Source organism: Ruegeria sp. J8 (genome assembly GCF_056531925.1).
In genome coordinates, this window is record NZ_JBQFMR010000002.1 from 224,748 (window position 1) to 648,971 (window position 424,224).

A 424,224-nucleotide genomic window follows, 5' to 3' on the forward strand; every position below is an offset into this window, starting at 1 on the left:
AATCCGAACCAGCCGGTGTACGCCGCTTTCCGACTTCAACCAGCCATACGCGTTGTGACCCGAAATCTTATAGGCCGCAGATTTGATCCCCGCCTCTTCGCCCGCGGTCTCGGATTGCAGCTCGACGGTGTAACCCTTCTTCTCAGCCCAACGCACATACATTCGCGCCAGCATTGAGGCCCAGTCACAGCTTTCCGTCCCACCCGCGCCCGAGTTGATCTCAAGGAAGGTATCGTTGCTGTCGGCTTCGCCGTCCAGCAGGGCTTCTAGTTCTTTCTTGGCGGCCTTGGCCTGCAGCGCCTTGATCGCGCCCTCGGCGTCGGTAACGACCTCTTCGTCCTCTTCCATCTCGCCCAGTTCGATCAACTCGATATTGTCACTCAGATCGGTCTTGATGGTTTCATAGGTCTCAATCGCATCGACCAGCATCTGCCGCTCGCGCATCAGCTTCTGTGCATTCTCGGGATTGTCCCACAAGTTCGGATCTTCAACACGCGCGTTGAATTCCTCAAGACGATGAGGTGCGGTCTCATAGTCCATGCGCTGCGCCAGCAGCTCTAGCGACTTTTCGATTTCCGCCACGATATTCTGGGTTTCGGCGCGCATGGTCAGGTCCCAACTTGCTCAATCAGGCTTGCGTGATAGCAAGAGGTTGGGGCCACCACAAGACAGCGGAGGCCGCAAACCAATCAGGTGTCAGTAAAGACCGCCAGTTGCCACATCGCCCTGGCTGGCGTTGGGTCCGACGGTGACGGTGTTCCCGGTCGAGGTTGTCACCTGACGACCCGAGCTGGCCTCTTCAAACAAAGGCAGATCCGATCCCATCGCAAATCCACCGTCATAGACACGGTCGATAAACCCATCGACACCATCGCGGAAATACTCGGCCACCACATAGTCACCGGTCGCCTCCGGTGGCAGGCGCGCGCCGCTGAACCGGTCAATCTTGATGAAATGACCACCCTCTGGAACCTCGAAAGGACCGCCGCCATATTTCTCGGTCGCGGTTTCCATAAAGCTTTGGAAAACCGGGCCGCACATGGTGCCGCCATAGGCTCCCCGCCCCATGGGACGCGGGCGGTCGTAACCGATATAGCAGCCCGCCACGATGTTCGAGGTAAAGCCGATAAACCACGCATCCTTCGAATCGTTGGTGGTGCCGGTCTTGCCGGCGGTCGGCACAGGCAGGTTCACAAAAGACGACGCCGTTCCACGATCCACCACACCCTTCATCATCGAGGTCAGCTGATAGGCGGTGATCGCATCCATGACCTGCCAACGGTCAGTGACGATGGTCGGCGACTCGTCCGGCTCCAACCAGGCCGAGTTGCAGTCCAGACATTCCCGGTCGTCGTGCCGGTAGATCGTCTTGCCGAACCGGTCCTGAATGCGGTCAACCAGAGTGGGTTCGACCCGCTCGCCGCCATTGGCAAACATCGCATAGGCTGCGACCATCTTATAGAGCGTCGTCTCTTCGGACCCCAGCGAGTTCGCAAGAAACGCCCCCATGCGGTCATAGACCCCGAACCGTTCGGCATAGCCCGCGACCACCGGCATCGTGACTTCTTGTGCCAGACGAATGGTCATCAGGTTCCGCGACTGTTCAATCCCGGTCCGCAAGGGCGTCGGACCGTAGAATTTGTTCGACGAGTTCTTGGGCCGCCACAGACCTTGCGGCGTGTTCACCTCAATTGGGGCATCCACAACGATGGTGGCAGGGCTATAGCCACTGTCCAGCGCCGCGGCATAGACGAAGGGTTTAAAGCTCGATCCCGGCTGGCGCTGAGCCTGCGTGGCGCGGTTGAACACCGAATCCTGATACGAGAACCCGCCCTGCATTGCTAGAACACGGCCCGAGTTTACGTCCATCGCAACAAAGCCACCCTGCACTTCGGGCACCTGACGGGCGGACCACTGGCCCTCTTCCCCGGCCATTACCAGAATGACGTCGCCGCGCTTGAAGTTGTCAAAGAAGTTACCTTGCATCCACTGGATGTCAGAGCGAGGAACGATGCCGTCAGCCGGGCCGTCCTCGATACCCACGGTCAGGGACTGATCGGCTACGTTCAGCACAACGGCCGGATACCATTGCGTCGGCAGTTGCACGTCGCGGGGGATTTCCATGATCGCCAGCGCCTCGCGCCATTGCGCTTCGTCTGCCAGGGCATCTTCGGCAATCACCTCACCCGTACCGCGCCATTTCCCACGTGATCGGTCGTATTTCTGCAGCGCCGTGCGCAGGGCCTTGGCGGCCTCGACTTGCATTTCCTCATCCACCGAGGCGCGGACGGTGAAGCCACCGGTAAAGAACTCACCCTCACCGAAATCCTCGCTCAGCTGACGACGGATTTCGTCGGTGAAATAGTCACGCGGCGGCAATGCGGTACGGAAGCTTTCGAAATCGCCGTTTTGGACCGATCGCAGCGGTTGCGCCACCTCGGCCTCATAGGTGGCCAAGTCGAGGTATCCGTTCTGATTCATCTCGCGCAGCACATAGTTACGTCGCGCCAGCAGGCGCTCTTTCTCGCGCACCGGGTGGTAGTCTGAAGGCGCCTTGGGCATCGCCGCCAAGGTCGCCGCCTCATGCGGGGCCAGTTCCTGCAGTGTCTTGTTGAAATAGGTCTGCGCAGCCGCCGTCACACCATACGAGTTCTGCCCCAGAAAAATCTCGTTCATATAGAGTTCCAGGATCTGTTCCTTGTCCAGCGTATCCTCAAGTCGGGTGGCGAGGATAATCTCCTTGATCTTGCGCTCGGCGCGACGGTCGCCGGACAGCAGGAAGTTCTTCATCACCTGTTGGGTGATGGTCGAAGCACCACGCACGTTTTCACCCTTGGATTTCACCGCCTCAACGCCAGCTGCGATGATCCCGCGCGGGTCATAGCCTTGGTGCGTGTAAAAGTTCTTGTCCTCGGCCGAGATAAAGGCCTGTTTCACCAGATCAGGGATTTCTTCTGAAGGCGTGAACAGGCGGCGTTCCTGCGCGAATTCGTCGATCAACTGACCCTCACCCGAATAGATCCGGCTAATCGTGGGTGGTTTATACTGCGCAAGTGATTCATGGCTGGGCAGGTCGCGCCCATACATCCAGAAGATCGCGCCAATCACCAGCGCGGCCATGAAAAACCCAAGGGTCACGAGGCTGAAGATCGCCCCAAAGATCGAAAATATGAAACGGATCACGTCACTGCCTTTTGCTCGCGGTGCCGCCTATATAGGGACGGCCGCGCGTTGGGTCAAAACACGATGCCCCATATTAGCCGTTTTGCGCCGTAGGGTCACTGGCCAATCAGGGATCGGCGGATCACATCCTGCTGACGCCAGACTTCAAGCCCGTCGCGGATGCCATGTGCCATACCCAAGCGCCACTCTGGATTATTGATGTTTTTCCAGTCTCTGGGACTGGACAGAAAGCCAAGCTCGATCAAAACCGAAGGGATGTCAGCTGCTTTGAGAACGGAAAACGAAGCGGTGCGGATCGGGTGGTTGTTCATCGGCCCGCCCTGCTGCGTCATGCCATTGGCCAGCGCTGCGGCCAGCGCATCGGTGCGCGGTTTGGTTTCCTGACGCGCCAGGTCCAGAAGAACATCGGCGACCTGATCGTCGGCCCCGCTGAGGTCGATCCCCGAGATCAGATCACCCCGGTCATGCCGCTCGGCCAGTTTGTGGCTAGCCACGTCCGAAGCCTCCTCCGATAGGGTATAGACCGCCGCTCCATGAGCGCGCCCTTCCGACAGGATATCCGCATGCAGCGAGATGAACACATCCACCCCGGCCCGGTGGGCCAGCGCGATACGGCGCTCTAGCGACACGAAATGATCATCGGTCCGGGTCAGAACGATCTCATAGCCCCCTGTGCGCAACAAAACTTCGCGCAACTCGCGGGCGAAGGTCAGCATCAGGGTCTTTTCGTCCAGCCCGTTCACCTCGGCACCGGGATCAATGCCGCCATGGCCGGGGTCCAGCATCACCCGCAGCGGGCGCGGGCCATCTGCCTCGTGATCTGGCGCATTTACCGAGGGTTCGGGCAAGTCCCAGCCTGGCTGGCGGGGTGCTCCGGCGCTGGCAACAAACGTATCGAAATCGGTTCCCTTCAAGTCAAGCGTCAGGGCCGCCGTACCCGTTGCCTCGTCGATCCTCAAATTAGCGCTCTCGACCGCCAAGGGGGCGCCAAGGTCCAACACCATGCGCGACCATCCGGGGACATAGCCCCCGAATTGCACGCCACTGATCCGATCCGTCTGCAAGAAATCCGCATCTTTCAGCCCGGTCCAATCGACCTCCTGAAAGTCCAGAACCATCCGGTAGGGGTCGCGCAGCGTGAACACACGGTAGGGAACCCCTTGGCTGAGCCCAAGTTGCACCCGCACGCCCGAGCGCCCCTCATCCACGATGCGGCTTTCATCGGGCAACACACGGGCCAGCGCGCTTAGTTCATGCGCAACCGCAGCCCCCGTCAGCGCCCAGATCAGCACTATGGCGTAGAAAATCCTGCTCATGGCCTCAAGTTATCCCGAGATCGTTTGACCAGCAGACTAGCGCAGCCGCGCCGGTTTGTGAACGCTCTACCCCATATTGCCCCGCTCGGTCATAAAGATGCGCAATCGGTCCAGCCCCTCACGGATATCAGAGGTGGAGCGGGCATAGGAAAAGCGCAAGGTGCCGTGGCCGCGTTCGGGATCGAAATCCAGACCGGGCGTGACGGCCACGCCGGCCTTGTCCAAAATCTCGGCCGCAAAGGCGCGGCTGTCGTCGGTTAGGTCGGATACATCGGCATAGACGTAAAACGCCCCGTCCGGTGGTGCGATATTGGTGAACCCGGCCTTGGGCAGACCTTCCAGCATCAAAGCGCGGTTCTGGCGGTAGACGTCCAGATTGGCTTGCAACTCATCCTCGCATTCCATCGCCGCCAGAGCCGCCACCTGACTGGCATGCGGCGCGCAAATGAACATGTTCTGGGCGATCCGCTCAACCACACGCACCTGACCCTCGGGCACGACCATCCAGCCGACGCGCCAGCCAGTCATCGAAAAATACTTGGAAAACGAGTTGATCACATAGCATTCATCCGTCAGCTCCAGCGCGGTGACGGCTTTGGCCTCATATTCCAGCCCATGGTAAATCTCGTCGCTGATGAAGGACGCGCCCTGCCCCTGCGCCGCTTCGATCAGCGCGCCCATTGCTGCGTGGTCCAGCATGGTGCCGGTCGGGTTTGCAGGAGAGGCCACCATCAGCCCTTGCAGATCGAGCCCGGCGAAGTCCGCAGGCACAGGCTGCAATCGGTTTTCAGGCGCGGTTGGCAAATCAACCGGAACCAAGCCCAGAGCCTTTAGGATCTGACGATAAGACGGGTAGCCCGGAGCGCCGATTCCGACGCGGTCGCCGCTGTCGAACAGGGCCGTGAACGCCAGCAGAAACGCGCCCGAAGAGCCCGGCGTCACGACAACTCGATTGGGATCTAGATCGACATTGTACCATGCACCATAAAGCTGCGCGATCCGCTGTCGCAGCGCGGGCATTCCAAGCGCCACAGTATAACCCAAAGGGCTGTCCTGCATGGCCTTCGCCAGTGCTTCGGTCGCGCCCTTGGGGGCTCCGGTTCCGGGCTGGCCGACCTCCATATGGATGATGTGGCGACCCGCCTCTTCGGCCTTTCGTGCGGCCTCCATCACGTCCATCACAATAAACGGATCGACGCCGGACCGGGTTGAGTTTCTCATGCCCATCTCCCATGTTGCTTGTATGGCTTTTGAGCGTGTATCCAGGCTGGCGTCAATCCCGGCCCTGTTTCTATGTGTGATGACTTGGTTCGTCAGCGCAGCTCAAACCAATGCGCAAAGCTTGATCCGCGACCCCGACATCGAAAACGGCCTACGTGAACTGGCCTTTCCTGTGCTGCGGGCCGCCGGGCTGAACACCAATCGGGTGCAAATTCTGGTCGTTTATGACAGCACATTCAATGCCTTCGTTATCGACAACAACGCGATCTATCTGAACTACGGCCTGATCCTGTCCGTGGACACCCCTGAGATGCTGCAAGCGGTGATCGCGCATGAGGCCGCCCATATTGCCAACGGCCATCTCGCCCGCCGGTTCGAAAACCTGAAAGCCGCCAAACGCAATGCCGGGTTGGGAACAGCGCTTGCGCTGGCCGTTGCCGTCGCCGGAGGTGGTGAAGCAGCGGCAGGTATCGCTGCGGGCACCTCGAGCTCGGCCTTGCGCAGTTTTCTGGGGCACACACGGGCCGAGGAATCCTCGGCCGACCGCAGCGCAGCAAGCTATCTGCGATGGGCAGGTATTTCACCCAGCGGGATGGTTGCCCTGCACCAGAAATTCGTGGGTCAGGAGCTGCTGAGCGAGGCCAATCAGGACCCCTATATGCGCTCGCACCCCACCAACCGCGATCGTCTGCGCGCGGCCCAGACGTTTTTAGGGGAATTTGGCGCGTCTGCGGTCCCCAACGCGCAGGCAGAATATTGGTTTGCCCGCGTGAAAGGAAAGTTATCCGCCTTTCTGCGCGCGCCCTCGTGGACATTGCGACGCGCGAAAGAGGAAACCGCGCAAGACATTCGCCTGATGCGCGAGGCGGCGGCCCATCACCAGAACCGCAATCTTGCGGAGGCGAGGGGCGCCATTGACGGCGCCTTGGCCATTCGCCCCGACGATCCTTATTACTATGAACTGAAAGGCCAGATCCTGCTGGAAAACCGTCAGTTGCCCGAGGCCGTTGCGGCCTATGGTCACGCGATGGAGATGGCACCAAACAACGCCTTGATCCTTGCAGGCTACGGTCGCGCGCTTTTAGCACAGGATCGGACGAAAGACGCCCTGCAAGTGCTTGAAAAGGCACGCGCCCGCGACCATCGCAACACTGGCTCTCTGCGAGATCTGAGCGTGGCATATGCGCGGGTCGGCAACACTGGCATGGCCTCAGTCGTTACGGCGGAAAGATATGCCTTGCAAGGCAAGCTTACCGATGCAGGTATTCACGCAAGACGCGCTCTCGGGCAACTACCCGAGGGTTCAACAGGTTGGCAACGGGCACAGGATGTGCTGATTGCCTCGGAAAACGCAAAGAAATCGAAAAGGAAACGGAAATGATCCTCAGACATGCTGCACCGGCCCTTCTGGGGCTTTCCCTGCTTGCCGCCCCGGCGCAGGCGTTGGACCTCAACACCATGAGCGATGCCGAGAGAGAGCAGTTCGGCGCGCAGGTACGTGCCTATCTTCTGGAAAACCCCGAGGTCATCATCGAAGCGATCAACATCCTTGAACAACGCAACGCTCAGGCCGAGGCCGCCGCGGATCAAGAACTGGTCGCAGTCAATGCCGACGAGTTGTTCAATGATGGCTACAGCTGGGTGGGTGGCAATCCCGATGGCGACATCACGCTGGTCGAATTCATGGACTACCGCTGCGGCTATTGCCGCCGGGCCGTCCCCGAAGTGGCCGAGCTGTTGTCCGAAGACGGCAATATCCGTCTGGTGATCAAGGAATTCCCGATCCTGGGCGAAGCCTCGGTGGTCTCTTCCCGCTTTGCCGTGGCCACCAAGCATGTGGCGGGCGATGACGCTTATAAGCTGGTGCACGACGCTCTGCTGGACTTTGCTGGTGAGCCGAACGAGGTTTCTCTGCGCCGTTTGTCGGATGGTCTGGGGCTGGATAGCGATGCCATTTTGGCAGCGATGGACAGCGATCGTGTGACCGATGAGATCAACCAGACCCGCGAATTGGCGCGGCGGATGCAAATCCAAGGCACACCGTCCTTCGTTCTTGGCACCGAAATGCTGCGCGGCTATCTGACTGCCGACCAGATGCTGCAAATTGCAGACGCCGTGCGGGCTGAACAAGGCTAAGTTTAAACACAGGCGGCGCGCAATAGTGCGCCGCCCTATCCCTTACCGATCGGCTACAGCCATCGGAATTTCACGCAGCAATTTTCGCCGAAGGGCCGCGGCATAGTCCTCATACCCCGCCGCAATTTCCACAAAAGCGCCCTGTCCTGAAATGACGTGCTCGACGTAGTAGGCCAGCACCTCGGGCTCTGCCCCCTCGATCACCAGCGCATTCACGGTGACACCTTGCATCACCTGCATCTCGCGCGCGACATGGGGGCGAAAGCCGTTATTGTGTTTGCCGTCCCCTGACACATCTATGACGCGCCGACGGCAATCGGGCCCATAGTCGAACATCAACGCTCCGAACGCGACCGCCGGGCCTATGCCGGTTCCACCCGTTGCACTTCGAGGGGCCGCCAGAACCTCGGCAGCGATCGATTTCAACCCTGCCACCCCTTTGACCAGACGCCAGGCCGAAATCTGCGTCTGCTGGCGCGAGTCTGACCACTCATACACCATCAGGGCCACGCCACCGGGTTGGGCCGAAATCGCCGTTACAACGTCAGGGTCCAGCAAGGCAGCGGCGACGCCATCGCGTTGCAACTGATGTTCGGCCTCATCGACGCTGCCCGACACATCCAACGCAAAAGCCAATGCCAATTCACACGCGCGCGCCGCGCCGATGGGAGCGGTCCACATTAGCAGAACAAGGACGAGTGTAGCCTTCATAGGCCCGACTTGGCCCCAGAACGGCGGGACCTGTCAACACAGACCGGTTCACCCTGTCGAGAACACATCCCTCCCCGGAACCGCGCGCTTGTTGGGTTATTCCGCAGCCTCGGCCGCTGCGTCCAGTTCAGCCGCTTTCTTTTCGACTTGTTCAACGATGTGGTCGATCATCTGATCGTTGGACATCTTGTGGCTGGCCTTGCCCGCTAGATAGACCATACCCGAGCCCGCACCGCCGCCGGTAAAGCCAACGTCAGTCATCAGCGCCTCACCGGGGCCATTCACGACGCAGCCGATGATCGACAGGCTCATCGGCGTCTTGATATGCTCCAGTCGCTGCTCCAGCGCTTCGACCGTCTTAATCACGTCAAAGCCCTGCCGCGCGCAGGACGGGCATGAGATGATATTCACACCGCGATGGCGCAGGCCCAGTGACTTCAGGATCTCATAGCCCACCTTGACTTCTTCCACCGGGTCCGCGGATAGGCTGACGCGGATCGTATCGCCGATCCCCATCCACAGCAGATTGCCCAGCCCAATGGCGGATTTGATGGTGCCGCTGACCAGTCCTCCGGCCTCGGTGATACCCAAATGGATGGGAGCATCTGTGGCCTCGGCAATCCCCTGATAGGCCGCAGCCGACAGGAACACGTCACTGGCCTTCACGCTGATCTTGAAGTTGTGAAAGTCGTTGTCTTCCAGAATGCGGATATGTTCGAGCCCGCTTTCGACCATTGCCTCGGGGCATGGCTCACCATATTTCTCAAGCAGGTGCTTTTCCAGCGACCCCGCATTGACCCCGATCCGGATCGAACAATTGTGGTCGCGGGCGGCCTTGATCACCTCCTGCACCCGCTTTTCGTCGCCGATATTGCCCGGATTGATCCGCAGGCAGGCAGCGCCTGCCTCAGCAGCCTCGATGCCGCGTTTATAGTGGAAATGGATATCGGCCACGATCGGTACAGGGCTTTCGCGCACGATCTCTTTCAGTGCCTTTGACGACGCCTCATCCGGGACCGAGACCCGCACAATATCCGCCCCCGCCTCAGCTGCGGCCTGCACCTGCGCTACCGTCGCGGCCACATCCGTGGTCAGCGTGTTGGTCATGGTCTGAACTGCAATTGGCGCATCGCCCCCGATGGCAACGTCGCCAACCATGATCTGACGGGATTTGCGGCGATAGATGTTTCGCCACGGGCGCACGTGATTGAGGGACATGAGGGTCGGGTCCAAGACAGCCAGAGTTGCGCCTCTAGATAGTTTGCTTAACCCACTATCGCAATGGCTAGATCACTCGGACCCGGCAACGGGTTCCTGTGCCTGAAGTTCGGCAACCAAGCGTTTGAGCGCGCTGTTCTGCTCGGCTTCAAGATCGGCGACCGTGTAGTTTTCCGCCACGGCATCCTTGGACAGGACCACGCCTTTAGCCACGGTACCCGGCGCACCGACCGGGCCGAAATGTTCACCGTTCATCGAGAAATAGACCGACCCCGACGCGCCTGCGCGCAGTTGCGGTGGTTCTTCGGTCAGCGGAACCTCGAACGTGTTACCTTGCTCGACCGTGCCCAGCGTGCCTTCGAAGATGACGCTGCCATCTGCGGCTGTCACGCGCATCCAAGACGGATTGACCGCGACGATCTTGAGCGTGGTGTCCAGTTGCTCGACCACTTGTGGCAGCACCGGGCGTTCAACAGTATGCACCTCGGCCACTTCAATCTGAGGCGGCTCGGGCGGCAGGAAAGTCCCGACCGTGCGCGGATCAAGGGTCGAGATCGGAGCGTCACGCGCGACCAGAACCGGTACATCCAGCGCCTGTGGGCGATACAGACGATCCAGCGCCTCGACGCTGGGTGGTTCGATCTCAGCCGTGGTTTCAGTCGATATTGTTGCGCGGGCAACATCCAGAGGATCAAGATCGGACAAAACGACCGGCGCCTGTTCAACCGGGCTGACCTGAACCTGCTGTATTCTGTTCAGCACCGACCAGCCGCCATAGCCGATCCCGCAGATCACAGCCAGCAACACCAGCGATGAGCCGATGGCACGCGGATCGATCTGGCTGACCAGCGGTTCTTTTCCCGGAATATAGGGTGTATTGGGCGACATGAACGGATCATGGCCCATCGGGCCACGGGCAGGCAGCCCGCCTATAGGCTTGCGCACTACCGACGCTTGCGCAGACATGCCATGGGCCACTTCGAACCCACTTTCCTTGCAGAAGGCGGCAAAGGTTTCATCCGGGTTCATCCCCAGATAGCGTGCATAAGACCGCACATACCCGGCGATAAAGCCGGGTGTGTCAAAAGCGTCGGGGTTCGCTTCTTCAATCGCTGCGATGTAGGTGGCTTTGATCCGCAGTTCGCGTTGAACATCCAGAAGAGATTTGCCCATCGTCGCGCGTTCGCCGCGCATCATGTCGCCAAGTCGGACCTCATAATCGTCATAGCCTTTCGGCCGGACGTCACTGTCCTCATCCGATCCGCGCTGAGATCTGCGCCCAATCATTCCTGCTGCCCCATTCTGCCTACGCGTGTTTCACGCCAGAGCCGAATCATGCCTACCGATTCGTCTGCTACTTTTGTTAGCTTAAGCCTAACACGCTATGAACGCGTTGCACACTTTGGCGTGAGGTTAACCGGCGAGTTCGGCGCGATTTAGCGCACAATGTGACCAAAGTTCGTCCATCGCCTGCACCAGAGCGTTCATTTCATCCGGCCCGTGAACCGGCGATGGAGTGAACCGCAAACGCTCGGTTCCGCGCGGAACGGTCGGGAAATTGATCGGCTGAACGTAGATTCCATAGTCGTCCAGCAGCATATCGCTGAGCTTTTTGGTATGAACAGGATTGCCAACGATCACCGGCACAATGTGGCTGCCAAGATCGATCAGTGGCAGACCCAGACCCTTTAACCGCAGCTTCAGGATTTTCGCCTGTGTTTGGTGCTGCTCACGCAGTTCGGGTGCTGTCTTCAGATAAGCGACCGAGGCCGCCGCACCCGCAGCAACGGCAGGCGGCAGCGACGTGGTAAAGATGAAGCCCGGCGCATAAGAGCGTACAGCGTCACACATTTTCGCACTTGCCGCGATATAGCCGCCCATCACACCAAAAGCCTTGGCCAATGTGCCGTTGATAATGTCGATCCGATGCGCAAGGCGATCCCGCTCGGTCACACCGCCACCGCGGGGGCCGTACATGCCAACCGCATGAACCTCATCAATGTAGGTCAGAGCACCAAATTCATCTGCCAGATCGCAAATTTCTTCGATCGGGCCGAAATCGCCATCCATCGAATAGACGGATTCAAACGCGATCAGCTTGGGAGCGGCCGAATCGTCAGCCTCCAGCAGTTCGCGCAGATGAGCGACGTCGTTATGACGGAAGATCCGCTTGGCGCCACCGTTGCGGCGCACGCCCTCGATCATCGAAGCGTGGTTCAGCGCATCCGAATAGATAATTAGACCAGGAAACAGTTTGGGCAGCGTGCTCAGCGTTGCGTCATTGGCAATATAGGCCGAGGTGAAGAGCAACGCCGCCTCTTTGCCATGCAGATCAGCCAGTTCAGCCTCAAGCTGCTTGTGGTAAACCGTCGTGCCCGAGATGTTGCGCGTGCCACCCGAACCGGCCCCTGCCGAATCCACAGCTTCGTGCATCGCGTTCAGGACAACCGGGTTCTGGCCCATGCCCAAGTAGTCATTGCCGCACCAGACGGTGATGTTCTGTGTGGACCCGTCCGGGCGCGTGTGTACCGCATGCGGGAAATGGCCGTTGCGACGTTCGATGTCGATGAAGGTCCGGTAGCGTCCTTCGTCGTGCAGCCTGGCAATCGCGGTATCGAGCTGAGCAGTATAGTCCACCGGTTTCTCCTTAAAAGCCCGGCCAATCCGCATTGACCGAACATCTTCCCCGACCCCGTTTTCATCCGACGCCGATATGGTCCCAAGTGATCGCACCATATAAGTGAGTCTGGGAATGCTTATTTGATTTGCATCAAATATCGCCTCACATCCTACCCGACAAGTAAACTTACGTCCAAGAAACGCGAGGAAACGACGCAGGGGGGCAGTCGCATGCGTCAGTTATTGCGCCTTTTTTGACAGTAAACGGACTGGACGGCAAGGATCGCCCTGTTAGGGTGCCGCCAGAAATCCTTTTGGCCGGAGTCCCCCTCATGACGCTTGACGCAGTTCTCACCCGTATCGACGCCGATCTGCAAACCTCAATCGACCGGTTGATGGAATTGCTGCGCATCCCTTCGATTTCGACTGACCCGGCTTTTGACGCTCAAGTCAGCCAAGCTGCGGACTGGCTGGTGGCCGACCTGAAAACCATCGGCATTCAGGCAGAAAAGCGCGAAACCACGGGCCACCCGATGGTCGTTGGGCATATCGGAGAAGATAACGACGCGCCGCATATACTGTTTTACGGGCACTATGATGTGCAGCCAGTGGACCCGCTGAACCTGTGGAACCGCGACCCGTTCGACCCGGCCATCGAAGACACCGACAACGGCCCCGTCATCCGGGGGCGGGGATCCTCTGACGATAAGGGACAGTTGATGACTTTTGTCGAGGCCTGCCGCGCCTGGAAAGCCGTTCACGGCACCCTGCCTTGCAGCATTACTTTTTTCTTCGAAGGCGAAGAGGAATCCGGTTCGCCCTCACTTGTGCCCTTCCTGCGCGAAAACGCGGCCGAGTTGAAAGCCGATCTGGCCCTGGTTTGCGATACCTCGATGGTGTCGCGTGGGGTGCCTTCAATCGCGTCTCAGCTGCGCGGGATGCTCAAGGACGAATTCACCATCGTCGGCCCCCGGATCGACCTGCACTCGGGCCACTACGGGGGACCGGGTCTGAACCCGTTGCGAGAATTGTCGAAGATTGTTGCCTCTTTCTATGATGACGAAACCGGTCGGGTTGCAGTCGACGGCTTTTATGATGGCGTCCACGAGGTTCCCGCTGACCAGTTGCGCCAATGGCAAGACTGCGGTTTCGACGAAGCTGACTATCTGAACTCCGTCGGCTATTCGCAACCGCATGGCGAAAAGGGCTATTCCACCCTTGAACAACAATGGGCGCGCCCGACACTTGAGGTCAACGGGCTTTGGGGCGGGTACAACGGTGCGGGGTCCAAAACGGTGATCCCCTCGCGCGCCCATTGCAAGATCACCTGCCGCCTTGTTGGCGATATGGACCCTGACGATCTGCGCAACAAAATCCGCAAACATGTGGAGGATCGCCTTTCGGCAGATGCAACGGTTGAATGGGATAACGACCTTGAAGGCGCCCCGGCATCGGTGATGAACCTGGATCGCCCCGAATTCGAGGCCGCACGCGGCGCGCTATCGGACGAATGGGGGCGCGAGGCTGTCTTCACCGGCATGGGAGGATCAATCCCGGTCGTCGGATATTTCAGCACCGAATTGGGGCTGGATTCCATGCTTGTCGGTTTTGCCAATGACGACGATGCGATTCATTCGCCGAACGAGAAATACGACGTAAAGAGCTTCCACAAAGGCATCCGGTCCTGGGCCCGTATCCTGGACGCACTGAGCAACTAGGGGTTAAGCGAGGGTCTGCCTCGCGCTCCGGGATATTTAAGGCCAGATGAATGAAGGATCCCCGCTTCATCTGGCTAAAAATATCCCGGGGGAGTCGCGGCTTGCCGCGGCGGGGGCAGAGCCCCCCCTTCCCTTACATGTGGATCACGCGCCCATAGGCATCCAATACACTTTCATGCATCATCTCGGACAGCGTTGGGTGCGGGAAAACTGTGTTCATCAGATCTTCTTCCGTGGTCTCCAATTGACGACCGACTACATAGCCCTGAATCATTTCCGTCACTTCCGCGCCAACCATGTGCGCACCCAACAATTCGCCAGTTTTGGCATCAAAGATCGTTTTGATCATCCCCTCAGGCTCACCCAGGGCAATAGCCTTGCCGTTGCCGATGAAGGGGAAGCGGCCGACTTTGATGTCATAACCCAGTTCTTTGGCCTTGGCTTCTGTATACCCGACCGAAGCGACCTGCGGCTGACAATAGGTGCAACCCGCAATGCTCTCGGGCTTGACCGGGTGTGCGTGTTTACCTGCGATCAGTTCGGCGACCATCACGCCTTCATGACTGGCTTTATGCGCCAGCCAGGGCGCGCCGGCGATGTCCCCGATTGCATATAGCCCCTCGACACCGGTCCGGCAGAACTCATCTGTAACCACGTGGGTACGGTCGATTTTCACCCCTAAGGCCTCGAGCCCCAGATTCTCGACGTTACCGACAATACCAACAGCTGAGATGACCGTATCGAAATCGTGCTTTTCGACCTTGCCCTTCACCTCGATATGCGCGGTGACTTTGCCCTTGCCGCGATCAAGCTGCTTGACCATCGCTTTTTCCATGATGGTCATGCCCTGCTTGGTGAAGGCTTTTTTGGCAAAGGCGCTGATCTCGGCGTCCTCGACCGGCAGAACCCGATCCATCACCTCGACCACCGTCGTGTCCGCGCCCAGTGTATTGTAGAAGCTGGCAAATTCGATCCCAATTGCGCCTGACCCAATCACCAACAGCTTTTTCGGCATCCGGGGCGGTTGAAGTGCATGTTTGTAGGTCCAAACCAGATCGCCATCTGCCTCAAGACCAGGCAATTCGCGCGCACGCGCGCCCGTCGCTAGCACGATGTTTTTGGCCGTCAGGTCCTCGGTCCCTTTTTCGGTTTTGACCGAGACCTTGCCCTTGGCCGGGATCGTTGCCTCGCCCATCACAACGGTCACTTTGTTCTTTTTCAGCAGGTGACCAATGCCGCCTGACAATTGCGCCGCAACCCCGCGCGACCTTTTAACCACCGCATCCAGATCATACCCGATCTTGTCGGCCTTCAGACCAAAATCCTTGGCGCGTTCCATAAGGTGAAACACTTCTGAAGATCGCAGCAGCGCCTTTGTTGGAATACAGCCCCAGTTCAGGCAGATACCGCCCAGGTGCTCACGCTCGACAACGGCCGTTTTCAGACCGAGCTGCGATGCGCGAATTGCTGCTACATACCCGCCGGGCCCGGCGCCGATTACGATCAGATCAAAAGAGTGTGCTGCCATTGTTCCCTCTCGGCGCAGGTCGTTTCAGAGATTAGTTTACCATTAAACTAAATTCAAAAATGCATCAACAATATCGTCCCGCGGCAAAAGCGACGCAGGGTCAGCGCACAAGATACACGCTGTTTTCAGCCTATACCGCGCAAGACACAATGGCTAGAACATAGACGTCGGGCCCGCCCGGCACTCATTGATTGTATTGTATTGGAAGTTTCGACCATGGCCAGAACGCTGACTGACCTGTTGCTTGCCCTATTGAACGCGACCCTGATCCTGGTGGCCCTGTGCCTGTTTCTGGGGTGGAAGCTCGCCTCGACGGTTGACGATGTCACGACGACCCTCACGGAAAAGGTTCAAATCGTTGCTCCGCTGAAAGAAGAGGTGAAGGGAGTGCGTGGCGAATTGACCGCCCTGCGCAGTGAATTGTCGTCATTCCAATCTGCGGCGGTTGTCGCAGACAGCGCCGTCGCCGCACAAATATCGTTGGCCTTGGCCAAGCTTGACCAGCTTGAAACCAAGCTGCAAACGTCACAGGCGCGTATCGCCGATCTCACTGAATCGCCGGACCACTTAATTAATACCACTATAAACACGACGGCCGACGCAATCGCCGACCGCGTGATTGCCATTCGTGGCTGTGTGCCTTCGTCTTAGTTCGCGGCCTGCAATTCACGGACCGTTGCACCGTAGCCACCCATGTCCACATAGGCGGCTTCGGGCGCGGTCATGGGGCGCGACAAAGCCTCGTTCCGATAGGGGAAGCGACCGAACTGGCGGATCACTTCACGATGGGCCCGCGCGTGCAGCAGATTGCTGGAGTCCGAATTGATGTTCTGACACATCAACCGCACGCAGCGTTCCTGATCGCACAAGTTTTCCGAATGCATCATCGGTAGATAAAAGAATTGCCGTGCGGGTTCGTCGATCTTGAGGTCCCAACCCTTGTCCACCGCGCATTTCGCAGCCGTCAGAGCGGCGCGGTCCGATGCAAAAGCTTTAGCACTGCCTCGGAACATATTGCGTGGGAATTGATCCATCAGGATGATGTAAGCCAATGATCCGCTGGGATAGGTCAGCCATAGCGAGAATTTGCCCTCGCACGCCTGTTCCCATGTGGTCAGGAATTTTTCGCGGATTTCGGCATCAAGCGCCTCATCCTGCTCATACCACCCTTTGGGACCAACTTCATCCAACCAAAAACTCAGTACGTCTTCAGGCCCTGCCATTGCCCAATACTCCGTCTGTTCGCCTCCCCAGGGACGTAACGTCATTTAAGGGCGTTTTACAGATTTATGACAGTAACATATTGCAACATTTGCGCAATAATTCCGTGTTTTAGGCAACATCTTGCGTATCCTGATCGGCCTCGGCGGCTTCGATGGCCACTTCCTGCGCGACCTCGAACGCCACCGGAGAGGCGGTTGGATATAGCGGCGACATAGTGCCCGTCTCATCCACCGGAATAGCGGCGCGCTGTGTCATGCGGTACATGGCGTATCCGGCCAGGGCCACCAGCAGGGCGGCAATGATCAGGAAGAAGCCCGGAGGCCCAAAGATTGCGTCGCCCATCAGCCAACCGGTGATCAGCGGACCCGCGATTGCCCCCATACCGTTGATAAACACCAAACCGCCCGAAGCCGCTGCCATATCTTCATTGTCCAGAAAGTCATTCGCATGGGCAATCAGTAGCGAATAGAGCGGGTTCGACATGCCACCAATCACAAAGGCCGAGGCGAGCAGGATCGGAAAGACCGTCCCAAACAGCATGGCCGTAACTGCGCCCCCCGCCCCGGTCAGAGCCACGAGCATGATCAGGAAGCGCCGGTCCATCCGATCTGAAAACCAACCCAGCGGATATTGCAGCAGCACGGCGCCCACGTAGAACGCGGCGACGAAGGTCGATATCTCGACCAGTGTCAGGCCAGCCCGTGCGCCGTAAACGGCCGCCATGCCGAACTGGGCCGAGAACACACCCCCCAGAAGGAACATGCCGATACAGCCCAGAGGTGAATTGCCCATCAACTCGCGCAGGGTCATTGGTTTGGTGCTGTCAAAAGCGGGCGTTGGAGAGATCGACAGCAAGATCGGAGCAAATGATACGGACACCAGGATCGAGGCGATGACAAAGGTTTCATAGCCTGACGGATCACCAATCAGAACCAGCCCCTGTGCAGCGATAATCCCCGTCATCTGCACAATCATGTAAAGTGACAGCGCTTGTCCTCGGTTCTCGTTATTGGCCGCATTGTTGAGCCAGCTTTCAGCGGTGACGTAAACGCCGGAAAAGCAGAACCCGATCACCATACGACCCAAAATCCATGCGATTTCATTGGTCAACAGCGGATACATGATCATCACCGCTGAAATGAAAGAGGCCAGCGCCGCAAAGACCCTTACATGGCCCACGCGGCGGATCATCTCGGGGGCAAGACGTGAGCCGCCCAGAAAACCCAGGAAATAGGCGGACATGACAAAGGACATCTCGAGGGTTGAAAACCCTTCGATCTCACCCCGCACGCCCAGAATTGTACCCTGCAGGCCGTTGCCAACCATAAGCAGGCCCATACCAAGAAGAAGCGCCCACGCGCTGGAAAGGACCTGAATCATTGGGGCCTCCGAGTTGAAGCGGTTTGACAGTTTCGATCAGTTTCAGATGAAAAGCGGCTTGGGTCGTGCTTGTCTACGACATTACCATGTTTTGATCCCGACACGCGACTTATTCCGGGATCAAAAGCGATGCATCGCCGTATGAGAAGAACCGATATTTCTGTTCAATTGCATGAGCATAAACATCGTGAATCCTGTCCTGCCCCATCAGTGCCGAGACCAGCATCAGCAAAGTGGATTTCGGCAGGTGGAAGTTTGTCATTAGCGCATCGGTGACGTGGAACTGGAAACCGGGATAGATGAAAATGTCGGTCTCGCCTTCCCACGGCGCGATTTCTCCGCTGCGCGCGGCGCTCTCGATCAGGCGCAAGGCGGTGGTACCCACCGGGATCACGCGGCCTCCGGCAGCCTTGGTGGCGCGTATCTGCTGCGCGGCCTCTTCGCTGACACGACCCCATTCGGCGTGCATCTTGTGGGTTGTCACATCCTCGACCTTGACCGGCAGGAAGGTGCCCGCGCCGACATGCAAAGTGACATGGCTGAACTCCACGCGACGCGCTTCAAGGGCCTGCATCAGCGCGGTGTCGAAGTGCAGTGATGCGGTCGGGGCTGCGACCGCGCCAGAATTACGCGCCCAGATGGTCTGGTAATCAGTCTTGTCCTGCTCATCCGCCGGGCGCTTGGCGGCGATATAGGGCGGCAAAGGCATCGCCCCGGCCTGTTCAAGCGCGGCATCGAAATCCTCACCCGTCAGGTTGAACCGCAGATAGGCCTGCCCCTCTTCGACCCGGTCCAGCGTCGCGCTGAGGTCGTCCGAGAACCGGATATCCTCGCCCGGTTTGACCTTTTTCAACGGTTTGATCAGCGCGGTCCACGTGCCATCCGCCTGCGGCTCCAACAAGGTGGCCTCGATCGCGGCCGAGACCGGCCCCTGCGCGCTGTTGCGGTGGCGGCGACCATTCAGTCGGGCGGGAATGACGCGTGTGTCGTTCAGGACAAGGCGATCCCCGGCCCGCAACCAGCCGGGAAGATCGAACACATGCGCATCCGAAATGGCATTGCCGTGCGCAACCAACAAACGCGCCGACGACCGAGGGGTCGCGGGCCGCGTGGCAATCAGGTCTTCGGGTAGATGGAAATCAAAATCGCTGAGTTTCATGCGGGCGCATTACAAGGCCCCGCTGGATTCAGCAACAACCCAATTTAGCGGTCCTCGCCGCGGGTCCCAGAGGCTGCTTTCGTGTTGTCCGATTTGACCGGCTGAGAATTCGGCCCGTCCGTCACTTTTGGCGGTGGTGGTCTAAGCAAATTACGCAAGAACAAAGGCGCAAGGCCCGACAAAGGGTTGACCGCAACCTTGGGCGCGGTGAGCGGACCGGTCAGGGAATAGTTGAACCCGATGACCCCTTCACCCTTTTTGGTCAACAGGCTGCCCACCGCGTTGACCAGGTATATTGGTGAAATCGCGCCGCGCAGGTTCAGCAGCCCATTTGCAAGGTCGACTGTTCCATCGAAGGACAGCCCCATTGAAGGACCAACCGCGCTGCCGCTGAGGACCTTGATCTCGGTCGGTGTGATGCGCATTCGGCTTTCAATTGTCGCAAAAAAGATCCCCTGCCCGGCCATTTCGTCAATCAACCCGACCAGGCTGATTGCGTTCAGCAGGGCCGCCATGGCGGGCGCATCGGTGATCCGCGTGTTCGAGATTTTCAAGTTGGCGTCATAGTCACTGCCGTTGCCGACCGGCTCCAGCGTCATGGTCAGTGTGCCGCCCCGCGCCTGTGTGATTACCCCGGCAGCGCGAAGCGCGTCGCCTGCATCATCCGAGATTAACTCGACCGCGCTGCGTGCACCGCGTGGAGTGATCGTCCCGCGTACCGGGGCACTGCCGTTGATCCGCGCAGTGAAGCCGCCCGTGACACCGCCCGTGGTACGGAAATCGCCCTTAAAGCCTGTCAATGCAATGCTTTCCGTCACTTGCAGCCGGTCCAGAACTACATCCAAGTTCGGCCCGTTCCCGGTCCCCCCGCTGCCGCTGCTACCGCCGCCAAAGGTGGCGCCACCCAGATTGACCACCCCGCCCTGCACCCGAATATCAGGCACCGAGGCGCCGCGGCTGACCAACTCGGCAGGGACGGCAAGCCAATTGCCCAGATCGAACGAACTGAACTCGACTTTGTCGAATTCGCCATCCTCGCGGAATGAGATAGACGCGGTGCTGCGCAGCCCTGCCGCATCCAGTTTCAGCGTATTAACCCGCAGTTGATCGCCCAAGGTCGCGTCGAGCGTCATTTTGCCTTGAGCTTGCCGCCCCTTGCGCCAACCCAACTCGGGGATCGACAGCGCGACACCGACCAGATCCGAAGTCGCCGTCAGCGCGATCGGTTCACCCGCTCCAATTCCCAGATTGATATCGGCTGTACCCTGCCCGGTCAGCATCCCCTGAGGCAGGCCCGCCTTCAATTCGGTCATCAGTCGCGGGGACAGTTCAATCTCGCCCGACAGCTGACTACGTTGCGGCTCGGTGCCACCGATGGGTTGGCGCCATGTTGCATGCATGGGCACGTCGCCAAACAGACCATAGCCGCCAATTTCGACAGCAGTTTGATCGCCCGACAATGTCAATCGGTCGGCACTGACCGTAAAACCAGGAACCAGCCGGTCGCTTTTTACATTGTCGATGTCACCGGTGAAATGAAACTCGGTATCTTCGAATTTCAGCCCTTTTATCAACGGCAAGGACAGCGTGCCCGACAGGCTGACATCACCCGCTGCTAAATCAACGGGCAAATTGGCCTTGCTTAGCAATTCCAGCGGCGGCAGGTCCAGAAGTGACAGCGCAGCAGTCGCCTTGCCCTTGGCTTTGATCCGGGCAATCGCAGGCGAGTCCTTTTTGATCGACGTATCGGGGATGATGAAGGACGTCCCCGACGCATCGACCGCGCCCCCTTCGGGGGCCATTACCACCCCGCTTTCGGCCGAGGCGGTGAAGCGGTTTTCCAGGAGGCTTACCCGGCCTTGTGCGTCCTGAATGGGCGGCAGGGTCTTGGCAAATCTGATCTTCGCGTTGTCGAACCCGAAACCCAGATAGAGATCAGGTTTGGTTTCGGGACGGACCCGAAGCGAGAATTCGATGTCCGCGAAATCACCCTCATACAGGTTTTCAGACACCCATAGGCGGGGTTTGGGGGCCAAAATCTCGGGCCAGTAGTTCAAAAGCCGGTCCGAGGTCATCGTATCCAGATGCGCATCCAGAGACGCGACCCACCCGTCGGGTCGCCCAAGTAAGCGCCCCGAGGCCCGCAATGTGTGATCGGCATCCGTCAGGGTCAGTTGTCCCAAACGCAATTCGAACGGCAAAAGTTTCATCTGGAAATCCAGTTCGGCCCGTGCGGATTCCAACGATTCCGGAAACAGGCCGCCGGGATAGATGTCGATGCTGTTGAGCTGCAACTGAGCGGTCAGGCTTTCCAACGCACCGTCTTCGATGCCTTGCAGAAACGCCTTGCCCTCCGCCTGAATGGCTCCAAGGTCCGAGACCACGGACGCCTCGTTAAAATCCAGCACCTGCTGGCTTGGGTCATAGGTGAAATACGTCCGGGCAGACTCGAAGCGAATGGGTTTTGTCTCGGGCGTAGGCTGAACGGCCCCTGCGCCAAGGTTCAGGGTGGCAAACAGCGGGCCCAGCGCGGCTTGATCGTCGATGCTGCCCCGCAAGGACCCTGAAATCGGCGCTTTGAGCACTTGCAGCCAGGCTAGCGCAAGGCTTTGCCCAGCAATATCCTCGGAAGGTAAATCGGTGATCGAAAATCCGAAACTTGCCTGAGGACTACCCAGAAGACTGGTATAATTGGCCTCGATCGAGCTGGCATAGTCCCGCCCGGTCAGAACCGAAAAGCCGGTGGCAAGGCGCATTTCGTCACCGTCGCGTGTGACGGTAATGTGGCCGCCATCGAAAACCCAGGCCCTACCCAGTCGCAAATCCTGGTAGTCCAGCGTCAGCGATTGCAACTCGACCGACCGCAGACCCGACAGGATTGGCGACAGAAACACATCATCCGATTCCTCGATCAGTTCAGCTAGCGTCGGGGCCTGCTGCACCGGAGAGCTGCCGGACCCGACCGTCAGCGACAACGCCCCGTCCTTGTTGCGCGTCAGGGCTATCTGGGCATCTTGCAGGATGATGCGACGCGGGCGGATCTGGCCACGCAACAGGCCGCGCATAGACAGGCGCGTCCGCAAGTCGCCGACCTGCGCGATCTGCTGACCCGCCGCGTCACTGATCGTCACGTCACGTAACCTTAGCCGCGGAAGCCATTGTTCATTCACGAAAAACGTCGCATCACCGAACCGAACTTTCAGCCCGCCCAGCGTCTGATCCAGCCGTTTTTCAGCCTGCGTGCGCATCCATTGGGGCGCGTGTAACTGGTGACCGATCAGAAAGAACCAACCGGCGACAGCCAGCGCGCCAAGCATCAACGTAAAGCCAAGGGTCAAATAGGCAACCAGCCGACGGCGCGACCTGCGACGCCGGGGTGTCTTGCTCTGGTCTGCACTTTTGTCGTCGTGCTGCACCAAATTGCTATCCACGCCTTTCAACCCGCTCGCACCGCCCTATGATCACGGGCAGCACTTAAAAACCTTTAGCGGAGTTTCCAATGCCCGACGTTACAGACATCGCCCCTGATTTCACTTTGCCTCGCGACGGCGGTGGCGAGGTCACGTTGTCAGACCTGCGCGGCGGTGCCGTCGTTTTGTTCTTTTACCCCCGCGATGATACGCCGGGCTGCACCAAGGAATCCATCGGTTTCTCGGAACAACTTCAGGCCTTTGCGGATGCGGGCGCTCACGTTTTCGGCATTTCGCGCGACAGCGTGGCCAAGCACGACAAATTCGTCGCCAAACACAGCCTGACCACGCCACTTTTGTCCGACGAAAGCTCGACCGTATGTGAGGATTATGGCGTGTGGGTTGAAAAGAACATGTATGGGCGCAAGTCGATGGGGATCGAACGAGCCACTTTTTTGATCGACGCCGAGGGCAAGGTCGCCAAGGTCTGGCGCAAGGTCAAAGTACCCGGCCATGTGGATGAGGTGCTTGAGGCCGTCCGCGACCTCTGACCCCTTTTCTTGCGGTCGCCATCCGGTCTATGACGCAGTCCGATCAAGCGGAGAAAAACGGTGTCTAAAACCCTGACCCAGATGGCGACCGAAGTTCTGACGACCGCGGATGGACACGCAAAAACCGCGCTGTCCAAACGCTATGCCGCCGAATGGTTCGCCGCCCGCGGCGGGGATGCGCCCGCGATTGAAATCGGCACGGCGTCTCCGCCTTTGTCCCCCGCGCGCCCAGATAAGCCCGAGCTTCTGTCTCCGCGCGAGGTGCCCAAGCGCAAACCCGGCACCGAGGCGGGCCGGATCGCATTGTTGCATGCGGTTGCCCATATCGAACTGAACGCAGTGGACCTTCATTGGGACATCATCGCACGTTTCGGGCATGTCCCCATGCCCATCGGATTCTATGACGACTGGGTCAAATGCGCCGAAGAAGAATCGCGCCATTTCGAGATGGTCTGTGATTGTTTGGAACGCATGGGCAGCCACTATGGTGCCCTGCCTGCCCATGCCGGGATGTGGCGCGCCGCAGAAGACACCGCCGAGGACCTGATGGGCCGTCTGGCCGTCGTCCCCATGGTGCTCGAGGCGCGCGGGCTGGATGTCACACCGGGCATGATCGGCATCTTCCGCAAAGCTAAGGATGAGCACGCCATTGCCGCACTCGAGGTGATCTATGCCGAAGAGGTAGGACATGTGGCCTATGGCTCGAAATGGTTCCATTTCCTTTGCGGGCGCGAGAATGCCGACCCCAAGGATGTGTTCCACTCCTTGGTGCGGCGCTACTTCCACGGTGTGCTGAAACCACCCTTCAACGAAGAAAAACGCGCCGAGGCCGGTTTGCCCCCCGATTTCTACTGGCCCCTGACCGTGGACCTACCTGCGCCCGGTCAAGCGCGTTAAACCTGCACAAGTTGACGTTGTCGGCAACTTCCCGCCTAAAATGGGCGGGAAAAAACCGGTTCGTTGTGTGAACTGGTTAACAAACTTGCCCAAATCGCACGTCCCCTCTATGCAGTTGGCCCAAGGGACGGAGACAACTCACAACCGGTCCCGAATTGGGGATGGACAGAGGGAAGACGCGTGCGAACACGTCTGGCAATTAAACTACATTCACTGCTCGAGCGGCACCTACCAGAACGCCGGGTATTTCTGAAATCCGACAATGATACACGGTTCATCCGTCTCAGCTCCGAGACGCAGGTGGCAGCTGTTGCTGGGGTCGCGCTGATCGTCGGCTGGACCGCCGTGGCAACCGCGATCCTGTTGATGGACAGTATCGGATCGGGCAATTTCCGCGATCAGGCGAAACGGGATCAGGCGACCTACCAAGAACGTCTAAACGTCCTGTCAGCGGAACGTGACATGCGCGCCGCCGAGGCGTTGTTGGCGCAGGACCGGTTCAACGCTGCGCTTCAGCAGATTTCGGCCATGCAATCCGAATTGCTAGCTTCGGAAAACCGCCGCCGCGAGCTGGAAACGGGCATTGAGGTCATTCAGACCACCCTGCGCGCGACGATGAAACAGCGCGAAGACGCGCGTCTGGAACTGGCTCAGCTCAAGCAGGAAGGCGGCGCGGACGAGGCCTATATGGCCAGCGCAAGCGACCCCGCCCAGATGGATTTCATGACCCAAGCGCTGGCCCGTACGGCGCTGGAACGGGACCAGATCGCAGCTGATGCCAAGGATGCGCTGGAAGAACGTGACGATCTTGAGCTGGAAATCCGGCTCATGCAGGAACGCAGTGACGAGATTTTCCGTCAACTGGAAGAGGCAATGGTCATCTCGGTCGAACCGCTCGACAAGATGTTCCGTCAGGCAGGAATGCCCACAGACCGCATCATCGAAGAAGTGCGGCGTGGTTACAGCGGCATGGGTGGCCCCCTGACCCCCATATCCTTCAGCACGCGCGGTGAGGAACTGACCCCCGACGAAATCCGCGCCAACACTCTGCTACAGCAGATGGACCAGCTGAACCTGTACCGTATCGCTGCCGAGAAGGCGCCGTTTGCCAGCCCCGTGAACGCGGTTGTGCGTTACACCAGTGGATTCGGCACCCGCCGGGACCCCAAAACCGGTGGCCGGCGCATGCACAACGGTGCAGACTTCGCTGGTGCGCACGGGACGGATATCTTTGCGACCGCCGATGGTGTGGTCACCCATGCTGGCTGGCAGTCCGGGTTCGGACGGCTGGTGAAAATCAAGCACGCCTTCGGAATTGAGACACTTTACGCTCATAACACCAAGATACGTGTAAAGGTTGGTCAAAGGGTCTCGCGCGGGGATCATATTGCTGATATGGGTAGCACCGGACGGTCGACCGGCACGCATCTTCACTATGAGGTGCGCGTGAACGGAAAACCTGTTAACCCAATGACTTACATTAAGGCTGCGAGAAATGTTTTCTAAGAGCAAAATCAACGAGCCCGCATCCAATGCGTCCGAGGCGGCAAAGCCTGCGGCTCCGGCCACACCGGCGGCACCTACCCCGTCTGAAACCAAGGCCAGCACTGCACCCAAGCCCAAGCCTCCGGCGTCGGTTCTGTCTGCGGACCTACACATCACCGGCAACCTGAAAACCTCGGGCGATATCCAGGTCGAAGGCACGGTCGAAGGCGACATCCGCGCCCACCTGCTGACCATCGGCGAAACCGCCACCATCAAGGGCGAAGTGACCGCCGATGACGTGGTGATCAATGGCCGTATCGTAGGCCGGGTGCGTGGTCTGAAAGTCCGTCTGACGTCGACCGCACGGGTCGAAGGCGACATCATTCACAAGACCATCGCTATCGAAAGCGGCGCGCATTTCGAAGGTTCGGTGCAGCGTCAGGACGACCCGCTGAACCCTGGTCGCGGCGGCAAAGGCGGCGCGAACCCGGCTGCTGAAGTCAAGCAGTAAAGCCGACACGCAATCAATTCTATCAACGCCGCAGGGAAACCTGCGGCGTTTTTGGTTTCACGCCGCCATTGTCGCTTGTAGTCTTTGCAAATGTTGATTTTTTTCTCGGTTCTTTTGCTGATCGCTGGCTTCTTCGCCTATCGTCATTGGTCCAAAATCCAAGCACGCAATGCGCTTTTGGCAGCTCCTCTGACCAAGCATCAGCGTCGGATCATCGACGCACAGGTTCCGCTGTTGCGCCGCCTGCCCGTCGGTCTGCGGGACAAGCTGGATGGCAAAATCAACCTATTCCTGGATCAGGTACAATTCCACGGCTGCGACGGACTGGACGTCACCGAGGAGATGAAGCTGGCCATTGCTGCGCAGGCCTCACTGCTGCTGGTCAACCGTGACATCTGGTACGACAACCTGACCACCATTCTGATCTATCCCAACGCCTTCAAGTCGCGTCAGCGCAGGCAAGACGGCTATGTGATCAGCGAGAAAGAGATCGTGCGCACCGGCGAAAGCTGGGATCGCGGCCCGGTCATCCTGTCGTGGCGCCACAGCCAGCAAGGCGCGTTGGACGACCGGGATGGGCAAAACGTCGTGTTGCACGAATTCGCGCATCAGGTCGATGATCTGTCCGGCGGCACCAACGGCGTCCCGATCCTGAGCGACGGGCAGAGTTTCGCAGAATGGGAACGGGTTTTTCTGACCGCCTATGACACCCATGTTCACGCCGTGGAACATGGCCGCCCCACGGTCATCGACCCCTATGGCGCCACCGGACACGAGGAATTCTTTGCCGTCTCTGTCGAGGTCTTTTTCGAGCGGCCCAAAGCCCTGAAAGCCGACGCGCCCGAGGTCTACGACCAGCTTTCAAAGCTGTTCCAACTGAACCCGGCAGACTGGGAATGACCTAAACATTTAACAAAAATGAATTTTTGAATTACGCTAAGCGCATTGATTTTCGGAGGGCTTTTCATGTCATCAAAACTTCTGGCCGAGTTTTTCGGCACGTTCTGGCTGGTGCTGGGCGGGTGCGGCAGTGCGGTATTGGCGGCCGGAGTGGCCGATGTGGGTATCGGCTGGCTGGGCGTTTCATTCGCCTTTGGTCTGACGGTACTGACCATGGCCTATGCTGTCGGTCACATCTCGGGCGGGCATTTCAATCCGGCGGTCAGCCTTGGTCTGATGATCGGCGGACGGTTTGACGCCAAGGATCTGATCCCTTACTGGATCGCACAAGTGATCGGCGCGGTTGCGGCAGCGGCTGTGTTATATCTGATCGTCAGCGGCGCGCCGGGGTTTGAAGGCGCAGGCGGGTTTGCCTCAAACGGGTATGGTGAGGCCTCACCGGAAGGCTATTCGATGCTATCTGCGCTGGTGATCGAGATCGTGATGACCGCGTTCTTTCTGATCATCATCCTTGGTGCGACATCAAATTTTGCACCCGAAGGCTTTGCGCCGATCGCCATTGGCCTGGGCCTGACGCTGATCCACCTGATCTCGATCCCCGTGACGAATACATCGGTAAACCCCGCGCGCTCGACCGGCGTTGCCCTCTTTGCAGACGGTCCTGCGATGGCGCAGCTTTGGCTGTTCTGGGTTGCACCCCTGATCGGGGCCGCAATCGGGGCACTGATCTGGAAAGCAATGGGCGACGACTGAAGCAAAAAGCCCCGATGCAATGCATCGGGGCTTTTACTATTATTCCGTGACTGTAACTTTTTTCATCACATCCGGCTGTCCGATCACCGCGCCGTTGGGCCCGTCGCCACGCTTGATCGAATCCACCACGTCCATACCGCTGGTCACTTGACCCACAACCGTATACTGACCGTTTAGGAACGGACCGGGCGCAAACATGATAAAGAACTGCGAGTTGGCGCTGTTGGGGTCTTGCGCCCGCGCCATGCCCACAACACCCCGATCATAGTTATAGTCCGAGAACTCGGCAGGCAGGTCCGGGCGATCCGACCCGCCGGTGCCCGCGCGGCGCAGATCACTGCCCAGACGGCCATGCTCTACATCCCCGGTCTGCGCCATGAAGCCTTCAATCACGCGGTGAAAGACCACCCCGTCATACTTACCTTCGGCAGCCAGAGTGCTGATCTGTTCCACATGTTTCGGGGCCAGATCGTCAAACAGATCAACGGTCACGGTGCCATTGGCACCCTCACCCTCGATCTCAATCTCAAGGCCTGTGGCAAGCGCAGGGCTAGCCAGCAAGGCAAATGCAGCGGCCAGCTTATACATCGGCGGCCACCTTGACGCTGATCATGCGGTCAGGGCTCATCGGCGGCTCACCACGAGTGATGGCATCGACATGTTCCATCCCTTCGATGACTCGACCGTAGACGGTGTATTGGCCGTTCAGGAAGTGATTGTCCTTGAAGTTGATGAAGAACTGCGAATTGGCCGAATCCGGATTCTGCGAGCGTGCCGCGCCCAGCGTGCCCCGGTCGTGTGGCAGTTTCGAGAACTCTGCCGGAACGTTCGGCAGCGACGAGCCGCCTGTACCCGCCATACGGATGTTGAACCCGTCTTCCATGTCGCCGTGCTGCACATCGCCGGTCTGCGCCATGAAGCCGTCGATCACACGGTGGAAGGCCACGTTGTCATACTCGCCACCACGGGCCAGCTCTTTCATCCGGGCCGAGTGCTGAGGGGCCACGTCAGGCAGCAGTTCGATGACGACATTGCCGTCTTTCAGCTCGATGATGATGGTGTTTTCGGGATCCTTGATCTCGGCCATGTGGCCCTCCTGTCGTTTATCTTGCGCAAATACCTATGCGGCATGGGCGTGAATGCCAAGTGACGCATTGACCTGAGGGCAAAATGCAGGAAAAGAACCGCCTAAATCGGTTGTAACGACAAGGACAGAGTGATGGGCTGGAAAACACTGGACGATATGGACCTGAACGGCAAACGCGTGCTGGTGCGCGTCGATATCAACGTGCCGGTCGTTGACGGTGTTGTGACCGACGCCACCCGCATTCAGCGCATCGTGCCCACCGTGCGCGATATCCTTGCGGCAGGCGGCAAACCGATCCTGCTAGCGCATTTCGGCCGCCCGGGTGGCGAGCGACGTGAGAACCTGTCGCTGAAACAGCTGATCCCCACCCTGACCACTGCCTTTGGCGCAGATGTGCTGTTTGCCGCAGATTGCGTCGGCACCGAGGCCGAGCTGGCTGCAGAGCAGCTGCAGCCCGGCCAGGTTCTGTTGCTGGAAAACACCCGCTTCCACGCTGCTGAAACCAAGAATGACGCTGATCTGGCCGCTGGAATGGCCAAACTCGGCGAAGTCTATTGCAATGACGCTTTCTCGGCCGCGCACCGCGCACACAGTTCGACCGAGGCCGTTGCCCGCCTTCTGCCCGCCTGCGCCGGTCGCCTGATGCAAGCCGAGCTCGAGGCCCTTGAGGGCGCTCTGGGCGCGCCAAAACGCCCGGTGACGGCAGTTGTGGGCGGAGCCAAAGTGTCCACCAAGCTGGAGCTGCTGGGCAATCTGATCGAAAAAGTGGACTATCTGATCATCGGCGGCGGAATGGCCAACACTTTCCTCGTTGCCAAAGGCCTGAATGTCGGCAAGTCGCTCGCGGAAACCGCCATGAAGGACACCGCAGCCGAAATCATGGCCAAAGCGGAAACCTCGGGCTGCAAGATCGTTCTGCCAACGGATATCGTTGTGGCCGACAAGTTCGAGGCAGGTGCTCCGCATCAGGTTCTTTCGGTAGATCAATGCACCGATGACGGTATGATCCTGGACGCCGGCCCTGACAGTGTTGCCGCAATTTCCCAGATCTTCGCAGAAAGCAAGACGCTGATTTGGAACGGCCCGCTGGGCGCATTTGAGATCGAGCCCTTTGACGCCGCCACCAACGCCGCAGCCTTGAAAGCCGCCGCTTTGACCCGCTCGGGCCAGTTGGTGTCCGTCGCCGGCGGAGGCGACACGGTTGCGGCGCTGAACGCATCCGGCGCGGCCAAGGATTTCTCGTATATCTCGACCGCAGGCGGCGCGTTTTTGGAGTGGATGGAAGGCAAGACCCTGCCGGGCGTCGCCGCGCTTGAGAATTAAAAAACGCGGCCCTGTCGCTTTTTTGCGAATCAGGGGATTCACAACCCGAATCACCTGTGACATAGTACTTTCAGAGGCCCGAAAAGGGCCCGTTATTGAGGCGTTTCATACGGCGGTAAACAGAGTGTCCCGTTCCAATCGGCCCGGTTTGGGCGCAGTCGTTTTCTTCATGGTGGCATTTATGCTGGGTGTTTATTTCACCTTCGCTGCCGTGCAGGGGGACTATGGCCTGTTCCGACGGGTCGAGATTGCAGCGGAACGGGACGCCCTGTCGCGCGATCTGGAAAAGCTGGAAGCTGAGATCGCCCAAATGGAGAACCTGACCCGTCGCCTCTCGGACACTTATCTGGATCTGGATCTGCTGGATCAACAGGCACGCTCGGTACTGGGCATGATCCGCTCGGACGAAATTGTTATCCGCTAAGCCCGGCCAAGATTTTTCGACGAAAAATCTCTGACGTCGCACCCTTTGATACCTGTGCTTGCAGGGTCAGTGTCGCCGCATATTTTCCCTCGCCAGAGCATCGGAAATGCTTTATGAAATAGTTTAACGCTAAACTATCTTGCCGAGAGGGGGAGATCGCCAATATGGCTGCGCGAAAAACTACAAAGAAACCAAATGTTTCTGCTGAAGAACTCACCACATATTACCGGGAAATGCTACTGATCCGCCGATTCGAGGAGAAGGCCGGCCAGCTTTATGGAATGGGCCTGATTGGCGGCTTCTGCCACCTCTATATCGGTCAGGAAGCCGTTGTTGTGGGTCTCGAGGCCGCAGCGAAAGAGGGTGACAAGCGAATTACCTCTTACCGCGACCATGGCCACATGCTGGCCTGCGGCATGGATCCGGGCGGCGTGATGGCCGAACTGACCGGGCGTATTGGCGGCCTGTCCAAGGGCAAGGGTGGCTCGATGCACATGTTCTCGAAAGAGAAGAATTTCTATGGCGGCCACGGCATCGTTGGCGCGCAGGTTCCATTGGGTGCAGGTCTGGCGTTTGCAGATAAGTATAAAGAAAACGGCGGCGTCACCTTTACCTATTTTGGCGATGGTGCTGCGAACCAGGGTCAGGTTTACGAGACGTTTAACATGGCGGCCCTGTGGGACCTTCCCGTGGTTTTCGTGATCGAGAACAACCAATACGCAATGGGAACATCACAGGCACGCTCGACCTCGACCAAAGATATCTACCATCGTGGCGAGGCTTTCGGCATCCCCGGCGAGATCGTGAACGGCATGGATGTGCTTGCAGTCAAAGCTGCCGGTGAAAAAGCCGTCGCCCACTGCCGCGCGGGTAATGGCCCATATATCCTTGAGGTCAAAACCTACCGCTACCGCGGCCACTCGATGTCCGACCCGGCCAAATACCGCACCCGCGAAGAGGTTCAGAAGGTCCGCGAACAAAGCGACCCGATCGAACATGTGCGTGAGCTGCTACTGACCGGCAAACACGCGAGCGAAGATGACCTGAAGGCGATCGACAAAGAGATCAAAGAGATCGTCAACCAGGCCGCCGAATTCTCGAAAGAAAGCCCCGAGCCTTCCGTGGAAGAGCTCTGGACAGATATCTACGCCTGAGAGGACGATTAAGACATGGCAACCGAAATTCTCATGCCCGCCCTTTCGCCCACTATGGAAGAGGGCACGCTGGCCAAATGGCTGGTCAAAGAAGGCGACACTGTATCATCCGGCGATATCATGGCCGAGATCGAAACCGACAAGGCGACGATGGAGTTCGAAGCTGTCGATGAAGGTATCGTTGGCAAGATCCTGATCGCGGAAGGCACGGAAGGGGTCAAGGTGAATACCCCCATAGCCGTGCTTGTGGACGAAGGCGAAGACGCCTCCGCCCTGCCCGCGGCTGCGCCCGCAGCCGCAGCGGTGACCGAGGCCGCCCCTGCGGCGGTTGAGGCCCCCGCTCCCGCCGCCGCACCGGCGGCTCCGGTCGTCGATCTGTCGCCGGATTGGCCAGCCGATGCCGAGATGAAATCCGAAACCGTCCGCGAGGCCCTACGCGATGCGATGGCCGAGGAAATGCGCGGTGACGGCGACGTCTACCTGATGGGCGAAGAGGTTGCCGAGTATCAGGGCGCATACAAGATCAGCCAAGGTCTGCTGGATGAATTCGGCCCCAAACGCGTGATCGACACGCCGATCACCGAACATGGTTTTGCCGGTATCGCAGTTGGTTCTGCCTTTGGCGGCCTGAAACCCATCGTTGAGTTCATGACCTTCAACTTCGCCATGCAGGCGATTGACCAGATCATCAACTCCGCCGCCAAGACGCTCTATATGTCCGGCGGTCAAATGGGCTGTCCCATCGTGTTCCGTGGCCCCAACGGTGCCGCCGCCCGCGTTGCCGCGCAGCACAGCCAGGATTACGCGGCGTGGTATATGCAAATCCCCGGCCTGAAAGTCGTCATGCCCTATTCGGCAGCCGACGCCAAAGGTCTGCTGAAATCGGCCATTCGCGACCCCAACCCGGTGATTTTCCTGGAAAACGAAATCCTCTATGGCCGGTCTTTCGACGTGCCCCAAGTGGACGATCTGACCATCCCGCTGGGCAAAGCGCGTATCTGGCGCGAAGGCACGGATGTGACCATCGTCAGCTTCGGCATCGGGATGCAATACGCGCTAGAAGCCGCCGATAAGCTGGCCGAAGAAGGTATCAGCGCCGAGGTCATCGACCTGCGCACCATCCGCCCGATGGACACTGGCGCGATCATCAACTCGGTGATGAAAACCAACCGTCTTGTGACCGTCGAGGAAGGCTGGCCGCAAGGCTCGGTCGGCAGCTATATCAGTTCGGTCGTGATGCAGGAGGCGTTCGACTATCTCGACGCGCCGGTCATCAACTGCACCGGCAAGGACGTTCCGATGCCTTACGCCGCGAACCTCGAAAAGCTGGCCCTTATCACCACTGATGAGGTCATCGCCGCCGTCAAACAAGTGACCTACCGGTAAGGAATAGTCATGCGGCCGCTCGCCCCTCCAGAAGATGTAGAAACCAATGAAACGGCCCACGATATGGTTCGTTTCTGGATAGCTGATGAAGAGCATCAACTAACATTGAATATCGGGCTATTTGACCCCGATGAGGAGCCCCGACTTTGGGGCTCCATCTTGGCCGATATCGCACAACACGCTGTTAACGGAATGCTGCAAGACCGCCCGGACGCAGGTTCCTCAGACCTACTTCTGGCTCAAATCGAAGCAGGGTTTGCAGATCGTTTGAATCAATACCCGGAATTTTCGGGATCGCTCCAGGGGAGTAAGCACTAATGCCCACAGAAATTCTGATGCCCGCCCTGTCGCCGACTATGGAAGAAGGCACGCTTGCCAAATGGCTGGTCAAAGAGGGCGATACCGTGTCGTCTGGCGACCTGCTGGCCGAGATTGAAACCGACAAGGCGACGATGGAATTCGAGGCCGTTGACGAAGGCACCATTGGCAAAATCCTGATCCCGGAAGGCTCCGAAGGCGTGAAGGTCAACACGGCCATCGCGATCCTGCTGGAAGATGGTGAAAGCGCCGATGATATCAGCGCAACGCCCGCAGCAGCGCCCGCGGCTGCCCCGGCAGTCGCCGCGGGTAACGAGGCCGCCCCTGCGGCGTCCGAGGCGCCCGCCCCTGCCCCGGCTGCTCCGGTCAAGGCCGATGGCGGTCGTATCTTTGCCTCGCCTCTGGCCCGCCGGATTGCCGCGCAAAAAGGCCTTGATCTGGCGCAGATCACCGGCTCGGGCCCGCATGGACGTATCGTCAAAGCAGATGTGGAAGGCGCAACGGCGACGGCCCCAGCGGCAGCGCCCGCACCTGCAGCAGCGGCTCCGGCGGCGGCAGCTCCGGCTGGCCCCTCGGCAGATGCCGTAGCCAAGATGTACGAGGGCCGCGACTACGAGGAAATCAAGCTCGACGGCATGCGCAAGACCATCGCCGCGCGCCTGTCCGAGGCCAAGCAGACCATCCCGCATTTCTACCTGCGCCGCGATATCAAACTGGACGCGCTGCTCAAGTTCCGCAGCCAGTTGAACAAGCAGCTGGAAGGCCGTGGCGTGAAGCTCAGCGTCAACGACTTCATCATCAAAGCTGTCGCCAACGCGCTGCAACAAGTTCCAGCCTGTAACGCGGTTTGGGCCGGTGATCGGGTGCTGCAACTGAAACCCTCGGACGTGGCCGTGGCCGTCGCGATCGAGGGCGGGTTGTTCACCCCGGTGCTGCAGGATGCCGACACCAAGTCGCTGTCTGCTTTGTCGACCGAGATGAAGGACCTGGCCGGGCGCGCGCGTGAACGCAAACTGGCACCGCATGAATATCAGGGCGGTACCTTTGCGATCTCGAATCTGGGCATGTTTGGCATCGACAATTTCGACGCTATCGTGAACCCGCCGCACGCTGGAATTCTGGCTGTGGGCACCGGTGTCAAGAAACCGGTTGTAGGCGATGATGGAGAGCTGACCGCAGCAACCGTGATGTCCGTCACCATGTCCGTCGATCATCGGGTTATCGATGGTGCGCTTGGGGCAGAACTGCTGCAAGCTATCGTGGAAAACCTTGAAAACCCGATGGTTATGCTGGCCTAACATCTAATAACACAAAACAGCCGCGCCCGATTTTCCGGCGCGGCTTTTTGGTGCCCTGACGGGATGTGAGCAAGCGTGATCTGCCCGACTGTTGCTAGGTTCTGCGCAGCACACCAAATTGAGTGCAGATCAGAAACGAATGCACAGGTGCCCCATGACCTTCACGCGAATTACTCGAACAGGATTGGTTTTGCTGATGCTGGCTGCGATTGCACCCGCCGACGCCTATGCCAAGCCCAATAGCTATCCCGGCGAAAACTCGAAATACAATTCAAAAAGCGCGGTTGCCAAATGGGAAGCAGAACGTTCCAAACGAATTGAAGAGCGTAAGAAACGGCGAGAAGAACGGCGGCTCAAGCGGTTGAACGAAAAGAACAACCGCTCGAACTAATACTCACTTACTGGTCCTTTCCCAGCATGTGATCCATCGAGATCGAGGGCTGATCGCACCCTGCTTCGCCCACGATCTTGGCTGGAATGCCCGCCACTGTTTTGCACGCGGGCACTTCCTGTAACACAACCGAGCCCGCAGCGATCCGGCTGCAATGACCCACTTCGATATTGCCCAGAACCTTGGCCCCGGCCCCGATCAGAACACCGTTGCCAATCTTGGGGTGACGCTGCTCTTCTTCCTTACCGGTCCCGCCCAGCGTCACTGAATGCAGCATCGAGACATTGTCCCCCACCACAGCAGTTTCACCAATCACTATGGAATGGGCATGGTCGATCATGATCCCTTTGCCGATTTTCGCGGCGGGGTGAATGTCGATCCCGAAAATCTCGGACGAGCGCATCTGGAAGAAATAGGCCAGATCGTAGCGTTTCTTCTGCCACAGCCAATGCGCCACACGGTAGGCCTGCATCGCCTGATAACCTTTGAAGTACAGGATCGGCTGCAGCAGGCGGTGGCAGGCTGGATCGCGTTCGTAGACCGCCATAAGGTCAGCGCGAGCCGCCTCGATCAATGACGGATCGTCGGCATAGGCTTCGTCCACAATCTCACGCAGCACCATCATCGACATCTCGTTCGAGCACAGCTTGGCCGCTACACGATACGACAACGCGCGCTCAAGACTGCGGTGATGCAGGATACAGGCATGCACCAGCCCGCCCATCAGGGGCTCATTTTCAACGGCCGCTTCGGCCTCGGTCGTGATGCGGTCCCAGACGGGGTCGACGGGGGTCACAAGACTGCGCTTTTCCAACATGGCTTTTCATCCTTTGCTGCGCCTAGAATGCCATTTAGTGGCAAAAACGCCAAACGCAAACCCGTGATCTGCAAGGCAACGAAAATGAATGCATCGCAACTGGCAGAATTCGAAGCCAAAATTCGAGCGCGGTTGGAAGAACTGGCGGAGGATTCAGCCGCTGGACAGGACGCGCAAGCGGTTGTCGAGCTGGACCAGCAAGCCGTCGGTCGCCTGAGCCGAATGGACGCTTTGCAAAATCAGGCCATGGCCAAGGCGCAGCAAGCAAACAGGAATCTGGAAATGCGTAGGTTGCAATCCGCATTGCAGCGTATGGAGGACTGGGAATACGGGTTTTGCGAGGATTGTGGAGAGGATATCCCCGCTGGCCGCCTGAATTTGGACCTGGCGGCCAGCAAATGCGTCAGTTGCGCGTCTGGTTGATCCGAGTGTCGATCAGGTGACGCAGCACCAGTTCAAAGCACTGACAATAGCGCAGATCGTCAAAGCTGGGCTCATCCGCCAGCTTCCTGTTACGCGCCGCCGCCATCAGGGAACCATTTCCAAACAGCGGATGCATACACCCGGTCTGGCCGACATAGGCATCGGCCAGTTCTGCTTCTTGGATCATACGTTGGCACAGGCGGTCCCGGTCCAGCGGGTCAACCCGTAACAGCACCCGCGCGGCGGCACTGACATCGCCGTGAAGCACCGGGCGCATGGTCAGCCCTGCCCGACCGACAGTCGCGCAAACAGGCCGGGGCCAAAGCTGGCGGAAACCTGCGCGACCTGTACGTCGTACCCCGCTGAGACACCATCGCTTAGCTTCATCGCGGCGCTATAGACCCAACGCGGTTCTGCAGTGATCTCTTCTCGGATCAAGGACCCGCTGGAGCGAACCTGTACCAGATAGGTTTCAGCTTCTTCCGCCAGTGGTACGTCCAACCCCTCCCAGTCGTCGCCATCCAGACGGGTGCGGCGAATCCAGCTGATCTGGTCCTCGGACGCAGCGCGATGCGCGCGCAGATGAACCGGAGCATAGGGCCGCAGGCCATTGCCGTTGAAAGCCAGAACCTGATGCACATAGGACGGATCATCGTACCCTCGCGCTGCCGGGCCTATGCGATAATGCTTGGCGACACGACGTTCGGACCTCAGAAGGTTGGTCTGCGCGATCCGTTGATCCAGCAAGACAAAGGTCGAACCTTCTGGCCAAACATCCGGTATTGCGGCGTCGCTGCCCAACTGACCACGCAGGCGGCCAGACAAAGCGTAAGTGCCGGGGCTTTCCAACGTTGCTTGGACGAACTGAAACACCTCCCAGTTGTCGGGCGATCCGTCGCCGATTGCTGCCAGATTGGCTCCATTCAGCAATGCGTCGCGCGGTCGGGATTCCAATAGCCCTGCAATCAGCTCGACACGCAAAGGTGCGCCATTGTCCCATACTCCGGCACTTGCGCGCCGCAGCGGTGTTTGCGTGAAGCCGATCACCGCCTGCCGCGAGATCACATCCTGCAAGCTGTAATCCTCATCACTGCCCGAGGAATAGACAGCCGCCCCACCGGGCCACGGATCGGCCGACACTGCGATGTAGGGCGCATGAGGCGCCTCGGCCCCCGTGATCAGCGGCAGGTCCAGAAACACGGGCAGAACCGGAACCGGAGCGACAAAGGGTCGTTCGGGAACGGGATCCTCGGGCAAGTCCGAGGCACTGTAGACGCCCGGCTCAACCCGGACCGCGTCCGCCAATTGCAGCTCGGCCTGTTCCAGACGGTCTATGCGATAACGCGCGCCCTGTTCGTCCCCTGACAGGCTGATAACATCGCCCGCGCCGATGGTCAGCATCGATGGAGGCAAGGCAAAGCGGACAGTTTCGCGCGACACGCGCGCCTCGCTGAGCCACCGTTCGACCGTCTGACGCCCTTCGGTGCGGGTCATCGACAGGGGCATCTCGTTGACCGAGACGGAATGTGTCTGATCGTCTGGTAGAACGGCCTCCTCCGAGACGATGTCGTGATCGGCATCCGATTGCACGAAACGCAACCGCACGCGACCCGTCATCTCAGCTTCGGCTTCGCGCCGGTGCTCGATGGTGTTTTCGACATCCGGGCTGATGGCCAGTTGCTCGGTGTCAAGCACCTGCGGCGTCTGCGCCGCCCGCATCCGAAAAATCAAAACGCCGTCGCGTTCAATGGAATCGAACCCATAGCGCAGCATCAAAGGCTGCAAAGCCGCCCGCGCGTCCGAGACCTGCTCGATCACATAGCCGCGGACAACACCATAAAGCTGCGTGGTGTCGATATCGGTCACTCCGGCTCCGTGGCAGATTTCCGTCACCACGGACGCCAGACTACGCGCGCCAGAGCGTCCGTTCAGCCAATGACCACGGGCATAGTTTTCACCGTCGCTCCACTGGCTGCGCAGATTGGGAAAGGTGGGATAGGGCCGTGCGTCCCAGGCCCAGACATAGGCGTTGGACATGTCAATCATCGGTGCGTCATAGACATCTGATACGGGGTTCAGGGTCGGGTCGGACCAGTACCCCAGCACCGCGCGCAGATATTGAAACTGCATGAAATCATCCCGCAACCCATTGGAATAGGCTGGCAAGCTGGATTCCGAGGACTTTGGGTCCAGAAATTTGTTCGGCTGGTTCGTGCTCTTGTCGATGGCCGCACAGCCAAGCTCTGTGAACCAGATCGGTTTCGACCCCGGAACCCATGCTGTTTGGTTCGCCTGTCGCACACCGCCGATGCGTTCGTGATGCGGGTTGGACCACCAACTGCGCAGGTCCTTGTAGCGCCAGATCCACGGCTCGTTGTGTTGCGCGTCTTCAATGGGCGCGCGGATTTGCGCCTCGGCCTCTTCGGGTGAGGCATAGAACCAGTCATACCCCTCGCCGCCTTCGATATTGCTGCGCAGGTAGTCCAGATCGTAGATCGCATTCGCGCCGGCCTTCAGGTCGGCATGATCCTCGCCGTCCCGCCAATCCGACAGTGGCATGTAGTTGTCGATGCCGACGAAGTCGATATTGTCATCCGCCCACAGTGGGTCGAGTTGAAAGTACCGATCTCCGCTGCCATCCGCAGGCTGATAACCGAAGTATTCGCTCCAATCCGCTGCATATCCGATCTTGGTGTCAGGCCCCAGAATTGCGCGCACTTCGGCCGCGAGGGTGCGCATCTGAGCAACGGCCGAAAAACCCGAAGCACCTCGGATCTGCGTCAGACCACGCATCTCGGACGCGATGCAGAAGGACTCGACCCCACCTGCGGTCTTACATAGCGCGGCATAGTGCAGAATAAAGCGGAACATCCCCCAGTCCTGCGGGCCGGTATAGGTCACTGCACCATCGGCGATGGCAAAATCCGACGCCCGCGCCTGACCGAAGAATGCATTGACCTGCGCATCGGCCTGAGCGGTGCCATCCGGCGAGCCCGCGCGTCCCGGTGCGGTGCTAAGCGTGATCCGTCCGCGCCACGGAAGATGGGGCTGACCGGTTCCGCCCGACCAGGGGTCTGGCAGGTTATTGCCGCTGAGTTGGTCCATCAGAATGAACGGGTAGAACATCACCCGTTTGCCCGATTGCTTCAGGTGCTGGATGGCCTGCACGACCGACGCATCGGCCGGGGTCGCCCCATAGACCGGTCGGTCATTTTCATGCTGTACAAGCTGCGCCTCGGCACGAGACACGCCGGCAACCGTCCAGGGCATATTCTCGCCCTCATATTCCTTGTGCAAAACCTTGGGCTGCAACTGACATTCGCCGCAACGCAGGTCATTCCCGAACCACGACACGATCAAAGAGGCCGCGTCGCATGACGGCAGTTCGGCTTCCAACGCGCGGGTCGAGGTTACAAAATCCGGCACGCCAGACGCCGAGTTCACATTGGCCGCCCAGCTTTGCCCCCGTCCCTTGGTGTAATTCACCTGAGTGCTCGCCAGCGCGTATTCGCCGGTGCCCGGCATCAGGGCCACGCCCCGCACGATACTGGACAGTGCATTCGGTGTCTCTGGCAGGTCGGGCTGATCCGGACGCACCACCTCGAACGAGAATTGCGGCACCCTGTTGCCGAAGGCCGCCAGCTGCAAATCTTCGATCACTACATAGGCTGTCCCCCGGTAGGCCGGAACACTACCGGCCCCCTCAATCGCTTCGATCAAGGGATCAGGCAATTGCGCCTCATCGCCTGGGTAGACCCGCATGTTCAGGCCTGCACGTTCCAGTTCCTCGCCGTCGGCCCAGACCCGGGACACATCGGCGATCTGTCCCGCCCCGACTGCAATCGCCAACGAGATCGAATAACTGTAGCTGTGAGTGGTGGTCGTGACCTCGGGTGCTTTCGGGCTTCCTTTGCCGCCGCCGCCCGACTGCGTGGTTGTGCTGGTGCTGAGCGTTTCCAGAAAGTCCGAGGCCCAGATGACCTGCCCACCAACCCGCATCCGCCCGAATAAGGTAGCGACCGAGGCACCTTCACCCGTTTCTGTCAGTCGGAACCGGTCCAGCCGTCCGGTTTCAACGACCTCGCTGCCACTGCCCATGACCGATTGGCTCATCAGCCGCTGGTCGATTACACGACCCAGCGACGCCCCGATGGCGCGCCCTATGACCGCCGTAGACAACCCCGCGACCGTGCCCCCAATCGCGCCGCCAATCGCGGCACCGGCCGCAGAAAGTACAATCGTCGCCATTTACATATCCTTCCGCGGAAAACAGAAACAGGCGACCACGCGGCGGCGCCAGGGATCGCTCAGGGTATTCTCGACAACGCCATGGCCGGAATACGCATGAATAAACTGCGGTAATGGTTTGATCTGGCTGACAAGTCCGACATGCTTAGCCACGCGTCCGTCACGCATCCGAAACAGCAAAACATCTCCGACTGCCGCCTCCTTAACTGGCTTTGCGATCAGGTGGCGGCGGGCCGCATCCCACATCCGTTCCTCACCCTGCGGTTCAGACCAATCCATAGAGTAGGAAGGCACCGCCTCCGGCTCGACCCCCATGACCGCGCGCCAGACGCCGCGCAGTAGACCCAGACAATCCGCGCCCGCCCCCTTGGTCGAGGCCTGATGAACATAGGGCGTGCCCAGCCAGCTTCGCGCCTCGGTCACGATATCCTGCCTTTCTTCGGTCATCGTCTGCTTCCCCCTGCGTTCGGATTGCTTTTCTTGGGTACGGCCATCACCCAATCCTCGCTCGGAAGATCAGGAAATCCTTGGAAGTTTATGAGATTGCTAAATTTTAATCGACAGGTCTCCATGCGCTTATCGCAACCTGCGGTCAGGCGAACGTGGTCTCCAGCGGCCAGACCACCGCTTATCCCGGACCACAACGTGATGCGACGACCACCCGAGATCGGCTCATCCTGCTTGACCGACGCCCATAGGCCCTCGGCCTGCCCCGACAAAACGTCAACGCGGCCTCGTTCGAACCACGCGGCTAAAGCGGCTTCAGCACCCGTTACCTCAAGCACACTACCATCGGTCAAACGAGTAATCTGGGCTTCGGCCTGAAACCCCGGTGCTTCAACGTCGAACCGACAACTTCGGTCGCCCAGAACCGCCGTACAGGGTTTTTGATAGATCCGCCCCAGAGGCCGGTTCAACAGATCCGTCAGGCCCCGTAGTTCAGCATGAAACGCCCCACCCGCACGACGTATCTCACCAATCGAGCCGCGAAATTGCAGGATACGCTGTTCTGGCTGCGCCCAGTTCACCAACCAGGCTTTGACTTCGGCCCCATCAAAACGACCCGCCTCAATATCCTGTTCCCGAACCGCTGCATCGGACAACGCGCCCATCGCCTCGGAATTATCGATGGACAGGCCCGTAGCTTGTTCTACCGCTGCGGCGGTCAAGCCGGTGCTGGCTTTGAAGGTCAGCCCCTCGAACTGCAATTCCAGATCATGATCCGTAAACCCATAGACCTGCCCGTCCGGTCGCGTGATGGCCCAGCACCGGCACGTAGTCGTCAGCCCGGTTTGCAGATGCGCTTGCAAGCTTTCCCGATCCACGCTCATCAGATACGCACCTCGACAACCGGTACATTGGGAACGTCACCGGCCTGAAAGCTGGCAACGCTGGTTTGAATCTTGTCGGTGTCAAAACGCACGGGCACGTCAAACTCGAACCCCGCGGTGATCTCGACATTCTCGGGCGGCGGGTCGGCGAACATCACTTGCCCGCGCAGCAGATCGACCTCGAAATCCACCCCTTCGCGCATTTCATCCTGTTCCAGGCCTAACCGCACAGTGCCCAGAACCGGCTTGGTGATAGGGCGCACATATTGGAACCCGCCCGAACTGTAGGTTTTAACAAGCTGAAATTCGGTCTTCACGCCGTCTCCGCGCGCGATGACCTGATCGCCTTTGTCCACGTCAGCGGTTGCTGCACCGGATTTGTAGTCGGACCAGTCCTTCCAGCGGAACCCGAACATTTGGCCCTGCCGAGCCTCGAAAAACGAGATCAAAGTCTCGATATCATCCAGAGACCGCATCCCGAACCCAGCGTCATACCGCCTGCGCGAATGAGCCCAAGGGGTGTTGCGTTCTTCGAAACCATTGGCCAGCGTCACGATGTCCGTTCGCCGCTCCGGTCCGCCGACCGAGCCGAAACTCAGGCTGGCGGGAAATCTCACCTCGTGGAAATTCATGACCTGCTCCGTGATTTACCTATTGCGATTGCCGCGACCCAAGGCGCGGCTCATCTGTGCGGCGATCTGGCTTTGACTGCGTCGAAAGCCCTGCACGTCAGGTGTGGTGATGTTCATCACCACATTCACCGCTCCACCTCCGCCCGATGTGCGAACACCCAGCTTGCCATCTGGTCCGCGCGCCAGAGGCATAATCGCCTCAGGGCCAGCCTCACCCATCAGGCCGGTCGCGCCGCGCATCGGGAAAGTCGTCGGGCCGGTGATCACCCCGCCATTGGCAAAGGGCATTACCCGGCCCTGGCTAAAACTGCCGCCGTCTGCAAAGGGCAGAATACCTTGGACAAAACTGCCGACCCCGTTTGCCAGCAGGCCACCGAAATGATCCGTTACCGGTTTGATCGCCGCCGAATAAGCCGTGCGGATCATCGAGTTCTTCAACACATCCAGCGCATCCGATAGGTTCATCCCATCCAGCACAACGCCATCAAAAGCCTTGCGTAGACCACCAGACATACTACGCTCGAGCGTAGCGACGTCCTTGCCGGTTTCCTCAAACGCCGCGCTGATCCGTTTCATCTGGCTGTCAAATGCCGCTGCCATCGACGCAGCATCGCCTAGCGCGTCGCCCAGCGCTTCGCCCCGCTCCTGAAGGTCGTCCAACCCATCACGATCCGTCGTCATCACGCTCTCCTTGTTTCTTGTCCGGGTAGGCCGCCAGCAAAGCGTCCAGCCCCTTGCGGTTCATCGCAGGCATCCCTGCGCCCTGCCCCAGCATCAGCCGCAGCTCTGCCGGGGTCAGACGCCAGAACTGGTCCGGCGTCAGACGCAAGCCGGTCATCCCGGCCCGCATCAGGGTGGGCCAGTCGAACCCGCTCAACGATCCGGCACCATGAAGGCGCGGGCCAACAACTCAGCCGCCGCGCGGGCCCCTTCCATGGGGCCGCCCGCGATCTCGGCGCGCAACATGTCTGCGCGGGTCACATCCGCCCCGCCCCCCCGCAGCCCCGCCACGATCAGCGCCAAAACATCGCCGCTGGAGTAGGCCCCGCCTTCGAACCGCTGCACCAGTTCCACCAACGTCCCGGTGCCGATTTCCTGTTCCAGTTCCGCCAAAGCACCCAGCGTCAGCTTGAGCACCCGTCGCTGCCCATCGATGGTCAATGCCACCTCACCCGTCCACGGATTGGCCATCGGCTTACAGCGCCGTAAAGGTCAGAGCCCCGGCGCTGGCCAGGCTCATCTCATAGGTGGCCTCGCCGTTATGCGAGCCCGCATACTCGATGCCAGTCACCTGAAACGCGCCTTCGACAATGCCGAAATCGGGGATGATCACCTGGAAATCTGGCGTCTCACCGTCAAAGAACAACTGACGCGCACGTTCATCGGTACCTTCGTCCTTGAACACACCCGAGCCCGAGATCGAGGCCGATTTGACCCCAGCCCCCGACAGCAGCTCGCGCCATCCGCCCTGGCTTTCAAGGCTGGTGACATCCACACTTTCCGCGTTGAAACTGACCCGCGTGGCGCGCAGGCCCGCGATGGTCTCAAACAGGCCAGTGCCGTTCATATCCACTTTGACCAACAGGTCTTTTCCGTTCTGGGCAGCCATATGCTCTCTCCGTTGATTGCTTAGTCGTCTTCCACGCGGGCGCGGAATTTCAGGTCGATCTGGCGGATCGCGCCGCCCGTTCCCGTGCGCCGGGCGCTGGCACGTTCGAACCACAGCCCCACAAGGCGGCCCCGATCCAAGCTGAGTGCTGCGCCTTCCAGCGCGTCGCACACCGCGCCCGCCAACGTCTTGGCCGTTCCAAAGCCTGCGGCCTCGGACACCACCGACACAGTGAACCGATGCACAGCGCCCGCGCCTGACCGGTCTGAGGCATCGCGCACCTCTTCCGGGCCCAACGTCACATAGGTTTGGGGCACCGCACCCGCCGGAACCGCGTCATAGATCGCGCCGCCTGACAGCGTACTGACCTGAGCGTCACCGGACAGCTTTTGAAACACCGCCGCCTGCAATGCGGCCGAAACGCCATAACTCATGCTGCCACCTCTTCATCTGCAAAACAGGTCAGGTACTGGCCGCGCGGGTCGCGCTCGGCCACGGCGCGGATTACGAACCGGCGCGAGCCCTCAGAGAACCGCTGATCAGGGCTTGGGCGCATCGACGATCCCTGAGGCGCGCCGCGCACCACGATGCGATAGCCAACGCGCGAGATCGGAACGCCCGCAACAGACCGCTCGGACCCACTTCGCGCGGTGACCTCGGCCCAGACCGTGCCCAGGGCAGCCCATGTCTCGGTATAGCCACCCGCCCCGTCGGCACTGCGTACCGGCGCTTCAAGCACCAGTTTTCTGTTCAACCGGGGCGTCTTCATTGCGCCACCCCGGCACCAAAGCGCACAATCCGGTAGCGTTGGATCAGGCTGGTGACGCCAAAGGGCATACAGCCCGCGCCCAGCGCCGTCTCATCGCGGTATTCATAGTAATGCGCCGCCAGCAGCAGCACCGCCTGGCCCAGATCAGCGGGCAGAGCCCCCCAATCCGCAGCCATCCCGGCGGTAAATGCAATCTTGACCGACCCGCCCGTGGGAATGGTCGGCAGGCTTGCTCCGGCAGGACGCAGACGCGGGCGTTGGCTGTCTTGGGCCAGACGATATCGGCCACTGTCCACCACCGTGTCGGTGCCGGTTGCGTCGGTCACAGTTACCGCGCTGATCGCCGTGACAGGGGCCACCGGCAACACCTCAACCGCCGTATCGCGCCAGCTGTTCAGACCCCATGAAAACCCGCGCGAGATCAGCACCTTTCCAGTGCGCGCTTCAATCGCTGCAATCGCCGCCCGCAGAAAGCTTTTCAACACTTCATCTTGCACACTGTCTTCGGTGAAACCCGTTCCCAGCCGCAGATGAGCCTTGAACTGGTCCACCGGCAGCGCCGCATCCGCGATGGCGGTTTCTTCGATCAACATCATCCATTCACTCCGCAATCTCGGACCCCACCGGGGCCGTAACTTCAGGAATTGACGGGCACGCGCCGCCCCACGTTGCTCGGACGGAGGGGAGCAGCTAGACAACGCAAGGGATCTCACCCCGGCACGCACCCGCCGCCCCGGGGGGCCAATGGCCCCCCGAGGATTCAGCCCGCTTTAGGCGGTGCCGAATTTCACCAGCTTGATCGCGGCAAAGTCGCTCACGTCGCCGCCGACGCGCTTGGTCGCGTAGAACAGGACATGCGGTTTGGCGCTGAACGGGTCGCGCAACACGCGCAGGTCGGGACGCTCGGCAATGGTGTAACCCGCCTGAAAATCACCAAACGCGATCGAGAAACTGTCGGTGCCCGCATCCGGCATGTCCTCGGCGATCAGCACCGGATAACCCATCAGGCGCGCAGGCTCACCCGCCGCCAGACCGTCCGACCACAGGAAGCGGCCATCGCTGTCCTTCAGCTTGCGGATCAGACCCGCGGTTTTCGAGTTCATCACGAATGTGCCGTTCACGCGGTACTGCGCACCCAGCGCGTAAACCACATCGACAATCGCATCCGCATCAACACCGCCGTCGATGCCGGTGGGCACGTAGCCAATGTTGCCCCAGTCCCAAACGTCATTGTCGACCTTGGTGTGGCTCAGGATACCTTTGGGCTTGTCTGCCCCATCACCGTTGATAAAGGCCGAGGCTTCGGCGCGGGCGAACTTGTCTGCAATGCGGCCTGCCAGCCAGCCTTCGACGTCAAAGGCGCTGTCATCCAGCAAACGCTGCGAGGCTTTGGGCAGCGCGCTCAGCTCGTGCAGCGAGATCGAGATACGGTCAATCGACGGGGTCGCGGTCTCACTCGCAGCGGTGTTCTCATCGGCCCAGCCCGCGCCCACATCGGTATGGTCGATCAGCACATCGAACGAGTTCGCCTCGACATTCACCACAGACGCGATCGAGCGGATCGAGGCGGTGGATTTCAGCACCGACTTGATTATTTCAGCGGTCTGCGGATCAACCAGATAGCCGCCATCGCTGTTCACAGCGCTGGACAGGGATTTCGATTCCATATCAAGCCCGCGCAGGCCGTCATCCTCGCCCGAACGCACATAGGCGTCAAAGGCCTTCTGGTGCGGTGCGCCGTCCTCGATCGAGGCCGCAAGGTGCGGACGCGCCGCGATGGTTGATTTACGATCCAGCATGGTCAGTCGCTCTTCTGTCTGTTGCAGTTGGGTTTTCACTTCTGCCTTGAGGCCCTTGAATTCATTCACGAAGCCAGCCATCGCCTGCTTCACCTCCTGAACCAGGGGCGCACCCTCTCCGGTCAAGGCCGGGGTTTCGGTCTTGCTCATCAGCACTTCCATTTCTTGGGTGGGGGTTGAGGCGCGCTAGGTCCGCGCCAGCTCCTGCCGGGCGGTGTTGAACACCTCGGCAATACTGCGCCAGGTGTCTTGCGCGTCAGGCTCAACGCCCTTCGCCGCCACCCGCGCACTGGGCAGCATCGGGAACGTCACCAAGGACACCTCCCACAGCTCCAGTTCGATGAGGACCCGCTGGCCCTTGTCATTCTTTACGGCCCGTTTGGTGCGATAGCCAATCGACAGGCCATCCAAGGCCCCCGCGCGGATCAGCTCGGCCGCCTCACGGCCCTTTTGCGTGGCCTCTAGCAGACGCCCTTTGACCCAAAGGCCCCGGTCATCCTCGCGCACCTCGTCCCAGACGCCGATGGGTTGCGACGGATCATGCTGCCACAGCATCTTGACCCGCTGCCCAGCTTTCGCCACACCGTCAAGCGAGCCGCGATACGCCCCGCGTTGCACCACGTCGCTGCCCTGATCGACCTGTCCGAATAGGCTGGCATAACCCTCGATCACCGCATCATCCGTTACCGTAAGCCCGTCTCCGAACCGTGCGAATTTGTGTTCCAAATCCATGAACACCTCCTCGTAAGCCTCTGATTTTACGGCGCCGCCGCAAGGAATGACTGAAACACCTGCGCCAGGATCACTGCCGCGACGCCATAGACCGTCAACCACAACCGTTTCTCCAGCCGTTCCATCATTTCTTCGATCTGATCCAGCCTGCGGCACAAATGGTCGTGCTGGATCTCGGCCACCCTCTCATGCGCGGCCAGACGCAGGCCCGGCGCGCAATCGAACGGGGGATACCCCTCAGCCATCCGCGCGCTCCGGCAGCCCCAGCAAGGCGCGCTTTTCAGCGTCGGACAGGAAGTCGGCGCCATTGACCCGCGCCCATTGCGCATCGCGTTCCGCCGACAGCGCAGGCACCTGATCCAGATCGGGCTTCAGCACCAGATCCTCGCCCGAATACCCGGCCAGCCATTCCGACACCGCCGCCGCCACCCGCGTTACCAGAGGCAGCACGGTCAGGCGGTAAAACGCCCGATTGGCCTCTTGATAGTTCGAATAGGTCGCGTCGCCCTGTATCCCCAGCAACATCGGCGGGACACCAAAGGCCAGCGCGATCTCGCGGGCGGCAGCTTCCTTGGTCATTTGAAACTCCATATCGGACGGCGAAAAGCCCATCGGCTTCCAATCCAGCCCCCCTTCCAGAACCATCGGACGACCTGCATTGCGCGCCCCGCGATAGTTCTGCTCGATCTCATCCGACAATCGCCGGAACTGTTCCTCGGCCATCACCCCATGGCCATCGCCCTTCCACACCAAAGCCCCCGAAGGCCGCGCCGCGTTGTCGAGCAGCGATTTTGACCACCGCGACGCGCTGTTATGCACATCAATCGCCATCGCCGCCGCCTGCATGGGCGAAAAGCCATAATGGTCATCCTGAGGGTGGAAAGATTTGATGTGACAGATCGCATCCGCAGGGAAGCGGTGTGTCTTGCCGCCCGCCGTGTAATCATACGCCTTGGGCCAACCATCCGCACCCGGCACCACGCTCATCCGGTCAGAACGCAGGACGTGCAGCTCAAGCGGCAAGCCTTCTTCGGCCTGCACGGCCTCGACATAGGCATTGCCCGACAGCAACAACTGCCCGAACAAAGCCTCCATCAACTCCGCCCGCCCCTGCGCCGCGTTAGGGCGACGCATCAACGACAGGATCGGATGCGCATCATAGCGCTGCGCCTGATCCTGCAGGACCAGAGGCAGCGCCGCCGCCGCCTCGGCAATCAGCTTGACCGACCGAAACCCCACCGGGTTGCCCGAAAACCCCGTGCGGGTCAACGACACCGCGTCCCGAGGGCTCCACGCCACGCGCCCGCCTGTCTGCCACGCCACCACGGGACCCGCCGCGCTGGCCTTCGCATCGGGCGCTTCGCCCGCCGATCCACGACGCAAGAAATCGAATACCATCTGTGCTCCTTTCTGCCGCTGCTCTGCCCGGCTTGTTGAAAGGAGTTATGCAGGAAAGAAGTTTAAGCCTTGGGAATGGGGCGTACGGGGGTTGGGCAACGGTGGCATTATCGTGTGGTTACGACGTTTTACCTGCCATGATAAAAACACGTGACATGAATGTCAGAAAATCTGTATCAACCTAACATGTTGATTGAGTTCTTTAAAAAAGTTGGCAGTTCGAAATGGTTGCCGTGGATCGGGTTAACTCCAATCCTGATTTTCTTAGTTTGCGCGATTATTGTCGGAGAAGGTCTCCTTGGTATCGCAGGTGTAGCCTTTTTAGCCAGCATGCCTTTAGGTGTCGCGGTGGGTGGGTTTGCCGCGCATCGTTTGAGCAGGAAATTGTTCCCACGTAAGCCCGAGATCGAACAAAGGCTTACCCAATCGCTTTCGGCACTCGGGTTTCTTTCGTTGCCTTCTTTCGTCGGATGGGCGGCCAATTCTTACTTGGATGCAGGAATCGACATGTATTCTCTGAAAACACATTTGTTTTGGGCTTGCGTCGTAAGTGGCGGCTTTTTTCTGATCAATCCAAGTTCATCAAAGACTTAGCTTGTCGTTCGGTAAAAAAAACCAAAGCTGACAAATCCGAACGCCTCGCCTAGTCAAGCTGTGACGAACCAAACTTTCCAAAAGCCTTCACAAACTCCGCACCCTAGGCCTCCGATACCCCCCCGCAGGCCCCACAACCAACTCATGCAGCGCCCAGACCAGCGCGTCGACCCGGTCAGGCGAGCCCGGCCCCTCATACCCGCGCGCCGTCATCTGGCACATCTGTTCCTCCAGCGCGTCCAGCCCTGCCACATGGCAAACCCGCCCCTGCTCGTACAAGGCCGCCACAGGCTCGGCCCGCGCGACCTTGCCGCGTGAGGCCCGCACCGCCCGATAAGGGACCAGAGGGTCCACCTGCCGCACCACCTCTTCCACCAATTGCCCGCCCTGATTGACCTCGGCCACCAGCCGTTCGGCCCCGAACTCATCCATCGCGCCAATCGCCGCCTGCGCCCAGCCCGCCGGGCCAACGCCCTGCACCGTCCGGTCGGCCAGCACATAGGCCCGCCAGTCCTCGGGCGCGCCCTGTAGCTGAGCCCCCACGACCACAATCCCGCAAGCATCCGCGTCCGCCCCCGCCGTCACCGCCGGGTCCAGCGCCACGACGATGCGATCCAACGCAGGCACCCGCGCGCACCGCGCCGCCTCCAGCATCGAGCCGGTCCACAGCGCGCCCTCAGCATCCGACAGCAGCACCCCGTCCAACTCCTGCCGCCCCAGCCGCGTCCCCGCATAGCGCGCGCGCACCTCGTCCAGAAACGAATCCGCCAGATTGGCCCGGTTCGCCTCGGTCGGTGCATGGGTCTGCACGGTGGAGGGCGACGCCAATAAATTCTTCAAAACCTTCACATTACGCGGTGTGGTGGTCACGCAGACCCGAGGCCGATCCCCCAACCGCAGCGCAAACTGCAACATATCCCAGGTCTCGCCCGCCTTCTTCCACTTGGCCAGCTCATCCACCCAGGCCGCATCGAACTGCGGTCCGCGCAACCCCTCGGGATCATGCGCCGAAAACGCCTGCGCCTCGGCCCCGTTTGGCCAGATCAGCTTGCGCTCCGACGCTTTCCACACCGGCCGACGATCCGGGGGCGAGCATTGCAATATGCCGCTATCACCAAAGATCATCACATCGCGCACCTGATCAAAGGTCTCCCCAACCAGCGCCACCCGGCTAGCCTCGCCCTTGTCCAGCGGCTTGGACCCTTCGACCATCGACCGCACCCATTCTGACCCCGCCCGCGTCTTGCCCGCGCCACGCCCGCCCATGATCACCCAGGACCGCCAGTCACCCTCGGGCGGTAGTTGATGCGGCAGCGCCCAAAATTCAAACAGGAAAGGGAGGGCACACAGCCCCCCCTCCCCGATCTCACTCAGAAATCTGCCCCTCACCGCAGCATCGGCGGAGGCGAGCCAGCCTGCACCCGATTTCAAATCGAGCGCGCTCAAGGTCGAGCGCGTATCCCCCTTGGGCAATTCCGGCTTGTCTGTGATGTTGTTCGACAAAGCTTGTCTCCACTTTCTGACAGCTTCGGATCAGCCCCTCTAACTGACCCAGTTGTTTTGCCGTTCCGGCAAGATCTGCATCCTCCCCGGTTCCGATTTGCCTGCGCAGTTCTTCTGCTGCTTGGCGCAAACCGCGAATAGATGTTTCCAGCGACTGCAACAGTTCCGCCGTCTGGGACATCCGCTCTTCCGGGGTAATTAAAGTCATGTGTGCCTGTGACCTCATGCGTGAGTTTTCTCCGCACGAGAGAAACGAAAAAACGACCGCCGGGTTGTCCCGCGGCCGTTGCTCATTTCTTCTAGCATGACACAATCAATACGACAAAAAGCACGCAAAGTCAATATGTTGCGCAACACCCATGCAACAGGAACCGCACTGCCTGTTAAGACTGTTGGCGTTTGATCTGTCTATCCCGCGGTAAACTCGCTCAACCCCGAGCGATCTCCAGCACAGCGGCACTCACAATCAGCACTGCGCCCGTGGCCTCGCGCAGTCCAAAGGGCTCGCCCGAAAATACAGCAGCCGAAACTAGGCCGACCACAACCTCGCTCATCAATAACAACCCCACCCGAGCCGGTGTCAGTAAGGTCGCGGGCCAGATCGTCAGAAAGATCATCGGCAGAGTGTACAGCACCGACAGCATCGCAATGGGCAGCACACCGACAACAACCGCGCTTTGCTCTTGCACCCCGCCTGCGCTGAACACCAGGCTGATCAGAGACAGCAGCAGAGCCCCAGTAATAAACGCAAAAACCTGCCCCGGAACCGAAATGCCCGAGGAGCGATACAAACCCAGCGTGCCCACCGCCCAAGCCATGCCGGAAACCAGCGCCGCCCAATCTCCGACATTGCTGGGCCAAGGGATGCCGCGGCCGCTGCCAAGGACGATCGCCATGCCGCAAAGGCCACATATCAACCCCAAAACGCGGGTTCCAGTTAGATGCTCGCCAAGAAAAACCCGACCTAAGATCGTGCCCCAAACAGGCGTCAGGTAGAACAGCAGGATGGCTCGAACGACGTCCGTATAGACCAGGCTGATCGTGAATAGACCAAAGGCAGCGCCGGTGAACACGCCGCTGTACATCAAATCCTGCCAGCGCCGCGCAAGATCGTGCCGGTCGCGCCATAAAAGCGGGAAAAGGCCAAGCAGCGCTGCTGAATACATCACGATCCCCGACCAGGCCCCTTCCAGCCCCTGATCCACGAAGTAGCGGACAGGGATCCAGTACAGTCCCCACATCATACCGCCAAGAACCAGGGCACCACTGGCGAGCTTCAGGCCATGGCCCTGCTGTGCGCTTCCCTTCATTCCCAACCCCAAACTTCGCCTCGCAACGTCACAACGCGCTAAACCGTCACTCGTAAATCGATGTCTCAAACTGATTGAGAACGCCAGCAGAATTTGGAACTCCGACCGCCTGTCCATCAGACAAATACTTGACAATGCCCGCGCCAACCCTCATGTGCCCACCATCAGCGCCGCCGCGTGAGCACTCGGGCCATTGCCCCCACGGCGCACCATATCTCTCCTGGTTCCCCTTCACGCAGGGTTCTTGATGCGACGGCCGGACGGTGCAGGATACGCCTGTGCGTCCCGAGGTCTCGCTAAACCCTGCCTGCCGCGCTTTTGCGCGGTAATACGCATCCGCGCTCAAAGCTGCGGATATTAAAGGATTATTACGTGTTCGACTTCGACATGCTGGGCCTTGCCCCGGCTTTGAATGACGCCCTGAAACGGGCAAACTTTACTCAACCCACACCGATCCAAAACCAGGCCATCCCAATGGCGCTGAATGGACATGACATTCTTGGGCTGGCCCAGACCGGCACTGGTAAAACGCTGGCCTTTGGTCTGCCGCTGATTGATCATCTTCTGGCGCAACCGGCCAAACCCGCACCCAAGACAGTCAAGGCGCTGATCCTTGCCCCGACGCGCGAACTGGTGAACCAAATCGCGGACAGCCTGCGTACCCTCACGCAAAAGACAAAACTACGCGTCGCCACCGTTGTCGGTGGCCAATCCATCGGTAAGCAGATTTCGTTCCTATCGCGCGGCACCGATATTCTGGTCGCCACCCCGGGTCGTTTGATCGACCTGATGGAGCGCGGAGCCGTCGATCTTGGTTCAGTGCGCCATCTGGTGCTGGACGAGGCCGACCAGATGCTGGACATGGGCTTTATCCATGCCCTGCGTAAAATTGCACCCGCCTTGGGCACGCCGCGCCAGACGATGCTGTTCTCGGCCACTATGCCCAAGCAGATGGAGGAGCTAAGCCAGTCCTACCTCACCAACCCGCAGCGCATACAGGTGTCGCCTCCTGGCAAGGCGGCGGACAAGATCACTCAGTCCGTGCACTTCCTGTCCCGCGCGGACAAGCCCCGCAAGTTGCGTGAAATCCTCTCGGCCGACTTGGACGCTCTGACGCTAGTCTTCGCCCGCACGAAACACGGGGCTGAGCGGTTGATGAAGGACCTCGTTCGGGATGGCTTCAATGCAGCCTCGATCCACGGAAACAAAAGCCAAGGTCAGCGGGATCGCGCCATCAAGGCGTTCCGCGCTGGCGAGATCAACATCCTCGTCGCGACAGACGTTGCTGCGCGTGGCATCGACATCCCCGGCGTAGCCTATGTGATCAACCATGACCTGCCCGAGGTGCCCGATAATTATGTCCACCGCATCGGTCGCACTGCCCGCGCAGGGCGCGAGGGTGAAGGCATCGCCTTCTGCGCCCCGGATGAACTGGACCAACTGAAGCAAATCCAGAAGCTGATGAAGATCGACATTCCGGTCGCCAGCGGCACCATGCCCGAATTCGCCGAGCCCAAAAAGCCGCGCAAACAGGGCGGTTTTCGGGCGCGTAGGCCACAGGGGGGCAACACATCCTCCAAGCCTTCAGCGTCTAAACGGCGGCGTCCGCGCAGACGCCCCGCTGCGTAAAAAAGAAAGGGCCGCGATTTCGACGCGGCCCTTTTTTCTTAGTTGCCCGAACTGTTTCTCTCGGCCTCAATCTCGCGCCACTTGGCGACGTTTCGATTGTGCTCGTCCAGCGTTTCGGCAAAAGCGTGCCCACCAGTTCCATCCGCGACGAAGAACACAAAGTTTGTCTCCTCCGGTGCCACGGCGGCCTCAAGACTGGCCAGCCCCGGATTGGCAATCGGGGTCGGTGGTAGACCGTCAATCACATAGGTATTCCAAGGTGTTGCGCGGCGCAGTTCACTGCGGCGCAAGCCACGCCCTAGCGTGCCCTTGCCCTCGGTCACGCCATAGATAACCGTCGGGTCCGTTTGCAGTTTCATACCCCGCTCCAACCGGTTCACGAAGACGCTGGCCACTTGCCCACGCTCATGCGGGACGCCGGTTTCCTTTTCGATGATCGAAGCCAGAATCAACATCTCTTCGGGGTTTGAGATCGGCAGATCATCCTGACGGCTTTCCCAGATCGCGTTGATCCGAAGTTGCTGCTTGTCCTGCATCCCCTTCAGCACGGCGGTCCGGTCGGCTCCGCGCGCAATGTCGTAGCTGTCAGGCGCCAACATCCCCTCGGCGGGTATCTCAGCCACCTCGCCCGTCAACGCGTCGATCTGCTTCAGCCCTTCGACCACCTGCCACGAGGTCACACCCTCGGCCACCGAAACACGATAGCGCGTATCCGCATCTTCGCGTTTATCGGTATAGGCGGCAGGCACCTCGTCCGAGGTCACATCAAAAGTCGCAATCTCATCAAAATCCAGCGTCGCCGGGTTCAGCTCGCGCACGCGGGTCTGAATTCGGGTGACGCCGATGCGATATTCGATCTCCGACCCGCAGGTGCTGGCACCGCTGCTGGTGATCTCATCTATGATCTGTTCCATCGACGCGCCTTCGCGCACCAGAAAGCTGCCAGCCTTAAGCTGGGGGGCCTTGTCGGTATAGTCTGCCGCCATCCGAAACAGCACGGCGCTGGTGATGGCGCCTTGCTCTTGCAGCTGTTGGCTGACCGCACCCATGTTCGAACCGCGCTGGACCTGAAGGCAGATCGCAGTTTCAAGCGGGCCCGCGTTTTTGTAACGGGATTGCCCCCACAAGATCAGACCACCCATCAGGAACAAGCCAACCACCAAAACGGTCAGCATGTTCGATGCAAGGGCCCGCCACATTTAACTGACCTTTCCGAAGATCACGCTGGCATTGGTACCACCGAACCCAAAAGAATTCGACAGGGCCACGTTGATCTCACGCTCGCGCTTGGCGTTGGGGGCGAGGTCAATCGGCGTCTCGACAGCCGGGTTGTCCAGGTTGATCGTAGGCGGTGCAACCTGATCGCGGATTGCCAGGATCGAGAAGATCGCCTCGATTGCGCCCGCCGCGCCCAGCAGGTGGCCGGTCGCCGATTTGGTCGAGGTCATGGTCGCATTCGCCGCGTGATCGCCCAGCAGGCGTTCGACCGCGCCCAGTTCGATCGTATCCGCCATGGTCGAGGTGCCATGCGCGTTGATATAGTCCAGATCTTTCGGCTCCAGCCCGGCGCTGCGTAGCGCGGCTTTCATCGAGCGCTCGGCCCCGTCACCATCCTCGGATGGAGCCGTGATGTGATAGGCGTCACCGGACATGCCATAGCCCAGCACCTCGGCGTAAATCTTCGCCCCCCGCGCCTTGGCGTGTTCATATTCTTCCAGCACGACAATGCCCGCACCTTCGCCCATGACGAAGCCGTCGCGGTCGATGTCATAAGGGCGGCTGGCTTTCTTGGGATCATCGGCATATTTGGTCGACAATGCCTTGCACGCGTTGAACCCGGCAATTCCGATCTCACAGATGCAGCCTTCGCCGCCGCCCGCAACCATGACATCCGCATCGCCTGCACGAATGATACGGCTTGCATCGCCAATTGCATGGGCACCGGTCGAGCAAGCAGTCACGACCGAATGGTTCGGCCCTTTGAACCCGCGACGGATCGACACCTGACCCGAGGCCAGATTGATCAGCGCGCCAGGAATAAAGAAGGGCGACACACGGCGGGGGCCCTTGTCACGGATCAGATTGGCGGTATCCGCGATAGACCCAAGCCCACCAATACCCGAGCCTATCAGAACACCCGTGCTCAAGCGCGCTTCTTCATCTTCAGGCATCCAGCCAGCGTCTTCGCAGGCCATATCGGCAGCCGCAATCGAGTACAGGATAAAGTCCTCAATCTTGCGCTGTTCTTTCGGCGACATCCAATCGTCGGGGTTGAACGTTCCGTTCGTGCCATCACCGCGTGGAACCTCGCAGGCATAGGTCGTCGTGACCCCACTGCCTTCGGCATCAAACTGAGTGATCGGGCCCGCACCGGATTCTCCGTCCAACAGCCGCGACCAGGTTTCCTCGACCCCGCTGGCCAACGGAGTGACCAATCCCAGACCGGTTACAACGACTCTGCGCATGAAATGCCTCTTGCCTGCTTCGTGTTTAAGAAACGCTCATACCCCGGCGTAGGGGCCGGGGGCAAGAGCAAGGGCGCATTCAGCCCAGAACCAGTTATCATCATGTGCGTCGCACAGACACCGAAAAACAAAAACCGCCCCCTCAGGTCGTTTAAGAGGGCGGCAAATTCATGATGGAAGTGATTTTACTGGAATTCGGCCACCGGCTCATGTGCGGTCGAGGCCACAGCCAGTGCATCCGACAGCTCCAGCGTCTTGCGGAACAACGCCCGCCCTACAATCGCTCCCGAAATGTTTGGTATATAGGCCAGGCGCGAGATATCGTCGGCCGTGCGTACAACACCGCTGGCTATGACAGGCGTGCGCGATTTCTCAGCAACCCCCGAGATCAGACCCAACTGCGCCTCGACATCTTCCATGTCGCTGTCGATATCTGTCACCAGAATTGCGGCAAACGGAGTATCGGCGAAGGCTTCGATATAAGCTTCGGCGGTAAATGCGCTTTGGCTGCGCCAACCTTCGGTCATCACGTGACCTTGCCAGACATCGACCGCCAGAACGATCTGATCCGGATACAGCTTTGCCAGCTCTTTTACCAGATTTGGGTCCCAGGCGGCCAATGTACCGATGACGATCCGACCCGCGCCCTTGTCGATCCAATGTTCGACCTGCTCACGGGTGCGCATGCCGCCCGCCAACTGCACCGGGATCTCGGCCGAGCGGATGATCTCTTCGACCAATTCCGCATTAGTATCACGCCCTTCGATGGCGTCGAAGTCCGTCAGGTGCATCCATTCCGCCCCTGCGGCAGCCCAGCTACGGGCTGTTTCGGCAGGGTTCACGTGCCAGATCATAGCTTCGTCCAGGCGGCCCTTGTCCAGTGTGACACACCGGCCGTTCTGCAATTCCATCGTGGGGTAAATCCTCATGAGCCCGATCCTCCGCTCAATCCTTGTGCTATACACCAGTATCATAGCCGAAGAAATTACCCGTGCGGCAACCAGTTTCGGCAAACCACGGGCATTTTGCGGCATCGCAGCACGGGGATCAGTGACGTGTAGGTGGACCTGTTCGACGCATCAATTTTACCGCAGTTCCTTGATAATCGCAGTCGCGCAGAGGCTGGTACCCCAGTTTTTCCGCCAATCTTTGCGAAGTCTCATTTTCGGAATTTATCATTGCAACCAATGGCCCCGGCATGATGCGGTCAAACCAGTCATGCGCGGCCTGAGCGGCCTCAAGCCCCATGCCCTGTCCCTGTGCCTCGGGGGCCAGAACCCAACCTGCCTCGGGAAAACTGTCAAAATCCTCGCCCAACGCACGGTTGCCATAGAAAAAGCCGGCCTGCCCAATCATCTGCCGATTCGATTGCTGAATCACTGCCCACTGACCAAACCCGGCCATCTGCCAATGCCCGGCATTGCGCAAAAACGAATCCCACGCTTCGCCACGCGATCGCGGTTTGCCGCCAATATGCCGCACGACACACGGGTTACGCCAGATCTCGGCGAACCGGTTGAAATCCTCAGGCCGCATGGCGCAAAGCGTCAAGCGTGCCGTGTTTATCATCGGGGTGGATCGTATCATGCCCTGCCCGCTCTGAAATTTTTGCCTCAGCGGAAAGCGTGCGTGCGAATTGGACATCTGACAAGCCTGAATACGCGTCAGGCCATAAAAAACGGCGCCTCCGTTGCCCGGAAGCGCCGCTTTCATAAGATTTCGAAGGTCTTAGGACGCTTCAGAGATGAATTTGACGGCGTCGCCAAAGGTCTGGATGGTCTCGGCTGCGTCATCAGGGATCTCGATGCCGAACTCTTCTTCGAAGGCCATGACCAGCTCAACGGTGTCCAGGCTGTCTGCGCCCAGATCGTCGATGAAGGAAGCGTTTTCCGCTACTTTGTCTTCTTCAACACCCAGGTGCTCAACAACGATCTTCTTAACGCGATCTGCGACGTCGCTCATGTCTATTCCTCATTCCATTTCAGGGCATAGTGCCCGGTTCTGCCCTTGCCCGCTCAGGCTGGCCTTGATGTGCCCGTCTGGGCGGTTTGGGTTCCCGATTGCCGGGAAACTAGAAGGCCGACCCTATGGCCGACCCCCGAATTGATGCGCCGCCTATAGCACAGACAACGCCCAAGGCAAACGCTTTCGCGCCTGCCCCGACAGGTGGTCACAACATGGCCATACCGCCGTTTACATGCAAGGTGGTTCCGGTCACATATCCGGCCTCGGGGCTGGCAAGATACAGAACTGCCGCAGCAATTTCCGATGCATCCCCCATACGTCCGGCCGGGACCTGACCCAGAATGCCCGCCTTCTGATCGTCGGTCAGCGTGTCGGTCATCGCCGTAGTGATAAAGCCCGGAGCCACCGCATTGGCCGTGATTCCGCGACTTGCAACCTCGTATGCCAGCGACTTGGTCATCCCGACCATCCCCGCTTTGGACGCCGCATAATTCGCCTGACCGGGGTTGCCCGTCGCGCCCACCACGGACGAGATGTTGATGATCCGACCCCAACGCGCCTTCATCATGCCGCGCAGCACGCCTTTGCAAAGTTTCGCGGTCGAGGTCATGTTGACGTCGATTACGCTCTGCCATTCGTCATCCGACATACGCATGAACAGGTTGTCGCGGGTGATACCCGCGTTGTTGACCAGAATATCGACCGACCCCATCGCATCCGCCGCCTGCTTGGGCAGTGCGGCCACAGCCTCAGGGTCGCTCAGGTTACAGGGCAGCACGTGGGCACGGTCGCCCAACTCAGCGGCCAGCGCCTCAAGCGGTTCAATCCGTGTGCCGGAAAGCGCCACCGTAGCACCGGCAGCGTGCAGAGAGCGCGCGATCTCACCACCGATCCCGCCCGAGGCACCGGTGATCAGTGCGTTCTTACCTGTCAAATCAAACATTCTCTTATCCTTTAGCTACGTGCCACGCGACGCGCGGTGTCTTACGATTCGGCTTGTGTCACATTCTGCACGTCATCTGGCGTGCCGACAGCTTTACCCGCGATCGAACGGTCGATTTTGCGGATCATCCCGGACAGAGCTTTCCCTGCCCCGATCTCCCACGTTTCGGTCACGCCCTGCGCGGCCATATACTGCACGCTTTCGCGCCAGCGGACCGAGCCGGTGACCTGCTCGACCAGCAACTGTCGGATCAGATCGGGGTCACTGACTGCTTCGGCGCGTACATTGGCAATCAGCGGCACGGCAGGCGCTTTGATTTCAACCCCTGCCAAAGCTTCGGCCATCACGTCGGCAGCAGGCTGCATCAGCGCACAATGGAAAGGCGCGCTGACAGGCAGCATGACGGCCCGCTTGGCGCCCTTTTCCTTGGCAATCTCGGCCGCACGTTCCACAGCAGCCTTCGCGCCCGAGACCACAACCTGCGTAGGGTCATTGTCGTTTGCAGCCTGACAAACCTCACCTTGCGCGGCCTCGTCCGCCACGGCACGCACGGCCTCAAGGTTCAACCCAAGGATCGCCGCCATCGCACCTTCGCCCACCGGCACGGCGCTTTGCATCGCCTGACCACGGGTGCGCAGAAGACGCGCAGTATCTGCAACCGACAGCGCACCAGAAGCGGCCAGCGCGGAATATTCCCCCAGCGAATGCCCGGCCACAAAGGCTGCATCGGTGACTGAGACGCCCTCGGCCTCCAGCGCCCTCATTGCCGCCATTGACGTTGCCATCAACGCAGGTTGTGCGTTTTGGGTCAGGGTCAATTCAGCAATATCGCCGTCCCAAATCAGGCCGCTCAGCTTTTCGCCCAGGGCTTCGTCCACTTCGTCGAACACCGCCTGAGCAGCGGGGTAAGCCTCGGCCAGAGCTTTGCCCATTCCGATGGTCTGGGCGCCTTGCCCCGGGAAAACAAATGCGCGTGTCATTGCAACCTCTTGGATGACGTTAGGTTGCGGCGGGGTGTAAACTGTGTGATCGCGCGGCACAAGCATTGCCTGATCTCTGCACAAAGGCACCGTATCTGTGCGCCCTGCGCCCTTGAGTCCTGCCCTCACGGCGATAGGTTGAACCCAACCATCTTTTCGCCGGAGCACCCGATGCCCTCGACCAACACGTTTTCCAGCTATGGCAGCGTCACCAAGACCTTCCACTGGCTGACCGCCCTGCTGATCTTCACCGCCTTTCCGCTGGGCTATTTCGCCAATGATCTGGCGCAGGCCATTTATGACCCGAACATCCCGACGACCGAGGATGACATCACCCGCGCGGCGCGCCTATTCTCACTGCACAAAACATTGGGCGTTGCCGTCTATTTCGTAGCCCTTGCTCGCATTCTCTGGGCCCTGACCCAAACCAAACCCGGCCTACTGAACGCCGACAATAAGCCCGAGGCCTTTGCTGCCGAAACCGTGCATTGGCTGCTTTACGGCTCGTTGGTGCTGGCACCGCTGACCGGCTGGATACACCACGCCGCAGCCGAAGGGTTCGCGCCGATCCTTTGGCCCTTTGGTCAAAACCTGCCGCTAGTCCCCAAATCCCAGCATCTGGCCGAATTCACCGCCAGCCTGCACTGGCTGTTCGTCTGGACCCTAGGTGGCGCGCTTGTGCTGCATATTGCCGGGGCGCTGAAACACCACGTCATCGACAAAGACAGCACATTGCGGCGTATGCTGCCTGGCTCAGCCCAGGCCCCCGAGCCCCCGGCCCAACACCATTCGAAGACACCCGCGCTTGCCGCGCTCGTCGTCTGGGGTGCGGTTTTGGTCGGCGGCTGGGGCATCGGCGCGTTCAGCCATCACTCTTACGCTCAGGGCGAAGCCACGGCACTGGCCGAAGTCCAATCGGACTGGCAGGTTCAGGAAGGAACTCTGGGCCTTACCATCAACCAGCTGGGTAGCCCAGTCACCGGTAGCTTCCAGGACTGGACGGCCGCCATAGCCTTTGATGAGCCCGCCGAGCCCGGTTTGGCCGGTTCGGTCGAGGTGACGATCTCAATCCCGTCGCTCAGCCTAGGCACGGTCAGTGATCAAGCTATGGGCGCGGATTTTTTCGACAGCGCACAATATCCCACGGCGCTGTTTAAGGCAGATCTATTCAAAACCGAAACCGGGTATGAGGCACGCGGCCCCTTGACCATCCGCGACAAGTCCTTGGACCTTGTGCTGCCGTTCACTCTGGATTTGCAAGGTGACACCGCGACGGTTTCTGGTGAATTGGAGTTGAACCGCATGGATTTCGATGTGGGCACATCGCAACCCACCGAAGCTTCACTGGGCTTCGCAGTCACTGTAAGCGTCGAGCTGACTGCTACGCGCGGTGAATAGCGGCGAACAAACGAAAACCGCCGAGGCAAAAAGCTCCGGCGGTTTCGATTCTAGAATAGTAGCCTTATTTACTCGGCTTTCTGCGCCTCGACCGAGATCTGAACATTAACCTCGTCACCCACGAAGGGTGCGAACTGACCCAGATCGAAATCGCTGCGGATCAGAGTGGTCGTCGCGTCGAAGCCAGCCCACGGCTTGCCTGCCATCGGATGCTCACCCGCCTGGTTCAGCTTGGCGTCCAGTACGACCGATTTGGTTACACCATTCATGGTCAAATCGCCGGTGATATTGGCGGTGTTCTCGCCTGTCACTTCGATGCTGGTGGACGTGAAGGTGACAAGATCGCCTTCAGCGGCTCCGAAAAAGTCTTCGGTCATGAAGTGATCTTCGCGCGGTTTCCAGCCCGTGAACATCTCGATAACGGGCATCGAAACCGTCACGCTGGACGCAGCCGGGTTTTCCTTGTCGAACAGGATCTCGCCTTCAAAGCCCGAGAACATGCCATAGGTGGTCGAAAAACCAAGGTGGTTATAGTTGAAAATGACCTGGCTGTGGCTTGGGTCCAGAACGTATTTCTCGGCACTTGCAAACGCCGAAGTCGCCGACACGGCCAGTGCAGCAGCAAGAAGGATGGGTTTCATGACAAACTCCGCAATGTTGTGGATGCAAACCTGTTGGGTTGCTCGGTAACGAAAATGTGCCGCCAAGGGGCGGCACACAAGCTTTATTCGCTCACAACTTCTGTTCCTATATGAACAGAATAAAATTCAGGCGAAGATTGTTACACTTCCACTCAATTGACCCTTGAGCGCTCGGCTGACATCCGCCGACTGCAGGGGCAGCTTCATCAGCAGGCTGCCATCGACATCAAACAGTTCGACTTGATCATCGCTGAATTTGGCACCGCCTAGCGTGTCATAGCTGCGGCGCAGAACCGTTTGCGGGCGGCCGTTTTCGTTCTTTTGCAGAACGCGGACTTCGCGACGGATCGGGTCAAAATAGGCATCGGGACGCGAGTCCAGCATCTGAATGGTCAGCAGACTGACACCAACGATCAGGAAAGCAAGCGACGCTGCCATCTTGATCGGCCAAACTTCGGCGGCCATGGCCGAACCCGGTGCCAGCCACATGGAAAAGGACATCACGATCAGAAAGGCACCAACCATGCGCGCCAAAATCATGCGCACTTTCCAGTTCGGAGCGAATGTGATCAGAACTGGAACGGATTTCTCAAAACGCGCGCCGGTCGCCGACTGTTCAAGTGTATTCGTATTCATCGCGGTCATTTCTCTCACCCTGTTTCTCAGGTTGCCGTCGTGGGTCCGGTGTGTCCGGTCTGTCCCCGGTATGAAATTCAAGATCGACTTGAAAAGCGTCAGGAATTGGGCGGTGCAAAGGAAATAGCAGGACTTCACCAAGGCACGTGTGTCAGGTCTTGCCCCGCCGCCATAAACGTGTATACGGGGCCATCCTTCGCTAATCACATGAATCGCGCAGCCTCTCGTGGCAGGGTCGCGAAGGACCAAACGGCCCCGCCTATGAAATGCGCCTTGATATAAACAGGAGTGCACATGCCACTGTATGAGCATGTAATGATCGCGCGTCAGGATCTGTCCAACGCGCAGGCAGAAAGCCTTGTCGAACATTTCGGCACTGTTCTGGCTGACAACGGCGGCAACGTCGTCGAAAGCGAGTACTGGGGTGTCAAGACGATGGCCTACAAGATCAACAAAAACCGCAAAGGCCACTATGCCTTCCTGAAAACCGACTCGCCTGCTGGCGCGGTTCAGGAAATGGAGCGCTTGATGCGCCTGCACGAAGACGTCATGCGCGTTCTGACCATCAAGGTCGACGAACATGCCGAGGGCCCCTCGGTCCAGATGCAGAAGCGCGACGAGCGCGAAGGCCGCCGCGAGCGCCGCTGATCAACGCCTGACGAAAGGACATAAACCATGGCCGCAAAACCATTTTTCCGCCGCCGCAAGGTCTGCCCGTTCTCGGGCGAGAACGCGCCGAAGATCGACTATAAAGACACTCGTCTGCTGCAGCGCTACATCTCTGAGCGTGGCAAGATCGTTCCCTCGCGCATCACCGCCGTTTCGGCGAAAAAGCAGCGTGAACTGGCCCGTGCTATCAAGCGCGCCCGCTTCCTCGCCCTGCTGCCCTACGCCGTGAAGTAAGGAGAGACTGATATGCAAGTTATCCTGCTGGAACGCGTTGCGAAACTGGGTCAGATGGGCGACGTCGTTGACGTCAAGCCCGGCTACGCCCGCAACTTCCTGCTGCCCCAAGGCAAAGCTCTGAGCGCGTCCGAGTCGAACATCGCCTCGTTCGAAGCCCGCAAGGCGCAGCTTGAAGCGCACAATCTGGAAACCAAGAAAGAAGCTGAAGCACTGGCTGAAAAGCTGGACGGTCAGCAGTTCATCGTGATTCGCTCGGCGTCGGATGCCGGTGCTCTGTACGGCTCGGTCACTCCGCGTGACGCTGCAGAGGCCGCGACCGAAGCTGGCTTCACCGTCGACAAGAAACAGATCGCCCTGATCGCACCGATTAAGGAGCTGGGTCTGCATTCGCTGGCAGTCAAACTGCACCCCGAGGTCGAAGTTGAAATCAAGATGAACGTCGCCCGTTCGGAAGAAGAAGCCGAACTGCAAGCTTCGGGTAAATCGATCCAGGAACTGGCCGCTGAAGAAGAAGCCGCCGCAGAATTCGAAATCGCCGAGCTGTTCGACGATATCGGTTCCGCCGCGTCTGACGACGAAGACCTGATTGCCGAAGAAGCACCGGCTGCGGAAGAAGAAGACGCGAAAGCGTAACCTTCAACCTGCGAACTTCGAAAAGGCCGCGCCATTTTGGGCGGCCTTTTTTCATGCACGAACTGGGCGGCATAATTCAGCCTGAATTTCCAGCTACCCTTGCGGCCAGAGACAAGTTTCCTAGTATTTAGTCCAAAATTCCGGAGCCCTTGATGACTCAGATTCCGCGCCGCAGTGTCTTAGCCCTTCTTCTTGCCGCGCCGCTGGTGGCTTGCGGCACCCCCGACACACCGACGCGTGCGGCCTTTGATCCCCCGCTTTACCCGAACGAAACGCCCGAGCTGCGGGCATCGATCAATAAATGGGCCGATCACTACGAATTGCCGCGCGAGCTGGTGCACAAACTGGCTATTCGCGAAAGTACGCATCGCCCCTGGGCCGTGAACCGACCCTATTACGGGCTGCTGCAAATCCTTCCGGCCACTGCACGGTCCATGGGCTACCAGGGCGATCCGCAGGGGCTCCTCGACGCCGACACCAATTTGGAATTTGCCGGCAAGTACCTGCGCGGCGCATGGCTGCTGTCCGACGGCGATCAGCAACGCGCGATCTTTCTCTATGCCAAAGGCTACTGGCCCGAGGCAAAAGCACGCGGATTGTTGGTTGAAACAGGGTTGGTTCCCGAATAGCCCTCCGAGGCTGCCGAAAACCTTGTATTAATGCGTTATGACGTCGCGAATGGCGGATAATAACACTACACATGTGAACAAACTGCTTGCGCGCTGCCTTACGCCTCGTAAGATTTACTGAACATTAACGCCGTTAACCTCTGAACCGAGGTTAACCTCCGTAAAGGTTGAAAAGTTGAAGCTGATCGACTTGGCCGCTATCGACCACGAGGAAAAGTCAGCCGCTGACATAATTGACGCGGTTTGTTCCGAGCTTGGCTTTGATTACGCATCCTATGCAACATTCAACCCCGTAAAGGGAGATGTTCAAGGCTACGCGAACTATCCTGACGAATGGAAGATTCACTATGGTACGCAGGGTTTTCATAAATTTGACCCGACTTTGTATCAATCCGTGCTCAGTATCGCCCCCGTAGACTGGGGTCGCTTTAACCATGATGACAAGTTCCACACCGTGTTTCGGGACGCCCATGACTTTGGCATCACGACCCGAGGTCTTTCGGTTCCGGTGCGCGGCCCTTACGGCGAATGCGGGCTGCTGAACGTAACGCGTGACTGCTCGGACGACGAATGGGACAAGCTCAAGCGGCACGTGATGGGGGACCTGCAACTTGCCGCCGTACACGCCCATGACACGGTCATGCAGTCGGGTTTGTTGGGCAAAGCACTATACCTACCTGCCCTGTCAACGCGCGAGAAAGAGATCCTTCAATGGGCGGCCGTAGGTAAATCTCAGCAGGATATCGGTGATATCCTGTCCATCTCGCACCGGACCGTCGAAGTGCATATGCGGTCAGGGCGGGAAAAACTAGGCGCATTGACCACGCCGCAGGCGATCGGACGGGCCGTTAGTCTCGGCCTGATAGCTCCCGGTTAACAAAAAAACTAAAATTCTACGGGAATCCCCTAATAGTCTCAGATCACAACTTTGTTAATCCTCTGTTCACGGTAACCAATCTGTAGGGGGATGGAACATGATCATCGTGATTGATGGGATGAACCAACACAAATTCAAAGACATCTTGGATGAGATGTATCAACTGCGCGCACGGGTCTTCGGCGACCGCTTGGGATGGGACGTAAACATCCAGGACGGGCGAGAGATCGACAGGTTCGATACGCTCAATCCTGCACACGTGGTCAGTCTGAACGACGAGGGGAACGTCGTTGGCTGTATGCGTCTGCTGCAGACCACAGGGCCTCATATGCTGGCCGATGTGTTTAACGCGATCCTGGATGGCGAGCCGCCTGTGCGCAGCGCCCAGATTTGGGAGGCAACCCGGTTTTGTGTCGACACTAAAAAGTTGGGGCGCGGGAGGGGTGAGAATTCGGTCTCCTATGTCACCAGCGAAGTCATGATCGGTTCGTTCGAATACGCCAAGACAGCCGGAGTGCTGGACTCGATCGCTGTTATCGACCCGGTGATGAACCGCGTCCTGCAACGATCCGGGAACGCGCCTTATGACTATCTGGGCACCGCGAAACCCATGGGGAAAGTGGTGGCGATGGCCGCCCTCATGGATTGCTCGGACGAGCGTATTTCAGGAATTCGCGACTATGCTGGCATCGCCCATGACGTGTTTCTGACCGACGAACAAGCGCTCCAGCTTTTCGCCAAGTCCAACGTCAAACCACAACCCAAACCCGCAAACTTCGATCACAAGCCACTGATTCAAATGGAAAAATACTTCGTAGAACAAATGAGCGCCGCAACCACCCAGGAAGAGGTCAATGCCGTATTGCGCTTGATAGAAGAACTCTCGGACAAGTTCACACCCGAGCAGAAGATAGCCCTGATGCGTTCCCCCCGTGCTCTAGCTCATGGGGCCTGACCCCCTCACCTCAGAAGTTAGAGCCACTTAGTCGGAGCCGCCTTTATCAGGCGGCTCCGTATTCTTTTGCCCGGCTACGCGGGCGACAAAGGATTATTCCTCGTCCAGCGCCTCAACAGCTTTTTGCAAGTCGTCTTTGCTAACTTCCTTGTCAGCAACCTGAGCCAGCTCGACGATATAGTCGATGACTTTGTCCTCGAAGATCGGCGCGCGCAGTTGCTGCTGCATCTGGGCATTCTGCTGCACGAACTCAAAGAACTGACGTTCTTGACCAGGGTACTGACGCGCCTGATTCATGATCGCCTGAGTCATCTCTGCATCGGTGACTTCAACCTCGGCCTTCTGGCCCAGCTCCGCCAACAGCAGACCCAGACGCACGCGGCGCTCGGCCAGTTTGTTGTGCTCGTCCGTGGGCTCGATCGGGTCGTGATCGTGACCTTCGACATCGGGGTTTTCCTCGTGCCACAGCTGGTGCGCGATTTGCTTGGCTTCGGCTTCTACCAGCGACGGTGGCAGGTCGAACGACACTTTCTCATCCAGCACGTCCAGCAGAGCGCGCTTCATCACGGCCCGCGATGCGCCGTTGTATTCGGCTTCCAGACGCTCCGAAATCTGACCCTTCAGCGCATCCAGATCTTCGGCACCGAATTTGGTGGCCAACTCGTCGTTGATCTCGGCGGCGACAGGCTCTTTCACTTCTTTGACGGTGCAGGTGAAAACAGCTTCCTTACCGGCCAGATGCTCGGCACCGTATTCGGTCGGGAAAGTGACGTTGACGTCTTTTTCCTCTTCGGCTTTCACGCCAACCAGCTGTTCTTCAAAGCCGGGGATGAAGCTATTCGAGCCCAGAACCAGCGGGTAGTCCTCGGCCGAACCGCCTTCGAATTCTTCGCCGTCTACTTTGCCAACGAAGTCGATCACGACCTGATCACCGTCCTTGGCTTTCGAGCCTTTACGGCGCGCTTTGAAATCCTGCGCGGTTTCAGCCAGGTTGTTCAACGCTTCTTCGATCGCCGCGTCGTCGGCTTTGACGACCAGCTTTTCCAGTTCGACCGATTTCAGGTCAACTTCAGGAATGGCAGGCAGCGCCTCATAGGACATCTCGACATGGACGTCGTCGCCTTCTTTCCAGTCCTCGTTGGTCATCTTGACCTCGGGCTGCAGCGCGGGACGGTCGCCGCTATCCTCAAAGTGCTTATTCATCGCACCGTCGATGCTTTCCTGCATCGCTTCACCCAGCAGGCGCTGGCCGAACTGCTTTTTCAGCAGCGCCATCGGCACTTTGCCTTTGCGGAAACCTTTCATTTCGATTTCCGGCTGTGCCTCGACCAGTTTTTCATTCACTTTGTCGTCCAGCTCAGCTGCGGAAACGACAATATTGTAACCGCGTTTCAGACCTTCGTTCAGCGTCTCGGTAACCTGCATTATGGTAGTCCCCATAGGATTCGGGGCGCGCAAAACGGCGCGCCGGGCAAATTTGAGGCCTTCTATTTGCCCTGCCCCCAACGTGCAAGGGGCAACTGCCCGATCAGCCTTGTTTTGCCGCGGATTTGAAGAAAAAACGCCCCGGACTGGGCCGGAGCGTTTATTGTTGGCTGCAACTGTCGTCTCAGAACCGCCAGCGCGCGCCCAGAGCCCAGGCTTCGTTCTCGTCGAAATCGACCATATCGTCAAAATCGTGGCGGCGGTATTTCAGATAGGCATCCGTGTTGATGCTGTCGATCCGCTGCACAACCGCGATGCCCCAGGATTTGGTGCTTGATCCTTCATTCTGGAAATCGGATCCGTCGAAATAGTCGATCCCGATACCGGTTTGCCCCCAAGACACCCAATCGGTCTCATAGGCGATCTTTGTGTACCAATAATCCGGATCGCTAGCCCCGTCAGAGGTATTGTCCCGCGTCCCCAGAGCCGCCGTGAAACTGAACCCGCTCGGCAGCAGCACCGAGGCCGATCCGATCGTATCCCGACGTTCACCTGACCCATCATCAAAGTCGCGCACCGCATAGGCGATTGTGGCCGCAAACTCGATCCCATTTGTGAAGGTGTTTCCGTAAGATACTGCAATATCATAATAATCGTCGTCGTCACTGCTGGACAAAATATTTTGACCATAGGCGATAGCGCCCGAGAACCCATTGTAACTAGGCGTGTCATAACGGATACGCCCGCGCCGCGCCCCGTCAAAGTTGCTGGCGGAATCTCCAACCGTGATGTCGCTCAGTATCCCGTCGGGCTGGCGATAGAAAAAGGCACCGTTCTCGTCATTGGTGAACGAATACAGCACAGTGCCAACATAGGACAGATCAACCTCAGCCGCGCCATCGGACGCCATGCTGCCCTGCCCTGCCGAGAATTTGCCATAGCTGCCTTTCAGGGCGAAATCGACGTGGCGAATATCTTCGCGCGACCAGCCATCATTATTGGTGCCGTCCTGATTGGCCGAACCGGTGCTGGGCAGCCCCAATCCGGTTTCAAACCGGAACGTGAACTCGTTGCTGCCATAGGGCTGCATCAGGCGAAGCCCCACACGGCTGTTCGACAGATCATTGTCGAGCAAACGGGTTTCCGTTTCTTCCCCGTCATCTACCGAGACGATGACCGGGTGAATCTGGCCGTAGAGCTCGACATAGCCGCCGCTGTTATTGTCGTATCGCAATTGCGCCATTGCCGGAACGGCAGTCGTTACGGCCAACACTGCAGCCAGAGAATGAATTCTAAAATTCTGGGTCATTTCAGTCACCATGAGAAAAACTGTTTTGGCGCTGCTCAATTTTTTGTCTTCTACCTGCCTAGGACGGGCGCTGAACGCACAAGTGATGCCTATTGCCTTCCGTAACGTACCTCACACCGCGTCCTCGAAATCTGGCTTCTTTTTAAATTCTTACTTCTCGCAAAACCTTCCCTTGCTTCCAGGTTGGTTCGTCCCAAGGCACAGACACAATTGTCAATTGGTCAGCTTCACCCTTCAGACGGCCATTACCAGTGCAGCAACCAGCGTTCGGCGACACGTCGAATATACAATCATATATCTATGTTTTTCAATACATATGGCAGTTGCTCAGGCAAATCCTCGGCGATCAAGCCCGGCCCAAAGCTGCGCGCGCATTCCACATGCAACCACGCCCCAGTTTCCGCCGCCTGCATAGGTGTGAACCCGCGGGCCAGCAAACCGGTGATAAACCCGGCCAGCACATCTCCAGACCCCGCCGTTGCCAACCAAGGGGCAGAACGGTCATAAAAAGCCGCATTGATCGAGCATCTACCATCCGGCGTCGCAATCACCGTATCCGGCCCCTTGAAAAGCACCACACACCCAGCACGCTGGGCCGCCTCTCGCGTGGCATCCACCTTCGAATAAGCCGGTCCCTTTGTCGGCGTCGCCGCCAGCTTTTCGGTGATATCCGGGAAGAGCCGCGCAAACTCGCCCCCATGCGGGGTCAGAACACACTTGTCGTGCAACTTCGAGAACAAAGCCGCCGGGTCACCCTCAAACGCCGTCAGAGCATCCGCATCCAGCACGGTCGCCCGCTTGGCCTGCAACGCAACAGACAGCAGTTCGCGCGCCCGCTCCAACCCCATTCCCGGCCCAAGACAGAGCGCATTCAACCGCTCGTCGCCCAGCGCATCCGCAAACCCCTCGGCCCCATCAATCCGCCTCACCATGAGGGCTGTCACCTGCGCCGCCACCTCCATCTGAGCCGAGCCCGGCACTCCAAGTGTCACCAACCCAGCCCCAATCCGCAAAGCCCCCCGCGCCGCCAACCGCGCGGCGCCAGTTTTCGCCGCGCCGCCCGTGAGGATAAATGCGTGGCCGTGGGTGTATTTGTGGTCTGCGCGCCCCTTGAACACGCGCTTTGGAGCACCTTCGATCATTTTCAAAACCGGGCGCTCGGCCTGACTATTCCAATGCTCCGCCAACCCGATGGACTTGACGATCAAGCGGCCCGATTGGATGGCCCCGCGATCAAGAAAATGTCCACGCTTTGCAAGGTGAAATGCGACCGTCAAGGAGGCCACCGCAAACGGACCGAGTGACTTACCGCTATCAGAACAAAGCCCAGACGGGGTATCAACCGCGATAACTTTAACGCCCCCTAGCGCAATCCACGCATCCAAGGACTGCAAGACCTGCCCTAGTTCTCCTTCAATGGGACGCGCCAAGCCCGTACCGAAGACCGAATCCACGACGATGTCGGGCTTTGCCGCATTTTGAAGTGCGCCCTGTTTGCTCAAATGCTGAACAGCCCCCAACTCCACCCACCGCCCATAGTTCTCCCGTGCATCCGGCGGCAGTTTCTCGGCATCTCCATACAGAAACACGTCAACTGCCCAGCCCAGCCCATGCAAAAGCCGCGCTACAACAAACCCGTCGCCACCGTTATTCCCCGGCCCACACAGCACCACAGCGCGCAGCGGATCCTCTTCATCTGGCCCCAAATATCCCGGGGAGCGCGAGGGGCTGGCCCCTCGATCCTTGAACTCGGGCCACTCCTCATAAATAGCGTCGACAACGCCCTGCCCGGCCCGCTCCATCAGTTCCAGCCCGGTTACCTCACCAGACTCAATCGCGGCCCGTTCGATGGCCTGCATCTGTGCAGCCGTCAGCAGTTCCGTCATCTCACTTTTCCCAGTCGATTCAGTTTCGATCATTTTTTACGCAAATTGACTAAAATTTAACCTATAGCCCATTTTCCCAACAGCCAAACGGGGCCAAATTCGCAATCCGATTGTCGCCCGATCTTAGACGTGGTCACTGCCATCCTTACAAGAGTTAAAGGGAGCCCGGTATGAAGAAGATCGAAGCGATCATCAAACCGTTCAAGCTGGACGAAGTAAAAGAGGCGCTGCAGGACGTAGGCGTCCAGGGTCTCAGTGTGATCGAGGTCAAAGGCTTTGGCCGTCAGAAAGGCCACACCGAACTCTATCGTGGCGCGGAATATGTCGTCGACTTTCTGCCCAAAGTAAAAGTCGAGGTCGTTTTGGACGACGATCAGGTCGATGCTGCCATCGACGCCATCGTTTCGGCCGCTAAGACCGACAAGATCGGCGACGGCAAGATTTTTGTGTCGCCCGTTGAGCAAGCCATTCGCATCCGGACCGGTGAAACCGGCTCGGAAGCGCTGTAATCGAACACTCCAATCAGAGGAAAATAGAGTATGAGCAAGGACGCAGTTCTTCAGCTGATCCGTGATGAAGACGCAGAATACGTCGACATCCGCTTCACCGACCCGCGCGGCAAGCTTCAGCACGTCACCATCATGTCGGACCAGGTTGACGAAGACTTCCTGGAAGAAGGCTTCATGTTCGACGGCTCGTCGATCGCTGGCTGGAAATCGATCGAAGCATCGGACATGAAACTGATGCCCGACACCGAAAGCGCCTATGTTGATCCGTTCTACGCGGAAAAGACCATCTGTCTGCACTGCTCGATCGTTGAGCCCGACACCGGCGAAGCCTATGAGCGTGACCCGCGCGGCACCGCCCAGAAAGCCGAAGCCTACCTGAAAGCTTCGGGTATTGGTGACGTTGCCTACATGGGCCCAGAAGCCGAATTCTTCCTGTTCGACGACGTCCGTTTCTCGAACAGCATCAACAAGGTATCTTACGAAGTTGATGCAACCGACGCGTCGTGGAACACCGACACCGAGTACGAGATGGGCAACATGGGCCACCGTCCCGGCGTCAAGGGCGGCTACTTCCCCGTGAACCCCGTTGACGAAGCGCAAGACCTGCGCTCAGAGATGCTGTCGACCATGAAGCGCCTTGGCATGAAAGTGGACAAGCACCACCACGAGGTTGCTTCCTGTCAGCACGAGTTGGGCCTGATCTTTGACAGCCTGACCAAGCAAGCTGACGAGCTGCAGAAGTACAAGTACGTCATCCACAATGTTGCACATGCCTACGGCAAATCGGCCACCTTCATGCCGAAGCCGATCGCAGGCGACAACGGCACCGGTATGCACGTGAACATGTCGATCTGGAAAGACGGCAAGCCTCTGTTCGCTGGCGACAAATACGCTGACCTGTCGGATGAAGCGATCTACTTCATTGGCGGCATCCTGAAGCACGCCAAGACCCTGAACGCCTTCACCAACCCGTCGACCAACAGCTACAAGCGCCTGATCCCGGGCTTCGAAGCACCTGTTCTGCGCGCCTATTCGGCCCGCAACCGTTCGGGTTGTGTCCGTATTCCATGGACCGAAAGCCCGAAAGCTAAGCGCGTCGAGGCTCGCTTCCCCGACCCAGCCGCGAACCCCTACCTGGCGTTTGCTGCTCTGCTGATGGCTGGTCTGGACGGCATCAAGAACAAAATCGATCCGGGCGAAGCCATGGACAAGAACCTGTACGATCTGCCGGCCGAAGAACTGGCCGACATCCCGACCGTATGTGGTTCGCTGCGCGAAGCGCTGGAAGCTCTGGCCTCCGATCACGACTTCCTGCTGCAGGGCGACGTGTTCACCAAAGACCAGATCGACGGCTACATCGCACTGAAGATGGAAGAAGTCGAAACCTACGAGCACACACCGCACCCGGTCGAGTACGGCATGTACTACAGCTGCTGATCCAAGAATTTTCGACGAAAATTCTTCCAAGGGCGCCCAACCGGGCGCCCTTGTTTCGTTTCGGGTGATCTTCCAGACTGCCTGCCAAGGAGGAGATCCCATGGACACCGAGTTTACGCATTTCGTGACCACCGCCGAAGAATTGGAACAGATAACCGGCGCGCCTCTGCCCCAGATCATCGCCAAGGAATTGCCCGCTCTGGATCAGATGTGCCGCGACTTTGTTGCAACCTCGCCGTTTTGCATCATTGCCTCTGCCAATCCCGACGGACATTTGGATGTGTCACCGCGCGGAGACCCAAGTGGTTTTGTTCACGTGCTCTCGGACACCCTGATCGCCATCCCCGACCGTCCTGGCAACAAACGCGTGGACACGTTCCACAACATCCTGAAAGACCCACGCGTCAGTTTGATTTTCTTCGTGCCCGGCAAGATGGAGACATTGCGCATGCGCGGAACGGCCCAAATCTGCGCCGACCCAAAGCTGCTGGACACCATGGCCGTGCAAGGTCGCGCGCCCAAGCTGGCCTTACTGATCAAAGTTCAAACCGTCTTCGCCCATTGCCCCAAATGCGTGATCCGCGCAAACCTGTGGAACCCTCAGGATTGGCCAGATTCGTCAAACCTGCCGAACATGAACGCCATAATGGTCAAGCACGCGCGGATCAACAAAACTCCGGATGAATGGTTCGAAACCCTCAAGCAAAGCGGAGAACTGGATCTGTACTGACCCCCTTTGCGGGACAGCTCTCGGTACGTAAGATGGGAATTGTTCTTTTCAGTCCATCAGGTTTTTCACCATGTTTCGTCTTGCCCTGCTTTTCGCCTTAATCCTTCCAACTCTTGCGATTGCTGCCCCCTGCGGTGACACAAGCGCCGATTTTGAGGCTTGGAAAAAGGACTTCGCGAAACAAGCCAAACGCGCGGGTGTAAAAAACAAAGGCCTCCAGGCACTCGCCCAGACGACCTATGCAACACGCACTATTGCAGCCGATCGCAACCAGAAGAGTTTCAAATATTCGCTGGACAAATTCATGCAGGTTCGCGGCGCCGACACGATTGTCGCGCAGGGACGCAAGCGCAAGGCGCGAAACCCGCAATTCTACGCGGCGCTCGAGCGGCAATATGGCGTTCCAGCGGGTGTTCTGATCGCCATTCACGGCATGGAAACCGGCTTTGGCGGCTTTATGGGCGACAGTCAGGTTGTTTCGGCAATCACAACCCTTGCCTATGATTGCCGCCGGTCGGAATTCTTCATTCCCCATGCGATCGGCGCACTGAAACTGGTGGATCAAGGCAGCATTACGACCGCGACACGGGGGGCGAAACATGGCGAATTGGGGCACACGCAGTTCCTGCCCGGCAACGCACTGAACTATGGGGTCGATGCCACGGGGGACGGCAAAGTGGATTTCTACAACATGACCGACGCGTTGGCCTCGACCGCGAATTTTCTTCGCAAAAAGGGTTGGAAACCGGGGCGCGGCTACCAGCAAGGGCAGCCAAACTTTGCCGTCATTCAGCAATGGAATGCTGCCACCGTGTACCAGCAATCCATCGCCATCATGGCCGCGCGAATCGACGGCTAAGGCTGGCCACAATCTCAGCACGCGCCTCCTTATTTCAGCCACATTCCTGCCACAGACATTTAATGGCCCTTAAATTGCCTAGGTTTCCAGACCGTAATCAATCTTTGCAATTTGTGATTTTTTTCCATTTTCGCCCAAATCTGCCCCATTTCTCTCACTAGACTGGAGTCCAAACAGGATGCGACAAAGGAATGCGCAGTGACTCCGAAGAACAGCTATCATGGTGGTTTGCAGTTTGACGGCGAGACCGATGGCGCGATCGAGCGGTTCAGCGCCATTGTTTCTGCAACGCTTGAAGATTACGGGCATCTGGTCGAACGCAAAAGCATTCGTGACGCGACCGAAGCCAGCATCGTCTGCAATCAATATCTGGTGCGTCTGACGCTGGACACACAGGTGCCCGTGGCTGAAGACCGGTTTGAGCGCATGAACCGCTCGGCTGGTTTGAAGACGCTGCAACGGCCCGTGGTGACGTTGCCGAAAAACCGGCTGACCATTACGATCACGCCGGTCTCACCGCTTCTGGACGACCGCGAGATTTCCGAGCTGATGCTGGTGGTTGTCCTGTATCGCATGGTCGACATCTGCGCCACGCAGCGGGTTGAATGGCTGACCCCCAACACCGTGCTGACCATCGAACAATTCATGAGTGCGTTTGACACTCTGCCCCCCGTTAAAAAAAAGAAGCGAAATAGAAAACAGATTTTCGAGGCAGTCTCAGGCCCGTTCGCGGAACTGGACACTATTGAGGAAGACCCACTGGACGAGCCACAAAAAAAGGCGCCGCCCCCGGCAGCCCGGCCGATCCAGTTGTCGGATGAGCAGTTGCTCAGCATCGCTTTTCGGACAGAACCTATCGAGCAGCCTTTGGATCGGGACGACACGCACCCCCTCGACCACGACGAACAGCCCAGTGATATCCTGCGACTGACCAGTTGGGGATTGACCGGTGCCGTGGCCAGTGTGTCTGTTCCGATCGCGGCCTCTATGGCCGCTGTGAACCTGATCCGGGGCGAAGATTTTCGCCTTAACACTCAGGTGCTTGCCTATTCGGTAGCGATCTCCGCTCTCAGCACAAGCGGGGCCTTCGCAGGTGTTGCCAACGTTTTGGGCATGTGATTCACGAACCTAAGACCCTCCTAGGAGGCCCCGCCATCAGGCGGGGTTTTCTATATTTGACAAGCTGTACGCTTTCAGCACGTAGGTATGGATTGTAAATACCACCGCCTGCGTCTGCGGCAGCCGCAACAGTGTTTGCTTTTCGCTGCGCAGATAAGGCGCGGATCCGGGGTCTTTGATGTGACGTGGCTCCTGCGCGCTTCGGGGTTGGTGCAACTCGGCATCATCGTACCACAGCGCGTTGAACCTCCAGAGCGGCCGACCCGGCCGTATCCCGTCGAACAAGCGCTGGACACGGCGGGCGATGTCATCGTCATAGCTGTCGACCGGCACATGGATGTCGATCAGCGGGCGCATGAACTTCTCGGACAGGCGCCAACTGGCCGGAAAACACAAGACGGCCCCGGTCAGAACATGTTCTTCGCCGTGCTTTTGCAAGATACAGATATCCTCCTGCACCAGTTTGCATAGGGTCTCCATCGGCTGGGCTCGATCGATGACCACCTCTTGTCCATCGGGTCGGGTGACATGGTCGGAGCACCCCGGATAGGCGTGGTACAGCACACTATCTAGCAGCTCCTGCGCCGCCGGTTCAGCGCTTGGGTCCAGCGCCAGAACATCCGCCCGGCGGTCGCGCAACAAAGCTTCTCGGTGCTGCATCTGCGCAGCAAAGGCATCATCCCGGTGCAGCCATGTCTCCATACTGTCAGGCTGGATACCCGGCAGTGGGCGTTGATCTAGCGGGTTGTAGGGAATTGCGGTCTGAAAAATCGTCATAAGGCTGATCTATCACTGCAACGCAGAGCTGTCGGTCAAAAAGCGACGATCCGACCGTCGCAATTTATCGAGACTGCGCGGCAATGATTCTCCACGCTGAAAAAACAGGCAGAGAGGGCATCCATGAACACACATTACCGCGACGGCCGCAAAATCGACCCCACCAAAGGCGCGACCCTTGGTGATGGCACCCCGAACGAATTGGACCGGATCGAGATCGGTCCCACCCAACTAGCCTTTTCCGAGTGGGAGGCCGCCGGGTTGACCCTGCCCAACCTTGCCAACATGCGCGAGTATCGCTGGAAACGCCTGACGCAAGCGGTCGTGGATCGCGGCTATGGCGGGGTGCTGATGTTCGACCCGCTGAACATCCGCTATGCCACCGACAGCACCAACATGCAGCTTTGGAACACCCACAACCCGTTTCGCGCCGTACTGCTGTGCGCCGATGGGTACATGGTAATCTGGGACTATAAAAACTCGCCCTTCCTTTCGACCTTCAACCCGCTGGTGCGCGAACAGCGTTCAGGCGCCGACCTGTTCTATTTCGACCGGGGAGACAAGGTGGATGTGGCGGCTGATGTGTTCTCGAATGAGGTGCGGGTGCTGATCGAAGAGCATAGCGGCGGCAACAAACGCTTGGCCGTGGACAAGATCATGCTGCATGGGCTGCGCGCGCTCGAGGCGCAGGGGTTCGAGATCATGGAGGGCGAAGAACTCACTGAAAAGACCCGCGCGATCAAGGGCCCGGACGAGATTCTGGCCATGCGCTGCGCCCATCATGCCTGCGAGACCGCTGTTGGCGCGATGGAGCAGTTTGCCCGCGCCAATGTCGGCGACAGCAAGACATCCGAGGATGACATTTGGGCCGTTCTGCACGCTGAAAACATCCGACGCGGCGGTGAATGGATTGAAACCCGCTTGCTCGCCTCAGGGCAACGCACGAACCCGTGGTTTCAGGAATGTGGACCGCGGATCACGCAACAAAATGAGATTATCGCGTTTGATACGGACCTGATCGGTTCTTACGGTATATGTATCGATATCTCACGCACATGGTGGATCGGCGATCAGAAACCCCGCCCGGACATGATCTATGCCATGCAGCACGCGCATGAGCATATCATGACCAATATGGAGATGCTGAAACCCGGCGTCATGATCCCCGATCTGACGGCCAACTCACACAAACTGGACGACAAGTTTCAGGCACAGAAATACGGTTGCCTGATGCACGGTGTCGGCCTGTGCGATGAATGGCCGTTGGTGGCCTACCCGGACAAGGCGGTTGCCGGCGCTTACGACTATGCCTTGGAGCCCGGCATGGTCCTGTGTGTCGAGGCCGCCGTGGGCGAAGTGGGCGGTGACTTTTCCATCAAGCTGGAGGATCAGGTTCTGATCACCGAAGACGGGTATGAGAACCTGACAACCTATCCGTTCGACCCCCAGCTTATGGGTCTGGCCTAGTCCGGCCAGGTTGAGCGTTTGACATTGCCGTGCCAGTCTTCAGCGGTTTGCGCCGCGACCGGCGCGGCCTCGGGCCAGTTGTGACCCGCCGCAAAGCTAAGCAGCGCCGTCAGGGCAAGAATGATCAGAAGATCGGGGCGCAGCGCGGTGCTGCGTGGTGCGCAAGAAATGTGTGCCATCATGGCCTCCGAGATTGTGTGACGTGAACAAAGTCAATGTGGAGGCTCCAAACATATTTTTAAAACGAATATTATTTTGATACCTCATCACATAAATTGATGGTAATTGAAACCTACGTTCCGCTTCATGTACTGGATGACCGATCTGTTCTCACCTTCCCGTGACGCGCGTTACATATGGGTTGAGCGACCCGGTAGAAGCCCACAGTATTGGCGCCAACTTGCGACGTAAGGAACTGCCATGCCCACCGAACGCATTACCTTTGCCGGTCACGACGGCAACCAACTTGCTGCGCGCCTCGACCTGCCTGACGGGCCGGTTCTGGCCACAGCGTTGTTTGCCCATTGTTTTACCTGCTCCAAGGACATTCCCGCCGCCCGTCGCATCGCGGCTCGCTTGGCTGGAATGGGTATTGCCGTTCTGCGTTTTGACTTCACCGGTCTGGGTCACTCTGAAGGCGAATTCGCCAACACCACTTTCACTTCTAATGTCGAAGACCTGATTGCCGCCTCTCACTATCTTGCCGGGCGCGACATGGCGCCGTCGTTGCTGATTGGGCACTCGCTTGGCGGAGCTGCTGTGCTGCGCGCCCGCGCTGGCATTCCCAGCGTCAAAGCGGTGGTCACGCTGGGCGCACCTGTTGATCCGGGCCATGTCTCGCACCATTTCCAGGCCGCTCTTCCCGAGATCGAGCAGGAAGGCTCGGCTGAAGTGACGCTAGGCGGGCGTCCTTTCCGCATTGGTAAGGCCTTTGTCGATGACATATCGGAAACCGAACTGACCCCCGCCATCAAAGAGCTGAAAGCCGCGCTGCTGATCCTGCACGCCCCCTTGGATGAGACCGTGAGCGTCGACAACGCCAGCGCCATCTTTATGGCCGCCAAGCACCCCAAAAGCTTTGTTACTCTGGATGATGCCGACCACCTGATCACGCGGGCCTGTGACGCTGAATATGCGGCCGATGTGATTGCGGCCTGGGTGACACGCTACATAACCCTGTCCCCACCAGCCCCACCGCCCGGCGCCCCCGAAGGCATTGTGCGCGTGACCGAGGCCGACCCCAGCGGTTTCTTGCAGGACATTCAATCCGGCCCCCGTCACCATGCGGTCGCGGACGAGCCTGCCTCGTATGGCGGCACCGACCGAGGCATGTCGCCTTACGGTTTCGTGTCTTCCGGATTGGGGGCCTGCACCTCGATGACAATTCGCATGTATGCGCGTCGCAAACGCTGGCCGTTGACGGGCATTGTTGTCGATGTCTGCCACAACAAGGTCCACGGGCAGGATGCGGGGCTAGTCGGCGACGGAAAGGTTGATCTGTTCCGGCGCAAGATCCGGCTCGAAGGTCCTCTGGACGACGAACAGCGCGCCAGGTTGCTGGAAATTGCCGACAAGTGCCCTGTTCACAGGACACTTGAGGGTTCGGCGGAAATTACGACCGAATTGCTGACCTGACGCACCTTACCGTCGCGGTGCCGGTCGATGGATCGGCGGCCGTGCTGTCGGGGGCCGAGCCACAGGTGGCCGGGGCCGCGCGGGCGGTTTGGCGATCGGTGGCTTGGGCCGTGCAGGCGGTTTCCCAACCGGCGGCTTCGGGCGAACCGGGCGATCTACGTCGATGTCCACATCTACGTCGTGGTAATAGTCGTTCCAAAGAAGCGAGTCGTAAAACGGATCATATCCGTATCCCACGCCAACAGTGACCCCATCACAGGCCGAAAGGGTAAAACTGGCTGCGCCCAGACTCAGGGCAAGACAGGTGCGTTTGATCAGTTTTCTGGTCATCTTCCCCCTCCTCACCGAGCAGCCCGGAACGAGGCAAACACTGCGTTCAGATCATCCACATAGGCCGGATCGGCCCCATCGCGCAGAACGGCCACGGCCACGGCGACGCGGTCATTGGGCAGGTCGATCACAGTCGCAGTGAAGTTAATGCCCCGCCCATCACGGGTACCGGTGCCCCGGATCACTTGCGCGGGCAGCCCTCCGATACGAGTCGAAACATTGTCTGAAACCACTGGAGATTTGACCAGAAACTTGTCGACATCCTGAAGATACCGCAATCCTCCGTCGATCGAGGCGACGCCGGCGGGTGCGACAAAACCGATCCAGACGTTGTCATCGGTCACAGGCCGTATCCCCATGACACGAGCCACTGCGCGGGGATCTCCCAGTTGCGTATCCTCAATCTCGCGTGTGCCACCTGTCCGCACGGCCCAGAAATCGGGCACCGAAAAGCTGAACAAGGCGCGTCCATTATCCGTATACGTCACCGGGGTATCGGCCAACACTGGCGCGGCGCCAAGCCATATCGCCGCAATGGCAGAGCTTAATCGCAAAAACATATCATAATAACCTGTTGTTTCTGTTGGCTCAGAGTGGCCCGCGATGACCGGATTTGTCCAGTCTCATTCCATAACAAAAAAACCCGCGCCGGGATTGCTCCGGGCGCGGGTTTCGTTGTTCTCAAAAGCGGGAAATCAGGCGCGGGCGTCGCCCACCAGTTTCCACAGGCCAGGGATCAGCAGCGCCGCCAGCGCCAGTTTGATCGCATCACCCACCAGGAACGGCGTCAGGCCCCAGGCCAGGATCGGCTGATCCCAACCATACAGCTGACCCAGCCAAAGCAGGCCGGGAACGTAGATCAACACATTGGCCAGAACCAGCGCCAGGGCCAGCTTGCCAACCGAGCGGTCCCAGCCGCGCGCGGCCAGAGCACCCAGAGCCAGGGTCGCCAGCACGTAACCCACCAGATAGCCGCCTGTGCCACCCATCATGTAAGTCAGCCCGAATTTCTCGGCCGACGAACCGGCGAACACATCAAAGCCCAGCGCGCCGATCAGCAGGTAACCCAGCATAGTCACCAAACCCAGACGCGCGCCATAGGCGGTGCCAATGGTCAGAACGGCAAAGGTGCCCATGGTGATCGGAACCGGCCACATCGGCACTTTGATTTTCGCGGCAACGGCCAAAGCAACGATGCCCAGCGCAACCAGGATCACTTGTTTGACGCGCAGCGCCGTACCTTCGCGCGGTCCAAACGCATTGGCCAGTACATTTGCATTCATCTTCACTTCTCCCCAAATCGGATCGGAATTCTGCGACAGCAATGCCCAATCCGGCCGCTCACTTCAAGGTGATTACGCTACCTTAGCACGTATTCCGTGTCCATTTCGTAGGATTTTCGTGGCCCGGAGACGATCCAGCGTACGCTCCATCGCGGCCAGGACGAGAAATCGTAGATAGCGTCATAGCTGTCTGGCGCGCAATCATGGTGATCCGACGTCTGCGGAACCCCCAGATTCAAACGGTGGAAATACCGCCCGTCGTCAAGAAAGACTGCTACGTCGTCGCGGTCCGCACGCCAAAGGTAGCGCCGGGCGCCTTTCACCTCAGCCTGGCCGGGTATGCGCAAAACCACTTCTTCGTCATAGATCAGACCGTCATCAGCAAGACGCAGATACGCCATCCCATCCGCCTGCACCACCTGCCCCGCTCTTGCGTCGCGGATGGTGCGCGTCAGGCCCCAGCAGCCTTCGAAATCGGACAGGCTGTTCGGAGCGATCATTCCGGCAGATACCCGTCCGTGATCCCGCCCCTGTCGTCGATGAACCGAATGATTACCCCGCTTTGCAAAACGTCATAGCAGGCCCAAAGCCCGGATGGTGGCCAGGTCGAGCAATACTGGTCTCCGCGAACCGCCCACCGTCCACTGCTGGGCCGACCCGAGAAATACTGCGTGGCCCCGCTTGCATAGAAGGTTTGCCAGACGCCTTCGCCATAGCTGAGTTTCTGTCCCGTCAAGGTCGACACGATTTCATCCCCGGTCAGTGGCCAAAACTCGGTCGCGGCCGCAAAGCCGGGCCAAAGGGTTAAAATCAGGGCAAACCGTCTCATCTGCGCACTCGCACCTTGTTCCTAAGGCAGGTCGGGTTTAAACCGCGCCGCAACGCCTCCTGCCAAATCACAATAAGGTGCCGCTGCCAATGATTCCACGTTATTCCCGCCCCGAGATGGTTGCCATCTGGTCGCCCGAAAGCAAGTTCCGCATCTGGTACGAGATCGAAGCCCATGCCTGTGACGCCATGGCCGATCTGGGCGTGATCCCGCGCGAAAACGCCGAGGCAGTGTGGAAAGCCAAGGATGTGGAGTTCGACGTAGCACGGATTGATGAAATCGAAGCCGTCACCAAACATGACGTCATCGCCTTTCTGACCCACTTGGCCGAACACGTCGGCAGTGAAGAGGCACGCTTTGTGCATCAGGGCATGACCTCGTCCGACGTGCTGGACACCTGCCTGAACGTACAATTGACCCGCGCTGCCGACCTGCTGATCGCCGATCTCGAAGGTCTGCTGGCCGCCCTGAAACGCCGCGCGATCGAACACAAGGACACTGTCCGCATCGGCCGCAGCCACGGCATCCATGCCGAGCCCACCACCATGGGTCTGACCTTTGCGCGTTTCTACGCAGAGATGGACCGCAATCTGTCTCGCATGCGCGACGCGCGGGCCGAGATCGCCACCGGCGCTATCAGCGGCGCGGTCGGCACCTTCGCCAATATCGACCCTGCGGTTGAAGAGCATGTCTGCGACAAACTTGGTCTGGTGCCCGAGCCGATCAGCACGCAGGTCATTCCGCGCGACCGTCACGCGGCCTTCTTTGCCACATTGGGCGTGATCGCCAGCAGCATCGAAAATATCGCTATCGAAATCCGCCATATGCAGCGGACCGAGGTTCTGGAAGGGGCCGAGTTCTTCTCGATGGGTCAAAAGGGCTCGTCAGCTATGCCGCACAAGAAAAACCCGGTGCTGACCGAGAACCTGACTGGTCTGGCGCGTATGGTGCGTGCGGCGGTGATCCCTGCGATGGAGAATGTGGCACTTTGGCACGAACGCGATATCTCGCATTCCTCGGTGGAACGCATGATCGGGCCGGACGCCACGATCACGTTGGACTTTGCGCTGGCCCGTCTAACAGGTGTGATCGACAAGATGCTGATCTTCCCTGAAAACATGCTGGAGAACATGAACAAATTCCCCGGTCTGGTCATGAGCCAACGGGTTTTGCTGGCTCTGACCCAAGCGGGTGTCAGCCGCGAAGACGCCTATGCCATGGTTCAGCGCAACGCTTTGAAGGTTTGGGAACACCGCACTGATTTCAAAGAAGAACTTCTGGCCGATGCCGATGTCATCGCCGCCCTCAGCCCCGCGGAGATCGAAGAGAAATTCGACCTTGGCTATCACACCAAGCACGTAGACACGATTTTCGCGCGCGTGTTTGGCGAGGAATAAAGCCTAACGCACTAAACAAGGCCCGGACCGTATAGGCGGATTCGGGCCTTGTCCTTTTGTCAGGTTGCTCAAATTCGGATATGATGGGGTCGTTGTTCAGAACAGGAGACCCACCATGACCCGTACTCTTCTATGCGCATTGGCTCTGACCTGCTCTGCCTCGATCGCGATGGCCTGCAGCGGACATTCCAAGCAAACGCAATCCTGCGCGCCGGGCACCCAATGGGACTATGAGACCCAGAGCTGTACCAAAACCGTGAACAGCTAAGAAAATATTTCCTACTCGTGAATAAAAGCGAGCCGCCGATTGTTCGTCTTTTATCGGATCGCGCTATGCTTGATCAGAGCAGCCCAGAGAACGGAGTAGGAAAATGCGCCTAGTACTAGCCTCAGCAATTGCCCTGCAGGCATTCGCTTTCGCCCCAGTTGCCCACGCCGCTGGCGGTGGGGACAGCAGCCCGCCTAAACCGACGAACACGACCAAGAAGTGTCTGTTCGGTCGGGTCTATGACAAGGACGCCGGGCGCTGTGTGAAACCGAACAAAACAAATTTCACTCAGGACGAACTTTATGGCGCGGTGCGTGAGCTTGCCTATGACGGGCAGTTGGAAAACGCGCAGGACGTCCTTCGGATCATGGATCAGGATGATGACCGTGTTCTGACCTATTGGGGCTTTACCTTCCGAAAGCTGGGCGATCTGGAACAGGCCAATCTGTTCTATCAGGACGCTATCAGGGTCAATCCCGACAATATTCTGGCGCGCTCGTACATGGCACAAGGCTATGTCGCCGAAGGTCGCACCGATCTGGCCATCGAGCAATGGCGCGAGATCAAGGCGCGCGGTGGTGAAGGCACCTGGGCCGAGGCGTCTCTGCGCGAGGCAATCCGCACGGGGCTGACCTTCAACTACTAAGCTTCAGGTTTTTTTTACCCGAGTCTCCCTATTCTGCCCGTGGATCAGAATGATGGCACCGCAGGCAGATGCAGGACTCACACACATTGGTACAAATGGCGCCGGGGGCTTCGGCCCCCATTGCCGACAAAGAACAAGAAGCGCCGCGCGTGGTTCCACGCGCGCTGAGCAATCGACAAAAGGCGGCAGTGGTCGTACGGCTTTTGTTAAATGACGGCGCGGATATCCCGCTTGAGGATCTTCCCGATGACTTGCAGGAAAAGCTGACCCACCAACTGGGGCAGATGGGTCTGGTGGACCGGGTGACGCTGGACGCTGTGGCCGCTGAATTTGCCGAAGCGCTGGACAGTGTCGGGCTTTCCTTTCCGCACGGACTTGCGGGTGCGCTGGATGCTGTGAACGGCAAAATCGCTCCGGCCACCGCCGCGCGGCTGCGCAAAGTCGCAGGGGTGCGTCAAGTCGGCGATCCCTGGCAGCGCCTGCGCGAAGTCCCGACCGAGGATCTGGCCGACATGGCGCAGGCCGAAAGTATCGAGGTCGCGGCAGTGATGCTTTCGAAGCTGGAAACCGCGAAGGCCGCGCAGCTATTGGGCCACCTGCCCGGCCCTGTGGCGCGACGGATCACCTATGCGGTGTCGAAAACCGCCAATGTCACACCCGAGGCAGTAGACCGGATCGGATGGTCGCTGGCCGCGCAACTGGATCAACGCCCGACCATGGCATTCACAGATGGCCCCGGTGCGCGCGTGGGGGCCATCCTCAACCAATCCGCCGCCTCGACCCGCGACGGGTTGCTTAGCGCTCTGGATGAGGAGGATTCGGATTTCGCCAGTGTCGTACGCCGGTCCATCTTTACATTCGCCCATGTCCCAACGCGCATCCTGCCGCGCGACGTACCCGCTATCCTTCGGGGCGTGGATCAACCGGTTCTGGTCACAGCGCTCGCCGGTGCCGAGACCGAGGACGACAAGACAACGGTTGAATTTCTTCTGACCAACATGTCCTCGCGCATGGCCGACAATCTGCGCGAGGAAATGACCGAACGCGGCAAGGTCAAACAAGCTGAGGCGGAAGAGGCCATGACCCAGATCGTTGGCGCAATCCGCGATCTGGTGGATGGCGGCGCGATAACCCTTGTCGAAGAAGAGGCCGAGGAATAACGAGACGCCTCCGTGCCCTTGTAACCCATTCAGAACGCTTGTGGTCACTCGGTCGGGGTTGTATGTCTGGCCCGGCAACGCCCGCAATAGCCGCCGAGAGCCACAGATGCCCGTAGAAAAGTCAGAACTCAGCCGGATTGAGCTTGGCAAATATTACGTGACCGGCCTGTTCCTAAAAGGGTTGATTGGCGCGATGCGCCTGCTGCCCTATGAGCGCCGCATTGCGACAATGGGCGCATTGGTCCGCACGCTTGCGCCTGTGGTGGGGTTTTCGAAACGCGTGCGCAACAACCTGAAGCTGACCTGCCCCGACCTGCCCGAGGATGAAGTCAATCGCATCTGCCGGGCCGTCCCCGACAATGCTGGCCGTGCGATTATGGAACATTTCTCGCCCGAAGGGTTTACGGATCGACAGCGCCACGCAAAGGTTTCGGGTCCTGGTATCGCAGCGTTTGACGCCGCCGTGGCCGAGGGCAAGCCGGTGATGATGATCACCGCCCATTTCGGCCACTACCTTGCGGCGCGCATCGCGCTACAGGAACGCAGCGGCGAACCGATCGGTTGCCTCTATCGCCGGATGGCAAACCCCTATTTCAACGACATGTATGTCGACGCCTTTTACAAAACCGGCGCGCCGATGTTTGAACAGGGCCGCCGCGGCATGGTTGAGATGGTGCGCGCCCTGAAAAAGGGTGGGATCATCGCCATCGTATCGGACCTGCATGCCCATGGCGGCGAAGAGCTGACCTATTTCGGCAAACCCGCCGTGACCTCGGTTCTGAATGCCGAGCTTGCGATGAAGTACAAGGCGGTGTTGATCCCTTGCTATGCCGTGCGCCAGCCCAACGGTATCGACTTTGAGATCGTCCTGCACGACCCCGTCCCCCATACCGACCCCAAGACCATGACCCAGTTCACCAATGACGATCTTGAGGCGATGGTGCGCAAAAACATGGGCCAGTGGTTCTGGATTCACCGCCGCTGGAAAGCTTGGAATGGGCTGGGTGTTCAGCCGGAAGACATGGTTTAATGGGCGGTCGACCTATTTGACCCGCGCAGCGGCCACGATCGGGCCATGACCCGCCTCTTGAACCAGCACAACCGCAGGCAGGTCCGAAGTCAGCGCAACCGAATATTGCTGTGCCTGGTTGCCATCCCAGGATCCCGCCCAATGCCAGGATTCCACCACATTGGCATAGTCCAGCTCATGCCCTGCCAATTCCCCTCGGCGGATCGAGGCATGGCGCATCGGTGAATACTCCACCACCCGAATCTCATAGGTCGCCCCTTCGGGCAGTTCGATCGGCGTGACATCCACCGTGACATCATTCGCCGCCCGTGTTGCTGAGACCGATGCCTCTGGCGCAGCTTTCAGATGGGCGTCGATGATGCGATTTAGTTCATCAGCCTTGGCGCCCACAACATCCTGCTGCCCGTTGATCACCATCTGCGGCGTATAGATCATCGACCGCCCGCCCCCACGCGCATAGGCGCGCTGCCGGGTGGTGTGATCGGGATTGGCATATTCATCTTCCCATCCGATATAGTCCCAATAGTCCACGTGCAGCGCCAAGCCGATAACGTCGTCGCGCTTGGCAAGCTCATGCATCAGCTTGTCTGCAGGGGGACAGGAAGAACACCCCTGAGACGTGAACAACTCCACAACCACCGGGTCACTTTCCGCCATCGAAGACGAGGCAAGAAACAGGGAAACAAGCGCGGTCGCAGTAACGGTTCTGATCATGGGGCTCTCGGGATTTGTGGGATGCGAGACAGGTGTACATCTATCGCCGCTCAACCTCCAATCAAGGTTTCTTGAGAGCCGCGACAGCCAGATTTCAAAAAAATGTGTGCAATGGTATACAAAAATTGCCGCAGGTGGGCTGTTGGACCTTGAACCGGCGGCTTGGGTGATGCAGATACCCCTCAGCGAATCCCATATTCCACGTCATTTGAGAGGGAGGCCACTAGATGCCCATCAAAGTCGGACAGGATACCGCCAAGACACGCCGCAGCCTGAGCGTGAATGGCAAGTCCATTTCCTATTATTCCATCCCCGCCGCACAAGAGGCCGGTCTGGGTGATTTCTCAAACCTTCCCGCCGCGCTGAAAGTGGTGCTGGAGAACATGCTGCGGTTCGAGGATAACGGTTTCTCGGTCTCGGTCGACGACATCAAGGCCTTTGCCGAATGGGGCGCCAACGGCGGTAAGAACCCGCGCGAGATCGCTTATCGCCCTGCCCGCGTTTTGATGCAGGACTTCACCGGTGTTCCGGCGGTTGTCGATCTGGCCGCAATGCGTGACGGCATCAAAGGACTGGGCGGCGACGCACAGAAGATCAACCCACTGAACCCAGTTGATCTGGTCATCGACCACTCGGTCATGATTGACGAGTTTGGCAACCCGCGCGCGTTCCAGATGAATGTGGACCGCGAGTATGAGCGCAACATGGAACGCTACCAGTTCCTGAAATGGGGCCAGAACGCCTTTAACAACTTCCGCGTTGTGCCGCCCGGAACCGGCATCTGTCACCAAGTGAACCTGGAATATCTGGCCCAGACAGTCTGGACTGACACCGATCAGGACGGCAACGAAGTCGCCTACCCTGACACGCTGGTCGGCACCGACAGCCACACTACCATGGTTAACGGCATGGCCGTACTGGGCTGGGGTGTTGGCGGGATCGAAGCCGAGGCCGCAATGCTGGGTCAGCCGATCTCGATGCTGATCCCAGAGGTTGTGGGCTTTGAGCTGACCGGCGATCTGGTCGAAGGCACTACCGGCACCGACCTGGTTCTGAAGGTCGTCGAGATGCTGCGTGAAAAAGGTGTTGTCGGCAAATTCGTCGAGTTCTACGGCGAAGGTTTGGATCGTCTGCCCCTGGCCGACCGCGCGACCATCGCCAACATGGCCCCCGAATACGGCGCGACCTGTGGCTTCTTCCCGATCGACGGCGAAACCCTGCGTTATCTGCGCAATACCGGTCGCGACGAAGACCGTATCGCGCTGGTTGAAGCCTACGCGAAAGAGAACGGCTTCTGGCGCGATGCGGACTACGCACCGATCTATACCGACACCCTGTCGCTGGACATGGGCACCATCGTTCCTGCGATCTCGGGTCCAAAACGCCCGCAGGACTATGTTGCACTGACCGACGCCAAGGCCGCTTTCACCAAGGAAATGGAAGAGACTTTCAAGCGTCCCATGGGCAAGGAAGTCGTCGTCAACGGCGAGGACTACACCATGGAATCGGGCAAGGTCGTGATCGCCTCGATCACCTCCTGCACCAACACTTCAAACCCCTATGTGATGATCGGCGCGGGCCTTGTGGCGCGCAAAGCCGCGGCGCTGGGTTTGAACCGCAAACCTTGGGTCAAAACCTCGCTGGCTCCTGGGTCGCAGGTTGTGTCAGCCTATCTTGAGGCCGCTGGCCTGCAAGAAGATCTGGACAAGGTGGGCTTTAACCTCGTGGGTTATGGCTGCACCACCTGTATCGGTAACTCGGGACCCATCCAAAAAGAACTGTCCGAGGCGATTGCCGAAGGCGACCTGGTCGCCACGTCGGTGCTGTCGGGCAACCGGAACTTCGAAGGACGAATCTCGCCTGACGTACGCGCCAACTATCTGGCCTCGCCGCCGTTGGTGGTGGTCTATGCGCTGGCAGGCACCATGGATATCGACCTGACGTCCGAGCCGATTGGTCAGGATCAGGACGGTAACGACGTCTTCATGAAGGACATCTGGCCATCGGCCCAGGAAGTCGCTGAACTGGTTGAACAGACCGTTACGCGTGAGGCGTTCCAATCGAAATATGCCGACGTCTTCAAGGGCGATGAAAAGTGGCAGGGTGTAGATGTTCCGCAGCAGGAAACCTATGATTGGCCCGCGACATCGACTTACATCCAGAACCCGCCCTATTTCCAAGGCATGGGGGCCGAGCCGGGTACGATTTCGAACATCGAAGGTGCCAAGGTATTGCTGATCCTGGGTGATATGATCACCACCGACCACATCTCACCGGCCGGTTCGTTTGCGACGACCACGCCTGCAGGCAAGTATCTGACCGACCGCCAGGTTCAGCCGCGCGAGTTCAACTCGTACGGGTCCCGCCGTGGCAACCACGAGATCATGATGCGCGGCACCTTCGCCAACATCCGCGTCAAGAACGAGATGCTGGACGGTGTCGAGGGCGGTTACACAAAAGGCCCCGATGGCGAACAGACCTCGGTCTATGAGGCATCGATGGCCTATCAGGAACAGGGCACCCCGCTGGTTGTCTTTGGTGGCGAACAGTACGGTGCGGGTTCTTCTCGTGACTGGGCGGCCAAGGGTACGGCTCTGCTGGGCGTCAAGGCCGTGATCGCCGAAAGCTTTGAGCGTATTCACCGCTCGAACCTGGTTGGCATGGGCGTCATTCCGTTTGAGTTCACCGGCGGTGACACACGCAAGTCGCTGGGTCTGAAAGGGGACGAAACGGTCTCGATCCACGGTCTGGACACGATCCAGCCGTTGCAAGAGGTGCCCTGCACCATCGTCTACGGCGATGGGTCCGAGAAGACCATCACCCTGAAGTGCCGCATCGATACCGCGCCCGAAATCGAGTATATCGAAAACGGTGGCGTACTGCATTACGTACTACGGAACCTTGCAAAGGCCGGATGACCGGAATTTGTGCGTATAGAATAAGAAAGGACGCCTAAGGGCGTCCTTTTGTTATTTGCGAGGCTCTGCCTCGCGCTCCGAGGTATTTTTGAACAGAAGAACGAGCGGGCTTTATTTGCCTGCAGCTTTTTCCAAGGCTGGGCGGATGGTGCCTTCGATCACGCGTTGGGTGATGGGTCCGGCAAAGCGCAGGATTATGGTGCCTTCGCCGTTGATGACATAGGTCTCGGGTACGCCGTAGACGCCCCAATCGAGGCCCATTCGGCCCTGTTCGTCGCGACCGATGCCAGTGTACGGATCGCCGAGTTCGGTCAGGAAGTCTTCGGCATTGTCCAGTTGGTCTTTGTAGTTGATGCCGTAAACCGGGATGCCTTCTTCGGACAGGGCCTGAAGGTTGGGGTGTTCCACTCGGCATGGGGCGCACCAGCTGGCCCAGTAATTGACCAGTTTGACATTTCCGTCGCGCAGCGTGGCGTCGTCGAAATTGGGTTTGCCCTGAAATTCGGTTAGGACAACCGGTGGCGCGGGCTGGCCTTCGCGGGCGGATGGCAGCGCGTTAGGATCGTCGCGGAACATGCCGATGCCGGCCAGAACGGCAAAGGCGCCAAAGATCAGCGGTGGCGCGATCATCAGAGGCGAGATTTTAGCCATTGCGGGTCATCCGTTCTTCGAGTTTTTCCATCTCGGTCCGAACCTTGCGGCCGCGCATCACGCTGAACAGGATCAGCGCTGTCAGAAGTCCGATTGAAACCACATAGGACCACAAGACCGTGTCGGCGTATTTTCCAAGATCGGGGATCATCCATTTACCCTTTCCCGTGCCAGCAACGCCTTGATCCGGCGCGCGCGAATTTCCGTACCCGTGCGGTAGAGCGCCAGCGCGATGAACAGTAGAACAAACCCGATGATGCACAGAAGCAGCGGGTAGAAATAGATGTTGCTGACTTTTTCCTCGGTATCCGCCCCGGTAATGGCAGCTGCACGCATCACCGATGCGCCTTGGTGCAGACCCTGATTCCAGAAATTCACCGCATAGCGGCTGAGGATCGCAAAAACCGAGCCCACCAGACACAGGACCGAGGTCAGGTCGGCGGCGGTGTCGGGGTCTTCGATCGCTTCCCACAGGGCGACATAGCCCAGATAAAACAGGAATAGAATTAGGAAGGAGGTCAGGCGCGGATCCCAGGCCCACCATGTGCCCCACATGGGTTGCCCCCAAATCGCGCCTGTCGCCAGTGCTATCAATGTCATTACGATGCCAATGGGAGCGGCTGCACGAGCCGCCAACGCACTGACATGATGGCGGCGAACCAGCCAGACAAGCGATGTCGCCAACATCATCAGCCAGCAATTGATCGCCATCAGCGCCGCCGGAACATGCAGGTAGATGATCTTGACGGTCGAGCCCTGTTTGTAATCATCCGGCGTGAAGAAGAATCCCCAGATCAGCCCCACCACGATGCACGCGATAGAGGTGATCCAGAAAAACGGCATCACCCGTTCGCTTGTCGCGAGGAATTTGCGCGGGTTGGCGTATTCCCAGAGGGCGTTGGCTTTGGCTGCGATAGACATGGGCCTTATCTAGTCCGAGTCGGGTTCATTCTCAATTGACCTTGGTCAAAGTTTGAGCACGTCACCGAAGGTTGATACGCAAAACGGCAGCGCTGGCAAAGGGCAGCATCGCGATTGTGGCGGCGGTGATCCCGGCCAGCATGAGCAGCGGGGTTTGGGTTTCCATCCCCGTGGCGCCACGGCGCGCCACCTCGGCGCCGAATATCAGCGTGGGGACGTATAGCGGCAGGACCAGCAGCGACAGCAGCAAGCCGCCGCGTTTCAGGCCGACGGTCAGGGCTGCGCCGAAGGTGCCGATGACGCTCATGGCGGGGGTGCCGATCAGCAGCGAGATCACCAGCCACGAAAAGCCCGGCACCGGCAGATTCAGCAGCACGCCCAGAAACGGCGCGGCCAGAACCAGTGGTAAGCCTGTGGTCAGCCAGTGCGCAAGCGCCTTGATCGTAACCACGGCTTCCAGCGGCAGCGGTGCCGTGGCCAGCAGGTCGAGCGATCCGTCCTCCCAATCCAGCGCTAACAGGCGGTCGAGCGACAGCAGGCAGGCCAGCAGTGCGCCCAGCCAAAGCACACCAGGCGCGATAGTCGAAAGCAGAGAGGATTGCGGCCCGACCGAGAATGGCACCAGCACGGTCACGATCAGGAAGAAAGCCAGCCCAAGGCCGAAGCCCCCTCCGGCGCGGAAGGCCAGTTTCAGGTCGCGCAGCAGCAAGGCGATCACAGGAAGCCTCCGTCGAAATCGTCGATGGGTTTGGGTTTGGCCTTGTTGGGGCCGACATCCAGAACCTCACCGTCAAGGCCCAGGTCGATATGAGTGGCGATCAGGGCTGATCCCCCCTGCCCCAGATGCGCGCGCACGGCGTCGGCGAACATTTTCACTGCGTTCTGGTCCAGCGAGACGGTGGGTTCGTCCAGCATCCAGATCGGTCGCCCTGTAACCAGCATCCGCGCCAGCCCCAGCCGCCGTTTCTGTCCCGCCGACAGGTTGCCTGCGTGGCGGTCGGCCAGATCATTCAGAGCAAAGGCGTCCAGCGCCGGTTGTATGCCTTGCGTGCCAAAGACCGAGGCCCAGAAACTAAGATTTTCGACAACCGTTAGCGTGGGTTTCAGCCCGTCGGAATGTGAGGCATAGGCGATCTGATCCTCGGCCCCTTCGATGCGGCCATGCAGCGGCGGTTGTAACCCGGCCAGCGTGCGCAGAAGGGTTGTTTTGCCGATCCCATTGGGACCGCGCAGGATCAGCGCTTTGCCTGCGGGCAATGAAAAGCTGAGCCCTTCGAGCACGGGAATGCCGCCACGGGTGATGGCCAGATCGGTCACGGTCAGTGTCATAGCGCTCGCTTAGCGGATTGTGGGGGCGGACAAAAGGTCGGAATTGACGCAGAGCTTTAGACGGAACGCGATGTGGTTGGGGTGGGAGTGAGGGGCCAGCCCCTCACGCTCCCCGGGATATTTTTGGCCAGATTAAGGGGGATCCCTCAGACCGGAAGCGCGGCAAGGGCGATGCGGCGACCTTCGGAGAGCAGTACGTTGTAGGTTCGGCAGGCGGCGGGGGAATTCATGATCTCGACCCCGATACCCGCATCTTCAAGCGTGTTACGCAGTTTGGCGGGAATATGTGCCAGCTCTGCCCCGGTGCCGATGAACAGGACGTCAATGTTGGCGGCAAGATCGAGGAGCGGTTGGGCATCCTCATAGCCCCGCCATTCCGAGGTGCCGGTTGGGCCGGTGAGAACCGCGCCGTGAAAGAGCGCGCCGCCCACGCGGAAGAAACCGGGGCCGTAGCCATCGACAGGGGTGGCGTTGGTATAGGTGATCTCGTTCAGGCGCATGGGTGCGTTCTAGCCCCAAAGTGGTAGGCCCGACAAGGCCGCAACGGCAATCACCAGATACGCGGCAGCGCGGTAGAGCCTTTCGTGTTCGGGACGGAACAGTTTGCCGCCCAGCCAATTGCCGATCAGGTTTGGCACAGCAAGCAGCAACCCCAGAAGCGCGGCCATTCCGGTCACCCGCCCCATACCTGTGAGGTACCCCAGTAGCAGAAAGTCGAAGGCAAATAGGAATAGTAGAATGGTGGCGCGGATGACCGTCACTTGCAGTGGCCGGGACATGTAGAACAGTATGACCGCTGGACCAGGCAGGCCTGCCACGCCTCCAAGAAATCCTGCAGCGCAGCCGATGCCGACCACCATCGTGCGGCTGACATAGCCGTGATAGCGCAGACCTAGGATCAGGACCACCAGCATCGCGATCGACAGGAGGCTAACCGCGTACCGAAAGACATTCACGTCGACCTGCGTCAAAATCCAAAGCCCAAGTGGCAGGATTAGGGCGCACCCGGCCACCAGCCGGATCAGGTCGCCCCGGTCAACCTCGCGCCACGCACGGCGCAGGTTGGGGAGCGGACCGAAGATATCCATGATGGTCAGCCCAATCAGCGCGCCGAACGGGCCCAGAAAAGGCGTTGCGATAGGCAGGAAGATCAGCGCCGTGCCAAAGCCGGAAAACCCACGCACGATGCCGCTGAGGAAGGCAGCGCATAGAATAATGGCCAGCCCTGTGGGGGACTGGCCAAAAAGATCAGGCGTCGATGTTTGCAAACTGGTTGCCCGCCGTGTTCGACGGTTTGGACCAGTCGCGTTTGACCCCCAGCCACAGCAGGATGGTCGAGGCCACAAAGACCGAAGAATACGTCCCGACGATCACGCCCCAGATCATCGCGAAGACGAAGCCACGGATGACGTCTCCGCCCAACACATAAAGCGAGATCAGCGCCAGCAGGGTTGTGACCGAGGTCATGACTGTCCGGCTGAGGGTCTCGTTGATCGAGATGTTGAGGACCTCTTTTAGGTCTTTCTTTTTGTATTTGCGCAGGTTCTCACGCACCCGGTCAAAGACAACCACCGTGTCGTTCAGCGAATAGCCCACGATGGTCAGCAGCGCAGCTATGATCGCCAGATCGAACCGGATTTGCAGTTCCGAGAAGATGCCGATGGTCAGGATCACGTCATGCACAAGCGCGGCCACCGCCCCCAGGGCAAACTGCCATTCGAACCGAAGCCAGATATAGACCAGCACGGCCCCAATCGCGAGGACAACGGCGATCACGGCGGTCTGGATCAGCTCACCCGAAACCTTGGGACCGACGGATTCAACGGACACAAATTGGATATCGGGGGCTGCCGCCTTCAATGCCTCTTCCACAGCCGATACTGTTGCGGCCGAGACGGCTTCGGCTTCCGCCTGCGCCTGAATGCGGATCATGGCGACGTTTTCGTCCTCGTCAAAGGTCGGGTCGAAAATCTCGGTGATTGTGACATCGCCCAGTTCAAGCGGAGCGATGGCGTCGCGATAGGCACCCACGTCGATCTCTTGCGCCGATTGGGTGCGGATCGTGGTGCCGCCCCGGAAGTCGATGCCGAAATTCAGGCCCTGCAACATGAAGGACGTAAAGGCCAAGACCATCATCAAGCCGGAAATACCCAGCCAAACCTTCCAGCGACTGAAGAAATCGAACGAGGTTTCTTGAGGGACAAGTTTCAGTCTCATGATCAAACCTCGATCGTTTTCGGGCGGCGGCGTTCGAACCAAATCACGATCATCAGGCGCGTCACGAAGATCGCGGTGAAGACCGAGGTGAGGATGCCCAGACCCAGAGTGATGGCAAAGCCCCGCACCGGTCCGCTGCCCATGGCAAACAGGATTGTCGCCGTGATGAATGTGGTGACGTTCGCGTCCAGAATGGCCGACAGTGCCTTTTCATAACCCAGCTCAATTGCACGGGCCGGACCTCGGGCGGATTTCAGTTCCTCGCGGATACGTTCAAAGATCAGCACGTTGGCGTCCACCGCCATGCCGACTGTCAGCACGATCCCCGCGATCCCCGGCAAGGTCAGCGTCGCCCCGATTAGTGATAGAAGACCAAACAGCAGTCCGACGTTCAGGATCAGCGCGATATTGGCGAAGATACCGAACAAACCATAGCTGAGCGCCATGAAGACCAGGACAGCAACAAAGGCCACGATGGTGGCCACCTTGCCTGCGTCGATACTGTCTTGTCCCAGCTCGGGGCCGATCGTGCGTTCTTCAAGGAACTCCAGCCCTGCCGGCAGCGCACCTGCGCGCAGCAGGACGGCCAGATTGGTGCTTTCCTCAACCGTGAAATTGCCGGTGATGATGCCCGAACCACCCGGAATATGGCTTTGGATCACCGGGGCCGAGATCACTTCGTCATCAAGCACAATCGCAAAAGGCGCGCCGATGTTCTCCAGCGTGTAGTCGCCGAATTTGCGGGCACCGGACGTGTTAAAGCGGAAATTGACCGCAGGGCGGCCGTTCTGGTCGAACGCGGGTTGGGCGTCGACCAGTTCCTCACCCGTCACAACGGGGGCGGATTCCAGAATGTAGTACACACCGTCTTCATCAAGCGAAGGGACGACCTCTTGCCCGATGCCCGGCGCGGTATCCGCATCGGTCGTGCGGCCAGCAACCGGATTGAAGGTCAGTTGCGCAGTGGTTCCGATGATCTCTTTCAGCTCGCCCGCGCTGCCGATGCCAGGCACCTGGATCAGAATACGATCCGCGCCCTGGCGTTGAATGGTGGGTTCACGCGTGCCGACCTCGTCGATACGACGGCGGATGATCTCAAGCGACTGTCGAACGGTGCGATCGTCCGAGGCCAGCTTCTCGGCATCCGACAGTTGCACGACGATGGTGTCGCCTTCGGAGCGGGCTTCGATATCAGTGGCCCCTACCCCGGACAGCGTCTGCACCTGACGGGCCAGACCACGCACGACTTCCAGCGCGCGCGCCATGCCTTCGGGCTGACTGATACGCACCCGAATCTCATCGGGGGCCGAGTTCTGACGGCGGATGGTGCCTACGGTCGCCCGCTCATCCCGCAGCGCGTCGCGGATTTCAGGCCACATGGCATCCATACGGGATTCGTAGACATCGCTGACCTTAACCTCGGCCAGCAAGTGTGCACCGCCACGCAAGTCGAGGCCCAGATTGACCAAGGACGACGGCAACCAGTTTGGCCACTGCGCCGCTTCGGCCTGCATCTCGGGCGTGTCGATGCCAAGCTCGATCGCGGCCTTGGCATCGTTGGATTGTTCAACGCGCGTGTAAAACGCATTCGGCAGGGCCATCAGCAGGCCGGTCACGCAGACCAGCCAGATCAGAACCCGCTTCCAGGTATCAATGTGCAGCATTACCCTGCCTTTTCAAGGATTTGACGCGCGACGTTACTTCGCCGGTTCAGTCTTGTTCAGAACCTGCGCGATGGTCGATTTGACGACGCGAACCTTGACACCCTCGGCCAGTTCAACCTCGATCTCGTTCTCGCCTTCCTTGACCTTCGACACTTTGCCGATCAGGCCACCCTGCGTGACCACCTGATCACCCCGGCGCACAGCTTCGACCATGGCCTGATGTTCCTTCATCTTTTTCTGCTGAGGACGGATCAGCAGGAAATACATGATCGCAAAGATCAGGATCAGCGGGAGAAACTGGGCGATTGCGCCACCTTCCATGGGATATTCCTTTTGGTTTGGTGTTTGCGGAGGGCCCGCAAATTTTGCGAGAACCTATTCTTTGAACTGACTGTTTGCAAGGAATGGCGGTACAGGTTTTTGCACCGAAACTCAGATAATGCACAAAGATTTGGCCAAGCGTTGCAGTTAAGTCCTAGAAACAAGCGCTTGCGTCGATATAGTTGAACCGCGGGAGGTCCAATGGCGCACATTCATCTGAAACTGGGATTGCTACTTCAGATACTGGTCACGACCCTGTGGGTTGGCCTTTGTGCGGCGCCTGCTTCTGGTCAGGAAACTGTCGAAGCACCTGTCGAAAACGAAGAACAATCCGAGACCTTCAAAGCACCCGTTATCGTCGACGGCGATACTCTGTTTTTCTTACGTGGTTCCAGCGCACTACCAGCATCGGAACGCGCCGAAGCAGTACAGGAAAAAATAATAGAAGCGGCCGAAGCCTCAGATAACCTTGAAGTCACAATCACTTATGAGGATACTGAACTCGGTACACGCATACTGGTCGACGGACTTTCGGTATCGGTTGTGACGGTCGCCGACGCGGAACTGGAGCAGATTGAACTGGAAGTTCTCGGTTTTCTCCATGGCGAGGCCATTGAGCAAGCGATCCTGGCCTACAGGTCCAATCGAACTGATCAAGCGCGAGTTTCCGGAGCGATCGAAGCCACCGCATGGACAATAGGCTTTGGTATCTTTGTTGCCATCATCCTTTGGCTGCATCGCAGGATCAGACGCAAGACGCTGAAATTCGTACAACGGCATCTGAAGGACGTGGAAAACGCCACCGCAAAAAGCGTTCAGGCTGAAGCGATTGCCGCACTGGTTCGATATACCCTGAATTTCGTCCTGCTGGTGATCTTCTTTCTGGGTTTCTACTATTATCTGTCCTTCGTCCTACTCGCCTTTGCCGAAACACGGTACTTCGCGCAGCTTCTGCTGACTTACCTGACCGAGCCTGTTCTACTGATCTTTAAGGGCATCCTTAGTTACATCCCCAACTTGATCATGCTGGGTCTAATCAGCTGGGTCACGGTTTATATCATTCGGGGCATGCGAGTGTTCTTTGACGCTGTCGAGGCCGGGTCATTCGATCTGGGGGATTTTGAAAAACACTGGGTGAGCCCAACCTTCAACATCGCGCGCGTCGTCGTCATACTAATCGCGCTGGTCTTTGCCGTTCCTTACATTCCGGGATCAGATTCGGCTGCCTTTCAAGGCCTGACCATTCTGGTGGGCGCAATGCTGTCGCTGGGCGCAAACTCGGTCGTTTCAAACATGCTGGCGGGGCTGTTTGTGATCTATCGGCGCTCGACCTCGATTGGGGACCGCATCCAGATTGGCGATCACATTGGCGACGTGGTGCAGATCAAGCTGATGGAGACGCATCTGAAATCCATCAAGAACGAACTGATCTCGATCCCCAACGCGCAGTTGATGAACTCGGACGTGGTGAATTTTTCCAAGAAAACCGATGGCAGCGGGCTGTTACTGCACACCACTGTCGGCATCGGATATGAGGAACCGCCCGAGAAGATCGAAGCCATGCTGATCGAGGCCGCCCGCCGCACCAAGGGGATCAAGGCCAAGCCGGAACCCTTTGTTTTGTGGACTGCTTTGGCCGATTACGCGATCAATTACCAGATCAACGGCTATACTACGCGGGGCAGCATCATTCCAAAGATCCGTTCGGACCTGCACCGCAATATCGTGGCCGTGTTCAATGAGAACGGCGTACAGATCATGACGCCCTCTTACATGGCCGATCCGCCCGATCCGAAAATCCCCAGCGAAGACTGGGATGGCCATCTGGCGCATGAATCCCACGAGGACGCGGATAAGTCGTAACCGGTGCTACACCCTGCGGTTCAGATGGTGCATAAGCGGTCTCAGTGATTCACGCATTCAAGGATCTGAGACATGCACGACATCCGCGCCATTCGCGAAAACCCCGCCGCCTTCGACGCCGCCCTTGCGCGCCGTGGGGACGCGCCGGTGTCGTCGGACCTGCTTCGGCTGGACGAAAGCCGCCGTGCGAAAATTCTGGCAGCTGAGACCGCTCAGGCCGAACAGAACAAGGCCAGCAAAGAGGTCGGCGCCGCCAAAGCGCGCGGCGATGAGGCCGAGTTCGAACGTCTGCGCGGGCTAGTCGCCGAGAAAAAGGCCGAGATCGCCCAAATGCAGACCGAAGCCAAGGATCTGGACGCTCTGCTGACAGACCAGCTGATCCGCATCGCCAACCTGCCTGCCGAGGACGTGCCCGAAGGCGCGGATGAAAATGACAATGTCGAGGTCAATCGCTGGGGCACCCCACGCGAACTGGACTTTGCCCCGAAAGAGCATTTTGAGATCGACGCCGTGCAAAACGGCATGGATTTCGAGACCGCCGCGAAATTGTCCGGCTCGCGTTTTGTGCTGCTGTCCGGCGGCGTCGCACGCATCCACCGCGCGCTGGCGCAGTTCATGCTGGACACGCATATCAACGAGAACGACCTGACCGAGGTCAACGGCCCCGTTCTGGTTCTGTCGGAAATGATGCAGGGCACTGGGCAGCTGCCGAAATTCGGCGAAGACAGCTATCAGACGCGCGAAGGCTGGTGGCTGATCCCGACGTCCGAAGTCTCGCTAACCAATATCGTCAACGACACGCTGATCGAGGAAAACTACCTGCCCCGCCGCTATACCGCGCATTCGTTGTGCTTCCGGTCCGAGGCCGGTTCTGCCGGCAAAGATACGCGCGGGATGCTGCGTCAGCACCAGTTCGAGAAGGTCGAGATGGTCTCCGTCACACATCCGGACAATTCCGACGACGAGCAGAAGCGCATGTTGCGCTGCGCCGAAGGGATTCTGGAAAAGCTGGGCGTGCCCTATCGCACCGTGATCCTGTGTACCGGCGATATGGGCTTTGGCGCGCGCCGCACCTATGACATCGAAGCCTGGCTGCCCGGTCAGGATACGTACCGCGAGATCAGCTCGGTCTCGACCTGTGGAGACTTTCAGGCTCGTCGCATGAACGCACGCTTTCGTCCCGAAGGCGGGGGTAAGCCGGAATATGTCCACACGCTGAACGGCTCGGGTCTGGCGGTGGGGCGTTGCCTGATTGCAGTGCTGGAAAACGGCCAGAACGCCGACGGCACCGTCACCCTGCCCAAGGTGCTGGCTCCCTATCTTGGTGGCAAGCTGACACTGCAACTGGACGGCAGCTTGGCATAACAAAACCGGCGCGCCACAGCCGCCGGTTCGCAAATCTCAAAGGCGAGGAAGGGTTACTTCTTCGCCTTTTTCTTTTCTTTCTTCTTGTCTTTGTTCTTGTCGTCTTTTTTCTTCTTGTCCTTGGACTTGTCGTCCTTTTTGGACTTTTTGTCCTTCTTCGCCTTTGCCTTCACCTTGTCCTTGGCTTTCGAGAACACGGCCTCCATCTCGGCGCGTTTTTTGGCGGCCTTTTCCGCTTTGGCTTTGGCCTTGGCTTTTTTCCGTGCTTTGGCTGCGGCGGCATCTGCGGCTGCTTTTTCCTCGGCCGCTTTGCGGGCCGCCGCCTCAGCCGTTTTTTCGGCAGCGGCCACCGTCTTGCGCGCGACCGGTTTACGCGCCGCCGGTTTGCGCGTCGATGTTCGGCGTGCGGCTGGCTTGGTGGCAGCCGGCTTGACGGCTGGTTTGGTCGAAATCGCCTCATTCGCTGCAGCGATCAGCAGCGGCGCACGCGCGACACCAATTCGGGGGACCTTGACCAGATCGGCAGGGCTTGCCTTGGCGATGGCTTCTGCGGTTCTAAAACCGTTTGCCGTAAGCGCTTGTCCTAACGCTTCGCCCACACCTTTAACGTCGGTCACTGAGGTCATTCCTTGTCCTTTCTGTATCTCCAAGCAGATGTATATACACTGAATATACAGATCCGCAAGCCGTATGATCCCAGACCTAACTGCTATGGGCCAAGTTGGCTGTTTGTCGTTTCTTTGGGAACGGCACCAGGCGTTTGGCGTCTTCGTCCCACAGTTTGAGGTTCAATGCCGCCACCGCTTCGGGGAACTTGATCCGGCGCGGCGTGTATTCGGGCGGTAGGTTGTAGTGACATTCCCGCAGTCGGTAAGACGGGATACGCGCGTTGAAATGGTGGATGTCATGCAACGTAATGCAGGCCACCGCGTTGTCGAACCACCAACCGAAATCCAATGCGGACGACCCCTGCAAAGCCGCCAGTTTAGGGTCCAGGTCAGGACGCCGATCCCAATAGGTATCCTCAAAATTATGCTGGAGATATACAAGGAATACGCCCAGCATCCCACCCAACAAAGAGAAGACAAGCCACACCAGAATGCCGGTACTGCCCGCTATCAGGTACAGCAGCCCCAGAAACACGATGATAGACAGGTTGTGCAGAACGACACCGGTCACACCGAACCGCATCGTGTTCTTGGGCCAGCGATAACGGATGAAATAGGTGAACAATGCGCCCACTGGGACAAGGATGAACGGATTGCGGTAAAGGCGATAGAACAAACGGGTTTTCCAGTCCGCCTTAGTCCACTCGCGCACTGTCATCGTGTGAATTTCACCGGTTTCGCGATGTTCCAGGTTTCCGATTCCGGAATGGTGCAGATTGTGGTTCTGCTTCATCACTTCGAACGGGGCAAAGGTGAAAGGTGACAGCCCATGCCCGGCCCATTCATTTTGTAGACGTGTTTCGAAAAGGGAATGGTGGCCGCAATCGTGCTGCAAGACATACAGGCGCACGGCGGCAAATGCGAAAACAATCCCGGCGGGGACCATAATATACCAGCGATCCACATAAGCGATGGCCAGCGCAAGCGATGCAAAATACACCGCGAAAGTCCCAAAATAACTGAGAGCCGCCAGCCGGTTGTCCTGCACCGCATATTGTCGCGTGTATTCTCTTAGATCCATCCAGCCCGCCCCTCACGATGGCCCGGTTTAATATCAATTTGAAATTAAGCGTGGAATTCTCACATGCAACCCGCACGCGCGAAAACAAATGCACGCCAGTGAATGCTAGCGTGCAGTTTGGGGCCTGTCACGCCCCTCAGCCGAAAATGCTGCGATTTGGCGCGGTTACGCGCGCCCTTTGAGATGTTTGGCCAAAGCACCGGCGTTTTTCTTACGCCGTCCTTTGTAGGGGTTCTTGTCGCCCTGGCCGCGCAATGTCAGGCGGATGGGCGTACCGGGCATGTCAAAATCCTCGCGCAAGCCATTGATCAGATAGCGGTTATAGCTTTCGGGCATCTTGTCGGGATGCGAGCACATCACCACAAACCCCGGCGGGCGGGTTTTGGCTTGCGTCATATAGCGCAGCTTGATCCGGCGGCCCTGCGGTGCCGGCGGTGGGTGCTGTTCCAGCATCGCAGTCAGCCAGCGGTTCAGCGCAGCCGTGGGCACACGGCGATTCCACACATTATGCGCACGCAGGATGGCCGCACGCAGACGTTCCAGACCCCGGCCCGTCTTGGCGGACACCGTGATCAGAGGCGCGCCGCGCAGTTGCGGCAGCAGCCGTTCAAAGGATTCCTTGAGGTCGCGCAGTTTCTCCTGCTTGTCCTCTTCAATATCCCATTTGTTCACTGCGATGACGACCGCGCGACCTTCGCGTTCAGCCAGATCGGCGATACGCAGGTCTTGCTGCTCAAATGGAATTGCTGCATCCAGCAAAACCACCACGACCTCGGCGAACTTCACCGCGCGCAACCCGTCGGAAACCGAGAGCTTTTCAAGCTTTTCCTGCACCTTGGCCTTTTTGCGCATGCCTGCCGTGTCGAAAATCCGCATCGGCGTGCTGTCGCCATCCGGGTCGGCCCAGTCTACCCGAAGGCTGATCGCGTCGCGGGTGATCCCGGCCTCGGGGCCGGTTAGCAGACGATCTTCGCCCATGATCTTATTGATCAACGTAGATTTTCCCGCATTCGGGCGACCTACAACAGCCACCTGCAACGGCTTAGCTGCGGTGATCAGAGGGGTTTCGCCCTCACCATCCTCATCCAGTTCGATATCGGTCTGGGGAGCGTCATCGACGGCCTGCTCCTCGGCTGCATCAGCCAGAGGCATCAATTGGGTATACAGGTCCGTCATCCCCTCGCCATGCTCGCCCGACAGTCGGACGGGTTCGCCAAGGCCAAGGTTATACGCCTCAAGCACACCGGCATCGGCGGCTGAGCCTTCGGCCTTGTTCGCAGCAAGGATCACATGTTTCGAGCGTTTGCGCAGGATATCTGCAAAAAGCTCATCGGTCGGCGTCACGCCCACGCGTGCGTCTATCATGAACAGACAGACATCGGCCATGTCCACTGCACGTTCGGTCAGGCGACGCATCCGGCCCTGCAGGCTGTCATCGGTGGCGTCCTCAAGCCCGGCGGTATCAATCACGGTAAAACGCAGATCGGCCAGACGCCCTTCGCCCTCGCGCAGGTCGCGCGTCACGCCGGGCTGGTCGTCGACCAAGGCCAGACGTTTACCAACAAGGCGGTTGAAAAGGGTGGATTTGCCCACATTCGGGCGCCCCACGATGGCGAGGGTCAGTGACATGACATTCAACTTTCAAGACTCAGACGCGCCCTTTAGCGCATCTTTTCGTCAACGGAAAGCGTGTAGATCACCTTTGGTCGATACGACATACAAGGTCTGCCCCGCCACGACGGGTGCAGTGGTGGCCCCGCCGGGGACCTCGACCCGGTTGACCAGCGCGCCATCGACGGGATTAAAGAAGCGCAGGTAGCCATCATTCGAGGCGATTACGATGCGCCCTCCGGCCAGAATCGGGCCGTAATGAGCCACTATGGGACCACGACGGTTGGGTTTGTCCTTTACGAAGCCTGGCAAGTCCTGCGCCCAGACTACCTGACCAGTCGCTGCGTCCAGACGGATCAGCTGGCTGCGGTCGCTGACCTGGAAAATGCTGTTGCCCGCAGGCCAAACCGTATCAATTGCGCCTTCATCGGCGGTCCACTTTCGCTCACCGGAATCCGCGTCAAAGGCCACGGTGCGGCCCGAGTGGTTCCCAATATAAATCGTGTCACCCACCACCATCGGGCCACCGGTGACATCAACGATCTGCGCCGCCGCGCGTCCACGGCGCCCACCGGCCACCGAGGCGTTCCAGCGGCGGATGCCGCCACGACGGAACGTGGCCGACACATCGCCAGAGCCAAAGGCGAACACGGCAAATTCCTGCGCGATTACCGGAGCGGGCGCACCCAGGACGTTTCCGACGCTCGGCGTGGCTTGAATCTGCCAAGCGATCCGCCCGTCTTTGACATCCACGGCCCAGCCGGTCTCATCCCCGGCGACCAGATACAGCAAGCCGCCATTCACCAAAGGCGCGCCGCTGCCGGTGGCGTTCAACCGTTTCTGCCAGCGGGTTACGCCGGTTCTGGCATCCAGCGCGGTAAGGCGACCAAACCCAGATGACACATACAAAACACCATCAGCATAGGCCAAGCCACCGCCTGTGGCGTCCGCGTCGCCATCCTGTGCAGGGATCAGATTAACGCTCCAGACAGTTGCGCCTTGTGCGGATGTCGCGGTGACGTTGGCGCCAGAGTCCAGAGTGTAGATCAAACCGCCTGCTACGACAGGCTCGGCTGTGATGCGCTGTTTGCGCGAATCCCCCTTACCGATGGAATTCGACCATACCCGTTGCGGAGTCGCGCGCAATTGCGCATGCGTGGTGCGGAACGCCGCTGTGCCAGGACTTTGCGGCCAGGTTACATTAGCTTGCTGGGCCGGCAGGCTGATCGGTTTGGCTCCACGTGTCTCAACCGCCTCGGAATCCGCAGCGGGGCGGATATCCTCACGGGGGCCGACCAGGATCACCTCGGCTTCCTGACAGGCAGCCAGTACTGTCAAGGAAAGAACTGCGACCGACGCTCCGACGCGGGAAAATAGACTTGTTACCATGATGTTGCGCACTCGCCTGTCCAATATGTGTTCCGCCCCGGATTAGCCCTGCCGGGCTATCAGCGGTTCGGGTTCACCCCCAAGGGCTACAATCAGTTGCGCAGCACGCTGTTGCAGGTCAACACCGATCTCGGCATCTTGGCGCAGCGCTTGCAACCGCGCAATCGCCGCGTCGACATTGCCTTCAGACACATCCAGCAGCGCCAACTGCTCCTCCGCAAGCAAGCGCAGCGGCGCACCCGGCGCAGCCAAGGCTTCGAATTGCTGGCGTCTGTCTGCGATGGGCAGGCTATCCGCTTGCAGCAACAAGGCTTTAAAAGCCGCAATCGCCCGGTAGATCTCAGGCAGGTCCCCCTGCACCGCAATGGTGTTCAGACTTGCAACCGCATCCGCCTCGGACCCGGCTTCAACCTGGGACGCCGACAGCAACATATTCAGGACTGCATCTCCACCTGGCGCCGCCGCCTCAACCTCCGACAGGGAAGCAGCACGTTCCGCCGAGTCGTTCAACGCCAGAGCCGCTAGAATCGAGTCGCCCAGATCCTGGGCCTGTCCGGTTGCCCGCGCCTTACGCACCTCGTTGAAGGCCGCGCCGCCGACGATCAGAACCACGGCCAGCACACCGACCCAGCCCCAGCGCCGCAGCAGCAGGTAAAGACGGTCCCGGCGGACCTCTTCGGTCACCTCATCAATGAAACTGTCGGTGTCGCTCATCCCTGCCCTCCGGGGCTGTAATCCGTGGTGTATGGCGCCATGTCATAACCCGCCACATTTGCCAAGCCAAGGGTCCGAATTCGCACATTTCCCACTAGGCGGCACAGGCTTGCGGAAAAAAGTGAACCAAACTATTCAGTTTAGCGTGGAAAAGCTGCATAATCAGCCCCACATTTAAGTACGTGCGTCAACACCATCTTGGCGAAAATTTCTGGGAGAAACCCTTTATGCGCTTGATTTCGCTGGTAAATGCGGTTCTGGTAACAGTCGCACTGTTCCTGCTGGTGTTCGAGCGCGATGCGTTGTTTGCATTCGCAGGGCGGGCCGAAGCCGACGAAACAAGCGCAACCGAGTCGCCTGAACCAACATCAGATGCTTCGGACAAGTCCGCCGTCAACGTGGTTGCCCTGCGTTCAGTCGCACGCGAGATTGACAGCGCTGTGTCGCTGCGGGGCCAAACAAAAGCCAATCGTCAGGTCGAAGTTCTGGCCGAAACCACCTCGACCGTGATCTCGGAACCCAAGCGCAAGGGCACCTTTGTCGAGGCCGGGGATTTGCTGTGTGAACTGGATCCCGGCACCCGCCCGGCCAGTCTGGCCGAGGCAATGGCCGCCAAGCTTGAGGCCGAAAGCCGCATCCCCGAGGCCGAAGCCCGCTTGGAAGAAGCCCACGCATTGGTGGCCGAGGCCGAGATCAACCTAACCGCCGCGCAAAGACTGTCGGAAACTGGCTTTGGGTCGGAAACGCGGCGGGTTGCCAGTCAGGCCGCCATGCGCACCGCCGAGGCGGGTATCAAAACTGCCGAGGCCGGTCTGGAAGCCACACGCGCCGGTATCGAAGCCGCCATTGCCGAGGTCGAAGCGGCCCGGCGCGAGATCGACCGTCAAACGATCGAGGCCCCGTTCAAAGGCCTACTGGAAAGCGACACTGCCGAACTTGGCAGTCTGATGCTGCCCGGCTCGCTATGCGCCACAGTGATTCAGCTTGACCCGATTAAGCTGGTCGGCTTTGTCCCCGAGACCGAGGTCAACCGCGTGATTGTCGGGTCTGAGGCGACCGCGCAACTGGTTACAGGCCTTCAGGTGGCTGGCCGGGTCAGCTTTCTCAGCCGGTCCGCGGACGAAACCACCCGGACATTCGAGGTGGAAATCACCGTCCCCAACCCTGATCTGACAATCCGCGATGGCCAGACGGCAGATATCCGTATCGCGTCCGAAGGCACCAAGGCGCACCTGCTGCCGCAATCGGCCCTGACCCTCAGCCGTGAGGGGCAAGTCGGCGTGCGCACCATTGCGGCGGGCAACATTGTCGCCTTCCAGCCGATCCAACTGTTGCGTGACACGTCCGAAGGCGTCTGGGTCGATGGCCTGCCTGAAACGGTGGATATCATCGTGATCGGGCAGGAATTCGTGACTGCGGGCGTGAAAGTCGCCCCCACCTACAGGAACCTGACTGAATGACCGGAATCGTCAGCTGGGCCGCTGGCCGGGCCCGGATGGTCCTGGCCTTTATCGCCATCTCGCTGGTGATTGGCGGCTATGCCTATATTGGTCTGCCCAAAGAAGGCGAGCCGGATATCGAGATCCCGGCCCTGTTCGTCTCGGTTCAGTTCCCCGGCATCTCGGCGGAAGATTCTGAGAATCTGTTGGTCAAGCCGATGGAAACCGAGCTGGCCGATCTTGATGGTCTGAAAGAGATGACCTCGACCGCCGCCGAAAGCTATGCCGGGGTCGCGCTGGAATTTGATTTTGGCTGGGACAAGACCGCCATCATGGCGGATGTGCGCGATGCGATGAACAGCGCTCAGGCCGAATTTCCGGAAGGGGCCGAGCAATATTCGCTGACCGAGATCAACTTTTCCGAATTCCCCATCGTCATCGTCAACCTAACCGGCGCGGTTCCTGAGCGCACAATGGCGCGCGTCGCCAAGGACTTGCAGGACGATCTGGAAGCGATGGATTCGGTTCTTGAGGCCGGTATCGCGGGCAATCGGGACGAACTGCTGGAGGTCATCATCGACCCCCTGCGTCTTGAGGCCTACAACGTCACCGCAGCAGAACTGATCAACGTCGTTCAGAACAACAACCAACTGATCGCCGCAGGTGAGGTCGAAACCGCACAGGGTACATTCTCGGTCAAGATCCCCTCGTCGTTCAAAACGGCGCAGGATGTCTACGACCTGCCGGTCAAGGTCAATGGCGACCGGGTCGTGACCATGGGCGAGCTGGCGCAGATCAACTACACTTTCGAAGACCGCGAAGGCACCGCAAGGTTTAACAGCGAATCCACGGTCGCCTTGCAAGTGGTCAAGCGCAAGGGCTTCAACCTGATCGACACGGTCGAGGACGTCAAAAAGACCATTGCCACAGCTCAGGCCAAATGGCCCGACCAGATGCGCGCCACGATCGAACTGGGCACCTCGAACGACCAGAGCCGCATCGTTGGCTCGATGGTCAGCCAGCTTGAAGGCTCGGTCCTGACGGCGATTGCGCTGGTGATGATCGTCGTTCTGGCCTCGCTGGGCACGCGGGCGGCGCTGTTGGTGGGGTTTGCGATCCCGACCTCATTCCTGCTGTGTTTTGCCTTCCTTGCCGTTATGGGCGTCAGTATTTCCAACATCGTGATGTTTGGCTTGATCCTTGCGGTGGGGATGCTGGTCGATGGCGCGATCGTTGTGGTGGAATATGCTGACAAGCGCATCAAAGATGGCGTCGGGCCCATGCATGCCTATGTCGAGGCGGCGCAACGCATGTTCTGGCCTATCGTGTCGTCTACTGCGACCACACTCTGTGCCTTCCTGCCCATGCTATTCTGGCCCGGCGTACCGGGTGAGTTCATGGGCATGCTGCCGGTCACGCTGATCTTTGTTCTGTCTGCCTCACTGATCGTTGCGCTGATCTACCTACCCGTGATGGGCGGCGTGTCTGGCCGTCTGAGCCGTGTGTTCGACCATGCCGCAGACTGGCTGCGGGTCCGCCTGTCCTGGCGCGCACGTGTCGCGCTGGTACCGCCTGCGATGCTGCTAATCTTTATGGGCGCCATGCAAGTCCTGAACCCGGCCTATCTGATGCCTGCTGGCAGCTCGGGCGGTTTGGTATTCGGGGCCATCCTGTTCACGCTGGGGGCGTTTGCCGGCTCTGTCACGCTCAGCGCCGCTCGGATTGAACGCGCGCCGGACCCGCATGTGCACACCGCCCGCGAACACACTCGCTTTGGCCATGTGATCAAGTTTCTAGTCGGCAATCCGATCATGCCGGTGGTGTCGATTCTTGTCGTAAGTGCCGCTGTTGTCATGGTCATGATCGCCTATGGCAACAACAATCGCGGGGTCGAGTTCTTTGTCGAAAACGAACCCGAACAAGCCACTGCCTATGTGCGCGCCCGTGGCAACATATCCCTGGCTGAAATGGACCAGATGGTTCTAGATGCCGAACGGATCATCGGATCGCACCCCGCTGTGGTCAATGTGTTCTCTTTCGCTGGAGAAGGTGGCCTGACGCAGAACAATGGCGGCGCGCAGGCCCCCGCTGACACCGTGGGCCGCGTTCAGTTCGAGATCATCCCATGGGAGGATCGCCCAACCATTTCCGAGCCAATCCTGTTTGGTCTGCTGGACCGTCAGACCATCGCGCCAGAGTTTGACGGCGATGTCGTTCTGGACGAGTTGAATGCCGAACTGGCTACCATTCCCGGCATCGTGGTCGAGATTCTGCCGCTGGAACAGGGCCCGGCCTCGGCCAAGCCGGTACACCTGCGCCTGAAGGGCGACAGTTGGCCTGAGCTGACTGCTGCCACGCAAACCGCACGCGGAGTGTTTGACGAAACGCCGGGGCTGATCAAGATCGAAGACACCCTGCCCCTGCCCGGTATCGACTGGCAGATCGACGTGGACGTTGCCAAAGCGGGCCGGTTTGGCGCGGATGTGGCGACCGTCGGTGCCATGGTTCAGCTTGTGACCCGCGGCCTACTGCTGGGTGAAATGCGTCCCGACACGGTCGATGAAGAGATCGAAATACGCGTCCGACTGCCCGAAGATGACCGCGTGCTGTCAACGTTGGATACCTTGAAAGTGCGCACAGCGGACGGTCTGGTGCCCCTGTCTAACTTTGTGACCCGCCAACCTGTCGCCAAACTGGCCGAGATCAATCGCGTCGACCAGCAGCGTTACTATGATGTGAAGGCGGATGTGGAACCGGGTTTGGTCGATATGGTCGCCATGTCGACCGACAGCGAAGGACAGAGCATCGAAGACAAGCGTCTTGCCTTGGTTCGCGAGGTTCTGGACGGTGCGTCCTCGTCGCTCGGAACGTTCGAAGGGGGCAATGGAAAGACCTATGAGGTCGTGCAACTAACCGGCGCTGCGGATATGCGAGAGTTGCTGTCACAGGCTGAAACCGCGACCTACCGGCCCGTGACACCGAACGAGCGCATCGCGCTGCTGACCGAGTGGCTGGATAGCGATCCGTTTGGTCCCGCGATTGCGTGGGAATGGACCGGCGATCAGGAAGAACAGGCCGAATCCGGTGCCTTCCTGGCGAATGCCTTCCTGGGGGCGCTGGGGTTAATGTTTGTGATACTGCTGGCGCAGTTCAACTCGCTCTATAACTCCGTGCTGGTGCTGCTGGCGGTGGTCCTGTCGACCACCGGGGTGCTGATCGGCATGATGGTGATGCAGCAGCCCTTCTCGATCATCATGACCGGGACGGGCATCGTGGCTCTGGCCGGGATTGTGGTGAACAACAATATCGTTCTGATCGACACCTATCAGGAATACAGCAGCTATATGCCCCGGATCGAGGCGATCATACGCACCGCCGAATCCCGTATCCGCCCGGTCTTGCTGACCACGCTGACCACCATGGCCGGTCTGACGCCGATGATGTTCGGCCTGTCGCTGGATTTCATCAATGGTGGCTACTCGATCGACAGCCCGACTGCGCTGTGGTGGAAACAGTTGGCCACCGCCGTCGTGTTCGGGCTGGGCATTGCAACGGTGCTGACGCTGATCGTAACGCCCTCGATGCTGGCGCTGCGCGTCTGGGTCACGACCTACGCCCTGTGGCTAAGCCGGTTGCTGATGCGCGTCACGGCGGGTGAGAACAGCGCGCTTGCGCAAGAGGTGGCGATCCGGCGTGCTGCCCGCAAGGCGCAAGCGTCCGAAATGGTTTGGGATGATTCAACGGCAGATGACCGCGATCAGAAACCGGGTCATCCGCCTGGTCCACCGCTGAAAGCTGCCGAATAGAACTGGGTCAACCGCCGGAAAGCCCTTATAACCGGGTCCAGGACTGGTGCGCGCAGATATGATGCTCGCACCCTTTGACCTTGAGCCTATCGCCCTGCAAGGTCATCTGCGGTACCGCGTCCACATTGATCAACGGCACCCAGAACTCACCGCCGCCATAGCTACCGCCGCCTTGGCTGGACACGTCCCAGAACAGCTTTTTGCCAATATTGGGCGTCTGGACCTCTTTCCCCGAGGAATCATAGGCCGACAGAATCTGACCGCAGAATTTGTCGCCGCACGCAGTGATCTTGATATGCGAGGTTAGGTTCTTGCGGTCCGGTTCAGTCTTCCACACTCCGACAATCGGATCATCTGACGCGAGCGCTGGCATCGCGCTCAGAACAATTGCGGCAACTGCCAGTTTCAAAGCAATACGCATCACCAGACCTCTAACCATTGGGGGCAGTATAACAGGTTATGCAGCTTGGGCATCCGATTGCTGACGGCTCCACAACTGGGCGTAGCGGCCCTGACGTTCCAGCAGCTCGTCATGGGTGCCCTGCTCCAGAATCTCACCTTGTTCCAGCACCACGATCCGGTCCGCTTCGGCGATGGTACTCAGACGGTGGGCGATGGTCAGAACCGTGCGCCCTTCGCCCGCGCGGGCTAGCGCATCTTTGATGTCCTGCTCGGTGTCTGTATCCAGCGCCGAGGTCGCCTCGTCCAGCAACAGGATCGGCGGGTTCTTGAGCAAAGTACGTGCGATCCCGACGCGCTGCTTTTCTCCGCCCGACAGCTTCAGGCCGCGTTCGCCGACCTTCGTGTCATAGCCTTCGGGCAGGGTCACGATGAAGTCGTGAATCTGCGCAGCCCTTGCGGCGGCCTCAACATCCTCTTGCGTGGCGCCATCGCGGCCATAGGCGATGTTGTAGCGGATCGTGTCGTTGAACAGGACGGTGTCCTGCGGCACCACTCCGATCGCTGAATGCAGGCTGGTTTGCGAGACATCCCGCACATCCTGCCCGTCAATCTTCAGCGCCCCACCTGTCACGTCATAGAAGCGGAACAACAGCCGCCCAATGGTGGATTTGCCCGAACCTGTCGCCCCAACGATGGCCACCGTCTGCCCCGCCGGTACGGTCAGCGACACTCCCTTCAGGATTTCCCGGTCCGCGTCATAGCCAAAGCGCACATCCTGCAAGGTCACCTCGCCACCCGTCACCTTTAGCGCGGGCGCATTCGGCTTATCCGTCACCTCGGCGGGTTGTTCCAGCAGGTCGAACATCTGCCCCATATCGACCAGAGCCTGCCGGATCTCACGATAAACCGTGCCCAGAAAGTTCAGCGGCACGGTGATCTGGATCATGTAGGCGTTGACCATGACGAAATCACCCACCGTCAGCGTGCCATTCTGCACCCCGATTGCAGCCAGAACCATGACCCCGATCAACCCGCAGGTGATCAGGAACGACTGTCCGAAATTCAGAAAAGCCAGCGAATATGCCGTCTTGAGCGCTGCCCCGGCATAGGCCTTCATCGAGACATCATAGCGTTCAGCTTCGCGCGTTTCGGCGTTGAAATATTTGACGGTTTCGAAGTTCAGCAGGCTGTCTATGGCACGTTGATTGGCCTCGGTGTCCTGATCGTTCATCTCCCGGCGCAGTTTCACCCGCCATTCGGTCACGGCAAAGGTGAACCAGATGTAAAGCGCGATGGTGACGGCTACGACGACCAGATACCACACGTCGAACAGCCACATCAGAATGATCGCGACCAGCAACAGCTCGAGTATCAACGGCCCGATGGAGAACAGCAGGAACCGCAAAAGAAACTCGACACCCTTCACACCGCGCTCGATGATGCGGCTCAGGCCGCCGGTGCGGCGGGTCACGTGATAGCGCATCGACAGTTGGTGTATGTGCTGGAAGGTCTCAAGCGCCAAGGCGCGCAGGGCGCGTTGACCCACGGGTGCAAAGGCCGCGTCGCGCAGCTGCTGAAAGCCCACATTCATCATGCGCGCGACGCCATAGGCAATGGTCAATCCGACGGCCCCCAACGCCAGCGGCGGCACGCCGTCTCCGGCCAGGCTGTCCACCGCATCGCGATACAGGATGGGTGTGCAGACCGCGATCACCTTGGCCAGCACCAGCATTGCCATGGCGATCACAACACGTCGTTTCACCCAATGCTCATCATCCGGCCAAAGGTAGGGCGCGACCTTGCGGATCGTGCGCCAACCCGACCGTCGCTCGTCGGTTTCAGGCATATCTGCGGATTGCATAGGGGCTGCTCGTCTCATCACGTACCAGAACTGCGGTCAGAGATTGGCCCCTGACCCAAGAGGGCCAGAGGTACAGGATTATTCAGGAATGGTGAAGACCTGCCCCGGATAGATCAGATCGGGGTCGCGGATGGCGCTGCGGTTGGCCTCAAACACGCGCACAAACAGCAGACCGTCGCCATAGCGTTCCCGCGATATCGCCCAGAGCGTATCGCCCTCTTGCACGGTAACGGATCGGATAGCCGGGGCCTCAGCCGCGGCTGCAGCCGCGTTGGACGCCTCGGCCGCGCGCAGAACCTCCAGCGGTTCGCGTTTGAACGGCGTCTCCAGCCGGCTGACAACGGTGCCGTCAGAGCCCACCTCATCCACGCGCAGAGTATAGACGCCGGGATCGACATCCTCCAGCTCACTGCGCCATTTGCCGTCATCGGCAGGCGGCAGGTCATCCACCAACTTATTGTTGAGGTAAAGCCGAACGACCGAGCCATCCGGCACGCGCCCGGTCAGCTCCACATCTCCAGTGTCCGAATACCCAATCGTATCCAGTGCTACCTGATCCGCGTCTTCCTGAGGTGTTGCAGGCTGCACCAGCTCGACCCCATCTTCACCTGAGCGCAGGATTGCAACCTGCTGTTCCGGTTCCTCTATTTTGGGCTCTGGCTCCACTGCGGCGATTTGCTCATCCGCCGCGGGTTCATCAGGAGCTTCTGCAGCCTGTTCTTCCTCGGACGCAGTGTTCTCTGCAATCTGCGTGCCTTCATCCGCCGATGGCGCAACGTCTTCCTGCACGGTCGCCGGGGGTTCATCCTGGACCGGCTCAGCCTCCACCACAGGTTTGGGCAAGGCTGCGATCAGGTAGTCATCCGAGCGCACGGGCTGATCCTGCCCATCGGTTTCAAGCGTCAAACCACGCGCCGCACTGGAAAACGGGATCAGGACGAACTCGGCAAACTGTCCGCTGCGATCCACGGTGAAACTGTGCACCGTTTCACCATCCAGCAGCACTCGCACCACCGAGCCCGGCTCGGCATTACCCGACAGCACCGCGTTACCGTCGGGCTCGACAAAGATCTGATCAAGGCTGGGCGGGATTGTCTCAGGCGCGGCCTCGGCCGTGTCTTCCGGTACTGGTTCAGCCTCAGCCGGAGCAGCATCCTCAGCCACCTCCGGTTCTGACGGTGCGGTCGTCTCGGGCTGCGTTGAAGCAACGGGTTCTTCGGACGTGGCCGGTTCCTCCTCCACGACCGGCGCTTGCGCGCTTTCGGTCGGCGCGGGCTGTTCGGGGTTGGCTTCTGCTTGTGGCGCAGGGTCTTCGGCCACAGGATCGAACGCGCCGGACAGATAGGCCCCGCCCGCCCCGATCAAAACCACTATTCCGGCGATCACCCCCCAGGTGAAAGTACCGGAGCTTTCGCGTCCAGACTGATCGTCCATTCTTTTCCTTCCACTCCGCAGCGCAAATGCTTTGACTTCCACGCATTCTGCCTGACGGTTGAGCCAATCTATCAATCTCGCTATCAGGGGTCAAAACCCCAGATACAACCCCGGAGAGCCTATATAATGACCCAGAAATCTGTCTGTGTGTATTGCGGGTCACGCAATGGTGTTAGTGCGGCTTATGCGCAGGCTGCACACCGGTTCGGACAGTTGCTGGCACAAGAAGGCTGGCGACTGGTCTATGGCGCCGGAGATGTAGGTCTGATGGGCGAGGTTGCCCGCGCCACGCAGGACGCTGGTGGCGACACGTTCGGCGTCATCCCCGTGCACCTGCTGCAACGCGAGGTTGGCAAGACCGATCTGACCCGCTTTGTCGTGACCGAAACGATGCACGAGCGCAAAAAGGTCATGATCATGAACGCGGATGCGGTCGTTGTGCTGCCTGGCGGCCCTGGCTCGCTTGACGAGCTGTTCGAGGCGCTGACATGGCGGCAGTTGGGTCTGCATGACAAACCCATTCTAGTGATAAATGTGGATGGCTACTGGGACGCGCTGCACGATCTTGTGCAGCAGGTCATAGGTCAGGGCTTTGCTGATGCATCGCTGGGTGATTTCATCACATGGGTCGATGGGCCGGATGCAGCGATGACCAATCTGCGGCATTTATTGGAACCCAGCATAGGGTAAGCAGGCGACCACGTCACCTGCTTTCAAAACTCCGCTTAAGTCGCTGGTTTCAAACGATTGATCAGCACCTGCTCGACCTTGTGGAGCGGATGATTTGTCAACGTCTTGTCGACCTCGGCGACCACTTTGCTCAGCACCTCTCCATGAAGGCGACGGCGCAACAGGCCCAGAACATGCGGACTGGCGACCAAAACAAGGCGTTGATACGCGCCTTTCAGCCCCTTGCGGTTCAACAGATTGGCCACATCCTGCACGAACAGGGATTTCGCATGCGCTTTCCACTTGGGTTCTTCAACGGCAGATTTCTGGTTCGGACCCGAATCCGCCCGCCGTCCCGCCCGGTCCGAGGGCTTGCTGCTGGCCCCATCGGTTTCTTCAACGGAGACAACCACCAGATTGGGGTCTTCGGCATCGGTGATATTCTCCATGAACAAAGCCTTTTCGCCATCTGCGATGACAATCCAAGTTCCCTGTGAAAGTGCGACCATCGTGATCTCCTGCTATGGTTTTATGTGACCATCCCTTGTTCAACGGAAATAGGTATCCCGTTGCGCGCCAACAGTTTTTCAGCGCGCTGCTTGAGTGTTTTTAGTAGATTGGCGGTTCTCTCCCTCCGCTCTATATAGCTAGGGACGACCGGGGCCCGTACAATATGTTTTGTGATGAATTCGAATTTTTCGGCGGGAATCTTCCGACAGGCAGATTATAAGAAAATTGAAGCGGTAACACGCGTTCCAACCAATAGGTTGCGCACACTTTTGCGAACAATCCAATCAAGCGTAACGACTGTACAAACAAGCGAAAGGTTCCATTCCTAAAAAAATTTGTTACTCGCTAACCAGAAATTAAGTTGTTTGGCAGCCGGTATTTTCCTCGTTTAATGTCACTACTCCATAAACGAGCGATTTTGGACATTATTTTCTTGTCAAACGTGAACTCTAGTTTTTGTTTTGGTGGGGCTCCGTTCTTCTCTGTGAACATGTAGTCCCCAACATTTTCGTGATTGTTGGGGCGAGATTTCCACAGATCCGAGAATTTTGGCAATCGTTCGTCCAAAACACTTACTAAAGTGTCAAGTTCATCTTCGATCTTAAAAACTTGCGTCGAATTGAATAGACTAACTGGACGAGCATACGAAGAACATCGATAGTAACGCGACCATTCCTCGAACTTCGACTTGGAACGGTGCCATGACCAACCTTTTGACGAACCGTATAGCCAATCCGATTGGCTCAAGTGCCCACTCTCCGGATCGTACGCCGGGTCCCACCATGGCCGTCCATTGGCGTCATATCTTGCGAACTTAAAGTGCGACTTAACTCTCAGCCAGGGATTTCGGATAGTAGTAAAAACAAAAGCGTCGCCAAGCGAAATTCCAAGAGAATTGAGCTTGTTTTCCATAGCACGGCGGTTGGGATGTTCTTCCCAGTCCGATGAGCCGACAATGCCATAGTCGGCATGTCTCTTGTAGGAAATGCCATTTAAGTAGCAATAGTCGTGCAATGCATTACATATTGTAACGCTCCCGGCTTTTGGTGCGTTTAGGTAAAGAACCTTATGCTGAGGCAGCCATATCATCGCGTAGAAATCCTTGATTCTAAACCATTGGAAATGCACTGGTTTTACATCTCGGTGCTTTGCATCACAATGGTCTCTTGTGCTTAAAGTCGGAGCGTTGGTTCACTTGCCGCAATTTGGATTACGGCAAAAAGTTTGCCAACTCCAAAAAATGTGCGCCTGATAAAGTCTTGTGTTTCTGTAATGCTTCATCTTTGCTAAAATCTCTGTCCGGTCGTAGGAACGATAAAAGCTCCGCCAAGGCCTGGACCATCTCGAACAACTTACAACTGAATCAAAAAAGGCCCACTCACTTACGCAAGTAGGCCCTCAAAAAAGTACTACCGGTCAGCCGATCACATCCGCGAGGCGACGTTTTCCCAGTTGACCAGATTGTCCAGGAAGTTTGTCAGGTAGGCCGGACGCTTGTTGCGGAAGTCGATGTAGTAGGAATGCTCCCACACATCGCAACCCAGCAACGCAGTCTGACCAAAGCACAGCGGGTTCACGCCGTTTTCGGTCTTGGTGACAGCCAGCGAGCCGTCTGCGTTCTTGACCAGCCACGCCCAGCCCGAGCCGAACTGACCGGCACCTGCAGCGCTGAATTGCGATTTGAATTCGTCGACCGAGCCAAAGCTTTCGACCAGAGCCTTCTCCAGCTCACCGGGCATGGCGCTCACGCCGGGGCCCATCATCTCCCAGAACTGGTTGTGGTTCCACAACTGGCTGATGTTGTTGAAGATACCGTTCTGAGCGACAGCATTTGCGTCATAGGTGCCCACGATGATCTCTTCCAGCGACTTGCCGTCCCATTCGGTGCCAGCGATCAGCTTGTTGCCGTTGTCGACATAGGCCTTGTGGTGCAGGTCGTGGTGATATTCCAATGTTTCCGCGGACATGCCCTTGGCTGCCAGCGCGTCATGTGCATAAGGAAGATCAGGAAGTTCAAAAGCCATCTCGGCCCCCTGTTGAAATGATTGTTGCGGTTCCAAAGGTTAAATGCTTTGGCAACGGCCATAGGTCAAGGGCAGAGATCACAAAACCGAAAGGTCCGCGATGCTTACACAGGCGCGCAAGATGTTTTACCGCGCCCGCGGGTACTATGCTGGGTCCCTGAATGGTGAAGCGTTTCACCTGGATCCCTATCACTCGAAATTCTGGCGCAAGGCAACTGCAGGAAAGTGGGAGCCAGAGACATTCGCGGTTCTGGATGAGCACCTTTCACCCGACCGCGACTATCTGGATATCGGTGCGTGGATCGGGCCAACGGTTCTGTATGGCGCACGCCGTGCACGGCAGGTCTGGTGTTTCGAGCCTGATCCCACGGCGTTCCGCTATCTGGCGTGGAACCTGGATCTGAATGACATCCGCAATGTCTCGGCCTTTGGGGTGGCCTTGTCGGATCAGTTCGGCGTCGCCCGTATGGCCTCAGTCCGGGGTGAGCCCGGCGATTCCACCAGCTCGCTGCTGCATGATGGCGCTCATGGTACTGACGCGCTGACCATTGCTTGGGATCAATTCCAGGCGGTGAATGACCTGTCCCAAGTGTCACTGGTCAAGATGGATATTGAGGGCGCCGAATTCACCGTGCTGCCCAGCCTGATATCATTTCTGGAGGAACACCGTCCGGCCCTGTACCTGTCGACCCACGCGCCTTTGTTGCCAGAGGAGCAGCGCGCCGACAGGATGGCAGCACTGGCGCAACTCTTGTCATTCTTTAAGTCCTGCAAGGATGCGACCGGGGCCGAGGTCGGATTGCAGTCCTTTACCTCAGCCCCTGCCCTGACCGGTTTCCAAACATTCCTTCTGAACGGCTAAATGCCGATCTGACGTTCCTTCGTTCAATACAGGTTCGGACTGGGAACCGGCTTACACCGTCCGACACCACTGGGGCGGTTTACAACGTCCACCATTGGAAACCGGGCTGTCATGTCAAACCTGTTTGTCTTCGGGTCCAGACGCGCCATGTAGGACACCCGAAGCTTTTGGGTCGTGCTGGTCGACAGCGTCACTTTCCATTGCATCTGATACTGGTCTTTTCGGTTGACCTTGAATTTTGTGTCCATCGGTTTTTCATCCGACCAGCCTTTGTATTCGTTGTACGAGGCAATCGCCCCATCGTAGGCGCGCGCGCTTGTTGTCGGCATCCACGCTCAGCAATACCCGAGGGGGAATCCAGCCCTGCGCTTCCATGCTATGCAATTCACAGTCATAGTTTACAATTTCCGCCTGAGCCATTGTTCCGGCGATAGAAAATGCCAGTGCGACGAGTGCAACTTTCATCTATATTTTTCCTTCATTTGGTTAATTTGGTGTAGGAACTGCTCTGCAATTCCCCTCTGCGAAACCGGTACGTGAAAATACAGCAAGGTAGGATTCCGACCGGGCTGTCGCTTTCATATTTTTGCGATCCAAGAAAACCGCGAACTCTTGATCCTTCAGATCAACAACGTCCGAGCGTGATGCACTGGAAGAAAGAGTGCGCCCTGTATCAGAATAGACATAGTCTTTTCCAGACCACGCGATTGACAGGTTTCGGACGCCGTCGCGCTTGATGCGGGCGTGCCCAGGCAGTGTATCGACATTTGGCAGCTGCACCTCGTGAAGATAGGCAGACCGGCCATATTCATCGACTGAAAAGACAAGATGCTGAGGCGTAGGGCTGCTGACAATACCCGGACCGAAATCGCACTCGAACGTCTCTTTGAAAGTTTGAGAGAGTGAAGCGACCGGGATGATGGTTAAAGCACCAATGAGAGCAATTGCGCTCGAATTTGGCCTCACTTGCCAACCCTTTCGCTATTCAACTTGAAAACTCAATCTCAACGCAGGTCCCGTTCGCATTGCTATCATGGGACGTCTGTACATTGGATCTTGAACTCGCAATTGCGCGCATAGTCTGGCGATTCAAAAAGATTGAAAATTCTTGACGCCCAATATCCAGAACTTTGGTTCTGGGGTCGCCAACCCTGGTACGACGACCGTTTTCGGAAAACGTATACGGCTCGCCGAACCAACTGAATGAAAGTAGACGATAGCTGGTTCTGTTGATCGAAGCCCAGGTTTTCGGAGTATTGATGCCCTGCATTTCAACTTCGTGAAGCACAACCGAATGTTGACTTTCATCAACTGAAAAAACGACTCGCGTTGGTGTTGGACGGTTTACCAGGCCTTTACCGAAGACACATTCAAACGATTCTGCATATGTCTCGGAAGCGGCAAAGTTTGGCAGGCTCAGACCGGCAATGAAGCCATACACAAGTAATTTTGAAATTCTCATTACCGACGTCACTATTAATATTTCGTCTATTGCTACCGCATAGGTCAGGCACCCGCAATGGGGGAAAATAACGTAGCACGGCACGACAATAAATTGTGCTGCAAAGTAGGCTTTACCGACTAATTGGGCGCTCAAAAAGAAAGGCCACCAGTACAAGACATGGTGGCCCTACTTCAAAACGATAAAGGTTCAGATTCAGTAGATCCCGACCTCGCTGCCCGGTTGTGCGGCCACTTTAAGCAAGTTGAACGCGTAATCCGCAGCCGAACGGAAACAGACAACGCGGAAAGTCTCAGTGTCGTCCATCCAGAACGCCCCTGCGATCTGTGCAAGGCGCGAGCGGCGGATTTGACCGGGTTGGAAGGCCTCGGCCGACAGCTCGACCGGGGCAATTTTTCCCAGAACCTCGCGGGCACTGGTGCCCGAGACACGGAACACAGCCCGCGCGTCCGACACGTTTACAGCCAACGAATGGGTGCCGCTTAGTGTCTTGGTCATGGCCGCCAGCTTGGCGTCGACTTCGGCATAGGGCACCAGCACTAGCAATTCGTCCGAGGACATCCAGCACACGCCGGACTCACCTTCCACGAAAGCTTCGCGCTGACCGGGCATTTTTTGCCCGGTTGCGTCTTTGACGGCCTTCGCCAGCGCCTTATCGGACAGATCGCCGCGCAGCGTGATCATGCCTTGCAGGCCGCATTCTTCGACTTTGGCGATGCCCTCAAAGCTGGCGTGGTTCAGTGCGCTGATGGGTTCAGACATTCTGCTTCTCCCCGTCCTTGTCGTAAAAGATCGGGTCAACGATCTTGGCTTTGTAGGTTTTGCCGTCGGTGCCCGGGAACTCGACAATCTCGCCCATCCGGTCAGGACCGTGCTTGATCAGGCCCATGGCGATGCCTTTGCCCAGATTGGCCGAGTAATAGGTCGAGGTCACACGCCCGATCATGTTGCGCTGACCGTTGGCATTGACGCCTTCGCCCACCGCATAGGCACCATCGGGAAGGACAGAACCATCCACAGTCTCAAGCCCGACCAGTTTCCAGCGGTCCGGATCGGCCATGTGGCTGCGTGTATGAGCGCGCTTGCCCAGATAGTCCTCTTTCTTTTTCGACAGCGCCCAGTGCAGCCCCAGATCCTGCGGGATCACGGTGCCGTCTGTCTCGTCGCCGATCATGATAAAGCCCTTCTCGGCCCGCAGGATGTGCAGACATTCGGTGCCGTAAGGCATCACGCCGAATTCTTTGCCCGCGTCCATCAGAGCGTCCCAGAAGGCCTGACCCTGAGATGCGGGAACCGCGATCTCATAGGACAGCTCGCCCGAGAACGAGATGCGATAGGCTCGCGCGCCGAACGCGCCGATCTTGCCATCGCGCCATTCCATGAATGGCAGCGCCTCTTTCGACAGATCCATGCCGCCGCCCGCCTGTGCGTTCAGCTTGTCCAGCACCTTACGAGCGTTGGGGCCGACCACGGCGACCTGTGCGTATTGCTCGGTCACGTTGGCGACGTAGACTTTCCAGTCCCACCACTCGGTCTGCAGCCATTCTTCCATGTGACCATGGATACGCTCGGCACCGCCGGTGGTGGTGTGGCACAGCCATGTATCTTCGTCGATCCGCGCGACAACACCGTCGTCGATCAGGAAGCCGTTCTCTGAACACATCAGGCCATAGCGGCATTTGCCGACCTTCAGCGTGGACATCATGTTGGTATACAGCATGTCCAGGAACTTGCCCGCATCGGGGCCCTTGACGATCAGCTTACCCAGCGTCGAGGCATCCAGCAGGCCGAGGTTTTCACGGGTGTTCTTCACCTCGCGATTGACCGCGTCATGCACGGATTCACCGGGACGAACATAGGCATAGGTCCGGCGCCAATGGCCGACCGGCTCCCAATCAGCGCCGTTCTTGTCGTGCCAATCATGCATCGGGGTTTGACGGATCGGCTGGAACACCTCACCGCGTGCCTCACCGCCAATCGACGCCAGCGAGATGGGCGTATAGGGCGGGCGGAAGGTGGTGGTGCCGACCTTCGGGATTTCGGAATCCAGCGCATCAGCAAGGATCGCCAAGCCGTTGATGTTGCTTAACTTACCTTGGTCGGTCGCCATGCCCAGCGTCGTGTAGCGCTTGGTGTGCTCAACGCTTTCGTAACCCTCGCGCGCGGCCAATTGTACGTCGGATACTTTGACGTCGTTCTGGAAATCCAGCCAAGATTTCATCCGCAAACCGATCTCGGCATTGGCGGGCATCAACCAAACCGCCGCCATCGGAGCCTCAGCCGTGGTCTCACCGACCGGAGCCTTAGTGCGTTTCGCTGTGAAACCAGCCGCCTTGGCTGCTGCCTTGCCCGCTGCATCCGCGTCGGTCAGAACATCGCCCAGCGCCAGCGGACCATTCGACGAGCCCGCGGCCAGAACGAACCCTTCACCATCAGCGCCCAGAGGAGGCCGCGACGGGTCAGGCCGGAAATGCGCCTGCGCCTCATCCCAGATCAGTTTGCCGCCGCAATGCGACCACATATGCACGACCGGAGACCAGCCGCCCGACATGGCGACCGCGTCGCACTCGACCTCTTCGCGTGCACCGCCGATGCCTTCCTGATTGCACAGTTCGACCTTTTTGACGCGTTTGCCGCCCTTGACCTTGGCAATGGCTTTGCCCGGATCGACCTGAATGCCAAGCTGGCGCGCCTCATCGGCCAGCGGTCCGGCTGTCGTGCGCGCATCCACGATACGCAGAACCTCGACACCGGCCTGTTTCAGGATGATCGCAGTGCGATAGGCGTCATCATTGTTGGTCGCAACGATTACGCGGTCGCCGGGGGTCACGCCCCAGTTCACCACATAGTCGCGCATGGCCGAGGCCAGCATCACGCCCGGCACATCGTTGCCCGCAAAGGACAGCGGACGTTCGATCGCGCCGGTGGCAGTTACAACCTGTTTGGCGCGGATACGCCACAGCCGGTGACGTGGGCCCTGAGTGCCCGGCTTGTGGTCGGTCAAACGCTCATATCCCAGCACGTAACCGTGGTCATAAACCCCGGCCCCCATGCAACGATTGCGCATCGTGACGTTGTCCATTGCTTCGAGTTCGGAAACCAATTGTTCCACGAACTTATCCACAGGCTCATCATTGATCGTACCACCGTCAACCGGAGCCCGGCCACCCCAATGGGCAGTCTGCTCGATCAGCATGACTTTGGCACCGGACGCGGCTGCCACTTTCGCAGCCTGAAGACCCGCTACACCGCCGCCGATTACCAGAACATCGGTGAAGTGGTAGAAGTGCTCGTACGTGTCCGCATCGCGGTTGTCCTTGTCAGGCGCTTTGCCAAGACCCGCGGACTGACGGATGAACGGCTCGTAGACGTGTTTCCAGAACGGCTTGGGATGAATGAACATCTTGTAGTAGAAGCCCGCCGGCAAGAAGCGCGACAGGTGGGTGTTGATCGACCCGATATCAAACTCGAGGTTCGGCCAGTGGTTCTGCGAGATCGAGGTCAAGCCATTGAACAGCTCGGTCGTGGTTGCACGCTGGTTCGGCTCGAACCGGTTGCCCTGCCCCAGACCGACCAGAGCGTTCGGCTCTTCCGCGCCGCTGGCGACAACGCCGCGCGGACGGTGATATTTGAACGATCGGCCCATCATCATTTGATCATTGGCCAGCAGGGCCGAGGCCAGCGTGTCGCCCTCATAGCCCTGCATCGAGGTGCCGTTGAAGCTGAATGTAACCTGTTTCGACCGGTCGATCAGCCGGCCTTGATTTGCGAGACGGGTGCTCATGTTGCGGACCTTTCGCAGGCGGAATTACGGGTGGCTGGTTGGATCATTCGAACTCTCTCCAGGTCCAGCCGGGGCGCTTGGCGGTGATCGCCTCGCGGATTTCTTGCGGAGGCTCGGTGGTCTGAGCGGAATAGGTACCGAAGACTTCGAGCGTGTTGGTGCAGCGCGCCGCATGGAACCACTTGCCGCAACCATTGGCGTGGCGCCAGCGTTCGAAGTGAACGCCTTTGGGGTTTTCACGCATGAACAGGTAGTCGTGGAACTCATCATCCGACGAGCCGGGGCCATAGCGCTTGAGATGCGCCTCGCCGCCTGCGGCCAGTTCGGTTTCTTCGGCGTCGACGCCGCAATATGGGCAATTCAGGATCAGCATCTGGTCATCCTTTTGGCAGCAGGTACACGGCAGTGTCCTGCGAAATCAGCGTGTCGGGCGCGTAAGATTTTTCGACGAAAAACCTCATCAGTGCGCCACCCCGGCGGCGACGCTTTCGTCGATGAAGCGGCCCTCTTTAAAACGGTCCATCGTGAAGGCTTCGGTCAGCGGCGAATGACCCGTAGCCATCAGCTGCGCCATACCCCAGCCTGAGCCCGGAATGGCCTTGAAGCCGCCCGTGCCCCAACCAGCGTTGATAAAGCATCCACCCAGAGGCGTTTTCGACAGGATGGGTGAGCGGTCGCCGGTCATGTCCACAATACCGCCCCACTGGCGCAACATCTTCAGGCGCGAGATCATCGGGAAGGTCTCGACCAGCGCCCGCACCGTTTCCTCGATATGATGGAACGAACCGCGCTGGGTGAAGTTGTTGTAAGCGTCAGTGCCGCCACCGATGACCATCTCACCCTTATCGGATTGCGACATGTAGCCGTGCACAGTGTTGGCCATCACAACCACGTCCATGCAGGGTTTGATCGGCTCGGACACCAGCGCCTGCAGCGCCACGGCCTCAAGCGGCAAACGGAAGCCCGCCATCTCGGCCAGCTGACCGGAATGGCCCGCGACCACAATGCCCAGCTTGTCACAGTCGATCGCGCCTTTGGTGGTGTCGACGCCCACAACGCGGCCATTTTCCTGACGCACGCCGGTGACTTCGCATTGCTGGATGATGTCCATTCCCATGGCCGAACAGGCACGGGCGTAACCCCAGGCCACCGCATCGTGACGCGCGGTACCACCGCGTTCCTGCCAAAGACCGCCCAAAACCGGATAGCGCGGCCCGTCCAGATTGATGATCGGCACCAGCTCTTTGACGCGCTCGGGCGTGATCCACTCGGTCTTCACGCCTTGCAACGCGTTGGCATGGGCCGTGCGTTGATAACCGCGGATCTCGTGCTGTGTCTGCGCCAACATGATCACGCCGCGCGGGCTGAACATGATATTGTAGTTCAGATCCTGGCTCAGATCCTCGTAGAGGCTGCGTGCCTTTTCGTACAACGCCGCCGACGGATCCTGCAAATAGTTCGACCGGATGATGGTCGTGTTCCGGCCGGTATTTCCGCCACCCAGCCAGCCTTTTTCGATCACGGCGACATTCTGAATGCCGTAATTTTTACCTAAGTAATACGCCGTAGCCAAACCATGACCACCGGCACCGACGATTATCACGTCGTATTTCCTCTTAGGCTCGGGCGAACGCCAAGCGCGTTCCCACCCGGTGTGATAGCGCAGCGCTTCACGCGCCACAGCAAAGGCTGAATAGTGTTTCATAAGCGAATCCATCCGGTTCGGTGATTGTGCGAAGGTATGCCGCGTAACGACACTATACCCCTGCCGTTCAACGCCGTAATATCGCACTATTGCGACATAGCGCCCAATATTGCGTGTTGTAATCGTCTCGCGGCCATTTGTCCCTTTTTTCTACGCGCCTGCAGGTCTAAGTCAGGGCAGCTATACTGGAGCTGTCATGACTTTCTGGGCCCTCTTGATCCTCACCGCGCTGCTGATTGCCGCGTTCCTTGGCTATGCGATGTTCAGGGGGCGTAAAAACCGTGAACCCGCCGCAGCCTACGACCTGCGTGTGTATCGCGAGCAACTGGCAGGTGTTGATCGCGATCTGGCGCGGGGCGTCGTCAGCGAAGCGGACGCAGAACGTGTGCGAACCGAAATCTCGCGCCGCATTCTGGCCGCCGACGCGCAGATGCAGGCGCAAACGGATCAGGATGGACCGCCGCTCTGGGCCAATGTCGTCGCAATCTCGGTCGTTGCTGCCGTTTTAGTAGGCGGCGGATTCTGGATGTATCGCCAGATGGGCGCGGCCGGACTACCGGATCAGCCACTGGAGCTGCGCAAGGAGATGGCCGAAGCCTTACGGGCCGACCGCCCCAGCCAGGCTCAGGTCGAGGCCGACCTACCCGCCGCTCCACAGCCGCAACTGGACGAAAGCTACGCTGCCCTACTGGAGCAATTGCGTGAAACAGTCTCGACACGCCCCGACGACCTGCAAGGCCATATCCTGCTGGCGCAACATGAGGCAAACGCAGGGAATTTCCGGGCTGCCTACGCCGCGCAGCAGCGGGTGATCGAACTTTCCGGTGACGCCGCTCCGGCGGATGCCTATTCGCATCTGGCCGAGATGATGATCCTGTCGGCCAATGGCTATGTCTCGCCTGAGGCGGAAGAGGCGTTGAAGCAGGCATTGCAGCGTGATCCGCGTCATGGCCCTGCAAACTACTATCTGGGGCAAATGATGGTTCAGGTCGGACGTCCTGACATCGGCTATCGCATCTGGATCGACGCCCTGCGCGTCGCCCCACCCGGCGCGCCTTGGGTCGAGGCCATCTACGCCCAGCTTGACGATCTGGCTTTCCGGGCAGGCGTGTTTAACCCGCCAAATATCCCGGCACCGTCCGGCCCTAGCCGTGAAGACATCGACGCCGCCGCGGCTTTGACGCCAGAGGAACGGCAAGAAATGATCCAAGGCATGGTCAACCAGCTGTCAGATCGTCTGGCCACCGAAGGCGGTCCGGTCGAGGATTGGGCGCAGCTTATTGCCGCTTTGGGGGTTCTGGGTGAAGGCCAGCGCGCGATTGATATCATGAAAGAAGCCGTGGACATCTTTGCAGGCGATACCGAGGCGCTGGAACTGCTTGACGCAGCCGCGTTTCAGGCCGGGATCGCGCAATGATCCACGACGCGTTTGAAGATTTCGCATCGGCTCTTGCACCAATGACGGCGCTGATGGGGCTGGATCTGGGGGAAAAGACCATTGGGGTCGCGGTCTCGGACCGGATGCGCGGCGTGGCCAGCCCTCTGGAGACTGTTCGACGTAAGAAATTCACGCTCGATTCCGCACGCCTGCTAGAGCTGATTGCAGAACGTGAAATTGGCGGAGTTATTCTGGGCCTGCCAAAAAACATGGACGGATCCGAAGGCCCCCGGTGCCAGTCGACCCGCGCTTTTGCCCGCAATATGATGCGTCTGACCGATGTCCCCATCGGGTTCTGGGACGAACGCCTCAGCACTGTTGCGGCAGAAAAAGCACTGCTTGAGGCGGATACGACACGAAAACGTCGCGGACAGGTTATTGATCACGTCGCCGCCGGTTATATCTTGCAAGGAGCGCTGGACAGGCTGCGCTTTCTGTAAGGACGGATGACGCCTATGACAAACATGGTCTGGAAACGGAATGAGGTCGAAAGCCCTTGTGTCCAGATTTGCGTCGTGCACCCGACAGAGCGGATCTGCACCGGCTGCTATCGCACCATCGACGAGATCTCGCGCTGGTCCAAGATGGACAGTTCCGAACGTGCCGAGATCATGGATTCCTTGCCCGACCGCAAGCCGCAGCTTGCAAAACGGCGGGGCGGACGGTCGGCGCGTCTGAACAAATCCTGACCCTACCTCCCCGGTTCCCGACCCCTGTGCCGCGCCTGCGCCGTTGCAGGTTGGTCTGAACTCCGAGGGGGTCAAGTTCGAAGACATTTTGTGAGTGAGTGGCAACCCACAACGGCGCGTTTCGGCATTTTTGTTGCCCCGCGTGGTCGACGGGGCAAACATTGGGACACTAGATTTTTTCTGACTGGTCAATCAAGAACAACATGTCGCCAAATGGGCTGACTTGGCGTCAATCCGCCGATCCTGACACTAGCCAGCGGCAAGCCAGGTCTTTGCGTTATCTATCTCTTCTGCCGGGAAAAACTGGGTACGCGCACCCAGCACATGGCTTGCGACGCGTTGCGCCAGATGTTGCCACGCCTTGTCGCCCACGATAGCCGCGCGATCCAGCCGTCCGATATGGCCGCTTGCCAGTCGGAAATGCGCAGCTAAAGCCGTAAGGCCCCGCCAGCCGTCAAAAGCGCTGAGGTCGATCAGCAGACGAAACCCGATCTTGTCGCGCAGCAGATCGTCCAGATGCGCCCCGGCCTTTTGGTATTCGTCGGGGTCCAGCTTGCCCAACAGGCTGATCTGAACACAGGGTCCGCCCAAATCGGTCACATGGATCGAGCCCAGGGATTCGCGCAGCCACCGCCGCGCCTCTTCGATATCGGCCAGTTCGAAAACCTGCATTGGACAGGGCATGATCGGCGCGGCCAGACGAGTGCTGGTCTGCACCCACCCCTGATCAGCCACCACGGCGATCCGATCAAAGCCGCGCCAATGGCTGAGACCCAGCTTGGTATCCGACCACGCCGCCCCCAGGTCATAGCCCTTGAACTCGGGCTGAACGACGGCCATCAGGCGCACGGTCTCATGCTCTGCCAGCGCCGCTTCGATCGCTGGAACAAGCGTTTCGCTGTAATCGGTGCTGGTGACTTCGCCGGACAGCTCGACTTCGATCTGAGCTCCGTCCGAACTTGTGTGAACCGTAATCATACCCCTAAACCTCCAAACCAAAACAATGGCGGCAGGTTACGGAGATTCGATCCACTCGGCCACACCCCCTGCGCATTCGGGGCGGAAATAGGCAATCATCCGACCGTCCGGCCCGGCATTTGCACCATCCGGCCACGGCGCGACCCCGTGCAGGCAGTGGCGATGCAGCAAATACGCCTCGCCAGGTTTGGCGGGCAGTTCGATACGCGGGCAGGTGTTGAACACCTCCCGTCGGGCGGTTTGGTAGATGTCGGTGATATCCACCTCGTGCAGCCTGTCGCGGGGGTGATCCATCAGCCCTTCTGCAAAAGCGGTGCGCAGGATTTTGTGGCTGCCCTCCCACAGAACCATGGGTGAGGCATCAGCACTGGCATCGGTCAGCGGTATTCCCAATATCCACGCGTGCGGCTCATCCACGCGGCGGCGGCGGTCCGGTCCCGTCGGGCGCAGACCATCCACATGCGCCGCATCCCGATTGCGTCGATACCGCGCTGCCGCCTCATTCTCGCCCCGGCGCGGTTTGGGGTAGCCAGGATAGATGATCGAGACCTGACCTTTGTGCAAGGGCAGTGTTCCGTACTGTTCGACAATAAACCCCATGGCCTGCCCGGACAGGACATCCGACTGCCCGACCCGTCCCTGCGCATCATTGTCCAGTGCATCTACGCCGATGAACCAAGTGCCCTCGCAATCCACCCATTGTGCATGGGCCGGATCCGCCACCGAGGCGCGTGCCTGTGGCAAAGCGTGCCGCACCCAATCAGCCAAAACCGGATCATAGGGGAACTTCACCCAGCCCCTCTCGTGGAAATCCATCACAGCCCCACCGCCTTGCGCAGCATGTTCAGCGCGACCAATGTCAGAAAGACCGCAAAGACCCTTTTGAGTGGTTTCGGGTCCATCGCATGGGCCAGTTTTACGCCCCAAGGCGCCGTAATCATGGTCATTGCGACCACGATGGCGAAAGCAACCAGATTGACCGCGCCGATGGTCAGCGGCGGGCGGTGTTCGGGCGCGATGCCCAGAAACAGAAAGCCGATGACCGACGGCACGGCGATGATTACACCAAACCCGGCAGCCGTCGCGACGGCACGGTGAATTGGCGTGTTGAACAGGCTCATAAGCGGCACGCCGAAACTGCCCCCTCCGATGCCCATCAGGACCGACAGGAACCCAACGCCCGGAGACAGGACCGCACGCCGCACGCCCTTGGGCATCGCGTCACCTAGCCGCCATTCCGACTTGCCCAACCCCAAATAGGCCCCTATCACCATCCCAAGTACGCCGAACAGCGCCTGCAATGCCTCGGTTCGCAGGGCCGACGCCACCATCACGCCGAGGATTGCGCCCAGCGCGATGCCCGGCCCCCAGCCTTGCAGGATCGACCAATCCACCGCACCTTTCTTGTTATGGGCCAGAACCGAGCGGATTGACGTGACAATGATTGTGGCCAGCGAAGTTGCAAGACACAGCTGCATCAGTTGCGGACCGCCATAACCAAGCGTTTGAAACGCATAGAAAAAGGCCGGAACCAGAACGATCCCACCGCCAACGCCCAGCAATCCGGCCAACACGCCCGCGAACGCTCCGATCACAAGCAAAAGTGCCAGCATCTGAACCAGCAACATCGTCTCTGGCATCTTTCCCCCATCCCGACCCAAAGGCCGCGTTTTGAATTCTCACGCGTCAGTCAAAGACGCAACGCGGTCGAGCGCCTGCAACATGACCTCAGGTCCTGCACCGTCCTGCACGGCCCCTTCGGACAAGGCCCGTCGCCAGGCACGCGCGCCGGGACGTCCCGCGAACAGGCCCAGCATGTGGCGGGTGATCTGATGCAAACGCCCCCCCGCGGCAAGGTGTTGCTCGACATAAGGCACAATTTTTTGAACCGCATCGACCGGATCGGCGGCCCGCCCGGTCCCGTAGATCAGCGGGTCCGCCTCTGCCAGAATATCGGCGGGCTGGTGATAGGCAGCTCGGCCGATCATGACACCATCCAGCCCTTGATCCAGATGCTCTTGCGCCTGTTTCAGCGAGATGATGCCGCCATTGATCGACACATGCATATCGCTGAACTGCGTCTTCATCCGGTGCACCAAATCATAATCGAGCGGCGGGATATCGCGGTTTTCCTTGGGGCTGAGCCCCTGCAGCCACGCCTTGCGCGCATGAATGGTGACGCGTTCGCACCCTGCCGCGCGGATGGCCTGAAGAAAGGCGGGCAGAACCTGCTCCGGGTCTTGATCATCAACGCCGATCCGGCATTTGACCGTGACCTCGACATCGACCGCCTCGCGCATCGCGGCCACGCATTCGGCCACGCGGGCCGGGTCTTTCATCAGCACCGCGCCGAATGTGCCCGATTGCACGCGGTCCGACGGGCAGCCGCAGTTCAGATTGATCTCATCGTACCCGACCTCGCCCCCCAGACGCGCGGCTTTCGCCAGTTCGGCGGGGTCCGACCCACCCAGTTGCAGCGCTACGGGATGTTCCTGTGGGCTATAGTCCAACAGATGCAGCGCCCCGCCGCGTACCAAAGCGGGGGCCGTGACCATCTCGGTGTAAAGCAGGGTCTCGGCGCTCAGCAGACGGTGCAGATACCGGCAATGGCGGTCTGTCCAATCCATCATGGGGGCGACGCTCAGGCGCGCTGCATTTCGTATTTCGTTCGTCACCAGGTTCGCCTTACACGCTCAAGAAAGGCACCTTTACAAAGCATTTGGTGCCGAATTGCCGATTCGAGTGCGGCACCCTTTATCACATACGCTCGAAACGAACAGCAGCAGGCGACGAAACGCGGCCGCATTCGATCAAGGCCGGTCAACAGGCGAAAAGCGCGTCAGTTCTTTTCCGTATGGGTCACAGCGCGCCACCCCTTGGGCAAAGGGGCGCTCAGCAACTCACGCGCGCGGGTTTTCATGACTACCGACGCGGGGTCGCCGCCACGCAGTTGATCTGCCGCCTCAAACGCTGCAATCGCCTGCTCGAACCGTTTGGCCCGGTAATGTGCCAGCCCTTGTTCGTAGGCCACAATCCAGTCGTCAGGGGCGTCGAACCCATCTCGCATGCCGATCAGCTCATAAACCACCAGCTCCTGATCCCGCCCAAAGAGGGTCAGTGTGTCCAGTTCCCGCACGACAATCGCATCGCCCGACTCGCGCCGCGTTTCCGGGCCGATCAGGATCAAAGTACCAAAAGACCGGTTCGCCCCTTCCAACCGGCTGGCCACATTCACCACATCACCGATGGCCGTATAGTTGAGCCGCTGTTCCGAACCGATATTGCCCACCAGAGCTTCACCGCTGTTCAAACCGATGCGCACACGCAGGGGGTGCCCAGCGTCGTCCACGATACCGGCCTCATCGACAGCGGCGATCAGGTCCAACGCGGCGCGGCAAGCATTTTCGGCGTGATCGGCATCGGTACGCGGAGCGCCCCAGAACGCCATTACCGCATCCCCCATGAACTTGTCGATGGTGCCGTCATGGCGAGTAATCGCGGTAGATGCCGCGCTGAAAAACGGCTCCATCAATTGTACGATGCGCGGACCCAGCTTTTCGGACAGCCCAGTGAAGCCGGTCACATCGCAAAACAGGACTGAGATCCGTTTGATGTCCCCGCCCGGTTGCGATTTGATGCCCTCGGCAACCAGCATGCGCACCAGATCGGTCGGGACATATTTGCGAAAAGCCGACAAACCGGCCGCCATGCTCGCAGTTGCAGCAGACAGATTGGCCAGTTCGGACAGCTTCGAGGGCCTGCGCGAGATTTCTTCGACGTCAAATCGTTCGATTTTGTTTAGGTCTTCGGCGATGCGCGCCAGCGGTTTGGCCACAATGCTGCGCGCCAGCCAGATCGTCGACCCGATGGCCAAAGTCACCACGACGATAAGAATATACAGCAGGTTGATCAGCGTCTTGTCGATCCCCGACAAGAACGCAGATTCCGGGATCACCGTGGCCACCCGCCAGCCATAAAACCCCAGCGGGGTCAGTGCGACCGCGTAGGGAACCCCGTCGATCACCACCCTCTGGTTCTGGCTGCCCGCCGCTTTGGCCTTGGAGCCGCCTAAAAGCTGTTCGCCCGAGATCATGGCAACTTCGTAAAGTTCGCCTTCGCCCATCCGCGCAGGCGTCACCTCATCCGCTTCTTGATCAGGAACCGCAATGACCTTGCCATCCGCATCCAGAATAAAGGCCGCCCCGAATTCACCGGGGTTCAAAGTGGCCAGAAAGCGCGAAAGCCGGTCCGTTTCGATCGCGACGGCCAAGACACCTTCGCGTCTGCGGTTCACATCGACAGGTCCAGCAAACGCGTAAACGGTTTTGTTGCTGCCCGGCAAATCACGTGCTTCGATCCACCCCTGAGAGTTCAGACCCATGAAATTCCCAAACCACGCGTGGTCACGGGGGTCATAAGTGGTCTCCGAAAAGGTGCGCGCCTCAAACTGAATGTCGCCGGGGATGAAAATATACTGGTCCTTGCGCAACATGCGGTCGTGGATTTGGTCGTCAATTTCGACCATCTCAAGCCCACCATCACCCAGACGATGCGAGGCAAAGAAATTGCCGTCCGGCCAGCCAAAGAAAATCCACGAGATGTTGGGCTGTGCCTGCAATTGCGACAGAAACACGAATTCGCGCTTATCGGCCTGACGGGTCTCAATAACGTTTTGCACAAAGATCGTACGCACCGCCGCCCAGGCGGCCTCGGCCGAGCCCAGCGTCGCGCCCACCTCAGTACGCACGGTATTGGCGATCTGCGTGTTGATTTCTGCAGCCAGCATGCGGCTGTTATCGCGCGCCGTCGTCCACCACAAGGAATGGACCACAAACGTCGAGACGCCGATCGAGAAGGCAACTAGGATTGAGACAGCGATGCCGACGCTAAGTCGCATGAACGCTCCGAAAAAGTAACGTTTGACACAGTATTCCGTTCAGAACGGAAAAGAAGCAAAGCTTACTTTGATTTTGCGCGAAAATCTCACGCAAGTGTTAAAGATGCGTCATCACGCGTCATCGGCAAACCTGCAAGCAGAGGTAGAAACACCCGCGCAGGATTGCCACGCCGCAACCGCGCTGTGGATCACTGGCCATAGCGGCTCAGGATCATCTCAACGCTGCTGTTGATTGTGTCGGTCATTTCGGCCTCGCTCAGGACACTGCCGGTGAACACCATCGGCCAGAACGCCCGCGCCTTGATCAATCCGATGAACTCCTGACCTGCGGCGTCGGGGTCGTCGATTTGCAACTGGCCGTCCTCTGCCGCGTCCCGTAACATCCGAATGAACACCGAGGTCTTGTCCAGTTTGCCCTGCGCTGCCGCCGCAAGTTCGGGGCTGCGCAAAACTTCGCTGATCACCATACGCGACATTGCCATCACCTCGGGCAGCATCAGAATACGCCCTTCGGCCCAAGCCAGTTCAGTCAGTTGCTCGCGGATATCGCGGCCCTTTTCATAGCGGATATCCAGCACACCGGCGAACCGGTTCGACAGCTCCACCACGATGGACCGGAACAAATTTTCCTTGCTTTCGAAATACTTGTACAATGTGCGCTTGGACACTTCGGCGCGAGCAGACACACGGTCCATACTGGCCGCCGCGAACCCCTTTTCCTGGAACTCGGCGACGGCAGCTTCGATGATCTGAGCGTGTTTGGCCGCATTCGGCGCGCTTATGTCGTTCATATCTGCAAGCTATAAGCCCATTGACAGAGCAAGGTCAAACACTAGGTAAACGCATGGGTTTACAGAGATTGGAACGTCACCTATGGTAAACCCGCAAGTTTACCGATTCAGGTAGCCAGCCCAACATGGAGTATCTCCCCTCATGTCACTGACCTTGAAACTGAACGGCCAGACCCACACGGTCGACGCCGAACCCGGCACGCCCCTTCTGTGGGTGATCCGGGATGAATTGAAGCTGACCGGAACCAAATTCGGCTGCGGCGTCGCGTCTTGCGGTGCGTGCACCGTGCATCTGAATGGCGAGCCCGTGCGCTCGTGCCAGACCTACATCGAAGACGTCGAAGATGCTGAGGTCACGACGATTGAGGCCGTGGGCGACGACAAAATCGGCGCCGCAGTCCAGCAGGCCTGGGTCGAGCTGGACGTGGTCCAGTGCGGCTATTGCCAGTCGGGTCAGGTGATGTCGGCTGTCGGGTTGCTGTCCGAGAACCCAAAGCCCTCGGTCGAGGAAATTGACGAGTACATGTATGGCAACGCCTGTCGCTGCGCCACCTATCAACGCATCCGCGCCGGCGTCCAGCGCGCATCCGAGATTCTGGAGGCCTGATCTATGACCATCAACACCTCTCGCCGTGCATTTCTGAAAGGTGCCGCTGCTGCCGGTGCCGTGCTGCTGGTCGGTGCCCGCCCCGATGGCGTATTGGCGGCGGCTTCGTCCGAGTCCGCGCAGTTAAATCCCTTCGTGAAAATTGACGCGGATGGCACCGTGACCGCCATCGTAAAGCATTTTGAAAAGGGTCAGGGCCCGGCCACCGGCCTGCCGACGCTGATCGCCGAGGAAATCGGCCTGACCATGGATCAGATCGAATATGAATTCGCGCCGTCGGACCCGAATGTCTATAACAACCTTCTGTTCGGTCCCTTCCAGGGCACGGGCGGATCTACCGCGATGGCGAATTCCTGGCTGCAATATCGTCAGGCAGGCGCTGCCGCACGCGAGATGCTGATCAACGCCGCCGCCCAAAGCTGGGGCGTGGATGCGTCGGGCATTACCATCGAAGAAGGCATCGTCAAGGCCGGTGACAAGTCCGCTCCGATTGCGGAGTTCGTGGCAGCCGCTGCTCAGCTAGAAGCGCCGGCCGAGCCACGCCTGAAAGACCCGTCAGAATTCCGCCTGATCGGCAACGCAGCCGTGCGTCGCAAGGACTCGGCCATCAAAGGCAACGGTCAGGCGATGTATGCGATGGATGTGCATCTGCCGAACCAGATGGTCGCGATGATCAAGCGTCCGGAATCCAAGGGCGGTGTCGCACTTGGCTTCGACGACAGCGCATCGAAAGAGGTCAAAGGCTATATCAGCGCCGCTGTTCTGCCCAATCAGGCGGGTGTTGCGGTCTATGCCGAAAACACTTGGGCCGCGATCCAGGCGCGCGACGCGCTTGAGGTCGACTGGGACATGTCGGGGGCCGAGACCCGCGACTCGGATCAAATCAGGTCCGAGATCATGGCCGCGCTGGATGCTGAACCCACCTACAACGTGAACAAGGCGGATGTTGGAACGGTTTCGGCAGCCATCGACGGCGCGGATAAGGTGGTCGAAAAGACCTTCTACTTCCCACTGCTGGCCCACGCACCGATGGAGCCGTTGAACTGCACCATCGAACAAACTGCTGAGGGTGACATCGTCCTGCATGACGGCGCACAGATGCCGACGGGCCCTCATATGGCCTATCAGCAGATATTCCAGCTGCCACCCGAGAAGATCCACATCAAGACTATGCTGGCTGGTGGTTCCTTTGGCCGTCGCGCCACGCCCGATGCGGACTATCAGGTCGAAGCCGCGCTGGCCTTTGTGGTCACCGATCGCTCGCGCCCAGTGAAACTGGTCTGGACGCGGGAGGATGACATTCGCAACGGTTACTATCGCCCCGCCTTTGGCCATAAAGTCCGTGTGGGTCTGGATACGGACGGTAATATCGTTGGCTGGCAACATCAGATCGCCGGGCAATCGGTGATAAAAGGCACCGCGTTCGAGGCCGTTCTGGTGCATGACGGCGTCGATCACAGCTCGGTCGAAGGTGTGGCTGACAGCCCATATGCCATCCCTGGAATGGCCGTTGGCCTGACCGACACACCCAAGGCGACAACGGTTTTGTGGTGGCGCTCGGTGGGTCATACCCATACAGCCTATGCGATGGAAACCATGATGGACCTAGTGGCCGAAGCCGCAGGTCGTGACCCGGTTGAATTCCGTCTGGCCCACCTCTCCGACAGCACAAACCCCGATCAACAACGTAAGGCCGCCGTTCTGAAACTGGCGGTCGAAAAGGCGGGTTGGGGCAACGTACCCGCGGGGCGCTCTCAGGGGATAGCGGTGCATAAATCCTTTGGGTCTTATGCGGCTGAAGTCGTTGAAATCTCGGGCGATCCGGAAAACGGCATCAAGATCGAAAAGGTCACCTGTGCCGTGGATTGCGGCATCGCGGTGAACCCCGACGTGGTCAAAGCGCAGATGGAAGGCGGCATAGGCTATGGCATCGGCCATGTGATGCGCGACCAGATCACGCTGACAAGCGGGGCGGTCGATCAGTCCAACTTCCCGGATTACGAGCCGCTGCGCATCAGTGATATCGCCGCCATCGACGTGCATATCGTGCCGTCCGCCGAGGCGCCGACTGGCGTGGGCGAACCCGGAACGCCCCCGTCCGCACCGGCGCTGGCAAATGCGATCCACGCGATGTCAGGCGTTCTGGTGGCCGAGCATCCGATGGCTGAAAACGGTGTCAGCTTCGCCTGACCCCCTGCCCCGCGCCGCCTGAACCCGGCGCGGGCTTAATTTGATCAAATTTCGTGACAAGGCGCGCCGTGTCGACTAAACCTCGGGAGAACCACAATGATGGAGCCCCCGATGGACCTGAGCGCCTTGCACAGTTTTCGCGTTGCAGCCTGTGACCTGAACGGTCAGTTGCGGGGCAAACGCGTGCCGCCCTCGTATTCCGACAAGCTGGACAAAGGCTCCGTGCGGATGCCGTTCTCGGCGCTGAATGTGGATCTGTGGGGCGCGGATATTGACGGCAGTCCGCTGGTGTTTGAATCCGGTGATGCCGATGGTGTGCTGCTGCCTACCGATCGCAGCGCGGTCCCAATGCCTTGGCTTGAGGTGGACACCGCACTGGTGCCCATGTGTCTGTACGACGACCACGGCACCCCCTTCGCCGGAGACCCCCGCCACGCGCTTGGCGCTGTGCTGGACCGTTATACCCAGCGCGGCTGGTCGGTAATCGCGGCGACCGAGCTGGAATTCACTCTGCTCGATTCCTCGGGCGCGCAGCCACAACCGCCGATGAACCCCATTACCGGGCGCAGGCTGGTGGATGAGGCTGTTCTGTCCATGGCCGAGATGGACGCGTTCGATGCCTTTTTCACCGAGCTTTACGATGGCTGCGCCGCGATGGGCATCCCCGCCCAGACCGCCATTTCCGAAAGCGGCATCGGCCAGTTCGAAATTAACCTGAACCATCAGGATGCGATGCGTTGCGCCGACGATACATTGCTTTTCAAGGTATTGACGCGCGGACTTGCCCGCAAGCACGGGTTTACCGCAACGTTCATGTCCAAACCCTATGCTGATGATGCGGGCAACGGGATGCATGTGCATTTCTCGGTCGTGGATCAGGCCGGTCGGAACGTCTTTGACAATGGCGGCCCCGAGGGGACGGACACGCTGCGCCACGCAGTTGCAGGGTGTCTGGCGGCGATGCCCGGTAGCACGCTGATCTTTGCGCCGCACGGCAATTCCTACACCCGGCTCGTGCCCGGTGCCCACGCGCCCACCGGTGCAAGTTGGGCTTACGAGAACCGCACCGCTGCCCTGCGCATTCCCGGCGGTGCCCCTGCCGCCCGCCGGATTGAACATCGCGTGGCCGGTGGCGACATCAACCCCTACCTGATGCTGGCCGCCGTTCTGGGTGCCGCGATGAACGGGATCGAGGACGCAGCTCAGCCGCCCGCCCCGATCACCGGCAACGCCTATGAAATCGGTGGCCTGCCCCAACTGGCGGGCGATTGGGAGGCCGCGATCACTACCTTCGAATCCGACCCCAAAGTGGCGCGCATCTTCCCTGCTGATTTGATCCGCTTTCTGGCGATGACCAAACGGCAGGAAGTCCGACGCTTCGCCGAGCGTCCCCCCGAAGAGCACTGGCTAAGCTACGTCGAGGCCGTCTGACCCCCCTTGCCCGGCCCCTTTGGGTTCGTTAGAATGAATTTGATCAAATTTGGTGACTCATGAAAATCGGCATCCTTGTAACCGGCCACCCCCCGGACGAACTGTACGGTGAGTTCGGCACCTATGACGGCATGTTCCGTGCCTTGCTTGGGGGGAACGGGTTCACGTTCGAAACCTACAACGTCGTTGATGGAGAGTTTCCCGCCAGCACGGATGCGGCTGAGGGCTGGGTCATCACCGGCTCGCGCCATGGAGCGTATGAGGATCACGCGTGGATACCCCCGCTGGAAAATCTGATCCGCGCGATCCGCGACAAAGGCCAGCCGCTGATTGGCGTCTGCTTTGGCCACCAGATCATCGCACAGGCGCTGGGCGGAAAGGTTGAAAAGTTCACCGGAGGCTGGGCCGTTGGGCGCACCGACTATGACCTTGATGGCCAGACAGTTACCCTGAATGCGTGGCATCAGGATCAGGTAGTCGCCCTACCCGACGGCGCGCGTGTCACCGGCACCAACGATTTCTGTCGCAACGCCATGGTGGCTTATGGCGACACGATCTGGACCGTACAGGCCCACCCCGAATATGGTGACCGTTTTATCCAGGGCCTGATTGAGACACGCGGCAAGGGCCTTGTGCCTGACGAATTGATGCAAGCGGCCACAAACCGCCTGCCTGCCAATGACGACAACCCCAAGATCGGGCAATTCATGGCGGAGTTTTTGAAGAAAGAGAGGGCCTGATGGCCGACTGGACAGACCAACTGCCGCAGGCAGCCCGCAGCTATTTCGACGGCCACCGACTGGACGAGGTCGAATGCATCATCTCGGACCTGCCCGGCATCGCGCGCGGCAAGGCAGTGCCCGCCTCGAAATTCGCCAAGCAATCCTACTTCCACCTGCCAGACAGCATCTTTTACCAGACCATCACCGGTGATTGGGGCGAGGCCGCGGGTGAGGACGGGTTCATCGAACGGGACATGATCCTGAAGCCGGACTTTACGACCGCATCCGCCGCACCGTGGACCGGCGACTGGACGCTGCAGGTAATCCACGATGCCTACGACCGCGATGACAACCCGATCCCATTCAGCCCGCGCAATGTTCTGAAACGCGTGGTGCAACTGTATCACGACAAGGGCTGGAAACCGGTCGTCGCCCCAGAGATGGAGTTCTTTCTGGTTGCCCCCAACGTGGATCCCGCGCAGGAAATCAAGCCGATGATGGGCCGCTCGGGCCGTCCGGCGGCGGCGCGGCAGGCGTACTCGATGACAGCCGTGGACGAGTTCGGACCAGTGATCGACGACATCTATGATTTCGCCGAACACCAAGGGTTCGAGATTGACGGCATTACGCAGGAAGGCGGCGCGGGCCAGCTGGAGATCAACCTGCGCCACGGCAATCCCGTGAAGCTGGCCGATGAGGTGTTCTATTTCAAACGCCTGATCCGCGAGGCGGCGTTGCGCCACAACTGTTTTGCTACTTTCATGGCGAAACCGATCGTGGATGAGCCGGGTTCGGCCATGCATATCCATCATTCGATCATCGACATGGAGACCGGGCAGAACATTTTCTCGGGCCCACAAGGGGGCGAAACGGACGCATTCTATCACTTCATCGCCGGGTTGCAGAACCACCTGCCCTCGGGTCTGGCTGTGATGGCGCCCTATGTGAATTCGTATCGCCGCTATGTGAAAGATCACGCCGCGCCGATCAATCTGGAATGGGCGCGCGACAACCGCACCACGGGCATCCGCGTACCGCTGTCGGGGCCCGAGGCGCGCCGGGTCGAAAACCGCATCGCCGGGATGGACTGCAACCCCTATCTGGGCATCGCCCTGTCGCTGGCCTGCGGCTATCTGGGCCTGGTCCAACAGGAACGCCCGCGCCGTCAGTTCTATGGCGACGCTTACGAAGGCGACGGCGATATCCCGCAGGTCATGGGCAATGCTCTGGACCTATTCGATGAAGCGACCGCCTTGCATGAGGTTCTAGGCCCCGAGTTTGCCCGCGTCTATGGCATCGTCAAACGCGCCGAGTATGAAGAGTTCCTGCAGGTTATCTCTCCGTGGGAGCGTGAGCATCTGCTGATGAATGTCTGAACTGCGATGAACCTGCTTTATTCCAACGACCGCAAGGCTGAATATCCAGCCAGCTGGTACGCGGCCACGGTCAATCCTATCGACAGGTTTCCCGCGCTGACTGGCAATGAAAAGGCGGATGTCTGCGTGGTCGGCGGCGGCTATACTGGCCTGTCCGCAGCGCTGCATCTGGCCGAGGCCGGGTTCAGCGTGGTGCTGCTTGAGGCGCATCGTGTGGGCTTCGGTGCGTCGGGCCGCAATGGCGGTCAGTTGGGCAGCGCACAACGGATGGATCAGGAAGACCTTGAGCGGCTGGTTGGTGATGACGATGCGGTGAAGCTGTGGGATCTTGCCGAGGATGCGAAGGCACTGGTCAAATCGCTGATTGCGAAACACCAGATCGACTGCGACCTGAAACCGGGCGTTGCCGTTCTAGGCCTGTCCAGCGGAGAACAGCAGGAATTGCACGATCACGCGGCTCACTTGTCTGACCGCTATGGCTATGACCAGATGGAGCTGCTGGACGAAGGCGCGGGCCACGGTCTGTGCCCCTCGCCCGCCTATCGCGGAGGCTATCTGGATATGGGTGCGGCGCATCTGCATCCGCTGAACTACGCGCTTGGACTGGCGCAGGCGGCGGCCAAGGCAGGCGTGCGGATTTATGAGGGCACCGAGGTGACGGGAGTCGAGGAAACCTCGCCCGCCATCATCCACACCGCGCAGGGCAAGGTCACTGCCGATCACGTCATTCTGGCCTGCAACGGATATCTGGGGGGCCTGAACAGCAAGGTCGCTGCGCGGGTCATGCCGATCAACAATTTCATCGCTGCGACTGAGCCTTTAGGCACAGATGCTGCCCGTGTTCTGACCCGAGACGTAGCGGTGGCCGATACGAAATTCGTGGTGAACTATTTCCGCCTCAGCGCCGACAACCGGCTGCTATTTGGTGGCGGCGAAAGCTATGGTTACCGCTTCCCTGCGGATATCGCCGCCAAGGTCCGCAAGCCGATGGTCGAGATTTTCCCGTATCTGCGCGACGTCAAAATCGACTATGCCTGGGGCGGCACGCTGGCGATCACCATGCGGCGGATGCCGTATCTGGCGCGGGTTGCGCCCAATATCCTGTCAGCCTCGGGCTACTCTGGTCACGGGGTCGGAACTGCCACCCATGCGGGGCAATTGATGGCGCTGGCCATTCAGGGACAGGCCGAAGGCTTCGACACCATGGCGCGCGTCCCCGCCCTGCCCTTCCCCGGAGGCCCCTCCCTGCGCAGCCCCCTGCTGGTGCTGGCAATGACGTGGTTTGCGCTAAGGGATCGGCTGGGATTGTGAGCCCAAAACCAAAACTCGAATTTTTGCGCGTCAAAGTACACTCAACTCTGTTTGGCAGGCGCTACAAGTAATGGGCACCGTAAGTGTGCCAAGATGTATCCGTTTCGCGAAATACTCAAAAAATTTGGCCAGCGCGGCAAATTCAGTTCATTTGACGAACGATGCGAAAACCGGAATACTGGCTGCGATGATTTTCCGGTCCCGAGCCTCGAGACGCTACTCGGACTGCGTCCATTCCCGTATTGAATGCACCTCCGCGATATACGCGCTTGCAACTCTCAACGTCGCTTTGGCGTAACCACTCACTTGAGGTGGACCAGCCAGCGTATTCACTGGTGTAGCAGGACCGCGTCTGTTCATTGATATTCCCAGACATATGTCGCACACCCCATGCGTTGGCCGCATCCAATTCATCCACCGGAACAGGCAGCATCCGAGAGAGTAAATCTGGGCGGGGAACACCGCTTAGGCGTTCCGTTCCGAGGCCGTAGAAGTTCGCTTGCTCGGACGTAAGCTCATCCCCTTGCGCAAAACGCGTCTGCGTCCCGGCTCGAGCCGCATATTCCCACTCTGCCTCTGTCGGCAAACGATAAGCTTGGACACCTATCTTTTCGTTTAGCCATTCGACATAGGTCTGCGCGTCCAGATAGGACACCTTCACGACAGGATGGTTACCATACACAGGGATCCTGACATGCTTTTCTTCATCATTGAGTTTTAAGATCACATTGTCAGGAGTATAACCGCCGCACCCGCCATCGTGGACACAGGCCATCCATCGATCATACGTGACTTCGTTGCGCCCCATGGCGATGGGAACATCTATTTCAACGGGGTGTAGCGGACGTTCATCTTTACCAATGGCCGGATGCCCGACCTCGACCAAGGCCAATTTGCCATCGAGCATGACCAGCCCATCAATCGAGTCACCGATCGGACCCCCCATCGTAAATTCACCAAGCGGCAAGGCAACCATCTCGGGGCAGACGTCGCATTCCTGAAACATCTCAAGCGGCGCGACTTCGGTTCCGTCGGACAGGACGTATTGCGCATGAGCTGGCAGAGCGAGAATGGACAGTGAAAAAGCAAGTCTAGCAAGCATGATGGCAACAACCCGGACCGTGAAATGCAATGTTTAGATTGTCCCATTGCCACCCGGGTTCCCCTACGGATGCAAGACGCAATCCGGCGGTCGGGATGCAATTGCCTTCAAATACAACAGTTCGGTGAAATTTCGCGGCATGGTCACGTAGGGGCTTGGATTGAAGTTCTTTTAGCTTTATCTTTTCCAAAGATAGAATTTGGGAAAATCAAATATGACGCTTCCTCCTAACGTTCATGACGCCGAACCCATCCCTGCCGCTGCGCGCGAGGCCATCGACGCCTTGATGCAATCGGGCGACCTGTTTCGCTATACCGCGCCACAGGATGCGCCGGTTTCGCTACTGGAAAGTGAGTTCGCGGCCCTCTTGGGGTCGAAATACGCGCTGGCGGTATCGTCCTGCTCGGCGGCCTTGTTCCTGTCGCTCAAGGCGTTGGGCCTGCCGCGGGATGCGCGGGTGTTGATCCCCGGATTTACCTTTGCGGCGGTGCCCTCCTCGGTCGTCCATGCGGATTGCATTCCGGTTTTGTGCGAAGTGGGCGAGAATTATCGCATCGACATGGCCGATTTCGAGGACAAGCTGGACAGCGTTCAGGCCGTCATCATCAGCCATATGCGCGGGCATACTTCCGACATGGACGCAATCATGGCGTTGTGCGATGCGCGCGATATTCCCGTGATCGAGGACGCGGCCCATTCGCTGGGCACCACCTGGCATGGGCGTAATATCGGCACGATTGGCAAGGTCGGCTGTTTCTCATTCCAGTCCTACAAAATGATCAACGCAGGTGAAGGTGGTATCCTGATCACGGACGACGCCGACCTGGTGGCCCGCGCCGTGATCATGTCGGGCGCGTATGAGCATAACTGGAAAAAACACAAAGGCCCGCATGGCGACAACTCGCCCGAATTGGAGCAAGCCTTTTCTCGCTGGCAGAACCAATTGCCGCTGTATAATTTGCGGATGAGCAACCTCAGCGCCGCCGTGATCCGGCCGCAGATCCCTGAGCTGGCGCGCCGCGTCAAAGACGGGCTCGCCAATCACGACTACGTGGCCGACCGATTGAACACCTCGCCTTATATCAACGTCCCTGCCCCGCTTGCGCCGGAACAACGTGCACCGGATTCGATCCAGTTCAACCTGGTGAACCTGAGCGATGATGATATCCGCGCCTTTGCCGCAGCATCCGAGGCGCGGGGCGTCAAGGTTCAGGTTTTTGGTCTGAGCGAGGACAACGCCCGCGCCTTCTGGAACTGGCAGTTTCTGCCCGAGCAGGTCGATCTTCCCCAAACACGCGAGATGCTGATGAAAGCGTGCGATGTGCGCCTGCCCGTCCGCCTGACACGGGAAGAGCTGGACGTGATTGCTGACATCCTGCTGGCCTCGGTCGGCGAGGTCACCGCCCCCGAGATGGCGTTCGGCACCTGAGCGTCAGCGCGAGGGTACGTAGACAACTCGACTGGACACAAACAGCGCCGCGATCCCTTCGGGGGTTGCGGCGACGCGCGATAAGACACCAGCCACAGCCAGCCCCGATGGCGTGTCAATCAATAAGGGCGCGCCGGAATCCCCCATCATTACAGGGCAACGCGCGGTCATCAGCGCATCAGTCCGCCGAACAACCGGACATGGGTTCGCACGGCTGAGGACATGCGGCCGCACCCCAGCATAACCCGCGACCGATCCGGTCAACATATCCTGCTCTGTCAGAGGAAAAGAACCCAACGTCCGGCCAATCGGGTTCTCCAGTTCAAGCACCGCCCAATCCAGTTCAGGTCCGTAATTGAATGCAGTGCCTTGGCCTTCGGGCAGGACATAGCGCTTGGCGGTCGAGACCGCGGAGGCCTCCCCTCGCTGATACCCAGCAGCAAAGCGGATACTGGATGGCGGGATCCAGCGCTGACGCGCGGCATTGTAAAGGCAATGCGCGGCGGTCAGAACCAGATCATCCGCGACCAAAACGCCGGTGCAATGAGATCGCTGGGCCCTGCTGGCAAAATTGACTCGTCCGATTGCGCGCCATGGCGGTTCAGCCGCATCCAGTATTTCGCGGGCACGGATATCTGCGCTACCATCATCCGCAGCAGACCCAAGCGTGCAGATCGGCGACCACGGCTCAGAAAACTGCCCTTGCGCATAAACGAGCGTTGCCCAACACAGCACAACGCCCGTCAGCACCCAGCGCATGGCAGGTTCAGTTCAGTTTGGATAGTTTCTGCTGAAGCTCGGCAAGCTGCTTTTTGATGTCGTCCAGATCTTCTTTCGGTTCGGATTTGGCTTCATCTTCCTTGTCGGGGCCAGACCACTGGCCAGACAATCCGCCGGTCATCGCCTTCAGAAAAGCCTGTTGCTGCGCCTGCATCGCCTCGAACCCGGGCATCTGGGACATCGGGTTCATGGCGTTCATGTTTTCCATCATCTTGGACTGGCTTTCGCGCAGCATATCGAACGAGCTTTGCAAGAACTGCGGCATCATTCCACCTCCCGGCAGCATGTAACTGCGGACCAGATCGTTCAGCACGTTCACCGGCAGCACGTTTTCGCCCCGGCTTTCATGTTCCGCAATGATTTGCAGCAGATATTGCCGGGTCAGGTCGTCCCCGGTTTTCAGATCAATGATCTGCACTTCACGCCCGTCGCGAATAAATACCGCGATATCTTCCAGCGTGACATAGTCACTGGTCTCAGTGTTATACAGCCGACGGCTGGCATAGCGTTTGATCAGCAACGGTTTTTCTTGTTCTGACACCGTTAACCCTCCCCAAGGATGATGCGTTGCAGCAGAGATTATGCGAGTGCAGAACAAAAAGAAAGGGCAGGTCTTTCGACCTGCCCAACGCGATTGCACCAGATGGGAGGAATGGGTGCGCCTCGCGGCCTTACTTACTTGGCAGCTGTTGCTTTCTTGGCAGCAGCAGTCACCTCGTTGGTGGCTTTCTTGACAGCAGCAGTTGCGTCTTCTGCAGCGTCTTTACCGGCAGCCATCAGAAGCTCGACGGTTTCGCTCTGAACTTTTTTCGCGATTTCAGCGAAAGCAGCCAGGTTTTCAGCGGCAACTTCAGCCGACGCGCTTGCGAAGTCGGTTGCGGCTTTTGCGTAGTCGGCAGGCTCTGCCTTTGCTTTCGACATCTCGGTCAGTTTGGCCAGAGTGTCTTTGGTCCATTTGTTCGAGATTTCTGCCGATTTCTCTGCAGCTTCCAGAGCAACACCCGACAGTTTTTCGTTCAGGGTTGCGGTCGACTTGAAGGCACCTTCCAGAGCGGAAGTGTCAACGGGGAATGCGCCCATGATGTCTTTCAGGGTCGCGGTGAAGTCAGGGGTCTTTGCCATTGTCCAAATCCTTTTTGCCGAACCGGGCCCGCCCCGGTTTTCATCAGCTTGAGGACAATATGATTGCTGCATCGCAGCATTGCAAGATTTTTTTGCTGCAACGCAGAAAATACTTCGGATTCCCTTATTAATCAATCAGTTGCTTTGGCCAAAACATAGGTACCGGGCGCGGGACACAGAGACGGGTGGTTCGAATCGCCCGGCTCACGCGCCGGAATCTGCTTGCCGGACCGCTTTCTCAACCACGCTTCCCAAAGCGGCCACCAGGACCCTTCATGGAAATTGGCATCCTTCATCCAGCTGTCAGCGTCCAGTTGCATGTCCGGGTTGGTGTAATGCCCGTATTTCTTTTTGCAGGGCGGATTCACGATGCCTGCGATATGACCCGATTCCGATACCACAAAAGTTTTCGACCGCGAGCCCATCTGCTGCACGCCGCGGTAACAGTCTTTCCAGGCCGCGATATGATCAGTCTCGCAGGTTATTGACATTAACGGAACGTCGACATCCCGGATATGCAGCTTGTGCCCCAGCAGTTCAAACCCGTCGGTGACAAAATCATTGCTTTGACACAGCCCACGCAAATACTCGACCGCCATGCGGCCCGGCAGGTTGGCCCCATCTCCGTTCCAGTAAAGCAAATCAAACGCCGGAGGTGTTTCGCCCATCATGTAGCTGCGGATTGCGGGGCCGTAGATCAGGTCGTTCGAGCGCAGGAAGGACATGGTTCGCCCGATGACCCAGGCTTTTAGCACGCCATCCTTACCGATCTGGTCTTCGATGCCGTTGACGAAGTCGTTTTGCAGAAACGGGGTGAACTCTCCCTGTTCGCCAAAATCGGTCAGTGTGGTGAAGAACGTGGCCGACTTGATCGACTTGTCCCCGCGCTGCTTCAACAGCGAAAGCGTCAGGCTTAGTGTGGTGCCCGCGATGCAATAGCCGACCGCATTGACTTGCTTGACCTTGCAAATGTCCTTCACCTGCTCGATCGCGGTCAGGTAACCTTCTTCGATATAGTCCCCCATGCCGATTTCGGCGTGGGACGCGTTCGCATTTGCCCAACTGACGACAAATAGGGTGTAGCCCTGCTCTGTTACCCATTTGATCAGGCTGTTCTGGGCCTTGAGGTCCAGAATGTAGAATTTGTTGATCCAGGGCGGGAACAGGACAATCGGCGTTTCATGCACTGTCTCGGTTGCCGGTTTGTACTGGATCAGCTCCATCAACCGGTTGCGATAGACCACCTCTCCCGGTGTCGTGGCGATATTGCCGCCCACTTCAAAGGCGCTGTCATCCGCCAGTCGAACAACCATCTCGCCATCATTGGCCTCCAGATCGGAAACAAGGTTCTCCAGCCCTTTGATCAGCGACTGACCTTCAGTCTCCACCGCTTTTTCCAGCGCATCGGGGTTTGTGGCCAGAAAATTTGTCGGAGACATCATGTTGATGATCTGTTGCGAAAAAAAGTGAAGACGCTGCTTGTCTTTGGCATCCATGTCATCGACCGAGGCCACTGCTTCTGAAATCGCATCGGCATTTGTCTGGTATTGCTGGCGGACGAAGCGGAAATAAGGGTTAGTCTCCCAAAGCGGATTGGCAAAACGTTTGTCTTTGGCTACTGGTGCCGCCCCCTCAACTTCGCCCGTTGTCAGCGCCTGCTGCGCTTCGGCAAAGTTCATGACAGACTTGCTCCAATAGGCAATCTGGTGTTCCAACAGCTTGGCGGGATTTTGCCAAGCCTCGGCCATATATGCCGTTGCTGCTTTTGCGAAAAGCTCTTGATTCGGGCCGTCCAACGCGGGGGAATGCGCCTTCTTCCCGGCCATGACCTCGACCAGCCGCTTCGACAGCTCTTCGACTTTGTTCATATTTTCTTTAAGCCGTTCAAGATGTTCTGCGGACAATTCCTGCGCCTGGTCTTCACTTGTTGTCATTTTAACAATTCCCCCGTAATCTTTCTGCTATGCAGAATAACGTCGCGGCAGCCGCAGCGCAAAGCGACGAATGGTCCGAAATTTCGGGCTGACACTCAAGGAGGTTCGCCCGATGCGCTACATGATGACCTATGATCTGATGGAAACCATGCGCAACACCAATCAATGGATGGGTGCAACCGCAAGCGCGATGGCCTCCTACCCGGCTTTCTCGATGGTGCCCAACCCTGTGTTCGGCATGATGGCCGCCTGGGGCGAAGTGACCGAGCGGACGTTCCAGCGCATGGTCGTCAAACCGGATTGGGGCATTCGCACGTTCACCTGCGAGGATGGCAAGGACCACCTTGTCGATATCGTACCGGTGGTCGAGCGTGCATTTGGCGACCTGATCCATTTCCGCGTCAATGGTCGTGAGGAACAGCCCCGCAAGGTGTTGCTGGTTGCGCCGATGTCGGGCCACTATGCCACGCTGCTGCGCTCGACAGTCAAAAGCCTGCTGGTCAATTGCGAAGTTTACATCACCGACTGGCATAATGCGCGCGATATCCTCGTGTCCGAAGGCAAGTTCGACGTCGAGGATTATACCCTCTACCTTGTCGATTTCATGAAAGAGCTTGGGCCGGACACCCATGTCGTTGCTGTGTGTCAACCTGCCCCGCTGACTTTGGCAGCCACCGCCTATCTGGCCGAGGTCGACCCCAAAGCCCAACCCAGCACACTGACCCTGATCGGTGGGCCGGTGGATCCCGACGCGACCCCGACAGATGTCACCGATTTTGGCCGCCGCGTTACAATGGGTCAGTTGGAAGAAACCATGATCCAGCGTGTGGGTTTTAAGTACAAAGGCGTCGGCCGCATGGTCTATCCCGGCCTGTTGCAGTTGGCCTCGTTCATGTCGATGAACGGAGAGCGCCACAGCAAGGCCTTCACCGACCAGATCCAGCGTGTCATGCGGGGCGAGGCCTCGGATCATGACGCGCACAACCGTTTCTACGATGAGTATCTGGCAGTGATGGACATGACGGCCGAGTTCTACCTGTCTACCGTCGAACGCATCTTCAAAAACCGCGAAATTGCGCGGAATGAATTTGTGGTGGCCGGGCACAAGGTGGATATAGGCAAGATCACCGATGTCGCGGTAAAATCAGTTGAGGGCGCGAATGACGATATCTCGGCCCCTGGCCAATGTATCGCGGCCCTTGATCTTTGCACCGGTCTGCCCGATGCGAAAAAGGCCAGCCATGTGGAACCCGGCGCGGGGCACTACGGTATTTTTGCGGGCCGCAGCTGGCGCGACAATATCCGCCCGCTGGTGATCGACTTCATGAACGCCAACACACGCAAACCGCGCCGCCGGGCCGCCAACAAGAACAAAGTCGCCTGAGGCGCATGGTTCAAAGCCCGGCCAAGGACACTACCTTCGCCTGCACCTGCGGTGCTTTGAGTGGGCGCATTTCAGCCGCAGGGGTCGCTTCGTACACACATGTGGAATGCTTTTGCCACGATTGCCGGGCCGCGCAGCTTTATTTTGGACAACCCGACCCTGCCCCTGGCCCGGTCGACGTGCTGCAAATGCTGCCCGAGGAGATCGTTTTTGAACACGGCGCAGAACACCTTGCGCTGATGCAGCTCAGCCCCAAAGGGATGTTGCGCTGGTACGCCAGTTGCTGCAACGCCCCGCTGGCCACCACTTCACGTACACCGAAAGTTCCCTTCGCCGGGTTCATCGTGAACCGCATCCCGGACCCAAGCGACCTAGGGCCCGTACGTACACGCGGCTTTGTTCCTCGCCCCGGCGGAAAGCAAGCGCATGAAGGCTTGGGCCCTGCGGCAATTGGTCTGGTGACGCGCGCGCTGAAGTCCCGTTTGTCTGGCAGTTGGAAGAACACGCCTTTCTTCGATGCCTACACCGGGGAAACGTCGGCGAAACCGACCGTCCTATCGAAACCCGAGCGCGCAGCCCTCTACAAGTAGGCCAAACGCGCCGGAATGTTCAGCCAAGCCTCCAAGGCTTCGGTCACCGCGGCGGGGGCCTCGAGCGGCACCATATGGCCCGCCTCCTCGATCACACGCAGTTCGGCATTCGGGATCATCTCAGCCATGAAACTATGTTTGCGCACTGGAGTGATTTGGTCATGGGCCCCACACAAAACCAGAGTTGGCACGTTGATATGCCGCAACCCCCCTTGCTGGTCCGGTCGGCGCTGCATGGCTCGCATTTGCCGTTCGAACATATCCGGCCCTTGATCAATGGCCATGGCCATCACTTCGTTCAGGACGGGCACCCGCTCCGGCCCCGCCGCCAATGTGTCCGAACCGATCATGCGAGTCATCACATCCTCAAGCCGCCCGGATTTTGCCCCAACGATCAACTCTTCACGTCCCGCCGCGATCTGAGGGGTATCGGCCTGTGCATCGGTCGCAATCAGGCACAACCGGGAGACCCGGTCCGGCGCGCGGCGCGCGATCTCAAGCGCCACAACCCCGCCCATGCCGAAGCCGCCCAATGCAAACCGATGCGGCAACTGGTCCAGCAAGCCTGAGGCAATCTCTTCTATCCGTTCGCCGACCGACAGGGGCGCAACCGTCACCGCGCGGTAATGAGACAGGTACAAAATCTGAGCCCCGAACAGGCGCGCATCGCACATGAAACCGGGCAGTAAAACCAACGGCTCAATCAACAGAGCCTCCACAATAATCAACTTTCCCTGCAGGATGAGTGTTTTCCAGCACCCGGGCAAGGGAAAGTTCAAGGATAGTCGATGCCCCGAAAGGGTGGGAAATCCGCATAGCGCGCCTGCCGCTTGTCCCGTGGTTCATCAGGTTCCGCCCCAGCCCGCAACAGGCATCCGCGTGGCGCGATATAGCTATCGATCCGGCGATGCGGATTGGGTCTCCAGACCAGATTGAACGCGCAGAGCTTGGGAAAGAACCAGATCTCGGAATAGTCCAGATGATCATGCATCCACCACGCAATATCGCGCCAATCGCGCCCGGTTCCATATTGATCCGCGAACCACGGAATCACGATCGAAGCCCCCGCAATCCGGTTCTCGCCCGTGCCCCGATCCCAGATATGGCATTCCATCGGGTTATCATTGCGGGCACAGTTCAGTTTGTTTTCGTTGCCGAACCGGTTCAGCGACGGCGCGCGATAACCCGAGCGTACGGCGACGCGCCCAAAGGTCTCTTCCAAAGGGTCCAGCAGGGTTTGGCAAAAAGCGCGCCCCGTTTCGATGGCTAGATCAGGTTTTTCGGGGATGTTCTGTATCCCATGAAAATTCCCGATTTCGGAATACAGGAAGTCCCGCATGAAGAAATGCCGCGACAAGCGCACCCGGCCCAGCGTCTCAAGGCTCCACATACTGGCCGGTTTACGCATCGCTATTCGATCCCCACCGAGCGTAGCCACGCGAGCATGCCATCCACGGTGACTTCGGTCTGCCCCGGCGACATCAGCCGCCCGGCCACAACATGCGACGCAGGATCGTCATCTGCTCCCATCGTAACCAGATGAACCGTCGCAGGCCCGCCCCACGCCTGCGCCACTTCATGAGTCCGATCCGGTCGTACCACCTGATCGTCATCCGAGAACCAGAACAGCGCCGGAACCTGTGCTTGCGCAAAATCCTGCGCGTTCACCACATCGACCAGCCGGGTCATGGGAACAACGGCCTCCCACGGATAGCTCAGCGACCAGTATTTGTTCCGCTCCGGGTCGGTATCAGACACATCGCGGGTTTCCCCCATCAACAGCGGCAACCACTGCCGTGCCCAGGGCAGGCCGGGTATCCAAGCCCCCGGCGTATTGACCCCGAAATTCGGCGAAACAAAGATCATCGCGCCGACGCCCTGCACCATCTCGGCATCCAGCGCGGCAGCCGCAGCCAGCGTCCCCCCAGTCGAGGTCGAGATCACAACCACCCGGTCGCCAACCGCGCGTGCCGCAGCCAGACCTTCGACCATGTCCAACATCCAACCCGAGGCCGTCGCCTCAGCCATGGCCGTACCGCTGCGACCATGGCCTTGCAGACGCGTGTAGACCAGATTGGCACCCAACGCCTCTGCCAACAGATCCGGCACCGGGCGGATTTCCTCGGATGAGGCCGAGAATCCGTGAACATAAAGGATCGACACCGGTGTTCGCTGTTCCTTGAATCCCTCTTGCCAGATCACCCGCTTTTCGACACCGGGAACGATGTCTTCGAAGGCGGATTCGACACTCTCGAAATAGACCTGCACCCCCTCGCCAAATTTGCGCGGCTCAAACGTGGGATGAAGGTCAACCTCTTCGCGCGGCCCCAACCAGAAGATCAGGCCGCCCAGAGCTGCCAGCACGACAATGAAACGCAGAACCAACCGGGTCATTCGGGGGCAAGCACATCAAGCACGGCGCGTTCGATGATCTCCAGGCAAGGCCCGTCCGAGAATCTGTGATCCGCATCCTTGACCAACAGCAACCGCATATCCGGTCCACTGGCATGGTCCAGCAACCGCACAGCCGTCTCGATTGACACCGCTGTATCCGCCGTGCCCTGCAAAAATCGCACGGGAAATGGCAAAGCCAACGGATCGCGCAGAACCAATCGCGTGCGCCCATCTTCGATCATGCGCTTGGTAATGATGTAAGGCTCCATGTAATCCGAGGGCAATTCCACATGCCCCACCGTCTCCAGAGCCGCCTTCTGTGAATCGCTGAACGAGGCCCAATAGCCATCTTCGGTAAAGTCCGGCGCGGCAGCGATTGCAACCATCCCGACAATTCGTTCCGGCATTGCCTTTGCCAACAACAACGCCTGCCAGCCACCCATGGACGACCCGACCACAATCAAGGACCCTTCGGTCAGCGCCTTGACCGCGGCAACGGTATCCTCATGCCAATCGCCAATGCAGCCTTCCTCAAACGTACCGGAACTCTCCCCATGCCCCGAATAGTCGAACCGCAAAAACGCCTGCCCACGTGCCTTTGCCCATGCTTCAAGATGCACCGCCTTGGTGCCTTCCATATCCGACTTCAGCCCGCCAAGAAAAACGACCGTGGGCCCAGACCCCTCACTTTTGTGATACGCCAATCGCCGCCCCTGCGCGGTCTCCAGAAATTCAGCCTCTACCATAAAACCCTCTTTGCTTTGTCAACATCATGCACGTCCCAACCCCAACCGCAATTCCCCGATCCGACCTTCATCTGGCTAAAAATATCCCGGGGTGCGCGAGGGGCAGCGTCCCTCGCTCCCGCACTTGACACAATCCCCACCACCTGCCAAAGCAGCCAGACGCAAATAACCCGCAACCGGGCGTTCAGTGGGCGCCAAACCGACGAGGAGAGCCAACATGGCCCTGGATTCGAAATCCGTCTCTCTCACCTTCCCCGATGGCAATGCACGTTCCTATGACGCAGGCGTAACACCCGCGCAGGTGGCCGCCGATATCTCGACCTCGCTGGCCAAAAAGGCAATCTCGGCCACGGTCGACGGCAAGCATTGGGACTTGCAATGGCCTATTGAGTCCGACGCCCAAATCGCCATCCACACCATGAAAGATGAAGAGCAGGCCAATGAGCTGATCCGTCACGATCTGGCGCATGTCATGGCCCGGGCGGTGCAGGAAATCTGGCCCGCGACCAAAGTCACCATCGGCCCCGTGATCGACAATGGCTGGTACTATGACTTTGACCGCGAGGAACCCTTCACCCCCGAAGATCTCGGCCTCATCGAGAAAAAGATGAAAGAGATCATCAACAAGCGCGACCCCGTCACCACCGAGGTCTGGGACCGCGACCGCGCGATCGAATTCTACAAGGCCAATAACGAGCCCTATAAGGTCGAGCTGATCGAAGCCATTCCGGGTGATGAACCGCTGCGGATGTATTGGCACGGCCACTGGCAGGACCTGTGCCGAGGTCCGCACCTGCAGCACACCGGCCAACTGCCCGGCGATGCGTTCAAACTGATGAGCATCGCGGGCGCCTATTGGCGCGGCGACAGCGACCGCGCGATGTTGCAGCGGATCTATGGCGTGGCTTTCACCGGCAAGGAAAAGCTGAAAGCCCACCTACACATGCTGGAAGAGGCCGCCAAACGCGACCACCGCAAGCTGGGCCGCGAGATGAACCTGTTCCACATGCAGGAAGAGGCCCCCGGCCAGATCTTCTGGCATCCGAACGGATGGAAAATCTACACCACCCTTCAGGACTACATGCGCCGAATGCAGGAACGCGACGGCTATGTCGAGGTCAACACTCCGCAAGTTGTCGACCGCAAACTGTGGGAGGCCTCGGGTCACTGGGACAAATATCAGGAAAACATGTTCATCGTCGAAGTGGATGAAGAACATGCCCGTGAAAAGGCGATCAACGCGCTGAAGCCGATGAACTGCCCCTGCCACGTGCAGGTGTTCAATCAGGGTCTAAAATCCTATCGCGACCTGCCCCTGCGCATGGCCGAGTTCGGGTCTTGCGCACGTTATGAACCCTCGGGCGCGCTGCACGGGATCATGCGGGTGCGCGGTTTCACGCAGGATGACGGCCATATCTTCTGTGCCGAGGATCAGATCGAATCCGAGACCGCAAAGTTCATTGCCTTCCTATCCAAGGTCTATGCCGATCTGGGCTTCCACGACTGGACGATTAAACTATCCACCCGCCCGGAAAAGCGCATCGGGTCTGATGAAAGCTGGGATCTGGTGGAAAAGGCTCTTGGTGATGCCTGCAAGGCGGCCGGGTACGACTATGAGATCCTCGAAGGCGAAGGCGCGTTCTATGGACCTAAGCTGGAATTCACCCTGACCGACGCCATCGGCCGGACCTGGCAATGCGGCACGCTGCAGGTTGACCCCAATCTGCCCGAACGTCTGGATGCCAGCTTCATCGGCGCAGACGGTGCCAAGCACCGTCCGTTCATGCTGCACAGGGCAACGCTGGGCTCGTTTGAACGTTTCATCGGTATCTTGATCGAAGAGCACGCCGGCAAGCTGCCGTTCTGGCTGGCCCCGCGTCAGGTTGTCGTGGCCTCGATCACTTCCGAGGCGGATGATTATGTGGCCGAAGTGGTGGAAACGCTCAAAGCCGCCGGGGTTCGGGCCGAAGCGGATATCCGCAACGAAAAGATCAACTACAAGGTCCGCGAGCATTCTGTCGGTAAAGTGCCCGTGATTTTGGCCGTCGGTCACCGCGAAGTCGAAGACCGCACCGTCAGCGTGCGCCGTCTTGGCGAAAAACAAACACAGGTTCAATCACTTGAGGCTGTAACAATTGAGCTATCCAAGGCGGCGACCCCCCCCGATCTGCTGTAACATTCGGCGTCAATTCGCCTGCGATCCGGCCCTAAAACAGGGGCCGGATTGAAATATTTTCCATTTTCGATTTCAAAAACAATATGTTAACCTACAAGAGGGCATGACAGTGCCTGACGGGGTTGTGAGACACGGGCTCGTGAATTTAACTGTCGCCTCTGAACGACTACCTTTGTCATTGTCAACACAGACATACGCAGTCACCAAAAGGATTACCGAGATGTCGAACACAGCTAAGTCCCTCGTTATCGCAAGCGCCGTTGCAGCCGCCGTATCGGGCATGGCCACCACCGCAACCGCACAAGCCAAAGAGAAATGCTATGGCGTTTCGCTGGCAGGCGAAAACGATTGCGCCGCAGGCCCCGGCACCACCTGCGCCGGTACCTCGACCGTTGATTATCAGGGCAATGCCTGGACTCTGGTCGACGCAGGCACTTGCGCCGATATCGAGCTGCCTAAAACCGCAGACGGTTCGGACCGCAAAGGCTCGCTGGAGCCGCTGGACCGCGATCTGCCGGCATAAGCCCGCGCTTAGGAAAACCGAAGGGGCGGGCCTTGTCGCCCGCCTCTTTGTCGTGAACCGGAGACTATAACGATGCTGGTCAATGCTATTCGTTCAAACAGACTGCCCGCCGCGCCGGGTGTCGGATATAAGCCCCAGCATTTTCAGCAAATTCTGGATCACGCGCACCCGGTGGCATGGCTGGAAATCCATGCCGAGAATTACATGGGCGATGGCGGACGCCCGCTGGCGCAACTGCGCCATTTGTCCGAACAATTCCCCATCTCTGTCCACGGTGTCGGCCTGTCCATTGGCGGCGAAACCCCGCTGGACCCCGATCATCTGGCCCGGTTGAAACATTTGGTTGGCTGGCTGAACCCTGCCAGCTTTTCGGAACATCTGGCCTGGTCGACCCATGACAGCCATTTCCTGAACGACCTGCTACCCCTGCCCTACACCGACGCAACTTTGGACCGGGTTTGTGAGCATATTGATCAGGTGCAAGAGGTTGTCGGGCGGCAGATGCTGCTGGAAAACCCCTCCAGCTATTTGGCGTTCGAGGAGAGCACCTGGTCCGAGCCTGATTTCCTACGTGAAATCGCGCGTCGCACGGGCTGTGGCCTGTTGCTGGACGTGAATAATGTGTTCGTGTCGGCCACCAATCTGGATTTCTCGCCGCAAGGCTATATCGACGCCTATCCGCTGGACAAAGTGGGTGAGATTCATCTGGGCGGCCACGACGAGGATGAAGACGACCACGGTCGCCCCCTGCTGATCGACAGCCATGGGCGCGAGGTTGTGGACCCTGTATGGACGCTGTTAGATTACGCTCTGGACCAGTCCGGCTCCAAGCCCATCTTGATCGAATGGGATACCGACGTTCCCGACTGGCCTGTACTGCGCGCCGAGGCCGATAGGGCTCAGGCGGCTTTGGACCGCGTTCCAGCATGAGCGTTTCTCAGACAACCTTCCACACGGCGCTTTTGGACCCGTCACAGGCGGTGCCCGACGGCCTTGTGGACGCGTCGGAACACCCTGCGGGACGTCGTTTCAGCGTCTTTCGCAACAACGTCGCCGTGTCGCTGACCGAGGCAATGCATCAGGCCTTTCCGGTGATTACCAAACTGCTGGGCACGCAGAATATGGATGGTCTATCGGGTATTTTCCTACGTCAGCATCCTCCGACCTCGCCCATGATGATGTTCTATGGCGAAGCATTCCCCGAGTTTCTGGCCGGGATGCCGCAGCTTTCGCATCTGGGCTACCTGCCCGACATCGCTCGGCTGGAACTGGCTCTGCGTCAGTCTTACCACGCCGCCGACAGCACCCCAGCCCCAGCGGATGCGCTGGCAGTTGCGCCTGATGAGGTGATGCAGGCCACGCTTGAATTTGCGCCGTCGATGCGGGTGATCCGCTCGGAATGGCCGATTTATTCGATCTGGCGTTTCAACACGCTAGAAAACGCACCCAAGCCACAGGCTGGGGCCGAAGGCGTGTTAGTAACACGACCGGAATATGATCCCGCTCCGCATCTGCTGCCTGCCGGTGGTGCGGATTGGATTGCAGAGATGATGGCCGGTCAGACGATCGGTCAGGCGTTTGAAAACACCTCTGCAACCACCCCCGAGTTTGACCTTGGGGCTACTCTGGCGCTGCTGCTTCAAGGCGGCGCTCTTACTTCTGTGACTATCGAAAGGCTGGCATAATGACTGCCCTGATCTCTCTTCACAATAACGTCCTGGGACGGCTCGACAGTTCGGCCAATTGGCTGACCCCGACCCTGGCGCGGCTTGTTTTTGTTGCTGTATTGCTTGTGTATTACTGGAACTCGGCCACCCTGAAGATTGACGGGTCGATCTTCTCGGCGTCAGCCGGTGCCTTTGGCCAGATCTTCCCCAAAGCGGCTGAAGCCGTTTTGTACGACGTCACCCAGATGACCTTTTTCCAGCGCATCGTGATCTTCTTCGGCACCGTGGCCGAATTCGTCCTGCCTGCGCTTCTGCTGGTTGGTCTTCTGACACGCGTTGCTGCCCTGGCCATGATCGGGTTCGTCTGGGTCCAGACCATCGTTGATGTCGCCGGTCACGGCGTGAAACTGGGTGGATTGTTCGACAACGCCATCACTTTGATGGATCAGCGTGTGATGTGGACCTTCCTGTTCCTGGTCATCGTGATCAACGGCGCAGGCCCGATTTCCATTGACCGCGTCCTGCGCCTAAAATGATCTAGAAATGCGCCTTGGGCTCGTCCGGTTTACCTGCGGCCAGCCCGAGGACCCCCGCCACCCCGGCAAATGCGACGGGGAACATGGTAAAGGCATTGAAGCCAAACGCGTAATACATGCCGCCTGCTGAGACCAGCAACAATAGCCCCCCAACCAGTGCCCGCGCCTTGGCCATGGCACCACCGGCAATCGCCAGCAGAGGCGCAAGGATTGAGGCCGTCTGGATCAGTTGCGCGTTGTCGACCTGCTCGGCCAACCCGTCGATCTCACCGAACCGGTCGATCAGTTCGACATAGCCATAGCCGACAAAGCCGACCAACATGCCGATTAGCCCGGCAATCACACCCAAAATCATCGCTGCGTTACGCATCCTTCGCCCTCTTGCTTGCGCCCTTGCAGATAAGCATCCGCTCAGCCGACGCCAAGAGCCGCCTTCGTCGCCGCCGTCCAGCCGAGAAAAAGCTCCCCGTCACGCTCGATCAGCGGGCGTTTCATTAAGGTCGGATGATCGCGCAACAGCTCCAATGGTGCACGCGCGCGTTCGTCTTCGCTTAGGCCCCGCCAAGTCGTGGACCGGGTGTTGAGCAAAGCCTCGCCGAAATGTGTAAGAGCCTTTGAGAGCACTGTTTCAGGCACGCCATCAGCGCGGACGTCGATGAATTCAACATCCTGCAATGACTTCAATGCCTTACGGCAGGTGTCACAGTTCTTAAGTCCATATAGACGCATTTTCGGGGGCTTCCTGTGCTTGTGCGAATTTTAGGCAATTTCGCCAACGTGTTCCGGTAATTCTTGATTTTTTACTTCACCGTGCAATGTTGAAAAAGACGAAATACGCAATTCGGGCCGAAGCGTGTGGGCGCGGCGGTGATGAAAGGCGGTGGCGTCAATCACTTCCCCCACCAATTTGTGGGACAACGTGTAAGTAGAAGGAGACACGGGAAATGCCAACTGGCACCGTGAAATGGTTTAATACCACTAAAGGCTATGGGTTTATTGCCCCTGATGAAGGTGGCAAGGACGTATTTGTACATATCTCGGCTGTTGAACGGTCAGGTCTGACCGGGCTCGCAGACAATCAGAAAGTCTCATACGAATTGCAGGACGGACGCGACGGTCGCCAGATGGCCGCCGATTTGAAACCGTTGTAAGGCCCCCTCCCGACGGGAAGACAAAGCAGGGCAACGGCCAATTTCCGGCCGTTGACCAATAATGGTTCGACCAATGTTAACCGCGCGCCGGATCTGCGTCGACGTGCGTGAATCAGTCTTGACCCATCGCAACGATGCAGGACGTGCCGGTCGAATAAGTGACAACCATCGTCCAATCACCTTTCTCGCTAGTCCAGACTTCCATGATCTGCTCAGGGCTGCGCACCCCAGAGGCTGCGCGTTGCGAGTCGAACTGACGTTCCAGCTTGTCATGCAACCGGGACGTCGGCTCACACAGCACCTCAGCAATAGGGGATTTGGCCAAAGCCGGAGCGCCAAGCAACGACATCAAGCACGCGTATCGGATACAGGAAAGAAAAGTCATGAAGCCAGTGCAACAGCTTCATGACAGTACGTATAGACAAACGATATGCGTTTAGTTTTCGCGAATGACCGCTTCGAACTCGCGCCATTCGCGGGCGGTCATGCCCGAGGTTTCCTGCGTCACGGCCTCTCCGGCGAGCATCCGCCGCAGGCTGTCGACCATCTGTGCCGACAGATTCACCGCGCCCAGACGATAATCTTCAAAGGCTTTGTAAGCGAATGGCACCCAATCGGCGACGATCTTGCACATCATATCTGCATATACCCGGATTTCGTACTGCGCATGCGGGTCGGCCCGTAAACGCAGGAAGTGGAACAGGTTGTGCAGGTCCACCTTCCAATACCACTGGGTGTAGATATTCGCCGGCAGGTTCATTCGCGCCAGTTCACGCGCCAGACCCTGCTGACCGTCCTGACTGATCATCGCCTCGTAATTGTCATAGCACCGGGCGCTGTCAGCCTTTAGTATCTCCAGAACCCGCGCGGCCTCTTCACCTTGTAATGCTTCGCCCCGACCCTGGTTATTCACCTCGGACTGCGCCGCCACATGGTCGGGCGCGGGAATATAGAACTCCCGATCCAGGATTGAGTAGCGCGCGGAGTATTCATTCACATTCGCCGTCCGGTGCCGGATCCATTGACGGGCCACAAAGACAGGCAGCTTCACATGCAACTTGATTTCGCACATCTCGAACGGGGTCGAATGCCAGTGACGCATCAGATAGCGGATCAGGCCTTCGTCATTCTGCACCGACTTAGTGCCTTTGCCGTAAGACACCCGCGCCGCCTGACAGATCGCGTTATCATCGCCCATATAGTCGATTACGCGCACAAAGCCGTGGTCCAGGACTTGATGAGCGGTGTACAAATGATCTTCCATCCCCGGAGCCACAACACGACGCGTTTGATGCGATTGCGCCCTTTGCGCTTCGATCTCGGCCAGTTGGTCAGAGGACAGCGGCATGAAATTTCCTTTCCATCGAATGAGTCGGCGACCACTATATCTCGGCAATGCAGCGACCGGAACCGCGATATGTACGCTTGTTTGTGCATTTTCCAAATTGTGTCCGCCGCACCTCTCGACAGACTATGTTAGCGCGCTAAGGTGCTTGTCATCACCTGAACAAAAAAAGGAAACCGCAATGGGGCTGACATACCTCCACACCATGGTCCGTGTGAAAGATCTTGAGAAATCCATGGCGTTTTACGAACTGCTGGGGCTGCAAGAAACCCGCCGGTATGACAGTGAACAGGGCCGGTTTTCGCTGATCTTCATGGCGCCTCCGGGGCAAGAAGATCGCCCGATCGAACTGACATACAACTGGGATGGCGACGACGGATTGCCTAGCGATAGCCGGCATTTCGGTCACTTGGCCTACGGAGTCGATAATATCTACGAAATATGCCAACTACTTCAGGACAATGGCGTCGTGATCAACCGGCCGCCGCGTGACGGGCGCATGGCGTTTGTGCGCTCGCCCGACAATATCTCGGTCGAGCTGCTGCAAAACGGTGACGCGCTTGATCCGGCCGAACCCTGGGCCAGCATGGAAAGCACCGGCCACTGGTGATCCGCTGGCTGACAATAGCGGGACTGGCCTTACTGGCCAGCCCTCTGCAGGCCGAGACCTGCAGGCTGGCGCTCGCCTTGGCGATGGACATATCGACCTCGGTAGACGCATCCGAAGACACGCTGCAACGGCAGGGCCTGGCCGCAGCACTCGTCGCACCCGAGGTGACCGAGGCGTTTTTCTCGTCCCCCATGCCCGTGGCGCTGGCCGTTTATGAATGGAGCGGGCGCAGCACGCAGCACGTCATACTGAACTGGTCGATGATCCGCACGCGGGCGGACTTGCTGGCAGCGGCGACGACGGTGCAACAGTCGGTGCGGTCCGACAGCGGGTCGGCCACGGCGATGGGATATGCGCTGGCCTTTGGTGCGACATTGATGCAGCAAGCCCCGCCCTGCCTGTTCCAGACCATCGATCTGTCTGGGGATGGGTCGAACAATGACGGGTACGGACCAGACTCGGCCTATCGCCACTTTCCATTTCAGGACATCGTGGTGAACGGGCTGGTCATCAACGCCGCCGATTTCGAGGGTGAGCTGTTCCTGATCCCGTTTTTCGAGAACAATGTCCTGCATGGCCCCAGCGCTTTTTTGGAAGTTGCGCAAGGGTTTGAGGATTTCGAGCGCGCCATGCGCCGCAAACTTGAGCGGGAATTGCAAGGCCTGCAAATCGGCGCGCTATCTGGTGATGCGTTGAAATGATCCGCTACCTTGCCGCTGCCGCAACCCTTTTGGCAACGCCTGCGATGTCTGAGTGCAGGCAAGCGCTGGCCCTTGGGCTGGATGTCTCTGGTTCGGTCGATAGTACCGAATACCGGTTGCAGCTTGGTGGTCTGGCCGCTGCCCTGCAACGACCCGAAGTCAAGCAACTCCTTCTTTCGGGCCTTGGCCCTGCGGTGCGGTTGGCGGTATTCGAATGGAGTGAGCCCGGTCATCAGCGCATGTTGCTAGACTGGACAGAAATCCGATCCGAGGAACAATTGGATGGTATTTCAGACCTGTTGAACTCCGTGACGCGCAGCTCGGCGCCGCAGGGAACGGCGGTCGGATCGGCGATGCAGTTTGGCGCCGGTCTGCTGTGGCAACAACCTGAGTGCTGGAAGCACACGCTGGACCTGTCTGGCGACGGCAAACACAACATTGGACCCCATCCCCGCGAGGCCAAACAGGCGCTGCAAGCCAGCGGGATCACTATCAACGGTCTGGTGATCGGCCCGGATGACGCCAATGTTGGGGACAAGCGCGACGTGCAGATCAGCGAGTTGTCCGCCTATTACAATGCGTGGGTCATTATGGGCCCCGATGCCTTTGTCGAGGTTGCCGTGGGGTTCGAAGCCTATGAGGACGCGATGGCCCGCAAGCTGATCCGCGAGCTTGAAGGCCAGGTCCTGTCCGATGCCGGGCCCTACACCCGGCCCTGATCAGTAAATATAGCGGATCTGATCCGTCCAGTAGCGTTCAACCCGGCGGAGGGAAGTGGTGATGTCCTCAATCCCTTCCAGCTCCAATACGCCACGTGATTGCAACCCACCTGCGTGGCGCGCGAACAGTTCGGATACGATATTGCGGATCTCACGCCCCCGCGGCGTCAGACGCACGCGCACCGAGCGGCGGTCAATCTCGCAGCGTTGGTGGTGCATATAGCCCATCTCAACCAGCTTTTTCAGGTTGTAGCTGACATTGCTGCCCTGATAGTAGCCCCTGCTTTTCAATTCGCCCGCCGTGACCTCATGATCGCCGATATTGAACAGCAACAAGGCTTGCACGGCGTTGATCTCAAGCACGCCGACACGCTCGAACTCGTCCTTGATGACGTCCAGCAGCAGGCGGTGCAGCCGTTCCACCAGCGCAAGCGCCTCAAGATAGCTGGTCATGAAGCCCTTGGCCCCGTGCGCGGAGACCTGCATTTCCATACTCATCCGATCCTCCGATTCAATCGCGCCGTTTCAGGCAGCATGAATCGAAAAACCGAATATTCAGTTAAGCAGATTTTGCTCTTACTTTTGAAAGGTTTGCGCTATGTCCACAATCAGATCTGCATACGGCTCGGGCGTGGAAACCTGTCCTGTCACCCATTGATACAGGTCCTGATCATTCTCGTGCAGCAGGGCGTCGTACAGGTCCAGCAACGCCTCATCCATGCTGCCAAGATTGCGATCGGCATAGGCCGACAGGATCAGGTCCATCTCTTTGATGCCCCGGCGCATCGAACGCATTTTCAACCGCTTGATCCGCGTGTCCCGCTGCTCGGTCACTGGACTTGCTCAGCCATCTGTCGCAGACGCTTTTCCAGTTTCGCGGCTCGTTCCGCGCTGGCTCGCATCTCGCCCCGGATCGAGCGTAGCTCGGCCACGATATCCACAAGTTCGGGCATGGGTTCTTCAGCTTCCGAGGGCGCATCCATACCCTCGCCTTCCCCGGTCAGCAGCCACATGATCGAGACATTTACCATCCCGGCCAGCATCGACAGGCGGTTGGCGCGCGGCTCGGACAGGTCGTTTTCCCAATCCGCGAGGGTTGCTTTTTTCACGCCCAACCTGCGGGCCAGTTGTGACTGTGTCATCCCCGCAGCTTCACGTGCACCTGCCAGACGGTCGCCGAATGTCGCTGAATCCGGGCCGTACCAGTCGTTTTCGTCGTTCATCGGGGTCTCCAATTCCACAATTCATATCGCTTGATCGTCGTTCGGGCGCACCCTATGACAGACAGGTTGATCATTCAAACCGAGGGCCCCCATGAGTTTCCTGTCTGCGACACTGTCACGCGTAAAACCGTCGCCTACAATCGCCATGACGGCCAAAGCGGCCGAATTGAAGGCCGCGGGACGCGACGTTATCGGCCTGAGCGCCGGAGAACCCGATTTCGACACGCCGCAGAACATCAAGGATGCCGCCGTTGCCGCGATTGCGGCGGGCAAAACCAAATACACCGCACCCGATGGCATCCCCGAGCTGAAACAGGCCGCCTGCGCGAAGATGAAGCGCGACCACAGCCTGGACTATACGCCTGCGCAGATCTCGGTGGGCACGGGCGGCAAGCAAACGCTCTATAACGCGCTGATGGCGACGATGAACGACGGCGACGAAGTGATCATCCCTGCGCCCTATTGGGTCAGCTACCCCGACATGGTGCTAATGGCCGGAGGCACGCCGGTTGTTGTGGAAACGACGCTCGAGAACAGCTTTAAACTGACCGCCGACCAGCTTGAGGCCGCTATCACGCCAAACACCAAGTGGTTCATCTTCAACTCTCCGTCCAACCCAACGGGCGCGGGCTATAGCCGGGCCGAGCTGAAGGCATTGACCGATGTGCTGATGCGCCATCCGCATGTTTGGATCATGTCTGATGATATGTATGAGCACCTGGCCTATGACGGGTTCGAGTTCTGCACCCCGGCCGAGGTTGAACCCGGCCTCTATGAGCGCACTCTGACTTGCAACGGCGTGTCCAAGGCCTATGCCATGACCGGTTGGCGGATCGGCTATGCGGCGGGTCCGGTCGAGTTGATTGCCGCGATGCGCAAGATTCAATCTCAGTCGACCTCGAACCCCTGCTCCGTCAGTCAATGGGCGGCAGTCGAGGCGCTGGAGGGCACGCAAGACTTTCTGGCCCCCAATGCCGAGACATTCAAACGCCGCCGCGACTTGGTAGTGCGGATGCTGAACGAGATTGACGGTGTATCCTGCCCCACTCCCGAAGGCGCGTTCTATGTCTACCCCTCGATTGCAGGGCTGATCGGCAAGACTACTCCGGCAGGCACGGTGATCTCATCTGATGAAGCCTTTGCCACGGCATTGTTGGAAGAAGCCGACGTGGCCGTCGTTTTCGGGGCTGCCTTCGGTCTGTCCCCAAACTTCCGCGTCAGCTACGCAACCTCGGACGCTGCGCTGACCGAGGCCTGCACCCGCATTCAGCGGTTCTGCGCCGCACTGACCTGATCGGAGGCTCTGAGCCGTGGATTTGCCCGAATATTACTTTCGCGTGCGCGAGAATGGGGCGGCGGTTTTTCGGATCGACACCGAAAACCGCCAACGCCGGATCGAGATGGACCAGATCGCGGTCATCAACATCCGCAACGGTGAGGTCAAGCCGCAGGGGCAGCGCACCCTGACCGAGACCGACCAGGCCGCTATCACGCGTTGGATCGAGGACCGCACAGCCCTTTTGGCACAGCGTGATATGGATGACATTCACCGGGCCGTGGACTACCTAAACCTAACGACTCAGTGGGCGCAGTCCAAAGCGACAGACGCGCAGCTTGAGGATGTCACCGACCGGCTATTACTGGCGATGCACGATCTGCGCAGTGTTCTGGTGCGTAAAAAGGCGGATCGTCTGACCAAAGACTAACCTGCCACCGGGACCGAGCGGACCGACCGCATCCAGAACCGCGCCATCAGTAACACCGCTGCGAAGGCTAACCCAAGCACAAGGCCCAGCCACACGCCGATCCCGTCCATCCCCTGGACAAAGCCGAAGTAATACGAGGCCGGAATCCCCACGACCCAATAGCTGAGTCCTGCCATCACCATTGGCACTTTGGCGTCCTGCAATCCACGCAACAAGCCCAGCGCAATCACCTGCGCGCCATCGACCAGTTGGAACAGCGCCGCCATGGCCAGCAACCCGGTTCCGATCAGCAGGATTTGCGACCGCTGCGGGTCATCCGCCTCCATAAACAGGGAAATCAGCGGCTCGGCGCAGGTCAGGAACAGGATCACGGTCAGCACCGACATCACCAGCGACATCGCCGTCACAGCAATCGCGCCTTTTTCCAGATGTGCCCGGTCTTTGCGGCCCAGCGCATTACCTGCGCGGATCGTGGCCGCGTTGGACAGACCCAGATGCACCATGAACGTAGCCGAGGCCAGATTCAGCGCGATACCATGCGCCGCCAGCGGCACTTGTCCCAGCCAGCCCATCATGATTGCCGACATGGCAAACAGGCTGACCTCGGCCAATGTGGTCAGACCGATGGGCACACCGAGACGCAGGACGCTGAAGAAGAACTCCCAATCCGGGCGCCAAAAGCGCTGAAACAGGCTGTGTTCGGGCAAGACACGCACGGCGTAGATGACCACGAAAACCAGCGAGACAACCTGTGTCACGACCGAAGCGATGGCCGCACCGATCACGCCCAACTCGGGCGCGCCCCAATTGCCGAAGATCAGCGCATAGTTGGTGAAACCGTTGACCACAGCCGCCGTCACAGTGATCCACAGCACGATCTGCGTGCGTTCCAACGCCGCCAAATAGGATTTCAGGACCATCACGATCAGCGCCGGGAACAGGCCCCAGCCCGCGACCCGCAGATATTGCGCGGCGGTCCGGGCGACCTCGGGGTCCTGATCCAACGCAATCAGGATCGGGTAGGACCACCACAGCAGTGGCATCATCAACGCGGCATAGATCAGCGACAACCACAGCCCCATGCGGGTCGAGCGGCGGATGCTGGTCTCATCCTCCTCGGCGGCGGCGGTGGCGACTATGGGCATCACCGCCCAGCCGAACCCGGCCCCAAACAGAAACAGCACGAAGTAGTAACTACTGGCTAGGGTTACAGCCGCCAGAGCTTCGACCCCGTACCAGCCCAGCATGATGGTATCGGTCAGACCGATAGCAAACTGCGCCAGATGCCCGCCCACCAACGGTAGGCCCAGCACGGTAATGGCCCGGAAATGGCCGCGATATGTCATCACCTTGTTCATCGCCCCAGCCTTATGCCCGGCCCGAGGCCGGGACAAGTCCAGATCAGCGAAATTTCAGGATGAGACTCTCGGTCCGGGGCCAATCAACAGCCCCGGATGACACTAACGCGCATCAGGGTGCAGTGCGCTGCCAAGGATGTGCTCGGACCGATGGATGACGTGATGCGCCTGTCCAACGATCAAGGGATCAGGCTCGCGGACCACATCATGGTTCTTGCCGGGGTAGTCCAGCGTCGACAGGAAATGCCGCATTGTGTTCAGGCGCGCACGCTTCTTGTCGTTCGACTTGATGATGGTCCATGGCGCGTCGGCGGTGTCAGTATAGAAGAACATCGCCTCTTTCGCCTCGGTGTAGTCGTCCCATTTGTCAAGGCTGGCCTTGTCGATCGGCGACAGTTTCCACTGTTTCAACGGGTCCGTCTCGCGGCTTTTGAACCTGCGTTGCTGTTCGGGCTGCGTGACCGAGAACCAGTATTTGTAAAGCTGAATGCCCGAGCGGACCAGCATCCGCTCAAGATCCGGAGTCTGGCGCATGAATTCCAGATATTCGTTGGGCGAGCAGAAGCCCATCACCCGTTCCACGCCTGCGCGGTTGTACCAGGACCGGTCGTAGAACACCATTTCACCAACGGTGGGCAATTCCTGAACATAACGCTGATAATACCACTGACCCTTCTCTTCCCAGGTGGGTTTGTTCAACGCAACCACTCGGGCCTGACGTGGGTTCAGGTGCTCCATGAACCGCTTGATTGTGCCGCCCTTACCCGCAGCGTCACGGCCTTCGAACAGCAACACGAACCGCTGGCCGGTTTCTTGCGCCCATATCTGAACCTTCAGCAGCTCAGCCTGCAACTCGGCCTTTTGCGCCTCATAGATCTTGCGCGCCATCTTGCGGCCATAAGGGTACTTGCCGCTTTCAAACGCGTGGCGAATTTTCTCGGGGCTGGGCTCAGCCGGGCCGGTCGTGGGCACCGGAACGCCGTTGGCGGAGGATTGTGTCTTTTCGATCCGCGCCGCTGTTTCCATGCATTCTCTCCTTGAAAAGCTGTCTGACCCAATGACTAGCAGAGACCACCATTTCGCGCTTTGATTGGTATCAAATTGCTGTAACCTTGTGGTTCTGTTTTTGGCTATGGCAGCAGAGGGTTAACGCGTGGACAGCAGATTTGTCGAACTGGACGGACAGCCGTTCTTTCTACGCAGTTGGGGCGATCCCAGCCTGCCGCCCTTGCTGATGCTGCATGGCTTTCCTGAATATGGCGGCACATGGGCTGATCTGGCCCCGCATCTAGCTGAACACTTCTATTGTATTGCCCCGGACCAGCGTGGTTATGGCCAAAGCTGGGCGCCCGAGGGGGTCGGGCACTATACCCTGTCAAAACTGGTCGGGGACATGGCGGCGCTGATCGATATGCTGGGCGCACCTGTCACGGTTCTGGGCCATGATTGGGGGGCCTCAGTCGCCTATGGGCTGGCCATGTTCCAGCCCAAGCTGGTGGGCCGACTGATTATCGCCAATGGCGTCCACCCGGTGCCGTTTCAGCGCGCGATGGCGTCGGGCGGAGCGCAATCAGCGGCCTCGCAATATATCAACGATCTGAGGGCCGAAGACGCCGCCCAAAGATTTTCTGCCGACAATTTCGCGCGGCTCGAGAGGTTCATTCGGTACGGGATGGGGCTGGATTGGCTGTCGGATGCACAAATGCAGGCCTATCGCACCGAATGGGCCCGGCCCGGCCGGTTGGACGCAATGCTGAACTGGTACCGCGCCTCTCCGCTGGTGGTGGCGAAACCCGGCGAACCGCTGACGAATCTGCCCGAGCTGCCGATCGAGCGCCTTTTGGTCCGCTGCCCGCATCTTTTGCTGTGGGGATCTGAGGACAAGGCCCTGCTACCCGAGGCCACTGAGGGGCTGGAAGAGTTCGCCCCCGACCTGACCCGCATTGACATTCCCGGCACGGACCACTGGCTGCATCATCAACGCCCCAAGGCGCTGGCGCAGGCCATTCTGAACTGGACCCGAGCCTTAACGGTGTCCCCAGTCTGACGGATCGTCCGAGTTGTTGGGGGACAGCCCCAGAATATCCCCATCGGTGGAACAGCCCAGCCCCAGAACCGTGCGATTGGCGTAAGAAAAATAGGCGCAGACCTGATTGATCTCGAGGATTTCTCCATCCTCCCACCCTGCAGCGTGCAGAGCCTCAATATCACTTTCTGTCAGCTCCGCAGGCGCCTCGGTCAGTTTGCGCGCATAGCCCATCGCCGCGATCTGCGCCGGATCTAGAGGGGCTGTCTGCGGTGTCCGAGCTTCAATCGCGGCACGGATAGCATTGCCTCGGTCAGGGTCAGCCAAAAGCCGCTGCAGGCCACTGAAATGATGCTCGACACAATAGTCGCAGCGGTTGAGCGCGCTGACCCACACGCCCAGGACCTCAAGAAACCATTTCGGGATGGTGTTGGCCGAATGGTGCAAGACATTCTTGTACATCGCCATGTGGCCTTCCATCGAATGCGGGCGCAAGGAATGCACCATCATGATGTTGTCCACATTATTGCCCGGCCCCGTCACCCGCTCATACAGTTTCTTCAGCTTCCCCGAGGCGTCCTCGAACGGTATGGTCTTGATCCAGCTCATTGAAACGATGTCCTTTTTCCTGACTGCCACCGGGCTGCGGACAGGTTTGCTGATTTCCCTATTAACAATCAACCGGTTTTGATAAGAGACCTGAAGAGATTGAATTCGAAAACCCATTTTCCCGTTTTGCAAGAACGCCACTCAGATATCTAACATGCGCCTGCTTATTACTTGTTTTCTGCTTTCCACCATCGCGGCCCTCTACGCAGCGCTGGACCCAGCCGCGTCGGATTGGGTATTGCTGGCCGCCCCGTGCGCTTTCGGCAGCGCGATATTGATCCTTTGGGGCGGTCTGCAACGCCTCCACACCCCGCGAAAATGGGCGGTTATTGACGGATCAAACGTCATGCACTGGAAAGATGGCGAACCCAGCCTCGAAACGGTGCGCGATGTTGTCGAGAAACTGTCGCAGGCCGGATATACGCCCGGCGTCGTCTTTGATGCCAATGTGGGCTACAAAATATCTGACCGTTATCTGGATCACCGCGTCCTTGCCCGACGTCTGAGCCTGCCCAAAGACCGCGTTCTGGTTGCCCCCAGCGGCACACCGGCAGACCCGCTGGTTCTACAGGCGGCTACCGACTATCGGGGATTCGTCGTATCCAATGACAGATTCCGCGACTGGGCTGAGGATTTCAGCCAAATTCTGCAACCTGAACACACCATACGGGGCGGTTTTAAGAACGAAAAACTCTGGCTTTCGCTTTGATCCGACCTTGGTTGCGCGCCGCAATCCGCCCACAACACTTCGCGCCCCTCTTCCCCCGGACCACATCACCTGCCATAATGGGTAAAACCCAAAAACAAGAGCAGCACCGATGCCAGACGATCTGTTGACGCCCAGCGCCACCTCCACATACGACGCCTCTTCGATTGAGGTGCTTGAAGGACTGGAACCCGTTCGCAAACGCCCCGGCATGTATATCGGCGGCACGGATGAGCGCGCGCTGCATCACATGGTGGCCGAGATCCTCGACAACTCGATGGACGAAGCGGTCGCGGGGCACGCCAACCGGATCGAGGTGGAACTGCACGAAGATTACGCCCTAACCGTGCGCGACAACGGGCGCGGTATCCCAATTGATCCGCATCCCAAATTCCCCGATAAGTCCGCGCTTGAGGTCATTCTGTGTACTCTGCACGCGGGCGGTAAGTTCTCGGGCAAGGCCTATCAGACCTCGGGCGGTCTGCACGGGGTTGGTGCCTCGGTGGTGAACGCTCTGTCGGATTCGATGGTCGTACAGGTGGCGCGGGACAAGACGCTGTTCGAACAACGGTTCTCCCGCGGAATCCCGCTGGGTCCGGTCGAAAAAGTCGGCGCGGCCCCCAACCGGCGCGGCACCACCGTGACATTCCACGCCGATGCCGAAATCTTTGGCCACCACAAGTTCAAACCGGCGCGGTTGTTCAAATCCATTCGCTCCAAGGCCTATCTGTTCTCAGGCGTGGAAATCCGCTGGAAATCCGCCATCGACGATGGCGAGACCCCGACCGAGGCGACGTTCCACTTCCCCGGAGGCCTGTCCGATTACCTCAAGGAGACGATGAACGGTTCGTCCACCTATGCCGAGCAGCCCTTCGCAGGCACCGTGGACTTCACCGAGAAGTTCGGGACACCGGGCAAGGTCGAATGGGCGATCAACTGGACACCTTCGCGCGATGGGTTCATCCAATCCTACTGTAACACCGTCCCCACTCCCGAAGGTGGAACCCATGTAGCGGGGTTCTGGGCCGCGATCCTCAAGGGGATCAAGGCTTACGGCGAGCTGATCAACAACAAGAAAGCCGCGCAGATCACCCGCGAAGACCTGATCACCGGCGGCTGCGCGCTGGTGTCCTGCTTTATCCGCGAGCCGGAATTCGTGGGCCAGACCAAAGACCGTCTGGCCACGGTCGAGGCGCAGCGCCTGGTCGAGAATTCGGTCCGCGACCATTTCGATAACTGGCTGGCCGCGGACACGAAATCCGCCGGCGCGATACTCGACTTTGTGATACTCCGAGCCGAGGAACGTCTGCGCCGACGGGCCGAGAAAGAGACACAACGCAAGTCCGCCACTAAAAAACTTCGTCTCCCCGGCAAGCTGGTGGACTGCTCTAGTTCAACACGTGACGGGACCGAGTTATTCATCGTCGAGGGCGACTCGGCGGGCGGCTCGGCCAAAATGGGGCGAGACCGCAAAACCCAGGCCCTGCTGCCCCTGCGCGGCAAAATCCTGAACGTGCTGGGCGCGGCCAGTTCGAAACTGGGCACCAATGCCGAGATCAGCGATCTGACCCAAGCGCTGGGTGTGGGCCTTGGCACCAAGTTCAACGTCGACGACCTACGCTATGACAAGGTCATCATCATGACCGACGCGGATGTGGACGGCGCGCATATCGCCTCACTGTTGATGACGTTCTTCTTCACCCAGATGCGGCCCATGATCGACGCGGGCCACCTGTATCTGGCCTGCCCGCCTCTGTACCGCCTGACCCAAGGCGCCAAACGCGTCTATTGTCTGGATGAGGCCGAGCGCGACGAATGGTTAGAAAAAGGTCTGGGCGGCAAGGGCAAGATCGACGTGTCCCGCTTCAAAGGTCTGGGCGAAATGGACGCCAAGGACCTGAAAGAGACCACAATGGACCCGGCCTCGCGCAAACTGATCCGCGTCACGATTGATGAGGACGAACCCGGCGAAACCGGCGATCTCGTCGAGCGTCTGATGGGCAAGAAACCCGAACTGCGGTTCCAGTACATTCAGGAAAACGCGCGGTTTGTGGAGGAGTTGGATGTTTGAGGAGAAGCGATGTTCGCTTCGCTAGTTGCCCGCCTTTTTGGAGAAAAAAAAGCCGTTGGCTGGTATCAGTTTTTTTCTCGAAAGTCTCGAATGCACCTGGGTGCATATAATTCTGCTAGACTGGCACAGAACTTAAACAAACTGCGTCGTGTTCCTAGAGTTGCGTTAGACACTCAACTCCTGCAACTCGCCAATTTTGAGAGGCCAACTTGGTACACTGAAGAGTGGAAAGTTGGCCAGGAAACTCATTCGCACGGTTTTCTCGGACCGTTTGTCCCTAAATTTAGCGAAGATTTGATTTTTCAGGTTCCTTTCCTTTATTCCATCTTTGAACTGGCGCGAAACGACCAAATTGAATTAGTTGTTTTACCAACAGTAGATGCGGAAAAGAGCAAGGCTCCAAACAAGTTCAGGAGCAGTCTACTCTGTCGCCCTCTCGATCATGACGTCGAGTACACCTCTATCGAGTTTGGTTGCAGCCGCTTAACCCATTCGCGTCGCTCAAGTTGGCCGATAGGTCCCGTCGTCGAAAGGGACCGGGACGAATGCCGATTTGAATTGGGAAAATACAATAGAATCTACCGGCATATTACGGGCAAATCCCAAAGAGGTGATATATGGCACTTCACAATATGCGATGCATACGGATTGGACGTGTTCTTGACCGCAGACGAAAAGTTTTTGAAACCATATCGGCAAATTCAGAAAAAACTACACGAAGATGGCGTTAGAGCGCGGGCACTAAACCCCGAAGAATTTTGCAGCGAATGCAACATCTGGCCTATTAAGCCAGCGATACCCGACTACAAAACATATTTCCACGGAGATCAACGTTAGATTCGGCTTGCGTCAACACCGCAAACCCCTTGCCTAACCCGTTGATCTCGTTCACACTTACCCTCAACCCGTCATTCAAGAACGATATTTGAGGTTCCCGAGCGTCCAAGACCCATTTGACCCACTGATCTCTCAACGGGAGGACGACATGAAGACAACAACCCTCGGGCTGACGCTGACCTTGCTGGCCACACAAGCCCCAGCGCAGCAAATGCTCAGCACCGCATCGCCAATTCCGGAAGGTGCCGAGAAGCGGTTTTGCTATTATGAAGGCATGGCCTATTCCGAAGACGCATTTGTTCTGATGGTCGGTGACAACACCGTAACCAGCACCGTCAGCACCGTTCAAGAACGCCTGCTGCGTTGTCATCGTGAAGAGGATGGCTCGCTGAAGTGGAAACCGCAGAGCACATTCTCGACCAACAACTGAACGCGTTGGGTGGGCGTTCTAGCCCACCTTTTGCTCCAGCCAATCCGCGATCTGACCTGCTGGCCCCTCCCAGCCGGGCTCCATGAACAGGAAATGGGCGTGGTCTTCGGCTGGCAGGAAGGTGGCTCGCACGCCGTAAAGTTCCGCCAGCGCGCGGCAGGTGTTGGGGTTCACGGCCCGGTCCGCGGTTCCGGAAACGATCAGCACCGGGCAGTCGACCTTGTCGATATCCACCCTCATCGCGTGGTGGTCGTCGAACATCCAAAAGAACATCTCGAACATCACCCGCCCGCTTTCCGGGCCAAGCTGATCGAATACCTCGTGCTGCTGTGCCTCGGGCAGTTTGTTCAGCGCAAAAGGGGCCATCAGGTCGAAATCGACGCGCATGGGCTGTTTCCAGAACGCCCCGCCCTCCATCAGCGCACGAGGCACGGCGCGCTCATCATCGGTTTCAGGCAACGTCCCCCAGGCTGCGTTCGGGTTGATCAGGACAATAGCGCTGGCCAGGCCCCGAGACGCCACCTGCTGTGCCACCACCCCGGCGATGGCATGGCCGAGCAGCACCGGCTTGCTATCCAGCCCCTGCACGAATGCGGCAACGTCATCGGCGTAGTCCATGACGCTGGTGTCGGTCAGGCCGGGATCGGGCTCGGCCTTAGGGTCGCCGCCATGGTAGCGCAGCGCAGGGGTGTGAACCGTCCAGCCGCGCGCGCGGAAGAAGCCCGCGTAATTCTCCATACACCACGGCCCAGCAAAGGCCCCGTGGATCAGAACAATCTCTTTGGTCATGAAAATCTCCCTCACCTGCGCGCAGTATGCGAGGTGAGGGATCGGGTCTGCAACCCTGTTACAGCGCGGCTTTGAACAGCGCGGTCAGGTTGTCTTCGGTCAGTTCAATCGGGTTGCCGCCACAGGACGGGTCGGTGATCGCACCTTTGACCAGTTCCGGGATCGATGCTTCGGTCACGCCCAGATCGGACAGTTTGCGCGGGATGGCAAAGCTGTCGTTGAACGCCTGCACAAAGGCACGGAAGCCGTCAAAGCCGCCTTCGATGCCCAGATAGGCCGCGGCCTGCTGGAACCGGTCCGCGATAACGGGCGCGTTGAAATCCAGCACGGCGGGCATACAGACCGCGTTGGTGGTGCCGTGATGGGTGTTGAACACCGCGCCAATCGGATGGCTCATCGCGTGGATCGCTCCGAGGCCCTTTTGGAACGCCGTGGCGCCCATTGCCGCTGCGCTCATCATCTGGGCGCGGGCTTCGATGTCGGTACCGTCAGCATAGGCGCGTGGCAGGTAGTCCTTGACCAGCCGCATCCCCTCCAGCGCGATGCCCTGGGACATGGGGTGATAATGCGGGCTGCTAAACGCCTCGACGCAATGCGCAAACGCGTCCAGACCGGTGCCTGCGGTGATGAACTTGGGCATGCCCACGGTTAATTCAGGGTCGCAGATCACGACCGCAGGCAGAACCTTGGGGTGAAAGATGATCTTCTTGGCATGCGTTTCCGAGTTGGTGATGACGCTGGCCCGCCCCACCTCGGACCCGGTTCCGGCAGTGGTCGGCACAGCGATGATCGGCGCGATGGCATCGGCATCGGCGCGCGTCCACCAATCGCCGATATCCTCAAAATCCCACACCGGGCGCGTCTGGCCGCACATGAAGGCGACCATCTTACCCAGATCCAGCCCCGAGCCACCGCCAAAGGCAATCACCCCGTCATGGCCGCCCGCGTTATAGGCGGCAACCCCGGCTTCGAGGTTCTTTTCATTGGGGTTCGGGTCTACTTCGCTGAACAGCCCTCGTCCCAGCCCTGCGGCCTCGAGGATATCCAGAGTGGCCGTGGTGATTGGCAGATCGGCCAACCCCTTGTCCGTCACCAATAAGGGGCGTTTCATCCCAGCCGCCGCGCAGGCCTCGGGCAATTCCTTGATCCGGCCAGCGCCGAACTTGATCGCGGTCGGATAGGACCAGTTTCCAACAAGGCTCATGATGTCACCTTTTTCAGATGGTAGGATTTTGGACGTGTGAGGTTGTGATAGCCGATGACCGACAATCCGCCCCCGCGTCCGGTATTCTTGCAGCCGGTCCAGCACAGACCCGGGTCCAGATAATCCGCACGGTTCATGAACACGGTGCCGGTTTCGATCTGGTCCCCCACCCGCGCCGCGCGATTCACGTCACTGGTCCAGAGGCTGGCAGTCAGGCCAAACTCGCTATCATTCATATGCCCGATGGCTTCTTCGTCCGAGGACACTTTCATGATGCCCACAACCGGGCCGAAGCTCTCATCCCGCATCACGCGCATGTCATGGGTGACATTGGTCAGGATCTGTGGGGTCAGATAGGCTCCCCCATCATCCTCAGCGAAGGTCTCGATATGGGCAACGGCACCATCCGCGACAGCCTCGGCAATCTGCGCGCGCACCTCATCAGCAAAGCGGACGTTGGCCATCGGGCCAATCGTCGTCTCAGCGTCAAGCGGATTGCCCAGCTTATAACCTTTCACCACCTCAACCGCTTTGGCAACGAAGGCGTCATAGAGGCTTTCATGCACATAAATCCGTTCGATCCCGCAACAGCATTGGCCCGAGTTGAACATGGCCCCGTCGATCAACGTATCGACCGCCGCATCCAGATCGGCATCCTCCATGACGTAGCCCGGATCCTTGCCACCCAACTCGGTACCAACGCCAGTAAAGGTGCCCGCCGCCGCGCGTTCCATCGCCTGTCCGCCGCCGACCGAGCCGGTAAAGTTTACGAAATCAAACGCCTTGCCAGCGATCAGATCATTGGTCACGTCATGGCTGAGGAACACGTTCTGGAACACATCCGCGGGCACTCCCGACGCGTGGAACGCCTGCGCCATACGCTCACCCACCAGCAAGGTTTGTGTGGCGTGTTTCAGCACCACCGCATTGCCCGCAATCAGCGCAGGTGCCACCGTGTTGATCGCCGTCATATAGGGGTAATTCCAAGGCGCCACCACAAAAACGACCCCATGCGGAATACGCTTGATATAGCGTTTGAAGGTCTCATCCTCACCCACAGCGATATCGGCCAGAGCGTCTGAGGCAATTTCGGCCATATGACTTGCACGTTCATTGAACCCGCCAAACTCACCGCCATAGCGCACCGGCCGGCCCATCATATGCGCAAGCTCTGGCACGATCTCGTCATTCATCGCCCCCACAGCGGCCACACCTGCCATTACAAGATCAATCCGCTCCTGCAACGGCCGCGCCGCCCACTCCACCTGCGCCGCACGGGCCCGCGCGGCGGACTTTAAAGCCGCCTCAGCCGACAACACTTCACGCTCCGCAAAAACCGATCCGTCAATCGGCGAGACACATTGCAACATCTGCCCCATTTTCACTCCATTTTCGAAAGAAACAGGATCCCTGCTTCATCTGGCCCAAAATATCCCGGGGAGCCGGAGGGGCTGGCCCCTCGCTCCCGCCCTCTAAGCCCGCTCAAACCCGCGCGCAATTTCCCAATCCGTCACTACACGCTCGAACTCTTCGATCTCGACCTCCGCCGCACGGGCATAGTGATCGACCACATCATCCCCCATGGCCGCGCGCAACATGGCCGACCCATGCAACGCATCCCGCGCCGCGCGCAAGTTGCCGGGGATCATGCCCGTTTCGCCCTGATAGACGTCTCCCTGTGTCGGGGGCTGCAATTCCAGCGCTTCCTCGATCCCGGCAATCCCAGCGGCCAGCATCCCTGCCATCGCCAGATACGGGTTCATGTCCGAGCCCGGAATACGGCACTCCACCCGAACTGCCTTGGTGCCATCCCCGCACAGACGGAACCCCGCCGTGCGGTTGTCCACCGACCAGATGATCCGCGTTGGCGCAAACGTACCCTTCATGAACCGCTTGTAGCTGTTGATATAGGGAGCCATGAAATAGGTGTAGTCGGCGGCGTATTTCAGCAAACCCGCCATGTAATTCTTCATGACATCAGACATCCCGAGCGGATCTTTTTCGTCGAAAAAGATTGGCACCCCATCTGCCCAAAGCGACTGATGCACGTGGGACGAGCTTCCCACTTTCTCATGATGCCATTTCGGCAGGAACGTCGCCGCATGGCCATGCTGCCACGCGATTTCTTTCACTGCGTTCTTGGCAATCGAGTGATACTCGGCCGTGTCCATCGCGGGGGCGTATTTGATGTTCAGCTCTTCCTGCCCGGTCTCAGCCTCACCTTTCGAGTTTTCGACCGGAATCCCCGCGTTCCACAGATGATTGCGGATCGGGCGCATCACATGCTCTTCCTTGGTGGTCTGCAGGATGTGATAGTCTTCGTTATAGCCCGAGATCGGCTCCAGATCGCGAAACCCTTCCTTGCGGATCTGGTCAAAGCTCTTCTCGAACAGGAAAAACTCCAGCTCGGTGGCGCACATGGCGTCATAGCCCATGGCCTTAAGCCGGTTCACCTGCTTTTTCAGGATGGACCGAGGCGCGTGGGGCACTTCCTCATGCGTATGGTGATCCAACACATCGCACATCACCATGGCGGTGCCCTCAAGCCACGGAACCGGGCGCAGAGTACTTAGGTCAGGCTTCATCACATAGTCGCCATATCCGCGTTCCCAGCTGGTGGCAGCATAGCCATCGGGCGTCGCCATCTCGAGGTCGGTGGCCAACAGATAGTTGCAGCAATGGGTCTCTTCCCAAGCGCCCGCCACGAAATGACCCGCGTGGAACCGCTTACCCATCAGACGCCCCTGCATGTCGACCATGCAGACCAGCACGGTGTCGACCTCACCAGCTTCGGCCTTGGCTTTGAGATCGTTCAATCTTGCTTCATTGCCCATCCCGTTCATCCTTTGTCATCTTCTGGGACCGTCGTCCCAAATTATTCCCAGCGGCCCTAGTCCTCGACCGTTTCGCTATCCATTTCCATCACCAGACGTGTCTCCAGCACCTGCCCGCTTTGGTAGAGGATCGGATAGGCGATGGCGGCGATATGCCCGTGCAGGTCACGCATGGCGCGCAACGTCTCAAGATGCAGATCACTTGAGGCAAAGCTCTCGGTCTGCCCCCTCTCAAGCCGTTTCAGATGCGCCTTGCGGCTATGCCGTGACAGGCGCTTGACCTCGGCCTTGTCCAGCACCAGACGGCGGGCGCAGTCCACATCATTCACCAGCAGCACATGACGAGCCAGCGAGAAACTGGCCAGTACAGCCGCGTGCAGGTCCTTGAGCTCCTTCCAGCCTTGCGCCGAAAACTCGGTGCGTTCAGTGTGTTTGATCTGCGCGGTTCGGGTCATGCGGTTTGACACCACGTCGCCCGCCGCCTCAAGCCGGATCGCGTATTCGACCAGGCCGCGCGCCGCCTTGATCTGCGCCTTGCTCATGTTTTGGCGCGGCATTCGGGCGACAAAGCGTCGAATTTCGGTCAGCTGTGCATTCACCCGTTCATCCTGCTGCCACAGGGCCGAGATCGCATCGCTGTCGTCCTGCTCATAAATATCCAGAACCGGGCGGAACATGCGCTCAACCTGTGTGACCATCTGCAACAGCTCATGCCGGACCGAGGACATCGCAACGTTCGCCCCCGACGCGCTTGGATCGTTCAGTGGGCTAAGCGCGTCCGAGAAGTGGTCCATCGCGTGCGCCTTAACCTCGGGCTCGGGCAGCAGCAGTGTCACCGGACGCTCCATCCAGTTCACAAACCCTGTGGCCAGCACAAAAACGGCAAGGTTGAACCCGATATGGGCCAAGATCAACGACTGCCCTGCCCCCGCCACCATCAGCGTCTGAAGCGTGCCGGTCACGTTGACCACAATCAGCATCACCAGCGCCGCGCTGCCGCGTAGCAGAAGGTTGGCCAGTGGAATACGACGCGCGGAAACCGTAAGGTCACGGGTCAGCCAGATCGGAATAAAGGCCGAGCCCAGATTGGCCCCAAGAACCAGCGACAGCCCGGCAGCAAAAGGGATGGCTCCGATCTGAACCAGTGTCACGCACATCAGGATCGTCGCAACCGAACTGTGCATGACAAAGGCCAATACCGCGCCCACGATAAAGGCGCTGAAATAGTCGCTTTCCAGATAGCCCGCGATGGCGGGCAAAAAGGCGCTCTCGCGGATCGGATCAACCGCATCGCGCAAGAACTGCAATGAAACCAGAATGAACGCGATGCCCAGAACAATGCGCCCTATCAGCCGCACATTGGCGCGGTCGGACTTGAGGTACAGCCACCCGCCCAGCGCCAGCAGCACGGGCTGCAGCCAACCCAGATCATAAGATAGAACCTGAATGACAAGCGCTGCACCCAGATCCGCGCCCAGCACCCCGGCCAATGCAAGGCCAAAGCTGACCATGCCTGCCGCGGCAAAACCGGTCAGCAAAACTGTAACCGCAGCCGAGCTTTGCAGGATCGTTGCCAGAACCATTCCGGCCGCACCCGCAACAAAGGTGTTCGAGTGTCGCGTCAACAGCGACTGGAACAATGCGCCAAAGCGTCTTTCGATGCCCGTGCGGACCAGCCGCACCGCAAACAGCAGCAACATGGTCGCCGCAAAAATCTCGATCAGGAACCCCGCAATAGCCATTGGCCTATACCCCTCTGACCCGGTTCACGCCAAGGCGCGACCAGAGTGTTCTTGTCTGTTTCAGAGGCAAGCCTAGCATCGGGGATCGGGGTTCCAGAGGTCCAATACCGGCGCGCGACCGAGGCCGCGCGCCGTAATCGCATTGAAATTAGCCGTAGCGATAAGGCCGTCCGGCCTTGAGCATGTCGGCGTTATACTGCTTGAAGATCTCGACAACCTTGGCTTTGGTCTCGGACTCGGCTGCGATTTCATCCCAGAAGGCAACGGCTGCTTCTTCGACCTGCGCCCATTCGGCGTCTGGGATTGAGGTCAGTTCCATCTTATCGCCATTCACGCGCAGGCTGGCCTCGCCACCCCAATACCACCACTGGCGATAGTAGTGCGATTGGTCGCAGCAAACGCGGAACAGGGTCTGCAGGTCTTCCGGCAGTTCGTTCCAGCGGTCCATATTGGCAAAGAACGATCCTGCCCATGCGCCCGAGATGTTGTTGGTCAGGAAATAGTTGGTCACATCAGCCCAACCCACGGTGTAGTCTTCGGTGATGCCCGACCAAGCGATGCCGTCCAACTCGCCGGTTTGCACCGCGACCTCGATGTCTTCCCACGGCAGAGTGACCGGCACAACGCCGAATTGGCTCAGGAAGCGGCCCGCCGTTGGGAAGGTAAAGACGCGTTTGCCCTGCAGATCGGCCAAGCTGTTGATCGGGTCTTTGGTGGCAAAGTGGCAGGGATCCCAAGCGCCCGCGCTGATATGCTTGACGCCGACCTTGGAATATTCCTCATCCCAGATCTCGTTCAGGCCGTACTGGTTGAACAGCACCGGCACGTCCAGCGAGTAGCGGGAAGCAAACGGGAAATAGCCACCGAACACGGTGACTTCGGTGGGAGATGCCATCGAGTCATCATCTGATTGCACCGCATCGATGGTGCCGCGCTGCATGGCGCGGAACAGCTCTCCGGTCGGGACCAGCTGATCAGCATAGAACAGCTCGATCTGCATCCGGTCACCAGCGATCTTGTTGAACATCTCGATGGCCGGGTCGATCACATGGGCCGCCAAAGCTGGACCGGCATAGGTCTGCATCCGCCATGTGATCGTGCTCTGCGCCAGCGCGGGCGCGGCCAGAGGGGCAGCGGCAACGCCCACCCCGGCGGTTTGCAGAAACTTACGTCTTGTTGTCATGTCATTTCCTCTCTGTTGCAGTTCTTCTCGTGCCTTTTCATCGGCATTCTTGTTAGTTTCCGTAAACATATCCGGGCAGCCACAAGGCCAGTTCCGGGAAGATCATGATAATCGTCAGCGCCAGCACCATCACCGCCACAAACGGGAAGATCGAGCGGTAGATGTCGCGCAGCGTGATCTCGGGCGGGGCCATCGCGCGCATCAAAAACAGGTTATAGCCGAAGGGCGGCGTCATATATGCGATCTGTGTGGTGATCGTATACAGCACTCCGTACCAGATCAGGTCAAAGCCCAGCGCCCCCACCAGTGGCACATAGAGTGGGGCTACGATCACCAGCATCGCCGTGTCGTCCAAAAACGTGCCCATCACGATAAAGCTGAGCTGCATCAGGATCAAAATCATCCATGGCGACAGGCCAAGTTGATCGGTGAACAGGTTGTCGATGGCCTTCACCGCGCCCAAGCCATCAAACACCGCACCAAAGCCAAGAGCGGCGAGAATGATCCACATGAACATGCACGAAATCGCCAGCGTCTGCTTGGTGCAGTCCTCGAAAATCTTCCACGTCATGCGCCGTTTCACCACCGACACGACCAGCGCCGTCAGCGCCCCAATGGCCGAGCTTTCGACCAGCGAGGTCCAGCCATTCACAAAGGGCACCATCATGGCGGCAAAGATGATCAATGGCAGCGCACCCGCGCCCAGCAGGCGGATCTTCTCGGCCCGCGGGACCTCATGCGCATCTTCCATGGCGGGGCCCAGATGCGGCTGAATGCGGCAGCGGATCCAGATATACAGAATGAACATGCCCGCCATCAGCAGGCCGGGCACGATCCCGGCCAGCCACAACTGCCCTACCGGCTGCCGCGCGATCATCGCATAGAGCACCAGAACCACCGAGGGCGGCACAAGAATTCCCAGACTGGAACCCGCCTGAATGACACCCGTGACCATCGTCTTGTCATAGCCCCGCCTCAGCAATTCCGGCAGCGCAATGGTCGCGCCAATCGCCATCCCCGCCACGCTGAGCCCGTTCATGGCCGAAACCAGCACCATCAGCCCGATTGTGCCAATTGCCAGCCCGCCATTCACAGGCCCCATCCAGACATGGAACATCCGATAGAGGTCATCGGCCAGACGGCTTTCTGACAACACGTAGCCCATGAAGATGAACATCGGCAGCGTTAGCAGTGGATACCACTTCATCAGCTTCATCGCGGCTGAAAATGTGATGTCCTGCCCGCCTGTTCCCCACAGGGCCAGCGCGGCAACAGTTGCGACCGCTCCGATCGCGCCAAAGACGCGCTGACCTGTGAACAGCATCAGCATCATCGAGGCGAACATGAAAATGGCGATATATTCCTGGCTCATGCCCGAGCGACCCCGATTTCCTGCCCTTTGATCCGGGCTATGTCTTTGAAGAATTCCGATATCGCCTGCAGCAGCATCAGGAAGAAGCCCAGCGTCATGATCGATTTGATCGGCCAGATATAAGGTCGCCACGCGGTCGAGGAACGCTCGAGCCGCCCAACCTCTTCACTGCCGGTCAGAAGACCAGTGAAATAAGCCACGGGTTCCGTGCCCCAATACCCAAGGCTATAGGCAGTTGAGCCCAAGCCGCCATAGAACAACACGCCCAGATACAGAATCAACAGCAGCACTGTGAAGGCGTCGAACCACGCTTTCTTCTTGTGACTCCAGTTGTGATAAAACAGGTCCATCCGTACGTTCGAACCCAGCTGGATCGAATACGGCCCGCCCATGATGTAATAGGTCACCATGGCAAATTGCGCCATTTCCAGGGTCCACAGCGACGGCAGAAAGAAGGTTTTCGAGATCGACGACCACAGCAGGATGCCCATCATCGCGAACAGACCCCACATCATCACCCGCCCGATCCGGTAGTTGATCGCGTCAACGACGCGGACATATATGCTCATCGCCCGGATCACTCGGTCGCCCTTTCTTCTAAGGTCGCCAAGGTCCGCTTGATCCACGGTACAAGGCAGTTGGTGACGGTTGCGTGCTGCTGAGGCGTGCGGATCAAGTCGTTGCGGATTTCGATCATCACGTTCAGCAAACCATTGGGCAATGCCTGCACATCCAATGTGTGGGCCACGCCGTCCTTGGCCGAATACGGCTCGTTCAGTCGCGTGATATACGGGTTCTCAACGGCTTTCGTTGCCATCATCGCGGCGGCAAACCGATCATCGACTCCGTGCAGTATGCCAAGCTCGACCTGACGTTTTTGTCCGTGATAAATTGGCGTGAAGCTATGGATCGTCACCAGCAACTCCAGTGAGGCGCGGTTGCGGTCAATCACAGCCGACAAGGCTTGTCGAAACGGGTCATAGACCCCATGGATACGGGCCTGCCTTTCTTCATCCGACATCTGGGCATTTGCGGGGATGTCGTAGTCCTCGCTCCGGACGGGCATGGCGCCCGGCGCTTCGGGGGGACGGTTGCAGTCATAGACCAGCCGCGACACACCACCATGAACCAGCGGTGCCGAGAGTTCGGCAGACATCATCCGGGCCACGGCCAATGCGCCGGGGTCCCATGCGATGTGACTGTCGCGCGCCTCGGCGCCTAGGCCCATGTCGCCCAGAAACGCAGGGATGCGGTTCGACGCGTGTTCGCAGACCAACACCACCTTCGGGGCGTTGCCTGCCAAGTCAGTGTGAACAACTGTGCCGAAATCCAACTTATCGCCCCGCGATTCCCAGAATCTTCTTTGTGGAAAAATTTCCACACACGTCGATCACCTGTCAATAATTTTCCTGTACAATTTTCTCCAGACTTGATCTTGATGAAAAATTATTCACATTATGCCTTTGTCGCATACAGGAGGATCGTTTAGTGCGGGTGACGGACAGGCTGCTGGCCCATCGGGACAAGATGACGCCTTCGGAACGGCAACTTGTCAGTGTGCTCCTGGATGACTATCCCATGGCAGGCTTGGGCAGCATTACTGAACTGGCCAACACCGCCTCGGTCTCGACCACCACGGTGGCACGGATGCTGCAAAAGACCGGATTTGACGGCTATCCGCAATTTCAGGCCGCCCTGCGGGGCGAAGTAAAAGAGATGATCTCGGGCCCCATCGCCAAGCGTGATGTCTGGCAAAACGATCTGCCCGAAGAACACATCCTCAACCGCTACTCCCAGCAATCCCTCGCCAACCAAAAGCGCACGATTGATGAGGTCGATCCAGCCGAGTTTGACAGTTTTTGCAACCTGTTATCCGATCCCAACCGACGTATTTTCATCACCGGAGGACGCATCACAGGTACAATGGCGCAGTACCTGTACCTGCATTTGCAAATGATCCGTCCCGACGTCCGAATGTTACCGGTGGCTGCGTCGTGGACACATGATCTGCTGGATGTACGCAAGGATGATGTCCTAATCGCGCTGGACGTGCGGCGCTACGAGAACTCGACCATGCTGATCGGGCAGCTCTGTCAGGAACGCGGGGCCGAGATTGTGCTGTTCACAGACCAGTGGCGCTCGCCCATTCACCGACTGGCCAAACATACCTTTGCCGCACGGATTGCGGTACCGTCAGCGTGGGATTCGATGGCGTCGATCCTGACGCTGATGGAGTGCGCCATCGCCGAGGTTCAGGAACGCCTTTGGGATTCGGTCAAAGACCGCACCGACGAACTTGAGGCCGCCTTTGACCGTACCAAGCTGTTCCGCAAGTTCGGTCAAAACTCGGGTTCTTAACATCTGAAATTGCTATAATTTACAACTGCCCGTGATCAGTGTTGCCACTGCGGGGCCGCGCGTTCACTTTATGGGCATGAGTTTTGTCGCCGATAATCAACTGCCGCTTCTGATCCTGTTTTTTCTGATCGGACTCGTAGGCACCGGGTTTCTGTTCCGCAAACCTGCGGGGCATCGAGCGTGGAAACTGGCCGATCTGGTCTGGGTCGTGTTGGGTGGCATCGGCGCATTGGTTGCCGTTTTGGCAGGTCTTTACACTGCAGACAGTTCTCGTCTCGACCGACAAATCGACGTGGCCTATGCCGCTACACTGGCCTTTGACCGAGACGCTGCCCGCTTTCGCCTGCGGTTTTGCGACCCGGCCTATGATGATGACATTGGCGTTCTGTGCGAAAAGGTGGAATTCCTGTCAGCGTCTACGGCCAGCAACGCTGACCTGCCCCTGTTTATCGCCGTGACCAACGAGGTCGCGCCGCTGCAAGGACTGCACTTCCTGTTCGGACGTCAGGCCAAGGACGAAATGGACGACGCACGCGCGATGGCCGAAAAAGCCAGCGCTTTCGATATCGACCAATTTCTGGTTTTTACGACCGTGGACGACAAAACCCAGATTGCCATCGACAATATGCGCCGCAAGGTGCCTGCGATTGCCGGTGACTATCTGATCCTTGCCCGAAGCTATGAGGATCTGATTGCGCAAGTCGGGAAGTTGAAGGACGAATGGGAATATCTACAAGCCAACGCGCATATATTGGTGTTGCAGATCATTGCCCTATGTCTGGTCAGCTTTGCTGCACCGTTCCGTCTGGGCAAATCGCTTGTAGAACTACGCACCGCGTTCAGCGCCGATACGCCTGAGCCAGCCGCTCCGGGTCCGCGCCAAGAAAATACCGTGTCAGAGTCCAAAGGTTCCGCGTCCCTCGACGCAGCCAACCCGCCTTCTGGTATCGGTCCGCACTCGTAAAGGCCCGGACCGGCAACAGAGTGATGCGGCCAAGGCGACGCACCAACGCCACGTCCTCCATCAATGGCTGATCCGGGAACCCTCCCGCCTTTTCATACAGGCGGCGCGGAACCAGCAACCCCTGATCGCCATAGGGCAAGCCAAATATCCGGCTGCGCAGGTTGGCCCAACCCGCCACCCATGTCGGTGCAAAACCCGAGGCAGAAAACGCCAGCCGGAAGACCCCCGGGGTGCCATATCGCAGATGATCCCCAACCACTTTGGTCCAGCCCTGCTGCAATACGGTATCGGCGTGCAGAACCAGCAGCCACTCGCCCTTGGCCTCGGCACACCCCCGGCGCAACTGACCACCGCGCGACGCGGCACCGGACACGATTTCAGCCCCGGCCTCATCCGAGATCTCTAGGGTTTGGTCCGTCGATCCACCGTCCGAAACGATCAACTCCCTGATCAGGCCGGTATGCAGCCCTTCCATCAACGCCTCAAGCGTTGCGGGTAAGGTCTGAGCCGCGTTCAGGGTTGGGATGACGATCGAGATCGGTGCTGGCACGTGGATTACCCTCTGGTCTTGTCGGCGCGAATTCCTATATCACGAAGCCGAGGGAAAGCACGAGGACACCCCCATGCCCAATCGCCGCATCCTGCGCCTAAGTGGCGCGGACACTGACAGTTTCCTGCAAGGGCTGGTGACAAACGATATCGCCGGGATGCAGGGCGGGTTGGTCTATGCAGCGCTGCTGACGCCGCAGGGCAAATACCTTGCCGATTTCTTTCTGACGCGTCGGGGCGACGCTGTCTTGCTGGACGTGGCAGAAACTCTGGCGGACGGGCTGGTCAAGCGTCTGAGCATGTACAAGCTGCGCGCGGACGTCACGATCGCGGACAGCGGGTTGAATCTGCAACGCGGCACCGGCCCTGCGCCCGACGGCGCCCTGCCCGACCCACGCCACAATGACATGGGCTGGCGGACGTATAGCGCTGCTTCTGAAAGCGACGACGGCACCGATTGGGACGCCATCCGTGTGCGAAATTGCATCCCTGAGACGGGCGTTGAGCTGACCCCAGACAGCTACATCCTCGAATCCGGGTTCGAAGCGCTGAACGGCGTCGATTTCAAGAAGGGCTGTTATGTCGGGCAAGAGGTCACCGCCCGCATGAAGCACAAGACCGAGCTGCGCAAAGGTCTGCGCCGGGTGCTGATCGACGGCAGCGCCCCGGTCGGAACGGAAATCAACGCGGGTGGCAAATCTGTTGGGACGTTGTTCACTCAGTCTGGCGGCGCTGCCATCGCGTATCTGCGGCTGGATCGCGCCATCGGCGATATGCAGGCCGACACAGCGACAGTTCGGCTAAGCGGTTGAATTGTTGCGCAATCGGCACGGCTGATCCCCGTCACCGCGGGTAAAGATTGCCACCCCCACCCTGGCGCTGTCACAATACCGACGGGACCAACACGGGTGCGGGTATGTTCAAGCTATACAGAGCGATCTGGCGCGCCAGCGCCGGGCGACAGATCATCCTGATCGCCCTGTCCATTGCGGTGGCCGCCCTTGCCGCCGTCCCACTGGAATTTCAACGCGATATCGTCAACCACCTGACCTCGGCCAATATTGATGCCGATCACCTGATGTTGCTGGGCGCGGGGATGATGGGGGTTATCCTGCTGAGCCTCGGGTTGAAATGGGTGCTGGGATACCGCTCGGGCACGCTGGGCGAAGACATGATCCGCCTTATCCGTCAGCGGCTGCTGGTCAGGTCTGCTGATCTGAACGAAACGGGCGAGGACGTGCGCAAGGGGACCATGACCACCGCCATCTCGGCCGAAGCGGAAGAGCTCGGCAAATTCGCAGGTGGTGCGTTTTCCGACCCGGTCGTGCAAATCGGAACGTTGATCAGCGTGATAGGATATATTTCCTCCACACAGCCGGGGCTGGGACTGATCGCTTTTTCGATGATCGTGCCGCAGATCGTCATCGTGCTGGTGTCGCAACGCAAAGTGAATGTCTTTGTGGCTGAACGCGTGCGCATTCTGCGCAGCGCCACGGACCGGCTGACTTCGGCCCAGATCGACGCCGCTGCGCGTGAGGTCGAGGCGCAGTTCGACGACATCTATGAAACCCGCCGCCGGATGTTTCTCTGGAAGCTGTCTGCCAAATTCCTGCTCAGCGTCATCAACGGCGCAGGCACCGTTGGCATACTGATGCTGGGCGGTTGGCTGGTTCTGCAAGGGCGCACCGATGTCGGCACCGTGGTTGCCGCAACAAGCGGGCTGGCCCGGATCCAGGGACCGACCGCGTTTCTGATCGCCTTCTACCGCCAGGTCAGCGCCAACCGCATCAAGTATGAGCTGATGCTGGAACTGTTCGGCCCCCACCCCGAGCAATACCGCCGTATCAAGCGCCGCACATAAAAAAGGCCGCGTAGCCTTGGCTAACGCGGCCTCTTGGTGATTTCAGTGCAGCTTACGCGCGCTCGGAATATTCCATGGTCTCGGTGTTCACTACGATCATCTCATCCTGACCGATGAAGGGCGGCACCATGACCTTGACGCCATTGTCCAGAATGGCCGGTTTGAACGAGTTCGCAGCGGTCTGACCTTTGACGACAGGCTCGGTTTCGACGATCTTGCAGGTCACTTTCTGGGGCAGCGTGGCGTTCAGGGCCTCCGCTTCGTAGAACTCAACCACAATGGTCATGCCGTCCTGCAGAAACGGGCGACGTTCGCCCAGCAGATCCGATGGCAGTTCGATCTGCTCATAGGTCTCGGAATCCATGAACACCAGCATGCCGTCGGATTCGTAGAGGAACTGCTGATCCTTCTGTTCCAGCCGCACACGCTCGACCTTGTCCGCCGAGCGGAACCGTTCGTTCAATTTCGACCCGTTGCGCAGGTTACGCAGTTCGACCTGTGCAAAAGCACCGCCTTTTCCGGGCTTTACGTGATCGACTTTTACGGCTGCCCACAGGCCGTCATTATGCTCAAGCACATTGCCGGGGCGAATTTCGTTCCCATTTATCTTGGGCATGACATAAATCCTTCACAAACGGTTGATGCGTCAGTTGCGCTTCCTATATCTGGCGTGACCACACCTGGCAAGACAACGAGACCTAGTGCTGCACATGCAGCAAGCTATGCGAGTGACGCAACGCAACTATGCATATTAGCTGTATCCGAATCACACTTTATAGGTCATAAGGACCGTCACGCCGAAAATGCAAGAGCAAGAACAACAAGGAAGACGAGATGAGAGATTTCGTTGACGGCACCGCCTTTAACAATGAGCAAGGCAACCGTGCGCGCAAACTTTTTGCAGCCGTCGTTCTGGCTGCGCTGGATGATGCAATTGCCGATGACAAGAAATACGGCAATGGCCCCGAACAAATCGCCCGCTGGGCCCGCTCTCGCGATGGCCGCGAGGTGCTGTCCTGCGCGGGTATCGACCCCAATGAGCGGGTTGTCAGCGGCCTGATGGAATTCGTGGGGCGCGGTGTGCGCACCTCGGTCGCGCTGTCGCGCGAGGAAAGCGAACGCCGTAACGCTGCTCAGCAGGCCGAAGCCGCCTGATCTGAACTGCTGTCCTTGAGAAAAAGCGCGCTCTGACTGCCAGAGCGCGCTTTTCTTTTGGCTAAACCAACGTCAGAAAAACAACAGCCACTGCCGAGCGACCCAGACTTCGGCTGCAAGCAAAGCTGCGAAGAAGATCTTTGCCGGAAGGGTCAATCCGCGCCGCCACAGCGCGATATATGACACCGCGCAGGCTGTGATCGACACAAGCACGACCCATTGTGCGTGATGGGCGCTGTCCCAATAGCTGATCGGGCTGTGAAAGACCCAATTGCTCAGCGGCCAAAACTGCGCCCGTCCATCCCCTGCATGCAGCAGAAAATCGGTACCCAGATGCAGCAACCCGGCCGAGGCGCCCAGCACCAGCAAACGCGCGCGCAGCAATACCCCGATGGCCAGTGCCAGCCCCCAGACTAGAAACGAGTTGTCGATGGCAAAAACGGTCTGCCACGCGTCGGAATAATAAAGCTGCCCGAACACCACCTGCTCGGGGATGTTCAGAATGAACAGCGACACCCCCGCCATCAGATAGAGCGACAGGTCCGGCAGTACCGACCCAATCAGAACGGCACGCAGAGTTCGGCCATAGGACGGGCGCGCAAAGGCGGCGGCTCCGATCAAAAGATGGGCTGGCGTGTTCATCGGGGGCTTTTCCTCTGCCATCAAATCGGGTCATGTGCCAGTCAGGTTATAGGAGAACAAGCATGGTTCGCGCCATCATGATTCAGGGTACCGGCAGCAATGTGGGTAAATCGGTTTTGGTGGCCGGGCTGGCTCGCGCCTATACACGACGCGGGCTGCGCGTGGCTCCGTTCAAGCCGCAGAACATGTCAAACAACGCCGCCGTAACCGAAAACGGCGGCGAGATCGGGCGCGCGCAGGCGCTTCAGGCGTGGGCAGCGAACAGGCCGACGCATACGGATATGAACCCGATTCTGCTCAAACCCGAAACCGACACGGGGGCGCAGATCATCGTGCAGGGGCAGCGGGCTGGAACGATGAAGGCGGGTGACTACCGCAAGGACAAATCCAAGCTGCTGGGGGCTGCGCTGGAAAGCTTTGACCGGCTCTGTGCGGATGCCGATCTGGTTCTGGTCGAGGGCGCAGGCAGTCCGGCTGAAACCAACCTGCGTAAGGGAGATATTGCCAATATGGGCTTTGCCTGCGCCGCAGGTGTGCCGGTCGTGCTGGTCGGCGACATTCACCGCGGCGGTGTAATCGCACAGATTGTAGGCACGCAGGCAGTGCTAGAAGCCAGCGATCTAGCGATGATCAAGGGCTTTGCGGTGAACCGCTTCAAAGGCGATGTATCCCTTTTCGATGAAGGGCGTGACGATATCGCAGCGCGGACCGGTTGGGCCTGCGTGGGTGTCGTGCCGTGGTTCAACGACGCATGGAAACTGCCTGCCGAGGATATGATGGACATCCGCTCTCACGAGGGCGGGACCTGCAAAGTGGTGGTGCCGCAACTTGAGCGGATGGCCAATTTTGACGATCTGGACCCGCTTTCGGCTGAACCAGGCATCACGGTCGAGATCGTCCCTGCGGGGCGCCCCCTGCCCGGCGATGCTGACCTTGTGCTGCTGCCAGGCAGTAAATCCACTATCGGCGACCTGATCTATTTCCGGGCGCAGGGGTGGGATGTGGACCTCTATGGCCATGTGCGGCGCGGTGGTCATGTTTTGGGCCTGTGTGGCGGGTATCAGATGCTGGGCAATACCATCTCCGATCCCGGGGGCGTCGATGGTCGACCGGGAACAGTCGATGGGCTGGGCTTGCTGGACGTCGATACCATCATGGCTGGCCAGAAGCAGGTCACGTTGCGGCGGGCGCATGCGCTTCCTGGCAAAGAACCGGTGTCAGGCTATGAAATCCATATGGGCCGGACCGAGGGCCCCGACTGCGCCCGCGCGTGGCTAGAGGTGGAAGGTCGCCCCGAGGGTGCGGCGGACAAAACCGGGCGTATTCGCGGCAGTTATCTGCACGGGATTTTTTCGTCCGATGCGTTCCGCGCGCGCTACCTATCAGAATTGGGGGTTGTCTCAGAGATCGGGTATGAAGACGGTGTGGATGAGACGCTGGACGCTTTGGCCGACCATCTTGAGCAACATATGGATCTGGATCAGCTTTTGGAACTGGCGCAACAGCCCAGCCGGGCCTAGCGTCTAGCTGGATTCCAGCTCAGCCAGAGCCCGGTAAATCTCGCGCCGGACCATTTTGCGCACGTTGCGGGTGATGCGTTCGCCCAGCACGCCCTGAAGCTCTTCCCGCACGACCTGTGCGATAAGCTGGCGCAACGCGTCTTCGTCCATCGCAGGGGGTTCAGGTTGGTCTTCGGCCTCGGTCGCCGCGATGACCTCGGGGTCACGGATGAAGGTTGCTTTGGTGTCCGAGAGCCCCTCTTCCACCACTTCATCCTCTTTGGCTTCGTTCCCGACGCTCCAACCCAAAGCACGGGTCGGAGTTCCAGAATAGGCGTCATCGCTATCACCGTCGGGTTCCCACTGATCCTCGGTGCGGGCAATCGCCGCCTCCAGCGCTTCTATCTTGGAACTCAGGCTGAAACTCGGAACTTTCTCTGGGGTTGGGACGGGTTGCGACGCCTCACTCTCTACTGCATCCCGGGCGCGCAGAACCATAGGTTTGACTGACGCATCCACCACCGGGTCTGCAATGGGTTTACCGTCCTCATTATCCCCGACTCGCAGTGCGTCCGTCAAAACCAATCTACCGGGCTTTCGTGCCAAAGAAGACGGAACGAGATCGGGGATTTTGCGGCCTTCTTCACCGACCAGGCGTTTGATAGAGGACAAAACGTCCTCTACTCTCCCGTCTACGACTTTATCCGTCATTCTTCTCTACCACTCTTTCCTCAGAATCGAGTGTAGCCAAACACTTCGGCCCTCACAACAGATTGTGTCCTGGGTTAGTCGCGGCGCAGGGCCTTGAGTACCCGATCCAGATCCTTGCTCTGCTTGCTAACCTGTGCCGGTGCTTTCTTGACCAGATTGTAATACAGCGTCGGGTCATAGATTTGCACGGCCAGCCCCAAACGCTCGGCCGTCAAAAGACCTTGCGCCTGCAACAACTGATAGGCAGCCCGCGACCGTTCGGTGCGCGATGCAACCTCATTGAGCTGCGCATCCAGCAGGTCTTGCTGTGCGTTCAGAACATCCAGCGTCGTCCGAGCGCCCAAGGTCGCCTCTTCCCGGATGCCGTCAAAGGCCACTTGAGAAGCTCGCACCTGCTCGGTCGAAGCGCGCAGGCTGGCCGATGCAGCCTGGAAGTTGGCATAAGCCACGGAAACGCCTTGCGTGATATCTTTCTGTACGTTCAGCAGGTTCGCGCGGGACGCGTCACGGGTCGCCATTGCACGACGGACCTGCGCGGCCAAGGCGCCACCAGCATAGATCGGCTGAGTGAAGGTCAAAGCGACCGTCGCGTCTTCGATTGAATCGTCGTTGTCGTAGCTTTCGGTAATCCCGGCATCCGCGTTCAAAGTAACATTCGGGCCAAGGTTTGCACGCTGCTGAAGAACGGCCAGATCAAAGGCACGAACCTCATGCTGAGATGACAGGATCGCCGGGTGGTTGCGCTGAGCCAGGGCAATCGCCTCCGCCTCTGACCGCGGCAGGTTGGGCAGGCTGGGCTGACCAGCCGTCGCGCCCGGCGCTTTACCTACGGCGTTAACGTATTCGGCCTGCGCCGTGCTCAGGTTCCCGCGCGCAACGGACAATTCCGCCTGAGCGCTGGCAAGCTGCGCCTGCGACAGCGCCACGTCCGTGCGCGTCACCTCGCCCACATCGAAACGGTCCTGCGAAGCGCGGAGTTCCTCGGCAGAAACTTCCACATCGTTCAATTGAATCTGAACGGTTTCTTCCTGAAGAACAACGGCCAAATAAGCATTTACGGCTCGGAACAGCACGGCCTGTTCCACATCAATCAGGCTTTGACGTGTGGACAGAACGATTTCTTGCGCCGATTGCTTGCCCAGAACCGAAAAGCCACCATCGTAGATCAGCTGACTAAGCGTCAGACCAGCAAAGAACGTAGAAGGTTCATTTCGGACCGTCACATCGTCAATGGTCGAGCGGGTATAATCCTGGCTGACCTGAGCGGCAAAGTTGATGATCGGACGCAGCGCGGCCAATGCGATCGCCACATCTTCGTCGGCAGCACGCAGCAAGGCCCGGTTTTGTTCCAACAGCCCGCTGGTGTTATAAGCACCAATGAACGCGTCTGTCAGATTGTCTGCCCATGCGCCCCGACCTGGCACAACACTAAGCGCGATACCAGCCGTCAGCGCCAACGCCTTGACCAGTTTTCCTCCCGCCGTAGAACTCATCACGAAATCCTCTCAAACCAAAATTACGCAGCCCTGCGGACAGTTTGCGCGTTTATGTTCAACTAATCAAGGTGGCAGGACAATCTGTCCCGGAATTATAGCGAAAATACACGATCCGTGGAAAAAGCGCGCAAAACCGGGGCATTGGCATTAAACGCGTGGCGCCAAGTCACGCGTTCGCCGGATTTGTGGCCGATCCGAACAGTTCCCAATTCACCATCCATGAAAAGGCATGCGATCCGGCCATGATCCTTGAGCTGCGCGAGCAACGCGTCAGGCACATGCTCGACCCCGCCCTGAATCAGGATGACATCGTAGGGGCCATGTTCGGTTGCACCCTGCTCCAAAGGCCCGACATGCACGATTGCGTTATCTGCGTCTGCTTCCATCAAAACGGTTTGGGCCTCGGTGGCGAGTTCTTCATCCTCTTCCACCGCAACCACAAGCTGCGCCATCTTTGCGGCAACAGCAGTAGAATACCCCATCGCCGGCGCGATATCGAGCACGACCTCATCATTGGAAATATTCAGCGCATCCAACATTTTGGCAAGCGTCCGAGGCTCCAGCAGGCAGCGACCGTTCCCCAGATCAAGCAGCCCTTCAACATATGCTGCCTCGCGCTGCGCATCGGGCACGAAGTTTTCACGCCTGACGCTAAGCATCGCATCGATAATCGGAAATTTCGTGACATCAGAAGGCCGGATTTGCGTATCGACCATAGTGCGGCGCCGGGCTGCGAAATCTGTCATTGGATCGCTCGTTCTATTCCCTTGGATGCTGGGCTTGTGCCATATCCGGATAAAACCGGCAACGGCTCAGGCATCGAAACTTTTGTTGCAGAACAGGAAAGTGAACCTGTTTCCGATACGGCACGCCTGCGCTTGCTGAATTTTCGCCGCAACCCTCTGGACGCCCCAGAAGAAAGCTGTTAAAACGCCTGTCACACCACAGCAAGTATTTGATTTTACTTGATAAGGCGAGTTGGCGGAGTGGTGACGCAGCGGATTGCAAATCCGTGTACACCGGTTCGATTCCGGTACTCGCCTCCAATAAAATCAATGACTTGCGTCATCCTTCCTCTCCTTCACTGCCATTTTTGAAACAACCGTTGAAACTTTCACGTTTCGGTCTTGCTTCGTTCCATTTGATTTCTTGCCTCTTGCGCGCGCTTCGCCAGCTCTCTTTGCCGGATCGGCCCACCGTACTTTTTGAGCATCTCAACGCCTGAATGGCCGGTGACGGCTTTGACCATCTCGTCATCACATCCAGCCAGATACAGCTCGATCGTCGCATTTTTCCTGAGCCCGTGCGTTTTGTAGTAGCTCGCCTTCTCGTGCTTCATCTTCTTTTTGATGGTGCGCATTTCCTCCGCAACGATCCGATAGCTCACTGGTCGACCCTTGGCGTCGGTCACAACAGTGCCGTCCGTTCGTGCGAGCCCGTCGAGGTGGGCTTTCAGGCGGTCGGTAAGCGGGATCCACAACGGCTTGTCGGTTTTGCCCTGCGTGAAATCGAAACCTTCATCGGAAAAGTGCCCCCACTTCATCTTCACGACATCGCCGATGCGCTGGCCTGTTCCAACGCAAAGCTCATAGACCAGCCGAGCCCGTTTTGAAGCCAGCGCTTCGAACTCGGCACGAACATCATCTGGCCAAGGTTCCCAGCCATCGCTCTGCTGTTTGAAGAGCGGAATGCCTTTCGCTGGATTGCCGTGCTCCTTCTTGATGAAGCCAATCAATCGTGCGTGGTTCATCAAGACGACCATAACCTGAACGAGATAGTTGGCTTGCCGCCAATGATCCGCATTTGCCCGGTGCAGTTCATAAATGTGGTGGGTTTCGATTCTAGCCGGGTCTTTGTCGGCCCAGATCTCACGAATGTGGCTGATGTACCGACGATAGTCGGATCTCGTACGGGGCTTCAGCTTCTTGTAGGCGTCGCTCTCGTAATAGCTAAGAATCAACGCCTCAAAATTGCGTTTCACCGGCGCTGGCGCTGGTTTTCCCTTCAGCAGGCGATTGTAATGATCCCAAAATTCCGGCGTGCCCGCTTCCTCGTGCATCATTACCGAGATACCGCGTGAACGCCGGATGAACCGGAGATACCCCCTGTCATTATAGACGTATTTTGGCAGGCTCTTGCGGGTCATTCGCCCATTCTCAAGTCGCCGTTGAGAAAGTCGTCTGCGGCCTCTGGAGCGATCATGTTGGCATCGACGATGACGCTGCCATCGGGCTTGATCTCGAATTTCGCGCGCTGCCAACCTGCCTCCCGCGCCTCGCGGATGAAGGCCGAGGCTGCCTGTTTCGCCTTTGTCTGTGCACTAGCTTTGGTCATCTTATCGACACCTCTCCCACCTCGTTAACAACGCGCATTATCACCCTGATCCATATTGATATTTCCAATTGCTCCGCGCGTAGAACGTCTGTCTTTCGCCGCGCGAATGGCGCGGATCACTTCTGAATTTTGGGAATTTCCATTGCGATCGGACTCCGCTTTGATCCACTCCTTGAGCTCTTGCGGAAGCCGAAGCTGCATTGGTTTACGACTGTTCATGAAACGCCTCCAGGTTGAAATCATAACCTACTAGTGGCATTTAGCCACTATTGCGTCAATCGCCCTTTATGGCACAGTGCCACTATGCCAGAACAAAGCTCTCAAAATCAGGATAAATTCATCGTGCGGCTGCCCGACGGCTTGCGCGATCGAATACGCCTCGCGGCCGAAGTAAACCATCGCAGTATGAATGCCGAGGTTGTTGCCCTACTCGAAGAAAACTACCCGGCTCCTGTGCCGGAAAAACTGGACGACCCCGCTGCGCGGCTATTGTTTTGGCTCGCCAAACGCATCCGCCGAAGAAACCCGAAGCCTGGGACACCTAGGGACAAGCAAGCCGCCCTGTATGAGCGCATTGCGGGCGATATCGCGGAACGAATGAAAGAAATTGGCGAATAACCCTAATAGGCAACCCACTCATATCCGTGGTTGCCTTCGTGATCTTCCCATTCCACACCGACGCCTCGTCGCCAATTTGATGACGAACAGCGACGTGACGGCAGAACCCATTGCGGGGCAGCTGCTGGTGTCGTGCGTTGCCAGCCAAATTCGCCCTGCGTGCCGTAGGTGCCGAGACGCATGTTGTAACTCTCGGAACAATCATCGTCGCGCCCGCCTTTGCGGTGGCTGTAGTGCCGAACATCCCAGACGCGGATCGAGCGCACGAAATCAAATTCCAGACCGCTGATGTCGATATCGGCACCGCCTTCGACCACCAGTGCCAGAATGACTTGGCCAAGAGTCTGACCTGATTGGTTACTGGCTTCCCAGATTTCTGGGGCCGTGCTTTGCAATGGCGCGCGCTCAGAAACACCCATAGGGCAACGCCAGATTTGTAAAGGCGGCTCGATCGGCCAAGGCGTGATCCGACGGATGAAAACGGCACGGGCATAAGCACATTCTGCTGACGCGGGCCACCCACCAGCCAGGCAAAGCAGAATGGCGCAGTCGACCTGATAGGCTTTCGCCACCTGCGGAGCCACGCTGCAGAAAAGAGCCATTGCGCCTCCAACAACCCAATTCCTGATGAACCTGCACCACATATCATTAAATTCCTTTTGATTACATTACTGCATTATTGACACATTACTTCTTCCCTCCCCCTCCACACCATATGCGAGCATGCCCTTTGTGAGGCTCGCGCGCGTTTTGTGGAATATATTCCGTAGAGCGGTTCTTGTGATCTGGCCGAATAGAGGCCATGAAATTAAGGGAACGAGTAGGGTTAAATGTCCGGAATCTCAGAAGTTCCAGAGGATTAAGCCAAGAACAACTAGCGTTAGCTGCGGATGTGGATCGCAGCTATATCAGCGAGATCGAACTCGCCAAAAATTCAGCATCAATCGATGTTCTGGAGCGGATTGCGGATGCTCTCGGCGTCGATCCCAAGGAATTGTTTAACGAGAGGGGCTAGTTTTGCCCGAATTTGAGAGCGTTCGCACAACGGCCGAAGCCATCGGCCGCATTACGTGTATCAAGACAGGCGAAGAAATCGGCCTGCTGTATCAGTGGGACAACGGCGAGACACAAGCAGCGCTATACAATGGCAGCCGCCCTAAAACACAAAACTGCTCAGATCATCCGGCTGAACCGGACATTGGCGCAAAATGCAGCTAACGGCCGGAAAGAGCCCATTGTGCCGAGTGAGCAGTTGCAGCATTCCGCAACCGCAACAAAATCGCGCGAGTAATGTGCGGCCCGTTTCTGTAGTTGGCCGACCCTCCTCAATGCCGGGCTTGCAGCGCGCATACCGGACATTTGCTGTTGTCGCATAATTTGAAACCATACGAGCGGTCACAACGCGGAGATAGTGTTGAAAAAACTCCGCTTCCGAACCGAAAAGGTCAAATTGGGAGAAAATCTTTCCGCCAAGCCCCTCTTTTTCAAAAGGTGTTTTTGGAGTGCTAGATTGGAGGGGGGGTGTTCCAAAATTTGGGCGCGAAATTTATCGCGTCGAGTGATGCAAAACTATCTGGACAAATCTGCCCTTGGCCAATGAGTAAGCACGGCCGAATATTTCCTTCGGCTACTGCAGCGAAAAACACCAAGCGCAGGAAGTGCGAACATACAGCACCTTTGCCAATGGGTGATCACAGTACTTTCTCGATGCCTGAATTACACAATGACTGCTCGCTTCGTCACCACTCCGGAAAGTAAGTTGCGAAAAGGTTTGGAAGCCGAGTTGAAAAAAACCGCGTTAGAGCAGACTTAGTGGCAATGACGGCGTTAATTTTTGCGGGACTTCCGTCTTGTGGGGAATAGCCGATCACGCGCTGTGTTTCAGAAATATCCCAACGCATGCCCGGGTTGTCCGACATCAAATTTAGGGCCGCAAAAGACACGTCCTTTGCATCGATCGCGGCCTTAACGCCGCTGAGAAAATCCCGATCGCTTAGCCACATTTCCTGGCCCCAACGGCCCATCGCCATGTGTGGGCCTGGCTGATTGTCGTGCGTCCATTGCGTCCAGCCGATGCGCAGACAGATAACAGACAGCCCATGATGCTCGGCAAAATACGCACCGGTACGTTCACAGAACAGCTTTGACATGCCGTAGGCGTTCACCGGTCCAGGAGGTGTCGCGCTGTTGAGAGCATCTTGCGTAAAGCGCTTGTCACCATGCACCCAATTAGAACTGGCAAGAACCACACGGCCAACGCCCATCGCTGCCGCATGGTGATAAAGCGTGAGCGTTGCGTCCATGTTGTGTTTAATGGCCGAGGGCCATGTAGCAGCAGGTTCTCTGTCGCCGGCCAGATGCACGATCACGTTGACGCCGTCCAACAGGCTCACCCAACTGCTGCTGTCGCCTGAAAGGTCTGCTGTGTGAATGTCGGGGTGGTCGACCGTTCGAATGTCGATGCCAGAAACCGTATAGCCGGGTTCGCTCTCAAGCGCGTCGAATAGTTTGCGACCGAGATGTCCGCCCGCGCCTGTGATCAGGACATGCATGACAAGAGTTCCTTGTTTTCTGATTGTTTTTTTTGCGCGTTGAAGACTTCATCATTTGTCCAGACGCGAAATGCTTGTTTGAAGCTCATTGTTTCACCGGACCCCAGGTTGCACAGCGGAGAATGCCACTCAGCTTCGCAATAAGCGTAATCGCCAGAATTGAAGACTTCGAACGGATGTTGATGAGCATATTGGTCACTCTTTTGAGGCGGCGTCACTGAACAACCAATCCACGGGCCATTCTCGCCGCATCGGATCAATGAATTGCCGTCTGGATTTGGCAACCCAACCTTGAACTCTTGCAGCCGAGAGCAATCACTGACAACGCACGTTTGATCCGAAGTGACCATTTCGTCGGGATTGCCAAACACAGTGCTCGCCTGCGCCGCGCCTGTATCGACGCCGATTTTTGCGGGTGTATCAAGCATCATGACCGACCAGATCCCGGTCGGTCGCGGGTGGGTTCCGTGATTGGTGACGCTATGCTCAATCGACCAACGGTCGTTGGAGCTCAAAGTAATCCGGCGGGACACTGACAGATTCGAGATCGGACAGATGGTGCTAACCAATTTAATATGAGTGTCGCTTTTTGAGCGGACTTGATAAGGCCCGCTGTCGAGCGCCGAAAAAGGGGCCCCGTTGGCCCAGGATGTATCTGGCGCGATCCACGTCTTTTCCCCACCCCAAAGTGGAAAACCAAATTGCGGAGAACGTGTCGGCAAGTCTGAGGGCTGAATGTCTTCAAACGGCAGCCCATCGAGGTCGGGGTTTTGGAACAGGAGCGATTTTCCCCGGAAATTTATGTCCCACAAGCGCCCGCCGATTCCGGGAAGAAGGGTCAGCCGCAGTTTGTCCCGCTCAAGGTTTTGGACACGCCACCTGAAAGACATGTGAGACCCCTCCCATGGATGCCCGGCGCGCGAAAACGCGCCGGGCAAATTCTTTATATATGCTTGAACTGCGCGACATTGTCAGCCGTGATCGGCATCACACCGGTTTCTACGCGTTCTGGCAGCGGGTTGATCCCAGCGGCCTTCCAATCCGGCAAGACTTTCAGAGCATCTGTGTTTTGCCAATGCATCATGTGGAAGGCGAGGAAGATTTCCAAATATGACTTCTGAGCCACCGCGCCGTGGATTGTGCCGTCCTCGATGTAGGGCAACATGTCGTCGTTGCGGTCCATCGCGACGATCTTGATGTCCTTGCGGCCCGCTTCGTTAACCGCGATTGCCGCGCCCTTGCCGCTATCGCCATCGGTGCCGCCAATGCCGACGATATCAGGGTTGGCCTGAATTGCCTGCAGATAGGCGGTTGGAGCGTAAGAGGGATCAGCCTTGTCATTGACCACATCAACGACTTCGATCTCTGGATACTTTTCGGCGAAGATCTGTTTGTAGCCTTCAACCCGCTCCAATGTAGAAGGAGCAGGGAAAGTGCCGAGGACTACTTTGCCCTTGCCACCAATGGCCTGGGCCAGCATTTCCCCACCCACGCGTCCGGCTTGTACACCGTTAATGCCAAGAAAAGTAGACCGAGGGCTATCAGGGATATCTCCGATACAGCACGTTACCGGAATACCGGCTTCAACCGCGCGCTCGACGCCGGGCGCGAGGGTTGCCGGGTCACCTGGGAAGATGAGGATGCCAGCAGGACGGCGTGCGATAAGCTCGTCAAGTTGACGCGCCTGTGCAGCCGTGTCGAAATCCAGAGGACCGGTGAAAGTCGCCTTGATCCCCATCAGTTCTTCAAGGTCCTTCATAGCATTGCGGTAATCTACCCAGAATGGAACCTGCGTCACGATCGACAGGAAGACATATTCCTTGCCTGCTGCCTGCGCCATCGCCTCTTTGGACAGCATGGGCAGGCCAAATGCAGCCGCCAATCCAGCTGTGGTCCCTGCTGTCAGAAGCTTGCGCCGGTTTACTTTTAAGTCAGTCATAGTGATCTCCCTGTCTTGGATCGTTGATTGAAACTGAATTTTGGTTGGGCGGGTTCACCCCCGCTTGCTTCGGATCAGCATGTCCAGCGCAACCGCTGTCACGAGCACACCGCCGATAACAATCATCTGCCAGTAGATAGACACTGCCAGCATGGTCATGGTGTTGTTGATCAGGGCGACGAATACGACGCCGAGAAATGCGCCCAGGATCGTGCCTTCACCGCCGCGCAATGATGCTCCACCGATGACCGCCGCTGCCAGAACTTGAAGTTCGATACCATTGCCCGCAGTCGGGGTCCCGCTCATCAGGCGAGAAGCGAGCAGTACGCCAGCCAATGCGGCCAGAACTCCGGTTAAAGCGTAAAGGATGATGCGCACGCGCGTGACATGTATGCCTGACAGCATCGCCGCTTTTTCGTTAGCGCCGATGAAATAGACTTGCCGGAAAAAACGCGTATGACGAACCGCCAAATCGAACAGAATGACCAGCAGAACAGTAAACAGGACGATGACGGGCAATCCACCGATATCGGCTTTGCCAATCCAGGCGAAGGAGGCAGGCAAGCTGGATACAGAGAAGCCTTCGGTCAGAACAAGTGCGATGCCGCGCGCGATTGACATCGTGCCAAGGGTTGCGATCAACGGGTTGATCCCAAGGCCGGTCACCAAGACCCCGTTCACCACGCCGACAACGCCACCCAGAACAAGGCCGCAAACCACGGCGAGCGGTATTGGCATTCCTGTCAACAGCAACATGGCCACTACAGTCGAAGAAAGAGCCATAACCGATCCGACGGAAAGGTCGAACCCGCCCGATGCGAGCAGAATGGCCATACCGATCACGATAATTGCGGTGGGCGCCATGCCCACTGCGACGGCCCGGAAGTTTGAGAAGCTGAGGAAGTATGGGTTGACGTTGGACATCACGATGATGATGGCCGCGATCAAAACAATAAGTGTCAGCTCTCGTATATCGACAAAGGCCTGAAGGACTCGGCGCAGAAGAGGCCGTTTTGTAGGCAAATTGGCTTGAGCAGTCATGGTCACGTCGCGACTCCTGATTGATTGGGTTGCGGTGTCACTGCGGGCGAATTTGAATTTCCCGCAGCCAATTGAAGGAGCGTGTCCTCGGTTGCTTCGGCTGCCGCCACGTCGCCCATGAGCCGGCCTTCGTGGACGACAAGAATGCGAGTCGAGAGCGAAACAAGTTCCGGAAAGTCGGATGACACGACGAGGATAGCCATGCCTTCGGCTGCGCAGCGCAAGAGTTCAGTGTGAATCTGGAATTTGGCCCCAACATCGACGCCCTTAGTGGGTTCCTCGATGATCAGAAGTCCCGGCGAACGTTTAAGCCATTTGGCCAACATGATTTTTTGCTGGTTCCCACCAGATAGATCTCCGACAAATTCAGAGATTCCGCTGGTCTTGACGCTGAATGCGTCAATGGCCGCAAGGCTTGCTGCCTTGATGGATCCAACGCGCATGATACCTGCGGATGTGTGCTCATCAAGGCTGGCTGCAATGAGATTGTCGCTGAGCGTTTGTTCAAGAAAGAGGCCCTCAGTCTTGCGCTCTTCCGGGACAAAGCCGACTCCGGCACGCATCGCTTGCCGCAGGGATTTAAACCTGACGGGCTTGCCATGAAGCGCGATCTCGCCGGTTGCGCCGTGCATCAGCCCGGCGATGGAGCGAACAATTTCGCTGCGGCGGGCGCCCATCAGCCCTGCCATTCCAACGATCTCTCCTGCCTTGATCGAGAATGAGATATCTTCAAAATCGCCGTGATGTGTAAGGTTGTTGACTCGCAAGACTTCGTCGCCGTTGACCTGACCCGAACGATTAACATCGCCTGGATGCGCGCCGCCAATCATCTCGGCAACGACTTGTTCCTGTGAAGTTTGCGACACAGGCAGGGTGCTGATTTGAAGTCCGTCCCGCAGAACGGTGATGCGATCCGAGATCCGGAAAATCTCGGACATGTGGTGACTGACATATACAATGCCAATCCCTTTTTGGGTCAGTGACCGAAGCACTTCAAACAGGGCGTCCACTTCGTCGGGCGCCAATGCGGACGTTGGCTCATCCAATAACAAGACGCGCGAATTCAACGACAACGCTTTTGCAATTTCAACAACTTGGCGCGAACTTATTGGCAGGCTGTCCACCGGCAACGAGACATCAATGTCCAGTCCGAATTCCGAAAGCAACGCCTCGGCACGGCGACGCAGTTCGGGCCAATCGACTACTCCCATTTTTGTGGGGGCGCGACCGGCATAAATATTTTCTGCTACCGACAGCGCACCTGCTAGACTGAGCTCCTGGAAGACGCACCCAATGCCAAGAGATTGAGCGTGCGAAGGGCTTTCGATTCTTTGTTCTTCGCCATCGCAAAGAATCCTTCCTGCGGTCGGTTGGTGTAACCCGTAAAACAGGCCGAGGCAGGTAGACTTCCCAGCACCGTTTTCACCGCAAAGTGCGTGCACCTCACCGGGTCTCAGTTCAAAGTCGACCCCGTCCAATACTTTGTTAGATCCGAAGCTTTTGCCAACTCTTTCCAGTTGGATCAGAGACCGAGTCTCCGATTCGCCCTGTTCCGCATTCTGCGCCATCCATAACTCCTCCTGCTTTTCAATTGGCATCTGATATCTCAGATGTCAATTGAAAATGATGAATTGCTGTCAGCGCACGACAAGAAATGGGCGCGCCGCTTTGGCGCGCCCCGGTACACATGATTCCGAATTTACCTTATTTGGAAACCGCACTTTCGAGGACTATGGAGGCGCTTTTGTAGGCCTGACGTGAGCGATCGATATGTTCGGCGAGCAGGAATCTTATTTTCTCCATATCGCCTCCCAGAACAGCAGCGGCTATCTTTTTATGCTCATCAAATGACAGTTCGGTATGTTGGGGTAGTTTGGCCAAATGGGTTCGCAGAGCCGCAATTTTTCCCACGTACCGCGTATAGCTGGCAGAGAGATAGTCGTTGCCGGCATGTTCGAAAATTAACTGATGAAACGCGGTATCGAGCGAAAGATAGCCCCTTTCATTCCCTCGTCCGCGTTCGCGTTCCATGTCTTTTACAACCCGTTGCATTTCTCCGGCCAATCCTTTCGCATTGCGTGCCAAAGCAAGTTCAAAAGCGGCCGTTTCAATGGCTTGCCTGAAGTCGCATATCTGGGCGACTTCAGGTTCGGACAGAGAAAAAACGCGTGCACCTTTTTGAGGTTCGATGCTGACCAATCCTTCATCACGCAATTGAGCTAGCGCCTCGCGAACTGGCGACTTCGATACGCCCAGTTCTTCAGAGATTTTCCGCTCAGACAAAACCTGCCCCATTTTCAGGGAGCCATCGATGATGCTGTTACGCAAATGTTCCAGGGCCAGTTCACGCAGTGTTTTAGGTCTCTCAAGCGCCATCTAGAGATCTCTCCAAAAAAAGGTGTTGCCAGAATCAAGATATCTGATACACCAGATAAGACAACCTGGTATATCAGATATCAGTTATTGACGTGGAGGCAATAAATTGCGCGCTGAATTGGTGGCCGATTGCAAGAATCAGCACGGAGAGGGGATCTTTTGGAACCCTGCCGATGGCCTGGTTTGGTGGACTGATATCGAGGGCTGTGCGCTTTGGTCTTTTGATCCGGTAACGTCAAAAACCTCGTCCCATAAGATGCCGGAGCGCGTATGTTGCTTTGCTCCTCGAGCCTCAGGCGGGCTGATTGTCGCATTTGCCGATCGGGTCGCTTTGTTCGATTCGACCTTGAATAAAGAAACCCTCGTGGCGAAATTCGAGCCGCACAACCCGGAGACACGACTGAACGACGGTCGGACGGATCGGCAAGGGCGGCTAATTGTTGGGGGCATGAACGAATTGTCCGGCACGGCTGACTCGTCGGTCATCTGCGTCGACACGGATTTGAGTGTACGCACAATCATCGAGGCCGTTTCTTGCGCCAACTCGACTTGTTTCACACCAGATGGCGCCACGATGTTCTTTGCAGATACTCCGGATCGCGAAATCGTCGCGTTTGACTATGATATCAACAGCGGATCCGTTTCGAACCGGCGATCGCACGGTTCTTTCAAGAACGAGCCCGGCTTACCAGATGGGTCCTGCGTCGATGCCAAAGGCGGTGTCTGGAACGCTGAATGGGAAGGCCATCGCGTAGTTCGCGTTGCGCCGAACGGCGTAATTGATCGCGTGATCGAGGTGCCCGTTTGGAAGCCTACCTGCTGCGCCTTCGGGGGACCCAATTTAGACACGCTTTTCATCACAACTTCGCGGCTGATGAGCAACGAAGCAGAATTAGAAAAAGAACCGGAATCCGGCGGTCTCTTTGCCGTGAAGCCCGGCGTCCATGGTGTGATCGACGCGCCATTCAACGGTTAACAAACAATTTTCTGGAGGAGAAAACAATGTTGAAAACGCTCATGACCACAACGCTTGCTGCGGGGTTTGCCACGATGGCAGCGGTCGCGATGGCAGAGAACTACCCGAACCCTGTACCGCTTCAGGATGGGGCGCAGGCACCGATCGATGCGATTGCGCCCAAGAACGATACGTTCCGGATTGCATACATGCCGCCCGCAACCGAGTTTAATTACTACATTGCCATCGGTGAGGGTATCAAAGCCGTCGCGGCGGAAGCCGGAGTCGACGTCTTCATGCTTGCGCCTCAGTCCGGTGCGGACATCAACGGCCAAATGGGCATGATTCAGGACGTGCTGACACAGGATGTGGACGCAATCATTTTTGGTACTCATGATGAGTTTGCCGCAGCACCTTTGCTGAAACAGGCTGTCGACAAAGGTATGGCGGTTCTGATGATCAATTCCGACATCCCAAACTTCCCTACACCGATCCACGGTGTGGTTGGATATTCCCAACGCAACGGCACCCATGCCATTGCTGACTGGGCAATCGAGAACTACGGTGATCAACCCTTGAAAGTCGGCATCATCGAAGGACAGCCAGGATATCACTCGACCGAGCGTGTTGGGGGCTTTCTTGACGGAATCGAAGGGAACGACAACTTTGAAGTCGTGGTCTCGATCGATGGAAAGTGGAACGTCGAAGGTGGCAACACTGCCGGCATGGATATCCTGCAGTCGAACCCTGATCTGGACATGATCTTTGCCGCAAATGATTACATGATCATTGGCGCATCCTTTGCTGCAAAAGCACTTGGCCGTAGCGACATCGTTCTTTTGGGCAACGATGGCGACACGTCCGGACTCGAAGAAATCGCAGCCGGCAACATCACGGCAACCGTTAACACCTCTCCATTCCTGATGGGCAAGGCGGCCATGCATGCGACCCTTGATGCGCTGAACGGGTCCTATCCCGGTGGCTGGATTGAAACGCCTACGTCAATCGAAGACAAAGACGGTGCGATCGCTGTACTGCAAGAGCCTGAAAAGCTCTTCCCGCAACCATCCAAAGAGTACTAAGAACCTCTCCCTGCTTTCCGGCGGCGCCTTTCGGGGTGCTGCCGGGGGCACTTTCGACTGATCTTCGAGGACTTACCGATGACACCCGAAACGCCCCTATGGGAGTTTGTCGATATCACCAAGGCCTATCCTGGTGTTCTGGCAAACGACAAGGTCAACATCCGGCTGATGCCGGGGTCGATCCACGGATTGCTGGGAGAAAACGGCTGCGGCAAGTCCACAATGATCAAGACTCTGTCCGGCGTGCAACAACCCGACAGCGGACAGATCCTTCATAACGGCCAACCTGTAACAATCAGCGATCCCCAAGTGGCGCGCGATCTGGGTGTTGCAACCGTATTTCAGGAATTTTCCATCGTTCCGACTCTATCGGTTGGCGAAAATATCTTCCTTGGCAACATGCCCCGATCCCGTCTCGGTGTGATCGATTGGGCCAAGGTTAACAATGAGGCTGCGCGGGTTCTGGCCGAGATGGATGTCGATGTCGCGCCCGAAACGATCACTGGAACGCTGTCGGTTGGCGAACAGCAATTGGTAGAGATCGCAAAGGCCATCGCAATGGATGCTCGTATGATCATCCTTGATGAGCCGACAGCTGCTCTTGGCGAGGATGAGATCGACCGCCTGCACCAGCTTTTGCGCAACATGCGCGAGCGCGGCACAGCGATTCTTTACGTGTCACATCGGCTGGATGAGGTTGAACGGATCGTTGATGAAGTGACCATCCTGCGCGGTGGTTGCGTTGTGCGGGCAAGCGGCGAAACAAAGATCAATGTCTCCGAGATTGTCAGTGCAATGGTTGGGGAAGACATCGGCGAACATTACCCCAAGGAGCACAACGCAAGAGACGAAGTTGTGCTCGAGGCTTGCGAACTCGCAACGACTTCCGGTGTCAAAGATGTTTCGTTTTCACTGCACCGAGGGGAAGTGTTGGGTTTCGGAGGCGTGTTGGGCAGCGGTCGCACGGAGATTGCTCGCGCCTTGTTCGGGACGGATCACCTGACGAGCGGTCAGATTAAACTGAATGGCAATCCGGTTCGCTTGCGCAGAGAAATCGACGCCATCCGAGCAGGGATTGCCCTGGTTCCCGAAAATCGCAAATTCGATGGTTTGTTCTTTAATTTTCGCGCGAGCGGGAATGTCACGGCCGCGTCCCTTGGTGGGTTGGCCCGGTTTGGCGTTCTGAATTTGAAGGCCGAAGAAAAGGCCACCCACGACCTGATCCGCGACCTTGAAATCTCGACCCAAGCCGAGGAAAAGACGGTAAATTTTCTGTCTGGTGGCAACCAGCAGAAGATCGTGATCGCACGATGGCTGTTTTCGGATTCAGACATATTGATCCTTGATGAACCCACGCAGGGGATCGATATCGGCGCGAAGATCGCGGTCTACAAGCTGATCAACAAACTGACCCGTGCTGGCAAGTCCATTATCCTGATCAGTTCGGACCACGACGAGCTGTTGGCCATGAGCGACCGGATTGCAGTTGTTCATCACGGCACGATCGCACGCACGGTCAAGGCATCTGACCTTACCCATGACGACCTCGTTCGCGCATCCGCCGATATTCCCCATTCCAAGCCTAAGGAGGCGTTCGCATGAAGCGGATCTTTGATACTCAGCTGATCGGGCCATTCGCCGCTTTGGTGATCGTCGCCCTGATCGTGGCGCTTACGACAGAACGGTTCCTGAATCCCGGCAACCTGTCGAACCTGTCCTTGCAAGTGAGCATTGTGGCGTTGATTGCGATCGGGTCTACCATCGTGATTTTCGCTGCGGGCATTGATCTTAGCTCGGGGTCGATGGTGGCCTTGTTGACGATGATCCTGGCTCAAATGCTGAAGTTTATTGGCATTCCGCTGGTTTTGGCATTGCCACTTATTCTGTTCGCCGGTGGTTTGCTCGGGCTCTTCATAGGGTTGATAACCGCCTATGGGCGCATCCCGTCGTTCATCACCACACTCGCGGCCTTGATCGCGTTCCGGGGACTGGCGCTCACATTCAACAATGGATCACCCATCTTTTCGCTCGACCCGGCGCTGGAGCCGATCTTTTACGGTAAATTGCTCGGCATTCCGCTACCGTTCTTTTACCTGGTATTCTTTTACGCACTCGCCGCGTTTACGATGAACTTTACCAAATTGGGCCGCGAGATTTACGCAGTTGGTGGCAATCCCGCGGCTGCCGTTCTGACAGGTATCAATGTACGCAAAGTTCAGGCAACGACATTTGCCATCGCCGGTTTCATGACAGCCGTCGGCGCGATCCTCATGTCGGCGCGCCTGAATTCCGGGTCGCCCAATTATGGCCAGACGCTTGAACTTCAGGCCATTGCCGCCGCTGTGGTTGGCGGGGCGAGCCTTGCAGGTGGACGCGGTAATATCCTCGCCACGCTCATGGGGGCGATGACCATCGTGATTGTTCAAAACGGCTTGAACCTGAACGCAGCGCCGTCCTCGGTTCAGAATATCGTACTGGGTCTGATCATCCTGTTGGCCGTTGGCATCGATATGTGGCGCGCTGAAATTTCGGCCCTAATGGGACGCGTGTTTGGCCGGTCGCCCGCTCAGCAAACATCAAGTCTAAAAAAGGAGGCCTGAAATGGACCTTGGGCTCAAAGATAAACTTGTCCTTGTGACCGGTTCCGGCTCTGGCATCGGTAAGGCCACTGCCAGAGTTTACCTCGAAGAAGGCGCGCGGGTTATCGCGCATGGCTTAACCGAAGCCGAGGTATCTGCATGTGTCGACGACCTATCGAACTTGGGTGAAGTTGAGGGCATTGCGGCCGACCTGACAAAAACCGCTGATGCCGCGACGCTGGCAAGCTTTGCCCAAGCGCGCGGTGAGGTTGATGTTCTGGTCAACAACGTCGGCATCTTCTCGGTCAAACCGTTTGAGGATCTGACCGATGACGACTGGATGCATTACTTCAATATCAACGTTTTGTCCGCCGTGCGGATGAGCCGGATCTTGCTTCCAACTATGCTGAAGCGAGGCGAGGGGTCCATCATCAACATGGCCAGCGAAGCCGCGGTAAAACCGCTGCCTCAGATGGTGCATTATTCTGTTACCAAAACTGCCATGTTAGGTCTGACCCGTGGTATGGCAGAGCTGACAAAAGGCACAAAGGTGCGGGTCAACTCGATCCTGCCCGGTCCAACGTGGACCGAAGGAGTTGAAGCCTATTTTGACGGGTTAGCCGATCAAAAAGGCGAACCGCTCGACTTGATTGTCGACAACTACTTCAAAGCAGACGAGCCAACATCGCTGATCCAACGGTTCGTCCAACCAGACGAAGTCGCCCGCATGATTGTAACGATTTCGGCAAGCACAGCCTCAAACGGCGCCGCGCACCGGATCGAAGGCGGCATCGTTCGCAACATTCTTTAACAACAAGAAAGAGGAGTCCGTCATGGCCGCCCTTACATTCTCTCATATCGGCATCACTGTACCAGACCTTGAAAAGGCCGTGGAATTTTATTCCAAGGCATTTGGCCTCTACGTGCTGATGGAGCCGACCGAAATCCTGCATGACGAAAGCGCTATCGGTCAGATGTGCGACGACGTCTTTGGCGAAGGCTGGGGCAAGTTCCGCATTGCCCACTTGTCAATGGGCGATGGCGTTGGAATCGAGTTGTTCGAATTCCCCAAGACCATCGATGAAGAGCGTCCGTTCGAATACTGGCGCCGCGGTCTGTTCCATTTCTGTGTTCAGGATGAAGACCTGGAAGGTCGCGTCAAGGTCATCGAAGAACTGGGCGGCAAGCAGCGTATGCAGCAGGTGCGCAAGTATTACCCCGGCGAGAAGCCCTATCGCATGGTCTATATGGAAGACCCGTTTGGCAACATCTTCGAGCTCTACAGCCATTCATACGAACTGACATATTCGGCGGGTGCCTATGACTGATAGCACCAACTTTACCCCCCGTACGGACAAGCCCAAGGTCGTGATCACCGATTACGACTTTGGAGACCTCAAGGTCGAGACGGAGATCCTTGAAGCTGCTGGCGCCGAGGTGATTGCGCTTCAGGCGAAGCGTCAGGAAGATCTTTTTGATGTCGCGCCGCACTGCGCTGCGATGATCAATCAGTATGCACGGATCGGGAAGGAAACGATCGCGCGGATGCAGAAATGCGAGGTTATCGCACGGTACGGAGTGGGTGTGGACATTGTGGATGTCGCGACAGCGACCGACAAAGGCATTCTTGTTACGAATGTCCAAAACTATTGTACGGAAGAGGTCGCTGATCACGCGATTGCGCTTTGGCTGACCCTGGCGCGCAAATTGCCCGACTACGATCGGGCCACACATGCAGGGATCTGGCAATGGCAAAGTGGACAGCCGGTTTACCGGCTGCGTGGTCGCACGTTAGGTGTCGTCTCACTGGGTAAGATTGGACAAGCCATCGTTGCGAGGGCGCAATCCTTCGGGGTCCAGGTTATTGCGTATGATCCTTTTCTTCCGGCAGAAGTCGCCGCGAAGTTCGGCGTGGAGCTGGTTGACAAGCAGGAATTGCTGGCGCGCTCGGACTACATCCTGATGCAGGCGCCCATGACGCCGGAAACGCATCACTTTCTGTCGGATGCCGAATTTGCAGCCATGAAGCCGGGCGCGATCCTCGTAAACACGGGGCGCGGGCCAACCGTCGACAACAAAGCGCTGTTCCGGGCACTGACTAAGGGGCATTTGGCAGCGGCTGGACTTGACGATCCCGAAGAGGAACCCGCCAAACGCGCCAACTGGACCCCGGATGATAACCCGCTGTTCACATTGTCCAATGTCCTCGTGACACCTCACGCGGCCTATTACTCCGAGGAGTCCATTCACGCCGCGCGGGTCACCGCAGCCACGCAGGTGGCCAAAGTTCTGACAGGGCAAAAACCAGACTACACCGTCAACGCTGAAGCGTTGGCTGTCGCAACCGCATAGCAGGAGACAAAAATGCCTGACGTGAGCACAGATCTGAGGGTCTATAACGATTTTGAACGTAACTCGGACTTGTTGAAGAAATTCGACAAGGTATTGGAAGCCTATTCCGCCGCTGCCATCTTTGCCGATGTGCAATACCGCACCGGTGTAATGGATAGCGCCATCAAGCCCGCATTCCGCGCCAAAGTGACAGGTCAGGCTGTGACTGTTCAGCTTTCAAAAGGCGATTTGGTCGATCCTTTGAAGGCGCTTGAGATGGCTCAGTCTGGCGACGTGATTGTTGTGGATGCTGGCGGAGATCAACAAACGTCGGTTTGCGGCGGTCTGATGGGTGGATTGGCTAAGAACCGTGGCATTCGCGGCATGATCGTCGATGGCACCGGGAGGGACACGGACGAGTTGGAAGACATCAACTGGCCGATCTGGACCAAGGCGATTACACCGCGCGGGACGCACACGATGTTTTCTGAACGCAAAGACGAGCTTTCGATCAACGTGCCAATCGCGTGTGGTGGAGTCGTCGTAAACCCAGGCGATTTCATCGTCGCCGATCTTATGGGTGTCGTGGTGATCCCACAGGAAATTGCGGAAGAAACCGTGCGCCTTGCTCAGGAGCAGGCGGATCGTGAAGAGAAAACCCGCGAATGGGTTGCACAGGGCAAAACGGTTGAGGATCTGCTGAATGAATTCGGTCGCATCTGAGCCGGCTCTGATCGGCGTTGATTGGGGCACGTCATCACTCCGCGCTTTTCTCATTAGCGCGGAAGGTGAGGTGATTGACGGCGTTTCGTCGTCTGAAGGCATCATGAAAGTTGATGGTCAGACTTTTGAGGCGGTTCTGGACCGTCTCATCCGCCCCTGGGCCGCCAAAACGGATCTTCCGATCCTTGCTTCTGGCATGATCACCAGCCGAAATGGCTGGGTTGAAACGAGCTACGCTGAAATGCCACTTGGCGCGCGCGGTCTGGCCCGGTCTTTGGTTTCGCACGAGGCTACAAACGGTGCACGCATACATTTTGTGACAGGCGCGGCAACGGAGCACGCCGGTGGACCTGATGTTATGCGTGGAGAGGAGACTCAGATCATCGGAGCTTCTTCTCTGGGGCTGAGCGAAGGTATTTTCGTGATGCCCGGCACGCATAGCAAGTGGGTTCAGGTGGCAGACGAAAAAATTTTGGATTTCTCGACTTATATGACCGGAGAGATCTTTGCCGCGCTCAAGGGCCATACGATCCTTGGCACCCTGATGAAGGATGATGTTTTCAGTAAAGAAGCATTCATAAAGGGTGTCGAGGCGGGTCTGGCCGGGGAGGCTAACTTGCTTCACAGCCTGTTTCACGTTCGAACGCTTCCTCTGATGGGCAAAATTCCCAATATTGCCACGGCCGACTACATGTCAGGTCTGCTGATTGGGACCGAAGTCGCGGCCGCCACCCATGATCTGGAGGAGGTTGGCACGATCACTGTTGTTGGGCGCAGCGATCTGTCGGAGCGATATGAAATTGCACTCGAAACCGCAGGTTTCGAAAGCAGACATGCGCCAGATGACATCGTAGCCAAGGGTCATTTTCTGATCGCCCAGGCAGCGGGGTTGGTAGGATGATTGATCTCTCAGAGGCTCTTTCACAAAATGCACTAATAGCGATTTTAAGGGGTCTTGAAACGAAAAACGCGCTGGCCGTTGCGGACATACTCGTCGCGGAGAGCTTTCGGATTATCGAGGTTCCATTGAACTCACCGGATCCGCTCACATCAATCGAGTCGATTGCTCAACGCCACGGGCAGACGGCCATTGTCGGTGCGGGCACCGTTTTGACGGTCGAGCAGGTCGACGCCGTCGCAGATGCGGGTGGCCGGATCATCGTGTCGCCAAATATGAACCCGGATGTCGGGCGCGCAGCGATAGCTCGCGGATTGTATTGGTGTCCGGGTGTCATGACCCCATCCGAAGCCTTTGCAGCTTTGGACCTTGGTGCATCGGTCCTCAAGTTCTTTCCAGCTGAATTGGTGCCTCCGGCGGCCATCGCCGCCATGCGCGCCGTTTTGCCCAAGGATGCTATTGTGGCAGCAGTTGGAGGGATTACGCCGGATACGATGGCCCCGTATCACGCCGTTGGTGTAGATGGATTTGGACTTGGATCTGCCCTGTTCAAACCAGCCTATTCATTGGATGATGTCGCCAAACGCGCGCGCGCTTTTGTCGATGCATTGGAGGAATTGAGTTGAAACAAGCCCTCGTCACGGGCGGTACTCGGGGAATTGGCGGAGGAGTTGCACGGTCGCTGGCCGAGGCGGGTTGGTCCGTCATTGCGGCATCAGTGTCCCAATCCGAGCTTGATAGTTTTGAGCCTCAGGATGGGATAACTGTCCGGCTTCTGGATGTTACTGAACAGACATCTGTACAGGAAGTTTTTGGTGGCCTGTCGCGTTTGGACGCACTAGTGAATTGTGCGGGCATTCTTGTGCGTGGTGATGAATACGACATTGATGTCTTTTCCAAAGTCCTTGATGTGAACCTGACGGGCACCATGCGCTGTTGCCTCGCTGCTCATCCATTGTTGGCTGAAACGCGCGGAGCCATTGTCAACACGGCCTCAATGCTCAGTACGTTTGGTGGACCTCTGGTGCCGGCATACTCCGCCTCAAAGGGCGGTGTTGCTCAGTTGACCAAGGCGCTGGCTGGCAAGTGGGCAGACGACGGGGTCAGAGTAAATGCCATCGCGCCCGGATGGATTGAGACGGAAATGACCCAAGGTCTGCGCGATGACCCGGAACGGACAGCGGGGATTATGGCCCGAACACCGATGAAACGGTGGGGAAAACCAGAAGAAGTCGGCGCACTGGTGCAATGGCTTTTGAGTGAACATGCCAGCTTTGTCACCGGATCGATCTACCCGGTCGACGGTGGCTATCTCGCAATGTGAGGAAGAAGATATGACCGAAGATACATCCCGGATGCCCTATCAATTGCCGTTCCCGAAAGACGCGCAGGATGAAATCGTAATTCCCAACGCAATGAGCGGGGATGACAGGCTTTGGGTGCCACAAGCAGAGAACGTCTGGTTTCGGCCGCTCTGTCTGAACCGGTCACAGGGCTATTGGATGAACCTTCTGAAAGTAAAAAAAGCCGGAGTGCTTTCACGCCACCGTCACCCGCAGCCTGTTCATGGTTTTGTCCTGAAAGGACGTTGGCACTATCTGGAGCACGAATGGGTCGCCGAGGAGGGTGGCTATGTCTATGAACCTCCGGGGGAAACACACACGCTTGTTGTTCCTGATGATGTCGAAGAGATGGTTACCTATTTCCAGGTCAATGGAGTAATGTGCTACGTCGATCCGTGGGGCAAGGTCACTGGATACGAGGATGTCTTTACCAAGATCGATCTCTGCCGGAAGCACTTTGCGGAAGTCGGGCTTGGAGAAGACTACGTTGAACAATTCATCCGGTAATGGACTGCGTTTTGCGCTGGTAGCACATGATGCAAGGAAAGATGAACTCGTCGCTTGGGTGGGACGTCACCAGAACCAATTCTCAGACGTGCGCATTGTATCAACCGGAACAACCGGCGGACGGATAAGCGATGCCTACCCAAAACTGGATGTCACCTGCCTAAAAAGCGGGCCACTTGGTGGTGATCAGCAAATCGGCGCGTTAATCTGCGAAGAAAAACTTGATGCGCTTATCTTTTTTGTCGACCCACTGTCCCCGATGCCGCATGACGTCGATGTCAAGGCGCTGACACGTCTGGCGACTGTTTACGATCTGCCCATGGCCTGTTCGCAATCAACAGCTGATCTGGTTGTGAATGGTTTGTGTTGTCAAAGCGCAGAATAACGCGCCCGTGCCGCCGGTCTTCACACGGTCAGGTCAGCCGTCAGACAAAAGATGGTGTGCAAGCCGATCCAGTTTCTCAACGCCCAACTGGCTCATGTTTGCTTCTAGGTCTGATTTCAAAACATGCACCAGGTGATTGATGCCTTTGGCTCCGATCCGACTTGCGCCGGCGTCGAGTTTTTTTCGGTTGCAGAATTGGCTAAATGTCGGCTTTCAAGGAATTCCTTGAACCGGTTCGCTATTGCAACAAAATTCCGCTTTCCGCCCTTCTTTTAAATCCACCTTGCTGGTGCAGCGTCGGTTGAGCACTTGCAGCGAAACGCGGGAAAGTCCCGTTGGCGACCTTCGCGGCAGCTTTATTGAACGGCAGCTTTCTCCACGTGAGGACGGCTATCATTTCCTCATGTCGTCCAGGAACTCCAGAACGCGCGCATAGTCTCCACTGACCACGCGCGCTTGTTCGAAGACCGCTCGCCTCTGCTGATCTAGGCAACGGAAGTACCGCTCGACATCGGTAAAATACGTCTCCGCATCGCGCCTCAGCAGGTCCGCATAAGCCCGCACGTCATCGGGATCAGTAGGCATCCAGGGCGGCGCAGGCGGCAGGCAACTGCTCGCGATCGCGGCAGTACCCCAGCTCAGAACGACCATAACCGCCCATGTTTGTTTCAAAAGCGCCATATTATCTTGGCTCAGCCACTCCGTTGCAGTAAATTTGTTTCAACGCATGAAGGGCGCAATAACTCAAATTGCACCCATTGATTGCAAGATTATAATATTGTATTGGTTCGGTAGTCCATGAGGGACTGCCGGGCCAATGCACAATTCTGCAAGGCTCGATCCTATGAATTTGATGCAAGACGCCCCCAATGTTGTCAGTGAAGACGGGCTGCGCACACTACTTGCCGAGGGTCATTCGGCGGATGTTGTGTGCCGGGTTACGCCCAAACGTACAGGTGCTCAGTGGTCCGGAGTTTGGACCGTGCATTGCGTCTCGCCTGATGGCGAGACGCGTCGCCTGCTCGTTACAGCGCGCAACAACATGGCTGCCCGAGAGTTCAAGACAATCAACGGCTTATCCAGCTTCCTTGCGGGCCTTGGTGTTTCGATCGTCTCGATCCCGATGCTCGAAGGCAAAGTCGCCTCACACAAGCTGGACGACGCGGGCTAAGCTACTTGCCGTCCTCGCAGCATGCATTGCTGCCCCCGCCAATTCTGAAGGCTTCGTGCTTTCTATGCGGGCCGATGGCCAGCTGGAGACCAAAACACCCCAATCAGGTTTTGCCCAAACCTATGTCGACGGGATTGGTGCAAACCCGCCAGAGCTGATCGTTTTCACAGCGCCTGAACCTGAAGCGACTTCATCTGCACCTGCCCGCGCAGTTCCCCGCCCCGAAATCCTCGCAGCACTTGAAAGCACCGCGCATCGCTATGGCGGGCACCCGGCGTTGCGTCGCGTGGGTCTGTCGGTGACGGAATGGCAGGCCCTCTTCCAAGCCAATATCGAGATCGAAAGCGCCTATCGACCAACTGCGCGCAGCTCGGCAGGCGCGATCGGCCTCGGTCAGTTGATGCCCGCGACGGCCGCGCAGCTCGGCGTTGATCCGAATGACTGGCAGGCCAACCTCGATGGATCCGCCCGCTACCTTCTAATGATGTTGGCGCAGTTCGGCACGCCGGAACTGGCGCTCGCTGCCTACAACGCGGGGCCTGACGCGGTCACGCGCTATGGCGGCATTCCTCCCTACCGAGAAACCCAAAATCACGTGCGCCGCGTCATGGCCGTGCGTGATCGACTGACTGGAGCCTCCTGATGCACATACAATTCCGCACGATCCTGTCGCTGGCCCTGGCCAGCTTGATGATTGCCAACCCCGCCTTTGCGCAGAGCATCGACCTCTCGCCGGTGCAGAACCTTTTGCAGGGCATCGTCGACACGATCACCGGCCCCTTGGGCATAGTCATCGGCACCTTGGCTTTGATCGGCGTGTTTCTCTCCTGGCTGTTTGGCATTCTGGATTTCCGCCAAGCTCTTTGGGTGCTTGTTGCGATTGCAGGCATCGCAGCTGCACCGACCATCGTGACCGCCATCTGGGGCGCGTAAAATCGACATGGCAACGCAAACCCGCCTCTTTCTGGGCCTGATCCGGCCACCAAAGCTTATCGGCTTGCCGATCATGTATGCCATGGTTTGGCTCTTCGGGTTTGTGTTGCTGTTTCTCTGGGTTCAAAGCTGGCCGGTGATCATCATCGCCGCTCTGGCCTATCCAGCGCTGTGGAAAGCAGCGGATTGGGATCCGGCCTTTCTTGAGGTGATGGTCACTGCCCTGCAGGAAACGCCATCGACGCCAAATCGCAAGATCCATTCGGGGGACAGCTATGCTCCATGACCCCTCGGATGATCTTGCAACGCTGCCAGACTGGGCGCGCAAAGAGCGCCCGATGGCCAGCATGCTACCCTATGTCAGCCTCGTGAATGATGTGACGATCCGCACGCGCGGCAATGCGCTGTTCCAGTGCATCCGTCTTGATGGCGTCAACAGCATGACCAGCGATGACGCGCATTTGGAGAAGATCCGCGCGCTCTTCGCTGCAATCATCGCACAGATCGGGCCGGAGTACAGTTTCTACGTACACAAGGTTTCAAAAGCGATCGAGACCGCCTTACCACCGGTGCCAAATGAAGGGTTTGCCCAATCGCTGGACAACCGCTGGCAATCGGCCATGGCGCGGGCAGGTCTGCGGGACAAGACTCTGACGCTCACCGTGTTGAAGCGTCCGCCCCTCGGTGCGCGGCTGCGTCTGAAACGTGCAGACTCAATCTCACAGTTGAAAGACCAGACGGCCAAGCAGCTGCGCAAGCTCGAGGAGGTCGTTGGGTTTCTGCTGTCGTCTTTTGCAGAGATGAATCCCCGCTTGCTTGGGGCCGAAAATGGCGAGCTACTCGGGTTCCTCGGAGCACTCAATATTGGTCAGGAACGGCCGCTGTTCGCCAAATCGCGATTTGGCGTCATTGCCGAAGATGTGGCCAACACGCGCGTCACGTTTCAGGGGCGAGACTTTACGCTCGACGATGGGACGGCGGGCAAGCATTTTGGCACCAGTTTCGCGATCAAGACCTACCCAGCCAAAACCAGCTGCACCATGTTCGACGAGCTGAACCTGCCCGTCGACATGGTGGTCACACATTCCTTCACGCCGATAAACAGCAACATCATGGCCAGCCGCATCAAGCGCCAACAGCGTCTGATGAAGGCCAGCGATGATGGCGCGATTTCCCTCGCCGAAGAGCTGGTCGACGCGCTGGACGATCTTGAATCCAAGCGCCTTAGCTTTGGCGATCATCACATGACGGTCACGGTTTTCGCCGAGACCGAGGAAAAGCTGGAAGCCATCGCGGCCGAGGTACGCAATATAGCTGCCAGTGAAGGCGTCAATCTGGTGAACGTGAGCTTTGCCGCCCGAACCCATTATTTCGCGCAGCATCCTGGCAATGGGCAAATGCGCAGCCGCAAGGCCGCCATCACGAACACGAACTTTGCCGACCTCGCAGCACTGCATCGCGGTCAACTGGGCAAACCCGGACACAGAGTCCCATGGGGCAAGCCGATCACTCTATTCCCGACGCCAGAACGCTCGGGCTTCCTGTTCAACTATCATGAGGCGGGTCAGCCAGACAAAGAGCCGACCGGTGGACACACATTGATCCTCGGTCGTCCTGGCTCCGGCAAATCGGTGTTGTCAGCCTTCCTCATGACCCAAGCCCGGCGCTGCGAAGCCCGCGTCTTTGTCTTCGACTATCGCGCTGGCATGGAAATGGCCGTGCGGGCCAATGGCGGGCGCTACAGCGCCATCAAGGTAGGTGAAGCAACCGGTCTCAATCCGCTGCGCACAGAAGTCGACGGACGCGGCCAAGCCTGGCTATCCGATTGGTTGGCCACGCTGCTACATCGCGCTGACAAGCCCCTGAGCCCTGTTCAGATCAACCGCATCCAAGAAGTGGTGCGCCAGAACGCCGGGGCGAGCGATGCCGCCCTGCGCAACTGGCTGGATTTGGCCTCCCTCTTTGTGGCGGGGGCAGATGAAGGGGATCTGTTTGAGCGGATTCAGGAATGGACCGCTGATGGCCGCTACGGTTGGATTTTTGGGCAAAGCTCTGAGGATACCTTTTCGCTTGATGGTGATGTCGTCGGGTTCGACCTGACCGGCATTCTCGACAGCGAAAGCGAGAAAGAACGCATGGCGGTCCTCTCCTACCTGTTTCAACGGGTGGAGCGCGTGATCGAGGACCGCAAACCGACGCTGATCATCATCGATGAGGCCTGGAAAGCACTCGACAACCCGTATTTCGCAGACCGGCTGAGCAATTGGTTGGTCACGGCGCGAAAACAGAATGCCGTCGTTGTGATGATGACCCAATACGCAAGCCAGCTTGAGAAAACACGCACCGGCAAAACGATTGTCGAGGCCGTTCCGACGCAGCTCCTGCTTCCCAACATCCGCGCTTCGGCCAGCGACTACACCATGCTGGGCCTCACTGAAAAAGAGCTCAGCGTATTGCTCGGCACAGGCAGCAATTCCCGTCTGGCGCTGGTGCGCGATGATCAAGGTTCAGTGGTGATCGACGCCGATCTCAGCGCCCTTGGCCCCTACCTCACGATCCTTGGCGGCATGGAAAAAGGCGAAGCGCTGGTCGGCGCGAATTATCGCCAGAACCCCGACTTTTGGAGACAGATTGATGGCTAGACTATGCGTGCTGACCCTCACCCTTTTGACCCTGACAGCCTGCGCGGAATATCGGCCGTCTGAAGCCGAATGCTTCAACTACTTTGCCGAGGTCAGCCGCAGCAACTGCAATTTTGAACTGCTTGGGCCGATTGGTGGTCTCGGTGAGTAGGCACCGCCTGCATATCTTTGCGGGCTTGGTGTGGTTCGCCGCGCCAATGGCCTATGCTCAAGGCGTGCCGACCTTTGATGCGGGCATGTTCCTGCAGCGCGAGCGCGTGTTGCAGCAAAGCGAACAAGATCTGGCGCTGCAACGGGATCGGTTAACCAAAGAGGAAGAGCTTGAAGAGCTCGAGCAAGAACAACTCCAGGCGCTGGAAGACATCCTCAATACCACGACGTTGGCCAGCGGGAACTCAGGCGCACTGGTCGCAAGCTTGGAAACAGGTTCATCGCCTGAAAACGCCGCAGACACGCTCTATGGTTCGGTCGACCCGAACCCCGGCGCGGGCCAGATGTTCGGCGATGCCTCTGGCTCGATCGAAGAGCTGATCATTCGCGCGGCTCAGGAAACGCACCATATGTCCGGCGTGCGCGCAGCGGGCCTGTCGCCCAAGCAATGGCGTTGCCTGTTGCAAGCGCTGATCTGGCAGGAAAGCCGCTTCACCATCGGCGCGCGCTCCCCTGTCGGTGCATTTGGCCTGACCCAGATCATGCCCGGCACGGCGCAGGATCTGGGGATTTACCCGGCCTACTACGAAAACCCCTATATCCAGGTCACGGGCGGCGCGCGATATCTGGCGCAGATGCTGGCCATGTTTGATGGCAACATCATTCACGGCCTGGCGGCCTACAATGCCGGTCCTGGCAATGTGCAGCGCTACGGCGGTGTGCCGCCCTTTGCTGAAACCCAACACTACGTTCAGGTGATCCCCGAGCGCTACAATCTCTACCTTGCCCACGTTGGCGGCGTCGACGCGCTTGGCACCATTGATCCAGTTTTGCTCGCCAACTCCACCATGAGCCTCACCTCTTTCGGCGCAGGGGTCTACGGCGATTACTCCTTAATCTCCGTGCAAGCGGCCGCGCTTCGGGTGCAGGACATCATCACCCGCATTGGCGAAACCGACGACATTCACGCGGCCATGTCGCTCAACACCTACGCTCGGGCCGAGCTCGCTCGCCTGATCGCCATCCGCACGCGTCTCAAGGCCGCCCATACCCGCCCACTCAGCGCGTCAGAACTAGCCATGGCGGCCGCTCAGGCGCGCGAACAAGACTTCATGCAATTCGATCTGGAGGCCCTCCGATGATCCGCTTTCTTTCTGCCGTAGCCACCTGCGCATTGTTGGTTGCGTCTCCTGCAACTGCTCAAGGCGTGCCGACGGTCGACACGCGCAACATCGCCCAGGAAATTCGCCAGCTGCAGCAGATGCTGGAGGATTTCGGGATCCAGACCGACCAGCTCGACACGCTTCTCGAACAGCTCGACCTTGTGCAGCAGCAACTCGACACGTTGAACGAAACCTACGCCGCCCTGACCGGCGCGACAAACATCATTGAAATGGCCATGGGCGGTGACCTCGATGGGCTTTTGGACCAAGAATTCGGCGATCTCCTCGGCACCATCCGTCAAATCCAGAGCGGCGATTTCAGCGGCCTCATCGGCAACGCCGCTCCTCAAATGGAAGGGCGCATGACACAAGCGCTTGAGGATGCAGGCTTTGACCAAAACAGCCTGTCCGACATGGCCAGCAGCGGCAATCCGGGCGCGGAACGCATTGCCAGTCAGGCGGGCACCGGGGCGTTGATGTCGGCGGCCGCTGAGAACAGTTATGACGAGGCCGCGCAATCCCTCGAGCGGGTTGAACAACTGGTTTCACTGATCCCGGACATGGAAACGCTCAAAGAAGCCGTCGATCACAACACCCGCGTCACAGCCGAGCTTGCCATCGCAATGACGCGAATGTGGGAGCTTGAAGCCATTCAAACCGTCGGCGCTGGCCAATCCGGAGTGGTCGATGCCGCGACGTTGGCCGAAGAACGCCGCTACATGGACTTTACCCTTCCAGACCTTCGCGCGGACTGATCCCATGAACAGCGAGGCAGAAATTATCGAAGAAGAGCTCGTCTACGGCGCACGGCGACGCGAGCTCATGTGGCAGAAGCTGGGGCTGACTGGCATGGCATTTGGCATGGCAGGTTGCCTCGCCGCTGCCCTCGTGGCCCTGTTCGACGTGGACCCGCCGCCCATGATCGTGCCCTTTGATAGCGAAACCGGCATGGCCCTCCCCAATGCCCTGGTCGAAGCGGTCTCACTCACGGAACGCCCCGCTATCATCGAGGCACAGGTCTACCGCTATGTCATTGATCGAGAGACATACAATCAGCTCGACAATGATGTGCGGGTGCGGCGGGTCCTGGACCAGTCGGACGGTGCGGCCGCCGCAGGACTGCGCGCACTTTGGACAAGTGGCCATGAGGCCTATCCGCCAGATAGCTATGGCACAGATGCCCGCCTTGAAGTCGAGGTTTTGTCGATCACGCACATCAGCGCCAATCGCGCCCAAGTGCGCCTGCGCAAGCGGCTCAATTCGCCGCGCGGCAGTCAAAACGGGCTCTTCACCGCAACCCTGATGTTTGAGTTTCGTCCCGAGAACAGCCGGTCGATCGACGATGTCTGGCAGAACCCCTTCGGCTTCACCGTCACCGAATACGCGATCCGCTCGGATCGTCTGGAGTAAACCATGCGTCGCCTGTTCCTGATCCTCGCCCTCATTGTTCCGATTGCAGGCACCGCCTATGCGGAGACTCTGCCGCGACAAGGCCCCTATGATGCCCGTGTCCGGCTGGCGACCTATCAGGATGGGCAGGTCTACCGCATCCGCACCAGCCTGACCCATGTGACCAGCATTGAATTTGGCCAGGCCGAGACCATCCGCTCGATCATTGCAGGTGATACCGAGGGCTTCCTGCTGGACGGCGTGCCCGGCGGCCAGGCCTTTGCGATCAAGCCTGTCACACGCGGCGCGCATACAAACATCACCGTCTATACCAACCGACGCAGTTACTATTTCAATGTGACCGAGGCGAGCTCGCCGACCTTCTACGTCATTCGTTTTACCTATCCCGAGGCTGCCCCTAGGCAATCCCGTGTGGCAACAAACCAACCAGCAAACCACGCCTACGGCGTCAGCGCACGGTCCGAGATCACCCCGCGCGAGATTTGGGATGATGGCACTTTCACCTATTTCCGCTTTGCCGCGAACGCGCCATTGCCTGCGATCTTTCGCTGGTCGGCTGGCAATGAGCGCAGTGTAAATGCGCTGGCGCGGCCAGATGGCGTGATCCGCGTCTCAGGCGTCAGCGATCGATGGGTTCTCAGGATCGGCGAGGACGAGATCTGCGTCCAAGAGATGAGCGAGGCAAACCACGATGAGTGAAACAGCTGAGCTTAAGAAGCGCCTAGAAGCGCTTGAAGGAAAAACACAAAACCCGAAGGCGCGTCCGTCTGTTGTCACTATTGCCATGGGCATTGCGGCAATCGCCGCCCTTGGCGGTGTCTTGCTTTTGTTCTCTGGCGGCACTGAACCCGATAGCCTGGAAACCGCATCGCCGGATGAGTTCCAAGCAGCGGGACCGGGCTTTGGTGCGCTCGAACCCACGCCTGCACCGATTGGCACAACCCCGCCGCCGGAACCGGAAACAAACAGCGAAACAGACGAGCTGCGCGCGCAAATGGACGCTTTGCGGTCCGAGCTCGAAGCCCTGCGGAATGCGCCTGCACCTGAAGCCCCAACCGTCGACACACAAGCATTGGATACCTTGGGAGCAGAGATCGATGCCCTGCGCAGTGAGGCCGCTGCGACGCAAGCCGCCTTGCGCGAAGAACTGGAAGAACGTGCCCGGCAAATCCAGCGACTGCAGAACGATCTTGAGCTGGCGCGCCTGGAAGCCCCGCGTATGCCCGCACCAACCGGCCCCACGGCCGAGGAACTGCGCCTTCAGGAACTCGAGCGGCGTCGGCAAGCTGAGCTTGAAGAACTCCAAGCTCGTATCGCCAGCCCGATCATCGCCTTTGGCGGTACTGGAAGCGGCAACAATGAAACCGCCGCGCAGCAGCGTCGGCTTGATGGCGACACTGACTTTGTTCGCAACGGGGCTGAACCTACTGAGGTGACGCAAGCCCAGTTGATCGTGAACCCGTCAAACACTGTTGTTCAGGGCACAATGATTCAGGCCGTGCTTGAGACAGCGATCGACAGCTCGCTCGCCGGTCAGGTCCGAGCCATGGTGTCTGAAGATGTCCACGCCTATGACGGCTCGCGGATTCTGATCCCGCGCGGCGCGCGTCTGATCGGACGGTATCAATCTGGCCTCAACATAGCGCAGCAACGCGTGACCATCGCCTGGGATCGAATCCTTCTGCCCAGCAACCAGACCGTCGAAATCAGCGCCTTCGGCGGCGACGAACTGGGGCGCTCCGGCACAACTGGTTTCGTCGACAGCCGCTTTGGAACACGATTTGGGTCCGCCGCTCTGATATCTTTGATCGGAGCCTTGCCTGCTGTCGCAGCTCAAAACACCAAAGATGAGATCACCTCTGATGTTCTGGAAGGTATTGGCGAAGACCTGCAAGACAGCGCGCAAAGCGTGATTGGTGAATACCTCTCCGTCTCTCCCGTGATCTATGTCGATCAAGGTGCCCGCGTCACCGTGATGGTCGACCGCGATCTGGAGATTTTCTGACCATGGCGGCCAGCTATCTGCAAAGCTCGATGGACAAGATCCCCGAGGCGCGCGATCCAAAGCTGATCGAGCTTTGCATCAATCCTGACGGCACGTTGTGGGCGGAGTTTCAGGGTGATCACTTCATGCGACGCGTCGATCGACAGCTCTCGCCCAATGAAATCAAAGACCTTGGCAACCAGATTGCTTCCGCCGCGAACACCACGCTCAGCCGGACCAAACCGATCGTATCGGTCAGCATCACCTACCGTGACCGCCCAATTCGAGCGCAGGTCATCCAGCCCCCCGCTGTCGATGGCGGCTACGCGATTTCCCTGCGGTTCTTTGCGGACCTGCCATTGGACCAGATCAAGCTGTCTTATCTCTTCGGCAAAGAACGCAAAAATGAAGGTGCGCGGCGCAAGCGCAACGCCGAGCTGCGTGATGTCGTGGCCACCGGCGACATCGACGCCGCGATCAAGTTCTGTGTGACGCACAAGCTCAACATGATCGCCTCCGGCGGAACCTCCACCGGCAAGACCGTCACGGCGCGAAAAATCCTCTCCTTCGTGCCCGCCGACGAGCGCATCATCACGATCGAAGAAGCCGCCGAGTTGCGTCCGGCGCAGCCTAATGTCGTCACGCTGATGTCTGATCGGGACGAAGCCATCCGCAGCGCTGATGTTCTGCTGACCTCCACCCTGCGCATGCGGCCGGACCGCATCGTCCTGGGCGAAGTGCGCGGCAAAGAGGCCATGACTTTCCTTGAGGCGATCAACACCGGCCACGGTGGCTCACTCACCACGCTGCACGCTGAGACCCCTCAGCTGGCCGTCCAGCGCCTCGCTATCGCCGCCCTGAAAACCGATGTGCCCATGACCTACCAGGACATGAACGACTACATCACCCGGTCGATCGATGTGATCATCCAGGCCGGTCGCCATGAAGGCGCACGTGGCATTACCGAATTCTACCTGCCGATTGATCCGGCCCATTCAAAGGAAACAGCCCATGTTTGAATACAAGATTGAACAGATCAACACCGCCAAAACAAAGCCCCCGAAGATCGAAGCGCAGCTGACCGCCCTTGGTCAGGATGGTTGGGAGTTGGTCTCCGTCGTGCCGGATTTCGACGGCGAGCACATCCTGAAAGCCTTCCTGAAACGTCGTACTGGTGACAGAGCCTAAAGCAGACCGAGGAAGATCCGATGGGCGTCGTCACCTGGATGGTAGAGACCACCGACAATTTTCTGGAAGACGCAGCCCAAACCACCTTTGGCAACGTCGCCGGACAGCTTGGCGGCGTCATTGCGGTCGCCTCCACGCTCGCCGTGATCGGCGTCTTCCTCAACATGGTGTTTCAGTACAAATCCATGGATGGGCGGACCGCCTTCTGGTTCGCCCTCAAGCTCATGCTGATCTCCCTCTTTGCGATGAACTGGGTCCAATTCAACGCGGTGGCCAGCGCGCTGATAAATGGACTCGACCAGCTCGCGGGCGGCATGGTGGCAGGACTTGGCGGGGGCGGTGCAGGTGCGTCCTACTTTGCCGAAGCCTTTGACGATCTCATCGAGGAATTTGGTGACTACCTGAACGCCGCCGGAGACAACATGCATTGGATGGCCGGAGCCCTGATTGGCGCGATCGGCGCGTTCCTCCTGGGCGTCATCGGCGCTCTCTGCGGGCTTGTCCTGATCTTCGCCAAGATCATGCTGGCCTTCATGATCGGCGTCGCGCCAATCATGATCGCGCTTTCGTTGTTCGATGTCAGCAAGGACTATTTCCATCGCTGGCTTTCCAGCACGGTGTCCTACGCGCTCTATCCCCTCGTGATCGCGGGCGTGTTTTCGACGGTTGTCGGAATGTCGCGCTCGCTCATGACTGAACTCGGAGACCCCTCCGGCGCGAGCAACATCGGCGCGCTGGTGCCCTTCTTCATGATGATGTTCCTCGCAGGCGGTATGATCATCGCCACCCCGCTGATCGTCCGCTCTATCTCGGGCAACTTCATGATGGCCGGACCGCCAAGCATTCCCAGTCCCGGCGGTTTCGCCAAGGGGTTGATCGGCACCAAAGGCTCACGGGCGCGGGCACGGTTTGGGACCAGGTCAAATGCTGAGATCGCCGGGGCTGGGATACGCCAGGCGGGCGGTGCTACTGTTTCACTGGTTCAGAGGGTTGCTGATAGGGCGAAGCGGTTGGAATAATTGTCATGGGGCAAGTTGGCCTTAGAACGCTACAGCCAGCTTCCAGGATTTTGCGCAGCAGTCTCGTCATCAATGCAGACTAAAGCGCTCAGTCTGGCATGTTTACGATCGCCACCCGATCGATACAGTCTCTTGCCAACTCGACCAGATGCGCGTGGTGTGTGAAGAGGATTGCTTGTCCGTTCGCGCCGATCTCGGCACAGAGTTGCAAGGCCGCTCGTGCCCGCACATCGTCAAATGTCTCCATGATATCGTCCAGGACCATCGGCAGTGGGCCAGGGTCACGCGCAAAGCTGCGATATCCAGCAAGACGCAACGCAAAGTACAGCTGACCCATTGTGCCCGTCGACATCTGCTCCACAGGAACCGTGTTTCCATCTGGCTGAATACCGACGAGCTTTTCGCCTTCGGACTGTGTCCAGACATCAACGCCGGTCCAGGCCGGGGAGGTCATGGTGACGAAGGCCTCTTCGACGTCGCGCAGCATGCTGCCGCGCCGCTCTGCCGCAAGGCGACGCAGCGCCCCTCGTGCCGCCAGCACTCCGAGTCTAGCCACAGCCGCCTGACGCGCGCCGCTCCGTAGCTCTTCCAGCAGAGTCGCTTGTTCAGTCGCGAGATCGCTGCGGTCGGCGGCCTGAAATGCTTCGCGATATAACCGGTCAGCTTCTCGCTGAGCATCGCGGGCACTGTCGCGGATGAGCTGTGCGTCTTGCTGAGCCTGTTCCAGCTCTGTCGAGCGCGTTGCGTCAGGCATCAGGTCTAGTTCCTCGGTGAAAAGATCGGCATCGACTCCTTCACGGGCTTTTTGGCGATCACGTGCCGCATTTGCCTTTTCCGCTCGCAGACGATCACGTTCAACCAACTTTGCAACACGATCGCGAGGCATCAAGTCCTGACCACCTTGCCCTTCAAAACAAGATTCTAGGTCGGCGTTCGCATCCTGGAGCTCCGTCTCTGCGCGATGTTTGAAACGGTCAAGTTCATCCCGTCGCGAAGCGGCCTCTTCCCGTTTTTCATCTGCCCGTACGGCCAAAGCGTGACGCGAGCGGGCGCGGTCGATGATCTGGACAGGATCTGCATCTGCATCGTTTTCAGGATCCCCCAAAATTCGGATCAAGCGCTCTGCGCTATCTGCCAGCGCTGCGATCGCTTGCTCCAAGGCCCCAATCCGCACCGAGAGCTTTCTATGCTCTCCATAAAGCCGCTGCAGGCTCCGCAGGTTCGGTAAAGCGGCTCGCATACCGTCAAATGAACAATCCGGCAACGGCAACGCAGCAGTTAACTGTGCAAGCTTATTCAAAGCGACGTCGAGATCGTCGCGCGTTTGATCTGCCTTTTTTTCTAGCTCAGCAATTGTCTTCTCGCCATCCCGCCATTTGGCCCAAGCCTCGCGATCGCTCTCTTCCAACGTGAGCGCTCTCTGAATTTGCGTGGGCATATCACCTCGCGCGGGATCATACCCGAGGGGACACGCCATTACAGTCAACGCATCGCAAGCCTCCGCTTGTTGCACAAGACGGTCTTTCAACGCTTTTTCAGCATTGGAAACATCGGCGGCGGCTTCGGCCGCCGTCGTCAAAGCTTGTTGGCGAGCGTTGAAGGCCGAAGGGGGCGTGCCTGCTTCAAACCCCAGTGCCAGCGCCAATCTGGAACAGCTTTCTGACAAGCGGTCATGTCTCGCAATCAAGTCGTCGTGACGGTTCTTTACAGTTTCATGCCGGGCTTCAGCGCTCCGCACCTGTCCCTGTGCGGCCAGCAGCCGCTGCCGAGCCTCAGCACCCGTAAGGTAATGTGCTCGGGCGCTGTCATCAGCGTACATCGCAGCCTCGAACTGGTCAGCCGTCTCACCCGTCAGATTGCCCCGATGCTGCTGCCATTCGATATCACGCTGACGCCGCGTCTCCTCTGTCTTGACGATGTCAACGACGTCAGGTGCAGCCTCCTGCGTAGATAGCTCTGCCCGGGCCTCCACCAACTCGGCTACGCGCGCCTCGAGGTCTTTCCGGGCCGACGCAAGATCGGCAGTTAGGGTCGCCCAGTCCTGACTGACTTCGTCGAGCTTTTCGCGCGCAGGTAGGCCTGATGCAACAAGGTCCATCCATGACTGCGGCAGACCAGCTGCGACCTTAGTCAGGCGTGCCAAAGCTTGGCCATGGGCAACTTCAAAAGCGGACATATCCGCCACGGCTTTCCATTTTTCAAAGGCGAGTCTCAGAGCCGTCAAATCTTGCGGCTCACGGGGCGCTTTGCCATGTTGGGCGAGAGCGACTTCAGCGGCCTCCTTTGCAGCACCGGCTGAAAGATTGGCCGTCATGCACTCCTGTACTGCGGTGGCGAGGTCCTCCAAATCATTTGCCTCTAAGGCGATTGTGGATGGCGGCGCATCCGGCACCTCGAGGAGAACCAAAATTTTGTCTATTTGCTGTCCGAGGTTGTCCAAGTCTTCGCGGCGACGGTCGAGGTCAGCCCTCGCGGTGCTCGCGCGCCCCAAAAGTGGTGCACCATCAAAAGTTAGTCGATCAAGCCGTTCCAACTCTGCCTTCAATGGCTGGGCCAAGTTGTCGATTGGGTGGTCTTCGATGATCTGATCTAGTTTGACGATTTCTTCTTCCGCTTCAGTGGCTCGGATCGACTGAGCCGCGATTTTCTCGACCAGGCCAGCGACACGCTCTGCCGCATCTGGGGCAAGGTCGGGACCGCCGGGAAAATCGGCCAAGGCTTCAGTCAGTTGCCCCATCTTCTCGGTCCGATCATACCATAACTCTGCAGCCTTCGACGCTGCTTGTCGTTGATAAACTTGTCGAAGATCAGCATCGGCAGTTTCGAAATCGGCTACTGTCCGGTCACGATCTTGGCGAAGTTTGCGCTCTCGCTCAGTCGTCAAGTGATCAGCACGCAATTCGCGACCAATCTCTTTGAGGCGATCACTGCCGGTCTTCAATACCGTACCCCGACCACGTTTCTTGTAGAATTTGTCTGCTCGCTCGGCCAAGGAATCCAGAGTTTGAGCCATCCCTGTCAGGCCGGAGAGGCCTGCATGCAGGAGCTGGCCAAGGTCACCCTGCGCTCCGGCGATCCGCTCGCCGCCCTCTCGCAGACCTTTCTCATCGAGTGAAAACCGTTCCTCATAGCTGTCTCGCGTAAGGCCGTGCAGAGCTCCAGACAAAATCGCCTCGTTGATTGGGCGTTCGTTCGAGTCCAGCAGTGATTGGGTTCTCTTACTGTTGCGACGCAATACTGTGGTTCCACGTTCAGGCAGATCAAGCTCTGCGCCCACTACAAGATCACTTCGATCGAACCGGAATGCGTAGGGATGTGCCCCGCCTTTGAAACCGAAAAGCAATTCCAGAAAACCATTGAAAGCGGTAGACTTGCCTGCCTCGTTCTGTCCGAAAACCACCGTTACATCGGGTTTCCCATCGGCCGGTTTTGGAAAACAAATTTCGGCATCTTTAAAGCGCCCATAACGGATAAGATCCAACCGGTTCAATCTCATTGGGAGGTACCCGCATGCAGAGTTAGAGAGACTTCTGCAACCGCTTCTTCGAGAAGCGCATCCAATCTCTCCTCAGCAACCTCGTCTGTGATTTCTGACGGCATAGCTAGACGCAGTTCTTCGAGCTGTTGGAGAGCGGCCTGTCGAAAACCATCTTCGGAGAATTCCACCTGCATCAAGCGAACCAAATCGTCTGTCTCGGGACTGGCTTGGCTGACCGACGGTACCGATTTAACCTTATCGAGGAATACGCCATTAATACTGTCCAGGACTTCTGACGCCAGTACTGTAACAAGCTCCGTACCATATCGATCCGAGGTAGTGTTAAGGCGTACCGCTACATCGCGCCCTGGCACTTGGGTGGTCATTAATCCGTCGCGCAATCTTCTAAGTACCTCTTGTTGGTCAGAACAGGCGCTTAGGTCTAGAGAGCATTCAGAAAAGCCAAGTCGCCCAACCGCTTGGCGTTCAAATTCCGGGACCCCATCCCCCATCGAAACCAAGGTCACAGTTCCCCCGTGACGCTCGCCAAAATGACGCGGTTGCGGGATACCTGGCATAACCGCCAGAACCGATCCATCAACTCGCTCAAACGGTGCGTGAATGTGCCCCAGACACCAAAGATCGAAACCGTGCCCCATCAGGTCCTGTTCAGCGCAAGGCGCATAGGGATCATGACCTGGGGCACCATCTAGCGAGGTGTGCATAAGACCAATATTTCGTTTTCCCGGAACTGGAACTGGGTAGTCCGGTAGGAAGCTCTTTGCCACATGCGCCGTATCGAAAGACAGGCCATGGAACGCAGCATCACCGATTTCGACGGTAGGAGCGTCTTTGTGCAAAAGATGGATATTTGGCCCCAAGTCTCCATGAGCATTGTGATCCAAAAGCGCGTCGTGGTTGCCCCGGATCAGTACCGTGGGCACCCCAGCTTCTGCGGCACGCGCCAGCTGAGTTATCAGGAAAGCACGAGACTTAAGATCCGGGTAACCATTGTCAAAAATGTCACCCGCTAGCACTAACGCATCGACCTGTTCCGATATCGCCAGATCAACGATCTCGACAAAGGCATCACGGCTGGCCTGCTTCAAACGATCTCCGAGGTCGGGATTGCGTAGTGCTAAAGATCTTATGGGTGATCCGAGGTGAGTGTCAGCTGAAACTAGTAGGCGCATAATTGTTCCGTCCGTATTCCACGAATGGTGCGGTTCTTACCCCGACACAACAGTTTCGCAGTTGGCCTGGCGTCGTGGTGCCTCCCTCGCAAATAGGGGTAAGACCATCCAACTGTTCGAGATCGATCCAAATCAACTTTCTGCACCCGTAAGAGCCTTGTAGTGCACTGGTGCAACGGTTTGAATCATCTCTAAGAGGTGCTTAATATTTGTCTGAGTTTCTCCAACCAATGCTGGGTCAAGGCCCGACATGGTCGGGTGTGATAAGTCATTGGTATACTTATACAAAGATGACTTGATCTGCTCGTCATAGTCAAGGTTCTCCAGCTTCTTGAAAAAAGACTTTCCGGTAGAATGCTGATCTAGAAAGGTCTCGAGCACTTTTCTTGCTATGTTTGGGATTGGATAAGACTGAGCAATCGTTCCATCTGAAACAAATTCCGCAAGAGTTCTAAACAGATATATATATTCGTTCCGGTTTTCTATGAGAACTTTATCCAACGGCTTAAGATCGGTCTCTCTGGCGGCAGGACTGGTATTGGTGCAGTGCAGCATCCAATACGACTTATCTTTCTGATTTCCATAGGTAAACCATCCTAAAAGAAGCTTTAGGAACTCAAAATTGTGCGTCAAAAGAAAGACTTGCCGCGCATCTTTCACTGCACTCTTCAAATAGGAAAAGGCCTGATATACTGAACTGGAGTCCAGACTGGAGATCGGATCTGTCGATCACAACAATCCCATCTTCAAGGTCAAAATCTTGGTCATTCAAACCGACAACGAAATACAGGAATGTGATGGCTGTTTTCTCGCCTTCACTTAGCCTCTTTGCCGCTCGGCCAAAACGCATTACTCGATAACCCTCTCCTTCAGGTTCAAACCTTAGATCATCACGGCCCAAAAAAGAGGCCAGTTTCTGAGACAAGTCAGCGGCCGCTTGATGGGAGTTAGATATTCTAGCTCGGTTGTCTTTGATACGTGTCTCTAGATCCTTAGTACCCAGAGTGCTTTTCTCCGCATCACCGTCAATGCAGGCCTGAATCTCGCCTTCCAAGACACTGATTTCATCTGAAACATCTTGAACATCTTGTTGGATGGCCGACAAGAAATGTGTTTCGATCTTCGAAAAATTGCTGTCGAGCCGATTCTGGTAATTATCAGTTTCTGCATTGTGGCGTCTGATAAGTGAGTTGAGTGCTTCTACTGCCGCATCCCAGGTTGAACTGCTGAGGGCGGGAATCACCACCTCATAGCATTCTGTACGCCTAGTGAGCTTGTCCTTAAGCGCTTCATCCATTTCTTTCAGGTTTGACAGTATCCCGGCTTGTTCTTCGGAAAGGACCTTTGAATTCTTTGAGAATTCTTCCTGAAGTTCAGGGTAAAGGTTTTTCTCACTCAAGCCTTTAATACGTTCAATTTCGTCTCTGGCTGCACGAACTGAGGAAATCGCACTCTCGATCTCTAACTTTAGTTTACTATCAGATTCGTTGAAGTGTGCAGCTAATTCTGCTTCACGGTCCTCGGGAATTTTTTGCAGGCAGTACTCGCAAATTTGGTCATCTTTCCTATCGTGAAGATCTCTCCCACGCTCGACCCAATTCGCCAATTCTGGATTGTTTTTTATGCGCTCTATTGCAGCAGATATTGCACTTTTTCGCCCGAGGTTTAGGATAACGTCTCTCAGCAGTTTTAGCGTCTCAAAGAGATTTTGCTCACCTTCGTGAGTTTCCATTTTAACAGTTGGAAATTCATGCAAACGGTCTAGAGCAGTCTGTTTCATTTCCGCAGAAGTGACGGCCAACTCATCGATAGAAAGCTGCTTAGCACTGGACAATTCACCATAGGCTTTTTCGGCGTTCCGTTTGTTATAAGTCCTAGTGACGGCCCCTTTGGAGGCTTCGGTAATTTTTGGGGCCACATCAGTGAAGAGCTTCCCCTTCTTTTTTACCAACTTATCTCTGTCAGCCGACTTTTCCTTAAGCTGCTGTTTCAGTAAGGCAAGCTGAGTCTCGTCCGACTTCACAGTCTCAGCAAGTGCCTTATTTTCTTCACCTATGACATATATTGGATTGAGCGTGCCTTCGAGTTTGCCAATGTTGGCATCCACATACTCCGCATTGAATACTCTAATCTTGCGCGAATAGGGGGTTCCCTGTTGAAAATCTCCGTCTTCGGTCTTGATCTTGTACTTGAGGTTGGGGAAACCTTCCGCTTGTCCCTTGTTCAAGTCTGCAAAAAAACGGGACAGTGTCGTCTTTCCCGAGCCGTTGAGCCCGTAGATCAAGTTAAATCGCTTAAAGGGTTCCATCCCCGCAGGCTTTTTGTAGTTTGAAAAAACGCCAAGATTTTCAATTTTCAAGAAGTGTTGGATCATCTAAATTTCCAAATACTCAAATTTTACAACGAAGTTCATTGCCACCTCTCACTATGTGTCAGCGGCCAGTGAACTGGCAACCGAAATCTCGCGCCAAAATTGTACCACCATCCATCAACAGCAACCCCGAGAGAGTGTCTTCGATGACTTAAGACGCCATAGCTCACCAAACTGACTGTACATCGAGCCTGAGAGTTTCTGTGCAAAAAACCTCCCGGTCAAACTACCGGAACGCATCTTCCAAAAAACGATCCACCCTTTCTGTTCCAGACCGATAATCATCCAGACTAGGTTCATCACTGGACTGCACGCCCTGCCCGTAAGACGCCAGTTCTTCGATCTCTTCGCGCCGTTCCCCACCAACTTTTGATCCCTCAGCAGCAACCACCTTAGGCACCTCAAGCGCTCCAATCTTTGCCTCCAGCGCCTTGATCTGTCCTTGCAGCCCGCGCATCTGGTGCCCCGCAGATGGATATGGCAGCTCTCCGGTCTGCTTGTCGAAGATTCGCAGAAAGAACCGGTCTTCATAGTATTTGATCCGTTTGGCCCGCACGGGCATTTGCGCGTCGACCACCAGAACGATGTCATCAAGATCCATACGCCGTGCCTCATCCTCGGGTAACAAAGCCGTTTCTTCGGTCCGTTCAGACATGCTGCGCCCGGCGAAGGGGTTGCGGCCGACCGATCGCGAGCGGGTCACAACGCGCTTGGTGGTTTTGCCGACGGCTTTGCTGAGCTCTTCAATGGTCTTCTCATCTGAGGGCGTAAGATAGAGCTTGATGCCCGCGTTGCCCTGCAGGGCACGCCGGGCATTTTCACCGTAAATTTCATCAAGCGCAGGGATGGTCTGGGTGACGATCGCGAGATTGGCGCGGTAGGATCGCAGGGTTTCGATGCTGTCGAGCACGATCGGCATTTTGCCCAGGCGATTGAACTCATCGAGCATAATCATGACCGGCCAAGGCTCGTCCTTGCCGGGTTCATGGTCCTGCAGCGATGCCAGCAAGTCCGAGAAAAACAGGCGGATCAGCGGCGCGAGGGGTTTAACCATCAGCGGCTCGACCACGAGATAGACAGAAAACGGTGTCTTTCGGATATCGCGAAAATCGAAGTCAGAGTTCGCGGTTGCGCGGTCGATTGCGGGATTTGACCATTGTTTGAGACCCGAGGTCATCAAAAGCGAAAGGTAGGATGTCAGCGTGTCGTTGTTGGTCGAGGCCATGCGCATGAAGATCAACTTGGCGGCTGGATTGACCACTTCGTCGGCGCGGCGTCGATATTCCTTCTGCTTGTCACCGCCTGATGCGGTGATGCGGTATATCTCGCCCAGAGTCGGCCGCTTTCGCTCAAATGCCAAAAGCCCTGCCGCAACAAACAGATCGATACCGCCATCAAGTAGCCCTTGAACCCTGTCGTTGTCAGCTTGCAAGAACAGCGAAGCCAGGAGCTGCAGCTCCATCTGCTGGCGGTCGACATTTTCGAGCGCCGAGATGCGCAGCAAAGGATTGTACCGGTGCGAGCGGCCATCCTTCCAGTCAGTGGGCGCAAACCGGAACACCTTGTCGCCCTGCGCTGCCCTGTGGCGCGCTGTTGCCTCGAAGTTTTCGCCCTTTACGTCCAGCACCACGGCACTGCCCTGATAGGTCAAAAGGTTCGGGATGACGAAGCCCGTGGTCTTGCCGCGTCCGGTCGGGGCCACGATCAGGGCATGGGGGAAGACCTTGGACATCACAAAGTGTTTGCGGCTCTTGGGCTTACCCATCTTTCCGAGAACAAACCCATGGCCGGGCTTTCCGAAAAAGCCGTTCCGCTTCATCTCGGACAATTTCTGCCAGTGGGTTTCCCCAAATTTGGTTAGCGCGTCGTTCATCAAAACCGCGCTGAGTAAAAAGCCCGCGCAAGTGCTGATCCCCACGATCAAGTGAACAATCTGCATATCGCCCGGGTGGGTCGTTCGAAGAACCCCATAGCTGCGCGCAAGCATCAAGAAATCGATATCCGCCCCGACCCCGAACCAGCGGAATGTCAGAAAGGCCGACGCCAGAACATAGCCCAACACAGCGCCGAGAAGAGCAAAGCTCATGACGCCAATAGCGATCCGCGTCTTACCCATGCGTCATGCCCTTTTCGCCGTCGGCATCGACATGCCGCTCGCGTTGAACATCAATTTCTTCATTGGCGATCTCATCAAGGACATGCTCCATCGCCACACTGTTCGCCAGAGCAGCGTCGCTCTGTAGGTAGGCCTTGGCCGCATAGAGCCGGTCCAGGCGGTCTTCGATGTGTTCTTCAAGCGTGGTTTCATCGCCAATTGCCAAGTCCGGGGTGTTTTCTTCACCGGCCAGATCCTCCAGTTCGGCCCTCAAGGTCTCGCGCTCCAGATCGCTGCGGAATGGATCTGCGGTCGGGTCGTCCCTCATACGGCTCAGGATATCAGCGGTAGTCGGCGGCAACCCGTCGACTATGGCTTCCTGCCGGTCGGCCTCCACCACTCCACTGTCCTTGAGAACTTCAGCATCGGCCAACATACGACCCAGATCACTGTGCACCTGGTCAAGGCGGTCGATCGCTTTCTCGAGCTCATCGGCGCCTGACAGGTCAAAGCCGTCCTTCTCGGCAATCGCCTTCAAATCCTGTCCAAGCCATTGCCGCTCGAGCGCGGCATTGCTCGCGCCGACTTCAACGCGACGCGCCACCTCTTGCGCGTCAATGCCAGTGTCTTTCAAAGCCTGCTGAAGGCGTTCGGCAAGAGCTGGATCCTGCAAAGCATCTTGGGCCTCGGCCCGTATATTTGCAGCAGAATAGATCCCACTCTTGGACGCGTCTTCGAGCAAGGTGTGAGACTGCGTTCCCATGGGGCTCAGATGTGACAGTGAACGATAGATGTCGTTCAGCTCATGCTCAAGCGCCGCGCGCCGCTCCACCGGGGCGTCCGCCACAATGCGTTCGGCTTGGTTGATCTTGTCGTGAAAGGCATCCACGACCTCGTCAAAGGAATGCTGTTCTTCGGCCATGCCATATACCTTTCCATCTGCTTCAATTGGTTTACCCTGCGCCAAGAGCGTCGCAGCCTTGTCCAAGGCAGCTGCAATGTCATGCTGGTTCTCACGCGAGGCCTCGGCCGCAAAGCCGCGATAAAGCCGCGCGTTCTGCGCCACCTCAGCCAAGGCACGGTCAAGCTCCGGCCCCACGCGCTCACGCTCGGTCAGCTTGTGCCCCGAGGCTTCTGCACGACGCTGCTCTACATCGCTCGGCCTCTTCGTCGTGATCCCACGCTCCAGCTTTCGCGTCGCTTCTAGCCTCAGCCCATAGTGGTCGGACACCTCCACCATGGCCTCGCGAAAACTGTCGTAGTTGAAATGGTGCCCTTCTTTCAGAAAGAAGAATTCACCGTCCTTGCTTCGCCGGTTCAGAACGATATGGGCGTGCGGGTGATCCCGGTCCTCATGCACGGCGGCGATGTAGTCAAAATGGCTGCCTTCGCCCTGAAAGAACCGCTCGCAGATCTCGCGCGTGATCTCGGCGACATCCTCACCGCGCGTGCCAATTGGGAAAGCCATCAAGAGATGCGAGGTATGTCCCAGCTTGGGATGAAACCCCTCATTCCATTGCGCTGAAAATCGGCGCGTGACCTGTTCGATCTCTTTGGCTGACAGGACGCTTTGGCCGTCATAGGTACCACGGCTGTCGATGATGAAGCTCGACTTGGCGGTCAGGTATTCCAGCTGGTTGCGCAGCTGCGCTTTGTTGTGCGTGCCGCCGTCGCGAATGGCTTTGAAGATCGCTGGGGAATGGCCCATGGCGGCGCGCGCCATCTGCTTGGCGCACGCGCGCGGAACGCTGCCGCGAATGCGGCTCCAGTCACGATCGAAGAAGGCCTCCTGCGCGGCGGCAACGGCGCTATTCCGGGCCATCGACAAAGCCTCCCAATACGCGGGCAACCTCGCCAGACAGCGCGCTTCGGCGGCGCTGCGCCATGTCCTGAACCTGGTCAGCGATGTCGAAGATCAGCCCGGCCAAGGCGCGCACCTGGCTATGGGCAGAGTTGCCATAGGGCGGCGTCTTGCCCTGGCGCTTTGCCTCGTTCAGGCGCTGCGCAATTTGGTTGATGTTGTTGCCGGTGCGATTGAGCGAGGCCGATAACCCCTGCATCTGGTTGGCCAGTTCATCGTCGGGAACAAAGAGATCGTTTGAGGCATGGATCAACCGCCGCAGCCCCTCCGCCCGGCTGGCGATATCATGCCGCGTCAGCACGGCATCAAAGCCCGCCAGCTCCTTTGGCGTCAGCCGGACATTCACCAGTTCGGAGCGCACTCGCGCATCAAGCTTGCGGCTTTGATCGGCCTTCAACGTGTAGAAGATGCTGCGGGGCGTGACGCCGAATTCAAGGGCCAGATCCTCGATCGACACCCCTTCGGCACGCTTGCGCGCGATGGCAAAACGCTGGTTTTGCGTCAGTCGCTTGTGCCGTGGTGCACGCGGTCGGCCCATGTGAAGTAATCATCCCTATTTCTTGCTAGCATCATACAGGCAGCCCTGTTATGGCATTTCGCCATATTTGATTCAATATTATAATATTGCATCAACTGCCTGTATTCCGTTTGGAGCAGCCATAGGCTGCGACCGCCGGGCAAAGCCAGCCTCATGCGCAAGGCATGGCACCACTAGTCGTGGTTCCACGCCTCAGCATCGCCAAGCAATTGCAGCGCTATTGCGCGGGCCGCGCCTTCGGCGCTGGCATAGGTTTGATGATCGGGCAGCTCGTGCAGATCAAAGTGTTGTTGCGGGTCGTCCGGGGTCTCAACTCGGACATAGATCGCCCAGCCATCAATCAGTTCTGGATCATCACAATACTCCTGCCCGCCATCGGGCAGATTGCAGAACCCATGAAGATGCACGCTGGCGCGGCCCTCTCGGGCCGCCTGCCTGATGTCAGAGTACTTCATGGCAATCCGCGGCGCTTTCCTCGATGAAAAATTCGTCAGGCTCGCCGTTCAGGAGGGTGCCATCCTGACCGGTCAAGCCGATAGCCGACCCGTTCCGCATGAATGTGATGAAGTATTGCCCGAGGTCATCACGCGTCACTACATACCCGCTGTTGACCCAGTGAACGCGGTTGCCCGCGTCCACTGCTGTTTTGATCTCTTCCAAGGTCATCGCAACGCCTCCTCAAGGATTGCGAGTGCCCCGAGACAATCGTCGATATAGGGCTGCTCTTCGCCGTCCAGATCGTTCAGTTCCAGTCGGTTCAACACCGCGTAAAGCGTGGCGTGCGCCTCACGGGCGGCGCTTCGCAAGCTGACGGTATCTTCCAGACGCGCCGTCGCAAAATCATCGCTGTGATAGTCGGGAGTCATGCTGCCACCTCCTTGCTTTGACCTGCTGCTTGCAATGCAAAGTCTGCGGCTTTCTGCGCTTCAGATGCCGCACGAAAAATCGCCCGTTTGTCCTCTTTGAACGCTTTCAACCAACCTTCAACGTAGGCGGCGCTTTGGTCGAATTCCGGCGCGACGCCAATCTGAGCACCAAGAAAACAAGCGCCAATTTCTGCGACCAGTTCTTCAAAGGCATAGGCTTCTCGATTTGCAAACTTCTTGATCCGCTCCAGCCGCTTTTCGCTGCCGGTCCAATGGATCACCTCATGGGCCAACGTCCCATAGTAGCCTACTGCATCGTGAAACGTGGCAATCTGCGGCATGTGGATGTGATCTTTGGCTGGGCTGTAATAGGCGCGCGGATCATCACTGGTGAGGATCTCTGCCCCTGTCCGGCTGAAAAACGCCTCAAGCTCAGGATCTTCGGCTGTGCCAAGATCGCGCGGGGCCTCGGGCCGGATGTAGTAGTCCTCCGGCAAACCCTCGATCTGATCGGCATTGAACACGCGATAGGCGCGCGCATAGGGCAGTTCTTCCTCAATACCCTGCTCGTTCTCTCGGGTGAACGTCCCGTATTTGACCACAGTCGAAGACGTCTCGCCTTTGCGGACTTGGCCGCCCAGCTCTTGCGCCTGCTTGTAGGTCATCCAGCGGCTGGACACATAGCCATGCTTTGCTGCCATGACCCAGAGCATCAAGATGTTAATCCCGCGATACTCCTCGCCATTGTGTCGGGTTGGCAGGGCAATGCCCGACGCGCTCCCAGTCCACGGCTTGCGCCATGGCGGCGTGCCTGCCTCAATCTCTGCAATAATGGTGTCGGTGACGTGGGCATATACATCAAACTTCGGTGCCATTTGTGGCCTCCTCGATCAAAGTGACGCGGGAGAGGCTTCACGCCCCTTTCCGCCGATGGGCTGCGCCTCGGCCACCTGATCTGACCAAATACGCATGTATTCGGCGGAACTGAGTGGGAGAGGGCAAAGCCCGACCCACGGCCCTGAACGGGGCTGTCAATCGGCCACATTTGCGAAGAAAATGTCTGCGCCAAAATCAGACGCCAATTTGCCCCGCGAGGAATGGCTCGCCAGCGAGACAGGGGAAATTGGTGGCTGATTTTGGGGATGGACTAAGGTTGACCGCCACGGTCAGGGATGTTGGGCGGACCCAACAAAAGGAATGATGCCTGGATCGGGGGGAGCGGGCCAACGGCCCGTTGAGCCTCGGTGCAGTCCGTATGGGAAAGCCGTCCTCACGGGACGACAATCATGTAATTTCGTGGTTAGAGTGAGCTGTGCAAGAAATTATTAGAATCATGTTTTCAAGGAACAAATCGTGCAAACAGAGGGCTCATTCGGTCGAACAATCCAGCTTTTCCTCGTAGACGGGAAGCCAACCGGGCTGCGAAAAGCGACAATCCATGGTTGGACAGGTTTGCTTTTTGTAAGCGGCGCTTCAGCTTTCGGCGACCTGACCGCTCGTGATGAAGTTGATGGGACCGGCATCGATATCCTCTCGGGCCCCGATCCCGAAAAGCCGGTGCCACCCGCACCTATATTGGCTCCGGAAATTCGGTGGCCGAGAGGATCAAGCAACCTCTCGTGTCCCAAATCATCTGACGACGGACACCGCCTCAAACTGGTTTCCTAAGGCAGTGCCACGCAGGTACTTCGGAATAGTAATTGAGTTTACAAGTTAGCGAGAACGAACTTCACGCCATCTGCGGCGAAAGATCGGTCAAAGCCGCTTCGCCAGTCGGACAATGGAAATACATCCGTGACAAGGCTCTCAAGGTCGATAGCGCCGGAGTTCATCAGCGCCATGGCCCTGTGCCACGAACGCGGCGTTGAGGCGAAACCAGAGGTGATCGTGAGCTCTTTGTAGCAAATAAGATCCGACGGCAGGTCCGAGGATTTCCCCGACAATCCCATTTGCACAATATGCCCGGTACGCGCCGCAAACCTGAGCGCATCGGCGTATCCAAGAGCATTGCCGGAGCATTCGATCACCGTCTCAAAGCGGTCATGCGGCAAGCCATCGCCCACTTTCGAAACGTTGAAGCCAAGTTTCTGGGCCAGATCAAGGCGAGGTGCGTCGCGATCTGTCCCGCGAACGGTGACATCCGCTCCTTGCGCGGCGGCCACCTGTGCAGCAATCAGTCCGATAGACCCGGGTCCAATCACCAAGGTGGGCTGCGACGGTTCGACATATCCGTGTGTACCAAACATCGAGTTTGTGACGCAGGCCACCGGCTCGGCGAGGCTGGCAGCGGCATCTGACATCGCCGCCGGCACGCAGTGCAAACTGCCAACCGGGACTTCAACTAATGGCGCCATTGCACCGTTAACGTGGCTTCCGATGGAGCGACGATCGAGACAAAGATTGGGCCTCCCGCTCCGGCAATAGCGACAGGTTTCGCAAGTTGAAAAGAAGGTTTCGGCAACAAAGCGCTGCCCGATCAGTGCCTTGTCAACTCCTTCTCCAGTTTGGACGACTCTGCCACAGACCTCATGGCCCATCACAACAGGCGGTTTCACATTGTATTCGTTGCGGTAGATATGAAGGTCCGTGCCGCAGATACCTGCGGCGGCCACCTCAAGAACCACATGATCGGGTCGTGCGACCGGCTCGGGCCACTCCACGAGGTCGACATCCCCGGCTTTTTCGCTGCGCTTGGTGACACCTTGCATCATTTCATACTCCTCCCTTCCAGGAAAAATTCAATCAGTCGTTTGTAAGTGACAGCCATGCGGTCCACCGCTTCCGCGTCGTCGATGTCGCCGGAAAACCACGATTCTGCGGGACCACCGAAAATTGTCCGGCCAATCGCAAAACCTTGACAGCAGGCACTCTTACCGGCGAGGCGCAATGCAGCTTCAAGCAAATCAGCGGGTTCGTTCAGCCCCAACACAATCACTCCTCGACAGGTGTCGTCGTGTTCGCGGATCGTCTCGTCCAACTGCGTCCAACCGTCCGAAGTGGTCAGCGCGGGCAATTTCCACCAGTCGGGCCGCAATCCGGTTTCGTAGCACTGAGACACGCCCCGGATGAGGGTTTCGTCATCGCGCGGCATGTTGAGCGGTGGCACGAGTTCCAGCATCCATTCAGCGCCTGCGGCGCGACAGGACGCCTGGAGATACTTCAGCGTGTCGAACTGCTGAGCGCGCAGCTCGTCGGGATCGTCAGGAGAATACCAGACCAGAACTTTGGCAACCTGTCCCGGACGCCAGCTCGCAACGTCTTGTGCCAGCGCGTGCCCCGCTTCGCAGATCAAGGGGCGCGATCCGGTCACCTCGATGGGACGCCCGGTCCAGATACCGTCGTCCGCAAGCCGGTCGAGCACGGTTTGCCCATATTTCGGGTCCATGAGCATACCGGGCTGCATCCCCGTTACGCCCTTTGCTCCCAAGCGCATTGCCTTGAAGACCAGGTTTTTAAAACGTTGGGCGTGTTCGTGCGGCCGATTGTGTTTTCTTACGAGCTCATCGAAGGGCTTTCGATGGTCACATGCCAGAGCCAGCACAGGTACCTCCAGCGGCGGCCTACTGTGCGCTCGGTGCAGTTGACTCAGCTCCGGATCATCCTGGGCAACTCCATCCAGGAAGAGGTCGAGTTCGTCGGGATAAGGCATTTCCGTTGCACAGCCATGCCTCGTGGCCACCAGCGCTCCGGCGGCGTTACCTCTGGCCAACGCCACCTGTGGCGACGCGCCGACAAGCAACGCGGCAGTAAGATTGCCTAAGAACGCATCCCCTGCTCCTACCGGATTGACGACATCGATTTTGTGCCCTGCAACCTGAAATTCGGCATCGGCTCCCGACCAGCGCGCCCCGTTCGGCCCGAGCTTTCTGACCACCGTGACATCGGCGGGAAGTGTTATGTCACCGGAAAGGATCAGCGCTATCTCCTCTTCGTTGCCAACGACTATGGAAACCCGAGGCAGCAGGTCGCGCACGCGCGCCACTGACCCTTCCAGCCCGAGTTGGAATTCCGACCATAATGAGCGGCGTAAATCGATATCCAACACCAGGGGCACCTCTGCCGCCTCAGCAGCATCCACAATCGGCGAGGCCGCTCGCCAAGCCTCCGCGTCGGCCACATGAGTCCCGGTTAGCGCTAGGAACTGGGCGTTCACAAAGTAATCCGTCGGGATCTTGTCAAACTCGATACACGCGTCCGCAGAATTGGCCCGGTAGAAGTCCAGCTGGTCGGCCTCGCCGTTGAGCATGCCAAGAAAAGCTAGGGCCGTTCTCCGGTCCCCATTCACGGTCATGGCACGTGTATCAATGCCTTCTCGACGCAATGAACGCATCAGGTAGCGGCCCATTGGATCGCTCCCGACCGCCGAAATCAGCCCGACCGTTGCGCCAGCTCGCGCCGCTGCTATTGCCATGTTGCCACTGGAGCCACCCGGGTAACGTGCAAAACTTCGGGTTTCCTCCAAAGGACTGTGAAATTGCTCGCCATAGAGATCGACGGCGATCCGACCAAGAAAGACGGCATTAGGGGCTTGCACCATGTTTTAAACTCCGAGGTTCGGCTCAAGCGGCACAATCGGGCCGCGAGGTTAAGGCCGTCACCATACTTGGTGCCTCGGCCCGCCGGTGGTTTCCGATAAAGCGTTTCAAGAAAAGGATTTTTTGTGACTCCACCTCTACCGCTGCGCCTTCGATGCTGGTCAACGTTGTGGTGAGCGCGGTTTTCTTCGCGAGTGTCTGCAACAAAGCCTACTCCTTTGGATCTGCCGGGCATGTGTTGAATTTACCCTTTTGATATTTGATCAAAGATCATTTAAATTGTCAATGGCCGAAGAAAGCCCTCCACCTCAAAACTTTCTATCCGCTGAAGAACCTGCACATGCTCGTGCAGGCCTCTTGAGAAGACGGCTTCCATCAACCGTTGCAGGGCAAAAAAGCCTTTAGGAGACCCCTGTTTTCAAGTGGCGGCGTCTGTTCGATTGAACCGGTCTTCCGTACGCCCAAATGCAGGAAACTGATTGAACGAAGGCGTACCGATGCGTTTGCGAACTGGTTCGTTTTTCTCCATCTCCCCACCACACCAGAGATTCTCGGGCCCCCGTCTGGGAGGAAACGGAGGCCCGACTTGCCTCTAGTGAAGAAACAGGGTCGTGATTTGCGGAACCAGGAGGATGAGCATCAGCACCATGATCTGAATGCCTATGAAGGGCAGAAAGCTCTTGAAAATATCCGGCAGCGTGATGTGCGGAGGAGCAACGGACTTAAGATAGAAGGCCGCGCCGCCGAACGGTGGTGACAGAAAGCTGACCTGCATGTTCACGCAAAACAGCACGCCAAACCAGACTTGAACCGCCAACTGCGAGTCAAGCCCACCGGTCAACCCCAGTTCCTCCCAAGGAAGCTTGAGGACGATCGGAAGGAAAACGGGCATGACCAGCAGCACGATTCCGGTCCAGTCCATAAAGGCGCCCATAAACAGGAACACCAGCATCATGATCAGTAGCACGCCAAGCGTCGGCATCTCCAGCCCAACGATCAGGTTGGCTACATAGGTCGGGCCGCCGGCGATCGTATAGGCACCGGCGAGCGCAGTCGCGCCGATTGTCACCCATATGATTGTCCCGGTGGATTTGAACGTTCGCATCGACGCTTCGCGTAGCAGAACCCAAGAGAATTCACCGCGGAAAATGATCAGCAACAGCACTGCAACCGAACCGATTCCGGCGGCCTCGGTGATCCCGGTTATTCCGCCATAGATGGAGCCTAGGACCACGAAAACGATCAGGAGAGGCGCAACCATGCCCTTGCCGTATTCCCAAGCTGTCTTGGCTCTTTCAAGACCAACAACTAACATGAGGTAGGCAAAAAGCGCGGCCGAAAGAATGGCGGACTTGATCATGAAGCCAAGGGATACATAGCTCGTGTCAATCTCAATCGTCCCGAGCGTGTTGAAGAAGACCGCACGCAGGGACAAGATCAAGGACCCTGTGCCGACGATCATGGCAATCAGGGCGAGGCCGTACAAACGCTTTTCTTCACCTGACAAGTCATTCTCGGAAGTCTCTGGTAAAGGCGCCAGATCAGGTTGGATTCGGGTTCGGATCAAAATGTACGCAATGTAGCTGAACGCGAGTATGAATCCCGGGACAAAGGCTGCCTGGAACAGCGCATGGATGGACGTGTCGGTAACCAGGCCGTAGAAAATCAGAACGATTGACGGCGGAATCATTGTCCCCAGAGAGCCGGAGGCACAGATGGTTCCGATGGCAAGGTTCTGATTGTAGCCAAGCCGTAACATTTGTGGCAGCGCGATCAGTCCCAGAAGCACCACCTCGCCACCGATGATGCCGGACATTGCCGCCATGACAACCGCCATGAGCGCGGTGACGACGGCAACTCCACCGCGGGTGCGATTAAGCCAAACGTCGAGGGTCGAGTACATGTCCCGCGCGATGCCTGAACGTTCGAGCAAGTTCGCCATGAATATGAACAGCGGCACTGAGACCAGGACATAACTTGTCGTAATCCCGTAAATTCGCTGAAGCAGAATATTCAGCGGACCGGTGCCAAATTGACCGAAGAGGAGGTCGGGGCCAAACTTCATGACCATGACGACAACGGCCAGAAAACCTGAGGCAAATCCCAGCGGCATACCAATCGCAAGTAGGAGGAGCATTCCTACCAGCAAGACGAGCGAAATCGTTCCAATGTCCATAATTGCGTCTTTCCTTTCCGCGCTTCTCGGGGTTATTCTTTTTTGCTGTCGGAAGGGGAGAAGTCGTCGCTATCCTGGACTTCTCCTTCTGATGCGCCGTCAATCCAGTCTTCATGGTCCGCCGCTATTCCCGCCGGGCGTGCATCCAGATGATCTACAGCGAGGTCTTCGAGCAGCTCTTCGAAGTCCTCTTCGCCGTAGTGTTTCTCTCCCTGATCGGTGCTCCAATCGTAAATCAGGTTAGAAATCGCCTGGAGCGCCAAGAGCGCCATTGTGATTAGGATGAGTGGTTTGATGGTGGCCGGTATCGGTGGATTGAACTTCGTGCCGTACCGCTCCCAACTCAGGAGTTTTTCAACGGCCTCATTGTATCCGCCCCAAATCAGCGCCGCCGCAAAAATGCACACGCAGAAGGTTGAGAGGATATCGAAAATCCGCCGCAGCCAGAGCGGTGCCAAATCATAGAGAATGAATATCCGGATGTGACTACGCTGCTGCATAGAGTAGAGACCGGCCATCAGATACACAGCGCCCGCGACCCAAAGCGAGGTCTCATTGACCCATAGCGTTGGCCGCAAGAATAGGTAGCGTAAAACGACTTCCAGAAAGATGATCGAGACGATGAATGCCGGGAGCCACATTGCAACTCGGCTGATGCCCCATGTGATCGGATCCAGCGGACCTGTCTTTTCATGTTCGGTCATTTTCTTGGCCTCCCAGCGTAAACGCGTATTCACCAGCGTTTGGGTTCGGTTTTTATAAGTGCCACCGGCGGGAACCGCCGGTGGTTTTCAATTTTTTCACCTCTGCGAAGTCACTCCAGCAGGCCGATGCGCTGAAGGAATTCGACGTGGCTTTGAACCAGCTTGCCAGCTTCGGGGGATTTAGCACCCCAATCCTTCCACGCGGCCAACGCAGCGTTTCGGAAAGTCGCACGGTCTTCTTCCGACCAGTTGTATGTGGTCACACCCATCTCGGGCAATTTCTGCAGCGCCTCACCATTTTGGATCAGCGTCGACATCATCACTTCCATCGCCAGCGCCTTTTCAGCCACTTCGATGATTGTCTTGTGCTGGTCCGACAGTGCGTTCCAGACATCGGAGCGGCATGCCAGGTGGTCTGCCGACATCGAGTGGAAGCCCGGGTAGGTGGTGTGCTTGGCAACATCGTAAATGCCGATGTTCAGGTTGGTCGCAAGCGTCGACGCGTCGGCGCCATCGATGATGCCCGACTCAAGCGCCGTGACGATCTCGGTGAAATCCATGACGACAGGCTTGGCGCCGAGGCTGGCGAAGATGTCTGATTCCATACCCGGAGGCGAACGGAACTTGAAGTTTTCCAGATCGGAGATACCGTTCAGCGGACGAGAGGAGTTCAGCGATTCATGACCGCCAACATGGCCCCCAACGTAGGTCATGTTATGAGTCGCATAAAGTTCGTTGATCGCTTCTCTGCCACCGCCCTGATAGATCCAAGACATGAGTTGCAGCGGCGTATCGTAGCCGCCCATCGTATCTGCGACAAACTGGAATGCCGCATTCTTACCTACTTGGTAGCCGCCGTTGGTCATGTCACAATCGATGATTCCGTTTTTTGCGGCGTCAAAAGTTTCCGTGGTCGGAACCACCGCCGACGAATAGAACATCTCGATCTGAAGCGCGCCGTCCGACATGGTGGCTACGTCTTCGACAAACTTCTGGATTGCGACGCCGTAAGGTGACGATTGCCCCAGGTGGTTCTGGATACGCAGCGTCGTTTGTGCGGCGGCCGTCGTGGCACCCGCAGCGGTAACGGCGAGACCTACCAGAAGGGTTTTGGTTAAATCTTTGATCATGAGTTCCTCTCCTTTTTACTCTTTTTTTGCAGGCCAAATAACTAGGCCGGGTGTTTCAGCCGCCATGTCGACAACAGCGGTATCTGCGACAGATTTGCACCTCCTCACGGGAGCATCCATCCCAACGTCACCTCCCCGGAAGGAACGCAACGTCCGGGCCGAATCTCCTATTGGCGGCGCAAACAGGCGGCTCCGCCTAAGGCAAACAATCTGGCAACGTGCAGCAAATAGCCCTCCTTTTGATTTGCCGCGCGTCTTGATGATTCATGTTTGATATTTGATCAAAGGTCAACGATAAAATTTTAGATGGACAAAAGCGGTATGCGAGGCATATAAAAAATACATGCATGACCTTTCAAAAATGCAGCCGCTCAAGCGCGAAAACCTGCAGGATATCGTGTTTAGTAAACTGTGCGAGCTTATCCTCGAAGGCGGGCTAGAACCTGGTCAGCCCGTAACGGTCGCAACGTTGAGTGAGGCGCTTAGTGTGAGCCCTATGCCAATTCGCGAAGCGATGGCGCGACTAGCCCATAGTGGGGCACTGACACACCTGTCAGGTCGGTCCATGGGAGTCCCTAAACTCGAACGACAGGACTTGAGATATCTTCGAGATGTGCGCTGCGAAATTGAACCAGCAGCACTGTCTTGGGCGATCGACAATCAGACGCCAGAATTCATTCGGTCACTGGAAGATCATCTCACGGAAATGGTCAAAGCCGAACAAGCGTCTGACAATCACGGTTTCATACATTCTAACTACTTGTTCCACTTTACGATTTACGAGCAATCAGGAAATCCTGTCGCGCTCGAGATCATTCGCAACCTGTGGCTACGCGTATCCCCCTATTTTCATCTTCTGAATATCCGAGGTCACCTGCAGATTTCGAACGAAATCCACTTTCAGTTGCTGTCAGCGATCAAAGAAGGCAATAAGTCGGAAGCGCGTTCTTGCCTTTCAAGCGATATAAATCGCGCTTACGAGCAAATGGTGACCTGTTTGTTTCCTGACACTCGTCAGTAAATGGCGTTCCGCCCTAACGTTCTGCGCCTTGATCGCGAGGGATTCGCATCGGCTGCTGATCTTAAACCCGCAGTCACCGTTCTTACGGAGGCGGATGTGGTCCGATCGATAGATGGCGACGCCGGCTACGCAAAGCATGAGAAGCGGTCAGTTCATGATCACGCAAAGCTTGTTGAACATTCAGCCGTTGGGTCCGGGCACCCCGTGCTGGTTCTGCCATAGGCCTTTGAAGGTCAGGTTTCTCCTGAAAAGGTGGCCGTATGCTGGGATGGCAGCCGGGAAGCCATGAGGGTATCACCTGTCCGTCGTCAGGGGTTTTGGGCCTGAGAGGGGCTAGGATCTGGCTCATCTGGTTGGTGTGATTATGCGGCGGATTTGCGGTGAAGCAAGCGTCGCGTTTCGATGGTCTTTCGTTTGATCCTTTCTCGTTGTTTTAGGATGGTTTGCCCGCGCCCGAAGTAGACATCTGCGGGCGTGAGGTTTTGTAGGCTCTCGTGACAGCGCCTGTGATTGTAGTGATCGACGAAGGTGCCGATCTGACGTTCCAGGTCGCCGGGCAAGAAGTAGTTTTCCAGCAGAACCCGGTTCTTCATGGTCTGATGCCAGCGTTCGATCTTGCCCGGGGTTTGCGGGTGATACGGTGCGCCCCGGACGTGTTCCATCTTCTGATCTTCAAGCCATTCGGCCAGTTCACCCGAGATGTAGCTGGACCCGTTATCGCTCAGCAGTCTTGGCTTGTGCAGGACCGTTGCCTGATCACAGCCGGAAGCTTGCAGGGCCAGATCCAACGTGTCGGTGACGTCGGCCGCCTTCATCGTGGTGCAGAGTTTCCAGGCGATGATGTAGCGGCTGTAGTCGTCCAGGATCGTACTGAGATAGAACCAACCCCAACCAATCACCTTCAGGTAAGTGAAGTCGGTTTGCCAAAGCTGGTTTGGGGCTGTCGTCTTGTCTTTGAACTCGTCTACAGCTGCCAAAACCACATAAGCTGGGCTGGTGATCAGATCCTGCTCTTTGAGAACACGATACACCGTAGACTCTGAGACAAAGTACTTTGCCGTGTCCGTGAAGCGCACGGCCAGCTTCCGAGGCGATAGCTCGCTTTCCGCCAGAGCCAGATCCACGATCCTCCGACGAACCGGGTCGGGAACCCGATTCCAGACCCGTGAAGGTCTGGGACTGCGATCCTCCAGGGCCTCCGGACCGCCCGCCAGACACCGATCATACCAGCGATAGAATGTGGTTTTGGGAATGCCGAGCTTATCCAGGGTTCGTTTGGTTGGCAGATGTGGCTGCTCAACCAAACGGATGATCTCCAGCTTTTCAGATGCGGGATGTTGCCGCTGTCGTCGGTGTTGACGAAGAGGACACCGCAGCGGTCCCTGAAGTTCTTGCCGTCTTTTTCGCCGGATTTGACGTTCAGTTTCAGAGTTTGCGTAGCCAATTTTCAATCCTCACCTTGAGTGTTTCGATGAACATGGCCAAAGCGGGCACCAAGGGGATGTCAGCGAGAAAATTGCCTCGCGAGGAATTCGCTGGCGCAGGGGAATTTTCTTGTTGAAGCGGTGCTTGCTCCGCGTCTGACACGGTTGCCCGCTTATGATCAGCAATCAGAAACGCGGCGTAGAGGGTCTGAGCTTGGCTATCCGTCTCTGAGCTAGCCGATCAAGACTGGCATTGGAAGTTTCAAGATCTGCATCGGGACTGCAGACTGCTCGAAGCCAATATGATCTACCGATCATAAAGCGGAAATATGATCTTCGGATCATACGGCATCGAAGGCAGCCGCCCGACGCCGTACTCCAGCAACGAAGGCTTCGGCCAATGGCTGTGGGAACCCATCCGGCAAGTCTACGAGTGTCTTATCCAAGGCGGGTTCAAGCTCCGTCGCGATGTCCGACAAGACCTCTTCCGCCAGCGCCACACCAAAACCAGCCGCCTTTGCAGCCTGCAGGAAATGGCGAGGCACCACCTCATTGATCCGATAGTGCCCGTCGACCGCCATCGCGAGGCGCATCCGGTTCTGACGTATTTGACCGTCATCCACGGCTTTCTGGGCGCTCAGCACGTCATACAGCGGGGTCATACGGAAACCGCCAGGGCGCAAGGCGATGCTGAAATTCTTGGCGTGCCCGTCTGTCGCTCCCAAAAGCCAAAACAGGACCTGCGCACGGAAGAAGGCGCGCTGATCCGCCTCGGGGTCATCACTGCCCTTCAGCAACCCGACCCCTTCGGTGATCCCTGGCCCGCCATCCATTTGGTATTTTTGACTGGGTGGGACCGAGAGCGCCTGACAAAAGTCTTCCTGCGGGAGGCGGATCAATCGGCCATCCTTGGTCCAGCGCCGATCAAACCGCGTCACGACAAGGCTCCGCACGTCTTCAAAGTCGGCAATCTCGACCTCCGCGACATCCATGCCCATGGCACGGCAAAAGCTCATGCAGAAATACTCGTTCTCGACGCTGTCGGACAAATCGATCCCTGCAGGCAAAACACCCAGCTGGGTCTTGAGGATATGGGTCGTTGGGGTAAGCCCCGATGGACGGATCCATGCGCCCTCATGGCTCAGCAGCGCCGTTTTCTCCTGTGCCCCTGCAATGGAAATGCGAAAGTCGTCTTCCTCATCCAAGCCAAGCGGAGCACTTGCAAGGTTGCGCAGCATATCCGCTATCTGCGCCTCAGACACGGGCTCGCCCTCGAGCGCGCCAACTTCGGGGATCTCACCCGAAACAAACTGCAAGGCGCCTACGCAATCGCGCCCGATCTTCTCCAGCATGTGCCATGCGTCTGTACCTCCAGCGCGCACCCGAGCGGCGACACGTTCACGTATCGCCTGATTGTCGGGCAACAGGTTTTCCAGGTAGGCAATGACAGGGCCACCTTGGTGCGCCTCTTCACGCAAAGGCAGCGAAAGCGAGATAGGCATGGCATGTTCCCATGCCAACCATTCCGGATCATAGGTAAAGCTGATCGCGCCTGAACCAGCGAGACGCAAAGACCCTACCAACCGTCCGTTCAGAAGCACTTGCATTGTGCCACTACGCCCGTGTTTGGCCATCAGAAGATATCCTCAATCTCAAGTGAGCCACCGCGCTCCACCAATCGGAACTCAAGCCCAAGTGCCGCCATGACGGCGAGCACTGTGGCGAGCTTCGCTCCCGCGTCGCCATTCTCGAGCGACGAAATTGTTGCGACGCGCAAATTAGTGCGCGCGCTGATATCGCTTTGGGTCCAGCCGCGCGCTTTGCGCGTCCGGCGTAGTGCCACGCCGATCTGCTCGGCCGTTCGTGCAGTGAGGTCCATGATGCGGCTCCTTTTACGGCACAGCGTAAATCAAGGCAAATTACGCTGCAACGTAAAAATATAAATTTTGCGCCACAGCGTAACATGCGAGCTGCACTCATACCTCCAGCCCCGCCGCGCGAACCTGTTCAGGCGTCACCAGTTTTGACGCGATCAAATCCTCGATCTGCCGGTTGGTGATGTGGCGGCACAGGGGATGGCGCTCGTGAATCCACTCGGCGAGGCTCGCACGGCCTTTGGCTTCGGCCTCTCGCGCCTTCTCGCGGTCAGCCTGCACCTGGGCAAGCCCCTTCTCCCACCGGCGCATCTTGAACCAGTTGTCGGAGAAGCAGACCTTGCTGCGTGTATAGCCCTCGCTTTCCTTGGCATAGGCTTTGATCGCTTGCTTCAGGTCATCGGGCTCCACACCGGCTTTCACAGCCGCTGCAATAAGGCGCAGACTGGTCCGCCGGTCTCGGATCCTGTCTTCGGGATAGGCCGCCAAGATCTTCTCAGCCTCAAGATCTTCAACCTCCTCCGCCGCCTCGCGCTTGCGCGTAGGTGGTTTATGGATGGTTTTAGGATGGTTTGGGGTCCACCGTGAACCCCGTACCCCGTTCACCGTGGACCCCGTACCGGGTTCAGGCTGGACGGGGTTCACAGTGACCCCCGTGTCGATGTCGGGCTCGGCCGTGGGTTCAAGCGCGGCCACGCGCTCCAGAACAATGCGGTAAATGACGGTGTAGCCATTCTTGCAGTGCCGCCGCCCTGTCTCGATCAGAATGCCTTCTCGTAGGAAGTCGATGATGGTGCGCTTGACCGTGCTCTCGCTGAGCTCTGTGTGGCGCTGGATCGTGCCCTTCGAACACCAGATACCAGAGCCGTCGTCGCTCGCCTTATCAGCCAGGAACATGATGATCTGCTTGCGCGCAGCGCTGCCAAAGCGGCGCTCGGCGCACTCATTTGCGATGCGCCAGCTCATTGGACCACCTCACCGGTCAACGGCCGCGAAAAGGCGGACTGAGCGTTTGCGGTGTGGCGCTTGCTCATGCTAACGTACTGCGAAAGCTGACAGGCTTTTTCTATTTGGCCCCGGTTCACAGTTGCCGCTGTGACGGGGCCTTTTTCATTTTGAATCGGCGAAATTGGCTTTGAAACTTTCGCTTTTTGTTCACTTTTTGTCAGGGGGTGTTTTGCACCCTTAAGCCGTTGTTTTCGCTTATTCTCTTTCTGGATTGCAAATCCGTGTACACCGGTTCGATTCCGGTACTCGCCTCCACAACATCTTGTAAAATTCACCCAATTTACCCCCGAAAACACAATATATAGCTGCGCGACTTTCGTGCACAATTCGTACACAGTCCGCGTGCAGATTCGACTGCATTTTTTGACCTTTTGCCGTATACTGAGAAAAAACAGGCAACTAGGCGAAGCAGCACGCGATGAGCTACGGCGTTACCACTGTAAATGTGCACAAAAAACTGAAACTGGATAAGCGCCAGGGCAGCGAAAATTGGTACGTGCGGCTGACTTTAGACAACGGCAAACGTGTTGTGAAAAGCACAAAGACGGACGACTTAGAGGAAGCAAAAGAGCGCGCAATTGAATTGTACCACGAGACCAAAGCGCGCATCAAAAATCACCTCCCCGCACAAACCCGCAAATTTAAGCATGTGGCTGAGTATGCGATTGCGAGGATGCAGCTAGAGCTTGATGAAGGCGGCGGCAAGCAAGCTTACAAAGATTACTTCTCAGCACTACGCATTTGGCTCATCCCGTATTTTGGTGGCACGGATGTAGCGAAGATAGATTTGGCAGCGCTGACAGCTTTTGACGCGTGGCGCACTGAGACGAACAAAAAGCCATTCTCCCAAAGCGGCATCAATAACCACAATGCAGCACTGAACAGAGTATTGGACGAAGCAGAGCTACACGGTTGGATCGTAAAATCCATGCGCCCTACTCTGCTCAACAAAGGTGTCAAAAGCGAAAGCAGAGGTAGCTTCACGGACGCAGAGTACAAGAAGATTTATTCCGCGCTACGCAGTTGGCACAAAAAGACCAAAGACAAAAAGGCGGCGGCAACGCGCGAAGTGCTGCGCAACTACGTGCTGTTCTTGGCAAACACAGGCGTGCGGCACGGCACAGAGGCGCTTGGACTGCGTTGGCGAAACATTGAATGGCAGGAGAAAGAAGGCGAGCGCTATTTGGTAGTGAACGTGGACGGGAAAACGCGAAAGAGAAGCGCAGTGGCGCGAGACACAGTGGAAGGCTACTTGGACAGGCAAAGTAAGCTGAACCCCGCTCTCAGCTACGACAGCTTCGCTCAGCTCATCGCAGCAAAAAGCAACGAATATGTGTTTACGACGCGCTTGGGGCAAGTTGCCAACATTGCGAGCTTACGACGGGCATTTGAACCACTGCTGGGTGACTTGGGATTAAAAGTTGGCGCTGATGGCAAATCCCGTACTCTGTACAGCTTGCGGCACTACTATGCGACGCGGGACTTGAAGCGCGGCGTCAGCACACATGCACTGAGCAAACAAATGGGCAACAGCACGGCGATGTTGGATAAGCACTACAGCAAGTACAGTCCCTTGCTAAACGCTGAAATGCACAGCGGACGCGACATGCGAAAAAGCCAGAAGAAGGAAGCAGCGACAAACAGCGGTGGTGTGGTGGAAATGGCGTTCAATATGCTTGCGGCGGGCAAGCTAGATGAAGCAGGGCTGCTGGCGGCATTGGGCGTTGAACGACAAAATTACGCTGTGACGGAAGAAATTGCGATGAAGGCTTTGGCGGCAAAGCGGGATGAGCTGATTGGCGGTGACACGTTGCTAAGGATACTGAAAAACTAAGGCAGCCAAACAACCAGAGGCATTACCGCGTAAGCGCGTAGTTTGCTCAACAGGGAAAAGAAATGACTGCTTGGAAGAGATTGCAGGAAATCTTGATTGACGAAACCAGCGCAAGTTGGAGCGACCGCGAACTAGAGTATCTTGAGTACGCATTCACAACTTGCGAACAACTGTGGGAAAATCAAGTTTCGAGGGTTACTTCGCCCAAGCTAGTGCTAATTGGGGAAGCACCACGTTTTGGCGCCGAGGAGAGATACATATACTCACCCAACGTACGTCAATCCACATTTATGTTGGCGTCAAATTTTCCTGGTGATCCAGTTCCAAAAAATTTCTCACAACTAAAAAAGAAAAAGATACTGTTGGACAGAGTTGCTAAACACGGGGTCATCATTATTGATGCGTTCCCGTACGCACTAAACGCTATTTCAACGCCCACGATGTACTTTCAAAAGGGTGAGAACAAAATGAGGCCCAGAGTATATGAGCGGTTGTTGAAGCGAGTGTTCCAAGAGTATACCGCCGTAAAGTTGAATAAAGTTCTGTCAAAAGCAGACGACACGAAAATCGCCGTCCGCTACTCCAGAACCTATGACGCAATCACTCAAGTTCTTCTGGCGGAGAATTTGGAACCCCCGTTTAATCTTGGGAAGCAAGGCGGTGGGATTGACAAAGAAGCATTTCGAAATCTGCTGTGATGCAAGTGCTGGAAAGCATGAGGCATGGTCTAATATGACAGTTGCGTTTCTGAGGGCATTGAACGGCTAGAACGACAAAATCGCCCTAGCCGCGTTCAGTTCAAACCACTTTGCGCTTAACTGCTGCCGCTACAGCTTTGTCCAGCTCGCCAGCGTCCACGGCAGCTTTCAGCGTCGACAATGCGCCGCGGACATCCTTCAAAGTCTTCACGAACACCGCATTACCTTTTCCAAGATCAAGCTGTTTGTTCCCGTAGCTGACAGCGACCTTCATGTGCTCAACGGTGTAAAGGATGAACTAGAAGCCTATCTGCTTGAACGTCACAAGATCGCGGCAATCGCGGACAAACTCCCAGAAGTTGATAGTAGTGAATTAGTCAATGCCATTTTCTAACAGCAGCGGAGTCGCTTTTTTTTAAAATGTGTCTGAACGCTGCACACACGTATTTGGTTAGAATCCCAAGCTATCTGTGCGACAGAAGGCCTACGTCTTGTGACCCAAGGCATACCTTTGAACGAAACCAACAAGGTTACCAAAATGTGAAGCCTCATCAGTGCAGGCGCTTTGTTCAATCTGACCTTACGGAACTTTCTTAACGTAACTTTTTCCTGAACCAATCCTCATTCTATCTACCTTCCAAGCTTCTTCTGGCTAGTTGCTCGTTTCACATTCGCGAAGTAGATCGTGCCTGGGCGGACATGCTTAACTCCCGCCGTGCAGCACAAATAGACGCCTATATCAAAGTGGTTCATTTTTGCCTTTTTGTGCGGAGCATTTGGAGCAACGTTAAGAGTTGGTCCGCTATAATTCGCAACTTGCTGACCATCTATATAGACGATGATTTGTCCGTCTGCCTTGTGGGACCATTTGGCGTAGACTTGAAAGTTTCGCCATTGGTTTTTTAAGTCACGCATGTTCATCAACGGAATGCGGGCAATGTCCCTGCAGTCGTGATTTGCAGCGTCGCGAGGCGCTTGGAGACGCAAATAGATAGTATTGCCTTCGCCCTTGCGTGTGGAGTGATTGATCGAAGCGTGAGGACAGGCGTAGCCTTTCCATCCAACAAATGTGTAACTTCCGCTTGTTTGTTGCCCATAAGTTGGAAAGGAACTTGGAATGAGCATATCCCACCCATACCAAGCCTCGTCAGGTTGAGGAAAAACCCAGCTACCCCCGCGCCCCATTTCCCTCAGCCAAGAACGCACGGAACCATAAGTGCAATCACCCTTACCTGTCCCGTCGCCGTAGGCTGATGTTACGCAATCACCGCCATAAATCGAAAACGAATGGATACGCTTGGCTTTGATACCTTCGACTTTGCCGACTTGTTTGTAGGAATTTGGCAAGTTTGAGCCATCTTGCTCAAATCTCAGGCGATCAGCATTTGCAGCGCCACCAAAAGCCGCAATGACAATTGCTGTTACCAAAATTACTTGTGGTACAAAAATTTTCACTGCCTCAATCCTCTAATTTTTCTCATTCACGCGAAGCACAAGTAGCTCACGTTTCATCTGTAAGTGCCAAATTGGGACTTGTTGCACGCACCAGTCAAGCCCTATGTTGGAAGACAACTAGTTTGCAGCTTTGGGCTTAAGCATGACAGCGATTGAAAAATTAGCACGTCTTAAGCAACTGCTACTTGGCATGGAGCGGGACTTAGGCATTGATGATTTAAGTGCCGTGCAGAGAAATATTGTGTACGCAGCAACGTTGCTGAGCGAAACTTCAAAAACGGTTGAGACGGAAGAACTGCGGCAACACGAATTGCTGAATGGTGTGTCGCGTAGTGCCTTTTTTCGAGCATTGCGAGAACTAGTAGAAGCGGGGTACTTACAACACGCGCAGGGGCGACAACGATCGTCGTATGTCGTGTCGAAAGAGCTAGGTAGCTGAGCCGTTGAAAGCATTTAGCAACCAAAACCTGCTGACACCGTTTCTTATTATTTCGCTTGCGCACCTACTCGCATTTGGAATCTCAATTTACATTCTGCTCCCACTACAAGCCCAATACACGCCAGAGCTAGCACCCTATGCCAGTTTACTATTCCTTCCACATGGCGTCCGCATATTGTCAGCATGGATGATGGGCTGGAAAGCTATCCCTTTGTTCGCACCAACTGCCTTACTGACGCATTGGATAAACTTTGGGGCTGCGGGTTTCACACTAGCGGGGCTTGCTGGTGTTTTCTCTGGAATAGTGTGTGCCGCGGTAACTTTTTGGGCGCTAGCAAAAGTAGGCATGGACTTTCGAATAACAGCAAATCGCGCAGCAAATTGGCGAGATGTGATGGTAGCAGGTGCAATTGCCTCAGCAATCAATACCTTTGGAATGGGTTGGGCTTTTAGCCACAACACAGATACGCTGATTGGCTATTTCATTGGCGACGTAAGTGGATTGTTCGCATGTATGCTAATCCTCATGCTGGCTTTTAAAGTCATGCGCGAGACAGCTGAAAAAGCAAATAAAATCAACTAATTGCGGAAAAGCTTAACCGTACACAAAACGGCACACAACGAAAACTTTCCCGCGCATAACATTGAATTTCATTGGTTATTTTTGATGTCGATCTCTTGCAAATCCGTGTACACCGGTTCGATTCCGGTACTCGCCTCCACACATCCTTATTGTGTTTTTTCTCAATATATTAGACACTTGGAGTATCTCATGGAGGATACCTTGGAGGATACAGGTGCTTGACTACCCCGCGACGACCTTGGCGAAGAACAAAGGCAAGTATTACGTTCTCCTGACGATCCCCGCCGAGCTTCGCCAACATTTTAACGGCAGGAAGCAACTCAAGAAGTCCACGGGTACAAGTGATTTGGCTGATGCCAAGCGCAGGCAGCACAAAATTTCTGCCGAACTCTATGCCCAACTGGACAACTGCAAGCCTGATCCGCGCGACGTGATCAGTGATCTACTCGGCTGGATCGGTGACGCCGACGAGGTTCAACGTATGGAGGACATCGGGGAACTTGAGGACCTCATCAAGTACCACAAGAACCTCGAATACGGTGAGAATGAAGAAAACGACGTTGCTGTCGAGGTGGTCAACGAGCAGGCCATAGAAGCTCTCAAGGTCTACCAAGAGTGGAAGGCCGGCGGCACCGAGCGGACGGCTGCATCGGGAACAGTTTACCTCGCAAGCGCCTCTAAGGAGTACCTTGAGACCAATCCGTACAGCACGATCAAGACTCAGCGCGAAGCAGAACACGCTCTTGAGCAGTTCAAGGAATTCGCGGGAGACATTGCCCTGCCTGAAGTCACTGCGGTGATGGTTCACGAGTTCGCGGAGTATGTTGGGGCAACAAAGAGCCGAAAGACCATAGACAAAAAGATTGGCTACGTACGCCGTATGTTCGACCATGCAGTCCGCAAAGGGTGGGTTCCTCACAACGTGTTTGCGGGGATCAAGCTGGACAAGAATCTCGGAACCAAAAAGCAAAGCTACACACCGTTCACCAAGAGAGAACTCAAGGCTCTCTTTGCGCAGCCTATGGAGCCTCACCTGCGATCCCTGCTGTCGATCCTAGCCACCACCGGCATGAGGCTAGATGAAGCCGCTCTGTTGACTTGGGAGGATGTCAAAGAGGACGAAGATCAAGGTGTTCTCTACTTCGACCTCACAGGGTCCATCGTGAAGAACTCAGGGTCTAAGCGACGGGTGCCGGTCCACCCTGCCCTAGAGTGGATCGAGACAGGTAGAACCGGCCAGATGTTCCCTGAGTTCCCCCGAGACCGAGACGGGAAAACACAGGGGCCAGCCTCCAAGGCGCTGATGTCATGGGTACGCAGGATCACTGAGGACCCGAAAAAGGTCATCCACTCACTTCGAGGGAACTTCAAGGACATGCTAAGAGACGCCGGGGTGTCGAAGGAGATAAACGACTTCATCACTGGACACGGTTCAGGCGATGTGGCCGGTTCCTACGGTGAAGGCCCGAGCTTGAAGGTTCGTAAAGAAGCAATCGAGCGACTGTGCTTCGACTATATTGCCCAGGCAAGGACATGACAATTTAGCACATACCGTGAAGCCACGAAGATCAACGGGCATTTGGAGCCGTCGTTGCAGCGTCAATGAGCTGCGGCCTAAATTCCAAACAAAATTTCGTATACCAACTAGCTTTTCGATTGCAGAAAGAAAAACGAAGAAGTGTTCTAAATTGGAAGAGAGCTACTCGGGTGTGACTTGGTCATAGCACACTCGAAATAGTTAGGTAGTAACCAAAGGCTAGTGCCAGCAAACCTAGTAACACATGTAGCCCAAGGAGCTTACCCCCAAATTTCAAAGTTACACCAAGAATCCCGCTGAGGGCAAACAAAGCCATTCCAGCAAGTATTCCCCACAAGGAACTTGAAATGATAGCGAGATAAACCGCGATCCATAGGTTCGCAGGCAGCGCTGCTATCTTGAAAATAGCCCCAATGGTGTTGTGAAGTACCGCCTGATCGAGCGCAAAATTAACAGGTTGTTGTGATCGTTGAAGGAAACCAAAGTAGACGCATGCAGCGTAAAAGCAAAGTGCGACTCCTGTCGGTGATCCATTTTGAAACAGTTCGCTAAACACCAGAAGTTTTCCGAGGTAAAAAAATTATGACTAGTATCATTGCTTAGCCGTTGTTAAGCAACAATTTTGCTTCATCACAGAGCGAAATCTGACGCGGAATATATAACGCTCCACTAGTCGCTGAGGATCGCGTCAGTCATCAATCTGTTTCTTTTGAGCATGAGATATCGCGTGAACGCGATACTTTTCACCTGCAATACCCAGCCCGTCTAAGCCGCGACTTAGCCGCAGAGGTCTCCAAGTGCCTATAGCGTCCCCCCGAGTACCTCGCGCAATCCAGAGCATGCCCCGCAGCAATCACTGCAGCACCAATGTCTTGTCCGTCCGCGTAACAAACGCCAACCCAGCGATCATGGGTGCGCTCGCCATTGAGACTGCACTCGATGTTCTTGCCGCGTAGGAAGTTCACCATCCAGCGTTTAGCATCCTGACCAGAACGAGTGCCAAGCTCTGGCGCATCCACGCCGTTCAAACGGACCGGAGTGCCATCGACCACGATCGTGTCCGCGTCGCGTACTTGGAGGCCACCGGCGGCAGCAGTGGTTGCGAAAAATGCCAAGGCAATGGTTAGCTTCTTGAACAAGGCGAAGTCCTCGGTGTCTCGTGTTAATCGATAATTTGGGTCGCTATGCGCGTATCCACTAGTTCTTCCTCGATAAGCGCATAAATTTCCTCGGGTGGGGTGTTCAGTGAGAACAGCATCAGTGACGGGTTCACACCCAGGTCAATCAGGTGCTGCATCGTCTCTCCTTGCCCCTTCTGGATGCCCTCTACCGCGAAGACGACAGGTATTAGGCGAGGCTGGTCGTAGTAGTGCTGATGCATACCTACAATGCCGCGCAGAGAGACGATGCGTTGCTCACCGCCTGCAAGGACGTAGGGACATGACGATACGCACATCGAGCCAGCTAGAACGGCTGTAGAAAGCTCAGCACCTCTTACCTGCTTACCAATGGACAGTGCCTCGGAAACCACTCCTCCCGGGCTGTGGAGAGCCACAAGGTCGGGCTTCTCCTGCATGTCGGACAAGTACGAAGCGAAACGGGCCGAGTCGTCCACCTCTATCTGGCCGCTAAGAAGAAGTATCCTCCCCAGTCCTTCGACTTCCTGAACTGAGAAGTCCAATCGGTTTGGAAAAGCCTCTGGCACGGGTACTTCCAGAGGTCCATCCTGCGGCAAAAGCGACGGATCGCTACGATCAGTGCGATACTCTCGACGTTGATCGCCGGGGGAAATCGGACCAGTCGGGAGTTCAACACGCTCCTTAAACGGGCTTGGCATTACACCAAGAACGTCCGACGCTATCAGAACGCCTGCAATAGCGATTTGAAGGATGAGAACGTAGCGCAGCCCTGAACGAGGATCGAGACGACTTAATAGGCTCATCACGTTTCATCTTTTTGTGAAGTGGCGCGGTTGAGAATAGCAGCGTCTGCCACGCCCATAGTCGCCTCTACGTCCTTCATGGCATTCATTGCGGCTCTAAGGTCAGAAAGCGTCAGAGTATCCTCAATGCTCATGCCGTCCTTACCACTGCGGATTGCGGCTTGTGTGATAGCCAGCACAAACACCAACACGGCGGGCAACAAGTCGATGGCGATAGCTCCAGCCCAAGAAGGAACGAAGTTGTGGGCGTACTTGATCACCGCATCGGCGCTGGAAATCGGGTTATATGCAGTCTCGATGGGCGGCTCCATGTCCAACACCTCGTCAGCAGCGTTCTTGAGTGTCTTGCTGCGTTGGTCCAGCGCGTTCAATACGGAGTTGATTGTGGACGATTGCGCGTCTCGTACGTCGGAACTGCGCCCATCAAGCTCTGGGAGTACGACCGAGGATGGCAGGTCCTCAGCAGCACGAGCAACAAGTGGTGCCACGCTGTACTGGTTGAGGCGCGAGATAACACCCGCCAGCTTCACGCTTTCCTCGGAAAACTGAACCGAACGGCGATCCACTGGACCGGGGGCTACAGTAAGCTCGCGCATCTTTGCGAGGATTTCGTTGCCTTGTTGGAAGGCTTCCTCGATAGGTTCTTGCTGCGCCGCGATCTGCTCTTCAAGGTTTCGCAACTCCTCAGCTTTTTGTGTCAGCACACGAAACACGGCACCCCGACCGGCGGTACCTGAGAGGTCTCCGGACTGCTCGAGTTCAGCCAGTTCTTCAAAACTCTGGCGGGCGCGTTCCACCTCGCGACCCAACGCTTGGCCACTGAGGGCTATGTCGTGGGCTTGCTCGAGAGCAGCTTGGTAGTCGCGGACAGTATTCTCCAAGTGTTGTTCGACTGCCGCCGAGCCTGCGAGTGCAGCTGCGTTCAGCCAGCTAGACATGGCGATAATGGCGACAGAGCCAACAATCGTAGAGATCGTCAAACCAATGAAACCACTAGCCGTTCGCATTGAAGGCAGCAGACGGAGCATGTAGCTCCAAAACACGAAGATGCCCACAGAGACAGCGATTGAGTACGCAACGGCTGCGAAGAAAGAAACTGCACCATTGTCTTCGAGCAATGAGGACACGCCGAGATAGGTGTAGATCCCAGATGCGATGGCTAGGACACCCAAGGCTGCGGGGGTAAACGTGTCCAACCACGCAAGATGACCTTCTAGTTCTTTTGCGGTCCGAAGTCCCTTAGCTTCCTCAGCCGTCAAGCGATCCTTGTTCTCCGTCATTCTACAACATGCTCCACACTCATCACGCGATAGTTCGTCACTTAATCATTTATTAAGACTTTTCACCCTGGGTTGCACATCTGGACGATACCAATTGATTGCTTTTGCGAAGCTGCCATTCTTCTGCGATTTTCTGCCAAATTGCGCCGCCAGCTCTAGAAGACGGAAAAACATCAACCAATTGAAATTCCGATAGCTATTCTGGGAGTGACAATGAGCATGGATCACATGCCTCGTTGTCACACGCGTGAATTCGCTCAGCGGGGTAAATCCGTCACATCTCCCTGAGTGAATATGAGGTGTCCCTAGCGTATCAACCCGAACGTGTGCTTGGTTCGATCCTGATCCAGTGCGAAAAATTTGATTGACCTAACTCTTGGAGACCTAGCTCATGGAAATCTTGATAGTTTTGGGTTTGGTTTTGGCTGTTGCTGTGTATTTGGCAATTCGCAGTAACAGGCCAGTCGATACAACTACTCCGCCGAGTCAGTCAGGTAGGCATGAGAAACCTAGATTGACTACGAAGCAACGGCAGCGCACATCGCAGCCAGAGCGTTTTGATCCAGACCATACGGTCCCGAAACCCGACGTTACGATACTATCGGGTTCAGCCTACGTTGTAGATGGCGATACACTGGTCATTAAGAAAACACAGGTTCGTCTGTTTGGCGTCGATGCTCCCGAGATGAACCATCCCTATGGAAAGAAGGCGAAATGGGCGCTCGTTTCGCTTTGCAAGGGTCAAAAAATTAGGGCCGAAGTGACCGAGCAAGACACACACGGACGGACTGTTGCAAAGTGCTACCTTGAGGATGGTCGTGATCTATCCGCTGAAATGGTCAAACTTGGTTTAGCGATAGACTGGCCAAAATTCTCCGGTGGACAGTACCGGTCTATGGAAATGCCCGACGCTCGAAAGAAGCTATGGCTGGCAAACGCGCGGCAAAACGGACACATGGGGCTGTGGAAGCAGTACGACGCGAAGCAGGCCGCTCGGAAAATGAACAACTGACAGTACGTCCAAAGCCGTAGCTGATGTGGCGTAAGTAGGAGCGGCCAAGGGGTTAACCCTGAGCCGCTTGAAACCTGTGATTTGAGGTTTTGAATTTGTACATCGTCACCTCAAACTCTCAGGCATGGCTAAGTTACGGCTACGCGCAATATCGCGAACTTCGGCGCTCATGACCGTGTGGGCGTTGTTAAGGGCGCTTACTAAATCGGCCCGTTCCCAATGTCCGGGTTTAATCCACTGATCAGGATAAACCGCTTCGATCTGGCGAGCCTCTGCGCGTACCTCACTGGCAACCTGCTTGATACCCGCGAGAATAGACAGGGTACGCTTCCAGACCTCAGTGTCGTCGGTTAGTGGTCCCGGTGTGGGGTTGGTTTTGGATGTCATGGTTTCGGGGTCCCTTGATCTGAACGGCTTCTCTGAGCCGCCAAGTTGAACATTGAGTGCTGCACAAAGATCGACCGAGCATCCCGATAGAACTCAACCTTGGACAAGGTCGTCCCTTTCGACCGGAGCAACATGTCACGCCAGATCGGTAGTTGCGTATTGGGGTCGAGGGGATGGTCAGTCAGATGCTCGAGGGCGATCACTGCGGATTGATCGTAGCGATGCCGGGTGCGGCGACCTTGGAGACGCGCGAGCATCTCTTCGATCTTCCGGTCGATCACCTCATCACGGCGTTTGCCGACAAGGGTCTCAGCCTTGGTCATCGGGGCGGCTGCCTTGGCGATAGCGTCGAGGTCTGCTTTGTGCTGGCGAGTTCTTCCGTGCAGCGAGGTGTGTTTTTGGTAGTGACGTTTTGCGTCGCCCAATGTGATAGCGTTGGCCATTTGGAGGGGTCCTTTGTGGAAGCCTCAAACCCCCTAAAACAACACTTCCCTACCGACCCCTGCGGAGGGTCGATTTTGGCATTGGAAAAGTCAATGAAATCAATGGATCACGGGAGGTGGCTTCGGGGGTCGAGGGTCGTTATTGGTTGGTGTCAGAGAGTGCCGACTGTCAGTGCCTCGGTTCGGTCGAGGCGATCTTCGAGTTCAGCCTCTGCAGCTTCATCTTGTTCGTGTTGTTTGTGGGTGTACTTCTCGAGGCACTCGTCGATCTCGAGGGTGACACCGAGTGTATCCGCGAGTTTCTGATAGAGAGCCTCGAGTGCGTCACGCTGGGCAGTCGTGAGAGTCTCAGAGAACTTGCCGGTCTCCCGGTCTCGGCCCCCCACTACGCCGATCTGGATATGGCTTCGGGTGAAATTGTCGCGACCGACGGCACCGCACGTCAGGGGGTGTCTACAGAGTTCGATCGTGCCATCGACCAGCACCAAGTAGTGCCAGCCGATGCCGAAGCGGCCGGTCTTGGCGTGTTCGACATCAATGGTTGCCGCATCAATTCGAGGATCGGCTGGATGATGGGTGTAACGGGCCATACAACCCGTGGTCTTGTCGCGGGGCAACGTAGCGAACATCGATGTCCGCAGGTAGGTGTCGGCTCTTTTGATCCTGAGCATCGGCCTTGGTTCCTTTCTTCACACGTCCTGCCCATGCTTGGAGTTCACTTTGCGTCAACTGCCCCGCCCCTGTTGGTGAACGACCGTCTTCAATCAGATCGACGGTTGCATAGAAGTACTCCGGGTCGGCGCAGTTGCGGGGGTGGATATGGTTCAGGACCAGAGCGACGTCTGTGTCCCAAACCGCGTCGGCTAAGTCGTTATTCATCGGTGACCAAAGTCAGTGACCAAGCTGCTCTCGGATATGCTGCGCAAACTCGGTCCAAGTTATGCCGTCTGCGCGACCCGCTGCCCGATCCACGGCAAACTGGCGTACGCAACGGTCAACACCGGGATGTGTTTCTGATGCCTGTTTCAGGAAGTCGAAACCATCTTGTCCAAGTTCCTGTATTGCGCTCTGCGTTGCAGCCTCGGTGATTGTGCTTTGGACATCTGCGAACATCGCACGGGTGTCACTGGGTACGTCGATCTCGGACACCGACCCGTCAGCCAGACCGCGCATGGTTTCGCTAACCTCATCTAAAGACATACCGGACATAGCAATCTGACCGAACGCTGTTTCATACGTTTGAGCCTCTTCCATCGATATGATGTCATCGTCGAGCGAACTGTTCAGCCCGTCGATCACATTGTCGAACTCCGCATGACCCGTGCCGCTACCTTTGGGTTCTTCGGATATCTCTTCTGACACCGAACTATGTTCCTGCGCTGCTCTTTGAGCCGCGCCAATCGACAGCCCTTCATCAAAGACGGCATTTAGCAATCCAAGTTCTTTAGCCTGGGCGACCTTCATCGACATGCCCTGTACGTTGATCACGTCGCTGTCTTTGAGATCGCCCTGAGAGTGAACATCGCGCTGCATGTTGTTGGTGTCGCGGACGGTGACGCCGCCGCTTACGTAGTCTGCGCTTGAAGCATATGATTTGGAGGATGGCATTGTTTGTGCGGTGGCATCGCCGCCACCGAGGGTTACTCTTTCAACCATGTTTTCTTATGTCCTTTGGGTGGGGTTGGTTAGCGGAGACCGAGTTCGATCTCGGCCAGTTCTTGGGGTGTGGGTGGGTTTGGGTTTTCGATTAGGGGCAGGCTAGTGATCGCGTTGTCCTCATCGAGAGACATCAGGTGGACGGGGCATAGTTGAGCCAGTGCGTCCAGCGCGTAGCCTTTTAGCCGTAGGCGGGTGAACGCCATAGCCAGACGCAGCTTGGTTTCCCCGTCGATCTCGCGCTCGTGGAGTTGGGATAAAGATGAGACCTGCCCATCGCGACTTACAAGCTCGAGCCATGCTACGCCGACGGCGCTTTTCTTGACCTTGGCGGCCATCTTTCGTGCCCTTTTCGGTTTTGCGTTGCTACGTTCATCGAGTTTTGCCTCGAGGATCGCGACCTTGTTCTTCCATCGAGCGAGCGTCTCTTCAGCCTTGATAGCCTCGCGTTGTTCATGGGTGAGTTCGGCCTGCCCAATCCCATGAGCTTCGGCACAGGAAGGACAGTTGTATTCATCGCCGAACGGAGCCGGGAACTTCACACCGCACGAGATGCAAGACTTGTAGTTGATCCTGCGGTTCTCAGAGATGCACCGGTCGCACCTCGATGCTTTTGGCTTGTGAGTTTCATGTTCTTCACCGCAGGCGTTGCAGGTCTTGAGGTACATCTGCCGAGGTGGCTTCTTGGGTTTCGATCTTTGCATCGCGACGGTCCTTATGTCTTTGCAAACAGCCAGCTTGGGTCTGGCATCGAGGGTGCTTTGAGTACCGCGTTGGGTTTGGGTGGGGGTGACGGTCGGGGTGTCAGATCAGAGACGGGGTCGATGCCCTCAGGCCATTCACCGGAGATTAGACCAGAGGAACGACGGATTGCCTTGTGGTATCGAAAGGGTATCGCTGAGGACCTCGGCAGGACGTGATCGAACAAGCTGTCACCGAGGAAATCTGTGCGCATCGACCGAATGGTAACAGAGACCGGTGGATGTGCATCACCAGAGGCGAGGAGGCGACCGTAGGAGGTCACAATGAAGGCTCCCAGGTCTCCATCAGATCGACGCAGACCGAGTCTCTCGGCTGCTCTCAGGGCGTGTGTTCCGATAATGGCGGTGTCCGCGTAGCTGAGGCGATACTTGGAGTATCGAACATCACCGGTCAGCACCTCATCCTTACGACCGGGCGGGACACATAGACCTTGGCGACCCATGAACGTGCCACCGGCGAGATAGACGTTGTAGCGGTGACCGGTTCCAATGAACTCCTGAGCGAAGGTGTGGTGGACGAATGATCTGACGATAACCGATGCATTCGGCTCATAGCGTCTGCCGACCAGCAGATGTTGCAATCGTTCTCTTGCTCTACCGTGTCTCAGCGCGGCCATTCTGTACGTTGGACGATCATCCCAATCACCGACACGATGACGCGTACCACGAGCATACTTAACAGCCTCAGCGATCTCTGACGGTGTCGGTTGGATGTGCTTCAAGACCGACCGAGCAACTGTGTTGATCGCACCACCGGCGATGTAGCCACCGAGGGGAACGCCACGGTTCTTAACGACCGATTGGCAGCGGGAACAAAGACCCCATCGCTGAGGGAGACGCTGTCTAAACTCGTAGGCTGGCAGCGGGTTGTAGCATGTGGCTGAGGCACAGATGGTCATTGCGGCCTCGCTAAGTTGTAGGTTGGGAATATTCGGGGGTCTCTGCGATACAGTCACCAAGGAACAGAGACCCCCATCGGCCCGTCCATGTGTCAAGCTCACAAAGACAACACGAACGGAGTGAAACGGTAATAGGTCTCACTACATCGACCCGTCAGGCAAGACAGGGATGCGTGTGAGACCTGAACCAGCATCGACCAAGGACCGAGATCGATGCGGTATAGGGATTAGGATTGATGGTTGCCGGTGATAGACATTCACCGGACGTACACTGACAGACAACTGTGAAGCCTTGAGAGGAACCTGATCGTGTAACTAGAGGTAAATCTCTTGGTATCTGTTATTCATAAGGGGGCAGTAATTCCAACCCATTGATTTACAAAGAGATGTACACAGCGTGTCATCGACCGGTGAATGACCATCATCGATCATCATCGCAGAGGAGGAAAAGGGGGTCGGACGCTACGTGGCACTTGGGGTGTTACACTGAGTGTATAGCTTCAAGTTCTTCTCTCTTCTCTAGGGGGAGGGAGAATAGCTTCGGTCGTCAAATCCAAGTTGATGCCCGTCGTGATGCCTGTGATTGAACACTGCAGTTAGTTCTTTGGGTTTTTATCTTTTCTCATGAGGGAGCTGTAATTGGGTAAGGCATCCCCTGAACCCTCTTGAGGTAAACCTCAGGGTTACTTCTTCTCTGGGGTGTTGGGGAATTGCTTCGACAGTCGAGTGACCGTTGTGGCACACCAAGTGATACCCAATGGTATAACTTTCGGTATCTATATCTCATGGAGGGGGTGAAATACTGAACCCTTGGTTCCATTGGGCTTTCGATGATCACGTCCCGGCCAGCACAACACCAGCCGAAGGGTCTTGGGTTCGTTCAGAAGGGGCAGTAACTGCCGCGCTTCTTGGTTCACAACGATAGGTTCACACTCCGAACCACCTCGCGCAGATCAGCTAGTTTGGTCCCTATGAGCCTTTGATTTTATTGGGAAATAGAGGGCCAAAATCAAGGGTCAGGTAGGGTGGGCTACAAAACACTGATTTAGGGATTTCCGAGCCTCGGCCGGATGGACACCAGCCGAGACGTTTTGGGTTAATTCAGGGGGAAGGGAGAAACCCATAGACCTGCAGCTTCCTACCCTTGGTTTCCTAATCCAGAATGCTGCAGTGGAAGAAGAACAAGCGCAAAGCGAGAGGAGAACTAAGTGTTCAACGCCAACCTCTCGATGATCCGTTTCACCTGAGCGGCACTCCAAGCACCGCCCCGCGCAGTCGCCACGCCTGCCTTATCAAGCTCCGCAGCGATCTCTCGTAGCGACCTCCCAGCGTCTCTCAGGGGTAGCACTAGGCCCCGCACCTTCTCAGCCCTTGCAACAGCGTTGGCCCTCACAGCTTCGTTCCGCCTCATTGTGGCATCACGCATACCACCGAGCTTCTGACCTCGGGCCTTAGCGGCCTGCAACGCAGCCTTGGTGCGCTTGGATATGAACTCGCGTTCCTGTTCCGCCAATGCCGCGTAGACATGAAGTTGGAACTTGTCTGCATGAGGCATCGAAGCGACACGCAGCGACAGCTTCTTGTCGTCCATCAGCGTTGCAATGAAGGATACCTTGCGCGACAGACGGTCCAACTTAGCGACCAGCAACTCAGCCCCTGCCTGCTTCGCTAGGGTGATCGCCTTGGTCAACTGAAGGCGCTCATTGTCTGCCCCACTCAGGACGTCTGTGAACTCTCCTATGACCTCGAAGGGTTCGTCTGAGTAGTTAGCCAGGAACAAGTCTATGTCCCGTGTCTGGGCTTCCAGGCCAAGCCCAGAGCGCCCCTGTTCGGTCGTGGATACTCGTCGATAGGTGACGTACTGCTTCATTGATTGGCCTTCTTCTGATGACTCAATTCAAGCAGATAAGCGGCTTTGTTGCAATCATCAAGGAAGGTTGTGACTGAAACAGCATGTTACATGCAATTTTCAATGAGTGCGAAATGGCTCTTTTTGAGAAATTGAACGGGGGGCGACGGGGGGTACAGAAAAGGGTCCCTCCATCTTTTGCCGCACAGATTTTTGTCTCAATATTAGACTTTAGTTCTTGCACTCATGGTTGTGTTGGAACATAAAAAAATTTGCACTGTAGGAAGCGATGAGATTGAAATTGCTTCACTTTAAGTATCGTTTAGATGGAGAATATAGTGGCCGAAAAGAAAATTGTTTTCGTAGCTTTCCCGATGGAGGATGAGTGGGCAAGAGACTACTTGAAAGGGCAATCGCTGAACACCAGCTCACCCTTTGAATACATCGATATGTCGGTCAAGCAAGCCTACGACACAGAGTGGAAGAAGCGTGTTCGCGCCCGAATAAAGCGCTCAGACGGTGTTATCGCCCTGGTTAGTGAAGCATCACTTACTTCAAGCGGCCAAAAGTGGGAAATCCTGTGCGCTCGAGAAGAGAGAAAACCTGTATTGGGTATTTGGTCTAGGAAGGGAGACCGCACCAACATCGAAGGACTGAATACGCGGGTTTGGACGTGGGACAATATCACTGCATTCATTAATAAGATATGAGGCTTATCAATGAGAAAGGCACTGATAGTAGGCATTGACTACTATACAAAGATAAATGGTCTTTTTGGCTGCGTGAATGACGCACATAGCGTCAAGGCCATGCTGGATCGGGACGCGAACGGGTCAGTCAATTTTCATACTAAGATCCTTGCCTCAACGGGTCCCAACCAAGAGGTTTCCCGAAGCGAACTCAAGGCGGCCGTAAAGGAGTTGTTCCAAGACAAGCATGAAGTCGCTTTGTTGTTCTTCGCTGGTCATGGCTACATTGAATCAACAGGCGGTTATCTGTGTACGTCTGAGTGTGAAAGTGGCGATGACGGATTGTCCTTGGGCGAAGTAATGACCTTGGCCAACCAATCGCCTTCGGAAAACAAAATCATAGTACTAGATAGTTGCCACAGCGGTGTTGCATCCTCAAACCCGCTGGCACCGGTTTCAGAAATAGGAGAAGGAATCACAGTTTTGGCTGCGTCCACGGCAGACCAGTACGCAAGTGAGGAGAATGGATCCGGTATATTCACGACGCTTTTCGTAGATGCTTTGAGCGGGTCTGCCGCTAACCTAGTAGGTGATGTGACGCCTGGAAGCATTTACGCCCACATTGATCAATCTTTAGGCGCATGGGCGCAACGCCCGGTGTTTAAAACCAACGTCAGGCAATTTGTGTCTTTAAGGAAGGTCCAGCCACCTATCGCACTGAATGAGTTGTTGAAACTTGTCGAGTTCTTCCCAGTGGCAGGTCACGAGTTTCAGCTTGATCCTAGTTACGAGCCACACCGAAGCGGCAATGAAGACGCCAGTATTCCGGAACCTGATCACGACAACACCGAGATATTCGGCATTCTGCAAAACTACAACCGTGTGAACCTTGTCGTGCCTGTGGGTACTCGCCACATGTGGAATGCTGCTATGGAAAGCAAGTCCTGTACACTAACCGCATTGGGCGAACACTACCGCCGATTAGTTGAAAATGGTATGATCTGATGATTAACCAAGGCGAAATCGAGAAACGCCTAGAAAGCATCATTGAACTGCTCGCAGACATTGAGCATCAAAGATGGGCGCACTGGCAAAGACATCTTCACAACGAATGTGAACATCGTGAAGACGGCTCCCTCGTGATCCCTGCAAACCTTGCAAAAAAGTGGGAGCGCCAGTTAAACACACCGTATGCCGATTTGTCGCCTAACGAAAAAGCAAGCGACATAGAGCAGGTGCGAAAATACCTTCCCTCGATCCTAGCAGCACTCAAAACCTAACTGCATTGCCCAACAAGTCGCGACAATCGCCCGAGGCCAATAGATGACGCAGGTGACCGAACTACTTCGCCCTTCTGACGGATCCAGTTTTTATATACATTTCACAGGTGGTTTCCGCGCAGGAAAACTGTCCGATGACCAGTGGCGAATTGAACCAATCGTAATCCAAGGAAAACCAAGCGCCGTAGGGCCGCTGCCGCTCGTTGAAGTGCAAAATCTCGCCAATACCAGCAAACTTCAACCCGTTGCTCTCCATAGCATGGACTGGATGGACGGTACCTATAACTCATCATGGGTACCAATTCTGCCCGAAAGGTCCAATCACTCTCCAAGCCCATCTGACTTGTGGAGCAACATTGCAAGCAACATGATGGGTAAGCGAACCAATTTGCTTTTTGAGGCAGAGCCGCAGCCGACAAAGGAACAAATTGTCAAATCGCTAGACGAACGAGCGCCAGTCGAAGCGCTATCTCGTTATATCAGCATGAGCTTGCGCAGTATGGACACCAGCGTGGAGCAGATAGCCGAGTATTACCACGAGCAACTTGTCAATCACATTTCATCTGGGCGAGTGAACGGCGAAAGGTCTGACAACACTTTGTCCCAAACGCTTTTTGCGCATATTCATTCTTTCTTTCTGCACCTCGGTTCAGCGCGAGATTATCTTGCCACGATAATTTCCCACCGAATTGGCTTTAACCATGAAAAGGCTGACTCGATGGCGAAACTTGTGAATGGACTAAGAAGCGATAGCCTACCCAATGATCCGCTTCTGAATTTGCTGATCACGGCAGGTGACATCGCGTCCAATCCTGAAAAACCTGGGAAATTCACGATCGCTGGGTGGATGAAAGAGGTTACCGAATTGAGAAACAGGTTGGTTCATCGACGACCCTATGGATCTCGGTTCAACGAACGCTTTGGATGGGTTAGCGCAGCATCCAAAGACGCAGGCTTGTACAGGTATTTCCGTCCTATCGACGTCGTTGGCAACGGGCACCAAGACGTGTTTGATGTACTGTCTAGACATTATTCGCGCTTTAACCAGCTGATGTTTGCCGCCGCCAAAGCATCCGGCGACGACACTTCGATGACGCACATCACTGACAAGGATATTTTGTCGTTAAAAGTTCGCGGCGGTGGTACTTCATAAGGCTCACTTCGCAACGACTTCAACTCCACACAACTCCAAACCACACAAGCGGAGGATAATTGACGGCTATACCGGAGGATATATACGAACTAATTATTTGATTTTAATGCTTAATTATTTCTTCCTCCGATTCCGGTACTCGCCTCCACTCTCTCTACAAAACAGACTATTCCACTGACGCGCGGCTTGCGTCATTCGGCCCCACGCCCCTGAGGGATGACCTCGTATCCGGGCTCTTCCGGTTCGTCGTCCTCCATCTCGGGCGGAAAACCGGAGGCTGTGATGTCTAGACCGGTTGCATCCTCCAGACGTCGGATGATGTTGGGAGACAATTCACGCTCGCCATAGCGGGCAATTCCGTCCTCGAAAATCTGGATCATGACCGGGTTGATCTCCAGCGGTACACCGGCGCGGTCAGCGACGTCCTGAAACAGCCCGATATCCTTTTTCACAAGGTCCATCGTAAAGGAAATGTCGCGTGATCCGTTCAGGATCACCTGGCTTTCGGTCTCATGCACAAAGGAAGTACCTGATGAAATCTTGATCGCCTCATAAGTCGTGTTCAGGTCCATCCCGGCGGCCTTGGCGGTCACGAGCGCTTCGGCGCAGGTAATCAGGTTTGCCGTCGCCAGGTAGTTAGTCAGCACCTTAAGCACCGAGGCCGAGCCCAACTCGCCCGTGTGCAGCACGCGGCGGCCCATCGTGGTCAGAAAGGGTAGGATACGTTCGAACGTCGCGCGGTCGCAGCCCGCGAAGATCGAGATATTGCCCGTCGCCGCCCTATGGCACCCGCCCGAGACGGGGCAGTCTACTGCCGCCCCTCCGCGTTCGATGACCTGCGCACCCAGCCGCTTGACCTCGGCCTCGTCGGTGGTGGACATCTCCATCCAGATCTTGCCGGGGCCGACCTCGGGCAGCATCTCCTGCATCACGGCGTCCGAGGCAGCAGGCGATGGCAGACAGGTGATCACCGCGTCGCAATCGCGCATCAGCTGGGCCGGGCTTTCGGCGGCCTTGGCCCCCTGCGCCACGAAGCCCGCGACCAGATCAGGGTTCAGATCGTGCACCGTCAGGTCGATCCCGTTGCGCAGCAAAGACCCGGACAGTTTGCCGCCCACATTGCCCAGTCCGATAAAGCCCACTCTCATGCGACACGTCTCCCTGTTTGCGCCGTTTCGGTCATGGCAGCACGGGGTTGCGGGCTTCGTCATGCCGCCCAGCGACGCTTACAGGTCGCTTTTCCACCGTTGCTTCACAGATGCTTGCGACTCGCTTGACAAGCCCCTGCCCGGTGCCGCATGTCCGATCCGTTGGTGTCCTCTGCACGAGGATGAAAAGGGAATGCGTCAACGGATCATCCGCCAAACGCAGCCGCCCCCGCGACCGTGACCGGAGAGGGTGCCCAAGCCACTGGCCAAACAGGCCGGGAAGGCGGGACATCCGACAGGGCAATTGCCCTGACATCCGCAAGCCGGGAGACCTGCCAGCACCCGCGATTGAAACCGGACGGGGTGTTCCGGTGTCGGGTCAAATGCGACCCGCTTGAAACCCCGTCCCCCACGATGAGGATTTGGGGGGATGAGAGACATGACCGAGACCGCTCCGGTCGAGCTGCTGGTTTGCACCACCTGCCGCCGCGGCCTACCTGTTGAAGATGACGCAGACCGCCCCGGCACGTTGTTGCACAAGGCGCTGGAACAGGCCGATCTGCCCGAAGGCGTAACGCTGAGAGCCGTCGAATGCCTGTCGAATTGCGATCAGGGCTGTTCCATCGTTCTGCGCGGCGGACCCGAGCGCTGGACCTTTGTTTATGAGAACCTGAACGAGGTCGATCATGTCGACGTGATCGTCGACGGCGCGACCAAGTATCTGGCCACCGAAGACGGCTTGGTCAAATGGCGCGAGCGCCCCGAACATTTCCGCAAAAACTGCGCCTCGCGCATTCCCCCGATTGGAGCCTGACATGTCCACCCTCGAAAAACTCCCCGTTACTGTGATCACCGGCTTTCTGGGCTCGGGTAAAACCACGCTGGTGCGGCACCTGATGCAGAACCCGCAGGGCAAGCGTCTGGCCGTTGTGGTTAATGAATTCGGCGATGTCGGCGTGGATGGCGATATCCTGAAGTCCTGCGCCATTCCCGATTGCCCGGCGGAAAACATCATGGAACTGGCCAATGGCTGCATTTGCTGCACCGTGGCCGATGATTTCATCCCCACGATCGAGGCGCTGATGGCGCTGGAGCCGCGCCCCGAGCATATCCTGATCGAAACCTCGGGCCTTGCGCTGCCGAAACCGCTTCTGAAAGCGTTCGACTGGCCCGATATCCGCTCGAAAATTACCGTGGATGGCGTGATCGCGCTGGCCGATGCCGAGGCGGTGGCCGCTGGTCGGTTCGCGCCGAATGTCGAGGCAGTGGATGCCCAGCGCATGGCCGACGATTCCATCGACCATGAAACCCCTCTGTCCGAAGTGTTCGAAGATCAGATCTCCTGCGCCGATATCATCCTTCTGACCAAGCCTGATCTGGCCGGCCCCGAAGGTGTCGCCAAAGCCAAAGAGATCATCGCCGCCGAGGCCCCGCGTCCTCTGCCCGTGGTCGAAGTGGCCGAAGGTGTGGTGGACGTGCGCGTCGTGTTGGGTCTTGAGGCCGCCGCCGAGGATGACATGGATGCGCGGCCTTCGCATCATGACGGTCATCACGATCACGAGCATGATGATTTCGAAAGCATCATCGTCGAATTGCCGGATCAAACCGACCCGCTGGATCTGGTTGCAAAGATCGAACGCCTGGCGACCGAGCTGAACATCCTGCGCGTCAAAGGCTATGCCGCTGTTCAGGGCAAGCCAATGCGCCTGCTGGTTCAAGCCGTCGGCGCGCGTGTGCGTCACCAGTATGACCGTCCGTGGGAGCCCGGCGAAGAGCGCCGCTCGCGTCTGGTGGTGATCGCCGAGCATGACGATATCAAAGAGGCTGAAATCCGCGACATCCTCGCGGGCGTCACCGAGGCTGCCGAGTAAACCATGCACGTCGTCTTCCGCGAAAGCCACGGGTTAGAGGAATCCGAAACCCCAACCGATCTGGGCCAGAGCCCGGCGGATTTGGTGGTGCTGTCGTTCTCGGACAGCGACCTTGGTGCTTTCGCGGCAGGCTGGCATCGCGGTGGCGGGCCTGACGGTCGGATGCCGACCCTGCGACTGGCCAATCTGACGGCGCTGAAACACCCTCTGTCCGTTGACACCTATGTGGAACAGACGTTGGAGGGCGCTAAAGGCATCCTGATCCGTCTGATCGGCGGAGTGCCCTATTGGTCCTACGGACTGCAGCAGGTTCTATCGCTTGCGCAGACTAAAGGGATTGCTGTGGCCGTGCTGCCCGCCGACGGGCGCGAGGATACGCGACTGGATGAGTATTCCACCCTGCCCGTCTCCACCCTGCGCCGCTTAGCGCACCTGTGTGACACCGGCGGCGAGGTTGCAGCACAAGCCGCTTTGGCACAGATGGCACTGGCAGCGGGGCTCTATGCGGGTCCGGTGATGGGGGCTAAATCCCTGCCCGACTGCGGCGCATGGTGCCCCGATCGCGGAGTGATTCCGGCGGAACAGGCGTTTTCCGGTGACTCAAAACGCGTCGTGGTCAGTTTCTACCGCGCTTACCTGACCTCGGCCGACACAGCCCCCGTGGCCGCCCTGATCCGTAGCCTGCGCGCGCGCGGCTTTCAGGCCGTGGGCCTGTTCGCCCCTTCCCTGAAAGTGCCATCCGCCGCCGACTGGCTGCGCGACACCATCGTATCGCTGGCCCCGTCCGCGATCATCAACGCCACGTCCTTCTCGGGCAAAAGCGCGTCGGGTACCTCGCCTTTGGACGCTGCAAATGTGCCCGTCTTCCAGGTCGCACTGGCCACTTCGCGCCGCAAGGCCTGGGCCGAGGCGGAACGCGGCCTCTCCCCCGCCGACCTCGCCATGCATGTGGTGCTGCCCGAGGTGGACGGGCGGATTTCAGCGGGCATCGCCTCGTTCAAGGAGCCGGGCAAACGCGACCCGCATCTGGAATATTCCCGCTTTGCCCACCGGGCCGAGGAGGAACGGATCGAGGCCATCCTTGACCGTGTGACCGGCTGGCTGAACTTGCAAGGCAAACCCAAATCCGATCAGGTGCCCGCGCTGGTTCTGTCCACCTATCCCGGCAAAGACTGGCAGATGGCCCATGCGGTGGGCCTCGACGCGCTGGCCTCGGCTGAGGCGATGCTGTCCGACCTGCAAGCCGGGGGCTATGATACCGCCCCTGCCAAACCAATCGCTGATACGCTGCTGAACGCCCGGATCGCATGGCCGCTGGCCGAGTATCAGGCCGCGCTTGCGGACCTGCCCGAACAGCTGCGCACCGACTTGCATACGGTTTGGGGCGCTCCCGAGGATGACCCCGCTTACACCGATGGTGCCTTTCACTTCACCGCCCTGCGTCGGGGCAAGGCTCTGGTCGCCTTGCAACCTGAACGCGGCACGCCCGAGTTACGCGATGACGACTATCATGACCTGTCGCGCACCCCGCGCCACAGCTATGTCGCCTTTTACCTTTGGCTGCGTAAAAGCTTGAATGCCGATGCGCTGATCCACATCGGAGCCCATGGCACGTTGGAATGGCTGCCCGGCAAATCCGTGGCGCTCTCAGCCGGTTGCTGGCCCGAGGCGCTGATCCGCGACCTGCCAGTGATCTACCCCTTCATCGTCAATGACCCCGGCGAGGCGGCGCAAGCCAAGCGCCGGATCGGCGCGGTCACGCTGGGCCACATCCCGCCCGCTTTGAAAGAAAGCGGTACACCGGATCGGATGGTACGGCTGGAGTCTCTGCTGGACGAATTCTCGAACGCCGATGGTCTGGACCCCAAGCGCCGCGACCGTTTGCAAGAGGATATCCGGAATGAGGCTCAGGCCATCGGGCTGGAAAGCGATCTGGGTCTGGATCAGGCCACCTGCACCGCCGAGGCGATCACCCGCATCGACCGCTTTGTCTGTGACATCAAGGAAAGCCAGTTCGGCGACGGGCTGCACATATTTGGCCGGGTGCCAGAAGTGACCGGCAATTTCGACCCCGCGCCTTCCGCCCAGTCTGAACGCAACGCCCTAATCGACGCACTAGCCGGAAAGCGGATCGAGGCCGGGCCATCCGGTTCGCCCTATCGTGGCCGCTCGGACGTACTGCCTACCGGACGGAACCTCTATACCACCGACCCGCGATCCTTGCCCACGCGCGCGGCTTATAGCCAAGGCGTGAAACTGGCCGAAGAACTGGTGCGGCGTCACCTGCAAGAGGAAGGCGACTATCCCAAAGGGCTGATCGTTGACCTCTGGGGCTCGGCCACTATGCGCACGGCGGGTGAGGAATTCGCCATGGCGCTGCACCTGCTGGGCGTCAAACCCGTCTGGGACAAGGGGTCAGAGCGGGTCTCAGGCATCGAGGTTCTGCCCATCACCGACCTCAGCCGCCCGCGTCTGGATGTGACGCTGCGGGTCTCGGGCCTGTTCCGCGACGTTTTTCCGACGCTATCGGCGCTATACGGTCAGGCGATCCGGGCCTTGTCGGCGCGCGATGAGGCGGCCGACTGGAACCCCTATGCCGGTCAGGAACCCGCCGCCCGCGTCTATGGCCCAGCCCCCGGCAGCTATGGCGTGAACATGACACAATTGTCCGAAATTTACACCGACGAGGCGCGCGTGCAGGCGGGTGCGGCATGGCTGGACGCCAGCTCTTATGCCTTGGAAGGCGAGCATGTCGCGCAGGACAAGGACGGCATCACCCAGCGCGTCGCCAACGCCGACAGTTTCGTCCACCTGCAGGATTTGACCGAGACCGACCTGCTACTGGCCAATGATTACGCCACGCATGAAGCCGGATTTGCCGCCGCCAAAAAAATCACAGGCGGCTCGGCGCAGCTCTATCATCTGGACAACACCAACCCCGCCACCCCACGCGCGCGGACCCTGCCCGAAGAAATCAGCCGCGTGGTCCACGCCCGCGCCGCCAATCCGGGTTGGATCGCCGGGATGCAGCGCCACGGGTTCCGGGGCGCGGCCGAGATCGCCGCGACGCTGGATCACATGGCCTCATTCGCGCATCTATCTGGCACAGTCGCGCCGCACCTTTTCGACCTTTACCACGATGCCACGCTGGGCGACGCTGAGGTCGACGCCTTTCTGGCCGAGGCCAACCCTAAAGCGCATCAGGCCATGCAGGACCGGTTCCGCGCTTTGCTTGAGGCGGGGCTTTGGAACACACGCCGCAACTCGATTCGCGCCGATCTGGAGGGGCTGGGATGAGCGCTCCCATCGTCCAGGGCTGGTGCCCCGGCGCGCACCGTCCGATGATGTCGGGCGATGGGCTGGTGGTCCGGGTTCGGCCGCGGCTGGCCCGTCTGACAGCTGAGCAGATCATGGGTCTGTGCGATCTGGCGGAACACTTCGGCAATGGCACCATCGACCTGACCAACCGCGCCAACCTGCAGCTGCGGGGTGTGGCCGAGGCGGATCATCAATCCCTGCTGGCCGAACTGGCCGCGCTGGACCTGCTGGACGCCGAGCTGGGGATCGAGGTGCGCCGCAACATTCTGGTCTCACCTCTGTACCAAGCCGGAGACCTGACCGCTCGGCTGGCGCAAGAGCTTATTGACCGGCTGGCCGAACTGCCCGCCCTGCCCGCCAAGTTCGGCTTTGCCATCGATACTGGACCTGAGCGCCTGCTGGCGGGGGATTCAGCCGACATCCGGCTGGAAATAAGCCCTGAGGGTTTGATCTTGCGTGCCAATGGGGCAAACACCGGACGTTTGGTCCAGGAATCGGAAGCCATCGACCTGCTGATCGCCTTGGCCGCATGGTTCTCCCAAAACTACACGCCTGAGAGCAGGCGCATGGCCCGCGTGGTCGCGGACTTGCCGCCGGAGTGGCAGGGCGTGGCTCCGGGACCAGTTGGCGCGCCGCTGCAACCCGGTGCTTGCGATCAGGGGACGCTCTATGGTGCGGCCTTCGGACAATTGCCTGCGCGCGCCCTGAAAGACCTGATCGCGCAAAGCGGGGCCGAGGCGCTGCGTGTCACCCCATGGCGCTTGATCCTGTTGGAAGTCGGGGCGGCGATACCCGCCCCAGCCTTTGTCACAGATGGCACCAACCCGCTTATGACGACCGACGCCTGCCCCGGCGCGCCATATTGCCCGCAGGCGCAGGTGGAAACCCGCGACATCGCGCGCCTGCTTGCCGCGCGTATCAATGGCAGCCTGCATGTCTCGGGCTGCGCCAAAGGATGCGCGCGCATGAGCCTGGCCGATGTGACGCTGATAGGCAATGCCGGACGATTTGATCTTGTCAAACAGGGCCGCGCGGGGGATGAGCCCTGCCAGACCGGCCTGACCGAAGAAACACTGATGAATATGGACTTCACCTGATGCCCTATACTTATGAAACCGATGGCGCGGCGATCTACAAAGAAAGCTTTGCCACCATCCGGTCCGAGGCTGATCTGGCCCGTTTTGATGCCGACGAAGAACAGGTCGCCGTCCGCATGATCCACGCCGCCGGCATGGTCGGGCTGGAAGAGTTCGTTCATTTCTCGCCCGGTTTTGTGGCCGCCGCCCGCACTGCAATGGAAGCTGGCGCACCGATCCTTTGCGATGCACGCATGGTCAGCGAGGGCGTGACCCGGTTCCGTCTGCCTGCCGACAATGAGGTGATCTGCACCCTACATGACGAACGCGTACGCCCGCTGGCCGCCGAGATGAGCAACACGCGCTCGGCTGCTGCGCTAGAACTGTGGCGCCCGCATCTGGACGGTGCTGTTGTCGCCATCGGCAACGCACCCACCGCTCTGTTCCACCTGTTGAACATGCTGGAAGACCCCGATTGCCCGCGCCCTGCGGCCATCATCGGCTGCCCCGTGGGCTTTGTCGGCGCGATCGAATCCAAGGACGCCCTGTGGGAGGCACAGCCGGTGCCATCCTGCATCGTCAAGGGCCGTCTTGGCGGCAGCGCCATCACCGTCGCCGCCGTCAACGCCATCGCGAGCCGTGCGGAATGAGCGGCACCATCTATGGCGTGGGCCTTGGCCCAGGTGATCCCGACCTGATGAGCGTCCGGGCTGACCGCCTGCTGCGCAACGCGCGCCATGTGGCGTTTTTCCGTAAACCCGGCCGCAGCGGACAGGCGCGTAAGATCGTCAACGGCATGATCCCCGAAGGTGCCGTGGAATTCCCGATGGAATACCCGGTCACGACCGAAATTCCCGTGAGCGATCCGCGCTATAACGAGCTGCTCTCGGCGTTTTATGAAGACTGCGCGGCGCATCTGAAGGCGCTGTCCGAACAGGGCGAAGACGTGGTGGTCCTGTGTGAAGGGGATCCGTTTTTCTACGGCTCTTTCATGCATCTTTACAACCGCTTGCGCGACAAATCTGATGTTGAGGTCGTGCCCGCCATCACCGGCATGTCCGGGGCGTGGACGGCCACCGGCGACCCGATCACTTGGGGTGATGACGTGCTGACCGTACTGGTGGGTACTCTGTCCGAAGACGATCTGGCGCAGCGCATGGCGCAGACCGACGCGCTGGTCGTGATGAAGATCGGGCGCAATATCGACAAGGTGAAGCGCGCGCTGAAAACGGCGGGCCTTTATGATCGCGCGTGGATCGTGGAATTTGCCCAGATGCCGAACCAGACCGTGACAAAACTGTCTGAGGCATGCGACAAGGTCACCCCCTATTTCTCGATCATCATCGTGCACGGTCAGGGGCGCAGGCCATGAGCGGCTGGGTCAAGATCGCCGGTCTTGGACCAGGGGATGATGCGCTGGTGACGCCCGAGGTGACTGCCGCTTTGGCCGAGGCCACGGACGTGGTCGGCTATATCCCCTATGTGGCCCGCGTGGCCGAACGCGAAGGCTTGACGCTGCACGCCAGTGACAACCGGGTCGAGATCGACCGCTCGCAGCACGCGTTGCAAATGGCGGCCGAGGGCAAGCGCGTGGTCGTGGTGTCCTCGGGCGACCCCGGTGTGTTTGCGATGGCGGCCGCGGTGTTTGAGGCGTTGGAGGATGGCCCGCCCGAGTGGCGCAATATCCAGATTGATGTGCTGCCGGGGATCACGGCGATGCTGGCGGCCTCGGCCCGTGCCGGCGCACCGATGGGGCATGATTTCTGCGCCATCAACCTGAGTGACAACCTCAAGCCGTGGTCCTTGATCGAAAAGCGTCTGCGGCTGGCGGCACAAGCGGATTTCTCAATGGCGTTTTACAATCCGCGCTCAAAGTCCCGCCCGGAAGGCTTTGTTAAAACGTTGGAAATCCTGCGCGAGGAATGCGAGCCCGAACGGCTGATCCTGTTCGCCCGCGCCGTGTCGCGCGCCGATGAGGCCATTCGGATTTCGACACTGGCCGAGGCCACGCCCGAGATGGCGGATATGCAGACGGTGGTCATCGTCGGCTCGTCCCGCACCCGCGTGATCGAGCGCGACGGCGCGCCCATCGTCTACACGCCGAGGTTCACACCGGCCAAGGATCAGGTATGAACCAGCCAGTCCAGAACCTGAGCAACGCTCGACATCTCGACCCGCTGCGGCAGGGCCGGACGGTCGATCATCAGCACCGGCAGGCCCAGCGCCCGCGCCGCGTCCAGCTTGGCCCGCGCGCCAACGCCGCCCGCGTTCTTGGACACGACCAACTGGATCCCATGGCGCTGCATCAGCGCCTGATCGTCGGCCAGAGTGAATGGCCCGCGCGAGACAACCACGTCGCAGTTCGGCAACGGCAGAGCACCCGGTTCATCGACCAGCCGCAACAAGTAACGATGCTGAGGCTGGGCGGCGAACTCCTCAAGATGCATCCGGCCCACGGCCAGAAACACCCGCTGTGGCGCGGCGGACAGGGCGGCCACCGCGCCGTCGATATCCGGAACATGCTGCCATTCGTCCCCATCCTGTTCCACCCATGCCGGGCGGGTCAGCGCGGCCAGAGGCACGTCGGCCTTATGGCAGGCGGCCACCGCGTTGGCGCTCATCTGGGCGGCAAAGGGGTGCGTGGCGTCGATCACGTGGGTGATCGCGTGATCGCGCAGGTAGGTGGTCAGGCCGTCCACGCCTCCGAACCCGCCCACGCGCATCGGCAACGGCTGCGGGCGCGGGTTATCAACGCGGCCCGCATAGGAATAGGTCGCTTGGATGCCCCGTTCGGCCACGGTTTTAGCCAGGGCGTTGGCCTCTGTCGTGCCGCCAAGGATCAGGAGGTGTGTCATGCATGAAGCTCCGTGGCTGACCGTTCTGGGCCTGGGTGAGGATGGGCTTGATGGCCTGTCACCCGCAAGCCGTCAAGTGCTGGACCGCGCTGAAATCATCATGGGCCCGCCGCGCCACCTGTCGCTGATCCCCGACAGCCAGGCCCGGCGGGTCGAATGGCCGGTGCCTTTTGCCGACGGGCTGCCCGTGCTGACGGGGTTCCGGGGGCAACCCACTGTGGTGCTGGCCTCGGGCGATCCGTTCTGGTTTGGTGCCGGATCGGTCATCGCGCGTAATTTCGAGGCTGGGGAATGGACCGCCCTGCCCGGTCAGTCGACCTTTTCCTTGGCCGCCGCGCGGTTGGGCTGGTCGCTGGAGGTGACGCTGACGTTCGGCCTGCACGCGGCCCCCCTGACCCGGCTGCGACCGCATCTGTCGCCGGGCCTGCGCGCCATTCTGTTGCTGCGCAACGGGGCGGCGGTAGCCGAACTGGCGGCTTATTTGACTGAGACCGGCTTTGCCGACACCCGCCTACACGTGATGGAGGCGCTCGGCGGCCCTCGCGAGCGTTCCCGCAGTGTGTCCCTGACCGAGGCGCTGCTGGGCGGGTTCGATCACCCGGTTTGTGTTGCGCTTGAGGTCGCGGGCGATGGGCGCGCGCTGCCTAAGTCTTCGGGCAAGCCGGATGAGATTTTCGAGACCGACGGCCAGATCACCAAACGCCCTATTCGGGCACTGACCCTGTCGGCGCTGGCCCCGCATCGCGGTGAGCATCTGTGGGATATCGGAGGCGGCACCGGCTCGATCAGTATCGAGTGGTTGATGTGCGATCCGACCCTCACGGCCACCACGATTGAACCCCGCGCGGACCGGGCCGAGCGGATTCGTCGCAATGCCGATGCGCTGGGTCAGGATCGGCTGACCATCATCCACGGCACTGCGCCCGATGCGCTGGACGGGTTGTCCCTGCCGGATGTGGTTTTCATAGGCGGCGGCCTTAGTTCTGCGCTGCTGGGCTGGCTGCACGCGACCCTGCCCGCAGGCACCCGGTTAGTCGCCAACGCAGTGACACTGGAAAGCGAAGCACTGCTGGCGCAGTGGCATGAGAAACGCGGCGGCGATCTTTTGCGGATTGAATTGGCTCAGGCTGCGTCTTTGGGTCCCCGACGCGGTTGGAAATCTGCCTATCCGGTGGTGCAGTGGAGCGTCACGCTATGATCGTCGCGGGCCTTGGCTTTTCCTCCACCGCGACGGTGGACAGTCTGCGCGCGGCCTTTGCGGCTGCCGCCTCTGACCACCCCGTCAGCGCCTTGGCGACCGTCGCGGACAAAGAGGGCCATGCTGCGCTTGCAGAGTTCGCAGCCGTAACCGCCCTGCCCCTGCATTTCATCGCGCCCGCCGATCTGGCCGGGCAGCGCACGCTCACCTGCTCGCCCCGCAGCCGCGCCAGTTACGGCACCGGCAGTGTGGCCGAAGCATCCGCCCTTGCCGCCGCTGGATCTGGCGCGCGGCTGCTTTCACCACGACAGATATCAGACGACCGGCTGGCCACCTGCGCCATCGCCATCGGAGGACAAAAATGACCGTTCATTTCATCGGCGCCGGACCGGGCGCTGCCGACCTGCTGACCCTGCGCGGGCGCGAAATCATCGCGTCCTGTCCCGTGTGCCTCTATGCGGGCTCGCTGGTGCCCGAGGAAATCCTTGGCCACTGCCCCGAGGGAGCCAAGATCATCAACACCGCGCCGATGGATCTGGATCAGATCATGGCCGAGATCGATGCCGCCCATAAGGCTGGTCAGGATGTGGCCCGCCTGCATTCGGGCGATCTGTCGGTCTGGTCCGCCATGGGCGAACAAATCCGCCGGTTGAAAGAGATGGGTATCCCGGTCAGCGTCACGCCCGGCGTGCCGTCCTTTGCCGCGGCAGCCGCGGCCTTGGGCACGGAACTGACACTACCCGGCCTCGCGCAATCGGTGGTGCTGACCCGCACGCCGGGCCGCGCGTCTTCGATGCCCGAGGGTGAGACGCTTGAGAACTTCGCCCGCACCGGCGCAACGCTGGCCATTCACCTGTCGATCGGCAATTTAGACAAGGTCATCGCCGACCTGACCCCGGCCTATGGGGCCGATTGCCCGGTGGCCGTTGTCTATCGCGCCAGCTGGCCCGATGAACGCATCATCCGTGCAACGCTGGAGACCTTGAAAGACGCGCTGGGCGAAAGCATCGCGCGTACCGCCCTGATCATGGTCGGCCCAGCGCTTGCGGGGGAAGGGTTCGACGAAAGCTGCCTCTATTCCAAGGATTACGACCGCCGCTATCGCCCGCAAAGCGCCGACAGCCCGTGGTCCAGCTGGAGCCCCGAGGATGAATGACGCGATGACTAACCCTCCGGGCCTTCTGATTTCTGCACCGTCCTCGGGCACTGGCAAGACCACGGTCATGCTGGGCTTATTACGTGCGCTGGCCGAGGATGGGCTGACCGTTCAGCCTTTTAAAAGCGGACCAGATTATATCGACCCGGCCTTTCACCGGGCGGCTGCGGGGCGTGCCTCGTTCAATTTGGACAGCTGGGCCATGGGTGAGCCTTTGTTGGACGCCATTTCTGCACAGGCCGAAGGCGCGGATATCGTGGTCGCCGAGGGCTCAATGGGGCTGTACGACGGCGTCGCCAAGCCCGGTGAACTGGGTCATGGGTCCAGTGCGGAAACCGCGTTACGGATGGGTTGGCCGGTGGTGCTGGTGCTGGATGTGGGCGGTCAGGCGCAATCGGCGGCGGCGACGGCTTTGGGGTTCAAGATGTATAACCCCGATCTGCCCTTTGCGGGCGTGATTCTAAACCGCTGCGCCAGCCCCCGGCACGAGCGGTTGACGCGGTTGGGAATGGAACGCGCGGGCCTGCCGGTTCTGGGCGTGCTGCCCCGTCGTGGAGACCTGACCCTGCCCGAGCGGCATCTGGGCCTGATCCAGGCGGTTGAACATCCCGATCTGGAAAGCGCAATTGTGGGCTATGCCGCTTTTCTGCGCGAACATGTCGATCTTGAGGCGATCAAGCGGGCGGCGTCCTCAGGCCCGAATGGGCCATCGTCCGCCGCGCTGCCGCGCCCTCCTGCACAACGGATCGCGCTGGCCCGCGATGCGGCGTTTTCGTTCACCTATCCGCATTTGCTGGAAGGCTGGCGCGCGGCTGGAGCCGAGGTGTTGCCGTTCTCGCCCTTGGCCAATGAAGCCCCTGCGGCGGATGCCGATCTGGTTTGGTTGCCGGGCGGATATCCTGAGCTGCACGCAGGCATTCTGGCCGCCGCATCCGTCTTTCAGGAAGGGTTGCGGAACCACGCGCAAACCAAGCCCGTGCATGGAGAATGCGGGGGTTATATGGCGCTGGGACAGGCTCTGATCGACAAAGAGGGTGTCTCGCATCAGATGGCCGGGTTGTTGGGGCTGGTGACGTCCTATGAAAAGCGCAAGTTCAATCTGGGCTATCGTCGCGCCGAACTGCTGGCCCCGATGCCCGGCTTTGCCGTAGGCACGGGCCTGCGGGGGCATGAGTTCCACTATTCCTCAATCATCGAGCAACCTGACGCGCCTTTGGCCCGTGTGTTTGACGCAGAAGGGGCCGAAGGGCCGCAGACCGGATCGGTGCGTGGCAACGTGACCGGCACGTTCTTTCACCTGATCGCGGAGGCCTCAGTATGAGTGGGTTTGTCTCGTTCATCGGCTCAGGTCCGGGCGATCCGGAATTGCTGACGCTCAAGGCCGTAGATCGGATGCAAAAGGCGGATGCGGTGCTGTTTGATGACCTCAGCAGCGGGCCGATCTTAACCCATGCGCGCGAGGATGCCGATCTGGTGGGCGTGGGCAAACGGGCGGGTCGCCCCTCGCCCAAGCAGGACCATGTCAGCCGGTTGTTGGTGGATTACGCCCTGACCGGGCAGCGGGTCGTGCGGTTGAAATCCGGCGATGGCGGCATGTTTGGACGTCTGGAAGAAGAACTGGTTGCCCTGCGCGCGGCTGGGATCGAATACGAGATCATCCCCGGCATCCCCTCAGCTGTAGCGGCGGCGGCGGCGGCGGGCATCCCGCTGACCCGCCGGTTGACCGCGCGGCGGGTGCAGTTTGTCACCGGCCATGATGTCAGCGGCAAACTGCCCGAGGACCTGAACCTGCCCGCGCTGGCCGACCCGGATGCGACCACCGTCGTCTTCATGGGCAAGCGCACCTTTCCTCTGCTGGTCGAAACGCTGCACGCACATGGCCTGCCGCTGGAAACGCCAGCACTGATGGCCGAATCCGTCTCGACCCCCGAGCAGAAGCTGCATCGCAGTACTGTAGGCGCGCTGTCCAATAAACTGGCGGACGAGATAGGCACCGCCCCGGCGCTGATCCTTTACGGCCCGCTGGCAGAGTTTGACGATGTTTGACCTGACCTTGATCGGCATCGGCACCGGGAACCCTGACCACGTGACCTTTCAGGGCGCGCAGGCGATCCGCTCGGCGGACCTGATCCTGATCCCCCGCAAGGGCGAGAATAAGGCCGATCTGGCCGGGCTGCGCGAAAAGATCATTGCGCAGGTGACCGACACGCCGCCGCAGATCGCCTATTTCGACATCCCCAAGCGCCGGTCCGACGACGGATATCTGCGCGGGGTGGATGAATGGCACGACGCGATTGCATTGCGCTGGAGCGAGGCAATCGCCGCCCATCCTGGAGCACGACATGTAGCTCTACTGATCTGGGGCGATCCGTCGCTTTATGACAGTTCCCTGCGGATTGCAGAGCGGCTGGACCCTCAACCGACGACGCGGGTGATTCCTGGCATTACAGCGCTGCAGGCGTTGACGGCTGCCCACGTGATTCCGATCAACGATCTGGGTGCCCCCTACATCGTGACCACGGGGCGGCGGATTCGCGACGAAGGGTGGCCGGACGGTGCGTCAAACGTGGCGGTAATGCTGGATGGTGAGTGCTCGTTCCAACATCTTCAGATGGCAGATTATGACATCTGGTGGGGGGCGTACGTGGGCATGAAAGAGGAAATTCTGATCAAGGGGCCCTTGGCTGAGGTTGCGCAGCAGATTCTGGACACCCGTGCCGCTGCGCGCGCCGATCACCGGTGGATCATGGATATCTATCTTCTCAAAAAGTGCGTGAACTGACCAAATTGGTCGCGAATGGCGATTGCGCCACGCGGGTTTTAAAGGCTAGATGAACCCGTCTGGTCCCGTCGTTCACAGCGACGAGCTAAGAGGGAATGTGGTGCGATCCGAGTTGCTCCAATCCACAGCCGCCCCCGCGACTGTAAGCGGTGAGCCTTGCTCAACCAGCCACTCCTGAATTTTCAGGGGGAAGGCGAGCACAGGCCCTGACCCGCAAGCCAGGAGACCTGCCAGGCGTGATTTGAAACACCGGCCGTCGGGTGCGACGGCACAGGAGAATTGAAAATGACAACACAAACACAAACCGCCTCGCGCGCTGGTATCCTGCCCGTCATGTTCGCTGTGATTCTGGGTCTTGGCATCATTTCGGTGACTGGCCACGTTCAGGCCGCTGCCCTGCATGACGCAGCCCATGACGTGCGTCACGCAACCGGCTTCCCCTGCCACTAAACCCATGTTTAGCCGTATCCTGACCAGCGCGTTGTTCGCTGGTGCTGCAGCGGGGCTGATTGCCGCCTTGCTGCAGTTGGTCTTTGTGCAACCTGTGTTGCTGCACGCGGAACTGTATGAATCAGGCGAATTGGTCCATTTCGGCGGTGACGTCGTAAGTGCTCACCCCGAGCTGCCGGGAATGTTCTCGGACCTGTTCCGCGATGCGCTGAGCGTCATTTTCACGATGCTTATCTATACCGGTTACGCGCTGATGATGATTGCGCTGATGTCCGTGGCTGAGGGCAACGGCCACAAGATTGACGGGCGCACCGGCGTTTTGTGGGGGCTTGCGGGGTTCGTTGCCGTGCACCTCGCACCCGGATTCTCGCTCGCGCCAGAAGTGCCCGGCGTGGCAGCAGCCGATGTAGCTGCGCGTCAAATCTGGTGGTTTGCGACCGTCGCAGCAGCAGGTGTTGCCATGTGGCTGATTGCCTTTGGCGGCACCCTGATCAGCTATGTGATCGCAGCCGCCCTGCTGTTGGCCCCACATCTGATCGGCGCGCCCGAGCCGGACGTGTTCACCGGCCCCGTTCCGACCGAGATCGGCGCGCTGTTTGCCGCACGCGCTTTTGGCATCGGACTGGTAGCCTGGGTTCTGGTCGGGGCATTCGCCGGGTACTTCTGGCGATATGAAAGCCAGCGTGCCGAAGCTGCGGCCTGACAAGCACGCTTATGAACACGCCGAGACCAGCTCGGCGTGTTTGCTACTACCATCAAGGAATATAAAATGGCACGCTCACTTGCCCTGTTTGCAATCGGCATAGTTTTTGGCAGTGGTGCAGGATTTGTGGTTGCGGCTGCAAATGGCGTTACTTTCGACGGCCATGACCATGGCGATCCTGCACATCACAGTTCATCTCACGCCGAGGCAGCCGCACACGATCATTCGACTGCCATCAACCTGCCTGCTGGCGCTGATGCTCCGGGGCTTGAGATCGCTCTTACGCCCGATCCTATGGCGGGCTGGAACCTGCATGTCATGCCGCAGAACTTTCGGTTCTCACCACAAAATGCCTCAAAGACCGATGTCGACGGCGAGGGGCATGCACATGTCTACGTAAATGGAGAGAAACTGGCCCGGCTGTACGGTAACTGGATGCATATCGACCATCTGCCGCAGGGCGAGGTCGAAGTCTCGGTCTCTCTGAACGCAAACAGCCACAGCCCGCTGATGGTCGACAACATCCCCGTCAGCGCGGCGGTCACACTACAGGTCGACTAAAGCGCCGGGATACGCGCCCGCAAACACATCCGGAGCCGCCCGCAAGGCCGGGCGTCTTCGATCCAGCCTTTGGGGCTTTCCAGATAGGTCCGGCAGGTCGCCACGATATCATCGGCGTCCGAAGCGACATCGACCCCTGAAAACACATATGTCGCCCCGCCATCGGCCTGCAGCGCGATGGCCACGGGTTCTGCACATCCACTGAAACAGGCGTGCTGATCGACCGAAACCCGCCCCTCAATCCCCGCGCGGGTCAGGGCGGATTCGACAGCTTTGACCTCGGCTCCGCAATCGCGGGCACCGGCACAGGACGAACATATCAACAGGCGCATCTGATCCAATTCGGAACTCATCGGGTGGCATTTGCCTGTTTCTGAGGGTTTCCAACCGCAGGCGCAATCGAGAAAACGCACAAGATTGTGAGTGCGCCCTGTCCCGCTTTCTGGCATCACTGTCGCAACCCCGAAACAGGAGGCCCCGATGAAAGCCCTTTGGACTGCGATTGCCCTGATAGCGACCCCTGCTTTGGCAGACGAGCCCCTTTCGGGCTGGGCCAGCTACGCAACCGACAAAAGTTACGACGCGTTGGTTGCCGACACCAAGGATGCCATCAAAGCTAATGGTCTGATCGTGGTCACGCAGGCAGGCCCGACCAACGCCGCCGCATCGCGCGGGATCACTATCCCCGGCAATCGGGTCATTGGTGCCTTCAACAACGACTATGCGGTGCGCGTGCTGGAAACATCAGTGAACGCGATGATCGAGGCACCGATCCGCTTTTATGTCACCGAGAACGAGGACGGCACCGCCACCCTATCCTACAAGACTCCCAGCTTTGTCTTCGCGCCCTATGTCTATGAGGGCGGAGACCCCCTGCGCGAGATCGCTGAGGAGCTGGATGGCAAGTTTCAGGCTGTGGCTGAAACAGCAGTCAAATAGTCACACTGGCGTGATCCGCCTTGCGTCTGGGGCCGTCCTCCGCAATCTGCTGTGAAACAGTTTTTCGGAGCATGACTTATGCAAGACCTCTCGCCCCGCGCAGCGGACCTTCTGGCCCAACGTTTGTACGAGGCCGGATGTCGCCACGCCTTTGGAATGCCCGGTGGTGAGGTTCTGACTCTTGTCGATGCGCTGGAACAGGCCGGGATCACCTTTCACCTGACCAAGCATGAAAACGCCGCCGGTTTCATGGCCGAGGCCGTGCATCACCGCGATGGCGCGCCTGCCATTCTGGTTGCCACCCTTGGCCCCGGTGCGATGAACGGGATCAACGTGGTCGCCAATGCCTTGCAAGACCGTGTGCCGATGATCGTGCTGACCGGATGCGTCGATGCCGATGAAGCGCTGACCTATACCCATCAGGTAATGGATCACGCACAGGTCTATCGCTCAATCACCAAGGGGACGTTTACACTGACCGCCAAAGGCGCAGACATTATTGCCGATAAGGCGGTTACGTTGGCCAATCAGCCGCGCCCCGGTCCAGTGCATATCGACGTGCCGATCTCGGTCGCGGATACCCGCGTGTCGGGCGTGAAACCGCGCCGCCGCGCCAAGATTGCCACCGTATCCCCCGCGGGCGACTGCGTCGAGAAAGCCCGCCGTTGGGTGTCACAGGCCGAACGGCCCATCGCAATTGTCGGGCTGGATGTTCTCTATGACGACTCGCGCAACGTGGTGCAGGCATTTCTGGAGCATTTCGACATCCCAATTGTGACGACCTACAAGGCCAAGGGCGTAGTCCCCGAGGATCACCCTCTGTGTCTGGGCGGCGCGGGCCTGTCGCCGTTGGCTGACAAACATCTGGTTCCGCTGGTCGAACAGGCCGATTTGGTGCTGTGTCTGGGCTATGACCCGATCGAAATGCGCCCCGGCTGGCGTGAGATCTGGGACCCTGAGGAAAAGCGTGTGATCGACGTCTCGGCCGTGCCCAATGACCACTACATGCATCAGGCGGGGCTGAATCTGGTCGCGCACACGGGCGAGACGTTGGAGGCCATTGCCAAAGGCACCCCGTCGCGCAAGACATGGCCGGGCGGCGAGCCCGCACAAGTCAAAGCCGCTTTGGCGCAGGCGTTTCCAGCGGATGACGACTGGGGGCCCGCGGCGGTGATCGCCGAAACCCGTGCTGCCCTGCCCGCCAACACGCTGGCGACCGCCGACAGCGGCGCGCATCGTATTTTGCTGAGCCAGATGTGGGACTGCTCCGAGGAACGCGGTCTGATCCAATCCTCGGCCCTGTGTACCATGGGCTGTGCCGTGCCGATGGCGATTGGCCTGAAACTGGCCGAACCCGACCGCCCTGTGATCAGCTTCTCGGGTGATGCCGGGTTCCTGATGGTTGCCGGAGAGCTTTCGACAGCAGCCGAGATGGGGGGAAACCCAATCTTTCTGGTCTTTGTCGATGCAAGCCTTGCGCTGATCGAGCTGAAACAGCGCCAGCGCCAGATGGGCAATACGGGCGTGGATTTCGACCGCCACGACTTTGCCGCCATGGGCCGCGCGTTCGGCGGAAACGGCCACACGGTGCGCAACCGCGAGGAGCTGCGCGCGGCGCTGGACGCGGCGGTCAAGGCCGACAGCTTTACCGTCATCGCCGCCGAGATCGACCGTGGAGGCTATGATGGCCGGATCTGAGGGGCCGCTGACGGGCGTCAAGGTTCTGGACCTGTCCCGCATTCTGGCAGGACCGACCTGCACGCAATTGCTGGGCGATCTGGGCGCCAACGTGATCAAGATCGAAAACCCGGCAACCGGCGGCGATGATACGCGGCAGTGGGGTCCACCTTATGTGACGGACGCAGATGGGAATGCATCGGACCTAAGCGCTTATTTCATGTCGGCCAACCGCAACAAGAAATCTGTTGCCATCGACATCGCCACCCCCGAGGGTCAGGCGGAAATCCGACGCATCGCCTCGCACGCGGACATTCTGATCGAGAACTTCAAACCCGGCGGGCTGGCGAAATACGGCTTGGATTACAAAACCTTGTCGCAGGAATTTCCCAGCCTCGTTTATTGCTCGATCTCGGGTTATGGGCAGGATGGGCCGAACGCATCGAAACCCGGGTATGACCTGATGGCGCAGGGCTATGGCGGGATCATGTCGCTGACCGGCGACCCCGAAGGCGCGCCGATGAAGGTGGGCGTGGGCATCGCTGACGTGATGTGCGGCATGTACGCGACCGTCGGTATTCTGGCCTCGCTACGTCACCGGGATCAAACAGGTGAGGGCCAGCAGATCGACCTTGCGCTGGTCGACGCGCAAATTGCGTGGCTGATCAATGAGGGCGTGAATTACCTGACCTCTGGCAACGTCCCTCAACGGCGCGGAAATGGGCACCCGAATATCGTGCCCTATGACGTCTATCAAACGGCGGACGGGCACGTGATCCTGGCGGTTGGCAACGACAGCCAATTTAGACGGTTCTGTGACTTCATCGGGCAGCCTGCCCTAGCGGACGATCCCCGTTTTGCGACCAACCCATCACGTCTGGAACATCGTGATGCGCTGAATGCAATTCTGCGCCCAGCCGTGCAAAACTATGACACTGAAACCGTCATTGCCGAGCTTGAGGCGCGCAAAGTGCCTGTGGGCCCGGTGCAGACGTTGGATCAGGTTTTTGCCACCGATCAGGTCGCCGCAAGGCAGATGCAGATCGCCATGCAAGCCGACCCGGCACAGGTGAATCTGATCGGAAATCCGCTGAAACTGTCCAAAACGCCTGTAACATATCGCAGTGCTCCACCGACCTTTGGCGCGGACACTCAGGCCGTTCTGAACGCCGAAAACCCGTTTGAAGACTGAAACACAATGCCTAATTCGGCGGCATGTTGCTGAAACATGCCGTTGAATCGGCGGTTTTTTTCACGTTTTGCACACACAGCATTTCACCAATTCGAGAGGTCGGTCGATACTGATACGACCCGACTAGAGTCTCTGGTAAGTCGAATATTGTACTAATTCTCACACGGATCGGACCACGAGCATGAAACAAGACGTTTTCGGACAGATGAACACCCTGAGCCATTCGGCAAGCGCCGAGGCCTGGGATGGCGTGCTGCTCGGGTTCATGGCGCATGCGGCGGTGACGCCTCAGCATCTGGGAAAAGTCTTAGAGCTTGAGCCCGATTTTGTCCTGGGCCATGCGATCAAAGGTCTGTTCATGGTTCTCCTGGGCCGCCGCGAGATGATGCCAGTCGCCATCGAAGCTCTGGCCGCGGCCAATGCCGCAATGGAGCGTCAACCGGCAACCTCACGCGAACGCCTTTATGTACAAGCGCTGGAGCTGTATCTGTCCGATCTGCCCTCGCAAGCCGTTCAGAAGTTCGAGGAAATCCTGCGCGCCCATCCGCAAGACTCGCTGGCGATGAAGCTTAGCCATGCCACCCGCTTTGTTCTGGGCGACGCCGAAGGCATGCGTCGCTCGATCGAACGTGTGATGCCGGCGTATGAGCCTGATCACGCGGGCCGTGGATATCTGTTGGGCTGCCATTCTTTCGCGCTGGAAGAAACCGGCGCCTATGAGAAGGCCGAGATTGCAGGCCGTCAGGCGCTGTGGATGGTGTCAGATGACGCATGGGGCCTACACGCGGTGGCCCACGTGCATGAGATGACCGGTAACGCACAGTTGGGTCTGGATTGGCTGGCCGGGCGCGAGGACGCTTGGGCGCATTGCAACAACTTCCGCTATCACGTCTGGTGGCACAAAGCGCTGATGCATCTGGATCTGGGTCAGGTCGATCAGGTGATGGAGCTTTATGACAACTACATCCGTCAGGACAAGACCGACGATTACCGCGATATCTCGAACGCGACCTCGTTGTTGTCCCGTCTGGAGCTTGAGGGGGTAAATGTCGGCAATCGTTGGGAAGAACTGGCCGACCTGAGCGCCAATCGCACCGAAGACGGCTGCCTGATCTTTGCCGACCTGCACTATCTCCTGGCCCTCACTGGCGATAACCGGGACGAGGCGACCGGAAAGATGCTGAAACGCATCCAGAAAGACGCCCAGCGTAATCAGGGCGACACCCCGATCCGCATGTCCGATCCGGGCGTTGCAGCAGCCAAAGGGTTGGAAGCATTTGGCGACGGCCTGTACGGCCAAGCCTTTGATTTCCTTTCTACAGCACGTGACGGAATGCAACTTGCAGGTGGCAGTCACGCGCAACGTGATGTATTCGAGCGCATCACAATTGATTCCGGCCTGCGCGCCGGGCGTCTGGATGCAGTCGAGCGCATCCTGGATGACCGCCGCGCAAAACGAGCCGGTGGCGAGGACAATTACGCCCTTGCGCGCCGCGCATTGATCGACGCGGCACGCGATGACGGAGACGCACAAAGCGTTCCGGCTGAATAACAAAAACAAAAAGATCAAAGAAGGACAGAACACGTATGGCGACAGCATCGCCCGCTTCTGATTTTGCGCCTGTGGCAGCTCAAGTAGCCGCCCCTGCCCGCGTGCGCGACCCACGGCTGGATTTCTATCGCGGCATCGCGATGTTCATCATCCTGATCGCACACATCCCGAACGACCCCTGGGCCAGATGGATTCCAGCGCGGTTCGGCTATTCGGATGCAACCGAGATTTTCGTATTCTGCTCGGGGATGGCCTCGGCCATTGCGTTTGGTGGGGCCTTTGCCCGCAAGGGTTGGTGGATGGGAACGGCTCGCGTGGCGTTCCGCATCTGGCAGGTCTACTGGGCGCATATCTGCCTGTTCTTCTTTGTGGCCATGTCGATGGCGGCGCTGGACCAGACAGGTTTCTTCGAGAAAACATATATTTCCTCGCTGAACCTCCAGCATTTCTTCAACGACCCTGCGCCACAGATGGTCGGTCTGTTCACGCTGACATACGTGCCGAACTACTTTGACATCCTGCCAATGTATCTGGTGGTTTTGGCGCTGATGCCCGTTTACATGGGCCTATACCGCGTCGGGTTCTGGGCCGTGGCCGCCACGTCGATTGCGATTTGGCTGGTGGCACAAACTGGCGCGCTGGCCCTACCGGCCGAGCCTTGGTCGGACCGTCAGTGGTTCTTCAACCCCTTCGGCTGGCAGTTGCTGTTCTTTACCGGCTTTGCCTTCATGCGCGGGTGGATCCCTGCCCCGCCCGTATCGAAAACCCTGATCTGGGCTGCCGTGCTGTTCCTGATCCTGTCGGCCCCGTTTGGATCTTGGAAGGTCTTTACCTGGATCAACAATGCCGCGCCTGAATTGGGTGCCGTGCTGCGCAAGGGCTGGCCCTTGACCTCGGAACTGCGGGGCAAGACCGAGTTTGGCCTGCTGCGCTATGTTCACTTCCTCTCACTGGCCTATCTGGGCTGGGTTGTCGCGGGTGAGCATGGCCATCGCCTGATCGCAACCGGTCAGGGTGCAGCCGCGAAAGTTTGGGAATTCCTGCTGACCGTCATCACCAAGGTCGGGCAGCAATCGCTGGCGGTCTTCGTCTTTTCCATGGCAGCAGCGCGCCTGATCGGCGTTGGACTGGACCTGAGTGGGCGGGATGTTGCCAGCGTCTTCATCGCCAACATGATTGGCTTTGCCATGATCATCGGCGTGGCCTATCTGGCCGGTTGGTTCAAGTCACAGCCTTGGAAGTCTAAAAAATGAATTTCACACGTCGCGCATTTCTGGCCTCAACTTCGGCGCTTGCTTTCGCTCCGGCCACCTTTGCTGCCGGTGGCGAGGTCCCCTTTGACCGCAACGATGTGATCGCGCTGGCCCGTGAACTGGCCAGCCAACCCTATGCCGAGCGTGAAATGGTTCCGCAGGAATGGCAGGACCTGACGTATCAACAGTATCGCTCGATCCGATTCCGGCTGGACCGTGCGCTGTGGTATGAAACCCAGACGCCGTTCAACGTAGATTTCTTTACGCCAGGCCTGTACTTCCCGCGCACTGTTAAGGTTTCAACGGTCGAGGACGGGATGACCACCCCGGTTACGTTCGATCTGTCGATGTTCGACAAATCCGAAGACGTGCCGACCCTGCCCATCGACGACACGCTGGGGTTCTCTGGCTTGCGCCTGCGCACCGAAATGCACCGCCCCGGTAAGACCGATGAGTTCTGCGTCTGGCAAGGCGCCAGCTATTTCCGCGCCATTGGTCTGCACGAGGTTTACGGGCTGTCCGCGCGTGGTCTGGCCCTAAAAACAGGGGACCCGGATGGTGAGGAATTTCCCGAATTCATCCGCTTTTGGCTGGAACGACCCAAACCCGGCCAGCGCAACATGGTCGTCCACGCGCTGATGGACAGCCCCAGCGTGACCGGGGCCTATCGATTCAACGTCACCGCCGGGGCCGACTGCATCATGGATGTCGAAGCAACGCTCTTCCCCCGCGAAGAGCTGCCCCATGTGGGCATCGCGCCCGGCACTTCGATGTTCCTGTTCGACCAGACCAACCACAGCCGGTTTGACGATTTCCGCCCCGCCGTTCATGACAGCGATGGCTTGATGGTTCGCAATGGCGCGGGGGAGGTGCTGTGGCGGCCTTTGGCCAACCCTTCCCGCCTGCAGATTTCGTCGTTCGTGGATACAAACCCACGCGGCTTTGGCCTGATGCAGCGGAAACGCAAGTTCTCGGACTATGCGGATCTTGAGGCGAATTATCACAAGCGCCCCGGCCTGTGGGTGGAACCAAAGGGCGATTGGGGTAAAGGCACCGTGACGCTGGTCGAGATTCCGGCGGATCAGGAAATCTACGACAACATCGTCGCCTATTGGCGACCGGCCGAGCCCTATGCCGCCGGCAGCCAGATCGACATGTCCTATCGTTTGATCTGGGGCGAAGAACCCCAGCGCACGCCCATGCCGCGGGTGATCAACACCGCGATGGGCGACAATACCTTCGGCGACGGACGTCTGGCAGTAATCGATTTTGAGGCCTCCGACCTGTTCGATGACCCCGAAGCGATGACTATTTTTGTGGACTCACCCCATGCCGAGACCTCGGACGGCGTGCTGCAACGCAACCCCGATACCGGCGGCTTGCGGCTGGCCTTCTCGTTCCAGCCGGGCGAGCGGAACCACGTAGAGCTGCGCGCGCAGCTTCTGAAGGACAAACAGCCCGCCTCTGAGGTTTGGCTCTACCGTTGGACCACATGAGCCGCGATCTGCATATCATGCCGTCTGAGGCCCCTCTGGCGATGCCCGCGCAAGATTTCAGCGCCGGGTTTCGGGATGCACAGGTACCGAATGGCAAGCGCGCCTCGGCCGGGTTCTGGCGCGCGCTGGCCTTTTCGCCTGCGATGGCGGCCACTCTGGGGCTGCTTTGGGTGATGTCCGACTGGTTCGGGGCCGAAGGGATCAACCTGATCGAAGGCATCCTGCTGGCGTTGATCTCGTTCAACTTCTTCTGGATTTCTTTCACGGTCTGCACCGTGCTCCTGGGTATGGTATCCTTGTCGCGGCAGGAACAGCCCAAACGCGAAGGCCGCCCTCAGCCCCTGCGCGTGGCGCTCTTGACACCCGTCTACAACGAGGTGCCGTGGAACGTGCTGGGCAATGCCCGCACCATGCTGGAGGATCTGAGTAAGCGCGGGGGTCAGCATCACTATGCCATGTTCATCCTGTCCGACACGCGCGACCCCGAGATCGCCGCGCAGGAACAAGACAGCGTCGAGGCGCTGCGCACAACGCTAGCGCCGGGACTTGAGCTGTATTACCGCCGTCGTCCTGAAAACACTGACCGCAAAGTGGGCAATATCGCCGATTGGGTCAGCCGCTGGGGGGCTGATTGGGATGCGATGCTGGTGTTAGACGCCGACAGTCTGATGACCGGCCGTGCCATCACCCGCCTAACCGACGCCTTGGCGCGTGACCCCGGAGCCGGTCTGATCCAGAGCTACCCGCAGCTGATCGGCGCGCAATCGGTCTTTGCCCGGATGCAGCAATTTGCCAACGGCGTCTACGGCATCGCCTTTGCCGAAGGTCTGGCCCGTTGGTGCGGGCAAGAAGGCAATTATTGGGGCCACAACGCCATCATCCGCACCCGTGCCTTTGCTTCCAGCGCGGGGCTGCCCAAGCTGCGCGCCTTCAATGGTCAGGAAAAGCTGATCATGAGCCACGATTTTGTTGAGGCCGGACTACTGCGCCGCGCCGGGTGGGCCGTGCGGTTTCTGCCACGCATTCGCGGGTCGTATGAAGAGACGCCCCCTACGCTGATCGACCACGCGCTGCGGGACCGGCGCTGGTGTCAGGGCAATCTGCAACACCTGAAACTGCTGGGCTCGACCGGGTTCCGCGCGGTGTCCCGCTTCCACATGTTCCATGGTGCGGTCGGGTATCTGATGTCGCCCTTGTGGTTTGCTCTGCTGGTTATGTGGGCGCTGATCGGTCAGGGTGAGGACGCCTCGGTCCTGTATTATTTCAGCCCCGACAATCCACTGTTCCCGCAATGGCCCGAGATGTCGGAAACCCGCCATGTGCTGATCATTCTCGTTATGTATGCCATGTTGCTGGCCCCCAAGGTGCTGGGCGTTCTGGCCCTGCCGCTCAGCGGTGTGCGCTATTCGGATTTTGGCGGCGGCTTCAAATTCCTGACTTCGTTTTTGTCCGAGGTCATTCTGTCGATCCTCTACGCGCCAATCCTGATGGTGCAACAGATGATCGCTGTGTTCCGCACCGCATTCGGTGTGCAAAAGGGCTGGTCCCCACAGGCGCGCGACGGGGGCAGCTATGGGCTGCGCACTCTGATCCTGTGCCATGCTCTGGAAACCGTCAGCGGCGTAGCGTTGAGTGTCGGCATCCTGTCCGGGCTGGTCTCGGTCTGGCTGGCCCCGATAGCGATCAGCCTGGCCTTCGCGATCCCGCTTTCTGCACTCAGCGGAGTGTCTTCGGGCCCTGCGCGCCGCATGGTCGGGATGAAAGAGGATGTTAAGGAACCCGCGATCACACGCTCGGCCCGCCGTCACAGAGACGAGTTGAAGCGCTTGATCGAAGGTAAAGGCGTGATGACCCCGGCAGAGTGATCAGCCGCCGGGCAGGCCTTCGTACCAGTCCACCATCATGTCCGCCCACCCTTTGGGCACTGTGTGCCCTCCAGGGAACAGCGCAAACTCCAGTGCACTGCCATCTGCACAGCCGCTCCAATACCGGCGCATAAAAGGGCCGGTCGTCGAAAACCCGCTGGGTTTGGTGTCGACGCAGCCATTGGCGATGCGCCAGATTTCCAGCCCGGCAAAGATATCGCCCTGATGGAACCGGCCACCGCCCAGCAAACGCCCTTCGAGCGGGACCACATTGTCGGTCCAGCCATGGGTGTGAAACATACGGATCGGCCCTTCGCAGGCCTCAGGGTGAGGTCGCCAGAACCCGCCTGATACGGGCACATAAGCCGAAAACGTCTCGGGCGCATCGCAGGCCAGATAGTTGACCATGAACCCACCGGCCGAGAAACCACCCAGAATAACGCGCTCGGCATCAATCCCGAACTTGTCAGCGGCGTCCTGAACGACCTCGGTCAGGAAGGCGGTTTCATCCCTGTCGCCGAAGCCGGGGTAGAAGTTCCAGCTTTTGACACCGGGGCGATTGGCGCGCTCAAGCCCCTCGGGCGCCATCACCGCATAGCCTCGCGACAACAAGGGTTTGACCATGCCGCGGTTCTTCATCGTACCGGTTCCGCTGCCGCCATAGCCGTGCAGGAAAACTACCAGCGGCGGATTTTCCGCCTTAGGCAGTTCGATATGGTATTCGCCCATTTCAGTGCTACAGGCACCGTTCTGATCAGCGCAGGCGGCATGGGCCGACTGCCCGGCGATTGCGGCCACGACAGCCAGCATGGCGGCGCGGATCATTGAACGGCCTCCTCATAAGTTCCAACCGGCAACCCCGACCGGACCCAACCGGGCCCTGCGGCCGAGCCTAGCATCCCTTCGGGTACATCGATGATATTGGTAAAGCCTGCTTCGCTCAGCCGGTTGCTGAGCCGCGCGGACCGAACCCCGCGCGCGCAGATCAGAGCAATAGGCGCAGACCTGTCGCCGTCGGTCAGTTGATCCAGCGCCTGAACAAAATCATCACGGCGCATGTCCAATGGATAGGCACCCTCACCCACGCCTGTCGCATCCCACTCGCGCGGGGTTCGAATATCCAGCAACAGCACGTCGCCCGACACGGCCTGTTCATGCGCCGCCTGCACACTGAGATGCCCACCCGCATAGCTGGGCGGGATCAACCGGTATTCCCGGATCGCAAAACCCGCTGCAACGGCCGCCCCGCCGCCGAAAAGAATCCACCTGCGGGTGCGGATCGTCTTGTCTGGCACGTCGTGCCCTCCTGTGTGGTCAGATACGTATTACCATATTGAACACCGCAAATCCGCGTTCAATTCAGAGAGCCGGATCAAGTTCATGTCAGGATTTTTTCAAAAACCGCAATTTGGCGACATCAGTAGGTCAAACAGCGGTACTTGCAATAGCTGGACAGTTCGAAAATTATCCTTACAAAATCAGGGTTATCTTGACCGCCCAGACCGGAGTATCGCACTTGTCCCTATTCCTCATCGCGGCCCTTCCCTTTCTTGGCGCTGTATTTCCAGCTCTACTGATCAGGGCAGGACGAAATGCAGCTGCTTCGGCTGCGGGCCTCACCACATTCCTGGCACTGATGGGCGTCTTGATCCATATCCCCACGATCATGCGCGGCGAGGTCGTGACCGCCCGGTTCGACTGGATCCCCATCCTGGGTCTGAACGCGAATTTCATGATGGACGGGCTGAGTTTTCTGTTTGCCCTGCTGATCTTGGGGATCGGACTGCTGATCATCCTCTATGCGCGGTTCTACCTGTCGCGCGAGGACCCGATGGGACAGTTTTACACCTATCTGCTGCTGTTTCAGGGCGCGATGGTGGGGATCGTTCTGTCTGACAACGTTTTACTTCTTCTTATTTTCTGGGAACTTACGTCTCTAAGCTCATTCTTGTTGATCGGCTATTGGAAACACCTGCCTGAGGGCCGTCAGGGCGCGCGCATGGCACTGGCCGTGACCGGTTCTGGCGGGCTGGCCATGATCGCGGGGATGCTGATTCTGGGCAATATCGTGGGGTCTTACGACCTGAGCGTAATCCTTCAGAACAAGGAGATGATTCAGGCGTCGCCCTATTATCTACCCGCTCTGATCCTGATCCTGCTGGGCTGTTTCACCAAGTCGGCGCAGTTCCCGTTCCACTTTTGGCTGCCGCACGCAATGGCGGCTCCGACACCTGTGTCGGCCTATCTGCACTCGGCAACCATGGTGAAGGCCGGGTTGTTCCTGATGGCGCGGATGTGGCCAGTTCTGGCGGGCACGGATGCGTGGTTCTATATCGTGGCGACCACCGGTTTGGTGACCATGTTGATCGGTGCGGTGATTGCGCTGTTCAAAGACGACCTCAAGGCGCTGCTGGCCTTTTCAACCGCGTCACATCTGGGCCTGATCACCATGCTGCTGGGCTTTGGCACCAAGTTTGCCGCTGTCGCCGCCGTGTTCCACATCATCAACCACGCGACATTCAAGGCTGCGCTGTTCATGACCGCCGGGATCGTCGATCACGAGACCGGAACCCGGGATATCAAAAAACTGGGCGGGCTGCGCCACCTGATGCCGATCAGCTTTACCATCGGCACTATCGCAGCGCTGTCCATGGCGGGTCTGCCGCCCCTGAACGGGTTCCTGTCGAAAGAGATGATGCTGGAAGAAACCGTCCACACCACCTGGCTGCATTCGCACTATCTGGTGCCGGGTCTAGCCCTGTTGGCTGCAGTGTTCTCGGCAGCCTATTCATTCCGCTTCATCAGCCACGTGTTTCTTGGCCCCGAGCGTCACGACTATCCGCATCATCCGCATGACCCCCCGGTCGGGCTGTGGCTGGCCCCGGCGTTTCTGGTCGTGCTGGTCGTGCTCATCGGCCTTTATTCCAACGCTATCGTCGGCCCGCTGGTCGCGGTTGTGTCGGATGCGGTCTATGGCGGTGGCAAGCCGCCCTATTACTCGCTGAAACTGTGGCACGGGTTTACGCCCGCGCTTTACATGTCGGTTGTCGCCACACTGGGTGGCCTGTTCCTGCTGTCCCAGCACCGCCGGGGTGAGCAATTCTGGAACGCCCTGCCCCGCCCCGAGGCGAAAACCATATTCGAGGCCGTGATCAGTGCGCTGACTTCGGCAAGCCGCTGGATCACCGACACACTGCATAATGGCGTGATCAGCCGCTATGCCATCATCCTGATCGCCTTTACCGTGGGGCTTGGGTACTACGCCTATGCGACCGGTTCTATCGGCGCGCAGACGCGCGATCCCCTGCCGCTGCAGGTGATCCCAGTGATCGGCTGGATTTGTCTGGTGGGAGCCACCCTGGCCATCATGTGGTTCCACCGCAACCGCCTATTGTCGCTTGTATTGATCGGTGTCGTTGGTCTGATCGTTTCGATGGCCTTCAACTATCTGTCGGCCCCCGACCTTGCGCTGACCCAGATCTCGGTCGAGGTGGTAACGATGATCCTGTTGCTGCTGTCGCTGAACTTTCTGCCCACCGATACGCCTTGGGACAGCAGCGCCGCGCGGCGCTGGCGGGATGCAGCGATCTCGGTCGTGGCGGGGATCGGATCCGGTGCCCTGATCTATGCGCTGATGTTGCGGGATTTTGCCTTCCCCACGATCTCGGATTTCCACCTGGCCAATTCGTATAAGGGCGGAGGCGGCACCAATGTGGTGAACGTAATCCTCGTGGACTTCCGAGGCTTTGATACATTCGGCGAGATTATCGTGCTGGGCATCGCCGCCCTGATCATCTTTGCCCTGACCGAGTCCGTTCTGGGCACGAACGTGCGCGCCTATCTGCTGAACCGCAAACCACATTGGCCACAGTCGGGGGACTCGCATCCGCTGATGATGGTCGTCGTGACCCGGATGATGATGCCGATCGCGCTGATGGTGGGAGCATACATCTTTTTCCGTGGGCACAATCAGCCCGGCGGCGGGTTCATCGCCGGTCTGATTGTCGCCATTGCCTATCTGATGCAATACATGGCCAGCGGCTATACTTGGGCCATTGAACGGCAGAGGTTCTATTACCACGGGTCTATCGGCTGGGGCGTGCTGATCGCCGCTGCAACCGGGATCGGCGCGTGGTTCAATGAGCGCCCGTTCCTGACCAGCGATTTCGGTTATATCCACTGGCCGCCGCTGGAAGAGTTCGAATGGGCCACAGCTATCCTGTTTGACACCGGCGTGTTCCTCGCCGTGCTTGGCGCGGTGATGCTGGCGCTAGACAGCCTGTCGCGGTTCGCGTGGCAGCCGGGTATGGCGCAGGAATTCCCGATGGACATCAACCCGCTGCGGGACAGCGACACAAAAGACGATAACGAGAAGGAGCAGGCCTGATGGAAGCGCTCGTAGCCTCAGCCGTAGGCGTCATGACCGCTGCCGGGATCTTCCTGATCCTGCGCCGCCGAACCTTTCCCGTCATCCTGGGCCTTTCCCTGCTGACCTATGCGGTGAACGTGTTCCTGTTTGCCACAGGCCGGTTGGCGTTGGATGCACCTGCGGTGCTGAACAAATACAAGGACGTGCCCTACACCGACCCGCTGCCGCAGGCGCTGGTGCTGACGGCCATCGTAATTTCGTTCGGGATGACGGCAGTGATCGTGATGATTGCCCTCTCGGCCTATCTGTCGGCCAAGGATGATCACATCGACATGCGTGGACAAAACAATACCGATGCGCCGGGAGAAGACGCATGAACCACTGGATCGTCGCTCCGATCGTTCTGCCCGCGATCCTGGCCCCGTTCATCATCATGGTCCTGCGCTATCATCTGGACCTGCAACGCATCTTCTCGGTCGCCGGTGTGGTGGGCCTATTGGGTATTGCCCTGACCATCACCGCGCAGGCCGCTGGCGGAGATATTCTGGTCTATGAGTTGGGCAACTGGCCTGCGCCATTCGGCATCGTTTTGGTACTGGACCGGCTTTCTGCGATGATGGTGCTACTGACCGCGCTGTTGGCCCTGCCTATCGTGCTCTACGCCATCGCCTCGGGCTGGGACGACCGGGGCAAACATTTCCACGCCCTGTTTCACTTCCAGCTCATGGGTGTGTGCGGAGCCTTCCTGACCGGCGACGCCTTTAACCTTTTCGTTTTTTTCGAGGTGCTGCTGATCGCCTCATACGGATTGATGACGCATGGAGGCGGCGCAACCCGCCTGAAAGCAGGCGTGCAATATGTGGCCTATAACTTGCTGGGCTCTACCCTGTTTCTGTTTGCTCTGGGTACGCTTTATGCCGTCACAGGCACGCTGAACATGGCCGATATGGCGGTGCGCGTGGCTGAACTGCCTGCCGAAGATACGGCCTTGCTGCGGGTCGGCGCAGTGCTGCTTCTACTGGTCTTTTGTATCAAGGCCGCCGTTCTTCCGCTGCACTTCTGGTTGCCTGCCAGCTATGCCAACGCGCCGTTACCGGTGGCCGCACTGTTTGCGATCATGACCAAGGTTGGGGCCTATTCGATCCTGCGGATGTACACGCTGGGCTTCGGCCCCGAGGTTGAGGCCACCCAAGGGCTGGTGGGCTCTTGGCTGCAACCAGCGGCTCTGGTGACACTGGCCATTGGAACCATCGGCATTTTGGGCGCACAGCATATCGCGCGGATGGTGGCGTTCTGCGCCATCGCCTCGATGGGGACATTGTTGATCGCAATCTCTTTGTTTACCGAGACCGCTACGGCTGCGGCGCTGTATTACATCTACCACTCGACCCTTGCCACGGCGCTGCTGTTCCTGATCGCGGATATGGTGGTCGAACGCCGCGGCGGGTCCATCGCTCCCACCGCGCCGATGCCGCAGGGCGGGCTGATCTCGGCCCTGTTCTTTGTAGGGGCCATCGCCCTGGCTGGGATGCCACCCCTGTCAGGCTTTATCGGCAAGTTGCTGGTGCTGGATGCCGCGCGAGATGCGCCTGACGCCAACGCGATCTGGGCGGTTGTCCTGATCGGGTCCTTCGTGACAATCGTCGGTTTGGCCCGCGCGGGTACGGTAATCTTCTGGAAAAGCCACGACATCCAGCACAATCCTGCAACCGACCTTGAAAAAGAAGAAGAGGCGCTGGCCAGCCCTGCCCCCGAGCCCCACCCCGGACTGGCCTTTACATCGGTCTTTGCGGCAGTTCTGGGTCTGGTCCTGCTGACACTCTTTGCGGGTCCGGCGCTGAAATATGCCAGCAACACGGCTGAGCAGCTCTTTACCCCAGAAAACTATATCGCTGCCGTATTGGGAGAGAACGGATGATCAGATTGCTGCACCGGATATTCCCGCACCCGCACCTGACCTTCCTGCTGACGGTGGTTTGGGTGCTGCTGGCCAATACCGGCTCGCTCAACTCGGTGGTGTTCGGGTTGTTGTTGGGGATCATCATCCCCTTTGTCACGCAACCCTATTGGCCCGACCGGCCGAAACTGCGCAACTGGCCGATGATCGCCGAATACATGCTGGTCGTGCTGTGGGACATCGTGATCGCCAATATAACCGTGGCCAGGATCATCCTGTTCAAACGCGATGCCGACCGGCAACCCAACTGGGTCTCGATCCCATTGGAACTGCGCACCCCCGAGGCGATCACCGTTCTGGCCGGAACAATCACCATGACGCCCGGCACAGTCAGCTGTGATCTGTCCGCACAAGGCCATAACTTGCTGGTTCACTGCCTCGACGCCCCCGACCCCGAGGCGGTACGTGACGAGATCAAGCAACGCTATGAGCGCCGCCTGAAGGAGATTTTCGAATGATTGTCACCTATGCCATCTGGTTCGCTTTCGCCTGTTTCGGCGCGGCGATCATGCTGTGTCTCTACCGGATCATCTCGGCCGAGGGGGTCGGCACCCGCGTTCTGGCGCTGGACACGATGGTGATCAATACCATCGCGCTGATGATCCTGTACGGGCTTGCATTGGGGACCGAGATCTTTTTCGAATCCGCCATGATCATTGCCATGCTGGGTTTTGTCTCGACCGTAGCCTATGCGCGCTTCATGCTGCGCGGCAATATCATCGAGTGAGGGCGGCATGACGATTATCTTCGAAATTCTGATTGCTTTCTTTCTGGTCGTTTCTGGCATCTTCGGCTTTGTCGGGTCCTATGGGATGATCAAGCTGAAGGACCCGATGTCGCGCCTGCATGCACCCACTAAGGCCACCACGCTGGGCGTAGGCGGGGTGCTGCTGGCGTCGATCGGCCATTCGGTTCTGCTCGAAGGCAAGCTCTCGCTGCACGAGCTTCTGATCACACTCTTTTTGTTCCTGACCGCGCCGATCACGGCCCTGTTCATTGCCAAATGGCATATTCATCGCCATGAAAAGCCAAGCGATCTGCCGGATGCGGGCGAGGATGAGCTTTGGGCCACCCACGCGGTCGAGCAGGTCGAGGACGTCCCTGACCACACAGCGAACTGACCCTGATGCATACTTCTCCGCTGCCCCTGACCCGCGATCTGGTTCTTGTCGGCGGCGGCCATACGCACGCGCTGCTGCTGCGCAAATGGGGGATGAACCCCTTGCCCGGCGCACGCGTGACCGTGATCAACCCCGGCCCCACCGCGCCGTATTCCGGCATGTTGCCGGGGTTTGTGGCCGGGCATTACCAACGCGCAGAACTGGATATTGATCTGGTGAGGCTGGCCCGGTTCGCTGGCGCGCGGGTCATTTTGGGCAAGGTCGAGGGAATTGATCTGGATACCCGTTGCGTGCGCGTACCAGGCCGCCCTCCCGTGGCGTTTGACGTGGCCTCGGTTAACATTGGCATCACCTCGGACATGCCCGCCCTGCCCGGATTTTCTGATCACGCGGTGCCCGCTAAACCTCTGGGTCCGTTTGCCGCCAGATGGGGCGAATATCTTGAACGCACGGGCCCTGCTTGGGTCGTTGTGATTGGCGGCGGAGTGGCCGGGGTTGAGTTGGTGATGGCCATGGCCCACGCCCTGCGCGCCAAGGGACGTGTGGCGCAGGTCACGTTGATCGACAATGCGCAGGCGTTGACGGCGACAGCGGACAAGGCCGCTGCAACCATCCGCAAGGCCATGGAGGGGCTTGGGGTTGACGTGATCGAAGGCGCGACCATTGCAAAGATCACCAGCGAAACCGTCGTGCTGGAAGACGGCCGCCAAATCCCTGCCAGTTTCGTGACAGGCGCAGCCGGAGCGCGCCCTTATGCCTGGATGGCCGATACCTGGCTGGAGATGCAGGATGGTTTTATCCGGGTGAACGGCTTCCTCCAGTCCAGCGATCCCGCGATTTTCGCCGCCGGAGATTGCGCGCATCTGTCCGAAAACCCGCGCCCCAAAGCGGGCGTTTACGCGGTGCGCGAGGCACCGATCCTGTTCAACAACCTGCGGGCCATGCTCGGGGCGGGCCGGATGCGCAGGTATCAGCCGCAGAAAGACTATCTGAAACTAATATCGCTGGGCGAGAAGTCAGCCTTGGGCGAGCGCCTCGGAACATCGTTCAGTGGCCCTTTGATGTGGCGTTGGAAAAACCACATTGATCAGACCTTTATGAACAAGTTTCGCCACCTGCCCCAGATGGAACCGCCTGCAATGCCGCGACTTCACGCCAGCGGTCTACATGAAGCGTTGGGCAACAAACCCATGTGTGGCGGCTGCGGTGCCAAAGTCGGGCACGGTGCGCTGCACGCTGCATTGAAACACCTGCCCGAGGTACAACGAGAGGACATCCACTCCCTGCCCGGCGACGATGCCGCCTTGGTTCATACTGGTGGCGTACGGCAGGTCATCACCTCGGACCATCTGCGAAGCGTCTCAGATGATCCAGTACTGATGACACGCATCGCCGCAGTTCATGCCTTGGGCGATATCTGGGCAATGGGCGCTACGCCACAGGCCGCTACAGCGACCATCATCCTACCCCGCATGACGCCTGAATTGCAGCGCAGAACGATGGCCGAGATCATGGCAACCGCCAGCGAGGTCATCCGCGAAGCCGGGGCTGAGATCGTGGGCGGTCATAGCTCGATGGGGGATGAGATGACCATCGGGTTCACCCTGACCGGACTGTGCTCGCGCGCGCCGATCACCCTGTCCGGGGCGCATACGGGCGATGCTTTGATCCTGACCAAACCCTTGGGCAGCGGCGTTCTAATGGCTGCTGAAATGGCCGGCCAAGCCGACGGGGACTGGATCACCAAAGCCTATGAACAGATGACCCACCCGCAAGCCGAAGCGTCTCGGATTCTGGCCGATGCCCACGCGATGACGGATGTCACCGGGTTTGGGCTGGCGGGGCATCTCATGGGCATGTGTCAGGCCTCGGGCTGTGGCGCAACGCTGGATCTGGATGCAATTCCATTGATGACCGGCGCGCTCGACTTGGCCAAGCTGGGGGTCCGGTCCACGATTTTCGACGAAAATCGTTCCATCGCACCGGACCTGCCGTCTGGGGGTAAAGCTGATCTTTTGTTCGATCCGCAAACCGCAGGTGGGCTTTTGGCCGCGGTCGCGGCGGATAAGGCTCACAATCTTTGCGAACGGTTGCACAAAGCCGGATATCCAGCTGTGGTGATCGGCCATATGACCGAAGCCGCAGGGCTGCGCCTTCAGGACTGATCCAGAACCGTCTGCACCTGAGAAGCGACCTGCTCCAACCCCTTGGCATCCAGCGTCGGCACATCAACCCGCGCAATCACATCCGCCTTCCGGGCACGGCTGGATTTCGCATAGGCCGGGTCATAGTGTTGCTGCATCAACGCCTGCGTCAACGCCAGCTTGTCGCCCGCCTCGATCAGGGTAAGCCAACCGTCGACCACCTCATGCCCGCGATGAGACCGGAGCGGAAACAGCCTGTCCCGCAATCGAGCTGTGTCAGATAAAATATCATCATAGGCCCGCACCAGATAAGCCGAGCGCGCCTCAAGCGGTGCGCAGATGTGAATGCGCGGCGCGGCACATAATGAGGTCCACAGTGAGGGCGGCAAGATCAAAGACCCGATCTTGGACGATTCCGCCTCGACCACCACAGGGCGTGCGGGATCAAGGCCGCAGAGCGCCGCCGCAAGCGCGGATTCAAATGCTTTCTGACTAGGTTGACCCCCGGGCTGTTCCCCAAGTAGCGAGCCGCGGTGATTGGCCAACGCTTCCAGGTCCAGCACCTGAACACCGCGGATGTTCAGACGGGCCAGCAATTCCGTCTTGGCAGTTCCGGTGTAACCATCCAGCGCGAACAAACGATGCGGCAGAGGGTCCTCGTAGAGATACCGGTTCACCAACCGGCGATAGGTGCGATAGCCGCCCTCGACCACTTCGGCCCGCCAACCGATCTGTTGCAGCATCCAGGTGAATGAGCCCGAGCGTTGCCCACCGCGCCAGCAATAAACCAGTGGTTTCCACCCGCCCTCGTGGTGCGACAGGCTATTTTCTATATGGTTGGCGGCATTGCGAAACACCAGCGCTGCACCCAACTTGCGGGCCAGAAATGGGCTTTGTTGCACATAGATCGTCCCGACCCGCGCGCGTTCTTCATTGTCCAGAACCGGCAAGCTGATCGCGCCCGGAAGGTGATCTTCGGCGTATTCGGCAGGGCTGCGCACGTCGATCACGGTGTCAAACCCATGCGCATAAAGGTCAGGAAGGCTGTAAAATTTCAAAACCATGTCAAAGGTCTATCGCGCGCAAGCTGGATTGCAAAGAAGAACGCTCAACCTGCGACGGGCTCGATCAGGCTCGCTCCGCTGGCCCGGTTGGAGTTCACGGCGGGATCGACCCGGTAATAGCTCAGTAAGCCCTCTGGCCCCGGCACCATCAGACGGGCGGCCCCTTTCCCAGCCTCACCCAACCACAAGGGCCAGTCCTGTGGCTCCAGGATCAGCGGCATCCGATGATGGATCGCACTCAGTGTGCCATTGGCCGAGGTCGTGACGATCGCGCAGGTCGGCTGCCGGGCTTCCTCAGCGCCCCAGTTCTGCCAGACACCGGCAAAGGCGATGGGCGCATGATCGAGGCGATGAATATACCAGGGCAACCTATTGCCTTGTTCGGTCTTGGTCCATTCATAAAACCCCGTCGCCACGATCAGACAGCGCCTTTCGCGGCAGGCCGCGCGAAAGGCTGGTTTCTCGGCCAGGGTCTCGGCACGCGCGTTGATCAGCAGGGGCCCAGCGGTTTCGGTCTTGTACCAATGCGGCAGGAACCCCCAGCGCATCGGATCCAGGGTCCGCCCGTTTTCGCTCGCGCGCACCACATGTACCTGATTTGTGGGGCAAACATTGAAATTGGGCACAGCCGGCAAGCTGTTGGACGGCCGCGCGGCGAAAAGCTGAGCCATCGCATCATTGGGAAGAGTTATTGCAAACCGTCCGCACATGGGTAATGAACCCCTATCATTCTTCTTTCAGGCTCCGGGTCATATGCAAAATCAATCAGCGAAAACTCTGAAGAGCAAGGCATTGTCTGCATTAGATATAGGCAAGCCACATCAAGCGCTGAAGAAGGCGCAACTTGGCCTGAAGAAATTTCCCAAAGACAGCGATTTCCACGCCATCGCAGGCTTTGCCCTGACTGAGGTGAAGCAATACAAGAAGTCGATCCCACATTTCGTAGAAGCCGCGCGGATGAAGCCCCAAGACCCGCAATTTGTAGAGAATTTGGCCAATGCGTTGATGCAATCCGGCCAGATTCCAAAAGCACTGGACTATGCCGAACAGAAACTTGAGATCTTTCCCAACAACAAAGAGCTCAACCGCGTTTTGGATGAAATTTACCTGAAAGGTAACAACTGGCGTCAGATCATTGATCACACAAGCAAAAGGCTGGCCAAGGACCCCGACAATGTCGATCTTCTTTCGACACGGGCTCGAGCCTATGGGCGCGTCGGTTTTGTCGAAGATAGTTCAAATGATATTGACCATGCCTACCGGATCGCACCGGAAAGCCACAAAATCGCGTTCCAAAAGGCGGTCAGCCTGCATCAAGGCGGGGACAAGGCGGGGACAAAGGCTATTCTGGAGCGGATTCTGAACGAAACCCCCGACCACATCACCTCTTTGCTGCAATTGTCAACGATGGCTAGCCGTGAGGAAGCCGGAAACTTGCTTGAAAACGTTGAAAACGCGATTGAGAAATCGGAGCACGAGTTAACCGAATTGGAATTTGCCAAGGCGCATCTGACACACAAAATCGAGGGCTTGGACGCGGCCATGCCGCAATTCGAAAAGGCCAACGCGGTTCAGCACGAGTCCAATCCATATAGTTTTGAATCCGAAGAGGAAAAACTGGGCACGGTCACACGTCAATTTTCTGAAGGCAATCAAATATTGGCAAATGACCTAAGCGAAGGGCCCTTGCCGATCTTCGTCGTCGGCCAACCGCGTTCAGGCACGACCTTGATGGAGATGATGCTGAGTTCAGACCCCAACATTGCTGGTTGTGGGGAACTTATGCTCGGGTCCGACCTCTCGGTTAACTTCTGGCAAGGCAAGGATACCTTCGATACGGCATCTGCCGCTCATTTCGCGCAGGAATTTCGCAAGCTGATGCCTCCGATCCCGGAAGGGTCCATCGCCTTTGTCGACAAGATGCCCCATAATTTCCAACGTGTAGGCTATTTGCTGTGCGCCTTCCCGAATGCGCGGGTGATCAACATGCAGCGCGATCCACGCGATGTAGCGCTGTCGAAATGGATCCGACGCTTTCCCGCAGGTGGGATGAGCTATGCGTCAAACCAAAAGGCGATTGCACACACGGCCAACCTGTACCGGCGCTATATGGCGCATTGGGAAAAAGTGTTCGGGGATCGCATCCTGACCGTTCCTTACGAAAAACTCGTGGCCGACCCCGAGACCTACAGCAAGAAGGTCGCTGCGTTCTGCGGCATCGACTGGTCCGAGGCGATGATGCATCCGGAAGAGAACAAAAAACAGGTTAGAACGGCCAGCATCGACCAGGTACGCAACAAAATCTCCACCAAGTCTGTCGGCGGATGGCGCAGCGTCAGGCACCATCTTCAGCCAATGCTTGATGGTATCGACCCCGCGCTTTGGCCTGAGTACGAATTCGACTGATAAAAACAATAAAGGCCGCATCCTCACGATGCGGCCTGTCAGTTTCCTGCACCTAAGCTGTTATTTCTGCTTGATGCGCCCGTCCAGATACGGGGTGTACGGCGCGTTGGCGGCCAGATATTCAGCCGTCACGTCAGCCAGGTCCGGGCCATAATCATAGGCGTTCTTGTCATCGCCTTCGAACATGTCATAGCCGTCGCCGCCATTACGGACATAGTTGTTGGTCACGACAAGATAGGTCGCCGCCGGGTCAATCGGCACAAAGCCCCCATCCTTGGCTACCATCACATCGCTGATACGCCCTTCGTTCGGCGCAACCGCAGGATCCCATGTGAAAGTCATACCGGCCACTTGCGGGAAACGGCCCTTGACCTCTTCCACCTGGCTCACACCGTTTTCCAGCGCATCAATGACGCCCTGACCGCTGATCTGGAAGGTCGAGAGCGTGTTCTGGAACGGCAGCACGGTCAGCACTTCGCCCATGGTCACGTCACCCGGATCAATCGAGGCACGCAAACCACCCGAGTTTGCAATTGCAATCTGCACACCCTGATCGGCAACACGGGCCAGCATGGCATCGGCTACAAGATTGCCCATCTGGCATTCTTGCACTCGGCAGACAGCGCGGTCGCCCTCAATCGCGTCAGCAGCACTTGCCACAACCTTGTTGCGAATCTCGTCCAGCGGCACGGCCAGTTCCGCGATGCGATCCAGCGCCGACTGATCCTCGGTCACAGTGTTGTCCATGATCAGCGGCTCACCCGCGGCCTCGATCACATTGCCGTCGTCATCGAAGGTCACGTTCAGCTCGCCAAGGAATTTGCCATAGGCATAGGCCTGAACGATCTGAACCCCGTTCACCACGGTTGGATAGGGACCCGCCGCCTTGTCCGAGACGTTGGACAGATACGTGTTGGAATGTCCCCCCACGATCACATCGACACCGGTTGTTTCACTGGCCACGCGTTGGTCCACGCCAAAGCCCGAATGGCTGAGTACGATGATCTTGTTCACCCCCTCGCCGGTCAGTCTGTCAACTTCGGCCTGCACCGCCGGGACCGGGTCCGAAAAGGTTATGTTCGGGCCGGGTGAGGCCAGATCATGGGTGTCTTCCGGGGTCAGGCCGATCAGGCCGATCTTCTCGCCGCCCACTTCAATCACGGTCGATTTCTTGATCTTGTCGGTCAGCAGCTCTTCGTCTTTGACATCGGCGTTCGACATCAGCACTGGAAAATCGACCGAGTCGATGAAACCGCGCAGAACCTCGGGCCCGTCGTCGAATTCGTGGTTGCCCACGGTCATCGCGTCATAACCCAGCTTGTTCATGAACTCAGCCGCGACCTTGCCCTTGTAATAGGTATAGAACAGGGACCCCTGAAATTGGTCTCCGCCATCCACAAGGATCGAGTTCTCGGCACGGCCACGGGCATCGTTCACTGCCGTTACCAAACGGGCCGAGCCACCAAAGCACTCGCCTTCGGCATTGTCTTCAGCGCTACAGCCGCTGTCATATTTGTTGATCGGCTCGAACCGGGCGTGGAAATCGTTGGTATGCAGGATCGTCAGCTTATATTCGGCTGCGGCCATGCCTGCTGTCAGGCCCAGAACGGCGACCGATGTCAGTAAGCGGGTGAACATGTTCAAACTCCCAATTGTTATTTGTCGTGATCGTGCGCCGTGCTGCGCAAAGAGTCAAAGGGGGAAATCCAGCTTGATTCTACCCGCCGTGCGAGGCATCACGGCCCCATGCTGATTTACAAGATTTTCCGGGCCGGCGAATGGGCCGCTTTGCAGTCCGATGGAGCGACGGACGGTGCTCCGATTGATGTCGCAGACGGCTATGTCCATTTCTCGACGGCCGAGCAAGCAGCCGAGACAGCGGCCAAACATTTCGCCGGGATCGACGGTCTGACCCTGTTGGCCTGCGACGCCGACGCGATGGGCGACGACCTGAAATGGGAGGTCTCGCGCGGGGGCGCGCTGTTTCCGCATCTCTACCGGCAGATCAGGATGACGGATGTGCATTGGGCCAAGCCTTTGCCTTTTGACGGACAGGCCCACCAGTTCCCCGAGGAGATGGAATGACCCGCTACGTCGACCCAGATCGCGCGCAGTTCGCGGCGTTCAAGGATCTGGACCGCGATCATCCGATCGAGATGCTCAATCTGGTGAAATTCCGCGCCAAGGCCGCGTACCCGGATGACCACGATCTGGCCGCTGCCGGTCTGACCGGCGCGCAGGCCTATCGCAACTACGGGAGCGACACCGCCCCGATCATCGCTCGTATCGGCGCACATATTCTATGGAGCGGCGCGTTTCAAACAACCCTGATCGGCCCGCAGGACGAGGTTTGGGACGCAGTCTTTATCGCCAGCTATCCCACCGCTCATGCGTTCATGGAAATGGTCACGGACCCGGATTACCAAAAAGCGGTCGTGCATCGTCAGGCAGCGGTGGACACGTCGTGGCTTATCCGTTGCGCGCCGACCCAAGGCAGAGAGAGCTTCGGATGAAACTGACCGAGAAACTGGGCCTTGCCGCCCTGCACCGGATGGATCCGGAAGCCGCGCATGGGATGTCGATCAAGGCGTTGAAAGCGGGGCTAGCCCCCGCACCCGGTCCTGTGACCTCGTCCCGGTTGCGCACACAGGTGGCTGGGCTTGATCTGCCCAACCCGGTTGGGCTGGCCGCTGGTTTCGACAAGAACGGCGAGGTTCTGACACCTCTGTCCCGCGTGGGCTTCGGGTTTATCGAGGTCGGTGCCGTGACCCCACGCCCGCAGCCCGGTAACCCCAAACCACGCCTGTTTCGCCTGTCCGAAGACAAGGCCGCCATCAACCGCTTTGGCTTCAACAACGAAGGCATGGAGGTCATGGCCACTCGTCTGGCGGATCGCCCCAAAGACGCTGTGATCGGCCTGAACCTGGGTGCGAACAAGGACAGCGACGACCGCCCCGGCGACTTTGCCAAGGTGCTGGCCCATTGCGCGGCACATCTGGATTTCGCGACGGTCAATGTCTCGTCCCCTAACACCGAGAAACTGCGCGACCTGCAGGGCAAGGCTGCGCTCAGTGCGTTGCTAGGCGGAGTGATCGAAACCCGCGATGCCCTGCCCCGTCCCCTGCCTGTCTTCCTGAAGATCGCCCCCGATCTGACCGAAGACGAATTGCAAGACATTGCTGATGTCGCTCGGGAAACCGGCGTGGATGCGGTGATCGCCACCAATACCACCCTGTCCCGCGACAGGCTGCGAAGTGTGCATAAGGATCAGGCCGGAGGTCTGTCCGGCGCACCTCTGTTCGAGAAATCCACCCGCGTATTGGCCCGGCTGAGCCAGTTGACAGAAGGTCAAATCCCTCTGATCGGTGTTGGTGGGATCAGCACGGCGGAACAGGCCTATGCCAAGATTTGCGCCGGAGCCTCTGCCGTGCAGTTCTACACGGCGATGGTTTATGGCGGCATCTCATTGGCCGCTGAGATCGTGCAGGGGTTGGATAAACTTCTGGCGCGCGACGGGTTCGACACTGTCGCACAGGCTGTGGGCAGTAAACGTGAGGACTGGTTATGATCGAATATTGGCACAACCCCCGCTGTTCCAAGTCCCGCGCGGGGCTGGCGTTGCTTGAGGAAAAAGGCGCGCAGGTCGAGGTGCGGAAATACCTTGAAGACGCGCCCTCGGCGGATGAGTTGCGCGCGACACTGGCCCTTTGGGGCGTACCCGCCATCGACATGATGCGGACGGGTGAAAAACAGTTCAAGAAACTCGGGATGACCAAAACCACGTCAGAGGACACACTGATCGCGGCAATGGCGGAACACCCGATCCTGATCGAGCGCCCTCTGGCGATCAATGGCGACAAGGCCGCCATCGGACGCCCGCCCGAGAACCTGCTGAACCTGCTTTAAGAGATCTGCGCCTCAAGCCGGGGATAGCGCCAGCCCAAGGTCAATCCCCGCGCAATGTTCAGAACCATCAACGCGGCCCAAAGGCCGTGATTGCCCAGCGTCGGCACCAGTAAGAACAGGGCGACCACATAGATCGCAACCGACTGGATCATCGCGTTGCGCATATCCCGCGTCCAGGTTGCCCCGATATAGATGCCGTCAAACATCCAGCTTGCAACCCCGATCACCGGGGCCAGCGCCGCCCAGATCAGGTATTCTCGCGCAGCCAGACGGACCTCGGGCGAGGTGGACATCAGGTCGATCAGCGCAGGCCCGGCAAGGTAGAACACTGCGCCCAAGGCAAAGGCTCCGCCCACACCCCACTGCGATGCCAAGACCGAAGCCCGCCGCACTTGATACCGGTCCCGCGCACCCACTGCGCCGCCCACCAGCGCCTCGGCTGAAAAGGCGAATCCGTCCAGCGCAAAAGCCGTGATCTCCAGAAACTGCAGTAGGACCTGATTGGCCGCCAGATTAACATCGCCCAGATCGGACCCCACAAACAGGAAGGTGGTGAATGAGCCCGTCAACAGGACCGACCGGATCATGATATCCGCATTCACCTGCACCATCCGACGCAAACGCGCGGCGTTGAATATGCGGGGCCAGTCGCGCCACTGATTGCCGCGGAACGCGCTGCGACACAGCCACAGACCCAACGCCAGACCAGTCCACTCGGCGATCAAAGTGGCGATGGCGACGCCTTCGACACCCCAGCCCAGCCCCAGAACAAACCAAAGGTCTAACAGGATGTTCAGCCCGTTCATCCAGATCTGAAGCAGGAACACGCCGCGCGTGCGTTCGATTGCTATCAACCAGCCGGTCACGGCATAAAGCGCTATTGTCGCCGGCGCCCCCCAGATGCGAATTTCAAGGTATGCGCGGGTCAGGGACTCGACCTCGGGACTGGCCGGGGACAGCGCGAAGGCGCCCCAGAACACCCACACTTGTGTAACGATGAAGACAAGACCTGCGGCACCGCCCAGCAGTAGGCCGCGCATCAACAGCGCAGTGGTCTCGGCTGTATCGCCTGCGCCGCGCGCCTGCGCTGCAAGGCCGGTCGTGCCCATGCGCAAGAACCCGAAAATCCAGTAAATCGCTGACAGGATCACCGCGCCCATGCCGACCGCTCCGATGGGGGCCGCCTGCCCCATCTGGCCCACAACGCCAGTATCGACCGCGCCCAAAATCGGAACGGTGGCGTTTGACAACACGATAGGAAGGGCAATCTTCAGCACCCGTCCATGCGTTATTGGCGCCGAAGCGTCCTGCATGGATGCTAGCTACCCTTGGTCATAGGTTGTGGCATCAGGAAATGACCCGTAGCCTGCGCAAAGGGGCGCGCATGATTGTCCTGCCATGCTTCGACCCGGACCGAGGCATAGCGACGCCCCGACCGGCTGATGATAGCCCGCGCATAGGCATCGCGCGGCAGACCGGATCGCAGATAGTCGACCGTGAAATCCACGGTTTTGGGAAAGCGGATCGTCTCATCCCGCGCGATCTGCTCGGCATCCAGCTCACCGCTCTCGATGCTGGGGAGGAAATACTCCCAACTCAAGGTGATCACGGCCGTGACCTCAAGGAAGGCTGCGGTGACGCCCCCATGCAGGGCGGGAAGGATCGGATTTCCGATGAGCTTTTCGTCATAGTTCAACACCCCGGTCAGTTCGTCCCCACGTCGGTCAAAGCTGAAATCCATGAATCGGATATAAGGCACTCCATCGACAATCGCGTTCAGCGCCGCGTCCCGGCGCTGTTTGACCACTTGCACGGGTTCGGGACGTTTGCGCGCCATCAGAGTCCCTCCACCGTGAAAGAGCCCGAGGCCGTAGCCACCGGTAGGTCCTGATTTTCGTCCATCGCGGTCGCGCGTACGAAGGCCACGTTACGGGTGATGTGGTAGCAGGTCGCGCGCGTGGTGATGGTCTGACCCGGAGTTGCTGCGCGCATATAATCGATACGCAAATCGATGGTCGCCGTTCCACCGGGCGCGGACGGGTGGCTCATGACAGCGGCGCCGCAACAGGTGTCCAGAACGGCAAATACAGCGCCGCCATGGATGACCCCAGTGCGCGGATCGCCCACCAATTCCACGTTGTAGGGCATTGTAATCGCAGCCTCTCCGTTACCGATTTCAGTCAGCGTCATGCCCAGCGCCCTGGCATGTGGGATCGCCTCGATGAACTGACGCGCGATAGCAGCTTTGTCGACCATCTATTTGTACCTTCTTGGTTTCTCCCTTTATGAGCGCGTGGCCCGCAAAAGAGCAAGCCCACCTGTTGCGCTTGTCAGGCGTAGGTCATAGGCTGCGCCAGAGGAGATCAGGAATGCCCGACGACCGTTTGTCATTCAAAGAGATGTGCGCCCAGTTCGATGTGACACCGCGCACCCTGCGCTATTATGAGTATATCGAGCTGTTGCAACCCGACCGCGAAGGCCGTGCGCGATTCTATGGTCCACGCGAATGCGCCCGCATGACGCTGATAATGCGGGGGCGCAAATACGGCTTTCCCTTGGAAGACATCCGCCAATGGCTGCTGATATACGAAGATCAGGGCAACCAGGCGCAGATGAAGGCTTTTGTCGACTTGGCCGATGTCCAATTAGTTGAACTACACAAGCAAAAGCAGCAACTGGATGAGGCGATCGACGCTCTAAAAACCATGCGCGATCAGACCGCCAGGTCGCTGGATTGACCTCAACGCCTATTGCGGCCCTCTTGAAGCCCCGCAAAAGGGATTGCTGTTGCAATTCCCGTTTCAATTGGGTGTTGGCCAGCTGTCGAAATCTGAAAATAACGTGACGTGACGTTGGGGATTTCACCCTCAAACGGACTTGACGCAAACGGAAGTTACGTCAACTAAAGTTGTGACGTAGCGTTTGCATTACGTGAACGTCATCTCCGTGTTGTAAGTGGCGCATCGACTGCGCAACTGTACTTGATAGACGCCAGTGACAAGAGTGCTGAAACCATGACCGAAGATCTGATGACCATTCGTGAAATGTGCGAGACCTATGACGTCACGCCGCGCACATTGCGGTTTTACGAGGCCAAAGAACTTTTGTTCCCGATCCGCGAGGGGCAAAAACGCCTGTTCACCAAACGCGACCGGGCGCGCCTGAAACTGATTCTGCGCGGCAAGCGCTTTGGCTTTAGCCTAGAAGAAATCCGGCAACTTCTGGATCTGTATCATGTGGGGGATCAGCAGATGACGCAGATGACCCGCACGTTTGAGATCGCCCGCGAGCGTCTGACCGATATGGAGGCCCGCCGCGAAGAACTGACGCAGGCCATCGACGATCTGAAGGAACAGTTGCGTTGGGGAGAGAAAGTGATCGCCTCGATGAAGAACGAAAAGAAAGCCGCCGAGTAGCCCTGCGGCCCCACCTCCGGACATTTGAGATTAAAGGGAGCTTCTTATGCCCGTCTATAACGCGCCAACAAAAGACATGCAGTTCATTCTGCACGAAGTCCTCAACGTTTCGGGATCGAAAACCCCCGGTTACGACGAATTGGAAGCCGAATTCACCGGTGCCGTTCTTGAGGAAGCCGGCAAAATCGCAACAAACGTCCTGCACCCGCTGAACGTTGTGGGTGACACCGAAGGTGTGCGCCACGAAAACGGAGTCGTCTACACGCCGACCGGCTTCAAAGACGGTTTCGAGCAGATGAAAGAAGGCGGCTGGACCGGCTTGGATATGCCCGAGGAATTCGGCGGTCAGAACATGCCTTATGTCCTGGGTAGCGCGGTGGGCGAGTTCTTTCAGTCCGCCAACCAAGCCTTCACCATGTATCAGGGTCTGACCCACGGCGCGGCTTCGGCCATTCTCGCCCACGGCACCGACGAGCAGAAGGCCACCTATCTGCCCAACATGGTCAGCTGTGAATGGACCGGCACCATGAACCTGACCGAACCGCATTGCGGCACCGATCTGGGCCTGATGCGCACCAAGGCTGAACCGCAGGACGACGGCAGCTATAAGGTGTCAGGTCAGAAGATCTTTATCTCGGCCGGTGATCACGACATGGCCGACAACATCATCCACTTGGTTCTGGCCAAAATCCCCGGCGGCCCCGAGGGCATCAAGGGTGTCTCGCTGTTCATCGTGCCCAAGTTCATGGTCAACGAAGACGGCTCGCTGGGCGAACGCAACGGCGTTTCGGTCGGCAAGGTCGAAGAGAAAATGGGCATCCACGGCAACTCGACCTGTGTGATGAACTATGACGAAGCCACCGGCTTTTTGCTGGGCGATCTGCACAAAGGTATGCGCGCCATGTTCACCATGATGAACGAAGCGCGTCTGGGTGTGGGTATGCAAGGTCTGGCACAAGCCGAGGCCGCCTATCAGAACGCTGTCGAATACGCCAAGGACCGCCTGCAGGGCCGTGACGTGACCGGAGCGAAAAACCCCGATGGCCCGGCCGATCCGCTGATCGTCCACCCCGATATTCGCCGTAGCCTGATGGATCAGAAAAGCTTTACCGAAGGTGCGCGTGCCTTCATCTTGTGGGGTGCCACACTGATCGACCAAGCACATCGTTCTGGCGATGCAGATGCAGACGGCCTGATCTCGCTGCTGACGCCGGTCATCAAAGGTTTCCTGACTGACGAAGGCTATGACATGACTGTCAAAGCTCAGCAGGTTTACGGCGGCCACGGCTACATCGAGGAATGGGGCATGTCGCAATACACCCGCGACGCCCGTATCGCCATGATCTACGAAGGCGCAAACGGCGTTCAGGCGCTGGATCTGGTGGGTCGTAAGCTTGCTACCGATGGCGGCAAGCACGTCATGGCCTTCTTCGACATCGTCAAGAATTTCTGCAAGGAAAACGGTGGCCAGAACGAAGCCTTTGACAAGGCGTTCATCGAACCGCTCAAGGCGGCGTCCAAGGATCTGCAGGCGGCTGGCATGTACTTCATGCAGAACGGTGCAAAGAACCCCAACCACGCACTGGCTGGTTCGAACGACTTCATGCACATGTTCGGCCATGTCTGCCTGGGCTTGATGTGGGCGCAAATGGCAAAAGCAGCCTATGCGGCCCTTGACGGCGGGGCGTCGGATACCGAGTTCTACCAGACAAAGATTGCCACCGGCCAGTTCTACATGGCGCGTCGCCTGCCGGCCACCGGCCTGCATCTGGCGCGTATCCAGACCGGTGCTGACACTGTCATGGCTCTGGATGCGGCGAACTTCTGATCCAAAACCGGCTGCAGGATTTTGTCTTGCAGCCGGACTTCGCAAAGGACCGACATGCCCAAACGCTTTCGCCTGACCCGCCGGTTTCCGGTTGCAATGACCGAAGATGGCTATCGCAAACTGCGCGGTTTCGCTGCCGAAGCCGGGTTGGATGAAGGTGAGGCTCTGTCGTTTCTATTCGAAAATTTCAACAGCGTGATTGATCAAGACAACCTGACGCACAAGTTGCGCATCTTCAACTCGGAACTTGAGGCGCGAAAACGGTGAATGATGCGGGGACCAGACAACTTTGGCAAATCGCAGATACTCTGTCCGCCTCCGGCGGACGTATTTGGAGCGAGAAGAAGGCAAACGCACGCTTCCCCCCCGCCATCCGGGTTATGATCGCACCTTTGGGCACGCAGTCAGGACGGCGAGGCTTTTCATCGTGCGAACATCGGCTCGGCAGCCTGTACCGCACGCATGAAAAGGCCGCTTTGACGTTAAAGAACCGTTACGGAGAAGGGAAAACTCTGCGGACTTCTTCTCTTCAAAAATTCGGAAATATCGACATAGCCGCACAAGCCACGGGAGGGGCGCGCACATGACCATCAAACTGCATTGCTTCGGAGAAAGCGGAAATTCTTACAAAGCCGCGCTTGCGCTTGAGATGTCGGGCCTGGAATGGGAACCCGTTTTTGTGGACTTTTTCAAAGGCGTATCGCGCACCCCCGAATATCGCGCCGAGGTCAATGAAATGGGCGAGGTGCCAGTCCTGACCGATGGCGATTTTCGCACAAGCCAATCCGGGGCCATTCAGGCTTATGTCACCGAAAAGTCGGGTAAGTTCGGTGGCAAGGACCGCGACGAAAACTACGACATCTTTCGCTGGGTCCTGTGGGACAATCACAAGCTCAGCTCGAATGCGGGGATGACCCGGTTTTTGTGCAATTTCCTGCCCGAAGAGCACCGCAACCCAGATGTCATTGCGTTCAACCAAGGACGCCTGAAGGCCGCTTACGAAATTCTGAATACCCACCTTGAGGGCCGCGACTGGATCGTGGGCGACGGCGTGACCAACGCCGACCTCAGCTGCTGCGGATACCTGTACTACCCTGAACCATTCGGCTTTGACCGTGCCGACTGGCCCCATATCGACGCCTGGCTGACGCGCCTCAGCGAACAGCCCGGCTGGAAACACCCCTATGACCTGATGCCCGGCAATCCGTCGGATCGAGCTTGAGGAGAAGACCCATGACCGAAGCCTATATCTATGACGCCCTGCGCACCCCGCGTGGCAAGGGCCGCAAGGATGGCAGCCTGCACGAGGTAACCTCGGTGCGACTGTCCGCCGTCGCCCTTAACGCCATGAAAGAGCGCAACAACCTGGAAGGTCACGCCGTCGAGGACGTGATCTGGGGCAACGTCACGCAGGTGATGGAGCAAGGCGGTTGTTTGGCGCGCTCGGCCGTGCTGGCCTCGGATCTGGATGAATCGATCCCGGGTCTGGCCATCAACCGCTTCTGCGCTTCCGGCATGGAAGCCGTGAACCTGGCCGCAAACCAGATCAAAGGCGGTGCCGGTGACGGCTATATCGCCGGCGGCGTCGAGATGATGGGCCGTGTACCCATGGGATCGGACGGCGCAGCTATTGCCGTTGACCCTACCCTGGCGATGGATACCTATTTTGTACCGCAGGGGATTTCCTCGGACATCATCGCCACCGAATACGGCTTCAGCCGCGATCAGGCGGACCAGTTGGCGATGGAATCGCAGCGCCGCGCGGCGCAAGCCTGGGACGAAGGCCGCTTTGAAAAATCGATCATACCGGTCAAGGACCGCAACGGCCTGACCATTCTGGACCGCGACGAATACATGCGCCCCGGCACTGACATGCAGAGCCTCGGCAGCCTGAACCCAGCCTTCCAGATGATGGGCGAGCAGATGCCGGGCTTCGACAAGGTCGCCCTGCTGAAATACCCGCACCTGGAAAAGATCAACCACATCCACCACGCGGGCAACAGCTCGGGCATCGTGGACGGGGCAGCGGCCGTTCTGATCGGCAACAAGGAATTCGGTGAGAAGCACGGCATCAAGCCGCGCGCGCGTATCAAAGCCACCGCCAAGATCGGTCTGGACCCGACGATCATGCTGACAGGCCCGGTTCCGGTGACCCAGAAAATCCTGGCCGACAACGGCATGCAGATTTCGGATTTCGACCTGTTCGAAGTGAACGAAGCCTTCGCGTCGGTCGTACTGCGGTTCCAGCAGGCATTTGAGGTGGACCCCGAACTGGTGAACGTCAACGGCGGCTCGATCGCGATGGGTCACCCGTTGGGTGCAACCGGCGCGATGATCATCGGCACCCTGCTGGACGAACTGGAGCGTCAGGACAAAGAAACCGGCCTGGCCACGCTCTGCATCGCGTCGGGCATGGGTGCCGCGACTATCATCGAGCGGGTCTGATGCCCAAGCTGGATCTCTCTCAGATCCCGTTTATTGGGGGATCGTCTTATCCCGGTAAGCTGGCCGAGGCGACCGCAGGTCGTTTCGTTCAGCGGCTGGGGGATACGGGCGGTCTGACCCAATACGGCGTCAACATCGTACGGTTGGAGCCTGCGGGGATGTCCTCGCTGCGGCACTACCACATGGAGCAGGACGAGTTCGCCATTGTGCTTTCCGGCACCTGCACATTGATCGACGACGATGGTGAGCATGAGATGCAGCCCGGTGACTGCGCGGCCTGGCCCGCAGGTGAGCCCAACGGCCACCACCTTGTGAACAAAACCAACGCGCCCGCGACCTTTCTGGTGGTGGGCACGCGGACCCCGACCGAGACCGGCTTTTACAGCGATATCGACATGATGGTGAAGGATGACGCCGACGGCGAGGCCTTCACCCGGAAAGACGGCAGCCCGCTGACGGCTGACCAGATTGGAGATGACAATGACTGATTTCACTCTGACCAAAGACGCAGACGGCGTCGCCACGATCACCTGGGACGTTCCAGGTAAGACGATGAACGTAATGTCCTTTGACGGGCTGGCCCAGCTGAGCGACCTGATCGATCAGGCGCTGGCGGATGAGGAGGTCAAGGGGATCGTCCTGACCTCGGGCAAAGAAGGGTCGTTTGCGGGCGGCATGGACCTGAACCTGCTGGCTGTGATGAAGGAACAGGCAGGCGACAACCCGGCCAAAGGTCTGTTTGACGGCACGATGCAAATGCACGCCCTTCTGCGCAAGATCGAGCTGGCCGGCATGGACCCCAAGACCAAGAAAGGCGGCAAGCCGATCGCAACCGCCCTGCCCGGCACTGCCGCAGGCATCGGCATGGAGTTGCCTCTGTCCACGCATCGCATTTTCGCTGCCGAGAACCCCAAGGCGAAATATGGCCTGCCCGAGATCATGGTCGGCATCTTCCCCGGCGCGGGCGGCACCACGCGGATGGTCCGCAAGGTGGGCGCGATTGCAGCGGCACCGCTGCTGCTGGAAGGCAAGATGCTGGACGCCAAGAAAGCCAAGGGTGCAGGCTATATCGATGAGATCGCAGCCGACCCGATGGCCGCCGCGAAAGAGTGGGTTCTGAACGCCAAGGACGCCGATCTGGTCAAGCCGTGGGATGCCAAGGGCTATAAAATGCCCGGCGGTGCGCCGTACCACCCTGCAGGTTTCATGAACTTCGTTGGCGCCTCGGCGATGGTACACGGCAAGACCCAAGGCGCCTTCCCGGCGGCCAAGGCGTTGCTGAGTGCAGTTTATGAGGGGGCTCTGGTTGACTTCGACACCGCGCTGAAGATCGAAGCGCGCTGGTTCACCTCAGTCCTGATGAACCCGTCCTCGGGTGCCATGATCCGGTCGCTGTTCCTGAACAAAGAAGCGCTGGACAAAGGCGCCGTGCGTCCTGCTGGTATCCCCGATCAGTCGGTCATGAAGATCGGCGTTCTGGGCGCGGGCATGATGGGGGCCGGTATCGCTCTGGTCTCGGCGCAGGCCGGGATGGAGGTTGTGCTGATCGACCGTGATCAGGCCGCCGCAGACAAGGGCAAAGCCTATACCGAGGCCTATCTGGACAAGGGTATGAAGCGCGGCAAGGTCACGGCGGACAAGAAAGAGGCCATGCTGGGCCGCATCACTGCGACCCCCGAGCTTGGGCAGCTGCAAGGCTGTGATCTGATCATCGAGGCCGTGTTCGAAGACCCGGGCGTCAAGGCCGAGATGACCAAGAAGGTCGAGGCGATCATCCCCGAGGACTGCATCTTTGCCTCGAACACCTCGACCCTGCCGATCACCGATCTGGCGAAGGCCTCCGTCCGACCCGAGCAGTTCATTGGCATTCACTTCTTCTCACCGGTTGAGAAGATGTTCCTGGTCGAGATCATCAAGGGCAAGGAAACCGGTGATCGTGCGGTTGCCAAGGCGCTGGACTATGTGCGCCAGATCCGCAAGACGCCGATTGTGGTCAACGATGCACGCTTCTTCTACGCCAACCGCTGCATCATCCCTTACATCAACGAAGGTCTACGGATGATCACCGAAGGCGTCAGCCCGGCGCTGATCGACAATGCCGCGCGTCAGCTGGGCTTCCCCGTAGGGCCGATCCAGTTGAATGACGAAACCTCGATTGATCTGGGTGCCAAGATCGCGCGGGCGACCAAAGCTGCGATGGGCAACGCCTATCCCGAAAGCCCCGCCGATGACCTGATCTTCTGGATGGAAGGCGAAGGCCGTCTGGGCCGCAAGGCCAATGCAGGCTTCTTCGACTATGACGAAAAGGGCAAACGCGTCGCATACTGGACCGGCCTGGCCGAGAAATACCCGCATGCCGAAGAGCAGCCCGACCTGATCGAAGTACAGGAACGCCTGATGTTCGCGCAGGTGTTGGAAGCTGTCCGCGCGTTGGAGGAAGGTGTTCTGGAAGACATCCGCGAAGGCGATGTGGGCGCCATCCTGGGTTGGGGCTTTGCGCCGTGGTCCGGTGGCCCGCTGAGCTGGCTGGACATCATCGGCACACCTTATGCGGCTGAACGTTGCGATCAGTTGACCGAAGCCTACGGTGAACGCTTCACCTGCCCGCCGCTGCTGCGGGAAATGGCGGAGAAGGGTCAAAGCTTCTACGGGCGTTTCGACCCCGAAGCCAAAGCGGCCTAAAAGTCAAAGAAGCTGGCGCAGCCCCCCTGCGCCAGCTTTCCCATTTGCACTTTTTCAAGATTCCAAACGGAACGTACTGCTAATCAAAGCGATACCCAAACCTGTCGACATCCTCGGCGCAAGCCTCGGCCACAGCCGCACGTGTCTTGTCGCAATAGTAACTGCGATAATCCGGCGCCCGCTCGGTCCTGTTGCTCAGGTGCAATGCCACCCGAAATCCCAAATGGTCGAATAGCGGGGCGGCGTCTCGGTCAAAATACTCCAGCCGGATGAAAGCACTGCAATGTTCGGTTCCGTCGGTCAGCGTCATATAGCGCCTTGCGGGATTGGCTGCGAAGGATCGTGCAATCTGCGGGTGCAAGACGAAATCCTGAAATGTAAGGGTTTGCGCCAAGGTGACATCCCGGTGGTCAAACTTTTGGGTTCTGAGCCAATGATAGTAGCTGACCATCCTGTCCCAAGGGTTGCGCACCAGCGTGAACGTGAACACGCCGCGCAACGCATCCGGCGTCATCAATCCGTCCAGCGCAGAAAGCGGTGCGTGTTTCGTCAAAGCGCCAACGCCTGTCAAAGCCTTCTGCCGCTTGCGCCGCCGTAGGGCCTTGGGCGTATCGCCTATAAGGATATCATCCTTCATAGCCCGCGCCTCTAACGCCAGAGACAGCGACGTTCCCCCGGTTTTGGGGATGTGGACAAACACGTATCTACGGCCATTTGAGATGATCATGCCACCGCCCGCTCGGCGGGCGCGCGACCGGCCCGCCAGCCCAGCAGCGCTCCGGCGGTCGCGATCAGACCAATCCCTCCGATCTGCATCAGCCCGATGGACTGACCAAAGGCGACCCACGCAAACAGGGGGCCGAAAATCATGACCGAGTATTCGAACACTGCAACATAGGATGGCTCGCCTACCTGATAGGCTTTGATCAGCATGAAAACCGCGATTGTTGACCCTACAGCCTGCACGATGATCCATGGCACAGCGTCTTGCATCTGCCACACCCAGCCACGCGTGACAAACCCGTCGGGCCCTGGGGGCGATATCATGGGGAAGAGGGTTAGAACCCCCACTCCGATCAATCCCGTCAACCCCAGTGTGATCACCATCGCCGCCAACAGCGCGACTGTGCTTTCACCCGCGCAATGGCTGCGCGTGATGATGGCGCTGAGGGCATAGAACAGCCCTCCGGCCACCGGCAGTAGGGTGCGGGCATCAAAATCCTGCGGATTGGGTTGCAGCACGCATAGAATCCCAGCGAACCCCAGTAGGACGGCCAGAATGCGCCATGGCCCGATCCTCTGCCCCATTGCAAGCGTCGAAATCAGCAGCACGAAAATCGGAGAGGTGAACAGACCTGCCAGCGCCTGCGCAATCGGCATCAGCGCCAGCGAGGTGAAATAGAACAGCATGGCCAGCGTGATCAGCACACTGCGTAGCATCACCGGACCCGGCCGGACGGGACGCAAGCGCCCGAATCCCAACAAGGACAAGCCGATGATCAGCGGCAGCATCAGGGTGGACCGGCTCAGGTGGAACTGCCACAGCCCGACCGTGTCGGCCAGCAGGATCACTACGTTGTCGATCACCCCGATGATCGCCATTGCGCTGACCATCAGAACCGAGGCCAGGATCGGAGAAGTTTGCGCACCAGACGACATGTTTGACCCTATTGCAGAAACCGACCGGGGCACGCCTGCGCCCGGATGCGTCGTCACATCCAGCACAATTCCCCGACATCGCGCAACAGGTTTGCGCCGCTGGATTTTTGCGTGCTAAACTGCCGCCAATCAAGAATGAGCAGACCTCACCCGTGATGACGGCCCTTAAACAGTACCAACGGATCGAAGCAACCGGTCTGTGGCGCCCATCGCCCGATGTGCAGCGGCGCGAGGTCGTGGTGTCGATTGGCGAAGCCACGATGACAATCTCGGATTTCAACGACAACGCGCTGACCCATTGGTCGCTGGCTGCGTTGGAGCGGCAGAACCCCGGCGCGTATCCAGCTATATACAACCCCGATGGCGACCCGGACGAAACGCTGGAGCTGGCCGAAACCGAGACCACCATGATCGAGGCAATCGACCGCCTGCAACGGGCCATTGACCGCAGCCGTCCGCATCCGGGGCGATTGCGCTGGCTCAGCGTCGCCGGTGTTGCCGCCGCCGTCGTGGCCCTTTTGGTGTTCTGGGTGCCCGCCGCCGTGCAAAACCACGTGGTCTCGGTGGTGCCCGAGATCAAACGCCACGATATCGGCGACGCAATTCTTGAACGGATCGAGCGCGTGTCAGGCCGCGCCTGCGCCTCGGTCGACGCACAGGACGCGCTGAAACAGTTGGCCACACGTACCGGTGTGCGTGAAGTGGTTATCCTGCCTGCGGGCGTGCAAACGAGCCTCAGCCTGCCGGGCGGCATTATCCTGCTAAACCGCGCGTTGGTCGAAGATCACGAGGACCCTTCGGTCGCCGCCGGCTATATCGTCGCCGAACGCGCCCGGTCACAGGCACAGGACCCGCTGGACGATCTGCTGAACCGCACAGGTGCTGCAACCGCCTTTCGCCTGCTGACAACCGGAGAGCTGACACCGGGCATCGTCGATGCCTATACCGAAGAGGTTCTGTCTGAACCCCGCCCGTCCCTACCTGATGACGCGTTGCTGGAGATGTTCGCGCAGACCGCCTTGCCCTCGACCCCGTTTGCCTATGCCATGGATGTGACCGGCGAAACCGTCCTGGGGTTGATCGAGGCTGATCCCATGGCCGGACGTCCTCAGCAGCAGGTTCTGCCGGACCGCGATTGGGTCCGGCTACAGAATATTTGCGGCGGCTAGACCAGCTTACTTGGTGCCAAACATCCGGTCGCCCGCATCGCCCAGCCCCGGCATGATATAGCCCTTGGAATTCAGCTCGCGATCCAGCGAGGCCGTGACGATATGCACATCCGGGTGCGCCTCTTTCATGCGTGCGACCCCTTCGGGCGCGGCCAACAAGCAAAGGAAGCGAATATCAGTGGCGCCAGCCTCCTTCAGCAGATCTATCGCCGCGGCTGAACTGTTGCCGGTGGCCAGCATCGGATCAACGGCAATGACCAGACGGTCCTTCAACCCTTCGGGCGCTTTGAAGTAATACTGCACGGGCTTGAGCGTTTCCTCATCGCGGTAGAGGCCGACAAAACCCACACGGGCCGAAGGGATCAGCTCCAGCACCCCGTCCAGCATGCCGTTGCCTGCGCGCAGGATCGACACCAGCGCCAGTTTCTTGCCCGCTAGGATAGGGGCGTCCATTTCCTCCATCGGGGTTTCAATGTGACGGGTGGTCAACGGCATTTCGCGCGTGATCTCATAAGCCAGCAGCAGCGTGATCTCACGCAGCAACTGCCGAAATTCGGCGGTCGAAGTGCCCTTGTCCCGCATGAGCGTCAGTTTGTGCTGCACCAGCGGATGGTCAACGACGGTCAGGTGTTCGCTCATGTTCTCTCCAGTCTTGTCTTGACCCGTTCACGGGTCTTGTCATCGCAAAAGGCGGCCGCAAGGGCGTTTTCATTCAGGGCCGCGAAATCCTCGGCCTGCCAGCCGAAGGCTTGCGCCAGCATCTCATATTCCCGCCGCATTGTAGTGTGGAAAAACGGAGGGTCATCGGTGGAAACCGTGACTTTGACACCGGCATCCCGCAGTTTTGCAATCGGATGGGCCGCGAATTCGGGGAAAAGCCCCAGTACCACATTTGAGCCGGGGCAGACTTCAAACGTGATGTCGCGGTCGATGATCTCGCGGATCAGGTCAGGGTCTTCGATGGCGCGTACGCCATGGCCCACACGCTCCACGCCCAGATCGCGAATGGCATCGCGTACGCTTTCGGGGCCGCCGAACTCTCCGGCATGTGTCGTCAATCGCAAACCCGCCTCGCGCGCGCAATCGAAGGCCCATGCGTAGTCGCCCTGAGCGCCCACGGATTCATTGCCACCCATACCAAACCCAGTGATCCACTCGCCCGCCGTTTCCGCCGCGCAATAGGCGCTGAGTTTAGCCTTTTCAGGACCGAAATGGCGCACGCAGGTCACGACGCCGCGCAAGGTGATGTCGTATTTTCGTTCCGCCTCATCCGCCGCGTCCTGAATGGCGGTCAGGTAGTCACGCCAAGCGTGCAGGTCTCCGCCGCCGCAGAAATCGGGGCTGAGGAAGGTTTCCGAATAGACCACTCCGTTCGCCGCGCTTTCTTCGAGGATGGCCAGTGTCAGGCGGCGGAAATCCTCGGGCGATTTCAGCACTTCGCAGGCGGCCTCATACACGCTGAGGAAATGCGCGAAGTCGCGGAAATCATAACTACCGTCGGGCTTGAAAATCCCGCTCAGGTCGATGCGCTTTTCATGGGCCAACTGCCGGATAAAGGCGGGCGGGGCCGCGCCTTCGTGGTGCAGGTGCAATTCGATTTTGGGAAGGTCTGCAACGCTCATAGGAAACTCCGCCCCGGCCCATGTGCCGGGATGTTCAGGTGATGTGCGATGCTGGCCGCAATGTCGGCGAAATTGACCGCGCCGATCTGACCCGCGCCTCGCCCGGCGATCAGCACCGGAACCTGTTCCCGAGTATGGTCGTTGCCGATCCAGCTGGGGTCATTGCCGTGGTCGGCGGTCAGCAGCATCAGGTCGCCGGGGCGCAGGTGGGCGATGATTGCGCCGATCTCACGGTCGAACCATTCCAGCGCGCGCGCATAGCCGCTGATGTCGCGGCGGTGGCCGTAGAGGCTGTCGAACTCCACGAAATTGGCGAAGGTCAGGCTGCCCTCTTCCGCCTCGTCGACCAGATCGGAGAGGTGGCGCATTAGGTCCGCATCCGAGCCTTTGCGCAGCGTGTCGATCCCCTGCATCGAGAAGATATCGCCGATCTTGCCCACCGCATGCACGCGCCGCCCGGCATCCTGCGCCCAGTTGGTCAGAACCGGCGCAGGTGGCAGGATTGCGAAATCCTTGCGGTTGGTGGTGCGCGTAAAGCCTTGTTCTGGCGTGCCCACGAATGGCCGCGCGATGACCCGGCCCACTTTCATCTCGTGCAAGCGCGGGGCCAGAGTTCGGCACATTTCCAACAAGCGGTCGAGGCCGAAATGTTCCTCATGCGCCGCTATCTGGAACACGCTGTCGGCGGATGTGTAGCAAATCGGCCAGCCGGTGCGCAGATGTTCGGCGCCCAGATCGGCGATGATCGCCGTGCCAGAGGCGTGGCAATTGCCCAGTATGCCATCGGTTCCCGCAGCCTGCGCCGCAGCGCGGCTTAGATCGGCGGGGAAAGACGGGCGCGTGTCCGGAAAATAGTGCCAATCCCATGGCACCGGCAGCCCCGCCAGTTCCCAATGGCCCGAGGGCGTGTCCTTGCCCGGCGAATGTTCCCGCGCGCAGCCCCATAGGCCGGTCGGTTCCGCCCGCAGCCCCGGCGTACCCGCGCCCGAGGCCAAACGGGTCGCCGCCCCTAACCCCAACGCATCCAGATTGGGCAGGTGCAGCGGACCCGAGCGGTCATCCTCGGCCTGCCCCTCGGCACAGGCCTGTGCGATATGGGCCAGCGTGTTGGCCCCGGTATCGGGCACCGTGCCGTTGAAAAACTGATCCGCATCCGGCGCGCCGCCGATGCCGACCGAGTCCATCACGACCAGAAACGCGCGGGTCATGCGGTGATCCTTTCATGCACGATCCCCGGCAGCGCGGGGCTGGCCGGCCCGAGACTGATCGCTTGCAGGACGGCCTGCGCCGCCTGTTGCGCCGCGTCTTCGCGGGCGGCGTGGATCACGGCCAACGGCGCACCCTTGTCCAGCTTGTCACCCAGCCGCACGATGTCCGAGATGCCAACGGCAGGGTCAATCAGGTCGCTCTCAACTTGCCGCCCACCGCCCAGCGCGACAACGGCCAGACCCAGCGCCTCACCGTCCATCGCGGTCACATAGCCCGCACTTGGCGCAGGGACTTCAAGGATCACGCTGGCCTCGGGCAAGTACCGCGACCAGTTGTCGACGAAATGCAGTGGCGCGCCGACGGCGGCCATCATGCGCCCGAACCTTTCGGCCGCGCGGCCAGAGCGGATAATTTCGGCCAGTTTCTCGCGCCCCTCATCCAAGGTTGCGCACATCCCGGCATCCACCAGCAGCACGCCGCCCAACTCGACCGAGATTTCGGCCAAGGGCGAATTGTGCCCGTTGGTCATGGCCTTCATGACCTCGCAGATCTCTAACGCGTTGCCCAGCGCCGGAGCCAGAGGTTGGTTCATATCCGTGATCACCGCCGAGGTGCGGCATCCCGCAGCATTCGCGGTCTGGGTTAGGGCCTGTGCCAGATTGCGTGCATCTTCGTGGGTTTTCATAAACGCGCCGCTGCCCACCTTGACATCCAGCACCAGAGCATCAGGGCTGGCGGCCAGCTTCTTGGACAGGATCGACGCGGTGATCAGGTCCAGGCTTTCCACAGTCGCCGTCACATCGCGGATTGCATATAGCCGCTTGTCCGCAGGGGCGATCTGCCCCGTTGCGCCAACGATGGCGGCACCCGTTTCGCGCAAGATCTGCGCCAGACGATCTTCGCTGATCTGAGTGGTCACGCCCGGAATCGACTCGAGCTTGTCCAGCGTCCCACCGGTATGGCCCAACCCACGACCCGAGATCATCGGGACATAGGCCCCCATCTCAGCCAGTGCAGGCGCAAGCACCAGACTGACACTATCCCCCACCCCTCCGGTCGAGTGTTTGTCGATCACCGGGCCATCCACGTCCCATGTCAGAACGTCGCCGCTATCGCGCATCGCAACCGTCAGGTCAGCACGGCCCTGCGCGCCCAGACCGCCCATACACACGGCCATCGCAAAAGCCCCAGCCTGCGCATCACTGACACCGCCATCGGCCAGACCTTGCGCGAACCAGCGCAGTTCCTCGGCCGTGGGCACCTGACCGCGGCGCAGCTTGGCGTTGATCGAACGGGCGTCCATGGCTCACTCCATATGCGAGGCGCCAAAGGCCCCCGGCAGCAGATCGCCGATGGTGGTTTCCATCTCAGACCCTTCGACCGAGGCCAGCGTCACCTTGACCTCGCGCTTGCCGAACTCGGCCAGTTTCTGACGGCACCCCCCGCAGGGCGGCACGGGCTGAGGCGATGAGGCAACCACATAAACCTCGGTCAGTTCCTGCTCACCTGCGGCGACCATGGCGGCAATCGCCCCTGCTTCAGCGCAGGTGCCTTCGGGATAGGCCACGTTTTCGACATTGCATCCGGAATAAATCCCGCCCGAGGCAGATCGGACCGCCGCCCCGACCTTGAAGTTCGAATAGGGTGCATAGGCGTTTTCGCGGACTAAGAGGGCTGCGTCTTTCAGGCTCATGGCGATTCCCCGTTTTTTGATCATCCGGTCAGAAAAATACTGTTCTAGTGAAACGGCGCGCCAAGGTGAAGCCCCGCGCGCCGCAATTCTTATCCCAGCCGCGTATTGAACGTACCGGGCAGTGTGATCTCAAGCAGCTCCACATCATCCGACGGGTCCGACAGGCGCGTCCGCATCCCCGGAGGGATCACAAAAGCGTCGCCCTGTTCCAGCGGGTACGGCTCACGCCCTTCACCCTCTAATGTGACCGCACCGTTCATGACAAAGGTGAAATGGATATCGGTGTCATGGGCGGCCCATCGCGGATCACCCTGCCCTTTGCGCACCACCTGCACCCCGGCCACGCCCTTGGTGTTTTCGGCAATGGTTGTGTCGCGGCAGATATAGCCCGGCAGACGGAACGGCACCCAATCCGCGCCCTCGGCCTGATTGAAGACGAACTTCTGCCCCTGCCATTCACGATCGGGGCGGTGGTGCGGGGTGGGCAGGTCCATATCGTGATCAATCTCGGTGACGTGCTCGGCAGGCACGCCGATCTCGATCACCTGCACATTGTCCGATGCCTCAAGCACGCGGTGACGGATTTCGGGTGGCTGGATAAAGCAATCACCCGCCGTCAGGCGCATCTTTTCGCCTTGATCCTCATAGACCACATCCACCCAGCCGTGGATGCAGAAGATCAGTTGGAACCCGACCTTGTGGAAATGCACCATATCCGGCACCGGGCCGCCATCCGGAATGCGGATATGGCTGGCAATGATGGACCCGCCCAGCCGGTCGGGCACCAGATCGCGGTAATGCATCCCGGCACGGCCAATGATCCACGGTGCCTGATCCTTGAGCCTGCGCACCACGAAGGAATGGACGGTGTCGGGCATGACCATGGGCGGATTCAGCTCATCAATCTCGACCTTTGTGCCGTTCGGGGCCACTAGGCTGCGCTGCCCGTCGGCAAAGCTATCGGGGTCATCGGTCAGGATGCGCAACGTGCCGGGGCTTTCCGACGCGTCCTTTTCAATCCGCAGCCGCAGCCCGTGGCCGGAAAACACCGCCACCCGAGGGTCATCGGCGGGATAAATCATATCCATCCGCATCCCCAGCACATTGGTATAAAACGGGATATCGTCGCGCAGCTCCTGCGTGGGCAGGCGAATCTCAGCTTTGGTCTGGTTGTTGGTCATTCACTGTCTCTTCGGTCTTGGCTTTCGGCCATCCGATCAGAACAGCGGCCAGAATGCCAATCGAAAAGAACATCTCAAGCGTTTCTTCGAGCACAAACAGGCGCAGCATCATGGTTTGCGAAATATCCGAACCCATCATCCCGGACACCTCTTCGAGCAGTTGCGCGACCACCGCCGACATGCCCGCCAGGAAAAACACCAGCAAAAAAGGCGCGCGGGCTTTGAACGCGCGCCAGCCAGACGGAATTCCATGCCAGACCAGCCCGCCAAGCACGATTGCAACCAGCACCAAACGCACAAGGGTCATGTCCAGCGCTGTATCCAACCCGCTGAGGATCGTATGCTGCCAAGTGCCAATGGCGTAGATATCTGCCTCAAGCTCGCGCTCGGCCAGCAGAAGACAGACAACGCCAATATACAAACGCGACACGCCACGATAGCGATAAAGCGCAATCACCCCAGCCATCATCAGCGCGAATGCCGATCCGGTTTCGATCAGCCCGCCTTCTTGGTTGAAGGCCGAAGCCTGAACAGGCCAGATCGAAATCACGACCAGAATCCAGGCCATCACAGCCAGCACCGCCCGCAGCCCCACGGATTGCACACCGAACGATCCGTGCAGGACCAAGCCGGGGTTGCGTTCGTCTTTCAAGCTCATATCAGACCTTCATCACTGCGCGTATTCATTGGTGTTTACGAACGCGGCAGACCGTAAATGTTTCGTGGCAGAATTCAACCAGCACCCCCATGAGGTCGGAAACCCGCAATGAAATGACGCAACGTAGCCAAGCCTCGGAAAATGGTTTAACGATCAACCAAATCTTGGAACGGAGTTGATTTGTCGATGTCGGACACACCCAGCCTGCGGCAGGCCGCGCTTGATTACCACGCCCATCCCAAACCTGGAAAGCTTGAGATCAAGGCCACAAAGCCCATGGCGAATGGCCGCGATCTGGCCCGCGCCTATTCGCCCGGCGTGGCCGAAGCCAGCCTGGAAATCAAGGCCGACCCGCACAATGCCGAGCTTTACACCGCGCGCGGCAATCTTGTTGCAGTGGTCTCGAATGGCACTGCTGTTCTGGGGCTGGGCAATATCGGTGCGCTGGCCTCGAAGCCAGTGATGGAGGGCAAGGCCGTTCTGTTCAAGAAATTCGCCGGTATCGACTGTTTCGATATCGAGGTCGACCAGCCCGACCCCGAGAAGCTGGCTGATATCGTCTGCGCGCTGGAACCGACCTTTGGCGCGATCAACCTTGAAGATATCAAGGCCCCCGACTGTTTCATCGTCGAGAAAATCTGCCGCGAGCGGATGAACATCCCCGTTTTTCACGACGACCAGCACGGCACAGCCATTGTCGTGGGCGCTGCGGCCAAGAACGCGTTGCACGTTGCCGGCAAATCGTTCGAAGATATCAAAGTCGTCTCGACCGGCGGCGGGGCGGCCGGGATTGCCTGTCTGTCCATGTTGGTCAAACTGGGTGTCAAGCGCGAGAATATCTGGCTGTGCGATATTCACGGGCTGGTCTACGAGGGCCGCGCCGAGGATATGAATCCGCACAAGGATCAGTTTGCGCAGAAATCCGACCTGCGTACATTGGATGATGTGATCGGCGACGCGGACCTGTTTCTGGGCCTCAGCGGGCCGAATGTGCTCAAGCCCGAAATGGTCGCGAAGATGTCTAGCCGCCCGATCATCTTCGCGTTGGCCAACCCGACGCCGGAAATCCTGCCCGACGCCGCGCGCGAAGTGGCCCCGGATGCAATCATCGCCACAGGCCGCAGTGACTTTCCAAATCAGGTCAACAACGTCCTGTGCTTTCCTTTCATCTTCCGGGGCGCGCTGGATGTAGGTGCAACCGAGATCAACGACGAGATGCAAATCGCTTGCGTGGACGGCATCGCCGAGATGGCGCGCGCTACTACCAGTGCCGAGGCCGCAGCCGCCTATAAAGGGGAACAGTTGACCTTTGGGCCGGACTATCTGATCCCCAAACCCTTTGATCCGCGCCTTGTGGGGGTTGTGTCCTCGTCCGTGGCCAAGGCCGCAATGGACAGCGGCGTTGCCAAGCGTCCCATCGAAGATATCGAGGCGTACAAGGAACAACTGAACCAGACCGTTTTCAAATCCGCCCTAATCATGCGCCCGGTTTTCGAGGCCGCCGCAGCCGCTTCCCGCAAGATCGTCTTTGCCGAGGGTGAAGACGAACGGGTGTTGCGGGCTGCTCAGGCTATTCTGGAAGAAACCACCGAGACCCCCATTCTGATCGGTCGACCAGACGTGATCGGGGCCCGCTGTGAAAGGTTGGGTTTGACGGTGCGGCCAGGTGCGGATTTTCAGATCGTGAACCCGGAAAACGATCCGCGATACTACGACTATTGGACGTCCTACCACCAGCTCATGCAGCGCCGCGGCGTCACGCCTGATCTGGCCAAGGCCATCATGCGGACAAACAACACCGCAATTGCCGCCATCGCGGTGCAACGGGGCGACGCCGACAGTATGATCTGCGGCACCTTCGGCGAATATCGCTGGCACCTGAACTATGTGGAACAAGTGTTGGCGGACGGCGACCTGCGCCCGCATGGTGCTCTTTCGTTGATGATCTTGGAAGACGGGCCGTTGTTTATCGCCGACACTCATGTGCGGCAACTGCCCTCGCCCGAGGAACTCGCCGAAAGCACCATTGGGGCCGCCCGTCACGTGCGCCGCTTTGGGCTAGAGCCCAAGATCGCATTCTGCTCGCAATCGCAGTTTGGCAACCAGTCCGAAGGGTCCGGCAAACGCCTGCGGGCCGCGCTGGATATTCTGGATTCCGAGCCGCGTGACTTTACCTATGAGGGCGAGATGAACTTGGATCTGGCACTGGACCCCGAACTGCGCGGGCGGATCTTCCCCAATTCGCGCCTGAAAGGTTCGGCCAATGTGCTGATTTTTGCTCATGCGGACGCAGCCAGCGGTGTGCGGAATATTCTGAAGATGAAGGCCGACGGGCTGGAGGTCGGGCCGATCCTGATGGGGATGGGCAACAAAGCGCATATCGTGACGCCCTCGATCACCGCGCGGGGGCTTTTGAACATGGCCGCCATCGCCGGAACGCCGGTCACGCACTACGGATAATCTGCGGCCGGACGTCTAAAACGGCGTCCGGCCGATTCCCTATCTGTTTGCACGCCTGAATTTGCAGATTTGCAAATTTACCCATCAATCGCCAAATAACCCTCACGCAGTCGTGCATTTGCAAAAATTTGCAAGTCAGTTCGGCGAATTCTGCAAACTTTTTGCGATAAAGTGACGCTCCGTCACGCCGCTTGCTTGTCCTGTGGCCGCCCTGCCCCTTACACACATGCCAAGGAATTGACGGAGGAGAACACCGTGGCATATCAGGACGTTTACGAAGGCTGGAAATCCGACCCCGAGGGCTTCTGGATGGAGGCCGCAAAGGGCATCGACTGGGTAAGCCCCCCGACCAAGGCACTGTTCGATGACAACGCGCCGCTATACGAGTGGTTCTCGGACGCCCGCGTAAACACCTGCTGGAACGCTGTCGACCGCCATGTCGAAAACGGACGGGGCGAGCAGACTGCAATCATCTATGACAGCCCGATCACGCATACCAAGCGCGAGATTTCCTATGTCGAGCTGCGCAACCGCGTAGCCAATTTGGCAGGTGCACTTCGGGCCAAGGGTGTCGAAAAGGGCGACCGGGTTATCATCTATATGCCAATGATCCCCGAGGCGCTTGAGGCGATGCTGGCCTGTGCGCGTCTGGGCGCGGTGCATTCGGTGGTATTCGGTGGCTTTGCCAGCAACGAACTGGCCGTGCGGATCGACGACGCCAAACCCAAAGCGATCATCGCCGCCTCTTGCGGGATGGAGCCGGGCCGCGTGGTTCACTACAAACCCCTGCTGGACGGCGCGATTGATCTGGCAGAGCACAAACCCGATTTCTGCGTTATTTTCCAACGCGAACAGGAAGTCGCCCAGCTGGTCGAAGGGCGCGACTTTAACTGGCACGGCTTCCAGTACGGCGTCGAACCGGCTGAATGTGTCCCGGTCGATGGTAATGATCCTGCCTATATCCTTTACACCTCGGGCACGACCGGTTCACCCAAAGGTGTCGTGCGCCCCACGGCAGGCCATCTGGTCGCGTTGAACTGGACGATGAAGAATATCTACAATGTCGACCCTGGTGACGTGTTTTGGGCGGCATCCGACGTGGGATGGGTCGTTGGGCACTCCTACATCTGTTACGCGCCCCTGATCCATGGCAACACCACCATCGTGTTCGAAGGCAAACCCGTGGGTACCCCGGATGCGGGGACCTTCTGGCGCGTGATTTCCGAACACAAAGTCAAAAGCTTTTTCACTGCCCCGACGGCGATCCGCGCGGTCAAACGCGAGGATCCGCAAGGTGAGTTGATCGCCAATTACGACCTGTCCCATTTGGGCGCGCTTTACCTGGCTGGAGAACGGGCAGACCCGGACACGATCGTCTGGGCGCAGGACGCGTTGAAAGTGCCGGTGATCGACCATTGGTGGCAGACTGAAACCGGCTGGACCATCGCTGGCAACCCGCTGGGGATCGAGGAACTGCCGACCAAGTTGGGCTCGCCAGCGAAGCCAATGCCGGGCTATGACGTGCAGATCCTGGACGAAGGCGGCCATCCGATGAAACCCGGCGAGTTGGGCGCGATTGCGGTGAAGTTGCCCCTGCCCCCCGGTACGTTGCCGACGTTGTGGAATGCGGAAGAGCGATTCAAAAGCTCGTACCTCAATCATTTCCCCGGTTACTATGAGACCGGCGATGCAGGCATGATTGATGAGGACGGATATCTGTACATCATGGCGCGCACGGATGATGTGATCAACGTTGCGGGCCACCGCCTGTCCACGGGGGGCATGGAGGAGGTTCTGGCCGCCCATCCCGACGTTGCCGAATGCGCTGTGATCGGAGTAACCGACCAGTTGAAGGGCCAGATGCCGGTTGGTTTCCTGTGCCTGAACGCAGGCTGCGACCGCGATCATGCTGAGGTCGTGCAGGATGTGGTCAAGCTGGTGCGCGAAAAGATCGGTCCGGTTGCGGCGTTCAAACAGGCTGTTGTGGTGGACCGCCTACCCAAGACGCGTTCAGGCAAGATCCTGCGGGGGACCATGGTGTCGATTGCCGATGGTGCAGACTACAAAATGCCTGCTACCATCGACGATCCCGCCATTCTGGACGAGATCACGGACGCGCTGAAGACCATCGGCTACGCACAATAACAACGGGAAACTCAAGGGTGCGCCTGTCGGCGCGCCCGATTTGCGCTGACGCGCGAATGCGAGGCTCTGCCTCGCGCTCCGGGATATTTCTGGCCAGATGAAAGAGGATCCCCGAAATGGGACTGAACCTCTTGCCATCGGCCGTCTTCCGCCTCAGGTTGAACCCCGGAGGACGAGCATGAGCGACAATGACATCTGGCGACTAAGCGCCACGGACTTGGCGAAGCAGACCCGCAGCAAGCAGATCAGCGCGGTGGAGGCCGTTCAGTCTTCGATTGACCGGCTGCATCAAGTCAATCCAGCCCTGAATGCCGTGGTCGAAGACCTGAGCACTGAGGCATTGACGCACGCGCATACGCTGGATCAGGCCGTGGCTGCGGGCACGGAGCCCGGTCCGCTGCACGGTGTGCCCGTGACGATCAAAATCAATGTCGACCAAAAAGGACACGCGACCACGAATGGGGTCGTGGCTTTGAAAGACGTGATCGCGCCGGACGATGCGCCCATAGTGCGAAACCTGCAAAATGCTGGCGCCGTCGTCCTAGGGCGCACGAATACGCCCGAGTTTTCCTTTCGCGCCGATACCGACAACGAGCTGCACGGCCGCACACATAACCCCTGGGGGCGGCATATCTCGCCTGGTGGGTCCTCGGGCGGGGCCGGCTCGGCGGTGATGGCTGGGATCGGGGCCTTGGCGCATGGCAATGATATTGGCGGTAGTCTGCGGTTTCCGGCGGCGGCAAACGGGGCCGTGACCGTAAAGCCGGGATTGGGCCGCGTGCCTGCGTGGAACCCGAGCCAAAAGGTGGAACGCGGCCTGTTGGCGCAATCCATGTCGGTGCAGGGGTTGATCACCCGTTCAGCCACCGATCTGCACCTGTCGATGCCCAGCCTGATCGCCGCCGACCCGCGCGATCCGTTCCATGTGCCGATGCCATGGCGTGGGGCCGCCTATGACGGACCTATCAAGGTTGCTTTTACAAAGAACACGTTCGGCTATGATCTGCATCCAGAAGTCGCAAAGGCCTTAGATACTGCCCGTGACGCGCTGATTGACGCAGGATATGCGGTAACAGAGGTCGATCCGCCTGATGTCTTTGATTGTGGGCGCAACGGATACCGCGCTTTGATGGGCGAAGTACTGACCCTGTTGAAAACTGATATCAAGGCAGCGGGGTCGCAGACCATCCGCGATATATTCGACGTGTATTTTCAGGAGTTCCCGCCGATCACCGGTACAGAGCTGATTGAGATGCTGGCCAAGCGCACACACTATGCCCGCGAATGGTCTCTGTTCATGCAGGACTACCCATTGGTTCTGTCGCCTTTCCTGCCGCAACCATTCTTTAGACCCGACCGCGATACAGAAGGCCCTGAAGGCGTGCATGAGGTGCTGGGCTGCGCGGTTTATTCCTATGCGATGAATTTCCTCGGGTTGCCCGCAGCCTGCGTTCCGGCGCGTTTGGCAGAACTGCCAAAAGGAGCGCAGCCAATCAATGTTCAGATCGCAGCCCCGCGCTGGCGTGAGGACATGGCGGTTGATGCGGCCGCGGCCATTGAGGCGCGCGTTGGGCAGATGTGTCTGCCACTGTGGGATAAGATGGGTTCCGCAGAATAACCCCCGACAAAAGAAATTGACCCCGGGGTTTTGTGCCCGGGGTCCACTTTCTAAAATATGCCCGGAGATCCGATAACAAGCGTAGCACCACCTACCCTTGTCAGCGCCTAAACTGCGCGGTCATTTCGAAAACACCGTCGGCGGCCACTCACTCCCGCCTTGGATGTGTCTCCGGGCAAGTTCACATTAACCCCAGGTTAATCAAACTCCTGTGAACTGGTTCACATAAGCGCGAAAAAACCGTAGTCGACTGTGGAAACTACGTGAATTGCTCAGAAATCAGCCGCTCTTCCAGCCCGTGGCCGGGATCGAACAGGATGCGATGCTGAATTGAAGGCTCAGACCGAATCTCAACCCAGTCGATATCCGGGAATGAGATCGAGTCGGCATCTGCCATCACCGGGCGTTTGTCAGCGTCCAGAACATCGAACCGCACTTTTGCGATCTTGGGCAGCAAGGCCCCGCGCCAACGTCGGGGGCGAAAGGCGGCAATAGCGGTCAATGCCAGCACATCCGATCCTATCGGCAGGATTGGTCCATGTGCCGAGTAGTTATAAGCCGTCGACCCCGCTGGCGTAGACAAAAGCGCCCCGTCGCACACCAGTTCATCCATGCGAACACGCCCATCCACGCTAATCCTCAGCCGGGCGGCCTGCGGACCGGCCCGCAGCAGCGACACCTCGTTGATCGCCAAAGCCTCATGCATCTTGCCGGATTGATCCATGGCGCGCATGGCCAGCGGATTGATGACTTCTTCTTCTGCATCGGCGAGGCGTTCCATCAGATCTGCCTCGTGAAACTCGTTCATCAGAAAGCCGATCGTGCCCCGATTCATCCCGTAAACAGGCGTATCCAGATGCTGCATGTTGTGCAGCGTGTGCAGCATGAAACCGTCACCGCCCAAAGCGACAACCACATCCGCGTCGCGCGGGGCCGCATTGCCATAGCGCCGCACCAGCGCATCACGGGCGGTCTGGGCCACCTTGGCGTCGCTGGCGAGAAAAGCGATTCTCTGAATCATCGGTTGCAGTTTCCGGTGCTGAACATTTGGTTCCGAAACAACCATACCTTTCCCCGATAGGCCAGTCTTGACGCCGCAGCGGGCCAAATCGTCGCTTTACAGCTTTTGCATATCTGCCGTTTCCGATAGGAAATCCGCAAGATAATTCCAGCCATGCGGAGCCCCCAATGAACGCCAACCTTCGTGACACAGGTTTTTTCACCCAGTCTCTCGCGGATCGTGACCCCGAGCTTTTCGGCTCGATCACATCCGAGCTGGGCCGTCAGCGCGACGAGATCGAGCTGATCGCATCCGAGAACATCGTCTCTGCCGCCGTGATGGAAGCTCAGGGTTCGGTGATGACCAACAAATACGCCGAAGGCTACCCCGGTCGCCGCTACTATGGCGGGTGCCAGTTCGTCGACATAGCCGAGAACCTGGCCATCGACCGCGCCAAGCAGCTCTTCAATTGTGAATTCGCCAACGTGCAGCCCAACTCGGGCTCGCAGGCCAACCAAGGCGTGTTCCAAGCACTGATCCAACCCGGCGACACCATTCTGGGCATGAGCCTGGATGCAGGTGGCCACCTGACCCACGGCGCGGCCCCCAACCAGTCGGGCAAGTGGTTCAAGGCTGTTCAATACGGCGTACGCCAGCAGGACAACATGCTGGACTACGATCAGGTCGAAGCGCTGGCGAAAGAGCATCAGCCCAAGCTGATCATCGCCGGTGGTTCCGCCATTCCGCGCCAGATCGACTTTGCCCGCATGCGGGAGATTGCCGATATGGTCGGCGCCTATCTGCACGTCGACATGGCACACTTTGCCGGTCTGGTTGCCGCAGGCGAGCACCCAAGCCCCTTCCCGCACGCACATGTCGCGACCACCACTACCCACAAGACCCTACGCGGCCCGCGCGGCGGCATGATCCTGACCAACGACGAGGCGATCGCCAAGAAAGTGAACTCGGCCATCTTCCCCGGCATTCAGGGCGGTCCGCTGATGCATGTCATCGCTGGTAAAGCCGTTGCCTTTGGTGAGGCGCTGCGCCCCGAGTTCAAGACCTACATCCAGCAGGTCATCAACAACGCACAGGCGCTGTCTGATCAGTTGATCAAAGGCGGTCTGGACACAGTTACGCACGGCACCGACACCCATGTGGTTCTGGTTGACCTGCGCCCTAAAGGCGTCAAGGGCAACGCGACCGAAAAGGCCCTGGGTCGTGCGCACATCACCTGCAACAAGAACGGTGTGCCGTTTGATCCGGAAAAACCGACCATCACTAGCGGTATCCGTCTGGGCAGCCCCGCCGGGACCACCCGCGGCTTTGGCGAGGTCGAGTTCCGCCAGATCGCGGACTGGATCATCGAAGTGGTCGACGGTCTGGCCGCCAATGGCGAAGACGGAAATGCCGAGGTCGAAGCCAAGGTCAAAGCCGAAGTGGCCGAGCTGTGCGCCCGCTTCCCGATCTACCCGAACCTGTAATTTTTCAGGATATCAACAGGCTGAACGGCGCCCCAAGCGGCGCCGTTTTTCATATGAAGCCCTGCCAGCGCAAAAACACCAGCAGCAGAACCAACAACGCCAGCAGGTTGAAAGCCAACCCACCCAACATCCCCAGAAACCAGCCCAACCTGCGGTCGGCCAAATTGATGCCGGTCAGATGATCCTGCACCTCTTCTGACGCGCGAGCCAGTTTGGGCGTATCCAGCACCAGCCTCAGCTTGGGATGGGCCGCCATCTGTTCGGCATTCGCCAAAAGCAGCGCCTGCTTATAGATGCGTCGGGGCAATTGACGTTTGGCCTTTCTGACCGAGGCCGTCAGCGTCTTATCCCGCACACCCAGCTTGTCGCGCAACAGCTGCACGGTCTGCGCGATTTGAGTTTGAATATCGGGGTTTTGCGCCATATTGGGGCCTCCTGACGCGGCACCATATCCGGGTGGCGCCAGCACGACAATGGGGCTGGTTGTTTGGACCGGTGACGGGTATCACTCGGTCATGCTGAATACGATTGTCCATGGTGAGCCAACTTCAAACCCCCCGTTGCTGATTGCCCATGGGCTCTATGGCTCTGGCCGCAACTGGGGCGTAATTGCGCGCAGATTATCGGATGAGCGGCAAGTCGTTGCCGTCGATATGCGCAACCATTCCAACAGCGCGTGGACCCTACAGCATGATTACCCAAGCATGGCGGATGATCTGGCCGAGGTGATTGACCATTTCGGCGGACAGGCCGATGTGGTGGGGCATTCGATGGGCGGCAAGGCGGCCATGGCACTGGCCTTGCTGCATGGTGAGAAACTGCGCAAGCTAGTGGTCGCCGACATCGCACCCGTGACCTATACCCACAGCCAGATCAAGTTCATCGAGGCGATGCGCGCAGTTGATCTAACGCAGGTCACGCGCCGCTCGGACGCCGAACAGCAGCTGGCCGATCAGGGGGTTGAGAAAGCCCTGCAAAGCTTTTTCACCCAGTCGCTGGACATCAAGGGCCAACGCTGGCTGCTGAACCTGGACGTTTTGGCCGCCGAGATGCCCAAGATCATGAGCTTTCCTGACATCACCGGCACATGCACCAAACCGACCCTGTTTCTGTCGGGGGGCGCGTCGGATTATGTCCTGCCCGAACACCGCCCCGCGATCCGGGCCCTGTTCCCGACCGCGCGCTTTGCCAAGATCCCCGGCGCAGGCCATTGGCTACACGCTGAAAAACCGCGCGAGTTCGAGGCATCGGTCCGGGCGTTCCTGAACGCCTGATCAGGCTGCGTCGTTATACAGGTTTCGGGCTACCCGCCACGAGACCGGTGCCGCCAACGCAAATCCCAATGCCGCTGCCAATACGATGGTGGCCACGGAATTCGTGCCCGCAACCAGAACCGCGATCACAGCCGTTCCGGCCAGTGCAGTGGAAATCATGGCATAAAGAGTTGTCGCAAGACGTAACATGGTCAGTTGCCCTTTGTTATGTAACTGACCACAACTGTAACGCGGTACACTCCCGCAGACCCTGACATGTGTCAGGTCAAAAATTTTTCTATTCTTCTGACACTTCACCGCCTGCGTTCACCCAATCGGAAAAGCCACCCAAATTGTAGACCTGAGCATAGCCCATATCCTTGAGTAATTTGCCCGCTAGGGCAGCACGTCCCCCGGCAGCGCAATACAAAACAATGGGGCGATCCTTACGCAACTCAGGGTCATGGGACTTCAGCGCCTCATCTGCGCTGAATTCAAGCGACCCGCGAGAGATATGATGCGCACCACTGGCACGGCCCGTCTTCTGCAACTCGGCCCCGTCGCGGACATCCAGCAGTAAACCGCCCTGCCCCAGAATCTCGGCGGCGCGGGCCATGTCGATCCGCTCCACGCTGGCATTGGCGGCTTCCATCATCTCTTTCACGGTCAAGGGCATCTGTATCTCTCCTGTTGGTGCTGCCGACAGGGTAACATGCGAAAATTGGAAGGTGTAGTGGGATCGCCCTACACGGGCGATCAATGTTCGCGGAAGGCACGCGACATGCTGTCTGTCACCGGCTTGGCGATATAGGCCGCGAAAGTGCGTTCCTCGGTCTGAATCATGATCTCGGCTGGCATCCCTGGCGTTGGGATAAAGCCGCGCACGCGGTCAATCTCCTCCGGCGGCAGCGAGATTCGGGCCAAATAGACCTCTTGCGGGGCACCCGCAGAGTCCTCGAGCAAGGCATCGGCCGAGACGTAAAAGACCTCGCCGCTCAGCACCGGAGTCGTGCGCTGGTTCAAGGCGACCAATCGCACGGTGGCGTCCTGTCCCGTCACGACGCTGTCGATCTCGGTACGCGGGATTTGAGCCTCGATGATCAGGGGGGCGTCGGCGGGCAGGATTTCGGCGATGGGTTCACCTGTTTCGATCACCCCGCCCGGCGTGTGATAATGCAGCCGCACGACTGTGCCCGTAACCGGTGCGCGCACAACGGCGCGGTCCAGAACACTGCGGGCCTGACGGGCTTTTTCGCGGACACTTTCCAGATCGGCCTCGATCACGCCCAGCTCGTCCAATGCCGCCTCGCGGTAGGCCGACCGCGTTCGGGTGATCTGTTCTTCGTATTTCAGCATCATCTGGTTGACCTCGGCGGTCTCAGCCGCCAACCGCGCCTGCTGACCATCGGCCTCGGCCTGCACGCGGCGGATCGTGTTTAGCTCGCCTTTGCGGACCAAACCCTTTTCAAACAGCGCCTCTTTGGTCTCATACTCTTCCTGCAAAATGGCCGAGCGCACCCGCATACTGTCCAACTGCGCCTCAAACCCGCTGGAGCGGATGCGCAGCGCTTCCATATTGCGCTGAAGCAGAGCTATATCGTTCAGTAGGGTCTTGCGCGAGACGTCAAAGCTGATCTTCTGGCCGTCTAGGATCGTCATCACCTCGACGTCATCGGTGGCCTTGATCAGATCGGGCGAAAATTCCAGCCGCTCGCGTTCTTCATACTCGGCCAACAGGCGCTGGCTCATCGCCTGAAGGCGGATTTTACGGATGAACAGCTCACGCTCATTGGCCTCGGCAGAGGTCTGGTCCAATGTCATCAGGACCTCCCCGGCCTGCACCGATTGACCTTCGATGACCTTGATATCTTCGATGATGCCGCCTTCCAGATGCTGCACGATCTTGTTGCGTCCAGTGGCGACAAAGCTGCCCTGCGCAATCACGGCGGCAGCCAAGGGCGCGCGAAAGGACCACACGCCGAACCCGCCGAAACAGACAACCAGCAGCACCATTCCGACGACAACGAATTTGCTGATCGAGCGTGGAACCTCGGCATACCACACCTCGGGGTCTTTGGGATCATTGTTGACGGGCACCAGATCATTCATGTCGCATTCCCCTTCTGGCCTTCGATACCGGGCTGTTTACGCGGCCCGTTCAGCTGTTGCAGCACCTGTTCGCGCTGACCGAACAGGGCGACCCGCCCGTCGGTCAGCAGCATGATCTTGTCGACCGCATTCAGCAAAGTCGGCTTTTGCGTGATCACCACCACCGTGATCTTGTTCGCCTTGGCCTGCGCAATCGCCCGTGCCAAAGCCTGATCCCCGGCCACGTCCAGGTTCGAGTTCGGCTCGTCCAGAACCACCATACGTGGGTTACCAAAGAACGCGCGCGCCAGCGCGATGCGCTGCTTTTGACCGCCGGACAGCGGAGAGCCATCGGCGGCGACAACAGTCTCATACCCTTGAGGCAGCGTGGCGATCATGTTGTGCACATCGGCCAGCACGGCGGCGTCGTGGATTTGCTCATCCGTCGCGTCCTCACGCATGCGGCCGATATTGTCCTTGATGCTGCCGGGAAACAGCTGCACGTCCTGCGGCAAATAACCTATACTCTCACCGAATTGGCGCGGGTCCCAGTTGCGGATATCCATCAGGTCCAGTCGCACGCTGCCCGACGTTGGCAGGATCGAGCCCACCAGTGTCTTGCCCAGCGTCGTCTTGCCCGCCCCGGAATTGCCGATAATGGCCAGTGTCTCACCGGGATTGAGCGAAAACCCGATCCCGTTCAGCACCACGCGTTTGGTCCCGCCGGGCACGTAAAGAAGCCGTTCGACATCCAACCGGCCTTCGGGGCGCGGCAGGCGCAGCTTTTCGTATTGCAACTCGGACTTGGTCAAAAGGGTCTTGATCCGACCAAAGGCAGCGCGGGTCAGCAGGAAGGTGTTCCACCCTTCGATGGATCCTTCAATCGGGGCAAAGGCGCGCCCGGCGATGATCGAGGCTGCAATGACCATGCCGCCGGTGATCTCACCTTGCAGGGCAAGATACGCGCCCCAGCCCAGAATTGCGATTTGTGTAAGTAAGCGCACCGCGCGCGAAATCGCAGCAAAGATGACGTTCCGATCCTGCGCCCGCACCTGCCATGTCAGCGACTGCGCGGTGTCGCGGCCCCAAATGCGCACCGCCTCGGGGATCATCGCCAAAGCGTTGATGATCTGACTGTTGCGCGCCATCGAATCCAGATGCTGGTTGGCCATGGACTGAGCCCGGTTCGCCTCGGCAAAGGGCTTGGCGGTCATGCGCTGGTTGATCAGAGCGATGATCATCAGTAGCAGCGCAGTCACGATCACGATTGTGCCAAGTTGCGGGTGCACAAGGAAAATCATCAGGATGAACAAGGGCGCGAACGGCACGTCCAGAAATGAGATCAACGTGCCCGACACCAGAAATCCGCGGACCTGCTGCAAATCGCCCAGCGTCTGATATTCCCGTCCGGTCCCATGCAGCGAGGCATGGGCCGCCGCGCTGAGGATGGGCGCACCCAACCGGGCGTTTACCTCGACCGCTGTGCGCATCAGCATGAATCGGCGCACCGCATCAAAGGCTGATTGAAAGATCACCGCCCCGGCCACAATCGCGGTCAGCATGATCAACGTGTCCAGAGACCGGCTGGTCAATACGCGGTCGCTGATCTGAAACAGGTAGATCGGGATGGCCAGGATCAGGATGTTGGTTGCGCAAGTCAGCACCAGCACAAAAGCCAGATTGCGCAAGATTGCCCACATCGAAATTCGCAGCGTCTGCTGAAAGTCCTCGGGCGGAGTGCGTTTGTGAAAGGTCTGGGGTGGCCCTTTGCCATCCCCACCGCCCTCTTTCCGGAGCGGCAGAGGTTGGTTCGCCTTGGCCTCGATCGTGGTTCCCAATTGTCCACCGCCTTTTGAGCGATCCGGGGGGGGCGTCCGGTCGGTCTTCTCCCTGGCGGTTTCCGGATCGGGGCCTTTGGCATCGGCCACCCCAGCTTCGCGGCCCTTCTGGAGTTTGTCGTTGACGGGCTGCGGAACGTCACGCCGAAGGGATTTCTCGGCGTGACGGAGGAATGTCGTTTCTTGAGCACTTTGCGTGCCCTTTGGTGAAGGTTGCAGTTCAGAGACTTTTGGGGCCTTGGGTGGAAACGTCACCGGATTATGCACACGCAGATCCTGGCTTAACCGCAAGCTCGCCATTTTGGCGGGTTTGGTCACGGGGTCATCTGCAGGGGCCTTGGTCGGGCCACCACCACCGCGTCCGTCCAGTGGGCTGGCGAACAGGGATCGGCGCGACGAGAACAAAATCGACATACTCAAACTTTCGAAACACTCGTATCCAACAGGGAAATCAGGCCAGCATGGTTTGCAGACCATCATCGAAGCTTTCGGCCATCTCGGACGGGGTCATCTTGTTGTGGCCCGGCGCGTTTTCCGAGTTTCCGGGTCCATCCACCGTGTCAATAAGGACAGCGATGGCATCATTTCCGATCTCAACATCCAGATCATCGTCCGGCGTGTCGATCAGACTGGCCTGATGCAGCACGAGGTCGGAATATTCGCCCTCACCGGTCATGACCACGGAATCGACGCCGGCTTTTACCACACCCGCGGTATTCAGAACCGCATTTCCAGCCCCCAACGCAGAAGCCACTGCACCCGCTTCCCCGTTAAGGTTGATGTCGTCCTGGTCTTGCAGGATCGTGATCTGTTCAATCGCGTTAACCTGCACCAGATCGCCGTCGATTTTGAGGACCCGAATCTGTTCCATCCCCGCGAAGTCCGGGTTGTTCAGCAAGGCGTCTTCCAGCGCTTCGGTGTCCATTTCCTCAAGCGGCAGAACACCCGCCAAGCTGGCGTCCAACTCCTCATGCGTGTCCTCACCCATCGTGGTCAGCGCCACCTGATTGACAACAAGATTGTCATCATCCTCATCCGGAATGCCACCGTTGATCTCGTCATCATCGAGGAACACGATTGTCTGGTGAACGATATCCACCGAAATCATGTCCCCGCCGATCAGGATCACGTCGTAATAGCTGCCAAGTTGCAGAATCTCGGTTACGTTGATCAGAACATTGTCACCCATCACGTAAAGGCTGGACGATGCGGTGATCTCGGTTTCGATGTGGTCGATATCGGTGGCGTCGATTTCTTGCTGGATGAAATTCGTGACCACCAGATCGCCCGCAATCCAGGTCACAGCGACCAGAGGATCCTGCCCCTCGGCCGCGACGTTGTCATCCAGCCAATGGGCCTCGTTGCCTTCAACGGTGATGGTCGAGGTTTGAACCACCATCGTGTCGCTTTGCGCACCGGCATCGCCGGTGTCAATGTCCGACACTACCGCAACCTGACTGACGACGGTCACGTTGACCGATTGCCCGCCCACCGCGATCACTGGCGCGTCGACCCAGGCCACTGTGACGGCAACTTCGTTGACGGCCAGATTGCCACCGGTGGATACGGTATGCCCTTCGCCAAATTCCGAGTCTTCGGACTGGTCCCACTCGGCGGGAAGAAGTTCTTCGGGCAGATCCTCTGTCTGGTCCTCATCGGGTTGATGATGCTGCGGCAGAAGCTCGCTCCAGTCAGGGGCCTCATCGACATGTTCGCCGTTCACGATGGCACCCATCGCGTCTTCGCCCTGGAACTGATGCACCGTCGCGCCTTCGACCTCGATGGTCTGCTGTACCTCTTCGACGAGGGCTTGAATGTGTTCAACCGACTGATAATCGGCGATATTCAGAGACGGGACCGATACCGCGTGCAGCGACTCCGCAACCGCCGCCAAGGCGTCGCCCTGCGCAATCAAGGTTTCGACATCGCGGAACTCGGCCTGTCCAAGGGTGTCATTGTCGCTTAGACGCAGAGTTTGAACGGTATAGGTCACGGCCGACCCGATCAGCTCAGGGATCAATTGCGGTTGCAGAACTACGGTCTGAAATGAGATCGCCGGAAGCTGCACGTCGGAAATGAAATCATCGGCATTCGGCACCAGACCGAAACCCGGAACCGGGGCCGCCACGGACATCGCCTGCGCGGGTGCAGGGGCTATATCAGCCTGTGGCGCATCCGTTCTGAATGGCAGGGCATCATATTTCCCCGGATCCAGCTTCAACCCCGCCTTGACCTTGATGACGGTCGCATCTTCAAGCTCTTCCAGTTCCGCCTTGCGCCTGAATGCGACAAATTCGTCATACTGATCCCGCCATCGGGCCTGTTCGCTGGTAAGTTCAAATGTTCCAATAAAATGAGCAATCGTTTCACTGATACTGTCGAGCGACATAACACTGTTCCTTTCCCCATCCCGGCCAGAATTTTCCGTTTTGGGTTAAGTTGGGCTGAGGCCGCACCATGCGGCCTCAGCATGTTTTTGCCGAAGATCGTGGGGGTTTAGCCGATCTCCGGCTGGGACACCGGCTTATACGTCGGTATCGTCGCTGGAGTAGGACGAAGTCATCGATCCACCAACCATGGTCGTATCGACCGAGTTGCCAAGCACGTTGGCACCCATGACGATCGACTGGTTGAAGGCCGTGGTGTCCACAACTGCGGCAGACGAAGCATAGGATTCACCCGATACGATGCCGTCACCGGCATTGTTCGAGCCCCAGACACCCGCGTTGCCACCGGTGCCACCTGCGCCTGAGTTCGCACCCGAAGCATCGCCACCAGTGACTATCCCACCAGCTGTGTGGCCGGTAGTCGCCCAACCGATTGCTTCACCGCTGGTGCCGCCCATACCGGCCCCGGCGCCGCCGCCGCCGCCAAAGCCTGAGGTCGCCGACCCGTCCGTCGAACCGGATGCATCAGAGGTGGCATCATTGTCTGAAGACGCGTCACCTCCGTATCCGGCAATGGATTCGGCAAGACTGTCCGCCGAGCCATCTGTGTCTGCCTGCGCAAACACATCCACCAGACCACCGTCTCCGGCCGTGTTCATCGCATCGGCCGAACCGGTGCCCGAACCATCCGACGTCGCGCCTTGCTGGATCGCGCCGCCACCGCCGCCGAAACCATCGGCGGTCGAGGTGCCGGTTCCGGTGCCGCTGGCCGAGCCGTCGGTGTCGTTTGTGCCACCTGCTCCGCCATCGCCACTGGTGTTCTGCGAGTTGCTGGCCGACCCGTTCACGTCACCCGGAGACTGGGTGATGTTCGGACCGGTTGTCGCCTGATCGCCGACACCCTGCGCGCCGGCGTTTGCTCCGGCTGTACCGCCTGTCGCGCTACCGCCGGTGCCATCGCCACCCGAGCCGAAGCCGCCGGTGCCGTCGCCACCCGAGCCAAAGCCTCCGGTTCCGTCGCCGCCAGATCCAAACGCGCCGGTTCCGTCACCGCCAGTTCCCGGATTGCCGCCATTGGTGTCGCCACCGCCGTTGCCGGCACCGGCCTGACCTGCGTTCAGCCCGGACAGACCGTTTTGCTGGTTCAGAGCTGCAAGCGCTGCATCGACCTGACCGGAAGTGCCACCAGTGCCTTCAGCACCCGTGCCTGCACCACCCGTGCCGTTGCCAGCATCACCGGTACCGCCCATGCCTTCTGCGCCGTTGCCCTGGGCCCCAGAGCCTTCGGCACCTGCGCCTTCACCACCATCGGCATCAGCGTCGCTGCCTGCCAAGCTGCCAGCCAGACCCAGACCGACATTTCCGGCCGCCGCATCGTTGGCGTCGGTGTCGCTGCTGCTGCCATTGCCGGCCTGACCATCCGCATCCGCATCACCGTCGCCACCGGCTGCGCCTTGCGCGGACGAGTCGTTCGCGCCAAGACCCGCGCCAAGCGCCTCTGCGACCGAAGCATTGTTGCCACCGGAAGACTGGCCATCATTGTCGGCATTCGACAGGCCCAGACCCAGACCCAGCCCAAACGAGCTTGCGTCTCCGCCTTCACCGCTGGTGCCGTCTGCGTCGGTGTCGGATGAACCTGTGTTGCTTGCTCCAGAGATGCTACCGGCGTCTCCGCCTTCGCCGCCACTGCTGCTGCCGTTGGACTCGGCACCCGACACACCGACACCCAGGCCGATGTTGGATGCTGAACCGGTCGAGCCGCCGTCACCACCAACGCCTGTACCATCCGCGTTGCCGGTCAGACCACCAAAGGCCAGCGCGTCAGCGCCATGGGTTTGGGCACTTGCCGCGCCGCCATCGGTGCTGCCACCGCTGCCGGAGTTGCCACCATCGGTTGAAGAGCCGATGCCTTCATGGGCCGTCGCGGTGCCACCATGAGCATTGCCGCTCTGGTCAAATTCGCCTTCGTTGCGAACGGCGGCCGAGCCCAGATGGTCATTGTCGGACAAGTTTGCGACCTGGCTGCTGATCGAAGACATGTCATTGCCTTCACCGCTCAGGTCGATGTCCAGATTCAGGTCGTCGCCCGGGTCATAGTCCATATCGCCTGCAACGGTGATGACATCGCCCAGCTCAGCCGAACCTGACGCGTCAATATCGACAGTGTCATTGTCTTTCGGCAAGCCTTCTCCGTCGCCGAAGTCGATCGTGACCGAGTTGCTGTTCGAGTTGTCATTGTCGCCATTGCTTTGCGACTGACCCTGACCTTGATCTTGGCCCTGGCCCTGATCCTGGCCTTGGGCTTGGTCTTGACCCTGACCATTTTCAACAGACGTCGCCTGAGCTTGCGCTTGGTCCTGACCCTGGCCCTGTTCGTTGTCGACATCATTGTCGACATCCGTCTCTTGCGACGTCAGGTCAGCATCAACATAGGCGTCATCCACATGGATATCTGCGTCGATTGGCGCGATGATCGTATCCACGTTCACCTCGTCAATATCGGTAATGCTGTTATGGGGTTGTTGACGTTTTGACATATCAATTTCCACTTATTAAGCGCACTGACCGTCACTCTTTCAAAAACGGTTACGGGCGCGGTTGAAACAAACAGCGCACTCGCGCAAAACCCGCGCGGATGCGTATTTCACAGTGAGATTGTCCTCCACCCTCCTTTCCCCGGCTTAGCCGGTCCTGCATCTGCCAAGACGTTCGCGGAAATGCGCGATTCGCAGACACGTTCGGATCTTTCGCCCCGTTAATTGGAGCCGTTCCATGGTTGCAGGAGGAAACTGGCCTGAATAGCTAGCCGGAAGCACTAGAACGGGTAATCACCTGATTCGGATTGATTATTTCCAAATCACGAACAATGCGCGACTTTTTCGGCTGCTGATTTTTTAGCTAATCGCATATCGAGAAAACTCGTTAAATTGCCTCTACTTAAGCGGGTGAAACGCCCCTGATCCTAAACTTAAGTTCTAGAACTGTTTGCGCGTTAACGACCGTGCAACCAGGAAATTTGCACTTTTCCCTATAGCCTGCACCGAAAGTGCGTTAATGTTCGGTTAATATTATTCGAATTGCCAGTTTGCTATTTCGCCGCTTAGCGGTGCAGGTTTTGACAAGGGGGGAATGATGAGCATTCCGTTTCGGGAAAATGCTGCGCAAAACCAATTTGGTTTTGACGAATTCTCGGTAAATTTTATTGGTAAAGAGCTTTTCTACTCGGACCAGACCCTAACGGGTGTTGAAACAGAGTTTGGTGTCACCACACACCGCTACGATTCAATCTCAGCCCTGCCGACATATGGCGACCCTACCACCGGCCCCGGTAGGATCGTGATCGTCGATCAGATGATTCTGGAAGATCTTCTGGCCCGTCCCAGACATTATCGCGATTGCGTGGGCAGCGGCAGCTTGGCCTACGCGTATCGAAAAGAGGAATCCGCCCGCTTTCTGTTTGAGCAATGGGACCGGACTCGCCATGGAGATATCGGTTTTCTGCCAATGAATGTCGGTCCCGATGTCTGGCGCGCGATCCTTCGATTGTTGCTGCATGAGGAACTATACCTGCCCGGCTTTCTTGCAGACAGCGTCTCCAACTTGCAAAGCCCACCCAAGCAGCACGCAGGCTCTACGCCTGCCGCGCCTGAGCCGCACCCGCTCTATTCCAAACTGACCCGGAGGGAAAAGCAGGTCCTGCAACAGGTATCAAAAGGGCACAGTAACAAGATCATCGCGGCCAATCTTGGTATAACCGAACACACGGTGAAGTTGCACATGCACAATGTCGCCGGAAAGATCGGCGTCAGCAACAGAACCGCCGCTGCACAGTTCTTTTTCGAAGTCGCCCCGGACGAAGCCCATGAACTTGCCAGCGACTGAGGATTTCGAAACCCGCTTTGACCGTCTTGTCCTTTTGGTCGGCAAGCTGAACTATATGTGGACCAATACAGAAAGCCTGCTGATCCACCTGATCGCCGGGCTGAGCGGAACCAACAAGGATGTCGCGGTCATCATTTTTCTGACCCTCAACACCACCCGTGCACGCATTGATCTGGTGGAACGGCTGGCAAAGATGGACGGTCGCCCCCCCGATCTGAGGGATGCGATTCTGGAGCACACCCAGCGCTTGTCGAAACTTTCGGGCATTCGCAACAAGTACAATCACTGCATCTATTCCTTCGACCCTGACAGTGGAAATCCCAAGACGATTCTTATGCGGATTTCAGACCGGAAAACCGACATCAAGCTGGGACGCGAAGACACCGTTGACGCCGCAGCGCTGACCGAGATTGAAGGCGTAGTGAAAAAACTCTCGGACGCCAACCGCGATATCTGGCAGTTGATCACAAGGTTAGGCTTTCCGGTCTAAAGGCGACGTGGTGCGGGTTGTCAGGTTTAACAGAACATAAACAGGCCATTTCCTTCACGTTCACCTGACTTGACCTATAGTGGCGAGTGTCGCTTTAACTGCGACATTATCTTGCTACCCGATCAGGGTCTACCGATGTTCAACTATGTTCTGACAACTTCTACCACTTTGATATGGGTCGCAACCGGGCTGCTTGTCGGCTTCCTTTTTATCTAGCCCCCCAGTTTTATCTAGCCCCCCAGTGCGCGCCTAACTTGAGACTGAGAACAGAAGCCTTGAATGGCTTTGTTGCGTAGAGGTTGTGTAAGCAGTGAACAGGCACGCCGTCACGGGCAACCGACACCGCGTAGCGATTCTACCAAAAGCAACGACTGTGGAACGGGTTGCACGCCAAACAACATCGGCTGTGAAATACCTGGTGCGGGCGGTGGGACTCGAACCCACACGGGCATAAGCCCTTCAGATTTTAAGTCTGATATGTCTACCATTCCATCACGCCCGCACGGCGTATTCCGCTCCCAATTGGGCTGAGGAAATCACTAAGCGGATAACGCTGCAAACACAATCCGTTTCAACGACAACCACTTGAATTCTGATTCACGGAGGGCCGACAACCGGAGCGATCGTTGCCAATCGTCAAAGGCTGGTTAAAATTCGCACGCAAGGATTGCACATAAATTGCCAATCTCTAGGACGGGGACCACCCCTAAGGGATATCATTTTCGATTTTCGGGCAAGTTACGAGTGCAGAACAAAAGTCCTTTCCAGACTGGATCGCTGGCATCGAACATCGCGCCAAGAGGCCACCAGCCTGGCACCCCAACTTCGCACAAATACAATCTGGCAACGCCTCGCCTATCCCGGAGCCTTCGTCGGGGCGTTCTTTCTGGGAGTAATCGCCGTCTTCCTGACACGCTACATTCAATACCACATGGTAGGCGTGCCCGACGCTGGTGACACGAACTTTCCAGGCATCATCGGTATCTGCGTGGCCAGCATGGCGGGTTTCTTTATCTCACTGTTCCTCACAGACAAACTAAAGGAATTCGCTAGTGCCAGCACGGCAGGCGTTATGACGACCACACTCACCTTCCCAAATCTGGTCTGGAAAAACGACATCGGATGAGTATTCGATATGGGCTCGAATCCGTTTTTCTCCACGCTGCATACTAATGACTGACCCAAGCCCAGTTTTGACTCCCAGTTTTCTTAGTTCAATTGGTCGAAAACATCTTGTGGATACCTACTGGAGTGCCAACTCACAGACAAACCCGTTGACTATCTGCTGCTTCCAATAGCGCCGCTGTAACTGCGTCGATCATTTTGGTGTGAGGCGATGCCGTCATACTTACTAAGCCAACAATGCGTTCTGGTCCCTTCTGTTCAAGGGGGATCCTTTTGAGCCGCAGATGGTCGTATGTCGTTAAACGGTTGTCTGGTATGATTGACACGCCAAGTTCAGCGGCCACCATACTTGAGATTGCTTCAAGACTCTCAAGCTCCATCGCGTCTTTGACTTCAATGCCCTTTCTTTGCAGCCAAGTCTCGATTTGCCTTCCTACAACCGCATCACGCGTAAAGCGAATAAACGGTGACGCAACAAGCAATTCTCTCGAAGGTAAATCCGGGGTGTTTTCCGAGACAAGCAGGACCAATTTTTCAGATACAATTTCTGAGAATTCCAATGTGTTTGGCAGAACATCTGGTCGGGAAATGATCGCCGCTTGAATCTGCCCGCGGTCCAACTGTAGCAAAAGCTGATTGGTCAAACCTGGAACAATCCGTACAAGGATGTCCGGATGCACGGACTTTAGCCTCGCCAACGCAGTTGGCACTAATCCAGTCAGGGTCGTTGGAACGGCCCCCAAAGTTATTTCACCAGAGAGTTCGTTGTTCGACTTCACCCTTTCCGCCAAACCGTCATATGCGGCCACCACCGCAGCAGCCTCTCCGACGAACGTTAGCCCGGTATGAGTAAGTTTGGGCGACTTGGATGATCGGTCAAATAATTCGAGCCCCAACGCGACCTCCAGATTCCGCATCTGGTGACTGACCGCCGACGGGGTTAGATGCTCCGCCTCAGACGCGGCACGGAAGCTACCATGTCGATGAACTGCGATTAGAGTTCGCAGTGCCCGAATGCTCATTCCGATAACCTCGCTAGCGCTAAAACCGTGTTCATTATGTGAAAATTTTTTCACTTATTAGTCAAAGATTTTTCGTTTTTGTTCATTTTTGTTGATGTGTACCATGCACACAGCACGCCTTATGAAACCAAACCCAGAGATGCTTATGGTTGCTCCCAAATCCAACGCCTATACTTCCATCGTCGCCAAACCCTTCGCTCCAAACCTCGGGGCTGAGATCTACGGAGTCGACCTAAGCAGGCCTGTGCCTGACGACCAGTTTGCAGAGATCTGCGACGCTTTTCACACCTACCAGGTGCTGTTCTTCAAAGAGCAGAAGGAAATACCACCTGCGCAGCACATTGAATTTGGGAAACGCTTTGGGCCGCTTCACGCACACCCCGCAGCCCCAACGATGGACGGGTATCCGGAGATTTTCGAAATACATGCAACTAAGAATTCCAAGGTAGCAAACGGTGAGTTCTGGCACTCTGACGTCTCTTGCGATGAGACACCGCCCCTTGGAACTATGCTGCAAATCCATATTGCACCACCCTGTGGCGGGGATACCATGTTCAGTGATATGTATGCGGCCTACGATGATCTTTCAGAACCGATAAAAGATATGATCAACGGGTTATCTGCACTTCATAGTTCCGAGCATATCTACAAAGGCCGCTATAGCGACCGGGGGCAAAAAGACAGCGAAATTGACTGTCCCGAAGCAGTTCATCCGATCGTCAGGACCCATCCGGAAACGGGCCGAAAGTCGCTGTTTGTGAATCGAACATTTACAACAAAGATTTTGGGCTTGTCGGAAAAGGAAAGCGACGCGATCCTCAACATGCTTTTCGAGCATGCGGAACAGATCAACTATCAAATCCGGTTCAGGTGGTCACTTAACGACATGGCCTTTTGGGACAACCGGTGCTGTATGCATCGTGCGATCTGGGACTATTGGCCCGCTGAGAGAAAAGGGCGACGTGTGACCGTGAAAGGCGATAGGCCTGTCTAGACTCGACCGAACCGAATTGCTGGATCAAAGAAACCGAATCTTTAGGAGCGATAAGTGCGAGCTGCAGTCGTAAGAAAGTTTTGTGAAGATCTTTCGATTGAGACGGTCCCGGATCCAACCTGCCCAGACAATGGAGTGGTCCTGGAGGTCGCAGCCTGTGGAGTATGCCGCTCGGATTACCATGGATGGTCTGGCGCGCACCCCAAAGTTCAAAATGGCTCCATCTTAGGGCACGAATATTGTGGAACTGTGGTAGAGGCAGGGCCTCAAGCGAAGCACAGTGTTGGTGACCGCCTCATAGCGCCATTCATCTTGGGTTGCGGCAGCTGCAACGCTTGTCAAACAGGCGTATCAAACACTTGTGCTAACCAAATCGTTCCAGGATTTGGAACGCCAGGTGCCTACGCAGAATATGTCGCTGTGCCGTTTGACCATAACTTGGTTCACTTGCCAGAAACGCTCTCTCCTTCCTTGGCGGCAGGGCTCGGGTGTCGTGTAACCACTGCTTGGCATGCTTTGACAGACCGTGCAGATGTCGCAGCTGGTGAATGGGTGGCTGTCCACGGTACAGGAGGTATTGGCTTGTCCGTTCTTCTATTGGCAAAAATGCTTGGATGCCGAGTTGTCGTAGTGGATGTGGTTGATGAGAAACTTGAGCATGCAAAGCTTAACGGCGCAGACGCTACAGTAAATGCCAGCAAAGAAGACGCCGCAGCAGCGATCCTAGATATCACGGATGGAGGAGCACAGGTTTCCATAGAAGCGCTGGGGATCGAAACAACGACGAACGCATCCTTAGAGTGTCTCGCCATCCTTGGTCGACACGTGCAAATTGGTATGCCTTCGGGCGACGGCCAGATGCAGGTAAACATGCGTGCAATCTATTCCAAACAACTCTCGTTTTTCGGCACTCGTGGTATGCCTTCGTGGAAATACCCACGCCTTCTAGGAATGATCGAGCGTGGCGAAGTAGATATCCAGCCAATGGTCGCCAGAGAGGTCCGATTGGAAGAGGCCAGCAATGAACTTCGCGCAATGAATGGACCAACTTCCCCAGGAACCGCTGTTATCACAAGGTTTCAGCCGTGATCAGCGCAAACGCCTGATAGGTATTTATTCAGTCATTCTCTCTGTCATCGTGCGCCCCTTCGCAAATTCAGATACTCACGCAAACTGGCTGTTCAGGGTAATGCAATGAGCGCCTGCTTTGGGCTCGGTGCAGACGTTCAGCAGAATTCAGTGAGCGTCCGCTGTGCGGACGAAGTCGCCATTGTCCGCCTGGGGACAAAGGTCCGCTTTGGGGAGACGCGCCCAGAGAAACCCAGTCAGAAGCGAAAGCAGTACAGCCGAAGTTGTCAGGGCCGATTTAACAATTGTGGTTGTACTGGCGGCATACACCAGTGCACTTGATACCTCTGGCCAACTCCAAATCATGGCCGCGATTCCAATGTTTTCGAAATAGTCGAACAAGGCGCAGCCAACCGAGAGAATTATGCCAGAGCGAACAAGCTTGCTGTCGGGCATTCGTCGCCCAAACCAGCTAAACGTGGTTATCAAAGTCAGCGCGAGCATAGCCGGGTAAAATGTATCCAGAGAGAGCTGGTAACTGAGATAATACTCGCGCCCTTCCGCTCCTAAGGCTTCAAGAAGCGTCGCGGCGTCTTTGGGATTGTAGCCGAGCGGACGCATGTCGAATGGGACCTGCCCCGAGACAGCTTCGATGTGGGCAAGCGTGACGCTGATCATCAGCACGTAGATGACTAAAGCAATCAACCCGCAGCCAACGGCGGCAAAACCGATGTACCTTGAAAGAATTGTGTGAATCATTTTGGGAACTCCTTGATCTGTGCCAAGGTGCCCTTGGGTGAAGCCACACGCATTATCATTTGATAAGGCAAACCAAGATGGATCTACGGAAATTTCTCGCACAGTCTCCTGACCTGCCTGATATGAGTTTTGCAGACGGTTTTGCGTCTCAGTGGAGAAGTAAGCGTTTGAACAAGGGCGCGCGCCTTGCCCTCCAAGAACAACCTGAATCAGATGAGTTCATTCTTTTAGATGGGTGCCTAGCCATCAGCATTTGTGACCAAGAAGGCAAGGAAGTATGCGTTGGGCTCCATGTAGGTCCTTGCGTTGTCACGCCGAATATCGCGCGAACGCGGGATGGAGTGTCCCTTGTGTCCATCGAGGCAACCAAAGACGCTTCGCTTTATTGGATCAATACTGATCGGCTTACGAACCTGATGATTGAGTCTGAACCAATCCGAAACTGGGCAAATGGTATTCTACGAGACGCATTGAGTGAAAAAGCGGAACGCGAATGGTGTCTCGCCGCTCTTGGCGGGGCGGAGCGGCTGAACTGGTTCCGCCAAGCCTTCCCCAGCTATGAAGACATTTTCTCTCATTCGTTGATAGCATCCTTTTTGGGGATCACGCCCGTTACGATGAGCCGTCTACGCGCTAGGTAGAGAGCAAAAAAGAAGGGCGGAACTCACGATTTGGAAATTCCAACCGACGCCCACGGAAACTTAACTCGGCAATTCGGCTGAACTTTCGGGACTCTCAGAGGCGATATACATTCAAATAACCGACTTTCCTTGAGCCCGCGTAAGCGGGTGAAGGTTGTTGATATCTGGAAAATAGATAGGGGCGCGAACAATACCGGTGTAGGCAAAAAACTTGCTACAGCACTGCGAAGAGCCAATCAGGAACAAAGAAGGTTCGACAACTTATCGGCTCCACCATTCAGGACAGGAAGGAATTCGAGCAACCCTTGCAGTTCATGACGTTGCGTTGGGGCATGAACCGACAAAGTGGCGACCAACCTGCCCGTCTCGTCCTGAATTGGCACGGCAACAGCGGTCATGCCGGACATGAATTCTTCGTCATCCGTCGAATAATTTCTGGCAGAAATCCGGTGCATTTCGGCCCGCAATGCCTCCGGTTCGGTCAGTGTATGCGGCGTCTGGGCGTCCAGCCTTCCAGCGGCCAGATAACCGTCCAGAACTTGTTGCCTAAGCGTCGACAAGTACATCTTGCCGCTAGCGGTGCAGTGAAACGGCACTTGCGTCCCGATCGGCAATTGAATGCGCAAAGGCCACTTTGTCTCGACCCGGTCAAGATAGATCATCCCTTCGCGGTCGGGGATCGCCAGATTGCACGTTTCGCCGATCTCATCCGCCACGCTGCGCAAAATTGCTAGTCGCGCGGTACGAAGATGTTCCGATGACACTGTATTCACGGAAAGCTGGCGCAGGCGAGGCCCCGGTCCGAAAGACCGCCCATCCAGATCGCGCTGCAGAAACCCTTCGGCTTCGGCGGTTTGCAGCAGGCGATGGATCGTCGGTTTTGCCAAGCCCAGAGTTTCGATTAAATCCGATGGCTTTACCGCGACCCCACGCCGGGCGATTTCCTCAAGGATCACCAATAGGCGCAGGTTTGTCGGTATCTGAGTTTCTTTTTCGGGTGCATCAGTATAGGCCATCCCGGTACATTCTAGTTGTTTGGCAGCAGGATCAAGGCCAGATCAGGTACCAGTGACACCAGTATCCAAACTGATAGCAAAGCCACTAGATACGGCACCGTGTAGCGCAACAATCTGAAATAGGGCACGCCGGTCACGCCGGACGCCACGTACAAGTTCAATCCATAGGGCGGGGTGATGAAACCGATGGATGCCCCAACCAGAAAGATCACCGAGAAATGGATTGGATCGACGCCAACAGACGCTGCTATGGGGGCCAGTATCGGGGCAAGAATGATCGTGACAGGTAGGCTTTCCAACACCATGCCGGAAAAGAATACGATCACCATCGAGGTAAACAACACGGCGTGGTACCCGCCCATTGAGGTGACAAAGTCACCGATCGTCTGCTGCGCCCCCAGCAACGACAGGATTTGCTGCATCACGACAGACACGGCAATCAGCGGTGCAAGGATACCAGTGATCTGCGCAGATCGGATCACGATCGAGGGGATCTCGGGGATGGTAAAGCCTTCAACTACGAACATCTCGGCATAGGTTTTCTCAGTCGGCGGAATATTGTTGCGCGCGCCCATGATGCGGTTAATCGGATAGCTGACCAGCCCGGCAATCACACAGAATCCGACAGTCACGCCGGCGGCTTCGGTGGGTGAAAACTTGCCGGTGTAGATGCCCCACAGTACTAGGCCGATGGCAAAGAACCCAAGCCAAGCGCCAAAGGCGGTTTTCAGGATGCGGTTAAGTTGCAACGGGATCAGATAGCCCCAACCGTTGATGCGGCAGATGATCCAACAGGCCAGTTGCATGCCCATCACCATCAGCGCGCCGGGCAGAATGCCGGCCACGAACAGCTCGGAGATTGGCAGGTTCATCAGGAACCCGTAGACGATGAAAATAATCGACGGCGGTATGATGATGCCGACCGTACCACCCGCCGCAGCGGTTGCGGCACTAAAGCGCTCGTCATAACCGCCCTTGACCATTTCCGGGTGCAGCATCGACCCGATCGTCGCGGTGGTTGCCGAGTTTGAGCCGGAAATCGCCGCGAACAACCCGCACGCCCCCAGCGAGGCCATCGCAAGCCCGCCGCGTATCCAGCCCAGACAGGCATAGGCAAAGTCGCTTAGCCGGCGCGCAATACCGGATTTGTTGATCAGGTCACCGGTCAGAATGAACAACGGCATCGCCAACAGGGCGAAGCCCTTGTTGAACACGTTCAAGAGTTCCGCTCCCATATTGTCCAGCGTCAGGCCAAGGACAAAAGAACAGCCGATCACCCAATAGCTGATGACCAGCAGAACCGGCACGCCCAGCATGAACAGAAAAGTGACCCCTATCGAGATCAGAGTTACCCAGGTTCCGTCCGCCATCAGTCCGATCCTATCACCGCCTGCTGAAGCAGTGGCTTACCTGTTTTCCAGTTGTCAAAATCATCTGCCAGGTTCTGAAACACCCGCCCAACCATTAGGAAGAACGACAGCGGCGCGGCCAGAAGGAACCACCATTGCATGATGTTGTCGGTTCCGAGCACGATCTGAAAATTCGAAGCCGAAAGCGCCACCAGACGTGTCGTTGTCACGATGACAATGACTGCGAAAATGAACCAAAGAACAGCGTCCAATATCAGACACGCCAGCTGCGCGCCGCGCGGCATCCCCGTGCGAAATTCAGTAAAGCTCAGATGTGTACGCAGGCGCACGTTGTAAGACGCGCCAAACCAAGCCATCACCATGAACAACAACGGCGGGATGGTCGTCGACCACGGTTCCTGATCGTTGAACACAAACCTGTCAATAACACCCCAAAAGATGATCAGCGCGATGGCCAGATAGGAGTACACCATGACCGAGCGTTCAAGCTGGCGCTCGATGAACGGTACTTTTCGGTAGATCATCATGATTAGCAAACCGCCGAGCGCGGCGACCACCGTTCCGACTACCCAAGCCGCGTCAGACCGCAGTGCGGTTTGAATCTCGAATGAATCCCGGCTGAGTAAGGCGCTGAAAATTGCCCCAATATCTGCCCACAGCGACATGAACCCCGTCCTCCCAGTCGGTGTTTAGTGGAACCGGCCCGCGAAAGGACCGGTTCGTTCAGTTTAATTAGGCAGTGCCCATCCACCAACGGCGGGGTTCGACATTCTCAGGCAGCATATCCGCCGGAATCTCGCGCGCGATGTCGTAGATTTCCTGATAGGTATCGATGCCACCTGCCCAGTTGTTCAGACGCTCACGCCATTGCGCCCAGGGTTCAGGGTTGTAGTTTGGCGCACACATTTCTTCGGCCAATTTGATCTGATCATCAGCCAGGAACGCGGCCCGTACACCGTTTTCGGCAAAGATCGTGTTCGGCAGTTGCGGGTCCGAGAAGCCCACGGTGTTCAGCAACGCAGCCTCGTTCGCACCTTGAATGAGCGCTTGTGTGAAGTACGAGGATTCCATGACGGCATCCTGAAGCTCTCCGCTCAGGCTGTCGAACACTTTTGCTGACATCGAGGTGTGTTCGGTTCCACAGAAGAACTTGAGGTTCACCGACTGCGACACAACTGGGGCCATGTTGGCATAAGCCACGGCAGAGGCCCAAGTCTCGGCCCCATCGATCAGACCAGTTTTCAACGCATCCAACGTCTCTTCCCACGCGACAGGCACTGGGTTCAGGTTCAGCAGCTGCATTGCGATCCGACCAAGTTGTGTGCCGGTCACGCGGTTCTTAGTACCGAACAACTCTTCCAGCTTTGTAACAGTTGGTTTGTCTGCAAAGTTAGAACCCATCTGAAGGCCACGCAGTTCACAATGGGTGAACAAGAACTTCAGCCCATGGCGCTTCTCAAGGGGGTCTCGTAAGATGCGCTGACTGGCGGGGCTGTAAAAGAAATGATACTGCGCTGCGCGGCTGGGGAACATATAGGCATAGTCCAACACGTTCAAATACGGCGCGCCGCCCGCCGAGTTCTGGGTTGAAGCGGCATAGATGTCGACGATTCCCTGCTGAGTCTTCTCGACGCAGCTCAGCTGACCGCAAATCTGGTTGTCGCCGATGAACTCGATGCGAATCTCACCGTCTGTACGCTCTTCGAGGTCGCGCGCGAACTCGATGGCACCGGCCCGTTCGATCAAAAGGTTGCGGGTATTGAAGCCGGCCGCACCGAATTTCAGCGTGTGTTTGGGCTCCTTCGAGAACCTCTTTTCATAATTTGACTCAGCGGCTTGCGCCAGATTGGCGAGGCTCATCGCGCCGCCAAACCCACCAGCTGCCAGCAGAGTCGAGCTCATGCCATAGCGCCCTGCCACACGGAAGAAATCCCGCCGTGAAATGCCACTCAGTTTCTGTCCGATCTCCATTGCTATCCTCCCGTTTCGCAATTATTGAGACGTTTTGTATCAAAAAATGCTAGTATAGTTCTGGCAATTTGCATAGAGTTTTTTGACGACTTTGGGAGGAGACGGTCATGGAAGTGGATTATGCGGTTGTCGGGGCGGGGTCTTCTGGCTGTGTCATTGCCAACCGCCTAAGCGCTGATCCCAACACCAAAGTCGCCCTGCTTGAAGCGGGCGGGCCAGATACGAACCCGTGGATTCACATCCCTGTTGGGTATTTCAAAACCATGCACAACCCGGCGGTCGACTGGTGCTACCGCACCGAACCCGACCCAGGGTTGAACGGTCGTTCCATCGACTGGCCGCGCGGCAAAGTACTGGGTGGATCATCCTCGCTAAACGGTCTCCTTTATGTACGCGGACAAAAAGAGGACTACGACCGCTGGCGCCAAATGGGCAATGTCGGCTGGGGATGGGAAGATTTGCTGCCCCTATTCAAACGCAGCGAAGATCAGGAACGCGGCGAGGATGCCTTTCACGGCACAGGCGGCCCGCTGTCAGTATCGAATATGCGTATACAACGTCCGATCTGCGACGCCTGGGTCGCCGCTGCGCAATCCGCGGGCTATCCGTTCAACCCGGACTACAACGGTGCGGAACAAGAAGGCGTCGGGTATTTTCAACTGACGACGCGCAACGGTCGCAGGTGCAGCGCTGCGGTGGCTTATCTCAAGCCGGTCCGCGACCGCACCAATCTGAATATCATCACCCACGCTATGGTGTCGCACGTCACATTTAACGGCAAAAAAGCGACCGGACTGGAATATCGCGACCGATCTGGAGCTGTGCAGAAAATCACCGTTCGTCGCGAGATCATTCTGTCCGGCGGAGCAATCAACTCGCCGCAGATATTGATGCTATCGGGCATTGGTGATCCCGATCACTTGAAGGATAACGGGATTGAACCGATCCACGCGTTGCCTCGCGTTGGCAAAGGTTTGCAGGATCACCTGCAGGCGCGACTTGTATTCAAATGCAACGAGCCCACGCTGAATGACGAAGTGCGTAGCCTGTTCAATCAGGCCCGGATTGCGCTAAAATATGCGTTGTTCCGCGCAGGTCCCATGACCATGGCCGCTAGCCTTGCCACCGGGTTTCTGAAAACGCGCCCTGAAGTGCAAACGCCCGATATCCAGTTCCACGTCCAGCCGTGGTCGGCGGACAGTCCTGGCGAGGGGGTACACCCGTTTTCTGCCTTTACCATGTCGGTTTGCCAATTGCGCCCGGAAAGCCGAGGCGAGCTGCATTTAAATGGGCCCGATCCATCTGAATATGTCAAAATCTTCCCGAATTACCTGTCTACGGAAACCGACTGCCGGACGATCGTGGACGGTGTGAACATCGCTCGAAGGATTGCACGACATAACCCATTAGCGTCAAAAATTTCGGAAGAGTTCCGGCCTGACGCGCAGCTATCCTGCGATGATTACGAAGGCACACTGGACTGGGCACGGTCGAATTCTGTTTCGATTTACCATCCGACGGGCACTTGCGCGATGGGCGCGTCGGGCGATGCAGTCGTAGACCCCAAACTGAAAGTCAACGGAATAGAAAATCTGCGGGTCGCTGATTGCTCGATCATGCCAGAAATCGTCAGCGGAAACACCAACGCACCTGCGATCATGATCGGTGAAAAGGCGAGCGATTTAATACTTGCGGATGCCTGACCACTCGGCACGTGCGATCACTTCGGACAGGAGCACGGCGACAGCGGGTGGCCCCAACCGAAGCAACTTGGCTGCGCGTCTCAAAGATGTCCGACTGAAAAAGGGATACACTCTAAAGGCTTTGGCCAAGGCATTGGGCGTCGAACACCACACTATGATCAAGCAAATGGAACTTGGCAATGTGGCAGTACCTTCGAACCTATGGGTAACACTTGACGAACCTCTCAATTTGGATCGCTATATCTGGGTGCGTCTTTGAACCCAAGAATAACATCCCGACATGCATTGGTCGCTCTTGGCAACCTGAGCAGCCGGGAAGTAGCGAACTTCTTGGATGCCTTGCACAAGGGACAACTGAAAAACTTGCTGAACCAGCAGAACCAACAACCCAAACCAAAATCCACACCTGAAGACCTGACCTCTGCATGCACAGCGCAAAGCGGATCGATTTGCTGGCTCGCCTGCGTCAGTGGCTGCGGAACATCTACCGACGCTGCTGCTATCCCTTGCCGCCCCATTTGGGTTTGGCTTCGGAATCTGCGTCCTGGTACATAGGTTGTCACGGATTACGCCGTTGGCACGCATCGCGTCAGTTTCTCTGGGGTCTGTACTGGGCCTCGCACCGCTCATCCTGGGTGCTGAGGTTGGAGAGCTTCTCCCAAGGGAACAAACCGATTGGCTTTTCATTGTTGGTATTGGTCTGGTTACTGCTTTCGTGCCCCAGCTTATCTACACGATATGCTCACCTGTCATTGGGGCGTCCCAAACGGCGGTCGTCGGAAGCATCGAATTGCCCACGATGTTTGCCGTGGGATATCTTGCCTTTGGCGAAGCCATCTCTTTACCTCAAGCTTTGGCATGTGCCTTAGTGCTGGGCGCAATCGCGATCACAAGAAGTAGAAAGACGCGCACCGTATCTACCGTGCTCGCAAAATCACCGAAGCGGTAGTACTGGGCTCAAGGAAGACGTTGGTCTAAATTTCGCGAACGACCACCATGCGGGGAAAACAAGCTTTGATTGAAGATTTTGAAGATTGCCGACTCTACGCGGTTGTGGCGAAATTCAGATACCTACAACTTGGTCCTTGAGGCTATATAGAATGTATAAGACCTCTTCTTGTTCCCGTTGGCCGACGTCGTTGGCCTTTAGGGCATTCATGGCGTCGTCCAGAACTGCGACAAACTCATCTCCGCTGATGTTCATGTGCCGATGCGTAGCAACCATATCCTTGCCCGTATAGATCTCAGGCCCGCCAGAACCAGTTATGAAGAAGTCTCCTGCCATTTGTTTGAGGTGCTCCATCTCAGTTCCCGCAAATCGTGCAGCGACAACTGGGTTTTTAGAGTGATTGTCCACCAGAACGTCGACTATTCGCCGAATACCATCCGTTCCTCCCAGACGTTCATATAGCGTCTTTGACATGGTGCCCCCCGTGTCTGGCTCACCTCAAACCTCGATCTCTTGCGAATGCTAGCATGCCGCACTGATTGGCGCCAAATCTATAGCATTTAGGCGATTTTTTCATCGGAATCCATCACCAAATGCGATGTCTTTTTTGAGCTCACAACCGACGAACGCCGTTACCTGAAGCAATGTCCGTTTTTTGGTTAGTCGGATTTGACCGGCCCATTTTGATTGTAAGCGCATCATTGGCCTGAGACCCATCAGGTTGGTTGTTTCATGCGCTGCAAATTCATTTCTTCTCGAAACGGTAAACGCCATCCCAAGCGGCCGGTGGTTTAAACGCGAAACGGCTGCAACGTTCGATAAAGACATCTACAACAAGCTTGTTAGTTGCAATTTCTCGATGCGTCTGGAGGGCTTCTAATGCATCGGCCCATTTTCCAGACTGATACAAGTCATAGCATACACGCCATTCTTCGAGTTCGCGTTTCTTGGCTACGCTTGCCAGAAAGCCACTCTCATCATCTTTTTCCGCGATTAGTTCAAAGATACGACTAGGAAAACTAGTTCCGGCAGGCACAACATGGTCAACTTCGCGCAGCAAAAACATGCTCTCGACATGAACGGCCACATCTGACGACACGAGAATCCTTGTACCGTAAACTTTGTTCAACCCCTCCAGTCTGGAAGCAAAATTTACGGCAGCACCCAGTGCTGTGTATTGCAATCTCGAAAGAGACCCAACGTTGCCGACAACTACGCGACCTGTGTGTAGGCCGAAACGTGTTTGCAACGGACGCAACGGTAACGCTCCATTATCAGAATTGAGACTCGCCTCAGCCTGCAAACACGCCAAAGCTGCTCGGCAAGCGTGAACAGGGTGATCAGCATCATCGAGCGGAGCGTTCCATAGAGCCATAATGGCATCTCCAATGTACTTATCCACTGTACCCTGATTACCAGATATCTCTTTTTCCATTGCTTCGAAATACTCGGACAAAGCAGGCATCAGAACTTCTGGTTCAAGTCCCTCGGTCTGGCGCGTAAACCCTTTAAGGTCGGCGAACATCAGGGTAACGTCGCGCGACTCTCCCCCAACGCTAATTCTCTCTGCTTTTGAAAGGATAGAGCGCACCAGCTCCTTTGGTACGAACGCACCGAAACTCGACACTCCAGCTTTCATACTTGCAATCGCTGTTTCGAGTTCGGCAACTTCCTGAATATTTGATTTCAGGTTCAAGTCCTCACTTAGTTCAAAGTTACTGACTTTTCTTGCTTCAGCTGCCACGCGCACAAGATTTTTGCTCAACAGACGAGCGACAACAAAGGTAAATGCGACGGCCAGGGTCAAAGCAAGTACGCCGAATTGCATAGCACGGGTCGTATTTCTTTTTATGTCTCCGATAAACTCATCTTCCGGCACTATAAGCCCGAGCGTAGGTTGGGCACCGAAGACTTCAGGGATTGGCATCACAGATGCGATATAGCTTCTTCCATCGGATGCTGGAGCTATGCGAAAAAAATCCTGCTGGTTTGCTCGCCACTCATCAATGACACTGTCAATAATTTTGCTACTGCCTTCAATTGACCCATTCGTATTGGAACTCACGAAGCGCGGCTCTCCACATTTGGATCGCGTGCTGGTGTACGAAAGTAGGCGACCTTCGCGATCTAGCATGAAAACCAAACCATGATCGCCAATCCTGATATCGTCTAGGATTTGCGAAAGTGCCGATATTGTTATGTCGAGCGCGACGACGCCAAGCAATTTACCTTCGTTGTCGACCACGGTTTTTGAGAACGTTGCACCCAGACGCCCTGTACTCTCAAACTGATAAAGCGGCGAAACGTAAACGCCGCTTTGCTCCAACGCCCCGCGATACCAAGGGCGCGTTCGAGGATCGTAGACAGTGGTTCCACTAAGAAATGGTGTGGGCAGCGAACTGGCATTGGACCAAAAGTAAGTTTCGACGCGCTCGCCAAATTGCTCGGAAATAATCCGTTGAACGCGATCTACTCCTTCCGGCACTAGCAAAGCGCTCGGTCCAAAGGTTTTCCAGTGTTTTGGCAGGTTAATGTTTTGGAAAAAGTCGCCGGATTTTTCCTCTCCAAAATATAAACCATAGTAGTGCTCATTACCCTGCATCTGCGAATAGAGCACTTCCAAACCTGCACTTGAGCCAGCATACTCCGTAAACCTAGAAAGAAAGACGGACGCAGAAGATACGACATTTCCCGCTCCTCGTATTACGGTTAGCATCTCTTCGACTGACTGATTTCTGGCCTCGGTCATCCGCTCATTCGCGGTACGAATGGCGAGTTCTTTGTTGCCAAAATAGAGAATGGCAACAAGCAATGTTGTTACGGCTAAGGTGAGGAACGTGAATAACGTCGCAACGCCGATATGAAGACGTACTTTCATACCCTCAATTAGTCAAAATGTAGTAATAGATGTCCACCCACTCGTCGCCACACAAATGAGTATCTTGAGTGAATTTCCCCCTGAGGACAGAAAAGTACTGGCACTATTGTTCTTCCTTGGCTTCTTCAGCGCTTTTGGTTCGCCCAAACCGAACGCTAAAGGACGGCATATCGTGAACCAGCCAATAGGCGAGTGAACAAGCAATCACTAGAAGAGCCAAGCCGACCAAATCCAGTCCGCTAGTTTTTTCTGTATCGAGTATAATGACCTTCCGCGCGACGGCCATGAGCGCCGTCGCAACCACTATCTTCACATGGATTACATCGTCACGAAGATAAATTGTGATGTTTACGAATATTTCGATAGCGATTAGCACCGCCATGAAGGCGCCAAAAGTCGCTAATATTTCAGAGATTGTCAGGATGAAGACAGGCTGATTGATTAGTTTCTGATAAAGGGTCCAGGCCACATCCAAGACGCCAAGTAGTATAACCAGAACCATCATTACGGCCAGAATACGGACGGCGAACCGAATTACGACCTGAAGTTTTTCTACAAATGGATCCTTGTGTTCCATTTATCACCTCCCCCTCTTTGCTACTTCAGGATGCCAAGCGGGCGTTCTCTGCGCCACCATCGCTTGCTCCCCAACGGAAATATCCTATGCTATCAGTGTTTCATTTCAGCCGAGCTTACCTCGACGATTTTCAGCGTCACTCTAGCGCCAAATGTCTTTTTTTCCCGCAGGACTGGCTCGCTAGCCCCGTTGAAAAAAATCCGAAATCCACACGGCCAACCACAAAAGAAACCTCGATCTGTTTATGGCGCGACTTGCAATCCGCAGAAGCCGATGACTATTCCTGAGTTCGCTTCAAAACGCGCCGCAAACTAATCCGAGAAGCCTAAAAGATTAAATCCCTCCGTCTACAAGTTTAGTAAGATCCTCCTTTCCAAGTAAAACACGTGACCACTATTTTTGGATTAGCCATTTTAACCACACTCATTCCGCTTAAACGAATTTAAGGTTGAACATTTCCTTTAAGCCAGAAAGCACGAGTGTCGGAAGCGCCGCGACAAAGAACGTTCCCAGCAGATGTGAAAGAGGCAGCGGAACCGTGCCCAGAACGAAATGGCCCGGAGCGGAATAAATTGCCAACAACGATAAAACGATTGAAATGCCAACTGCGCCCAGCAGTATGGTGTTGCCAAGGGGCGACTTACGGTAAAGCGTCGTTGTAGTTCGCGCGTCAAAGACATGCCAAATTTGGGCAAATATGAGGGTCATGAAGGCTGCTGTTTGCGCGTGCTCCAGAGAGGCGCCGCGTTCGAGAAACTCTTGAAATACGTAGTAGGTCAGAAGTCCCAATGCGCTGCCCCTAATCAGAATCCGCTCTTTCATTCCGCCGCCAAACATGTCCTCGTCGCGCGGGCGTGGCGGGCGTCTCATTAGATCCGGCTCGCTTTTTTCAAATCCCAGCGCCAGTGCGGGTAAGCCATCTGAAACCAAGTTCACCCAGAGGATCATAAGCGGTGTGATCGGAAGGAGGGGGTCTGCGCCCATTAGCAGGAAAGCGAAAAGTATAGTGGTAACTTCCGCAACGTTGGCAGTCAGAGCTTGCCGGACGAATTTCAGTAGGTTGTCAAAGATTCTACGGCCCTCACGAACGGCCGTGACAATAGTCGTGAAGTTATCATCCAGAAGAATCAACGCGGCGCTGTCCTTGGCAACCTGTGTCCCGGTAATCCCCATGGCGACACCGATGTCAGCCGCGCGAAGCGCTGGCGCATCGTTCACGCCATCTCCAGTCATCGCGGCCACTTCACCATTGGTCTGAAGTGCTTTGACGATGCGAAGTTTGTGCTCAGGCGTCACGCGCGCAAACACAGCTGCGTTCTTCACGGCGCTATTTAAATCTTCATCTTTCATTTGATCGAGCTCAGCACCCGTGAATACGGCTTGCTGTGAACCCGACAGTACACCGATTTGCTCGGCTATAGCCTTGGCGGTGACGGCGTGATCACCAGTAATCATAACCGTACGGATTCCGGCACCAGTGGCTTCTGCTACGGCATGCGGCACTTCTTGTCGGGGGGGATCCATAATACCATGGATACCAGCGAGCACGATTTCCTGTTCGGGGTTGTCGTGATCCAGTTCGTCTGGGGAAACTTCGCGATACGCCACCGCCAAAGTTCTGAGAGCCCGCTCACCAAAGCTGTCAATGACATCTTCTATATCAGCTCGCAGTTCAGGCGTTATTTGGCGCTCCTCCTCGCCGATGCGGACCTTAACCGCTCGCGACAAAATTACGTCAGGCGCCCCTTTTGCGACCAAAACAGTCCGCCCATCGGGAAGCTGTGCGAAGACGGACATCATTTTTCTTGTTGAATCAAAGGGGAATGATTGAAGAGCCTCGCTCCGACGAGCACTCAATTCTTCGACATCAATTCCTGCCTTTGCCGCAGCGACCAGAAGCGCACCTTCAGTCGGGTTACCTTGCACCGAGGTCTCAGCACCTTCACCAATCAACCGGGCATCGTTGCAAAAAGCGGAGATCATCAGCACAGGCCATAAAGGAGTCCCCTCTTCGACCTTTGTGGCTTCGTTCTTCGAGTCCAGAAATTCACCTGACGTGTCAAAGCCAGCGCCGCTTACCTCCCATGTTTCGCCCCCAGCCCAAATGCGCATTACCTGCATTTGGTTTTGTGTAAGAGTTCCAGTCTTGTCCGAGCAGATAACAGAAGTGGCGCCCAACGTTTCCACCGAAGACAGTTTTCGGGCTAGAGCGTTATTCGAAGCCATGTTCTGAGATCCGAGCGTCAAAAGTATTGTGACGACAGTTGGTAGGCCTTCTGGAATGGCTGCTACTGACAGAGAAATCGCGGTATTTAGCATTTCAGCGAGGTCCATGCCGTTTATAACGCCGATACCAATGACGATAGCCACGACGATAAGGGCCGCGATAATAAGTACCTTCGAAAGTGCTTCGATTTTGAGCTGCAGCGGCGTCTTTGGTTCCTTAGCTGCTGACATCAGATCCGCGATATGGCCAACCTCGGTTCTCATGCCAGTTCCAACCACGACGCCTTCGCCGGTTCCACCAGTGACAAGGGTACTCATGAAACCCATGTTGAGACGGTCGGCAAGAACGACCTCCTGGTCGTTGATCTTGCGATCATGTTTGTCCACAGGTTCGGACTCTCCGGTTAGTGCAGCTTCATCAACCTGCATTCTGTTGGCTTGGAGAAAGCGAATGTCAGCGGCAAGGATATCGCCTGTTTTAACTATCAATATGTCGCCGGGGACCAGATCAGAAGCGGCTATTTGTACCTGGTCACCATCCCTTCTTACCAAAGCCTGAGGTGCTGACATCTCGCGAAGTGCGGCGAGTGATTGTTCTGCCTTGAACTCTTGCCAAAACGAGATGAAGGCATTGAAGATCGCGATCACGAAGATCGCCACGGCGTCGATCCAATGTCCGGTGAAAGCTGAAATAACCGCACCCACCATAAGGATTATTAGGAGTGGGCTCTTAAATTGAACGAGCAGCATTTTCCACGCCGGTTCAGCCTCGGTTTCGGATAGACGGTTCAGACCGTATCGGGAGAGGCGTTCCTTTGCGGTTTCCGAGCTCAAACCGTGTTTAGGATCTACAGCTAGTGTTTCGGTTAACGCAGTTTTCTCGATCACCCAAGGAGCTGTCGGATGTGTTTCTCGGTCATCCGTGGCATGGAAAGCATGCTGCATAGAAGCCCCTTTCATTACAACGTGGGTGCAAATTTTCGCGCAAACACAGCGCGAATCACTGCTAGTCTACTTCCTGCCCTCGATTTTTCACTTTCCATTGAGCCATTTTGGCTCGCCAAAAATTGAAACGAATCTAGATACATGCTCGTTTTTTTGCGTCGCTGTACCTTCAACGCGAGAGTTAGTTATGTCCAAATTCAAGTTTCCTACTGCATTCACAATCTTGTTTGCTCTGATCGCTATTGTCGCGGTGCTAACTTGGGTTATTCCAGCCGGTGAGTATGACCGTCAGATGAACGAAGCTCTGGGCAGCGAAGCTCCTGTTCCGGGCACCTATCACGAAGTCGAGTCTAACCCTCAGGGGCTTACGGCCGTCATCCTGGCCCCGATTGCAGGTATGTATGATCCTGGGCTTCTGGGAAGTTCATCAAGTGCAGCAATTGATGTCGCTATGTTTGTACTGGTCATTGGTGGTTTCCTGATGGTCGTTACCAAAACAGGGGCTATCGATGCTGGCATTGGTTGGTTGCTGCATAGGCTTGAAGGCCGCGAGATTTTAATGATCCCGATTCTGATGATCGCTTTTGCCTTTGGCGGCACAAGCTACGGCATGGCTGAGGAAACACTGGCGTTTTATGCTCTCATAATTCCGGTTTTCATACGCGCGGGATATGATTCACTGACCGGTGTTGCCGTGATCATGCTAGGTGCTGGAATCGGCACTCTTGGCTCGACCTTCAACGCGTTTGCAACAGTCGTAGCTTCGCAAGGCGCTGGTATTCCATTTACGACTGGCATCGTTTTGAGGTTCATTATCCTCATTCTCTGCCTGGCAGCTGGTATCGCTTTTGTCATGAGATACGCAAAGCGAGTAAAGGCCGATCCTTCTGCATCTGTGGTTGCGGATCAAGCCGAGGAAAACAGAAGACATTTTCTCAAAGGGTCGGCCGGCGATGGCGCTTTGCCAGAGTTGACTCGAACCCGTTCCACCATCTTGCTCCTGTTCGGGATTACCTTCGCCATTATGATCTATGGTGTTGTCGCGCTGGGGTGGTGGATGGCCGAAATGTCCGGTCTCTTCCTGGTGATGTCCATCATCGTTTGGTGGGTCGGGAAAGCGGATGAAGGGTCCAGAATGGACGAGGGGACTTTTGTGGAAACCTTCGTTGATGGCGCGCGCGATTTGCTGGGCGTGGCCCTGATCATTGGCGTCGCGCGCGGTGTTGTCGTCATTATGGACGCGGGCAAAATTACCGACACGATCCTTGCTGCAGCCGAGGGGTTTGTCTCGGGGTTGAGCGAGTTTGCCTTTATCAACGCGATGTTTGGCATTCAGATCTTGATGTCATTCCTGGTGCCGTCCTCGTCAGGGCTGGCCACGCTTTCGATGCCGATCATGGCGCCACTGGCAGACTTTGCGGGCGTCGGTCGTGACCTTGTGGTTACAGCGTACCAGTCGGCAAACGGATGGGTGAACCTGTTCAACCCGACATTTGCCGTCGTCATGGGAGGGCTAGCCATTGGCCGCGTGTCATACGACAGGTGGCTACGTTTTGTTTTCCCGCTGCTCGTAATTCTGGCCGTGATCATCTGCGCGGCACTCACCGTTGGGGCCATAACTGATCCGGGGATTGACGGTCCAGCAACCGAGACTTCAGACACAACATCGAACTGAGCCGTCGCAATGACCGATCGCTCCGCCACAGAGACAACATCGACATCCGGTGCCCTTGGGCTGACGGCTTGTATCGCTCTGGTCGTTGGAAACATGATCGGGTCAGGTGTGTTTTTACTTCCGGCATCGCTTGCACCGTTTGGACCAATTGCAATTGGCGGGTGGGTTTTAACGTCGGCTGGGGCGTTGGTTCTTGCGATCATTTTCGGACGCTTGTCGCGGGTCGTTTCCAAACCCGGTGGTCCCTATGCCTATTCGCAAGAAGCGTTCGGTGACTTTGCAGGGTTCATCATTGCCTGGGGATATTGGATTGCACTCTGGACGGGAAACGCGGCCGTAGCCGTAGCCTTAATCGGCTATCTGGGCTTTCTTTTCCCGATCATCGTCGAAGTCCCCATGTACGGGCTATCGACTGCTCTGGTCGCGATTTGGTCGCTGACACTGGTTAATATCCGCGGGGTCGAAGGCGCTGGTTTAGTTCAGATCGTGACCACCGTGCTCAAACTCGCGCCGCTTATATTGATTGGCACATTGGGCATCTTCTGGATCGAGCATGAAAATTACCTTCCGGTCAATCAAAGTGGAACGACTGCAGTTTCAGCCATTTCCGCAGCGGCGGCACTGACGCTTTGGGCCTATCTTGGACTTGAATCTGCCACCGTGCCCTCTGGCGATGTGGTAGAACCGGAAAAGACCATTCCCCGCGCCACCATCATCGGCGTTATTATCGCGGCCAGTGTCTACATTGCGGTAACGGCCGTTTCGATGGGCGTCATCCCCTCTAACATTCTGGCAGTATCATCAGCACCGCTCGCCGCTGTCGGTGAGGTCATGTTCGGCGCATTCGGCGGAATACTCGTGGCCTGCGGCGCGGTTATCTCGACCTTTGGTACGCTTAATGGCTTTACCCTGCTCAGTGGGCAGGTTCCTTACGGCGCCGCCTTGGACAAAGTATTTCCGGCCGCATTAGGCAAAAAATCGAAATTCGGGACACCCGCAAACGCGTTGATTTTATCGAATGTATTGGCCTCGGTTTTGATTATCATGAACTATGCGCAAGGGTTGGTTGCCGCGTTCAACTTTGTCATTTTACTTGCAGTAGTCGCGAGCCTTTTGCCATACGCGGTCTGCTCTGTCGCCGAGATCATGATCCGCCTGAAGGGTGGTCAGGTTCTGCACGGTCCGGAATTGACCAAGGTCGTTGTCCTCGGCGGCCTGGGCTTCATCTACTCAGTATGGGCCTTTATCGGGTCCGGAGCGGAAACCGTACTAATTGGCTCTGTATTACTGCTTGCAGGTGTTCCCATCCATGTTTGGGTCCGCTGGAGCCAGGCCAACGACGACGAAGATATTCAGACAACTGTTGCCTCGAAAGGAGATTTGCCATGAAGCTCGGCGTTCATTCCGAGATCGGAAAGCTCAACAAGGTTATCGTCTCGCGCCCATCGCTTGCACATGATCGACTGACACCGAGAAATTGCGAAGAGTTGCTGTTCGACGACGTCATATGGGTCGAGCAAGCTCGAAAGGACCATGCCGAGTTCTGTTCGCTCATGCGTGAACGCGGGGTCGAGGTCTATGACATCCAGGATCTATTGGCTGAAGTGCTTAGTGATAGTAGCGCTAGGTCTTTCATGCTTGACCGATTGATCATTCCAAAAATTGTTGGCCTTGGTGTGTCTGTTGAGATGAGAGCTTGGCTGGACGAGATGAAAGCTGCAGATCTCGCGCGCCACATGCTTGGGGGAATCATATTCGCGGAATTACCCAAGGGGACCATTGACCCAAAATTCGACGATTTGATCACCCAAAGTGAGTTCGTATTACCCGCTGTGCCGAACGCTCTTTTCCAACGAGATCCTTCGTGTTGGATATTCAACGGTGTGACAACGAACCCGATGTTTTGGCCCGCTCGCAAACCTGAGACCTTAATGATGCGTGCGGTGTATAAATTCCATCCGATGTTTAAGGAATCCGAGTTTGATATCTGGTGGGGCGATAGCGATGAAGATTTTGCTAATGCCTCAGTCGAAGGCGGCGACGTACAGCCTGTAGGTAAAGGAACCGTTTTTATCGGGATGGGTGAACGAACGACGAGTCAAGCTGTTACCCTTCTTGCGCAGGCACTATTCCAAAAAGGTGGGGCAGAGAGAGTTGTCGCATGCGCGATGCCTAAAAGCCGCGCGGCCATGCATCTGGATACTGTCTTCACTTGTCTTGACCACGACAAAGTGACTGCATTCACGGAAGTCGCGGATCAGATCACGTGCATTTCACTTCGCCCAGACGACAAGAAACTGTTCGATGCAAGGGTCGAAGAAGGGCACCTTTTCGACGTCTACAAAGAAGCGCTGGGGCTGAACTCGCTGGAGGTCATCTCGACCGGTGGCAACGAGTTCCAGGCCGAGCGCGAACAGTGGGATGACGGCAATAACGTCGTGGCCCTCTCGCCCGGTGTGGTCGTCGGTTATGCGCGCAACACGTTTACGAATGGCAAGATGCGCGCAGCCGGCGTCGAGGTGATCGAAATCTCGGGTCAGGAACTGGGGCGTGGTCGCGGTGGTGGCCACTGCATGACCTGCCCGATCGACCGCGACCCCGCCTATTGAATTTACTACGGGTGCAGCCCCCTGCGCCCACTGATTTTTTGTTAGGGAGAGACAAAATGGCATTTAATCTCAAAGGCCGTAGCTATCTGAAAATCGCCGATTTCAGCCAGCGTGAAATGCTGTACCTGCTGGATCTGGCCCGCGATCTGAAACGCGCCAAATACGCCCGCGCCGAACAGCCCTCGCTGACCGGAAAGAACATCTGCCTGATCTTCGAGAAGACCTCGACGCGTACTCGTTGCGCCTTTGAAGTGGCGGCCTACGATCAGGGTGCGAACATTACGTATCTCGATCCATCGGGCTCGCAGATCGGGCACAAGGAGTCGATGAAAGACACGGCGCGCGTTTTGGGCCGCATGTTCGACGGGATTGAATTCCGCGGTGCCGGTCAGGACATGGTTGAAACGCTGTCAGAATATGCCGGTGTTCCGGTCTATAACGGCCTGACCGACGACTGGCATCCGACCCAGATGCTTGCCGATATGCAGACCATGATCGAGCACGCTGACAAGCCTCGCAAGGACATTGTCTATGCCTATTCGGGCGACTGTCGGTCGAACATGGGCAACTCGCTACTGATGTTGGGCGCGATCATGGGCTGCGACGTCCGGATGATTTCTCCGAAAGAAACCCAGCCCCATGACGATGTGCGCGACTTGGCGATGGAGCGGGCTGAAAAGACCGGCGCACGTGTGACCATCACCGACGATACCTCGGCCGTAGAGGGCGCGGACTTCATTCATACCGATGTCTGGGTGTCGATGGGTGAGCCTAAAGAAGTCTGGGCTGAGCGGATCAAGCTGCTGAGCCCTTACCAGGTCAACATGGATCTGATGAAGAAAACCGGTAATCCAGCCGTCAAGTTCATGCACTGCCTGCCCGCCTTCCACAATCTGGAGACCAAGGTCGGTCAGGACATTCACGAACAGTTCGGCATCACCGAGATGGAAGTGACCGAGGAAGTGTTCGAAAGCGACATGAACATAGCGTTCGAGCAAGCCGAAAACCGGATGCACACCATCAAGGCGATCCTCGTCGCCACATTGGGAGCCTGAACCATGGGACGCGTTGTTGTAGCACTCGGCGGCAACGCGCTTCTCAAACGGGGTGAGGCGATGACAGCGGACAATCAGCGCAAAAACGCGAAGATTGCCGCAGAAGCCCTCGCCCCGCTCTGCGAAGCGCACGAAACCGTCATCACTCATGGCAATGGCCCGCAAGTCGGAATGCTGGCTCTGCAAGAGATCATGTATACGGATGTCGAGGAGTACCCGCTGGACGTTTTGGTCGGCGAAACGATGGGCATGATCGGCTATATGATCGAGCAGGAGCTTGGGAATATCCTGCCCTTCGAGCATAACATCGCCACCCTGTTGACCATGATCGAGGTTGACCCAAGCGACCCGGCCTTTGACAACCCGACCAAGTTCATCGGTCAGGTCTATTCCGAAGCGGACGCCAAGAAAGAGGCGGCTGACAAGGGCTGGACGGTGAAACCGGATGGCGAGTACTGGCGACGCGTTGTGCCGTCGCCCCGCCCGAAACGTATCTTTCAGGTCGAACCTATCCGTTGGATTCTGGAAAAGGGCGCGACCGTGATCGCTGCTGGCGGTGGTGGCATCCCGACGATGTACGAGGCAGGTGCTGAACGGAAACTGGTCGGGGTCGAAGCCGTCATCGACAAGGACTTTGCCTCGTGCCTTCTGGCGCAGAACCTTGGAGCAGATTTCTTTGTTATCGCTACAGATGCAGAAGCCGTGTTCCTGAACTGGGGAACGCCTGAACAAACAGGTATTAGATCGATCACTCCGGATTCATTGGATGAGTACGATTTCCCCGCCGGGTCAATGGGCCCCAAGGTCCAGGCTGCACAAGACTTTGTGCGATCCTCGGGCGGTCGCGCCATCATTTGCGCCCTCGCAGATGTTCCTGCAGCCGTTCGCGGTGAAAAAGGAACAACGGTTTCTGAGAGCGCGGGAGAGACCAAGTTTCACTGATACAATGGGCCTGACAAGAAAGTTCTGCTCGAAGCCTTCTTTGTTGTGAACATGTCCCTCTGAGCTGATCCACTAAAGTGGTTCCTAAGAAATACAGTTCCGTCTTCCAGATGCCGACTATTGAAGTGCCAAAAACTCAACAGATTAGCAGGGTCGGCTATAGCTTGTAGCTGGCTTGAATGGCGCTGGAATTAAGCGACTTAACAGGCGTTCCTTACAAGAGGATGGATTGGCATACGGGAATGCATGGCTGGCAATTGTATTTAACACTCGCCCTCAAGCTATTGATGTGAGGCATACCACTGCCTGCACAATTAGCACTTCGCAAATTGGTTTCCAAGATTTCCAGAGCTTAGAAAAAGTTATTTTGGGCTGAAGGAAACTGCGTTCATTTCAAAACTGAAATGGTTGTCCAATCATCATCTGCAGCCTAACACCTTCGTCAGAAAATGCGGTATCTGCTCTGACTACAAAGCCTTGAACCCATGCGCGCAACCCAATACCAGCGCTCCATTTCATGTCAGAATGCAGTTCGCCAAGATCGTAACTGCCTGCGACGCGGCCCATCTCACCAAATGGAACAAACTGCACCCACTCAACACCCAGCAATTCTTGGGCGGCGGGCCATTGGTCGAATGGATTCCAATACGGGGTCATGCGAAGTTCCGCAGAATAGTAGATGGCAGAACGATCATTGAATCTCTCTTCCGGAAAGCCGCGCATACGAAACAAACCTCCAAGCGTGGCTCCAGTGTAAGGAGGAGGACGATTGGAGATAACTCCACCATTTTCACTCCATGACGGTGTGTCTGCAGTCCAGAAATCGAATGCAAGCACACGACTACGAAACCACGCAGACTCACCAAAATCGTGATAGGCATCAAATTCAGCCTGCATCACAGTCCAGGAATCTGTGCTGTCAAACCAGCCGAAATCCCTTGAGTATTGCAGCTTGAGGCCAACGCCTTTCGTGGGGTTCACCGGAAAGTCACGGTTATCCCAGAAGTAGACGAAATCAAGACCATTCGTTCGTAACTCGCCGTCGAAATCATCTCCGTCGCTCACCAACGCTCTGTGAAACGGCCTTATCTCAAAAAAGCTTCGCCCACTTTCAAATGGGTTCAGAGACGATCCACCTGTCGCGCCGGAAACCAGGAAGCCATCGCGTATACTGTAGTCAGGAACAACTTGATTGCGACCGTGACCTATCGGCAAAAGATACTTGAACCGGACTCGCGAAAACACGTCCGAACCGCTTCCTGTGACAAAGTTGTCTTTGTTCGAGTCATTCGTTCCAGCTCGCTCCCCTGCGAAATCCGGATTGCCGTCTACATATGTGTCTGCGTCGTTGTAATAACCGAGAGAAAATATGGGATCGATAAAGAGGCGCTTCCATCGAGGGACCTGTAAGTCTTCCGCAGCAAGAAAACCTGTTGCTGAGCCAGTGTCACCAGCAATAATTGTGCCAAGTATCCTAGCCTGAGGTTGCAGGTAACCTACCCGTCCTTCTACCCAGCCTGCGCTCAGACCAAATGTTTCATTATAAAAGGCAAATGGAAGGCTGAGTCTGAGACCGGAATAGTCCTCAACTTCCTCAGCCAACACCGAAGGCGTTAAAGCGCTAAACATGAGAAACAAGGCCAAAAGTTGCATGGCGACCGCGTTCGGCCTGCAATCGCGTGGCTTTGGCACCTCAGAAATCAAGTCTAAAGTCCCCATTTCATTCGTATTTTAGAATATAAAAGGTCGAAGGATTTTGATAATGATTTTAAGCGCTACCGGTAAAAGAATGTTTCGGTGTGACAATTCAAAAACTGACGAATGCCACTTCGCGATACGCAGAAAGTTGGTTCTGGAGAAATAAGCCGCACTCGAAATCTTAGGGTTACCGCCTTCGACCTTTAAAATCATGTGCCGCGCGCGGACCTCCGTGCGAAGCAACTTTTGCCTTGGCGGCACCGGTACAAGAAACGGCAAAGGAGAAAGTCTCGTGATTGGTCAATTGTTGCTGGGCTCAGTTATCACGCTGTTCTCAATTATGACAGGCGCGATAATGTGGGGCGTTCTCAATGAAGTACTTGAAAAAATGGAGCCGTGGCTTCGCCATTCGGACAACCGATTTATGTCATTCGTGGTTGTATTGATCATGGTCGTGGTTTGCATAATGAGCGTGACCACATTTGGCGTTTGGTTGTGGGCCCTAGTTTTTTTGCAGATGTCAGTATTCAGCACGCTGGAAGAGGCGGTGTACTACTCATTGGTAGCATATACGACCTTGGGTATTGGCGATGTAGTCGTCCCACAGCACCAGAGGTTGCTTGGCGGGATGACTGGTGCAAACGGTTTTTTCATGTTTGGTTTGATGACGGCAATGCTCACCGACATTTTTCGCCACGTGGGAAGGATGCAGCGCGGCTTGAAAGACTAGTAAATTGCTGTTGGGGGCCAGCAGGAGTTTTCCCAACTCGATAAACTCTGCTGCTAAATGTGTTTGAGCGACCTTCGATTGGGCTCGTTAACCCCCTCTTGGAACGTAGCTTGCCCGACTAACGCCGCTAAATAATAGGTCCGCGTCAGCATGAAGTGCCCAAATGATGATAGTAGCTTTACAGTTGAACTAAATTCGGGCACGACCTACACAGCAGATTGAGAAGAAAATGGATACACGTCTGTATCCCAGGAAAAAAGCAAAGCAAAATATCCGCTCAATCCGACAAGCGTCGTTGTAACGCCGAAGCCTTATCGAGATGATTTTTTGATGGCGTGTCGATAGCCGATACGATTGGTAACCAACGACGTTCTTCTCCGCTATCGCTTTGGCTGCAGGGGTCGACTTCTGGCTATGAAACTCAATTGAGCCTGAATCTAAGGTAAGTTCGAGACGAACAATTGGATAATAAATGCATTGGCAATATCGACAAAAAAAGCTGAAACCAGCGGAAGTACAATGAAGGCAAGCGGAGACGGGCCATATTTATGCGTCACAGCCGTCATGTTGGCTATGGCCGTTGGTGTAGCTCCAAGAGCGAAACCAGCGAAACCTGCAGACATCACGCCAGCAAAATAGTTTCGCCCCATCGTTCGATAGACAACGAATATGATGAAAGCTGCCGCAGCCGCAGCTTGAAGCGTCATAGTGACGGCTAAAACACCAGCGGAACCCGCCAAAGTCCAAAGCTGCATACTCATTAGAGACATTGAAAGAAACACTGCTAACGAAAAGTCCTGTAATAGTTTCAACGAGGCGGTACCCGTTGGTGTCTTGATCTTCGGAAAAACTCTCGGCGTCAGGTTTGCAAGTAAAATACCGGAAAGAAGGCATGGCACGAAGAGCGGCAGGTTTGCTCCGGTTAATTCCAGCGACTCATCTGCAATGAAGCCAATCACAATTGCTAGATGCGTCCAAAGAATAGCTCTCATCATTCCAGGATTCGTCGGGCCACCGGTTGGATCAGTAGAAGCTATCACCTCAATAGCGTCTTGATTGGAACTGGAAATCGATGTTTTCTCTTTCGCGCTTGGTTCGAGCCGGTCACGCGCAATCAAGTAGCTGGCGATTGGTCCGCCAATTAGACTTGCCATTATTAATCCGATCGTTGCAGCGGCGATGCCAAGCTCCGCCGCCCCCGCTACAGCGTATTGCTCTTCAACAACTGGGCCCCACGCTATGGCTGTACCATGACCACCGATGAGAGACGTTGTCCCCATCATCACACCGGCCTGAGATGGCAAGCCAAATAGTGAAGCTCCGAGAATGCCTATTCCATTCTGGATAAACATATACCCAATGGTCAAAACAAGCATGAGGCCGAGAAGTGGGCCGCCTTTAACTAGGTCTGAGAACTTCGCATTAAGACCAATTGTGGTGAAGAAGTAGATCAGCAAAGAGTCGCGCGACGCCAGATCATAAACTACTTCTCGCCCAGTCACAGTTACCACGCCTAGTGTCACTAGTGCCGCCAGTAAGCCACCTGAAACCGGCTCGGGGATTGAGTACTTGCGCAAAAACCCAAACTGCTCTGTGAGCCTTGATCCTAGAAAGTACACAACGATGCCAAGAGTCACAGCAATAAAACTGTCCACCACGATCGGTTCTGCCATGAACAGACTCCTAACTTCGCCGCACCACCATGCGGTCTTGAACAAGCTGCACAGGTGCAACCGGAAATTATGGTCCGATGGTAGAGCATGATCGAACAAGGGTGCAACAAAACGATCCTGCTGCTAGACTGGGCCGATACTTACAAAAAAGCCAATTTATGAAGAATAGAAGGGCTATCAACGTGAAAAAATTGATCAAAAGCGCTATCAGCATCGCCCTTTGCAGTGTAGCTGGTGTTCCAGTTACAGCAGATGAAAAGACACATTCTTACTTATTCTTAGGCGAAGAGACGATCCTAACAGGCACCGAAAATTGTGTTTATGAAATAATGAAACAAGGTGTCGAAGTAGATGAAAACGAAAGTAGAGTATTCTATGAATTAGCGCAGGGAATTATCCTAGTTTATGCACATAAATACGTCCGCTATCGAACCACTGGAAAAGTACCGGATTCATACAGTGAAGAAGAAGCCGAAATTTTACAATCAGGTGAGATAGACGAATTTTTCGAACACTGCTTTAAGTGAACAAACGACGATCAACTAAAGTCTTGTGACAAAACTTTCTGTCTTATTAGGTGGGCGAACCTTTGGACGTGAAGCGGTATAAAATCGGGCAATCCAATGGAGTGTGAAAGGACGTGTTCCGACTCAAAGCCCGTTTAGTACTTTTGCGGAACAGTATGTTTGAACGAAATGGACTTCGGAGCACCTTTCCTGTGTTCGCGGCGATTTGGCAATTCCGGAAGCACAAAGGGCTCTTCATTATACGGGATCGACTGAAGTAAGTGTGAAATGCAGTTCAGCCTTGCTAGGCGTTTGTTGTCTGCGGGAACGCGGAACCAAGGCGCATGTACACTGTCTGTCGCCGATATCATTCTCTCATATGCTTCTGTGTAGTCCCACCAACGTGCCCAGGACTCCAAGTCCATCGGGCTTAGTTTCCAGTGTTTTCTAGGATCGATCATGCGGTCCTTGAAGCGCTCCTGCTGAACCTCTCTAGTAACATCAAAAAAATATTTCAAAAGTATGATACCTTCCCTGACAAGGTATCGCTCAAAACCGGGCGCATCGGTCAAAAAGTTCTCATATTCTTTGTTGGTACAGAAACCCATGACCCGTTCCACTCCCGCGCGATTGTACCAACTTCGGTCGAAAAGGACGATTTCGCCTCCTGCAGGAAGATGTTCAAAATACCTCTGGACATAGACTTGGGACTTTTGTCGGTCGCTTGGTGCAGGAAGCGCAACGACCCGAAAAACTCGTGGGCTCACACGCTCGGTAATACGTTTGATGACGCCGCCTTTTCCTGCAGCGTCGCGCCCTTCGAATACTACAACAACTCTTGCTTTAGTGCGTTGCACCCATCCTTGGAGGTGGCAAAGCTCCACCTGCAATCTCTTCAATTCTGTCTCATAGGACTTCTTAGAGATTTTTTTCTTTGCCGCCACGTCCTTTGCCCCCATTAAACAATTGTAGGTAATTGAGTTAGAGTTATTGTCAGTTCGTTTCCTGCAGTCTTTGCAACCACATAAGCGCTTAAGTCTACGAACAACTGACATCCACTCGTTCAAGCTTTAAGGCGTTGCCAATCCAAACTATCAAACAACCTACGCGTCCAGAATTTCCGGCGCCTCAATTACTGGCCACCAGATATGCGTAGCAAGCCATTCGTAGTCGGCCCCGCCCACACCATTCGCACCAGTTGACTGCTTGTGTGCGGAAATTAGCTCTTGGCTAAATCGATGCCCGCCTCGAACGAACTTTGTCAGTTCGCGATGCACAGTCCAGTTCAAAGCCAATCCCAACTCTGTGATTTGAAACCCATCGTCTACACGTTGCACGTTCGGGTTAGCCAGGAAAGTCAGCTGCCGTCTCACGCTTGTCTGAGGCAAATTAGTATATTTAGCCAAACCGCGAGTTGTCCACGGTTGAGGATGAATAACAAGTGCTTGATGCACCCTCTGCATAGGGGGCGGATACTTAAAATGATCAAACGTGACTTGCCAGCGGCGCCAAAGTCGTAACCGGTTGCGCTCAGTTTCATTCATCGACATAAGTGCATACATTAATGATTATGATTTACCTGACAAGCCAACTGAAGCAACGATCCCTTTGGCGCTAATAAAGTAATCGTGCTTACCGAGGCGGACGATCGCTCCAAAGGGTCGCAGAGTTAAAACGCTGATAACCATAGTCAAACAGCGCTTGCATGTACTCTGGATCAAACGGCTCAGCTAGAGGATATTCGAAATCAGTTCCAATCCAAGTGGCTTGGTATTCGGCGTCTCGCTGCAGACTTAGTTTGTACGCAATCGTAAGATCATCTACGCCTTGCGCCTTGATTAGCGTAGAAAGCGAGCGTGCAGACACTTGGAAGACCCCCGGTTCAATAACTCTAAGTTCTGGCTCAACTTTGCCGTTTCGGATTGCATACAGCTTGCCACCGCGAGCATATTTCCTTGGGATATCCCATCCAGGCACGTAGGCGGTTTGAGAATATACACCACCATCAACGTGAAGTTCATCCCGGACACCTTCATCAGTCTCAACATCAATTAAAACCGGAGGGAAAACGCCCGGAATTGCCGCAGAGGCGAGTATTACATCAGCGAATACCTTTTTTGCATTCGCTGAATTGCTGTTCGCGATTGCACCCATATCCCAAAGTACTGGCCTTTGTGCATCCAGGCTTACTGTCTGAACCAACAGACGCCGTCCGCGGCGATGTTCTTTGGCAACTTGCGCTAGAAAATCGTCCGTTATGTAAGACTGTATAAGTTGTTTTAATGGGTCAGAGCTTTTGACAGAAGAACCACTTAGGATACCAGTTACAAGTCGTCCTCTGAATATCCGGGACGGTGGTAACCCACCGTACAACTCTTTGAGCTCATCGTCATAGTCAGAACCCAGGAAGGCGAACGGCGCTGCCAAAGCACCGGTTGAAACTCCGGTAACGACCATAAATTCTGGGCGCGTGCCGGATTCGCTCCATGCATTCAAAATGCCGGCAGCAAAGGCTCCATCTTCGCCTCCGCCCGATAGTGTTAGTGTATAATCTGAAGATAACCCAGATGTTCGCCTTTGACGTTGAGCTGTTTCCAGCAGTTCACTGATATTGACTGGAGCAACATCGGCCCAATAACGAGCACCTTCGATGCCCGGAACTTGTGGACTCTCTAGATCCAATTCGCTTACTGGGTTCCTAGATATATTTGAGCATCCCAGTTGGAGAAGCAGCAGTAGCAAAATAGTCAGCTTACTCCGATGCCCGCGTCCCGTCTTCTCCACCACTAGCTCCATTGGGTTAAACTAACACACGGGCCAGCAACTTTTTTCTGGACCATAACTCTTGATCGTCGTTCCAGCTCTGGGAGCGCATTGAGCGTCGCAGTCTTTTTGGTTGCGTTCAAGTATAGCATGCCAAACAAGCACAAATTTATTATTGCGCTAACGTTTCTCGGTAGGAGCCATTTCCGTACTGGTTGGCAAGACTTCAGTGTGAAAAGTCTGCTCGGCTCGTGACACGGGTTCAACTGACCAAATCCTTTGCCCCAAATACAGTGCAAAGCAAAACATGACCGCAAAATTTACCCAATAAAGCGCGATGTCACCAAAAAAAGTGGTAACTAAGTTGGCTATCAAGGGGCCGCTTATCGATCCGAGAGTCCAAACCAATAGCATAGTTACCGCTGCCGAAGAGACGTAGACAGGAACCGTTCTGTCCAACGCGTGCGCCACAAGCAAAGAATATTGAGTGAGCAAACTTCCACCTAGTAGCATCAGAATAATGCAAAGGATTACGAAGCCGATTGAGTTGTAGTCGAATGAATTGACGCTGTGGTCGTAGTCCACGTCGACCAGAACCGCCATAAGAAGAAGAACTACTGTTGCGGTTACCGTAGCTATCAAGATTACTTTCCGACGGTCCATCTTGTCGGATAGCCATCCAAGCGGAAACTGAAAAAGGACACGCCCGAGATAAATGAGGGCTACCATAAGGGCCACATCGATTATTTCGACCCCTAGCTGAGCAGCATTATAGGGGACAACGCTCAACAAAGTTGTAGACACCATACCCATGGCGAATACGCCCAAGACTGCGGCTGGGGCGTCCTTAAATAAACCGCGTATTCGAATGGGTACCGTGGTTTCATTATTGGGAGGAGATGAGCGAGTAGTCGAGATGACCACAATCGAAATGCAGTAAAACAAAGCGACGTAGACGAATACCTCTCGAATATCCCCGGGCACTACAAAAACTAAAAACTGACTGAACACGGCGACTACGCCGACTATTATCGCATAGACTGCGAGAACTCTTCCCCGGGTCTTTTCCTCCGCAGTTTCATTGATCCACGTGTCACCGATCGAAAAAAGCCCTGCGGTGGCCAAACCGGAGAGGAACCGCAAAAAGACAAGAAATGGTGTGTTGGTGGAAACAGAAAAAAGTATGGCCACCGCTATCGTGATAGCTGCGCCAGAAGCAAATGCACGGATGTGGCCAATATCAGCAATCGATCTGGCGACAACAAAACACCCGACTAAAAACCCTGCAGAGTATGCGGACGCCGCAAACGAAGCGGCTTCTTGAGACGCCCCAATTTCAGAAAACGCGAGTGGAACCAAAGTACCAGATCCAGCAGTGGCCAGCTGAACAGCAGCCATTGCAACGAAGAGTGATTGAAGATTGAGAACTTGGTTTCTGATTGCCAATGCACCCTAGCTCCAAGTTGCACCGAGGCTCGGTAAGTTTTTCCTACTTCTCGCTTCTACTCAGGTAGACGCGCGGTATCTTCCAGCAAACAACGCTACTCGTTAAAGATCTTAACACCGAGTTCTACTGAAATCGAAAATCGCTGGGCACTACGGTGGACCTTCAGGCTTTCGCGAATTTAGTTTTTTGGTCGGATATTTCGCTTACGCTTTATAATACAACAATAAAATCTGTCCACTTCCCTGAAGCTCTCGCCGAGCCATTTTGGCTCGGCCCAATTTGTGAAAATCTGCAGGTGCGGGCAGAGTTGGTTCAAGCGATCTCTTTTCTCGCGAAGCTTGGTGGGCCCCTTGGGTGCGCTCAACGAGCGAGCATCTTAAAAGCAGGTGAAAAACTATGCATTTGATTTTCCGAGGGGCATTGGCGGTTGTTTTACTTGGTGCTTTACCCGTCGTGGCAGCAGCACAAGACGCTCCCACAACGATAAGACCAGCAAAAGTCTTCACTGTTCTTAAAGCCTCATCTGATTTTGAAAGGATTTATCCTGCAATTGTCTATCCGTCGAAGGAAGTTGAACTCTCTTTTAGAGTCAGTGGACGAATTACAGAGCTGCCAATTAGGGCCTCTAGCAGTGTCATGCAGGAAGACGTTGTTGCCCAACTAGACACCCGAGACTTTGAAGTCGAGGTAGAAAGGCTTAACAGCCAACTCGAAGAGGCCGAGGCGAATTTAATTGTGCTGAGGTCAGGTGCACGCCCTGAAGAAATTACAGCTCTAGAAGCCTCGGTCGAGGCAGCTCAAGCCCAAAGAGACCAAGCTCGGGAAGACTACATCCGCTCAGCTCAGCTTTTGGAGAGGGGGGTAATTCCTACTGCGCAGTACCAACAACGTGAAGCTGCCTTTCGTCTGGCAGAAGCTGAACTGGTGTCACGAGAAGAGCAGCTTACAATTGGTCGTATCGGTGGACGGCCAGAAGAAATAATTGCTGCAGAAGCGGCGATCCGTGGCCTTAAAACACAAATTCAATCGGCAAAAAACGATCTTTCCGATGCTACGCTTCGAGCGCCGTTCGACGGAACGATTGCCAAGCGCAACGTGGACAATTTTCGTAATGTTCAAGCCGGTGAAACCATCGCCTTAATCCAAGATCTATCGACTGTAGATGTAAGCTATGACTTGCCCGGCGCTGACATAATCGCAATGTCGTCAATTGGCTTCGACAATGTTGTTAGCATGGTTACGTTCGACTCGTTGCCGGGCGTAGAAATGAACGCAGACCTTGTCGAGTTTACTACGCAAGCAGACGCAGCAACACAAACCTATCGAGGTCGTCTATCAGTAACCCCGCCTGAAGACTTGATTGTACTGCCTGGGATGGTAGCGCGCGTGATTATTAGGGCGGACGGGCAAAGCGACACACATGTTGTGGTTCCACTTTCAGCTTTAGCGGCAAGCCCCGACGGTTCCCCTTATGTCTGGCTATTGGATGGATCCAACAGCACTGTCAAGCGTCGACCCGTTGAATTGGGAGAAATATCTGAAGACTTCGTGTTCGTAAAAACTGGCCTTGAAGAAGGGCAAATGATTGTAACTGCAGGCTTGAGCGAACTGCAGGAAGACATGGTAGTTCGCCCGATTTCAAAAGTTGGTGAGTAGCAAATGGATCTCGCAAGGTTTGCAATTGAGAAGCGTCTAATTTCCGCGTTGGTGACTATTCTCATTTTGGTGGCTGGCTATTTTGCATACTTAACTCTTCCTCGTTTCGAAGATCCTGAGTTCATAATAAGGCAAGCTCAGGTCATAACACCTTATCCGGGTGCCACTGCAGAAGAAGTCGCCGAAGAAGTCACTGAGGTTATTGAGAATGCTCTACAAGAGCTCTCCGGGGTAAAAGAGGTGAAGTCAGTTTCATCACCCGGACTCAGCACTGTGACGGTCGAGTTTACAATCCCCACGACACCTGATTTTCCGTCACTCCATGCAAGATTTGCCCAATTGCGCGCAAAGATTCTTGACGCTCAAACAAGCCTGCCGCCGAACGCGCTCCAATCTCAGGTCTACGATGATTTCGGCGATGTGTATGCCTTATATTTTGCGATTGTTGGCGATGGCTATTCAATAGCCGAGCTCCACGAGTACGCGAAGGAGCTCCAGAGGGAGTTGGTTGCCGTCAGCGGTGTTTCCAAGGTGGTCTTAAGTGGTGAACAGAATGAAGCAATCTTTGTAGAGTATGCACCAGCAAGGTTAATAGAACTTGGAATATCACCGCAGCAAATTGGGCAAGTTCTGGAGGGACAAAACCTCGTAGCGCCCGCGGGTTCCATAAAGTCCAACTCGCGACGAATAGAGATACGTCCGTCGGCGGCAGTAGCCTCAATTGACGCTATCAAAGACCTAGTCGTTTCTGTGCCGAGTAGTGGTGCATCATTTCGACTTTCAGATATCGCAACCGTGTCGCGCGGTTACGTTGAACCCGCAAGCCCCCTACTTTTTCGGGACGGTCAGCCTGCAATTGGAATTGGAATATCGAATAGCCTGGGCGGGAACGTTGTGAACATGGGCGAAGCCGTAAAGCAACGGATAAACGAGCTGGAGAACCTAAGGCCAATCGGAATCCAGATTTTGCCAATCTCTGATCAGTCTGCTTCGGTAAAAGAATCGATCAACGACTTTGTCATGAACGTGGTTCTGGCGCTCATCATCGTTGTAGGCATATTGCTAATTTTTATGGGGTTAAGATCCGGAATACTCATGGGAGGTATTCTGTTGGTCACAGTCGCAGGCACGCTTGCCGGCATGCAGCTCCTGGGGCTCGACATGCAAAGGATTTCACTAGGCGCGCTGATCATTGCGCTCGGCATGCTGGTTGATAACGCTATTGTCGTTGTCGAAGGTACGTTGGTCCGAGTTCAACGCGGCGAAGCCACCAGCGACGCTGCTATCTCTGTCGTAAATCAAACCAAATGGCCGCTGCTCGGAGGAACAGTTGTAGGACTTTTGGCGTTTTCCCCAATTGGCTTTTCACCGGACAACACTGGAGAATACGCCGGAAGCCTCTTCTGGACCATTTCTATCTCGTTGCTTTTTTCGTGGTTGGTAGCGATTTGGCTCACGCCCTATTTTTGCACTCTGCTGCTGAAACCAACCTCGGAAAAACCGCCTGCAGAGAATGCAATTCTCCGTGCCTATCGTGCTCTCCTCGCGTATGCGATCCGGTTCCGGTACCTGACTGTGGGGCTTGTTGTTGCGCTCTTTCTCTCTGCGATCGCAGGGTTTGCGCTGGTACCGCCGGGCTTCTTTCCCAACAGCACTAGGGCGCAATTTGTTGTGGATTACTTTTTGCCAGAGGGAACCGACATTGAACAAACCAGTCAGGACATGCGAGAGATTGAAGCGCATCTCTTAACTCTGCCAGGTGTCAACTCTACTAATCTGTCCGTGGGCAGCGGGCATTTACGCTTCATGTTGGTATACGACAGTGAAGACCAGAACCCCGCCTATGGTCAAATTTTGGTGGACGTAGAGGATTACCGGCAGATCGATGCGTTACAGCCTGAAATTCAGTCATGGATTGACCAAAACTACGCTGACTCATATGCAAAAGTTTGGAAGTTTGTACTGGGCCCCGGTGGTGGATCGAAAGTCGAAGCTGAATTTTCTGGACCCGATCCCGTTGTGCTTCGGGAACTCGCCGAACAGGCAAAACTGATATTCGCTGAAAATGGAGCCATCGCGATAAAAGACGACTGGCGCGAACAAAAGCCGGTAATTCGACCAGTTATTGACACGGAAAACGCCCGCAGGCTCGGTCTCACCCAAGCGGAAATTTCCAGGGCAGTTTACTGGCATCAAGTAGGGGCGCCGATAGGGATTTATCGCGAAGGCGACAACTTATTGGACATAGTTATGCGCCCGTTCGAAGCAGCCCGAAGCAATATCAGTGACCTAAAAAACATCCAAGTTTATAGCGATGTAGCCGGAGGGTATATTCCAATATCCCAAGTTGTAGACCGATTTGACCTTGTTTTCGAAGCTGGGAACCTTAGGCGCATCGACCGAAAGCTTGCAATCACCGCACAAGCCGATAACGCACCAGAAGTACTCTCAGGCGACCTTTTCGCTCAAGTCCGACCACTTGTAGAGGCAATAAAATTGCCAAGTGGGTATTCTCTTGAATGGAGAGGTGAGTACGGGGACTCGCAAAGTGCGAACGACGGTTTAGCTTCGACTATGCCGCTTGGGTTCGGAGCGATGATTGTCGTAGTTTTCTTCTTATTTAACGCAGTCCGACAACCACTGATCATATGGTTGACAGTACCTCTGGCTCTCATTGGAGTCGTCTGGGGGCTCGCGGCAACCAGAACGCCACTCGAATTTATGGCAATACTGGGTATTTTGTCTCTAACAGGGATGTTAATCAAAAACGCTATCGTCCTTATTGACGAAACCGATACTCAGATTGCCGGTGGAAAACCTCGATTGCTGGCTGTTGTTGACTCAGCCGTTCTACGCGTCCGCCCAGTGTCACTGGGAGTACTTACTACTGTACTTGGAGTAATGCCTTTGCTGTGGGATCCGTTTTTCGAGTCACTCGCAGTGGTGATCATCTGCGGTTTGAGTTTTGCAACCGTTCTTACGCTGATAGTGGTGCCGACTCTGTACTCAATTTTTTTTAGAATAAATGAGGACGAAACAGCGGCTTAATCGCTAACCTAAAAATCCCCACCTCTGCCAAACACCTTGCGCTTTCGGCATGTTCCGGGCTTTAAGTGCGTCCTTTCAGTCTCAGCGTAGTGAGCGCTGCGGCGCGTAACTGTGACCGTCCACTGCGCATGCAATGAGGGCTTTTTGAAGCGTTGCGATCCGTGTAGTGCTTGCAGACTTTTGCGCCCGGCTGTTTTCGGGGGAGGAAGAGGCCTCAAGCTTTGCGTCCAAAGCAGACAGGCGCTCATCTTTCGCTCGCAGCATATCTCGAAGTTTTTCGTTCTCCGCGATGATTTCCGCATTCTCGGCAACGGTATCCGGATGCTGGCCATCGTGAGGCGGCATCCCCACGGCACGCCGCCACGCTAAGGACACATAATACCCCCTTTTCGCCAGCCAAAGCAGATAGTCCTTTGCAGGCGCCTTCTCACTGATTTCCCCGATCTCTAACGCCCTTTCCAATATCAGGAACCTGTCGTCACGCTCACGTATCGTCTCTCCGGTTTCCGGGGCGTGACCGCGCCAGCTTTCTGTGCGGAATGGCTTAAAGTTCAGCGACAAATCGATTGCCTCGCGGGCTGTCCAATAAGGTTTTCGGATCCATTCCCCGATCAGAATCCGTTCCTGCCCAGCGTATTCAGGGGAAAGAATTTCCTTCCTTCGATGCGCAAAATGCTGACCGTCAAATACGATCGGGCGTTCCGGTGTGATGGCTAGCCACCAATCTGCATGGAACGGTAGGTTGTTGCGCTCTGCCCACCAAAGCCAAAAAACAGGCGCGCCAAATCGTTCACCCGACCGCTTCGTTCTAGTTAGTAGCGCACTGTGGTCATCCAGCTCCTTTGCGGCTCCGGCATCATCCGGCGAAATGCCCAACGCAAGTAGGACCGCGTCTTTGAGGGACCAACTGCTCTGATAGACCCAAGCTTGGATCAATTGTTCGGTAGGTTTTACCGGGGCTTGTTCACATTCAATCATGTCCCAGTTTTTCCTTCTTCATCTTATCAAGTTGATCTGCCCACCACTGTGTCAAATCAACTCGCTCATCCCAGTGTGTTCCGCGTGCATATGCCCGGCGGATTTCGTTCTTTTCCACATGGGCGAGGGCTCGCTCAATGGCGTCCGGATGCCAGCGGCCGGACTCATTGGCAAGTGTGGAAAACATTGCCCGAAAGCCATGCGCCGTCATCTCGTCCTTCTCGTATCCCATGCGGCGCAGCGCGGCATTCAAAGTATTGTCGCTCATGCAGCGCTTGGATGAACGTACCGATGGAAAGAGCAACTTGCCCCAACCCGTCAGGTCGCGCAGTTCCTTCAAGTGATCGAAGGTTTGGCGGGAAAGCGGTATTGTGTGAGGCCGCCGCATCTTGGCGCGATGTGCCGGAACGGTCCACGCCATTCTGGCCTCGTCGATCTCATCCCACTCCGCCATTCGCAACTCTCCGGGGCGCAGGGCAGTCAATGCGAGCAGTTGCAACGCGAGGCGCGTAGTTCTTTGACCAGCAAACCCGTCGATAGCCCGGAGCAATGCACCGACCTGCGCCGGATCAGTGATTGCCGCGCGGTGCTGTACTTGGGGCCTGATCAGGGCATCCTTCAAACCATAGGTCGGATCGTTATCCGCGAGTCCCAGGGCGATGGCATAGCGAAAAACGGCCCCGGCAGCAGACCGCATCCGTACGGCGGTTTCGTGATTGCCCTTTTTTTCCATCTTCTGCAGCGGAACCAGAATATCCCGTGCTGTTATTTGCGTGATCGGCATTTTCCCGATGTCTGCGGAAAGTAGCCGGTGAAACCAGGCGGTCTTTGTCAGCGTTGCTTCGGCACGGCCTTCGCTGCGCTTCTTTTCCAGCAGTTCTGCCGCCAACTTGGAGAAGGTAGCGTTGTTCTCTGCCTCTTCTCTGGCTTTTTTGTCTTTGCGCACGCTGGAAGGATCTTCGCCATTTGCGATCAGGCTGCGGGCGTCGTCCCGTTTCCGTCGCGCATCGGCCAGTGTCACTTCTGGATACTTGCCCAGCGCCAGCAGCTTTTCCTTTTGGAACCAACGATACTTGAAGCGCCAGAGTTTCGAACCGTTCGGCTTCACCAGCAAATAAAGCCCGTCAAAATCGGCCTGCTTGTAGGGCTTCTCCCTAGGTTTCAGAGCCCGAATCCGTGCGTCGCTCAAAACAGGCATTGGGGGTACCTTCCAGTCACCGTGTGGCACGTACCCCAATTTGGTACCCCATTTGGGGGCAGATTACAGCGCACGTGGCAGGACAACATCGGACAATCCGAAAGTAGAAATCCTGCAACTACAAGCTACTATCAGTCAAAATCGAACGCAACTGGATGTTAAAGTGGTGCCCCCACACGGACTCGAACCGCGGACCTACTGATTACAAATCTAATGCCATTAAATTACCTACATTTACCTAAACATCGAAAGTACGTTGACTTATATACCAAAATCCCGTTTGATTTACCGATCTTGAACTACTGATTTACCTTGATTTACCAGTTTGACGCGTCCTATACGCGTCCTAGGATTTTGAGTTGGTATGCCGATCAAAAAAAGGACACCACCAAGAAAACCACCATCGAAGGCTAAGCTGACCAAGTCTTTTATAGAGGGTCTGCCTTCCTTTCCGTACGACTATCTGATCGCGGACACTGAAGTCCCCCGCCTAAAAGTAAAAATTACCCCAGCAGGAAATCGCAGTTTCTTAATCAGGTACCGGAATTCTTTTGGACGGGAAAAAAAGTTCAAGCTGGGTGATTTTCCAGACATGAGCGTAACGCTCGCGCGCAACATGGCAGCACGTCATCTAAACAACATTGCTGCGGGCCACGACCCAGCCGACGAGCGCGCAAAAAAACGTCATGGCCTAACTTTGAACGAATTGTTCGAACGGTTCTTAGAAGAATATGGCCAATTTCACCTCCGATCTTCGACGATCAAAGGGTACAGACAATTGCATCGGGCAAACTTGGTCAACTCTCTGGGCAAGCGGCCAATCTCATCAATTACCCGAAATGACCTACTCCATTTCCATCGGGATCATGCCAATACCCCATATACAGCTAACCGGCTAATTGCCTTGATCCGAAGGCTCTTCAATTGGGCTGAAAACATTGGTCTCTGCGATGACTACAATCCAGCAAAAGGCGTTAAACCCTATACGGAACGAGCCGTAGAGCGGTTACTCACAATAGAAGAGACCGAAAGATTAGCGCAAGCTTTAGACTACGTTCGCACCAAGCATCCCGGCTCGGACGCCTCGCTAAACGCAATTATCTTCATGTTCTTTACGGGATGCAGACGCAGTGAAGCACTGCGCATGAGATGGGATGAATTAGACTTTGAACGAAAAACTATAGCGTTCATTGGGGCCAAATCAGGTGATCGCAAGCAACACATGTCCGACGACCTCCATAGCTGGCTTGATGAACTCCATAAGCGCGCCACAAGCGAGTATTTGTTTCCTGGCGGCATAGTCGGACAGCCTCTTAAAGACATAAAGCGAACTTGGGAAATGGTCCGGAGACGTGCGGGGTTACCAGAGTTGAGGTTACATGATATTCGACACAATGTGCTCTCTGACATCGCCGCATCAAATGATCTAGCGACAGCGCAGTCCGTCGGTGGGCACAAAAGCATTAGGTCTACAATGCGATACATTCACTCCAGATCATCGACGACCCAATCCGCCATCAATGAAACGGGTAGTCGCGTTCGAAGCACCTTCTTGGACAGGGGTAAGAATGATGAAATTTAGAAGGATTAGAGTGCGTGACCCTAAAACTGGAGTGCATCGTTACAAATTAGTTGCCGAAACCGCAGAAGAGCAACAAAAAAGGCGAAGGCAGCGTCAGGCTGTTCACACATTAAATGATGAACTAAATGAAGTTGCCGCCGCGAATATCCTGAACCTTAGCGTGCAGACGCTACGCAACAGGCGTAGCTTAGGTGAACCACCAAAATACTTCAAAAAGGGAAGAAGTGTGTATTACCACCTTTCTGACATATTGGATTTTGACAAAAAAAGAAGAAAGAAAGGGCGTCATCTTCCAAACAAGCGAAGCTGACATTGGTAGACCAAATTTAGTTTTCGGAAACGGGAAACCTTCAGCATCTACGCAATAACTACTTCCCCTCAGACAAAGACTTTAGAAACTTCCGAATATTTTTTGCCAGACAAGCCAAAAACTGGCGGCAAAGACAGCCAAGATAACCAGCGGAGAAATATTTATGCCGAGAACAATAAAAGCCGTATTAATTATATCGTGCTCCATACTCGTGTTTCTAATTTTCTCACACTTCAAATCCCTCTTTGCTCCAAATCCGAATATATCTGGCGGCTTTGGAGTAACTTTTGGAGAATCACTGCCAGAAGAAATAATTGAGGAAATTTTGAGCGATGAAAAACACTCATACACCGTCAAAATTTCCCCACCGGTTCCGAATAAAAACTTTGAAGTCTACTACGCGAGCGTCTTAAAATCCGAAATTGGCGTTTATCAAATATTCGGCGAAACTCGCTATAAAGGATGGTCGGTTTGCTGGGACACAGCAGAAGTTTTGATTGAGTTACTTGAACAAAAATACGGAAAGTTTGAACACACCCAAAAGAGAGAATTGTCTTTCAGTAAATCCGGCGGCATCTCGCAGGTACCTTGGTGGACCTACACGTATGGCAACATTCATACAGGCAAGGCGATTACACTAGACTGCGACGGATCGCTTATGAGGTTGACGTTTAGTGCAAATGATTTGGCACATGCAGACCTTAAAAGAAGAGGAAAACTTCTAATCGAAAACGCGAAAGAAAGCAGGGAAAAACGGCAATCCGAAGTCGAACGCGACGACTCTGGTCTGTAATTCAGTGGCTATGGCCGCATCATCCAGTCACTTGTGGGCCCCATATTTCGAATGCGTGGCGGCAGAGGCCCCTATAGCGCTATTTGTAGCTGAAATTTGGACAGTAAATTTAAGGTGCACATAACAACCCGAAGAGTCTGTTTCCTCGAAGAAACGTCTAACGTTTAGGAGTAAAAAGCGCTTGCCCCCAATCAATATAACAGATGTTCCTAACCGAATGATGCGTGACTTCAACACGCGCCATATGCCGTTTACGATCACATCAGTAGAGCGTGGCCAATATCACTCCAGCCCCACAAAAGTTTTGGGATGGTTACTCAAGATCGGCTCACCCAAAAGCAACATGCACTTTCGGAGTAACAATACGACTGATTCAACCTAGGTTACGGCTACTCGATACTTGCAAAAAACGGTCGTATGCTGGTCCAAAACCTTGAAGAGGCGTTCGACCAATCCATATTCGACAACTGGGCCATTCTTCCTGCCTGTCCTTCCCATATTCTCGGCCTTTTCTCAAAATTCGAATTTGTTCTTCGTGGCTTTTACCATTGAGACTAGTACCGTCGACGCCATGGTTCTTCGGTCCGTAACCACAAACATAGCTATCACTCCTGTTCGCGGGGTCTTTCGGCCCAAGTAAAGCTATGCGACCCTCGCTCGCGCGAACCGTCAGCGTGTTTTCATACGGCAGTTCAATCTCAGCAAGATGCTCCTTATAAATATAGGTAAGCGAATTACTGGGCTTAAGTGTGCACTGATTGCCTCCAACAACTTCTCCTGTTGTGATTTTTTTCGGAATGTCACAGGTGATGACCCAATTCCCCACACGCTCGAAATACTCGTGCAGTTTGGCTTTGTCAGCGTCTGCGCGTATTCGTATCTCCTCAGCACTCGGACGAGGTGCAAGAACAGCTTCCAAAACTTGTATAGCTTCTTTGTCGGCCTCGCTAATTCCCTGCCCACTAGAGCAAGCGACAAGAAATAAAAATGACATGATAAAGCCCAAAGGCGGCGATAAACGTTTAAACAACATGACATTCCTTGCGCTGGCACGTGATGTGACAAAACAGAATTTAATACTGCGAGAATGCCGAAGAAGAGAGTAAAGGGCAATGGAAATAGCCTTGGCGATAGTCTTCCCCCACTGAAGTGGTCCGCCGTATGTTTAGGAAACCGGAGGACTGAGCCGCTCCCATTGTTTGGACCACCCGGCTGGAGATTTTCCGGGGGGTTGAAGTGCTTGTCGGTCAGGGAATGCAGCGCGTGGATGCGATCCGTGAAGTGCGCATAACTGAGCAGACCTACTACCTCTGGCGAATGCAGAATGTGGGCCCCAGCTTTCGAAACCGGAGCTAAGCCCCCCACCCTAGCTTAAATTGTCTCGGAATATTGGACAGTAAATACTAGAATGTAATAAATCTGTAGGTGAGCACTCCTAATACCTGCGTCCCGAGCGCTTAGGGGTGCATATTGCGTATCTTCGATTGATATAACAGATACAACTAACACATTGATATAAAACGCACCCTATATTGAACCAACGTCCATGAGCCGACAGGCGTAAGTCAACATACAATCGATTGCAGCCAAAAACTCAATAATCGTGGGAAAATATGTACGATTTTAACGTGCTTTTTCGGAAAATCGAAAAAATACAAAAAATCTTTGGCAAAACCTACCAATTGATGGCGCAGGTGATCAGGTCTGTACACATGCAACCGACGTTACTTGTGTAGGGTATTATCATGACTGACAAACTTATCGCCTACTATCGTGTATCTACCAATCGTCAAGGCAGTAGTGGATTAGGATTGGAGGCTCAAAGGGCTTCAGCCGATTTATTCGCGGATCGTACAGGTAGAACAATCCTTGAAGAATTTGTCGAAGTCGAGAGTGGCAAAAGGACAAGCAGGTCGCAGCTCGCGTTGGCATTGGACGCGTGTAGCCGCACTGGGTCAACGCTTCTGATAGCTAAACTTGATCGACTAGCTAGAAATGTTCATTTCATCTCCGGTTTGTTAGAAAGTGGTGTCACTTTCATTGCCGCAGACATGCCGAATGCAGATCGCTTCATGCTGCACGTGTATGCCGCCATGGCGGAGGAGGAAGGGAGGCGGATTAGCAACAGAACAAAGGATGCTCTGACCTCTGCGAAAAAGCGTGGCACCAAATTGGGTGAGCACGCGAAGCGCTTAAAAGTAAGAAACGTTTATCGGGCTGAGTTATTCGCTCGATCCGTCGGACCCAAAATCGCAGAGCTTAAGGAACTGGGCCTGTCTGTACGAAAAATCGCAGATCGGCTGAATTTCGACAAGGTTCCAGCATATAGAAAAGGTGGTTGGCACCCTACAACGGTACAAAGGACGTGGAATCGCTACGTTGCCCTTTCCAGCGGGCATACTAAGGCACCCCCATGTTAGAAGATGACGCATAGATCAGAATTTTTACATGATATTACCCAAGATCGACAAATAACCGCAGAACGAGCGTTTATAGATCGAATCCAGCTTTCTATCGGTGATTGGGGATTGTATGGAACAGAAAACCAAGTCTGCGAAACTCTAACGAATTTACGCCAGCACGATGTAATGACGCCGGAAGGGGAATTGATCCCGTTATTTTCAGGCGACCCGTTCCTGTCGTTCAAACAACTACTGAACATTAGATTTAATTCGGCCCCTTTAGACAAAAATACAGCCGATGTTTCGCCCCTTATCTCTGGGAAGGTGGCTTATGGAGATAGGTATCGGCGACCTGAAGCATTGCGTACTGCAACCTCTAGAATACAGTTTCAAACATCGCTAAATCTGACCCGATTTGTTCAAGCACAACGTTTCAAGTTGCGAACCCGAATAGATCGCCCACCGCGCCTGCTAACTCCTCTAGTTCTGGCAATTTCGGCAGATGACGCTTGGTTCAAAGATGAAACTCCACTGACGAAAGCCACAAACCTGATCGTCGGCCCTTGGAATAAGTACGCCTATGCTAAATCGCGCCCCTTAGAAGCCCATGTATCGCGCTACTTACGACTTGTTGACGGTGTCTTGCATCGAGCCCTCTTAGACGCGACCCCTGAGGGAGCGACGCATCCGCTTCGAGAAAAATACTATTCATTGCAGGAAATTGAATTCTATTGGGAGTTCGATTGTGAAAGCCCCATCGCCTATGTCATTGGTGCGTTGCCGAAAGTGCGCAGCCTTGCAAGTGAGTTCTTCGAAGGTGAGGTTGGAATTCACAACCCAGATCAAGCATCCCTAGGAGTTGTGCATCAAAGCCCAAGCATCAAAGCAAAAATCGGCAAAGGAACGTCGCTACGAGTCTATGCCAAAACCAACAAAAGAGTTCGATTTGAAGTTGTTCTGGAGGCAAACATAATCGGTGAAAAAGCTGGGGGACAAACCGCTACCTCCAGGAAAACCCTATGCTCGAAAATAGGTGAGCTAGCATCGTACGCTGCCTCCAAACTCAACCCCGCACTAGCGGTCATACAAGCTCCACCAGCGCCTCCGTCAACCTTTCCGGCCATTCGACTTCTGTCAGAAATCAATCGGCACACACCAGATCCCAATATTGCCGAGGCCATCATCGGTGCCCTCGTTTCCTTTGACCGAATTTCCCTGTATCGAAACTCGCCTTTTAAAGACACTGTTCACCGTTTGCGAGACAATGGCGTGTTGAGGACTGTCATACCACGAAGCTGGAATTACACCGTAACAGATGAATTTAGGCCTGCCTTAGATCAGTTGAGGTCACATTTTTCACGAAACATCGAACACTAGCTAAGTTAGTACTTTCGCCTTCGCCCGGAGTTAGTACACTTCGCTGTATCGTTTTGTGACCAACCAATTGTGGGGTAGTCAAATGCTACCAGACATTCTCCAAAAAAACTTGAAGTTAATCATTTGCGGAAATGCTGCCGGAAAAGAGTCGGGAAAACGTAACAACTACTATTCCTCCTCAAGCAACAGCTTTTGGAAGACCTTGCATGAAGCTGGCCTTACTCCAAGAAGACTAACCCCGATGGAAGATTTTACACTTCCAAGTTATGGAATTGGCCTCACTGACTTGGTTAAGGGTTACTCTGGACCGGATAGCGGTCTACCCAAAGAACAGTTGGAAAACCACAATTTAATAAATTTGATTGAACGCTACCAACCAAGAGGGTTGGCCTTTAATGGGCTCCAAGCTGCCAAGAACGGTCTGAACCTGAAAGATCGGCCGAGACCCGGTGAGTTCATGCATCACGGCTTTGATACAATAAGAGTTTGGGTCCTACCTAGTACTTCTGGTCGAGCTATCCGCTACTTTTCCCTTCAACCGTGGGAACAAGTCTCGAATTGGCTGGAGACAGCTTAAGATGAACTCCGCCAAGGATTTTTATATAGTCCCAAAAGTTTAACGGTCTCAAATAATTGAAAAACAAGAAAGTCTGTGGAGCATGTCTGAATACTTCTTAATTGAACACTTTATTGGCGGAACCAGGAAAGAAATTGACCAGGGGCAATTTGAAACATTAGTCATCTGTAATAAAGTCATCAAAATTATTTGGGATTGTGAAGACAACTTTGCGCTTCTGGGGAACTCATTTGTAGAGTTTGAAGAGCACTTATTGAAAACTGGTGTTAGGTTCAATTACGGTCAGGAAGTGCGCCAAAACTCAGATCATTTCTTCGATATTGCCAGGCAAGAAATAAACTTGAAACTTGTAACTTTTTTGACGGCGGCTCGTGTTTACGAAGATCAGTTGTATTCGCAAACATCGCAACTTTCAAAACTGACAGGTAAAGCTGTCGATGTAAGAGAAATATTCCGATCTGCCTTTGATAAGCGCCTGGAGTACAGGGTAATGACCGCCCTTCGAAATCATGCTTTGCATCAAGGGCTGCCTTTGGGAACCATAAGTCTTGGCACCGCAAACTTTTCAGATCCAGATGAAGATATAGAAGAACCTCCAAGCCGGTGCCGCCTCACTGTCGACCCAATGATAGATGCAAAAGAGCTGATTGCTTCAAAAAAGCTCAGGAAAAAAACTAGGTCGGAGGTTGAGAAATTGGGTTGCAGGTTTTTGGATTTGAAGTTCCTCGTCCGCAGCTTTGTATCAGAACTTTACAACTGTCATGAAGCCGTTCGTGCTGTCTTGGAACCTACTCAAGAAGAAGCATTACAAGGCCTCCAAACGGCTCACGAAGAATTGGCGCAAGTAAAAGGTGGAGAGGTAGAACCGAAGCACGTTTCCGTAGTCGCGAGTTCCGATGGTGTGAAAGAGCAAGAGGACTACATTGATTTTTCACAAAAAGGCCGGCTAGTTGAAATCCAAAATCATTGGACTGGCCTTAAGTCGGCAGACAGAGCGTACATATCTTCAGAAGTTTCAATTCGGGCAGACACATACCCTTCGCATCACCCAGAAATTTGGATCCCTAAATAGAGGCGATCTTGTATCTGAGAAATTCTTGAGGGCAGCCTATGTGCCACCGACCAGCACTTTTTGCCATTTTAAACCAAACGTAATGATACCTACTACGATGCGCCAAAGCATCCTGCCAAGCGAGATTCGATGGCGTCCTATACGCGTCCTAACAATCGATTATAAAGGGCAGAAACCATTTAAGGTATTGATTTTATGGTGCCCCCACACGGACTCGAACCGCGGACCTACTGATTACAAATCAGTTGCTCTACCAGCTGAGCTATAGGGGCACTGGGTGTCGATTACTTTCTCTGCCGCGCGACTGCAAGCCCGAAATTTCACCGCAACTTAGGGAAATTCTTGTTTCGTCGTTGGCGAGGCAAGCGAAGGGTTAGTTGAGGCGGGTTTGACTGCGCGGGTTGCAACCTGTAACCCGACAAACGAGGCAAGAAGATGCAGGGACGAGAGCCGGATATGCAGTTTGCGATCCACGCTGGAGCCGCTTTTACGGATCAGGGGCGGCTGCAAAGGTCGCTTCAGGCGAATGGTGCGTTGCTCAGCGAGTGTGGCGCGCGGTTCTTTGGCCCTCGTCGGTATCGTCAGTATTTCAAACCGAATTTCGGCGGGCCGGATATTCGAACTCTGTCACCTGACGCAATCAAGAAAATGCGACTGGCCTTGCCTGTGGACGCGGCGACCAAGCGTGCCATTTTCCTGAACGACAATTTCGTGGGTGATCAGGGGAATCTTCTGCGCGACGGCCAACTTTATCCCGATGCCGGGCGCAGGATGGCGCTGTTGCAGCAGGCCTTTCCAGAAGAACCTATAAATCTGTATTTCGCCCTTAGAAATCCGGGCAGTTTCATCCCGAAACTGCTGATGGCCCTGCCCGACCCAGATCGGGAAGAGATTCTGCGCACAACAGATCTAAGCTGTCTGAGCTGGATTGGCATGATCGAGGATATTCGTGATCTCGCCCCGGATGTGAAGATTACGCTTTGGTGCAACGAAGACACCCCCCTCATCTGGGGCAATGTTGTGCGCCAAGTCAGCGGGATACCCGAAACCGCAGCCCTGACCGGAGAATATGACCTGATCTTGTCGTTGTTGACTGCAGAGGGGCAAGTTCTGGCGCAGGCAGCCTTGGACACTGAAGCCAACGATCCTGAAGCCCTTCAGATCCAGTTGTTCCACATTTTTGAGGAACACGCCGAAACGGACAGGCTTGAAGAGGAGCTTGAGCTTCCCGGATGGAACGCAGAAATCGTTGATGCATTCTCGGAGCTGTACGAACAGGACGTAGCTCGGTTGGCAAATATGAGCGGGATTCAGGTTCTGAGCCCGCGCAACGCGCCCCTCTAGGTATTGAGGGATGGGCAAACGCCAGGTGTGGGCGTTTGCAAAGGGCCTTTAGCTCATGCCAAGCGCTTCTTTGTACATTTCAAGGACCGCCTCTTCCTCGGCAATGTCGTCCTTGTCGCGTTTACGCAGGGCAATGACCTTGCGCATCACCTTGGTGTCGTAGCCTTTTACCCCCACCGCACGAATGAAACCTTAGCAGCAAAACGAATTCTAATCTTTATGTTTTATTAACAATTACTTGTGACGCCTCTCACTTTCTAAGAAGCATTGACGCCAGCGCAGTGTTACACTTTCGATTAGACTGTCGGATGCAAAAGTTTCGGCCAATCACTTCGCAGCGGTTTCACCCAAAAGAGGGTGACCGCCGCGGAGCCCTCAAATAGCTCAAGCGGTGGTCACCCTCTTTTTGAGAGCAAATCAGTTTAGGTCACGCTAAGAAATTTTGCTCCGTATTCTGCCAACTGATACAGCTTCGCCAAACTCAATGTGCGTGGTGCCGAAATTATTGTGACCCTACAACAACAACCTACCAGATAAACTCGCAAGCGGCTTACGTGCCCGCACAAGAATAAAAAGCCCACCGAAAGTATTGGAATTCGCTCTATTCTTTGAAACCTGTCAACAACATTAACATGTATCTAATCACATTCTTTTTTATGAATATAATTGTGCGATTTCAGAGTTGAAAAAGCGCGGCGTGCGAAACAGCCTTACCCACAGCAATCAACTGTACAAATTCGCCAATGCTCTGTTTCTCATTCGAAAATTCTAGATGGCCGGCTGTTCAAATGAACCTTGTGGTCGTCAAAAATAGCGAACCGCCGCTCGCCAAAGCCTTACCTTCTGGCAGAGTGCTCCATCTTTTCTGCCGCATTCTTCGTTGTTGTAGAGGTATGTAGTGAACCATCCTATTGCGACAGCCGTAACGATGCGTGTCAATGGCGACGGCTTTACTCATTTGCCTATAGTCTTCGTAATGAAAGCCGGGGGAGTCGAAATCGACCAGAGCGCGGCTTTTTGGGCGAATTCTCTAGTCCAACGACACAAATTACCCACTGTCGAGACCCGGATCACAACTCTGGTCCAGTTCTTTAACTTTTTTCACCTATTTCGTGGAAACGAACAGTTTTCGATTGAGGAGAAAATAAAATCTATTTCAGCATACCTTCTTTGGCGCATCGAAGGGACAATCGAAGTCGGTCCAACAAATCCACTCAGCAAACTTGCTTGGCAGGGTGTGAAAAAACAGATCGCGTCAAACGAATTCGCATATCTAGTTGAGTACTTCGAGTACACAGCAACAGAATCAGCAGAAGTCGAAAATCTAGTTTCCAGACGCGCAGAGGCAGGAGAGATTTCAAGGAAACTAATTCGTAACAATGATGACGGCGGGCTGTTCGCACACCTGAAAAGAGCACGCGACTATTGGGCGGAACACCATCCATTCATACGTGATGTACCGATTTGGGTTCGGCCCATCCAGTACGTTAGTCAATACCGCCCCTGCCCGTCCCTCGACGAAGCTCTCGACATCATCCGCTTGGAAACAAATCCAGTGTTTAGAGCACTTTGGATTGCCTTAACGTTTGGATCTCACCGGATCAGCGAATTCCTGAACGTTTGGCAGCAAGATATTCTACCTGGCTCGTGCAGAAAGGACTTTTTTGGCTCAAGCAAAGCAGAAGATCAAACTTTGATCCTAATGGCTCATCCGGAAGACAGCACCTATTTGGGGGAGCCGGGATTTAGGAAAGGTTGCACGCGAAGCGAATACCTCAAGAAAAAATACGGTCTTATACCCCGCAGTCAGCTACCGCGTAAGGCAGGTCTGCGGGCTGGTTGGAAATCGATGGACATGCGAGGGGCTCACTTAACCGCAGATACATTTTGGTTACATCCCAACGCCGCTGTTGCATTCGATGAGTGCGCGGAGGTCATTCGGGCCTTTCATTTGCGGCATCGTACAAGCAACCACCATCCATACTTTTTTGTGAACTTGTTTGGTAAGGGCGACAGCCTCGGTCAGCCACTTCGCATGAGGAGAATTCAGGACGCTTGGGTTTCTGCATGTAAACGTGCCGGAGTCACTCCCCACAAAAATGGGCGCAACATTCAAGGCCTTCGGCATCTAGCGAAATGGATCGCTGAACAATTGATCGAATTGGATGCCTCGGACATCCAAAAGGTTCGTGGTGACAAAAGCTTGAACACGCAAAATGCGTACGCCCGCGATGCTGCAATTCTTCTCAACCGAATAAAAAAATCTCAATTCAGTGAAGGACTTCTAGATGCACCCGGATCGGAAAAAGCTCTCAGATGTTGAAAATGGCCGTTGGTTTGCGAATGGTACGGATCGTATTCTCTTGTTGAAGGAGACCACACGGCAACTGCTGTTGGACGAACTGGAAGATTGTGAAAACCAGTATCGTGATGCGATTGCAGAAACGTTGCTATCCACTCCAGCATCGGTGCATTCACATCCACTTTCCCGGGTCAGAACTCCTGCTGATGTTCCGAAGTTTGAGGCAGAACACGGAAAAAGTGCACCACTCTTTTTGTCAGGCACAATGGATGACTCTGGCAACTCAGAGTCTTACAAATTTCTTTACGTCAAGCAGAAGCAAGTGTTTCGTGAGTGGTTGATTTCCAACGGAAATTGGCCTTCTCGTAAAAGACCTGATGGTAGCAAGTACTATCCTATGAGGGGTCACGGAATTTCCATTCACAGCATGATTTTTTGCTTAAACAAACATGAGCTCTCATCTTTAATGAACTCTGTGTTGGTTGACAGCAAGACACGTGCCAGTTTGGGTTCAAGCATTTGGGAAAATTCGATTTCTGCCGACTTTGCTCCTGTCAGGAAGTTCATTCATTCGAATTCGCACTTGAGCGTCAGCGCCCTGCTTCAAAAACTCTTCACAGATCACTTACAATCGGAAACTTCAAGGAGGGGGAAGCCACTCCCTGGGTTTGGGGCTACTCGGCGCGGCGCACTAACATTCCTTATTCATTTGGCGTCGAGGCAGATCCTGCTATTGCCAATAGAAAAGGTTGCCGCACACTCCAAATCAATTGCTTTTTTGTTTACATCCGTATGGCGTCCGAGGCTGCTTGCGAAGTTCTTACCCCAACATATCTACGAGGAATTAATTCACTGCACCCTAGCCGACGTTTCTAGGTTTCCTGCTAAATCCAAAAAAGTCTCGCGACGCCTCAAACAATCAGATCTGATCGCGCTCTACTTTGGTACAAACTATTGCTCTGAACCGGGTTTCAAACCACAAACACTTGAATTGGCGAGAACTTTCTTGGCATCAAGTGTGCACGGCTTGCGGGCATACTGTCGGGACTGCATGGAATTTTATAAGGTTCCTAATAGCATCCGAGCAGAGGTGGAGAAAACGTGGTCGGCGCGACAATCTGCAAGTGTTCTGAAACATCGCCCATTTGCGCTATTTACAGAGCACCCAGTCAAGGCGAAAGCACTATTCAAGGTTCAGTTAAACACGTTCGAACATCGAACACAGCTGAAGTTTCCTGGGAACGGCTTCAACGTAAACATCCACGAATGGGCCAGTTTACTGGAAGATACAATCAGTACAATTCATGGGCGAAAGAGCTTAGCGGATTACGATGCGGCTGGAGTAGCCTGGCTTACTTACCTGCACACTCTTTCTGATGAAGAGAGGCCGACCGGGTTTCAAGATGTGAAACGAAAGCACCACATCAATGACCCTTCGGACATCACAAAAGCTACCTACGCCGCGTTCTTGGCTAGGAACGGAATGGATCCGCTCTATTTTATGCGCCCAGTGCACCAGTTGTACCTACGATGGTCTAACGAGCACGAAAAGGAAAGTTCTAGCCCTTTTCGGCCTGGAGTAGATTGGAAGAACCGAAACACAACTTTTGGCACTCATCGCAGAGCAATTCCCCCTGACATTGCTAAGGTTCTTATTACGGAAAATGCAAAGCCTTCAAACGATGGCAAGCCATACGCCTTATACATAAATTGGAAGGCATCGAACAAATCCACTACGACGCGGCACATCAACGGCAAGTCGATTGACGAGTTAGTACCAGTCGTTCCTGCCGTTTTAGATTGCATTCTAACGTTTGGACTTAGAAGCGATTCCGCTAGGTGGTTGGATAGCGGACAAGCGGACAGGTACTATGTCGATATTCAAACCAAAACCAAGCGCTTGAATAAGTCCAGAGACCGGGCACACGACCTTCAAAACGGATTCTTACAACTTTTGGAGATAGAGCCAGGAAGAGAAGTTTTGTCTTTAAAAGTTCTGAAAGACAAAACGATGAAGGTGCTTGAAATCCCTTTTTTCCCTGAAAACTTGGCAAAGCGCCTACTTTTCTTGAAGAAGGTTCAGGAAAAATATTCTCCGCTGGATCGACCGGTGTTGGCGATGAACAGTAATACGAGAACAAACGATGCAGATCTCTATCCACTGATTTTTCCGTTGATGAGGGATCCCAAGTATTTCGACGGACGCGCAGTATCTCGAGGAAAGGTCGTAACTTGGTGGAAGTACCTGCTGAGGCATTGTGAGGTTTTGTACAACGCTCAGCAGAAAGATCTGCTGGGAGACGATCACGTGTATTTTTCGTTTTTCGACCAAGTTGGTGCACCACTTTGGGACATCCACTCTATCCGCGTTTCGATAGTGACAAACTTGCTGGAACAAGGCGTATCACCGTCTATTGTTCAAATGTTAGTCGGACATCGATCCCCGACAATAACAATGCACTACAAGGCGGTTGAGCACGCAAAAGTGCATCAAGTGCTCAGCGACATGCATCAGCGTGTGTTGGCGTCAATTAACAAGGAAATTCTATCTGCGGAGACCGAGGACGAATTAGAGCAAGCATTGAATCGCGCTCTAGGCGGGATCGTTGCACTGGAGGAGAACGAAGGTATTGCAAAGGCCCAAGAAAACTTGAGAGGCGCAACAAATCTCGCCAACGGAAAAGAGGCCGTGACCGTGTTCAGCCACGGTATTTGTCCTGGAGGTGTTTGCGGCCAAGGTGGGCGAACGAAGGGAACTGTCCGCACGGGAGTACATCGCTCCAAGGCATGTTCTCGTTGTCGCTTTCGGATAACTGGGCCCGCGTTCATCCGAGGCCTAATCATGAATGCAAACCTCATCATGAGGGAAATTGGAGAAAGTACGCGCGCCGAAATTAGGATAAACTCGGAGATCCGCAATGCTCGTCGAAACAATGAACCTACAGCCCACATCGAGTCTAGGAAGCACCAAGAATTGGAGTTTCGCGGAGAGCTGTTTGCTGACTGGGCGGCAGAGTATCAGACTATCAAGTCTGCAATACAAATGCTGTATGATAACGAAAATTCGAAAAATCTCCCTTCGAATCTGCCTGAACTGAGCGCCGTTATCCGGCACGAACATCATTTCAATCTCTTACAAGACGTGCTTGATTCCTCCGATCTCATACCGGGTGGTAACCTCGATATCCCAACAGGTGTTCGCGATAGCAGGGACAAAATTCTTCTAGAAATATTGCGGATGAATGGAGACACCCGGCATTTTCTACTGAATGCAAACGAAGTTGTGGAGAAGAAAAGTCTAGATCAATTCGGCAAGCTGCTTTCAAAAATTGACCGGGCTAATACAGAAGAAGATGTGATCTCGGCATTGCAAGACGGTTCTCAACAATTGCCAGATAGCATTCTGGCCATGCTTGGGCTGGAAGGCGGAGAAGATGATTGAAAGGAAGTTGTCCGAACAGATCATGCTGCGGCTCAAATCAGAGGCTCTCGAGTCCAAGTTTCCAAACAAGCGGCTGGGAACACTGGGCAGGTTAGAAAAAGCAATTGATGCCATCGAGAGTGGAGAGGCTGCCAAGATTGTCTTAGATCCGTCCGCATCCCTCTCCCGTAAGGAGATCAATCAAACCAATATTGAAATATTCGCCAAAGCCATGAATTGGCAAGGCCCTGTTAGGAATACAATCTCAAGAGAGAAAGGCCTCAACGAATACATGTCGCAACGCGTGGCAGAGTGCAACGAGCAAAAGAAACCGCAGGGGGTTACGCATGAATCCGCGATTGAAGCTCGCCTTCTGGAAGTAAAACCCATCGAAATTCAACAATTCTTCCGCCAAGAAGTGGAAAAACGCCGAAGCGCGGAACACAGACTGCATCTAATTGTAAATGGGGTGCGCCAATTGCCCGGCATAGACTTTTCAACTCTCATCGAGGTCGCGTCTGGCAAACACTATGGCAAACCTAAATCCTTTGTAATTCAGGACGTAACTTCAAACGACAGAAAAGCCCTAAAGAACTTGCTAGCGCGGTTTCGCGATGACGCTAGCTTGATTGGGATGGGACTTCAAAGAGACGGCGGGGATATCGTCACGCCTCAGCAAGCAGAAGTCATCTTGGAAAGTGAACTTGATGCGCTAGAACGTTTGCTAACTCAGGCTAACCTTGGTTCTTGAGGTTACGACGAATTAGACCCCTCAATTGACCAATGCAGAGCAGTTGCACCACTCTGGCGGGCGGCTGGAACATATGACCTGTGCATTCCAATAATTGGCCAATATCCCAGCGAAAGCTTCGACCGTGCGCATAGTATGGCCAAGAATTCCCTACTCCTTTTGCTCCGCGAGCAGATCCAGTAGTACATTTTGCCGACGGACCATCCGTTCCAGTTCCGCCGCCAGTTCTTCCGCTTGCCCCTTAGCTTCACGAAGCTCGCCTGCGAGTTTAGCCACTCTTGCTTTTTCGCTTTTTGGGGTGCGCTCATAGACGGCGATAAGTTCGAGAAAGAGAGCGGTTTTAGCTCCTTTCCCATGGCCTGCAAACTGGACGGCCAGTGCGCCAAAATGCTCAAACATTTCCTCCGAGACCATGAACTGGAGCGGTTTGGTTGCAGTATCAGACTTCGTCGTCGTCATGGGTTTCTCCTCTAAATTTTGATGTCGTCACGATCTGTATTGCCGGGAGACCAAATTTAGCTGCTTCCTCGTCGCGCAGATCATGCAGACGGCAGTTCTGTCGATTTCTCATGGAGGTATCCGTGCACCAGCCGCCCCAGAATGCGGATGGATTTATGCACCTTGTACGTGTCAGCCAGTGCTTCGACCTCGCCGATATCAAGCGAGAAGAACTCCCGCCTGAGACCGTGGTCCGCCGCATATCCACCGACGAGACTGTTGATGATGGCAGGCACCTGCTCTTGCGTGGGTTGCGGGATCTCATAGACCTTGCAACGGCTCCGCAGCGGTGCCGAGATCTTGTCAAGCACGTTTGCGGTGAAGATCCAGTTCACATGTGATGCATCGACTTCAGTGGTCAGGTATTTTTCCCGGTAACGCCTGGCTTCTTCGGGCTCCAACAGACCCAAGAGTTCACCCTGGATATCCCCGTTTCTACCTGCATGGGTCTTGTCGATCTCGTCCAGGATAATGGTGGGATTTAGAATGCGCGCCGAAGCGACGGCCTGGGTTACAATGCCCGGATGGGCGCTATGCCACCCCGCGGACAAACCGAACAGATGATTTTCCGAAATACCGCCCACATTGGCAGACTGGGCGTATAGCCCAAGTGCCTTGCAAAGCTCCCTCGAGAATTTGGTTTTGCCGATACCAGGAGAACCAACCAAAAGCGTCGGTCGGAACCGGATGACATCGGATCCCATTCCCCAATTCAATTCGATGTCGTGAGCAATGCCGTCGATGGCCCGCTTGCAGTGCGGGAAACTTGTCGTCAGCAAGCGAACCTTCTCAAGGTGATCCGGAACTTTGAGGCGCGCGAACTGGCCGCTCCATTCAACCAACTCCTGGATGTGTTTTGGCATTTCGTTTTTGAGATTGCGCGGCAGGTAATCAAAGTCGCTTTGGCCGATGAGGTAACGCGCGTCGAGCTTATTGGGATCTTCATCAGACCCACCATCTTCTGCGAGCTTCGTCTGGTAGCTTTTGACGAGTAATTCAGCGACCTGGTGCCACACATCCATGCTGGGCATCTGGTTGATTGCGTCGGCCGCGTAAGATGTCGGGATCGGGTCGTCTTCTTTCAGTTTGTCGATCTCGGTTTGTCGCCAGTCTGTGTCGTCCGAAATGGCATACATAGATGCTTCAGCGCCCCTGCTTTTGATGACCTTGAACGCGTTTTCAGGTGGCTGCTGGTCGATAATGCGCGCCTTGAGTTCGTCCCATTCACGCTTGTCTCCAACAACTTCAACAGCGCGGCGCACAACGTCCTGAAACTCCCAGTCGAACCCCGAGAGTCGTCTGACTTCAGCGTCTTCCCATTTCCGTCTCGTGAGCACCATTTCTAAAGTCCTTTGGAGACGCAGCACGGGCACCGATGACCGGTTGCCGTCCAGGCAATCTGCCCCAAGTAGCCGCAACTCTGACACCGGAGTGGATCGTCCGGCAGGTGTTGGATGTTGAACTTGGGCTTCGACTCACTGGTGTTTTCCACCATGCGGTGCATGCACCAGCAGCACATGTTGACGATCCAGGCATCGATGACCTGCGTCCGGCAGCTGTTTCCGCACCGCTCACAACTGCGATTGGCCTCAGTGATCGCAGCCACAATGTCCGAATCCTGGTAGCCGTCGGTGTTCGCGCGGCTGTAGTAGATACGCAGCTCGCCAAACTTTTGCTTGATCTGATGAACCTCGGGGGCAGGCCTTTTTTGCTCAATCGCGCGCTTCTTGACGCGCTCAAGCGCTTCTTCGACGATCCGGATCCAGCCCTGGCACTCCTTTCCGAGTTCACTGACGACGCCGTTATGGATGTCATCCCAATCAATCACGGACATAACTGCCTCCCGTTTCTCGACGGTGATGCAGGGGCAACTTGGTCCTGTATTCACAGATTGTGTCCGCAACCAAGTCTCGGAACATGGACCACCAGAGACTTGGTCCCGCTGCGCGCAGGTGCTGTTTACATTCCTGATTGTTTTGTTGGTGGGTTGCGTTCCTAGGAAGCCAACCGAATTCATGCTGTGTCTTACTTTCCGGCACAAGAATTTCCTCCTTTGAAAATGGTAGGAGGCGTCGGAATCGAACCGACTCGTGCACTCTAATCTGGAGCTATCACAGGGGTATAAGCCCCGCCCGCATACCAATGCTGCCTCCCACGGGTTTCGCGTGGGCTATCGACCTCAGGCCGATATTCGGTGGCAGATGATGCGTGCGTTTGACATACGCTAAGGCTGGTCCAATTCCTGCGCCCACGTCAAGACGGAAACTGAAGCGCCAAAAGATATGACCTATAATAGTTTGAAAATAATAAATTATTTCCATCAACATTTTACGAACATGCAGTTTGAATACCAGCTCACATGATTTCGCTAAGTGAAGAATCGACCGATCCTGATGCGCACAGAAATCGTACTTGCAGCGTCATGGAAAAACACCCTGAGAACACTTGATGCGAGTAGCGTTCGTCGGTTCCGCAGTCTCAGGAATAGAATCGAGCGCAACGAAATCGAGCGTGCTCCCCAAGGCTTTGATGGCTTGAGGACCCACTGTCACAAGGAAGGTGAAAAAGTCACTCGTCGTCGTTTTCGGAGAATTCCTTTCGAATCCTTTTCTGATATTCGATGTCGTCAACAAGAATTGCTCGAGTCTTGGTCTTATCTAAGAATACTTTTTCAATTTCTTCGTCTGTAGCCGCTTTCGGCTCTTCGGGCAGGTTTCGCCATGTCAGCCAACATGCTGCTAAACCAAATACACCGATGCCCACGGCGAAGATTGAAATGATCTGATCAGGCTCCATTCGCTCATTTTATCATAGCCATCCTAAGTGGAGAAAACACTTCCGCACTCGCGGCGCGAACCGGACGTTCAATTCAAGACTTTGTGGTTGCGGCATCGCGGACCGAGCTCCAATTCGGTGCCGCGCAACATCCCGACTTGGGAACTTCAGCAATGCGCAGAAAGCTGACTTTGCAAAGTTGCCGTTCAAAGTTTCGCTTGCCCGACCTGACCGTCCCAGATGGTCGGAGGCTCTTATTGGAAGTGCGGCACTTTAGATTGTTGGCCTAATTGAGGCAAATTTAGGTACAGAGCATTTTTGGGCTACGTCAGCCAACGTAAACGCCAGGGAAAATGGGCAATACGAAATCCAATTATCCAGATGACAATTGACGAACTATTGGTCGACTAATCTCATTGTCCGAGCAAAATCTACCATGCGAGCTTCAGCGCTGCTTTCGTTTGACCGAAATAATGCATCCAGAATGTTTTGGATGCCTTGCAGGCACATCCCGTGCCATTGCGTCCACGTTTCCCAGGTGCCGTAACGCTCCGTTGTTCAGCAATACACCTCGCCCAGCATCATAACGGCGCTGTCCAAATCCGCTGGCAACGCATTCCCAGTCTTCCTTGGCGGCCGTGTTGCGAAATCTTGGTAGGTCATGCGGGTCGTGCCTTCCAGGCGTTGCTGCGACGTGATCGTGTTTCTTCGCATTGCTTTGGTGGGTTAAATGGTGGGTCACTTGAGTTGTGCCAGGTCGCTGGACAGTACCGGTTGTCGGCCTCGGCTTGGGCCGCATGATTGTCACGACGCCTTGTGGTTTCGGATGTCCCGGGACGGCCACGTGAGTTGCGGTAGGTTTTGGTGTCAACTGTGGAACCTGGCCAGGAACCGCCGTGGGAATCTGATTGGGGATTGCGGTTGGGACAAGCGGTGGTGTCGCTGTATTACCGCTGGGTTGCGGAACACGGCCGGGTACTGCGACCGGAATCTGGTTTGGTGTTGCGTTCGGGACGAGCGGTGGCACGGCAGTTTGACCGGTGGGCTGAGGTGGGACCTGACCAGGAACTGCGACTGGTATTTGGTTTGGTGTTGCGGTGGGCACAAGTGGCGGCACCGCTGTTGGGCCGGTAGGTTGAGGCGGAACCTGGCCAGGGATAGCTATCGGAACTTGATTGGGAGTTGCAGTCGGAACTTGCGACGGCACCGCGGTAGGACCGGTAGCCAATGGTGGAACCTGATTGGGAACGGCTGTCGGAACCCGGTTTGGTGTCGCGTTTGGTGCCAAAGGCGGAGTTAGGGTCGGCGCTACTACCGGCGTGGGAACCTGACCAGGAACCGCTATTGGTGTCGCAATAGGAACCTGATTGGGAATTGCGTTCGGGACCGCGCCCGGCGCAAGGACTGGAACAGTAACGGACGTGGGCGTTTGCTGCGTTCCCTTAGGCGGCAACTGATTTGCCACCGGCTGAGTTGGGCCAGTAACTTGATTACCTGCTCCTTGCCCACCAGCCTGCCCGCACCCTTGGCTCGACTGGTGTGGGTTCCCTACGCCTCGGCACCACCCGTAGTGATTTCCGCGGGCAAAGACCTGAGTAGCGGCCAGTTCCGCAATTAGACAAGTTGCGGTAAGTACAGCAATTCGGTTCAGTTTCATAACATCCTCACCAACTTGTTGTCAGAGCAAGATACGCGCCAGGATCTCCAGAGTCGGTCAAAGGGCCGTCTCTCAAAGGGACACCGACGTATCCGGACAGGAATAAATTTCGCTTGAACTCGATGTCCAAACCCAGACCTGTGGATGCCAGTGTAGCATTGTCAACTTCAAAACTCGCAGGGTCATTGTTCGAGATGTAACCCACGTCGAAAAAGGCAAAGGGCGTTAAGCGATGTATGCTCTGGGAACCGGGGAAGTAGGAATGAGACACCTCGAAAATCGCGGAAATCCCGGAATCACCATCCACTTCGTCAAAACGATATCCGCGCAAAGCATAACGATCACCAAGGAAGTACTCTTCGACTGAGGGCAGCCGGTCTGTTGTGTACTGCCCCCAGATCTCGGTGCGCCAAGCTGTGTTGGGCGCCAAACCTGTTAGCGGGCTTTCGTATCCGATGCCGCCCCTTAGATGCCAGAATGAAGAGTCCCCGTCGTCAAAATTCGCGTCTGTCGTTTCATTTTCATTGTCGCCAAAAGATAAGGTGAATCCCGCTTCCAGAGCTTGTCCTTTTGAATAGTTTTGTCCGTAAAGATATGTAAGGCCAACGACACTTGCGTCACTGGACAGTGGAACGCCGCCACTGACTGAGTCCGCTTTTGAAAGGCGATAATCCAGCAGAAAATATCCATATCGGGCTACATCTCGGATCACGGGGTAACCCATCGCAATGGTGAAGTTCTCGCCGTCTATATCTGTTCTCGCAAAGCTCCCTGAGAGGTCACGTTTTGCGTTTATGTTCCCGTAGAAAATCTCACCGTATAGACCATTGCTGTTCAGCGGTGTGCGATAGGTAAGAGCGCCCCATAAAGAGTGTTCATCGTCTTTGTCCCAATTGTAGTTGCCTGAACCCTCAAATCGCAGCAAATCCCCGACGGTCAGCGTTGAATAAAACTCTTGTACGACATAGAAACTGAGCGCTTCTCCAAGCTCTCGCGGAGGGTTGTCGAGTGTCGCGCTGCCTGCTTGCTTGCGCAGAGGTTCTCCCAATACTCTCAGCCGCGCGCCGGCCTGATCTGGATAGTCAAGTTCGGTCGACAATTCCAAGTCAGGTAAATCCTCGGCCAGCATGACAGCCCGCTCAAATCGTTTCAGTGTTATGGGGTAGGAGGTGGTGAGAGGCTGAAAAATCTTCTCTAGTGTCTGGAAAGTACGCGTATCCACGCCTTCAATTTCGATGGTTTGAATACGCCCTTCATCAACAACAATGCTCTGCCCGTCGGGACCAGGCCAGGCCTCAGCCAAGAAGTAACCGTCTTCCCGGTATATCTGAGTGATCGTTGATGCGACTTCCACCGCTGTGATGCGCCCTGACCGATTGAAGGCCAATTGACCGGCAAAAGTTAGCAGCTCATCCGTATCATACACCGTTACGCCGCTGACCGAGTGCTGTGATGCAATGTCCCAAGTTTGGGCAATGCTACTTCTAGGAACTGATGCAGTTGCCACAAGAGTGCAAATGATCGCAAAAACAATCGAGCTGAATACGCGCATTTTTGACAACCTTTAGGTGACTGAGCCTGTAGAAGTCTAATGCTATTACGTCGTTCGCATGTGTGAACCTTACGCCATTCGAATATATTGATGTGTGATGTTTTTAAGAAACACAGTGAACAGAGCGCAAATTTACTTAATGCGCCGCACATACGACGGCGCTCATAAAACAATCCCGCTTTCTAACCAGCTAGAGTAGATAATTAGCAGGACAGTCCTCACAACTCCGGTTGCTCAAAAACATAAAGCCGCGATTTCTTGGCATCGTCTGTCAGGATATAGAGAAGCCCTCTGGTCTCATCGAGAGCGATCCCTTCTGGATGTTTAATTTCTTTTTGTTTTCCATCTACTGTGAACGTCAAACTGATAGACCTTACTGACTTGGATTCTGGATTGTAGACGAAGATTTGACGGCCTTTGTCGCTCACAATCCAAAGAGAACGTGAGGACGGGGACCATGCTAAGCCGCTCAAATCCAGTTCATCGTCATTCACGCGATCAGACACAAAACCAGATTCGCGATCCAGAGGGAGGATTTCCTCAATCTCAGTTAGCTCTGGTGACAACATCAACAACAGCCGCGGCTGTCCTTCGATAACTAAGAAAACCCGCCCGGATTCTGGGTCAACGGCGATGCCTTCGGGTCCCTTGTTCAAAGGGTTGCCGACGAGTAATTCAGCGGCGGTCGGGTAACCTTTAAGAGATGCGAGAGGTATTGTCGTCAGTTGAAGGGGGTTAGTTGGGTGAACGACTAGGATTGATCGATCAGTTTCCTGAAGCATCAAAACAGAACCATCTTTTCGTGATGCGACGCCCTCCAAATCTGACCCCGCCAATGCTGGTAACTTGAAAGAGTTTCCTAAATCCCCGTCGACTCCAAGTAGGTGCAGTTTAGGTTCAGCGTCGCTTACTGACCACAAGAAGCCTTCGGCGTTGGACAAAGACAATCCGGAAGGCTCCGAGAAGCCTTCCGATTTATCCGCCACCTTGAAGGAGTCGATGAGTGTCAAGCCAGGTCTCTCGGCATGGGCGAACTCGCTCCATGCTAGAAATGCAACAGTCGCGCTTGCAAAAGAAGCCAGTGTTCCAAGCTTGGGGAAACACAGTGATAACGCTAGTTTTGACCGAAGCAGCTTGTGTTCTGACATTGGTTTTTCTCGCGCTTGGACCAAATCCCTGTATCAGCGTTCGTATCACAGTCCGGATGCGATGTCCGAAGAATGCACGGTAATCTCTTTACCTGATCTCGCCTGTTGCGATTGAATTGAATGGGGCACGATGTGCCCTTGGTGAAGCGTAATCCTTTGACGTGAGCAGGAAGGAAGACAAGTTGAATACGACCCTCACATTTGTGACCGTTTTGTTAATGCTGCTGTTGCCAGGTGCTGCGGTGTCACAAGTTGACCCTGCGACGATGCTGGCCGGGGCTTCGGAGTCGAAAATTGTTATCGAACGCCAATGGACGCAGTTTCGTGGCAAACAGGAACTGTATTTCTTTACTCTCGATGTGATCGTCACGATCATTCTGGCGGGCTTGATCGTCTATCATCCGGTGAGACGTAAAGCCCGTAGAAGCGTCCGCGACATAGTTATGCCAAGGCTTTTCTTCCTGTATGCGCTTA

The 424,224-nt window shown here is 57.2% G+C and carries 417 protein-coding genes, 4 tRNA genes, 4 pseudogenes and 2 riboswitches (1 of these 427 cut by a window edge); of the genes and pseudogenes, 200 read left to right on the forward strand and 225 right to left on the reverse strand.

Annotated elements, in window-relative coordinates:
- The 4 genes from prfB to ACR0L1_RS04620 all read right to left on the reverse strand — a co-directional run.
- On the reverse strand, positions 1–606 hold the 5' portion of the coding sequence (prfB, locus tag ACR0L1_RS04605) for a peptide chain release factor 2 (RefSeq protein WP_170774573.1). It extends 519 nt beyond the left edge of the window; 606 of the gene's 1,125 nt are visible here — the first part of the coding sequence; its start codon is at positions 604–606; the stop codon falls past the left edge of the window.
- Positions 607–696: 90 nt separating this feature from the next.
- A complete protein-coding gene (locus ACR0L1_RS04610) occupies positions 697–3,183 on the reverse strand; it encodes a penicillin-binding protein 1A (protein ID WP_480857401.1) in 2,487 nt (828 codons plus the stop codon).
- 95 nt (positions 3,184–3,278) lie between these two features.
- The gene (locus ACR0L1_RS04615) at positions 3,279–4,499 is read right to left on the reverse strand and encodes an N-acetylmuramoyl-L-alanine amidase (protein WP_480502533.1); all 1,221 of its coding nucleotides are present in this window, start codon (positions 4,497–4,499) and stop codon (positions 3,279–3,281) included.
- A 66-nt stretch (positions 4,500–4,565) separates the two neighbouring features.
- Entirely contained in the window at positions 4,566–5,720 is a 1,155-nt protein-coding gene (locus tag ACR0L1_RS04620) for a pyridoxal phosphate-dependent aminotransferase (RefSeq protein WP_480857403.1), read from the reverse strand.
- Here ACR0L1_RS04620 and ACR0L1_RS04625 point away from each other — a divergent pair.
- Both ACR0L1_RS04625 and ACR0L1_RS04630 read left to right on the forward strand, forming a co-directional pair.
- Positions 5,719–7,101 carry a M48 family metalloprotease gene (locus tag ACR0L1_RS04625; RefSeq protein WP_170782590.1) on the forward strand — a complete coding sequence of 461 codons (1,383 nt, stop codon included), beginning with the start codon at positions 5,719–5,721 and terminating at the stop codon, positions 7,099–7,101. The genes ACR0L1_RS04620 and ACR0L1_RS04625 overlap by 2 nt on opposite strands.
- Positions 7,098–7,856 (forward strand): DsbA family protein, encoded by a 759-nt coding sequence (locus ACR0L1_RS04630; RefSeq protein ID WP_480857405.1) that lies wholly within the window; start codon positions 7,098–7,100, stop codon positions 7,854–7,856. Before ACR0L1_RS04625 ends, ACR0L1_RS04630 begins: the two co-directional genes overlap by 4 nt.
- A gap of 42 nt (positions 7,857–7,898) precedes the next feature.
- Here the strand turns inward: ACR0L1_RS04630 and ACR0L1_RS04635 are convergent, their stop codons facing one another.
- The 4 genes from ACR0L1_RS04635 to hemA form a co-directional block, all read right to left on the reverse strand.
- Positions 7,899–8,567 (reverse strand): DUF1194 domain-containing protein, encoded by a 669-nt coding sequence (locus ACR0L1_RS04635; RefSeq protein ID WP_170782592.1) that lies wholly within the window; start codon positions 8,565–8,567, stop codon positions 7,899–7,901.
- 96 nt (positions 8,568–8,663) lie between these two features.
- Complete coding sequence (gene ispG / locus ACR0L1_RS04640) at positions 8,664–9,785, reverse strand: flavodoxin-dependent (E)-4-hydroxy-3-methylbut-2-enyl-diphosphate synthase (RefSeq protein ID WP_170782593.1); 1,122 nt, start codon at positions 9,783–9,785, stop codon at positions 8,664–8,666.
- Between the two features lie 72 nt (positions 9,786–9,857).
- Positions 9,858–11,072: a helix-turn-helix domain-containing protein gene (locus tag ACR0L1_RS04645; RefSeq protein WP_170788774.1), complete on the reverse strand. Its 1,215-nt coding sequence runs from the start codon at positions 11,070–11,072 to the stop codon at positions 9,858–9,860.
- A 126-nt stretch (positions 11,073–11,198) separates the two neighbouring features.
- On the reverse strand, positions 11,199–12,422 hold the full coding sequence (hemA, locus tag ACR0L1_RS04650) for a 5-aminolevulinate synthase (RefSeq protein ID WP_480857408.1): 1,224 nt from the start codon (positions 12,420–12,422) through the stop codon (positions 11,199–11,201).
- A 314-nt stretch (positions 12,423–12,736) separates the two neighbouring features.
- On the opposite strand from hemA, the gene ACR0L1_RS04655 reads away from it, so the two are divergent.
- Positions 12,737–14,122 (forward strand): dipeptidase, encoded by a 1,386-nt coding sequence (locus ACR0L1_RS04655; RefSeq protein WP_480857410.1) that lies wholly within the window; start codon positions 12,737–12,739, stop codon positions 14,120–14,122.
- A 133-nt stretch (positions 14,123–14,255) separates the two neighbouring features.
- On the opposite strand, the gene lpdA is transcribed toward ACR0L1_RS04655, so the two are convergent.
- Complete coding sequence (gene lpdA, locus ACR0L1_RS04660) at positions 14,256–15,650, reverse strand: dihydrolipoyl dehydrogenase (protein WP_480857411.1); 1,395 nt, start codon at positions 15,648–15,650, stop codon at positions 14,256–14,258.
- A 216-nt stretch (positions 15,651–15,866) separates the two neighbouring features.
- Here lpdA and ACR0L1_RS04665 point away from each other — a divergent pair, with 216 nt between their 5' ends.
- On the forward strand, positions 15,867–16,301 hold the full coding sequence (locus ACR0L1_RS04665) for a hypothetical protein (protein ID WP_480857413.1): 435 nt from the start codon (positions 15,867–15,869) through the stop codon (positions 16,299–16,301).
- Here ACR0L1_RS04665 and ACR0L1_RS04670 read toward each other — a convergent pair.
- From ACR0L1_RS04670 to ACR0L1_RS04685, 4 genes are all read right to left on the reverse strand, one after another.
- A complete protein-coding gene (locus ACR0L1_RS04670) occupies positions 16,298–16,873 on the reverse strand; it encodes a DUF924 family protein (protein ID WP_170782599.1) in 576 nt (191 codons plus the stop codon). The genes ACR0L1_RS04665 and ACR0L1_RS04670 overlap by 4 nt on opposite strands.
- Positions 16,874–16,982: 109 nt before the next feature.
- Positions 16,983–18,254: an MFS transporter gene (locus ACR0L1_RS04675; protein ID WP_170788778.1), complete on the reverse strand. Its 1,272-nt coding sequence runs from the start codon at positions 18,252–18,254 to the stop codon at positions 16,983–16,985.
- Between the two features lie 109 nt (positions 18,255–18,363).
- A complete protein-coding gene (gene queA, locus ACR0L1_RS04680) occupies positions 18,364–19,413 on the reverse strand; it encodes a tRNA preQ1(34) S-adenosylmethionine ribosyltransferase-isomerase QueA (protein WP_480502540.1) in 1,050 nt (349 codons plus the stop codon).
- 44 nt (positions 19,414–19,457) lie between these two features.
- Positions 19,458–22,844 (reverse strand): YhdP family protein, encoded by a 3,387-nt coding sequence (locus ACR0L1_RS04685; RefSeq protein ID WP_480857416.1) that lies wholly within the window; start codon positions 22,842–22,844, stop codon positions 19,458–19,460.
- A 68-nt stretch (positions 22,845–22,912) separates the two neighbouring features.
- On the opposite strand from ACR0L1_RS04685, the gene ACR0L1_RS04690 reads away from it, so the two are divergent.
- From ACR0L1_RS04690 to aqpZ, 6 genes are all read left to right on the forward strand, one after another.
- Positions 22,913–23,374 (forward strand): peroxiredoxin, encoded by a 462-nt coding sequence (locus ACR0L1_RS04690; RefSeq protein WP_480502542.1) that lies wholly within the window; start codon positions 22,913–22,915, stop codon positions 23,372–23,374.
- Positions 23,375–23,455: 81 nt separating this feature from the next.
- Positions 23,456–24,271 carry a ferritin-like domain-containing protein gene (locus ACR0L1_RS04695; protein ID WP_480857815.1) on the forward strand — a complete coding sequence of 272 codons (816 nt, stop codon included), beginning with the start codon at positions 23,456–23,458 and terminating at the stop codon, positions 24,269–24,271.
- A 180-nt stretch (positions 24,272–24,451) separates the two neighbouring features.
- Positions 24,452–25,777 (forward strand): DUF5930 domain-containing protein, encoded by a 1,326-nt coding sequence (locus ACR0L1_RS04700; protein WP_480857418.1) that lies wholly within the window; start codon positions 24,452–24,454, stop codon positions 25,775–25,777.
- Entirely contained in the window at positions 25,767–26,267 is a 501-nt protein-coding gene (locus tag ACR0L1_RS04705; protein ID WP_170788795.1) for a bactofilin family protein, read from the forward strand. The genes ACR0L1_RS04700 and ACR0L1_RS04705 overlap by 11 nt, the downstream gene beginning before the upstream one ends.
- Before the next feature lie 90 nt (positions 26,268–26,357).
- Complete coding sequence (locus tag ACR0L1_RS04710) at positions 26,358–27,167, forward strand: M90 family metallopeptidase (RefSeq protein ID WP_170770564.1); 810 nt, start codon at positions 26,358–26,360, stop codon at positions 27,165–27,167.
- A gap of 66 nt (positions 27,168–27,233) precedes the next feature.
- Positions 27,234–27,920: an aquaporin Z gene (aqpZ, locus tag ACR0L1_RS04715; protein WP_170770562.1), complete on the forward strand. Its 687-nt coding sequence runs from the start codon at positions 27,234–27,236 to the stop codon at positions 27,918–27,920.
- A gap of 39 nt (positions 27,921–27,959) precedes the next feature.
- Here aqpZ and ACR0L1_RS04720 read toward each other — a convergent pair whose 3' ends face one another.
- Together ACR0L1_RS04720 and ACR0L1_RS04725 are read right to left on the reverse strand one after the other, a co-directional pair.
- Entirely contained in the window at positions 27,960–28,508 is a 549-nt protein-coding gene (locus tag ACR0L1_RS04720; protein WP_480857420.1) for a peptidylprolyl isomerase, read from the reverse strand.
- Positions 28,501–29,007, reverse strand: coding sequence for a peptidylprolyl isomerase (locus ACR0L1_RS04725; RefSeq protein WP_170770558.1), 507 nt, complete (start codon positions 29,005–29,007; stop codon positions 28,501–28,503). The genes ACR0L1_RS04720 and ACR0L1_RS04725 overlap by 8 nt, the downstream gene beginning before the upstream one ends.
- Before the next feature lie 132 nt (positions 29,008–29,139).
- Here ACR0L1_RS04725 and ACR0L1_RS04730 point away from each other — a divergent pair, with 132 nt between their 5' ends.
- From ACR0L1_RS04730 to ACR0L1_RS04760, 7 genes are all read left to right on the forward strand, one after another.
- The gene (locus ACR0L1_RS04730; RefSeq protein ID WP_480857423.1) at positions 29,140–30,330 is read left to right on the forward strand and encodes a phosphoglycerate kinase; all 1,191 of its coding nucleotides are present in this window, start codon (positions 29,140–29,142) and stop codon (positions 30,328–30,330) included.
- Positions 30,331–30,454: 124 nt separating this feature from the next.
- Positions 30,455–30,754: an FtsB family cell division protein gene (locus tag ACR0L1_RS04735; RefSeq protein WP_480857425.1), complete on the forward strand. Its 300-nt coding sequence runs from the start codon at positions 30,455–30,457 to the stop codon at positions 30,752–30,754.
- Positions 30,755–30,918: 164 nt separating this feature from the next.
- Positions 30,919–31,908, forward strand: coding sequence for a pyruvate dehydrogenase (acetyl-transferring) E1 component subunit alpha (gene pdhA, locus ACR0L1_RS04740; RefSeq protein ID WP_480857426.1), 990 nt, complete (start codon positions 30,919–30,921; stop codon positions 31,906–31,908).
- Between the two features lie 15 nt (positions 31,909–31,923).
- The gene (locus tag ACR0L1_RS04745; protein ID WP_480502550.1) at positions 31,924–33,294 is read left to right on the forward strand and encodes a pyruvate dehydrogenase complex E1 component subunit beta; all 1,371 of its coding nucleotides are present in this window, start codon (positions 31,924–31,926) and stop codon (positions 33,292–33,294) included.
- Positions 33,295–33,303: 9 nt separating this feature from the next.
- Complete coding sequence (locus tag ACR0L1_RS04750) at positions 33,304–33,612, forward strand: DUF5076 domain-containing protein (RefSeq protein ID WP_480857428.1); 309 nt, start codon at positions 33,304–33,306, stop codon at positions 33,610–33,612.
- Entirely contained in the window at positions 33,612–34,910 is a 1,299-nt protein-coding gene (locus tag ACR0L1_RS04755; RefSeq protein WP_170788803.1) for a pyruvate dehydrogenase complex dihydrolipoamide acetyltransferase, read from the forward strand. Before ACR0L1_RS04750 ends, ACR0L1_RS04755 begins: the two co-directional genes overlap by 1 nt.
- Before the next feature lie 154 nt (positions 34,911–35,064).
- A complete protein-coding gene (locus tag ACR0L1_RS04760; RefSeq protein ID WP_170770544.1) occupies positions 35,065–35,301 on the forward strand; it encodes a hypothetical protein in 237 nt (78 codons plus the stop codon).
- A gap of 7 nt (positions 35,302–35,308) precedes the next feature.
- Here ACR0L1_RS04760 and cysE read toward each other — a convergent pair whose 3' ends face one another.
- A complete protein-coding gene (cysE, locus tag ACR0L1_RS04765) occupies positions 35,309–36,118 on the reverse strand; it encodes a serine O-acetyltransferase (protein WP_170770542.1) in 810 nt (269 codons plus the stop codon).
- Positions 36,119–36,202: 84 nt separating this feature from the next.
- Between cysE and ACR0L1_RS04770 the strand changes: the two genes are divergently transcribed.
- Positions 36,203–36,541, forward strand: a complete 339-nt coding sequence (locus ACR0L1_RS04770; protein ID WP_170770540.1) for a TraR/DksA family transcriptional regulator — start codon at positions 36,203–36,205, stop codon at positions 36,539–36,541.
- Here the strand turns inward: ACR0L1_RS04770 and ACR0L1_RS04775 are convergent.
- The 16 genes from ACR0L1_RS04775 to ACR0L1_RS04850 form a co-directional block, all read right to left on the reverse strand.
- A complete protein-coding gene (locus ACR0L1_RS04775; protein ID WP_170770538.1) occupies positions 36,522–36,818 on the reverse strand; it encodes a DUF7742 family protein in 297 nt (98 codons plus the stop codon). The genes ACR0L1_RS04770 and ACR0L1_RS04775 overlap by 20 nt on opposite strands.
- Positions 36,819–36,820: 2 nt before the next feature.
- Positions 36,821–40,789 (reverse strand): baseplate multidomain protein megatron, encoded by a 3,969-nt coding sequence (locus ACR0L1_RS04780; RefSeq protein WP_480857431.1) that lies wholly within the window; start codon positions 40,787–40,789, stop codon positions 36,821–36,823.
- Positions 40,790–41,236: an NlpC/P60 family protein gene (locus tag ACR0L1_RS04785; protein WP_480502553.1), complete on the reverse strand. Its 447-nt coding sequence runs from the start codon at positions 41,234–41,236 to the stop codon at positions 40,790–40,792.
- On the reverse strand, positions 41,233–42,120 hold the full coding sequence (locus ACR0L1_RS04790) for a DUF2163 domain-containing protein (RefSeq protein ID WP_480548356.1): 888 nt from the start codon (positions 42,118–42,120) through the stop codon (positions 41,233–41,235). Before ACR0L1_RS04790 ends, ACR0L1_RS04785 begins: the two co-directional genes overlap by 4 nt.
- On the reverse strand, positions 42,120–42,752 hold the full coding sequence (locus ACR0L1_RS04795; protein ID WP_170788808.1) for a DUF2460 domain-containing protein: 633 nt from the start codon (positions 42,750–42,752) through the stop codon (positions 42,120–42,122). Before ACR0L1_RS04795 ends, ACR0L1_RS04790 begins: the two co-directional genes overlap by 1 nt.
- Before the next feature lie 15 nt (positions 42,753–42,767).
- Positions 42,768–43,433, reverse strand: a complete 666-nt coding sequence (locus ACR0L1_RS04800; RefSeq protein ID WP_480857434.1) for a phage tail tape measure protein — start codon at positions 43,431–43,433, stop codon at positions 42,768–42,770.
- The gene (locus ACR0L1_RS04805; protein WP_170788810.1) at positions 43,417–43,629 is read right to left on the reverse strand and encodes a rcc01693 family protein; all 213 of its coding nucleotides are present in this window, start codon (positions 43,627–43,629) and stop codon (positions 43,417–43,419) included. Before ACR0L1_RS04805 ends, ACR0L1_RS04800 begins: the two co-directional genes overlap by 17 nt.
- Complete coding sequence (locus tag ACR0L1_RS04810; RefSeq protein ID WP_170788811.1) at positions 43,626–43,943, reverse strand: gene transfer agent family protein; 318 nt, start codon at positions 43,941–43,943, stop codon at positions 43,626–43,628. Before ACR0L1_RS04810 ends, ACR0L1_RS04805 begins: the two co-directional genes overlap by 4 nt.
- Positions 43,944–43,947: 4 nt before the next feature.
- Positions 43,948–44,361, reverse strand: a complete 414-nt coding sequence (locus tag ACR0L1_RS04815) for a phage major tail protein, TP901-1 family (protein WP_480857436.1) — start codon at positions 44,359–44,361, stop codon at positions 43,948–43,950.
- Between the two features lie 20 nt (positions 44,362–44,381).
- The gene (locus tag ACR0L1_RS04820) at positions 44,382–44,795 is read right to left on the reverse strand and encodes a DUF3168 domain-containing protein (protein WP_480502557.1); all 414 of its coding nucleotides are present in this window, start codon (positions 44,793–44,795) and stop codon (positions 44,382–44,384) included.
- Positions 44,792–45,130, reverse strand: a complete 339-nt coding sequence (locus tag ACR0L1_RS04825) for a phage head closure protein (RefSeq protein ID WP_170782621.1) — start codon at positions 45,128–45,130, stop codon at positions 44,792–44,794. Before ACR0L1_RS04825 ends, ACR0L1_RS04820 begins: the two co-directional genes overlap by 4 nt.
- A complete protein-coding gene (locus tag ACR0L1_RS04830) occupies positions 45,127–45,726 on the reverse strand; it encodes a head-tail connector protein (RefSeq protein WP_480502558.1) in 600 nt (199 codons plus the stop codon). The genes ACR0L1_RS04825 and ACR0L1_RS04830 overlap by 4 nt, the downstream gene beginning before the upstream one ends.
- A gap of 174 nt (positions 45,727–45,900) precedes the next feature.
- Complete coding sequence (locus ACR0L1_RS04835; RefSeq protein WP_170788814.1) at positions 45,901–47,079, reverse strand: phage major capsid protein; 1,179 nt, start codon at positions 47,077–47,079, stop codon at positions 45,901–45,903.
- Between the two features lie 36 nt (positions 47,080–47,115).
- Positions 47,116–47,661: an HK97 family phage prohead protease gene (locus ACR0L1_RS04840; protein ID WP_480857439.1), complete on the reverse strand. Its 546-nt coding sequence runs from the start codon at positions 47,659–47,661 to the stop codon at positions 47,116–47,118.
- Positions 47,662–47,687: 26 nt separating this feature from the next.
- Positions 47,688–47,906 (reverse strand): GTA head formation protein, RCAP_rcc01685 family, encoded by a 219-nt coding sequence (locus tag ACR0L1_RS04845; protein WP_170788816.1) that lies wholly within the window; start codon positions 47,904–47,906, stop codon positions 47,688–47,690.
- Positions 47,899–49,059, reverse strand: coding sequence for a phage portal protein (locus ACR0L1_RS04850; RefSeq protein ID WP_480857441.1), 1,161 nt, complete (start codon positions 49,057–49,059; stop codon positions 47,899–47,901). The genes ACR0L1_RS04845 and ACR0L1_RS04850 overlap by 8 nt, the downstream gene beginning before the upstream one ends.
- A gap of 159 nt (positions 49,060–49,218) precedes the next feature.
- Between ACR0L1_RS04850 and ACR0L1_RS04855 the strand changes: the two genes are divergently transcribed.
- Complete coding sequence (locus ACR0L1_RS04855; protein WP_170788818.1) at positions 49,219–49,653, forward strand: hypothetical protein; 435 nt, start codon at positions 49,219–49,221, stop codon at positions 49,651–49,653.
- 87 nt (positions 49,654–49,740) lie between these two features.
- Here the strand turns inward: ACR0L1_RS04855 and ACR0L1_RS04860 are convergent, their stop codons facing one another.
- Positions 49,741–51,027, reverse strand: a complete 1,287-nt coding sequence (locus ACR0L1_RS04860; protein WP_480857817.1) for a DNA-packaging protein — start codon at positions 51,025–51,027, stop codon at positions 49,741–49,743.
- 557 nt (positions 51,028–51,584) lie between these two features.
- Positions 51,585–52,466 carry a DMT family transporter gene (locus ACR0L1_RS04865; RefSeq protein ID WP_480857444.1) on the reverse strand — a complete coding sequence of 294 codons (882 nt, stop codon included), beginning with the start codon at positions 52,464–52,466 and terminating at the stop codon, positions 51,585–51,587.
- Positions 52,467–52,838: 372 nt separating this feature from the next.
- On the opposite strand from ACR0L1_RS04865, the gene ACR0L1_RS04870 reads away from it, so the two are divergent.
- Complete coding sequence (locus tag ACR0L1_RS04870) at positions 52,839–54,095, forward strand: DEAD/DEAH box helicase (protein WP_480857446.1); 1,257 nt, start codon at positions 52,839–52,841, stop codon at positions 54,093–54,095.
- Between the two features lie 38 nt (positions 54,096–54,133).
- On the opposite strand, the gene mltG is transcribed toward ACR0L1_RS04870, so the two are convergent.
- The 7 genes from mltG to fabD form a co-directional block, all read right to left on the reverse strand.
- Positions 54,134–55,294 carry an endolytic transglycosylase MltG gene (mltG, locus tag ACR0L1_RS04875; RefSeq protein WP_480502565.1) on the reverse strand — a complete coding sequence of 387 codons (1,161 nt, stop codon included), beginning with the start codon at positions 55,292–55,294 and terminating at the stop codon, positions 54,134–54,136.
- Entirely contained in the window at positions 55,295–56,560 is a 1,266-nt protein-coding gene (gene fabF / locus ACR0L1_RS04880; protein ID WP_170770498.1) for a beta-ketoacyl-ACP synthase II, read from the reverse strand. It abuts the gene before it with no gap.
- 185 nt (positions 56,561–56,745) lie between these two features.
- Positions 56,746–57,489: a 1-(5-phosphoribosyl)-5-[(5-phosphoribosylamino)methylideneamino]imidazole-4-carboxamide isomerase gene (locus ACR0L1_RS04885; RefSeq protein WP_170782627.1), complete on the reverse strand. Its 744-nt coding sequence runs from the start codon at positions 57,487–57,489 to the stop codon at positions 56,746–56,748.
- 118 nt (positions 57,490–57,607) lie between these two features.
- Positions 57,608–58,147, reverse strand: a complete 540-nt coding sequence (locus tag ACR0L1_RS04890) for a GNAT family N-acetyltransferase (RefSeq protein ID WP_480502566.1) — start codon at positions 58,145–58,147, stop codon at positions 57,608–57,610.
- 141 nt (positions 58,148–58,288) lie between these two features.
- The gene (locus tag ACR0L1_RS04895; protein WP_008756330.1) at positions 58,289–58,522 is read right to left on the reverse strand and encodes an acyl carrier protein; all 234 of its coding nucleotides are present in this window, start codon (positions 58,520–58,522) and stop codon (positions 58,289–58,291) included.
- A 208-nt stretch (positions 58,523–58,730) separates the two neighbouring features.
- Complete coding sequence (fabG, locus tag ACR0L1_RS04900; RefSeq protein WP_480857449.1) at positions 58,731–59,468, reverse strand: 3-oxoacyl-[acyl-carrier-protein] reductase; 738 nt, start codon at positions 59,466–59,468, stop codon at positions 58,731–58,733.
- A gap of 41 nt (positions 59,469–59,509) precedes the next feature.
- Positions 59,510–60,448, reverse strand: a complete 939-nt coding sequence (fabD, locus tag ACR0L1_RS04905) for an ACP S-malonyltransferase (RefSeq protein WP_480857451.1) — start codon at positions 60,446–60,448, stop codon at positions 59,510–59,512.
- Positions 60,449–60,619: 171 nt separating this feature from the next.
- On the opposite strand from fabD, the gene ACR0L1_RS04910 reads away from it, so the two are divergent.
- On the forward strand, positions 60,620–61,846 hold the full coding sequence (locus ACR0L1_RS04910; protein WP_480857453.1) for a cytochrome b/b6 domain-containing protein: 1,227 nt from the start codon (positions 60,620–60,622) through the stop codon (positions 61,844–61,846).
- A gap of 68 nt (positions 61,847–61,914) precedes the next feature.
- Here ACR0L1_RS04910 and ACR0L1_RS04915 read toward each other — a convergent pair whose 3' ends face one another.
- Positions 61,915–62,487, reverse strand: coding sequence for a YceI family protein (locus tag ACR0L1_RS04915; protein ID WP_170770485.1), 573 nt, complete (start codon positions 62,485–62,487; stop codon positions 61,915–61,917).
- Between the two features lie 126 nt (positions 62,488–62,613).
- Positions 62,614–63,132, reverse strand: a complete 519-nt coding sequence (locus ACR0L1_RS04920) for a hypothetical protein (protein WP_170770483.1) — start codon at positions 63,130–63,132, stop codon at positions 62,614–62,616.
- Positions 63,133–63,417: 285 nt separating this feature from the next.
- Between ACR0L1_RS04920 and rpsF the strand changes: the two genes are divergently transcribed.
- The 6 genes from rpsF (at position 63,418) to ACR0L1_RS04950 (ending at position 67,123) form a co-directional block, all read left to right on the forward strand.
- The gene (gene rpsF, locus ACR0L1_RS04925; RefSeq protein WP_170354526.1) at positions 63,418–63,771 is read left to right on the forward strand and encodes a 30S ribosomal protein S6; all 354 of its coding nucleotides are present in this window, start codon (positions 63,418–63,420) and stop codon (positions 63,769–63,771) included.
- A 27-nt stretch (positions 63,772–63,798) separates the two neighbouring features.
- Positions 63,799–64,026, forward strand: coding sequence for a 30S ribosomal protein S18 (gene rpsR, locus ACR0L1_RS04930; protein ID WP_005608650.1), 228 nt, complete (start codon positions 63,799–63,801; stop codon positions 64,024–64,026).
- Positions 64,027–64,038: 12 nt separating this feature from the next.
- On the forward strand, positions 64,039–64,662 hold the full coding sequence (gene rplI, locus ACR0L1_RS04935; RefSeq protein WP_480857456.1) for a 50S ribosomal protein L9: 624 nt from the start codon (positions 64,039–64,041) through the stop codon (positions 64,660–64,662).
- 152 nt (positions 64,663–64,814) lie between these two features.
- The gene (locus ACR0L1_RS04940) at positions 64,815–65,291 is read left to right on the forward strand and encodes a transglycosylase SLT domain-containing protein (protein ID WP_170770479.1); all 477 of its coding nucleotides are present in this window, start codon (positions 64,815–64,817) and stop codon (positions 65,289–65,291) included.
- A gap of 175 nt (positions 65,292–65,466) precedes the next feature.
- Positions 65,467–66,168, forward strand: coding sequence for a LuxR family transcriptional regulator (locus ACR0L1_RS04945; RefSeq protein ID WP_170782633.1), 702 nt, complete (start codon positions 65,467–65,469; stop codon positions 66,166–66,168).
- Between the two features lie 97 nt (positions 66,169–66,265).
- Entirely contained in the window at positions 66,266–67,123 is an 858-nt protein-coding gene (locus ACR0L1_RS04950) for an acyl-homoserine-lactone synthase (RefSeq protein ID WP_480857458.1), read from the forward strand.
- Between the two features lie 93 nt (positions 67,124–67,216).
- Here ACR0L1_RS04950 and tig read toward each other — a convergent pair whose 3' ends face one another.
- From tig to ACR0L1_RS04965, 3 genes are all read right to left on the reverse strand, one after another.
- Positions 67,217–68,548, reverse strand: coding sequence for a trigger factor (gene tig, locus ACR0L1_RS04955; RefSeq protein ID WP_170782635.1), 1,332 nt, complete (start codon positions 68,546–68,548; stop codon positions 67,217–67,219).
- Positions 68,549–68,732: 184 nt separating this feature from the next.
- Positions 68,733–69,857 (reverse strand): porin, encoded by a 1,125-nt coding sequence (locus ACR0L1_RS04960; protein WP_170770470.1) that lies wholly within the window; start codon positions 69,855–69,857, stop codon positions 68,733–68,735.
- A gap of 290 nt (positions 69,858–70,147) precedes the next feature.
- The gene (locus tag ACR0L1_RS04965; RefSeq protein WP_480857461.1) at positions 70,148–71,743 is read right to left on the reverse strand and encodes an NAD(P)H-hydrate dehydratase; all 1,596 of its coding nucleotides are present in this window, start codon (positions 71,741–71,743) and stop codon (positions 70,148–70,150) included.
- A gap of 170 nt (positions 71,744–71,913) precedes the next feature.
- Between ACR0L1_RS04965 and ACR0L1_RS04970 the strand changes: the two genes are divergently transcribed.
- The 5 genes from ACR0L1_RS04970 (at position 71,914) to ACR0L1_RS04990 (ending at position 76,397) form a co-directional block, all read left to right on the forward strand.
- On the forward strand, positions 71,914–72,252 hold the full coding sequence (locus ACR0L1_RS04970; protein WP_170354532.1) for a P-II family nitrogen regulator: 339 nt from the start codon (positions 71,914–71,916) through the stop codon (positions 72,250–72,252).
- 30 nt (positions 72,253–72,282) lie between these two features.
- Positions 72,283–73,689, forward strand: a complete 1,407-nt coding sequence (gene glnA, locus ACR0L1_RS04975; RefSeq protein ID WP_170354533.1) for a type I glutamate--ammonia ligase — start codon at positions 72,283–72,285, stop codon at positions 73,687–73,689.
- A 100-nt stretch (positions 73,690–73,789) separates the two neighbouring features.
- Positions 73,790–74,419 (forward strand): MSMEG_1061 family FMN-dependent PPOX-type flavoprotein, encoded by a 630-nt coding sequence (locus ACR0L1_RS04980; protein ID WP_480857463.1) that lies wholly within the window; start codon positions 73,790–73,792, stop codon positions 74,417–74,419.
- A gap of 70 nt (positions 74,420–74,489) precedes the next feature.
- Positions 74,490–75,278: a lytic murein transglycosylase gene (locus ACR0L1_RS04985; RefSeq protein ID WP_480857465.1), complete on the forward strand. Its 789-nt coding sequence runs from the start codon at positions 74,490–74,492 to the stop codon at positions 75,276–75,278.
- Positions 75,279–75,476: 198 nt separating this feature from the next.
- Entirely contained in the window at positions 75,477–76,397 is a 921-nt protein-coding gene (locus ACR0L1_RS04990) for a hypothetical protein (protein WP_331252086.1), read from the forward strand.
- 36 nt (positions 76,398–76,433) lie between these two features.
- Here the strand turns inward: ACR0L1_RS04990 and ACR0L1_RS04995 are convergent, their stop codons facing one another.
- A complete protein-coding gene (locus ACR0L1_RS04995) occupies positions 76,434–77,174 on the reverse strand; it encodes a heme-dependent oxidative N-demethylase family protein (protein WP_480857467.1) in 741 nt (246 codons plus the stop codon).
- Between the two features lie 123 nt (positions 77,175–77,297).
- Between ACR0L1_RS04995 and dddP the strand changes: the two genes are divergently transcribed.
- Complete coding sequence (gene dddP / locus ACR0L1_RS05000; protein ID WP_170788832.1) at positions 77,298–78,641, forward strand: dimethylsulfonioproprionate lyase DddP; 1,344 nt, start codon at positions 77,298–77,300, stop codon at positions 78,639–78,641.
- On the opposite strand, the gene ACR0L1_RS05005 is transcribed toward dddP, so the two are convergent.
- Positions 78,638–78,820, reverse strand: coding sequence for a hypothetical protein (locus tag ACR0L1_RS05005; RefSeq protein WP_170788833.1), 183 nt, complete (start codon positions 78,818–78,820; stop codon positions 78,638–78,640). The genes dddP and ACR0L1_RS05005 overlap by 4 nt on opposite strands.
- A 241-nt stretch (positions 78,821–79,061) precedes the next feature.
- Between ACR0L1_RS05005 and ACR0L1_RS05010 the strand changes: the two genes are divergently transcribed.
- A complete protein-coding gene (locus ACR0L1_RS05010; protein ID WP_480857470.1) occupies positions 79,062–80,276 on the forward strand; it encodes a bifunctional alpha/beta hydrolase/OsmC family protein in 1,215 nt (404 codons plus the stop codon).
- Positions 80,277–80,282: 6 nt separating this feature from the next.
- Here the strand turns inward: ACR0L1_RS05010 and ACR0L1_RS05015 are convergent, their stop codons facing one another.
- From ACR0L1_RS05015 to ACR0L1_RS05035, 5 genes are all read right to left on the reverse strand, one after another.
- Positions 80,283–80,606: a hypothetical protein gene (locus ACR0L1_RS05015; protein WP_170782644.1), complete on the reverse strand. Its 324-nt coding sequence runs from the start codon at positions 80,604–80,606 to the stop codon at positions 80,283–80,285.
- A gap of 11 nt (positions 80,607–80,617) precedes the next feature.
- Entirely contained in the window at positions 80,618–81,166 is a 549-nt protein-coding gene (locus ACR0L1_RS05020) for a hypothetical protein (RefSeq protein WP_480857471.1), read from the reverse strand.
- Between the two features lie 135 nt (positions 81,167–81,301).
- Positions 81,302–81,889 carry a biotin transporter BioY gene (locus tag ACR0L1_RS05025; protein WP_170770450.1) on the reverse strand — a complete coding sequence of 196 codons (588 nt, stop codon included), beginning with the start codon at positions 81,887–81,889 and terminating at the stop codon, positions 81,302–81,304.
- Positions 81,890–81,966: 77 nt separating this feature from the next.
- A complete protein-coding gene (locus tag ACR0L1_RS05030; protein ID WP_480857473.1) occupies positions 81,967–82,389 on the reverse strand; it encodes a DUF6314 family protein in 423 nt (140 codons plus the stop codon).
- Positions 82,386–82,718: a hypothetical protein gene (locus ACR0L1_RS05035; RefSeq protein ID WP_480857475.1), complete on the reverse strand. Its 333-nt coding sequence runs from the start codon at positions 82,716–82,718 to the stop codon at positions 82,386–82,388. Before ACR0L1_RS05035 ends, ACR0L1_RS05030 begins: the two co-directional genes overlap by 4 nt.
- 89 nt (positions 82,719–82,807) lie before the next feature.
- Between ACR0L1_RS05035 and purB the strand changes: the two genes are divergently transcribed.
- The 5 genes from purB to ACR0L1_RS05060 all read left to right on the forward strand — a co-directional run bounded on the left by purB (position 82,808) and on the right by ACR0L1_RS05060 (position 87,219).
- The gene (gene purB / locus ACR0L1_RS05040; RefSeq protein WP_480502578.1) at positions 82,808–84,115 is read left to right on the forward strand and encodes an adenylosuccinate lyase; all 1,308 of its coding nucleotides are present in this window, start codon (positions 82,808–82,810) and stop codon (positions 84,113–84,115) included.
- Positions 84,116–84,230: 115 nt separating this feature from the next.
- Positions 84,231–84,383 carry an adenylosuccinate lyase gene (locus ACR0L1_RS05045; protein WP_170788837.1) on the forward strand — a complete coding sequence of 51 codons (153 nt, stop codon included), beginning with the start codon at positions 84,231–84,233 and terminating at the stop codon, positions 84,381–84,383.
- A 103-nt stretch (positions 84,384–84,486) separates the two neighbouring features.
- Positions 84,487–85,029: a tetratricopeptide repeat protein gene (locus ACR0L1_RS05050; RefSeq protein ID WP_170788838.1), complete on the forward strand. Its 543-nt coding sequence runs from the start codon at positions 84,487–84,489 to the stop codon at positions 85,027–85,029.
- A 95-nt stretch (positions 85,030–85,124) separates the two neighbouring features.
- A complete protein-coding gene (locus ACR0L1_RS05055; RefSeq protein WP_480502887.1) occupies positions 85,125–86,189 on the forward strand; it encodes a flagellar motor switch protein FliG in 1,065 nt (354 codons plus the stop codon).
- A 106-nt stretch (positions 86,190–86,295) separates the two neighbouring features.
- Positions 86,296–87,219, forward strand: coding sequence for a lysophospholipid acyltransferase family protein (locus tag ACR0L1_RS05060; RefSeq protein WP_480502579.1), 924 nt, complete (start codon positions 86,296–86,298; stop codon positions 87,217–87,219).
- Between the two features lie 12 nt (positions 87,220–87,231).
- Here ACR0L1_RS05060 and ACR0L1_RS05065 read toward each other — a convergent pair whose 3' ends face one another.
- On the reverse strand, positions 87,232–87,933 hold the full coding sequence (locus ACR0L1_RS05065; protein WP_480502580.1) for a DUF1223 domain-containing protein: 702 nt from the start codon (positions 87,931–87,933) through the stop codon (positions 87,232–87,234).
- A gap of 227 nt (positions 87,934–88,160) precedes the next feature.
- Between ACR0L1_RS05065 and acnA the strand changes: the two genes are divergently transcribed.
- Positions 88,161–90,851 (forward strand): aconitate hydratase AcnA, encoded by a 2,691-nt coding sequence (acnA, locus tag ACR0L1_RS05070; protein WP_170788841.1) that lies wholly within the window; start codon positions 88,161–88,163, stop codon positions 90,849–90,851.
- 111 nt (positions 90,852–90,962) lie between these two features.
- Here acnA and ACR0L1_RS05075 read toward each other — a convergent pair whose 3' ends face one another.
- The 10 genes from ACR0L1_RS05075 to yajC form a co-directional block, all read right to left on the reverse strand.
- Complete coding sequence (locus ACR0L1_RS05075; RefSeq protein WP_480857478.1) at positions 90,963–91,502, reverse strand: DsbE family thiol:disulfide interchange protein; 540 nt, start codon at positions 91,500–91,502, stop codon at positions 90,963–90,965.
- Positions 91,495–91,653 (reverse strand): heme exporter protein CcmD, encoded by a 159-nt coding sequence (gene ccmD / locus ACR0L1_RS05080; RefSeq protein WP_170770430.1) that lies wholly within the window; start codon positions 91,651–91,653, stop codon positions 91,495–91,497. Before ccmD ends, ACR0L1_RS05075 begins: the two co-directional genes overlap by 8 nt.
- Positions 91,650–92,423, reverse strand: coding sequence for a heme ABC transporter permease (locus tag ACR0L1_RS05085; RefSeq protein ID WP_170788843.1), 774 nt, complete (start codon positions 92,421–92,423; stop codon positions 91,650–91,652). Before ACR0L1_RS05085 ends, ccmD begins: the two co-directional genes overlap by 4 nt.
- A gap of 61 nt (positions 92,424–92,484) precedes the next feature.
- Positions 92,485–93,141, reverse strand: a complete 657-nt coding sequence (gene ccmB, locus ACR0L1_RS05090) for a heme exporter protein CcmB (protein ID WP_480502583.1) — start codon at positions 93,139–93,141, stop codon at positions 92,485–92,487.
- Positions 93,138–93,752, reverse strand: a complete 615-nt coding sequence (ccmA, locus tag ACR0L1_RS05095; protein ID WP_170788845.1) for a heme ABC exporter ATP-binding protein CcmA — start codon at positions 93,750–93,752, stop codon at positions 93,138–93,140. Before ccmA ends, ccmB begins: the two co-directional genes overlap by 4 nt.
- A 146-nt stretch (positions 93,753–93,898) precedes the next feature.
- Positions 93,899–94,252 carry an Mth938-like domain-containing protein gene (locus ACR0L1_RS05100; protein ID WP_170788846.1) on the reverse strand — a complete coding sequence of 118 codons (354 nt, stop codon included), beginning with the start codon at positions 94,250–94,252 and terminating at the stop codon, positions 93,899–93,901.
- A gap of 9 nt (positions 94,253–94,261) precedes the next feature.
- The gene (locus ACR0L1_RS05105; RefSeq protein WP_480857481.1) at positions 94,262–95,020 is read right to left on the reverse strand and encodes a TSUP family transporter; all 759 of its coding nucleotides are present in this window, start codon (positions 95,018–95,020) and stop codon (positions 94,262–94,264) included.
- Positions 95,001–95,969 (reverse strand): protein translocase subunit SecF, encoded by a 969-nt coding sequence (secF, locus tag ACR0L1_RS05110; RefSeq protein WP_480857483.1) that lies wholly within the window; start codon positions 95,967–95,969, stop codon positions 95,001–95,003. The genes ACR0L1_RS05105 and secF overlap by 20 nt, the downstream gene beginning before the upstream one ends.
- 2 nt (positions 95,970–95,971) lie before the next feature.
- On the reverse strand, positions 95,972–97,633 hold the full coding sequence (gene secD / locus ACR0L1_RS05115; protein WP_480502588.1) for a protein translocase subunit SecD: 1,662 nt from the start codon (positions 97,631–97,633) through the stop codon (positions 95,972–95,974).
- Between the two features lie 33 nt (positions 97,634–97,666).
- Positions 97,667–97,954: a preprotein translocase subunit YajC gene (gene yajC / locus ACR0L1_RS05120; protein WP_170770420.1), complete on the reverse strand. Its 288-nt coding sequence runs from the start codon at positions 97,952–97,954 to the stop codon at positions 97,667–97,669.
- A gap of 201 nt (positions 97,955–98,155) precedes the next feature.
- Here yajC and ACR0L1_RS05125 point away from each other — a divergent pair, with 201 nt between their 5' ends.
- Positions 98,156–99,817 (forward strand): mechanosensitive ion channel family protein, encoded by a 1,662-nt coding sequence (locus ACR0L1_RS05125; RefSeq protein WP_480857485.1) that lies wholly within the window; start codon positions 98,156–98,158, stop codon positions 99,815–99,817.
- A gap of 72 nt (positions 99,818–99,889) precedes the next feature.
- Positions 99,890–101,182, forward strand: coding sequence for a serine--tRNA ligase (gene serS / locus ACR0L1_RS05130; RefSeq protein WP_480857487.1), 1,293 nt, complete (start codon positions 99,890–99,892; stop codon positions 101,180–101,182).
- 53 nt (positions 101,183–101,235) lie between these two features.
- Here the strand turns inward: serS and ACR0L1_RS05135 are convergent, their stop codons facing one another.
- The 5 genes from ACR0L1_RS05135 to ACR0L1_RS05155 form a co-directional block, all read right to left on the reverse strand.
- Complete coding sequence (locus ACR0L1_RS05135; protein WP_480857489.1) at positions 101,236–101,808, reverse strand: helix-hairpin-helix domain-containing protein; 573 nt, start codon at positions 101,806–101,808, stop codon at positions 101,236–101,238.
- A 76-nt stretch (positions 101,809–101,884) separates the two neighbouring features.
- Positions 101,885–102,871 (reverse strand): fatty acid desaturase, encoded by a 987-nt coding sequence (locus tag ACR0L1_RS05140; RefSeq protein ID WP_170770413.1) that lies wholly within the window; start codon positions 102,869–102,871, stop codon positions 101,885–101,887.
- A 165-nt stretch (positions 102,872–103,036) separates the two neighbouring features.
- Entirely contained in the window at positions 103,037–104,500 is a 1,464-nt protein-coding gene (gene der / locus ACR0L1_RS05145; RefSeq protein ID WP_480502593.1) for a ribosome biogenesis GTPase Der, read from the reverse strand.
- Positions 104,501–104,548: 48 nt separating this feature from the next.
- Positions 104,549–105,871, reverse strand: a complete 1,323-nt coding sequence (locus tag ACR0L1_RS05150; protein WP_480857492.1) for a PQQ-like beta-propeller repeat protein — start codon at positions 105,869–105,871, stop codon at positions 104,549–104,551.
- A gap of 42 nt (positions 105,872–105,913) precedes the next feature.
- Positions 105,914–106,585 (reverse strand): hypothetical protein, encoded by a 672-nt coding sequence (locus tag ACR0L1_RS05155; RefSeq protein WP_170770408.1) that lies wholly within the window; start codon positions 106,583–106,585, stop codon positions 105,914–105,916.
- Between the two features lie 227 nt (positions 106,586–106,812).
- Between ACR0L1_RS05155 and ACR0L1_RS05160 the strand changes: the two genes are divergently transcribed.
- Both ACR0L1_RS05160 and ACR0L1_RS05165 read left to right on the forward strand, forming a co-directional pair.
- Positions 106,813–108,045, forward strand: coding sequence for an efflux RND transporter periplasmic adaptor subunit (locus ACR0L1_RS05160; protein ID WP_480857494.1), 1,233 nt, complete (start codon positions 106,813–106,815; stop codon positions 108,043–108,045).
- A complete protein-coding gene (locus tag ACR0L1_RS05165) occupies positions 108,042–111,830 on the forward strand; it encodes an efflux RND transporter permease subunit (protein WP_480857496.1) in 3,789 nt (1,262 codons plus the stop codon). Before ACR0L1_RS05160 ends, ACR0L1_RS05165 begins: the two co-directional genes overlap by 4 nt.
- Before the next feature lie 25 nt (positions 111,831–111,855).
- Here the strand turns inward: ACR0L1_RS05165 and ACR0L1_RS05170 are convergent, their stop codons facing one another.
- The 3 genes from ACR0L1_RS05170 to ACR0L1_RS05180 all read right to left on the reverse strand — a co-directional run bounded on the left by ACR0L1_RS05170 (position 111,856) and on the right by ACR0L1_RS05180 (position 115,527).
- A complete protein-coding gene (locus ACR0L1_RS05170) occupies positions 111,856–112,251 on the reverse strand; it encodes a DUF2147 domain-containing protein (RefSeq protein WP_480857498.1) in 396 nt (131 codons plus the stop codon).
- Between the two features lie 36 nt (positions 112,252–112,287).
- Positions 112,288–114,093 carry an ABCB family ABC transporter ATP-binding protein/permease gene (locus tag ACR0L1_RS05175; RefSeq protein ID WP_480857500.1) on the reverse strand — a complete coding sequence of 602 codons (1,806 nt, stop codon included), beginning with the start codon at positions 114,091–114,093 and terminating at the stop codon, positions 112,288–112,290.
- 78 nt (positions 114,094–114,171) lie between these two features.
- Positions 114,172–115,527 (reverse strand): LysM peptidoglycan-binding domain-containing protein, encoded by a 1,356-nt coding sequence (locus ACR0L1_RS05180; protein WP_480857502.1) that lies wholly within the window; start codon positions 115,525–115,527, stop codon positions 114,172–114,174.
- A 126-nt stretch (positions 115,528–115,653) separates the two neighbouring features.
- Here ACR0L1_RS05180 and ACR0L1_RS05185 point away from each other — a divergent pair, with 126 nt between their 5' ends.
- Positions 115,654–116,217 (forward strand): LOG family protein, encoded by a 564-nt coding sequence (locus ACR0L1_RS05185; RefSeq protein WP_480857504.1) that lies wholly within the window; start codon positions 115,654–115,656, stop codon positions 116,215–116,217.
- Positions 116,218–116,252: 35 nt separating this feature from the next.
- On the opposite strand, the gene ACR0L1_RS05190 is transcribed toward ACR0L1_RS05185, so the two are convergent.
- The 3 genes from ACR0L1_RS05190 to ACR0L1_RS05200 form a co-directional block, all read right to left on the reverse strand.
- Positions 116,253–116,705 (reverse strand): host attachment family protein, encoded by a 453-nt coding sequence (locus ACR0L1_RS05190; RefSeq protein WP_170788863.1) that lies wholly within the window; start codon positions 116,703–116,705, stop codon positions 116,253–116,255.
- A 346-nt stretch (positions 116,706–117,051) separates the two neighbouring features.
- On the reverse strand, positions 117,052–117,795 hold the full coding sequence (locus tag ACR0L1_RS05195; RefSeq protein WP_480857506.1) for a sulfotransferase family protein: 744 nt from the start codon (positions 117,793–117,795) through the stop codon (positions 117,052–117,054).
- A gap of 335 nt (positions 117,796–118,130) precedes the next feature.
- Positions 118,131–118,730 carry a superoxide dismutase gene (locus ACR0L1_RS05200; RefSeq protein WP_170788864.1) on the reverse strand — a complete coding sequence of 200 codons (600 nt, stop codon included), beginning with the start codon at positions 118,728–118,730 and terminating at the stop codon, positions 118,131–118,133.
- A gap of 121 nt (positions 118,731–118,851) precedes the next feature.
- Between ACR0L1_RS05200 and ACR0L1_RS05205 the strand changes: the two genes are divergently transcribed.
- Positions 118,852–119,592, forward strand: a complete 741-nt coding sequence (locus tag ACR0L1_RS05205) for an FkbM family methyltransferase (RefSeq protein ID WP_480857508.1) — start codon at positions 118,852–118,854, stop codon at positions 119,590–119,592.
- Between the two features lie 23 nt (positions 119,593–119,615).
- Here the strand turns inward: ACR0L1_RS05205 and ACR0L1_RS05210 are convergent, their stop codons facing one another.
- From ACR0L1_RS05210 to ACR0L1_RS05240, 7 genes are all read right to left on the reverse strand, one after another.
- Positions 119,616–119,921 carry a hypothetical protein gene (locus ACR0L1_RS05210; RefSeq protein WP_480502604.1) on the reverse strand — a complete coding sequence of 102 codons (306 nt, stop codon included), beginning with the start codon at positions 119,919–119,921 and terminating at the stop codon, positions 119,616–119,618.
- Positions 119,922–120,078: 157 nt separating this feature from the next.
- On the reverse strand, positions 120,079–120,558 hold the full coding sequence (locus ACR0L1_RS05215; protein ID WP_480502605.1) for a hypothetical protein: 480 nt from the start codon (positions 120,556–120,558) through the stop codon (positions 120,079–120,081).
- A 19-nt stretch (positions 120,559–120,577) separates the two neighbouring features.
- Positions 120,578–121,189, reverse strand: coding sequence for a hypothetical protein (locus tag ACR0L1_RS05220; RefSeq protein ID WP_480857510.1), 612 nt, complete (start codon positions 121,187–121,189; stop codon positions 120,578–120,580).
- Between the two features lie 60 nt (positions 121,190–121,249).
- A complete protein-coding gene (locus ACR0L1_RS05225; RefSeq protein WP_170770388.1) occupies positions 121,250–121,816 on the reverse strand; it encodes a sarcosine oxidase subunit gamma in 567 nt (188 codons plus the stop codon).
- Positions 121,809–124,838, reverse strand: coding sequence for a sarcosine oxidase subunit alpha family protein (locus ACR0L1_RS05230; RefSeq protein WP_480857512.1), 3,030 nt, complete (start codon positions 124,836–124,838; stop codon positions 121,809–121,811). Before ACR0L1_RS05230 ends, ACR0L1_RS05225 begins: the two co-directional genes overlap by 8 nt.
- A gap of 43 nt (positions 124,839–124,881) precedes the next feature.
- Positions 124,882–125,211 (reverse strand): sarcosine oxidase subunit delta, encoded by a 330-nt coding sequence (locus ACR0L1_RS05235; protein WP_170788870.1) that lies wholly within the window; start codon positions 125,209–125,211, stop codon positions 124,882–124,884.
- A gap of 87 nt (positions 125,212–125,298) precedes the next feature.
- The gene (locus ACR0L1_RS05240; RefSeq protein ID WP_170788871.1) at positions 125,299–126,543 is read right to left on the reverse strand and encodes a sarcosine oxidase subunit beta family protein; all 1,245 of its coding nucleotides are present in this window, start codon (positions 126,541–126,543) and stop codon (positions 125,299–125,301) included.
- A 196-nt stretch (positions 126,544–126,739) separates the two neighbouring features.
- Between ACR0L1_RS05240 and ccmI the strand changes: the two genes are divergently transcribed.
- Genes ccmI through ACR0L1_RS05255 form a run of 3 tightly spaced genes read left to right on the forward strand, consistent with a single transcriptional unit; the run spans position 126,740 to position 128,670 of the window.
- Complete coding sequence (gene ccmI, locus ACR0L1_RS05245) at positions 126,740–127,960, forward strand: c-type cytochrome biogenesis protein CcmI (RefSeq protein WP_480502610.1); 1,221 nt, start codon at positions 126,740–126,742, stop codon at positions 127,958–127,960.
- Entirely contained in the window at positions 127,957–128,421 is a 465-nt protein-coding gene (ruvX, locus tag ACR0L1_RS05250; protein ID WP_170788873.1) for a Holliday junction resolvase RuvX, read from the forward strand. Before ccmI ends, ruvX begins: the two co-directional genes overlap by 4 nt.
- Positions 128,422–128,436: 15 nt before the next feature.
- On the forward strand, positions 128,437–128,670 hold the full coding sequence (locus ACR0L1_RS05255; protein ID WP_480502611.1) for a DUF1289 domain-containing protein: 234 nt from the start codon (positions 128,437–128,439) through the stop codon (positions 128,668–128,670).
- 249 nt (positions 128,671–128,919) lie between these two features.
- Here the strand turns inward: ACR0L1_RS05255 and ACR0L1_RS05260 are convergent, their stop codons facing one another.
- The 6 genes from ACR0L1_RS05260 to ACR0L1_RS05285 all read right to left on the reverse strand — a co-directional run bounded on the left by ACR0L1_RS05260 (position 128,920) and on the right by ACR0L1_RS05285 (position 135,336).
- On the reverse strand, positions 128,920–129,648 hold the full coding sequence (locus ACR0L1_RS05260; RefSeq protein ID WP_480857514.1) for a SpoIIAA family protein: 729 nt from the start codon (positions 129,646–129,648) through the stop codon (positions 128,920–128,922).
- A gap of 36 nt (positions 129,649–129,684) precedes the next feature.
- The gene (locus tag ACR0L1_RS05265; RefSeq protein WP_480857516.1) at positions 129,685–130,464 is read right to left on the reverse strand and encodes a hypothetical protein; all 780 of its coding nucleotides are present in this window, start codon (positions 130,462–130,464) and stop codon (positions 129,685–129,687) included.
- Positions 130,464–131,288: a sulfite exporter TauE/SafE family protein gene (locus ACR0L1_RS05270; protein WP_170770369.1), complete on the reverse strand. Its 825-nt coding sequence runs from the start codon at positions 131,286–131,288 to the stop codon at positions 130,464–130,466. Before ACR0L1_RS05270 ends, ACR0L1_RS05265 begins: the two co-directional genes overlap by 1 nt.
- A 39-nt stretch (positions 131,289–131,327) precedes the next feature.
- The gene (gene dusA / locus ACR0L1_RS05275) at positions 131,328–132,326 is read right to left on the reverse strand and encodes a tRNA dihydrouridine(20/20a) synthase DusA (protein ID WP_480857820.1); all 999 of its coding nucleotides are present in this window, start codon (positions 132,324–132,326) and stop codon (positions 131,328–131,330) included.
- A 161-nt stretch (positions 132,327–132,487) separates the two neighbouring features.
- Positions 132,488–134,545: an adenylate/guanylate cyclase domain-containing protein gene (locus ACR0L1_RS05280; protein WP_480857517.1), complete on the reverse strand. Its 2,058-nt coding sequence runs from the start codon at positions 134,543–134,545 to the stop codon at positions 132,488–132,490.
- Between the two features lie 188 nt (positions 134,546–134,733).
- A complete protein-coding gene (locus tag ACR0L1_RS05285) occupies positions 134,734–135,336 on the reverse strand; it encodes a TetR/AcrR family transcriptional regulator (protein WP_170788878.1) in 603 nt (200 codons plus the stop codon).
- Between the two features lie 142 nt (positions 135,337–135,478).
- Here ACR0L1_RS05285 and ACR0L1_RS05290 point away from each other — a divergent pair, with 142 nt between their 5' ends.
- The 6 genes from ACR0L1_RS05290 (at position 135,479) to ACR0L1_RS05315 (ending at position 142,973) form a co-directional block, all read left to right on the forward strand.
- The gene (locus tag ACR0L1_RS05290) at positions 135,479–135,943 is read left to right on the forward strand and encodes a (2Fe-2S)-binding protein (RefSeq protein WP_480502616.1); all 465 of its coding nucleotides are present in this window, start codon (positions 135,479–135,481) and stop codon (positions 135,941–135,943) included.
- A gap of 3 nt (positions 135,944–135,946) precedes the next feature.
- Positions 135,947–138,133: a xanthine dehydrogenase family protein molybdopterin-binding subunit gene (locus ACR0L1_RS05295; protein ID WP_480857520.1), complete on the forward strand. Its 2,187-nt coding sequence runs from the start codon at positions 135,947–135,949 to the stop codon at positions 138,131–138,133.
- Between the two features lie 111 nt (positions 138,134–138,244).
- Positions 138,245–139,564, forward strand: a complete 1,320-nt coding sequence (locus ACR0L1_RS05300; protein WP_480857821.1) for a glutamine synthetase family protein — start codon at positions 138,245–138,247, stop codon at positions 139,562–139,564.
- Positions 139,565–139,623: 59 nt separating this feature from the next.
- The gene (locus ACR0L1_RS05305; RefSeq protein ID WP_480857522.1) at positions 139,624–140,304 is read left to right on the forward strand and encodes a type 1 glutamine amidotransferase; all 681 of its coding nucleotides are present in this window, start codon (positions 139,624–139,626) and stop codon (positions 140,302–140,304) included.
- On the forward strand, positions 140,304–141,662 hold the full coding sequence (locus tag ACR0L1_RS05310) for a glutamine synthetase family protein (RefSeq protein WP_170788882.1): 1,359 nt from the start codon (positions 140,304–140,306) through the stop codon (positions 141,660–141,662). The genes ACR0L1_RS05305 and ACR0L1_RS05310 overlap by 1 nt, the downstream gene beginning before the upstream one ends.
- A gap of 6 nt (positions 141,663–141,668) precedes the next feature.
- A complete protein-coding gene (locus ACR0L1_RS05315; RefSeq protein ID WP_480857524.1) occupies positions 141,669–142,973 on the forward strand; it encodes an NAD(P)/FAD-dependent oxidoreductase in 1,305 nt (434 codons plus the stop codon).
- 142 nt (positions 142,974–143,115) lie between these two features.
- Here ACR0L1_RS05315 and ACR0L1_RS05320 read toward each other — a convergent pair whose 3' ends face one another.
- Complete coding sequence (locus ACR0L1_RS05320; protein WP_480857526.1) at positions 143,116–144,105, reverse strand: formylglycine-generating enzyme family protein; 990 nt, start codon at positions 144,103–144,105, stop codon at positions 143,116–143,118.
- Between the two features lie 184 nt (positions 144,106–144,289).
- On the opposite strand from ACR0L1_RS05320, the gene ACR0L1_RS05325 reads away from it, so the two are divergent.
- Positions 144,290–145,504: a DegT/DnrJ/EryC1/StrS family aminotransferase gene (locus ACR0L1_RS05325; protein ID WP_480857528.1), complete on the forward strand. Its 1,215-nt coding sequence runs from the start codon at positions 144,290–144,292 to the stop codon at positions 145,502–145,504.
- Between the two features lie 3 nt (positions 145,505–145,507).
- Here ACR0L1_RS05325 and ACR0L1_RS05330 read toward each other — a convergent pair whose 3' ends face one another.
- From ACR0L1_RS05330 to ACR0L1_RS05345, 4 genes are all read right to left on the reverse strand, one after another.
- Positions 145,508–146,263 carry a trypsin-like serine peptidase gene (locus ACR0L1_RS05330; RefSeq protein ID WP_480857530.1) on the reverse strand — a complete coding sequence of 252 codons (756 nt, stop codon included), beginning with the start codon at positions 146,261–146,263 and terminating at the stop codon, positions 145,508–145,510.
- Positions 146,264–146,270: 7 nt separating this feature from the next.
- Positions 146,271–146,825, reverse strand: a complete 555-nt coding sequence (gene phaR, locus ACR0L1_RS05335) for a polyhydroxyalkanoate synthesis repressor PhaR (protein WP_170770347.1) — start codon at positions 146,823–146,825, stop codon at positions 146,271–146,273.
- A gap of 134 nt (positions 146,826–146,959) precedes the next feature.
- Positions 146,960–147,406 carry a phasin family protein gene (locus tag ACR0L1_RS05340; protein WP_170770646.1) on the reverse strand — a complete coding sequence of 149 codons (447 nt, stop codon included), beginning with the start codon at positions 147,404–147,406 and terminating at the stop codon, positions 146,960–146,962.
- Positions 147,407–147,537: 131 nt separating this feature from the next.
- A complete protein-coding gene (locus ACR0L1_RS05345; RefSeq protein ID WP_480857532.1) occupies positions 147,538–149,340 on the reverse strand; it encodes a PHA/PHB synthase family protein in 1,803 nt (600 codons plus the stop codon).
- 112 nt (positions 149,341–149,452) lie between these two features.
- Between ACR0L1_RS05345 and phaZ the strand changes: the two genes are divergently transcribed.
- Positions 149,453–150,724 carry a polyhydroxyalkanoate depolymerase gene (gene phaZ / locus ACR0L1_RS05350; RefSeq protein ID WP_480502623.1) on the forward strand — a complete coding sequence of 424 codons (1,272 nt, stop codon included), beginning with the start codon at positions 149,453–149,455 and terminating at the stop codon, positions 150,722–150,724.
- A 5-nt stretch (positions 150,725–150,729) separates the two neighbouring features.
- Positions 150,730–151,314 (forward strand): DUF6151 family protein, encoded by a 585-nt coding sequence (locus ACR0L1_RS05355; protein WP_480857534.1) that lies wholly within the window; start codon positions 150,730–150,732, stop codon positions 151,312–151,314.
- On the opposite strand, the gene ACR0L1_RS05360 is transcribed toward ACR0L1_RS05355, so the two are convergent.
- The 4 genes from ACR0L1_RS05360 to ACR0L1_RS05375 all read right to left on the reverse strand — a co-directional run bounded on the left by ACR0L1_RS05360 (position 151,305) and on the right by ACR0L1_RS05375 (position 154,454).
- Complete coding sequence (locus tag ACR0L1_RS05360) at positions 151,305–152,021, reverse strand: alpha/beta fold hydrolase (protein WP_480857536.1); 717 nt, start codon at positions 152,019–152,021, stop codon at positions 151,305–151,307. The two genes, ACR0L1_RS05355 and ACR0L1_RS05360, sit on opposite strands and share 10 nt — an antisense overlap.
- Positions 152,022–152,089: 68 nt before the next feature.
- A complete protein-coding gene (locus ACR0L1_RS05365; protein WP_480502890.1) occupies positions 152,090–152,704 on the reverse strand; it encodes a hypothetical protein in 615 nt (204 codons plus the stop codon).
- A gap of 20 nt (positions 152,705–152,724) precedes the next feature.
- Entirely contained in the window at positions 152,725–153,708 is a 984-nt protein-coding gene (locus tag ACR0L1_RS05370) for an alpha/beta hydrolase (RefSeq protein ID WP_480857538.1), read from the reverse strand.
- Complete coding sequence (locus tag ACR0L1_RS05375) at positions 153,705–154,454, reverse strand: alpha/beta fold hydrolase (RefSeq protein WP_480857539.1); 750 nt, start codon at positions 154,452–154,454, stop codon at positions 153,705–153,707. The genes ACR0L1_RS05370 and ACR0L1_RS05375 overlap by 4 nt, the downstream gene beginning before the upstream one ends.
- 217 nt (positions 154,455–154,671) lie before the next feature.
- Between ACR0L1_RS05375 and thrS the strand changes: the two genes are divergently transcribed.
- The 5 genes from thrS (at position 154,672) to ACR0L1_RS05400 (ending at position 159,356) form a co-directional block, all read left to right on the forward strand.
- Positions 154,672–156,630: a threonine--tRNA ligase gene (gene thrS, locus ACR0L1_RS05380; protein ID WP_480502627.1), complete on the forward strand. Its 1,959-nt coding sequence runs from the start codon at positions 154,672–154,674 to the stop codon at positions 156,628–156,630.
- A 220-nt stretch (positions 156,631–156,850) separates the two neighbouring features.
- Entirely contained in the window at positions 156,851–157,153 is a 303-nt protein-coding gene (locus ACR0L1_RS05385; protein WP_170770331.1) for a BufA1 family periplasmic bufferin-type metallophore, read from the forward strand.
- A gap of 72 nt (positions 157,154–157,225) precedes the next feature.
- Complete coding sequence (gene bufB / locus ACR0L1_RS05390) at positions 157,226–158,083, forward strand: MNIO family bufferin maturase (protein WP_480857542.1); 858 nt, start codon at positions 157,226–157,228, stop codon at positions 158,081–158,083.
- Positions 158,080–158,838, forward strand: a complete 759-nt coding sequence (locus ACR0L1_RS05395) for an HvfC/BufC family peptide modification chaperone (protein ID WP_480857544.1) — start codon at positions 158,080–158,082, stop codon at positions 158,836–158,838. The genes bufB and ACR0L1_RS05395 overlap by 4 nt, the downstream gene beginning before the upstream one ends.
- On the forward strand, positions 158,838–159,356 hold the full coding sequence (locus tag ACR0L1_RS05400) for a DoxX family membrane protein (RefSeq protein WP_170770325.1): 519 nt from the start codon (positions 158,838–158,840) through the stop codon (positions 159,354–159,356). The genes ACR0L1_RS05395 and ACR0L1_RS05400 overlap by 1 nt, the downstream gene beginning before the upstream one ends.
- A 1-nt stretch (position 159,357) precedes the next feature.
- Here ACR0L1_RS05400 and ACR0L1_RS05405 read toward each other — a convergent pair whose 3' ends face one another.
- From ACR0L1_RS05405 to ACR0L1_RS05415, 3 genes are read right to left on the reverse strand one after another with little or no spacing between them, the layout of a single operon-like run.
- Positions 159,358–159,726, reverse strand: a complete 369-nt coding sequence (locus tag ACR0L1_RS05405) for a hypothetical protein (protein WP_170770323.1) — start codon at positions 159,724–159,726, stop codon at positions 159,358–159,360.
- Between the two features lie 41 nt (positions 159,727–159,767).
- The gene (locus tag ACR0L1_RS05410) at positions 159,768–160,085 is read right to left on the reverse strand and encodes an ArsC/Spx/MgsR family protein (protein WP_170770321.1); all 318 of its coding nucleotides are present in this window, start codon (positions 160,083–160,085) and stop codon (positions 159,768–159,770) included.
- Positions 160,086–160,115: 30 nt separating this feature from the next.
- Positions 160,116–160,250 carry a hypothetical protein gene (locus ACR0L1_RS05415; protein ID WP_269149773.1) on the reverse strand — a complete coding sequence of 45 codons (135 nt, stop codon included), beginning with the start codon at positions 160,248–160,250 and terminating at the stop codon, positions 160,116–160,118.
- 50 nt (positions 160,251–160,300) lie between these two features.
- Here ACR0L1_RS05415 and ACR0L1_RS05420 point away from each other — a divergent pair, with 50 nt between their 5' ends.
- Positions 160,301–160,507 (forward strand): cold-shock protein, encoded by a 207-nt coding sequence (locus ACR0L1_RS05420; RefSeq protein ID WP_008758035.1) that lies wholly within the window; start codon positions 160,301–160,303, stop codon positions 160,505–160,507.
- A gap of 112 nt (positions 160,508–160,619) precedes the next feature.
- On the opposite strand, the gene ACR0L1_RS05425 is transcribed toward ACR0L1_RS05420, so the two are convergent.
- Both ACR0L1_RS05425 and thyX read right to left on the reverse strand, forming a co-directional pair.
- Positions 160,620–160,856 (reverse strand): hypothetical protein, encoded by a 237-nt coding sequence (locus ACR0L1_RS05425; RefSeq protein WP_480857546.1) that lies wholly within the window; start codon positions 160,854–160,856, stop codon positions 160,620–160,622.
- Between the two features lie 87 nt (positions 160,857–160,943).
- On the reverse strand, positions 160,944–161,855 hold the full coding sequence (gene thyX, locus ACR0L1_RS05430) for an FAD-dependent thymidylate synthase (RefSeq protein WP_480857548.1): 912 nt from the start codon (positions 161,853–161,855) through the stop codon (positions 160,944–160,946).
- A 178-nt stretch (positions 161,856–162,033) separates the two neighbouring features.
- Here thyX and ACR0L1_RS05435 point away from each other — a divergent pair, with 178 nt between their 5' ends.
- Genes ACR0L1_RS05435 through ACR0L1_RS05445 form a run of 3 tightly spaced genes read left to right on the forward strand, consistent with a single transcriptional unit; the run spans position 162,034 to position 163,882 of the window.
- The gene (locus ACR0L1_RS05435) at positions 162,034–162,462 is read left to right on the forward strand and encodes a VOC family protein (protein WP_170770314.1); all 429 of its coding nucleotides are present in this window, start codon (positions 162,034–162,036) and stop codon (positions 162,460–162,462) included.
- Positions 162,459–163,163, forward strand: coding sequence for a DUF1194 domain-containing protein (locus ACR0L1_RS05440; protein WP_480857550.1), 705 nt, complete (start codon positions 162,459–162,461; stop codon positions 163,161–163,163). Before ACR0L1_RS05435 ends, ACR0L1_RS05440 begins: the two co-directional genes overlap by 4 nt.
- Positions 163,160–163,882 carry a DUF1194 domain-containing protein gene (locus ACR0L1_RS05445; protein WP_480857552.1) on the forward strand — a complete coding sequence of 241 codons (723 nt, stop codon included), beginning with the start codon at positions 163,160–163,162 and terminating at the stop codon, positions 163,880–163,882. The genes ACR0L1_RS05440 and ACR0L1_RS05445 overlap by 4 nt, the downstream gene beginning before the upstream one ends.
- On the opposite strand, the gene ACR0L1_RS05450 is transcribed toward ACR0L1_RS05445, so the two are convergent.
- From ACR0L1_RS05450 to ACR0L1_RS05460, 3 genes are all read right to left on the reverse strand, one after another.
- Positions 163,883–164,380, reverse strand: a complete 498-nt coding sequence (locus tag ACR0L1_RS05450; protein ID WP_480502634.1) for a MarR family winged helix-turn-helix transcriptional regulator — start codon at positions 164,378–164,380, stop codon at positions 163,883–163,885.
- Between the two features lie 78 nt (positions 164,381–164,458).
- Entirely contained in the window at positions 164,459–164,716 is a 258-nt protein-coding gene (locus ACR0L1_RS05455) for a succinate dehydrogenase assembly factor 2 (protein ID WP_336510109.1), read from the reverse strand.
- The gene (locus ACR0L1_RS05460; RefSeq protein ID WP_170770305.1) at positions 164,713–165,105 is read right to left on the reverse strand and encodes a helix-turn-helix domain-containing protein; all 393 of its coding nucleotides are present in this window, start codon (positions 165,103–165,105) and stop codon (positions 164,713–164,715) included. Before ACR0L1_RS05460 ends, ACR0L1_RS05455 begins: the two co-directional genes overlap by 4 nt.
- 91 nt (positions 165,106–165,196) lie before the next feature.
- On the opposite strand from ACR0L1_RS05460, the gene ACR0L1_RS05465 reads away from it, so the two are divergent.
- Positions 165,197–166,399 carry a pyridoxal phosphate-dependent aminotransferase gene (locus tag ACR0L1_RS05465; RefSeq protein WP_480857555.1) on the forward strand — a complete coding sequence of 401 codons (1,203 nt, stop codon included), beginning with the start codon at positions 165,197–165,199 and terminating at the stop codon, positions 166,397–166,399.
- 16 nt (positions 166,400–166,415) lie between these two features.
- Positions 166,416–166,811: a hypothetical protein gene (locus ACR0L1_RS05470; protein ID WP_170788901.1), complete on the forward strand. Its 396-nt coding sequence runs from the start codon at positions 166,416–166,418 to the stop codon at positions 166,809–166,811.
- Here the strand turns inward: ACR0L1_RS05470 and ACR0L1_RS05475 are convergent.
- Both ACR0L1_RS05475 and ppk2 (ACR0L1_RS05480) read right to left on the reverse strand, forming a co-directional pair.
- Complete coding sequence (locus ACR0L1_RS05475; protein WP_170788902.1) at positions 166,808–168,169, reverse strand: MATE family efflux transporter; 1,362 nt, start codon at positions 168,167–168,169, stop codon at positions 166,808–166,810. The two genes, ACR0L1_RS05470 and ACR0L1_RS05475, sit on opposite strands and share 4 nt — an antisense overlap.
- 102 nt (positions 168,170–168,271) lie before the next feature.
- Positions 168,272–169,195 carry a polyphosphate kinase 2 gene (ppk2, locus tag ACR0L1_RS05480; protein ID WP_480502639.1) on the reverse strand — a complete coding sequence of 308 codons (924 nt, stop codon included), beginning with the start codon at positions 169,193–169,195 and terminating at the stop codon, positions 168,272–168,274.
- A gap of 127 nt (positions 169,196–169,322) precedes the next feature.
- Between ppk2 (ACR0L1_RS05480) and ACR0L1_RS05485 the strand changes: the two genes are divergently transcribed.
- Complete coding sequence (locus ACR0L1_RS05485; protein WP_480857558.1) at positions 169,323–170,216, forward strand: alpha/beta fold hydrolase; 894 nt, start codon at positions 169,323–169,325, stop codon at positions 170,214–170,216.
- Here the strand turns inward: ACR0L1_RS05485 and ACR0L1_RS05490 are convergent.
- A complete protein-coding gene (locus tag ACR0L1_RS05490) occupies positions 170,196–170,804 on the reverse strand; it encodes a carboxymuconolactone decarboxylase family protein (protein ID WP_480857560.1) in 609 nt (202 codons plus the stop codon). The genes ACR0L1_RS05485 and ACR0L1_RS05490 overlap by 21 nt on opposite strands.
- A gap of 154 nt (positions 170,805–170,958) precedes the next feature.
- Between ACR0L1_RS05490 and ACR0L1_RS05495 the strand changes: the two genes are divergently transcribed.
- From ACR0L1_RS05495 to ACR0L1_RS05510, 4 genes are all read left to right on the forward strand, one after another.
- The gene (locus tag ACR0L1_RS05495) at positions 170,959–171,513 is read left to right on the forward strand and encodes an NYN domain-containing protein (RefSeq protein WP_480502642.1); all 555 of its coding nucleotides are present in this window, start codon (positions 170,959–170,961) and stop codon (positions 171,511–171,513) included.
- Between the two features lie 109 nt (positions 171,514–171,622).
- Positions 171,623–173,581, forward strand: a complete 1,959-nt coding sequence (gene parE, locus ACR0L1_RS05500; protein WP_480857562.1) for a DNA topoisomerase IV subunit B — start codon at positions 171,623–171,625, stop codon at positions 173,579–173,581.
- A gap of 9 nt (positions 173,582–173,590) precedes the next feature.
- On the forward strand, positions 173,591–174,418 hold the full coding sequence (locus tag ACR0L1_RS05505) for a hypothetical protein (RefSeq protein ID WP_480857564.1): 828 nt from the start codon (positions 173,591–173,593) through the stop codon (positions 174,416–174,418).
- A 148-nt stretch (positions 174,419–174,566) separates the two neighbouring features.
- The gene (locus ACR0L1_RS05510) at positions 174,567–174,848 is read left to right on the forward strand and encodes a DUF1496 domain-containing protein (RefSeq protein WP_480857566.1); all 282 of its coding nucleotides are present in this window, start codon (positions 174,567–174,569) and stop codon (positions 174,846–174,848) included.
- Positions 174,849–174,866: 18 nt separating this feature from the next.
- Here ACR0L1_RS05510 and ACR0L1_RS05515 read toward each other — a convergent pair whose 3' ends face one another.
- From ACR0L1_RS05515 to ACR0L1_RS05555, 9 genes are all read right to left on the reverse strand, one after another.
- On the reverse strand, positions 174,867–175,637 hold the full coding sequence (locus ACR0L1_RS05515; protein WP_480857567.1) for an alpha/beta hydrolase: 771 nt from the start codon (positions 175,635–175,637) through the stop codon (positions 174,867–174,869).
- 58 nt (positions 175,638–175,695) lie between these two features.
- Positions 175,696–176,841: an iron-containing alcohol dehydrogenase gene (locus ACR0L1_RS05520; RefSeq protein ID WP_480857568.1), complete on the reverse strand. Its 1,146-nt coding sequence runs from the start codon at positions 176,839–176,841 to the stop codon at positions 175,696–175,698.
- Positions 176,838–178,220, reverse strand: a complete 1,383-nt coding sequence (locus tag ACR0L1_RS05525; RefSeq protein WP_480857570.1) for an aldehyde dehydrogenase family protein — start codon at positions 178,218–178,220, stop codon at positions 176,838–176,840. The genes ACR0L1_RS05520 and ACR0L1_RS05525 overlap by 4 nt, the downstream gene beginning before the upstream one ends.
- Positions 178,221–178,313: 93 nt before the next feature.
- Positions 178,314–179,675, reverse strand: a complete 1,362-nt coding sequence (locus tag ACR0L1_RS05530) for a glutamine synthetase family protein (protein ID WP_480857572.1) — start codon at positions 179,673–179,675, stop codon at positions 178,314–178,316.
- A 56-nt stretch (positions 179,676–179,731) separates the two neighbouring features.
- Positions 179,732–181,417, reverse strand: a complete 1,686-nt coding sequence (locus ACR0L1_RS05535) for a Na/Pi cotransporter family protein (protein WP_480857574.1) — start codon at positions 181,415–181,417, stop codon at positions 179,732–179,734.
- A 148-nt stretch (positions 181,418–181,565) separates the two neighbouring features.
- Entirely contained in the window at positions 181,566–182,600 is a 1,035-nt protein-coding gene (locus ACR0L1_RS05540) for a TRAP transporter substrate-binding protein (RefSeq protein WP_170770277.1), read from the reverse strand.
- A 52-nt stretch (positions 182,601–182,652) separates the two neighbouring features.
- Positions 182,653–183,972 carry a TRAP transporter large permease gene (locus ACR0L1_RS05545; RefSeq protein WP_170770275.1) on the reverse strand — a complete coding sequence of 440 codons (1,320 nt, stop codon included), beginning with the start codon at positions 183,970–183,972 and terminating at the stop codon, positions 182,653–182,655.
- The gene (locus ACR0L1_RS05550; protein WP_170788912.1) at positions 183,969–184,541 is read right to left on the reverse strand and encodes a TRAP transporter small permease subunit; all 573 of its coding nucleotides are present in this window, start codon (positions 184,539–184,541) and stop codon (positions 183,969–183,971) included. The genes ACR0L1_RS05545 and ACR0L1_RS05550 overlap by 4 nt, the downstream gene beginning before the upstream one ends.
- A gap of 8 nt (positions 184,542–184,549) precedes the next feature.
- Positions 184,550–185,305 (reverse strand): N-formylglutamate amidohydrolase, encoded by a 756-nt coding sequence (locus ACR0L1_RS05555; protein WP_480857576.1) that lies wholly within the window; start codon positions 185,303–185,305, stop codon positions 184,550–184,552.
- A gap of 155 nt (positions 185,306–185,460) precedes the next feature.
- On the opposite strand from ACR0L1_RS05555, the gene ACR0L1_RS05560 reads away from it, so the two are divergent.
- The gene (locus ACR0L1_RS05560) at positions 185,461–186,330 is read left to right on the forward strand and encodes a MurR/RpiR family transcriptional regulator (protein WP_480857578.1); all 870 of its coding nucleotides are present in this window, start codon (positions 185,461–185,463) and stop codon (positions 186,328–186,330) included.
- 839 nt (positions 186,331–187,169) lie between these two features.
- Here ACR0L1_RS05560 and ACR0L1_RS05565 read toward each other — a convergent pair.
- Complete coding sequence (locus ACR0L1_RS05565) at positions 187,170–187,844, reverse strand: TIGR04283 family arsenosugar biosynthesis glycosyltransferase (protein ID WP_170788913.1); 675 nt, start codon at positions 187,842–187,844, stop codon at positions 187,170–187,172.
- Positions 187,845–187,917: 73 nt separating this feature from the next.
- On the opposite strand from ACR0L1_RS05565, the gene ygfZ reads away from it, so the two are divergent.
- Entirely contained in the window at positions 187,918–188,655 is a 738-nt protein-coding gene (gene ygfZ, locus ACR0L1_RS05570; RefSeq protein ID WP_480502652.1) for a CAF17-like 4Fe-4S cluster assembly/insertion protein YgfZ, read from the forward strand.
- A gap of 104 nt (positions 188,656–188,759) precedes the next feature.
- On the forward strand, positions 188,760–189,704 hold the full coding sequence (locus tag ACR0L1_RS05575; RefSeq protein ID WP_170782710.1) for an ABC transporter transmembrane domain-containing protein: 945 nt from the start codon (positions 188,760–188,762) through the stop codon (positions 189,702–189,704).
- 52 nt (positions 189,705–189,756) lie between these two features.
- Here the strand turns inward: ACR0L1_RS05575 and efp are convergent, their stop codons facing one another.
- Positions 189,757–190,320 carry an elongation factor P gene (gene efp / locus ACR0L1_RS05580; RefSeq protein WP_170788915.1) on the reverse strand — a complete coding sequence of 188 codons (564 nt, stop codon included), beginning with the start codon at positions 190,318–190,320 and terminating at the stop codon, positions 189,757–189,759.
- Between the two features lie 218 nt (positions 190,321–190,538).
- Between efp and ACR0L1_RS05585 the strand changes: the two genes are divergently transcribed.
- Positions 190,539–190,859: a DUF6280 family protein gene (locus tag ACR0L1_RS05585; protein ID WP_037310273.1), complete on the forward strand. Its 321-nt coding sequence runs from the start codon at positions 190,539–190,541 to the stop codon at positions 190,857–190,859.
- A gap of 72 nt (positions 190,860–190,931) precedes the next feature.
- Here the strand turns inward: ACR0L1_RS05585 and ACR0L1_RS05590 are convergent, their stop codons facing one another.
- Positions 190,932–191,501, reverse strand: coding sequence for a cobalamin biosynthesis protein CobQ (locus tag ACR0L1_RS05590; RefSeq protein ID WP_480857581.1), 570 nt, complete (start codon positions 191,499–191,501; stop codon positions 190,932–190,934).
- 62 nt (positions 191,502–191,563) lie between these two features.
- Between ACR0L1_RS05590 and ACR0L1_RS05595 the strand changes: the two genes are divergently transcribed.
- Positions 191,564–193,021, forward strand: coding sequence for a cobyric acid synthase (locus tag ACR0L1_RS05595; protein ID WP_480857583.1), 1,458 nt, complete (start codon positions 191,564–191,566; stop codon positions 193,019–193,021).
- Positions 193,022–193,024: 3 nt separating this feature from the next.
- On the opposite strand, the gene ACR0L1_RS05600 is transcribed toward ACR0L1_RS05595, so the two are convergent.
- The 3 genes from ACR0L1_RS05600 to ACR0L1_RS05610 form a co-directional block, all read right to left on the reverse strand.
- Complete coding sequence (locus ACR0L1_RS05600; protein ID WP_480857584.1) at positions 193,025–193,711, reverse strand: hypothetical protein; 687 nt, start codon at positions 193,709–193,711, stop codon at positions 193,025–193,027.
- 74 nt (positions 193,712–193,785) lie between these two features.
- Positions 193,786–195,204 carry a TolC family outer membrane protein gene (locus tag ACR0L1_RS05605; protein WP_170788919.1) on the reverse strand — a complete coding sequence of 473 codons (1,419 nt, stop codon included), beginning with the start codon at positions 195,202–195,204 and terminating at the stop codon, positions 193,786–193,788.
- Between the two features lie 95 nt (positions 195,205–195,299).
- Entirely contained in the window at positions 195,300–195,953 is a 654-nt protein-coding gene (locus ACR0L1_RS05610; protein WP_170770250.1) for a protein-L-isoaspartate O-methyltransferase family protein, read from the reverse strand.
- A 226-nt stretch (positions 195,954–196,179) separates the two neighbouring features.
- Here ACR0L1_RS05610 and ACR0L1_RS05615 point away from each other — a divergent pair.
- Positions 196,180–196,253, forward strand: a tRNA-Cys gene (locus ACR0L1_RS05615).
- Between the two features lie 68 nt (positions 196,254–196,321).
- Here ACR0L1_RS05615 and ACR0L1_RS05620 read toward each other — a convergent pair.
- From ACR0L1_RS05620 to ACR0L1_RS05630, 3 genes are read right to left on the reverse strand one after another with little or no spacing between them, the layout of a single operon-like run.
- The gene (locus ACR0L1_RS05620; protein WP_171727566.1) at positions 196,322–197,353 is read right to left on the reverse strand and encodes a site-specific integrase; all 1,032 of its coding nucleotides are present in this window, start codon (positions 197,351–197,353) and stop codon (positions 196,322–196,324) included.
- Entirely contained in the window at positions 197,350–197,541 is a 192-nt protein-coding gene (locus tag ACR0L1_RS05625) for a hypothetical protein (RefSeq protein ID WP_171727567.1), read from the reverse strand. Before ACR0L1_RS05625 ends, ACR0L1_RS05620 begins: the two co-directional genes overlap by 4 nt.
- Positions 197,542–197,565: 24 nt before the next feature.
- The gene (locus tag ACR0L1_RS05630; protein ID WP_024096636.1) at positions 197,566–197,760 is read right to left on the reverse strand and encodes an Arc family DNA-binding protein; all 195 of its coding nucleotides are present in this window, start codon (positions 197,758–197,760) and stop codon (positions 197,566–197,568) included.
- A gap of 84 nt (positions 197,761–197,844) precedes the next feature.
- Between ACR0L1_RS05630 and ACR0L1_RS05635 the strand changes: the two genes are divergently transcribed.
- On the forward strand, positions 197,845–198,159 hold the full coding sequence (locus tag ACR0L1_RS05635; protein WP_216599023.1) for an Arc family DNA-binding protein: 315 nt from the start codon (positions 197,845–197,847) through the stop codon (positions 198,157–198,159).
- Positions 198,160–198,161: 2 nt separating this feature from the next.
- On the opposite strand, the gene ACR0L1_RS05640 is transcribed toward ACR0L1_RS05635, so the two are convergent.
- Positions 198,162–198,761 (reverse strand): hypothetical protein, encoded by a 600-nt coding sequence (locus ACR0L1_RS05640; protein ID WP_253282773.1) that lies wholly within the window; start codon positions 198,759–198,761, stop codon positions 198,162–198,164.
- Between the two features lie 200 nt (positions 198,762–198,961).
- On the opposite strand from ACR0L1_RS05640, the gene ACR0L1_RS05645 reads away from it, so the two are divergent.
- Complete coding sequence (locus ACR0L1_RS05645) at positions 198,962–199,174, forward strand: helix-turn-helix domain-containing protein (RefSeq protein ID WP_170610065.1); 213 nt, start codon at positions 198,962–198,964, stop codon at positions 199,172–199,174.
- A gap of 2 nt (positions 199,175–199,176) precedes the next feature.
- Entirely contained in the window at positions 199,177–199,377 is a 201-nt protein-coding gene (locus ACR0L1_RS05650; RefSeq protein ID WP_171727570.1) for a hypothetical protein, read from the forward strand.
- 521 nt (positions 199,378–199,898) lie between these two features.
- Here the strand turns inward: ACR0L1_RS05650 and ACR0L1_RS05655 are convergent.
- The 6 genes from ACR0L1_RS05655 to ACR0L1_RS05680 all read right to left on the reverse strand — a co-directional run bounded on the left by ACR0L1_RS05655 (position 199,899) and on the right by ACR0L1_RS05680 (position 206,067).
- Entirely contained in the window at positions 199,899–200,711 is an 813-nt protein-coding gene (locus tag ACR0L1_RS05655) for an NAD-dependent epimerase/dehydratase family protein (RefSeq protein ID WP_171727571.1), read from the reverse strand.
- Positions 200,699–201,601 (reverse strand): aldose epimerase family protein, encoded by a 903-nt coding sequence (locus ACR0L1_RS05660; protein WP_171727572.1) that lies wholly within the window; start codon positions 201,599–201,601, stop codon positions 200,699–200,701. The genes ACR0L1_RS05655 and ACR0L1_RS05660 overlap by 13 nt, the downstream gene beginning before the upstream one ends.
- A gap of 53 nt (positions 201,602–201,654) precedes the next feature.
- Entirely contained in the window at positions 201,655–202,650 is a 996-nt protein-coding gene (locus ACR0L1_RS05665) for a substrate-binding domain-containing protein (RefSeq protein ID WP_171727573.1), read from the reverse strand.
- 54 nt (positions 202,651–202,704) lie between these two features.
- Positions 202,705–203,691, reverse strand: coding sequence for an ABC transporter permease (locus tag ACR0L1_RS05670; RefSeq protein WP_216599034.1), 987 nt, complete (start codon positions 203,689–203,691; stop codon positions 202,705–202,707).
- Between the two features lie 2 nt (positions 203,692–203,693).
- Positions 203,694–205,289: a sugar ABC transporter ATP-binding protein gene (locus ACR0L1_RS05675; RefSeq protein WP_480857589.1), complete on the reverse strand. Its 1,596-nt coding sequence runs from the start codon at positions 205,287–205,289 to the stop codon at positions 203,694–203,696.
- A gap of 106 nt (positions 205,290–205,395) precedes the next feature.
- Positions 205,396–206,067 carry a GntR family transcriptional regulator gene (locus tag ACR0L1_RS05680; protein WP_171727576.1) on the reverse strand — a complete coding sequence of 224 codons (672 nt, stop codon included), beginning with the start codon at positions 206,065–206,067 and terminating at the stop codon, positions 205,396–205,398.
- A gap of 121 nt (positions 206,068–206,188) precedes the next feature.
- On the opposite strand from ACR0L1_RS05680, the gene ACR0L1_RS05685 reads away from it, so the two are divergent.
- The 13 genes from ACR0L1_RS05685 to ACR0L1_RS05745 all read left to right on the forward strand — a co-directional run bounded on the left by ACR0L1_RS05685 (position 206,189) and on the right by ACR0L1_RS05745 (position 216,870).
- Positions 206,189–207,043, forward strand: a complete 855-nt coding sequence (locus ACR0L1_RS05685; protein ID WP_480857824.1) for an SMP-30/gluconolactonase/LRE family protein — start codon at positions 206,189–206,191, stop codon at positions 207,041–207,043.
- Positions 207,044–207,069: 26 nt separating this feature from the next.
- A complete protein-coding gene (locus ACR0L1_RS05690) occupies positions 207,070–208,104 on the forward strand; it encodes a sugar ABC transporter substrate-binding protein (protein WP_171727578.1) in 1,035 nt (344 codons plus the stop codon).
- Positions 208,105–208,182: 78 nt separating this feature from the next.
- On the forward strand, positions 208,183–209,706 hold the full coding sequence (locus ACR0L1_RS05695; protein ID WP_171727579.1) for a sugar ABC transporter ATP-binding protein: 1,524 nt from the start codon (positions 208,183–208,185) through the stop codon (positions 209,704–209,706).
- Positions 209,703–210,704 (forward strand): ABC transporter permease, encoded by a 1,002-nt coding sequence (locus ACR0L1_RS05700; protein WP_171727580.1) that lies wholly within the window; start codon positions 209,703–209,705, stop codon positions 210,702–210,704. The genes ACR0L1_RS05695 and ACR0L1_RS05700 overlap by 4 nt, the downstream gene beginning before the upstream one ends.
- A gap of 1 nt (position 210,705) precedes the next feature.
- On the forward strand, positions 210,706–211,494 hold the full coding sequence (locus ACR0L1_RS05705; protein WP_171727581.1) for an SDR family NAD(P)-dependent oxidoreductase: 789 nt from the start codon (positions 210,706–210,708) through the stop codon (positions 211,492–211,494).
- 22 nt (positions 211,495–211,516) lie between these two features.
- Positions 211,517–212,011 carry a lactoylglutathione lyase family protein gene (locus tag ACR0L1_RS05710; protein WP_171727582.1) on the forward strand — a complete coding sequence of 165 codons (495 nt, stop codon included), beginning with the start codon at positions 211,517–211,519 and terminating at the stop codon, positions 212,009–212,011.
- The gene (locus ACR0L1_RS05715) at positions 212,004–213,035 is read left to right on the forward strand and encodes a C-terminal binding protein (protein WP_171727583.1); all 1,032 of its coding nucleotides are present in this window, start codon (positions 212,004–212,006) and stop codon (positions 213,033–213,035) included. The genes ACR0L1_RS05710 and ACR0L1_RS05715 overlap by 8 nt, the downstream gene beginning before the upstream one ends.
- A 12-nt stretch (positions 213,036–213,047) precedes the next feature.
- The gene (locus tag ACR0L1_RS05720) at positions 213,048–213,737 is read left to right on the forward strand and encodes an RraA family protein (protein WP_171727584.1); all 690 of its coding nucleotides are present in this window, start codon (positions 213,048–213,050) and stop codon (positions 213,735–213,737) included.
- Positions 213,718–214,638 carry a 2-dehydro-3-deoxygalactonokinase gene (locus ACR0L1_RS05725; protein WP_171727585.1) on the forward strand — a complete coding sequence of 307 codons (921 nt, stop codon included), beginning with the start codon at positions 213,718–213,720 and terminating at the stop codon, positions 214,636–214,638. The genes ACR0L1_RS05720 and ACR0L1_RS05725 overlap by 20 nt, the downstream gene beginning before the upstream one ends.
- Positions 214,635–215,261, forward strand: coding sequence for a 2-dehydro-3-deoxy-6-phosphogalactonate aldolase (locus ACR0L1_RS05730; protein WP_171727586.1), 627 nt, complete (start codon positions 214,635–214,637; stop codon positions 215,259–215,261). Before ACR0L1_RS05725 ends, ACR0L1_RS05730 begins: the two co-directional genes overlap by 4 nt.
- Complete coding sequence (locus tag ACR0L1_RS05735) at positions 215,258–215,959, forward strand: SDR family NAD(P)-dependent oxidoreductase (RefSeq protein WP_171727587.1); 702 nt, start codon at positions 215,258–215,260, stop codon at positions 215,957–215,959. The genes ACR0L1_RS05730 and ACR0L1_RS05735 overlap by 4 nt, the downstream gene beginning before the upstream one ends.
- A 10-nt stretch (positions 215,960–215,969) precedes the next feature.
- Complete coding sequence (locus tag ACR0L1_RS05740) at positions 215,970–216,485, forward strand: 2,4'-dihydroxyacetophenone dioxygenase family protein (protein ID WP_171727588.1); 516 nt, start codon at positions 215,970–215,972, stop codon at positions 216,483–216,485.
- Complete coding sequence (locus ACR0L1_RS05745; protein ID WP_480857594.1) at positions 216,466–216,870, forward strand: methylglyoxal synthase; 405 nt, start codon at positions 216,466–216,468, stop codon at positions 216,868–216,870. The genes ACR0L1_RS05740 and ACR0L1_RS05745 overlap by 20 nt, the downstream gene beginning before the upstream one ends.
- A gap of 393 nt (positions 216,871–217,263) precedes the next feature.
- Here ACR0L1_RS05745 and ACR0L1_RS05750 read toward each other — a convergent pair whose 3' ends face one another.
- Entirely contained in the window at positions 217,264–217,551 is a 288-nt protein-coding gene (locus tag ACR0L1_RS05750) for a hypothetical protein (RefSeq protein ID WP_253282777.1), read from the reverse strand.
- A 163-nt stretch (positions 217,552–217,714) separates the two neighbouring features.
- Here ACR0L1_RS05750 and ACR0L1_RS05755 point away from each other — a divergent pair, with 163 nt between their 5' ends.
- The 14 genes from ACR0L1_RS05755 (at position 217,715) to ACR0L1_RS05820 (ending at position 228,530) form a co-directional block, all read left to right on the forward strand.
- Complete coding sequence (locus ACR0L1_RS05755; protein ID WP_170415557.1) at positions 217,715–218,041, forward strand: hypothetical protein; 327 nt, start codon at positions 217,715–217,717, stop codon at positions 218,039–218,041.
- Positions 218,042–218,105: 64 nt separating this feature from the next.
- Positions 218,106–218,684: a lytic transglycosylase domain-containing protein gene (locus ACR0L1_RS05760; protein ID WP_171727648.1), complete on the forward strand. Its 579-nt coding sequence runs from the start codon at positions 218,106–218,108 to the stop codon at positions 218,682–218,684.
- The gene (locus ACR0L1_RS05765) at positions 218,684–218,974 is read left to right on the forward strand and encodes a TrbC/VirB2 family type IV secretion system protein (RefSeq protein WP_025060020.1); all 291 of its coding nucleotides are present in this window, start codon (positions 218,684–218,686) and stop codon (positions 218,972–218,974) included. Before ACR0L1_RS05760 ends, ACR0L1_RS05765 begins: the two co-directional genes overlap by 1 nt.
- Before the next feature lie 7 nt (positions 218,975–218,981).
- Complete coding sequence (locus tag ACR0L1_RS05770) at positions 218,982–219,260, forward strand: VirB3 family type IV secretion system protein (protein WP_480857597.1); 279 nt, start codon at positions 218,982–218,984, stop codon at positions 219,258–219,260.
- Positions 219,250–221,616 carry a VirB4 family type IV secretion/conjugal transfer ATPase gene (locus tag ACR0L1_RS05775; RefSeq protein ID WP_480857598.1) on the forward strand — a complete coding sequence of 789 codons (2,367 nt, stop codon included), beginning with the start codon at positions 219,250–219,252 and terminating at the stop codon, positions 221,614–221,616. Before ACR0L1_RS05770 ends, ACR0L1_RS05775 begins: the two co-directional genes overlap by 11 nt.
- On the forward strand, positions 221,609–221,767 hold the full coding sequence (locus ACR0L1_RS05780) for a hypothetical protein (protein ID WP_480857600.1): 159 nt from the start codon (positions 221,609–221,611) through the stop codon (positions 221,765–221,767). The genes ACR0L1_RS05775 and ACR0L1_RS05780 overlap by 8 nt, the downstream gene beginning before the upstream one ends.
- A gap of 46 nt (positions 221,768–221,813) precedes the next feature.
- On the forward strand, positions 221,814–222,908 hold the full coding sequence (locus tag ACR0L1_RS05785) for a lytic transglycosylase domain-containing protein (protein WP_480857826.1): 1,095 nt from the start codon (positions 221,814–221,816) through the stop codon (positions 222,906–222,908).
- Positions 222,905–223,684 (forward strand): type IV secretion system protein, encoded by a 780-nt coding sequence (locus tag ACR0L1_RS05790; RefSeq protein ID WP_480857602.1) that lies wholly within the window; start codon positions 222,905–222,907, stop codon positions 223,682–223,684. The genes ACR0L1_RS05785 and ACR0L1_RS05790 overlap by 4 nt, the downstream gene beginning before the upstream one ends.
- A 4-nt stretch (positions 223,685–223,688) precedes the next feature.
- Positions 223,689–224,339, forward strand: a complete 651-nt coding sequence (locus tag ACR0L1_RS05795; RefSeq protein WP_480857604.1) for a VirB8 family type IV secretion system protein — start codon at positions 223,689–223,691, stop codon at positions 224,337–224,339.
- Positions 224,340–224,342: 3 nt separating this feature from the next.
- Entirely contained in the window at positions 224,343–225,038 is a 696-nt protein-coding gene (locus ACR0L1_RS05800; RefSeq protein ID WP_480857606.1) for a TrbG/VirB9 family P-type conjugative transfer protein, read from the forward strand.
- Entirely contained in the window at positions 225,031–226,344 is a 1,314-nt protein-coding gene (locus tag ACR0L1_RS05805) for a TraB/TrbI/VirB10 family type IV secretion system protein (RefSeq protein ID WP_480857607.1), read from the forward strand. Before ACR0L1_RS05800 ends, ACR0L1_RS05805 begins: the two co-directional genes overlap by 8 nt.
- A gap of 2 nt (positions 226,345–226,346) precedes the next feature.
- Positions 226,347–227,342: an ATPase, T2SS/T4P/T4SS family gene (locus ACR0L1_RS05810; protein ID WP_480857609.1), complete on the forward strand. Its 996-nt coding sequence runs from the start codon at positions 226,347–226,349 to the stop codon at positions 227,340–227,342.
- Positions 227,335–227,511: a DUF4177 domain-containing protein gene (locus ACR0L1_RS05815; RefSeq protein WP_480857611.1), complete on the forward strand. Its 177-nt coding sequence runs from the start codon at positions 227,335–227,337 to the stop codon at positions 227,509–227,511. The genes ACR0L1_RS05810 and ACR0L1_RS05815 overlap by 8 nt, the downstream gene beginning before the upstream one ends.
- Before the next feature lie 20 nt (positions 227,512–227,531).
- Complete coding sequence (locus tag ACR0L1_RS05820) at positions 227,532–228,530, forward strand: TrbL/VirB6 family protein (RefSeq protein ID WP_480857612.1); 999 nt, start codon at positions 227,532–227,534, stop codon at positions 228,528–228,530.
- Between the two features lie 88 nt (positions 228,531–228,618).
- On the opposite strand, the gene ACR0L1_RS05825 is transcribed toward ACR0L1_RS05820, so the two are convergent.
- The 18 genes and pseudogenes from ACR0L1_RS05825 to ACR0L1_RS05910 form a co-directional block, all read right to left on the reverse strand.
- A complete protein-coding gene (locus ACR0L1_RS05825) occupies positions 228,619–231,267 on the reverse strand; it encodes an ATP-binding protein (RefSeq protein ID WP_480857829.1) in 2,649 nt (882 codons plus the stop codon).
- Between the two features lie 195 nt (positions 231,268–231,462).
- Positions 231,463–232,026 (reverse strand): annotated as a pseudogene (locus ACR0L1_RS05830) (AAA family ATPase); the annotation flags it as partial.
- Complete coding sequence (locus tag ACR0L1_RS05835) at positions 232,023–233,201, reverse strand: metallophosphoesterase family protein (protein ID WP_480857614.1); 1,179 nt, start codon at positions 233,199–233,201, stop codon at positions 232,023–232,025. The gene ACR0L1_RS05835 and the pseudogene ACR0L1_RS05830, both read right to left, overlap by 4 nt.
- 132 nt (positions 233,202–233,333) lie before the next feature.
- Positions 233,334–233,861, reverse strand: coding sequence for an AAA family ATPase (locus ACR0L1_RS05840; RefSeq protein WP_480857616.1), 528 nt, complete (start codon positions 233,859–233,861; stop codon positions 233,334–233,336).
- A complete protein-coding gene (locus ACR0L1_RS05845) occupies positions 233,818–235,575 on the reverse strand; it encodes an AAA family ATPase (RefSeq protein ID WP_480857618.1) in 1,758 nt (585 codons plus the stop codon). The genes ACR0L1_RS05840 and ACR0L1_RS05845 overlap by 44 nt, the downstream gene beginning before the upstream one ends.
- Positions 235,576–235,798: 223 nt before the next feature.
- Positions 235,799–237,688, reverse strand: coding sequence for a type IV secretory system conjugative DNA transfer family protein (locus tag ACR0L1_RS05850; RefSeq protein WP_480857620.1), 1,890 nt, complete (start codon positions 237,686–237,688; stop codon positions 235,799–235,801).
- On the reverse strand, positions 237,681–239,489 hold the full coding sequence (locus tag ACR0L1_RS05855; RefSeq protein WP_171727590.1) for a relaxase/mobilization nuclease domain-containing protein: 1,809 nt from the start codon (positions 239,487–239,489) through the stop codon (positions 237,681–237,683). The genes ACR0L1_RS05850 and ACR0L1_RS05855 overlap by 8 nt, the downstream gene beginning before the upstream one ends.
- Positions 239,476–240,066 (reverse strand): helix-turn-helix domain-containing protein, encoded by a 591-nt coding sequence (locus ACR0L1_RS05860; RefSeq protein ID WP_171727591.1) that lies wholly within the window; start codon positions 240,064–240,066, stop codon positions 239,476–239,478. The genes ACR0L1_RS05855 and ACR0L1_RS05860 overlap by 14 nt, the downstream gene beginning before the upstream one ends.
- A gap of 173 nt (positions 240,067–240,239) precedes the next feature.
- On the reverse strand, positions 240,240–240,521 hold the full coding sequence (locus tag ACR0L1_RS05865) for a hypothetical protein (RefSeq protein ID WP_170610017.1): 282 nt from the start codon (positions 240,519–240,521) through the stop codon (positions 240,240–240,242).
- A complete protein-coding gene (locus tag ACR0L1_RS05870) occupies positions 240,508–240,732 on the reverse strand; it encodes a hypothetical protein (RefSeq protein WP_171727592.1) in 225 nt (74 codons plus the stop codon). Before ACR0L1_RS05870 ends, ACR0L1_RS05865 begins: the two co-directional genes overlap by 14 nt.
- Positions 240,729–240,932: a hypothetical protein gene (locus ACR0L1_RS05875; RefSeq protein ID WP_170610014.1), complete on the reverse strand. Its 204-nt coding sequence runs from the start codon at positions 240,930–240,932 to the stop codon at positions 240,729–240,731. Before ACR0L1_RS05875 ends, ACR0L1_RS05870 begins: the two co-directional genes overlap by 4 nt.
- The gene (locus ACR0L1_RS05880; RefSeq protein ID WP_171727593.1) at positions 240,929–241,807 is read right to left on the reverse strand and encodes an ArdC family protein; all 879 of its coding nucleotides are present in this window, start codon (positions 241,805–241,807) and stop codon (positions 240,929–240,931) included. The genes ACR0L1_RS05875 and ACR0L1_RS05880 overlap by 4 nt, the downstream gene beginning before the upstream one ends.
- Before the next feature lie 831 nt (positions 241,808–242,638).
- Complete coding sequence (locus ACR0L1_RS05885) at positions 242,639–243,643, reverse strand: zinc-dependent alcohol dehydrogenase (RefSeq protein ID WP_171106061.1); 1,005 nt, start codon at positions 243,641–243,643, stop codon at positions 242,639–242,641.
- Positions 243,640–245,469 (reverse strand): PfkB family carbohydrate kinase, encoded by a 1,830-nt coding sequence (locus ACR0L1_RS05890; RefSeq protein WP_171727594.1) that lies wholly within the window; start codon positions 245,467–245,469, stop codon positions 243,640–243,642. Before ACR0L1_RS05890 ends, ACR0L1_RS05885 begins: the two co-directional genes overlap by 4 nt.
- Before the next feature lie 22 nt (positions 245,470–245,491).
- The gene (locus tag ACR0L1_RS05895) at positions 245,492–245,674 is read right to left on the reverse strand and encodes a hypothetical protein (protein ID WP_170610005.1); all 183 of its coding nucleotides are present in this window, start codon (positions 245,672–245,674) and stop codon (positions 245,492–245,494) included.
- Positions 245,675–246,059: 385 nt separating this feature from the next.
- Positions 246,060–247,643: a TRAP transporter large permease gene (locus tag ACR0L1_RS05900; protein WP_171727595.1), complete on the reverse strand. Its 1,584-nt coding sequence runs from the start codon at positions 247,641–247,643 to the stop codon at positions 246,060–246,062.
- A gap of 32 nt (positions 247,644–247,675) precedes the next feature.
- A complete protein-coding gene (locus ACR0L1_RS05905; RefSeq protein WP_171727596.1) occupies positions 247,676–248,347 on the reverse strand; it encodes a TRAP transporter small permease subunit in 672 nt (223 codons plus the stop codon).
- A gap of 110 nt (positions 248,348–248,457) precedes the next feature.
- On the reverse strand, positions 248,458–249,477 hold the full coding sequence (locus ACR0L1_RS05910) for a TRAP transporter substrate-binding protein (RefSeq protein WP_171727597.1): 1,020 nt from the start codon (positions 249,475–249,477) through the stop codon (positions 248,458–248,460).
- 343 nt (positions 249,478–249,820) lie between these two features.
- On the opposite strand from ACR0L1_RS05910, the gene ACR0L1_RS05915 reads away from it, so the two are divergent.
- A complete protein-coding gene (locus tag ACR0L1_RS05915) occupies positions 249,821–250,498 on the forward strand; it encodes a GntR family transcriptional regulator (protein WP_171727598.1) in 678 nt (225 codons plus the stop codon).
- Between the two features lie 362 nt (positions 250,499–250,860).
- Here the strand turns inward: ACR0L1_RS05915 and ACR0L1_RS05920 are convergent.
- Positions 250,861–251,850 (reverse strand): annotated as a pseudogene (locus ACR0L1_RS05920) (IS3 family transposase); the annotation flags it as partial.
- On the opposite strand from ACR0L1_RS05920, the gene ACR0L1_RS05925 reads away from it, so the two are divergent.
- Positions 251,826–252,059 carry a hypothetical protein gene (locus ACR0L1_RS05925; protein WP_171727551.1) on the forward strand — a complete coding sequence of 78 codons (234 nt, stop codon included), beginning with the start codon at positions 251,826–251,828 and terminating at the stop codon, positions 252,057–252,059. The pseudogene ACR0L1_RS05920 and the gene ACR0L1_RS05925 sit on opposite strands and share 25 nt — an antisense overlap.
- A gap of 204 nt (positions 252,060–252,263) precedes the next feature.
- Here ACR0L1_RS05925 and ACR0L1_RS05930 read toward each other — a convergent pair whose 3' ends face one another.
- From ACR0L1_RS05930 to ACR0L1_RS05940, 3 genes are all read right to left on the reverse strand, one after another.
- Positions 252,264–253,556, reverse strand: coding sequence for a type II toxin-antitoxin system HipA family toxin (locus ACR0L1_RS05930; RefSeq protein ID WP_171727599.1), 1,293 nt, complete (start codon positions 253,554–253,556; stop codon positions 252,264–252,266).
- Positions 253,556–253,801, reverse strand: a complete 246-nt coding sequence (locus tag ACR0L1_RS05935; RefSeq protein ID WP_171727600.1) for a helix-turn-helix domain-containing protein — start codon at positions 253,799–253,801, stop codon at positions 253,556–253,558. Before ACR0L1_RS05935 ends, ACR0L1_RS05930 begins: the two co-directional genes overlap by 1 nt.
- Positions 253,802–253,898: 97 nt before the next feature.
- Entirely contained in the window at positions 253,899–254,762 is an 864-nt protein-coding gene (locus ACR0L1_RS05940) for a hypothetical protein (RefSeq protein ID WP_171727601.1), read from the reverse strand.
- Between the two features lie 460 nt (positions 254,763–255,222).
- Here ACR0L1_RS05940 and ACR0L1_RS05945 point away from each other — a divergent pair, with 460 nt between their 5' ends.
- Entirely contained in the window at positions 255,223–256,638 is a 1,416-nt protein-coding gene (locus ACR0L1_RS05945) for a tyrosine-type recombinase/integrase (RefSeq protein ID WP_480857624.1), read from the forward strand.
- 62 nt (positions 256,639–256,700) lie between these two features.
- Positions 256,701–257,336: a hypothetical protein gene (locus tag ACR0L1_RS05950; RefSeq protein WP_480857625.1), complete on the forward strand. Its 636-nt coding sequence runs from the start codon at positions 256,701–256,703 to the stop codon at positions 257,334–257,336.
- Between the two features lie 100 nt (positions 257,337–257,436).
- On the opposite strand, the gene ACR0L1_RS05955 is transcribed toward ACR0L1_RS05950, so the two are convergent.
- Positions 257,437–257,610: a hypothetical protein gene (locus tag ACR0L1_RS05955; protein ID WP_480857627.1), complete on the reverse strand. Its 174-nt coding sequence runs from the start codon at positions 257,608–257,610 to the stop codon at positions 257,437–257,439.
- A gap of 356 nt (positions 257,611–257,966) precedes the next feature.
- Positions 257,967–258,791, reverse strand: coding sequence for a heparin lyase I family protein (locus ACR0L1_RS05960; protein ID WP_480857629.1), 825 nt, complete (start codon positions 258,789–258,791; stop codon positions 257,967–257,969).
- Between the two features lie 142 nt (positions 258,792–258,933).
- Here ACR0L1_RS05960 and ACR0L1_RS05965 point away from each other — a divergent pair, with 142 nt between their 5' ends.
- The 3 genes from ACR0L1_RS05965 to ACR0L1_RS05975 all read left to right on the forward strand — a co-directional run bounded on the left by ACR0L1_RS05965 (position 258,934) and on the right by ACR0L1_RS05975 (position 261,350).
- On the forward strand, positions 258,934–259,230 hold the full coding sequence (locus tag ACR0L1_RS05965) for a hypothetical protein (RefSeq protein ID WP_480857630.1): 297 nt from the start codon (positions 258,934–258,936) through the stop codon (positions 259,228–259,230).
- A 4-nt stretch (positions 259,231–259,234) separates the two neighbouring features.
- On the forward strand, positions 259,235–259,813 hold the full coding sequence (locus tag ACR0L1_RS05970) for a hypothetical protein (RefSeq protein ID WP_480857632.1): 579 nt from the start codon (positions 259,235–259,237) through the stop codon (positions 259,811–259,813).
- 214 nt (positions 259,814–260,027) lie between these two features.
- Positions 260,028–261,350 carry a DUF6538 domain-containing protein gene (locus tag ACR0L1_RS05975; protein WP_480857634.1) on the forward strand — a complete coding sequence of 441 codons (1,323 nt, stop codon included), beginning with the start codon at positions 260,028–260,030 and terminating at the stop codon, positions 261,348–261,350.
- Between the two features lie 181 nt (positions 261,351–261,531).
- Here ACR0L1_RS05975 and ACR0L1_RS05980 read toward each other — a convergent pair whose 3' ends face one another.
- The 4 genes from ACR0L1_RS05980 to ACR0L1_RS05995 all read right to left on the reverse strand — a co-directional run bounded on the left by ACR0L1_RS05980 (position 261,532) and on the right by ACR0L1_RS05995 (position 264,572).
- Entirely contained in the window at positions 261,532–261,906 is a 375-nt protein-coding gene (locus ACR0L1_RS05980; RefSeq protein ID WP_480857636.1) for a hypothetical protein, read from the reverse strand.
- A gap of 187 nt (positions 261,907–262,093) precedes the next feature.
- Positions 262,094–262,489, reverse strand: a complete 396-nt coding sequence (locus ACR0L1_RS05985; protein ID WP_170677130.1) for a thermonuclease family protein — start codon at positions 262,487–262,489, stop codon at positions 262,094–262,096.
- 23 nt (positions 262,490–262,512) lie between these two features.
- Entirely contained in the window at positions 262,513–263,292 is a 780-nt protein-coding gene (locus ACR0L1_RS05990) for a COG3904 family protein (RefSeq protein WP_480857638.1), read from the reverse strand.
- Positions 263,292–264,572, reverse strand: coding sequence for a hypothetical protein (locus tag ACR0L1_RS05995; RefSeq protein ID WP_480857640.1), 1,281 nt, complete (start codon positions 264,570–264,572; stop codon positions 263,292–263,294). Before ACR0L1_RS05995 ends, ACR0L1_RS05990 begins: the two co-directional genes overlap by 1 nt.
- Positions 264,573–264,963: 391 nt before the next feature.
- Between ACR0L1_RS05995 and ACR0L1_RS06000 the strand changes: the two genes are divergently transcribed.
- Positions 264,964–265,584, forward strand: coding sequence for a thermonuclease family protein (locus tag ACR0L1_RS06000; protein WP_480857642.1), 621 nt, complete (start codon positions 264,964–264,966; stop codon positions 265,582–265,584).
- 105 nt (positions 265,585–265,689) lie between these two features.
- On the opposite strand, the gene ACR0L1_RS06005 is transcribed toward ACR0L1_RS06000, so the two are convergent.
- From ACR0L1_RS06005 to ACR0L1_RS06035, 7 genes are all read right to left on the reverse strand, one after another.
- Positions 265,690–265,971: a hypothetical protein gene (locus ACR0L1_RS06005; RefSeq protein ID WP_480857644.1), complete on the reverse strand. Its 282-nt coding sequence runs from the start codon at positions 265,969–265,971 to the stop codon at positions 265,690–265,692.
- Complete coding sequence (locus ACR0L1_RS06010) at positions 265,968–266,414, reverse strand: hypothetical protein (protein ID WP_480857646.1); 447 nt, start codon at positions 266,412–266,414, stop codon at positions 265,968–265,970. The genes ACR0L1_RS06005 and ACR0L1_RS06010 overlap by 4 nt, the downstream gene beginning before the upstream one ends.
- 152 nt (positions 266,415–266,566) lie before the next feature.
- Positions 266,567–267,085, reverse strand: a complete 519-nt coding sequence (locus ACR0L1_RS06015) for a peptidoglycan recognition protein family protein (protein WP_480857648.1) — start codon at positions 267,083–267,085, stop codon at positions 266,567–266,569.
- Between the two features lie 220 nt (positions 267,086–267,305).
- Positions 267,306–268,070: a hypothetical protein gene (locus ACR0L1_RS06020; protein WP_480857650.1), complete on the reverse strand. Its 765-nt coding sequence runs from the start codon at positions 268,068–268,070 to the stop codon at positions 267,306–267,308.
- 29 nt (positions 268,071–268,099) lie between these two features.
- Complete coding sequence (locus tag ACR0L1_RS06025; RefSeq protein WP_480857652.1) at positions 268,100–268,738, reverse strand: hypothetical protein; 639 nt, start codon at positions 268,736–268,738, stop codon at positions 268,100–268,102.
- 47 nt (positions 268,739–268,785) lie between these two features.
- Entirely contained in the window at positions 268,786–269,412 is a 627-nt protein-coding gene (locus tag ACR0L1_RS06030) for a hypothetical protein (RefSeq protein ID WP_480857654.1), read from the reverse strand.
- A 1,522-nt stretch (positions 269,413–270,934) separates the two neighbouring features.
- Positions 270,935–271,600, reverse strand: a complete 666-nt coding sequence (locus ACR0L1_RS06035) for a recombinase family protein (RefSeq protein ID WP_480857655.1) — start codon at positions 271,598–271,600, stop codon at positions 270,935–270,937.
- Between the two features lie 317 nt (positions 271,601–271,917).
- Between ACR0L1_RS06035 and ACR0L1_RS06040 the strand changes: the two genes are divergently transcribed.
- The 4 genes from ACR0L1_RS06040 to ACR0L1_RS06055 are packed head-to-tail and all read left to right on the forward strand — an operon-like array spanning position 271,918 to position 274,701.
- On the forward strand, positions 271,918–272,289 hold the full coding sequence (locus ACR0L1_RS06040; protein ID WP_480857656.1) for a TIR domain-containing protein: 372 nt from the start codon (positions 271,918–271,920) through the stop codon (positions 272,287–272,289).
- Between the two features lie 9 nt (positions 272,290–272,298).
- A complete protein-coding gene (locus ACR0L1_RS06045) occupies positions 272,299–273,273 on the forward strand; it encodes a caspase family protein (RefSeq protein ID WP_480529784.1) in 975 nt (324 codons plus the stop codon).
- Positions 273,273–273,548 carry a hypothetical protein gene (locus ACR0L1_RS06050; protein ID WP_480529786.1) on the forward strand — a complete coding sequence of 92 codons (276 nt, stop codon included), beginning with the start codon at positions 273,273–273,275 and terminating at the stop codon, positions 273,546–273,548. Before ACR0L1_RS06045 ends, ACR0L1_RS06050 begins: the two co-directional genes overlap by 1 nt.
- Before the next feature lie 43 nt (positions 273,549–273,591).
- Positions 273,592–274,701: a hypothetical protein gene (locus tag ACR0L1_RS06055; RefSeq protein WP_480529788.1), complete on the forward strand. Its 1,110-nt coding sequence runs from the start codon at positions 273,592–273,594 to the stop codon at positions 274,699–274,701.
- 191 nt (positions 274,702–274,892) lie between these two features.
- Here ACR0L1_RS06055 and ACR0L1_RS06060 read toward each other — a convergent pair whose 3' ends face one another.
- Entirely contained in the window at positions 274,893–275,849 is a 957-nt protein-coding gene (locus ACR0L1_RS06060; protein ID WP_170788920.1) for an NAD(P)-dependent oxidoreductase, read from the reverse strand.
- Positions 275,850–275,995: 146 nt separating this feature from the next.
- A riboswitch (cobalamin riboswitch) is annotated at positions 275,996–276,203 on the forward strand.
- 85 nt (positions 276,204–276,288) lie between these two features.
- Between ACR0L1_RS06060 and ACR0L1_RS06065 the strand changes: the two genes are divergently transcribed.
- The 7 genes from ACR0L1_RS06065 to cobJ are packed head-to-tail and all read left to right on the forward strand — an operon-like array spanning position 276,289 to position 284,247.
- Positions 276,289–276,663 (forward strand): DUF1636 family protein, encoded by a 375-nt coding sequence (locus ACR0L1_RS06065; RefSeq protein ID WP_170788921.1) that lies wholly within the window; start codon positions 276,289–276,291, stop codon positions 276,661–276,663.
- A 1-nt stretch (position 276,664) separates the two neighbouring features.
- Positions 276,665–277,720, forward strand: coding sequence for a cobalamin biosynthesis protein CobW (gene cobW, locus ACR0L1_RS06070; RefSeq protein ID WP_480857657.1), 1,056 nt, complete (start codon positions 276,665–276,667; stop codon positions 277,718–277,720).
- Positions 277,721–277,723: 3 nt separating this feature from the next.
- On the forward strand, positions 277,724–281,017 hold the full coding sequence (gene cobN, locus ACR0L1_RS06075; protein ID WP_480857658.1) for a cobaltochelatase subunit CobN: 3,294 nt from the start codon (positions 277,724–277,726) through the stop codon (positions 281,015–281,017).
- On the forward strand, positions 281,014–282,135 hold the full coding sequence (locus tag ACR0L1_RS06080; RefSeq protein ID WP_480857659.1) for a cobalamin biosynthesis protein CobG: 1,122 nt from the start codon (positions 281,014–281,016) through the stop codon (positions 282,133–282,135). The genes cobN and ACR0L1_RS06080 overlap by 4 nt, the downstream gene beginning before the upstream one ends.
- Positions 282,135–282,764 (forward strand): precorrin-8X methylmutase, encoded by a 630-nt coding sequence (locus tag ACR0L1_RS06085; RefSeq protein ID WP_480857660.1) that lies wholly within the window; start codon positions 282,135–282,137, stop codon positions 282,762–282,764. The genes ACR0L1_RS06080 and ACR0L1_RS06085 overlap by 1 nt, the downstream gene beginning before the upstream one ends.
- Positions 282,761–283,486 (forward strand): precorrin-2 C(20)-methyltransferase, encoded by a 726-nt coding sequence (locus tag ACR0L1_RS06090; RefSeq protein ID WP_480857661.1) that lies wholly within the window; start codon positions 282,761–282,763, stop codon positions 283,484–283,486. The genes ACR0L1_RS06085 and ACR0L1_RS06090 overlap by 4 nt, the downstream gene beginning before the upstream one ends.
- Positions 283,483–284,247 carry a precorrin-3B C(17)-methyltransferase gene (cobJ, locus tag ACR0L1_RS06095; protein WP_170782722.1) on the forward strand — a complete coding sequence of 255 codons (765 nt, stop codon included), beginning with the start codon at positions 283,483–283,485 and terminating at the stop codon, positions 284,245–284,247. Before ACR0L1_RS06090 ends, cobJ begins: the two co-directional genes overlap by 4 nt.
- Here the strand turns inward: cobJ and ACR0L1_RS06100 are convergent.
- Positions 284,238–284,969 (reverse strand): cobalt-precorrin-6A reductase, encoded by a 732-nt coding sequence (locus ACR0L1_RS06100; RefSeq protein ID WP_480857662.1) that lies wholly within the window; start codon positions 284,967–284,969, stop codon positions 284,238–284,240. The two genes, cobJ and ACR0L1_RS06100, sit on opposite strands and share 10 nt — an antisense overlap.
- On the opposite strand from ACR0L1_RS06100, the gene cbiE reads away from it, so the two are divergent.
- The 9 genes from cbiE to ACR0L1_RS06145 all read left to right on the forward strand — a co-directional run bounded on the left by cbiE (position 284,968) and on the right by ACR0L1_RS06145 (position 291,819).
- The gene (gene cbiE, locus ACR0L1_RS06105) at positions 284,968–286,167 is read left to right on the forward strand and encodes a precorrin-6y C5,15-methyltransferase (decarboxylating) subunit CbiE (RefSeq protein WP_480857663.1); all 1,200 of its coding nucleotides are present in this window, start codon (positions 284,968–284,970) and stop codon (positions 286,165–286,167) included. The two genes, ACR0L1_RS06100 and cbiE, sit on opposite strands and share 2 nt — an antisense overlap.
- A complete protein-coding gene (locus ACR0L1_RS06110) occupies positions 286,164–286,532 on the forward strand; it encodes a cobalamin biosynthesis protein (RefSeq protein ID WP_170770228.1) in 369 nt (122 codons plus the stop codon). Before cbiE ends, ACR0L1_RS06110 begins: the two co-directional genes overlap by 4 nt.
- Positions 286,529–287,323, forward strand: coding sequence for a precorrin-4 C(11)-methyltransferase (gene cobM, locus ACR0L1_RS06115; protein WP_480857664.1), 795 nt, complete (start codon positions 286,529–286,531; stop codon positions 287,321–287,323). Before ACR0L1_RS06110 ends, cobM begins: the two co-directional genes overlap by 4 nt.
- Positions 287,316–288,644: a cobyrinic acid a,c-diamide synthase CobB gene (locus ACR0L1_RS06120; RefSeq protein WP_480502662.1), complete on the forward strand. Its 1,329-nt coding sequence runs from the start codon at positions 287,316–287,318 to the stop codon at positions 288,642–288,644. Before cobM ends, ACR0L1_RS06120 begins: the two co-directional genes overlap by 8 nt.
- A complete protein-coding gene (cobA, locus tag ACR0L1_RS06125; RefSeq protein WP_480502663.1) occupies positions 288,641–289,369 on the forward strand; it encodes a uroporphyrinogen-III C-methyltransferase in 729 nt (242 codons plus the stop codon). The genes ACR0L1_RS06120 and cobA overlap by 4 nt, the downstream gene beginning before the upstream one ends.
- A complete protein-coding gene (gene cobF / locus ACR0L1_RS06130) occupies positions 289,362–290,105 on the forward strand; it encodes a precorrin-6A synthase (deacetylating) (protein WP_480857665.1) in 744 nt (247 codons plus the stop codon). The genes cobA and cobF overlap by 8 nt, the downstream gene beginning before the upstream one ends.
- Before the next feature lie 43 nt (positions 290,106–290,148).
- Positions 290,149–290,354, forward strand: a riboswitch (cobalamin riboswitch).
- A gap of 36 nt (positions 290,355–290,390) precedes the next feature.
- A complete protein-coding gene (locus ACR0L1_RS06135) occupies positions 290,391–290,555 on the forward strand; it encodes a CbtB domain-containing protein (protein WP_480857666.1) in 165 nt (54 codons plus the stop codon).
- A gap of 4 nt (positions 290,556–290,559) precedes the next feature.
- Positions 290,560–291,258: a CbtA family protein gene (locus ACR0L1_RS06140; RefSeq protein ID WP_480857667.1), complete on the forward strand. Its 699-nt coding sequence runs from the start codon at positions 290,560–290,562 to the stop codon at positions 291,256–291,258.
- Between the two features lie 66 nt (positions 291,259–291,324).
- The gene (locus ACR0L1_RS06145; RefSeq protein WP_170752354.1) at positions 291,325–291,819 is read left to right on the forward strand and encodes a hypothetical protein; all 495 of its coding nucleotides are present in this window, start codon (positions 291,325–291,327) and stop codon (positions 291,817–291,819) included.
- On the opposite strand, the gene ACR0L1_RS06150 is transcribed toward ACR0L1_RS06145, so the two are convergent.
- Positions 291,816–292,172 carry a DUF1636 family protein gene (locus ACR0L1_RS06150; RefSeq protein ID WP_480857669.1) on the reverse strand — a complete coding sequence of 119 codons (357 nt, stop codon included), beginning with the start codon at positions 292,170–292,172 and terminating at the stop codon, positions 291,816–291,818. The two genes, ACR0L1_RS06145 and ACR0L1_RS06150, sit on opposite strands and share 4 nt — an antisense overlap.
- Positions 292,173–292,299: 127 nt before the next feature.
- Here ACR0L1_RS06150 and ACR0L1_RS06155 point away from each other — a divergent pair, with 127 nt between their 5' ends.
- The 7 genes from ACR0L1_RS06155 to mdoH all read left to right on the forward strand — a co-directional run bounded on the left by ACR0L1_RS06155 (position 292,300) and on the right by mdoH (position 301,793).
- On the forward strand, positions 292,300–292,758 hold the full coding sequence (locus ACR0L1_RS06155; protein WP_480857671.1) for a DUF302 domain-containing protein: 459 nt from the start codon (positions 292,300–292,302) through the stop codon (positions 292,756–292,758).
- Positions 292,759–292,836: 78 nt separating this feature from the next.
- The gene (locus tag ACR0L1_RS06160) at positions 292,837–294,456 is read left to right on the forward strand and encodes a thiamine pyrophosphate-binding protein (RefSeq protein ID WP_480857673.1); all 1,620 of its coding nucleotides are present in this window, start codon (positions 292,837–292,839) and stop codon (positions 294,454–294,456) included.
- Positions 294,443–295,627, forward strand: a complete 1,185-nt coding sequence (locus tag ACR0L1_RS06165) for a CaiB/BaiF CoA transferase family protein (protein WP_480857675.1) — start codon at positions 294,443–294,445, stop codon at positions 295,625–295,627. Before ACR0L1_RS06160 ends, ACR0L1_RS06165 begins: the two co-directional genes overlap by 14 nt.
- Positions 295,628–295,808: 181 nt before the next feature.
- Complete coding sequence (locus tag ACR0L1_RS06170) at positions 295,809–297,179, forward strand: tetratricopeptide repeat protein (protein WP_480857677.1); 1,371 nt, start codon at positions 295,809–295,811, stop codon at positions 297,177–297,179.
- Positions 297,180–297,214: 35 nt separating this feature from the next.
- Positions 297,215–298,432 (forward strand): OpgC family protein, encoded by a 1,218-nt coding sequence (locus ACR0L1_RS06175; protein WP_480857679.1) that lies wholly within the window; start codon positions 297,215–297,217, stop codon positions 298,430–298,432.
- Complete coding sequence (locus tag ACR0L1_RS06180) at positions 298,429–299,928, forward strand: OpgD/OpgG family glucan biosynthesis protein (protein WP_480857681.1); 1,500 nt, start codon at positions 298,429–298,431, stop codon at positions 299,926–299,928. Before ACR0L1_RS06175 ends, ACR0L1_RS06180 begins: the two co-directional genes overlap by 4 nt.
- A complete protein-coding gene (mdoH, locus tag ACR0L1_RS06185; protein ID WP_480857683.1) occupies positions 299,925–301,793 on the forward strand; it encodes a glucans biosynthesis glucosyltransferase MdoH in 1,869 nt (622 codons plus the stop codon). The genes ACR0L1_RS06180 and mdoH overlap by 4 nt, the downstream gene beginning before the upstream one ends.
- Here the strand turns inward: mdoH and ACR0L1_RS06190 are convergent, their stop codons facing one another.
- Both ACR0L1_RS06190 and ACR0L1_RS06195 read right to left on the reverse strand, forming a co-directional pair.
- A complete protein-coding gene (locus tag ACR0L1_RS06190) occupies positions 301,794–302,618 on the reverse strand; it encodes a CE1 family esterase (protein ID WP_480857685.1) in 825 nt (274 codons plus the stop codon).
- Positions 302,615–303,088 carry a rhodanese-like domain-containing protein gene (locus ACR0L1_RS06195; RefSeq protein ID WP_170770199.1) on the reverse strand — a complete coding sequence of 158 codons (474 nt, stop codon included), beginning with the start codon at positions 303,086–303,088 and terminating at the stop codon, positions 302,615–302,617. Before ACR0L1_RS06195 ends, ACR0L1_RS06190 begins: the two co-directional genes overlap by 4 nt.
- A 221-nt stretch (positions 303,089–303,309) precedes the next feature.
- On the opposite strand from ACR0L1_RS06195, the gene ACR0L1_RS06200 reads away from it, so the two are divergent.
- From ACR0L1_RS06200 to selD, 7 genes are read left to right on the forward strand one after another with little or no spacing between them, the layout of a single operon-like run.
- A complete protein-coding gene (locus ACR0L1_RS06200) occupies positions 303,310–306,180 on the forward strand; it encodes a monovalent cation/H+ antiporter subunit A (RefSeq protein WP_480857687.1) in 2,871 nt (956 codons plus the stop codon).
- Positions 306,180–306,539, forward strand: a complete 360-nt coding sequence (locus tag ACR0L1_RS06205) for a Na+/H+ antiporter subunit C (RefSeq protein ID WP_170770195.1) — start codon at positions 306,180–306,182, stop codon at positions 306,537–306,539. Before ACR0L1_RS06200 ends, ACR0L1_RS06205 begins: the two co-directional genes overlap by 1 nt.
- A complete protein-coding gene (locus ACR0L1_RS06210; protein WP_480502676.1) occupies positions 306,536–308,080 on the forward strand; it encodes a monovalent cation/H+ antiporter subunit D in 1,545 nt (514 codons plus the stop codon). Before ACR0L1_RS06205 ends, ACR0L1_RS06210 begins: the two co-directional genes overlap by 4 nt.
- A complete protein-coding gene (locus ACR0L1_RS06215; protein ID WP_174839409.1) occupies positions 308,077–308,577 on the forward strand; it encodes a Na+/H+ antiporter subunit E in 501 nt (166 codons plus the stop codon). Before ACR0L1_RS06210 ends, ACR0L1_RS06215 begins: the two co-directional genes overlap by 4 nt.
- A complete protein-coding gene (locus tag ACR0L1_RS06220; protein WP_170770632.1) occupies positions 308,577–308,846 on the forward strand; it encodes a K+/H+ antiporter subunit F in 270 nt (89 codons plus the stop codon). Before ACR0L1_RS06215 ends, ACR0L1_RS06220 begins: the two co-directional genes overlap by 1 nt.
- Before the next feature lie 7 nt (positions 308,847–308,853).
- On the forward strand, positions 308,854–309,240 hold the full coding sequence (locus ACR0L1_RS06225; RefSeq protein ID WP_170770191.1) for a Na+/H+ antiporter subunit G: 387 nt from the start codon (positions 308,854–308,856) through the stop codon (positions 309,238–309,240).
- A 5-nt stretch (positions 309,241–309,245) separates the two neighbouring features.
- Complete coding sequence (gene selD, locus ACR0L1_RS06230) at positions 309,246–311,405, forward strand: selenide, water dikinase SelD (protein ID WP_480857690.1); 2,160 nt, start codon at positions 309,246–309,248, stop codon at positions 311,403–311,405.
- On the opposite strand, the gene mnmH is transcribed toward selD, so the two are convergent.
- Together mnmH and ACR0L1_RS06240 are read right to left on the reverse strand one after the other, a co-directional pair.
- Positions 311,396–312,448 carry a tRNA 2-selenouridine(34) synthase MnmH gene (gene mnmH / locus ACR0L1_RS06235; RefSeq protein WP_480857692.1) on the reverse strand — a complete coding sequence of 351 codons (1,053 nt, stop codon included), beginning with the start codon at positions 312,446–312,448 and terminating at the stop codon, positions 311,396–311,398. The genes selD and mnmH overlap by 10 nt on opposite strands.
- Before the next feature lie 44 nt (positions 312,449–312,492).
- Positions 312,493–313,158 carry an SOS response-associated peptidase gene (locus tag ACR0L1_RS06240; RefSeq protein WP_480857694.1) on the reverse strand — a complete coding sequence of 222 codons (666 nt, stop codon included), beginning with the start codon at positions 313,156–313,158 and terminating at the stop codon, positions 312,493–312,495.
- 82 nt (positions 313,159–313,240) lie between these two features.
- On the opposite strand from ACR0L1_RS06240, the gene ACR0L1_RS06245 reads away from it, so the two are divergent.
- Positions 313,241–314,854: a tetratricopeptide repeat-containing sulfotransferase family protein gene (locus ACR0L1_RS06245; RefSeq protein ID WP_480857696.1), complete on the forward strand. Its 1,614-nt coding sequence runs from the start codon at positions 313,241–313,243 to the stop codon at positions 314,852–314,854.
- A gap of 60 nt (positions 314,855–314,914) precedes the next feature.
- Here ACR0L1_RS06245 and ACR0L1_RS06250 read toward each other — a convergent pair whose 3' ends face one another.
- The gene (locus ACR0L1_RS06250) at positions 314,915–316,492 is read right to left on the reverse strand and encodes a bifunctional metallophosphatase/5'-nucleotidase (RefSeq protein ID WP_480857698.1); all 1,578 of its coding nucleotides are present in this window, start codon (positions 316,490–316,492) and stop codon (positions 314,915–314,917) included.
- Positions 316,493–316,600: 108 nt separating this feature from the next.
- On the opposite strand from ACR0L1_RS06250, the gene ACR0L1_RS06255 reads away from it, so the two are divergent.
- From ACR0L1_RS06255 to arsC, 4 genes are read left to right on the forward strand one after another with little or no spacing between them, the layout of a single operon-like run.
- Positions 316,601–316,939 carry a DUF952 domain-containing protein gene (locus ACR0L1_RS06255; protein ID WP_480857700.1) on the forward strand — a complete coding sequence of 113 codons (339 nt, stop codon included), beginning with the start codon at positions 316,601–316,603 and terminating at the stop codon, positions 316,937–316,939.
- A complete protein-coding gene (locus ACR0L1_RS06260) occupies positions 316,936–317,367 on the forward strand; it encodes a DUF1330 domain-containing protein (protein ID WP_480857702.1) in 432 nt (143 codons plus the stop codon). The genes ACR0L1_RS06255 and ACR0L1_RS06260 overlap by 4 nt, the downstream gene beginning before the upstream one ends.
- The gene (locus tag ACR0L1_RS06265) at positions 317,364–318,422 is read left to right on the forward strand and encodes a quinone-dependent dihydroorotate dehydrogenase (RefSeq protein ID WP_480857704.1); all 1,059 of its coding nucleotides are present in this window, start codon (positions 317,364–317,366) and stop codon (positions 318,420–318,422) included. Before ACR0L1_RS06260 ends, ACR0L1_RS06265 begins: the two co-directional genes overlap by 4 nt.
- Complete coding sequence (arsC, locus tag ACR0L1_RS06270; RefSeq protein WP_480857706.1) at positions 318,419–318,760, forward strand: arsenate reductase (glutaredoxin); 342 nt, start codon at positions 318,419–318,421, stop codon at positions 318,758–318,760. Before ACR0L1_RS06265 ends, arsC begins: the two co-directional genes overlap by 4 nt.
- Here the strand turns inward: arsC and ACR0L1_RS06275 are convergent.
- The 3 genes from ACR0L1_RS06275 to ACR0L1_RS06285 are packed head-to-tail and all read right to left on the reverse strand — an operon-like array spanning position 318,757 to position 321,016.
- Positions 318,757–320,073, reverse strand: a complete 1,317-nt coding sequence (locus tag ACR0L1_RS06275; protein WP_480857708.1) for an MATE family efflux transporter — start codon at positions 320,071–320,073, stop codon at positions 318,757–318,759. The two genes, arsC and ACR0L1_RS06275, sit on opposite strands and share 4 nt — an antisense overlap.
- A 5-nt stretch (positions 320,074–320,078) precedes the next feature.
- Entirely contained in the window at positions 320,079–320,597 is a 519-nt protein-coding gene (locus ACR0L1_RS06280; protein WP_170782752.1) for a PaaI family thioesterase, read from the reverse strand.
- Positions 320,597–321,016, reverse strand: a complete 420-nt coding sequence (locus ACR0L1_RS06285) for a PaaI family thioesterase (protein WP_170770167.1) — start codon at positions 321,014–321,016, stop codon at positions 320,597–320,599. Before ACR0L1_RS06285 ends, ACR0L1_RS06280 begins: the two co-directional genes overlap by 1 nt.
- 113 nt (positions 321,017–321,129) lie before the next feature.
- Here ACR0L1_RS06285 and ACR0L1_RS06290 point away from each other — a divergent pair, with 113 nt between their 5' ends.
- The 8 genes from ACR0L1_RS06290 (at position 321,130) to ACR0L1_RS06325 (ending at position 329,131) form a co-directional block, all read left to right on the forward strand.
- On the forward strand, positions 321,130–321,498 hold the full coding sequence (locus tag ACR0L1_RS06290) for a MerR family transcriptional regulator (RefSeq protein ID WP_170770165.1): 369 nt from the start codon (positions 321,130–321,132) through the stop codon (positions 321,496–321,498).
- A 276-nt stretch (positions 321,499–321,774) separates the two neighbouring features.
- Positions 321,775–322,176 (forward strand): MerR family transcriptional regulator, encoded by a 402-nt coding sequence (locus tag ACR0L1_RS06295; protein WP_170770163.1) that lies wholly within the window; start codon positions 321,775–321,777, stop codon positions 322,174–322,176.
- Positions 322,177–322,222: 46 nt separating this feature from the next.
- Complete coding sequence (locus ACR0L1_RS06300; protein WP_480502684.1) at positions 322,223–324,004, forward strand: acyl-CoA dehydrogenase C-terminal domain-containing protein; 1,782 nt, start codon at positions 322,223–322,225, stop codon at positions 324,002–324,004.
- Between the two features lie 54 nt (positions 324,005–324,058).
- The gene (locus ACR0L1_RS06305; RefSeq protein ID WP_480857712.1) at positions 324,059–324,271 is read left to right on the forward strand and encodes a hypothetical protein; all 213 of its coding nucleotides are present in this window, start codon (positions 324,059–324,061) and stop codon (positions 324,269–324,271) included.
- Positions 324,272–324,587: 316 nt separating this feature from the next.
- A complete protein-coding gene (locus ACR0L1_RS06310; RefSeq protein ID WP_170782753.1) occupies positions 324,588–325,226 on the forward strand; it encodes a glutathione S-transferase family protein in 639 nt (212 codons plus the stop codon).
- A gap of 11 nt (positions 325,227–325,237) precedes the next feature.
- The gene (locus ACR0L1_RS06315) at positions 325,238–326,449 is read left to right on the forward strand and encodes an acetyl-CoA C-acetyltransferase (protein WP_480857713.1); all 1,212 of its coding nucleotides are present in this window, start codon (positions 325,238–325,240) and stop codon (positions 326,447–326,449) included.
- On the forward strand, positions 326,449–326,937 hold the full coding sequence (locus tag ACR0L1_RS06320) for a cupin domain-containing protein (RefSeq protein WP_170782755.1): 489 nt from the start codon (positions 326,449–326,451) through the stop codon (positions 326,935–326,937). The genes ACR0L1_RS06315 and ACR0L1_RS06320 overlap by 1 nt, the downstream gene beginning before the upstream one ends.
- On the forward strand, positions 326,930–329,131 hold the full coding sequence (locus tag ACR0L1_RS06325; RefSeq protein WP_480857715.1) for a 3-hydroxyacyl-CoA dehydrogenase NAD-binding domain-containing protein: 2,202 nt from the start codon (positions 326,930–326,932) through the stop codon (positions 329,129–329,131). Before ACR0L1_RS06320 ends, ACR0L1_RS06325 begins: the two co-directional genes overlap by 8 nt.
- A 79-nt stretch (positions 329,132–329,210) precedes the next feature.
- Here ACR0L1_RS06325 and ACR0L1_RS06330 read toward each other — a convergent pair whose 3' ends face one another.
- Positions 329,211–329,858 carry a sulfotransferase family 2 domain-containing protein gene (locus ACR0L1_RS06330; RefSeq protein WP_480857717.1) on the reverse strand — a complete coding sequence of 216 codons (648 nt, stop codon included), beginning with the start codon at positions 329,856–329,858 and terminating at the stop codon, positions 329,211–329,213.
- Positions 329,855–330,790 (reverse strand): DMT family transporter, encoded by a 936-nt coding sequence (locus ACR0L1_RS06335; RefSeq protein WP_480857719.1) that lies wholly within the window; start codon positions 330,788–330,790, stop codon positions 329,855–329,857. The genes ACR0L1_RS06330 and ACR0L1_RS06335 overlap by 4 nt, the downstream gene beginning before the upstream one ends.
- Before the next feature lie 155 nt (positions 330,791–330,945).
- On the opposite strand from ACR0L1_RS06335, the gene ACR0L1_RS06340 reads away from it, so the two are divergent.
- Positions 330,946–331,959 (forward strand): hypothetical protein, encoded by a 1,014-nt coding sequence (locus tag ACR0L1_RS06340; protein WP_170789014.1) that lies wholly within the window; start codon positions 330,946–330,948, stop codon positions 331,957–331,959.
- Positions 331,960–331,965: 6 nt separating this feature from the next.
- Here the strand turns inward: ACR0L1_RS06340 and upp are convergent, their stop codons facing one another.
- From upp to ACR0L1_RS06375, 7 genes are all read right to left on the reverse strand, one after another.
- Positions 331,966–332,598, reverse strand: coding sequence for a uracil phosphoribosyltransferase (gene upp, locus ACR0L1_RS06345; RefSeq protein WP_170770144.1), 633 nt, complete (start codon positions 332,596–332,598; stop codon positions 331,966–331,968).
- A complete protein-coding gene (locus ACR0L1_RS06350; protein WP_480502691.1) occupies positions 332,595–333,581 on the reverse strand; it encodes an adenosine deaminase in 987 nt (328 codons plus the stop codon). Before ACR0L1_RS06350 ends, upp begins: the two co-directional genes overlap by 4 nt.
- A complete protein-coding gene (locus ACR0L1_RS06355; protein WP_480857721.1) occupies positions 333,578–334,789 on the reverse strand; it encodes a phosphopentomutase in 1,212 nt (403 codons plus the stop codon). The genes ACR0L1_RS06350 and ACR0L1_RS06355 overlap by 4 nt, the downstream gene beginning before the upstream one ends.
- Entirely contained in the window at positions 334,786–336,093 is a 1,308-nt protein-coding gene (locus ACR0L1_RS06360; RefSeq protein ID WP_480857723.1) for a thymidine phosphorylase, read from the reverse strand. Before ACR0L1_RS06360 ends, ACR0L1_RS06355 begins: the two co-directional genes overlap by 4 nt.
- Before the next feature lie 3 nt (positions 336,094–336,096).
- Complete coding sequence (locus ACR0L1_RS06365; RefSeq protein ID WP_480857725.1) at positions 336,097–336,483, reverse strand: cytidine deaminase; 387 nt, start codon at positions 336,481–336,483, stop codon at positions 336,097–336,099.
- Positions 336,484–336,572: 89 nt separating this feature from the next.
- On the reverse strand, positions 336,573–337,664 hold the full coding sequence (locus ACR0L1_RS06370; protein ID WP_480857727.1) for a cupin domain-containing protein: 1,092 nt from the start codon (positions 337,662–337,664) through the stop codon (positions 336,573–336,575).
- Positions 337,639–338,322, reverse strand: coding sequence for a hypothetical protein (locus tag ACR0L1_RS06375; protein WP_170770132.1), 684 nt, complete (start codon positions 338,320–338,322; stop codon positions 337,639–337,641). Before ACR0L1_RS06375 ends, ACR0L1_RS06370 begins: the two co-directional genes overlap by 26 nt.
- 186 nt (positions 338,323–338,508) lie before the next feature.
- Between ACR0L1_RS06375 and ACR0L1_RS06380 the strand changes: the two genes are divergently transcribed.
- From ACR0L1_RS06380 to ACR0L1_RS06390, 3 genes are all read left to right on the forward strand, one after another.
- A complete protein-coding gene (locus ACR0L1_RS06380; RefSeq protein WP_480857729.1) occupies positions 338,509–340,782 on the forward strand; it encodes an NADP-dependent malic enzyme in 2,274 nt (757 codons plus the stop codon).
- Between the two features lie 255 nt (positions 340,783–341,037).
- Positions 341,038–342,927, forward strand: coding sequence for a propionate-CoA ligase PrpE (prpE, locus tag ACR0L1_RS06385; protein ID WP_170770129.1), 1,890 nt, complete (start codon positions 341,038–341,040; stop codon positions 342,925–342,927).
- Positions 342,928–343,105: 178 nt separating this feature from the next.
- Positions 343,106–344,545: an amidase family protein gene (locus tag ACR0L1_RS06390; RefSeq protein WP_480502697.1), complete on the forward strand. Its 1,440-nt coding sequence runs from the start codon at positions 343,106–343,108 to the stop codon at positions 344,543–344,545.
- Positions 344,546–344,804: 259 nt separating this feature from the next.
- Here ACR0L1_RS06390 and ACR0L1_RS06395 read toward each other — a convergent pair whose 3' ends face one another.
- Positions 344,805–345,566, reverse strand: a complete 762-nt coding sequence (locus tag ACR0L1_RS06395; protein ID WP_237215598.1) for an NAD kinase — start codon at positions 345,564–345,566, stop codon at positions 344,805–344,807.
- 167 nt (positions 345,567–345,733) lie between these two features.
- Between ACR0L1_RS06395 and glyA the strand changes: the two genes are divergently transcribed.
- A complete protein-coding gene (gene glyA / locus ACR0L1_RS06400) occupies positions 345,734–347,029 on the forward strand; it encodes a serine hydroxymethyltransferase (RefSeq protein WP_170770123.1) in 1,296 nt (431 codons plus the stop codon).
- Positions 347,030–347,078: 49 nt separating this feature from the next.
- Here the strand turns inward: glyA and ACR0L1_RS06405 are convergent, their stop codons facing one another.
- Positions 347,079–347,453, reverse strand: coding sequence for a hypothetical protein (locus ACR0L1_RS06405; protein ID WP_170770121.1), 375 nt, complete (start codon positions 347,451–347,453; stop codon positions 347,079–347,081).
- Positions 347,454–347,502: 49 nt separating this feature from the next.
- On the opposite strand from ACR0L1_RS06405, the gene ACR0L1_RS06410 reads away from it, so the two are divergent.
- Positions 347,503–348,303, forward strand: coding sequence for an alpha/beta fold hydrolase (locus ACR0L1_RS06410; protein ID WP_480857733.1), 801 nt, complete (start codon positions 347,503–347,505; stop codon positions 348,301–348,303).
- Here ACR0L1_RS06410 and ACR0L1_RS06415 read toward each other — a convergent pair whose 3' ends face one another.
- The 6 genes from ACR0L1_RS06415 to ACR0L1_RS06440 form a co-directional block, all read right to left on the reverse strand.
- Positions 348,304–348,492, reverse strand: a complete 189-nt coding sequence (locus tag ACR0L1_RS06415) for a hypothetical protein (protein ID WP_480857735.1) — start codon at positions 348,490–348,492, stop codon at positions 348,304–348,306.
- Between the two features lie 88 nt (positions 348,493–348,580).
- Positions 348,581–348,958: a rhodanese-like domain-containing protein gene (locus ACR0L1_RS06420; protein ID WP_480502702.1), complete on the reverse strand. Its 378-nt coding sequence runs from the start codon at positions 348,956–348,958 to the stop codon at positions 348,581–348,583.
- Positions 348,959–349,038: 80 nt separating this feature from the next.
- Positions 349,039–350,391: an HlyD family type I secretion periplasmic adaptor subunit gene (locus ACR0L1_RS06425; protein WP_170782772.1), complete on the reverse strand. Its 1,353-nt coding sequence runs from the start codon at positions 350,389–350,391 to the stop codon at positions 349,039–349,041.
- On the reverse strand, positions 350,388–352,622 hold the full coding sequence (locus ACR0L1_RS06430) for a type I secretion system permease/ATPase (RefSeq protein ID WP_480857737.1): 2,235 nt from the start codon (positions 352,620–352,622) through the stop codon (positions 350,388–350,390). The genes ACR0L1_RS06425 and ACR0L1_RS06430 overlap by 4 nt, the downstream gene beginning before the upstream one ends.
- A 37-nt stretch (positions 352,623–352,659) precedes the next feature.
- On the reverse strand, positions 352,660–354,597 hold the full coding sequence (locus ACR0L1_RS06435) for a type I secretion protein (RefSeq protein ID WP_480857739.1): 1,938 nt from the start codon (positions 354,595–354,597) through the stop codon (positions 352,660–352,662).
- A 135-nt stretch (positions 354,598–354,732) separates the two neighbouring features.
- The gene (locus tag ACR0L1_RS06440) at positions 354,733–357,132 is read right to left on the reverse strand and encodes a CDK5RAP3 family protein (protein WP_170770099.1); all 2,400 of its coding nucleotides are present in this window, start codon (positions 357,130–357,132) and stop codon (positions 354,733–354,735) included.
- 595 nt (positions 357,133–357,727) lie between these two features.
- Here ACR0L1_RS06440 and ACR0L1_RS06445 point away from each other — a divergent pair.
- Together ACR0L1_RS06445 and ACR0L1_RS06450 are read left to right on the forward strand one after the other, a co-directional pair.
- The gene (locus ACR0L1_RS06445) at positions 357,728–358,477 is read left to right on the forward strand and encodes a helix-turn-helix transcriptional regulator (protein WP_237217234.1); all 750 of its coding nucleotides are present in this window, start codon (positions 357,728–357,730) and stop codon (positions 358,475–358,477) included.
- Complete coding sequence (locus ACR0L1_RS06450) at positions 358,458–358,967, forward strand: hypothetical protein (protein ID WP_480857741.1); 510 nt, start codon at positions 358,458–358,460, stop codon at positions 358,965–358,967. Before ACR0L1_RS06445 ends, ACR0L1_RS06450 begins: the two co-directional genes overlap by 20 nt.
- Positions 358,968–359,383: 416 nt before the next feature.
- On the opposite strand, the gene ACR0L1_RS06455 is transcribed toward ACR0L1_RS06450, so the two are convergent.
- Positions 359,384–359,469: transfer RNA gene (locus tag ACR0L1_RS06455), tRNA-Leu, on the reverse strand.
- Positions 359,470–360,226: 757 nt separating this feature from the next.
- On the reverse strand, positions 360,227–361,114 hold the full coding sequence (locus ACR0L1_RS06460; protein ID WP_170770093.1) for a LysR family transcriptional regulator: 888 nt from the start codon (positions 361,112–361,114) through the stop codon (positions 360,227–360,229).
- A gap of 145 nt (positions 361,115–361,259) precedes the next feature.
- Here ACR0L1_RS06460 and ACR0L1_RS06465 point away from each other — a divergent pair, with 145 nt between their 5' ends.
- The 3 genes and pseudogenes from ACR0L1_RS06465 to ACR0L1_RS06475 all read left to right on the forward strand — a co-directional run bounded on the left by ACR0L1_RS06465 (position 361,260) and on the right by ACR0L1_RS06475 (position 363,197).
- Positions 361,260–362,108, forward strand: coding sequence for a TauD/TfdA dioxygenase family protein (locus tag ACR0L1_RS06465; protein ID WP_170770091.1), 849 nt, complete (start codon positions 361,260–361,262; stop codon positions 362,106–362,108).
- A gap of 135 nt (positions 362,109–362,243) precedes the next feature.
- A pseudogene (locus ACR0L1_RS06470) lies at positions 362,244–362,552 on the forward strand (alcohol dehydrogenase catalytic domain-containing protein); the annotation flags it as partial.
- Between the two features lie 138 nt (positions 362,553–362,690).
- Positions 362,691–363,197: a zinc-binding dehydrogenase gene (locus ACR0L1_RS06475; RefSeq protein WP_480502894.1), complete on the forward strand. Its 507-nt coding sequence runs from the start codon at positions 362,691–362,693 to the stop codon at positions 363,195–363,197.
- 147 nt (positions 363,198–363,344) lie between these two features.
- Here ACR0L1_RS06475 and ACR0L1_RS06480 read toward each other — a convergent pair whose 3' ends face one another.
- Positions 363,345–363,935: a hypothetical protein gene (locus tag ACR0L1_RS06480; protein ID WP_480857743.1), complete on the reverse strand. Its 591-nt coding sequence runs from the start codon at positions 363,933–363,935 to the stop codon at positions 363,345–363,347.
- A 77-nt stretch (positions 363,936–364,012) separates the two neighbouring features.
- Between ACR0L1_RS06480 and ACR0L1_RS06485 the strand changes: the two genes are divergently transcribed.
- On the forward strand, positions 364,013–364,576 hold the full coding sequence (locus ACR0L1_RS06485) for a Crp/Fnr family transcriptional regulator (protein WP_480857745.1): 564 nt from the start codon (positions 364,013–364,015) through the stop codon (positions 364,574–364,576).
- 236 nt (positions 364,577–364,812) lie between these two features.
- Here ACR0L1_RS06485 and ACR0L1_RS06490 read toward each other — a convergent pair whose 3' ends face one another.
- From ACR0L1_RS06490 to ACR0L1_RS06505, 4 genes are all read right to left on the reverse strand, one after another.
- On the reverse strand, positions 364,813–365,592 hold the full coding sequence (locus tag ACR0L1_RS06490) for an IclR family transcriptional regulator (protein WP_480857747.1): 780 nt from the start codon (positions 365,590–365,592) through the stop codon (positions 364,813–364,815).
- Between the two features lie 11 nt (positions 365,593–365,603).
- On the reverse strand, positions 365,604–366,962 hold the full coding sequence (locus ACR0L1_RS06495) for a TRAP transporter large permease (RefSeq protein ID WP_170770085.1): 1,359 nt from the start codon (positions 366,960–366,962) through the stop codon (positions 365,604–365,606).
- Complete coding sequence (locus tag ACR0L1_RS06500) at positions 366,962–367,627, reverse strand: TRAP transporter small permease (RefSeq protein ID WP_170770084.1); 666 nt, start codon at positions 367,625–367,627, stop codon at positions 366,962–366,964. The genes ACR0L1_RS06495 and ACR0L1_RS06500 overlap by 1 nt, the downstream gene beginning before the upstream one ends.
- 67 nt (positions 367,628–367,694) lie before the next feature.
- Complete coding sequence (locus tag ACR0L1_RS06505) at positions 367,695–368,933, reverse strand: TRAP transporter substrate-binding protein (protein WP_480857749.1); 1,239 nt, start codon at positions 368,931–368,933, stop codon at positions 367,695–367,697.
- Between the two features lie 107 nt (positions 368,934–369,040).
- Between ACR0L1_RS06505 and ACR0L1_RS06510 the strand changes: the two genes are divergently transcribed.
- Complete coding sequence (locus ACR0L1_RS06510) at positions 369,041–370,636, forward strand: GMC family oxidoreductase (RefSeq protein ID WP_480857751.1); 1,596 nt, start codon at positions 369,041–369,043, stop codon at positions 370,634–370,636.
- A 469-nt stretch (positions 370,637–371,105) separates the two neighbouring features.
- Entirely contained in the window at positions 371,106–371,585 is a 480-nt protein-coding gene (locus tag ACR0L1_RS06515) for an EamA family transporter (protein ID WP_480857753.1), read from the forward strand.
- 114 nt (positions 371,586–371,699) lie between these two features.
- On the opposite strand, the gene ACR0L1_RS06520 is transcribed toward ACR0L1_RS06515, so the two are convergent.
- The 4 genes from ACR0L1_RS06520 to ACR0L1_RS06535 form a co-directional block, all read right to left on the reverse strand.
- A complete protein-coding gene (locus tag ACR0L1_RS06520; RefSeq protein ID WP_170782782.1) occupies positions 371,700–372,059 on the reverse strand; it encodes a group I truncated hemoglobin in 360 nt (119 codons plus the stop codon).
- Between the two features lie 271 nt (positions 372,060–372,330).
- On the reverse strand, positions 372,331–374,463 hold the full coding sequence (locus ACR0L1_RS06525; RefSeq protein WP_480857755.1) for a cache domain-containing protein: 2,133 nt from the start codon (positions 374,461–374,463) through the stop codon (positions 372,331–372,333).
- A 103-nt stretch (positions 374,464–374,566) separates the two neighbouring features.
- On the reverse strand, positions 374,567–375,040 hold the full coding sequence (locus ACR0L1_RS06530) for a phosphate-starvation-inducible PsiE family protein (RefSeq protein ID WP_068340474.1): 474 nt from the start codon (positions 375,038–375,040) through the stop codon (positions 374,567–374,569).
- Positions 375,041–375,472: 432 nt separating this feature from the next.
- Complete coding sequence (locus ACR0L1_RS06535; protein WP_480857757.1) at positions 375,473–378,211, reverse strand: cation-translocating P-type ATPase; 2,739 nt, start codon at positions 378,209–378,211, stop codon at positions 375,473–375,475.
- 25 nt (positions 378,212–378,236) lie between these two features.
- Here ACR0L1_RS06535 and ACR0L1_RS06540 point away from each other — a divergent pair, with 25 nt between their 5' ends.
- Genes ACR0L1_RS06540 through arcC form a run of 5 tightly spaced genes read left to right on the forward strand, consistent with a single transcriptional unit; the run spans position 378,237 to position 384,492 of the window.
- A complete protein-coding gene (locus tag ACR0L1_RS06540) occupies positions 378,237–379,886 on the forward strand; it encodes a YfcC family protein (RefSeq protein ID WP_480857759.1) in 1,650 nt (549 codons plus the stop codon).
- Positions 379,887–379,895: 9 nt separating this feature from the next.
- On the forward strand, positions 379,896–381,275 hold the full coding sequence (locus tag ACR0L1_RS06545) for an amino acid permease (RefSeq protein ID WP_480857761.1): 1,380 nt from the start codon (positions 379,896–379,898) through the stop codon (positions 381,273–381,275).
- Entirely contained in the window at positions 381,272–382,495 is a 1,224-nt protein-coding gene (locus ACR0L1_RS06550) for an arginine deiminase (protein WP_170645282.1), read from the forward strand. Before ACR0L1_RS06545 ends, ACR0L1_RS06550 begins: the two co-directional genes overlap by 4 nt.
- A gap of 56 nt (positions 382,496–382,551) precedes the next feature.
- Positions 382,552–383,550: an ornithine carbamoyltransferase gene (gene argF, locus ACR0L1_RS06555; protein ID WP_170756246.1), complete on the forward strand. Its 999-nt coding sequence runs from the start codon at positions 382,552–382,554 to the stop codon at positions 383,548–383,550.
- 3 nt (positions 383,551–383,553) lie between these two features.
- A complete protein-coding gene (arcC, locus tag ACR0L1_RS06560) occupies positions 383,554–384,492 on the forward strand; it encodes a carbamate kinase (RefSeq protein ID WP_480857763.1) in 939 nt (312 codons plus the stop codon).
- A 393-nt stretch (positions 384,493–384,885) separates the two neighbouring features.
- Here the strand turns inward: arcC and ACR0L1_RS06565 are convergent, their stop codons facing one another.
- The gene (locus tag ACR0L1_RS06565; RefSeq protein WP_170782788.1) at positions 384,886–386,145 is read right to left on the reverse strand and encodes a BamA/TamA family outer membrane protein; all 1,260 of its coding nucleotides are present in this window, start codon (positions 386,143–386,145) and stop codon (positions 384,886–384,888) included.
- A 337-nt stretch (positions 386,146–386,482) separates the two neighbouring features.
- On the opposite strand from ACR0L1_RS06565, the gene ACR0L1_RS06570 reads away from it, so the two are divergent.
- On the forward strand, positions 386,483–386,920 hold the full coding sequence (locus ACR0L1_RS06570; RefSeq protein ID WP_170355052.1) for an ion channel: 438 nt from the start codon (positions 386,483–386,485) through the stop codon (positions 386,918–386,920).
- 437 nt (positions 386,921–387,357) lie between these two features.
- Here ACR0L1_RS06570 and gltS read toward each other — a convergent pair whose 3' ends face one another.
- Positions 387,358–388,593, reverse strand: coding sequence for a sodium/glutamate symporter (gene gltS / locus ACR0L1_RS06575; protein ID WP_170753934.1), 1,236 nt, complete (start codon positions 388,591–388,593; stop codon positions 387,358–387,360).
- A 77-nt stretch (positions 388,594–388,670) separates the two neighbouring features.
- Here gltS and ACR0L1_RS06580 point away from each other — a divergent pair, with 77 nt between their 5' ends.
- Positions 388,671–389,120 carry a hypothetical protein gene (locus tag ACR0L1_RS06580; protein WP_170753932.1) on the forward strand — a complete coding sequence of 150 codons (450 nt, stop codon included), beginning with the start codon at positions 388,671–388,673 and terminating at the stop codon, positions 389,118–389,120.
- A gap of 134 nt (positions 389,121–389,254) precedes the next feature.
- Here the strand turns inward: ACR0L1_RS06580 and ppk2 (ACR0L1_RS06585) are convergent, their stop codons facing one another.
- The 3 genes from ppk2 (ACR0L1_RS06585) to ACR0L1_RS06595 all read right to left on the reverse strand — a co-directional run bounded on the left by ppk2 (ACR0L1_RS06585) (position 389,255) and on the right by ACR0L1_RS06595 (position 393,308).
- Positions 389,255–390,043, reverse strand: a complete 789-nt coding sequence (ppk2, locus tag ACR0L1_RS06585) for a polyphosphate kinase 2 (RefSeq protein WP_336510111.1) — start codon at positions 390,041–390,043, stop codon at positions 389,255–389,257.
- Between the two features lie 688 nt (positions 390,044–390,731).
- On the reverse strand, positions 390,732–391,841 hold the full coding sequence (locus ACR0L1_RS06590; RefSeq protein ID WP_480857765.1) for a patatin-like phospholipase family protein: 1,110 nt from the start codon (positions 391,839–391,841) through the stop codon (positions 390,732–390,734).
- Positions 391,842–392,042: 201 nt separating this feature from the next.
- Positions 392,043–393,308, reverse strand: a complete 1,266-nt coding sequence (locus ACR0L1_RS06595; RefSeq protein ID WP_170782792.1) for an MFS transporter — start codon at positions 393,306–393,308, stop codon at positions 392,043–392,045.
- 397 nt (positions 393,309–393,705) lie between these two features.
- On the opposite strand from ACR0L1_RS06595, the gene ACR0L1_RS06600 reads away from it, so the two are divergent.
- Together ACR0L1_RS06600 and ACR0L1_RS06605 are read left to right on the forward strand one after the other, a co-directional pair.
- Entirely contained in the window at positions 393,706–394,965 is a 1,260-nt protein-coding gene (locus ACR0L1_RS06600; RefSeq protein ID WP_480857767.1) for an efflux RND transporter periplasmic adaptor subunit, read from the forward strand.
- Between the two features lie 3 nt (positions 394,966–394,968).
- Positions 394,969–398,013, forward strand: a complete 3,045-nt coding sequence (locus ACR0L1_RS06605) for an efflux RND transporter permease subunit (RefSeq protein ID WP_480857769.1) — start codon at positions 394,969–394,971, stop codon at positions 398,011–398,013.
- An 81-nt stretch (positions 398,014–398,094) separates the two neighbouring features.
- Here ACR0L1_RS06605 and ACR0L1_RS06610 read toward each other — a convergent pair whose 3' ends face one another.
- The gene (locus ACR0L1_RS06610) at positions 398,095–398,991 is read right to left on the reverse strand and encodes a hypothetical protein (protein ID WP_480857771.1); all 897 of its coding nucleotides are present in this window, start codon (positions 398,989–398,991) and stop codon (positions 398,095–398,097) included.
- Positions 398,984–400,189 (reverse strand): tyrosine-type recombinase/integrase, encoded by a 1,206-nt coding sequence (locus ACR0L1_RS06615; RefSeq protein WP_108861800.1) that lies wholly within the window; start codon positions 400,187–400,189, stop codon positions 398,984–398,986. The genes ACR0L1_RS06610 and ACR0L1_RS06615 overlap by 8 nt, the downstream gene beginning before the upstream one ends.
- Before the next feature lie 364 nt (positions 400,190–400,553).
- Here ACR0L1_RS06615 and ACR0L1_RS06620 point away from each other — a divergent pair, with 364 nt between their 5' ends.
- The 3 genes from ACR0L1_RS06620 to ACR0L1_RS06630 all read left to right on the forward strand — a co-directional run bounded on the left by ACR0L1_RS06620 (position 400,554) and on the right by ACR0L1_RS06630 (position 402,874).
- Positions 400,554–401,771, forward strand: coding sequence for a site-specific integrase (locus tag ACR0L1_RS06620; RefSeq protein WP_170803778.1), 1,218 nt, complete (start codon positions 400,554–400,556; stop codon positions 401,769–401,771).
- A 10-nt stretch (positions 401,772–401,781) separates the two neighbouring features.
- Positions 401,782–402,081, forward strand: coding sequence for a helix-turn-helix transcriptional regulator (locus ACR0L1_RS06625; protein WP_480857774.1), 300 nt, complete (start codon positions 401,782–401,784; stop codon positions 402,079–402,081).
- 163 nt (positions 402,082–402,244) lie between these two features.
- A complete protein-coding gene (locus ACR0L1_RS06630) occupies positions 402,245–402,874 on the forward strand; it encodes a hypothetical protein (RefSeq protein ID WP_480857775.1) in 630 nt (209 codons plus the stop codon).
- A gap of 373 nt (positions 402,875–403,247) precedes the next feature.
- Here ACR0L1_RS06630 and ACR0L1_RS06635 read toward each other — a convergent pair whose 3' ends face one another.
- On the reverse strand, positions 403,248–403,904 hold the full coding sequence (locus ACR0L1_RS06635) for a hypothetical protein (RefSeq protein ID WP_480857777.1): 657 nt from the start codon (positions 403,902–403,904) through the stop codon (positions 403,248–403,250).
- A gap of 715 nt (positions 403,905–404,619) precedes the next feature.
- Between ACR0L1_RS06635 and ACR0L1_RS06640 the strand changes: the two genes are divergently transcribed.
- The 4 genes from ACR0L1_RS06640 to ACR0L1_RS06655 all read left to right on the forward strand — a co-directional run bounded on the left by ACR0L1_RS06640 (position 404,620) and on the right by ACR0L1_RS06655 (position 408,302).
- Positions 404,620–405,294: a recombinase family protein gene (locus tag ACR0L1_RS06640; RefSeq protein ID WP_480857779.1), complete on the forward strand. Its 675-nt coding sequence runs from the start codon at positions 404,620–404,622 to the stop codon at positions 405,292–405,294.
- A 3-nt stretch (positions 405,295–405,297) separates the two neighbouring features.
- The gene (locus ACR0L1_RS06645) at positions 405,298–406,653 is read left to right on the forward strand and encodes a hypothetical protein (RefSeq protein WP_480857781.1); all 1,356 of its coding nucleotides are present in this window, start codon (positions 405,298–405,300) and stop codon (positions 406,651–406,653) included.
- A gap of 82 nt (positions 406,654–406,735) precedes the next feature.
- Positions 406,736–407,230, forward strand: coding sequence for a mismatch-specific DNA-glycosylase (locus ACR0L1_RS06650; protein WP_480857783.1), 495 nt, complete (start codon positions 406,736–406,738; stop codon positions 407,228–407,230).
- Positions 407,231–407,312: 82 nt separating this feature from the next.
- Positions 407,313–408,302 carry a hypothetical protein gene (locus tag ACR0L1_RS06655; protein WP_480857785.1) on the forward strand — a complete coding sequence of 330 codons (990 nt, stop codon included), beginning with the start codon at positions 407,313–407,315 and terminating at the stop codon, positions 408,300–408,302.
- A 196-nt stretch (positions 408,303–408,498) separates the two neighbouring features.
- On the opposite strand, the gene ACR0L1_RS06660 is transcribed toward ACR0L1_RS06655, so the two are convergent.
- Positions 408,499–408,574: transfer RNA gene (locus ACR0L1_RS06660), tRNA-Thr, on the reverse strand.
- A gap of 163 nt (positions 408,575–408,737) precedes the next feature.
- Between ACR0L1_RS06660 and ACR0L1_RS06665 the strand changes: the two genes are divergently transcribed.
- Complete coding sequence (locus ACR0L1_RS06665; RefSeq protein ID WP_480857787.1) at positions 408,738–409,646, forward strand: hypothetical protein; 909 nt, start codon at positions 408,738–408,740, stop codon at positions 409,644–409,646.
- A 48-nt stretch (positions 409,647–409,694) separates the two neighbouring features.
- Here ACR0L1_RS06665 and ACR0L1_RS06670 read toward each other — a convergent pair.
- A pseudogene (locus ACR0L1_RS06670) lies at positions 409,695–409,814 on the reverse strand (GapR family DNA-binding domain-containing protein); the annotation flags it as partial.
- A 730-nt stretch (positions 409,815–410,544) separates the two neighbouring features.
- Here ACR0L1_RS06670 and ACR0L1_RS06675 point away from each other — a divergent pair.
- The 3 genes from ACR0L1_RS06675 to ACR0L1_RS06685 are packed head-to-tail and all read left to right on the forward strand — an operon-like array spanning position 410,545 to position 416,120.
- Complete coding sequence (locus tag ACR0L1_RS06675) at positions 410,545–411,969, forward strand: hypothetical protein (protein ID WP_480857789.1); 1,425 nt, start codon at positions 410,545–410,547, stop codon at positions 411,967–411,969.
- Positions 411,935–415,390 carry a tyrosine-type recombinase/integrase gene (locus tag ACR0L1_RS06680; protein ID WP_480857791.1) on the forward strand — a complete coding sequence of 1,152 codons (3,456 nt, stop codon included), beginning with the start codon at positions 411,935–411,937 and terminating at the stop codon, positions 415,388–415,390. Before ACR0L1_RS06675 ends, ACR0L1_RS06680 begins: the two co-directional genes overlap by 35 nt.
- On the forward strand, positions 415,383–416,120 hold the full coding sequence (locus ACR0L1_RS06685; protein WP_480857793.1) for a hypothetical protein: 738 nt from the start codon (positions 415,383–415,385) through the stop codon (positions 416,118–416,120). The genes ACR0L1_RS06680 and ACR0L1_RS06685 overlap by 8 nt, the downstream gene beginning before the upstream one ends.
- A gap of 150 nt (positions 416,121–416,270) precedes the next feature.
- On the opposite strand, the gene ACR0L1_RS06690 is transcribed toward ACR0L1_RS06685, so the two are convergent.
- From ACR0L1_RS06690 to ACR0L1_RS06720, 7 genes are all read right to left on the reverse strand, one after another.
- Positions 416,271–416,579: a hypothetical protein gene (locus ACR0L1_RS06690; protein WP_480857795.1), complete on the reverse strand. Its 309-nt coding sequence runs from the start codon at positions 416,577–416,579 to the stop codon at positions 416,271–416,273.
- Positions 416,580–416,659: 80 nt separating this feature from the next.
- Positions 416,660–417,958: an AAA family ATPase gene (locus ACR0L1_RS06695; RefSeq protein WP_480857797.1), complete on the reverse strand. Its 1,299-nt coding sequence runs from the start codon at positions 417,956–417,958 to the stop codon at positions 416,660–416,662.
- 2 nt (positions 417,959–417,960) lie between these two features.
- Positions 417,961–418,452, reverse strand: coding sequence for a hypothetical protein (locus tag ACR0L1_RS06700; RefSeq protein WP_480857799.1), 492 nt, complete (start codon positions 418,450–418,452; stop codon positions 417,961–417,963).
- Between the two features lie 226 nt (positions 418,453–418,678).
- Positions 418,679–418,772 (reverse strand) — tRNA-Ile (locus tag ACR0L1_RS06705).
- A 414-nt stretch (positions 418,773–419,186) separates the two neighbouring features.
- Entirely contained in the window at positions 419,187–419,414 is a 228-nt protein-coding gene (locus tag ACR0L1_RS06710; protein ID WP_480857801.1) for a hypothetical protein, read from the reverse strand.
- Between the two features lie 1,643 nt (positions 419,415–421,057).
- Entirely contained in the window at positions 421,058–422,602 is a 1,545-nt protein-coding gene (locus tag ACR0L1_RS06715; RefSeq protein ID WP_480857803.1) for a ShlB/FhaC/HecB family hemolysin secretion/activation protein, read from the reverse strand.
- 218 nt (positions 422,603–422,820) lie between these two features.
- Positions 422,821–423,612: an SdiA-regulated domain-containing protein gene (locus tag ACR0L1_RS06720; protein WP_480857805.1), complete on the reverse strand. Its 792-nt coding sequence runs from the start codon at positions 423,610–423,612 to the stop codon at positions 422,821–422,823.
- A 320-nt stretch (positions 423,613–423,932) separates the two neighbouring features.
- Here ACR0L1_RS06720 and ACR0L1_RS06725 point away from each other — a divergent pair.
- Positions 423,933–424,224: hypothetical protein (locus tag ACR0L1_RS06725; protein WP_480857807.1), on the forward strand; the 292-nt coding region annotated here is incomplete at its 3' end.

Coding starts and splice junctions, on each gene's coding strand:
- ACR0L1_RS04615 (WP_480502533.1), bottom strand. CDS start 4,499: ATGAGCAGGATTTTCTACGCCATAGTGCTGATCTGGGCGCTGACGGGG.
- ACR0L1_RS04625 (WP_170782590.1), top strand. CDS start 5,719: ATGCCCATCTCCCATGTTGCTTGTATGGCTTTTGAGCGTGTATCCAGG.
- ACR0L1_RS04620 (WP_480857403.1), bottom strand. CDS start 5,720: ATGAGAAACTCAACCCGGTCCGGCGTCGATCCGTTTATTGTGATGGAC.
- ACR0L1_RS04630 (WP_480857405.1), top strand. CDS start 7,098: ATGATCCTCAGACATGCTGCACCGGCCCTTCTGGGGCTTTCCCTGCTT.
- ACR0L1_RS04635 (WP_170782592.1), bottom strand. CDS start 8,567: ATGAAGGCTACACTCGTCCTTGTTCTGCTAATGTGGACCGCTCCCATC.
- ispG (WP_170782593.1), bottom strand. CDS start 9,785: ATGTCCCTCAATCACGTGCGCCCGTGGCGAAACATCTATCGCCGCAAA.
- ACR0L1_RS04645 (WP_170788774.1), bottom strand. CDS start 11,072: ATGATTGGGCGCAGATCTCAGCGCGGATCGGATGAGGACAGTGACGTC.
- ACR0L1_RS04655 (WP_480857410.1), top strand. CDS start 12,737: ATGACGCTTGACGCAGTTCTCACCCGTATCGACGCCGATCTGCAAACC.
- lpdA (WP_480857411.1), bottom strand. CDS start 15,650: ATGGCAGCACACTCTTTTGATCTGATCGTAATCGGCGCCGGGCCCGGC.
- ACR0L1_RS04665 (WP_480857413.1), top strand. CDS start 15,867: ATGGCCAGAACGCTGACTGACCTGTTGCTTGCCCTATTGAACGCGACC.
- ACR0L1_RS04670 (WP_170782599.1), bottom strand. CDS start 16,873: ATGGCAGGGCCTGAAGACGTACTGAGTTTTTGGTTGGATGAAGTTGGT.
- ACR0L1_RS04675 (WP_170788778.1), bottom strand. CDS start 18,254: ATGATTCAGGTCCTTTCCAGCGCGTGGGCGCTTCTTCTTGGTATGGGC.
- queA (WP_480502540.1), bottom strand. CDS start 19,413: ATGAAACTCAGCGATTTTGATTTCCATCTACCCGAAGACCTGATTGCC.
- ACR0L1_RS04690 (WP_480502542.1), top strand. CDS start 22,913: ATGCCCGACGTTACAGACATCGCCCCTGATTTCACTTTGCCTCGCGAC.
- ACR0L1_RS04695 (WP_480857815.1), top strand. CDS start 23,456: ATGGCGACCGAAGTTCTGACGACCGCGGATGGACACGCAAAAACCGCG.
- ACR0L1_RS04705 (WP_170788795.1), top strand. CDS start 25,767: ATGTTTTCTAAGAGCAAAATCAACGAGCCCGCATCCAATGCGTCCGAG.
- ACR0L1_RS04710 (WP_170770564.1), top strand. CDS start 26,358: ATGTTGATTTTTTTCTCGGTTCTTTTGCTGATCGCTGGCTTCTTCGCC.
- aqpZ (WP_170770562.1), top strand. CDS start 27,234: ATGTCATCAAAACTTCTGGCCGAGTTTTTCGGCACGTTCTGGCTGGTG.
- ACR0L1_RS04720 (WP_480857420.1), bottom strand. CDS start 28,508: ATGTATAAGCTGGCCGCTGCATTTGCCTTGCTGGCTAGCCCTGCGCTT.
- ACR0L1_RS04725 (WP_170770558.1), bottom strand. CDS start 29,007: ATGGCCGAGATCAAGGATCCCGAAAACACCATCATCATCGAGCTGAAA.
- ACR0L1_RS04730 (WP_480857423.1), top strand. CDS start 29,140: ATGGGCTGGAAAACACTGGACGATATGGACCTGAACGGCAAACGCGTG.
- pdhA (WP_480857426.1), top strand. CDS start 30,919: ATGGCTGCGCGAAAAACTACAAAGAAACCAAATGTTTCTGCTGAAGAA.
- ACR0L1_RS04745 (WP_480502550.1), top strand. CDS start 31,924: ATGGCAACCGAAATTCTCATGCCCGCCCTTTCGCCCACTATGGAAGAG.
- ACR0L1_RS04750 (WP_480857428.1), top strand. CDS start 33,304: ATGCGGCCGCTCGCCCCTCCAGAAGATGTAGAAACCAATGAAACGGCC.
- ACR0L1_RS04755 (WP_170788803.1), top strand. CDS start 33,612: ATGCCCACAGAAATTCTGATGCCCGCCCTGTCGCCGACTATGGAAGAA.
- ACR0L1_RS04760 (WP_170770544.1), top strand. CDS start 35,065: ATGACCTTCACGCGAATTACTCGAACAGGATTGGTTTTGCTGATGCTG.
- cysE (WP_170770542.1), bottom strand. CDS start 36,118: ATGTTGGAAAAGCGCAGTCTTGTGACCCCCGTCGACCCCGTCTGGGAC.
- ACR0L1_RS04770 (WP_170770540.1), top strand. CDS start 36,203: ATGAATGCATCGCAACTGGCAGAATTCGAAGCCAAAATTCGAGCGCGG.
- ACR0L1_RS04775 (WP_170770538.1), bottom strand. CDS start 36,818: ATGCGCCCGGTGCTTCACGGCGATGTCAGTGCCGCCGCGCGGGTGCTG.
- ACR0L1_RS04780 (WP_480857431.1), bottom strand. CDS start 40,789: ATGGCGACGATTGTACTTTCTGCGGCCGGTGCCGCGATTGGCGGCGCG.
- ACR0L1_RS04785 (WP_480502553.1), bottom strand. CDS start 41,236: ATGACCGAAGAAAGGCAGGATATCGTGACCGAGGCGCGAAGCTGGCTG.
- ACR0L1_RS04790 (WP_480548356.1), bottom strand. CDS start 42,120: ATGAGCGTGGATCGGGAAAGCTTGCAAGCGCATCTGCAAACCGGGCTG.
- ACR0L1_RS04795 (WP_170788808.1), bottom strand. CDS start 42,752: ATGAATTTCCACGAGGTGAGATTTCCCGCCAGCCTGAGTTTCGGCTCG.
- ACR0L1_RS04800 (WP_480857434.1), bottom strand. CDS start 43,433: ATGACGACGGATCGTGATGGGTTGGACGACCTTCAGGAGCGGGGCGAA.
- ACR0L1_RS04810 (WP_170788811.1), bottom strand. CDS start 43,943: ATGGCCAATCCGTGGACGGGTGAGGTGGCATTGACCATCGATGGGCAG.
- ACR0L1_RS04815 (WP_480857436.1), bottom strand. CDS start 44,361: ATGGCTGCCCAGAACGGAAAAGACCTGTTGGTCAAAGTGGATATGAAC.
- ACR0L1_RS04820 (WP_480502557.1), bottom strand. CDS start 44,795: ATGAGTTATGGCGTTTCGGCCGCATTGCAGGCGGCGGTGTTTCAAAAG.
- ACR0L1_RS04825 (WP_170782621.1), bottom strand. CDS start 45,130: ATGAAGACGCCCCGGTTGAACAGAAAACTGGTGCTTGAAGCGCCGGTA.
- ACR0L1_RS04830 (WP_480502558.1), bottom strand. CDS start 45,726: ATGATGTTGATCGAAGAAACCGCCATCGCGGATGCGGCGCTGCCGGTG.
- ACR0L1_RS04835 (WP_170788814.1), bottom strand. CDS start 47,079: ATGAGCAAGACCGAAACCCCGGCCTTGACCGGAGAGGGTGCGCCCCTG.
- ACR0L1_RS04840 (WP_480857439.1), bottom strand. CDS start 47,661: ATGGATTTGGAACACAAATTCGCACGGTTCGGAGACGGGCTTACGGTA.
- ACR0L1_RS04845 (WP_170788816.1), bottom strand. CDS start 47,906: ATGGCTGAGGGGTATCCCCCGTTCGATTGCGCGCCGGGCCTGCGTCTG.
- ACR0L1_RS04850 (WP_480857441.1), bottom strand. CDS start 49,059: ATGGTATTCGATTTCTTGCGTCGTGGATCGGCGGGCGAAGCGCCCGAT.
- ACR0L1_RS04855 (WP_170788818.1), top strand. CDS start 49,219: ATGTCAGAAAATCTGTATCAACCTAACATGTTGATTGAGTTCTTTAAA.
- ACR0L1_RS04865 (WP_480857444.1), bottom strand. CDS start 52,466: ATGAAGGGAAGCGCACAGCAGGGCCATGGCCTGAAGCTCGCCAGTGGT.
- mltG (WP_480502565.1), bottom strand. CDS start 55,294: ATGTGGCGGGCCCTTGCATCGAACATGCTGACCGTTTTGGTGGTTGGC.
- fabF (WP_170770498.1), bottom strand. CDS start 56,560: ATGCGCAGAGTCGTTGTAACCGGTCTGGGATTGGTCACTCCGTTGGCC.
- ACR0L1_RS04885 (WP_170782627.1), bottom strand. CDS start 57,489: ATGAGGATTTACCCCACGATGGAATTGCAGAACGGCCGGTGTGTCACA.
- ACR0L1_RS04890 (WP_480502566.1), bottom strand. CDS start 58,147: ATGATACGATCCACCCCGATGATAAACACGGCACGCTTGACGCTTTGC.
- ACR0L1_RS04895 (WP_008756330.1), bottom strand. CDS start 58,522: ATGAGCGACGTCGCAGATCGCGTTAAGAAGATCGTTGTTGAGCACCTG.
- fabG (WP_480857449.1), bottom strand. CDS start 59,468: ATGTTTGATTTGACAGGTAAGAACGCACTGATCACCGGTGCCTCGGGC.
- fabD (WP_480857451.1), bottom strand. CDS start 60,448: ATGACACGCGCATTTGTTTTCCCGGGGCAAGGCGCCCAGACCATCGGA.
- ACR0L1_RS04910 (WP_480857453.1), top strand. CDS start 60,620: ATGCCCTCGACCAACACGTTTTCCAGCTATGGCAGCGTCACCAAGACC.
- ACR0L1_RS04915 (WP_170770485.1), bottom strand. CDS start 62,487: ATGAAACCCATCCTTCTTGCTGCTGCACTGGCCGTGTCGGCGACTTCG.
- ACR0L1_RS04920 (WP_170770483.1), bottom strand. CDS start 63,132: ATGACCGCGATGAATACGAATACACTTGAACAGTCGGCGACCGGCGCG.
- rpsF (WP_170354526.1), top strand. CDS start 63,418: ATGCCACTGTATGAGCATGTAATGATCGCGCGTCAGGATCTGTCCAAC.
- rpsR (WP_005608650.1), top strand. CDS start 63,799: ATGGCCGCAAAACCATTTTTCCGCCGCCGCAAGGTCTGCCCGTTCTCG.
- rplI (WP_480857456.1), top strand. CDS start 64,039: ATGCAAGTTATCCTGCTGGAACGCGTTGCGAAACTGGGTCAGATGGGC.
- ACR0L1_RS04940 (WP_170770479.1), top strand. CDS start 64,815: ATGACTCAGATTCCGCGCCGCAGTGTCTTAGCCCTTCTTCTTGCCGCG.
- ACR0L1_RS04950 (WP_480857458.1), top strand. CDS start 66,266: ATGATCATCGTGATTGATGGGATGAACCAACACAAATTCAAAGACATC.
- tig (WP_170782635.1), bottom strand. CDS start 68,548: ATGCAGGTTACCGAGACGCTGAACGAAGGTCTGAAACGCGGTTACAAT.
- ACR0L1_RS04960 (WP_170770470.1), bottom strand. CDS start 69,857: ATGACCCAGAATTTTAGAATTCATTCTCTGGCTGCAGTGTTGGCCGTA.
- ACR0L1_RS04965 (WP_480857461.1), bottom strand. CDS start 71,743: ATGACGGAACTGCTGACGGCTGCACAGATGCAGGCCATCGAACGGGCC.
- ACR0L1_RS04970 (WP_170354532.1), top strand. CDS start 71,914: ATGAAGAAGATCGAAGCGATCATCAAACCGTTCAAGCTGGACGAAGTA.
- glnA (WP_170354533.1), top strand. CDS start 72,283: ATGAGCAAGGACGCAGTTCTTCAGCTGATCCGTGATGAAGACGCAGAA.
- ACR0L1_RS04980 (WP_480857463.1), top strand. CDS start 73,790: ATGGACACCGAGTTTACGCATTTCGTGACCACCGCCGAAGAATTGGAA.
- ACR0L1_RS04985 (WP_480857465.1), top strand. CDS start 74,490: ATGTTTCGTCTTGCCCTGCTTTTCGCCTTAATCCTTCCAACTCTTGCG.
- ACR0L1_RS04995 (WP_480857467.1), bottom strand. CDS start 77,174: ATGACGATTTTTCAGACCGCAATTCCCTACAACCCGCTAGATCAACGC.
- dddP (WP_170788832.1), top strand. CDS start 77,298: ATGAACACACATTACCGCGACGGCCGCAAAATCGACCCCACCAAAGGC.
- ACR0L1_RS05005 (WP_170788833.1), bottom strand. CDS start 78,820: ATGGCACACATTTCTTGCGCACCACGCAGCACCGCGCTGCGCCCCGAT.
- ACR0L1_RS05010 (WP_480857470.1), top strand. CDS start 79,062: ATGCCCACCGAACGCATTACCTTTGCCGGTCACGACGGCAACCAACTT.
- ACR0L1_RS05015 (WP_170782644.1), bottom strand. CDS start 80,606: ATGACCAGAAAACTGATCAAACGCACCTGTCTTGCCCTGAGTCTGGGC.
- ACR0L1_RS05020 (WP_480857471.1), bottom strand. CDS start 81,166: ATGTTTTTGCGATTAAGCTCTGCCATTGCGGCGATATGGCTTGGCGCC.
- ACR0L1_RS05025 (WP_170770450.1), bottom strand. CDS start 81,889: ATGAATGCAAATGTACTGGCCAATGCGTTTGGACCGCGCGAAGGTACG.
- ACR0L1_RS05030 (WP_480857473.1), bottom strand. CDS start 82,389: ATGATCGCTCCGAACAGCCTGTCCGATTTCGAAGGCTGCTGGGGCCTG.
- ACR0L1_RS05035 (WP_480857475.1), bottom strand. CDS start 82,718: ATGAGACGGTTTGCCCTGATTTTAACCCTTTGGCCCGGCTTTGCGGCC.
- purB (WP_480502578.1), top strand. CDS start 82,808: ATGATTCCACGTTATTCCCGCCCCGAGATGGTTGCCATCTGGTCGCCC.
- ACR0L1_RS05045 (WP_170788837.1), top strand. CDS start 84,231: ATGACCCGTACTCTTCTATGCGCATTGGCTCTGACCTGCTCTGCCTCG.
- ACR0L1_RS05050 (WP_170788838.1), top strand. CDS start 84,487: ATGCGCCTAGTACTAGCCTCAGCAATTGCCCTGCAGGCATTCGCTTTC.
- ACR0L1_RS05055 (WP_480502887.1), top strand. CDS start 85,125: ATGGCGCCGGGGGCTTCGGCCCCCATTGCCGACAAAGAACAAGAAGCG.
- ACR0L1_RS05060 (WP_480502579.1), top strand. CDS start 86,296: ATGCCCGTAGAAAAGTCAGAACTCAGCCGGATTGAGCTTGGCAAATAT.
- ACR0L1_RS05065 (WP_480502580.1), bottom strand. CDS start 87,933: ATGATCAGAACCGTTACTGCGACCGCGCTTGTTTCCCTGTTTCTTGCC.
- acnA (WP_170788841.1), top strand. CDS start 88,161: ATGCCCATCAAAGTCGGACAGGATACCGCCAAGACACGCCGCAGCCTG.
- ACR0L1_RS05075 (WP_480857478.1), bottom strand. CDS start 91,502: ATGGCTAAAATCTCGCCTCTGATGATCGCGCCACCGCTGATCTTTGGC.
- ccmD (WP_170770430.1), bottom strand. CDS start 91,653: ATGATCCCCGATCTTGGAAAATACGCCGACACGGTCTTGTGGTCCTAT.
- ACR0L1_RS05085 (WP_170788843.1), bottom strand. CDS start 92,423: ATGTCTATCGCAGCCAAAGCCAACGCCCTCTGGGAATACGCCAACCCG.
- ccmA (WP_170788845.1), bottom strand. CDS start 93,752: ATGACACTGACCGTGACCGATCTGGCCATCACCCGTGGCGGCATTCCC.
- ACR0L1_RS05100 (WP_170788846.1), bottom strand. CDS start 94,252: ATGCGCCTGAACGAGATCACCTATACCAACGCCACCCCTGTCGATGGC.
- secF (WP_480857483.1), bottom strand. CDS start 95,969: ATGAGACTGAAACTTGTCCCTCAAGAAACCTCGTTCGATTTCTTCAGT.
- secD (WP_480502588.1), bottom strand. CDS start 97,633: ATGCTGCACATTGATACCTGGAAGCGGGTTCTGATCTGGCTGGTCTGC.
- yajC (WP_170770420.1), bottom strand. CDS start 97,954: ATGGAAGGTGGCGCAATCGCCCAGTTTCTCCCGCTGATCCTGATCTTT.
- ACR0L1_RS05125 (WP_480857485.1), top strand. CDS start 98,156: ATGGCGCACATTCATCTGAAACTGGGATTGCTACTTCAGATACTGGTC.
- serS (WP_480857487.1), top strand. CDS start 99,890: ATGCACGACATCCGCGCCATTCGCGAAAACCCCGCCGCCTTCGACGCC.
- ACR0L1_RS05135 (WP_480857489.1), bottom strand. CDS start 101,808: ATGACCTCAGTGACCGACGTTAAAGGTGTGGGCGAAGCGTTAGGACAA.
- ACR0L1_RS05140 (WP_170770413.1), bottom strand. CDS start 102,871: ATGGATCTAAGAGAATACACGCGACAATATGCGGTGCAGGACAACCGG.
- der (WP_480502593.1), bottom strand. CDS start 104,500: ATGTCACTGACCCTCGCCATCGTGGGGCGCCCGAATGTGGGCAAATCC.
- ACR0L1_RS05150 (WP_480857492.1), bottom strand. CDS start 105,871: ATGGTAACAAGTCTATTTTCCCGCGTCGGAGCGTCGGTCGCAGTTCTT.
- ACR0L1_RS05155 (WP_170770408.1), bottom strand. CDS start 106,585: ATGAGCGACACCGACAGTTTCATTGATGAGGTGACCGAAGAGGTCCGC.
- ACR0L1_RS05160 (WP_480857494.1), top strand. CDS start 106,813: ATGCGCTTGATTTCGCTGGTAAATGCGGTTCTGGTAACAGTCGCACTG.
- ACR0L1_RS05165 (WP_480857496.1), top strand. CDS start 108,042: ATGACCGGAATCGTCAGCTGGGCCGCTGGCCGGGCCCGGATGGTCCTG.
- ACR0L1_RS05170 (WP_480857498.1), bottom strand. CDS start 112,251: ATGCGTATTGCTTTGAAACTGGCAGTTGCCGCAATTGTTCTGAGCGCG.
- ACR0L1_RS05175 (WP_480857500.1), bottom strand. CDS start 114,093: ATGCAATCCGCAGATATGCCTGAAACCGACGAGCGACGGTCGGGTTGG.
- ACR0L1_RS05180 (WP_480857502.1), bottom strand. CDS start 115,527: ATGGACGATCAGTCTGGACGCGAAAGCTCCGGTACTTTCACCTGGGGG.
- ACR0L1_RS05185 (WP_480857504.1), top strand. CDS start 115,654: ATGACCCAGAAATCTGTCTGTGTGTATTGCGGGTCACGCAATGGTGTT.
- ACR0L1_RS05190 (WP_170788863.1), bottom strand. CDS start 116,705: ATGGTCGCACTTTCACAGGGAACTTGGATTGTCATCGCAGATGGCGAA.
- ACR0L1_RS05195 (WP_480857506.1), bottom strand. CDS start 117,795: ATGATATGGCTGCCTCAGCATAAGGTTCTTTACCTAAACGCACCAAAA.
- ACR0L1_RS05200 (WP_170788864.1), bottom strand. CDS start 118,730: ATGGCTTTTGAACTTCCTGATCTTCCTTATGCACATGACGCGCTGGCA.
- ACR0L1_RS05205 (WP_480857508.1), top strand. CDS start 118,852: ATGTTTTACCGCGCCCGCGGGTACTATGCTGGGTCCCTGAATGGTGAA.
- ACR0L1_RS05210 (WP_480502604.1), bottom strand. CDS start 119,921: ATGCCGACAACAAGCGCGCGCGCCTACGATGGGGCGATTGCCTCGTAC.
- ACR0L1_RS05225 (WP_170770388.1), bottom strand. CDS start 121,816: ATGTCTGAACCCATCAGCGCACTGAACCACGCCAGCTTTGAGGGCATC.
- ACR0L1_RS05230 (WP_480857512.1), bottom strand. CDS start 124,838: ATGAGCACCCGTCTCGCAAATCAAGGCCGGCTGATCGACCGGTCGAAA.
- ACR0L1_RS05235 (WP_170788870.1), bottom strand. CDS start 125,211: ATGCTGATCCTGAATTGCCCATATTGCGGCGTCGACGCCGAAGAAACC.
- ACR0L1_RS05240 (WP_170788871.1), bottom strand. CDS start 126,543: ATGAAACACTATTCAGCCTTTGCTGTGGCGCGTGAAGCGCTGCGCTAT.
- ccmI (WP_480502610.1), top strand. CDS start 126,740: ATGACTTTCTGGGCCCTCTTGATCCTCACCGCGCTGCTGATTGCCGCG.
- ruvX (WP_170788873.1), top strand. CDS start 127,957: ATGATCCACGACGCGTTTGAAGATTTCGCATCGGCTCTTGCACCAATG.
- ACR0L1_RS05255 (WP_480502611.1), top strand. CDS start 128,437: ATGACAAACATGGTCTGGAAACGGAATGAGGTCGAAAGCCCTTGTGTC.
- ACR0L1_RS05260 (WP_480857514.1), bottom strand. CDS start 129,648: ATGATTACGGTTCACACAAGTTCGGACGGAGCTCAGATCGAAGTCGAG.
- ACR0L1_RS05265 (WP_480857516.1), bottom strand. CDS start 130,464: ATGGATTTCCACGAGAGGGGCTGGGTGAAGTTCCCCTATGATCCGGTT.
- ACR0L1_RS05270 (WP_170770369.1), bottom strand. CDS start 131,288: ATGCCAGAGACGATGTTGCTGGTTCAGATGCTGGCACTTTTGCTTGTG.
- ACR0L1_RS05280 (WP_480857517.1), bottom strand. CDS start 134,545: ATGCGACTTAGCGTCGGCATCGCTGTCTCAATCCTAGTTGCCTTCTCG.
- ACR0L1_RS05285 (WP_170788878.1), bottom strand. CDS start 135,336: ATGAACGACATAAGCGCGCCGAATGCGGCCAAACACGCTCAGATCATC.
- ACR0L1_RS05290 (WP_480502616.1), top strand. CDS start 135,479: ATGTCACTGACCTTGAAACTGAACGGCCAGACCCACACGGTCGACGCC.
- ACR0L1_RS05295 (WP_480857520.1), top strand. CDS start 135,947: ATGACCATCAACACCTCTCGCCGTGCATTTCTGAAAGGTGCCGCTGCT.
- ACR0L1_RS05300 (WP_480857821.1), top strand. CDS start 138,245: ATGGACCTGAGCGCCTTGCACAGTTTTCGCGTTGCAGCCTGTGACCTG.
- ACR0L1_RS05305 (WP_480857522.1), top strand. CDS start 139,624: ATGAAAATCGGCATCCTTGTAACCGGCCACCCCCCGGACGAACTGTAC.
- ACR0L1_RS05310 (WP_170788882.1), top strand. CDS start 140,304: ATGGCCGACTGGACAGACCAACTGCCGCAGGCAGCCCGCAGCTATTTC.
- ACR0L1_RS05315 (WP_480857524.1), top strand. CDS start 141,669: ATGAACCTGCTTTATTCCAACGACCGCAAGGCTGAATATCCAGCCAGC.
- ACR0L1_RS05325 (WP_480857528.1), top strand. CDS start 144,290: ATGACGCTTCCTCCTAACGTTCATGACGCCGAACCCATCCCTGCCGCT.
- ACR0L1_RS05330 (WP_480857530.1), bottom strand. CDS start 146,263: ATGCGCTGGGTGCTGACGGGCGTTGTGCTGTGTTGGGCAACGCTCGTT.
- ACR0L1_RS05340 (WP_170770646.1), bottom strand. CDS start 147,406: ATGGCAAAGACCCCTGACTTCACCGCGACCCTGAAAGACATCATGGGC.
- ACR0L1_RS05345 (WP_480857532.1), bottom strand. CDS start 149,340: ATGACAACAAGTGAAGACCAGGCGCAGGAATTGTCCGCAGAACATCTT.
- phaZ (WP_480502623.1), top strand. CDS start 149,453: ATGCGCTACATGATGACCTATGATCTGATGGAAACCATGCGCAACACC.
- ACR0L1_RS05355 (WP_480857534.1), top strand. CDS start 150,730: ATGGTTCAAAGCCCGGCCAAGGACACTACCTTCGCCTGCACCTGCGGT.
- ACR0L1_RS05365 (WP_480502890.1), bottom strand. CDS start 152,704: ATGTGGAGCCTTGAGACGCTGGGCCGGGTGCGCTTGTCGCGGCATTTC.
- ACR0L1_RS05370 (WP_480857538.1), bottom strand. CDS start 153,708: ATGACCCGGTTGGTTCTGCGTTTCATTGTCGTGCTGGCAGCTCTGGGC.
- ACR0L1_RS05375 (WP_480857539.1), bottom strand. CDS start 154,454: ATGGTAGAGGCTGAATTTCTGGAGACCGCGCAGGGGCGGCGATTGGCG.
- thrS (WP_480502627.1), top strand. CDS start 154,672: ATGGCCCTGGATTCGAAATCCGTCTCTCTCACCTTCCCCGATGGCAAT.
- ACR0L1_RS05385 (WP_170770331.1), top strand. CDS start 156,851: ATGTCGAACACAGCTAAGTCCCTCGTTATCGCAAGCGCCGTTGCAGCC.
- bufB (WP_480857542.1), top strand. CDS start 157,226: ATGCTGGTCAATGCTATTCGTTCAAACAGACTGCCCGCCGCGCCGGGT.
- ACR0L1_RS05395 (WP_480857544.1), top strand. CDS start 158,080: ATGAGCGTTTCTCAGACAACCTTCCACACGGCGCTTTTGGACCCGTCA.
- ACR0L1_RS05400 (WP_170770325.1), top strand. CDS start 158,838: ATGACTGCCCTGATCTCTCTTCACAATAACGTCCTGGGACGGCTCGAC.
- ACR0L1_RS05405 (WP_170770323.1), bottom strand. CDS start 159,726: ATGCGTAACGCAGCGATGATTTTGGGTGTGATTGCCGGGCTAATCGGC.
- ACR0L1_RS05410 (WP_170770321.1), bottom strand. CDS start 160,085: ATGCGTCTATATGGACTTAAGAACTGTGACACCTGCCGTAAGGCATTG.
- ACR0L1_RS05420 (WP_008758035.1), top strand. CDS start 160,301: ATGCCAACTGGCACCGTGAAATGGTTTAATACCACTAAAGGCTATGGG.
- ACR0L1_RS05425 (WP_480857546.1), bottom strand. CDS start 160,856: ATGTCGTTGCTTGGCGCTCCGGCTTTGGCCAAATCCCCTATTGCTGAG.
- thyX (WP_480857548.1), bottom strand. CDS start 161,855: ATGCCGCTGTCCTCTGACCAACTGGCCGAGATCGAAGCGCAAAGGGCG.
- ACR0L1_RS05435 (WP_170770314.1), top strand. CDS start 162,034: ATGGGGCTGACATACCTCCACACCATGGTCCGTGTGAAAGATCTTGAG.
- ACR0L1_RS05445 (WP_480857552.1), top strand. CDS start 163,160: ATGATCCGCTACCTTGCCGCTGCCGCAACCCTTTTGGCAACGCCTGCG.
- ACR0L1_RS05450 (WP_480502634.1), bottom strand. CDS start 164,380: ATGAGTATGGAAATGCAGGTCTCCGCGCACGGGGCCAAGGGCTTCATG.
- ACR0L1_RS05460 (WP_170770305.1), bottom strand. CDS start 165,105: ATGAACGACGAAAACGACTGGTACGGCCCGGATTCAGCGACATTCGGC.
- ACR0L1_RS05465 (WP_480857555.1), top strand. CDS start 165,197: ATGAGTTTCCTGTCTGCGACACTGTCACGCGTAAAACCGTCGCCTACA.
- ACR0L1_RS05475 (WP_170788902.1), bottom strand. CDS start 168,169: ATGAACAAGGTGATGACATATCGCGGCCATTTCCGGGCCATTACCGTG.
- ppk2 (WP_480502639.1), bottom strand. CDS start 169,195: ATGGAAACAGCGGCGCGGATCGAAAAGACACAATCCTCCGCCAACGGC.
- ACR0L1_RS05490 (WP_480857560.1), bottom strand. CDS start 170,804: ATGAGCTGGATCAAGACCATACCGTTCGAGGACGCCTCGGGGAAGCTG.
- ACR0L1_RS05495 (WP_480502642.1), top strand. CDS start 170,959: ATGCGCCTGCTTATTACTTGTTTTCTGCTTTCCACCATCGCGGCCCTC.
- parE (WP_480857562.1), top strand. CDS start 171,623: ATGCCAGACGATCTGTTGACGCCCAGCGCCACCTCCACATACGACGCC.
- ACR0L1_RS05505 (WP_480857564.1), top strand. CDS start 173,591: ATGTTCGCTTCGCTAGTTGCCCGCCTTTTTGGAGAAAAAAAAGCCGTT.
- ACR0L1_RS05510 (WP_480857566.1), top strand. CDS start 174,567: ATGAAGACAACAACCCTCGGGCTGACGCTGACCTTGCTGGCCACACAA.
- ACR0L1_RS05515 (WP_480857567.1), bottom strand. CDS start 175,637: ATGACCAAAGAGATTGTTCTGATCCACGGGGCCTTTGCTGGGCCGTGG.
- ACR0L1_RS05520 (WP_480857568.1), bottom strand. CDS start 176,841: ATGAGCCTTGTTGGAAACTGGTCCTATCCGACCGCGATCAAGTTCGGC.
- ACR0L1_RS05525 (WP_480857570.1), bottom strand. CDS start 178,220: ATGGGGCAGATGTTGCAATGTGTCTCGCCGATTGACGGATCGGTTTTT.
- ACR0L1_RS05530 (WP_480857572.1), bottom strand. CDS start 179,675: ATGGGCAATGAAGCAAGATTGAACGATCTCAAAGCCAAGGCCGAAGCT.
- ACR0L1_RS05535 (WP_480857574.1), bottom strand. CDS start 181,417: ATGGCTATTGCGGGGTTCCTGATCGAGATTTTTGCGGCGACCATGTTG.
- ACR0L1_RS05540 (WP_170770277.1), bottom strand. CDS start 182,600: ATGACAACAAGACGTAAGTTTCTGCAAACCGCCGGGGTGGGCGTTGCC.
- ACR0L1_RS05545 (WP_170770275.1), bottom strand. CDS start 183,972: ATGAGCCAGGAATATATCGCCATTTTCATGTTCGCCTCGATGATGCTG.
- ACR0L1_RS05550 (WP_170788912.1), bottom strand. CDS start 184,541: ATGAGCATATATGTCCGCGTCGTTGACGCGATCAACTACCGGATCGGG.
- ygfZ (WP_480502652.1), top strand. CDS start 187,918: ATGCCCAATCGCCGCATCCTGCGCCTAAGTGGCGCGGACACTGACAGT.
- ACR0L1_RS05575 (WP_170782710.1), top strand. CDS start 188,760: ATGTTCAAGCTATACAGAGCGATCTGGCGCGCCAGCGCCGGGCGACAG.
- efp (WP_170788915.1), bottom strand. CDS start 190,320: ATGCCCAAGATAAATGGGAACGAAATTCGCCCCGGCAATGTGCTTGAG.
- ACR0L1_RS05585 (WP_037310273.1), top strand. CDS start 190,539: ATGAGAGATTTCGTTGACGGCACCGCCTTTAACAATGAGCAAGGCAAC.
- ACR0L1_RS05590 (WP_480857581.1), bottom strand. CDS start 191,501: ATGAACACGCCAGCCCATCTTTTGATCGGAGCCGCCGCCTTTGCGCGC.
- ACR0L1_RS05595 (WP_480857583.1), top strand. CDS start 191,564: ATGGTTCGCGCCATCATGATTCAGGGTACCGGCAGCAATGTGGGTAAA.
- ACR0L1_RS05600 (WP_480857584.1), bottom strand. CDS start 193,711: ATGACGGATAAAGTCGTAGACGGGAGAGTAGAGGACGTTTTGTCCTCT.
- ACR0L1_RS05605 (WP_170788919.1), bottom strand. CDS start 195,204: ATGAGTTCTACGGCGGGAGGAAAACTGGTCAAGGCGTTGGCGCTGACG.
- ACR0L1_RS05610 (WP_170770250.1), bottom strand. CDS start 195,953: ATGACAGATTTCGCAGCCCGGCGCCGCACTATGGTCGATACGCAAATC.
- ACR0L1_RS05620 (WP_171727566.1), bottom strand. CDS start 197,353: ATGACCCGCAAGAGCCTGCCAAAATACGTCTATAATGACAGGGGGTAT.
- ACR0L1_RS05625 (WP_171727567.1), bottom strand. CDS start 197,541: ATGACCAAAGCTAGTGCACAGACAAAGGCGAAACAGGCAGCCTCGGCC.
- ACR0L1_RS05630 (WP_024096636.1), bottom strand. CDS start 197,760: ATGAACAGTCGTAAACCAATGCAGCTTCGGCTTCCGCAAGAGCTCAAG.
- ACR0L1_RS05635 (WP_216599023.1), top strand. CDS start 197,845: ATGCCAGAACAAAGCTCTCAAAATCAGGATAAATTCATCGTGCGGCTG.
- ACR0L1_RS05640 (WP_253282773.1), bottom strand. CDS start 198,761: ATGGCTCTTTTCTGCAGCGTGGCTCCGCAGGTGGCGAAAGCCTATCAG.
- ACR0L1_RS05645 (WP_170610065.1), top strand. CDS start 198,962: ATGAAATTAAGGGAACGAGTAGGGTTAAATGTCCGGAATCTCAGAAGT.
- ACR0L1_RS05655 (WP_171727571.1), bottom strand. CDS start 200,711: ATGCATGTCCTGATCACAGGCGCGGGCGGACATCTCGGTCGCAAACTA.
- ACR0L1_RS05660 (WP_171727572.1), bottom strand. CDS start 201,601: ATGTCTTTCAGGTGGCGTGTCCAAAACCTTGAGCGGGACAAACTGCGG.
- ACR0L1_RS05665 (WP_171727573.1), bottom strand. CDS start 202,650: ATGACTGACTTAAAAGTAAACCGGCGCAAGCTTCTGACAGCAGGGACC.
- ACR0L1_RS05670 (WP_216599034.1), bottom strand. CDS start 203,691: ATGACTGCTCAAGCCAATTTGCCTACAAAACGGCCTCTTCTGCGCCGA.
- ACR0L1_RS05675 (WP_480857589.1), bottom strand. CDS start 205,289: ATGCCAATTGAAAAGCAGGAGGAGTTATGGATGGCGCAGAATGCGGAA.
- ACR0L1_RS05680 (WP_171727576.1), bottom strand. CDS start 206,067: ATGGCGCTTGAGAGACCTAAAACACTGCGTGAACTGGCCCTGGAACAT.
- ACR0L1_RS05690 (WP_171727578.1), top strand. CDS start 207,070: ATGTTGAAAACGCTCATGACCACAACGCTTGCTGCGGGGTTTGCCACG.
- ACR0L1_RS05695 (WP_171727579.1), top strand. CDS start 208,183: ATGACACCCGAAACGCCCCTATGGGAGTTTGTCGATATCACCAAGGCC.
- ACR0L1_RS05700 (WP_171727580.1), top strand. CDS start 209,703: ATGAAGCGGATCTTTGATACTCAGCTGATCGGGCCATTCGCCGCTTTG.
- ACR0L1_RS05705 (WP_171727581.1), top strand. CDS start 210,706: ATGGACCTTGGGCTCAAAGATAAACTTGTCCTTGTGACCGGTTCCGGC.
- ACR0L1_RS05710 (WP_171727582.1), top strand. CDS start 211,517: ATGGCCGCCCTTACATTCTCTCATATCGGCATCACTGTACCAGACCTT.
- ACR0L1_RS05715 (WP_171727583.1), top strand. CDS start 212,004: ATGACTGATAGCACCAACTTTACCCCCCGTACGGACAAGCCCAAGGTC.
- ACR0L1_RS05720 (WP_171727584.1), top strand. CDS start 213,048: ATGCCTGACGTGAGCACAGATCTGAGGGTCTATAACGATTTTGAACGT.
- ACR0L1_RS05725 (WP_171727585.1), top strand. CDS start 213,718: ATGAATTCGGTCGCATCTGAGCCGGCTCTGATCGGCGTTGATTGGGGC.
- ACR0L1_RS05730 (WP_171727586.1), top strand. CDS start 214,635: ATGATTGATCTCTCAGAGGCTCTTTCACAAAATGCACTAATAGCGATT.
- ACR0L1_RS05740 (WP_171727588.1), top strand. CDS start 215,970: ATGACCGAAGATACATCCCGGATGCCCTATCAATTGCCGTTCCCGAAA.
- ACR0L1_RS05750 (WP_253282777.1), bottom strand. CDS start 217,551: ATGGCGCTTTTGAAACAAACATGGGCGGTTATGGTCGTTCTGAGCTGG.
- ACR0L1_RS05755 (WP_170415557.1), top strand. CDS start 217,715: ATGAATTTGATGCAAGACGCCCCCAATGTTGTCAGTGAAGACGGGCTG.
- ACR0L1_RS05760 (WP_171727648.1), top strand. CDS start 218,106: ATGCGGGCCGATGGCCAGCTGGAGACCAAAACACCCCAATCAGGTTTT.
- ACR0L1_RS05765 (WP_025060020.1), top strand. CDS start 218,684: ATGCACATACAATTCCGCACGATCCTGTCGCTGGCCCTGGCCAGCTTG.
- ACR0L1_RS05770 (WP_480857597.1), top strand. CDS start 218,982: ATGGCAACGCAAACCCGCCTCTTTCTGGGCCTGATCCGGCCACCAAAG.
- ACR0L1_RS05775 (WP_480857598.1), top strand. CDS start 219,250: ATGCTCCATGACCCCTCGGATGATCTTGCAACGCTGCCAGACTGGGCG.
- ACR0L1_RS05780 (WP_480857600.1), top strand. CDS start 221,609: ATGGCTAGACTATGCGTGCTGACCCTCACCCTTTTGACCCTGACAGCC.
- ACR0L1_RS05785 (WP_480857826.1), top strand. CDS start 221,814: ATGGCCTATGCTCAAGGCGTGCCGACCTTTGATGCGGGCATGTTCCTG.
- ACR0L1_RS05790 (WP_480857602.1), top strand. CDS start 222,905: ATGATCCGCTTTCTTTCTGCCGTAGCCACCTGCGCATTGTTGGTTGCG.
- ACR0L1_RS05795 (WP_480857604.1), top strand. CDS start 223,689: ATGAACAGCGAGGCAGAAATTATCGAAGAAGAGCTCGTCTACGGCGCA.
- ACR0L1_RS05800 (WP_480857606.1), top strand. CDS start 224,343: ATGCGTCGCCTGTTCCTGATCCTCGCCCTCATTGTTCCGATTGCAGGC.
- ACR0L1_RS05805 (WP_480857607.1), top strand. CDS start 225,031: ATGAGTGAAACAGCTGAGCTTAAGAAGCGCCTAGAAGCGCTTGAAGGA.
- ACR0L1_RS05810 (WP_480857609.1), top strand. CDS start 226,347: ATGGCGGCCAGCTATCTGCAAAGCTCGATGGACAAGATCCCCGAGGCG.
- ACR0L1_RS05815 (WP_480857611.1), top strand. CDS start 227,335: ATGTTTGAATACAAGATTGAACAGATCAACACCGCCAAAACAAAGCCC.
- ACR0L1_RS05820 (WP_480857612.1), top strand. CDS start 227,532: ATGGGCGTCGTCACCTGGATGGTAGAGACCACCGACAATTTTCTGGAA.
- ACR0L1_RS05825 (WP_480857829.1), bottom strand. CDS start 231,267: ATGGGGCAACTGACTGAAGCCTTGGCCGATTTTCCCGGCGGTCCCGAC.
- ACR0L1_RS05835 (WP_480857614.1), bottom strand. CDS start 233,201: ATGCGCCTACTAGTTTCAGCTGACACTCACCTCGGATCACCCATAAGA.
- ACR0L1_RS05845 (WP_480857618.1), bottom strand. CDS start 235,575: ATGATCCAACACTTCTTGAAAATTGAAAATCTTGGCGTTTTTTCAAAC.
- ACR0L1_RS05850 (WP_480857620.1), bottom strand. CDS start 237,688: ATGGGTAAGACGCGGATCGCTATTGGCGTCATGAGCTTTGCTCTTCTC.
- ACR0L1_RS05855 (WP_171727590.1), bottom strand. CDS start 239,489: ATGGCCCGGAATAGCGCCGTTGCCGCCGCGCAGGAGGCCTTCTTCGAT.
- ACR0L1_RS05860 (WP_171727591.1), bottom strand. CDS start 240,066: ATGGGCCGACCGCGTGCACCACGGCACAAGCGACTGACGCAAAACCAG.
- ACR0L1_RS05865 (WP_170610017.1), bottom strand. CDS start 240,521: ATGAAGTACTCTGACATCAGGCAGGCGGCCCGAGAGGGCCGCGCCAGC.
- ACR0L1_RS05870 (WP_171727592.1), bottom strand. CDS start 240,732: ATGACCTTGGAAGAGATCAAAACAGCAGTGGACGCGGGCAACCGCGTT.
- ACR0L1_RS05875 (WP_170610014.1), bottom strand. CDS start 240,932: ATGACTCCCGACTATCACAGCGATGATTTTGCGACGGCGCGTCTGGAA.
- ACR0L1_RS05880 (WP_171727593.1), bottom strand. CDS start 241,807: ATGGCACCGAAGTTTGATGTATATGCCCACGTCACCGACACCATTATT.
- ACR0L1_RS05885 (WP_171106061.1), bottom strand. CDS start 243,643: ATGATGCAAGGTGTCACCAAGCGCAGCGAAAAAGCCGGGGATGTCGAC.
- ACR0L1_RS05890 (WP_171727594.1), bottom strand. CDS start 245,469: ATGGTGCAAGCCCCTAATGCCGTCTTTCTTGGTCGGATCGCCGTCGAT.
- ACR0L1_RS05900 (WP_171727595.1), bottom strand. CDS start 247,643: ATGGACATTGGAACGATTTCGCTCGTCTTGCTGGTAGGAATGCTCCTC.
- ACR0L1_RS05905 (WP_171727596.1), bottom strand. CDS start 248,347: ATGACCGAACATGAAAAGACAGGTCCGCTGGATCCGATCACATGGGGC.
- ACR0L1_RS05910 (WP_171727597.1), bottom strand. CDS start 249,477: ATGATCAAAGATTTAACCAAAACCCTTCTGGTAGGTCTCGCCGTTACC.
- ACR0L1_RS05915 (WP_171727598.1), top strand. CDS start 249,821: ATGCATGACCTTTCAAAAATGCAGCCGCTCAAGCGCGAAAACCTGCAG.
- ACR0L1_RS05925 (WP_171727551.1), top strand. CDS start 251,826: ATGCGGGATGTTGCCGCTGTCGTCGGTGTTGACGAAGAGGACACCGCA.
- ACR0L1_RS05930 (WP_171727599.1), bottom strand. CDS start 253,556: ATGGCCAAACACGGGCGTAGTGGCACAATGCAAGTGCTTCTGAACGGA.
- ACR0L1_RS05935 (WP_171727600.1), bottom strand. CDS start 253,801: ATGGACCTCACTGCACGAACGGCCGAGCAGATCGGCGTGGCACTACGC.
- ACR0L1_RS05940 (WP_171727601.1), bottom strand. CDS start 254,762: ATGAGCTGGCGCATCGCAAATGAGTGCGCCGAGCGCCGCTTTGGCAGC.
- ACR0L1_RS05945 (WP_480857624.1), top strand. CDS start 255,223: ATGAGCTACGGCGTTACCACTGTAAATGTGCACAAAAAACTGAAACTG.
- ACR0L1_RS05950 (WP_480857625.1), top strand. CDS start 256,701: ATGACTGCTTGGAAGAGATTGCAGGAAATCTTGATTGACGAAACCAGC.
- ACR0L1_RS05955 (WP_480857627.1), bottom strand. CDS start 257,610: ATGAAGGTCGCTGTCAGCTACGGGAACAAACAGCTTGATCTTGGAAAA.
- ACR0L1_RS05965 (WP_480857630.1), top strand. CDS start 258,934: ATGACAGCGATTGAAAAATTAGCACGTCTTAAGCAACTGCTACTTGGC.
- ACR0L1_RS05990 (WP_480857638.1), bottom strand. CDS start 263,292: ATGAGCCTATTAAGTCGTCTCGATCCTCGTTCAGGGCTGCGCTACGTT.
- ACR0L1_RS05995 (WP_480857640.1), bottom strand. CDS start 264,572: ATGACGGAGAACAAGGATCGCTTGACGGCTGAGGAAGCTAAGGGACTT.
- ACR0L1_RS06000 (WP_480857642.1), top strand. CDS start 264,964: ATGGAAATCTTGATAGTTTTGGGTTTGGTTTTGGCTGTTGCTGTGTAT.
- ACR0L1_RS06005 (WP_480857644.1), bottom strand. CDS start 265,971: ATGACATCCAAAACCAACCCCACACCGGGACCACTAACCGACGACACT.
- ACR0L1_RS06010 (WP_480857646.1), bottom strand. CDS start 266,414: ATGGCCAACGCTATCACATTGGGCGACGCAAAACGTCACTACCAAAAA.
- ACR0L1_RS06015 (WP_480857648.1), bottom strand. CDS start 267,085: ATGCTCAGGATCAAAAGAGCCGACACCTACCTGCGGACATCGATGTTC.
- ACR0L1_RS06020 (WP_480857650.1), bottom strand. CDS start 268,070: ATGGTTGAAAGAGTAACCCTCGGTGGCGGCGATGCCACCGCACAAACA.
- ACR0L1_RS06025 (WP_480857652.1), bottom strand. CDS start 268,738: ATGTACCTCAAGACCTGCAACGCCTGCGGTGAAGAACATGAAACTCAC.
- ACR0L1_RS06035 (WP_480857655.1), bottom strand. CDS start 271,600: ATGAAGCAGTACGTCACCTATCGACGAGTATCCACGACCGAACAGGGG.
- ACR0L1_RS06045 (WP_480529784.1), top strand. CDS start 272,299: ATGAGAAAGGCACTGATAGTAGGCATTGACTACTATACAAAGATAAAT.
- ACR0L1_RS06050 (WP_480529786.1), top strand. CDS start 273,273: ATGATTAACCAAGGCGAAATCGAGAAACGCCTAGAAAGCATCATTGAA.
- ACR0L1_RS06055 (WP_480529788.1), top strand. CDS start 273,592: ATGACGCAGGTGACCGAACTACTTCGCCCTTCTGACGGATCCAGTTTT.
- ACR0L1_RS06060 (WP_170788920.1), bottom strand. CDS start 275,849: ATGAGAGTGGGCTTTATCGGACTGGGCAATGTGGGCGGCAAACTGTCC.
- ACR0L1_RS06065 (WP_170788921.1), top strand. CDS start 276,289: ATGACCGAGACCGCTCCGGTCGAGCTGCTGGTTTGCACCACCTGCCGC.
- cobW (WP_480857657.1), top strand. CDS start 276,665: ATGTCCACCCTCGAAAAACTCCCCGTTACTGTGATCACCGGCTTTCTG.
- cobN (WP_480857658.1), top strand. CDS start 277,724: ATGCACGTCGTCTTCCGCGAAAGCCACGGGTTAGAGGAATCCGAAACC.
- ACR0L1_RS06080 (WP_480857659.1), top strand. CDS start 281,014: ATGAGCGCTCCCATCGTCCAGGGCTGGTGCCCCGGCGCGCACCGTCCG.
- ACR0L1_RS06085 (WP_480857660.1), top strand. CDS start 282,135: ATGCCCTATACTTATGAAACCGATGGCGCGGCGATCTACAAAGAAAGC.
- ACR0L1_RS06090 (WP_480857661.1), top strand. CDS start 282,761: ATGAGCGGCACCATCTATGGCGTGGGCCTTGGCCCAGGTGATCCCGAC.
- cobJ (WP_170782722.1), top strand. CDS start 283,483: ATGAGCGGCTGGGTCAAGATCGCCGGTCTTGGACCAGGGGATGATGCG.
- cbiE (WP_480857663.1), top strand. CDS start 284,968: ATGCATGAAGCTCCGTGGCTGACCGTTCTGGGCCTGGGTGAGGATGGG.
- ACR0L1_RS06100 (WP_480857662.1), bottom strand. CDS start 284,969: ATGACACACCTCCTGATCCTTGGCGGCACGACAGAGGCCAACGCCCTG.
- ACR0L1_RS06110 (WP_170770228.1), top strand. CDS start 286,164: ATGATCGTCGCGGGCCTTGGCTTTTCCTCCACCGCGACGGTGGACAGT.
- cobM (WP_480857664.1), top strand. CDS start 286,529: ATGACCGTTCATTTCATCGGCGCCGGACCGGGCGCTGCCGACCTGCTG.
- ACR0L1_RS06120 (WP_480502662.1), top strand. CDS start 287,316: ATGAATGACGCGATGACTAACCCTCCGGGCCTTCTGATTTCTGCACCG.
- cobA (WP_480502663.1), top strand. CDS start 288,641: ATGAGTGGGTTTGTCTCGTTCATCGGCTCAGGTCCGGGCGATCCGGAA.
- cobF (WP_480857665.1), top strand. CDS start 289,362: ATGTTTGACCTGACCTTGATCGGCATCGGCACCGGGAACCCTGACCAC.
- ACR0L1_RS06135 (WP_480857666.1), top strand. CDS start 290,391: ATGACAACACAAACACAAACCGCCTCGCGCGCTGGTATCCTGCCCGTC.
- ACR0L1_RS06140 (WP_480857667.1), top strand. CDS start 290,560: ATGTTTAGCCGTATCCTGACCAGCGCGTTGTTCGCTGGTGCTGCAGCG.
- ACR0L1_RS06145 (WP_170752354.1), top strand. CDS start 291,325: ATGGCACGCTCACTTGCCCTGTTTGCAATCGGCATAGTTTTTGGCAGT.
- ACR0L1_RS06150 (WP_480857669.1), bottom strand. CDS start 292,172: ATGAGTTCCGAATTGGATCAGATGCGCCTGTTGATATGTTCGTCCTGT.
- ACR0L1_RS06155 (WP_480857671.1), top strand. CDS start 292,300: ATGAAAGCCCTTTGGACTGCGATTGCCCTGATAGCGACCCCTGCTTTG.
- ACR0L1_RS06160 (WP_480857673.1), top strand. CDS start 292,837: ATGCAAGACCTCTCGCCCCGCGCAGCGGACCTTCTGGCCCAACGTTTG.
- ACR0L1_RS06165 (WP_480857675.1), top strand. CDS start 294,443: ATGGCCGGATCTGAGGGGCCGCTGACGGGCGTCAAGGTTCTGGACCTG.
- ACR0L1_RS06170 (WP_480857677.1), top strand. CDS start 295,809: ATGAAACAAGACGTTTTCGGACAGATGAACACCCTGAGCCATTCGGCA.
- ACR0L1_RS06175 (WP_480857679.1), top strand. CDS start 297,215: ATGGCGACAGCATCGCCCGCTTCTGATTTTGCGCCTGTGGCAGCTCAA.
- ACR0L1_RS06180 (WP_480857681.1), top strand. CDS start 298,429: ATGAATTTCACACGTCGCGCATTTCTGGCCTCAACTTCGGCGCTTGCT.
- mdoH (WP_480857683.1), top strand. CDS start 299,925: ATGAGCCGCGATCTGCATATCATGCCGTCTGAGGCCCCTCTGGCGATG.
- ACR0L1_RS06190 (WP_480857685.1), bottom strand. CDS start 302,618: ATGATCCGCGCCGCCATGCTGGCTGTCGTGGCCGCAATCGCCGGGCAG.
- ACR0L1_RS06205 (WP_170770195.1), top strand. CDS start 306,180: ATGGAAGCGCTCGTAGCCTCAGCCGTAGGCGTCATGACCGCTGCCGGG.
- ACR0L1_RS06210 (WP_480502676.1), top strand. CDS start 306,536: ATGAACCACTGGATCGTCGCTCCGATCGTTCTGCCCGCGATCCTGGCC.
- ACR0L1_RS06215 (WP_174839409.1), top strand. CDS start 308,077: ATGATCAGATTGCTGCACCGGATATTCCCGCACCCGCACCTGACCTTC.
- ACR0L1_RS06225 (WP_170770191.1), top strand. CDS start 308,854: ATGACGATTATCTTCGAAATTCTGATTGCTTTCTTTCTGGTCGTTTCT.
- selD (WP_480857690.1), top strand. CDS start 309,246: ATGCATACTTCTCCGCTGCCCCTGACCCGCGATCTGGTTCTTGTCGGC.
- mnmH (WP_480857692.1), bottom strand. CDS start 312,448: ATGGTTTTGAAATTTTACAGCCTTCCTGACCTTTATGCGCATGGGTTT.
- ACR0L1_RS06240 (WP_480857694.1), bottom strand. CDS start 313,158: ATGTGCGGACGGTTTGCAATAACTCTTCCCAATGATGCGATGGCTCAG.
- ACR0L1_RS06250 (WP_480857698.1), bottom strand. CDS start 316,492: ATGTTCACCCGCTTACTGACATCGGTCGCCGTTCTGGGCCTGACAGCA.
- ACR0L1_RS06255 (WP_480857700.1), top strand. CDS start 316,601: ATGCTGATTTACAAGATTTTCCGGGCCGGCGAATGGGCCGCTTTGCAG.
- ACR0L1_RS06260 (WP_480857702.1), top strand. CDS start 316,936: ATGACCCGCTACGTCGACCCAGATCGCGCGCAGTTCGCGGCGTTCAAG.
- ACR0L1_RS06265 (WP_480857704.1), top strand. CDS start 317,364: ATGAAACTGACCGAGAAACTGGGCCTTGCCGCCCTGCACCGGATGGAT.
- arsC (WP_480857706.1), top strand. CDS start 318,419: ATGATCGAATATTGGCACAACCCCCGCTGTTCCAAGTCCCGCGCGGGG.
- ACR0L1_RS06275 (WP_480857708.1), bottom strand. CDS start 320,073: ATGCAGGACGCTTCGGCGCCAATAACGCATGGACGGGTGCTGAAGATT.
- ACR0L1_RS06280 (WP_170782752.1), bottom strand. CDS start 320,597: ATGGCGCGCAAACGTCCCGAACCCGTGCAAGTGGTCAAACAGCGCCGG.
- ACR0L1_RS06285 (WP_170770167.1), bottom strand. CDS start 321,016: ATGGTCGACAAAGCTGCTATCGCGCGTCAGTTCATCGAGGCGATCCCA.
- ACR0L1_RS06290 (WP_170770165.1), top strand. CDS start 321,130: ATGCCCGACGACCGTTTGTCATTCAAAGAGATGTGCGCCCAGTTCGAT.
- ACR0L1_RS06295 (WP_170770163.1), top strand. CDS start 321,775: ATGACCGAAGATCTGATGACCATTCGTGAAATGTGCGAGACCTATGAC.
- ACR0L1_RS06300 (WP_480502684.1), top strand. CDS start 322,223: ATGCCCGTCTATAACGCGCCAACAAAAGACATGCAGTTCATTCTGCAC.
- ACR0L1_RS06305 (WP_480857712.1), top strand. CDS start 324,059: ATGCCCAAACGCTTTCGCCTGACCCGCCGGTTTCCGGTTGCAATGACC.
- ACR0L1_RS06310 (WP_170782753.1), top strand. CDS start 324,588: ATGACCATCAAACTGCATTGCTTCGGAGAAAGCGGAAATTCTTACAAA.
- ACR0L1_RS06315 (WP_480857713.1), top strand. CDS start 325,238: ATGACCGAAGCCTATATCTATGACGCCCTGCGCACCCCGCGTGGCAAG.
- ACR0L1_RS06320 (WP_170782755.1), top strand. CDS start 326,449: ATGCCCAAGCTGGATCTCTCTCAGATCCCGTTTATTGGGGGATCGTCT.
- ACR0L1_RS06325 (WP_480857715.1), top strand. CDS start 326,930: ATGACTGATTTCACTCTGACCAAAGACGCAGACGGCGTCGCCACGATC.
- ACR0L1_RS06330 (WP_480857717.1), bottom strand. CDS start 329,858: ATGATCATCTCAAATGGCCGTAGATACGTGTTTGTCCACATCCCCAAA.
- ACR0L1_RS06335 (WP_480857719.1), bottom strand. CDS start 330,790: ATGTCGTCTGGTGCGCAAACTTCTCCGATCCTGGCCTCGGTTCTGATG.
- ACR0L1_RS06340 (WP_170789014.1), top strand. CDS start 330,946: ATGACGGCCCTTAAACAGTACCAACGGATCGAAGCAACCGGTCTGTGG.
- upp (WP_170770144.1), bottom strand. CDS start 332,598: ATGAGCGAACACCTGACCGTCGTTGACCATCCGCTGGTGCAGCACAAA.
- ACR0L1_RS06350 (WP_480502691.1), bottom strand. CDS start 333,581: ATGAGCGTTGCAGACCTTCCCAAAATCGAATTGCACCTGCACCACGAA.
- ACR0L1_RS06355 (WP_480857721.1), bottom strand. CDS start 334,789: ATGACCCGCGCGTTTCTGGTCGTGATGGACTCGGTCGGCATCGGCGGC.
- ACR0L1_RS06360 (WP_480857723.1), bottom strand. CDS start 336,093: ATGGACGCCCGTTCGATCAACGCCAAGCTGCGCCGCGGTCAGGTGCCC.
- ACR0L1_RS06365 (WP_480857725.1), bottom strand. CDS start 336,483: ATGAGCCTGAAAGACGCAGCCCTCTTAGTCCGCGAAAACGCCTATGCA.
- ACR0L1_RS06370 (WP_480857727.1), bottom strand. CDS start 337,664: ATGACCAACAACCAGACCAAAGCTGAGATTCGCCTGCCCACGCAGGAG.
- ACR0L1_RS06375 (WP_170770132.1), bottom strand. CDS start 338,322: ATGAGCTTGAAAGACGAACGCAACCCCGGCTTGGTCCTGCACGGATCG.
- ACR0L1_RS06380 (WP_480857729.1), top strand. CDS start 338,509: ATGTCGGACACACCCAGCCTGCGGCAGGCCGCGCTTGATTACCACGCC.
- ACR0L1_RS06390 (WP_480502697.1), top strand. CDS start 343,106: ATGAGCGACAATGACATCTGGCGACTAAGCGCCACGGACTTGGCGAAG.
- ACR0L1_RS06395 (WP_237215598.1), bottom strand. CDS start 345,566: ATGATTCAGAGAATCGCTTTTCTCGCCAGCGACGCCAAGGTGGCCCAG.
- glyA (WP_170770123.1), top strand. CDS start 345,734: ATGAACGCCAACCTTCGTGACACAGGTTTTTTCACCCAGTCTCTCGCG.
- ACR0L1_RS06405 (WP_170770121.1), bottom strand. CDS start 347,453: ATGGCGCAAAACCCCGATATTCAAACTCAAATCGCGCAGACCGTGCAG.
- ACR0L1_RS06410 (WP_480857733.1), top strand. CDS start 347,503: ATGGGGCTGGTTGTTTGGACCGGTGACGGGTATCACTCGGTCATGCTG.
- ACR0L1_RS06415 (WP_480857735.1), bottom strand. CDS start 348,492: ATGTTACGTCTTGCGACAACTCTTTATGCCATGATTTCCACTGCACTG.
- ACR0L1_RS06420 (WP_480502702.1), bottom strand. CDS start 348,958: ATGCCCTTGACCGTGAAAGAGATGATGGAAGCCGCCAATGCCAGCGTG.
- ACR0L1_RS06425 (WP_170782772.1), bottom strand. CDS start 350,391: ATGAATGATCTGGTGCCCGTCAACAATGATCCCAAAGACCCCGAGGTG.
- ACR0L1_RS06430 (WP_480857737.1), bottom strand. CDS start 352,622: ATGTCGATTTTGTTCTCGTCGCGCCGATCCCTGTTCGCCAGCCCACTG.
- ACR0L1_RS06435 (WP_480857739.1), bottom strand. CDS start 354,597: ATGTCGCTCGACAGTATCAGTGAAACGATTGCTCATTTTATTGGAACA.
- ACR0L1_RS06440 (WP_170770099.1), bottom strand. CDS start 357,132: ATGTCAAAACGTCAACAACCCCATAACAGCATTACCGATATTGACGAG.
- ACR0L1_RS06445 (WP_237217234.1), top strand. CDS start 357,728: ATGAGCATTCCGTTTCGGGAAAATGCTGCGCAAAACCAATTTGGTTTT.
- ACR0L1_RS06450 (WP_480857741.1), top strand. CDS start 358,458: ATGAACTTGCCAGCGACTGAGGATTTCGAAACCCGCTTTGACCGTCTT.
- ACR0L1_RS06460 (WP_170770093.1), bottom strand. CDS start 361,114: ATGAGCATTCGGGCACTGCGAACTCTAATCGCAGTTCATCGACATGGT.
- ACR0L1_RS06465 (WP_170770091.1), top strand. CDS start 361,260: ATGGTTGCTCCCAAATCCAACGCCTATACTTCCATCGTCGCCAAACCC.
- ACR0L1_RS06480 (WP_480857743.1), bottom strand. CDS start 363,935: ATGATTCACACAATTCTTTCAAGGTACATCGGTTTTGCCGCCGTTGGC.
- ACR0L1_RS06485 (WP_480857745.1), top strand. CDS start 364,013: ATGGATCTACGGAAATTTCTCGCACAGTCTCCTGACCTGCCTGATATG.
- ACR0L1_RS06490 (WP_480857747.1), bottom strand. CDS start 365,592: ATGGCCTATACTGATGCACCCGAAAAAGAAACTCAGATACCGACAAAC.
- ACR0L1_RS06495 (WP_170770085.1), bottom strand. CDS start 366,962: ATGGCGGACGGAACCTGGGTAACTCTGATCTCGATAGGGGTCACTTTT.
- ACR0L1_RS06500 (WP_170770084.1), bottom strand. CDS start 367,627: ATGTCGCTGTGGGCAGATATTGGGGCAATTTTCAGCGCCTTACTCAGC.
- ACR0L1_RS06505 (WP_480857749.1), bottom strand. CDS start 368,933: ATGGAGATCGGACAGAAACTGAGTGGCATTTCACGGCGGGATTTCTTC.
- ACR0L1_RS06510 (WP_480857751.1), top strand. CDS start 369,041: ATGGAAGTGGATTATGCGGTTGTCGGGGCGGGGTCTTCTGGCTGTGTC.
- ACR0L1_RS06520 (WP_170782782.1), bottom strand. CDS start 372,059: ATGTCAAAGACGCTATATGAACGTCTGGGAGGAACGGATGGTATTCGG.
- ACR0L1_RS06525 (WP_480857755.1), bottom strand. CDS start 374,463: ATGAAAGTACGTCTTCATATCGGCGTTGCGACGTTATTCACGTTCCTC.
- ACR0L1_RS06530 (WP_068340474.1), bottom strand. CDS start 375,040: ATGGAACACAAGGATCCATTTGTAGAAAAACTTCAGGTCGTAATTCGG.
- ACR0L1_RS06535 (WP_480857757.1), bottom strand. CDS start 378,211: ATGCAGCATGCTTTCCATGCCACGGATGACCGAGAAACACATCCGACA.
- ACR0L1_RS06545 (WP_480857761.1), top strand. CDS start 379,896: ATGACCGATCGCTCCGCCACAGAGACAACATCGACATCCGGTGCCCTT.
- ACR0L1_RS06550 (WP_170645282.1), top strand. CDS start 381,272: ATGAAGCTCGGCGTTCATTCCGAGATCGGAAAGCTCAACAAGGTTATC.
- argF (WP_170756246.1), top strand. CDS start 382,552: ATGGCATTTAATCTCAAAGGCCGTAGCTATCTGAAAATCGCCGATTTC.
- arcC (WP_480857763.1), top strand. CDS start 383,554: ATGGGACGCGTTGTTGTAGCACTCGGCGGCAACGCGCTTCTCAAACGG.
- ACR0L1_RS06565 (WP_170782788.1), bottom strand. CDS start 386,145: ATGCAACTTTTGGCCTTGTTTCTCATGTTTAGCGCTTTAACGCCTTCG.
- gltS (WP_170753934.1), bottom strand. CDS start 388,593: ATGGCAGAACCGATCGTGGTGGACAGTTTTATTGCTGTGACTCTTGGC.
- ACR0L1_RS06580 (WP_170753932.1), top strand. CDS start 388,671: ATGGTAGAGCATGATCGAACAAGGGTGCAACAAAACGATCCTGCTGCT.
- ACR0L1_RS06600 (WP_480857767.1), top strand. CDS start 393,706: ATGCATTTGATTTTCCGAGGGGCATTGGCGGTTGTTTTACTTGGTGCT.
- ACR0L1_RS06605 (WP_480857769.1), top strand. CDS start 394,969: ATGGATCTCGCAAGGTTTGCAATTGAGAAGCGTCTAATTTCCGCGTTG.
- ACR0L1_RS06610 (WP_480857771.1), bottom strand. CDS start 398,991: ATGATTGAATGTGAACAAGCCCCGGTAAAACCTACCGAACAATTGATC.
- ACR0L1_RS06615 (WP_108861800.1), bottom strand. CDS start 400,189: ATGCCTGTTTTGAGCGACGCACGGATTCGGGCTCTGAAACCTAGGGAG.
- ACR0L1_RS06620 (WP_170803778.1), top strand. CDS start 400,554: ATGCCGATCAAAAAAAGGACACCACCAAGAAAACCACCATCGAAGGCT.
- ACR0L1_RS06630 (WP_480857775.1), top strand. CDS start 402,245: ATGCCGAGAACAATAAAAGCCGTATTAATTATATCGTGCTCCATACTC.
- ACR0L1_RS06640 (WP_480857779.1), top strand. CDS start 404,620: ATGACTGACAAACTTATCGCCTACTATCGTGTATCTACCAATCGTCAA.
- ACR0L1_RS06645 (WP_480857781.1), top strand. CDS start 405,298: ATGACGCATAGATCAGAATTTTTACATGATATTACCCAAGATCGACAA.
- ACR0L1_RS06650 (WP_480857783.1), top strand. CDS start 406,736: ATGCTACCAGACATTCTCCAAAAAAACTTGAAGTTAATCATTTGCGGA.
- ACR0L1_RS06655 (WP_480857785.1), top strand. CDS start 407,313: ATGTCTGAATACTTCTTAATTGAACACTTTATTGGCGGAACCAGGAAA.
- ACR0L1_RS06665 (WP_480857787.1), top strand. CDS start 408,738: ATGCAGGGACGAGAGCCGGATATGCAGTTTGCGATCCACGCTGGAGCC.
- ACR0L1_RS06680 (WP_480857791.1), top strand. CDS start 411,935: ATGCACCCGGATCGGAAAAAGCTCTCAGATGTTGAAAATGGCCGTTGG.
- ACR0L1_RS06685 (WP_480857793.1), top strand. CDS start 415,383: ATGATTGAAAGGAAGTTGTCCGAACAGATCATGCTGCGGCTCAAATCA.
- ACR0L1_RS06690 (WP_480857795.1), bottom strand. CDS start 416,579: ATGACGACGACGAAGTCTGATACTGCAACCAAACCGCTCCAGTTCATG.
- ACR0L1_RS06695 (WP_480857797.1), bottom strand. CDS start 417,958: ATGGTGCTCACGAGACGGAAATGGGAAGACGCTGAAGTCAGACGACTC.
- ACR0L1_RS06700 (WP_480857799.1), bottom strand. CDS start 418,452: ATGTCCGTGATTGATTGGGATGACATCCATAACGGCGTCGTCAGTGAA.
- ACR0L1_RS06710 (WP_480857801.1), bottom strand. CDS start 419,414: ATGGAGCCTGATCAGATCATTTCAATCTTCGCCGTGGGCATCGGTGTA.
- ACR0L1_RS06715 (WP_480857803.1), bottom strand. CDS start 422,602: ATGCGCGTATTCAGCTCGATTGTTTTTGCGATCATTTGCACTCTTGTG.